This is a genomic window from Nocardia sp. NPDC004340 (genome assembly GCF_053602575.1).
In genome coordinates this window covers 57,672-514,279 of record NZ_JBSGDW010000004.1, presented here as the reverse complement: position 1 = coordinate 514,279, position 456,608 = coordinate 57,672, and the positions used below count along the sequence as shown (strand labels likewise).

The window sequence follows — 456,608 nt, the reverse complement described above, 5'->3', positions numbered from 1 at the left end:
CGTGGCGGTGGACCCGTCCACCCCAGAGCGGCCACGGTCGCTCATCGAGGCTGCGACCGCTCGGGGAGTCATCGATGTGCTGGTCAACAACGCAGGCGCTGTCACGCCCCGCCCGGACGGGTTCGCCAGCGTCACCGACGACGACTGGCTGGTGTCTCTGACGCTGAACCGCCGCAGTCACCGAGACCGGCCGCTTCACTACCCCGCAGGAGGTCGCTGACCTCGTCGCCTTCCTGGCCTCCCCACGGGCTGGGAACATCACTGGCGCCGACTTCGTGATCGACGGCGGCCTGATCAAAACGCTCTGACCGGATGGAGTTCACCGTGGCCCTCCCGGCCCGGGAGTGCCGTGCTCACCGATCGTCCGTGGCTGTCGAGCCGCATATCACCAATCGAGGAGGCAATCATGAGCTTGGACAACACCCCTCATTCCAGGACGCAGGGGCTCGACGAGTTGGTTCCGTCGCGCTACGCCCTGAAGATCGGCGATATCGACGTGCTTGTGATCAGCGACGGAGTGTTGCCGATCGCAGCAAAAACGATCGCCTACAACGCCGACTCGGCCGATCTGGCGGCTTGGCTGGACGGCATGTTCCTGCCGCCGGACGTGCTCGAGTGGCCACTGAACGTCGTCGTGGTGCGAAGCGGAGACCGGACCGTGCTCATCGACGCAGGTCTAGGCCTGGAGTTCCCAGACTTCCAGCAGGCCGGACGGTTGGCCACGCGACTCGAGGCCGCCGGGATCGACGCCGCATCCGTGACCGACGTGGTGCTCACCCACATGCACATGGACCACATCGGGGGGCTGCTCGGCAACGGGCTGGGGCACGCGCTACGTCCAGATCTGCGGGTCCACGTCGCAGCCGCCGAGGCCGAGTTCTGGGAGTCACCCGACTTCTCCCACACCTCCATGCCGGCAGGCGTACCGGACGCACTTCGTTCGGCTGCCACCCGGTTCCTGGAGGAGTACCGCGGCCGGCTGCGGCCGTTCGAGACGGAGCACGAGGTGGCGCCAGGGGTGATGGCTTCCCGCACGGGTGGGCACACCCCCGGGCACAGCGTGGTCCGCCTCGCGTCCGGTGGCGACCGGCTCACGTTCGCAGGCGACGCCGTGTTCCAGGTCGCGTTCGACCGCCCCGACTGGTTCAACGGATTCGAACACGATCCTGAGGAGGCTGCCCGCGTTCGCGTCAATCTGTTGCAGGAGCTGGCTTCGACCCGCGAAGCGCTGGTGGCCACACACCTGCCGTTCCCGTCCGTCTGCCACGTCGCGGTCTCCGGCAACGCCTTCCGTTGCGTGCCGGCAGTGTGGGACTACTGAATGCGCGGCCCCGCGCAGAACATCAGCCCCAGTTCCCGTGCGGATAGGACCACGGCGATATGCGTTCCCGGTCCAACCTTGGTTCGTCAAAGTGAGTGGCCTCGCCCTGATACCGCACCTTCAGGGGGCGGGAACCGTGCGTCGCACCGCGATCGATGAATCTGGAAGGAACAACGACGTTCCCTCCGCAGGCGCTGAATCGGACGTGGATTTAGCGTTGTGGCGGGGCGGCTCGAGGGGTGCCCACCCTCGGCCGCGCGGGCCTCACATCGATGGCGCCAGGATGCCGCTGGCCCCCTTCTGGCGGCTCACCAATCGCGTGTGGTCAGTGGCCGAGATGACGCCCAGCGGCGGGTTGGCCCGACGCAGGGCGCCCTTTGCGGGCTGGCGGTGTTCAGGCTGCCTGCGGTGCCATGAGGTGGACGCGGATGTGGGCGAGCAGTTCACCGGTTCTCAGCGGTTTTGGCAGGTAGTCACAGGCGCCGGCCGCATAGGCGTCACCAATCGCATCGGGATCGCTATCGAGGGAGACCGCGATGACCGGAATCAGCGAACGACGTCGCAGCAGTCGACACAAGTTCGCACCCGGCAAGTCCGGTAGGTCCAGGTCGAGTAGCACCAAGTCTGGATTCCATCGCAGCGCGAGGTCCAAAGCGCGCTGCGCGGTGTTGGCAGAAATCACTTCATGACCGGCGTTGGCCAGCACGAGTACCTCGATCTCTGCCATCGCCGGGTTGCTCTCGACGACAAGAACCTTAGCGGGCTGGATCGTGGCGATCGGGGGCGGCGTGGATTCTGTTGCAGAGTGCGCGAATTGGCTCATGATGGATCCTTCGTGGACGGGTCCCCCTGGCGGTCGAATCCGCACCATCGAGAAGCGGGATGGAAGCAGCTCCGTGTTTCGCAATATCGGCACTGCGATCGACGTGCTGTGACACTCTGACAATCCGCAATCTCTCAGCAATGCATTTCCGAACAGTTTCCACAGCGCTCACATGAGCAGATCTATTCCGTGGTATCCATCACCGGCGGTGCACTACGCCGCTGTGGGACATTCGGCACTGGTGCCACAGTCGCCGGGCACTAGCCGCGAACGACGCCGGTGGCCTGGATCCCTCGGCGGACGCATGCGCACTCGAATAGCGTTGTAGCCCAACAATTCTTGCGGACACGAAATCGCCGGTGAACGGCGCCGATCTCCGCAGGTGGTGGCATGGCGAGTTCGGGGTGATGCCTTGGTGGTTGGCCGTGATGGCCCCCATGACCTCGGCACCGGACCGCTCGCGATCGCCGAATGGACCTACAAGTCGCGCCTGCAAACCTGGCACGACGGCCAGGCCATCGCAGCCCTAGCCGACGGACACTGATCAACAATCAACCACACCGCCCTGTAGCGAACTCAGCGCGGAACCCGGTCCAGGGCACCGTTCTCCCCTCACCGTGGTGCATCCCGTAATGCCGAGTTGGGGGCATGAGATTGATCGCATGGTTGATGACGAGGTCCGGTGAGGGCGTCATGGATTTGTCACTCCTAATCCCGACATCATCCCTACGGCGGCGGGGAGGATGGGAAGCTGTGCCCGATATCGTCGCATCGACCGATGAGGTCAAACCTCCTGAGCGGGAGGACTATTGGCACCATGTGCTGGGTGACACCTTCGCGCCGGTGAACCTCGAAGACTGGGATCGCTCCCCAGACCCAGTGGCGCGGATGGCAGGAACGGTCCGCGGGCGATTGCTGTTTGCCGAACTGACCGCCAGCCCGCACATCCATCGGCGGACAACCCGCTGCATTCAGCAGTCGGACACGGCGTTCTTCCAGATCGCGGTCCTCACCGACGGAGCGGCATCGCTGGAGCAGGATGGGCGCGTCGCCGAGCTCGCGCCGGGCGATTTCGTCGTCTACGAGAACTCACGGCCGTTCACCTGGACGTTCACTCGCCCGTGGTCGGTGTCGGTGTTGTCCGTGCCATCGGAGGCGGTAGCGCTCAGCGATCGTGAGCGCCGCACCGTCAGCGGGCGCGTACTGTCGGGCCAACGCGGACTGTCCGGAGTGGTCGGCAGATTCGTGCTCGACCTCATCCGTCACGGTGAGGACGTGGCGGAGGCTCAGTCCGAGGAGATCCTGGCTCGCACCACCGATCTGGCGATATGCCTGCTCGCCGAACCCGACCAGGCACGGCATGCTGATGCCGTGCAGCGGAGTCTGCTGACACGCATCAAGGCCTACATCGAGGCGCACCTGTGTGATCCAGTGCTGACCCCAACTGAAATTGCTGCGGCGGTGAACATTTCGACTCGCTACCTACACAAGCTGTTCCAGGCGGAAAACGAATCGGTAGCGCTGTACATCCGCCGTCGCCGCTTGGCGCGGGTGCGTGAAGAACTGCTTGACCACCGGTTGACTCATCTGAGCATCGCAAAACTGGCACACCGCAGCGGATTCGGCGATATCAGCGGGTTCAACCGAGCCTTCCGCGCAACGTACGGAATCAACCCCGGCGAGATGCGGCGTAGCCAGCCCGAACCAGGCTCGCTACCGGCGCACCAACACCGTTGACGCGATAGTGATGCGCTGTCGTCCGTATCGAGTGCACGCTCGTCCACGTCAACACAGTCTGCGGTCACCGACGATGTGACCGGCAGTTCCGGGTGAGCGAATCCCGCCACCCTGCCAATGAGGGAGGTTGCCATGAGCAAACCGACAATCGTCCTGGTCCACGGCGGATTCGTCGACGGGGCCGGATGGCGCAACGTCTACGACGAACTCACTCGCGACGGCTTCGTGGTGCGCGTGGTCCAGAACGCGACCAAATCTCTCGCCGACGACGCCGCGGCCACCCGCCTCATCCTCGACGGCGTGGACGGCGACGCGGTCTTGGTCGGACATTCCTACGGCGGCGCGGTCATCACCGAGGCCGGCACCCACGACAAGGTCAGCGCGCTGGTCTATATCACCGCCTTCGCCCCCGACAAGGACGAATCGGTCAACAGCCTCATCGCCACCTTCCCGCAGGACGGTCCGCAGCCGCCGATCCTGCCGCCGGTCGAGGGCTACCTGTTCCTCGACCGTGCCAAGTTCCATGCTTCCTTCGCCGGCGACCTGCCCGACCAGGCCGCTGCGTTTCTGGCCGATTCCCAGGTCCCTTGGGGTGTGGAGGCGCTCGGCGGGGCCATCAATGAGGCCGCGTGGAGGTCCAAGCCCAGCTGGTACCTGCACGTCACCGAGGACAAGATGATCCCGCCTGCCGCACAGCTGTCCATGGCCGAACGTATCGGCGCCACCATTGCCGAAACCCCCGGCAGCCACGCCATCTACGTCTCCCGACCCGAGGTCGTCGCCAACCTCATCCGCACCACCGCTGACGCGGTCTAACCGCACACCGCACAGGTGGCCTGCCCGCCGACCACGCAGGCAGGCCACTCGTCGACTTCATGGGCAACCCATCAACTCGAGATGCCGGGAGCACAACGCACTACAGTGCCGCTGATGGCGCTGATCGAACTGACCGGCGTTGGGGCATCGGACGATCAACCGGCTGTGCCGATCCGAGGCCGACTGAACGTCTGCAACAACTGATGACTGTAGTGACATTGCGTCGAGGCGACAACGGCCGAGTGGCGTCGTCTTCGACAACGCCACCGGCTACGTTCATCGAGGTCTTCTCCTGACCTCCCGGGAACCCCGTACGCCGTTTCTTCGGTGAGATTTCTTAGGCTGCGGACGGGTTTTCGAGGACGATCGCGACTCCTTGACCGGAGCCGATGCATACTCCGATCGCGCCGTAGCGCGCATTGCGTTCCCTCAGTTCGGTGGCCAAGGTCAGGACGTAGCGGGCGCCGGTAGCGCCGAACGGATGACCGATTGCCACCGCGCCACCGTTCGGTGTCAGCTTCTCGTCGGGGATGACGAAACCGTCGAGCTGGTTGGGCAGTTCACGCAGCACGCCCAGGGCTTGGGCGCTGAATGCCTCATGCACTTCCCACACGTCGATCTGCTCGGGTGCGAGGCCCGCACGCTGGATCGCCAGAGGCAGAGCCCACGCCGGAGCCAACCCCATATAAAGCGGATCGATCCCATACACCGCGGACGACACCACCCGCGCCAGCGGTTCGACGCCGAGTTCGGCAGCTCGTTCACCCGAGGCCAGCACCAGTGCGCTCGCTCCGTCGGTCAGGGGAGTCGAGTTCCCCGCGGTCATCTGCGTCGTCCCCGGCTGCGGGGGCAGGGCCGCCAGCCTCTCGGCGGTGGTGTCGTCGCGGATAAACTCGTCGTGCTCGAACAGGCGGGCGGGAGTCTTCCTCGTCGCGCCGATCTCGACCGGCATAATCTCCTTGGCCAGCCGCCCGGAATCCCTGGCCGCCTTGGCATTTCGCTGCGTCCGCAGCGCGAACGCGTCGATCTCCTCTCGGGTCAACCCGTAGCGATCGGCGACATTCTGCGCTGTCTCGATCATCCCGATGTAAGCATTGCGCGCCAGCAGCGCCGGATTGGCGGGACCGCCCGCACCCGCCCACATGGTGTCGAGCAGGACAACCGGGCCACGGGGGCCGAACGGGCTGTCGCCCTTCATGAAGGCCCATCCCGACCGCGACATCGACTCAACGCCACAGGCGATCCCGACGCCCAGATCCCCCGCTCTGATCGCGTGCGCGACATTGACGGTTGCACTCAGGGACGACCCACAGAACCGGTTGATCGTCGCCCCGGCCACCGTGTCGGGGAATCCCGCCGCCAGCGCCGCCCACCGCGCGACATCACCCATACCTTCGTGGGCCGGATTGACGCAGCCCGCGACAATGTCCTCGATCTGATCGAGACCCACGCCGACGCGCTCGCACGCACCCTTCATCGTCATCCCCAGCAGGTCGTCGGCCCGAAGGTGCGACAGCGAACCCCCGTACCGAGCGAATGGGGTCCGAACACCACCGAGCACAAACGCTTCCGCCATCACGATCTCCTTCGACAGTGTTCTCAGGGTCTCAACGAGCGAGCCGTCGCCGACGCTTCCGATCTTGCCTCGATTCCGAGGAAATCCGCCACACCAGCGCCGACCGACGGCCCGAACTAGTAGACAGTGAGCTATCCGACCGCCCGATGCAGTGGATTCTCCCTGTTGGTTCCGACGACCCGTTTGCGTCGGAAGTAGTCGTTGATGATCACTCGATACAGGTCCGAATCGGAGCGTGCCCAGTTGCGCATCAGCTCGCAACCCAGGGCCAGCGAAGTGATCGGCTGGGCACCCGCCTGCACCATGCGAGTGATCGCCACGTCGTGCGTCACTGCCGACACGCCGCCGACAGCGTCGACGACGGGGTAGATCTCATAGCCTTCGCGCAGCATGTCGAGTGTCGGAAACGCAAGGCACACCTCGGTCCACAGTCCGGCCATGATGATCTTTCGCCGGCCGGTGGCCTCGACCGCCGCCCGGAAATCGGCGTCCTCCCAAGCGTTGACCCCAGTACGGTCGATCTCCGTGGTACCGGGGAGTTCGTCGAGTAGCGCGGGGTTGGTCGGCTCGTTGACGCCCATGTCCACCGCGACGGTCGTCACGACTGTCGGAATCGCGTAGGCGTGTGCGAGTTTGGCGAGGGTCACCGCACCCAGGTCGATCTCCTCGGCTGTGGCTGATCCGACCGTGGCGTACTGGCCGGGTTGGAAGTCGATGAGGACGATCGCGCAGTTCTGGGGTGTGAGCAGGTGATCTGCCCTCAGGTCGCGGACGGGCTCGGGGCGTGTTTTCGGCATGGGTCCTCGTCGATGATTCGGTAAGTCATTACCTGCCTCGGGATTCGAGGCGGAGTCGTTGCTCAGGAGCGAATGAATGCGAGCAGGTCGGCGTTGATCGTCGTGGCCTCGGTGGTCGGCATGCCATGCGGGAAACCCGGATAGGTTTTCAGCGTGCTGTTGGGCAACAGTTCGGCCGAGCGGACGCCGGTGTTCTCGATGGGGACCACCTGGTCGTCTTCCCCGTGCATGACGAGGGTGGGGATGGTGATCTTCGCAAGGTCATCGGTGAAGTCGGTCTGGGAGAAGGCGACTACGCCGTCGTAGTGCGCCTTGGCGCCGCCGGCCATGCCCTGCCGCCACCAGTTGGCGATCACACCTTCGGAGGGGTTCGCTCCGGGCCGGTTGTAGCCATAGAACGGTCCTTCGGCGAACGAGCGGAAGAAGTCGGACCGTCGGGTGGCGACCTGCTCCTGAATGCCGTCGAAGACCGACTTGTCGAGACCGCCCGGATTGTCCGCGGTCTGCACCATGATCGGCGGAACCGCGCTGATCAGAACGGCTTTGGCCGCCCGATCCTGTCCGTGCCGGGTGAGGTACCGCACGACCTCCCCGCCGCCGGTGGAATGACCGACATGAACCGCGTCGGACAAATCGAGATGGTTGACCACGGTGGCCAGGTCATCGGCGTAGTGGTCCATATCGTGTCCCTCGGAAACCTGAGCGGAACGGCCATGGCCACGCCGGTCATGAGCGACCACCCGGAAACCGTGGGACACAAAGAACATCAGCTGTGCGTCCCAGTCGTCCGAGGACAGGGGCCAGCCGTGACTGAAAACGATGGGCTGTCCGCTGCCCCAGTCCTTGTAATAGATGTCGACGCCGTCCGGCGTGGTGATGACAGGCATACGGGACTCCTCGTGATTGCGTGCTCAATGCAGCCCAAGGTCCTCGTTGAGACAACTGGAACTGGCTGGGCAACAACGCTTCGGAATGATCGGCGCGGATCAGTCTGCGTGATGCCGGAAGAGCCGCGCCCCGCTCAACGCGCCACGAATACCTCATTTTCGGCCATGGATTCGCCGGAATCAGGACACCACACGTTCCGGTTCAGCGGGTACCAGTGCGGGCACGGACCCAGTAGTACGGAACCGCTGCTGGTACTTGCGCGGTGAGACACCCAGCCGTGCAATGAAGGCCCGGCGCAGCGCCTCACTGTTGCCGTACCCGGCCGCGACGGCGGCCTCGGTCACCGAGTGTCCGGCGTGCAACAGGTCGCGTGCGGTGCAGAAGCGAACGAACCCAACGTATTCCGTGGGCGAGCGTTCCAACTCGATGCGGAACAGCCGCGTCAGGTGGCGGGGACTGACCTGTGCGTGCGCGGCCAAGGTCTGCACCGTGTGTGGATGTGCGGGATCTGCGCAGATCAGATCCACGACACGCCGGACCAGGGCACTGCGCGGCGCCGGTCCGTTCAGCGACGCCGAGAACTGTGACTGCCCGCCCGCCCGCTGCATGTAGACCACCAGGGACTGCGCTACCCGGCGCGCCACGTCGGGCCCGTGATCCTCCTCCACCAGCGCCAACGCCAAGTCGACGCCCGCCACTACTCCGGCTGAGCTGTACAAGTTTCCGTCGCGTACGAATATGGCGTCGGGCTGGACCGCGACCTCCGGGTACCGGCACGCGAGCTCCCGGGTGAACTTCCAATGCGTGGTCGCCCGGCGTCCGTTCAGCAGTCCGAGTTCGGCCACGACGAATGCGCCACTGCAGATCGAGGCGAACCGCCGGGTACGTGACGAGAGCGAACGGGCCGCCGCCAACACCTCGGCCGTGACGAACCGGCCGGGCGGCAATTCGCTGCCCGGGATCACCGGCGCCATGGAGGAGGCGGTCACCGAGCGACTCCGCTGCGTGGCCCCGGCGGCGGACCACGATGCGATTCCCGTACTCAGCGCCCACATCATCCGGGTCTCGCAAGGGCTGATCCAGCTCAGCCGTCTCCATTCCCCCATCGGCCGTCTGCACGAGATCGCCGAGGTCTCTGTGGCGACCTTGCCCATGACCTGGACCGGGCACGTCGACGCAGATCACTGCGTTCATCGACGACCGGCAGATTCCGCAGGCTGTACTCATCCCCGTTGAGGGTGCGTGGAAGGTCGTGGCCAACTTCTTCGGTGGCCTTGCGGCGGAACGCTTCACACTTGGGCCATGCCACCGTCGACGAACAACTCGACACCGGTGATGAAGCTCGACGCCTCGCTGGACAGGAACACCGCGGCCTTCCCGATCTCGCGGGGATCGGCGATGCGACCGGTCGGATTGCCTTCGCCCATCTGCCGCACAGCCTCGGCTACCTGGCCCGGTGTGCGCACCATTCCCAATGCGCCGCGCAGGGATTCGGTGTCGACGGCGCCCGGGCTGAGGACGTTCATTCGAATGCCCGAGCCCTTCACATCTTGAATCCAGGCTCGGACGAAGCAGCGGATCGCCGCCTTGGCCCCGCCGTACATGCTCATCCCGGTGGGCGGCTCGATGGAAGCGGTCGAGGCGATGACGACCACGGCCCCACCGTCGGGTAGCAACCGAAGTGCTGGTTGCACCGTGAACAACACGCCTTTGGCGTTGACGTCGAAGGTCCGATCGAACTGTTCCTCGGTGATCTCGCCGAGCACGGCGTGCGCGCCGATGCCGGCGTTCGCGACGACGATGTCGAGTCGCCCGTGTCGTGACTCGATCTCGCGGTATACGGCCTCCATATCAGCCGAACGCGTGACGTTGGCGACGATGCCGGTGCAGTCGCCGCCGATCCTTTTCACCGCGTCGTCGAGTGCCTGTTGTTCCAGGTCGGTAATGACCACCGTGGCACCTTCATCGATGAATTCCTGGGCTATGCCCAAGCCGACCCCGGAGGCGCCGCCGGTGATGACGGCGACTTTTCCATCGAGCGCAAGATTCATGGTGTTCTCCTCAGGTATCGGCACAGCGGGTTCACGAGGCGCGGGCCGGAAGGCGATCGAATGGGCGATACCATGAAGTGGAGGCGTCGCCACTTATGACTCTAAGTGGAGGCACCTCCACTTAGCAAGAGGTCGATCGAAGGAAGCCGTCCATGACCCGAGCCGAGGGCCGTCCACTCAGGGCTGATGCCCAGCGCAATCGCGACAAGATCCTCTCCGCAGCGGTACGAGTCTTCGCCGAGGATGGTCTCGACGCCCATCTCGAACGGATCGCGAAGGAGGCCGGGGTCGGTTCCGGGACGCTCTACCGGAACTTCCCGACCCGCGAGGTGCTGATCGAGGCCGCCTACCGCAACGAGCTGTCCAAACTGTGCGACGCAGCTCCGCAATTGCTCGCGTCGATGCCCCCGGAGCGGGCGCTGCGCGAGTGGATGGGCCGCTTCATCGATTACGCGACCGCCAAACTCGGCATGGCCGACGCCCTGCGCGCCCTGGTGGAATCCGGCGCCGATCCCTACGCCCGCAGCAAGGAGATGATGCTCGACGCACTGACCGCCCTGCTCGAGACCGCGGTACGGACGGGCGCCGTCCGGCCCGACATCAGCGCGCCCGACATGTTCGCCGCACTCACCGGAATCGCCCTGGCCTCCGGCAAGCCTGAGCAGCGCGAGCAGGCCGAACGGCTGCTGGATTTGACGCTGGATGGATTACGTCGTCCGCCACGCTGAACGGGTTTGGTCGTCTAGGCGGCCGAATGGCCTCGAATCGCCTGCGGTGCCGCGAGATGGACTCGGATGCGGTTGAGCAGTTCATCGCTTCGCAGCGGTTTGGGCAGATAGTCGCAGGCACCGGCCGCGTAGGCGTCACCGATGGCATCGGGATCGCCATCGAGGGAGGTCGCGATGATCGGAATCGGCGATCGCTTCCGCAGCTGCCGGCACAGGTACGCGGCCGGCCGGTCCGGCAGAGCCAGCTCGAGCAGTACCAAGTCCGGATTCCATCGCTGCGCGACGGTCATGGCGCGCTGTGCACTGCTGGCCGAAATCGCCTCATAGCCGGCGTTCGCCAGCACCAGTACCGCAATCTCCGCCATCGCCGGGTTGCTCTCGACGACAAGGACCTTGCTGGGCTGAACCGCAGTGATTGGCGGCGACGTGAATTCTGTTGCAGAATAGGGTAATTGACTCATGGTGGGTCCTACGCTGACGGGTCCCCGACCGTCGAATCCGCAGCGTCGTGGAGCTGAATGGAAATCGGCGCTCCACTGGAAATGGCAGCGTCGCGATCGACGTTCTTCGACGATATGTCAATCAGCAATCTCTCGGCAATGAATTTGTCGACAGTTTTCATGGCGTTCACATACCCGCGCTTCATGCGCTGACGGCCACTACCGGTGATACGCAGACCGTGGGCGCGAAATCATGTCGATCACGCAGCCGCCTCACATAAGGGCTTGCCATCGAATTGCTTTGCACACGTACGGCATAGGCGCTGCCGGATAGCGCCGATCGTGGCATACTGCCCCAATCGAATTCACGGCGGTTGACCGTGCGCGGGGGTGCGGGCGACCATGAACTATGGCAGCAAATGATGAGGATCAGCAGATCAAAGAACTCGTCGGGCGGCTTACCGACAAGTTTCCCGGAGTCGGCGCGGGGGTCGTCGCCGAGATCGTTGCCGACGTACATCGCGGTTTCGAGGGGCGGCCGGTGCGTGACTTCGTGCCGCTGCTCGTCGAGCGGATGGCGACACGGAAGCTGGACTCTGCGGCCCGCTGATCAGGGGCTCAGGTGAGTGAGGCGGATCCAGAGGAGGCGCAGGCGCGGGTGTTCCTCGCCGAGCTCGAACATCATATGGGCTCTCTGATGCGGCGGCGCGGCCAATGGCGCAGCGGAGAACCGAATCAAGCGATCGAGGCCGAACTCGAGCAGATTCGACGACAGATCCGCACCATCCACCGCTGGTTTCCACTCCTGAATCCGGTGCAGCCCAGCTGATTCGGTGCGCCCTTCGCGCCGCGGCCTATCGAAGACGTGGTCAGTGACGTCGTGGGCCAGGCAGGTGAGTAGTGCTCAGCAGGACTCACTGGGCTGCCCCGGCCGCGGGCTTGTTGAGGACGGTGCCTGCAACGACGATTGGCCGACAGTGGAAGAAGCTCAGAATTTCGCCGCCCAAGCTGTTCGTACTGGCTGAATTCGCCCATTGCCTCCAGCGCGGAGTCGGCGAGCGCGGCCGCCGTGGTTCACAGGCTCTCGACCGCGAGCCCGTCGGAGTTGAGTCGCCGGGCGGTATCTGGAAGGGCTAGTACTTCGGGCCATCATCGTGGAGCCCAATCGCGGCGGCGATGTCTGACGTTTGTTTCGGAGGTCTGAACAGTTGGCGAACCCCAGGTTGACAAACCATGGTTGAATGATTGCCCCTGGGTGACGCCCGCCGATGTGTGCACCCCCTGCCGATACGAGAACAATGTCCGAGGACCCCGAACTCGCCCAAGCGCGAAGCTTTCTTCGTGAGCTCACTCAGCACGCGCAATCGCTGGTCCGGCGCCGTGAATCTCTCCCGATCGGAGCTGGGACCGCACGGCACGACGATGAACTTGCCGCTGTTCGCCGTCAGATCGAACAGCTGCACCGGCGGTTTCCCGGCATGCAGGCCGTACCGGCGTCCCCGCGAGCGTGACGCCTTCTCGGGGATCCATGCGACCAGCTGTCGGCGCCGACCACCAAGCGCTCAACCTGGTCAGGGCTTAGCCCGGGCGCCGGGGAGGCTCGGGGTACCCGCCCGCGGCCGCTCTTGGACACGCTGATGATGAGCGAGCAGCCGTTGTCGCCGTGGGTGCCGCCGGATCCACTTCCCAACGGCATCATCTCCAATCGGCTTGATACCGAACATGATTGCCGAGAAGCAGCCCTGAACACAGCGCCAGATGCGAACGAAATCTGTCGGCTCCACCCCTGGGTGCGGCCGACGGCCCGTCATCGCTGACCGCGGAGTCAGACGGCTTCGGCTGCGTTGCAGATGATGGCAGTGACCACTTCGGGGCGGGAAACATAAATGGCATGGCTGCCTGGTGTTTCGGCCACCGTCGCGCCGATCCGTTCGGCCATGGACGCCTGTGCCGCGGGCGGGATCATCTTGTCCTCGGTGACGTGCAGGTACCAGCTGGGCTTGTTGCGCCAGACAGGTTCGGTCCTGAGGAATTCACCTGTCACGGGGCTCGTCGTGCCGATAGCCATCAGTTAACGGTACGGCGGCCTAATATGACATGCAATCACCCGTTGCGCTCTCGTCCCACCACAGCGAAAGCGAGGCACACGTGATGCAGATGCGAGCAGCCCGCATGTACGGATACCAGCAGCCGCTTCGGATCGAAGAAGTTCCGGTGCCCGAGCCCGGGCCGGGCGAAAGTCTTCTGAAGGTCGCAGCGGCCGGCATGTGCCGAAGCGACTACCCACTCCTCGACGGCTATTTCAAGGGCCCGTTCCTCGTGGAATTCCCCTACATCCCCGGCCACGAGATCACCTGCCGGGTAGCAGAACTGGGCAGCGCCGTACCGAAAACGGTGGGCTACAGCGAAGGCAACGAGCAGCTGTGCAGCGGCAACGGCCGATGGGTAGGCTTCGGCCCTCCAGGCGGCTTCGCCGTGTACACGGCCGTGGAATACCGCTATGCGATCCCGGCTTCATCGGACGTCGCGAAATGAGCACCGTCCGTTACTCGACCGCCGACGTCGATGGCTTCCGCATCTTCTACCGCGAGGCCGGCTCGTCCGGAAAGCCCAAGCTGCTTCTGCTGCACGGCTTTCCGACCTCCAGCCACATGTTCCGGGACCTGATTCCGCACCTCGCCGACGACTTCCACATCGTGGCACCCGACCTGCCCGGATTCGGTCGCTCCGACATGCCCGACCACGACCGGTTCAACTACACCTTCGACCACATCGCACAGGTCATCGACCGCTTCACCGAGATCGTCGGATTCGACCGCTACGCGATCTACGTCTTCGACTACGGCGCCCCCACCGGATTCCGGCTCGCCGTTGAACACCCCGAGCGAATCACCGCCATCGTGTCGCAGAACGGCAATGCCTACATCGAAGGCCTCAGCGACGGGTGGAACCCCATCCGGACGTACTGGGAATCCCCGACATCAGCGAACCGCGACGCGCTACGGACGCTCCTGACCCCAGAAACCACCCACTGGCAATACACCCACGGCGTCGCCGACGAATCCGCGGTCTCACCCGACGGCATTGCCCTCGACAATCACTACCTGGCTCGTGCAGGTGCGCATGAGGTCCAGTTGGATCTGTTCCTGGACTACCGCACCAACGTCGCCCGCTACCCGGAATTCCAGGAGTACTTCCGCCGCTACACTCCCCGGCTTCTCGCCGTGTGGGGCAGAAACGATCCCTTCTTCCTGCCAGCCGGCGCCGAGGCCTTCCAACGCGATATCCCCGACGCCCAGGTCCGCTTCTTCGACACCGGGCACTTCGCGCTCGAGACCCACGCCGGCGAGATCGCCGAAGCGATCAGGACGTTCGTCGCCGAATGACCGAACTGCGGGTCCTGGTAGTCCCGGCCATTCGATCGGCGGTGAATGGCCCTGCCCTCGAACACGTTCCGCTCGCCACCTGGGCGCCTGCAGACCCAGCGTTCCGATATCCTTCTCCGCGAATTCTCCGCGCCCCAGTGGATGCGTCCAAGCCTTCCACTCGCCTGTCAGCGGGTCAGGCTGCCTGGACTGTCCTCAGCTGGCGTTGGGCATCAGTGGTGGCAACGTTGCGATGGCAGACCGTAGCGAGGTGACGATCGGGTCATTGGCGATGAAGCTGGTTCTTCCTCGCTGGGGTCAGTTGGTTCCGGCTCCGCAGGCAGGGCGTTGGTAGGTGGGCTGAGTTGCTGATGCGGGCGGGGCCGCGCGGGCGGGGCCGGCGGGGCAGGAAAGTAGTCGGCCGGACTTGGTGGTGATGGCGGGGCGGCGTGGTGCTCAGCCCCGGTTGCCCATCCCCGGGCACCGCCAGACCGGGCTGCCCCGTCGAGAGCGCGGCGCGCGCCCAGGGAATCCACGCTCTCGCGGGTCTCCCACCTCGTTGACACGTACGTGTCAACGACTCACGGAAGGACTTCGGAGATCATGACTGACTCCGACACCATCACCGGACTACTCGTGACCGCATTGGAGAATGTGTGGGCGGTAATCCGATCCCGCCATCCTGATGTGCCCGAGGTTGTCCTGACCGTGGGAGCAGGTTCGACCGGCGGCAGCGACCTCACCCTTGGCGAGGAACTCGGGCTGGCGCTGGCCTATCACCCGCAACTCGGATGGTCGGTCACGACCGTGCCGGACTTGACCCAGCAGCAGTACAGCGAGGTGCTGGACGAACTAGCCTTCGCGCTCGTGGCCTACCGCCGGCGGGAACCGAATCGGCGCGGCGGCCGTACGTCTAGCAACAACGGCCTGTCCGCAGCGTGCACGTGTGGCCGCAAGATTCGGGTATCCCGAACGACTCTCGCTGCTGGACCGATCTACTGCGGTACCTGTGGGGGTGAGTTCGTGACTGAGGGCGAACCCGAGGGTCTGAACTCAGTTCAGATTGAGTTCACGGACCTCAGTTCACGTTGAGTTCAGGACAGCAGAAAGGCCCGGCGGAAACCGGGCCTGATCTGGTCAAACGTTGGTGCGCGATACTGGGATTGAACCAGTGACCTCTTCCGTGTCAGGGAAGCGCTCTCCCGCTGAGCTAATCGCGCGGGTCTTTATGCTCTTCAAAAAGAAGAGGCGGCGACGGGAATCGAACCCGTGTGCACGGCTTTGCAGGCCGTTGCCTCACCACTCGGCCACACCGCCAAGCAGGCCGTGTTGGCCCCTCGAGCGGATGACGGGATTCGAACCCGCGACCCTCACCTTGGCAAGGTGATGCGCTACCAGCTGCGCTACATCCGCATTTCGTCCCGGGCGCCTCTCGGCTGTCCCGCTGACGAGAGAGAACATTAGCCGACTATCTGCGCAGGTAACAAATCGCCTGGTAGATGGGGGTAAATATGAACTACAGGCATGTGGTTTCGCCGGTCGGCCCACGGACTCGGCGACCGGACGGACACGGATCGCCCATATCCCACCCCGTCTCGGCGACGCCCTCATGTCGCCCCGGCAACACCCCGGTGAAACCTCACCCGCCCCACCGCCCCCGATAACCTCAGTTTTACGCCGTTGTGCACGCGATTTGGTGTGACGGCAGCCGGGTGTGTAATCTTCATTCTCGTTCGAGCGGCACCGCAAACGCCGCTCCGAACAGTCGCCTCGGCGACAAGACCCCGGTTCTATAGCTCAGCGGGAGAGCACTCGCTTCACACGCGAGGGGTCGCTGGTTCGATCCCAGCTAGAACCACAACAAACGCAGGTCAGCGCCCTAAAAGGTGCTGGCCTGCTCTTTTTTGTGCCAGATATCAACCCTCGAAACGGGGTCCGTGCTGTCGTGGGTGACGACCTCGCGGCCGTCCTTGGTGATCGCGATATCCATCTCGAGGGTCGACACCCCGAGCTCGAGTGCCCGCGTGAACGCCGGGAGCGTGTTCTCGACCGTCAACCCGCGCCCGCCGCGATGGGCCTGCAGGTCGAAAGCAGCGGGTGGGTCCGCCGCGGCACCGCCGGGGAGGAACACCGTCCGTGGTGGCCAAGGTCAATTGGAGTAGAGGCCTACGCGCTCGCGCCCGCTGACCCGGACGTCAACGAGAACGATGACCTGGCCCCACCGACCGCCGAAGCGGGCGATAGCCGTGCACGCGGGTGGCACACGTCGGTAGGGTGACCGTTCCGCGTCCGTCCGGGATGTGCGGTTTACGGCGGCGGGGGAGTGTTGTGCACCGCGTGAAGTGAGTTCGATGTCAGAGTCTGTGCCGTTCGTCCGTACCGGGGATGCCGGGCCGGCCGATCCGGGCGGTACCCGGGTACCCATGTACACCCCGGAATTCGCCGCCGACCCGCATCGCGCGTATCGCGAGATGCGGGAGAAGTACGGGTCGCTGGTTCCGGTCGACCTCGCGCCGGGCGTATCGGCCACCCTGGTGGTCGGATATCGCACGGCGGTAAGAATTCTCAACGATCCCGAGCGATTTCCCGCCGATCCGCGGGTGTGGCAGGCCGGGGTGCCCTCCGACTGCCCGGTACTGCCCATGATGCAGTGGCGGCCGAGTTCCCTGCGCACCACCGGGATCGAACATATGCGGTACCGGCAGGCCAATGCCGCCGCCCTGGCCGGAGTCGACCGATACGGGCTGCAGAGCGTCGTCGAACAGGTCTCGGTCTCGCTGATCAATTCGTTCTGCGCCTCGGGTTCGGCGGATCTGGTGCGCGACTACGCTTTTCCGCTCGCCTTCCAAGTGCTCAACCACCTGCTCGGCTGTCCGGTCGACCTCGCCGGGCAGGCGGCGCAGGGCTTTCGCGCGATCTTCGAGGGCATCGGCGCCGAACAGGGCAACATGCTGTTGGCCGACGCCCTGCACCAGCTGACGTTGCGCAAACGAACCCATCCCGCCAACGACGTCACCACCCGCATGCTCCACCACTCCGCCGAACTGACCGATATCGAGATGGTGCACCAACTGGTCACCCTCTACGGCGCGGGCATCGAACCGCAACAGAATCTGATCGTCAACACCCTGCTCCTGCTCCTGGTGGACGACCGGTTCGCCGGCAGTGCCCTGGGCGGCAGCCTCTCCACCCGCGACGCCCTCGACGAAGTGCTCTTCGACGACCCGCCGATGGCGAACTTCTGCATCAGCTACCCGCCCCGCTCCGTCCTCATCGACGACTGCTGGCTGCCCGCCCACCAACCCGTCGTCATCAGCATGGCGGCCTGCAACACCGACCCCGAGATCCGCAGCGGCCAATCGACCGGCAACAGATCCCACCTGGCCTGGAGCATCGGCCCCCACGCCTGCCCTGCGAGCTCCCTCGCCTACCTGATCGCCCAGGAAGCCGTAGACCAACTCCTCGACGCCCTCCCCGAAATCCGCCTGGCCCTCCCCGCCCCCCAATTATCCTGGCGCCCAGGCCCATTTCACCGAGCCCTCGCCTCCCTCCCCGTCACCTTCACCCCCGCCCCACCCCTCCCCGAAACCTGACCACGCCCGGCCGCGTCGATTCGGCACAACGGGAGGGCGACACGCTTTCGACAGATGAATCCGTGGGTCAAGCCCTTGCTCGTGTGCTGAGTGTTCCGACCGGCTTGATCCGTAACTGCGGTCCGTGGGCCGTGGGATGGTTCGGGTTGATCATGGTTAGGACCACCGAGAAGAGCAGGCCACACCTCGAGGTGTGGCCTGCTCTTTTGTGTCCGGGGGCAGGATCGGCGCCAGGTACCGTTCGGCGGTGCTTGGTCGCGATGCTGGAACCACGGACAGCAGATGGCCCGGGAGCAAGCGGTGATCGCCATGGGCATGCTCGGCGACGAATCCGTCCCCGCTATCACGCCTCTGCCGCGGGAGCCGATCGCAGGAATGTGCGAACGCGCAGCCGCGGCGCTCGGCTCGATCGGCGGCGATTGCTTTGTTTGGATGTCCCGACTGGTCATCGCGACCAGTCGGTTGAATCCAGTCCATTGTTCGCCGAGGATGCTCGGTGAAATGTGTTCTGCGAGAGCGTGAGTCGCGGTATGTTTCGCCGGTTCGCCACGCGCTCGTATGGTTCGCTCCTACGATGAATCAGTGCCAGATGCGTTTCCTGGCACAGGTTTTCACCATTTTCATCATGTACGACATGAGTGGAATCGGGGTGTGTCGATAGTGACCGAACCTGTCCAGAACGTAACCAATGAAACCCTGGAAAGTATTGCGGCCAATGGCATGTGGGCCGATGGTCTGACCTTCACGCCGGAGGTGGTGCAGGTCGCGCGGGCGCTGCTGGCGGCGGTGCGCGGGGTCGCGCCGGCCGGGGTGCTGCCGCCGGAGTTGCAGGAGGTGGTGGATACCGTCCGGGGTGGCGCCGGGGTGGAGATCACGCAGATTCCCGGGGCCGACGGGGTGCTGTTGTCGGCGTTGACCGTGAAGCTGAACGGGGACGAGCCGCGTCCGGTGGTGGTGGTGCCGGCGGGGTGGAGTCCGCTGGGCTGGCTGCCGTTCGTGTGGACCTATCTGACATTGGCCGTGGCGGGTTATCACGTGCTGGCCTACACGCCGCGCGGTCTCGGCACGCCGGGTGAGGTCACCACGTCGCAGGGGTTCATCGACGTCGCCGGTGAGAAGGACCGGGCCGACGGCCACCGCGTGCTGGACTACGCGCGGGAACTGTTCGGGCCCGGTCCCGTCGGCATGCTCGGCGAGTCCTACGGTTCGGGGCTGAGCCAGTTGATCGCGGCCACCGACCCGGGGGAGCGGGTGTCGGCGGTCGTCGCACTGAGCACCTGGGGCAACCTGGCCACGTCGCTGTACGACAACGGAACCCGGCACCTGGCCGCGATGCAACTGCTGGTCGATTTCACCGGTGGCACACGCGAGGAGAAGTTCGACCCGGACACCCTCCGGATCCTCGACCTTTTCGAGCGGGGCGAGAACATGGACGAGGTCGTGGCCTGGGGGCTGGACCGCTCGCCGGAAACCTTCGTCGAGCTGACCAACTCTCGCGGCATCGCCACGTTCATGTCGAACACCTGGCACGAGACCCTCTTTCCGGTCAACGAAGTGCTCGACACGTTCAACCGGTTGACCGTGCCGAAGCGACTCAACGTGTGGATCGGCAATCACGGCGCACCCGAAGCCGCCGGACTGGTCGGAATCCCATTGGGATTCCCCTTCCCCGGCCTGCTCACGCCGATGCGAGAAGCGCGTGACTGGTTGGACATTCACCTGCGGGGCATCGACCGCGGCCCATCCGAACCGGTCAGCGATCAGATCATGTTCACCTACCGCACCCAGCCGATCGCCGGTGGCGCGCAACGGATCACCGAACCCGCGCCACGGGAAGCCAAGCTCGACTGGAGCGAGGTCAGCACCGAAACCGAACGCTGGTACCTCGGTAACGGCGGCGCGGACGGCACCCTCGTGCCGAAGCCGGAAACCGGGTGGACGCGCAGCTTCACCGTCGGCGACAAGGACTCCGCGGCCACCTCGGCCACCGCGGTCGCCGAGTTCCTGAAGACCGGGCAGCGGGAGTGCTACGGCAATCCGCAGCTCTATCAGGTCGGGGACTTCGAGCGGGACCGCCTGCTGATCTGGCAGTCCGAAGCGCTGACGGGTGGTCGCCGCGTGCGCGGCATCCCGGCCCTGCGCCTGTCGGTGGGCAGCACGGCCTCGGCGGCCACCCTGGTGGCCTACCTGTTCGATGTGGCCCCCGACGACACGGCCCGGATCATCACCCACGAGCCCTGCACGGTGCTCGAGCTGGGTCCGGGGGAGCAGCGCGTCGTCCGCTGGCGCCTGCAAGGCGCCTGCTACGACATCCCGGACGGGCACCGCCTCGCACTGGTCGTCAACGGCTACGACAAGCTCTACTCCTACAGCCCGCCCGGCACCACCACCATCACCTCACCTGAGTACTCCGAGTCCTACCTGGACCTCGAACTCGGCTGAGCAGTCCCGCCTCTCGCGCGTCCGGTGTGGATCGACGATCCTCGATCCACACCGGACACAGCTCTACTTCTTGCCGGATGCCGCGCCGGACCATCAGCCCGAGAATTAGAGCGCCTCCACCACGACGGGCGCGGTTGTGCGAGCAGAGCGTTCGGCGCGGCGCACCACGGCGACCGCCGTCACGACCGCGGCGACGCTGAACCCGGCCGCCACCAGCGACCCGCGCTGGAATCCCGCCGTCACTGCCGCGGCCGGGCCGGTCGACACGCTGTGGCCCACCGCGATCGCCACTGCCGCCACGATGGCGATACCGAGCGACCCGCCGATTTCGCGCGCCGTCTCCACCATGCCGCCCGCCAAACCGCTGACCTTCTCCGGGATTCCGATGAACGCGGCGACCTGGAGCGAGGTCTGGGACAGCCCGATGCCGATTCCGACGGCGACGAAGCCGGGGAACAGATCCGGCCAGTACGCGGCATGCGCAGGTATCCGGGCGAGCCACAGCAGCCCGGCCGCCGCGATCCCCTGCGCCAGCGCCAGCGACCATCCCGCACCGAGTCGAGTGAGCGCGACGGGTGCGATGCCCGCCGCGGCCACCACGGCGGTCACCGCGATCGCGAGATAGGCGAGCCCGGTGCGCAGGGCCGAGTATCCGAGCGCCTGCTGCATGAGCAGCGACGCCTGGAAGATGGTGGCGAAGAAGGCGGCGAACACCAGTGCCGCAACGAGATTCGCGGCATTCAAGGTCGGACGCCGGAACATCGACAGCGGCACCAGCGGCGACGCGGATCGAGATTCGATGGCGGCGAACGCGGCCAGCAGCGCGCACCCGGCGATCAGGAAGCCCAGCGTCGTGGCCGAGGTCCAGCCGTGATCCACGCTCTTGTTGATGGCGTACACGAACGCGGTGAGCCCGGCGGTCACCGTGACCGCCCCGGCGATGTCGAACGGTCCCCGGTGGATCTGCCGGTCGGCGGGAACATATCTCGGGATCAGCGCGACCATGCCGGCCACGATCGGAACATTGATGAAGAAGATCCACTGCCAGCCCGGCCCCGCGGTGAGCGCGCCGCTCAGCACCACCCCGACCGAGGCGGCACTGCCGCCGGCGGCGCCGAACACGCCGAGCGCCTTGTTTCGGGAGGCCCCTTCGGGGAAGGTCGCGACGACCACCGCCAGGGCGGCCGGAGCGGCGAGTGCCGCGCCCACGCCCTGTACCGCGCGTGAGGCGACCAGCGGGGCGAACGATCCGGACAGCCCGGCGGTGAGCGAGGCGCCCGCGAACAGTGCCAGACCCGTCTGCAGGATCCGGCGGCGGCCCAGCAGGTCACCGGCGCGACCGCCGAGCAGGAGCAGGCCGCCGAGCAGCAGCCCGTAGGTGATGACCACCCATTGCAGATCACCGGCGGCCAGGCCGAGATCGGATTGGATGGACGGCAGCGCGACATTCACGATCGCGATATCGAGGGTGACGATGAATTGGGCGCCGCACATCAATGCGAGGATCGCTCCCGGCTTCATGGTGGTAGGCGGCCGCATCGGTGGTGCGGATTGCCCTACTGGGGAATGTGTTTCGTTGACCATGCTCCTGACAACCGGCCGGGCGCCGGAAACTCGTCGCGGCAGTGCGCTCGGGCCGCGACGAGTTTCCGAGGCCGTGACGGTGGTGCACGGTATGTACTTCGAACAGGCATCGCCGTCCGGTGGCGGCATCGTGGTGCTGGCCGGCGAGCCCGATGCGGGCCGCACCGCCGCGTGGTGTGCCCGCGTCAGCGCCCTGCGCGCCGACGGGCACCGCGCGATTCTGTGTGATGTGCGCGCACTTTCGGGTTGCGCGTCGGCGGTGGTGCAGGCGCTGGCACGAATCGCCCTGACGACCAGGCGCTCCGGATGCCGGTGCGTGCTCGTGGGTGCGGATGATCGCCTGCTGATCCTGCTCGACCTGGCGGGACTGAGCGAGGTGTTCGACACCGCCGCGCCCGACTGCGGTGGGTGAACCATCAGTCCAGCTGGTGCGGTAGCCCGAAGGCCCCGAACAGTTCCGGTTGCAGGAAGGTGTGCAACCGCGCGATCTGACCGCCCGAGTATTCCAGCACCTGAATGGCGAAGGCGGTCATCCGCCCGTCGGTCTCCCGGTACAGTGCGGCGGCGGGACACCCGTTGGCCTGGATCGGAATCAATCGCTTGCGACGGCATCCGATATCGGATCCGATCAGCCAGCGGCGGAACGATTCCCGGCCGAACAGCCAGAACGCGACCGGCGGCATGTCGACGATCGCGTCGTCGCGCAGCAGCGACACGATACCGGCGATGTCGAATCGCTCGAAGGCGGCGACATAGCGTTCGAGTAGACCGGTGTCGATCGGATCGAGCGGCCGCGCGCCGCCGGCTCGCTGTGCCTGCGCCAGTGCCGCCCGGGCCCGGCGCAGCATGCTGTTGACGGCGTCGACGCTGAGATCCAGCAGTTCGGCCACCTCGGCGGCCCGCCAGCACAGTACGTCCCGCAGGATCAGGACGGCGCGCTGGCGCGGCAGCAGATACTGCAGGGCGGCGACGAAAGCGAGCCGGACCGACTCGTTCGACACGGCCTGCTCGGACGGATCGACGGTCGGGCTGCTCGGGAACGGCTGCACCCAGGTCGACTCCGGCAGCGGGGCGCCCAGCTCGCCGCGCGGGTCGGCCGCGGCGACCAGATCCATCGGCAGCGCCCGCCGCCGCCGGTCGGCGCTCGCGTCGATGCAGACGTTGGTGGCGATGCGGTAGGTCCACGGCCGCAGGCCCGCCGGATCGTTGAGCCGGGCCGCGGACCGCCACGCTCGCATCATCGTCTCCTGCACCGCGTCCTCGGCCTCCAGCACCGAGCCGAGCATGCGATAGCAGTAGGCGAGCAGGGCCGGTCGCAGCTCGGCCAGCGCATGCTCGACCGCGGGCGCGGCGAGGTCAGACGTCTGGTTCATGCGATTCTCCTCGCGGTCCGGGTGCCCGCGTCCTCGCACGGAACACCTTCGACTGATATGACCGCGCCGACCGCCGAAATTCGTCGCGGTTCCGAGAATGCATCTGTGAGGGCGGACGGACGCGTCGGACGGATTGCTCAGCGCCGCGGGCGTCGGCCTGCTCGACGCGGTCCTCGTTGTCGGCGAGGTTCCGCAGGCGTCGCATCTCCTGGACGCCGGGCCATTCTGCGCTGCCCGTGGTGACGAACATGGTGATGATCCGGTCCAGGAGACTCACAAGTCACCACCTGCGGCGAGCCGGTCGGATCGAATGGAAGCGTCGCGCGTCGGGACGACGTGACGGCAGGACGGTTCGAAGAGCGCATAGTCCAGCCTGTCGCCCTTAGAAATGTGGTCGTTTCACCCGTTGTCTCGACGACTACTGTTGCGGCTCTCTGGTTTTCGCAACGAAAGATGGATCTGTATGACGCACGTTCTGGTGAAATCGGCCGTGGCGGTGGGCTTCTCCGGTGGTCTCCTGCTCTCGGGGCCGGGAGCGGCTGCCGCGGACGTGCCGACCGGCGCGCCCATCGCCGACGCGGGATCGGCCACGCTCGCGCAGACCGGGTTCGGCACCGGCTCGGCGGGACTGGATCTGGCGACGGCGATGCTGCTCTGCAAGCTGACCGGTGGTGACTACCGGCTCTCGATCGGCATGTTGACCGGGCCCAGCGGCTGCCTCGGCGGGCTGCTCGGGATTCCGAAGCTCTAGCCGCGACCCGGCGTGGGATGCGCTCGGTTTCTCCCGGCGGTGCGGGTGACGCATACTGACGCCGTAGCGGTGAGGGCTAGTCAGGTGGAGTGTGGTGACTGAATCCGACGGGCGGGGCGGAAAGCTGGAGACGACAACGGTTTACAAGTCGTCGATACTGCGCACGCTGCTGCTGGCGGCGGGGGCGGGGTTCTTCGTCCTGGTGGGGTGCGTGCTCATGCTGACCACCGAGGCGAGTTCGATGGTGGTGGGCGCGATGGCGTTCGCCTTTTTCGGCTCCTGCTGGGTGCTGCTGGTGCTGCAATTGCCGCGGCGCAAGCCGGAGCTGGTCATCACCGATCGGGGCTTCACGCATCGCCGGCTGGGGTCGGTCGACTGGGCCGACGTCGACCGTGTGCAGGTGTCGAGCATCGGCGGGCAGCCGTTCGTCGATGTGGCGCTGCGGGATCCGGCGGCGTTCCTGGCTCGCTCCTCGCCGCTGATCCGCGTGCTCGGGCGGCTGAATCAGGGCCTCGGCTTCAGTCCGGCGGTGTTCTCCACGCAGACGATGCCGGCCTCACCGGACGAGGTCGTCGCGGCCATGCGCCATCACCGCGGGTAGGGATCCATATCGCGCAGCCGTTCCCGGTGCACGCGCTGCAGTTCGCCGACCCGGCCCAGGAATCCCGCGATCAGTTCGAGCTCGTCGAGGTCGTACCAGTTCAGCATCATCTTGAAGCTCTCCTCCGCGAGCGGGCGGATGAGCTCGCGCACGCGGCGCGCGGTCAGATCGGTGGCCACCACGATCACGCGGCGGCGATCGGTGGGGTGCAGTGAGCGCGTGACATAGCCCTGCTTCTCGAGCCGGTTGAGCAGGACGGTGGCGCCCGCGGCGGTCAGGCCGAGCCGTTCGGCAAGCATGCCCGGTGTCGTCGACCGTCCGCCGACGAGGACGATTTCCAGTGCGCGCCGGTCGGTCTCGTTCACCCCCAGCAGGCGGAGCAGTTCACGCGCCAGATCCTCGACCGTTCCGTGGTAGAGCTCCAGGGCTTTTCGGAGCTCCACTGCCATCCGAGCGGGTTCGGTGGACAATGCAGGGACCCCATCCGATGGGCGGAACCTGAACCGGGCTGGCGGAAACAGCCCGGTCCAGGCATTTTCACGAACTCAGCTGACGGTCGTGGTGGTCAGCGTGGGGGACGGGTTCGGGTAGCACGACGTCGCCACATTGCCGATGAACCCCACCTTGGTCGTCATGGTCATGCCCGGGTTGGCGAAACTGGTCCCCGCGTACTTGCTGGTGATCGGGGTGCCCGGGCTGCCGGCCGTGACATTGATGGTCACCGCCGGCGGGGTGAAGCTGGTGCCGCCCGCGATCGGACCCGGCACGGTCAGAACGACGTTCCCGCCCGAGGTGGACACGGTGCCGGCCACGGTGCCGCCGGAGGCGGTGGCCGAGACCAGCGTCGAGTTCGCCGGGGTCGGGAAGGTCATCTTCAGGTTGCTGATGTTCGTCACGGAGAAGCCCGAGGCCGAACTGGGGACCGTGGAGGAGCCCGGGGTGAGGGTGATGGCCACGGCCGATCCCGACGCCGCCGAGCCCGGCGCGGTGCCGGTGACCGTGGTGGTCATGCTCGAGGTCTGGCCGATGCCGAAGATCGTGCCCTGGCAACTCCAGTTCACGGTGACGGGCGCCGCATTCGCGGGCGCGGCCAAACAGAAAACAGTGGCCAGAGCCACCGGAGAAACAATACCGGCGCGAAGCAGTGTGGAGGCGGTCGTTCTCATAACTAACTCCCGAAATAGTGAAGCAACAGCGCGTTCCCGGTGGGGTGTGCCGCAACTTCAGGGGTTTGAAATGTAACCTGTTCGCATCATGCGGCGGCTGGTATTCGAAATAACGGTTTGGTATCGATGGCCGGTCAGGGGCCAGTTCTGGCAGATCGTTAACTGCAATTAGATATTTACGGTGGAAAGTTAATTTCATCAAGACTTCGACGCCATTCGATCGAACTCGGCGAGTATCCGGCAACAATCTTAATTGTCGGAAATAGGGGCGGTTTTCGTGGATCGGACCGGCATCGCGTAGCGTGATCGGCGAATAGGGGAGGACTGAATGGTCAACGCGTTGGGGCAGCAGCAGGCTGCCGTCGAGCCGATCGCACGCCGCCGCGGCCTGCTCCGGTGGGTGCTGCCGGTGCTCGGATGGCTGCTGCTCGCCGCGGGCGTGGCCGGAATCGGGCTGCACTACAACTCACGGGTATGGGAACCGGCCGTGCTGGCGGCATCGTTCGCGTCGTACCTGATGGTCTGCGCGCTGGTCGCGGTTCTGGTGCTCGGACTGGCCCGGCGGTGGGTGAGCGCCGCGGTGGCCGTCCTGGTCTCGGCCACGGCGCTGTGGTCACAGGCGCCGATGCTGTGGCCGGACGGGAGTGCCCCGCCCGGTACGGATCTGGTGATGATGCAGTCGAACCTGCTGTTCGGCCACGGCTCGGCCGCCGCGGTGGTGCGGGCGGTGCGCGAGCGCGAGGTCGAGGTACTGACCGTCGAAGAACTGACTCCGGAACTCCTGAGCAAGCTCGACGCCGCCGGACTGGCCGACCTGCTGCCGCACCGGTTCACCGCGCCCTCCTCCAGCGCTGGACAGGGCACCGGCATCTTCAGCCGCTATCCCTTGGAGGACGGCGTCAAGTTCGACGGCTTCTGGCTGAACAATCTGCGTGCCACCATGATTCACCCCGGCCGCGGCCCGGTGACGGTGTTCGCGCTGCACCCGATCCCGCCGACGTTGAACGCCGGGGTGTGGGCGCACGAACTCGGCCGCATCCGGGACATCCTCGACCAGACGACGGGCCAGGTCGTGGCCGGCGGCGACTTCAACTCCACCTACGACCACGCCGCCTACCGAAACCTGGTCAGCGGCCGCTACGCCGACTCCGCCGAACTCCTCGGCGTCGGCGCCCTCCCGACCTGGCCGACCGACCGCCGGTGGGGACCGGTGATCGGCATCGACCGCATCCTCATCGCGCAGGGACACGCGGTCGCCCTGTCCTCGTACACGATTCCGGACACCGATCATCGTGCGGTGATCGCGCGACTTCGCCTCTGACCCGAGCGGCCGGCGTTCGGCGGTTTCGCGGTCCGGGCGCAAATCCCCAGCGTAGAATCGCCTTTCGGGAGTGCCTCCGCCAATCCTGGGAGTCGCCATGACATTCCCGTCGGGGATCGCCGCCGTTCCGCATCGACTGCCATTGCTAGGCCATATGGTGACGTTGCTGCGCGACCCGCTCGGATTCCTGAGTTCGCTGCCCGCGCACGGGGATCTCGTGCGGATCGGCCTCGGCCCGGTCGACGCGGTGGCCGTCTGCGATCCGGGTCTGACCCAGGAGTTGTTGCGGCGGGACCGGGTCTTCGACAAGGGCGGGCCCCTGCTGGATCGGGTCCGTGAGGTCCTCGGCGACGGGTTGGTCACCTGCCCGTACGCCCTGCACCGCCGCCATCGGCGACTGGTGCAGCCCGCTTTCCATCCGAGCCGGACCGCCGAGTACGCGGCGGTGATGAGCCGGTGCATCGGAGAGATCGTCGAATCCTGGAACGACGGTCAGGAGCTCGACATGAAAGCCGAACTCCACGCGATGACCTCGGCGGTGACGGCGGCGACGCTGTTCACCCATTCGGCCCCGCAACCGGTCCTGCGGCAGATGCTGCGGGACGTCGACTACGTCGTGCGGATGCTGATGGCGCGCACGCTCTTACCGGCTCCGCTGCTCAAGGTGCCGACCCCGGGCAACCGGGCCTACGAACGTGCGATCACCGACCTGCGTGCGGCGCTGGCCGAGATCATCACCGCGCGTCGGCGGGCGGGGGCCGATCAGGGGGATCTGCTCTCGGCGTTGATCGCCGCACAGGACGAGGATGGGGGCGGGCTCAGCGACCTCGAGATCAGCGATCAGGTCATCACCTTCTTCGTGGCGGGCACCGAAACCACGGCGACCGCGCTCGCGTGGGCGCTGAGTCTGCTCGACGCGCATCCTGCTGTCGCGGAACAGCAACGGGCGGAAGTTGATTCGGTGCTGGCCGGACGGACCGCGAACTATGGCGACCTACCCCACCTGCCGGTGACCGGCCGGATCATCACCGAAACTCTGCGGTTGCGTCCGCCGGTCTGGTTCGTGACCCGCACGGTGGGGGAGGACACCGAACTCGGCGGCCACGCGCTGCCGGCGGGTACCACGGTGTTGTACAGCGCCTTCACCATTCAGCACCGGGCCGACCTGTACCCCGATCCCGAGCTGTTCGACCCGAATCGGTGGGCGACCGCCGGAAGATCCACGGCCCGTGGCGGTTTCCTGGCCTTCGCAGGCGGTGCGCGCAAGTGCATCGGTGAGGACTTCGCCATGACCGAGATGACGCTGGCGCTGGCGACCATGACCGCCCGCTGGCGATTGCATGCCCTGCCCGGGACCGATGCTCGACCGGCACTGTCAGCGACCTTGCAGCCCCGAGGGCTGCGGATGCGCGTCAACTCCGCGGTCTCGGCTACTCCTGAGCGCCGAATGGAAGCCGGGAATACCGACCGGACTTCATGATCCAGGCGATGTGCCCGCTGACCCACTCGCAGACGCCACGACTGAAGTCGGCGGCCGGAGTATCCGGGAATTGCGCGAATCCTTCCGACTCCGCCACCAGAGTCCGCATCCGGGAATCCCGGAGCTCCAGCACCAGTGCGCTCGCGGCGGCGATGTCGGGCGTGCCGTGCAAGGCCGCCGCGGTGATCCCGTTGATCGGAAACTCCTCGCCGGGACCGCTTTCCCGGGCATACGACAGCAGATCGTTGTCGAGGTCGGCGAGATCGGCGGCCGCCTTCACCAGCTCGGTCATCCGGTCGCCGCACATGACCTCCGCGGGGACCTCGCGGCCCAGACTGATGTCGGTCAGCATGAGGCACGCTACATTCGCTCCGCCCAGCCTGCGCAGGTGGACGTAGGAGTTCAGCGGCGGCAGGGATCCGGCCTGTCGCCGCCCCGCCTCCCAGAGTTTGGTGAGCAGGTACTTCTCGGTGTCGTCCGCCCAGCGGCGGCGCTGGACCGGGGAGCCCATTGCCGCGACCCGGCCGTTCAGGTCGCGCAGCGCTCGCGCGACCGGCAGCACGGGGTTGTCCGCCGGGGATTCCAGCACGTGGACGAGGTCGCCGATGATCGAACTGAATTCGACGGGGTCACTGCCGATTCGGTTCGCGTCGCAGTACAGATCGTCGAACGCGAACAGCCAGGTGATGAAGTCGGTCGCCAGCTGCGTGCCCTCGCGGGTTCCCCGGGGATAGGTGTAGGACCCCAGCGCGGCCGGTGCGCCCGAACGGAATTCGGCTCGCCGGTGCGGCGGCAGCACGTGGTGCGCGTCGAGCCAGGCCATGCTGTCGGCTTCGATCCGCGTCAGCATCGGATGCACCGAGCTCTCCAGTGGACACCACAATTCCCGATCGCCGACGGCTGTCATCGCGGACTCCCCACAGACTGGACGGGCAGTTCGAATGCCAGTCGCACTCATGATCCACGATCAGGGTTCCGTCGACAGGCGAAATGGCCGGTCCGCCAAGTGGACCGGCCATTCGCGTCACCGGGTCAGCGATGCTGGAGCTTGCGCTTCATCTCCTTGTCCAGGCCCTGTGCGTCCGACCGTGCCTGCTGGGCTTCCCGTTTGATGCCGGCGCCCAGGCGGTCCATGTCGCGCCGGGCGTCGTCGGCCATCTGGTCCATGTCGGATTCCATGCGCTGCGCCTGGCCCTTCATGCCCTTCTTGGCCTTGTCGGCGATCTGGCTGGGTTTTCGGCCGTGCTTGCTAGACATTCCAACCTCCGAATTGGTAGGTCTCGGGTCCGAACTGAAGGAAAAAGGGACGCGTCCGCGTCCGCCGAATCTCCGAGCGCTGTCGACCGGCGTTCACCAACCGGGCGGGAACGCCGACAGCCGGGATATCGCAGCAATTGTCGAGCAACAATTGCGCCTCGTAGAGCCTGCTCCTGCGGCTCGCCGCTGTCAATCACTTTCGCGAAATCGGTCTCTGAGCGCGGGGTCGTCGAAACGGCGCGCACCGATGCGGCCGCGTCGGTAGTGTTGATCTTCCGCATCCGGATGTGCGCTGTTCGGCGGCGGTGGAGTGTTGCGCACCGTGTGAAGTGGGTTCGATGTCAGAGCAAGTCGGTACGCGCGTACCGATGTACACCCCCGAGTTCGCCGCCGACCCGCATCGGGTCTATCGCGAGATGCGGGAGCAGTACGGGTCTTTGGTTCCGGTGGAGCTCGCGCCGGGGGTGCCGGCCACGCTGGTGGTCGGATATCGCACGGCGGTAAGGATTCTCAACGATCCCGAACGGTTCCCCGCCGATCCGCGGGCCTGGCAGGCGGGCGTGCCCGCGGACTGCCCGGTGCTGCCGATGATGCAGTGGCGGCCGAATGCGTTGCGCAACGCGGGATCCGAGCACGCGCGGTACCGGCAGGCCAATACCGCCGGGCTCGCCGGCATCGACCATTTCGGGTTGCAGGGCACCGTCGAGCGGGTCGCGGTGTCGCTGATCAACTCGTTCTGCGCGGCCGGATCGGCGGATCTGGTGCGCGACTACGCTTTTCCGCTGGCCTTCCAGGTGCTCAACACCCTGCTCGGATGCCCGGTCGAGATCGCGGCGCAGGCAGCAGAGGGGTTCCGCGCCATCTTCGAGGGCGTCGGCGCCGAACACGGCAACAAACTGCTCATCGACGCCCTGCTGCGGCTGACACACCACAAACGCGCCCACCCCGCCCAGGACGTCGCCACCCGCATTCTGCACCACCCCACCGGCCTCACCGACACCGAGATGGTGCACCAGCTGGCCACCCTCTACGGCGCGGGCATCGAGCCGCAACAGAACCTGATCGTCAACACCCTGGTCCTGCTGCTCCTCGACGACCGCTTCCGCGGCAGCGCCCTCGGCGGCAGCCTGTCCACCCGCGACGCCCTCGACGAAGTCCTCTTCAACGACCCGCCGATGGCCAACTTCTGCATCAGCTTCCCGCCCCAGCGGGTCCTCATCGACGACACCTGGCTCCCGCCGCACCAGCCGGTCGTCATCTCCATGGCCGCCTGCAACACCGACCCCACCATCCGCGGCGCCGGGTTCTCCGGCAACCGCTCCCACCTCGCATGGGGCGTCGGCCCCCACGCCTGCCCCGCCAGCTCCCTCGCCTACCTCATCGCCCAGGAAGCCGTCGACCAACTCCTCGACGCCCTCCCCGAACTCCACCTCGCCGTCCCCGCCCCCGAATTGTCCTGGCGCCCAGGCCCCTTCCACCGCGCCCTCCTCGCCCTCCCCGTCACCTTCACCCCCACCCCACCCCTCCCCGAACGCTGACCTCCCCGCCACCCGGGCGTCGATTTGGCAAACAGGCGGGGTAACGCGCTAGTGTTGTCTCACTCCGACACGGGAAACCCCGAGCTGGACAGCCGCTTCGGCGGCGAGACCCCGGTTCTATAGCTCAGCGGGAGAGCACTCGCTTCACACGCGAGGGGTCGCTGGTTCGATCCCAGCTAGAACCACCGAATGTCGAGCCCCGGATCACTGATCCGGGGCTCGATTTCTTTTGCGTCCCAGCGCCCGCACTGTTGTCCAGGCGTTCGGGCGTCAACCCATCAGCGCGTCCAGGTGTAGCCGATCGGTTGATGCGGGAGCCGCGGCCCGATTCGTAGCGTTGAACATGTGAACATCACCTCGCTGATCTCCCGCCGCACCGTCGTCGCCTCCGCCCTCGTGGCCGCCACGGTGGGTGTTCTCCCCGCCGCCGCCTTCGCCGCTCCCGAGGCCCCGGGCATCACCGCGGTCGCCCAGGACGAGGCCTCGCCGTCCGCCGTGCTGGCCTCCACCCCGTGGAAGACCACCGACGCCCTCGACCAGAACGGCAACCGCGTCCCGCTGGACAACCCGGCCGTCTCCAACTTCGTCGGCTGGGCCTACTTCAAGGCCGACGGCACGTTCACCATGTACAACCTGAACGACACCCCGAAGATGCACGGCGACTGGACCGTCGCCCCCGACGGCTCCTCCCGCTGGATCGCCGCCAAGAACGACGCCGGCGCCGTGCTCTTCACCCGCGTCGTCCCCATCATCCAGCTCGACAAGCACGCCTTCACCTACCGCGTCACCCCCAACGCCGCCGACCCGAGCGTCTACTACGACATCGTCCACACCCCCACCAACCACGCCGAGCCCGGCACCGACGACCGCGGCCCCGGCGCCAACGGCACCCAGGGCAACCAGGGCGAGGGCGGCTACCACCACAACAACGGCAACCAGCACTGATCTGCTGCCGCACACCACGAACCCGGTCCCTCCGACAGGAGGGGCCGGGTTCGTCGTCTGTCGGTGCGTTCAGGTTCGGCGGGCGCGCTTCGCGGGCGCGCTCCGCATCGCGCCGATGACGTGAGTGACCAGGCTGTCGACGAAGGCGGCGTCGGCTGGATGGCGGGTCAGTAGGTGGCGGAAGTGGATTGGGGCGATGAGTAGTTCGATGGCTTGGCGGGCGTCGGTGTCGGGTGGGAGTTCGCCGCGTTCCACTGCGCGTTCGACGATCTGTTGGTTTGCGCGATATCTGGTTTCCCAGAAGGTGTTTCGGGCCTCGGTGATTTCCTCGGAGTCGGTGACGTAGGCCAGGGCGCGGGCCAGGCTGTCGCCCAGGGGGGTTTCGAGGTAGCTGATGAGGGCGGTGGCGAAGGCGGTGAGGTCGCCGTGGGCGGTGCCGGTGTCGGGGAGGGGGAGCGTGCGTTCGCTGGCGGTGAGGAGGACGTCGAGGACGAGGTTCTCTCGGGTGCCCCAGCGGCGGTAGATGGAGCTGTCGCGGACTCCGGCGCGGCGGCTGATATCGGGGATGCCGACGTTCTCGACGCCCTGCTCGGTGACTGCCTCGAGAACGGCTCGGTGGACGGCCTCGGTGACCTTGGCTGCTCGGCCTCCGGGGCGGCGTTGCGGCGCGGCGTTCTCGGGTTCGGTCATAGGGATATTTAAAGCAGAGTCTCTTGCTTTTAGCCAGTAGCCGTGCCTACGCTCACAAAAGCAGAAAGTTCTGCGAATTGCTGGAGTGGAGGCACGCAATGACGTCGTTGCTAGAACTGGGGAAGCGGGTGATGGTCAGTGCTCGAGCGATCACCCACACCACCGAACGGGCAGCTCAGCGGGTGGGTGTGGCGCCAATTCTGCCTCGCCTGTTCGCCGACCGGTTCACCTTCCTGGGTGGGATCCCGGCGGAGGAGTTCCGCACCCAGCTGGCCGGATGCCGCTCCTTCGACGACGCCCGCTGGGCCGGATACTGGGAAGAAATCGCCGGCGTGCACTTGGCCCTGGCCGACGCGGCTCTCTTGCGGCTGGGTGGACCTCGGGCCGAGCAACTGGCCGATCCGAGTGCCACCGTCGACCTGCGCGAGCTCGGTGAACTGCTCGCGCCGGCGGTGACGATCCTCGCCGACCGGGGGACGGTCGCCGATCCCGCGGCGGTAGCGCGCTTCTGCGCCGAGCATCCCGAGGACGCCGACGCCGCGATCGCGCTGGGCGAGTTGATCACGGCGCTCGTGTACGAGTTCGTCGCCGCGTGGCCGGGGTGGACTCCGCGGCGGCTGCGCGCCTACGAGCGATCCCACCGGTTGTGCGAGGTCCTGGTTCTCGCCCTCGCGCCCGCGATGGGCGTGACCATCGAGGTGGTGCGCATCCCGGTCGGGGACGGCGAACAGGTGCGAGGTCTGCTGGTGCTTCCGGCCGGATCGGCGACTCCCGTCCCCGCGGCACTGGTCACCAATGGGCTCGAAGGCACGATCGCGGAACTGCTCATTCCGATGCTGTCACAGCGGGATTCGGGTATCGGACTGTTCGTGATGGAGATGCCCGGCACCTACTCCTACCGCCGACCGCTCTCGACCGCGTCCGAGCATGTGTACTCGAAGGTCATCGACTACCTGGCCGCCGAACCGCGGATCGACGCGGACCGGATCGGCATGGTGGGCTTCAGCTTCGGCGCGTACTGGTCGACGCGCATGGCCGCGGTCGACGACCGGATCGAGGTCGCGGTGTCCAACGGTCCGCTCACCCACCACAGCTTCGGCGGGCGCAACTCGATCGGCATGTCGGAGATCATGATCTCGACCCTGGCCTCCACCACCGGCGCCCGAAATCCGCTGGAACTGTCCGGAGAACTCGCGAAACTCTCACTCGCACAGCACTATCGAGACATCGCGATACCGATTCTCGTCATCAACGGCACCCACGACACCCTGGCCGCCACCCAGGACTCGATCGATATCGCGGCCCACGCGCCACACGGAATGCTGGCGCTGTACGCGGGAGACGATCACTGCGCCATGGGCCACGCCCCACTCTGGTCCGAGCTCACCACCCGGTTCCTCCGCGAGCACCTCCTGACCTCCAGCCCGACTGTCGAACCCGAAGCGAAGGCGACAAAACGATGACCCTCTCGACGACCCTGCCACGCATCCGGCGGATCCTCGATCGCGGCGCACACCGCATCGACACCCAGATCGACTCCGGCGACGGCTGGCACCGAATCGACGAATCCGGCAGCGGCAGCGCGGTTCCCGTGATCCCGTCCGTGTTCTCCACCGACTTCGAGATCGCGCGCTACGACGCCCTCGGCCTGGCCGACGGCGCCACGGTCCTCCCGGTGTGCCCGCCCTCGTTCCGCGACTTCATGCTCTTCGAGCAACACGCCGTGGACGCCGCCCGCGGCCTGACCAAGCGTTTCATGCCGTCCGGCTACCGGATCGCGAAGCTCTACGAGGCGGTCACTCGCCGCACCTTCCCGCCGTTCCGGCCCCACTCGCTGTGGTACTCCCAGCCGATCTACTACACGTCCAACGCCCTGACCATCGTCCCGTCCGGGGTTCCGGTCGCCGCGCCGCCGTACACCCGCGCACTGGATTTCGAGCTCGAACTCGGCGTCGTGCTGGGTGAACCACTGCGGGACGCCACCGTCGAGCAGGCCGCGGCCGCCATTGCCGCGGTCGTCGTGGTCAACGACTTCTCCGCCCGTGACGTGCAATTGCCGGAGATGCGTTCGGGTTTCGGGCCGCAGCGGTCCAAGCATTTCCTCACCTCGATGTCGGCGACCGCTGTCTCCGGACCCGCCGTCGCCGACCGGCTCGACCGTCTCACCGCTTCGGTCACCATCAACGGGAACACCGTGTCGCGCACCGGGACTCACGGCATGCGCTACTCGATGGCCGAGGCCGTCGCACACGTGTCGCGCGGCGAGCAGCTCTATCCGGGCGAACTCCTCTCCAGCGGCACCCTGCCCGGCGGCAGCGGCATGGAACTGGGCCGCTGGCTGGAACCCGGCGACGACCTGCGCCTGGAAATCGACGGCATCGGGGTCGTCGAACACCGCATCGAGAAGTAGGCGAGACGCCCATGCGGATCGATCAGGTTTCCGACTCCGTCTACGCGGTGGCCGGAACGAACGTCAACTGGGCGTTGATCAGTGATGGCTCCGGCGTCACGCTCATCGACGCCGGATACCCCTCCGACACCGACGACGTGCTCGCCTCGGTGACCCGGATCGGCCATCAGCTCACCGATATCGCCGCCGTCCTGATCACCCACGCGCACCTCGACCACATCGGCGCGATCCCCACACTGGTCGAACGAGTCGGCATGCCCGTCTACACCGGCCGCGAAGAGGTACGCCACGCCAAACGCGAGTATCTGCAACAGATCGGCGCGGCCGGGATGCTCCGCCAGCTCACCACCGGCCGCGGCCGCCGCTGGGTCGCCCACACCCTGCGAGCGATCAACGGGCACCTCGGCATGACGATCCCGACCGCCACCACCGCCGACGCCGAGACCCTGGCCGCCCTGCCCGGCGGCATCGTCGACGTGCCGACTCCGGGCCACACCAGCGGTCACACGAGCTATCTCCTTCCCTCCGAAGGAGTCCTGTTCTCCGGCGACGCCCTGGTGACCGGACATCCACTCCTCGCCGACACCGGGCCGCAGCTGCTGCCGTCGGTCTTCAACCATGACGAAGCCTGTGCCCGCGAGAGCGCTCGCCAACTCGCGGGCCGGTCCGCGGGCATTCTCGTCCCCGGCCACGGCGAGCCGATGGTGCTCGGAAAGGTGAACAAGTGAGCAAGGTATGGGCATCGGCGGCCGATCACCGACCTCGCTGTCATCGACATCCGTGACAGCACGTTGATCGTGCGGGAATTGGCACCGGGCGTCGGTGCGGGACAAGTGCAGTCCGCCACCGACGCCGACCTGACCTTCGAGCTCGAAACAGGCGTTCCCGCCTGATTCAGTTGGTCTTGCACAGCCATTCGGTGCCGTAGTGGGCGGCGTTGCCGCCGTCGAGGTGCACCCAGGTGCCGCGACCGTCGTCGCAAGGCTCGCCCTGGACGTGAGCCGGAGCCGGGGGCTGCGACGGCTTCACGCCCGCGCTGCCGGTGAAGAGGCCGTCGGGCAAGGGGATCGAGATTCCGGGAATCGGCTGCCAGGTGTCCGCGCTGGCGGTGGCGGTGGCGAAGAACGGGACGGTGACCGCGGCCCCCACTGTCAGTACTGCTGCGAAACGCTTCACTGGCGACCTCCTGGCCGATGGATCATCAACACTTGGACACCTGATCTATATGTAGCCGATCGATAACTATTACAGCCTTGTCGGGCTGTGAATCGCGAGGTGATCGGATCCATGTTCCGCGCAGGTGGTATCACGGGTGGTATCGTGACCGTATGGCCTGGACGATGCGTTTTCCCAGCGATGAAGAGGCCGCGCTGGAAGCGCAGGCCGAGGCCGAGGGGCGGTCGAAACACGAGATCACACGAGACGCTGTGCGGGAGTACCTGATGCGGCATCGGCAATGGGATGAACCATTGGTCGAGGATGAGGACACCTTCGATATGGGTGGTCCGATCGGTAAGGACGACATCCACGATGCGATGAACCGGCCCGCATGATCGTTGTCGCGGATACCTCGGGCCTGCTGGCGCTGTTCAATCGCACCGATCCGGAGCACTTCGCGGTGCGACGTGCGGCAGATGCCGCCAGTGCGCTGGTGGTGAGCCCCTTGGCATTGACCGAGGTTCATCATGTGGCGAGTGTTCGTGCCGGGCGTAAGGTCGCCGACGCCGTGCTGGGCAAACTGGCCGATCGAATCGCCGCGACCCGAGTCGTTCTCGGGGAAATCGGATCGGCACAGTTGCGTTCGGCCTTGGAAATCCGCTCCACGTACAGCGACCTCGATCTCGATATCGTCGATGCGACCTGCGTCGTGCTTGCCGACCATTTCGACACCGACCGCATCCTGACGTTGGACCGCAAGGACTTTCGTGTGCTCCGCCCCGTGGGTCGGTACCCGGCTTTCCGGATTCTGCCCGACGACATGTGAGCATGCACAGGCGCTCGGCGACTTCGTCGTCGATGCGCGCAAGGTGATCAGGTTTACAGGCCCGCGAGGCCCTTGCCGACGACGGTGGCGCCCATGATCAGGAGCACCACAGCCATGACCTGGGCGTTGTAGGTCTGTAGCCAGGATTTCGTTTGGTCGAGCAGGCCGCGCATGCGGTCACCGGCGATGGCGTAGGCCAGGACCGGGCCGAGGACCGTCGAGGCCGCCAGGATGGTGAAGGCGACGACGGTGATGGTGGATCCGCCGCCGCTGAGGCCGCCCGCGCCGATGGCCGCGCCGGCGGCCAGGCACAGCATGAGGTTCTTCGGGTTGACGGCGGCCAGGGCGGCGCCGAGACCCGCGGCCTTGACGGTGGTGAGGCCGTCGATGGCGCGCATCCACGCCGGTTGCTCGGTGTCGGTGCGGTGCTGCCATTGGCGGAGGGCGAGTATGAGCAGGACGGCGCCGAGGCCGATCTTGATCCAGGAGACGGTGGCGGAGGGCTGGCCGTGGTGGCGTCCGCCGAGCGCGTCCGCCAACAAAGAGGCCACGACGGTCACCGCGAGAATACCGGTGACCCAACCGGTTCCGAAACCGATGCTGGCTTTGCCCGCGTTCTTCGACAGCAGCATGAGGATGCCCGCGATGATCGGGATGGGGGAGATCGCGACGCCGACCGCCAGGGGCAGGAGTTCGCCGAGTACAGAGGTCATGGGGATCAGCTCGCCTTCCGGATCGACCGAAATTGCTGTCGCGTTGCTATGCCCTCTTCACGCTAAGTCGAGACGGCCGCAATATCGGACATTTCAGCCGTGCTCGGTCGCCTGCGAAACACTTCGGGCCGGGTCACCGTCGTGACCCGGCCCGAAGTGTGCTGCGGACAGCGGAGGACTAGCCCCGGCCGCAGATGCCGTTGAGCAGGACGCCCATGGAGCTGATCTGGGCGACGTCGCCGTTGGCGAGGGCGTTGGCGAAGTTGTCGATGGCGGTGCGCTCGTCGCCCGAGGCCTCGATGGCGCGCAGGCGGTCGGCGACCTCGCGACGCTGCTGGGGGCTCGGGCCCAGCGAGCCGTAGCTGTTGTAGATGTCGCCGGCGGTCTGGCAGGCGGGGGACAGCGCGCTGGCGGTGCCGGCGGGGAGGACGAGCATCGCGCCGATGGCGCTGGCGGCCAGGAGGGAAGCGGGCAGGATTTTGCGCATACGGTTACTCCTCGAAGCAAGGTTCGGTTTATCGGCTCCGAGTCTGCCTGATGGCCGGGCGAATACGATCATCCGCCGCCCGCCAGTCGGCGAGGTTGGCGGATTCTGGCCGTGGGGTCGGGTTCACCGGCGGCCCGCCGCATCCAGTTCGGCCGCTGTCAGGGGCGTGTCCGAGGTGCTGCGGTACTTCCGCAAGGTCGCCGGTTCGTCGAGAACGAGCCAGGTGACCGCGTCGCTGAGCCCGCCGCGCCGCGCCCACACGGTCACACCCACCGCCGGGGTGCGCGCGCCGGACGACACGCGGGCCCCGATCTTGTCGAGGGCGTGGCGGACCGCGGTCGATTCCAGCTCGGGCAGCCCGGCCAGGGCCACGAACCCGCCCGGCCGGGCACCCATCCGCAACAGCATGCGGGCGAGCCGGTTCGACCAGCGGTCGAGGTCCGCGGAAGTGAGCGAGACGCCGCCGACGGAGGCCACCACCCCGTTCGGGGGCGAGCGCCTCTCGGGCGGGTCGATGGTTGGGGTGGCGGCCGGGGTGCGCGGGGGCATCGTCGAACGCATCGGAAATCCTCTCGAGTCGTTGAATCCACCACTCGTACAGTTGATTTCATGCCGAATTGGCCGCCTACCGGTGCGACCCGCCGACCCACTCCACGCTAGGCAGGCCCGAACCGGGCGTAAACCCCGATCGGGCGACCCTATTCTGTGCCCGCACTCGCCGGTGTCGGTCCGGAGGGCAATACAAAACGGCAGGCACCCGGGTCGGGTGCCTGCCGTCGGTCGTCCGGCCTCAGGCCGCGGTCGGAACCTCCAGTCCGCGTCGCGTCCGGACCGGCCACCCCAGGTGATCGGCGTCGATCACGTACGGGTGGGTGTGGACGTAGAAGCCGTCGGCCCGCAGTTCCGCGTCGCCCAGCCGCTCCGGATCGATGCTGCCGACCGGGTGCAGGTGGGTGAGCACCTCCGGATCCTCGCGCGGCCACATCCGCGCCGCCACGGTGATGCCCGCCGTCGCCAGCACCGCCAGGGTCACCCAGGTGACGGTGAATCCCGCTGTGGTGGTGAGCCATCCGGTGACCGGGTAGGTCAGCAGCCACGCCAGGTGCGAGAGCGAGAACTGGGCCGCGAACAGCGCGGGACGATCCGACGCCTGCGAGGAACGGCGCAGCACTTGACCGGTGGGGGTCAGGATGGCCGCGGTGCCCGCGCCCACGGTGGCCCACACCGCCAGGGCGGCAACCCATCGCCAGTCACCCGCGTCGGCCGCCGACAGCGCGATAGCGGCGGCCAGGCCCGCGAGCAGGGTGACCGCGCCGGTCAGCATGACCGGGCGCGCGCCGATCCGATCCAGCACGCGGGGGAGCGACAGCGCCACCAGCATGGTGCCGAAACCATTGGCCGCCAACAGCATCGCCACGCCGGACTGGTTGCCGCCGAGGGTGTCGCGGACGTAGTTGACCGTATTGACCATGATCACCGAACCGGCCGCCGCGACCACCAGGTTCAGCCCGAGCAGTCCGCGCAGCCGCGGGGTGGCGACGAAGATCCGGACCCCGGCCGTGATCCGCTCCCGGAACGAATCACCGCCGGTGGCAGTCGAGTTCGGGATCCGGCTGGCCAGCACCAGGACCGCCGACACCGCGAAGCCGATCGCGGTGCCCACGAACAGCCAGTGGAAGCTCATGACGGTCAGCGCGGCCGCGGCGAGCATGGGGCTCAGCAGCGTCTCCATGGTGGCGGCCAGCTGCGCCGCCGACAGCGCGCGGGTGTACTCGCGCTCGTCGGGCAGGATGTCGGGGATGACCGCCTGATAGGTGGGTGTGTATGCGGCCGAGGCGGTTTGCAGGATCGCGATCAGCACGTAGATCTGCCAGATCTGATCGATGAACGGCAGCGCCAGCACGACGGCGGCGCGCACCAGGTGCAGCCCGGTCAGGAAACCACGGCGGGGCAGGCGATGCGCGTACGCGGCCACCACCGGTGCGACGGTCACGTACATCAGCATCTTGATGGTGAGCGCGGTCCCCAGCACCGCCGCGGCCGCGCCGCCCGCCAGATCGTAGGCCAGCAAACCCAGTGCGACGGTGGTCAATCCGGTGCCGAACAGACCCGAGACCTGCGCGGTGAACAGCCGCAGATAGTCCCGATTGCGGAAGAGGGAGATGAGCATGGGGGCGGATTGCATCGGAATTCTCCTCTTCGTGGTGTTCGACAGGAGGGACGTTAATACCCCCTGGGGGTATGTGCAACTCCGGTTCGTGTGATGCAGCCCACGGGCTTCGGGGCGGCTCCAGCCTGTTGACGAAATACCATAGGGGGGTATGGTAGCCATGAGAGAGCGGCCGGAACCGGCTGTCCCGAGCGAAGAGGAGCCCAAGTCATGAGCACCACCACCGTCACCGTCACCGGAATGACCTGCGGCTGCTGCGCGAACTCCGTGAGCAAGGAGGTCGGCAAGATCTCCGGCGTCACCGGCGTGGACGTGGATGTCGACAGCGGCCGCGTCGTCGTCGACAGCGACACCCCGATCGCGCCCGGCGCCCTCGCCACCGCGGTCGCCGACGCGGGCTACGCCCTCGCGGACTGATCCGGCATTCACCCCGAAACCGGCAGATACTCCTCGGTATCTGCCGGTTTCGCGTGTTGCCACGCCGACATTCGTCGATGGCGAGGGATTATCGCGAACTTATGGCAACCTATCCGGTGCTTCAGCGAAGGCTGGGATGCGGATCGAGGAGCGGTATATGGGGAAGATGGGTAGGCGGAAGCGGTCTCGGCTCATTACGCAGGGACTGATGACTTCCGGGAAGACGCGGCCGGAGGCCGCGCAGGTGAAGCGGGACGCGGCCGTCGCCGCCGAGCCGGTGGCCGTCGCGGAGCAGCCGGTCGTGGAGCAGGTTGCCGCGCCCGCGACCGCGGTTTCGGAATCCGCTGCCGGTCAGCCGGACATCAAGGCGCTGGCCGAGCGCGTCAAGGCGCGTCGCAAGGAGAACGGCTGGACGCAGGCCGATGTGGCGAAGAAGGGCGGCCCGTCGGCGGGTTCGATCAGCCAGATCGAGCGGTGCCTGATCGAGGAGCCCGCCGAGGATCTGCTGGCCAAGCTCGACACGGCCCTGGAATGGCCGTCGGGCACCGCGGACGGCATCGTGCGCGGACTGGTCGGCGCGGCGAGTTGATCGTGCCGGCCGCCCGGCCGAGGTGACGAGGCCCCGATCGGATCACCGATCGGGGCCTAGCCGTATTCGAAGCGATTGCGCGCCGGGTGATTACGTGTGCGCCGCGCCGTCGATGCGGATCTCGGTGCCGCTGATGAAGCGGCCGTCGTCGGAGACCAGCATGGCGATGACGCCGGCCACGTTCTCCGGACCTGCCAGCTCCTCCGGATTGTCCTGCGGCAGTACGGCGATCAGGCGGCCGAACAGCGACCAGTCGGAGTCCTGCGGCAGGTAGCCGGGGGTGGCGTCGGTGATGCCGGACTTGATGCCGCCCGGCGCCACGCTCACCGCGCGCAGACCCTGCTTGCCGTATTCCAGGGCCAGCACGTGGGTCAGCGTCTGGACGCCGCCCTTGCTCGCCGAGTACGCGGCCATGTACGGGTGCGCGAAGGTGGCCGAGGTGGAACTGAAGTTGACGACCGTGCTGCGCGGGTTCGCCAGCAGCGCGGGCAGGGCCTCCCGGGTCACCAGGAAGGTGCCGGTGAGGTTGACATTGATGATCTGGTTCCACAGGTCGAGGGACGTCTCGTGGGTGTGGGCCGCGCGCAGCATGCCCGCCGCGTTCACCAGCGCGTCCAGGCCGCCCAGCGCCTCGATGGCGGTGCGCACGCCGGCGATGACCTCGGCCTCCTGGCCGATGTTCATCTCGACCGTGGTGAGGCGGGAGTCGGTGCCGGCCTCGGCGGCCTGCTTGCGGGTCAGTTCCAGGCCCTCGACATTGACGTCGGCCCCGGCGACGACCGCGCCTTCGGACAGCAGGCGGAGGACGGTGGCCTGGCCGATGCCGGATCCGGCACCGGTAACCAGAATGCGGCGCTGCTCGAGACGGTTCATGGGTCACTTCCTGATCGGTTCAACCAGCTTCGTCGGTGAAGCTAGTTTCTGACACGATATGCCGAAAATGGCACGCAGCGCCAGGAAACGTTTTCGGTCTCGGTACAGTTCCCGGGTGAGCAGCGAGCGAAACCGTGCCGGGCGACCGGCCCTGAGCGAGACCCGCCGCGCGGCTACCCGCCGCGAAGTCGCGACGGTGGCGGCGCACCTGTTCATCGAAAACGGTTACGCCGCAACCACGGTCGAGGAGATCGCCGCGGCGGCCGGCATGGGCCTGCGCACCTTCTACCGCTATTTCGCGGGCAAGGAGGACGTTGTCGCGCCGCTGCTGGCCATCGGCACCCAGGCCTGGGCCGACGAACTGGCCGCGTGCCCGCCGGATCTGCCGCTGCGTGAGGCGCTGAGCCGGTCCTATCGGATCGCGACCCTGGGCACGCTGGCCGCGGAGGGCATCGTCGAGAACCGGCTGCGGCCGCTGGTGCGGGCCGCCACCCAGCTCCCGGCGCTGCGCGCGACCTGGCTGCGGGTGCAGTACGACTGCGAGACCCAGCTCATCCCGATCATCGCCGCCCGCACCGGCCGCGCCGCCGACGACCTCGATGTGGCGCTGGCCGCGGCTATGGCCAATACCGCGGTGCGGCTGGCCACCGAACTGTGGGCCGCGGGCGAGGAATCCGGTTCCGCCGCCGATGTTCTCGACACCTGCCTGGCCCGGCTGGCCACCGACAGCCTGCTGTAGCCGCCCGACCGGGCAGTGTGGCGTTCGATACCCCTGGGGGGTGGCCGTCCGTCGGCGACTACCATGGGTGACGTGGCTGATCAGCGCGTTGCGCCGGGAGCGACCGGATACGTCCGGCTGCTCGGTGTGCTGGCGCTGCTGCTCGGGATCGCGGCCATGCACGCCGGTATTTTCTCGGCGGGCCACGATATGCCCGCGGTCTCCGGGTCGAGTGTGGTGATGGCCGAATCGATGACGGCCTCGGGTCACACGCCCGGTCCCCAGGGCGATCATTCCGGCGGGCACACGAGCTCGCACGGCTGTGACTACCTGATCCTGTCCGGGCTGCTGCTCGGCATCGGCCTGGTTCTCCTGGGCTGGATCACCGACAGGTCCCGCGATATCCGTCCACCGGCGCTCGCGACGTGGCGGATTCACCGCGAACGTCCCCCGCCCTGGACCTCACTCTCCCTCTCCGAACTGTCGATTCTGCGGATCTGACAGGTCTTGCGCCGCACCCGGATCCGGGTCGCGGCCGACCTTCCGATCCCGGCCGACGCCCCCTGCGGGCGCGCCCAGAACCCGACAACTCAGGGAGAAATCATGTCCTCCAACCGTTCCCCGCTCGCGCGTCCGCTGACCCGGCGCGGGCTGTTCGCCGTCGGCGCCGGTACCGCGGCCGCCGTCACGCTGGCCGCCTGCTCGAAGAATCCGGCCCCGGCGCGTGGGCTCGTGACACCCGACTCCGAGGCCGTGCGCGCCGCCGAGGCCGCTCGCCGCGCGGCGGGCGCGGCCGTGCGCGAGGTGAGCCTGCATGCCGAACCGGCCGTGGTCGACCTGGGTGGCGTCCGGGTGCCCACCTGGGCCTTCGGCGGCCGGGTGCCCGGACCTGAGATCCGTGTCGCCAAGGGCGAAGTGGTGCGCGCCGACGTCACCAACGCGCTGCCCGCCCCGACCACCGTGCACTGGCACGGCATCGCCCTGCGCAATGACATGGACGGCGTCCCCGACGTCACGCAGCCGCCGATCGCGCCCGGCGGGACCTTCCGCTACGAGTTCACCGCGCCCGACCCCGGCACCTACTTCTTCCATCCGCACGTCGGCGTCCAGCTCGACCGCGGCCTGTACGCGCCGCTCATCGTGGAGGACCCGGCCGACGGCAAGGACTACGACGTGGAAGCCGTAGTGGTACTGGACGATTGGCTCGACGGCGTCGCCGGCCGCGACCCCGATCAGGAGTTGCGGCAGCTGCGGGACAAGGGCATGGCCGGGATGAACATGGGCGGGTCCGGCATGAACCACGGCGATATGACCATGGGCGGCGGCATGTCCATGTCCGCCGACCCCAACGCGCCGCTCGGCTCCGACGCCGGGGACGTCACCTACCCGTACTTCCTGATCAACGGCAAACTCGGCACCGACCCAACGGTATTCACCGCCCGGCCCGGTCAGCGCATGCGGCTGCGGATCATCAATGCCGCCGCCGACACCGCGTTCCGGGTCGCGCTGGGCGGGCATCAACTCCGCGTCACCCACACCGACGGATTCCCGGTGCGGCCCGTCACCACCGCGAGCCTGCTCATCGGCATGGGCGAGCGCTATGACGCCATCGTCGAACTGACCGACGGCGTCTTCCCGCTGGTCGCCGCCGCGGAGGGTAAGACCGGCCGCGCCTTCGCGCTGGTCCGCACCGGCGGCGGCACCCCGCCCCCGGCCGACGCGCAACCCGCCGAGCTCGCCGTCGCCCCGCTCACCGCGGACCGCCTGACCTCCGCCGAACCCGTTCGGCTCCAGCCGAAACAGCCCGACCAGACCCTCGATGTCACCCTCGGCTCGGACATGAAGAACTACGTCTGGACCATCAATGGCAAGGCCTACCCCGACCACGCCATGCTGAACGTCTCCCAGGGCCAGCGCATCCGCCTGCGCTTCCGCAACCAGTCGATGATGTTCCACCCCATGCACCTGCACGGCCATACCTACCAGGTCGTCAACCGCGACGGCACGGGCCCGCGCAAGGACACCTCCATCGTCACGCCCATGCAGACCGTGGAAGTCGACTTCGACGCCGACAACCCCGGCCAGTGGATGCTGCACTGCCACAACGCGTATCACGGCGAAGCGGGCATGATGGGCATCCTGTCCTACGTGCGCTGAGGATCGATGGCCGGCCGCCGGTCCACGACCAGGGACCGGCGGCCGCACCGCTCGACCTCCAGGTCGGCGAGACGCTTTTCGATTTATAGAGACAGCGTGTCTAGGGTCAATATTGACTGTTCAGGTGGGGGTCAGAACGTATAGTCGAGCTGTGCCGAAGCTGTGGAACGAGACGATCGAGGCGCATCGGGGTCAGGTGCGGGAGGCGATCCTGGACGCGGCGGGTGAGCTGGCCTCCGATCGTGGGCTGCGCGGGGTGACGATGTCGCAGATCGCGGAGCGGGCCGGGATCGGGCGGGCCACGCTGTACAAGTACTTCTCCGATGTCGAGGCCATCCTGCGGACCTGGCACGTGCGCCGGATCGACGGGCACCTGCGCGAACTCGCCGCGGTGCGCGACGGTGCGGGCATGCCGGGGGAGCGGCTGGCGGCGGTGCTCACCAGCTACGCGCACATCGCCCGGCAGAGCCGCGGCCACGACCGGGAATTGGTGACCTTCCTGCACCCCGACGAGCAGGTCGTCCACGCGCACAACCAGCTTCGCGAGTTGATCGGTCAATTGGTCGAGGAGGGAGTGCGTTCCGGCGACCTGCGCGACGACGTGCCCGCCGCCGAACTCGCCGCCTACAGCCTGCACGCCCTGGGCGCGGCCGCCGAGACGAGCGACGACGCGGGCATCGCCCGGCTGGTCGCGCTCACGATGGGCGCGCTGACGTCCCGCCCCTGACCGGGAACCGGGCGCGCCGGAGCCCGGAGTGGCAGGATCGATGCGGTGAACGAACCATTGCACCCCAACGACATTCGGATCTCCGATGTCGAGCGTCGCGCGGGTGAGGAACGGCTGCGCAAGGCCGTCGATGCCGGTCTGCTCGACCTCGGCGAGTACGACACCCGCGTGCAGGCGATCTGGCAGGCGCGCACCCGCGGCGAACTGGCCGTGGTGGAGGCGGATCTGCCGGAGCACAAGGAGCCCGGACCCTCGGGCGGGCGGATCGCCATGATGGTGCTGACCATCGTGTGGCTGTCGCTGAGCGGGCTGAGCCTGGTCGTGTGGCTGCTGCTCGGGGTCACCCTGGAGTGGCTCTACCCGTGGTGGGTGTGGGTGCTGGTGCCGCCGGGCGTGGTGCTGGGTACGTTGCGCGCGTTCGGAATCGGGCGCAAGTAGCGCGGCTCGGCCGGTGGCTACGGGGTCTCGGCGGGCGCGGCAGGATGTGCCTGGTTGGGTACCGCGCCCGCCGAGGGGAACTGCCGTGTGCAGCGTCCGGTCCCGTTGTGCGGGCGGGACCGCGGAGGCCGCCAAGGGCGAGCGGCCAACGTCGACAAGGCTAGGGCCGGGGTCGTCGCGTCCGGGGTGTGCCGCGGGGCCACGCCTCTGCGGATTTGGGCCACGCGAGGGAAACGCGTGGCGTATGGCGCGCGGGGCCCGGACGAGGGGCGCGCGGGCGACACGCCCGAGGCCGCGCGAAAGTAGCTGAAGAATTGCTCAATTGGGCCAGTCGCGGGGATCGGATGGGAGATCATCTGCGACATGCTCGACGACTCCTGGTGTGTCCGTTCGATACACAGCGCTGCCGTGCTGGTCGAGTTCGCCACTAGCCGCGCGATGACCAGAGCCGCCGTCCTGGCCGGGACGGGGCTCACCGAGGCAGATCTGGACGACCCGGACATCGAGATAGATATCGCCCAGGAGTTCCGGCTCATCGAGAATATCCTGGACGCCACCGGCGACGAGCCGGGTTTGGGCCTGCTGGCCGGGTTTTCGGTGCACTCGAGCATGCTCGGCAGCCTCGGCATCGCCATGAGCAGTTGCTCCACCGTCCGCGAGATGGCCGAGCTGTGGGCGCGGCACGCCGAATTGTCCTTCGCCTACTGCCGATTCGGCATCGCGGACGCGCAGGACCGGGTGCTGGTCACCCTCGACACCGAGCCGGTGCCGCCACGACTGCGCCGCTTCGCCATCGAACGCGACCTGGCGGCGCTGCGCATCATTCAGCGCGAGCTGCTGAACTGGGACATCCAGGTGCGCCGCCTGGAGCTGACCCTGCCCTACGCGCCGGTCTACGAGGCGGTCGGCATGCTGCTCGGGATCGGCGATATCGGCTACGGCCGGCCCGCCGACGTGCTGGTCCTCGACGCCGCCGACCTGCGACGCCCTATGCCGCAGGCGAATTCGATGCTGCGCCGCCAGCACGAGCAGCTGTGCGCCGAGATCCTGGAACGCCGCCGCGCCCGGGTCGGGCTGGCAGGCCAGGTGCGGGCTCTGCTCATGCGCCACGGCCGGGCCATCGACCAGGCCACCATCGCCGCCGATCTGCACATGAGCGTGCGCACCCTGCGCCGCCGCCTGGCCGACGAGGGCACCACCTTCCGGGAGCTGGCCTGCGAGACGACGGGCCTGCTCGCGGAGGAATTGCTGGCCACCGGATTCACCGTCGACACGGTGGCCACGCGCCTCGGCTACACCAGCGTGTCGGCGTTCGCGACGGCGTTCCGCGATTGGAAGGGGCAGACCCCCGGGCAGTTCGCGCGTTCGGAGCCCGCACCGCCGAACCGACGGCTGCGCCGCTAGCCGCGTGTAGCCGTGCAGAAGGCCACGAATCTGAATCAGGTTTCAACAGTGGTCCGATAACCGGTGTATGAACTGCACTTTCACCCCGCATGTGCGACAGATCACATGCGTGGTTCGATGCTGCCAGTATTGACCGGGATGGGCTTTTCGAGCATGGTGTCCGAAGAACTAAGCGCTTAGTAAGTTGCCTGCTCGCCGGACCGCACCGATCATCGGAGGACTTCCACATGACCAGATTCGAGGGCAAGACCGCCATCGTCACCGGCGCGAGCCGCGGGATCGGGCTCGGCATCGCGCAGCGCCTGGTGGACGAGGGCGCGCGGGTCGTCATCACCGCCCGCAAGCAGGAGGCCCTCGACGAGGCGGTGGCCGCGCTGGGCGGACCGGACAAGGCGCTGGCCGTGGCCGGTCGCGCCGACGATGTGGCCCATCAGGCCGAGACGGTGAAGCGGGCCGTCGACACCTTCGGCAGCGCCGACCTGCTGGTCAACAACACCGGCATCAACCCGGTCTACGGGACCATGATGCAGCTCGACCTCGAGGCCGCTCGCAAGATCGTCGAGGTCAACTGCCTGGCCGCGCTGTCGTGGGTGCAGCAGGCGTACGGCGCGTGGATGCGGGATCACGGCGGCGCGGTCGTGAACGTCTCCTCGGTGGCCGGGCTCAAGCCCGCGCCCGGGATCGGTTTCTACGGCGCGAGCAAGGCCATGCTGACCCACATCACCCAGGAACTCGCGGTCGAGCTCGGCCCGGACATCCGGGTGAACGCGGTCGCGCCGGCGGTGGTGAAGACCAAGTTCGCGTCCGCGCTCTACGAGGGCCGCGAGGAAGCCATCGCGGCCACCTACCCGCTCAAGCGCTTGGGCGTGCCCGAGGACATCGCCGGCGTGGTCGCGTTCCTGCTCTCGGCCGACTCCGCCTGGCTCACCGGACAATTGCTCGTCGTCGACGGCGGCATCACCCTCACCGGCGGCGTCTAGTGGCGGACATGCCGGCGTGGCGGGTCCACGAACTGGGTGAGCCCGCGACGGTCATGCGCCTGGACACGGTCACCCGTCCCGAGGCCGGGCCGGGGCAACTGGTCGTGCGGGTGCTCGGTGCGGCCGCGAACTTCCCTGATGTCCTCATGTGCCGCGGTCAGTACCAGGTGCGGCCGGAGTTGCCGTTCACGCCGGGCATCGAGCTGTGCGGTGAGGTGGTGGCCCTCGGCGAGGACGTGACCGGGTTCGCCGTCGGCGAGCGCGTGCTGGGTGGGACCGCCCTGCCGCACGGCGGGTTCGCCGAATACGCGGTGATGAACGCGAACCAGACCTTCTCCGCGCCACCGGATCTCGACGACGCCGAGGCGGCGGCCCTGTACATCGGATACCAGACCGGCTGGTTCGGCCTGCATCGGCGCGCCGCCCTGCGCCCGGGGGAGACCCTCCTCGTGCACGCCGCCGCGGGCGGTGTCGGCAGCGCCGCCATCCAGCTCGGCAAGGCCGCCGGCGCCCGGGTCATCGGCGTGGTCGGCGGTCCGGAGAAGGCGGAGTACGCCCGCGAGCTCGGCGCGGACATCGTGATCGACCGCAGGACACAGGATTTCGTCGAGATCGTGAAGGCCGCCACCGACAATCGCGGCGCGGACGTCGTCTACGACCCGGTCGGCGGCGACACCTACGCGCGGTCGACCAAGTGCGTCGCGTTCGAGGGCCGCATCCTGGTGGTCGGTTTCGCGGGCGGTGAGATCCAAAGCGCCGCCCTGAACCACGCGCTGGTGAAGAATTATTCGATCGTCGGACTGCACTGGGGTCTCTACAACACCCACGACCGCGCGGCGGTCGCCCACTGCCACCGGGAACTGACCCGGCTGGCCGCTGACGGCGCGATCCGGCCCCTGGTCAGCGAGCGACTGTCCCTGGCGGACCTCGCCGACGGCGTTCAGCGCCTGGCCGACGGCAAGACCGTCGGCCGCGTCGTCTACACCCCCTAGTCCCCTCGGGAGAACCCTATGAGCAACGAAACACAGCGGGTAGCGATCGTCACCGGGGCCGCGCGCGGCATCGGCGCGGGCGTGGCACGGCGGCTGGCGGCCGACGGGATGGCCGTCGCCGTGCTGGATCTCGACGAATCCGCCTGCAAGCCGGTGGCCGCCGAGATCGAGGCGGCCGGTGGCCGGGCCGTCGCCCTCGGCGCGGACGTGTCCGACGAGCAGTCGGTGACCGCCGCGGTGGAACGGGTGGCCGCCGAGCTCGGCGCGCCGACCGTGCTGATCAACAACGCGGGCATCATCCGCGACAACATGCTGTACAAGATGACCGTCGACGACTGGGACGCCGTCATGGGCGTGCATCTGCGCGGCGCGTTCCTGTGCACCAAGGCCGTGCAGAAGTACATGGTGGAGCAGAGCTTCGGCCGCATCGTGAACCTGTCGAGCACCTCGGCGCTGGGCAATCGCGGCCAGGCCAACTACTCCGCCGCCAAGGCCGGGATCCAGGGCTTCACCAAGACCCTCGCCTTCGAACTCGGCAAGTTCGGCGTCACCGCCAACGCGATCGCGCCCGGCTTCATCGAGACCGAGATGACCCACGCCACCGCCGAACGCCTCGGCATGTCCTTCGAGGACTTCCGCCAGGCCCTGATCGCGACCATCCCGGTGGCGCGGTCGGGCAAGCCGGAGGACATCGCGCACACCGTCTCGTTCCTGGTCAGCGAGGGCGCGGGCTTCGTGTCCGGCCAGGTCATCTACGTGGCCGGCGGGCCGAAGAACTAGCGGCGCAGCGCAATCGGAACGGAAGGAACGCGAGCGATGCAGGTATTCGAGGGTTTGCCCGAGCTGGAGAAGGCGGTCGGCACCCATCTGGGGTACAGCGACTGGCATACGGTGACTCAGCTTCAGATCGACATGTTCGCCGACGCCACCGGCGACCACCAGTGGATCCACGTCGACCCCGAGCGGGCCGCCGCGGGACCGTTCGGGGCGACCGTGGCGCACGGCTTCCTGACCCTGTCGCTGCTCCCGATGCTCGCTCACAGCGTCTACGTCGTGGAGGGGCTGTCGATGGGAATCAACTACGGGACCAACAAGGTTCGGTTCCCTGCCCCGGTGCCGGTGGGCTCCCGGGTCCGGGCCGGAGTGGAGCTGGTGTCGCTGACTCCGGCGAACGCGGGCGTGCAACTGGTCTCGCGGGTCACCGTGGAAATCGACGGCTCCGCCAAACCGGCCTGCGTCGCCGAGCACGTCGCCCTGCTGGTGCCGTGATGAGTGCGCCGAACAGCGCCCCGGCGGGCGGCGAGCTGCCCGGGCTGGACCTGACCCGGCTCGCCACGTGGCTGGAAGGCGCCCGGCCCGGCTTCGCGGCCGGGCCGCTGGCCGGACGGCTCATCTCCGGCGGCCGCTCCAACCTCACCTATGTGGTGGGAGACGGTGTCTCCGAATGGATCCTGCGCCGCCCGCCGCTGGGGCACGTGCTGGCCACCGCGCACGATATGGGCCGCGAGTTCCGGGTCATGAGCGCTCTGGCCGACACCGCCGTCCCGGTCCCGCGCGCCTACGTGCTGTGCACCGATCCCGATATCCTGGGCGCGCCGTTCTATCTCATGGAAAACGTTGCGGGCGTGCCCTATCGGGAGGCGGCCGAACTCGAGGCGCTCGGACCGGAGCGCACCCGTGTGATCTCCGAGGGCATGGTCGACGCGCTGGCCGCACTGCACAGCGTCGACCCGGAATCGGTGGGGCTCGGGGACTTCGGGAAGGCGAGCGGCTTCCTGACCCGGCAGGTGCACCGCTGGAAGAAGCAGCTCGACGCCTCCTACACCCGCGATCTGCCCACCGCCGAAGCGCTCTACGCGCTGCTCGCCGCGGAGCAGCCCGAGCAGTCGCCCGACGGCATCGTGCACGGCGACTACCGGCTCGACAATGTCCTCGTCGACGCCCAGGACCGGGTGGCCGCCGTCGTCGACTGGGAGATGGCCACCGTCGGCGACCCGCTCACCGACGTCGCCCTGCTGACGCTGTATCAGCGACTGGGCGATCTGGGTGTGCCCGGCGACATGTCCGGCGCCCCCGGCTATCTCACCGAGGCCGAGACCCTCGCCCGCTACGCCGAACACAGCGGCCGCGACCTCGCGAATTTCGGGTTCTACCAGGGACTGGCCGCCTTCAAACTGGCCGCCATCCTCGAAGGCATCCACTACCGCTACCTGCACGGCCAGACCGTGGGCGCCGGATTCGACACCATCGGCGACGCCGTCGAACCCCTGCTGCGAGCCGGGATCGACGCCGTCGCGGAGCGCGGCCGATGACCGGCACGGTCCGAGACGAACCCCGGCGCGCGGTGGAAGCCCGGCTCTGTACGTCGAGCGCGCCGAGGTAGACCGGATCGGTCTGGGCAGCGCAGGGCGTCACCGCGCGACGCTCGCCACCCGGATCGATCCGCCGATGGCGGGGCACGGAGCCGGGGACCGGGTACATCCGACTCCGGCCGCTCCGCCCGAAGCGGTGCCGTGACACCCGGTGTCACGGCACCGTTCTTCGTCTCCGCTCAGCTGTCAGGCCGAATCAGTGAATGGCGAAAGCTGTTGGTGCACAACCTGAATAGCGCGCCCCAGAACCATACTTGAATCCGGAATCAAGTTCGGATAGCGTACCTGGCGAGACAGTAACCACTGTGTGCGACCCACGATCAGGAGTTGTCGATGTTCGAGCTGTCGGAGCGGGCCCGCGGATACCGGGACGAGCTGCTCGCCTTCATGGACGAGCGCGTCTATCCGGCCGAAGCGGTGTACGAGGCGCAGATGGCGGAATCCGGGGATCCGCACTTCCATCCGCCGGTGCTCGAGGAGCTCAAGACCGAGGCCCGCAAGCGCGGCCTGTGGAACCTCTTCCACCCGCACCCGGAATGGGGCCCGGGCCTGACCAACCTGGAGTACGCGCACCTGGCCGAGATCATGGGCCGCAGTGTGGTTCTCGCGCCCGAGGCCACCAACTGCAACGCCCCCGACACCGGCAATATGGAGGTGCTGACCCTGTTCGGCACCCCCGAACACCAGGAACAGTGGCTGCGCCCGCTGCTCGACGGCGAGATCCGCTCGGCGTTCGCCATGACCGAACCCGCGGTCGCCAGCTCCGACGCCACCAATATCCAGCTGCGCATGGAACGCGACGGCGACGAGTACGTGCTCAACGGCCGCAAATGGTGGACCTCCAACGCCCTGCACAAGAACTGCAAGGTCATGATCGTGATGGGCAAGACCGATCCCGACGCCCCCACCCACCGTCAGCAGTCGATGATGGTCGTGCCCATGGACACCCCCGGCGTCACCGTGCTGCGCGGACTGCCGGTCTTCGGCTACCAGGACCGCGAGGGCCACGCCGAAGTGCTCTTCGAGAACGTGCGCGTCCCCGTCACCGCCCTGCTCGCCGGTGAGGGCGACGGGTTCATGATCAGCCAGGCCCGCCTGGGCCCCGGCCGCATCCACCACTGCATGCGCGCCGTCGGCATGGCCGAACGCGCCCTGGACCTGATGATCGACCGGGCGCAGTCGCGCGTCACCTTCGGCGAGCCGGTGGCCAACCGGGCCAATATCCAGGACTGGATCGCCGAGGCGCGCATCGAGATCAATATGGCCCGGCTGCTCACCCTGCAGGCCGCGTACCTGATGGACACCGTCGGCAACAAGGCCGCCCGCACCGAGATCGCCGCCATCAAGGTCGCGGCGCCGAACGTTGCGCTGAAGGTGATCGACCGCGCCATCCAGGTGCACGGCGGCGCCGGCGTCTCCGACGACTTCCCGCTCGCCAACATGTACGCCCACATGCGCACCCTGCGCCTGGCCGACGGACCCGACGAGGTGCACAAGCGTTCCATCGCCCAGTGGGAACTGCGCCGTCGCGACCCCGAGTGGGGAAAGCGCGCCCGCTAGCCGCGCGCCGGAAGTTCTCCGGTGGCTGCGAGACTGTACCGGTGACCGGATCAGAGGATCGCTCGCGCGCGGACGAGACGCGGGCACGGCTGCTGGACGCTGCGATCGTCGCCTTCGCCGAGCGCGGCTTCCACGGCTCCACCACCCGCGACATCACCTCGATCGCCGGATTGAGCACCGCGGCCATCTACGTGCACCACCGGTCCAAGGAGGAACTGCTCTACCAGGTTTCGCGCGCCGGGCACGAGAACACCCTGGCCCGGCTGCGCGACGCACTGTCCTCCTCCGACGACCCGGTCGAGCAATTGGTCGCGGTGATGCGCGATTTCGCCATCGACCACGCCCGCGGGCACACCGGCGCGCGGGTCGTGAACTACGAGCTCGCCGCCCTGAGCCCCGAGCATCAGCGGGAGATCAAGGACGTCCGCCGGGTCATCGACACCGAGATGCGGCAGCTCATCGAACGCGGCGTCGCGGCGGGCGTGTTCGACAACCCGAATCCGCGCATGGCCGCGGTGGCATTGCTGTCGCTGGGCATCGACCTGGCCCGCTGGTACCGCGACGACGGGCCGCTCTCGCCCGAGGAGATCGGCGACTACTACGTCGATCTCGCGCTGCGAATCGTCGGCGCGCGCCGCTAGCTCAGGACTGGGCCCGGCCCTGCTGCCACTCCGGCCACGGGATCGACCAGTCGCCGTTCTGCCAGATGTCGAGCGGTTCGCCGCCGGTATTGCGAACCTCCACCACATCGCCGGGGACGACGAAGTCGAAGAACCAGGTGGCGTCGGCGGGGGAGATGTTGAGGCAGCCGTGCGACACATTGGTATTGCCCTGCGCCCACATGCTCTGCGCCAGCTCGTGGACGTAGATGCCGTCGTGGCTGATCCGCACCGCGTGATGGATGGTGGTCCGGTAGCCGAGGCTGGTGTTGGTGGGCAGGCCGTAGGACGCCGAATCCATGATCACCGGGTCGGTGCGGTCCAGCACCGTGTAGGTGCCCGGCCGGGTCCAGAACGACAGCGTGCGCCCGCCGATCACCGCGCTGCCGCCCTTGCCCATCGACGTCGGCATGGAGCGCACCAGGTTTCCGTTGTCGAAGACGTCGATCATCTTGGTGTCGTCGTCGGCGATCGCCACGTGCGCCGCGCCGATGGTCACCGACACCCGCTGATCGCGTTGGCCGAACGCGCCGTCGCCGAGCGGGACGCCGAACAGGTCCGCCGTCACCGTGATCCGGGTGCCGGGTGCGTGATAGAGCTCGGGCCGCCAGTGCGCGTTGCGATCGTCGAGCCAGTACCAGGCCCCCGCGACGGCGGGCGCGGTCACGACTTTCAGCGCGGCTTCGGCGGCCACGCGGTCCACGGCCTCGGTGAAATGCGCGACGAGTACGAAACCGACGCCGTACGTGTCGTTTTCGGCGAGATCGACCTGATTCGCCGACTGCAGCGAGACGTCGACGATCCGATCGGGCCGGGGCGTCGTGTAATTCGCGGTCGCGGTGATGTCGCCGGACTCGCCCTTGGCCACGGCTTTCACCGTGTACGTGTGGCCGTAGCCGAGCGGTTCGGCGCTGACCCAGCTCCTGTGGTCGGCAGCGGGCGCGCCGGGCAGCGCGCGGCCGGTCTCGTCGAGCCATTCCACCGAGGTCAGGGTGCCGTCGGTGACGGTCACCGTGCCGGGCGCGCGGGCCGACACCGGCTGCGGCGCCGGCGCGGGCTCGAAATGGATCTTGGCGGGCGTGGGCGGCGCCGAATGGTCCCGGCCACAGCCCGCGAGTACCAACCCGCTCGCTCCGGCGAATCCGAGCAGTAATTGACGGCGTCGCACTGCCATCGCGTGCCTCCTTCACCCGGTGCCGATGATCATGATCAGTGGATCAGCATTCGTCGGCGCGACGCGGCAGCCACGCCGACTGGCGGTGTCTCCACCGATCCGTCGTCCAACCGACACCATTTCTCGACACGCCGCCGGGGACAGGGGGAGTCAGGCGCGCAGCGGGCCGATGGTGACCGCGCCGGGCTGGTCGAAGGTGACCGAGCCGAGCTTGCGCCAATCCCAGTACAGGCGCAGCGGGCGAGTGTTGTCGGGCGGGGTGACGATCAGTTCGTTGGCGATCCAGTCGGTCGCGCCGAACTTGTAGGTGAGCGTGGCCGTCGCCGACCGTCCCGGGGCGAGCTCGATGGGGTGGCCGGTCGCGCCGTTGCGCACCGCGTGCTGTCCGGGCCGGCCCCACACCGCCAGGTCCACGCCCGGGTAGCCCTGCGTGCGGCAGGTCTGCGCGGAGACATTGCGCAGCGTGATGTTCGCGGTGCGCAGGTTGGAGCCGAGCTGCTCGCCCGCGGTGACCGAGGCCTGGATCCGTGAGGTGGTGCACCACGGCGCGGTCGCGCCGGCGGCGCCGGTGAACGCGGCGGTCGAGCCCGCCAGCGCCGCGGCGGCGAGGGCGAGGGTCAGAATCCGGTATCGCATGATGTCGTCCCTTGATCGTTCGGTACCGGTGGTCGTTCGGTACGACCCGAGACTCGCCGCGCCCACCAACAACCGACCAATGGCCCACTAATGCCCGCGCGGAATACCGGCTCCCGCAGCCGGTTTCGTCGATCGCGCACAGGTTGCCGCTCACATCGCGGGCAGTGGATTCGGGCCTAGCAGGGCGTATCCACCCGGCAGATCGTTGCAGTAGGGGGCTGGACACAAAGTGAGTACCGCCTGGTCCGTGAATTTCCGCCGGTCACGGGCGCATTTTCTGTCCGAAACTGTAAATCCGCAGCTCTGCCCCTATTTCTGCCGGATTCCCCACTTGCCGACCGGGTAGCAGGCTGCTAGGAAGTAGCCACATGTTCAGGGTCCATCTATGGCGGATGGGCGAATTCCGGGGGCGGGATGATGACCGAGTCGACCATCGGCGGCGCAGGGCATGAGCATCGTGGCGGGGTCCACGACCCCGGCCCACCCGCGCCGCCGAATTTCGGCGGCACGCTGCGGCGACTGCGCGAGCGGCGGGGAATCTCGCGGGAACGGCTGGCCTTCGGGGCGGGGGTGAGCGCCAGCTACATCACCCGGATGGAACGCGGGGAACGCGGCCGCCCCACCGAACAGGTGCTCACCGCCATGGTCCGCTACCTGGACCAGGTCGCCCGCCTGACCATGGCCGAATACCGGCATCTGCACGACCTCGCGGCGCTCGGGCAGCACGCCCCGCCGCGCGACGAGTTGCCGCTGACCCCGGCCATGCTGGACATCCTCGACGTCCATCTGCCGCATCCCGCGGCCTATCTCGACCGTCGCCTGAATGTGCTGGCCGCCAACGCCGTCCATCTGCGCACGTTCCCCGGCCTCGGCGACGACGGCAATTTCCTGCACTGGATGCTCACCGACGATCTCGCGCGTCACGTCCTCGTCGACTGGAACGGCTCGCTGCGCCATGCCATCTCGACCCTGCGCGGGCTGCTGGCCATGGACGAGGGCGAGACCGAGGAGGACGCGCGGGTGCTGGCCGAACTCGGGCGCTTCGAGCCGTTCCGGCGGATCTGGACCGGCGATCATCGCATTCTCACCGGCGCGCCCACGGTCATGCGGCTGCGTGACTCGGTGACCGGGGTGCCGTATTCCCTGATGTGGCAGATCCTGCGGGATCAGTCGGCGACCATGAGCCCGGGGCAGCCGATCTTCGTGGTCGGACTGCCCACGGCGAGTCAGCCGCAAGACCGGGTGGTCGGTCCGTAGGATCGCCCGGGGAGGGGGCCTGGGAGGAGGCGGAACGCGGTGCCTGCCAACAGTCTCGACCGGTCGATCGTGGTGGGCGTCGATGCCTCCGAATCCGCACTGGACGCGGTGCGCTGGGCCGCGGTCGACGCCGCCCTGCGGGGCGCGCCGCTGCACCTGGTGTTCGCGGTGCCCCCGGTCGCCGACGCGCCCCTGGACGAGAGTCCCGTCCGGCTGCTGCACGACCGGCTGCGCGACACCGCCCAGGCGGCACTCGACAATGCCGCGGAGATCGCCCGGAAAGCGGTGGGAGACCGGCCGGTTCCCGATATCCGCACCTTCCTCGTCGACGAGCCCGCGGTGACCGTGCTCTCGGGGCTGGCCGAGACCGCCTACTTCGTGGTGGTCGGCGTGCGCGGCATGAGCGCCTACCACCGCAGCCTGCTCGGCTCGGTGAGCACCGGCGTGGCGCGGCACGCGCAGGGGCCGGTGGTGGTGGTTCCCGGTGGGACCGAGCCGATTTCGGACCGTCCGGTCGTCGTCGGGGTCGATGGGTCGGCGCACAGCGTCCGCGCGCTCGAGATCGCCTTCGACGAGGCCTCGCGGCGCGCTGTGCCGCTGCTGGCGATGCACGTGTGGGAAGAACTGTCCGGCGACACCCGCAGCCACGCCGACGCCGTGGAACTGCTGGCCGGCATGCTGGAGCGCGATGCCGCCGAATTCCCGGGCGTCGAGGTGAAAACCCTTGTCATGGAGGGGCATCCGGCTCGCATCCTGCTCGATGCCGCCGCGGGAGCGCAATTGCTGGTGGTCGGCAGTCACGGCACCCGCGGATATCCGGGGATGGCGCTCGGATCGACCGGTCACGCGTTGTTGCACGGCAGTGAATGCCCCATCGCGCTGGTCCGACTGCGCAATTGACCCGCTTCCCGGGTGATTTCGCCGCGACATCGCGGTACGGCCTACAAAACCGGTGCGGATGTAACCGTTTCGCCAGGAATCAGACACCCCAGCAATTTCTGGGTACATCCTGCTGAAGCCGGGCTCGCCCCGGAGGCAAGACAATTCAGAGAGTTACGACCATGCGTAGAGCAACGGCGCTCTTCGCCGCATTACTGTTGGCCATCCTTTTTTCCATCACACACCTGACGGCTCCGCGGGCCCATGCCGATGACTGCACCGGCGATTGGGCCATCGGCATCGGCGGACTGGGCGACAACACCTCGTCCATCTTCGCACCGTTCGTGAATCAACCGGTGGGTTACAACTCCGCCGACCCGATGTCGGGGTTGAACGAACTCAACCGGTTGTTCTGGCAGCATCGCAACGAATGTCCCGGCGACCACATCCGGTTGATCGGGCACAGCGAGGGCGCGGGTCTCGTCCACGCCTGGGTCACCGCACACCAGGACGTCGACAACGCCAATGCCATTCTGCTGTCGGATCCCAAGCGGGCTCCGGGTCCGGGCTGGGGCGGTTTGTCCTCCACGCCCGGCAGCGGCATCATCGGCTACCCGCTCGCGGGCGTCGACGACTGGTTCGGCGGCTTCCCGGTCCTGACGGTGTGCAACCACGACGACCAGATCTGCGACACCTCGGCCGGCTGGTGGGGCTACCTCTTCGGAGGCGCCCATGGTCGTTACGATTTCAATGTCTGGGACTACGGCGACTGGGATTCCGGCGTCTGGTACCGGTGACATCGGTCATCGAACGAATCCGAAGGGGATCAGTAGCCGAAAGGCTCTGGTCCCCTTTGGCTGAACCCGTGCCCCATCGAAGTGCACACGGCCGCACCGGAATAGGTGATCTGACAGGTCGCTCCGGCGAAGGAGACCGAGAATTGCGGATCGTGCCCGCTCACCTGCGCGATGGGCGCCAGCGCCGGATTACCGCCCGGCAGTGTGTGACTGCCGTTGGAGTTCCACTCCGGATGCGCCGGGGCCGCGGTCGAATCGATGACGATCGCGGGCACATTCGGCAGCGGCACCTGCGCGCCGAGGTAGAGCACATTCATCACGGCGGCCGGGACCATGAGGTCGCATCCCACCGCGCCGTCCGCGGCGATGGAACAGTTCCACCCGCCCAGGCTGAAATATTGAGCATCCCCGACCTGCACCGGGCCGCCCGCCGTGTCGGCGGCCGCACCCCCGGCTCCTGACAAACCGGCAACGATCCCGAGAATGCCCCCGCAAACCCATGCGACGGAAACCTTCACAGTTCTGGACACGCCATCTCCCTGATGCGCGAAGAAGAGTCAATGGGTCGAATCGACCATAGAGAAAACGTATCACTCCAGGCTGTGGGCCCGGAGTTCTGTCGAGGGGGCTAACCACAATTGCGCCCTGCTTTTCGCATCCGTGCGAACCGCGAAAGGCTCCGGGTAAGCCGAAAGTGGTACACGGCCGTGTGCCGTCGTCTGATTTCCGGGCCGCGCCCACCCGGCAATCTCGGAGAGGACAGGCGGCGCACCGGGCGTCGCTCTCCGAAGACGAGGTGAGCGGAATGATTCAGGCGCGCGGACTGGGCAAGCGCTACGGCGACGTGACGGCGGTGCACGAGCTGTCCTTCGACGTGCCGCCGGGCGTGGTGACCGGGTTCCTGGGCCCCAATGGCGCGGGCAAGTCCACCACCATGCGGCTCATGCTCGGGCTCGACCACGGCAGCGGGCGCACCCTGTTCGACGGGCAGACCTACGCCGAACTCGCCGATCCGCTGCGCTCGGTCGGCGTCATGCTCGACGCCCGCGCCGTGCACCCCAAGCGCACCGCCATCGCGCACCTGCAGATGATCGCCGACGGCGCGGGCATCGGGCGGGCCCGGGTCGAGGAGGTACTGGGCCAGGTCGGACTGTGCGATGTGGCCGGGAAGCGGGCCGGCGGTTTCAGCCTCGGCATGCGGCAGCGGCTCGGGCTCGCGGTCGCGCTGCTGGGCGATCCGGCGACCGTCATCCTCGACGAGCCTGCCAACGGCCTGGACCCCGAGGGCGTGCGCTGGCTGCGTGATCTGCTCAAAGGCCTGGCGCGCCAGGGCCGCACCGTATTCGTCTCCTCGCATCTGCTCAACGAGATGGCGCACCTGGCGGATTCGCTGGTGGTCATCGGCGGCGGTCGGCTGCTGGCCGCGGAGTCGGTGCGCGAGTTCATCGGCCGCAATTCCGCCTCCAGCGTCGTGGCCCGCACCGACCGGCCGCTCGAACTGGCGCACCTGCTGGGCCGCAACGGGTTCCGGGCGCGCGTCGAGGCCGACGGCGCGGTGCGGGTGGACGGCGACGACCGCCAGGCCATCGCGGCCGTCGCCATGCGGGCCGGACTGCTCGTCACCGAGCTGACCCAGGCCCGCAGCAGCCTCGAGGACGCCTACTTCCACGCCACCGCCGAGGCCGCCCAGTACCGCAGCCACGTCGCGGTCTGACCGCCCGCATCCTCCGAAGGGAATCACTCCGATGCTCAACGCCATTCGCTACGAAGTCACCCGGCTCGCGACGGTCCGCTCGACCTGGGTGCTGCTCGCCGCCGGACTCGCCCTGCAAGGGGTCATCGCCTACTTCTCCGCGATGCGCGAGTACGCCACCCCGAGCGAGCAGTTCACCGCCTCGACGTCGGGCCTGTCGCTGCTGCTGGGCGCGCTGTTCGCGACGGCGGTGGCCGTCAACGCCTTCGGCCACGAATACCGCTACGGCACCATCACCACCACCATGCTCACGTTGCGCCGCCCGGGCCGGGTGCTGGCCGCCAAGGCGGTGACCACCGGCGTGCTCACCGCGGTCTACGGCGTCGCGCTGATCGGCGTGACCGTGCTGATCCAGCTGACGACCTCGCGGCTGCCCGCCGAAACCGCCGACATCACACGGGCATTCGCCGCCGCGCCGGTGTACGTCACCCTGGCCGCGCTGGCCGGGATGGGCATCGCCGCCGTGACCCGCAACGCCACCCTCGCCATGGTCGCCGCCATCGGCATCCCGACCGTCGCCGAGACCGGCGCGGTGCTGGCGGGCGCCAGCCCGAAGCTGATGCCCTTCCTGGCCGCCGGACAGCTGGTGACGCCCGGCAACGGCAATCCGGTCCTGCTCGCGCTGCCGCTGACCGCGCTGGCCGCCGGTTTGCTGGCAGTCGGCGGCGCCCTGCTCGCGCGCCGTGACGTGTAGGGATCGCGTGCCGACTAGGGTTGCCGGAATGAGCACGACACGACGGATCGGCCTGCTGATCCTCGATGTCGTGCTCGCCGTCGCTTTCGGGGCGGTCGGCTTCTCGGAGGTCCACACCTCGTCCATCGGCCTGCTGCCCGCCGCCGCGGGACCGGCGGTGGCGATCGTGGCCGGCGTCGCTCTGCTGTTCCGGCGCTACGAGCCCTTGGCGGTGCTGGCGGTCACGCTGCTGGCCCACGTGCTGGCCGGGGCGCTCGCGCCCGCGCTGCTCGCCCTGTACACCGTCGCCCGCCGCTACGGCACGCGGCGGCCGACCGCGCTGGCGTCGGCGGCCGCGCTGATCGTGGCCGTGGTGCCGTGGGGCGCGGGATCGTCGTGGGGGCTGTTCCTCGCGCGCGGCGCGATCATCGCCATAACCATGACCGTCCCGCTGCTGTACGGGCTGTGGACCAACCAGCGCGCCGAAACCCTTGCGGCCCTGCGTGAACGCGCCGAGCAGGCCGAACGCGAACAGGGTCTGCGCGCCGCCGCGGCCGTGGAAGCCGAGCGGCTGCGCATCGCGGGCGAGCTGCACGACATTGTCGCGCACCGGATCTCGCAGATCACCGTGCTCGCGGGCGCGCTGGAGGTCTCCGCCGACGGCAAGCCCGCCGAGATCGCGGGCACCATCCGCGCCACCGGATCCCTCGCGCTCACCGAGATGCGGGAACTGCTCGGCGTCCTGCGCGCCCGTGACGGCGGGGAGGGCGCGCCGCTGCGACCCGCCCCCGACCTGTCCGCCATCGCCGAACTGATCGCGGAGGCGACGGAATCCGGGCAGCTGGTGGACCTGTCGACGCCGCCGGAGCTGCCGCCGGTGCCAGGGCCGGTGGGCCGGGCGGCCCATCGACTGGTGCGGGAGGCGCTGACCAATGCCGCCAAGCACGCGGCCGGGGCCGAGGTGCGGGTGGCGCTCACCGTGGACGGCGAACGCCTCGACGTGGACGTGCGCAACGGCCCCGGCGAGCGGACCGCGCTGGCCGCGGCGGGATCGGGCTTCGGGCTGCTCGGCATGCGGGAGCGGGTCGAACTCGCCGGGGGCACGGTGCATTCCGGGCCGTTGCCCTCGGGCGGCTATCGGGTGCACGCGAGCTTCCCGCTGGCGGTGGCGGAATGAGCGTTCGGGCGAACAACGTTGCGGTGCGGGAGGTTTCGTGATCCGGGTAGTGCTGCTCGACGACGAGGAGCTGGTGCGCTCCGGCATCTCCATGATCCTGGAGGCGGGCGGCGGGATCGAGGTGGTGGCGCAGGACGGGGACGGACGGTCCATCGTGGACCTGGTCACCAAACACCGGCCCGACGTCGTCGTCACCGACATCCGGATGCCGCACGTGGACGGGCTGGAGGTGACCCGCCGCGTGCGCGCCCTGCCCGCACCGCCCGCGGTCGTCGTGCTGACCACCTTCGGTCTCGACGAATACGTCTATGCCGCACTGGAATCCGGTGCGGCCGGATTCCTGCTCAAGGACACCCCGCCCCGGGAACTCGCCCGCGCGGTCGAGGTGGTCGCCGCCGGTGACGCCATCCTGGCCCCCTCCATCACCAAACGCATGCTCACCGCGTTCACCCAGGGGCCCGGCGCGCAGCAGCCCGACGCCCTGGCCCAGCTCGAGACGCTCACCGACCGGGAACGCGAGGTCGCGCAAGCCGTCGCCACCGGCGCGGGCAATGCCGAGATCGCCCGCACCCTCCACATGAGCGAGTCGACCGTGAAGGTGCACATCAGCCGGGTCATCGCCAAGCTCGGGCTCGAGAACCGCACGCAGATCGCGATTCTCGTGCTCCGCGCCGGATTGGCCTGAGTGCGCGCCGGTTCAGAGCCGGGTCACCGCCGCGAGCCAGGCCGCCACGGGGGTGGGGTCGGGCAGGATGTCGAGCGTGGCGGGCTCGAGCGAGTCCAGCCGCCAGCCGTCGGCGAAGGCGGACTCGATATCGCCGCGGTGCAGGCGAAGTGGTCCCCAGGTGCCGGGCTGGCGGTCGCTGAAACCGAGCAGGAAGTAGCGGCCGCCGGGACGCAGGATGGCGGCCAGGCCGGCTACCAGGGCGGTGCGGTCCGCGCCGTCGAAGAGGTGGAACAGGCCGCAGTCCAGGACCGTGTCGAAGGTTTCGCCGAGCGTCGGCAGTTCGAGGGCGCTGTGGCGGCGGAAGGTGGCCTTCAGGCCGCGGTCGGCGGCCTTGGCGCGGGCCATGTCCAACGCGTGGGCGGACTGGTCGATGCCGGTGGCGTCGAGGCCGTGACGCGCGGCGAGCAGGGCGTGTTCGCCGGTGCCGCACCCCAGGTCGAGCACCCGGCCGCGCAGTTCACCGGCGTCGGCGAGGTCCGCGAACGGGCGTTGCGGGCGGTCGATGTCCCAGGGCGGCTTGGTCGCGTAGAGGGTGTCGGCGGCGTCCGGGTCGTGGTACTCGGGGTGCGGATCGCGCGGGGGAGTTGTCACCGGAATCTCCTGCCGGGAGCGTGGTCGTGCGGGGACCCTTCGAATTTATCGAGACACCGTGTCTACGGTCAAGCTTCGTTGTCTCCGTGTGCCGGTCCGTCGACCTTACCGGGCGACCGGTTTCGGCGTTGACCCTGCGGACCCAGCGGGATTGCCGCACACTGGGCTCCTGGCAAACGCCGTGTGAGGGCGGCGTTTTCACTCGGGAGTGCCCATGACCGCAACCCAGTCTCGATCCGATGATGACGAACGGCGGCTCGCCGAACTCGGCTACAAACAGGAATTGGCCCGATCCTGGTCGGGATTCTCGAATTTCGCGATCAGCTTCACCATTGTCTCCATTCTCACCGGCGGCCTGGCCAGCTACGGAATCGGACTCGCCAACGGCGGGCCCATCACCATGGCGTGGGGCTGGCCGCTGGTCTCGGTGATGGTGCTGTTCGTGGGCCTGGCCATGGCCGAATTGGCCTCGGCCTACCCGACTTCCGGCGGCCTGTACTGGTGGGCGTCGGAACTGGGCGGGCCGGTGTGGGGCTGGTTCACCGGATGGTTCAACCTGATCGGGCAGATCGCGGTGACCGCCGCGATCGATTACGGCGCGGCTATTTTCACCACCGCCGTGCTCAATGTGATCGGCATCGACATCGGCACCGACCGCACCGCCATCTTCCTGGTGTTCTCCGGAATCCTGGTGCTGCACGCGGTGCTGAACGTGATCGGCCCGCACCTGTCGGCGGTCATCAACAATGTGTCGGCCTGGTGGCATGTGGGCGGTGTCGCCATGTTCGTGGTGGTGCTGGGATTCGGTGCGCAACACCATCAGAGCATCGGGTTCGTGTTCACCAAGACGGTCGACAACAGTGCCGTGGGCTTCGGCGGGGTGGCGTTCAGTTTCCTGCTCGGATTGCTGCACGCGCAGTACACGTTCACCGGATACGACGCCTCGGCGCACATGTCGGAGGAAACCCACGACGCGTCGCGGATGGCGGCCAAGGGGATCATCAACACCATCGTGGTGTCGGCGGTCGCGGGCTATCTGCTCATCATGGCGGTGACGTTCGCGATCCCGAATCTCGACGATGCCCTGGACCCGGCCAAGAACAGCGGATATCCGGTCATCTACATCCTGCAGAATTCCCTGAATTCGTTCTGGTCCGGGCTGCTGCTGATCATCGCGGCCATCGCCCAATTGTTCTGTGGCTACGCCTCGGTGACCGCTGCCTCGCGCATGCTGTTCGCCTTCGCCCGCGACGGCGCGGTGCCGGGATCCAAACTGTGGGCGACGCTGTCGTCGCGGCGGGTGCCGGTGAACGCGGTCGTCTTCGTGTCGGTGTTCGCGTTCATCCTGCTGATTCCGTCGATGCTGGTGCCCGCCGCCAACGCCCCGACCGCTTATGCCGCGGCGACTTCGGTGGCCACGATCGGGCTCTACATCGCCTACGGGATTCCGGTGCTGCTGCGGCTGTTGCGCGGGGATCGATTCCAGGCCGGGCCGTGGCAGCTCGGGCGCTGGTACCGGCCGGTCGGGATCATCGCCTTGATCTGGATCGTGCTGATCAGCGTGCTGTTCATCCTGCCGACCGACGACCACGGATATCCGTGGGTGGACGGATTCACCTGGAACTCGGTGAATTACGCGCCCATCACCCTGGTCGGGGTGGTCGGCGCGATCGCCGTCTGGTGGTTCGCCTCGGCCCGGCGCTGGTTCACCGGGCCCAAGCGGACCGTGGAGGAGCCGCCGGAGGCCGAGGAGGCCCCGGTCAGCGCCTGACTACAGCGGGGTGACGTACGCCCCGGAGATGCCGCCGTCGACCAGGAACTGCGAGGCGGTGATGAAGGAGGAATCGTCGCTGGCGAGGAAGGCCACGGCGGCGGCGATCTCCTCCGGCTCGGCGAACCGGCCCGTCGGAATGTGCACCAGCCGGCGCGCGGCCCGCTCCGGATCCTTGGCGAACAGCTCCTGCAGCAGGGGAGTGTTGACCGGTCCGGGGCACAGCGCGTTCACGCGAATCCCCTGGCGCGCGAACTGCACTCCCAGTTCGCGGCTCATGGCCAGCACGCCGCCCTTGGAGGCGGTGTAGGAGATCTGCGAGGTGGCCGCGCCCATCACCGCCACGAACGACGCGGTATTGATGACCGAGCCCTTACCGCGCTCGAGCATGTGCTCGATGGCGTACTTGCTGCACAGGTATACCGAGGTCAGATTGACCTCCTGCACGCGCCGCCAGGCGTCGATGCCGGTGGTGAGGATCGAATCGTCGTCCGGCGGTGAGATGCCCGCGTTGTTGAAGGCGATGTCGAGGCCGCCGTAGGTGTCCACGGCGGTCTGGAACATGGCCCGCACCTGGTCCTCGTCGGTGACGTCGACCTTCACGTAGAGCCCGCCGACCTCGGCCGCGGCGGCCTCGCCGGCGACCGGGTCGATATCGCCGACCACGACCTTGGCGCCCTCCTGGGCGAACCGGCGGACGGTGGCGAGTCCGATGCCGCTGCCGCCGCCGGTGACGACCGCGACCCGATCCTGTAAGCGCTGCAACGTATCTCCTTCGATTGATGGATGTCGGCGGTGCGGGTTATTCGGTGGCGAGGAAGACGTTCTTGGTCTCGGTGAAGGCCCTCGCCGCGTCGGGGCCCAGCTCGCGGCCCAGACCGGACTGCTTGAATCCGCCGAACGGCGTCCAATACCGCACGGAGGAATGGGAATTCACCGACAGGTTCCCCGCCTCGACGCCACGCGCCACGCGCAGGGCGCGGCCGACGTCGGAGGTCCAGATCGAGCCGGACAGACCGTACTCGGTGTCATTGGCGATGCGCAGGGCGTCGGCCTCGTCGTCGAACGGGAGCACCGCGACGACCGGTCCGAACACTTCCTCGGTGAGCACCCGGTCGGTGGGGGAGGTGGGCAGCACGACCGTTGGCGGGAACCAGAATCCGGGACCGTCGGGGCGGGCGCCGGTGAACGCCACCTTGGTCGACGGTTCCAGGAATCCGGCGACGCGATCGCGGTGGGCGGCGGAGATGAGCGGGCCCATCTCGGTGGACTCGTCACCCGGATCGCCGACCCGCACGCCCCGCACGGCCGGTTCGAGGAGTTCGAGGAAGCGGTCGAAGACGCTGCGCTGCACCAGGATCCGGGAGCGGGCGCAGCAGTCCTGCCCGGCATTGTCGAACACGCCGTAGGGCGCGGTGGCGGCGGCGCGCTCCAGGTCGGCGTCGGCGAACACGATATTGGCGCTCTTGCCGCCCAGTTCGAGGGTCACCCGCTTCACCTGGTCGGCGCAACCGGCCATGATCTGCTTGCCCACCTCGGTGGAGCCGGTGAACACCACCTTGCGCACGGCCGGATGCGTGACGAAACGCGCCCCGACCACCGAGCCGCGGCCCGGGATCACCTGGAAGACATGCTCGGGCAGGCCCGCTTCCAGGGCCAGCTCGCCGAGCCGGATCGCGGTGAGCGGGGTGAGCTCGGCGGGCTTGAGCACCACCGTGTTCCCGGCCGCGAGCGCCGGCCCGAAGCCCCACGCCGCGATCGGCATCGGGAAGTTCCAGGGCACGATGATGCCGACGACTCCGAGCGGTTCGCAGAAGGTGATGTTCACCCCGCCCGCGACCGGAATCTGATTGCCCATCAACCGTTCCGGCATGCCCGCGCTGTAGTGCAGCACATCGCGGACATTGCCGGCCTCCCAGCGGGCATTGCCGATGGTGTGGCCCGCATTGCTCACCTCGAGCCGGGCGAGCTGTTCGATCTCGGCGTCGACCGCCTCGGCGAAGCGGCGCAGTAGTCGCGCCCGATCGCCGGGGGAGACGGCCCGCCAGCCGGCCGACGCGCGGTGGGCGCGTTCGATGGCGGCGTCGGTGGCGGCCGCGTCGGCCGCCTCGATGGTGGCCACCACGGTCTCGGTGGCGGGGTTTACGACGTCGGTCGTGGTCACCGGTTGCGCTCCTTCGCGTACTGTGCGGCCTGATCGACGAGGGCCCGCATGAGGCGGGTCTCGGTCGCGTTCTCCTCCGGATGCCATTGCACGCCCAGCAGGAACGGTCCGTCGCGGGTCTCGGCCGCCTCGATGATGCCGTCCTGGGCGTGGGCGGCGACGGTGAGTTCGGGGGCGAGCGTGTCGATGGCCTGATGGTGGTGGCAGTGCGCCTTCAACTCCGGTCCGGTGATCTCCGCCAGCCGGGTGCCCGGCACGGTGGTGACGGTCGTGACCGTGAAGACGCCGGGCGTGCGGGAATGATCGGTGTGGCCGACCACATCCGGGACGTGCTGGTGCAGCGTGCCGCCCAGGGCGGCGTTCACGAGCTGGAGTCCGCGGCAGATCGCCAGGATCGGCAGACCGGCCTCCCGGGCCAGCTCGAACAGCCCGAATTCCGATTCGTCGCGGTCGAGCCGCGGTCGGCCCGTCTCGGGGTGGGGTGCCGCCCCGTAGCGGGCCGGGTCCAGGTCCGCGCCGCCGGTGAGGACCAGGCCGTCGAGGCGCTCGATCAGCTCGGGCCGCGCGGAGCCGGTGGGCGGCAACAGGACCGGAATCCCGCCCGCCCGCTCGGTCAGGTCCACGTAGGTGCGCGCCAGCACGGCGGCGTCCACGTCCCAGTGGCCGAAGCGGGTGCGTTCGGAGTAGGTGGGCAGGCCGATGATCGGCCGCCGTGCGGGGTCAGAGTCGTTCGAAGCCACGGATGCGCTCCCAGTCGGTCACCGCCGCATCGTAAGCGTCCAGCTCGACCTGTGCGGCATTGCGGTAATGCCGCACCACGTCCGTGCCGAACGCCTGCTGGGCGACCTTGCTCTCGCCGAACAGCTGCGCGGCCTCGCGCAGGGTCTTCGGTACCCGCGGGCGGTTGGAGCTGTAGGCGTTGCCGTGGAACTCCGGCTCCAGGGGGAGCTGCTGGTCGATACCGTGCAGGCCCGCGGCGATGACCGCCGCGACGGCCAGGTACGGGTTCACGTCGCCGCCGGGGATGCGGTTCTCCAAGCGCAGCGACGGGCCGTGTCCGACGGTGCGCAGGGCGCAGGTGCGATTGTCGCGGCCCCAGGCCAGCGCGGTCGGGGCGAAGCTACCGGCCTGGAAGCGCTTGTAGGAGTTGATGTTCGGGGCCAGGAAATAGGTGAGGTCCCGTAGGGAGTCCAGCTGTCCGGCGATGAAGTGCCGCATCAGCTTCGAGGGGCCGTCGCCGTCGGTGAACACCGGATCGCCGCCCGCATTGCGCAGGCTGATGTGAATGTGGCAGGAATTGCCTTCCCGCTCATTGTATTTCGCCATGAAGGTGATGCTGCGGCCGTCCTGCGCCGCGATCTCCTTCGCGCCGGTCTTGTAGATGCTGTGGTTGTCGCAGGTGACCAGCGCCTCGTCGTAGCGGAATGCGATCTCGTGCTGACCCGGGTTGCATTCGCCCTTGGCCGACTCGACATACATTCCCGCGCCGGACATTTCGGTGCGGATGCGGCGCAGCAAGGGTTCGATGCGGGCGGTGCCGAGCATCGAATAGTCGACGTTGTACTGGTTGGCCGGAGTCAGGTCCCGGTAGCCGCTACGGAACGCGGACTCGTAGGTGTCGTCGAAGACGAGGAACTCGAGTTCGGTGCCGACGTAGGCGTACAACCCGTGCTCGGCCAGGCGATCCAGCTGCGCGCGCAGCACCTGCCGGGGGGAGGCGGAGACCGGTTGTCCGTGGTCGCCGTGGGAGTCGACCTGCTCGACATCGCACAGCACCAGCGCGGTGCCGGGCAGCCAGGGCAGCAGCCGCAGGGTGCTCAGGTCCGGGCGCAGTACGAAGTCGCCGTAGCCGGTGTCCCAGGACGACATGTCGTACCCGTCGACGGTGGTCATCTCCACATCCACGGCGAGCAGATAGTCGCAGGCCTCGGTGGCGTGGTTCAGCACTTCCTCCACGAAATACCGTGCCGAGCAACGTTTTCCCTGCAACCTGCCCTGCATGTCGGTCATGGCGACCAGCACCGTGTCCACGGTGCCCGCCTCGACCCTGGCCACCAGGTCCGTCACGCTCAACATCCCGGCCCGCATCTTCGACCCCTCTCGACGCCAACGTGATCACGCTAGGCGAATGGGACCGCGCCTGCAGTCGATACACGCAGAGATCATCGGCGTGTCACAAAGCCGAGAAGACCGAGGGCGAGCGGGGCGCTCCGCCGGTAGCCCCGCGCGGGCGTCGGGACTACCGGGCAGGGCGTCACACCGGCTGCAGGGCCGGGGTCGGGCGGCGGTTGCGACGCCAGGCGTGAACGAGGAACGCGATCAGGCCGATCAGGGGGAGGGTGCTGATCGCCCAGCTGATTCCCAGTGGCGGGCCGGGCTGTTCGAGCACCTGGAGGTTGGCCAGGTCGCCTTCACCGCGGCCCTGGGGGCCGTCGATGACGAAATGGAACTTCCAGGTGCCCTCTTGGTCGAGGGAGCGGACATCCAGGCCCCACACGTCGCGTTTGCGCGGGTGCCGGGAAAGGGGTTCGGCGCGACGGACTTTGCCGTTCGGCTGGTATTCGGTGAGGGTGCCGGTCTTGTCGTCGACACCGCCGTCGGGGATGAAGGTGAAGTCCAGGGATTGCATGGCGCGCAGGGGCCATTCGCTGAAGCCGACGGTGATCGAATAGGGGCCGGCCTGCACGTGTTCGGTGTGCACGATGTTCACCGGTTGATACGCCGACGCCGTGCCCGCGGTGGCCGCGGTCAGTCCGATGATCGCGAAAAGCGTTGCGGCGAGGGTGACGAGGCGGTTGATCATGCGCTGACCTTCTCGGAGGGGGCGGCCAGACGCAGCATCTCGCCGAACGGGCGGCCCAGGTACCCGGCCAGCCCGCCGAGCGCGGCGGCCGCGATGGTGGTGGCCACGATGACCGCGGCCCGGGGGAGGTGGGCGTCGTAGATGATGATCTGCTGGACGGGGTTGAAGCCGCCGATGATCGCCCCGCCGATCGCGCCGGCGAGGACGGGCAGCAGGCGGGCCCGGGCGTCGGCGCGGCGCAGCAGCAGGTCGATCACGACGCCGACGACGATCAGGCAGAACGGGATGAGCGCCGGGGTCGCCGGAATGCCCCGAATGTGTTCGCGCATGGGCAATCCCACGAAATCGGCGTAGGTCCGGGCCGCCCACGGCGCGAACCACCAGAACACGCCCTGGGTCAGGGAGGCGAAGATCGCGGTGATGGTCGCGCCCCACCGTTCGAAGCCGGCGCCGACCACCATCAGCAGGATCACCATGAACGCGGTGACGGCCACGGTCCACCGCACCGACCCGGTGCTGAGCCGCTGCACCGCCAGCGCGGTGACAGTGCTCGACGTCGCCAGATGCGCCAGCGCGAACAGCGCGCCCACCCGGCCCCACCGGTGCGCCCGCGCCGCCGCGAACACGATCACCGTGCCGACCGAGATCACCGTGCTGGACAGGAACAACCCGATGTGCGGCGGCGAGTCGATGATGGCGTCGAACCCGTAGAGGCTGTGCCACCACAGATCCCACAGCCCGTACAGCAGGAACGAGGCCGCGCCGAGGGCGGCCACCATGTACCCGAGCGGCGCGGTGAACGTGCGGCCGAATACGCCGATACCGGGACCGCCCAGCTCGCCGTCCACCCGGCGGCCCGCGCGACCGGCGGCGGTGGTGATGAGAATGACTGTCAGACCGGTGAATCCGGCCACCGCCGCACTGGCGTAGATGAACAGGTGCGGCAGCGTGAAGAAGGTGTCGGGTCCGACATCGGTGTGCCACTGGATGTCCCAGGTGGACCCGACGGCGAAGGTCATACTGGCGGCGAACAGGATCGCCGCGGGTAGCCAGGGGCGGACGGTGATCGGTGCGGTCGCTTCGGCGGTGAGCCCGCGACCATTGGCGGTGAGGTCCATGTGCTGCTCCTGATCCTCTTTCCTTCGATTCAATTGGCTTGAACGGAGAAGACGGCGCTCCCGGAACCCGGTGCGCCGGAAAGCTTCACGGCGATCTCCCACTGCCCGGGCATCGGCAGCGTCACCGTCGCGCGGTAATGGCCCGGCGTCACCACCGTGGCGGCGCTCGGCGGGAGGGCATGCCCCATCTGCGGCATGGCGGGCTCCACCGACACCTTGTCCGGCGTCGCGGCCGTGCCCTGGGCGTCGGTGATCTCGAGATCGACGGTGTTGTCACCGGCGTGCGCGGACCCGCCGGACACCCGCAGCTCCACCTGATAGGGCCCGGCGGCGCTGCGGGACACCGAGGGCGCGGCATCGGCGGGCCACCACAGCCACGCCGCGACCGCCGCCAGGACGGCGACGACGGCCACGATCACTCCGGTGCGCTTGGTCATTGCGGAACCCCCGCTCGAACGTCGACGGTGGCCGGAACGGTCATCACCGAGTAGCCGCGCTCGGCCTGCGCCCACACCAGGTACCGGCCGGGCAGTGGAAAAGTGAAGGTGAACGCCACATTCGGGCCGAACGCGGCCACGGTCTCGTCGGGCGGTTGCGAGCCGACGGCGGGCAGCGGGGCCATGGCGTGCGCGTGCGCCCAGACGGGGACGGTGGCCGCGGCCGTTCCCGCGGGCACCCCCTCGGGCAGCGGGCCCACCGCGATGAGATGACCGACCATGCCCAGCCACGGCTGGAGATCGGCTGGACCGCCGAATGCGGCGGTGAGCGTGGTGGGTTCACCCGAGACCGCCTCGGTCGTGGTCAGTGTGGCCCCGCTCGGCGCGACGCCCCGGCCATCGGCCGGACCGGAGTCGCCCCGGCCGCTGATCCGCAGCGCCGAGCGCAGCAATTGCACGCCGCCACCGCGCCGCGCGATCTCGGCGGCCACCGCGTAATCCCCGGACTCCATGGACCCCAGACTGACCCGATACTCGCCGGGTGCGACCCGGATCGGATGCCGGTGCCACAGCCGACCCGAGGGCCCGACCACCATCAGATGCAGGAGCGCGTCATCGCTGACCAGCAGGTCGTCCACCGGCCGCCCCGTCGCCGAGTCGGTCAGCGACAGCGCGAGCTCGGCTGGTTTGCCCGTGTCGGCGGGCTGCGCGCGCACCGTCAGATTGGCCGGGGGCCGTGAGTAATTCGTGGTCAGCGGCAGCTCCCGCTCCGGATAGGGATTTCCGATATTGCCCGAGGTCGGATCGAGCAGACTGCCCGCGGGCCGCGGCTGCGGCGCGTGCGAGGACAACACCGCCCCGGTCGTGCCCACCGTCACCGCGGCGATCAGCGCACCCACCGGGATCAGGGTCGGCCACCCCCGCTTGGAGAGCAGTGCGGTGCCCAAGGCCACCAGCAGCAGTGCTCCGGCCGCGAAGAATCCCCCGTAGGCCGCTCGCTCCCAGGGCGTCACGACCCGCGCGGCGACGAGGAACGGAATCCGCGCGGTGCGTTCGCCATCGGAGACGGTCAACTCCCACGGTCCCGCGTGATCCACCCGCAGGGTCGCGGCGTAGATACCGGGCCGACCACCGAGCTCGACAGTCCCCGTGGACGTCTCGCCCCCGCGATCGACGGGCGTCGCGGTGAGCGCGAGCTTCCCCGGCGCTGTTCCCGCGTGCGTCACGACTTCGACTCGCAGGGGCCCGGCCTCGGCCCGCCGCACCACAACGGTCAGCTCGCGGGCCCCGAGCGATTGCGCCACGGTCAGATCGCCGCCGCTCACGGCCCCGTCGGCCCGGGCCTGCGGCGCGAACCAGGAACCCAGCAGGGACACGCAGAGCACACCGAATATCAGGCCCACCCCGCGCAGACGAACGTTCAACGGCGGCTGCACCGTTCCGAACCTACCGAAAACCGCCGCCCGGGAAATCCCACCCGCGGGGGATATCGCCTCAGGGCGGTATCGGGGTAAACGCGATCATCAGGGGTGGAAGGCCGCCTATGACAGGTGGTTTCGAAGCCAGCCGGGCCCGACCGTTGTCGCGCCGAGGGATTCGACCCGCGACCGCAGTCCGCGATCGGCCGTCACCACCGTGATCGAGGGCATGGGATCGGAGCCCCCGACCTCGGCGGCCACCACCTCGACGATCGTGTCGTCGCCGGACCCGCCGGCCAGCACCACGCGCAATCCCGCCGACCCGCTCTCACCGTCGGCGGCCTGCCCGTCATCGCCCCGGGCGGCGGCCTTGGCCGCGCCCTCCAGCACCACGATGATCCGCGTCGACCCGGGCAGTCGCGTCCGCAGCTCACCCAGCTCGCCGAGCAGCCGCCGCGCCGCCCCGGCCCGGTCGCGCCACCATCCGTCCGGCCGCGACCCGACCACATTGGCGGCGTCCACCACGATCACCTGCGAGGCTTCCTGCATCCGCCCAGTCTCCACCCGACCCGCCGCCGAACGGCGGATGGGCGGGCGCGTGCCGTCCTGTGCTGTCCGGCCCGCCCGTATTGATACGGTTGCTGCCTGGAGAATCATCCGCGAAACGACAGGCAGTGATCAGTTTTGGCGTCCGAATCGATGGCAGGCGAGAGTGCGTCGCGGCGGGCCGCGCCGCCCACCCGGCGTGGACAGCGGACCCGGGGTGCGCTGATCGCGGCCGCCCGGGAGGTGTTCGAGCGGGACGGCTACCTGGACGCCAAGATCGCCGACATCTCCAAGACGGCGGGTATGGCGGCCGGATCCTTCTACACCTACTTCGACAGCAAGGAAGAGATCTTCGCCGCGCTGGTCGAGCAGGTGTCGGAGGAGATGCTGCATCCGCACGTGCGAGAGCGCAGTGGGATCACCGATCCGCGCGCCCTGATCGAGGCGGCCAACCGCGATTACCTGTTGTCCTACAAGCGCAATGCCCGGCTCATGGCCCTGTTCGAACAGGTCGCCCAGATCGACGAGAACTTCCGGCGCATGCGGATGGAACGCGGGAAGGCGTTCGCGCAGCGCAATGCGCGCATGATTCGCGAACTACAGGAGTCCGGGCAGGCCAGCGCCGACCTGGATCCGATGATCACCGCGCACGCGCTGTCATCCATGGTGAGCCGGATGGCGTCGATGGTTTTCGTTCAGAAGCAACGGATTCCGTTCGAGAAGCTGGTCACCACCCTGACCCAGCTGTGGGTGAACGCGCTGCAACTGAAGACGGACTGACCGGTCAGCCCAGGCCACGCGCGAACTCGAGCAACGCGGCATTGACCTCCTCGGGCCGCTGCTGCTGAATCCAGTGGCCCGCGCCGTCGAGGATGATCGAGCCCCGCAGATCACCGAGCATGCCGGCCATCTTGTGCATCGGCGTGAAACGGATGACCGGATCGGTCGACCCGGCGATGAACAGTGACGGGCAGTCGATCTTCGCGCCGTCCAGGTGCGCGGTCAGCTCCCAGGTCAGATCGAGGGTGCGGTAGTAGTTGAGCCCGCCGGTGAACCCGGTGCGGGTGAAAGCGTCCACGTAGTAATCGAATTCGGGTTCGCTCAGCCACGGCGGCAGCGGCGGTTCCGGCTCGCTGGTGTCCAGGAACGTGCTCGCGGTGACGATGTCGTCACGCAACAGCGTGCGCCGCACGTCCGCCGCCAGCACCGCGTCGGCGACGCCGGGTTCCTGGAACCACACCATGTAGAAGTCCTCGCCCAGCCGTTTGCGCATGATCGGCAGCGGCGGCGCTGACGAGCGCGGGGTGGCGGGCACGCTCAACCCCGCCACCGCCCGCACCCGCTCCGGGAACTCGCGGGCCAGATGCCACACCACCGACGCGCCCCAGTCGTGGCCCACGAAGATCGCGTCCTCGAGCCCGTACGCGTCCAGCAGCCCGACCAGATCCCGGCACACCGTGAGCAGGTCGTAGGCCTCGATCTCGGCCGGTCGGGAACTGCCGCCGTAGCCGCGCATATCCGGTGTCAGCGTCCGGAAACCGGCCTCGGCCAGCGCGAACACCTGATGCCGCCACGAGAACCCGAGCTCCGGGAACCCGTGGCAGAAGATCACCGGCGCGCCCTCGCCGTGCTCGACCACCCGCAGTTCGATGCCATTGGTCGCGACCTGCCTGCTGCCCAGGCGATTCCACTCGTCCACCGGATGTGCTGTCCGCATCGGTTGTTCACCTCTCGAGGCCGGGACGGTTGACGCCGGGGGAGTCATGAACTTGAATCCGACGCAGGGTTCATATTTCCATGAGCCGGCGCGTTCGATCCAGCCTCCGCTGGCGCGGATCGGCGGCCGGAATCGGCTGGAGGGAGCATTCGTGCAGGTCGCGGGTAAGAACGCCATCGTCACCGGAGGTGGCGGCGGCATCGGTGGGGCGATCGCCGCCCGGTTGGTGCGCGCTGGGGCGCGGGTGGTGGTGGCGGATCTGAACGCAGACGCGGCCGCGGCCGTGGTCGCCGCGCTGGAACCGGAATTCCCGGGCGCGGCGGTGGCGGTCGGGGCCGATGTGGCCGACGCCGATCGCATCGCCGAGCTCATCGCCCGCTGCGAGACCGAATTCGGGCCGGTGGACCTGTATTTCGCCAATGCGGGCGTCATGGGCGGGGTCGGGCTCGGCGATGACAAGGACTGGGGTGTCACGCTCGACGTGAACCTCAACGCGCACATCCGTGCGGCGCGGCTGCTGGTGCCCGGCTGGGTCGAACGCGGCGAGGGATACTTCGTCAGCACCGCCTCGGCGGCGGGGCTGCTCACCCAGATCGGTTCGGCCGCATACTCGGTCACCAAGCACGCCGCCGTCGGATTCGCCGAATGGCTCTCGGTGACTTACGGCGACGCCGGGATCCGGGTCAGCTGCCTGTGCCCCATGGGCGTGGAGACCCCGCTGCTGCGCGCGGGCGAACACTCCGGCGACACCCTCGGCATGGCCGCCACCCGCGCGGTCACCTCGGCGGGCGCGGTCCTAACCCCCGACGAGGTCGGTGAACTGGTGCTGGCCGCCGTCGACGACGAACGCTTCCTGATCCTGCCGCACCCGGAAGTCCTCGACATGTACCGCCGCAAGGGCGCCGACTACGACCGCTGGCTGGCGGGCATGCGGCACTACCAGGCGCGACTGCTCGAGAGCGCGGGCGAGCAGTAGGGGTCTATTTCGCGTCCGCGTAGCACTCGACGATGGCGGTCGTGAACGGGAAGCGCACCGGGGTCGGCCCGAACGCGAGCTGACCGGCGGTGTCCGCGGCGGCGGCGATCGCCTCGGCGACGGTCGCGGCCTCCTCCTCGGGGCAGTGCACGATGACCTCGTCGTGCTGGAAGAACACGAGTTCCGCGCGTAGTCCGGCGGTGTGCAGGGCGTGGCGCAGGCCCGCGAGCACCAGGAGCGTCCAGTCGGCGGCACTGCCCTGGACGACGAAATTGCGGGTGAAGCGGCCTCGGGCGCGGGCGCGCGGGGTGCTGCCGAAACCCGGGGGACCGCCCGCTTCGTCGTCGGGTTGGTCGAAAGCGGTTGCAGGAGGACAGGTTCGGCCGAACCAGGTGCGGACCAGGCGGCCCTGTTCGCCGGCGGTGGCCGCGTCGTCGACGAAGGCGACCGCGGCCGGATAGCGTCGCCGCAGTTCGGCCATGTGGGTGAGCGCGTCGCCGGAGGTCTGGCCGTAGATCGCGCCCAGCATGGCGATCTTGGCCTGGGCGCGGTCACCGCCGAAGGCCCGGGCGGCCAGGTCGGCGTAGAGGTCCTCGCCGCGGCCCGCCACCTCCATCAGGCCGCGGTCGCGGGAGATGGCGGCCAGCACTCGGGGTTCCATCTGGTCGGCGTCGGCGACCACCAGCCGCCACCCGGGATCCGCGCGGATGGCGCGGCGCACGATCTTCGGAATCTGCAGCGCGCCACCACCATTGGTGGTCCAGCGGCCGGTCACCGTGCCGCCCGGCAGATACTCGGGGCGGAATCGGCCGTCGCGCACCCACTGGTCGATCCAGGACCAGCCGTGGGCGGTGTGGAGGCGGTAGAGCTTCTTGTACTCCAGCAGCGGTTCGACGGCCGGATGGTCGATGTCCTGGAGTTCCCATTTGCGGGTGGAGGACAACAGGATTCCCGCGCGGGCGAACGCGCGGATGATGTCCTGGGGGAGGTCGGGCCGGACCCGCGTCCCGGTCCTGAAGGCCCGCGACACCTCGTCGGCCAGCTCGGCCAGCCGTCGCGGCTCCGACCCGCTGGGCACGCGTTCGCCCAGCAGGGAATCGAGCAGCTCACGGTGGACATCGGCGCGCCACGGAATCCCGGCGCGCGACATCTCCGTGGCTACCAGCAGCCCCGCGGACTCGGCGGCGAGCAGCATGCGCATGCGGGCCGGGTACTCGGCCGCGGCGGTGCGCGCCACCTGTCCCGCGTACACCTCGAGTAGCGCGGTGAACTCGTCGGTCCCGGACGGCAGTGGCACCGGCCCGGATTCGAACAGGGTCGGTTCGGTGTCGGCGGCCCGGGCGGGCGCGTCCTGGGGAACCGGCAGGCCGTGCAGGCGCGCCCACGCGGCGGCCAGTGACCGGGCCTGCCCCGTCTGGCCCTGTTCGTGCCCGATCAGCAGCGCCTCGGCCGCTTCCACGTCGTAGCAGCGGTCCACCCGCACCCCGGCGTCGAGCAGCCGCTTGTAGATCGCCGTCGTCGACCGCCACACCCACCGCTCGACCTCCGGCCGCGCCCGCACCGCCTCCGCGAGCGAGGACTCCTCGACGACCGGGCTCGCCGGACGGCCGCGCTCGTCCAGCGGGCACACCCGTGCCCCGCCGTCACCCGTCTCCGCCACCGCCCACCGCATACCGGTGAGTCTGGCAGTGGGCACAGACAATTCCGTGACACCCGACCGTGGCCGGGTGTCCGCGGGTCGGACGTTCACTACCAGTACTGATGCTGGACGCCGTCGGTGTCGGTGAGGAAGACGACCGCGTCGGCGCCGTCGAGATCGGCGAGCGTGAGCGGGAAATGGCCGCGCACAATCGGTTCGGCGGACACGATCGCGGGGGACAGGGCGGCACCGAGCGCCTGCGCCGGGAACAGGGCGCGGCCGGGGGTCGCCTCGGCGAGCACACCCTGGAGAGTGTCCGGAACCGGATCAGGGGTCGCGTCGGTCGCGACGAACAGATAGCGCTCGGCGAGGGTGAAGGCGGCCAGCGCGCCCGCACTGCTCCATGCGGGCTGGTCCGGCACCCGGGGATGCAGGTGCGAATTGTGCGCGAAGACGAGGGTCGGGCCGCGCTGCTGCTCGCGCTCGACGATCGCGCGGATGTTGTCCGCCATCATCTCCGATCGCACGCTGGACAGGCTGCCGATGCGGTCAGGGCCGGAGCTGGCCATGGCGGCGTGGTAGCGCAGCAGCCCTACCGCTATCCGCGCCTGGGTGACGGCTTCGGCGTAACCGGTCGGATCGTTCGCGCGCAGCGAGGGTCCTGCGCGGTGCAGGGCATCGGCGAGGTCGTCGGCGATCAGGCGCAGCGCGCGGGCGCGGTCGGAGTCGCCGATCGAGGCCGACGGATCGAACATGGCCGCCTGGTTCGTCCACTCGGAGTCCGCGCCGAGCAGCCCGTCGAGCTCGGTGACCGATGCGGGCAGCAGAGCCTTCGGCAGCCGGCCGGCCAGCGCGCACAGGGCGGACCGGGGGCTCGGCGCGCCCGAATACTCCACCGGCGCATCGAATCCGTAGAAGCGCACCCGCTCCGAGGGCGCGCGGCCCGCGTTGTATTCGCGCAGCCACTCGACGAGTTCACGATTACCGGGAATCGATCCGAAGCCGTGGCTGAACCCCGCGGACAGCACGCTGTCGATCGCCGCTTCCGACCCATTGACGTAGTCGTCGACGATCCGCGCCGCGAGGAAATCGATCTCGAGCGCGATCGACCGGAACCCACGCTCGGCCAATTCACTCAGAATGTCGTTGCGCAGCAGCGGGAATGCCGCGATCCCGTGGGTCGGCTCGCCGAGCGCGAACACGACCGGGGGTGTGGTGCGGGTGGACAGCAGCTCGTCCAGGGCGAGGCCCAGGTTCACTCGGTCATCGACTCGGCGGCCGATCGCGCTCAGCGAGGTGGGGGTGGTTGCGGACATGGCACTCCTTCCAGAAGGACTGCCTTCGACAGTATCGTTGAAGGTTAGTGTGAAACTTGGGTGAGAAATACCCTGTTCATGGTGGTAAAACCCTCAAAGGAGGCGGCGGTGCGGCCGATCGATCTGGCCCGCGAGCACGGCCTGTCGGCGCAGGCGATCCGCAACTACGACGACGCGGGCATCCTCCCGCCCACCGAGCGCGCCGACAACGGCTACCGCCGCTACACCCCCGCGCACGCGCAAGCCCTGCGCGCCTTCCTCGCCTTGCGCGTCGGCCACGGCCACGAACGCGCCGCGGAGATCCTGCGCGCCTGCCATCGCGGCGACACCGAGGCCGCCTACCTGCTCATCGACGCCACACACACCGCGCTGCACACCGAACGCACCACCCATGCCGATGTCGTGACCGCACTCGACAGCCTCTCCGTCGCACCGCCCGCCCCGATTCCCGGCCGCCCCCTGACCGTCGGCGAACTCGCGCACCGCCTCGGCGTGCACGCCGCGACCCTGCGCACCTGGGAGACCGAGGGCATCCTGCGCCCCGACCGCGACCCTGCCACCGGCTACCGCCAGTATCGGCCCGACGCCGTGCGTGACGCGGAGATCGCCCGGCAGCTCCGCCGCGGCGGATACCCGCTGTCCCACGTCGCGCAATTCCTCGAATCCCTGCACGAGGCAGGCGGAACCGAGGCCTTGACCGCCTTCCTCACCGCCTGGCAGCAGCGCCTGACCGCCCGCGGCCGCGCGCTGCTGTCCGGCGCGGCCCAACTCGACGCCTATCTCCTTCTGCGCGAGCGGATGTGATCACGACTCTGTGCCGCGCACACCGGAACGGCCTAGCATCGTAGGGAGATCCCGGACCGATGGCCCGGGCGGCAGGAGGTGCGAGTCATGGCCGGCAAACCCGAGATTCGATTGATCGGCAACCTCTCCGCGCAGTCGTGGGTCCCGGTGGAGGCGTGCGCGCTACCCACCGTCGAACAGCCGCTGCGCGTCGCCGAATTCGACGCCCTGTTCCGCGACGCGGTACTCGGCTGGGACCGGATCTCGGCGACCCGGCTGCGGCTGGATCTCGACGGCAGCGCCGAGCCCCGGGCCCGCGAACTCGCCGCCCGCGAAACCAGCTGCTGCTCGTTCTTCACCTTCGAATTCGCTGCCGCGGGAACCGATCTGGTGCACATGCACATCGGCGTGCCACCCGAGCGGGCCGTCGTGCTCGACGGCCTGGCGGCCCGGGTGACCGCGGCCGGAACCGCCTGACCGCGCGTCACTCCCGCGAATCGGCTCCCGGATACGCGCGGGAGTCGGTCGTGTACTCCGGGTTGCCGTAGACCACGAGCTGCCTGCGCACTCTGCGGACCGTGTACGCGTCTGCCGCGCGGAGCAGGGTGGGGGACTGGCTCGCCACGGTCATGAGAATGAACCGCAAGATGATGAACGGCGCGGTCAGCCCAACCCGGATCGCGTCGGGGAGAGTCAGCGTCACGCTCATGGCGGCCGCGGCCTTGCGATTGCCGCCGCAGAAGCCGAGGAAGAACACCCGGCTCCAGCTCTTCTCGATCGCGTCGGCGACACGGTCGTAGCGCGAGCGGCCCGGGCGCAGGTACGCCGACATGGTGGAGCGGACCAGTGCGCCGCAGGTGGCGTCGTCGAAGTCGTCGCGCAGCACGGCGGCCCGGCCGTGGAAGACCTCGAGGATGCCCGTCGCGGTGGTGGGCAGCAATTCCTCCGGCAGGCCCAGCAGGAAGCAGCGGTAGCGGCTGAATTCGAGGATCGCGCGTTCGCGGGCGCTGAACTCGGTGCGGCCCCGGCGGATCGCCATGGTCGCCAGCAGATACATATTGATCAATCCGGCGGGCATCTGATCGACCTGCGGCAGCGGCACCCCGTACACATCGGCGTCCCACTGGTCCCCGCGGGCCAACGCGTTGTAGCGCACCATCGAGTGCATCAGGCGCACCATGGCCGCGGCCTCGAAACCCTCGCCGTGCCGTTCCAGCGCGCCCGGCAGTGTGGTCACCGCGAAGAACGACGCGGTCTCGTTGACCCGCCGCGCCGCCCGCCGCCCCGACAATGCCCCGGTCAATGTCATCGGCAGTGCCGCATAGGTATTGAGGAACGTCGCCAGGAACGCGCCCCGGATCAGCACCGGCGACAGGAACGCCGCGCCGACCCGCGAATGCCGCGCGCCCTCCTCGACCAGCTCCATGTCCAGCCAGGCGGGCGTCGCCTCCATGGCCGCCAGGAACGCCCGCAGCTCATCGGGCGCGCCGGGCACCGAGTCGACCCCCGCGCGGCACGCCTGCCGCAACATCCCGATCAAGCCCTTGACGCCGTACTCCGGGGCCAGCGCCGCGTACGGGTCGGCCACCACATCGCCGAGCATCGTTGCGGTGCGCATCAATTCGACGACCCGATCGTCGGCCAGCAGCGGCTCGCGCGGTGCGACCCAGCCGGGCAGCGACGACTTATCGGCAGGATCGACGGTGAAGCGGAAGGGGGACTCGTCGAAATCGATCGAGCCGTAGAGGTCGGGCTGCAGTGCGCGCTGACTGCGCACGCGCTCGGCGAGTTCGGGGTAGTGCGGCGACATCGGAGCACCTCAACTTTCAACCTGTTAGTTAGAGACTGACAGGTTGTAAGTTATGGTGTCAAGGATGACCACCGCACCCCCGACGCGGCGGCGGATGAGCGCAGAGAACCGCCGCGAGCAGATCCTCGACATCACCCATGAGATCGTCGGGGCGGAGGGCTTCGCCGCGGCCACCCCCAATCGGATCGCCGAGGCCGCCGGGGTCACCCGGCCCGTGCTGTATCAGCAATTCGGCGATATGGCAGGGCTTTTCGTCGCCCTCATCGACCGCGAGAGCGTCCGCGCGGCGACCCAGTTCGCCGAGGGGTTCGCCCAGGTCGACGAGACCGCCGACCCGGACCCGTTCGTGCGGGCCTTCGAGGGCGCGGTCCGGGCCATCGACGCGCATCCCGAGACCTGGCGGCTGTTCCTGTTCCCGCCCGCCGGCGCGCCGCCGGAACTGCACGAGCGCCAGGCCGTCTCGCAGGCGGCGGTCCGGGGATTCCTGGAACAGGAACTGCGGCAGGCGTTTCCGAAACTCCCCGATCCCGAATACACCGCGCGCATCCTGCACGCCTCCGGTCGCGAGCTGCTCCAGCTGCGGCTCACCGATCCCGAGCACGCCACCCTCGAACGGCTGGTAGCGCTGGTCCGGCACCTGCGCACCAATGTGCTTCCGGCCGATCGGGCCGCGGACTGACCGAATACGCTCGGATCCCGTGACCACATCGAAGATCGTTCTCGTCACCGGAGCCGGAGCCGGATTGGGGCGCGCCATGACCCACGCGCTGACCGCCGCCGGGCATCAGGTCGTCGCGGTGGGACGCACCCGTGCGACGCTCGACGAGACCGCCGCGGCCGCACCCGGCCCGGGCGGCGTGGACGTCGTCCCCGCCGATGTCACCGATCCCGCCGCCGTGGACGAGGTGTTCGCGCACCTCACGCGGCAGTGGGGGCGGCTGGACGTGCTGGTCAACAATGCCGGGATCTTCGGGCCCAGCAAGCCGATCGACGAACTGTCCGCGGGGGAGTGGCGGCAGGTCGTGGACATCAACCTCACCGGCGCGTTCCTGTGCGCGCAGGCCGCGTTCCGGCTCATGAAGACCCAGACACCACGCGGCGGGCGGATCATCAACAACGGATCCATCTCCGCCCACACCCCGCGCCCCAATACGGTGGCCTACGCCGCCAGCAAGCACGGCATCACCGGTCTCACCAAGGCGCTCAACCTGGAAGGCCGCGCCCACGACATCGCGGTCGGGCAGATCGACATCGGCAATGCCGCAACCGAACTCACCGCGGGCATCGCGGCGGGATCACTGCAGGCCGACGGCAGCATCCGCTCCGAACCGACCATCGACGCCGCCCACGTCGCCCGGGTCGTCGCCCAAACCGTCGACCTGCCCTTGGAAGTGAACATTCCGTTCGTGACCGTGATGGCGACCGGCATGCCCTACATCGGCCGGGGCTGAGCCGGCGGCCGTCAATCGATAGCGGCCAGCAGCTTCCACTGCTGTGCCGGGATGGTGAACGGCTCCGCCGGTAGCGCCTGCAGGCAGACGTGATCGGCGCCGGCCGCGATGTGGGCCGCAATCCGTTGCTGCACTTGGTCTTCCCCGATCGCGACCAACGCGTCGACGAGCCGGTCGCTGCCGGTGAGATCGGTGTCGGTGAAGCCGAGCCGCTGCCAGCTCGCGCGGTAACCAGGATTGGACAGGTAGGCGCCCACGTGTGCGTGAGCGCGGGTCCGGGCGTCCTCGTCGCCCGTCCCGACCACGACGGCCTGTTCGACTACCAGCGTCCGGTCCGGTCCGAGAACGGCGCGGGCATGAGCGGTGTGTTCGGGTGTCACGAGATAGGTGATGGCGCCATCGGCCCGGTCTCGAGCCAGCCGCAATGCGCTCGGACCGAGCGCCGCCAGCACTCGGGGCAACCGACCGGCGTCCGGCAAGCCGAGCTGGGCCCGCAGGGTGTCCGGTGTGTCGAGATCATCGAGGTAGTCGCGCAAAGCGGCGAGCGGTCTGCGGTATTCGAGTCCGAGAACTTCTTCGACGACCCGAGGATTGGATGTGCCGGCCCCGAACACGAACCGACCGGGGTAGGCATCCAGCACGGCTCGGGCAGAGGCGCGCATCCAGTGCGGATGGCGGCCGTATGTCACCGCGATCCCCGTGCCGACCGTCAGCCTGCTGGTGGCGGAGAGCAGGCCGGCGGCGGTGACGAACGGGTCGTGGGCGAGTCCCTCGCTGAGCCAGATCGCGCCCAGTCCCAGTTCCTCGAGCTCCGTTGCCAGCCCGGTCGTCACGGCCGGCGCTTGCAGATCGAGCCCGTTCACCCAGATGCCGGTGCGCGGCAAATTGGTCGGCAACATCATGTTCGACTCCCGTCCACTACAATTCGGAATGCCATTCCGAATATACGGAGTGGCATTCCGATTCGCTGAGGAGCCCCGTGGAACAAGCAGCATCACCGCCACCGGGCGGTGTCCGGGCCGATGCCCGCCGCAGCCGCGCCCGACTGCTCGAGGCCGCTCGCGAGATGTTCGCCGGCGAGGGCGTCGACGTGTCGTTCAATGAGATCGCCCGCCGCGCCGGGGTCGGCCCGGCCACCCTTTATCGGCATTTTCCGCGGCGCGAAGACCTCATCGCCGCCGTGGTCGGCACCAGCCTCGACGAGGTCACCGCACTCGCGAGCACCCTCGACGCCGAGCCCGACTCCGCGGCCGCTCTATCGCTGTGGGTTGCCGCGCTGGTGTCGCATATTCGCCGGGTGCGGGGGCTGTCCGAGGAGATCATGCGAGCCCTCGAGATTCCCGACAGTCCCTTGGCGCCGCACTGTGCCGCGGCGCTGGATGCGGCTGGGACCGTGTTGGCCCGAGCCCAACGGGCGGGGCGGGCGCACCCCGATGTCACCACCGACGACATCGTCAAGATCGCCACCGCGATTGCGTGGACCAGTGATCAGTCCGACGTCACCGCGGCTGCCTCCGACCGTCTCGTGGAGCTTGTGCTGCACGGCATCCTCGGCGCTGCCGAAACGCGAACCTCACACGCCTGATACCACATTCACCCGACTGGGTCATCGGCTCAGCGCGGTCACGTGGTCCATGTGGGAGTGCTTCTCCGGGTTGCGGACCGCGTACAACCCGGTGATGAGGCCGTCGTCGATGCGCAACGCCAGGACGGTGTCCACCTCACCGTCCCGTCGCATGACCAGCGCGGGATGGCCGTTGACCAAGGTGGTGTCGAACGACGCGGTGTCGCCGAATCGCTTCCAGCCGGTGGTGAGTACGCGAGCCACCTTGTCCGCGCCGACGATCGGGCGCGGCAGCGCGGACCGGAGGCCGCCGCCGTCGCCGAACGCGACCACGTCCGGTGCGAGCAGGTCCAGCAGCCCTTGCAGGTCACCGGTCTCGACCGCGCGGTGGAAAGCGTCGAGCACCTCGCGGGACTCGGCGGCGGACACCGGTCCGCGCGGGCGGCGGGACGCCACGTGCGCGCGGGCGCGGTGCGCGATCTGCCGGACCGCGGCCGCGGACTTGTCGACCGCCGCGGCGATCTCCTCGTACGGCAGGTCGAACACCTCGCGCAGCACGAACACCGCGCGCTCGGTCGGGGTGAGCGTCTCGAGTACCAGCAGCATGGCCATCGACACGCTTTCCGCCAGTTCGACATCCTCGGCCACATCGGGCGCGGTCAGCAGCGGCTCCGGCAGCCACTGCCCGACATAGGACTCCTTGCGCCGGCCCAGCGTCCGCAACCGTCCCAGCGCCTGCCGGGTGGTGATGCGCACCAGATACGCCCGCTGATCCCGCACCTCCTCGAGGTCGACGCCGATCCAGCGCAGCCACGTCTCCTGCAGCACGTCCTCGGCGTCGGCCGCCGACCCGAGCATCTCGTAGGCGACCGTGAACAGCAGATTCCGGTGCGCGACGAACGCGTCGGTGGCGGCGGTGGTACCGATCATGGCGGGGCTCCCGTCTTTCGTGTCACCCACTGGACACCGCGGCCGATCGAAATGTGACACCCCGCCTCAGAACACGAACCCGCGCAGCGCGAGAAACCGCATTCCGCCGACCGCCGCCATGACCACGAGCACGGCCGTCGCCTGGCTGAGCTCCCCGAGCCCGGGCGCCCAGAAATCGAGCCCCGCCAACGCCGCCGTACTGATCACCAGCCCGACCGCGGCCAGCCCGCCGCCCTCCCATTGTGCGCTGAACCACCCCACCCGCCCGGCCGCCCGGAACGTCAACCGCCGATGCAACTCGTTCGCGATCGCCGTACTCACCACCGACCCCGCGATATTCGCCACCAGCGCCCCACTCCCGTTCACCGCCATGAACATCAGCACATACGCGATATTGCTGACCCCGCCCACCACCGCGAACCGAATCAACTGCGCGACCATATGATCCCCACGCAGAAACCGGCCCACGGCGGCGAGCCCGCGCTCGAAGCCCAGATCGAGGGCCCCGAAATCCATCGGGTCCCGGTACATCGTCCGCAGTCCGGAATCGGCGATCACAGTGCTGTTCACGCCACTGACAATCCCCACCCCCGCTTACACGGAGCTGACACCGCCCTGACGCGTCGCTGTCACGATTCTCGGCACTCGAACAAACGTTCTACTCGAGGTATTGTCCCGGACCATGCCGGAACTCTCACGACGCGACTGGGCGACGATGAACCTCAAAGAGGTGCAGCGGCAGCTGCTGAAGGCGGCGTCGTTCGGGAAGGTGCTCTCGCCCGAGCAGTTGGAGAATGCGGCGGGCAAGATCGGGGAGGGCTTGCGGATCTTTCTGGACGAGACCGATGGGGGTGGTGCGGGGCGGCCGCCGTCGGATGCGGGACGGTGACCGCCCGAGCGGCTCAGTCGGGGAGGTCGGGGTCAGGGGCCGGGCGGGTGCCGCGCAGGAACGAGCATGCGAGGCAGACGAGTCCGAAGAAGAGGTAGCCGAGGGCGACCTTCGGGGCGGCGGCCCAGGCCACCTCGGTGGCGTGGATGAGGCCGACGAAGCTGAGCGCGGCGCCGACCGTGGCGGCGAGAGCGGCTGCGCGGAACCGTTTTTCGAGGATGAAGGTGACCATGGTGCCGAGTACCAGCCCGGCCAGCACCGCGCCCGCGCCCAGGGTCTTCAGTCCGTCGTAGACCACGCCGGCCTGGCCGAGCGCGCCCGCGCCGATCTTGTCGGCGGAGGTCCCGGCGGCGCTGAGCGCGTTGTCGATCTGGCCGACGCCCCATTCGGCCAGATTGGGCAGCAGCGCGGCCACCACCGCGACCGCGTGCAGGCGCGGGACGGCCTGGAAAGCCTGGGCGCCGATCAGCAGGCCGATGTAGAGCAGGATCGGGACGATCGCCGGAATGGGGAGCAGGGTGGCGAGTACGCCGAAAAGGCCCAGCAGGCACATCAATCCGATGATCGCTCCACTGGCGAGCGAGTAGCCGGTCCGTCCGCCCGCGTCCTTCCAGCCGGGGTGGCCGATGTAGACGGCGGGAGGGAAGGGTGAGCCGAAACCGGACCCGATGATCGCGCCGAACCCGTCGGCCAGCAGCACGCTGCGCAGGTTGTAGTTGTCGCCCGCGGCGGCGGCGCTCTCGACATTGCTCATGGCCTCGGTGAAGTTGTAGACGCCCAGCGGAATCGCGGTGGCCAGCAAGGGCGCCAGGTGTGCGAGCCCGTCGAAGAGCAGGTGCAGGCGCAGGTCCGGCAACCCGAGGGCGATATCGTGCGCGGCCCGGGAGACGTCGGGCACCGACATGTAGCCGCCGATCCACCCGATGGCGGTGCCCACCAGCAGTGCCACCAGGCCGACCGGAACATTGCCGGGCAGTCGCACATCGGTGAAGAAGCCGATGAGAATGATGGCCAGCACCGGCAATCCGATCCAGGCCGCTTCCCACATCTGCGCGGCGGGCCGCATGGCGATGAACGTGATCGAGATGCCCGCCAGCGTGCCGAGCATGGCCGCGCGCGGGGTGATCCGGCGAATGTACGGTCCGACGAACGCGCCGATCATGACGATCACGCCGATCATGAACGCCCACGCCAGACCCGCGGACCACGCTCGCATCGGGTCGTTGGTCTTCAGGTAGATGGGCAGCATCACCACGAACACCACGATGAACATGTGCGGGACGCTCGGGCCGTAGGGCAGCGCGGTGACCGTCGCGCGGCCCTCACGCCGCGCGAGCCGCCGCGCCAGCAGCATGTAGTACAGATTGCCCAGCACCAGCGCCACACCCAGCGCGGGCAGTACGGTGCCCAGCACGTCGGCGCTGGGGATCTTCACCACCGCGATCGACAGCGTGGTCAGGGTCAGGACATTGACGAGGATATTGAACGACAGGCCGAAGAAGGCATTGGTGTCGCCGCGGGTCCACCACGGCAGCGACAGCGGTGCGGCGCTGCCGGTTTCACCGGCGATCGGGGTTTCGACGGACATGGGCTTTCCTGTTCACTGGACCGGGCGGGGGGAGGCGGCGGAGGTGAGGGCGGCGCGGACCGCGGCCGAGTCGGCGACCCAGCCGAAGATGCCGCCCTGGGCGGCGATCATGGCCAGTCCGACGCGCTGGAACTCCGGGAAATACGAACCGACGCAGTCGGAGACGACCAGGCATTCGAATCCGCGGTCGTTGGCCTCGCGCACCGTGGTGTGCACGCAGACCTCGGTGGTGACCCCGGTGACCAGCAGCGAGCGGATTCCCCTGTCCGCCAGTACATCTGCCAGCCCGGTCGCGTAGAACGCGCCTTTGCCGGGCTTGTCGATCACCACCTCGCCGTCCACCGGCGCGAGCTCGTCGATGATGTCGTGCCCGTACTCGCCGCGGATCAGGATGCGTCCGAACCGGCCCGGGTCGCCGATGCGCTGGGCGGGATCCCCGCGCAGCAGTTTCGCGGGCGGGCAATCCGACAGGTCGGGCCGATGACCTTCGCGGGTGTGGATCACGGGAATCCCGGCCGCCCGTGCGGTGGCCAGCAGCCCGGCCAGCGGCTCGATGACCGTGCGCAGCAGGGCCACATCATTGCCCAGGCTCTCGCCGAAGCCGCCGGGGAGCAGGAAGTCGCGTTGCATGTCGATGACCAGCAGCGCCACCCGGTTCGGGTCGAAGGTGAAGTCGCCCGGTCGCGCCGGAACGCGGGAGAGTGTCGTCATCGCCGTTCCTTCTGTACGAGCCTGAGATCCGCGTGCGCCACGACCGGGCGCGGTTCGTCGAGCAGGCGGGCCGCCGCGGCGAGCACCACGTCGTCGGCCAGCGCCGGGCCGAACACCATCACCGACAGCGGGCGGCCGTCCGCGGCGAGGCCCATCGGCACCGAGATCGCGGTGAGGTCCAGCAGATTGCCGAAGTGGGTGTAGTGGCCCAGCACGGTGTTCGTGGCGATCGGATCCGCCAGCACCTGCGCGACGGTGAACGTGGTGCCGATGGTCGGCGTCACCACCACGTCGACGTCGTCCCAGACCCGAGCCACCGTGGCGCGCAGTTCTTGCAGGCGCTGCTGCGCCCGGAAGACGTCCACCGCGGTGAATCGGAAACCGCCGGTGAGGATTTCGCGGATCACCGGCAGGATCGAATCCGGTCGCTCGGCGAGGAAGTCCTCGAACTCCACCAGCCGCTCGGCCACCCACGGGCCCTGATAGAGCAGTTCTCCGGCGGCCAGGAACGGTTCCAGGGTGGTCGGCACGCAGTCGAAGCCGCGGCGTACCAGTCGATTCCGGGCGTCGAGGTGCGCGGTGCGGAACACTTCGTCCCCGAAGAACTCCAGCTCGCTGGGATCGGGCAGTCCGACCCGCAGCCGCCCGCCGCCGAAGCGCGGCCCGCGCGGCCGGCTCCACGGATCGCCTGGATCCACGCCCGCGATCACCTCGAAGACCCGATCGAGGTCCTCGACGGTGCCCGCCATCAGCGTCAGGCAGTCCAGCGATTTGCACGCCGGGACCAGGCCCCGCGCGCTGATCAGCCCCCGCGAGGGCTTCCAGCCCAGGATTCCGTTGAGCGCCGCGGGAACCCGCCCCGACCCGGCGGTGTCGGTGGCCACGCAGAACGGCACCTCACCGAGCGCCACCGCGCGGGCGGACCCGGAACTGGAACCACCGCATATCAATTCGCCGCCGAACACCGAGCGCGGGATCGGATACGGCGTGCGGGTGCCGTTGAGGCCGGTCGCGAACTGGTCGAGGTTCGTCTTGCCGACGAACAGCGCGCCCGCCTCCAGCAGGCGCTCGACCGCGGGCGCGGTCCGGGTGGCGGTATAGGCGTAGTCGGGGCAGGCCAGTGTGGTGGGCCGGCCCGCGACGTCGATGCTGTCCTTCACCCCGAACGGCACGCCGTACAGCGGTAGCGTGCGCGCGCCGGGCCGTCGCTCGATCTCGGCGGCCGCCGCCAGCAGCTGTTCGCGCGGGACCGGCGTGATCCAGGTGCCGTCGTCGCCGCGCGCCGCGATGGCGTCCGCGACCCGGGCGGCGGTGTGGGTCGGAGAGCCGCTGCCGCTTTCGTGCGAGGCCAGGATCTCCGCGATCGTGGGGCTCGGGTTCACCATTTGTCGATTGTCGACAGAAGGTGTGAAATCGGCGGTGTCGCAATGTATCCGCTGTGTTAGCGGATGTCCAGGTCCAGGTAGGCCCGCTCCCCGTGCCGCAACAGCGCCTCGCGCGCCGTCGTGGCGTCACCGGATTCCAGGGCTGCCAGCAGCTCCTCGTGCCGTCGAATACCGTTGTGGCGCTGGGTGAGCCGGGACTCGGCGCGCAGGTTGCGGGCCATGGGCAGCTGCAGCTTGACCAGGATCGGCTCGTAGGCCAGTTCCAGCTGCCGATTGCCGGACAGCGCCACGATGGCCGCGTGGAACCGGCGGTGGGCATTGTCGCGCTCGAACGCGTCCCCGGCGGCGTCCGCGACGCGCATCTCCTCGAGCGCCGCTCGGACCCGTCGCAGCGGGTCGCCCTCGGCGGCCAGCGGGAACGCGCTGTCGATGGCGTAGCGCTCGAGCACCCGCCGCAACTCGAACAGCTCCAGGATGTCGGTCCGAGACCACACCGCCACCCGGAATCCGCGCCGGGGCAGATGCTCGATCAGCCCTTCTTGCGCCAAGAGCCGCAAGGCTTCCCGCACCGGCGCACGGCTGGTGCCCAGTCGCGCGCACAGCGCTTCCTCGCCGATGCGGTCGCCGGGCTCGAACGCACCGCTGAGCACCTCCGCCCGCAGATGCCGCGTCGCCATTTCCACCAGGCTGGGTGGCAGCGCCGACCCGTTCATGCGCGACACCATGATTCGAGACTAACCGGACCGGTCGGGTCACACGGCGCAGGCCAGGGCGTCGGTGCCGGTGGAACGGACGAATTCGCGGTCGCCGTAACGGAGTTCGCCGGTGTTCCAGCCGCCGCCGAGGGCGGCGATGAAGTCGCGGATCAGGTCGGCGTCGGCGCGGTCGGCGACCAGGATCAGGGCGCCGGAGTCGGTGAAGGAACCGCCGCCGAGTCGGTCGCGCACGACGGGGTCCGCGGCCAGGGCCTCGGCGAAGCGGGTGCGGTCGATGCCGGTGACGGTCACCGTGAAGCCGTCGGCGCGGGTGTCCTCGCCGGGGAGGTATTCGAAGGTCAGGACCGCCTCCTGCCGGTAGCGCCCGCGCAGGTCGTCGGCGACCCAGCACAGGTTCTTGTAATCGGTGCAGGCGAGCCGGAATTGGCGGGATCGCTCGTAGGTGAGGCCCGTTCCGGCCGACCAGAACACGCCGTCGACCACGCGTGATTCGACCGGGAGCGCGAGTTCGGTGAGCGCGGTGAAGTTCTCGTCGAGGTTCAGCAGATCGAGGCGGTCGGTCAGGCGCGGGTCGGCCGGGTCGGTGATGGTGGCGGTGTTGGTGGTGGCGAACAGCTCGCCGGTGGGGCGCATGGGGTCGCCGGGGATGCACGATGCCGGTCCGTAGGCGTGCGCGGGTGCGGTGGTCGGGCCGACGGCCACGACCCCGGTGATGACGATTGCGGAGGCCAGAGCAGCGGAAACGCGGGCGGTGGTCATCTGCCCCAGTCTGCGCGCGCCCGGTCGCCGAGGGAGCCGGATCACACGAATCGACCTTGACTGAAAATTCAGTCAGAGATTAGAGTCGCTGGTGCCCGGCTCGGGCCGTTCCGTGTGTGGCGGCCGTTTGATCAGCGGGTTCAGTGGATTCAGCGCGCCGGAGAGGGAAACGCCGCGCCGGGCCTTCTTTCAAAGGAGACAGTGCAATGCAAGGACGACGCCGGTTCATGCGATCGGGGATCTTGACGATGGGCGGGCTGCTGCTCGCGGGCTGCGAAGGATCCATCTCGTCGTGGTTCAACGGCGAGCCCTCGACGTCCCACGACGGTCACTCCGGCGTGATGCCCGACGAGGGCGCGCCGCACAAGCGCACCTGGATGGCTTTCGGTGCGAGCGAGGCGATCTGGGGCCGGCAGCTGCTGCCGCAGGTGCGCGAGAACCTGGCCACCATCGCCTCCACCATCTCCCGCTTCGAGCCGGTGTCCATGCTGGTGCGCCAGGACGAACTGGATCTGGCCCGCCGGCTGATCGGCGGCGCGAACGTCGAACTGATCGTGGCCGACCTCGACGACCTCTGGATGCGTGACACCGGACCGGTGTTCGTGCACGGCAATCACGGCAAGTCCGGGGTCGACTTCAACTTCAACGGCTGGGGCGGCAAACAGCAGCACAAGCGCGACAGCAAGGTCGCCACCATCGTCGACGGCCGCGCCGGCGTGCAGACCACCCACACCGATCTGGTGCTCGAGGGCGGCGGCATCGAGGTGGACGGCGAGGGCACCGCGCTCATCACCGAATCCTGTGTGCTGAACAAGAATCGGAATCCCGGCTGGAAGAAGGCCGACGTGGAGGGCGAGCTCGACCATCTGCTGGGCATCAAGAAGGTGATCTGGCTGCCGGGTATCGCCGGGCAGGACATCACCGACGGCCACACCGATTTCTACGCCCGCTTCGCCCGCCCGGGCGTGGTGGTCGCGGCGCTGGACAATAACGAGGAGTCCTTCGACTACGACGTCACCCGCCTCCACCTCGAGATCCTGCACAACGCCACCGACGCGCAGGGGCGGCCGCTCGAGATCGAAACCCTGGAAGCGCCGTCCGATCTGCGCTATCGCGGCGCGGGCGACGACTTCGCCGCCGGCTACATCAACTTCTACGTCTGCAACGGCGGCGTCATCGCCCCCGAATTCGGTGACGCGGAAGCCGATTCGGCCGCCTACTCCACCCTGACCCGGCTGTTCCCGGATCGCCGGGTGGTGCAGATCAATATCGACGCCATCGCCGCGGGCGGCGGCGGCATCCACTGCACCACCCAGCAGGAACCCGTCGACTGACCCGCGGGCCCGGGTCCGCGCTAGACCTTCTTCACCACACTGGATTTCAGCTGCATGGCGCCGATGCCGTCGACCTTGCAGTCGATGTCGTGGTCGCCGACGCCCTGGACCAGGCGGATATTGCGGACCTTGGTGCCCGCCTTGATGCCGGTGGGGCTGCCCTTCACCTTGAGCGACTTGATCACGGTGACGGTGTCGCCGTCGGCGAGCACATTGCCGACCGCGTCCCGGATCACGCCGTCCTCGGCCGCCGCCTCGGTCCCGACGGTCCATTCGTGCGCGCACTCCGGGCAGGTGAGCAACCCGCCCACCTCGTAGGTGTATTCACTGGAACAGGCGGGACACGGCGGCAGCGAGTCGGACACGATCGGCTCCTCGGCGGATGGTAGGGACGGAAGTGGTCGGGGCTCAGGCGTGGACGCCGGTGAGGAAGTCGATGATGGCGCTGTTGACCGCCTCGGGCTGCTCGAGATACCCGTAGTGGCCGCACTTCTCGAGGTGCACGTACCGTGCGCCCGGAATCGCCTCGGCCACCTCGCGGGCGAACACCGGCGGCAGCATGCGGTCGTCGGCGAACCCGACGACCAGGCTGGGGACGGTGATGCGGGCGTAGTCGGCCAGGCGGTTGCCGGTCCGGTCCATGCGCATCTGCGCGAGCACGCCCGGCCCGGGCGCGACGCTCGCCGAGTATTCGAAGATGTCGAGCCACTGCTGCGCGGAGTCGTCGGCTTCGAGGGTGGCGGGGGAGAGGTTCAGCATCGCCTTGACCGCGGCCGCGTACTCCGGCGGCAGCTTCACGCCCTGCTGCTGCAATGCCTGCTCACCCTTGTTCAGGGTGCTGGCCAGGGGATGGGAGCGGCCGGTGGTTGCCAGCATGACGGCCTTGGTCACCAGATCCGGCCGGGCCAGCGCGAGTTCCTGGGTGACGCGCGCGCCCAGCGAGGTGCCGACCACGTGCGCGGGACCGCCGAGCAGTTCGATCAGCGCCGCGGTGTCGGCGACCAGGTCCTCGATCCGCATGCCGTGGGCGCTCTCCTCCGAGGGCGCGATGCCGCGATTGTCGAAAGTGGCGACCCGGAAACCCGCCTTCACCAGGGCCGGAACCTGGTAGGTCCGCCAGACCCGGCCCGGGCTGCCGGTGCCCATGACGAGGACGACCAGGGGTCCGTTGCCGGTGACGTCGTAGTTGAGGCGAATCCCATTGAGGGTGGCGATGGGCACGTTCGGTCTTCCTGTGGGCGGTCCGGGGAACGACCGAACCTAGCATGATTGTCCTGTTTGCTAAACTCTGCAATCACTGGGTCGGGCAGTGTATCCGGATGCCCATCCGCCCTCGGAAGGAGTGGCTCGCGACATGCCAGGACTGCAACGGCCGCTCTATCAAATGAAGGCGGATTTCTTCAAGACGCTCGGCCATCCCGTGCGGATCCGGGTCCTCGAATTGCTGAGCCAGCGCGAGTACGCGGTCTCGGAGATGCTCACCGAGATCGGCGTCGAGGCCGCGAATCTGTCGCAGCAGCTGTCGATTCTGCGTCGCGCCGGGCTGGTCTCGGCCCGCCGCGAAGGGCTCTCGGTCACCTACGAACTCACTTCGCCGCAGGTCGCGGAGCTGCTGGCGGTCGCACGGGCCATCCTCACCGGCGTGGTCACCGGCCAGGCGGAGGCGCTCGAACACTCCGCGTAGCCGCGGGGGGCCCACGGTTTTTCCGGGGGTCCGCCCACCAACTGATTGCATGTTTTCTAAAATGAAAACCTAGTTGTTTCGTGAAGAGAGGTTCGCCGTGCCCGAACGTCCTACCGCCACCGTCGCCTCCACCGCGGCCCCGACCGCGCACCCGGACATCGCGGCCTGGGTCGCCGAGGTCGCGGAGCTGACCGCGCCCGAGCGGATCGTCTACTGCGACGGGTCCCGCGACGAATGGGACCGGCTCACCGCTGACCTGGTGGCCAAGGGCACGTTCGTCCCGCTGCCCGCCAAGCCCAACTCCTTCTGGTGCGTCTCCGATCCCGACGATGTGGCGCGCGTGGAGGATCGGACCTTCATCTGCTCCGAGCGCGAGAGCGACGCCGGGCCCACCAACAACTGGGTGGATCCGATCGACATGCGGACCGTGCTCACCGAGCACTACCGCGGCGCGATGGCCGGCCGCACCCTGTACGTGATCGCCTTCTGCATGGGCCCGCTCGACGCCGGGGAACCGAAATACGGTGTGCAGATCACCGATTCGGAATACGTGGCGGTCTCGATGCAGATCATGACCCGCTCCGGCGCACAGGTCTGGGAGCAGCTCACCCCCGGCACCGAATTCGTGAAGTGCCTGCACTCGGTGGGCGCTCCGCTGTCGGAGGGCCAGGCCGACGTGCCGTGGCCGTGTGACAAGACCAAGTACATCGCGCACTTCCCCGAGACCCGCACCATCTGGAGCTACGGGTCCGGCTACGGCGGCAACGCGCTGCTGGGCAAGAAGTGCTTCGCGCTGCGCATCGCCTCGGTGATCGGCCGCGACGAGGGGTGGCTGGCCGAGCACATGCTCATCCTGAAACTGACCTCGCCGCAAGGGAAGACGCACTACATCGCCGCCGCGTTCCCGTCGTCGTGCGGCAAGACCAACCTGGCCATGCTCGAACCGACCCTGCCCGGCTGGAAGGCCGAGACCGTGGGCGACGACATCGCCTGGATGCGCTTCGGCGCCGACGGGCGCCTGTACGCGGTCAACCCGGAGGCCGGATTCTTCGGCGTCGCACCGGGAACCGGCGCCGAGACCAACCCCAATGCCATCGCCACCATCGAGGCGGGCAACTCCATCTTCACCAACACCGCCCGCACCGACCAGGGCGACGCCTGGTGGGAGGGCCTGACCGAACAGCCGCCGGCGCACCTGATCGACTGGCGCGGCAACGACTGGACCCCGGAATCGGGCACCCCGGCCGCGCACCCGAACTCGCGGTACTGCACCCCGATCGAGCAGTGCCCGTCGGTGGCCCCGGAATGGAACGACCCGCGCGGCGTGCCGATCTCGGCCATCTTCTTCGGCGGCCGCCGCGCCAGCACCATCCCGCTGGTCGCCGAGTCGTTCGACTGGGCGCACGGCGTGTTCACCGCCTCGGTGCTGTCCTCGGAGACCACCGCGGCCGCCGCCGGCGCGGTCGGCGTGGTGCGCCGCGACCCCATGGCCATGCTGCCGTTCCTGGGCTATCACGTGGGCGACTACTTCGCGCACTGGCTGGCCATGGGCGCGCGCGAGGGCGCGCAGCTGCCGAAGATCTTCCAGGTCAACTGGTTCCGGCGCAGCGCCGACGGCAAATTCCTCTGGCCCGGCTTCGGCGACAATGTGCGCGTGCTGAAGTGGGCGCTCGAACGCCTCGACGGCGCCGCCGACGCCGTGCGCACCCCCATCGGCTACGTGCCCACCGCCGACGCGCTCGACCTCGAGGGTCTGGGCGCGGGCTACCGCGGCCTGGCCGACGCGGCCCTGGCCGTGGACGTCGAGGAGTGGGTGCGCGAGCTGGAGTCCATTGACGAGTGGTACGCGAGCATCGGCGGCAACCGCCTGCCCGACGCCCTGCGCGCCGAACTGGCCGCGCTGAAAGTGCGTCTGGCCGAGGCCCTCTGACCGTGGCCCACCTGCTGCCGAACCGCGCGGACTGGCTGCCCGCCGTGCGCGCCCCGGGCGCGGACCTGCTGGCCGGGCTCGTCGTCGCGCTGGTCGCGCTGCCGCTCGCGCTGGGCTTCGGCATCAGCTCCGGGCTCGGCGCGGCCGCCGGATTGGCGACGGCGGTGGTGGCGGGCGCGCTCGCCGCGGTCTTCGGCGGCTCCCGGTTCCAGGTCACCGGGCCCACGGGCGCGATGACCGTGGTGCTGGTTCCGATCTTCCATCGGCACGGAGCGAGCGGGGTGCTGGCCGTGGGGCTGCTGGCCGGGCTCGTGCTGGTGGTGCTCGCGATCGCCGGGGTCGGGCGCGCCGTGCGCTACATGCCCGCCCCGGTGATCGAGGGATTCACCGCGGGGATCGCGGTGGTCATCGCGCTGCAGCAGTTCCCGAACGCGCTGGGGGTGGCGCACGCGGGGGGCGACAAGGTGTGGCAGTCGGCGTGGGATGCGGTGCGGCAGTTCGCCGCCGGTCCCGGCTGGGTGTCGCCGGCGATCGCGTTGGCGGTGGCGGCGGTCGTGCTGATCGGCGGCCGGTTCCTGCCACGACTGCCGTTCGCGCTGCTCGCCGTGGCGCTGGCGACCGTGGCGGCCAAGGTCTTTCACCTCGATCTGACGCTGATCGGGACCATCCCGTCCGGATTGCAGGCGCCCACACTGGATTTCGTGCATCTGGACCAGCTCGGCGGGCTGATCGCCCCGGCGCTGGCGGTGGCCGCGCTGGCGGCGCTGGAATCACTGTTGTCGGCGACCGCGGCCGACTCCATGGCCGTGGGCACCCGCCACGATCCCGACCGCGAACTGTTCGGGCAGGGCCTGGCCAATATCGCCGCGCCCCTGTTCGGCGGGGTGCCCGCTACCGGGGCCATCGCGCGCACCGCGGTGAACGTGCGCTCGGGCGCGCGGACCCGGCTGGCCGCGCTCACCCACGCGGTGGTGCTGGCGGGCATCGTCTTCCTCGCCACCGGGCTGGTCGCGTCGATTCCCTTGGCGGCCTTGGCCGGCGTGCTGCTGGCCACCACGGTGCGCATGGTCGAGACCGCTTCGCTGGCCGCCATCGCCCGCGCCTCCCGCGGCGACACGGCCATCATGGCGATCACCTTCGGGGTCACCGTCGCCCTGGACCTGGTCAGCGCGGTCGCGGTCGGGGTGGGCATCGCGGTGGTGCTGGCGTTGCGGTCGGTCGCCAAAGAGGCCCGGCTGCACCAGATTCCGCTCGACGACGCCGACCATCTGGCCGAGGAGCACGAGCTGCTGCACGACCACATCGTGGCCTACCGCCTCGACGGACCGCTGTTCTTCGCCGCCGCGCACCGCTTCCTGCTGGAACTGGCCGAGGTGTCGCAGGTGCGGGTGGTCATCCTGCGCATGTCGCACCTCACCGCGCTCGACACCACCGGCGCGCTCACCCTGCGTGACGCCGTCGGCAAGCTCGAGCATCGTGGCATCACCGTGCTCATGTCCGGCCTGCGCGCGGACCACCGGCGCACGCTCGCGGCCGTCGGCGCGCTGCCCGGCCCTGGCCACCTGTTCGACCAGACCCCCGATGCCATCGCGGTCGCCCGCGAACTCGTCTCCCGTCCCGCGGAAAGCAGTCACCGATGAGCCCGAACGACACCCCGAATCTCTGGCAGCGCCTGCGCTATATCGCGGGCGGCGCCCTGCCCGCGACGATGCACCCGTGGGTCATCGAGGATCTGACCGGGCCCGGCGCGGCCCGCCGCTACATGCTGCGCATCCTGATCCCGATCATTCCGCCGCTGTGCCTGTTCCTGCTGATTCCCGGGCCGTTGTGGATGGGGGCGTCGATGATGGCGCTGTTGTACCTGCCGCTCATCTACTTCACCGCGGCCCTGATGTACGTGTTCCGCCGGGCCCGCCTGGCCAAGCACGGCCTGGACCCGAATCTGGCCGATCAGCGCGAACGCGCCCGTGCCGCCGACGCCCGCGCGGCCTACGAGCGGGCGCACGGCCGCGGCTGAGGTCGCGCGGGGTCAGCGCAGGTAGCGCTGGATGAACTCGGCGAGGATCGCCGCGCCATTGCCCTTGATCTGATCCCAGGAGAACGGCAGCTGCTTGACCTCGGCGTAGGTGCGGGTGCCCGGGGCCACCGGGATGTCGGTGCGGGCGGGAATCATCTTGTGGGCCGCCGAGATCTGCTGGGCCTCGGGGGTGAACATGAAGTCCACCAGGGCCTTCGCGGCGGCGGGGTTCTTGGTGGTGTTCAGGATGAAGACCGGGCGCGGCGTCACGATGGTGCCCGAGGCGGGCGAGATGACCCGCAGTGGAACGCCTTTGGCGGCCGCGTCGTAGGCCGCGTAGTCCACGCCGCCGAGGATCACCGCGCAGCCGGTGCCCGTGCTGATCTCATCGAGGGCGGGACCGTTGCCGCCGCGCACCACCATGCCGTTGGCGAACAGCGCGTCGAAGACGGCCCAGGTGTCGTCCTTGCCCCACGCGCTGACCATGGCCGCCAGCAGGTCGCGGGCGGTGCCCGATTCGCGGGGGTCGGGCATGATCACCTTGCCGCGGAACTCCGGCGCGGCCAGGTCGGCCCAGTCATTGGGCAGGCGCGGGGACGCCTTGGTGTTGACCACCATGGTCAGCGCGGACCCGTCGCGGCCCAGGAAGCCGTGATTCTTGCCGATCCATCCGTCGTGCACGCGGTCCGCGCCGCGCGGGGTGTAGGGCAGGGTGCGGCCGTCGAGGTCGTATTGCGCGGCGGGCGTCCACGACGCCAGGTACACCACGTCGGCGGCCGGACTCGGGCCCTCCTTGTCGAGCTTGGCCGTGATCTTGCCGGTCTCGGCGCTGAACACGGTGACCTTGACCCCGGACGCCTTGGTGAAGGCGGCCACCAGCTCGTCGGTGAGGTCCTGCGGATTGGCCGAGTACAGGGTCAGCTCGCCGCGCAGCCCGGGTGGCGCGGTCCACGAACTGGTCGCCGCCGGGACCGTTCTCGGCTCCGGAGGCTTGCCGCAGGCGGCGGTGGACAGGGTCGCGAGGACGACGGCCGCGACGACGACGCGGCGGGGGAGCGACATTCCGCGGGACCCTTTCCGAAGGACCCCGACTCACTCCGGGTTCCACAGCAATCTCGCGCGCACAGTAGGCATCGCGGGCGAACCCGCAGGGTGTATCGGGTGAACAACCGGTGATATCCGATTCGCGCGAACACGTGAGCTGTGTCACAGTTTGGTAGCGGTTCGCATCAATCGTCGCAAACGCTTTTCGTTTCCTTTGCCTTGTCTTTACGCTTACCCGCGTTCTGCCAAGCGTCGTGGTTCTCCAGCCTCGCCCGCCGCTGCCTCTCGATGCCAGTACATGTTGACCGATGAACCGGGCGGCTCCGCCGTGCCGGCGAAGGAGAGATATGTCCACCGACACCGATCAGCCTCCACGGACGTCGCTTCCCGGCCCTCCGCGCCGGGACTCGTGGGCCACCCTGGTCCGCCACGACCTCCCGGCCTCGCTCGTCGTCTTCCTCGTCTCGCTACCGCTGTCGATCGGCATCGCGGTGGCCGCGGGCGCCCCCGTCGCCGCCGGACTCATCGCCGCGGTGGTGGGCGGGGTGGTCGCCGCGCTCTGCGGCGGCTCGGTGCTACAGGTCAGCGGGCCCACCGCCTCGCTGACCGTGGTGGTCGCCGAATCCATCAACCAGTTCGGCTGGGCCGCAACCTGTTTCATCACCATGCTGGCGGGCGGACTGCAGATCCTGTTCGGGCTCAGCCGGATCGCGCGCGGCGTGCTCGCCATCGCGCCGGTCGTGGTACACGCCATGCTCGCTGGGATCGGCATCGTCATCGCCCTGCAGCAGGTGCACGTATTGCTGGGCGGCGACACCCTGACCTCGTCCTGGGCCGCCATCGCCGGGCTGCCGCACCAGCTGGCCTCGGTGAAGGCCGGCGACCTGTGCATCGGGCTGGTGGTGATCGCCATCCTGGTCGGCTGGCGGCACGTGCCCGAACCCGTGCGCAAGGTGCCCGCACCGCTGGCCGCGGTCCTGGTCGCCACCGTGCTGGCCCGGCTGCTGGCGGTGCGCGTCGAGCACATCACCATCGACGGATCGCTGCTGGACGAACTGCGGCTGCCGCAGCTGCCGCACGGCAGCTGGGCCGCCATCGCGCTGATGGCGGTGACCATCGCGCTCATCGCCAGCGTGGAGACCCTACTATCGGCCGTCGCGGTCGACCGGATGCGTCAGAACGCCACTCGCCGAACCGATCTGGATCGCGAGCTGATCGGGCAGGGCGCGGCCAACGTGGTCTCCGGCCTGATCGGAGGCCTGCCCGTGGCCGCGGTCATCGTGCGCAGCATCACCAATGTCAAAGCGGGAGCGCGCACCCGGGCCTCGACCATGCTGCACGGGCTGTGGATCCTGCTGTTCTCGGTGGCGCTGGTCGGGGTGGCGCGCTCGATTCCCAAGGCGGCGCTGGCCGGACTGCTCATCGTGGTCGGCATCCAGCTGATCAAACTGGCCCACATCCGGCGGGCCCAGCGCACCGGCGACCTGGTGGTGTACGCGGCCACCGTGTTCGTGGTGGTGTTCTGGAATCTGTTGCTGGGCATGGTCGTTGGTCTCGCCCTGGCCTTCGCGCTGCTGCTGTGGCGGGTGGTGCGGGTGACGGTGACCGCCGAGGAGGTCGGGCTGGGCGGGACCGACGCCGTGCGCTGGCGGGTCACGGTGGACGGCAGCTTCACGTTCCTGGCCTTACCCGAGCTCACCAGTGAACTCGCCAAAGTGCCCCCGAACGCCGGCGTGGTGCTGGAGATGACGGTCGACTTCATGGACCACGCCGCCTACGACGCCTTACAGGAATGGGTGGACCAGCATCGCGCCGACGGCGGCACGGTCGAGTTCATCGAGGTCGGCGCGGTCCGCATGGCCGATGCCGCGGCCGGTCCGTCCGCGCGCGGGCATTCGCGGCACCTGCTCAACGAGGTGCTCGGGCCGTGGCGGCGCACCGCCACCGATGTGGACCCGATCGTCGCGGGTGTGGCGGCCTACCACCGCAGTCACGCACATGTCATGCGGCCACACCTGGGTGTGCTGCGCGACGGGCAGGAGCCGGACTCGCTTTTCGTCACGTGCGCCGACTCGCGCATCGTGCCGAACGTGATCACCAACAGCGGACCCGGGGATCTGTTCACGGTGCGCAACGTGGGCAATCTGATTCCGCGTGACGCCCAGGACTCGTCCATGGAGGCCGCGCTGATCTACGCCCTCGACAAGCTCGATGTGCGCTCGGTGGTGGTGTGCGGGCACTCCGGATGCGGCGCGATGGGCGCCCTGCACAGTGAACTGGTCACCGGGTCGCAGCTCGACGACTGGCTCGCGCACGCCCGGCCCAGCCTGGACCGGTTCCGGCTCGGGCACCCGGTCGGAACAGCCGCCGCCGCAGCCGGATTCGGTCCGGTCGACCAGCTCGGCATGGTGAACGTGGCGGTGCAGCTGGAGACGTTGTACGCGCATCCGGTGGTGCGGCGCGGGGTCGAGGAGCGCGGGGTGGTGCTGTCGGGGTTGTTCTTCGACATCGCCACGGCACGGGTGGTGGAGGTCACCGTCGACGGGATCGCGGAGATCGACGGCGTGGGGAGGGAGGCCCAGCCCGCGTGAGGTGCGTGTGATTTGCGGTGTTGGTGAGGGTTTTCGGGCAAAAGGGGCGTGAATCCGGCAGGATTCACCCCCTTGTTACGTTGGGCGGCAGTTTTTCTCAGACTTTGCTAAGACTTTACCTTTAGCCTGGCCTTTGCTCGTCCGGTGAGTGCGCGGCCAACGCCGTCCGCGGTCTTTATTCGATGCCCCTGTACATGCTCGCTGAGGAGCGATATGTCTCGCGACACCGATTCACCGCCAGGTAGATCCAATGGCAGGCTCGACAGCCTGCTGCGTCATGATCTGCCTGCATCCCTCGTAGTTTTTCTCGTCGCCTTGCCGTTGTCACTCGGCATCGCGGTCGCGTCCGGCGCGCCCATCGCGGCCGGACTCATCGCCGCCGTGGTCGGCGGTATCGTGGTCGGCCTGCTCGGTGGTTCCCCGCTGCAGGTCAGCGGCCCCGCGGCCGGTCTGACGGTCGTCGTCGCCGAAACCATCACCCAGTTCGGTTGGAAGACGGCGTGTTTCATTACCGTCCTGGCCGGTCTGCTCCAGATTCTGTTCGGGCTCAGCCGAATTGCCCGCGCCGCCCTGGCCATCGCACCCGTCGTGGTGCACGCCATGCTGGCCGGAATCGGCATCACCATCGCGCTGCAGCAGCTGCATGTGCTGCTCGGCGGCGCGTCCCATAGTTCTGCCTGGCAGAACGTGATTCAGCTCCCCGGCGAGCTGACCAACATCCACGGCGACGACTTCCTGGTCGGCGTGGTCGTGATGGCCATCATGTTCGGCTGGAAGTACGTGCCCGGCAAGGTGAAGGTGCTGCCCGGCCCGCTGGTCGCGGTCGTCGTCGGCACCGTGCTGTCGCTGGTGCTGCCCGGCTCCCCGGAGCGAATCGTGTTGAGCGGCTCGCTGTTCGACGCCATCGGCCTGCCCGGAATGCCGTCCGGCAACTGGGGCGCGGTCGTGCTCGCCGCCCTGACCATCGCTCTGATCGCCAGCGTGGAGAGCCTGCTGTCGGCGGTCGCGGTGGACAAGATGCACACCGGCCCGCGTACCAACTTCGACCGCGAACTGATCGGTCAGGGCGCGGCCAACATGATCTCCGGCACCCTGGGCGGCCTGCCCGTCACCGGCGTGATCGTGCGCAGTGCCACCAATGTGCAGGCTGGGGCCCGCTCCCGCGCCTCCGCCCTGATGCACGGCGTCTGGGTGCTGGTGTTCTCGGTCGCGCTGGTCGGACTGGTACAGCAGATTCCGAAGTCGGCGCTGGCCGGTCTGCTCATCGTGGTCGGCGTGCAGCTGGTGAAGCTGGCCCACATCAAGCTGGCCCGCCGCACCGGCGACCTGCTGGTGTACGTGGTGACCGTGCTCGGCGTGGTGTTCCTGAACCTGCTCGAGGGCGTCATCATCGGCCTGGTCCTGGCCTTCGGACTGCTGCTCTGGCGCGTCGTGCGCGTGTCGGTGACCGCGGGCGAGGTCGCCGGTACCGATCGCTGGCTGGTCAGCATCGACGGCACCTGCACCTTCCTGGCGCTGCCGAAACTGTCCGCGGAACTGGGCAAGGTCCCGACCGGTGCGGACGTGCTGGTCGAACTGAGCGTCGACTTCCTCGACCATGCCGCCTACGAGGCCATCCACGACTGGGCCAGCCAGCACGAGAACACCGGCGGCACAGTCGAATACGTGGAACTCGGCACCGCCCGCATGGCGCATGCATTGGAGGGTCCGCCGGTCCGCGGCCGCGCCCGCACCCTGCTCGACGACGTGCTGCGCCCCTGGCGCGAGGACGACGGCAACCCGATCACCCACGGCGTGGCCGCCTTCCACCGCCGCAACGCCCACGTGGTGCGCCCGCACCTCGACGAGCTACGCAACGTCCAGAACCCGCACTCGCTCTTCCTGACCTGCGCGGATTCGCGGATCGTGCCCAACGTGATCACCAATACCGGACCCGGTGATCTGTTCACGATCCGCAATGTCGGCAACTTCGTGGTCCCCGGCGGCCGCGACACCTCCATCGAGGCGGCGCTGTCGTTCGCCATCGAGGAACTACGCGTCGACAATGTCGTGGTCTGCGGCCACTCCGCCTGCGGGGCGATGAAAGCCCTGGTCGCGGGCGGACCCACCGGACCCGGCCTGGGCAACTGGCTGGTCCACGGCCGCGCCAGCCTGGACCGCTTCCACCCCGACGACCCGGTCGCCGCCGCGGCCGCCCGGGCCGGATACGGCGTGGACGATCAGCTCTCCATCGTCAATGTGGCGGTCCAGCTGGACACCCTGCGGGCCCACCCCGTGGTCCGGCGCGCCATGGCCGAACACGGCCTGCAGATCAAGGGCCTGTTCTTCGACATCGGCACCGCCCGGGTGCTCGAGGTGACCTCGGCGGGCATCCGCGAGATCGACGCCCCCGAGCTATCGGCCTTGGCGCACACCCACTGATCGACTCACACCGAGCGCGCGGGCGCGGGCTTCCCCAACCGGGGAATGCCCGCGCCCGCACCGTTTTCGGCGCGTCGGCCGCGTGCCCGCGGGCGCGCGCCGTACGCTGAGCGCGCCTCGCGGTGAACGCGAGTTGATCGGGTGCGCCGGAGGTCGCGGGGGAGCCGTCCACTTCGGCGCGGAAACGTGACATCGTGGGTAGTAATCACTGTGAACGGCCGGATCGGAGTCGAATGGAAATGGTTGCGCAGCCCCCCGTTTCACAGGCCCTCGTGCCGGGCACCGACCTGCTACGCCCGGAGTGGCTGGCCGAACGGATCGCCGACATGGGGATCTCGTGGGGGACTGCCGACTCGCGGGTCTCGGGGACCCTGTGGTGGTGCATGGCCGCCTCGTCCCTGGTGGACCCGATCGTCGCGGCGATCGCCAGCGAATCGCCCGCCTTCGACCCCGCGCTCGAGCGCATCGTCCTCGAGATCCGGCCGGACGGCGGCGTCGAGCGGGTGCTGGGCGAACCGCACGGCTACCGGATCGCCGCCCACCTGCTCGCCCTCGGCGCTGACGCGGTGCCCGCCCCGGACGCTGCCGCCGCCTCGCTCCCGGATCCGCTGACGCCCGCACCGACCGGTGTCACCGAGTCCGACGCCCCCGCCGCCAACCTCGAAGGCTGCGCCTCGGGACTCGAAAGCGGTTGCGCGACAGCATCTGTCGGTCACGCGCTGCGCCACACCCTGTCCCGGGTGATCCCCGTGGTCGCCGAGGTCTCCGGCGCGGGCGTGGCCGCCCTGTGGGCGATCGTGGCCGACGCCATCGGCAATCGCGCCCTCGACATCGGCGCCGAGGAAGCCGGTGCGCGGCTGGCCCGCGATGTGGCCGGACGCCTCCCGGTGCCCCGATTCCAGGACGTCGGCGGCCGCACCTTCGTGCGCCGCATTTCCTGCTGCCTGGTCTTCGAGGTCCCCGGCTGCACCATGTGCACCAGCTGCCCCAAGCGCCCCGCCGCCGAGCGTGAGGTCCTGCTCGCCGAGGTCGCCGCGCGCGGCTGACGGCGCGGGCGGGGCCGAACACCCTGGGGCGCAGGGGTGGTCCATCGGCGCGCGGGGACAACCGTGCCGATAGAGTGGTGGCCGCCGGGGCTCTGCCCTTCACGAGGGGGGTGCCCGGTCGTCATGTCCAACCTGTACGGCGGATGGATCGCCGCCGTGAAACGCCTAGGAGTGTCCAGCCGTGACCACCTCACCCCAGCAGACCCCAGTCGCCCGCGTCCGGGTCACGGCTGGGACTACCGCCGGGGCCGCGGTGCGTGAGGCGGACCTGCCGAGCAAGGGCGCGAACGCGGTGCTCGTGGTGCGCGACGCCGAGGGCGCGCTCAAGGACCTGACCTGGGTGCCCGAGCTGGACACCGAGGTGGAGGTCGTCACCGCCGATTCCCCCGACGGCCGCAATGTGATCCGGCACTCGGCCGCGCATGTGCTGGCCCAGGCCGTGCAGCAGGAGTTCCCCGAGGCCAAGCTGGGCATCGGCCCGTACATCAAGGACGGTTTCTACTACGACTTCCAGGTCGACCGTCCCTTCACCCCGGAGGATCTGGCCAAGCTGGAGTCCCGGATGAAGAAGATCATCAAAGGCGCGCAGCGGTTTTCGCGCCGGGTGGTCGAGATCGACGAGGCCCGGGTCGAACTGGCCAAGGAGCCGTTCAAGCTCGAGCTCATCTCCGACAAGTCGGGCATCGACGATCCGGAGGTCATGGAGGTCGGCGGCAAAGAGCTGACCATCTACGACAACCTGGACCCGCGCAGCGGCGAGAAGATCTGGGGCGATCTGTGCCGCGGCCCGCACCTGCCGACCACCAAGTACATTCCCGCGTTCAAGCTGACCCGCTCCTCGGCCGCCTACTGGCGCGGTGACCAGTCCCGTGAGGACCTGCAGCGCATCTACGGCACCGCCTGGGAGTCCACCGAGGCCCAGGACGAGCACCTGCGCCTGCTGGAAGAGGCCGAGAAGCGCGACCACCGCAAGCTCGGCCTGGAACTGGACCTGTTCTCCTTCCCCGACGAGCTGGGCTCGGGCCTGCCGGTGTTCCACCCCAAGGGCGGCATCATCCGCAAGGAGCTCGAGGACTACTCGCGCCGCCGCCACACCGCCGCCGGCTACGAGTTCGTCAACACCCCGCACATCACCAAGGGCCACCTCTTCGAGGTCTCGGGCCACCTGGACTGGTACCGCGACGGCATGTTCCCGGCCATGCACCTGGACGCCGAACTCAACGAGGACGGCACCGTCCGCAAGCCCGGCCAGGACTACTACGTCAAGCCGATGAACTGCCCGATGCACAACCTGATCTTCCGGTCGCGCGGGCGCTCCTACCGGGAACTGCCGCTGCGCATGTTCGAGTTCGGCTCGGTCTACCGCTACGAGAAGTCCGGCGTCGTGCACGGCCTGACCCGGGTGCGCGGCATGACGCAGGACGACGCGCACATCTACTGCACCAAGGAGCAGATGCACGCGGAGCTCACCTCCACACTGCAGTTCGTGCTCTCGCTGCTGCGCGACTACGGCCTCGACGACTTCTACCTGGAGCTCTCCACCAAGGACCCGAAGAAGTTCGTGGGCTCCGACGAGCTGTGGGAGGAGGCCACCGAGACCCTGCGCAAGGTGGCCACCGACTCCGGTCTGGAGCTGGTCCCGGATCCGGGCGGCGCCGCGTTCTACGGCCCGAAGATCTCCGTGCAGGCCAAGGACGCGCTGGGCCGCACCTGGCAGATGTCGACCATCCAGCTCGACTTCAACCTGCCCGAGCGCTTCGAGCTCGAGTACACCGGCTCCGACGGCGCCAAGCACCGCCCGGTCATGATCCACCGTGCGCTGTTCGGTTCCATCGAGCGCTTCTTCGGCGTGCTCACCGAGCACTACGCGGGCGCGTTCCCGGCGTGGCTGTCGCCGGTGCAGGTGGTCGGCATCCCGGTCGCCGAGGCGTTCGCCGAGCACCTGGACAAGGTGATCGAGCAGTTGCAGGACAACGGGATTCGCGCCGAGCTCGACCGCAGCGACGACCGCATGCAGAAGAAGATCTTCAACCAGACCGCGCAGAAGGTGCCGTTCATGCTGCTGGCCGGCGCGCGCGACGTGGAGGGTGACGCGGTCAGCTTCCGCTTCCGCGACGGCACCCAGGTCAACGGCGTGCCGGTGGCCGACGCGGTCGCCACCGTCGTGGACTGGGTGCAGCGGCGGGAGAACAGCTCGCCGACCGCGGAGGGCTTCGAGATCCGCAAGGCGGGTCGATGAGCGAAGCATTCGTGCCCGTGCCCGAGCAGATCGTGGACACCGGTGCGGGGGATCCGGATCGCCTGCAGCGGTTGTGGACCCCGTACCGGATGTCCTACATCACCGGTGAGGCCGAGGATCGCGACACCACGGCCGAGCCGAAGGCCGACGCGCCCAAGAAGACCGGGCACCCCTTCACCGACATCCCCGAGATGTCGGACGAGGACGGGCTGATCATCGCGCGCGGTGAATCGGTGTACGCGGTGCTGAACCTGTACCCGTACAACCCCGGCCACATGATGGTGGTGCCCTACCGTCGCGTCGCCAACCTGGAGGACCTGACCGCCGCGGAGAGCGCCGAGCTGATGGCGTTCACGCAGCAGGCGATCCGGGTGATGAAGCAGGTGTCGCGGCCCGAGGGCTTCAATGTCGGGCTGAATCTCGGTGGCGTTGCCGGGGGTTCACTCGCCGATCATCTGCATCAACATATCGTGCCGCGCTGGAGTGGGGACGCGAACTTCATTACCGTCGTCGGCGGAGTGAAGGTGATGCCGCAGCTGCTCCGGGAGACCCGGGCGCTGCTGGCACAGGCGTGGAAGGAAGCGGATTCGGCATGAGCGGGTCAGGCCCGGAGGCGGTAGCGCAGCGTGACCATGGAGGGCTCCCGCTCATGCCCGAAGGGCACCGCATGAGCGGGAGTGGCCGGGAGTTCGTAGCGTGCTGAGCTTCTTCGGTCGCGAGACGTTCGCCAAAGCGACCGCGCCCCTGGGCAAAGCGCTGGTGAGCACGGGGCTGACGCCCGACGCCATGACGCTCATCGGCACCACCGCCTCGATCGCCGCGGCGGTGACGCTGTTCCCGGCCGATCACCTGTTCTGGGGAACCATGGTGATCTGGCTGTTCGTCATGTTCGACATGCTGGACGGCGCCATGGCCCGCGCGCGCGGCGGCGGCACGAAATACGGTGCGGTGCTGGACGCCACGTGTGACCGCGTGGCCGATGGCGCCATCTTCGCGGCGCTGGCCTGGTGGGCGGTGTACACCGAGCACTCGAAGCACCTGTTCGTGGCGACGCTGGTGGTGCTGGTGACCTCGCAGGTCATCTCCTACGCCAAGGCGCGTGCGGAGGCCAGCGGGCTCTCGGCGGACGGCGGCCTGATCGAGCGGCCCGACCGGCTGGTCATCGTGCTGGTCGGCGCCGGACTCACCGGTATCGGCGGCTATTTCGGCATCGAATGGCTGTCGTACGCGGTGTATGTCGCCATGTACATCCTCGCCGTGCTCAGCATCATCACCGTCTTCCAGCGTGTGCTGGCGGTTCGCAATTCGCCCGGCGCCCGCGACATCATCGCCCCCGCGGCGCAGGCCCCGGAGGAACCGCAGCGGTGACAACCGATTTCACGTCCGCGATGACCGACAAGGCATACGCGGCCGGATGGCGACTGGTCCGCGCCCTGCCCGAGCGCGCCGCGCGCCGCCTGTTCGACCGGGGCGCGGACTTCGCCGCCCGCAAGGCGAACAAGGCCGCGCGCCGGGGCAATCCGAACCAGCTGCGCAAGAACCTGGCGCGGGTGCTCGGCGTCACGCCGGACCTGGTGCCGGACAGCCTGATCCGCGACAGCATGCGGTCCTATGCCCGCTACTGGCGTGAGGCGTTCCGGCTGCCGTCGATGGACCACACCGCGCTGGGCAAGTCGCTGCGCGTGGCGGGCATCGAGCACCTCGACGCCGCGCTGGCCCGCGGCAAGGGCGTGCTGCTGGTGCTGCCGCATTCGGGCAACTGGGATATGGCCGGGGTCTGGCTGGTCCAGAACTACGGCCAGTTCTCCACCGTCGCCGAACGTTTGAAGCCGGAGGCGCTGTTCGAGCGGTTCGTCGAATACCGGGAGAGCCTCGGCTTCGAGGTGTTCCCGCTGACCGGCGGTGAGCAACCGCCGTTCCCGCAGTTGGCGGATCGGTTGCGGGACAACAAGATCGTGTGCCTGATGGGCGAGCGCGACATCACCGGCAAGGGCGTGCCCGTCACGTTCTTCGGCGAGGACAGCTGGCTGCCGGCGGGCGCGGCCAAGCTCGCCCAGGACACCGGGGCGGCGCTGCTGCCCGTGCACTGCTGGTTCACCGTCGACGCCGACGGCCGCGAAGGCTGGGGCATGCGGGTGTTCGAGGCCCTGGATCTGGCGGGCGGCATGGCCCCCGCCACCCAGGCGCTGACCGACGTGTTCGCGGCCAATATCGCCGCCCATCCGGCCGACTGGCACATGTTGCAGCCGGTGTGGAAGAGTGATTTGTCGCAGGCCAGGCTGGATCGCATCGCGGCCGCGCAGCAGGCGCTGGGCTCTCGGGAGCAGCGGGCATTGGGCTCTGAGGAGCCGGGGACAGGGGCACTATGAAGATCGGCATGGTCTGCCCGTACTCGTTCGATGTTCCGGGCGGGGTGCAGTCGCATGTCGTGGAGCTGGCGCAGGTGCTCATCGAGCGCGGCCACAAGGTGAGCGTGCTCGCGCCCGCCGCCGACGACACGCCGCTGCCCGACTTCGTGGTCTCCGCCGGTAAAGCGGTCGCGATCCCCTACAACGGGTCGGTCGCGCGACTGTCCTTCGGGCCCACCGCCTACACCCGCATCCGGCGCTGGATCGCCGACAACGACTTCGACGTCCTGCACATCCACGAACCCAACGCGCCCAGCCTGTCCATGCTCGCGTTGAAGATCGCGGAGGGGCCGATCGTGGCCACCTTCCACACCTCGACCACGAAATCGCTGGTGCTGAGCACTTTCCAGGGCGTGCTGCGGCCGTACCACGAGAAGATCAGCGGCCGGATCGCGGTGAGCGAGCTGGCCCGGCGCTGGCAGGTGGAGGCGCTGGGCGGCGACGCGGTCGAGATCCCCAACGGGGTCGACGTGCCCGCGTTCGCGCACGCGCCGCTGCTCGACGGCTACCCGAAGCCAGGCAAGTCGGTGCTGTTCCTGGGCCGATTCGACGAACCGCGCAAGGGCATGGAGGTCCTGCTGGGCGCGCTGCCCGAACTGGTTCGGCAGCATCCCGGCGTGGAGATCCTGATCGTCGGGCGCGGTGACGAGGACCGGTTGCGCCGCGAGGCCGGGGAGAACGCGGGACACCTGCGGTTCCTGGGTCAGGTCACCGATGCCGAGAAGGCCTCGGCCATGCGCAGCGCCGACGTGTACGTCGCGCCCAACCTGGGTGGCGAGAGCTTCGGCATCGTGCTGGTGGAGGCCATGGCCGCCGGAACCGCCGTGGTGGCCAGTGACCTGGACGCCTTCCGCCGGGTGCTGCGCGACGGCACCGCGGGCATGCTGGTACCGGTCGGCGACTCCGCGCGGCTGTCGGCGGCGATCAGCGCCATGCTCACCGACGACGAGCGGCGCGAGGAGTACATCCGCACCGCCAATCAGGTTGTCGGCGAATACGATTGGCCGGTCGTGGCCGAGCAGATCCTGCGGGTGTACGAGACCGTCACCGTCGGCGACGTGCGCGTCAGGACCGCCGGATGATCACTTTCTCCGCGACGACCATTCTGGTTCTCGCGCTCATCGCGGCGGCCGTCATCGCCGCCGCGGTCTGGGCGTACACCACCGCCAACCGCCTCGACCGGCTGCACGTGCGCACCGACCAGGCCCGCCACGCGCTGGACGCGGCGCTGGCCCGGCGCGCGGTCGTCGCGCGGTCGGTGGCGACCACGCTCGCCGGTCTCTACGATCCGGCGCTGGTCGAGCAGGCGCGGCGGTTGACCGCGCTGGCCGACCGCGCCGAACGCTCCAATTGGCGCGACCGCGAGACCGTCGAGAACCAGCTCGCCGCCGCGCTGTCCGCGGTCGACATCGCGTTGCTGCCGCCGCAGCTGGTGGCCGAGCTCGCCGACGCCGAGGCACGGGTGCTCATCGCCCGCCGCTTCCACAACGACGCCGTCCGCGACACCCTCGCCCTGCGCACCCGGCGCCTGGTCCGGTGGCTGCACCTCGGCGGTACCGCGCCGCTGCCGGTGTACTTCGAGATCGCCGAACGGGTCACCGCGGCCGCCTCGACCGGCCTCGAGGTCGACACCGTCCGGACCTCGGCCCGCGTGGTGCTGATCGACGAGCAGGATCGGGTCCTGCTGTTGCAGGGCGTCGACCCGAAGGTCCCGGATGTGCCGTTCTGGTTCACCATCGGCGGCGGTGTCGATCCGGGGGAGACGCTGCGCGAGGCCGCGATCCGCGAACTCTACGAGGAGACCGGTCACGCCGCCGACTCGTCGGCGCTGCGCGGTCCGCTGTGGCGGCGCGTCGCGGTGTTCCCGTTCAACGGGGAGCTGATCCGCTCCGAGGAACTCTTCTTCGCCCTGCGTGCCAAGAGTTTCGACCCGGTCCCCACCAACCTGAACTTCGTCGAGCGCCGCTCCATCACCGGCAACAAGTGGTGCACCCCCACCGATATCGCCCACCTCGACCACTCGGGCGAAACGGTGTACCCGTACCACCTCGATCACCTGCTCGCCGAGGCGATCAGCGCCGCCGACTCCGACGCCGATCCCGAAGTCCGTTCCATCCGCTGACCCCGGGCGTGTCCGCTGGGTGGGACCGCGGGCGCGAACCCCGTCCGCCGGAGCCGATCCGCGGTTACGGTGGGCCGATCAATGGTGATCTGTGGCAAGGACTTACGGCATGAAGTTGATGTACGCGTTGTGGGGTGCGGATCTGGGGGAGCGGCTGCGGGGCGAGCAGCTGCGCAAGGAGCTGACCGGGCTGGGCGTCAGCGCCTTGCAGGTGAACGTCCGGGACGCCGACGTGGAGGCCGCCCAGGTGCGGCACACCACCTATGACGCGCCGATCGACGCCATCGTCAGCGTGTGGACCGAGGGTGACCACGAGGCCGTGACCGCCGCGCTGCGGGCGGTGGCCGACGACGTCAACGGGTGGGTCGTGCACGAGCGCCGACCGATCGAACCGCCCGAGGTCGCCGACGGCGAGCGCACCGACGCCCTGGCCAATATCGCCATCCTGCGCATCCCCGAGAACCTCACCCGCGAGGAGTGGCTGCACAACTGGCACGTCCTGCACACCCCGGTGGCCATCGAGACCCAGGACACCTTCGGCTACGTGCAGAACACCGTCGCCCAAGCCCTCACCGAGGGCAAGCAGGTCGACGCGCTCGTCGAGGAACTGTTCCCGATGGCCGCCATGACCAGCGCGCACGCCTTCTACGGCAGCGGCGGCGACGACGCCGAACTGCAGCGCCGGGTCACGGCCATGATGGAGAGCGTGGTCCGGTTCGGGGCGCACCTGAACCTGGATCTCGTCCCCACCAGCCGCTACTTCTATCAGCTGGGCTGAACGCTCACCGATCTCGAGCGCTCAGCCGAAGAACGAACTGCGCACCGGGCCCGGTGAATTCACCGGGGTCCGGGAGCCCAGCAGCCAGGTGTCCCGGGTCGCGGCGACGAAATCGGCCAGGACCTGGTCGGGGTCGGGCGGAGTACGGTCGTCGCCCGAGTCCGGGGTGCCGTCGGCCTTCACGATCTCGCGCGCGATCTCGGACTCCGGGCGGGCATCGGCGGGCACCGATTCCGGGCCATTGCCGCCCAGGCGGGTGTTCGGGGCCCACGGTTCCACCGCTGTCTGGCACAGCAGGCCGCTGATGTCGGCGGCCACCGCCGACGGCCGGACCCAGTAGGTGGCGTGCTCGAACAGGATCTGCCCGGACGCGCGGGTGGTGAGGGCGCGGCTCAGGTCGGGGTCCAGGTCGGCGAGGGAGTAGGCCACGACGAGCGTGTCCGTCCGATCCGGCGTGAACTCGACCACCGGCAGACCGAGCAGTTCCGCCGCGGCCAGGCCGATGATCCGGTCGGACCGGTCCGGCAGCAACGACACCGAGGACGGCGTGAGCCCGGCGGAGCGGAGGATCACAGCGAGCCGGTCGAGGGTGTGGCGGCACAGTTCGAGCCGGTCACCCAGGTACGCCCACCGGCCGGTCATCCCGGCGTCGAAGCCGTAGGGCGACAGGGTCGCCAGGTAGCCGCCGGTGAGCGTGTAATGCCAGCCGCGCAGGTCGGCGCCGTCCAATGAGCTGACCGGGGCGACCCGGTCGGCGTGGAGCAGCATCCGGTGCACCCGGTCGCGGGCGGGCAGCCAGTCCTCGTCCTCGGGTGCGGGCAGCCGCGCGAATTCGGTGCGGGCGCGGTCCAGATCGCCCGCCAGGATCGAGTCGTATGTCAGCAGGTACCGCTCGGGGTAGGGGCGCAGGATCGATTCGTGCGCGAGCAGCGCCTCGACCGCCTCGGCGTGGCGGTGCTCGTCCTCGAACGCGTAGACCAGTTCGGAGAGGGCCAGATTGGGTTTGGTGGTGCCGGCGCGCAGGGCCTCCCGCAAGGCCGGGATCGCCGCGAACGGCACGCCGTATTCGATGCACTCGTAGCCGAAGACGGTCCAGGCATCGGGGTTGTCCGGCGCTCCCGCGGCGTCCCGTGCCGCCTCCGCGAGCTTGTCGAGGTCGGCTCGGTCCGCCAATTCGGCTGTGATCGAGGCCATTTCATGGACCGGAAGGGTGTCGGCGATCATCCGCAGCGTGCGTGCCGCGCCGCTCACATCGTCCGCGGCGAGCAGCGCGCGGACCTCGTGCAATTCACTTGTCATCGTCCTCGATCCTGGCGGGCGGGACGTGTTCGGGCAAACGAGTATTTGCGGCGCGGTAGCCCTGGAATTGTGACGCCCGTCATTCCGGTGCAGGTAGGCAGTCCAGTCGTGTCGGACTGGCTATGAAGTGGCCTGAACCCGCAGCCTAGAATCGTGGTGTTCGATTCCGAGCCGGTGTTCGATTTCAAACGATCCGATTGGCCCACATGACCCAGGAGTTTGCCGTGACCTCGCCTGACACCACCCCCACGATCGGTACCGCCCGCGTCAAGCGCGGCATGGCCGAGATGCTGAAGGGCGGTGTGATCATGGATGTCGTCACGCCGGAGCAGGCCAAGATCGCCGAGGACGCCGGCGCGGTCGCCGTCATGGCGCTCGAGCGGGTCCCGGCCGACATCCGCGCTCAGGGTGGCGTGTCCCGCATGTCGGATCCGGACATGATCGACGGCATCATCAACGCCGTCTCCATCCCGGTGATGGCCAAGGCCCGGATCGGCCACTTCGTCGAGGCGCAGATCCTGCAGTCGCTCGGTGTCGACTACATCGACGAGTCCGAGGTGCTGACCCCCGCGGACTACGCCAACCACATCGACAAGTTCGCCTTCACCGTCCCGTTCGTGTGTGGCGCCACCAACCTGGGCGAGGCGCTGCGCCGCATCACCGAGGGCGCGGCCATGATCCGCTCCAAGGGCGAGGCCGGCACCGGCGACGTCTCCAACGCCACCACTCACATGCGCACCATCCGCGCCGAGATCCGCCGCCTGACCTCGCTGTCCAAGGACGAGCTGTACGTGGCCGCCAAGGAACTGCAGGCCCCCTACGAGCTGGTGTGCGAGGTCGCCGAGACCGGCAAGCTGCCCGTCGTGATGTTCACCGCCGGTGGCATCGCCACCCCCGCCGACGCCGCCATGATGATGCAGCTCGGCGCCGAGGGCGTCTTCGTCGGCTCCGGCATCTTCAAGTCCGGCAACCCGGCCGAGCGCGCTGCCGCCATCGTCAAGGCCACCACCTTCCACGACGACCCCGACGTCCTGGCCAAGGTCTCCCGCGGCCTGGGTGAGGCCATGGTCGGCATCAATGTCGAGGAGATCCCGCAGCCCCACCGCCTCGCCGAGCGCGGCTGGTGATCCTCGCCGAGCGCGGCCGGTAATCGACTCGGCCGCAGCCTGATTCACACCGCCGGGTGGTCCTCGTGACCACCCGGCGGTTTTTCATTGTGCGCGAGGGACTTTCGGCCCTATTGAGTTTGCGGGGTGGGTGCTAGCTGTCAAGGGCGGCAGACGTGGCGCGCGGGCGGGCGGGGAATCGCCCATACCGGTGGCTACCTGCGTGCATACCGTCCAGCAAACTGTGATCGCTTTTCGGGCAGTGGGGTTCGGCAAATTTACTACCTGGTGTTTCGTGGCTAGTGTTCGGCTGATTCACCGGTGAACAGTCAAATATCGTGTTTCTGGCAAGGAGCCCGCATGCTGGCGATCGACCATTTCACCTATGGCTGGTTGACACCCGTTCTGGCCTATGTCATGTCCGTCACCGGCTCGTTGCTGGCACTGCGGTGCATGGTGCGGGCGCGGAATCAGCAGGGGCACGGCGGGTGGATCGTCACCGGGGCGATCGCGCTCGGTGGGACCGGGATCTGGGTCATGCATTTCATCGCGATGCTCGGGTTCTCGGTGCAGGACAGCACTATTCGATACAACGTGCCGATCACACTGCTCAGTGCCGCCATCGCGATGGGGGTGGTGTGGCTGGGGCTGTACATCGTCGTGCATCAGCACGGGGAGGCGTTCGCGTTGATCACCGGCGGCACCATCACGGGGCTCGGGGTGGGGGCGATGCACTACTCGGGGATGTACGCGATGAAGACCGATGCGATGGTGGCATACGACCCGTGGGTGGTGTTGCTGTCCATCGTGATCGCGGTGGTCGCCTCTATCGCGGCGCTCTGGTTCACGCTGCACGTGAGCGGCATCGTCTCCACGGTCAGTGCCGCGCTCATCATGGGTGTCGCGGTGTGCGGCATGCACTACACGGGGATGTTCTCCATGCACGCGCACGTGGCGGCGCACATGCACGCGCCGTCGGGGGCACAGCCCGCGCAGCTGCTGACGCCGTTGATCATCGCGGTCAGCATGGCGACCATGATCCTGCTGTTCCAGGTCGGGATCACCGAGATCGACGAGCCGGACCTGAGCCGCATCCGCGGGCAGTACGCCAGCCGGTTCTGGCCCGCGCGCCGCGCCGGGAGCCCGCCCATGGCCGACGAGTACCCCACCGACACCTTCGACGCCCGGCATCGGCAGTGGTGAGACACACCGCGACGGTCGTGGCCCGACGGTCGAGATGTTGATCTCCTGAACGCCCGCAGCGCTCCGCACACCCCGGGGAAAGGACCGTCATGCCCGCCGCGATCCGCACGGTGACCATCGCCCGCCCGATCGACCAGGTCTTCGCGTTCTTCGCCGATGCCACCAACAGCGCGCGGTGGCGCGGTGGCGTCAAGGAGATCACCGCCGAAGGCGAGCCGGCCGTGGGCACCGTCTATCGCCAGACGATCTCCGGGCCGGTCGGGCGCGGTATCTCCGCCGATGTCGAGATCACCGAGTTCCTGCCGAACCGGACGGTGGTGCTGCACGGCATCGCCGGACCGCTGCGGCCCACTGTCACCTACACATTCGTGCCGGTCGGAGAGGCGGCCACCGAAGTGACGTTCTCACTGTCGGCGCAGTTGTCCGGTTGGAAGAAGCTGCTCATGAGCGGACCGGTCCAGAGGACGATGACCGCGGACGTCTCGGGCCTGGATCGCGCCAAGACGCTGCTCGAAACCGGGGCGGCGTAAGGCTCTGTCAGGCCCCGGCTCAACCGGCCTGGACGGCCGGGCGGTCCGGGTGGTCCCAGGCGACGAGGACGTCGGCTCGTTCGGGGTGCTCGCGCTGGAATTCCAGCAGCCCGTCCACGGTGAACCCCTGCTCCGGATCGGTCCGCCGCCGCAGCGCCCCCTCCGACATGCGCAGGGCGACAGTCAGATCGAAGTCCAGGCCCCGGCCCAGCAGCATGGGACCGGCGACGAACAGCACCGTCGAGTCGGCGGCGTCCCGAATCCGGGCGCGGGCCGACCGGTCGGTGCGCTCATTCCACAAGGCGGGCAGGTATCGCCCGCTGTCACGAAGCGATTTCACGACTTCGCGATTCACGGCGGCGTAGTCGAACCAGCCTGTTCGATAGGTGAATTCGCTGTCCCGGTCGTACTCCAGTCGCACCGACGCCGGTCGTACGAAATCGTGCAGCGAGATCACCTCGGCCGGCCGGCCCCGCGTCCGCAGCGCTTCGGCGACACCGGTCGCCACCGTCAGCGGCTCGGCGGCATCCGCACCGTCCACCGCCACGACCACATAGCCCGGCAGCGTTCCGGCCCGGTCGGCGATCAGCGCCAGCAGCGCATCAGGTGTGAGTGCGGTGAAATCGGGCACGCATCCATCTTGCTGGAGGCCGCGCGCCGTGCGGTGGCGGGGCCGTGGTCTCCGGGCAGCTGATCCTTCGCTATGCGCCGGTGATCTCTGCGACCACCTCGGTGTACCAGCCGAAGAGCCGGATCGGCGGTAGGGGAGCGGCGTCGAGTTCGCGCCAGCAGTCGGCGACGGCGGCACGGGCGCGCGCGCCGATCCAGTTCGGGGGCAGCAGTTCCGGGGGAAGCAGGGGGTCGGGGTCGACGGCGAGGTCGAATTCGACTGCCAGCGCGACCGCGAGGGTGAGTTGCTCGGTCGGTGTCGCGGTGCGCAGGGCGGTCAGCGTCTGTTCGGCGAAGGACAGGAGTCGTTCGTGCCCGGCGGCGATCCGGTCCAGCGGCCACAGCCGCGCCGCCAGCTCGGTGGCGTCGGTGATGCCGCCGAAGGACAGATCGGTGGTGGTGAGTGTGGTGAGCCGGTCGCCGATGCCGAGTGTGGTTGCGACCCGGGTGATTCGGTCCTCCCAGGGGTGGGGCGTGACATACAGCCCGCCCTGGATGGGTGCGCCGCCGTGGTACACGAGGGCCTCGCGGATGGCGTCGCGGGCCTGCCGGTCGGATTCGGGGACGGCGAAGGCGGCCAGGTGCCAGACGCCGTCCCAGCCGACCTGTCCGCGGTCCTGGGCGTAGGCGAAGCGCAGGAACTCCGAGCCGGGTTCGAGGGCGGCGCGGGTCTCGGCGGTGGCGTGCAGCGTGGCTTTGCGGCCGCGGCCCTCGTGGGTGAAGCGGCCCTCGGCGACCAGGCGTTTGATGCACAGCCGCACCTGCTGGTCGGTCATGCCGAGCACGGCCGCGACATCGTAGAGTTCGCCGGCGTCGATGGTGGCGTCCTCGCGGATCATGCTCTCCACGAGGGTGCGCGTCGGAATCTCCGTCGCCGGGATCGGGCCGTCCACTAGGCGCTCCTCGAGGTGGGTGTCGCGACCGGTTCGGATTCGACGAGCACCGGCGACCCGCCGCCGAACGCCCGGCCCAGGTCGGTGAAGAACCGGCGGGCGTCGATGACGGTTTCGGGTGGATGCACGCCCGCCCGCCGGGCGGTGCCGTCGATGACCTGGGACATGCCCAGCGCCAACGGGATCCCGGTCGCCTGTGCCATATCGCCGAACAGTTTATCGACGCCGCCCGCCCACCCCGGGGCCAGGTGCGCGAGGACCCGGTGTTCGCGTCCGGCGCGTTCCCCGGTGAGCGCGGCGAAGAAGGGCGGCAGGGTCCCCGGCCCTTTCGCCAGCAGCGCGGTCGGGGCCGAGCGGGTCAGCCGCCGCAGGGTGGGCCGGGCGAGCTCCCGCGCGGCACCCTCATTGGTGAGCAGGCCCGCGTCGAGGTCGCGGCGCAGCGTGTCGAGGTAGGCGAGGGTCCACGGTGTCACGACCATGAGATTGGCGGCGTCGCCGACCGGTTTCAGGCTGCGGTGCAAGGTGATCGGCTCGGGATGGCCCACGGTGTACGCGGTGCCGTGCCGCCCACCGGGCAGGGTGAGCTCGACCGGGCGCAGGGGCCGCTGCGCGAGCAACCGGCCCGCCGTCACGGCCGTGATGCTGCCGCTGGCCTGCTGCATCCAGTGCACGGCCGCCGCGGTCGGGTGGCCGTCGGCGAGCAGTCCGTCCTCGGGTCCCGAGTCCGGAACATCCACGGGCCAGGCGGTATACGCGTCGAACACGGTGTCCAGTTCGGCCGCCGCCAGCGCCGCGAGCAGATTGCTGATGCCCGGGCTGGCCCCCATCCCCACCACCGCGCACACTCCGGCCGCGCGGGCGTCCGGATCGAGGTCGAGCATGTCGACCGTCGGTTCCCAGTCGTCGCAGATATCGAGATAGTGAGTGCCGGTGTCGATCGCGGCCCGCAGGACGGCCGGACCGAAACGGTAATAGGGGCCCACGGTGTTCAACACCAGATCCGCCCGGGTGAGCGCCGCGCGCAAGGCGGGTTCGTCGGTGATGTCGAGAGCCAGCGCCGAGACAGGGACGGGCGCGTCCGCGAGCCGCCCGGCGGCACGGGCGGCGGCGTCACCGTCGCGATCGGCGATCACCAGCCGTTCCACGCCGAGCATCCGGGCGGCGGTCTCGACGGCGGCCGCGCCCATCGCGCCCGCCGCACCCAGGGCGAGGACCTTCATGGCGTACTCCTTGTTCGGAACTCGATGGTTCGGGGGATGGCCGGCGTACTGGCGCAGCGCGCGCGATCACCAATCAGCCGACCGACAACACCAGGGCGGCAATGCAACTGGCGGCGAGGAGGGCGCGCGACTTCCACGACATGAATCTATCGTATCAGAAACGTTCGTTGTTAATTCGATAGATTATTGCGGTTGTTAGCCTGAGCGGGACAAACGCGAAGGGACGGTTGCATGGCGACGATCGAAGAGGCGCTCGAAATCGAGCAACTCGAACGCGACATCTTCCGCGGCGCGTCCACCAAGACGCAGCTGCCTCGCACTTTCGGCGGGCAGGTGGCCGGACAGGCGCTGGTGGCGGCCGTGCGCACGGTGGATCCGCACTATCAGGTGCATTCGCTGCACGGGTACTTCCTGCGGCCCGGCAACCCGGAGCGGCCCACCGTCTACATGGTGGAACGCATCCGTGAAGGTCGCTCCTTCTCCACCCGCCGGGTGACCGGGGTGCAGAACGGCGAGGCCATCTTCACCATGTCGGCGTCGTTCCATGTGGGCGACGAGGGCCCGGAGCATCAGGACGAGATGCCGACCGTGCCGCCGCCGTGGGACCTGCCCGACGCCAAGGAGTCCATGAGCCCGGAACGGCTGTGGGCCATGCGCGAATGGGAGCACTGGGACATCCGCACCATCCCGCAGGACGAGGTGGACCGCCGCGGCGGCCTGGCCGCCCAGCAGCAGGTGTGGTTCCGCTACCGGCACGCGCTGCCCGACGACCCGCTGTTCCACGTGTGCACGCTCGCCTACATGAGCGATATGACCCTGCTCGGCTCCTCGAAGGTCATCCACCCCGACGAGCCCACCCAGAACGCCTCGCTCGACCACGCCATGTGGTTCCTGCGCCCGTTCCGCGCCGACGACTGGCTGCTCTACGACCAGCAGTCGCCCTCGGCGGGCGCCGGCCGGGCGCTGACCGGCGGCCGGATCTGGAACCAGGCCGGGGAACTGGTGGCGGTCGTCATGCAGGAGGGGCTGACCCGCACCCTGAAGGATCCGCAGGCGCAGTCGTACCCGCCCGGAACCGCCTGAGCGACAGACGAATCGAGCGCGCCGCCGGTGGAATCCGGCGGCGCGCTCGCTGTTTCGGGGTCAGGCGGTCTGCACCCGCAGGTGACACACCACGGTGTCGGTCATCGTGCGCAGCTCCCGTTCCAGTTCGTCGCTGCGATGGCTGGGCAGCACGTGATTCCACCCGGCGGGCGGCTCGACCTCCGCGATCACCACCACCTTGCGGCGTCCGGTGAAATGGTCGGCGACATAGCGCGCCACCGGGCCGCCGACGGTCGAGTCACCGTCCTCGAGCAGCACCAGGCGCACGTCCGGATGCCAGGACTCCCATTCCTTGGTGAAGACGGTGATGTTCTCGCCCGGCAGGCACACGTGCACCGCGGTCACGTCCCGGCCCAGCGACATCGCCGCCGAGAGCGCCTCACGGCTGAGCTCCGACACCTCCGACACCGGCACCACGATCGCGGTCTCGGTGGCCTTCGGCTCGGCGGGCACGCAGCCCGCGCCCCGGCAGCCGTCGATGCGGGTGTAGATGGTGCGAATCCGTTCCATGGCGACCACCAGCAGCGGCAGCACCACCACGATCAGCCACGCGCCCTCGGTGAATTTCATTGCGGTGGTGACGATCAGCGCCACGAAGGTGAGGATCGCGCCGAACCCGTTGAGCGCCGCCCGCCACCGCCAGCCCGCGGTGCGCCCGCCCAGCCAGTGCCGGACCATGCCGACCTGGGCGATGGTGAAGCCCACGAACACGCCGATCGCGAACAGCGGCACCAGGGCGTTCATATCGCCGCCGGACGCGGTCAGCAGCACCGCCGACGAGACGCCCAGCGCCAGGACGCCGAAGCGGTACACCTGCCGCTGCGAACGCACCGCGAACCGGTGCGGCAGGCAGTTGTCGTCGGCCAGGATCTTGGTCAGCGTGGGCAGGCCGCCGTAGGAGGTATTGGCCGCGAGGGCCAGCAGGACGACGGTCGCGAACTGGACGATGTAGTAGGCGACGCCGTGGCCGAGCGCGGCCTCGGTCAGCTGCGACAGCACCGTTTCGCCCTCGACCGGGTGAATGGCGAACTTCCCGATCAGCGTGGCCAGGCCGATAAGCATGATGCCGAGCAGCACGCCCAGCGCGACCTCGGCCCGCTGCGCCCGCTTGACCTTCGGCTCCGCGAAGCTGGGCACCGCGTTGGCGATCGCCTCGACACCGGTCAGCGCCGCGCACCCGCTGGAGAAGGCCTTGAGCAGCAATAGGATTCCGATGGTGCGCGCGTTCTCGGCGACGGCCGCCCCGGTGGTCACGGTCGCCGGTTCCGACCGCAGCAGCCCGGCGACGATGACGGTGAAGATGCCCAGCACGAACACGACGGTCGGGGCCATGAACGCGCGGGCGCTCTCGCGGATGCCGTACAGATTGAGCACGGTGATGGCGGCCAGCACGGCCAGGCAGATCCACACCGTGTAGGGGAACAGCTGTGGGAACGCGGAGGTCAGCGCCGCCACGCCCGCGGCGATGGAGACCGCGACATTGAGGACGTAGTCCACGATCAGTGACGCCGCGGCCACCAGACTGGTCCGCCGCCCGAGCCGCGCCTTGGCCACCGCGTACGCGCCGCCGCCGTTCGGGAAGGCCGCGATGACCTGCCGGTAGGACGCGATCAGTACGGCCAGCAGCACCACGATGGCCAGCGTCACCGGCAGCGTGAAGCCGAGTCCGGCCGCGCCCGCCGCGGCCAGCACCAGCACGATCGCCTCGGGTCCGTAGGCGACCGAGGCCATGGCGTCGAGCGACAGCCCGGCAAGTCCGGTGGCGACGGTCAGTCCGTGCCGGGTGCGCCCGGAACGCGGCGGCGGAGCGTCGACTCCGCCGCGCGGTCCGGGCGAGGTTTGCGGAAGCACATCAGTCACATCCGGGAGTGTTCACCCGAAAGCCCCAGCGGACACTCGTCCTAACGGAACCCTGACGCCCTGGGTGAGCAGGGCCACACGCCCCGGCAAACGTATGCTCGACGGCGTGAAACCGACGATTGGTGTGCTGGCCCTGCAGGGCGATGTGCGCGAACACCTGCACGCTCTCGAGGCCTGTGATGCGCGGGCGGTCCCGGTGCGCCGGGAATCCGAGCTCGCCGCCGTCGACGGACTGGTCATCCCCGGTGGCGAATCCACCACCATCAGCAAACTGCTGGAAGTCTTCGAGCTGCTGGAACCGCTGCGGCAGCGGCTGCGCGACGGCCTGCCCGCCTACGGGTCCTGCGCGGGCATGATCCTGCTGGCCTCGGAGGTGCTCGACACCCGTCCGGACATGCAGGCCCTGCACGGCATCGATATGACGGTGCGCCGCAATGCCTTCGGCCGTCAGGTCGACTCGTTCGAGACCGATCTGGACTTCGCGGGCCTCACCGACGGCCCGGTGCGGGCGGTGTTCATCCGCGCGCCGTGGGTGGAGCGGGCCGGTGACGGCGTCGAGGTGCTGGCGCGGGTGCCGTCGGGTCCGGCCGCGGGCCGGATCGTGGCGGTGCGGCAGGGCAATGTCATCGCCACGTCCTTCCATCCGGAGGTAACCGGCGATCTGCGGGTCCACAAGCTGTTCGTCGACACCGCGGTGCGTCCGCGCGCCGGGGTCTGACGTACGCTCGAATGTCGGAAACCATTCAGCACCCTGAAACGAGGAAGTAGGGAATGAGCGGCCACTCCAAATGGGCCACCACCAAGCACAAGAAGGCCGGGATCGACGCGAAGCGCGGCAAGCTCTTCGCCAAGTTGATCAAGAACATCGAGGTGGCGGCCCGCACCGGTGGTAGTGACCCGGACGGCAACCCGACGCTGTACGACGCCATCCAGAAGGCGAAGAAGTCGTCGGTGCCCAACGACAACATCGAGCGCGCGCGCAAGCGCGGCGGCGGTGAAGAGGCGGGCGGCGCGGACTGGCAGACCATCATGTACGAGGGCTACGGCCCCAGTGGTGTCGCTCTGCTGATCGAATGCCTCACCGACAACCGCAACCGCGCGGCCGGCGAGGTGCGTCTGGCCGTCACCCGCAACGGCGGCAATATGGCCGACGTCGGTTCGGTGTCGTACCTGTTCTCCCGCAAGGGCGTCGTGGTGCTGGACAAGGCCGGGCAGTCCGAGGACGACATCCTCGATGTGGTGCTCGACGCGGGCGCCGAGGAGATCAACGACCTGGGCGACGAGTTCGAGGTGATCTCCGAGCCGAGCGACATGATCGCGGTGCGCAGCGCGCTGCAGAAGGCCGGCATCGACTACACCTCCGCCGAGTCCGGCTTCCAGCCGTCGGTCACCGTCCCGGCGGACGTGGACCTGGCCCGCAAGGTGTTCAAGCTGGTCGACGCGCTCGAGGACAGCGACGATGTCCAGAACGTCTACACCAATGTCGACATCAGCGACGAGGTGCTGGCCGAGCTCGACGCCTGACGTCAGCTTTCACGACGCGGGCCGCTTCCCTTCCCGGGAGGCGGCCCGCGTCGCGTTTCCGGGGTGCGAGTGCTGGATCCGGCCCCCGACCGGCCGTGTCGATGGACAATGTCGCGGCGGGGGTCCGTTAGACTCTCGAACAGTTGTTCGTTCACGGTGAGAGGGGTTTCGGTGCGGGTGATGGGCGTCGACCCCGGGCTCACCCGGTGCGGTCTGTCCATGGTGGTCGGCACTCTCGGCCGGCAGGTGTCCATGCTCGAGGTCGGCGTGGTGCGCACCCCGCCGGAAATGGATCTGGCGCAACGGCTTCTGCAGGTCTCCGACGCCGCCGAGGCCTGGATGGACAATCACCGGCCCGAAGTCGTCGCCATCGAACGGGTCTTCTCCCAGAACAATGTCCGCACCGCCATGGCCACCGCGCAGGCGGGCGGCGTGATCGCCCTCGCGGCCGCGCGCCGCGGCATCCCGGTGCACTTCCACACCCCGTCGCAGGTGAAGGCGGCGGTCACCGGCAACGGTTCGGCGGACAAGGCGCAAGTGACCGCGATGGTGACCCGTATCCTCGGGCTGTCCGTCGCGCCGAAACCCGCCGACGCCGCCGACGCGCTCGCCCTGGCCATCTGTCATTGCTGGCGTGCGCCCATGCTGGACCGCATGGCCAAGGCGGAGGCGATGGCCGAGAAGCAGCGGCGGCTGTACGAGGAAAGGCTTGCCCAGCAACGCGGTAACGGCCGTGGTGCTGGTTCCCAGCGTGGTGAATCTCCGAATCGGAAGGCGGTAACGCGGTGATCGCGTCGGTACGCGGCGAGGTGCTCGAGATCGGGCTCGACCATGTGGTGATCGAGGCGGCGGGGGTCGGCTACCGGCTCAACGCCACCCCGGCGACGCTGGCCGGATTGACCCGCGGCGAGGATTCCCGCCTCTACACGACCATGATCGTGCGCGAGGACTCCATGACCCTGTTCGGCTTCGCCGACACCGAGGCGCGAGAGTTGTTCGGGCTGTTGCAGACCGTGTCCGGCGTCGGCCCGAAGCTGGCCATGGCGGTGCTCGCGGTGCTGGAGCCCGAGGCGCTGCGCAAGGCGCTCGCGGAATCGAACGTGACCGCGCTGACCCGGGTGCCCGGGGTCGGCAAGCGGGGCGCCGAGCGCATGGTGGTGGAGCTGCGCGACAAGGTGAATCTGGTTCCCGTGCAGTCCGGTCCGCCCGGATCGGGTCCCGCGCCCATGGTCACGCCGGTGCGCGAGCAGGTGGTGGACGCGCTCATCGGGCTCGGCTTCCCGGCCCGGCAGGCCGAGGGCGCGGTCGACGCGGTGCTCGCCGACGAGCCCGGCATCGGCACCTCCCAGGCGCTGCGCACGGCGCTGGGCCTGCTCGGCAAGAATCGATAACCGGTCATGGCAGAGGATTTCGACGACTTCGACGACGCGGACTTCGACGCGGACGAATCCAGCGTCACCGCGAGCTATCTGCAGTCCGACGGTGAGATCGAGGCCAGCCTGCGCCCGAAGTCGCTCGACGACTTCATCGGCCAGCCGCGGGTGCGCGAACAGCTGGCCCTGGTGCTGCGCGGCGCGAAACTGCGCGGCGGCACCCCCGACCACGTATTGCTGTCGGGCCCACCGGGTCTGGGCAAGACGAGTATGGCCATGATCATCGCCGGTGAACTCGGCACCGCCCTGCGCCTCACCTCCGGTCCCGCCCTGGAACGCGCCGGCGACCTGGCGGCCATGCTCAGCAACCTGGTCGAGGGCGACGTCCTGTTCATCGACGAGATCCACCGCATGGCCCGCCCCGCCGAGGAAATGCTGTACCTCGCGATGGAGGACTTCCGCGTCGACGTGGTGGTCGGCAAAGGCCCCGGCGCCACCTCGATTCCCCTCGACATCGCCCCGTTCACCCTGGTCGGCGCGACCACCCGCTCGGGCGCGCTGACCGGCCCGCTGCGCGACCGGTTCGGCTTCACCGGCCACATGGACTTCTACGAGCCGCTCGAACTGCAGCAGATCCTCGAGCGCTCGGCTCGAATCCTGGGCGTGCGCCTGGAATCCGACGCGGCCGCCGAGATCGCCGGACGTTCCCGCGGGACGCCGCGTATCGCCAACCGCCTGCTGCGCCGCGTCCGCGACTACGCGGAAGTCAAGGCCGACGGCCTGGTCACTCCCGAAATCGCCCATGCCGCACTGGCGGTGTACGACGTCGACTCCCTCGGCCTCGACCGCCTCGACCGCGCCGTCCTGAGCGCCCTCATCCGCAGCTTCAACGGCGGCCCGGTGGGCGTATCGACCCTGGCCGTCGCGGTCGGCGAGGAAGCGACGACGGTCGAGGAAGTCTGCGAACCCTTCCTGGTGCGAGCGGGTTTGGTGGCCCGCACACCCCGCGGTCGCATCGCCACCGCCGCGGCCTGGGAACACCTGGGCTTGGTCCCGCCTCCGGACCTGGTCTTCGGTTCCATCGAGGTGCGTCGGCACGAACCGCAGATGGACCTGTTCGAACCGTAGGGTGGTGCGGCACCGGCCGTCTCGGGGACGGCCGGTGCGCGTCGCGAGCCGTCAGTCCACGGTGAGGACCAATTTGCCGACGGTGTGGCCGGTTTCGCCCAGGGCGTGCGCCGCGGCGGCCTCGGCGAGGGGGAACACTCCCGCGAGGGTGGGCCGCAACGCACCGGTCTCGGCGAGCTCGCGCAGCGCGTCCATGCCCGTGTGATCGGCCTCGACGAGCATGACCGCGGCACGGACGCCGAGCTCCTCGGCCGCGGCCTTCACGTGGTCGGCGCCCAAGGCGCGCAGCGTGACCAGGAGGCCGCCGGGGCGCAGCGTCCGCAGTGAGCGCAGCGCGTGGTCGGCGTCGATGGGGTCGAGAACCATATCGATACCGCGCAGCGTCTCGGCGAAATCGGTGGTGCGGTAGTCGAGTACCTCGTCCGCGCCGATGCTCCGCAGGAAATCGTGGTTGGCGGCACTGGCAGTGCCGATCACGTACGCGCCGCGGGCCTTGGCGATCTGTACGGCGAAGTGGCCCACGCCCCCGGCGGCGGCGTGGATCAGGACCCGCTGCCCGGCCACGACGTTCGCGGTGTCGATCAGGGCTTGGTAGGCGGTCAGGGCGGCCAGCGGGATCGCGGCGGCCTCCGGGTGCCCCAGATTGGCGGGCTTGCGGGCGAAGGCGCGGGCCGGTGCGGTGACGAATTCGGCCGCGGCGCCGTGCCCGTGCGGGTACGGCAGCATGCCGAACACTTCGTCACCGGGCTCGAACAGGGTGACGCCGACGCCGGTGGCGACGACCTCGCCCGAGACGTCCCAGCCCAGCACGTACGGGGGTGCGGGCAGGAACAGGCCCGCGCGGGCGCGGTGCGCCCAGTCGGTCGGGTTCAACGCGGTGGCGCGAACCCGGACCAGCAGCTCGCTCGGACCGGGCTGCGGCACCGGCACTTTCACCTCGTGCAGGACCTCGGGACCGCCGAGCACGTCCTGTCCGATGGCCGTCATGGTGGTGGGGAGGGTGTAGCGCTTGTCGCTCATGCCCTCAGCATGCCGAAAGGAGCCGATCCAGGAAATGGCATGATCGCCATTATTCGATAGGATCGTGCCATGGAGTCGGAGGTTGATCGGCCGCATACCGTGGTGGTGCTGGCGCTCGACGGGGTGTATCCGTTCGAGCTCGGCATTCCGAACCGGGTGTTCGGGACCGCGGACGGGCGGTACCGGGTGATCACCTGCTCGCTCGACGGGCGACCGGTGCGCAGCAGCTCGGACTTCGATATCGCGGTCGCGCACGACGCGCGCGTGCTGGAAACCGCGGACACCGTGGTGATTCCGCCGTGCGACGTGACTCCGATCCTGGAACAGGGCCTGCCGCAGGCTGTTTCGGCGGCATTGGCCTCGATCCGTCCTGGTGCGCGAATCGTGTCCATCTGCACCGGCGCCGTCGTGCTCGCCGCGGCCGGACTGCTCGACGACCGGCCTGCCACCACCCACTGGAACCTCGCCGACCGCTTCCAGCGCGCCTTCCCCAGCATCCGCGTCGACCCCAATGTGCTCTACGTCGATGACGGCGACCTCCTGACCTCGGCCGGCGCGTCCGCCGGAGTCGACCTGTGCCTGCACCTGATTCGCGGCGACCACGGCAGCGAGGTCGCGAACGCCGTCGCGCGGCGCTGCGTCGTCCCGCCGTGGCGCGAGGGCGGCCAGGCGCAGTTCATCGAACAGCCGGTCCCGCCGCCGACGGCCGCGGGCACCGCCGAGGCCAGGCAATGGGCACTGGAGAACCTGCACCGACCACTGACCATGGCCGACCTGGCCGATCGCGCACGCATGAGCGGCCGCACGTTCGCGCGCCGTTTCCGCGACGAGGTCGGGATGAGTCCCGGCCGGTGGCTGATCCAGCAGCGCGTGTTCCGGGCGCGCGAACTACTCGAATCCACCGAGCTTTCCGTGGACCGCATCGCCGGTGAGGTCGGGTTCGCGACCGGCGCCTCGCTGCGGCAGCACCTGCACGAGGCGATCGGCGTCGCACCGCTGGCCTATCGCCGCACCTTCCGGAGCGAGGCGGTGCTCACCGGCGTGGGCGGCTGACCTCGCGAACCTCGCGCAGGTGCTGTTCCATCGCCGCCGCCGCGCCCGGTCCGTCGTGGGCCGCGACCGCGGCGTAGATGCGGTGATGGCCGTCTATGGACAGGGCGCGGGCGTGGCGGGTGCGGTGGGAGAGGGCGCGGGTGCGGCGGGTCCAGTCGGTGGTCATGGTGCACAGGGTCACCAGCAGGGGGTTCTGCGCGGCGCGGGCGAGGAGGGTGTGGAATTCGATGTCGAGGCGCAGGGATTCGGCAGGGGAGAGTGAGTCGCTGGAGCGGGCCAGGACGTCGTCGAGGGACAGCAGGTTGGATTCGACGGCGCGCAGGGCGGCCAGCTCGGCGATCCGCGGTTCCACCAGGTCGCGGAGTTCGGTGGCGTGGCCGAGCTCGATATCGAGGTCCGCGAGCCCGCCCGCGAGATCACCTGCCCGGCGCGGGTTCTCGGTGACGGTGCTGCCCCGGCCCTGACGGCGTTCGATGAGCTGCTTGGATTCCAGCTCGAACATGGCCTGCCGCAACGAGGATCGCGACACGCTCAACCCGGCCGCCAGCTCCCGTTCCGGCGGCAGCCGATCCCCGGCCCGCAGTTCCCCGCTGGTGATCAAACCCTCCAGGTGCGCCGCGACCTCCGCGCTGACGCTGCGTGCGCGCCGGCGGAGCGGCGGAATCGATGCCGTCACGCCCCGAGTCTAAATCCCTTCCCAGGCAGACCATTTCGGGTAGGTAAAACGGCAGTTACGTTAGGTTTCGTGGCCCCGCATCGCCGGTCGGGCCGACTTATGGTCGGCAGATCGGATGGTCCGACCAATTCTGGCCGGGTAGGGAAGGTAGGGCGCGTGACGTCGATTGTGCGGGGGTTCGTCCCGGCGTTTCCGGTACTGCAACCGGGGGAGGGGATCGAGGGCGCCGGGTATCTGCCGGTCGACCCGTCCGCGGTGCTGTGGGGGCGGCTGCCGCGAGTCGGTGACACACCTGTCGCGACCGTGGAGGCGGGCGGGACCATCGTGGTCGACACCGTGAGTCACGAAGGGATTCTGGAGGATCAGGGGTCCGACCCGCTGGCCTACTTCGGGCGGCACGGGGTCGAACGGGATCAAGTGCTCGCCGATGCGGTCGAGGTGGCCGGAACCCGGCGGCGGGACTCGTTGGCGGGGCCGCACATCGTCACCGGGCCGATCGCCGTCGCGGGCGCGAAACCGGGGGACCTGCTTGCCATCCGGATCGACGCGCTGGCCATGCGCGCGCCCTATGGCGTCGTATCCACTCGGCACGCACGCGGTGTGCTCGCGAACAAGCCCGGGTTCGACGGCGATTACGGGCAGTTCTGCGCGGTCGAAGAACGAGGCGGGGCCTGGTACGGGACGATGCCGCTGCATCCGGATCGGCCGGGGCGGGCCGGTTTTCCGCTGCACCCGTTCCTGGGCATCATCGGTGTCGCGACCGATACGGATACGCGGGTGTCCTCGGTGCCGCCGGGGGCGCACGGCGGCAATATCGATATCCGGCGGCTGACGGCGGGGGCGACATTGTTTCTGCCGGTACAGGTCGCGGAAGCGCTGTTCTATATCGGGGATCCGCACTTCGCCCAAGGGAACGGGGAAGTGGCGCTGACGGCGTTGGAAGCGCCGCTGCGAGCTACCTTGACGGTCGATGTGATTCCGGCGGCGCAGGTGACGGCCGGTTTGGGGCGGGGGATCGGACCGTTCGCCGCCTCGCATGGGCTGCTGATTCCGACCGGGTTGAGTGCGGATCTGAACGAGGCGCTCGAACTGTGTGTCCAGAACGCCATCGAACTGGTGGTGTCGCTGTTCGAGGCTGATCCCCAGCAGGCGTACCTGTATCTCAGTGCCGCAGCGGATTTCAACATTTCACAGGCCGTGGACCAGGTCCGGGGTGTGCACGGTGAGGTACGGGTCGCGGACTTCACCGGACATGCCGCGACCGAGTTGGCCAAGCGCGTACTGGCGAGGATGTGATGACGACGGCACACGAATTGCCCGAGGAGACGGCCGAGTTCGATCCGCGGGTGTGGCGTGAGCGGGGTGCGCCGCTGGTGGCCGCCACCGGTGATGGGGTGCTCAGTGGACACACCGTGGCGGTGAAGGATCTCTACGCTGTCGCCGGATATCCACTCGGTGGCGGGGTTCCGGAGTTCCTGGGAGTGCCCTCGGACACCCATGCGGCGGTCGTGGCTGCTCTGCTCGCGGCGGGTGCCGATATCACCGGGATCGCGCAGACCGATGAATTCGCCTACAGCATCACCGGTGGCAATGGGCGGTACGGGATGCCGATCAATCCGGCTGCTCCGCAGCGGATTCCGGGTGGATCGTCGAGTGGGTCCGCGGTGGCGGTCGCGCGCGGGGAGGTCACCATCGGGTTGGGGACCGATACGGCGGGATCGATTCGGGTGCCCGCGGCGTATCAGGGGCTGTGGGGGATGCGGACCTCTCGCGGGAGCATTTCCACGGCGGGACTGCTGCCGCTGGCGGAGTCCTTCGACAGCGTCGGCTGGATGACACGGGACTTGGACACGCTGCGATCGGTCGCGGACTGCCTACTTCGCGAGCAGAATTCGGGACCGTACGAGCTCATCGTCGATCCCGACCTGTGCGCTGTGGCCGATGACGAGGTCGCGGAAGCCTGTATGAAGGCGGCCAGGCAGCTCGGCGCGGTCGACCACCGCCTGAATGCCGACCTCGAATCGTGGTTCACGGCGTTCCGGACGGTGCAGGCGTTCGAAGCCTGGAGGAACCACGGCGCGTGGATCTCGGCGCATCCTGGCTCATTGGAATCGGAAGTGGCACATCGGTTTCGCATCGCTTCGATGGTTACCGCAGATGAGGCGTTCACCGCGCGCTCGGTACTTCGGGACGCTGCGGGCGTACTCGGAGACGCCTTGCGTGGGCGGTTTCTTGTATTGCCGACGGTGGCTACGCTTCCGCCGCTTCGGCTGGCATCCGCTGGGGCGTTGGAGTCGGGGCGGGCGCGGACGTTGCATTTGACGTGTTTGGCGTCGATCGTCGGCGGGCCTGCGGTCAGCTTTCCATCGGGGAGGATTCGAGGAATTCCGAGCAGTCTGTGTTTGGTTGGGGCGCCCGGGATGGATTCGAGTTTGGTTTCGACAGTGGGTGAAAAGGTAAGGGATGCGGGATAGTTCGGGTTCCCGGCATGATCGTGTTCCCCGGTTTTCGTCTTCGAGTCTTCAGGGTTTTGGCTCAGGCCCCACGAGCTCCCGCACCCGAGTAGTCCGGGCGGTCAGCCGCCCACCCTTGAACACATAGTTCCGATCAGGCCGATCGAGCAGAGCATCCGCAACGCGATACGTCGACAGAACAACGAGATCGGCCGCAGCCCCCACCCGCACGCCATACCGATCCGCGATCCCGATGGTTCGCGCGGCCTCGGTAGTGGCCATCCCCAGAATCCGATTCAAGTCCTCGGGCCCCGAGAGATGCCCGGTCTGAGCCAGGAACAGCCCGATATCGAGCATGTCCGCATTCCCGTACGGAGTGAAGGCGTTCCGAATGTTGTTGGACGAGTACGCGGTGGTCACCCCGGCCTCCCACAGCTCCCGAATCGGCGCGATCCCACGACGCACATTGGTGGCGTCCGATCGCCCACCCAGATGCATATCCGTCGCGGGCAGCGGCACCACCGAGATCCCGGCCGATGCCAGACGCTCGAGCGTCCGCGCACGATCCGATGGCGACCGACCGGCCAGGGACGTCATGTGCCCCAGCGTCACTCGACCGTGCCGGCTGGTGAGCTCGGTGACCGAGGCGATGTAGTCCGCCATGGCGTACCGCGGATCGGTGGCGTCGTCGGCGAAGTCGGCGTGAATGTCCAGGGGGACATCGAATTCGGCGGCCAGGTCGAAGATGAGGTCGATGTGGCGGCGGCAGTCTGCCACGGTGCGCTCGTTGTACGCGCAGCCGCCGAGGACGTCGGCGCCCGCGTGCAGGCTTTCGCGCAGCAGGTCGAGAGTGCCGGGGGATTGGAGGATGCCCTCCTGCGGGAAGGCGACGATCTGGAGGTCCAGGCGATCCCGGTACTCCTCGCGCAGGTCGAGCAGTGCGGTGACGCCGCGGAGGCCGACGATCGGGTCGACGTCGGGGTGGGCGCGAATGGCGGTGGTGCCGTTGGCGATGGCCATGTCGAGCACGCGGCGGGCGCGGTCGCGGACGGCGGCCACGGTGAAACCGCGTTTGAGCTCGGCGGTGACACTGATGGCTCCGGCCAGGGTGCCGTCGGGGTTGGACTTCTCGGCGTCCAGGAGCGCCTTGTCGAGGTGGACGTGGGATTCGACGAGGCCGGGGATGACTACGCGTCCGGCGCAGTCGATCTCCTCCGCGCCGTGCTCCGGCAGTCGAGGGCCGATCGCGACGATGGCGCCCTCGGAGATCGCGATGTCGACCAGGTCCGCGTCGTCGGCGATGCGGGCGGCCCGCAGCAACAGATCCACCTGGCGCGGAGTCGAATCCGTCATGGCTACCTCCCGGAGCGAAAGTGACTCCGTTTGTATACGAGAGCCGTGTTTCGTTCGGGGGCCGTATGTGCTTCCCCGGTGTTACGAAGCGCGCGGAGCCGAACCGGGCTGTGGCGCAGGGTCTTCGGTGCGCCGGCGGAACCGGTAGGCGGTGGCGGCGTGGGCGATGTGGGTGGTGACCACGGCGGCGGCGCGGTCGGGGTCGCCGGCTTCCAGGGCGGCGCAGATCTGTTCGTGCTCGTGCCAGGAGTCGGTGGCGCGGCGGGGGAGTTCGACCGAGTAGACCCAGGCGATCTTCCAGCTCAGCTGCATGATCAGCTGCGCGAGCAGGGTACTGCCCGACGCCTCCGCGAGGACCTCGTGGAAACGGCTGTTGAGGCGAGCGAGCTCGTCGAGGCGGCCCGCGCGCACGGCGTCCTGGCCGAGGGTCGTGAGCTCCTTCAGGCGGCCCAGCTGTTCGGGGGTGCGCCGGACGGCGGCGCGGGACGCGCACAGCGGCTCCAGGCGGGCCCGGATCTCCAGGAGGTCCGCGGCCTCGTCCTCGGTCAGTGCCGCCACGAAAACGCCCGCGTAGGGCCGTGACGAGGCGAAACCCTCGGCTTCCAGGGTGCGAAGCGCCTCCCGGACCGGCACCCGGGACACCCCGTAGCTCTCCGCGAGCGCGTCCTCGGTGAGGCGCTGGCCGGGGGCGTAAGCGCCGCGAATGATGTCGTCACGGATGGCGCGACACAGCTGTTGCGGTGTCATACGCCCGGCGGTGCTGGTCACGGCAGCCTCATCAGGGATTCGGTGGAACGGGGAGTTGCATACGATCCATCGTGGCCTCGGCCGACGGGATGTGGCAAATCTACTGTATCGGCCCGAAAGTCACTGGACGGCCGTCGTATTCACGGGTCCGACTGCGCCACAGTGGTTTCGGGTCGCCGTCCGGCGGTGGTTTGTATACGATGCGGCCATTCTGTTCGGAAGGAACTCATGGATCCCGCGCATCTCGTGCTCCTGTTCGCCGCCGGATTAGGGGCGGGCGTCTGCAATGCCATCGCCGGGGGCGGCAGTCTGCTGTCGTTCCCGGCGCTGCTGGCCACGGGGCTGCCGCCGGTCACGGCGACCGTCACCAACTCGGTGTCGGTCTGGCCCGGATACCTCGGCGGGGCCGCCGCGCTGCGCAAGCGGCTCGACGAACACCGCACCCTGGTCCCCGGGCTGGTGCTGACCGGCGTGGTGGGCGCCACCGGCGGGGTGATCGCGCTGCTGGCCGCGCCGCCCAAGGTGTTCGCGGCGCTGGTGCCCTATCTGATTCTCGCCGCCACCGCGCTGTTCGCGGCACAGCCGCTGGTGTCGCGCAAGCTGTCCGAGCGCGGCGGCGACTCCCGCCTGCGACTGTTCGCGGGCGTGTTCCTCGGCGCCGCCTACGGCGCGTACTTCAATGGGGGCATGGGGATCGTGCTGCTCACCGCGCTGGCGCTGGGGATCGACGCCTCGATCACCCGGCTCAACGGGTTGAAAAGTCTTCTCACGCTCACGGTGTCGAGTACCGCGGTGATCGCGGTCGCGCTGTTCGGGCCCGTCGAGTGGTGGGCGGTCGCGGTCCTCGCCCCGGCCTGCCTGCTCGGCGGCGTCCTCGGCGCCCGGGTGGCGGATCGGCTGCGGCCGGGCGCCTTCCGGGCGGTGGTCATCGTGTTCGGCGTCGGGGCGGGCGCGGCCATGCTGCTGTCCTGACCGCGTTTCCGTCCTGACTCCGCTGTTCTCCCTCTCCTACGACACAGGTGGTGCATCTCATGAACGATCTCCTGCTCCGCGGCGGCCGGCCCTGGACGCCCGGTGCGCCGGTCACGGTCGCCGACATCCTGATTCGCGACGGGCGGATCGCCGCGATCGGATCCGGGCTCACCGCCGACGGCGTCGAGTCCGTGGATCTCGCGGGGGCGCTGGTGCTCCCGGGACTGGTGGACTCGCACTGCCACCTCGACAAGACCATGTACGGCGGGCCGTGGGTGCCGAACACCGGTGGCGGCACGCTCGCCGGGCGGATCGCCAACGGCGAGGGCCGCCGCGACGAACTCGGGCTGCCGAGCGCCGACTACGCGTCGAACCTGCTGGGGGCCATGGTGTCCGCGGGGACCACCCACGTGCGCAGTCACATCGACATCGATCCCGAAGTCGGGTTGGGCGGCGTGGACGCGGTGCGGGCGGCCGTGGCCCGGCACGCGGATCGGGTGGACGTCCAGCTCGTGGCCTTCCCCCAGGGCGGTTTGCTGACCCGGCCGGGCACCGCCGAACTCCTCGAGGCCGCGCTGGCCGACGGGGTGGAGGTGGTCGGCGGGCTGGATCCCGCCGGGTACGACGGGAATCCGGTCGGGCAGCTGGATGTGCTGTTCGACCTCGCCGAGAAGTACGGGGCGGGCATCGACATCCACCTGCACGACCGCGGCGCCCTCGGCGCCTGGCAGTACGACCTGATCGTGGCGCGCACCAAGGCCACCGGTCTGGCGGGGCGGGTCACCATCAGTCACGCCTACGCGATGGGCGAGCTGGAGCCGAGCGAACAGCGCCGGATCGCGGAAAACCTCGCCGAGGCCGGGGTTTCGATGGTGACCTGCGCGGTCGGCAGCGCACCTGTGGTGCCGGTCCGGGTCATGCACGCCGCCGGGGCAGGGCTGGCCCTCGGCAATGACGGCATCCGGGACCTGTGGACCCCCTACGGCGACGGTGACATGCTGCGCCGGGTCATGCAGGTGGCGTTCCGGGATCGCCTGGTCTTCGACGCGGACATCGAACTGGCCCTGGCGGCGGGCACCTACGGGGGAGCGGCCCTGCTCGGGATCGAGGACTACGGGCTGCGCGAGGGCGCGACCGCCGACCTGTTCGCGGTGGACGCCGAAACACCCGCTGCCGCCGTGGTTTCCGTGCCGCCGCGATCGCTGGTGGTCAAGCGTGGCCGCGTGGTCGCGCGGGACGGCCGCCTGCTCGGCGACTGATCGTATACGAAACAAGGGTGTAATCGCCTGGACCGCATTCGGCAACGAGCCGCCGATAGAAATGTGGACATGCGCACCACCGCCTCCACCACCGTCAAAGGCCAAGGCCCGGACGGGAATACGGACGCCTCCGCGAGCGGGAATGCCACCGCCGCCGCCGGCACCGTATACACCGATCCGGCCTTGGCCTTTCATCATGTCGGCCTGACCTTCGAGAACGGCACCCACGCGCTCGACGGCATCGATATCGCCATCCGGCCCGGGGAATTCGTCTCCCTGGTCGGCCCCTCCGGCTGCGGCAAGTCCACCCTGCTGCGGCTCGCGGCCGGATTCGAGAAGCCCACCGCCGGAACCATTTCCGTCGCCGACGGCAAGCTCGGCTATGTCTTCCAAGAAGCGACCCTGCTGCCGTGGCGGTCGGTCCTGCGCAATGTCGAACTGCCCGCGGAACTCGCGGGCGTGGACAAGGCCACCCGGCGGGCCACGGCCCGGGAAGCCCTGGAACTGGTCGGGCTCTCGGGCTTCGAGAACCACAAGCCCGCGCAGCTGTCCGGCGGCATGCGCATGCGCACCTCGATCGCCCGCGCCCTGACCGGTGCTCCGGAACTGTTCCTGTTCGACGAACCGTTCGGCGCGCTCGACGAGATCACGCGGCAACGCCTCAACGAGGAAGTGAGCGGCCTGTACCGGCGCTCGGGCTTCACCGGGGTATTCGTCACCCACTCGGTCGCCGAAGCGGTGTTCATGTCCACCCGGGTCGTCGTGCTGACCGGTCGGCCCGGCCGGGTGGCGGCCGATATCGCGGTGCCCCTGGACTTTCCGCGCTCACCAGAACTGCGATACACGCCCGAGTTCGGGGCCATCGCGGCCGAGGTGTCCGCGGCGCTCCACGAGGCCGAACGAGGCACCGCCCAGCCGCTGGGGCGGGCCGCGTGACCGCCGCGGCCGCGGACAGCGGAATCGTCGTACCGGACGCCACCACCAGCGGCGAACCACGCACCCCGATGTGGCGGCAGCTCCTGCGGAAACCACGCTGGCCCTTCGCGATCGCGCCGATCCGGGTCATCGCACCCGTCGTCGTGTTCGTCCTGGTCATGTCCGCGTGGTCCATCGCCGGTCACTTCCTGATCGCCGAGGAATCCCGATTCCTGTTGCCGCCACCGGAAGCCGTGGTCTCCAAGGGACTCCTGGACACGGCTACCCGCACCGAGATCCTCACCGCGCTCGCAGCGACCGTGCAGATCGCGCTGGTCGGCCTCACCATCGCCATCGTGCTCGGCGTCGCCTTCGCGGTGATCATGAGCCAAGCCCGCTGGGCCGAATACTCCCTCTACCCGTACGCCGTGATCCTGCAGACCATTCCGGTGCTGGCCGTGGTGCCGCTGTTCGGATTCTGGTTCGGCTACGAGTTCGGCAGCCGGGTGATCGTCTGCGTCATGGTGTCGCTGTTCCCGGTCATCACCAATACGCTGTTCGGCCTGAAATCGGTGCAACCCTCCGAGCAGGACCTGTTCACGTTGCACGGCGCCAATCGCCGGCAGCGCCTGCTGAAACTCCAGCTCCCCGCCGCCCTCCCGGCCATGATCTCCGGCTTCAAGATCTCCGCGGGCATGGCGGTCATCGGCTCCATCGTCGCGGATTTCTTCTTCCGCCAGGGCAATCCGGGCATCGGTCGCATGATCGACGTCTACCGGCAGCGGCTGGCCACCGAGGAACTGCTCACCGCACTGCTGCTGTCCTCCCTCGTCGGGCTGATCCTGTTCTGGATCTTCGACTTCCTCGCCGGACGCGTCGACCGCGCGCACGGCAAACGTATCGACCCCTAGGAATGCTCGTGAAGAATCGTGTCCTCGCCGCTGCCGCCCTCACCGGCAGTGTCCTGCTCACCGCCGCCTGCGGTGGGGGAGCCACCACCCCCAAGCCCACCGGGCAGGGCGCGCTGGCCGGGGTCTGTCCGGCCACCGTGGTCATCCAGACGGACTGGTTCGCGACGCCCGAACGCGCCGCCGCCTACCAGTTGGTCGGCCCGAACGGCACCGTCGACGCCAAGAAGGGCGCCTACTCCGGCCCGCTCGGCGACACCGGCGTGAATGTCGAAGTGCGACTGGGCGGTCCGTTCCTGGGTGGGCAGCCGGTGCCCGCCCAGATGTACCAGGACACCTCCATCACCCTCGGCCTGGTCCCCACCGACGAGCAGGTCCGCGCCGCCGCCAAGTTCCCGCTCACCGGCGTCTTCGCCTCCCTGCAGAAGAACCCGCAGATCGTCATGTGGGATCCGGCCACCTACACGGTCAATTCGTGGAAGGACGTGCCCGGCACCAACGCCCCGATCCTGTACTCCGAGGGCAAGATCTACATGGACTACCTGATCGCCCACGGTGACGTGAAGAAGGAACAGGCCGACGCCTCCTACGACGGCACCCCCAGCCGCTTCGTCGCCGAACACGGCCGCGTCATGCAGCAGGGCTACGTCTCCAACGAGCCCTACCGCTGGGAACACGACGTCAAGGGCTGGCAGAAGGCCACCGGCCACCTCCTGGTCGCCGACGCCGGCTACGAGAGCTACCCCCACGCCTGGTCGGTCCGCAGCGGCGAACTCGACAATCTCCGCCCGTGCCTGCAGAAACTCGTACCGCTGCTGCAGCAGGCCGAGATCGACTACGTCACCGACCCCGAACCCACCAACCAGGCCCTGCTCCACATCGCCCAGACCATCCCCGACGGCCCGCCCATGTCCGCCGCGGGCAATACGGACTCGGTCAAGGTGCAGCTGAAGGAGAAGATCGTCGCCAACGGCCCCGGCAACACCCTCGGCAATTTCGACCTCGACCGTGTCACCCGGGCCATCGCCCAGGTCACCCCGCTGCTGAAGTCCCGGGGCCGCGAGGTCCCCGACGGCCTGACGGCGACCACCCTGGTCACCAATGAATTCATCGATCCCGCACGAGGACTCAAACAGCAGGGCTGAATTCGAGCCGGCCGCCTGCGGAGAGCGGTCAGGAAGCAGTCAGGAGTGTGTGCGGGGCTGGTGCGGCTCCGCACACACTCCTTCGAGCTGTCGGACCACCAGGTCCAGGAAGGCGTCGACCTCGTCGAGGTGATAGGCGGGATCGCCGATGGGCGCGAGGTGGAAGGTGATGGCCCGGACCTCGTCCGCGGTCAGGCCGTTGGGGCCGTGATGGGCGAGGGTGGCGGCCAGGCGGTCCAGGAACACCCCTACTTCCTCGGCTCGATAGCCGCGGAAACCGTAAGGGGGAGTGGAGAATTGGATCTGCAGGACGTCCTCGGGGGTGAGCTGGTCGTGGGTGCGGCTCACAGGCTGGTGGGTCCGGCCCAGGCGTAGGTACTCCAGTTCCATGCACAGCCGGTCGAGGAAATCGTCGACCTGTTCGATGTCGTAACCGGGTTGCCCGGGTGGGGGACCGTCGAATTCGACGAGCCGGATATCGGCGACGGTCAGATGGTCGTGGCCCGCCATGGTGTCGGCGATGCGCGCGCAGAAGGCGTCCACCTGGGCGGGGTGGTAGCCGTGCGGCCCGTGCGGTGCGGGGCCGAACCGGCGGCGGCGGACGTCCTCGGGGGTCACTCGGGCCATTGTGCCAAGAGCTTCGTGTCCGAATTACTTCCGCCCCTTGCGGATCCGGCCGCACCGGACATACGGGTCTGTTTGTACACGGTTTTCAGCGCCTGCCGGATCGCCGCCTCAGTGCTTGCGCACGCCGTCGATGAGCAGCGCTCGGATGGCGTGGCTGAGATCGTCCACCGCCCGCGGATCGGGGGTGCGGATGCCGTGCACGATGGCGGCCAGCAGCATGCCGGTGACCGCGCGCGCGGTGTTCACGGTGTCGAGATCCGCACGCAGATAACCGTGTTCGACCCCGTGCTCGAGGTATCCGGCGGTCAAGGCGTCGGCGGTGTCGAGCAGGCCGTAGAGCCGCTCGGTCAATTCGGAGTCGATGCCGGTGGCCTGGAACAGCAGTAGCTGCGCCACCCGCCGGTCCTCCAGGAAGATCCGGTTGAGCGCGTCGCCGATCCGGTCCACCTGCGCCCGGTACTCCTCGAGGCTGTCGGCCGCGTCGGGGGCGTTGTCGGTGCCCAGCGCTTCGATGATCCGCGCGGCCAGGTCGTCGATGACGTGGTCGATGATGTCGCGCTTGTTCTCGAAGTACCGGTAGAAGGTGCCGTGCCCGATGCCGAGCTCGGCGGCGATATCGGCGATGCCGGTGGCGTGGTAGCCCTTCTCGGCGAAACACGCGAACGCCGTGTCGATGATCTCCCGGCGGAGTTCGGCCTTGCGTCGTTCGATTCTCGAGGATGGCTTCGTCACCAGGCCGATGATACGGTGATCACAAACGGAATGAGATGTCATTCCGTGACAGATGAATCATTTTTCGTAGAACGCACAGCTCAGCGGGAGGTTCGGCGTGGCACCTCAGTACGACGCCATCGTGGTCGGGGCGGGTTTCGGCGGTATGGGTGCGGGGATCGAGCTGGATCGGCTCGGCCTGGGCAATTTCCTCATCCTCGAGCGCGAGGACGACCTCGGCGGCACCTGGCATGTCAATCACTATCCGGGCCTGGCGGTGGACATCGCCTCGGTCACCTACTCGTACTCCTTCGAACCCAACCCGAACTGGTCACGGCTGTTCGCACCGGGCTCGGAGCTCAAGAAGTACGCCGAACACGTCGCCGACAAGTACGACCTGCGCCGGCGCATGCGCTTCGGCGCCACCGTGGGCGGCGCCCGCTGGGACGCCGAGCATCAGCACTGGGTGGTGGCGGTCGAGAACGGTGAATCCCTCACCGCGCGTTACCTGATGGCCGCCACCGGCTTCCTGTCGCAGCCCTACACCCCGCCGTTCCCGGGCATCGACACGTTCGAGGGCAAGATCATCCACACCACCGCCTGGGAAGACGGCTTCGACCTCACCGGCACCAAGGCCGCCATCATCGGCACCGGCGCCACCGCCGTGCAGTTGATCCCCGAGGTCGCCAAGAAGGCGCGGGCGCTCACCGTCTTCCAGCGCACCCCGATCTGGGTGGTGCCCAAGGTCGACGCCCCCATCCCGCCGTCGGTGCAGAAGCTGTTCGCGCGCGTTCCGGCCACCCAGAAGGCCGCCCGCCTGATCAACACCTCCATGCTGGAGGCGCTCATGGTGGTCGGCGTACTGCACTTCAAGCAGGCCAAGCCGCTCAACAAGGCCGCCGGACTGCTCGCCAAGGCCCACCTGCGCACCCAGGTCCGCGACAAGCGGACCCGCGAGAAGCTCACGCCGGACTACGATTTCGGCTGCAAGCGGCCCACCTTCTCGAACCTGTACTTCAAGACCTTCAACGAGCCGCACGTGCGCCTGGAGACCAACTCCATCGAGCGCATCGAGCCCGACGGCATCGTCACCGCCGACGGCCACAAGACCGAGGTCGACACCCTCATCCTGGCCACCGGATTCAACCTGTGGGACGTCAACTTCCCGGCCATCGAGATCGTCGGCCGCGACGGGGTGAACCTCGGAAAGTTCTGGCGCGACAACCGTTTCCAGGCCTACGAGGGCATCACGGTGCCGAAGTTCCCCAACTTCGTCAGCCTCAACAGCCCATACTCCTACAGCGGCCTGTCGTACTTCACCACCATCGAGGCGCAGATGAAACACATGACGCGCCTGTTCGGGGAGATGTTCCGCCGCGGCGAGCAGGTCTTCGAGGTCACCGAGCGCGCCAACGCCGAATTCCTGGACCGCGTCACCGACAAGCTCGGCTCCTCGGTCTTCTACGGCGGCCAGTGCTCGACCGCGCGCAGCTACTACTTCAACCAGCACGGCGAGGCCGCCCTGCTGCGCCCGACAAGCACCCTGAACGCTCACCGCGAAGCGGCCGGCTTCCCCCTGGACGACTACAGCTACGGACAGCGGCCCGCCTGAGTGAGACTGCGCGGTCGGCACTGTCGGGGGCCGACCGCGTGGCCCGGGGAATCAGCCCTGGGCGAAAACGGGTGGACTCCGGGACAGGTCGGCGCGCGTTCTCTCAGGGATTACTGGCAGACTGTCGGGAAACAACCGTCTGACCACTGACCAGGAGCTGACTTCGACGATGGACCTTCTGCTGCCGCTGCTGCTGGTTGCCCTGCTCATCCCGATGTTCCTCGGCGTACGCCGCCAGAAGCGGGAGATGGCGAAGGTGACCGACATGCAGGACGCCCTGAAGGTCGGCGACCGGGTGGTCACCACGTCGGGTCTGTTCGGCACCGTGGTCGAACTCGATGACGCCACCGTCGATCTGGAGATCGCCGAAGATGTCGTCACCACCTGGCTGCGCAAGTCGGTGCTCGAGGTGCGCAACGACGAGGAGGCCGACGACACGGCCGCCGACGACGACACCGCCGCCACCCCCGCGGCCGACGGCACCACCGCCTCGGCCAACGGCGCCGCCGCGGCCGAGGACGCCACCGCCGAAGCCGCCGACGACACGCCGCGGCTGACCAAGGACTGAACACATCCGGCGCCATCGGCCGCTCCGGGCTGTACTCGACGTACACCGGCGGCCGGTGGCGCTGCGGTGTGTACCCGCTAGTTCCACCCTCGATCCCGCCTAGGAGATAAGTACTGTGCCACCTTCACAGGGAACGGCGCATCCATTGCGCCTGCTCGGCGTCTACGCCGCGCTGGTGGCTTTGATGTTCGGCCTGATCTTCTTCACCGGCGACAAAGTCCACACCCCGAAGCTCGGCATCGACCTGCAGGGCGGCACCCGGGTCACCCTGACGGCTCGCACCCCGGACGGCGGCAAGCCCAGCCAGGACAGCCTGAAGAAGGCCCAGGACATCATCGAGAAGCGCGTCAACGGACTCGGCGTCGCCGGCTCCGAGGTCGTCATCGAGGGTGACAACCTGGTGATCACGGTCCCCGGCGAGGACGGTGCGCAGGCGAAGTCGCTGGCCACCACCGCCAAGCTGTACGTGCGCCCGGTGCTCAATGTGACCGCGCCGCAGGTCGGCAAGCAGACTCAGCCGCAGCAGCCGCCCGCGGGCGCCCCGACCACCGCCCCGGCAGCGCCCAGCACCGTGACGCCCGAGACCACCTCGTCCGCGCCCACCACGTCGGCGGCGGCGACCACCGAGGCGACGGTCCCGCAGAACCGGGTGTTCCCGGCGCAGGCCCCGACCACCCCGTCGCCGACTCCGGCGCCGAGCCCGCAGCAGTCGCAGCAGGAGATCGCGGCCGCGAAGGCGTTGCGCCAGAGCACCGATCAGGCCGCGCAGCTGCAGGCCATGGCCACCATGGACTGCACCAAGCCGGATCCGCTGCAGGGCAACGACGATCCGAACCTGCCGCTGGTCGCGTGCAGCAGTGACGGCACCGAGGTCTACCTCCTCGACAAGTCCAAGCTGGACGGCCAGGAGATCAAGAACGCGACCGGACAGCTGGATTCGCGTCAGGGCCGCTGGGTCGTCGACGTCGAGTTCAAGTCGAGCGGTTCGGACGCCTGGGGCAAGCTGACCAACGAGTACCTGAACAAGCAGCTGGCCTTCGCGCTGGACACCAAGGTGGTCAGCGCGCCGCGAGTCGAGTCCGGCAACCAGTTCGGCGGCAGCACCCAGATCAGCGGCAACTTCACCGCCACCACCGCCAAGGAGCTGGCGAACTCCCTGAAGTACGGTTCGCTGCCGCTGTCGTTCACCACCTCCGAGGCCGAGACGGTCTCCGCGACGCTGGGCATGTCCTCGCTGCACGCGGGCCTGATCGCGGGCGCGATCGGCCTGGTGGCGGTGCTGCTGTACTGCCTGCTCTACTACCGCATGCTCGGCTTCCTGGCCGGTTTCTCGCTGCTCGCGGCGGGTGTCGCGGTGTACGCGCTGATCGTGTTGCTGGGCCGCTGGATCGGGTTCACCCTCGACCTGGCCGGTATCGCGGGTCTGATCATCGGTATCGGTATGACGGCCGACTCGTTCGTCGTGTTCTTCGAACGCATCAAGGACCAGATGCGCGAGGGCCGCAGCTTCCGCTCGGCGGTGCCGCGCGGTTGGCAGCGCGCCCAGCGCACCAACCTCTCGGGTAAGACGGTCTCGCTGATCGCCTCCGCGGTGCTGTACCTGCTGGCCGCGGGTCAGGTGAAGGGCTTCGCCTTCACCCTCGGTGTCACCACCGTCCTCGACGTCATCGTCCTGTACCTGGTGACCGCGCCGCTGATGATGCTGGTCTCGAGGTCGCCGTTCTGGGCGAAGCCGTCGGTGAACGGTCTGGGTGCAATTGCAGAGCTGGCACAGGAACGCAAGGCCACCGCCGGCGTTCTGGTGAAGGAGGCGTGATCATGGCCAAGTCCTCACCCATCGTGGTGGATTCCGACTCCGAGCTCGACTACGAGGCGACGCCCGCGGACAAGCGGCACAGCCTGTTCGAGCGGCTCTACACCGGCACCGGCGGTTTCGAGATCGTCGGCAAGCGCAAGGTGTACTACGGCATCGCCGCCGCGCTGATCGCGATCGCGATGGCCAGCATGGTGTTCAAGGGGTTCACCCTGGGCATCGACTTCGCCGGTGGTTCGCGCATCCAGCTGCCCGCCTCGGACAGCGTCACCACCTCCAAGGTGGAGGATGTCTACCGGTCCGCGCTCGGCCACGACCCGGTGACCGTGCAGAAGGTGGGCTCGGGCTCCTCGTCGACCATCCAGATCCGTTCGGATTCGCTGAACGCCGAGCAGGCCGACAAGCTGCAGAACGCGCTGTACGACTCGTTCCAGCCGAAGGACTCCAGCGGACAACCCAACCGCAACGCGATCAGCGTGGCCGAGATCAGTGAGACCTGGGGTGGCCAGGTCACCCACAAGGCCTTGCTCGCGCTGGTGGTGTTCGTCGGATTGACGATGCTCTATATCGCGATCCGCTTCGAACGAGACATGTCGTTCGCGGCCATCGCCTCGCTGTTGTTCAACCTCATCGTGACCGCGGGCATCTACTCGCTGGTCGGATTCGAGGTGACGCCCGCGGCGGTGATCGGTCTGCTCACGATTCTGGGCTACGTGCTCTACGACAACGTGGTCGTCTTCGACAAGGTCGAGGAGAACACCAGCGGTGTGCTGCACCTGACCAAGCACACGTACGCGGAGAAGGCGAACCTCGCCGCCAACCAGACCCTGATGCGATCGATCAACACCACCGTCATCGGCATCCTGCCGATCATCGGCATGCTGGTGATCGCGGTGTGGTTGCTGGGCGTCGGCACGCTCAAGGACCTGGCGCTGGTGCAGCTGGTCGGCATGATCGTCGGTGGTTACTCGTCGATCTTCTTCGCCGTCCCGATCCTGGTGTCGCTCAAGGAGACCTGGGGTCCGGTCGCAGCGCACACCAAGAAGGTGCTCAACCGCCGTGCGGGCGGCAGCCGCGCCCGCGTGGGCGTGGCGGCAGCCGAGCGGGCCGGCGTCGCCGGTCGCGGCTCGGACGCCAACGGCGCCGCGCGCGAGCACGGGCCGCGTAGCCAGGTCACCCGGGCGCCGCGTCCGGGCGCCCGGCCGAGTGGGAAACGACAGCAGCGACGGCACTAGGCGCACAGGGGGTTTCGCGGGTGAAGCAAGACCAGAAGATTGTGCGCCGGACCGCCGTCGACACGACTGTGCGCCGGACCGTCGTCGCGCTGATGGCGGGCACGCTCGCCGCCGGCGCGCTGGCGGGCTGCGCGGGTAAGAACCAGGTGCCCTCCATCGGGTACGGCGTGGACGCGGTCGTCGCCACCTACAACGGCGGCAGTGCGCTCGGCGCGAACAGCGGTGCGACCGCGGTGTTCTCGCGGGTGCTGACCGGGTTCTTCTACACCGGACCCGACGGGCAGCCGGTGGCCGACACCGACACCGGCACCGCCAAGGAGGTGCCGGGCGAGTCCCAGACCATCCAGTACCGGCTCAACCCGGAGGGCGTCTATTCCGACGGCATCCCCACCTCCTGCGACGACCTGGTGCTGACCTGGGCCGCGCGCAGCGGGCGGTTCACCAAGCCCGCTCCGGGCGGCCCGGTCCCGATGTTCGAGGCGGCGAGCACCGACGGCTACCGCGATATCGAACGCGTCGACTGCCAGCCCGGGTCCAAGGACGCCACCGTGCTGTTCCGCCCGGGCAAGCACTATTCGGCGTGGAAGACGCTGTTCAACGCCGCCGAGCTGATGCCCGCGCACGTGGTCGCCACCCAGGTGAAGATCCCGAACGTGGTGACCCCGGTGCAGACCGGCGACCAGCCCACCCTGGAGCGGGTCGCCGACTTCTGGAACAACGGCTGGAAGCTCACCCCCGGCAAGGTGGACGCCACGGTGCTGCCGTCGTCGGGCCCGTACCGGATCGACTCCTTCACCGACAAGGACGGCCTGGTCCTGGTGAAGAACGAGAAGTGGTGGGGCAACCAGCCCCGGACCGGACGCATCGTGGTCTGGGACCGGCACTCGGACCTGAAGTCCAAGGTGTCGGACAATTCGATCGGTGTGCTGGACGTGGGCGCGGGATCGCTGGGTGACGTGGGCCTGGGCAGCTTCCACAGCCAGAATCTGCCCGGTCGCGGCGTCGAGCAGCTGGTGCTCGCCACCGGTGGCGTGTTCGACCGTACGGACGCGCGGCGCGGCTTCGCCTCCTGCGTGCCGCGGCAGGCGCTGTTCGAGAAGTTCGGGCACCCGGACTACACCGTGAAGATCGGCCCGGGCGCCGGGCCGCTGAATTCGCGGACCGTGCAACAGGATTCGGTCTACTACCAGTCGATCTCGGGCGCGGGCGACAAGTACAAGGGCGACGGCACCGCCGCCCAGGCCGCCGCGTCCTCGAGCGTGGCGAACCAGACCGTGCGGATCGGCTACGTCAAGCCCGACGAGCGCCGCGCCGCCATGGTCGCCGCCATCGCCGACGCCTGCAAGGCCGCCGGGGTGAACGTGATCGACGCGGGCGCACCGGATTTCACCGCCGCGCAGCTCACCGAGGGCAAGGTCGACGCGATCCTGGGCGGCACCGCCGCCATGCCGGGCCCCTCCGGCACGCTCGCCGCGACCGACGCCATCGCCGCGCTACGCACCGGCGCGGGCCTGAATTTCGGGCGGTTCGGCAACGGCCGCTACGATGCCATCGCGGATCAGCTTGCGGCGGAGGACAACTCGACAGCCGTGCTGAATCTGCTCAATGAGCAGGAGAACCTGCTCTGGAGCGAGATGCCGTCGATTCCGCTGTTCGCCTCCCCCCGCACCATCGGGTTCGGCAACGGCATGGAGAACGGGATCGCCAGCGCCACGAAGGCGGGCGCGGGCTGGAATATGGATCGCTGGGTACTGAAACGGTAGTTGTGCCGGACCGGCGTGGTGAACGAGGAGTGGGTGTAGATGAGCAAGCACGAGATGCTGGATACGGCCGAACTGGTGGGGGAGCGGGCCGCCCGGGCCGAGGAAGCGGTGCGGCGGCTGACCCGCTGGCACGATGACTTCCCGACGCCGGGCGTGCGTTTCGCCGACCTGACCCCGGTGTTCGCCGATTCCGCGGGCTTCCGCGCCGTGCTCGACTGCTTCGCCTCCTGCGCCCCCGACGCCGACCTGGTCGCCGGTGTCGACGCGCGCGGCTTCCTACTGGGCGCGGGCGTTGCCGCCATCCTCGGCACCGGCGTGGTCGCGGTCCGCAAGGCGGGCAAGCTGCCGCCGCCGGTCATCTCCCGCGAGTACACCCTCGAATACGGTTCGGCCGCACTGGAGATCCCCGCCGACGGCATCGATCTGAAGGGCCGCAAGGTGCTGCTGCTCGACGATGTGCTCGCCACCGGCGGAACCCTCGCCGCGGCGGCCGAACTGTTCATCGCCGCCGGCGCCGAGGTGACCGCGGCGGCGGTGGTGCTCGAGCTCGGTTTCCTCAACGGCCGTGAGCGCCAGGGGGATTACCCGGTGACCTCCATCGTCAAGCTCTGACCTGCTCTCTCCGGTCGCGCATCATCGTCCGCTCGGTCAGCGGGCGATGATGCGAGCCACGAATCCGCTGACCACCAGCCAGAAGATGGCGGCCAGGCCGTAGTCCAGGATGATGTCGAAGTCGACGCTCCCGGTGTGGAACAGCCCCGGGAAGAACAAGGCGAGTGGTTCGGCGAGCCCCTTGATGAAGACGAAGAACTTGTTGGACTGGTCGGCATTGAGGACCAGCATCAGGATGTAGACGCCCTCGATGAGGGCGAACAACGCGCCGACGCCGCTGATGATGCGAGCGGCGTGGACTTCATTGCGGGCGACGTACGGCATACCCCAGGGATGCCCGCGGTATGCGGGTCGAAACAGACACGCAGGTTCTGTCAACAGAGACACGCACGCCAGGTGTGACAGTCGCGCAGGTCCGTGAAACCGCGTGTCCGCCATGGCATGATGTCCGAGTGATCAGCGCGGCGGCCGGGAGCTTTCGGGCGTGAGGCCCAAATACCTCGTGGGTGGGGCGATCTGCCTGATATTGGGGATGATGACGCTGCTGCTCGTCATCATCCTGCCCGCCAGTGAGACCAGTTGCGGCCCTGGATCGCCCGCCATCCCCGCGCTCACCTCCGCGCGCACCGAACCCAGCTGCCCGTCCACCGGTTCGCCGGTCGAGGCGGGGCTGCAGGAGGGCGCGCTGCGTGTCCTGCGCTGCACGGTGGCCCGCTTCGGGATGATGGATATGCGCGGCGTGGTCGACGACGACGCCACCCCGGACCTGAAGGCCGGGCGCGCCGTGGAATTCATCGTCGGCGGCGATTCCGGCAAGGGCGACGCCATCGTGTCGTTCCTCCAGGAGAACGCCGCCGCCTTCCACGTCGACTACCTGATCTGGAAGCAGCGCAGCTGGACTCCCGGCGCGGCCGCCGGCATCCAGTGGACTCCGCTGGGCGATCGCGGCGACGCGGCCCGCAACCGCCTGGACCGGGTACTGGTCACCGTCAAGGACGCGGCCCCCACCTCGACCGTGCTCGCCCCCGCCAACGCCTCCATGGCCGCCGCGCCCGGCCGGGTGAACGAGGCGGGCAGCCTCACCGGCGCGGGGCGCCACCAATATCCGCTCGCCGCAGGCACATTCACCATCTCCGACACCTTCGGGGCGCGCGGTGGCGCGCACCTGGGCGTGGACATGGCGGCCGCCGCGGGCACCCCCATCTACGCCGCGGCCGACGGTCTGGTGGTGGCCTCGGGCGCGGCCTCGGGCTTCGGCGACTGGGTGGTCATCGACTCCCTCGACGAGAGCGGCCGCCGCTACTCCACGGTGTACGGGCACATGTACGAGAACGGCATCTTCGTGCGCACCGGCGACATCGTGCAGATGGGCCGCCACATCGCCGACGTCGGCAGCAATGGCGAATCCTCGGGCCCGCACCTGCATTTCGAGCTGGTCCCCGGTGGGCGCATGACCGGCGGCCGCCAGGTCGACCCGATGCCGTGGCTGGCCGGCGGCAGCATCCCCGCGCCCTCGGGGCCGTACTGCGAGAACGGATTCGGCACCGCGGGCGGCAATCTCGCCTCCGGGAAGGTGCCCGCCGAACTCGAGATCTGGTACCGGCGCGCGGGTTCGCTGTGCCCGGAGATCGGCGCGTCGCTGCTGGCCGCGCAGGGGCAGGCCGAATCCGGGTTCCGTACCGACGCCGTCTCCCCGGACGGCGCGCAGGGCATCGCCCAGTTCATGCCCGGCACCGCCCGCGCCCTCGCCCCCGACGGACAGCCCTACGTCATCGACGCGGACGGCAAAGGCTATGCCAGCGTGCTGGACCCGGCCGACGCCATCATCGGGCAGGGGCGCTACATGTGCGCCATCGCCAAGACCATCGAGGGCTGGATGGCCGCCGGGAAGGTGTCCGGTGACCTGACCGCGCTCACCGTCGCCGCCTACAACGCCGGTGAGGGCGCGGTCCTGTCCTCGGGCGGCATGCCCAACCAGATCTCGCGGCACTACACCGAGACCCGGCCGTACGTGGCGCGCATCCTCGCCGCCGAACCCGGGTTCCGCAGCCTCGGCAGTGAGGGCCGGTTCCAGGCCGACCCGCACGCCGATCTCGGCCCGCAGATCGTGGCCGCCGGTGAGCAGTGGATCGGGACGCCGTACGTGTTCGGCGGCGGCGGCCCCGGCGGGCCCAGTGACGGCGGCTTCGACCAGGCCGGATTGACCGCGGCCGCGGTGTTCGCGGGCAGCGGCAGCACCATCACCCTGGCGCGGACCGCCGAACAGCAGTGGGAGCAGGGCGTCGAGGTGCCGTTGCTGTCGGCCAAGCCCGGCGACCTGGTGTTCGGGTCGTTCGGGCCGCGGGGACCCTCCGACGTCGGCATCTACACCGGTGGCGGCCGCATGCTGCACGCCGAAGCCGGCGGCAAGGTCGGCGAGGTGCCCCTCGCCAATGGCATGAAGGCGTGCCGCATCGCCGGCTGAACGGGGTTGGCCCGGGGTATCGGGACATGTAGTATCCCTATTCATGTTGATGGGTGAAGGCGTCGAATGGGGGCTGCACTGCTGTGTGGCCCTGGGCTGGCTCGACGACCACGCGCCGATCGCCACCGCCCGGCTCGCCGAGATCTTCGAACTCCCGCCGGAGTACCTGAAGAAGCGGCTCCAACCGCTCGTGCGGGAAGGGATCCTCGAGTCCACTCCCGGAGCGCGCGGGGGATACCGGCTGGCGCGGGCGCCCGAACGCATCACCCTGATGGACGTCGTCGCCGCCGTCGAAGGGCGTACGGCAGCCTTCCGATGCACCGAGATTCGCCGTCGTGGCGCGGGCGCCGCGCGGGGGAGCGAGGAATTCGCCAAACCGTGCGGCATCGCCGCGGCCATGGGGCGGGCGGAACTGGCCTGGCGGCGGGAGCTGACGGCGCAGACCGTGGCCGACGTGATGGCCGGGACGCCCGCCAATGCCTCGAAGTACACGCGCCGCTTCTACGAGAACGTGACCGGCTGACCGGTCGTTTCGCCCGCGAGAACCGACCCGGCCCACGCCGGGTTTTTTCGGAAGGAGATTCGGGATGATGAGTATCCCGGTTAAGGCTGGTTCGACCGCACCTGCGCCCGTCGCCGGTCGGAACGGGCTGCGGCGCACGGGGATTCTGGCGCTGGGCACGTTCGCCGTCGGCACCGACTCGTTCATTCTGGCCGGATTCCTGCCGGATGTGGCCGGGACGCTGGGGGTTTCGCTCGCGAGTGCGGGACTGGCGGTGACGGTCTTCGCCGCCACCTACGCGCTCGGATCGCCGGTGCTGGCGACGCTCACCGCGCGGCTGCCGCGCCGGACCCTGCTGGTGTCGGCGCTGCTGGTGCTCGCCCTGGCCAACCTCGGCTCGGCGCTGGCGCCGGCGTTCTGGATCCTGCTGGCCACCCGGATCGTGGCCGCGCTCGGGGCTGCCGCCTTCACCCCGAACGCGGCGGCGGTGGCCTCGGCGCTCGTTCCGCCGCGGGCCCGCGCGCGTGCGCTGGCCGTCGTGGTCGGCGGGCTGACCGTGGCGACCGCGCTCGGCGTGCCGCTCGGTGACCTGCTGGCCGAGCGGATGGGGTGGCGGTCGGCGTTGATCGGCGTCGGGGTCGTGTGCGCGGTCGCCGCGGCGGGAGTCGCGGCGTGGGTGCCCGCGCTGCCCGGAAATCCGGTGGTGCCGTTGGCGACTCGGCTGGCGGTGCTGCGCGATCGATCCGTGGCGGCCGTGCTGCCGCTCACCGTGCTCGGCATGGGCGCGGCCTACACCGTGTACGCGTACGCGGTTCCGGCCCTGGGGGCCTTGGGAATCGGGGCATCGGACACCGCGTGGGTGCTCGGCCTGTACGGGGTCGGAGCGATCGCGGGCAATCTGTCGTCGGGCTACGCCACCGATCGGTTCGGACCCGTCCCGGTGCTCACCTCCGGATATGCGCTGATGGCCGTCTCCCTCGGCGTCATGGCCGTGCTGGCATCGACCGGTGCCCGGCTTCCCGTGCTCGTCGGTGTGCTGGCGCTCGGCTGGGGCGCGGCGACCTGGTGTCAGACGCCCGCGCAACAGCACCGGCTCCTCGCCGCCGCGCCCGCGGAATCCGGGCTGGTGGTGGCCTTGAACGCCTCCTGCATCTACCTCGGCATCGGGGCGGGGAGCGTGCTGGGCGGGGTCACCCTGGGGCACGGCGTGACGGTCATGTTCGGCGTGGCCGCCGCGCTGGCGCTGGCGGCGCTCGGGTATCTGCGCGTCACGGCGCGTTGACGTGCGCTGAGACTCGGCTCACGAAATATGTTCTTGCCCCGGTCTGTTGATCTCCGTTACCGTAGTTCGGTTCTCATTCCCGTCTGATCGGAGACATGCCGTTGATCTTCTGAGGTGATCGCCGAGTGGCCCGCAATCGCGCGCCGCATTCGCTCACTCTCGGGAGACCCGTATGTCTATGCCTGTTATTTCTGTTTCCGATCTCACCTTCGCGTGGCCGGACGGCACCCCCGTGTTCGACGGACTCGACGCCCAGTTCGGACCGGGTCACGTCGGCCTGGTCGGCACCAACGGCGCGGGGAAATCGACCCTGTTCCGCCTGCTCACCGGGGAATTGCGCGCCCAGCGCGGCTCGGTGACCATGCCGGGGCGGTGCGGGTACCTGCGTCAGGATCTCGGACTCGCCGCAGGACAGCGGGTGGACGAGGTGCTCGAGCTGTCGGAGATCCGGAAGGCGTTGCACCGCATCGAATCCGGGACCGGCGACGACACCGACTTCGAGACCGTCGGCACGGCCTGGGACATCGAGGAACGAGCCGTCGCGTTGCTGGGTCGGCTCGGATTGCATTACGTCGCAGGTGATGTCGCGCACCTGGACCGCCGCCTGGACACCCTGTCCGGCGGGGAGACCGTGCTGCTCGGCCTGGTGGCCGAACTGCTGCGCGAACCCGATGTGCTGCTGCTGGACGAACCGACCAACAACCTCGACCGGGTGGCGCGCGAGCGGCTCTACGAGGTCGTCGGCCAGTTCCCCGGCACCGTGCTCACCGTCAGCCACGACCGCGAACTGCTGGACCGGGTCACCACCATCGCCGAACTACGGCACGGCGAGGTGCGGCTCTTCGGCGGCAACTTCACCGACTACCAACGGATCGTCGACGCCGAACAGGAAACCGCCCGCGCGGCCGTCCGGGAGGCGCGCAGCGATGTCCGCAAGCAGTCGCGCGAACTCGTCGAAGCCCGCATCAAACTCGACCGCCGCCAGCGGTACGGGCAGAAGATGTGGGACCAGAAACGTGAACCCAAGATCGTCATGGGCGAGCGCAAACGCCAGGCCCAGGTGGCGGCGGGCAAGCTGCGCAACAACCACATCGGCAAGGTCGAGGAGGCCAAGGATCATCTGACCGACATGCAGGACCGGCTGCGCGACGACCGCGAGATCCGCGTCGATCTGCCCGGCACCCGGCTCTACCCGGGCCAGGACGTCCTCGACCTGACCGAGGCGCGACTGGCGTGCGGACCCACCGTGACCCTGAAAATCACCGGGCCCGAACGCATCGCGCTCACCGGACGCAACGGCATCGGCAAAACCACGCTGCTGCACCGCATTCAGGAGGCGGGCCCGGCCGTGCCGTGGCGCATGCTGCCGCAACGCCTCGACGTCTTCGACGAATCGAAGACCGTGTTCGAGAACGTCGCGGCCACCGCGCCGCACGCCGCACCCGAGCGGATCCGCGCCCAGCTGGCCCGGTTCCTGTTCCGCGGCGCCGACGCCGACGTCGCGGCCGGGGCGCTCTCGGGCGGGGAGCGGCTGCGGGCGGCGCTGGCCATGCTGCTGCTGGCCGAACCGGCGCCGAAATTGCTGCTGCTCGACGAGCCGACCAACAACCTGGATCTGCCCAGCCTCGCCCATCTCACCGAGGCGCTGGCGAGCTTCCAGGGCGCGCTCGTGGTGGTCAGCCACGACCCGCGATTCCTGGCCGGCATCGGGGTGACACGACGGCTGGAACTGACCCGCGACGGGCTCGAGGCGAGTCCGAGCGAACAGTGAGCAGGACGGGTATCGTTCATCGCTCCGGAGCGGTTGGCACCGGCGGTGGACGCTGCCCCGGTCGTGATCCGATTCCAGGACTAAAGTGGATGATCTGGGTGGTTGAACGGTCCGATATGGTTTTCCTTTCGAGGCCGCGAGCGGAGGTGGCATGACACAGCATCTGGAGAAGGCGAACTCGGGGCAATCGCCCGAGGAAGGATCCGCCACCCCGGCGGCCAACGCACAGTCCGCGGCCGCCGCCCGCAACACCACCGCCGTCCCCACTTCCGCCTCCCGCCGCGTCCGCGCCCGCCTGGCCCGCCGGATGACCGGGCAGCGCGGCATCGCGGCGGTCAAGCCGGTACTGGAACCGCTCGCCAGCGTGCACCGCGAGCTGTACCCGAAGGCGAATCTGGCTCTGCTGCAACGGGCTTTCGACGTCGCCGACGAGAAGCACCAGCACCAGTTCCGGAAGTCCGGCGACCCGTACATCACCCATCCGCTCGCGGTCGCCAACATCCTGGCCGAGCTGGGCATGGACACCACCACCCTGGTGGCCGCCCTGCTGCACGACACCGTCGAGGACACCGGGTACTCGCTCGACGAGCTGACCGCCGAATTCGGCACCGAGGTCGCCCACCTGGTCGACGGCGTCACCAAGCTGGACAAGGTCAACCTGGGCGCCGCCGCCGAGGCCGAGACCATCCGCAAGATGATCATCGCCATGGCCCGCGACCCTCGCGTGCTGGTGATCAAGGTCGCCGACCGGCTGCACAACATGCGCACCATGCGCTTCCTGCCGCCGGAGAAGCAGGCCAAGAAGGCCCGCGAAACCCTCGAGGTGATCGCGCCGCTGGCCCACCGCCTCGGTATGGCCACGGTCAAGTGGGAGCTCGAGGACCTCGCGTTCGCGATACTGCACCCCAAGAAGTACGACGAGATCGTGCGCCTGGTCGCCGACCGCGCGCCTTCGCGTGACACCTACCTGGCCAAGGTGCGCGCCGAGATCGTCAACACGCTGGCCTCGAGCCGGATCACGGCCGTCGTCGAGGGCCGCCCCAAGCACTACTGGTCGATCTACCAGAAGATGATCGTCAAGGGGAAGGACTTCGACGACATCCACGACCTGGTCGGCATCCGCATCCTCTGCGACGAGGTGCGCGACTGCTACGCCGCGGTCGGCGTCGTGCACTCGCTGTGGCAGCCCATGGCCGGGCGGTTCAAGGACTACATCGCCCAGCCGCGCTACGGCGTCTACCAGTCGCTGCACACCACCGTGGTCGGCCCCGACGGCAAGCCGCTGGAAGTGCAGATCCGCACCCAGGACATGCACCGGACCGCCGAGTTCGGCATCGCCGCGCACTGGCGGTACAAGGAGACCAAGGGCAAGCACTCCAACGACTCCACCGAAGTCGACGACATGGCGTGGATGCGTCAGCTGCTCGACTGGCAGCGGGAGGCGGCCGACCCGGCCGAATTCCTGGAGTCGCTGCGCTTCGACCTGAAGTCGCCGGAGATCTTCGTGTTCACCCCCAAGGGCGACGTGATCACGCTGCCGCAGAAGTCGACCCCGGTCGACTTCGCCTACGCGGTGCACACCGAGGTCGGGCACCGCTGCATCGGCGCGCGCGTCAACGGCCGCCTGGTCGCGCTGGAACGGCAGCTGGAGAACGGTGAGGTCGTCGAGATCTTCACCTCCAAGGCCCAGAACGCCGGCCCCTCGCGGGACTGGTCGAACTTCGTGGTGTCCCCGCGCGCCAAGGCCAAGATCCGGCAGTGGTTCGCCAAGGAACGCCGCGAGGAGGCCCTCGAGGCGGGCAAGGACGCCATCAGCAAGGAGGTCCGTCGCTCGGGCCTGCCGCTGCAGCGTCTGATGAGCGTGGACGCCATGAGCGCCCTCGCCCACGAACTGCACTACACCGACATCTCCGCGCTGTACGCGGCCGTCGGCGAGAACCAGGTGTCCGCGCACCACGTGGTGCAGCGGCTCATGGCCCAGCTCGGCGGCGTCAGCGATGTCGAGAACGAACTGGCCGAGCGGTCCACGCCGTCCACGGTGCCCGCCCGCCAGCGCACGACCGGTGACGCGGGCGTGGAGATCCCGGGCGCGCCCGGCACCGTCTCCAAGCTGGCCAAGTGCTGCACCCCGGTGCCCGGCGACGAGATCATGGGCTTCGTGACCCGCGGCGGCGCGGTCAGCGTGCACCGCACCGACTGCACCAATGCCGACTCGCTGCGCGCGGAGCCCGAACGCATCATCGAGGTCAAGTGGGCGCCGTCGCCGTCGTCGGTCTTCCTGGTCGCCATCCAGATCGAGGCCCTCGACCGCACCCGCCTGCTCTCCGACGTCACCAAGGTGCTCGCCGACGAGAAGGTCAATATCCTCTCGGCCGCGGTCACCACCTCCGGTGACCGGGTCGCCATCTCCAAGTTCACCTTCGAGATGGGCGACCCGAAGCACCTCGGGCACCTGCTCAATGTGGTCCGCAATGTGGAAGGCGTCTACGACGTCTACCGCGTGACCTCCGCCGCCTGACGTCCCTCCACCCCGAAACGGGGTGGGGGAGCGGTCATTCGGCGCGCAGCAGCGGCTGGGTGGAGCACCGGAACGCGCCGCCGAACAGCCGCGACACCGAGAAGTCGATGTACTCGACGGTGATGCCGCGCTCCTTGAGCTGGGTGCCGACGCGGTCGAATTGCGGGTCGGTGATGTAGGTTTCGCTGTCGATGGGCAGGCCGTTGGTGGCCATGGCGGCCGCCTCGTCCTCGGTGACGTCGATGCGCTCCCAGTCGCGCAGCGCCGCGGGCAGTCCGTCGGGGAGTCGGTCGGGGCAGGCGATGAGCAGCCCCTCGCGGACCAGGCCCAGAGCGCAGTCCAGGTGCAGGACGTGCTCGGGCATGCGGACCGGGGTGACGGTGAAGCCCTGGGGGCGAAGGTATTTCGCGAGCCAGTGGTAGCCGAGGGCGTTGCTCGCCATCCCGGACAGGCCGACGAAGACCTGTTTGCCGAGGACCAGGACATCGCCGCCCTCGAGGAACGGACCGGGTCCCGGATGGCCGATGCCCGGCTGCGGCAGCGAGACGTAGTGCGCGGCGGCGGGCATCACGCGCGCCAGCAGCAGGTCGCGGCTGGGCAGCACCTCGCGGCGGCGGTGCGGGAACTGGAGTACGCCCTCGATCACGTTCTCGCCCACCGTGAACCACGGATCGCGGACGAAGAAGTTGGCGTAGCCCCCGGGTCCGGCGGCCGCCTTCTCGGCGGCGGTGAACAGGCGCGGGCGCAGCACCTCCACGCCGTGGCGTTCCAGGACGGCGGCGAGCTCGTCGCGTTCGGCCTCCCACGCGCGTTGTTTGTCGGGGTACACCTCGCCGAAGGTCTTGCCCCAGACCACGTCGAGGATGCCCACCGCGGCCGGTTCCACCGGCATCGCGTGGCCGAGTAGCTCGGTATTGTCCGGAGCGCGGAATTCGCTCTGGGAGACCACCACGGTCCGCAGGGGCGCGAACTCACTATCTACGCGAACATTCTCAGTTGCAGCAGACATAGGTGAACGATAGCGCCCCCGATCCGGACCGGCGCGTCCGCGAGTCGTGATTGCGGGCTGTTCGCTGAGCGCCGTACCGTCAAGGACATGGTGGAGTGGCGGGCGCTGGTGCGGTTCGCGGCGGTCTACGCCGCCACCGCGACGGCCGGGCTGGCGATCATGATGCCCGTCAGCTACGGCTGGTTCACCTCCGCACCCCAGAAGGTCGACCTCATGGTGCGCAGCGTGCCGCTGGCCATGGAGTCCGGCGCCATGGTCGCGGTGATCTGCGCGGCCGCGGTGGTGAGCATCGGCAGCAGCCGCGCGGCCTGGTACGCGGTCGCGGTCGCGCTGCTGGGCATCCTGGTCAATCACGTGGGCATGTCCGGGGTCGGCATGGATTCGCTGACCACCGTCAACTACGTCGACGCCCTGTGCGCCGGTGTCATCATCGGCTGCCTCGCGCCCGTGGTGTGGAGGCCGTCCCTGGCGGGCGGCGCGTATCTGTTCGGCTGCCTGAGCTCGGTGATCTTCGGGGATCTCGCCCAGCCGCCGGACGAGGACCGGTGGTCGAGCACCCTGGACCGCGTGTTCGGCGGCGCACCGCCGGTGTGGCTGATCCTGGTGGCGCTGGCGCTGGTGGCGGCAAACCTTCCGGCGCGCGGTCACGTCAGGCCGATGCCCGGTGAGGGACCGGACTTCTCGCTGGCCCCGATCCTGTCCGGAGCCGTCGCGGTGTTCACGCTGGCCCGGGCCTCGCGCTGGCTCGCCGAGAGCGGTGATCGGGTCGTGGTGGTCGTCGCGGGTGTCGCGCTGGTGATCGTCGGGGCGTTCGTGGCCGCGCTGATCCTGCCCGGCCGCGACGGGGTGCTGGTGCTGTTGCTGGTGGCCTTCTGCGCCGCGGCCTCGGCGGTGGTCACCGTGCCGCGTCCGGGCTGGGCGAATCTGCTGATCGACGTGGCGGTCGCGGCGGGACTGCTGGTGGCCTGGCTGCGGCCGCGCCCCTATGTCGCGATCGCGGCGTCGGCGGTGCTGGCGGCCGTGGCGGCGCTGCTCGCGCTGACCGGGGTCGCGAACGCGGCCTGGGCGGTGCTGGGTGTGGTGGCCGTCAGCCTGGTGGGCGGCGGCAATCTCGGGTCCGCGCTGCCGCGGCGCGCGACGAGCGCGGTGGTCGCGCTGTCGGTGCTGTTCGTCCCGTCGGCGGCGGTCGCGTTGCGCGGCAGGCCGTTCGGGCGGATCGGCTATTCGCCGCACTGGTATCGACTGCCGCAGGTACCGCACGAACCCGTGCCCGCCTACGCGGCGCTGGGGATCACCGCGGGCTGCGCCCTGGGGATCTACCTGCTGCGGCGCTGGCGGCCCGAGCAGTCGGCACCGGTCGGTCCGGTCGCCGTCGAGACGGGAGAAGTCCATGGCGACGCGTGACTCGGTGCCGACGAGCGATTCGGTTCCGACGAGCAGCACCGCGTCGATCGGCGGTGCGCTGCCGCTGGGTGGCGCGATCCCGACCGGCAAACGGGTGGCCCTCGCCCTGGGCAGCGGCGGGGCACGCGGATACGCGCACATCGGCGTCATCGCGGAGCTGCGGGAACGCGGCTACGAGATCACCGGGGTGGCGGGGTCGTCGATGGGCGCGCTGGTCGGCGGACTGTACGCGGCGGGCAAGCTCGACGAATTCACCTCCTGGGCAACGACTCTCGGCCAGTTCGAGGTGGCGCGCCTGCTGGATCCGGCGTTCAGTGAGCCCGGCGTGATCCGGGCGGGGAAGATCCTGGACCGGATCCGGGAGATGCTCGGCGAACTGTGTATCGAGCAGCTCCCGATTCCCTACATCGCGGTCGCCACCGACATCACGACCGGCCGCTCGACCTGGTTCCGCCACGGCGAACTCGACGCCGCCATCCGCGCCTCGATCGCCATCCCCGGCTTCATCACCCCGGTGCTGCGGGACGGCCACGTCCTCGTCGACGGGGGCGTCCTCGATCCGCTGCCGGTGGTCGCCACCATGGCGCTGGGGCAGGCGGATCTGCTCATCGGGGTCGACCTGTCCGGTCCGCCCGACCCCGCCTACGACCGGGCGCAACCGCGGACCAACTGGTTCACCCAGTGGTGGCGGGCCTCCGCGCAACGGCTCGGCCGCGCCCCGGAGGCTCCCGTCGAGGAGCAACCGCCCGCCCTGAGCAGTGTGCGCGCCACCGACGTCGCGCAGCGGGCCATCGACCTGATGCTGGCCTCCATCACCCGCCAGCATCTCGCCGCTCACCCGCCCGACCTGGTGATCTCGGTGCCGCAGAACATCTGCGGCACCATGGATTTCCATCGCGCCGCCCCGATCATCGAGCAGGGCCGGGCGCTGGCCGTCGCGGCCCTGGACGCGCTGGCCGACGCCGGCGCCGCCGCCCTGCCCGATTGAACGATTGCCCGGAGGTCACCGGTACGATCGGCGCGAACCGGACCGCCCGCCAGGGCGGATCCCCACCCGAGCGAAGGACTCCGTAGCAGCATGAAGTTCGAGAATGTCACCGTCACCAAGCGCGCCAACGTCTACTTCGATGGCAAGTGTGTGAGCCACAACATCGAGCTGGCCGACGGCACCAGCAAGTCGGTCGGTGTCATCCTCCCCGCCACCCTGACCTTCAACACGGGCGCGCCGGAGATCATGGAGCTGCTCGAGGGCCAGTGCAACGTCACCCTCGCCGGTGAGACCGAGGCCGTCGCCTACAAGGGCGGCGAGTCCTTCTCCGTCCCGGGCAACTCCAGCTTCGTCATCGAGGTCGTGGAGCCGGTCCACTACGTCTGCCACTTCGGCTGAGCGGAACTTCCCCGCGGCCCGGTCCCTCGAATGGGGCCGGGCCGCAGTCGTTTCCGCCGTCCGCGTGGTAGGCATGGGGGATGACGACGCTGGGAGTGGTGTTCCGTCCGCAGCAACCGCCGGAGCGGCTGCGGGAGGTGGTGCGGGCGGCCGACGCGTCGGGGCTCGAAGAACTGTGGCTGTGGGAGGACTGCTTCCTCGAGGGCGGGATCGCCACCGCCGCGGCCGCACTGGCCTGGAGCGAGCGGGTGCGGATCGGCGTCGGGGTGCTGCCGGTGCCGCTGCGCAATGTCGCGATCACCGCCATGGAGCTGGCCACGCTGGAACGGATGTTCCCCGGGCGTGGGATCTGGGGCGTGGGGCACGGGGTGCAGGACTGGATGGGGCAGGTGGGGGCGCGGGTCGCCTCGCCGATCACGCTGCTGCGCGAATACCTCGAGACACTGCGGGCCCTGCTGGACGGGCAGCGAATCTCGGTGCGGGGCAGGTATGTTCAGCTCGACGATGTCGCGTTGGACTGGCCACCGGCCGCCGCGCCGCCGATCCTGGCCGCCGCGACCGGGCCTCGCACCCTCGAACTGGTGGGTGCGGCGGCCGACGGGGTGATCCTCACCAGCTCCACGCCCGCCGCCGGCGTCCGCACGGCCGCCGAGATCGTGCGGGCCGCCCGGCCGGAATCCCTGGCGGCGCAACCGTATCCGATCGTCGTGTACCTGCTCGCCGCCACCGGGCCCGGAGCCGCCGACCGGGTGGCGGCCGAACTGCGGGCCGAGAACCGCGACACCATCCCCGGCATCGGGGTCACCGGGGACGCCCGGGCCATCGCCGACGCGGTGATCGCGTGGACCGAGGCCGGGGCCACCGGTGTCGTGCTGCAACCCACCGGCGACGAGCCCGACCCGGTCGGCTTCGTCCGCTTCGCCGCCGAGCAGGTCAGGCCGCTGGTGCCCTGAATCCGGCCGGACCGCACCGGATTCCGGGCACCGGTGGTCAGCGCAGGTCGCGGAAGAACTCGCGGATGTCGCCCACGAGGATCTCCGGTTCCTCCAGAGCCGCGAAGTGGCCGCCGCGGTCGACGTCGGTCCAGCGGGTGATGGTGTTCGACGGCTCGCAGTAGCGCCGGATGCAGACATCGTGGGCGAAGGCGATGACGGCGGTCGGGACACCGGAATTGGTTGCGGGAGCGCCCCATTCACCGGTCTGGGCGTAGCCCACGTAGGCCGCGGAGCCCGCGGTGCCGGTCAGCCAGTACAGCATCACATTGGTGAGCAGGCGATCCCGGTCGATGATCTTGTCGGGCACCACATTGCGGGGGTGCGTCCATTCGCGGAACTTGTCCATGATCCAGGCCAGCTGCCCGACCGGGGAATCCACCAGTCCGTAGGCCAGCGCCTGCGGGCGAGTCGACTGGATCGCGATGTAGCCGAACTCCTCGCGCATGAACGCCCCGATCCGGCGGACCCGGTCGCGTTCGAGTTCGGTGAGCTGGTCGAGATCCTCGGCGGCCGAGGCCGGGGGCAGGTTGGTGCCGCCGTTGACGTGCACGCCGATCACCTTGTCCGGGGCCGTGCGCGCCACCTCCGGGCTCACCGCGCCGCCGATGTCTCCGCCCTGCACGCCGTAGCGCTCGTACCCGAGCCGCTGCATGAGCTCGGCCCACAGCCGGCCGACCCGCGCCCGCGTCCATCCGGTGTCGGCGACCGGCCCGGAGAATCCGAACCCGGGCAGCGACGGAATGACCAGGTGGAACGCGTCGGCCGGGTCGCCGCCGTGCGCCGCCGGATCGGTGAGCGGCCCGATGACATCGAGGAATTCGACCACCGATCCGGGCCAGCCGTGGGTCAGCAGCAGCGGCACCGCGCCCGGTTCGGCCGAGCGGATGTGCAGGAAGTGCACCCGCTGCCCCTCGATCTCGGTGAGGAACTGCGGATACCGGTTGAGTTCGGCTTCGGCGGCGCGCCAGTCGTATCCGGTGCGCCAGTGCTCCACCAGTTCCCGCAGCCAGTGCACGGGCACGCCGGTGTCCCAGTCGTCGCCCGGCAGCGGGGCGGGCAGCTGGGCGGATTCGAGCCGCCGCCGCAGATCGTCGAGCTGAGTCTGGGGGATGTCGATGCGGAAGGGAGTGACCTGTTCGCTCATGAGAACTACGTTACGAGCCGGTTAGGACAGGTTCCGCCCTAGCTGTCGGGCAGAATCGAATTCATGTTGGAAACCTCGGCTCGACTGCTGCGACTGCTGTCGTTGTTGCAGACCCCGCGCGAGTGGAGCGGCGCGGATCTGGCCGCCCAGCTCGAGGTGGACGTGCGCACCGTGCGTCGCGATATCGAGAAGCTGCGCGCCCTGGGCTATCCCGTCGACGCCACGCCCGGTTCCGCCGGCTACCGCCTCGGCGCGGGCGCGAATGTGCCGCCGCTGCTGCTCGACGACGAGGAGGCCGTCGCGGTCGCCATGGGCCTGCGCACCGCCGCGGGCGGCACCATCGCGGGCATCGAGGAGAGCTCCCTGCGCGCGCTCGCCAAACTCGAACGGGTGCTCCCGTCGCGGCTGCGTCACCGCCTGACCGCCCTCCAGGACGCGACCGTCTCGGTCCCCTCCGGCGGCCCCCGCGTCGACCCCGACACCCTCACCACCATCGCCGCCGCCATCCGCGACCAGCACCGTCTGCGCTTCGACTACCGCACCCACGAGGGCACCGAAACCTCCTACCGCACAATCGAACCCCACCGCCTGGTCCACCACGGCCGCCGCTGGTATCTGACCGGCTGGGACGTCGACCGCGAGGACTGGCGCACCTATCGCGTCGACCGTCTCACCCCGCGTATCCCGACCGGCCCCCGGTTCACCCCGCGTGAGGCCCCCGACGCCGCCGACCAGGTGTCCCGGGGCGTCACGTCGGCCCCCTACCGCTACCGCGCCCGGATCACCCTGCTGACCTCCGCCGACCGGGCCGCCGATGTCATCTCTCCGACGGTCGGCGTCCTCGAAGCCGTGGACGCGAACACCTGCGTCCTGCACGCGGGCGCGAACTCACTGGACGCGATAGCCGTCTACGTCGCGGGCTTCGGCTTCGAATTCCGGGTCATCGAACCACCGGAACTGGTCGACCGCATGCGTGAATTGTCCACGCTCCTGAGCCGCGCGGCCGGGGACGGCTGAACGGATCCCGCGCTCTGGTCGTTTCAGCCCGCGAGAGCGGTGGTGGTCGCGGAACGGATTGCGGCGGTGACGGTTTCGGGCTGTTCCAGCATGATCAGGTGGCCGCAGTCGGGGACGGTGACGGCGTGGGCCGGACGCAGGGTTTCGTTGAGACGAGCGCCCGCGGCGGCGGAGAGGATCCGGTTCTTCGCTCCCCAGACGGTGGTGATGGGCGGGAAGGCGGGGGAGGGGTGGAAGGTGTCGAGGGTGGCCAGCGTGGGGAGGTCGCGCGCGATGGCGGCGGGTGGGTACAGGCGGCGAGGCTCGGACCAGCGGTGACGCAGAGCCGTGAACGACGGGGAGGTCATGGCCCGGCCGCGCGGGCCGAGCTGTTCACGGACCACGAGGTTGGCGGCGACGCCGGGCAGGCGGATGGCGCTCGCGACCGAGTCGAGGGGGATGCGGGACGCGGCGCGGGCGGTCCAGCCGGTCGGTGTCGGCCGCAGGGTGGCGGCCGTGAGCGGGCTGCACAGCACCAGGGCGCGCACGTTCTGCGGGTTGGCGCGGGTGTAGAGCAGCGACAGCGCACTGCCGAAACAGTTGCCGACCAGCGTCACATTGGTGAGGTCGTGGGCGCTGATGAACTCCGAGACCAGCCGCACATAGTTGGCGACGGTATAACCGCCGGTGGGGGAGTCGGAGTCGCCGTAGCCGAACAGGTCCAGCGCGTAGACGCTGTGCGTGGCGGCCAGGGCGCGGGTCTGGTTGGTCCAGATGTGGCGGTCGCCGCCGATATTGTGCAGGAACAGGATCGGATCGCCGGATCCGGCGTGGTCGTAGGCGACGGATACGCCGTGATAGTCGAATGCCGGCATCGGGCGCTCTCCTCATTGAGTGCGGTACTGCGCTGTATCCAGCCATGCTAGCCGGTACCGCGCGTAACACAAGGTTTCGCGGAGAGCGCCCGAACGCTGGTCAGCGGGTGGATCCGGCGATCACCCCCGTGCGGTGGATCCAGGATTTCAGTTCGGTCATGCCGGTGTCGCGGTCCATAACGGGCCGGTATCCGAAATCGCGGGCGGCGGCCGAGGTGTCGTAGGTGCCGGTGCGGGTGAGCACCGCCACCGAGTAGCGCGACAGCGGCGGGGTCCAGTGCTCGGCGAGATACGGGACCCGCCGGATGTTTTCGATCGCCGCGACCACCAGCGCCACCAGATGCGGGTCCAGCGCCCGGCCCGGCGGCGGATACCCGAGGTCGGCGGCGACCTCGGCGAGGAACCCCCACACCTCGGTGCGTTCGGCGTCGGCGATGAAATACGCTCTGCCGCCGACATTCTCGCTGGCCGCGGCCTTGACCATGGCGTCGACGATATTGTCCACGTGGCACAGCGAGGCGTGGACGCCGCGCCCGCCCGACAGATCCGGCAGGGTCCCCGCCGCCGCCCGTTCCAGGAGCCGCACGATCGGCCCGGACCGATCGCCCGCGCCCCAGATGGCGCGCGGCCGCAGCGCGCAGGTGGTGAAGCCGGGCGCATCGGCCGCCAGCACAAGGCGTTCGGCGGCGGCCTTGGTCTCGCAGTAGTGGTTCAGATAGCGCGACGGATACGGAACCGACTCGTCTATATCGATCTGGTCGCCGCCGTCACGATCCATCAGCGCGCTCGGACTCGACACGAACACGAACCGGCGGGCGCCACCGGCGGCGGCCGCGGCCAGCAAACGCGCGGTGGCCGTGGTGTTCTCGGCCCAGAAGCGGGCGCGGGTGCCGCGCTCGTCAACCCGGGCCGCACTGTGGAACACCGCGTCCACGCCCGCGACCGCCCGCTCCAGGGACGCCGGATCGCCGAGATCGCCGACCACCCGGTGAACGTGGTCCAGCACCGGGGTCAGGTCGCGCAGATCGCTGGTGGGCCGTACCAGAATCGACACCTCGTGCTCGCCGTCGCCGACCAGGCGGCGGGTCAGCGCGCCGCCGAGGAACCCCGAGGCCCCGGTCACCAAGACCTTCATGACGCCCCCTGCCCGAGCTGCTTGTCCGCCCACACCGTCAGCCGTTCGCGGCCGATCTTGGCGTTGTGGCGGATGTCCACCGGGAAGCGGGGATGGAACAGGAACTCCGTCACCGGCTTTGTGATCTCGAATTCGTCGCGCCGCCCGCGCAATTCGCGCTCGACGGTGTCGCGGTCGGCCCCGGGCTCGAGTTCGACGCACAGCACCGGCAGTTGCTCGCCGCGCGTGCCCACGCCGACCAGCGCGCTCCGGGCTACGCCCGTGACCGTGTTGAACACCTGCTCGACCTGGACGGTGAACATCGGCCCGTGCGCCGTCTCCAGCCGTTGACTCTTGCGGCCGCAGAACCGGATTCGTCCCGCGTCGTCGAGCCAGGCCAGATCGCCGGTGCGATGCCAGATCACCTCGTCGTCGGTGACCTTGCCGACCCGGTCCGCGGTCGGCGGCCAGAAGTAGCGCGTGCTGACATTCGGCCCGGACACCACCAATTCCCCGATCCCGAGCGGGCCCGCGAGGCCGCCCCGCCCCTCGACATCCGACCAGTCCGGCAGCGGATCATCGGTGATGGGGATGATGCGCGCTCGCACGTGCAGCGCGGGCGCGCCCACGCAGACGCCGTGCCCGGTGTGGGCCTGCGCCACGAGTTCGCCCAGCAGTTCCCGGGATTCGATGGTGGCCATGGGCAGCGCCTCGGTCGCGCCGTATCCCGAGTACACCTTGGCGTCGGTGGGCAGCACCTCGCGCAGTCCGGCGATGCAGCTGTCCGGCACCGGCGCGCCGCCGGAGTAGACGCTGCGGATGCTCGGCAGCGCGGCCCCGGTGCGGCGGATGTGGTCCAGCAGCGGGATCAGCACGGCGGGGGAGGCGAACATGGTCCGCACCCGGAACCGTTCGACCGCGTCCACGACATGCGCGGGATCGGTCGCCCCGACCTTGGACGGGATCAACGGCGGTAGCACGCACCGGGATCCGAGCAGCAGTTCCAGGATGCCCGCCACCGGTGCGGTGATCAGCGAGGTCTCCGGCGCGACGTGCTCGCGCGCGGCGTCCACCTGGTCGATCATGGCGGCGAGATTGCCGTGGGTGAGCACCACCGCCTTCGCGGGCCCGGTGCTGCCGGTGGTGTAGGCGATGAGCAGCGGCTCGTCATTCGGGGCGGGCTCGCGCTCGGGCAGGGCGGAAGCCGGTGTGCGGCCCCAGCTCTCGAGGGTGGGTCCCTGCCACCAGGAGCGGCCCACGGTGACCGCCACCCGCACCTTGCGGAAGTAGGCGCGGAACACGATGCGCAGCGCCTGCGCCTCGGTGACCCCGACGAACGCCTCGGCGTCGGCGGCGCGCAGGCAGCGCAGCATCTTGAACAAGCCCATGCCGGGGTCGATCACCACCGGCACCGCGCCGATCTTGAACAGTCCGTACAGCACCGCGTACAGCTCCGGCCCCGGCCGCACCAGCACGATGGTGCGCACGCCGCGGCCCACGCCGGCCGCGAGGAACCGCTCGGCAATGGTGTCCGACCACGCGTCGAGTTCGGCGTAGGTGAGTTGCCGGTAGTCGGGCAGGCCGGCCCGGGTGCGGCCCTCGGCGTGGATCACCGCCGCCCGGGAAGGATGCTCGGAAACGATATCGGTGAATCGATCCAGGGCGCGCCAATAAACAGTGGGCAAGGAATGCGACACACTTCCCCCAGGGAATTGTCGAGGAATGCGAGGAATATGTCGGTGAGGCTACACGGGGCTCTCCGCGGCCGCTAGCCGTGTCGATTCGAATTCGTTTGATATACAACGGATTTAGTGTGTCTCGCGGTACCGACACCGGTTACTCCGCACCCCCTATCCCACCCCTACGGGGAATCGAAATACTGTGTACAACAGGCTGATCCGTGATCATCGCCCCGTTCGAGTCCACCCCTCCGTGCGGTAGCTTTCCAGTCGGCATCGGGGCCTACGGAAATCCACCCGAGAGAGCAGGGGGCCACATGCGTACACGCTTCGAATCCATTGGCGCGTATACACCCAGCACCATCCGTTCCACCGAAGACGTCATCAATGCCCTATCGGTACCGCGGGCCTTGGATCTGGAACGAATTACCGGAATCAAGAATCGCCGCGTGCACAACAGCGACCCCGGCGATTACGAATCCTCATTCGTGCTCGCGCAGCGGGCCATCGAGGATTGCCTGGAACGCTCCGGCTACGCGGCCGAGGACCTGGACGTGATCATCTCGGTCTCGATCACCCGGTTCACCGCGCCCGGGCAGTACTGCTTCGCCCCGTCGTTCGCCGCCCAGCTGGGCGCCGCCATCGGGGCGGGCAGAGCGCTGCACTTCGACCTGTCCAACGCCTGCGCCGGGATGATCACCGGCGTGCTGGTGCTGGACCGCATGATCAAGGCCGGCGTGGTGCGCCGCGGCCTGGTGGTCAGCGGCGAGCAGATCACCCCCATCGCCGAGACCGCCACCCGTGAGATCTCCAAGCCCTACGACCCGCAGTTCGCGGCGCTCACCGTCGGCGACGCCGCGGTGGCGGTGGTGGTCGACGACCGCGGCGACGATGACGACGAGATCCACTACATCGAACTCATGACCACCTCGGCCGGTGCGGAACACTGCATCGGCATGCCGAGCGACAAGACCACCGGCATCGCCATGTACACCGACAACCGGGCACTGGCCAGCGAATCCCGATTCCTGCAGGGCATTTCCCGCATGGCCGACTTCCTGTTCGAGACCGGCCGCGCCTGGGAGAGCGAGAAATACGACTACTGGATCCACCACCAGTTCAGCGGCCCGGCCATCGAGTACATCAGCTCGCTCACCGAACGCCATTTCGACACCCCCATGCCGCAGGCGCTCAATATCTACGCCGAGTACGGCAATACCGCGTCCACCTCCCACTTCCTGGTGCTGCGCGAACACCTGGCGCAGGGGCGAATTCCGCGCGGCTCCAAGGTACTGCTGATCCCCGAGGCGTCCGGGGTGGTCTCCGGTCACCTCGCCGCGACGATCTCCCGGCTGGAGGCCTGAATCCATGAGTACCGCAATCGTTTCCGCGGCCGTGTGCACCGACGCCGACACCGGCAGCTATTTCGAACTCGCCGCCCGCGCGGGGCGGCAGGCGCTGGCCGCCGCCGAGATCTCCGCCGACCGGGTCGGCCTGGTGATCAATGCCGGGGTGTTCCGCGACAGTAATATCGCCGAACCCGCCGTCGCCGCACTGATCCAGAAGCGCCTCGAGGTCGGCCTGGAGTACGCGACCGGCCGCCTGCCCGCCTTCTCCTTCGATCTGCTCAACGGCGGCACCGGGGTGCTGCACGCCCTCATGACCGCGCACTGCTTCACCGGGCTGGGCGATGTCGAGTACGCGCTCATCGTGGCCGGGGACACCCACCCCACCACCGAGCGCGGCCGGGAGGACTTCCCGTACACGGCCAGCGGCGCCGCGATCCTGCTGCACTCCGCCGGTGAAGGGGGCGGTTTCGGCCGTCTCTACACGACAGGGAGCACCGGTCCGCTCACCCCGACCGCCTGGGCCGACCTCGAAGCCGCCGGAACCGCGGGCCGCGGTGCGCTGACCGTGCGCGCCGCCACCTCCGATCCGCTGGATCTCGCCGAAACCGTGCTGCGGGACTGCCTTTCCGGCGAGGGCCTCGAGCCCGGCGACTTCGCCACCGGCGCGGCGGTGCTGCTCGCCCCGGCCCCGGTCGCCGGATTCCGTGAGCGCGTGGCCTACCGGGTCGGGGTGCCGTCGGCGGCGGTGGCCGGAGTCGATCCCTTCGCGGGCGACCCGTATTCGGCGGGCCCGGTGCACGCGTATCTGAGCGCGGCCGGCCAGGGCATGCTCGACGAGGCCCGGTCCGTGGTCTTCCTGGGCGTGGACGGCGACGCGGCCGCGGCCCTGGTCTACCGTCCGCGAGTGCTCGCCCCCACCTCCTAGGGGAAAGTGAAATACACTGTTTGGCAGTAGATTTCGAAACCCGCTGTGCCCCGGCTGATCCTGGGCGTCCACACGCCCTCGCTGCAATGATGCCGCTCGCGCACACCGAAGCTCGCCGTGCCATGTCCGTCAGCCGGGCGCCCGCGATTCGGTGAAGGGACCTCAGATGGCACGGTCGGTCGGACGGGACCGAGGGGGATTACCGGTGGGGGCCGGTGTCGGGACACGGACGGCCGAGGCCGAACGGCTGCGGGTCGCGCGCGCGGCGGCGGTGCTGGGCGAGCGGGCCACGGTGGCCCGGCTCGCGGCGCTGACGGACCGCGCGCCGGGCGAGATCCGCGTGATCATCGCGGAACTCGCGCGCGCCGGGTTGCTCCTCGGCGACTGCCGCCCGCACCCGGACATGGCGGCGCTGGTGCTGCGCGAACTGCCCGTCGAGGAGTGCCGCGCGCTGCACGCGGCCGCCGCCGAACTGCTGTGCCGGGAGGGCCTGCCCGCGGTCACGGTGGCCGCGCACCTGGTCGAGGCGGGCGACGCCCGCGGATCGTGGGCGGCGCAGGTGCTCCTGGAGGTCGCCGACCGCGCCTTCGAGGCCGACGAACTCGACAGCGCCGGAACCTATCTGGAGCTCGCGTACCGGGCCAGCCGCCGCGCCGACGAACGGGCGGGCATCGCGACCCGGCTGGTCGCGGTGGAATGGCGGATCAACCCGTCGGGGCGCACCCGCAACTTCGGGCGGCTCAAGGCGGCCCTGCGCACCGGGCGGGTGCCGTGCCCGGAACTACCGATGACAGTGCTGCAGATGCTGTGGCACGGTCACATCCTGCACGCCGACCACGCTCTGCTTCGGCTGCGGCGCGAGGCGGACGCCGCGCTCGGTGATCGGCTCGACTTCCTGGGCGCGTGGCTGCGCTACACCCACCCGGTCCAGGCACAGCGGCACTCCTGGCTGCGCACTGTCCCGCGCGCCGCCGCGTCCGGCTCGCCCGCACGGCAGCGTGATTCGGCGCACCGGCAGGCCGCCGCCCTGCTCGACGGCCTGTGGAAACAGCGGCCGCCGGAGGAGACCGCCGCCGCGGCGCAGCGCGTGCTGGCCCAGCACCGCCTCGCGCTCGACACCGTCGAAGTGCTGGTGGCCGCCGTGGACTGCCTGCTGCATACCGATCGCCTCGACGCCGCCGACGCCTGGTGCGCGTCGCTGCTCGCGGAGGCGACCGCGCGGCGCGCCCCGACCTGGCAGGCGCTGTTCGCCACGGCCCGCGCGGAAACGCTGCTGCGCAAAGGCAATCCGGTCGAGGCCGCCGGGCACGCCACCGCCGCGCTGAACCTGCTGCCCGCCGAACAGCTCGGAGTGTGGCTGGGCCGGGCGGTCGCGGTGCTGGTGCGCGCCCTCACCGCGCAGGGCCGTCACGTCGAGGCCGCCGCCCAGCTGGAACGCCCGCTGCCGCTCGCGGTGTTCGAAACCCGTTTCGCGCTGGGCTATCTGCGCGCCCGCGGCGAGCACTGCCTCGCCATCGGGTTGCTCGACGAGGCCGAACGGCATTTCCGCCGCTGCGGCCGGCTCATGACCGAGTGGGGCCTGGACTTCGCGTGGCTCGCGCCGTGGCGCAACGACCTGGCCGCGGTCAGCCTGGCCGCGGGGGAGGCGCGGCAGGCCCGTGCCCTCGCCACCCGGCACCTGGACGCGATCGGCGGCGCCGAACGGCATCACAGCGGCGGGGTGTCGCTGCGACTGCTGGCCGCCACCGGCGACCCGCTGCGCCGGGTTACCCTGCTGCGGCGCGCGGCCGCCCTGGCCCGCTCCGGCGGCGACGAACTCGAATTGGCCACCGTGCTGGCCGATCTCGGGGCCGCCTACCGCGCGCTGGGGGAAGCCGATCGGGCGCGCCCGCCGTTGCGTGAGGCGGCCCGGCTCGCCGAAACCTCCGGCGCGGAACCGCTCCTGACCCGACTGCAGGTCGACTCCGGACCGGGATCGCGAGACACGCTGGGCGGCAGCGGCTTCGAAACACTGAGCCCGGCCGAGCGGCGCGTCGCCGAACTGGCCGCGAGCGGGAACCGCAATCGCGATATCGCCGAAACCCTCGACATCACCACCAGCACGGTCGAGCAGCACCTCACCCGGGTGTACCGCAAACTGTCCGTCGCCCGCCGCAGCGAACTGCGATTCGCCCTGGCAGCCCGGACCGCGACGAGCGGAAGGACCGCCACCGGCTGACCCGGATCAAGGTCGGGCATCGATTCGGGTGAACCCCCGCGGCCCCGCACGGGCACTCCTATCGTGAAGCCATCCGGAAGGGGTCGTCATGGCGGCAACGGACAAGATCCTCATCATCGGCGGACTGTTGACCCTCACCTACGGGACGCTCCTGGGATATCCCCTGGTCGCGCTGCGGCAGCGCGAGGGCAATCCACCGGCACCCCGCTATCTCGATGTCGCCCACGTCGGGGCCATTCTGCAGGGTGCGCTGGTGCTCGGCCTGGTCTGGGCGGCCCGGCTGTCGGATCTGCCCGACGGCTGGAACATCACGGCCGCTTCGCTGGTGGTGGCCTCGGGCGCGTTCATCGCCGCCAAGGACACCATCAACTGGCTGACCGGGGTCGAGGACGAATTCGCGGAGAAGGCCAAGACCATGCCACTCGGTCTGGCGGGCGCGCTGACCTTGACGGTCGGCCTGATCATCTTCATCGTGGGCGACCTGGTCGCGCTCTGAAGCGCGGTCAGTGCAGCGAATCGGCCTTGCTGATCCAGCCGACGATCGCGCGCGTCACGAACGGCGGGGACAATCGCTGCGCCAGACCGGTGAGTTTGGTCTGTAGTCCGACCAGTACGTGCGGGCCGCGCAGTGGTCCGCGGCCGGACGCGGTCCGCCACACCGCTTCCGCCACATCCTGCGGGGTCAACCGCACGCCGAGGGTGGTCGCGGATTTCGAGCCGCGGCTCACCTCGGTCATCATGTCGGTCGCCACGAACAGCGGCAGCAGATCGCTGACCGTGATCCCGTACTGCCGCCACTCCAGGTCGAGGGCCTCGGTGAGGCTGCGTACCGCGGCCTTGGTCGCGCCGTACACGGCCAGCCCGGGCTGGCCGTAGAGCGCCGACGCCGACGCCAGGTTGATCACCCGGCTGCCCGGCGTCCGGCGCAGATAGGCGAACGCGGCATGGCAACCGTTGAGGACGCCCTTCACATTGACGTCCACCACGCGGTGTTGACGCTCCACGTCGATCGCGCCGAACGCTCCCGACACCAGGATGCCCGCGTTGTTGACCAGCAGATCGAGACGACCGGTCGCCCCGGCGAATTCCTTCAGCGCCCGATCCCAGCCCGACGCGTCGGTGACGTCGAACGCGCCGGTGATCGTGTGCCCGCCGATCTCCGCGGCGGTGCGGGCCACCGCGTCGGCATCGATGTCATAGAGACCGACCGTCCAGCCCTCCCGCGCGAAGCGGGCGGCGATGGCGCGGCCGATTCCGGCGGCCGCGCCGGTGACCAGGACGGCGGGGCGGGAAGCGCTGTCGGGCTGGGACATCGGAGCCTCTCGGATCGCGGGATCGGGGCTGGCCGCCGGTGTTCGCGATCAGGCCGCGCTGCGGCCGAGGCGACCCGGATCGATCATCGCACGATGGAACTCGGCCGCGTCGCGGGCGGCATCACGGCCGTCGGCGAGCAGATCCGCGCCCAGGTGGATGAGGGTGTGCGGCGCGCTGGGCCGGATCTGCAGGCGCAGCGACACCCCGGCCGCCTCGGCCCGGCGCGCCACCGCGAGCGCGTCGGTCAGCAGCATCTCCCGGGACCCGACCTGCAGGAAGATCGGTGGCAGACCGGTGAAGTCGTGATTCACCACCGACCACGCCGGATCCAGCTCCCCGTCCACCGCGATACCGCGGCGCACCACCATGTCCGGCCCGAGCGCGGGCAGCACCGCGTCGTCACGGCTGTTCGGGTGCGCGAGACGGGCGGTGGAGTCGAAATCGGCCCACGGCGAGGTGACCGACAGCGCCACCGGCAACGGCAGCTCCCGCTCACGCAGCGTGAGCGCCAGCCGCAATGCCAGCCCGCCGCCCGCGGAATCGCCGGCCACGATGATCTTCTCCGGCGGGAAGCCCTCGTCGAGCAGGTGCCGGTACGCGGTGAGCGCGTCGGCGAGGCTCTCGTTGGGGTGCGCGTCGGGCAGCTGGCGGTAGTCCACGGTCAGCACCGGCAGCTCGCTCAGCGCGGCCAGGCGCGCGGTGTGGCGGCGGTAGCTGTGCAGGCCGCCCGCGATGAACGCGCCGCCGTGCAGGTAGAGGATGGCGGCGTCGCGGTCCACGCGTGGATCGGGAACCGGTGCGCTCCACAGCCATTCGGCCTCGAAGTGCTCGAAGCGCAGGGTCTCGCGACGGGTGCCGCGCGGGGTGCCCATGACCCGGGCGGGCTGCTCGGACAACCGGGTCACCCGGAAGATCAGGTTGGCCGGACGCGGTCCCAGGTCGGCGACCCAGGCCCCGGCGCGCAGGAACTGCTGCAGCGTGGTGCGCAGGACGGGGTGCACGAGCCGGGTCCCGATGCGGGCCGGGGGGATCGTCTCCACGATCACCGAGGACGCGGGGCTCACCGCGGATGCGGGATCCCCGCCCGCGGGCACGGGGTGTGAGGGCTGCGGCGTGGTCGCCACGGGCACTCCTGTCCGCGCCACGGCAGGAGGCGCTGAAGAGACAACGATGTCGGTTCGGCTGAAGGCCGTTGACCATCTTGACCGCTGAAACGCGGATTGTCATGTCCGAGAAGGAAATTCCCACGTAATCGGGGGTGCGTCCCCGGCGTGTGCGCCACTCCCGTTGACTTATGCAGGTAAATGCCTGCATAATTTGAGCCGTGCAACCCGAACCCGACATGGACACGGTTTTCAAGGCTCTGGCCGACGCCACTCGGCGGCAGCTGCTCGACCGGCTGCGTGAGCACAATGGTCAGACGCTGCGGGAACTGTGCGAACGGGTCGCGATGGCCCGGCAATCGGTGACCCAGCACCTCGACATTCTCGAGCGGGCGGGGCTGGTCACCGTGCTACGCCGTGGCCGCGAACGGGTGCACTACATCAATCCGACCCCGATTCACGACATCGAACAGCGCTGGATCTCCGTTTTCGACCGCCCCCGGCTGGATGTCCTGCGCGCCATCAAGAACCAGGCAGAGGAGTACGCGATGACCACCACCGTGCCGAACTACGTCTACGTCACCTATATCCGCGCCAGCGCCGAGCAGGTGTGGAAGGCCCTGACCGACGCCGATCTGACCGCCCAGTACTGGGGCCACGCCAATGTGTCGGACTGGCAGGAGGGTTCGCGCTGGGAGCACCGCCGCGTCGACGGCTCCGGCAAGCTCGACGTCGTCGGCACCGTGCTCGAGGCCGACCAGCCCACCCGCCTGGTCGTCACGTTCGAGGACTCACCGCAGGAGGAGCGCTCGCCGTCGGTGGTGACGTTCCTGATCGAGCCGCACCAGGATATCGTCCGGCTCACCGTCACCCACGAGAATCTGCCGAACGAGGAAATGCTACAAGGCATTTCGAGCGGCTGGCCCGCCGTGCTGGCCAACCTCAAGTCACTGCTGGAGACCGGTGCGGTGCTGCCGCAGGCCCCCTGGGAGATGGAACAGGCGGCACACGCCTGATCCATCCACCCGTTCCGCTGCTTAGCGCGGGGCCATGCGGATCGCGCCGTCGAGGCGGATGACCTCACCGTTGAGCATCGGGTTCTCCACGATGTGGCGGACCAGCGCGGCGTACTCGGCCGGGTCGCCCAGGCGCGAGGGGTGCGGCACCTGCGCGCCGAGCGCGTCGATGGCCTGCTGCGGCAGGGTCGCGAACAGCGGGGTGTGGAACAGACCCGGCGCGATGGTCATGACGCGGATCTTGTACGAGGCCAGGTCGCGGGCGACCGGCAGGGTCAGGCCGACGATGCCGCCCTTGGAGGCGGAGTAGGCGGCCTGGCCGATCTGGCCGTCGTACGCCGCGACCGAGGCGGTGTTGACGATGACGCCGCGCTCGCCGTCGGCCTCCTCGACCGCGGACATGCGCTCGGCGGCCAGGCGGATCACGTTGAACGTGCCGATCAGGTTAACGTTGATGATCTTGGAGAACGCCTCCAGCGGGAACGCGCCCTGCTTGCCGACCGTCTTGACGGCATTGCCGATTCCCGCGCAGTTCACCGCGATTCGCAGGGTGCCGAGTGCCTGAGCGGCATCCAGCGCGGCGCTCACGTCCGCCTCGCTGGTGACGTCGCCGGGGGAGAACACCGCGCGGTCACCGAGTTCTTCGGCGAAAGCCTTGCCGTCGGACGAGGGAAGGTCGAGGATAACGACCTTCGCGCCGGCCGAGTGCAGTTCCCGCACGGTGGCCATGCCCAGTCCCGACGCGCCGCCGGTCACAACCGCGACGATATCTGCTGTCTTCACAAATCCTCCAAAATTCTTGGTCTTGTTAATGTAGATTCCGCTCGGATCGCAGGGAAGACCGCCCCGTCGGCGTGGCGTTCACGAGACCGTACGAACCCTGCTACTCGCGCGCACGCGCGGATTGAACGGAGTGTCGTCCGGCGCGTCGAGTCGTTGGAATCCTGTTCATGCGAGAGAATTTCCGATCGGGACCGTTCGGACGCGGAGCCGGTGGCGACGTGGTTCCGGCGGACTCACCCGGTACCACCGATCACCGACGACAACACACCGTCAGCCACGACCGACCGCCGAGAGGGTCAGACGATGCCGAGCGACGTGCCCGCAGCGGGAATGTTGAAGTCGTACAAAAAACAATCGCGCTGGTACCCGTCCCTCGACCCGGCCACCCCCGAACCGCCCGGTCGCGATGCGGCCCCCGAGACGCCCGCCTTCGACGAGAGCGCCGGCCCGGCCCGCTACCCGCACTACATTCACGACACCGAGCCCGAGGTCGAACTGCCGCCGGTTCCCGAATCGGTGCTGCGGCACAATCGCTTCGACGGCACCTGGTCGGACTGGATGACCGAGACCGGCGAGACCGCCTCCTACACGCCGCCGCCGCGCTACCGCGGCAACACCGTGATCGAATTCCCCACGGACAGTGGTGAACCCGTCATCCCGGCCGTCGACACCACCGCGCAGTGGCGTGAGACCTTCGAGACCCCCGAACCCGCACTCGCCCAACGACTCCCGGATCGGCGGCTGCTCACGCTCGCCTTCCTGATCGTTGCCATTGTTTTGCTGGCCATCGTCGGCGCGGTTGCCCTGTATGTGCTGAATTCCCATGGCGGCGCAGCGCAATCCCTCGGCGAACCCGGCGCCGGAGCCGGTTCTCACCCGATCGCGGTCGCGGCGGCGTACAACGAGATGACGGCCCCCGCGATCATCGGCGACCATGGACCCACCGCGGGCGTTCCGGCCGGATAAGAAGAGAGCGGAGACAATGGATCAGGACTGGAGCCGCTGGCTCGACGAGGTGCCCGAAGTGGGCGAATCGTCGGGTCGTGCCGCGCGTTCCAAGACTCCGGTGGTGCGCTTGCGCAAGCGCCGTGGCGATTCCGGTGAGTCCGGACCCGCCCCGCGCCCGATTCTGGTGGTGGGAGGCTGCGGTGGTGCCGGGACGACGACCACCGTGCTCGGCATCGCGGGGGAGCTGGGCGCCGCCGGTGACCGAACCGTGGCCGTGGACGGCACTTTCGCGGGCAGCGATCTGGCGCTGCGAGGCGCTGACGAGCATTTGAGTCCGATCAGCCTGCAGGACTGGCTCTACGGCCGCGGCGACGACGAGCCCGCGCCGCTCAAGGAGTGCCTCTCGCGGGCGACATCCGGAATCGGGCTGCTGTGGCGCGATCCCGCGCCGCTGCGCCGCCGCGCCACCTACCTGACCGTGGCCCGCGCCCTGGGGGAGTCCGGGTACACCCCGGTTTACGACGGCGGCAATCCGATCGCCAGCCGGCACCTGCGTCCGCTGCTCGAGGACGCCGATATCGCACTGGTGCTGGCGATTCCGGCGCGCGTGGACGCCGCCAACCGGCTGCGCGTCACCCTGGAGTGGCTCGACGACCAGTTTGGCGGGCAGGGCGAGGGCCCCGGCGACGGAATTGTCGGCGACACCACGATCGTTGTCTCACATCAGTTGCCTGCCAGCGATTCTCGAATCGCTGAACATTTGCGCGAGCATCTGGACGGTTGGGTGAACGAGATCGTCGAGATACCCTATGACGCACACCTCGCGCGGGGGGAGCTGGTGCGGCACAGCGAGCTGGCCGCCGAGACACGCCGCGCGTATCGCCGCCTGCTTGCTGGAGTGGCATCATGACCGCAGCCATGAAGGAACGCCGATCCGCCGACCGGAACATCGATTCAGGGGCCGCTCTCGCGGCCGGTGTGGTGCCACCACCGGAAGCCCGCCGCGCACCCCTGTGGGACCGACCCGTACCCGGTGGCGGCCGGGCGCCACTGGTGTGGCTGCTCGGCGTGCACGGCGGCGCGGGCGCGACCACCCTCGCGCATGTGCTTGCGCCGGCGGCGGATTCGTACCGGCGCTGGCCCGGCGTCTTCGAACGGGAGTCCCCGTTCGTGGTGCTGGTGGCCCGCGAGACCATCGCCGGGCTCACCCGCGCCCACGACCTGCTGCGCCAGCATCACGCCGGACTGGCCGGTTCGTGTGAGGTGCTCGGGCTGATCACCGTGGCCGCGCGCCCGGGCCGGATGCCCGCCGAGATCCGCCGCTACCGCGACGTGGTCGGTTCGCTGGCCGGTCAGGTGTGGCAACTGCCCTGGCACGAGGAGTGGACGCTGGTCGAAGCCGACCAGTTGCCCGTCTGGTCGCCCGGCGACCCGCCGCCGGTGCAGCGCAAGCGCAAACCCGATCCGTTGGAAGAGGTTACGCAGGCTGTGCGGGATTTGGGCGCGGGCATCGTGGCCGCCGCCCAGGACGCGCTCGACTCCCCCCGCGACGTGTTCGCGGACCGGGGGGAGTGATCATGAACACCCTTGGATTGCATTGTGCTGGAAAGATTTCCGAAGTAGGCGCTGCCTCCGGTTGGACGGCGGGGCCGGTGATCGGCGAGATTGTTACTAGCAGTTCGCTTTTGGAGAAGGACAGACAATGAGCATGCTCCTCGCCGTACATGACGCGTACGGTCAGATCCTCGCCCAGGTCGGTAATCCGACCCCCGAGGCGCCGCCCGCGTCGGACAAGTTGCTGAAACTGGTTCGGTACTTCACCTGGTTCGTACTGTTGTCGGGAATCCTGGGCATCACCTACGCCGGTGGCCGGTTCGCCTGGGAGAAGTGGACGGGAGGCGGTTTGGAGTCCCCGAAGATGGTGGCCGGCGCGATGATCGGAGGCATCGTCGCGACCAGCGCGGGCACGATCATGAACGCAGTGATCACCTAATGCCCGCCGCGCTGGTGCCGCAGGCCCTGCACGCCGCGCTCTCCACCCGCGCGGACGCGGTGGCCGTTCTGGCCTACAAACAGATGCCGGCCGATGTGCTCCGGCCGATGATGCAGCTCATCGACTGGCTGCTGTGGTGCGTCCTGCTGTTCTGCCTGGCCTGGATGATCCTGGCGGCGGGCCGGCTGTGGTACGCGTTCCGCGGCGACCTGGCGGCCAACGAAGCGACGCACGGGGTGGTGATGAGCCTGCTGGGCGCGATCATGGCGACCTCGGCCAGCGGCATCGCGCTGGCCCTGCTGCCGACCTGAGGGGCCGGTCAGCTGAATTGACCACCCGCACACATGCTCTTGTAAACGACACCGTGGAGGCATTGCGATGAGCGAGAAGGAGTCGCCCGAGCGCGACGGCGTCTCGTTCGGCGTGATCGCCTCGGCCGCCCTGGTGGCGGTCATCCTGATCGCCGGCCTGGTGGTCTACTTCGGGCACGGTGACGCCAAGCCCAGCGCCAAACCCGACCCCGGCGCGACGCCGGCGACCTCGGACACCGGCGCCACCGGATTCGCCTCGCCCGAGGTGGATCTGTTCGGCCGCCGCATCGACATCCCCAACAACACGGCGGGCCAGCCCCTGCCGCAGGAACCCGGCAAGCAGCGCAAGGCCACCGACACCGACTGGCTGACCGCGGCGCCGCTGGGCATCACCGACCCGCACGGCTGGCAGCGGGTGTACGGGGCGTCGGTCCCCTTCTCCACGTCCGACGGCCCGGCGCGCCTGGAAAACGGCCTGGCCGTGGGGTATTCGCACACCCCGCAGGGCGCGGCCCTGGCGGCGGCGCAGATCACCTACCGGCTCAACGCCCGGCCCGCGGACCGGGAGCTGTACGTGCGGCAGGTACGCGTGCCCGCCGAACAGCTCACCGCCTACGACCAGGCGCTGGCCGATCAGCGGCTGCCGAAACAGCAGCCCGAGAAGGTGACCCGCTACCTGGTCGCCCCCGACGGCTTCCAGGTCGAGAACTATGCCGACGACATGGCCATCGTGCGGCTCGCCGCGCGCGGGCCCGTCGTCGACAGCCGGCAGTTGTGGGCGGCGGTGCGCCTGATCATGGTCTGGGACGCCGGCGACTGGCGGCTCAAACCCTCCACGTCGCGGACTTCGCAGACCGAGTACGTGGATTCGCTGGCGGGGTGGACCCGTTGGTGACGACAACAGCTCCCCAGGTGACAACAGAAGATATGGCATCGCGACCCATCGAGAGGTGGACCACATGCTGAGGCGGCTAGTCACGATTCTCGCGGTCGTATTCACCGTCATGATCGCGACCCCGACGGTGGCCTACGGCCAGACCTACGGTTTCGACCAGGCCTGCAACGAATTACACGACTCACTCGACGGACTGGGCGTGCCCGGCATCTCGCTCGGCGACGCGGCCTCGGCCGCGTGCAAGGCCGGCAATGTCGCCACCCACCCGAACGAGGTGGCCAACACCGTGCGCGACAAGGCGTGGGACTCCACCTTCGGCAAGGTCGTGGACTCGCTGATGAGTGGTCTCGGTGAGGCACTGATCCTGGCGCTCACGTTCTGGATGAAGATCCCGAACGAGAGAGTCAGTGACGCCGGAACACTTTTCACGAAGATCAACGACTACACCTATCAAGTCCAGATCCTGTTCCTGATGACCTCGGTGATACTCACCGGCCTGAAACTGGCGCGAGCCAGACGCGGGGCCGCGGTCGACCAGGCCACGGACTCGTTCTGGATGTTCGCCCGGGTGGTGTTCAGCTCCTGGATGCTGGGCGCGGTGATCGTGGCCGCCACCCAGGCCTCGGACAAGTTCTCCGAGTGGGTGATCAACGACTCCACCAACGGCAATGCCAAGAACATGGCCGAGCTGATGGTGAAAACCTCCAAGCTGCAGGCGTTCTCGCCGGGTCTGGTGCTGATCATCGCCATCGTCGGCCTGCTCGGGGCGCTCGCCCAGATCGTGCTGGCCATCGTGCGCCAGGGCATGCTGGTGGTCGCGGCGGGCGTGCTGCCGCTGGCCGCCGCGGGTTCGGGCACCGGCATCGGAATGTCGTCCTACAACAAGCTGATTCGCTGGATCATCGCGTTCATGCTGTACAAGCCGGTCGCCGCGATCGTCTACATGATCGCCTTCACCACCGCGGGCGTCACCGACGACCGCACCGGCACCGCGAACCTGCCCGACGCCGACGAGGCCCAGCGCATGCTGGTCGCCATCGTGCTGCTGGGCACCGTGGCGTTCGTGCTGCCCGCGCTCATGCGTCTGGCGACCGCGGGTGAGGTGGCCATCGTCGGTTCCGGCGGTTCGGGTCTGGCCGCGACCACCGGCACCCTGGTCGGTATCGCGGCGCTCGGCGCGGTCGGTTCGCGCGCGGTGGCCCCGCGCGGGGTCGCCGGTCCGGGCGCGGCCGGATATGTCGGCGGCGGCCGGGGCGGACGGCCCCGGCCCGGTCCCGGCGGCGGCCCGGGTGGCGGCGGCGCGCCGCGCCCGACTCCACCGCCGCGTCCCGCCGGTGGCGGCGCGGCCGCGAGTCCTGCGGCCCAAGGCGGCGGTGGCGCAGTACCGTCAGGCGCGTCCGCGGTGGCGAGCCGGGTCGCGCAGGCCCGGGCGGCGACCGCCTCGCTGGGCAAGGCCGAATCGACCGCGGGCGACGTCGCCGGTGACCGCTGGGCCAACCGCGCACCCGACCTCGGCAGGAGCACCATCCCGCGATGACGATGACCGACACCTACGAGCGGCGCTCGTACGGACTGTGGCAGAAGCCCCGCAGCGCCGGCCTTTTCGGCCTGCGCTGGGGCGAGACCGTGGTCGGATTCGCCGTCGTCATCACCGCGCTGCTGACGGCGCTGGTGGCCGGTCCGCAACCGGCCGCCGTGGTGGCGGGCATCGGCACGGTCGTGATGGTTCCACTGGTGTGGCGGACGGGGGGCCGCTCCGGCTACGAGAACGGATTGATGATGTTCCATTGGTTGCGCGGCCGGTCCAAGGGCGAGCACGTGTACCGGGGCGGGCGCTTCTCGCGGATCCCCGGCGGCGTCACCCGGCTGCCCGGGCTGATGGCCCCGTCGCGCCTGTACGAAGGCATCGACGCGGGCGGCTACAGCTTCGGCATGATCCACCTACCGCAGTTCGCCCAGTACACGGTCGTGCTGCGGGCCTGGCCGCAGGGCCACGAGGCCGTCGACCAGCCGGTCATCGACCGCTGGGTCGGCGCGTGGGGCACCTTCCTGGCCTCGCTGGGCCAGACCTCCGACATCGTGGCGGTGGTGCCGGTCATCGACACCGTGCCCGAGACCGGAAACCGTTTGCTCACCGAGGTTTCCGCCATCACCCGGCCCGAGGCGCCCGATCTGGCCCAGCAGGTCATGTACGAGCTGGCCACCGAACTGCCGCAGGAACGGGTGCAGCTGCTGCCGCGCGTGGCCATCACCTTCAAGGCGACCACCGCCGAGCGGCGCAAGAATCCGGCGGAGGAGGCGGTCGAGATCGGCCGCCGCCTGCCCGGCATCTGCGCGGCGCTGGCCGAGGCGGGCGTGCGCTGCCAGCCCATGGCCGCCGACGACATCATCTCCTTCATCCGCCGCAGCTACGACCCGGCCGCGCAGGCCGACCTCGAGGTGGCGGCGGGCGAACCCGGTGGGCACGGCCTGGATTGGGCCGACGCCGGACCGGTGTCGCACGAGGAGCGCTGGGACCACTTCATCCACGACGGCGGCCGCTCGGTCACCTGGGAGATGGACACCGCCCCCGAGGGCGCGGTCGACGAACGCGTGCTGCAGCGGCTGCTCGCACCGAATCCGGAGGTGCCGCGCAAGCGCATCACCATCGTCTACCGCCCGCACTCGGCCGGTGACGCCGCCCAGATCGTGGACGACGACTACAAGAACGCCCTCGTCGCACAGCAATCCGAGCGCGGCGTAGTGTCCGCGGCGGCCACCCTGCGTGTCGGCGCCACCCAGCAGGCCCGCGAGGAGCAGGCCCGCGGCCACGGCGTCACCCGCTTCGGCGCGCTGGTCACCATCACCGAACCGCTGCGCGGCGACCTGCCCCGCATCGAGTCGATCACCCGGGACCTGTCGACCCAGGCCCGCTTGAAGATCCGCCGCTGCTACCGCTATCAGGCCGCGGCCTTCGCGGCCTCCCTCGGCTGCGGGGTGATCCTCCCCGAACACGCCACCATCCCGAAAGCACTCGCGGGGTAACCCACCATGTCACGTGACCTCGACCCGCCCGTCCGCGAACGCGACGCCGCGCCACCCCCTGCGCGCCGCGGCTCGCGGCGGGAGCAGGCCCCCGTCGAACCCTATGACGACGCGGACCCCTACCCGCCCACCGGCTCCCGCGTCATGCGCGACGAGCATCGCCCCCGCCGCGGCACCCTCCCGGACCGCCGCATGCTCCGCCGCGACACCCCGATCGACTACTCGGCGGAGTTCGCGGACAACGCCGCGCAGTCCGGTGCCGACGGAGGCGAGGTGCGCCGCGCCGACAGCGGAGCCTGGGACAACGCGGCTCTCGGTGCGCGACAGGACGATCCGGTCCCGGTCGCGGAACTAGCCGCAGGCCAGGGACACGGGCAGCCGGAGTCGCACTCGACCAGCGGTCAGGCTGCGCTCGATCGTGCCGAATCGGTCATTCCCACACCCGGACTCGGCGATCGGGCCGGGGAACCGGGCCCATCGGCGGACCATGGCAGGTTCGAGCCGTCCGGAGTGCGCGTGGAAGCCGGTGGGCCGGACCCGGTGGAATCCCGGGCGGCCACGGCAACCCGTGGCACGCAGGAGGTTTCCGGGACGGTCGAACCGACCGGTCGCGACGACATCGTTGGGGAGCGGAGCGGTACGTCGCCGAAGCGGCGGCTTCCGGCCCTGCCCGCGCTCGAACCCGGTGCCGAGAACACCGATTCGAGCGCGGCCCTCGGTGACAGCCGTGCGTCCGAGCCGTCGGCAGGTGGCGCTGTGTCCCGTGGGCGGGAGCTCGCGGTGCGCGGTGCGACGGATCCGGGAGCAGCGGTGCGCGACGGCGCGGACTCCGGGGACGTGGCCGCGGAACGCGGGCGGGCGCGCGGGCCGGAACGGACCGAGGGGGATCGCATGGACCGCAAGCGGACTCGTGACGTGGAACCCGGTGGCGACACGGCGCGCCGCGCGGAGACCGGCGAGCGCTCACGCCGCGAACGCCCCGCTGACGACGATCCCCGCCGCACCCGGCGCGGCGTCGAGAGCGGCGACGGGCGTGACCGCCGGAGCACCGAGACCGACTCCGCGCGTGGACGGCGTGACGGCGAGGCCCACACCGGCCGTGAACGGCGCGGCCTGGACGGTGAACGCGGGCGTGAACGTCGGCGTACCGATGGAGATCCCGGACGTGATCGCCGTGGCGCAGACGGCCATCGCGGTGCTGACGGTGATCCAGGGCGTGACCGCCGCAGCGCGGACGGCCACCGAGGCACTGACGGCCACCGAGGCGCTGACGGTCACCGGCGCGGCGAGGGTGACCTCCCGCGGGAGCGACGCGGCACCGGCGAGCGAGACGCGCGGCGCGGTGACGGCGAGCGGGACGCGCGGCGCGGCAGCGGTTCCGAAGGACGCGGCCGAGCGACCGACCCGGATCGCGTGCATCTGGGTGGCCGCACCGGAACGCCCGGGCGGGCGCGATCGGCGCGGCCCGAGGGCGAGTCGGCGGAGCGGCCGGCGCGCACCCGGCCCACGCGTAATGGACGCCCTGAGCGGTCCACCGCGGAGGAGCGCGGGCGCGGCGGACTCCGGAAGGACAAGCGGGACAAGGACCTCGATCAGGCCGAGCGGGAGGCGGCGGCCAAGCGCGCCGCGGCGCGCAAGGCGGCGGCCAAGAAGAAGCAGTCCGGTCCGAAGCTGCTCGACGACGCCCAGCGGGCCAAGCTGGAGGTGACCGCGCGGGAGGGCAACGGGATCAAGGCGGCCTGGGCCACCTTCCGGTTGCACACCGACGACCTGCGGCGGCGCAACTTCGCGGCGCGGGCCGAGCGCATCGAGTACGGCAACTACGACGAATTCGACCGGACCACCGCACAACTCACCGACCGCGGCTATATCGGCGCCGGTGGCGGGCGGATGAACGTGGTCGGCCGTCCGGTCGAGTATCGCGCCACCACCGCGCAGGTCGCGGGCCTGTGGCCGTGGTCGGTCGGCGCGGGCGCGCCGCTCATCGGCACCCCGCTGGGTTCGCACCTGCATACCGGCGCGCCGGTCTGCTTCGACCCGATGAACTGGTTCATGCGCGGCAGCTTCATCACCGCGCCGAGCTTGTTCGTGCTGGGCCTCAACGGTTTCGGCAAGTCCTCGCTGGTGCGCCGGATCGTGCTGGGCGGTGTCGCGCAGGGCATCACGCCGCTGGTGCTGGCCGACGTCAAGCCCGACTACCGCAAACTGGTGGAGCTGGTCGGCGGCCAGGTCATCGACCTGGGCTACGGCCACGGCAAACTGAATCCGCTCGCCGCCGGTGTGCTGGGCTCGATCGTGCCGCTGCTGCACGAGTCCCCGGAACTGCAGACCCAGGTCATGCAGGAGATGCGGGCGCGCCAGGTCAGCCTGGTCGCCGGTCTGGTGGAGCTGGTGCGCGGTGAGCGGGTGCGCGACTTCGAGGAGACCCTGATCTCCACGAGCCTGCGCATCCTCTACCGCGAAGGCAGCGGCTTCACCCCGGAGAACCCGCCGATCATGGAGGACCTGCTCGACGTGGTGGTCGCCGGCGGCGACGAACTGCGCCTCGACGCGGGCGCCGACGACGAGGAGGAGTACGCCGAGGCCATCAAGGAGCTGCGCCGCTCGCTGCGGGCGCTGACCCAGGGCCCGTTCGGCGCGATCTTCAACGGCCGCACCACGACTCCCATCGACACCACCGCGACCGCGGTCTGCATCGACGTCTCCCACATCCCCACGGGCGACAAGAAACTGAAGGCCGCCGTCATGCTGGCCTGCTGGGCCGACGGTTTCGCGTCCGTGGAGGCGGCGCACGTGCTGGCCGACGCGGACCTGGGCCCACAGCGCTACTTCCAGGTCGTGATGGACGAGCTGTGGCAGGTGCTGGGCCTGGGCGACTTCATGGTCGACCGCGTCGACGAGCTCACCCGTCTGCAGCGCGGCATCGCCACCTCGCTGATCATGATCAGCCACACCATCAAGGACCTGCAGGCGCTGGGTTCCGAGGCCGCCATCGCCAAGGCGCTCGGCTTCCTGGAACGCGCGCGCGCCAAGATCTTCGGCGCGCTGCCGGCCGAGGAGATCGCACGTCTGGATTCCACCGTGCCCTTCACCTCCGCCGAGGAGGACATGGTGACCAGCTGGTCCGCGCCGCAGGCGCTCACCGGTGAGGCGCTCAAACCGGGCCAGCAGCGCCCGCCCGCGCCCGGCACCGGCAAGTTCCTGCTCAAGATCGGCGAGGACCGCCGCCCCGGCATCCCGTTCCACATGGAGTTCACCATCTCCGAGCGGGAGAGCGGAATCCACGACACCAACCAGCGTTTCAGCGAATTCACCGAGACCACCGCCACCCGCGGCGCGGGCACGGACTCCGGCTCGGACGAGGGGAGCGCCGCATGATGCCGCACCGGTCGTATCGAAGAGTGTCGCCGGAGGTCCGGCAGGCCGCGGTCGAACAGGTCATCGCGCTGACCGGCAAGCTGCGCTCGGAATCCGAGGCGTGCCGGGTGGTGGCCGAACAGATCGGCGTGCACACCAATTCGGTGCGCAACTGGGTGCGAGCGGCCGAGACCCCCGGCCTAGAGCGGATGGACGCGGTCGCCTTGCGTCGCAAGGTGGCGCTGCTGCAACAACAGCTGGCCGCGGCCGCGGAGATGAATCGCTCGCTGGTGGAAACCCTCCACGACGCCAAGCGCGGCACATGAGCCGCTGCCGCGACGAAGACCCGAACGGCCGCAACGGGGCTGGACACGCCGAGCACCGAAACCGGCTGGTATGGCGCGCGCGCCGCACCCGGAGACTAGCCTGGAAGGGTGGTCCGATTGGGGTGGTGATGCTGGTGGTGAGCGTCACGATGCTGGCCACCGCCTGTTCCGGCGGCGGCTCGAACGGCGGCGGCTCGAATCCGCCTGCCGGGCAAGCGCCCACGACCACCACCCGGTTGCTGGAGGTCGCGCCCGCGCCCGACCCCACCACCCCCGACGGGGTCGCGGTGGCGGCGCTACAGCAGATCTACACCTGGAACCCGGCCACCGAATCCGAGGGCGACGCGCTGCGCCGTGCCCGGAAATGGCTGGGCCCCACCCTGATCCGCACCCTGGACAGCCCGTCCACCGCCGTGGACACACCGCGTCCGACGCTGCGGTGGGCCGAATGGGCCAAGGAGAACGCGCACGTCGAGGCGTTCGCTTTCGCCTCCGGCGAGAAGGCGCCCGCGGGCGCCGACCCGAACCGGCAGCAGTACAAGATCGGTATCGAGCAGACGGTCGTCCACCCGGACGGCAGGCGGGAAAAGCTACCCCCGGCCACGGTCGTCGCCACCGTCGTGCGTGGCCCCGGCGGTAGCTGGCTGCTGGACGAATTCCGTTGAGCGGCAACGACTCACAGGTCATCCCAGGAGGATAGAGATGGCGAAGACACCGGTGCAGGACCCGGCCGATCCGGGTCCAGACCGCACCCTGCACCTCGTGTACGCGGGTTTCTATATCTTCGGAACCCTGTGGCTGGCAGTTCAACTGGGCAATCTGCTCAGCTCCCCGCGCCAGAACCTGCCGATCAATCCGATCGCTATCGTCGTCAACCTGATCAAGGGTCAGGTGCGCTGGCCCACGGCCGCCACCGTCATCGTGCTGCTGGTGGTCGCGGGGACGGCGGGCTGGGTGTACTACAAGCGCCACCGTGCCGAGGCCTCGAAGAAGGGCCGCCTGGCCATCGACGACAAGGCCGACCACATGGGGTCCGGCGGCGCGATCAAGGCGCTCACCCTGGCCGGCGTGCGGGAGAAGGCCGGGAAGATGGGCGTGCCACTGCACACCCACCTCACCGGCGACAAGGTCATCCCCGGTTCGCTCATGCGGCCGGGAGACGCGCTGGTGCCGGGCATTCCGATCGGCATGTCGGTCGCCGACGGCGAGATGATGTACGGCTCCTACGAGGACCTGCAGGTCGACATCTGGGGTCCGCGGCAGGGCAAGACCACCTCCCGGGTCATCCCGGCGGTGCTGGCCGCCATCGGCCCGGTGGTCGTCACCTCCAACAAGCGGGACGTCGTCGACGCCACCCGGGATGTGCGCGCGGGCAAGGGTTCTCCGATCTTCGTCTTCGATCCGCAAGGGGTGGCCCCGGATTCGCACGACTGGCAGGCCCAGCAGGAACCCCAGTGGTATTGGGATCCGCTGGCCTGGGTCGACGTGCATCGCCCCGGCGCCGAGGTGCGCGCGGTCAGCCTGGCCGGGCACTTCTCCGACGCCGAGGGCAGCCCCTCGGCGGGCGGTGGCGCGGACTCCTACTTCGATCCCGAAGCCGAGGACCTGCTCGCGGCGCTGTTCCTGGCCGCGGGCCTGGAGGGCAGCAATATCCTGCGCGCGTGGGAATGGGTGAACAACCCGCTCGACACCACGCCCGTGGAAATCCTGCGCCGCAGCGCCAAGCACTACATGGCCGAGGGTCTGGCCGGGCAGTACAACCTCGACGTGCGCACCCGCGACGGCATCTTCGGTGGCGCGAAGGCCATGATCCGCTGCCTGAAACTGCCGCACATCCAGCCGTGGATCATCCCCAACGGGGGCCGGGAACCGTTCGACGAGTTGGCCTTCCTGGAGGGCAACGGCACCCTGTACTGCTTGTCCCTGGAAGGCCGGGGCTCGGCCGCGCCGCTGGTGAGCGCGCTGACCGCGGCGGTCATCGAGGTCGCCACCCACAAGGCGTCCCGCTCTCCCGGCGGCCGCCTGCCGGTGCCGCTGCTGGCCGCGCTCGACGAGGCCGCGAACGTGGTGCGCTGGAAGGATCTGCCGAAGCAGTACAGCCACTTCGGATCTCGCGGCATCGTGGTGATGACGGTGCTGCAGTCCTGGGCCCAGGGTGCGCGCTGCTGGGGACCCGACGGTATGGAAGCGCTGTGGGGCGCGGCCAATATCAAGGTGATCGGCAGTGGCATCGACGACATGGCCTTCCTGCAACAGCGCTCGGAGGCCATCGGCGACTACGACTCGATCGCCCAGTCGGTGTCGGAATCCAAGGGCGGCAAGAGCTATTCGCGTTCGCTGAGCTCCTCGCGGACCTTCAACGCGCATGCCCTGGCCACCCTGCCGCGCGGGCGCGCCATCCTGTTCTCCTCCGGCACACCGGCGGTGCTGTTGCGCACCGTCCCGTGGTGGGAGGGCACCGACGCGGCCGCGGTGGAGCGTTCCATCGAGGCGCACGACCCGTCACCGACGAAGAAGACCACCATCGATGATCTGACCAGTCCCGCGCTGATCAAAGAGACAATCCCGGATGTCGCGGCTCCCAAGGAGGTCCGACCGCTGTGAGCGACGAGCAGCACCCCGAGAATTTCCCCTTCGACGACTCCCGTGGCCGTCGTCCCGACGAGCCGCAGCGCATGGTCTACCAGAGCGTGGTCGAGTTCGTCGAGAACTACCTGAGTTTGGTGTACCGCCGGCAGGTGACCGACATCAGCGACACCGTGTGGTGTCCGGAATGGTGGAAGCACGCCGAGGCGGTCGCGCGACTGGACGCCATGTGGCGGGCGTGGGAGCACTTCCGCCACGACGGCAAGACCGGACTGAGCGTGTGGTTCCTCGACCACGCCGACCCGCACATGGCGAAGCTGTTCGACCCCAAGGGCCCGTTCAAGTACTGCAGTGTGCGCAACGGGCACAAGGACATGCTGACGCCGCTGCCGCTGAAGTCGCCGCAGCAGGGTCTGTTCAGCAACCCCACCATGGGCGAGTTCCCGCTCTAGGCCCCGGAAACGAATCGTGGCGGATCGCAAGGCGATCCGCCACGGTACACATCACAACGGCCGAAACGACTGATACTCAGACTCGTTCGCGCGAGCGGGCGCGTTCGCGCTCCCGCTCGTGGGATTCCTGCTCGCGGACGCGACGCTGAGCCGCCTCCTGCTCGCGGATTCGCACGGCGTCCTGAGCGGATTGCGCCTGGCCGACTTCCATCAGCATGCGCACCGACTGCAGTTCCGGCGAGATGCCCATCCGCGAAAGATGCTGTGCCAGAGCGGTTCGCCGCTCCACCGAGTCGTACCGGGCGCCACCGCGACCGGCCTGCTGCGCGGCCATGCGGGAGGCCTCGGTCGCCGCCGAGAAGCGATCCTTCTCGAGGGACACGCCACCGCGTTCGAGTGTGGGGCGCTCCAGGATTCGCGAGAGTTCACGGTTACGCGGGTCGCGGGCCTTGGAATCGGCCGCCTCACGCAACCGGCGCTCGCGGCCTTCCTTCTGGCGGGCCTCGGTGACCCTCACACGCGCTTCCGCTTCCTTCTGGCCACGTTCCCGGGTGCGCAGCGCGACAAGTGTCGCGAGCTGCAACATTTGCCTCATCATCGCCGCCGTTTCGCGGCCGATGTCGTCGAGTTCCTCGGCCATTGCCTGCTCCCCGATGCTGCAGTTGGATCACTGTGGATGATGGTGCTTCGTCACGGACATCGCTATACGAACGGTGGTTGCGCATAGGTCGTCCCGCCTGCAAACGTGGACACCCGGAGAACATGGGGCGAAGCGGCGGCCCGAGTGGGGATTGCCCGGTGGGCTTTACTTCGCCTTGGTACTCCGTTCTACGAGATTACCAGCGAAAACTCCGATACCGCCGTACGCGCGCGTCGCGATCCAGCATATATCGCACAATTCCGGCAGGTGAGGGAAAACTCAGGATTTTCTTTGGTTAGGGAAGCCTTAGGCGAGAGGTTCAACGGGACCTTCCCGAGACTTTCGCCGGAAAAGCAACGGCCCCGGCGCGATTCGCGCCGGGGCCGAAATACCATGCTGGTCAGTTGATTTGGACCGACTGGATGTTCACGTCCATGGCCGGCTTGCCATCCTGACCGCCGCCCGCGACGCCGCCCTTGGCGATCTTGTCGAGGGTGGCCAGCCCGGCCTCGTCGACCGTGCCGAAGATGGTGTACTGCGGCGGCAGCTGGGAATCGCCGTAGACCAGGAAGAACTGGCTGCCATTGGTGCCCGGGCCGGCGTTGGCCATGGCCAGCACGCCGCGCTTGTACTCGACCGGGAACTGCGCGGCCTGATCGGTCGGCCCGTACTGGTCAGTCGGGTACTCGTTGTCGAATTCGTAACCGGGACCGCCCATTCCGGTGCCGGACGGGTCGCCGCACTGCAGCACCTGCAGACCCTTACCGGTGGTCATGCGGTGGCAGCTGGTCGCGTCGAAGTACTTCTGCTTGGCCAGCGACTCGAAACTGTTGACCGTGCAGGGGGATTCGCCCGGATTCAGGGTCATGGAGATGGGGCCCTGATTGGTGTCCATGGTGGCCGTCACCTGACCGGCGGTGGTGATGTTGGCCGTGCCCGGCGCGCTCACCGCCTTGTCGGCGGGCTTCTGCGACGGACGGTACTCACAGCTCACCGAGGCCGGCTTGGCCTTCGCGGCCGGCGGGGGAGCGGCGGTCAGCGAGGCGTCGGGCGTCTCGGACGCCTTCGCGCTCGTGCTGTTGTCATCGCCCTTGGTCAGGAAGTAGATGCCGACACCGGCCGCCACGGCGACCACGACGCCCAGCGCCGACGCCGCGATGGTGAGCTGCTTGCGCTTGCGCGCCCGCTGGGCCCGGTTCTCGAGTTGACGCTCCAGCTTCCGTTTCGCCGCAGCGCGTCGCTGTTCATTGCTCGGCACTAACTGTCCCTCCGTGAACGGTCGGTATCTGATGTCTGTACAGACTGGGGCCGTCAGCACAAACGAGCCCGTCAGCCCAGCGGCCGCGGCAGACATTACCTGCATTCGCTGAGAAAAACCTACATATGAGGGCCGGGCCGGTAACCGGTTGGACTTGTCGCGCGGCCGTGGTGGAAACTTGACAATCGTGACCAAGACCAGCAGCTTCAGTGCCCCGAGGGGGGTCCCCGACTATCTGCCCCCCACCTCCGCGGAGTTCGCCGCCGTCCGTGACGGACTGGTGGAGACCGCGCGACTGGCCGGATACGGGCATGTCGAGCTGCCGGTTTTCGAAGAGACCGCCCTGTTCGCGCGCGGTGTGGGGGAGTCGACCGACGTCGTCTCCAAGGAGATGTGGACCTTCGCCGACCGCAACGGCGAGAGCTTCACCCTGCGCCCCGAGGGCACCGCGGGCGTCATGCGCGCGGTCATCCAGCACGGCCTCGACCGCGGCCCGCTGCCGGTCAAGCTCTGCTACGCCGGACCCTTCTTCCGCTACGAGCGCCCGCAGAAGGGCCGCTACCGGCAGTTGCAGCAGGTCGGGGTGGAGGCCATCGGCATCGACGACCCGGCCCTGGACGCCGAGGTGATCGCCATCGCCGACGCCGGGTTCCGCAAGCTGGGCCTCGACGGCTTCCGGCTCGAGATCACCTCCCTCGGCGACGAGACCTGCCGCCCGCAGTACCGGGAACTGCTGCAGGAATTCCTCATGAAGCTCCCGCTCGACGAGGAGACCCGCCGCCGCGCGCTGATCAACCCGCTGCGCGTGCTCGACGACAAGCGTCCCGAGGTCAAGGAGATGACCGCGAACGCGCCGCTCATGATCGACCACCTGTCGGAGTCCGCCAAGACCCACTTCGAGCAGGTGCTCGGCCACCTCGACGCGCTCGGCGTGCCGTACGTGGTCAACCCGCGCATGGTGCGCGGGCTCGACTACTACACCAAGACCACCTTCGAATTCGTGCACGACGGACTCGGCGCGCAATCCGGCATCGGCGGTGGCGGCCGCTACGACGGGCTGATGGCCGAACTCGGAGGGCAGGCGCTGTCGGGCATCGGCTACGGCATCGGCGTCGACCGCACCGTGCTCGCGCTCGAGGCCGAGGGCAAGACCGCCGTCGACGGGCCGCGCGTGCAGGTCTTCGGCATCCCGCTCGGCGACGTCGCCAAGCAGCGCCTGGTGGTGCTGGCCGCCGACCTGCGCAAGGCCGGGATCCGCACCGACCTCGCCTACGGCGGGCGCGGCATGAAGGGCGCGATGAAGGCCGCCGACAAGTCCGGCGCCCGGCTCGCGCTGGTCCTGGGTGACCGCGAGGTCGCCGACGGCGAGATCGGGCTCAAGGACCTCGGCAGCGGCGAACAGCGGCAGATCCCGCTGGACGAGGCCGTCGCCCAGGTCACGGCCGCCCTTGCGGGCGAACAGGATTGATCGCGTAGGCAGGTCCCGGGGGCAGGAGTCGCCGGCCCCTGGGTACCCGCCGATCCGCCTGCCCGAACCCGCCCGGCTGCCCGGTCGGCGGTCCTGTGCGCCCGGCCGAACTCGACGCCCGGAAGCGGTATCGGTGCGTGAATCCGCCGCCGGGGGCCGCGACCGGTGCCGCGGGCTCGGACCGGATACCCGGGATGGCGCGGTCGGTTTGTTACGGCCTCGGGAACGCTCGGCCCAATTCGCGAGTGGGCGGGTGTCAATCGGGGTATTGGGTTAAGGCCTGCTGATATTCCGCACGGGGCGGTGCGTGCCGCCGGTACGCGCGACCCCTCGATACCTGGACGAATGCACTGCTGTGACTCATGAATCGACGCCGGGATCCGGCGAGGTCGGGCTCGACCTGATCGCCCCCGAACTGCTGGCCCCCGCGCTGCGCAAACTCACCCTCGCCGCGCTCGGCATCGGCATCGGGGTCGGCCTGCTGATGGCGCTGTTCGTGCACTGGCCGACCGCCCTCGCGGCGGGTCTGGTCCTGGGCGCACCGACCGCTCTGTACGCCATGGCCGTGCAACGCCGCCGGATCACCGTGTCCGGCAGCGTCATCCACGCCCGCACCTGGCGCGGCGAACGCCATCTGGACCTGGCCGCGGCCACCGCCGTGGAGATCGTGGTCCACCCCGGCAAGATCAGCCGCATCGTGCTGCGCGCCACCGCGGGACCCGACACCCAGGTCGTGCCGCTGGCCATCTACAGCGACTCCGGCAGCGGGCGCGAACTCCACATTCTGGGCCTGCGCAAACTCGCCGACGCGCTGGCCGGATGCCCGCTCGCCGCCGCCCTGGCCATCTCCGGGATGCTGGTCCAGCAACTGCGCGCCGAGGCCCGCGACGCCAATGCCGAGGAACGCCCGCTCTACCGTGCCGTCCGGTTGGTCCGCGCTCGCGACGAAGCCGGGTCGATCATCCTCGCCGACTCCGATATCGCCGATATCGCCCGCTGACGACGATCTGGCCGATGCCCGCCCTGACGTGCGGTTCGGGCACGGGGTCGGCCGGTGATGCCGTCTCACGGCCGGTGTTCCTTTGCTCACGGCCGTGCCTCGCGCACGGTGAGCGTCGATAGGGTCGAAGCAAGATCAGCCGCTATCGCGAGGAGATCGCCGTGAGCAACGTTGCGCCAGTGACCGTCACCGTGACCGGAGCCGCCGGGCAGATCGCCTACGGCATGCTCTTCCGCATCGCCTCCGGAGCCCTGCTCGGGGAGTCCACGCCGGTGCGCCTGCGGCTGCTCGAGATTCCCGCCGCCGTCGGGTCGCTCGAAGGCGTCGCGATGGAACTCGAGGACGGCGCGTTCCCGCTGCTGGCCGGAATCGATATCGCCGACGACCCGTGGCTCGGCTTCGAGGGCGCCAACATCGCCATTCTGGTGGGATCGCGGCCGCGCAGCGCGGGGATGGAACGCGCCGACCTGCTGGCCGCCAATGGCCCGATCTTCACCGATCAGGGCGCGGCCATCAATGCCAACGCCGCCGACGACGTCCGGGTGCTGGTGGTCGGCAACCCGGCCAACACCAACGCCTACATCGCCATGAACAACGCCCCCGACGTTCCCGCCGAGCGGTTCACCGCTCTCACCCGCCTCGACCACAATCGCGCGATCGCGCAGGTGGCCGAGAAGACCGGGGCCGCGGCCGCCGACATCGCGCGGATCACCGTGTGGGGCAACCACTCCGCGACCCAGTACCCCGATCTGGCGTACGCCACCGTCGGCGGTCGCGACGCGCTCGCCGTCATCGACGATCCCGCGTGGGTGACCGGCGATTTCGTGCCCACCGTCCAGCAGCGCGGCACCGCCATCATCGCCGCGCGCGGCGCGTCCTCGGCGGCGAGTGCGGCCAGCGCCGCCATCGACCACATCCACGACTGGGTGCTGGGCACCGCTCCCGGCGACTGGACCTCGATGGCGGTGCCCTCCGACGGCTCGTACGGCGTGCCCGAGGGGCTGATCAGCTCGTTCCCGGTGACCTGCGCCGACGGCGAGTACACCATCGTGCCGGATCTGGAGATCGGCGAATTCGCCCGCACCCGAATCGATCACAGCGTCGCCGAACTGGTCGGCGAACGCGACGCCGTGATCGACCTGGGCTTCGCGAAGAAGGCGTGATCAGCCGCCGCCGAGCGGGAGAGCTCAGCTCAGCTTGGCGATCACGTTGTCGCCGTACCACTTGATCTTGGTGATCTTCTCTTCCAGGGTCTCGGTGTCCTGCTCCTTGGCGTAGGAGTTGCGGAAGCCGACGATCAGGTCGGTGATGCCCTTCTCCTCGCAGCGCTTCACCCCGTCGGGGGTGTAGCCGTCGTAGGAGACCGCGTGGATCTCGAAGTCGCCCTTGTGGTCCCGCTCGGCGCGCAGCTCGTTGATCCGGGCCAGGTACTTGTCCAGCTCCTCGGCATTGCCGCCGGCGTGCATCCAGCCGTCGCACAGGCGGACCGCGCGGCGCAGCGCGGCGTCGCTGTGGCCGCCGAGCAGGATCGGCAGCGGCTCGGTGGGCGCGGGGGTGAGCTTGATCTTCGGGATGTCGTAGAACTCGCCGTGGTACTCGAAGTACTCACCGGTCGACAGACCGCGCACGATCTCGATGCACTCGTCGATGCGCTTGCCGCGCTTCTCGAACGGGACGCCCATGATCTGGAAGTCCTCCGGCCACGGGCTGATGCCCACGCCGAGCGCGAAGCGGTTGTTGCTCAGCCGGGCCAGCGAGCTGGCCTGCTTGGCGACCAGCACCGGCGGGCGGATCGGCAGCTTGAGCACGAACGGGGTCTGACGCAGCGTGGTGGTGGCCGCCGCGATGGCCGCCGACAGCACGAAGGTCTCGATGAACGGCTTCCCGTCGAGGAACTCGCGGTTGCCGTCCGCGGTGTAGGGATACTTCGAATCCGACTCGGCCGGGTAGGCGATGCTGTCGGCCACGGTGATGCTGTGGAACCCGGCGGCTTCGGCAGCCTGAGCGAGGGGGATGTAGTAATCCGGGTTGGTCATCGCCTCCGCGTAGGTGAAGCGCATCGATCGTCCTCTCGACAGTGAGCAAGTGCCAAAAAACTAGAACCGATTCTAGTTTTGCGACTGATGCTAGCGCCACCCTCGCCAAAAGGCATCAGTTCCGGGACGATCCCGACAGTCAACCCACCCGCCGGACGCCCCGCCGCCGTCGTCCCGCTAGCCGAGATGATCCGCGGCCGGGGCTTGCTGGATTGTTCTGCCTCTTGTTCTAATCGCCCCATGACCATCGCCATCACCGGCTCCGGTTCCGGCATCGGCGCGGCCACCGCCGCCGCCCTGCGTGCCGCCGGGCACGAGATCATCGGCATCGACCTGCGCAACGCGGACATCACCGTGGACCTCACCGACGCCGACGCCCGCGACGCCGCGGTCGAAGCGGTGCTCGAGCGCTCCGGCGGCAGCCTCGACGGCCTGATCCTCTGCGCCGGCGTCGGCCCCCAGGTGCCCGACCCCAACCTGGTGGTGGAGATCAACTACCGGGCCACCGTCGCCCTGCTCGACGCCCTGCTGCCCGCCCTCACCAAGGGCGAAAACCCTGCGGCCGTGGTGGTTTCGTCGGTCGCCTCCACCCACATCAAGTGGGAGGACAACCCGATCGCCACGGGCGCCGAGGCCGAGGCCTTCGCCCAGGCCGGGGACTACGCGGGCAGCTACGCCTACGCCGCCTCCAAGAACGCCGTCACCGTCGCCGTACGCGAGCGCGCCGTCGAGTGGGGCGCCGCCGGCGTCCGCCTCAACACCGTCGCCCCCGGCAGCGTCGACACCCCGCTGCTGCAGGCCGGGCTCGACGACCCGCGCTACGGCGACGCCATCCGCAACTTCGTCTCCCCGATCGGCCGCAACGGCCGCGCCGAGGAGATCGCCTCGCTCATCGTGTACCTCATGGGTCCGCAGGCCGGATTCATCCACGGTTCCCAGTTCGTCATCGACGGCGGAGTCGACGCGCAGGCGCGCCCGACCGCGGTGTAACCCACCGCGGCGTGCGCGAGCGCGCCCTGAAACGGTGGCCGAGCCCGCGGGGTGTACATCCGCTTTCGGTCTCCACCGATGCCGCGGTGGTCTGGGTACCCGTCCAGATCACCGCGGCATCACCCTTTTCCGGAGTGATCGGGTTGCCTCAGAGCTGATCAAGCTCGGGGGCGTCGGCCGGATCCCCGGCATCACCGATGACTCCCGGGGCGAAGGCGCCCAGATTGCCGGTGAGTTCGCATTCGGCCGCGGGACTTCGGTGCGGCTGCACCGTCCGGCCGTGCGGTACTTCGCCCGCACCGCCCTTGCCCGCACCCGCCGCGGCGGGGGAGCCCAGGAAGCCCGAACCGGCTGGTCCGCCCAGACCGGGGACGCCGGCCGATCCCGCGCCGAACGGATCGGCGGAATTGGTGATCGTGCCGCCCGGAATCGACGAACCCGGTCCGCCGGGAGCCGACAACAGGCCGCCGCTGAGGCCGCCGGGGCCACCACTTCCGAGACCTCCGCCCCCACCGCTGATACCGGCCGGGGAGGTGTCCGGTAGCCCGCCGGAGAGGTCCGATTCGGTCGGATCGCCGGGCGTGAAAGTCGCTGCCCGCACACCACTTTCGAGTAACTCGGTGGCCTGCTCCAGAATCGGCCCGCCCACATTCTGCGTCAGCGCCTGGGCGACCTCCGCCGGAGTCGGGCCGCCGCCCTGGCCGACCAGCTGCCCGATCAGTCCCTGTACCTGCGCGGTGTAGACCGACAGCTCACCGCGGGTGGTGTTCACGACCGTCACCGCCTCCCCGAGATGCCGGGTGGCCGAGGCGATCAGCGCCGTCTGGCCGAGCGGGGTCAGGATCAGCGGGGCCAGCGCGGTGGCCTCCGCGGCGAAGGCCTGTGCGATAGCGGTGAGCTGGATATTGCCGTGCCGCACCACGGCCGCGGCCTGATCGGTGATCGCCGACAGCTCGAAACCACGCCGGGCGGTCTCCTGCCCGTGATCCCGGGCCTGCCTGCCCGACTCCTGTGCGCTCTGGGAAGCCTCGCCCTGCCACAGGGATTCGACCGTCGTCAGCGCACCGCCGCCGATTTGCGCAGCGGACTCGATGACCTTGGACCCGGTGCTCAGCACCGTGGCCGGATTCAGCTGGCCCAGCACCCCGGTGCCGAACGCTTGCAGCAGTTGCAGAAACGGTGCGAACAGCGCGTCCAGTCCCGGAATCGCGGGTAGCGCCAAACCCTTCATCGGATCGCCGACCGGATCGGCGGGCAGCGACAGCACGCCCACCGCGAGCTCCGGAATCGGGCCGGGTGAGACGGCGTCCACGCGCTGTGCTTCCGTCATGCCGGGGTCCGGACCGGCCGGGACAGCTCCGATGACGCCGGAGTCGAGCGGCCTCATGCCTGGTCGCCGAGCTGCCCGGCGGCCGCGCCGAGCCCGCGCGCGAAGTCGGCGTCGGTCCCGGTGTAGGTGGCTGCCGAGCCGAAGGCCGCCCGGCCGAGCTCGGCGAAGCGGCCGGAGAGGGCGTTGATGTCGCGGTCGTGTAGGAGTTCGGCGACGGCGTAACTGGCCAGGAAATCCGCGCCGATGAGTCCGAAGGCCGGGGTCATGGCGGCGACGTGGGTGACGGTGTCCAGACCGCCCTCAGCGGCGATGTCGGCGGCGATGCCGTCCTGGGTGGCGGCGAGGGCGCGGACCGCACCCGTGTCGACCGAAAGATCGGCCATGTCAGGACCCCCCTAGCGTCGTGGACATGCGGGAGCCGAATATAACCCCTCGAGCGTCCAGCCCGGCGTGGCGTCCGCGGCCGCTCCGGCACGTCGTCGTCGCCGCTCCGGCGTGTCGGCCCTAGCCGCTCCGGTTCGGCGTCCGCGCGCGGCTGTGATCCCGTCCGCAAGCGGGCCGTAATGTGACCGTTCTTGCAAATTAGAACAAGTTCTATATTCTTCTGACCATGAAGGTCGCAGTCACCGGCGCTGCCGGGTTCCTTGGCACCAATTTGCTTCGCCTGCTTACTGATCGCGGTCACGAGGTCACCGCCATCGACCGGGTCGCCGGTGCCACCCAGCCCGGGGTGACCTGGGTGAACGGTGACGTGCTGGATCCGGTCTCGATGCGGTCCGCGCTCGACGGCGCCGAGGTGGTCTACCACCTGGTCGCGCTGATCACCCTGGCCCACAAGAACGATGTCGCCTGGCGGGTCAACACCGAGGGTGTGCGTGTCGTCGCCGAGGCCGCGCTCGAGGTCGGCGTGCGCCGCATGGTGCACACCAGCTCCATCCACGCGTTCAACCAGTACTCCTGCGGCGGCGTCATCAACGAGCGTTCGCCGCGGTCGATCGACCCGGATCTGCCGGTGTACGACCGGTCCAAGTGGCAGGGCGAGATCGAGCTGCGCTCGGTCATCGACAAGGGCCTGGACGCGGTCATCTGCAACCCGACCGGTGTGTACGGCCCGATCGACAACACCGCCTCGCGCATCAACACGACGCTGTGGGACGCCGCGCGCGGCCGCGTGCCGGTCATGATCAGCGGCGGCTTCGACCTGGTCGACGTGCGTGACGTCGCCACCGGCCTGGTCCTGGCCGGCGAGCGTGGCCGCACCGGCGAGAACTACCTGCTCGGCGGTCACTTCACCGACATGTTCCAGGCCACCCGCACCGCCGCCGAGGTCAACGGGAAGATGAAGCCCGCCTTCGCGATCCCGGCCAAGGTGATCAACGCCTGCATGCCGGTCATGGAGCCGGTGGCCAAGGCCTTCGGCAGCGACCGCATCTCCAAGGCGGCCATGGGCGCGCTGCTGGCCGCCCCGATCGTCGAGCACACCAAGGCCACCGAGGAACTCGGCTACCGTCCGCGGCCCGCCGAGCAGACCATCCGGGACCTGGTCGCCTTCTACAACGGGCAGCCGATCGAGGCCGACACGCAGAAGATTGCTTGACACTCGTTAGAACGCATGTTCGACTGGGGTGGTGCGTTGGCAAAGGCAAACCCTCGGCGCCGATGACGGCGCGCTCCCCGGCCTCGAACGTGCGGGTTTCGTACGCAGCGTACAGACACCCGAGTTCGAGGGCATCACGTTCCACGAGGTGCTCTGCAAGAGTGCGCTGAACCGGGTGCCCGACAGCGGCACCCTCCCGTTCAGCTGGACCATCAACCCCATGCGCGGGTGCTCGCACGCGTGCCGCTACTGCTTCGCCCGCGGCACGCACGAGTACCTGGACCTGGACGCGGGCGCCGACTTCGACTCCCAGATCGTGGTCAAGACCAATGTCGTCCCGATTCTGCGGCGCGAGCTGCACAAACGGTCCTGGCGGCGCGAGCAGGTCGCGCTGGGCACCAATACCGATCCGTATCAGCGCGCCGAGGGCCGCTACCGGCTGATGCCGGGCATCATCACCGCGCTCGCCGAATCCGGCACCGGTTTCTCCATCCTCACCAAGGGCACGCTGCTGCGGCGGGATCTGCCGCTGCTGGTCGAGGCCGCCGGTCAGGTGCCGGTGGACCTCGCGGTGTCCATCGCCATCCTGGACGAGGAACTGCATCGCGGGCTCGAGCCCGGCACGCCGTCGCCGCGGGCGCGGCTGGAACTGGTGCGTGCGCTCTCGGATGCCGGATTCGCCGTTAATGTCATGGTTGCTCCGGTCATTCCGTACCTCACCGACTCCCAGGCGCATCTGGACGCGCTCTTCGCCGCCATCGCCGAGGCCGGGGCCGCCCGCGTCACGGCGTTCCCCATGCATCTGCGCGGTTCCACCCGCGGCTGGTTCCTGGCCTGGCTGGCCGAGGCCCACCCGGCGCTGTTGCGCCGTTACCGGCAACTGTATGGTCGGGGAACTTCGGTGACACCGGAGTATTCTGCGTGGCTACGCGGCCGCATCGAGCCGCTGCTGGAGAAACACCGTTTGAACCGTGATCGACCGGCCGAGCCCGAGGTTCGCGCCGTCGAATCGCACACGCCCGACCCGCAGTTGGCGTTGTTCGCCTGACGGCGGTTCTTTGATCGAAACCATTGCGCTTCACGGGTGTGTCGCGAATATTGCGGAGTAGTTTGGCGTTGGTACCTCACATCTGACGAGGAAGTGATGCACGCGCATGGCTCAGGCAAAGGACACCGTGCAGCATGGCGACTCCGGGGCGTCCGGAAACGGTGACGGCCCAGGGAAATTGGCGGTGGAGAAACTGGAACGGGTCGTCATCCGCTTCGCGGGCGACTCCGGTGACGGCATGCAGCTCACCGGTGACCGTTTCACCCACGAGGCCGCCGCATTCGGCAATGATCTTGCCACCCAACCGAATTTCCCCGCCGAGATCCGCGCACCCCAGGGCACGCTGCCCGGTGTGTCGTCGTTTCAGATCCAGATCGCGGACTACGACATCCTGACCGCCGGTGACCAGCCCGATGTGCTGGTCGCGATGAATCCCGCTGCGCTGAAGGCGAATCTGGAGGATTTGGCGCGCGGGGCGACGGTGATCGTCAATACGGACGAATTCACCAAACGCGCACTGGCGAAGGTCGGGTACGCCGGGGATCCGCTCACCGATGACACCTTGACCGATTTCGTGGTGCACCGGGTGCCGATGACGTCCTTGACGCTCGGCGCAACCGAACCGACCGGTGTGGGTAAAAAGGATGGGCAGCGCGCGAAGAATATGTTCGCGCTCGGCTTGCTGTCCTGGATGTACGGGCGGCCCATCGGCGGCACCGAACAGTTCATGCGGGAGAAATTCGCCGCCACGCCCGATATCGCCGAAGCAAATATCCTCGCATTTCGGGCAGGGTGGAATTACGGCGAAACCACCGAGGCGTTCGCCACCACCTACGAGGTGGCCCCCGCGACGCTCCCGGCGGGCACCTACCGGCAGATCACCGGCAACAACGCGCTCGCCTACGGCATCGTCACCGCCGGGCAGCTGTCCGGGCTGCCGGTCTTCCTGGGCACCTACCCGATCACCCCGGCCTCGGACATCCTGCACGAACTGAGCAAGCACAAGAACTTCGGCGTCACCACCTTTCAGGCCGAGGACGAGATCGCCGGCATCGGCGCGGCCCTGGGGGCCTCACTGGGCGGGGCGCTCGGGGTGACCAGTACGTCCGGTCCCGGCCTGGCGCTCAAGAGCGAGACCATCGGCCTGGCCGTCATGACCGAACTGCCGCTGATGATCATCGACGTGCAGCGCGGCGGCCCGTCCACCGGTCTGCCCACCAAGACCGAACAGGCCGATCTGCTGCAGGCGCTCTACGGGCGCAATGGCGAATCCCCGGTGCCGGTGGTCGCGCCGCGCTCGCCCGCGGACTGCTTCGACGCCGCCGTGGAGGCCGCCCGCATCGCCCTCACCTATCGCACGCCGGTGCTGCTGCTGTCGGACGGTTCCATCGCCAATGGTTCCGAGCCGTGGGCGATTCCGCGGGTCGATCAGCTCGCCCCGATCGACCCGGCGTTCGAACCCGCGGGCGCGCAGGACGATCCGTTCCAGCCCTACGCGCGCGACCCGGAGACCCTGGCCCGGCCGCTGGCGGTGCCCGGCACCGCGGGCCGCGCGCACCGGATCGGCGGCCTCGAGAAGGCCGATGGGAGCGGCAATATCTCCTATGAACCGGCCAATCACGAACTCATGGTGCGATTGCGGCAGGCCAAGATCGACGGCATCGCCGTGCCCGAGCTGGCGGTGGACGATCCCGGCGGCCACGCCGAACTGCTGCTCATCGGGTGGGGCAGCTCCTACGGTCCGATCGGCGAGGCCTGCCGGCGGGCACGGCGGCGCGGGGTGCCGGTGGCGCAGGCGCACCTGCGGCATCTGAATCCGTTCCCGCCCAATCTCGGTGAGGTGCTGCGCCGCTACCGCACCGTGGTCTGCCCGGAGATGAACGGCGGCCAGCTGGCCATGCTGCTGCGTGCCCGCTACCTGGTCGACGTGCAGCCGTGGACCAAGGTGGCCGGCACCGCCTTCCAAGCACAGGAACTGGTCGGCGTCATCGACGCGGCCCTGGACGGCTCCATCGCGGAGATGGAGCAGGACAAGGCTTTCGCCGCACGGGCGCGCGCGACCTACCGCAATCCAGGGGGCAAGTGATGACCATTCTCGAAAACCCGCTCGTGGGCGCCGATCTGGGCCTGACCGGACTGTCCGGGGTGCCGCGGGCGGCGGGCCCGCAGAAGGCCAAGGACTACACCTCCGATCAGGAGGTGCGCTGGTGCCCGGGCTGCGGCGACTACGTCATCCTCGCCACCGTGCGCGGGTTCCTGGCCGAGCTGGGCCTCGAGCGCGAGAACCTCATGTTCGTCTCCGGCATCGGCTGCTCGAGCCGGTTCCCGTACTACCTGGAGGCGTACGGGATCCACTCCATCCACGGCCGCGCCCCGGCCATCGCCACGGGGATGGCGGTCACCCGGCCCGACCTGTCGGTCTGGGTGGTGACCGGCGATGGTGACGCGCTCTCCATCGGCGGCAACCATCTCATCCACGCCCTGCGCCGCAATGTGAACATGACGATCCTGTTGTTCAACAACCGGATCTACGGCCTCACCAAGGGCCAGTACTCGCCGACCTCGGAGACCGGCAAGGTCACCAAGTCCACCCCGATGGGCTCGATCGACCACCCGTTCAACACCCTCTCGGTGGCGCTGGGCGCGGAGGCCACCTTCGCGGCCCGGGCCCTGGACTCCGACCGGGCCGGGCTCACCGAGGTGCTGCGGGCCGCCGCCGAACACCGCGGCACCGCGTTCGTGGAGATCCTGCAGGACTGCCCGATCTTCAACGACGGCTCCTTCGACGCGCTGCGGCGCGAGAACGCCGAATCGCATCTGGTCCGGCTGCGGCACGGGCAGCCCATCCGCTTCGGCGCGGACAATGAATTCGCCGTGGTCCGTGACGGTTTCGGCCTGAAGGTGGCGCGTGCCGACGGCGTCGCCGACTCCGACATCGTGGTGCATGACGCCTACACCGACCAGCCCGAATACGCCTACGCCCTGTCGCGGCTGTCCGACCAGGACCTCACCCACGTGGTGACCGGCGTCTTCCGCAGCGTCACCCGCCCCACCTACGACGACGGCGTCCGCGCCCAGCTCGGCACCGCCGTCGAACGCAAACCGGTGAGCCCGAACTCCTTGCAGGAGTTGCTCACCGGCAACGAAACCTGGACGGTCGGTTGAGCTGTCAGGCCGGAGCGAAGGCGTTCAGCAGGCGCTGGAACAGATCGTCGAAGCGCTTGCGGGACGCCTTCTGCTCGTCGCTGAGGCCGTCGGTGATCTCGGGCGCGTACACGATCAGATGCAGATCCTGATCGCGGTGCTCGGGCATGTAGTCGATGATCGAGGTGCCCTTGTCGGTGGCGTCCGGGGTCCCCATATCGGCGGTGACCAGCGCTTTCATCTCGGTTGCCGCCGCGGTCAGGACATCGGCGGGCACCTTCCCGTTGACCGGCTGCGCGGTGGGATCGGACCGCTTCACCGCGTGCCCGTCCGCTTGCACCTCGAGGGAGGGCCGCAGATCGGTCCGGGTCTGCCAGCCCGCGGGCAGGGCGGTGAGCGTGAACAGTGCCGGGGGAGCGGCCGCCGCCGGTCGCACCCCCGCGAATCCGCCCGCGCCCGTGAGCAACACCGCACACGCCGCCGCGGTCAGCGCGGCCCGCCATCCGCGCCGCCGCACCGCGATTCCCGCCACGCCGGGTTGTCCCGCCACCCCTGCTGTTCCCATCGCATCCCTCCAAGTCCCTGGTGAGCGTGCGCCCGCCGCCCGCAGATTGTTGCCCCGCACCCATCCGGGCGCGCAGCGCCACGCCGACGCCGCACCGGAAGGAGACACGGCTCGCGGGATTCGCCCGAATTGGCCCGTGGCGAGGTACCCGGCGGTCGCGCCGGGTCGGTCCATCGAGTGGCCCACCGGCATCGAGCGTCCGGGGCGGGACATGGCGAGGGCCCCGTCCGATTCGGACGGGGCCCTCGGGTCGGGTCGGGATCAGCGCAGGGCGGGCGGGTTGCCGAGGTCCTGGGCGGAGTAGGTGTCGCAGGCCTTGACCTGGCCGGTCTTGTAGCCGGTCAGGAACCACTTCTGGCGTTCCACCGAGGAACCGTGGGTCCAGGCTTCGGGGTTGACGCGGCCGGTGGCGGCCTTCTGGATGCGGTCGTCGCCGACGGCGGAGGCGGCGGAGAGCGCGTCGCGAATGTCGTTGTCGGTCAGCGGCTTCAGGAAGGGCTGGCCGCCGCCGGGGGCGGGCAGCTTGTCGGCGTAGGCGGCCCAGACGCCGGCGTAGCAGTCGGCCTGCAGCTCGGTGCGGACCGCGCCGGAGGTCGGGCCCTTGGGGTCGCGCTGGGCCTTGTTGATGTCGCCGAGCTGGTTCTGGATGTGGTGGCCGAACTCGTGGGCGACCACGTACTCCTGGGCCAGGGGTCCGCCGCTGGAGCCGAAACGGTCGACCAGTTCCTGGAAGAAGCTGGTGTCGAAGTAGGCGGTCTTATCGGCGGGGCAGTAGAACGGGCCCACCGCCGAGGACGCGCGCCCGCAGGCGGTGTTCACCGCGCCGGAGAACAGCGTCACCTTCGGCGCCACGTATTTGCGGCCGGTCTGCTTGGGCAGCTCGGTGCCCCACACATTGTCCAGGCTCTGGACGGTGGCGATGACCCGGCAGTCCACGTACTTGTTGGCGTCCGCTCCGGTCTTGCAATGCTCGGGGGCGGTCGCGGTGCCGGACTTGGAGTTCGAATCCGCACCCGTGAATTGGCCCAGGATGCTGCCCGGATCGCCGCCGAGCAGCAGGGACGCGATCAGCGCGATGATGCCCAGCGCGCCACCACCGAGAGCCAAGCCGCCGCCCAGACCGGGTCCACCGCCGCCACTCACCCGGTTCGGGTCGATTTGCAGGCCCTCGTTGAAGGTCATGCGTATCACTCTGACACGGGCGAGCGGATATCGGTTTCCACTCGCTGCACGTGTCTCTCTACGATGGGTCTGCACCTGGTCACCCGCACCGGTGCTTCGAGTCCCGTCGAAAGGAATCCCGTGCTGCGCACCCACTTGGCTGGTTCGCTGCGAAGCGAGCACGCCGGTCAGACCGTCACCCTCACCGGCTGGGTGGCCCGGCGGCGAGACCACGGTGGCGTGATCTTCATCGATCTGCGTGATGCTTCGGGTGTGGCCCAGGCCGTCTTCCGTGAAGGCGAGCCCGCGGAGGCCGCCCACAAGCTGCGCAACGAGTTCGTCGTGAAGATCACCGGCGTGGTCGAGAACCGTCCCGAAGGCAGCGAGAACCCGAACCTGCCGACGGGCGCCATCGAGGTCAACGTGACCGCGCTCGAGGTGCTCAACGAGGCCGCGCCGCTGCCGTTCCAGCTCGACGACGAGCCGGGTGAGGAAGCCCGCCTCAAGTACCGCTACCTGGACCTGCGCCGCGAGGGCCCGGCGCACGCGATCCGCCTGCGCTCCAAGGTGAACACCGCCGCCCGCGAGGTGCTGGCCAAGCACGCCTTCATCGAGGTCGAGACCCCGACCATGACCCGCTCCACCCCGGAGGGCGCGCGCGACTTCCTGGTTCCGGCCCGCCTGGCGCCCGGCAAGTTCTACGCCCTGCCGCAGTCGCCGCAGCTGTTCAAGCAGCTGCTCATGGTCGGCGGCATCGAGCGCTACTTCCAGATCGCGCGCTGCTACCGCGACGAGGACTTCCGCGCCGACCGCCAGCCGGAGTTCACCCAGCTCGACATCGAGATGAGCTTCGTCGAGCAGGAGGACGTCATCCTGCTGGCCGAGGACATCCTCGCCGCGCTGTGGAAGCTGGTCGGCTACGACATCCCGACCCCGATCCCGCACATGACCTACGCCGAGGCCATGCGCCGCTACGGCTCGGACAAGCCCGACCTGCGCTTCGAGGTCGAGATCACCGAGATGATGGACTACTTCAAGGACACGTCCTTCCGCGTGTTCCAGGCTCCTTATGTCGGTGCGGTCGTCATGCCCGGTGGCGCCTCGCAGCCGCGTCGCCAGTTCGACGCCTGGCAGGAGTGGGCCAAGCAGCGCGGTGCCAAGGGCCTGGCCTACATCACCTTCAACGAGGACGGCACCCTCGGTGGCCCGGTCGCCAAGAACTTGACCGACGCCGAGCGTGAGGGCCTGGCCAAGCAGGTCGGCGCCGAGCCGGGCGACTGCGTCTTCTTCGCCGCCGGCGAGCAGAAGTCGAGCCGGGCGCTGCTGGGCGCGGCCCGCGGCGAGATCGCCCGCAAGTGCGGTCTCATCGACGAGAACGCCTGGGCCTTCGTCTGGATCGTGGACGCCCCGATGTTCGAGCCGACCGCCGACGCCACTGCGAGCGGCGATGTGGCCCTGGGCTATTCGGCCTGGACCGCCGTGCACCACGCCTTCACCTCGCCCAAGCCCGAGCACCTGAACACCTTCGACACCGATCCGGCGTCGGCGCTGGCGTACGCCTACGACATCGTCTGCAACGGCAACGAGATCGGCGGCGGCTCGATCCGTATCCACCGCCGCGACGTGCAGGAGCGGGTGTTCCAGGTGATGGGCATCGGCGAGGCCGAGGCGCAGGAGAAGTTCGGCTTCCTGCTCGACGCCTTCTCCTACGGCGCCCCGCCCATGGGCGGCATCGCCTTCGGCTGGGACCGCATCACCGCGCTGCTGGCCGGGGTGGACTCGATCCGCGAGGTCATCGCGTTCCCGAAGTCGGGCGGCGGCGTCGACCCGCTGACCGACGCGCCGACCCCGATCACGCCGCAGCAACGTCAGGAAGCGGGCCTCAACGCCAAGCTGGACGCGAACGGCAACCCGGTCAAGGACGAGGGCAAGTAGCCTCGACACCGATATACGACGACGCCGCGCTGCTCGGGCAGCGCGGCGTCGTCGCTTTTCGACTCGGTCGGGCGGCGGTCAGTACACGACCAGCCGCCCGGTGAGGGTCCGGTAGGCGTAGGTGGTGGCGATCGCGGTCACCGGCCCGGCGATCAGCAGGCCCAGCCCGCAGAACAGGGTGCCGACCACCGTCATCAGCAGCACCGCCAGCGCCAGCAGCGACACCTGCAGGGCGTTCGCGATCACCAGCCGCGCACTGGACTGGATCGCGGCGATCGGATTCTGGTCCTGATCGATCACGAAATGCAGCGCGAACATGCACAGCACCCCGACGATCACCGCCGGGAACAGGCACAGGATCGAGGCCAGGAAGCACGCCGCGAACACGATGAGGGCGGTGATGAGCACATTGCCGGCGTTCACGAATCCGAAGAAGGCCGGGAAATCGGGTGGGGTGCCGTCGGTCTCGTAGAGCGCGCCGCGGATCATGGCCGCCTGCAACAGCCACACCACCAGCGACGCCACCGCGAACAGCAGCACCACCGCCGACAGCGACTGGACGTCAATGATTCTCACCAGCAGGGTGACCAGCAGCCAGGAGATCAGGCCGATCAGCACCATGCCCACCCACGGAACGGCATTGAGCCGGAACCGATCCCACCCGTAGGTGAGGGCGCCGCCCACATCGAGGCGCTCGCGCGGCGGACCGTAGGACTGCTGCGGCACGGGCTCGGTGTCGGGGCCCGCGGCGGGCGGCGGTGTCGAGCCCGGCGGGAAGCCACCCGGGGGAGGCGGATTGCCCGGCGCCATCGCGCCCGGCGGCAACTGCTGCGGCGCGCCGTCGCCGACGCCGGGAGGCCCTTGGGGCGCGCCCGGCTGCGGGGTCAGGGCCGGCGGGGGCTCCACGGGCTCGCTGCCGTAGTGCGCCGCGCCCGGTCCGTCGAATTGCGGGTACCCGGCGAGGCCGGGCAGCTGGTGGCGGGCGGGCCCGGGGCCGGGGTCGGCGGCACCGGAAACCGGTGCGGGCTCGGGGTTTTGGTGATGTCCGGATTGCGGTGGGTACTGTTCGCCGCCCCGGGCGGCGGGACGGTCGCCGGAGGGGTCGTACGGTGCTGAGGGCGGCGTGCCAGTCATGGTCGCAAGCCTTTCACATTTCCCGGTTTACGGTGTGGCGCACAGCAGTTGATCCAAGAGACAACTAGACCCCGCTGGTTGTGTCAAGCAACCAGCGCCGCGTGGGCAAACCCTTCACAAAGACACGCCGTCCGACGCGCGAAAGGTTGTGCAACCGCTCGCTGAAAGTGACCTGGCGGGAGTACCTTGGGTTCCGATGACCGCACTATTGGCCGAACGCGCCGCCGAAGTCGTGTCCGCGGCACAACAGTTGCTCACAAAGCGAATGGGTGCTGCGGTAAAGCTGAGTGACCCCATGGAGCTCAGCGGCAGTGGTAGGACGACGGTCCTACGTGTCCGCGTTGCGGAGAACGCCTTCTCGCTCCCTCGCACACTCATTGTGAAGCAGGTAGCGGGTCCGGCGACGGAGCGACGTACCGGCGGCATGGCGCCGGGGGTCGCCAGCATCGATTCCGCATTCCTACGCGAAGCGGTCTCGTACCAATTCACCACCGCCCTCGGTCGCGACCATCGCCCAGGCGCCTACTTATTGGGCTACAGCCTGCCCGGCCGCCTGCTCATTCTCAGCGATCTCGGCGAGAACCTCTCGCTCACCGCGGTCCTGCAGTCCGGTGTCGAGCCCAACAAGCGCAACGCGCTCATGGCGTTCGCCCAGGCGCTGGGCCGCATGCACGCCGCGACCGTCGGCCGGGAAGCCGACTTCGTCGCCCTGCTCCGCCGCGTCGACGTGGTGCACCGGGTGGACGGCATCGCCCAGCAGGCCGAGTCCGCGGTCGCCGAGGTGCCGATCATGCTGCAGCGCGAACTCGGCATCGAGGTGCCCGGCGAGATCGCCGAACGCATCGTGCGCGGCAACCGCCTGTTCTCGGCCGGCCGCTACCGCGCCTTCAGCCCCTCGGACCTGTGCCCGGACAATGTCATTCTCAATGACGAGGGCGCCCGCTTCCTCGACTACGAGTGGGGCGGCTTCCGCGACGCCACCCTCGACATCGCCTACGCGCTGGTCTCGTTCCCGGGCTGCCTGTGCGATTTCGAGCTCTCCCGCGAACGCGCCCACCAGATGGTGGAGGCGTGGCGGTCGGAAGTGGTGGCGGTCTGGCCCGCGCTGGCCGACGACGCCGTGCTCGCCGAACGCATTCTCGAGGCCCGGCTCATCTGGGTGTGGCTGTCCACCTACTGGTTCCTGCCCGCCGACCACGCCCGCATCGCCGCCGCCCGCGAGCACGGCCTGTCGATTCCGCGGTCGGCCGCGCTGATCAACCGCTGGGCCGCCCTCGCAGAGGACGCCCGCTGCACCGGCGACGACACCCTCGGCGACTTCGCCGAGCACGTCTCGGCCACCCTCGAGGAGCGCTGGGAGGAGTAGCCCTCCTCCATCACCATCGATCGCTCGGGGTCGCCGTCAGCGAGGGTGTCGGAGCCGATCGGTAGGGTTCGGGGCGTGAGTGATGGGCTCTTCGACGCACCGGGCACGCAGGCCGTCGCCGACGACTTCGCGGCGAGCGCGGTGCGCTTACCCGCTGCCGACGATCGGTTCGCGCCGCTGGCCGTGCGCATGCGTCCGCGCACCCTCGACGAGGTGGTGGGCCAGCAGCATCTGCTCGGTCCCGGCTCGCCGCTGCGCCGGCTGATCGAGGGATCGGGTGCGGCGTCGGTGCTGCTGTACGGTCCGCCCGGAACCGGTAAGACCACCCTCGCCTCGCTGCTCTCGCAGGCCACCGGCCGCCGGTTCGAGGCGTTGTCGGCGTTGTCGGCGGGCGTGAAGGAAGTGCGCGCGGTCATCGATCTGGCGCGGCGGCGGCTCACCGTCGGCGAACAGACCGTGCTGTTCATCGACGAGGTGCACCGCTTCTCCAAGACCCAGCAGGACGCGTTGCTGGCGGCGGTGGAGAACCGGATCGTGCTGCTGGTCGCGGCGACCACCGAGAATCCGTCGTTCTCCGTGGTGTCGCCGCTGCTGTCGCGGTCGCTGGTGCTGCAACTGCAGTCGTTGACCGAGGCCGAGATCCGTCAGGTGCTGGCCCGCGCCATCGCCGATCCGCGCGGGCTGGCGGGGGAGTACACCGTCACCGACGAGGCCCTCGACCACATCGTGCGGATCGCGGGCGGCGACGCGCGGCGCTCGCTGACCGCACTGGAGGCCTCGGCCGAATCCTCCCTGGACGGCACTGTGGGCGTGGAACTGGTGGAGGCCAGCGTCGACAAGGCCGCGGTCCGCTACGACCGCTCCGGCGACCAGCACTACGACGTGATCAGCGCCTTCATCAAATCGCTGCGCGGTTCGGACGTGGACGCCGCGCTGCACTACCTGGCCCGCATGATCAGCGCCGGTGAGGATCCGCGATTCATCGCCCGCCGCTTGATGATCCAGGCCAGCGAGGAGGTCGGCATGGCCGACCCCACCGCGTTGCAGACCGCGGTCGCCGCCGCCCAGGTGGTCCAGCTGGTCGGTATGCCCGAGGCGCAATTGGCCTTGACCCAGGCCACGATTCACATCGCCACCGCCCCGAAATCGGGGTCGGTAGTCAAGGGCATCGGCGCGGCCATGGCCGACGTGCGCGCGGGCAAGGCGGGCGCGGTGCCCCCGCACCTGCGCGACGGTCACTATGCGGGCGCGGCCGCGCTCGGCAACGCCCAGGGGTACAAGTACCCGCACGATCACCCGGATGGTGTTCTCGGCCAGCAGTATCCGCCGGACGAACTGGTCGGCACCGACTACTACCACCCGACCGACCACGGCTACGAACGCGAAGTCGGCCCGCGCGTGACCAAACTCCGCCGCATCGTCCGGGGCAGATAGCGCCCCGGGCGAGTATGCGTCGCGCGCCGAATTGCAGTGGATGCCAAAAGCGGTCGTGCGACGCCTCCCGAATACGTCTGCGCCGCAGGTCAGTCCATGAGCGGGTCGCCTCAGTCCATGAGCAGATCGTGGTGGCGGGCGATCCGCTCGATCTCGGCGGGGCCGCCGCCCATGATGTCCCGCACGTACTCGGTGATCAGGTCGACGGGCCAGTTCCACCAGGCCGCCCGCAGCAGCATGGCCACCTCCGCGTCGCTGAAGCGCTGCTTCACCACCTGCGCCGGATTGCCGCCGACGATCGTGTACGGCGGCACGTCGGCGGTGACGACCGCGCCGGTGGCGATGATCGCGCCGTCGCCGATCCGGACGCCCGGCATGATCAGGCTGTTGTAGCCGAACCACACGTCGTTGCCGACCACGGTGTCGCCGCGGGACGGGATCGAGGTGATGATGTCCATGGTCTCCTCGGCCCAGGTGCCGCCGAAGATCGTGAACGGGAAGGTGGACACGCCCGCGGTGGGGTGGTTGGCCCCGGCCATGATGAACCGGGTGTTGCTCGCGATGGCGCAGTATTTGCCGATGATCAACTTCTCGGGCCCGAACGCGTACAGCACGTTGTCGGTCTCGAAGGCCGTCGCCGCTACCGGATCGTCGAAGTAGCTGTAGTCGCCGACCTCGATGTTCGGCGAGGTGACGTGCGGTTTCAAGAAGACGGTCCGGTGCGCGTGGGGGAGCGGGAAGCGCTGGGATGGGTCAGGGATCACAGTCACCCAGGCGATGGTAGCTATCGCCCGGTGGTGGGTGGAAACTCCCTGGACTCGGACCGGTAGGCTGGATACCTGTGCAGACCCACGAGATTCGACGGCGCTTCCTGGAGCATTTCGTAAAGGCCGGACACACCGAGGTACCGAGTGCCTCGCTGATCCTGGCCGACCCCAACCTGCTGTTCGTGAACGCGGGCATGGTCCAGTTCGTGCCGTACTTCCTCGGTCAGCAGACCCCGCCCTTCGACACCGCGACCAGCGTGCAGAAGTGCGTGCGCACCGGCGACATCGAGAACGTCGGCGTCACCACCCGCCACAACACCTTCTTCCAGATGGCGGGCAACTTCTCCTTCGGCGCCTACTTCAAGCGCGGCGCCATGGAACTGGCCTGGTCGCTGCTGACCGGCCCGGTCGAGGACGGCGGTTACGGTTTCGACCCCGAAAAGCTGTGGGTCACCGTCTATCTCGACGACGACGAGGCCGAGCAGATCTGGCGTGAGCTGGGCGTCCCGGACGAGCGCATCCAGCGCCGCGGCATGGCCGACAACTACTGGTCCATGGGCATCCCCGGCCCGTGCGGCCCGTGCTCGGAGATCTACTTCGACCGCGGCCCCGAGTACGGCGTCGAGGGCGGCCCCGAGGCCGACGAGGACCGCTACCTCGAGATCTGGAACCTCGTGTTCATGCAGAACGAGCGTGGCGAGGGTCGTGGCAAGGACGACTTCGAGATCCTGGGCCCGCTGCCCAAGAAGAACATCGACACCGGCATGGGCGTCGAGCGTGTCGCGTTCCTGCTGCAGGGCGTCGACAACGTCTACGAGACCGACCTGCTGCGTCCGATCATCGACAAGGCCGAGGAGCTGACCGGCCGCTCCTACGGTGTCGAGCACGCCGACGACGTCCGCTTCCGCGTCATCGCCGACCACGCCCGCACCGCCGCCATGCTGATCGGCGACGGTGTCAACCCCGGTAACGACGGCCGCGGCTACGTGCTGCGCCGCCTGCTGCGCCGCATCGTGCGCTCGGCCCGCCTGCTGGGCGCCGACAAGCCGGTGATGGGCGAGTTCATCAAGGTCGTCGCCGACCTCATGTCGCCGTCCTACCCGGAGCTGCTCACCGACTTCAAGCGCATCGAGAATGTCGCCGTCGGTGAGGAGGCCGCGTTCCTCAAGACCCTGAGCACCGGCACCAAGCTCTTCGACGAGACCGTCGACGAGGTGAAGTCGCACGGCAGCAAGAAGATCAGCGGCACCGACGCCTTCACCCTGCACGACACCTACGGCTTCCCGATCGACCTGACCCTGGAGATGGCCGCCGAGGCCGGCCTGCAGGTCGACGAGGAGGGCTTCCGCTCGCTCATGGCCGAGCAGCGCAAGCGGGCCAAGGAGGACGCGCTCTCGCGCAAGCACGCGCACGCCGACCTGACCGTCTACAAGGAGTTCGTGGACCGCGGCGCGACCGAGTTCACCGGCTTCGACGAGCTGGCCACCGAGGCCACCGTGCTCGCCCTGATCAAGGACGGCGTCCGGGTGCCGGTCGCCGAGGCCGGTCAGGACGTCGAGGTGATCCTGGACCGCAGCCCGCTCTACGCCGAGTCCGGCGGCCAGATCGCCGACCGCGGCTCGCTGAGCTCCTCGCACGGGCTCAAGGTGACCGTCAACGACGTGCAGAAGATCGCCAAGAAGGTGTGGGTGCACAAGTCCACCATCGAGGCCGGTCAGCTCACCGAGGGCGACACCGTGCTGGCGCAGGTCGACCCGACCTGGCGGCACGGCGCCACCCAGGGCCACTCCGGCACCCACATGGTGCACGCCGCGCTGCGACAGGTGCTGGGCCCCAACGCCGTTCAGGCCGGCTCGCTCAACAAGCCCGGCTACCTGCGCTTCGACTTCAACTGGCAGGGCGCGCTGACCGAGCAGCAGAAGGCCGACATCGAGGCGGTCTCCAACAGCGCGGTCGGCGACGACTTCCCGGTCAACACCTTCGTCACCGACCTGACCTCCGCCAAGAAGATGGGCGCCATGGCGCTGTTCGGCGAGAACTACGGCGACGAGGTGCGCGTGGTGGAGATCGGCGGACCGTTCTCCATGGAGCTGTGCGGTGGCACCCACGTGGCGCACTCCTCGCAGATCGGCCCGATCACCGTGCTCGGTGAGTCGTCGGTCGGTTCCGGTGTCCGCCGCGTCGAGGCCTTCGTCGGCCTGGACTCGTACAAGTACCTGGCCAAGGAGCGCGCGCTGCTGGCCGGTCTGGCCTCCTCGCTGAAGGTGCCCTCGGATGAGGTGCCCGGCCGCGTCGAGCAGCTGGTCGAGCGGCTCAAGGTCGCCGAGAAGGAGCTCGAGCGCACCAAGATGGCCGCGGTGCTGTCCAGTGCCGGCACCTTCGTGGAGCAGGCGCAGCGGGTCGGCAAGGTGCTGCTGGTCGCGGCCGCCGCCCCGGCCGGGGTGGGCGCGGGCGATCTGCGCACCCTGGTCCAGGACATCAAGGGCCGCTTCGGTTCCGAGCCCGCCATCGTGGTGCTGCTCGGCAATGCCGACGGCAAGGTGCCGTTCGTGGCCGCGGTCACCAAGGCCGCCCAGGATCTCGGCATCAAGGCCGGGGACCTGGTGTCCGCCTTCGGTCCCGCGATCTCGGGCCGTGGTGGCGGCAAGCCGGAGATGGCGCAGGGCGCCGGCTCCGATCCGTCGGGCATCGAGGCGGGTCTGGCCGCCCTGCGGTCGCGGGTCGCCGAGCTCGCCGGGTAGATGGACGACTCCGACACATCGCGGCCGGAGCCGGGGACAGCACGGCCGGAGCCGGCCACATCGCGGACTGATTCGGGAGATTCCTCCGGATTTGCCCGGACGCCCACCGAGGCGTCCGGGGTGTCCGCGGACGGGCGCGGCTTCGCGTCCGAACGGCCCAGCGTCGAGGCCGATCCGGGGCGTGGCCGCCGCATCGGCATCGATGTGGGTTCGGTCCGGATCGGTGTCGCCTCCAGCGATCCCGACGGTCTGCTCGCCACCCCGGTCGAAACCGTGCCGAAGACCAAGAAGGTCGCGCCCGGAACACTCGCGCCCGATCTGTCCAGAATTGCCGAGATTGTGCGGGAGTACGAGGCGGTCGAAGTGATCGTCGGCTTGCCGCGCACCTTACGCGGGGAGAGCGGCGCGTCGGCTAAGCTGGCGGCCACCTTCGCGGGACGTTTGCGGAACCTCATCGCACCCGTGCCGGTGCGACTTTCCGACGAACGGTTGACTACGGTGTCTGCTGCACGTGCGTTGCGAGACAGTGGAGTTCGCGCACGCGGGCAGCGGCAGGTCATCGATCAGGCCGCCGCCGTGTCGATCCTGCAAGGATGGTTGGACGAACGGAGTGCCCTATTGAAGCCGCGTGGTGAGGACGCATGACCGACCGCTGGACGCGGGCCGAGGAACGCTACCGGCAGAACGCCGAACGGCGTTATCGCCGCGACGATCTCGATTGGTCCGAGGCGGACGATTACGAGGACGACACCACCGTCATTCCGCGCTACGAGGACGAGCTCTACGAGGGTGAGCCCTATGCGGGCGAGGAGTTCGACGACAACCCCCCGCTCGACCCGGAACCCCCGCGCCGCAGCGCTCCCCCGCGCACCGAGCGCGGACGGGCCGACCGTGGCCGCCGCACCGAGCGGCCCGGCCGCGCGGGAGGGAAGGTGGGCGGTGGCCGGGGCCAGCGGCCCAAGCGTTCCCGGATGGCGTCGCGGAAAGCCGCCGAGCGCAAGCGCCGGCGTCGCAACCTGTTCGTCATCGCGGGCGTGTTCGCGATCCTGTTCGTCGGCGCGGTCGGCTTCGCGGGCTGGAAGTTCCTGGGCAAGCTGGGCGGTCCCGAGGACTTCTCCGGACCGCAGGGCCCGCTGGCGATCATCCAGATCAAGCCCGGCGACACCGCCACCCAGATCGCGGACACCATGGCCGACAAGGGCGTGGTGGCCAGCAGCGGCGCGTTCTACGAAGCGGCCGTGCGCAATACCAACATGAACTCCATCCAGCCCGGGTACTACGCCATCCCCAGCCACAGCAAGGGCGCCGAAGCGGTGACCGCGCTGTTCGGCAAGGACGCCCGGGTCGGCAATGTGGTCATCTCCGAGGGCCGCCAGCTGCACGACTCCAGCGACGTCAACACCGGCGCCCGCAAGGACGGCATCTACCGCAAGATCGCGGAGGCCAGCTGCGTCGGCGCCGGCAGCGCCGCCAAGTGCGTCACCTACGAGCAGCTCGACCAGGCCGGGTCCACGGGTGATCCCATGGCGCTGGGTGTTCCGACGTGGGCGCTGGAACGGGTCAAGACCGTGCCGGACCGCTCTCGTCAGCTCGAGGGCCTGATCGCCGGCGGCACCCTGGATTTCGATCCGACCGCGGGCCCGCAGGACATTCTCAAGCAACTGGTGACCGCGAGCGCGAGCAGTTACGAGGCGTCCGGGCTCATGCAGTCTGGCGCGGCCAACGGCCTGAGCGCCTACGACACGCTCATCGCGGCGTCGCTGGTGGAGCGTGAGGCGCTGCCGCAGGACATGTCGAAGGTGGCGCGGGTCATCGTGAACCGGCTCGCCGCGCAGCAGCCGCTGCAGTTCGACTCCACCGTCAACTACGCGCTCGACAAGACCGAGGTCGCCACCACCGACTCCGATCGCGCGCACAAGACCCCGTGGAACACCTACGCCATGCCCGGCTTGCCCGCGACGCCGATCTCGGCGCCGTCGCTGGGGGCCATGCGCGCCATGGAGAATCCCGCGCCCGGCCCGTGGCTGTACTTCGTCACCATCGACAAGCAGGGCACCACGTTGTTCACCGAGAACTACAACGAGCACCTGCGCAATATCGAAAAGGCCAGGCAGAGTGGAATTCTCGACAGTGGACGGTAAGCGCAGGGCCGCCGTGCTCGGCAGCCCGATCGCCCACTCCCGTTCGCCGCAGCTGCATCTGGCCGCCTACCGGGCGCTGGGCCTGGACTGGACCTACGAGCGCATCGAGTGCACCGGCGAGCAATTGCCCGGACTGGTCGACGGACTCGGCCCCGAATGGGTGGGTTTGTCGGTGACCATGCCCGGCAAGGTCGCCGCGCTCGCGTACGCCGACGAGCGCACCGAGCGCGCGGAACTGGTCGGATCGGCGAACACGCTGGTGCGCACCGACTCCGGCTGGCGCGCCGACTGCACCGACGTGGACGGCGTGCGCGGCGCGCTGGAAGGCGCGGGCGTGCAGGAGATCTCGCGTGCCCTGGTGCTCGGCGCGGGCGGCACCGCCCGGCCCGCGCTGCTGGCCCTGGCCGATCTGGGCGCGCACACGGTCTCCATCGTGGCCCGTGACCGCGGTCGCGCCGCCGAAACCCTGGAACTGGCGGAGCAATTGGGCATGTCGGCCGAGATCCTCGGCTTCGACCCCGAGGGCCTGTTGTTCGTCTGCTCCGACGTCGACGCCGTCGTGAGCACCGTGCCCGCGGAAGCGGCCGCGGCCGTGGCGGATTCGGTGGCCGCGGCGCCGGTGGTGCTCGACGCCATCTACAACCCGTGGCCCACCCCGCTCGCCGCCGCGGTGGAACGGGCGGGCCACACCGTGGTGAGCGGCCTCGAGATGCTGCTGAACCAGGCCTACGGCCAGGTCGAGCAGTTCACCGGGAAGCCCGCTCCGCGCGCGGAGATGGCGGCCGCGCTGCGGGAGTGATCGCGGTCGTCGGAGTGCCTCCGGATCGGGTCGGCGCGGATCGGACCATCGACTTCTGTTCATGGCGGCCCGGCGCTACGGCGCATGGGCGGTGGTGCGGACCTGCTCGGCCGGAGCGTGTCGGCCCCGGATGGGGCCTGACGCCCCGGTCGGCTAAGGTTCTGTAACAAGTTTCAGTTCATTTGGTTCGGCCGGGCGGCCGCGCAGGGTTAAGGTGATCACATGAATGCGTGGGTGTTGCGCGCCGTGGGCTTGGGGGCGCTGACCGTTGTGCTGGAGACGCTGCTCGGGGTGGGCATGCGGTACTGGCCGACCGCGGGTGTGTGGATGCGCATCCTGAGCCTGATCGTCCTGGTCGGCGCCGTCGTGATGTGGGGCCTGCTGGACGGCCGCTCCGACCGCCAGGCCAACCCGGATCCCGAGCACGGGACCGATCTGACCATGCGCTGGCTGAAGGCGGCGCTGGCCGCGGGTGTGGGCTCCCAGCTGGTGGCCTGGATCCTCGACTTCATCCCCGGCTTCGATCTCGGCGACCAGGGCCTGGTCTTCAATGTCACCTCGGCCGCCGCGTTCATCGTGCTGCTGATCTTCATCCCGGTCATGCTCGGCGTGGTGCTCGGCCGCTGGCTGGTCGGCCGCGAGGGCAAGAAGTCGGCCCCCGCCGCGCCGACCCAGGAGCCGGTCAGCGCCTGACGCTCCCGCTGAACTCGACCCCGCGCCACATTCCTTGTGGCGCGGGGTTTTTCGTTTGCGCGCCGCTTTCCGCAGCGTCCCGATTCCGCGGGGCCGACGAGTTGCCGGATCGGCGGTGACATCGTGGGGGCAGAATATGGCTATGGATACTGTCACCGCTCTTGATCTGCGGAGACTGTTGGCCGCAGACGACCCCGAAGCATGTCTGGTGCTGGCCGAAGGCCGCACGCAGGTAGCCACCGGCGCCGACGCGCCGGGCATGAGGCTGATCGACCGGTCCCAGGTGCTGGCTCGGCTGGGCTCGGATCCGCAGGAACTGGCGCTGGTCGAGTACGCGGCGCTGCTGGACTCCGAGATCCGGATGCAGGGCGGCTGACCCGCCCGGATACGACGAAGCCCGTCGCCGATTCCCGGCGACGGGCGTCGTCGTGACTACCGCCGTGTCCTACGAGCGGGCCGTGTCCTACAGCAGGATGGCCCCGCCGGTCGGGCCGTCCTCGCGGGCGATGGCCGAGTAGGCCGCGGCCAGCAGGCTCGGGTCCGGGCCCTCCAGGCGGCCCGGCTTGGCCAGGCCGTCGAGCACCACGAAACGCAGCACGCCCGAGCGGGTCTTCTTGTCGGTCTGCATGGCGTCCATCAGCTGCGACAGCGCGTCGGCGTCGTAGGTGGTCGGCAGGCCGATGCTCTCCAGGATCGTCTTGTGCCGGTCGGCGGTCTCGTCGTCGAGACGTCCGGCCAGACGGCCCAGCTCGGCGGCGAAGACCAGGCCGACCGAGACGGCCGCGCCGTGCCGCCACCGGTAGCGCTCGCGGCGCTCGATGGCGTGGCCCAGGGTATGGCCGTAGTTGAGGATCTCGCGCAGATCCGATTCCTTCAGGTCGGCGGCCACCACATTGGCCTTGACCTGGATGGCGCGGCGCACCAGCTCGGGCAGCACGTCGCCGGTCGGGTCCAGCGCGGCCTGCGGGTCGCGTTCGACCAGCTCGAGGATCACCGGGTCGGCGATGAAACCGGCCTTGATGATCTCGGCCATGCCCGCCACGATCTCGTTGCGCGGCACCGTCTCCAGGGTCGCCAGGTCCACCATGACCGCGGCGGGTTCGTGGAAGCACCCGACCAGGTTCTTGCCGGCCTCGGTGTTGATGCCGGTCTTGCCGCCGACCGCGGCGTCCACCATGGCCAGCAGCGTGGTCGGGACGTGCACGATGTCGACGCCGCGCATCCAGGTGGCGGCCACGAATCCGGCCAGGTCGGTGGCCGCGCCGCCGCCGAGGCTCACGATCAGGTCCTTGCGGGTCAGCCCGATCCGCCCGAGCACCTCCCAGCAGAACCCGGCGACCTGCAGATCCTTACCGGCCTCGGCGTCCGGGATCTCCACCCGGTGCGCGTCGATCCCCTTGTCCACCAGGGCCTTGCGCACCACCTCGGCGGTCTCGGCCAGCGGCGGCTGATAGAAGATCGCGACGGTCCGCACCGCGGACCGTCCGGTCACCTCGTCGACCAGATCCCCGAGCAGGCCCCGCCCGATGATCACCGGGTACGGGTCCGCGGTACGAACCTCGATGCGAGTCGGCTCGCTCATGCTTGCTGCTCCGATTCTGCTTGTGCGGATTGATCTGCGCTGTGCTCGGCGCGCGCCCGCGCGCGTGCCCGTCTGGCGCGGGCACGGCGGGACCGGCCGCTACCGGGCGCCGCCACGGTGCCCGAGGCCCGGTCCGAACCTGGTTGCGCGGCGGGAGTATCCGGGCGCGCGGCGGCCGCGGTGGTCTCCGCCGCCGATGCCGCCTGGGACGAACTCTGGCCACCGGCGGTGGGGTTCGAGGGCGCACCGGCCGCGCGCGCGGCGCGGCGGCGCCGTCCGCCGACCGGACGTTCCGAGGCGGCGGTGCCGGAGTCGGTGGCCGGTGCGGTCGTGGAAACCGTGGCGGGCCTACCGGATTCGGTGGCCCGGCCGCCCCGGCGGCGCGAACGGCGGTTGCGGCGACCGCGTTTCGTGGTCTCGGCTCCCTCGGCGCTGTCCTCGGACCGGCCGCCGGGACCGCGGCCATTGCGCTCGGGAGCACTGGAATCGGCCGTGGCGGTGGTCGTTTCGGTTCCGGTCGCGGTGTTCTCGCCGCGGCCCTTGCCGCCCCGGCGGCGTTTGCGGCGCGCGCGGGAGCGGGAGGACGCGGCCGACTCGGCGGGCGTGGTGTCGGTGGCCGGGTCCTCGGGGCGCTCGACCGGCTCGATACCGAGTTTGGCCAGGATCATGCGGACGACGCGGCCGGGGCTGCGGCCGTCGGTGCGGACCCGCACGGTCGCCACCTCGCGGTAGAGGGGGCGGCGGGTCTTCATCAGTTCGCGGTACTTCTTGGCCGGGTCGTCGCCGTTGAGCAGCGGGCGATTGGTGCTCGCGCCGGTCCGGCGCAGGCCCTCGCCGACACTGATCTCCAGGTAGATGACCGTGCGGTCGCGCAGCAGTTCGCGGGTCGCCGCCGAGAGCACCGAGCCGCCGCCCAGCGACACCACGCCGTGCCCGGCGAGGACGGCGTCGCGGACGACCTCTTCCTCGATGCGCCGGAACTCCGGCTCGCCGTCGGTCGCGAAGATCTCCGGAATCGTGCGCCCGGTGCGCTCCTCGATTCCGGCGTCGGTGTCGTACAGCTCCACGCCGAGCTCACGGGCCAGCTTGCGCCCGATGGTCGATTTGCCCGCGCCCGGCGGGCCGACCAAGACGACATTCGGTGCGGGCCGGTCGGTTTCGCCCGGCGCCGCACTGTCCTCGGTGGTCACTGCCCGGCGTTGCCCGGAATGTGCGGGCGGGCGTTGATCCGCTTCAGGTACGCGTGGATGTTGTCGATGGTCTCGGGCAGCGAGTCGCCGCCGAACTTCTCCAGCACCGCCTGCGCAACGACGAGCGCCACCATGGCCTCGGCGACCACACCGGCGGCCGGGACCGCGCACACGTCGGAGCGCTGGTGAATGGCCACCGCCTCCTCGCCGGAGGTCATGTCCACCGTCGACAGCGCGCGCGGCACCGTCGAGATCGGCTTCATGGCCGCGCGCACCCGCAGCGCCTCGCCATTGGTCATGCCGCCCTCGAGGCCGCCGGCCCGGTTGGTGGAGCGCAGCACGCCGTCGGGGCCCGGGCGCATCTCGTCGTGGGCCTGGCTGCCGCGGCGGCGGGCGGTCTCGAAACCGTCGCCGACCTCGACGCCCTTGATGGCCTGAATGCCCATGAGCGCGGCCGCGAGCCGCGAGTCCAGGCGCGCCTCACCGGAGGTGAACGAGCCCAGGCCGACCGGCAGGCCCTCGATGACGACCTCGACCACACCGCCCAGGGTGTCGCCGTCCTTCTTGGCCGCCTCGATCTCGGCGATCATGGCCGCCTCGGCGTCCTTGTCGAACGCGCGCACCGGCGACTCGTCGATGGCGTCCAGATCCGCGGCGGTCGGCACCACACCGGTGGTGTTGGCGGCCGCGCCGATCGACACCACGTGCGAGATGACCTCGACCCCGAGCGCCTGACGCAGGAAGTTCTTGGCGACCGTGCCCGCCGCGACACGGGCCGCGGTCTCCCGGGCGCTGGCGCGCTCCAGCACATTGCGAGCGTCGTCGAAGCCGTACTTGAGCATGCCCGAGTAGTCGGCGTGGCCGGGACGCGGACGGGTCAGCGGCGCATTGCGCGCCAGCTCGGCCAGCTCGGCCTGATCGACCGGGTCCGAGGACATGACCTGGGTCCACTTGGGCCACTCCGAGTTCGCCACCTCGATGGCGACCGGTCCGCCCATGGTGCGGCCGTGCCGCACGCCGCCGACCATGGTCACCACGTCGGCCTCGAACTTCATCCGCGCGCCACGCCCGTACCCGAGTCGACGCCGGGCCAGCTGCGCGCCGATCTCGGCGGAGGTCACCTCGACACCGGCCACCATCCCCTCGAGGATGGTGACGAGAGCAGGACCATGGGATTCTCCGGCAGTTATCCAGCGCAACACGAGTGACATCCTTTCATGAATACCGAGGTGCCCGGACACACGGCCCGCGCGAACCCGATGTCAGCGCCCGGCCAGCAACGCCACCACGCTCGCCGCACACATGGCGGGCCCGTGCGCGAGCGTCGCGACCTCGCCCGCCACGCCGCCACCTCGCCCGGCGGCCGCCGATGCCACTGTGCGCGGTGGTTCGCGCCACACACGGATCACCGCGCGATTCACCGGCCGCGCGCTGCCGCGCCCGCCCGGCGACCACGGTGGAGCCGGAACGAGCGGGATGCGGGTCCCGAGGGTGGGCGTCATGAGTGTTCCCGCCGCGGCGCAGGCCGTCAGCATCGGTGCGGTCAGCGCGGCCCACGACCAGGTCCAGGCTCCGCCCAGGGCGGTCGCCGCGCCCAGGCCCAGCGCGAGTTTCACGTCCCCCGCGCCGAGTGCGGGCGGGCAGCACAGGTGCACGACCAGGTAGGGGAGCGCGAGCATGAGCCCGCCCGCCACCGCCAATTCGGGTGTGCCCACGGCGAATCCGTAGCCGAGGATCACCACCGCCCCGGGCAGGGTGAGGGCGTCGGGCAGCCGGCGCTCCCGCGCATCGAAGGCGCTCAGGGCCGCGCACCACACCGTGAGCACCAGCATCGCCGTCCAATTCATGCTTCGAGGTTCTCGCGTCCGCGGCCCGCGTGGGCGGTGCCGTCGCGAAATGTGGACAACTGCTTCGGTTGTGAATACCGGGGTTTCCCTATCCACCCCATTCACGTGTTGCGGGCCCGTGTCGCGGCGTGTCGGCGGTAGCTTTGACGCATGTCTGCTGATCACGATCCGGCCCGGCGACCCGACTACGCGCTGCGCCGGGCCAGCCTGCGGAATCTGCTGGTGGAGAACCGTGTCGACGCGCTGCTGGTCACGGACCTGATCAATGTCCGGTACCTGACCGGTTTCACCGGGTCGAACGCCGCGCTGCTGGTCTACGCCTGGGATTCCAGCGAGGACCGCACCATCATCAGCACCGATGGCCGCTATCTCACCCAGGTCGGCGTGCAGGTGCCGGATCTGCGCGCCGAGATCAACCGGTCGTGCGCGCGCCGGGTGATGGAGATCGCGGGGGAGTGGCAGACCGGACGGGTCGGTTTCGAGAGCCACGTGGTCACCGTCGAACAGCATCGCGGCCTGGCCGCCCTGGGCACCGGCCTGGACCTGGTCCCGGTGTCGGGCCTGGTCGAGCAGCTGCGCATGGTCAAGGACGACTACGAGGTGGACTGCCTGCGCGCGGCCTGCGACGCCGCCGACGCGGCCCTGGCCGCCCTGCTCGAACGCGGTGGTCTGCGTCCGGGCCGCACCGAGCGGCAGGTGGCCCGCGACCTGGAATGGCTCATGTTCGAGCACGGCGCGGAGGCGGTGTCCTTCGAGACCATCGTGGCGGCGGGCGCGAATTCGGCTGTCCCGCATCACCGTCCGACCGAGGCTGTGCTGGCCACCGGCGATTTCGTGAAGCTCGACTTCGGGGCGGTGTCGCGCGGCTACCACTCCGACATGACCCGCACCTTCGTCCTGGGCGCACCGACGGATTGGCAGCGCGAGGTGTACGACCTGGTCAGCGCCGCGCAGAAGGCCGGCCGCGAGGCCCTGGCCCCGGGCGTCTCCACCCAAGCGGTCGACGCCGCGTCGCGTCGGGTGATCGAGTCGGCCGGTCACGGCGACCTGTTCGTGCACGGTCTCGGGCACGGCGTCGGCCTGCAGATTCACGAAGCGCCCGGAATCGCCAAAACCGGCACGGGTACACTGCTGGATGGCGTGGCGGTGACCGTCGAGCCAGGTGTGTACTTCCCCGGCCGCGGTGGCGTCCGGATCGAGGACACGCTCGTGGTTCGCCAGGGGGGCCCGGAGCTGCTCACCCGCACCAGCAAAGACCTGACCGTCGTCGACTGACGCGCGGTTGCAACGACTAGTAGGAGATCCGAGGACAGTGGCGGACACCAGCGACTTCAAGAACGGCCTCGTGCTGAAGATCGACAATCAGCTTTGGCAGATCGTCGAGTTCCAGCACGTGAAGCCGGGCAAGGGTCCCGCCTTCGTGCGCACCAAGCTGAAGAACGTCGTCGTGGGCAAGGTTGTCGACAAGACCTTCAATGCCGGCGTCAAGGTGGAGACCGCGACCGTCGACCGTCGCGACATGCAGTACCTCTACCACGACGGTGAGGACTACATCTTCATGGACGGTGAGACCTACGACCAGATCCACCTGAGCGAGCAGCTGCTGGGCCGCAACGCGGGCTTCCTGCTGGAGAACATGGCCGTCCAGATCGCCATGCACGAGGGTGAGGCGCTGTTCGTCGAGCTCCCCGTCGCCATCGACGTCATCGTCACCCACACCGAGCCGGGCCTGCAGGGCGACCGCTCCTCGGCCGGCACCAAGCCCGCCACCGTGGAGACCGGCGCCGAGGTGCAGGTGCCGCTGTTCATCAACCAGGGCGACAAGCTGCGCATCGACACCCGCGACGGCAGCTACATCAGCCGCGTCAACAACTGACGCGACGGATAATGTCTTCCGTGGCCGATCAATCGGACAAGAAGTCTTTCAAGAAGCTCGGCGCACGGCACAAGGCGCGTCGGCGTGCGGTGGATCTGCTGTTCGAGGCGGAAGCCCGCGACATCGACCCGGCCGACCTGCTCTCCGAGCGGGTCTCCCTGGCGGTGCGTGAGGAGTCCATCGCGCCGATCAACCCCTACACCCGGGTCCTGGTCGAAGGCGTCGCCGACGATCTGGACCGGGTGGACGGCACCATCGAGTCGTACTTGTCGCAGGACTGGACGCTACCGCGGCTGCCCGCCGTGGACCGCGCCATCCTGCGGGTGGCGGTGTGGGAGTTGTTCCACGCCAACGACGTTCCCCCGGTGGTGGCCGTGGACGAGGCGGTGGAGCTGGCCAAGGAGCTGTCCACCGACGATTCCCCGTCGTTCATCAATGGCGTGCTCGGCCAGGTGGTCCAGGTGGCTCCGCAGGTGCGGGCCGCCGCCGCGGCCACTCGCTCGACCGTCGCCGACGACGACAAGTAGTTCGAAGGAGAGGCGCAGGGTGCGCAAATATCTGGTCATGGCCATGCGCACCCCGCGCTTCGACGATTCCGTCGCCGTCCCGCACAAGGAATGGCTGGCGCAGGTCCGCGACCGCGGTCAGCTGGTCGAGACCGGCAAATTCACCGACGGCACCGGCGGCGCCTACGTCATCACCGCCGAGAACCTGACCGCCGCACAGGAATTGATCCACACCGACCCGATCCACACCACGGGCGCGTCGGAGCTCACCGTCTACGAGTGGGAAATCACCGGCTGAGTTCCGTGAGGCGGTGCGCGATGCCCGCCCGCCCCGTGATGCCCAGTTTGCGCAGAATCCGACCGAGATGGTCCTCGACGGTGCGCGGGCTCAGGTAGAGCTGCTCGGCGATCGCTTTATTGGTCAGCCCCCTGGCCGCCAGTTCGGCCACCTCGCGCTCGCGTTCGGTCAGTGCGTTCGGGCCGCTGACGCCGCGATGCCCCGCCAGCTTGCGTTGCGCGGCCGTAGCGGCGGTGAGCAACTCGTGCGCTCCGGCCGCCGTGAATTCCGCACGCGCGGCCGCGATTCGAGCGGTCGCCGTCGTGAAATCCCCACGCTGCCCCGCGATCTCGGCGGCCAACAGCATGGCTTGCGCGCGAAAGATCGGCATCCCCGCCTGGCCGTAATAGGTGATGGCGGCCTCGGCTGCCCGCCCGGCCTCGTCGAAATCGCCTCGTGCGCACAGATATCCGGCGCGCGCCCGAGCTGCCGCCGCCTGCTGCCCCGGAATTCCCAGCCGCTCGGCCGCCTCCTCCGCCCGTGCCACCAGCACCGACGCGGTCTCCAGATCGCGTTGCGCGACACAGCCCAGTGCGGCGACGGCGAATTCGGCGGCCTGCATCGGATGCGGACGCGACTCGGCTCGGGCCGCGGGCCGCGCGTGCGCTGGGATATCCGACGACGTGGACCCGGTCGCGGTTGCGCTGTCGGAACCGTTGGCGCCCGGCGGCATGGTTGCGGCCCTGGACCCGGCCGGGACCGGCGATTCAAACGTGGGCTCGAGCTTGGTAGCGGCCAAGGCGGGGTGGGGCGGCGTGGCGGGGGGTAGGCCTGCCGGGTTCGGTAGGCGGCCGGCGATTTCGGCGAGGGCGGCTTCGACGACGCCTCGCCACCAGTGCATGGCGGGGCGGGGGAGTGCGTCGAGGGTGCGCCACCAGCGGGCTACTTCCTCGGTGGGGGCGATGTCTTCCAGGACGCGGAGTTTGATCGCGCCCGCGAGGGGGGCGATGCCCGGATAGCCGTGGAGGCGGGCGGTTTCCAGGGCGTCCTCGGCGGCGGCGAGGGCGTCGTCGTAGCGGCCGAGTTTGCCGAGGGAGTAGGCGTGGACGGTGTGCAGTTCGGGGAGGACGAAGCTGTGGCCGCGGCGGCGGCTGACCCGGATGGCGCGTTCGATGTGAGCCAGGCCGGTGGCCTGGTCGTCGAGGAAGTACGCCATCCATCCCAGGGCGGCGACGGCGTGGACGCCGTCGAGCAGCTGGGTGTCGGTGAGGCCCGCGAACTCTCGCTCGGCGGCGCGGTATTCCGTGCGTGCGGTATCGATGTTCAGGTCGTTGAGCTGCTGCATGCTGCGCAGGGTGCGGGCGGCCGCCCCGATGGCGGGGTCCCGGACGGCCCCCGACTCGTACAGTGCCCGAATTCTGGCTCCGGCCTCGCGATCCCGATTGTCCTGTGATTCCAGAATGGCCAGTTCCAGCTGTACCGAACCGCTGTCGGCCGGTGCGAGGCCCTCGATCGCGCGGGTCAGCAGTTGCCGTGCGCTGTCGACCCGTCCGAGGATCCGCTCACATCGCGCGTACAGCAGCACCGCCTCCCCGCGTTCCGCCATCGCGGATGCCGCGGTCGCGGAGGTCGCATCTACCTGCGCGGAGCCGAGCGTGGGATCGCTCGCGTGCGGTGACGGATCCTGGTGTGGGAGAAGCGGTTCGAGGACATCGCGGGCACGGTCGGCGGCCCCGGAGAGCAGCAGCGCCCGGCCCAGCAGCAGCCGGGCCGGGTAGCCGGTTTCGGGATCCGGCGTGCGGTGCAGGGCGGTTTCGATCCAGCGCGCACTGGTGGCGGGCGCGGTGGTGAGGGCCTGCTCGGCCGCTTGGACCAGCTCGGCGGCGGCGAGCGGATCGCGGCCGCCGAAGGCGTGCTCGAGGTGGCGGGCACGGGCCAGGACGGGAGCGTCGACGCCGCGCAGGAATTCGGCGGCGCGACCGTGGGCGGCGGCCCGCCAGGCGGGGCCGGGCAGACGGTAGGCCGCGGTGCGGATGAGGGGATGACGGAAGTCGATGACGCCGCCGGTGAGGGTCAGCCAGCCGCGGCGGGCCAGGTCGTCGACGGTGGCGTCGAGTTCCGGGCGCGTGACTTCGGCGGTGGCGCAGAGCAATTCGGTGTCGGCGGTCGCGCCGCAGACGGCGACCGCCTGGGCGACCAGCCGCTCTCGGGGCGGCAGGTGCGCGAGTTCGGCGCGCAGCGTGCGGTCCAGCGCCGCGTGACCGTGCCCGGTCGGTGCGGGCCCCTCCGCGCGCAGCGTCTCGTCCAGTTCCGTGGGCGTGAGCTCGGCCAGCACCTGGAGGTACAGCGGATTGCCGTGTGCCGCTTCGACGAGCCGGGCCCGGCGCGCGGGCGGGATCTCCGGGAGCAGGGCGGTCGCCTCGTCCTCGGACAGCGGCGGCACGGTCAGGTGTGTCACGACGATTCGGGGCGCGCGCACCGCCGCGGCGAGTTCCGGCGGAAACTGGCCCGCGCGATAGGCGAGGATGACGCCCACCCGGTCGGGTAACTGCCGGATCAGACCCGCCAGCACCTCGAGGGACGCACGGTCAGCCCAGTGCACGTCATCGAGGATCAGCACCGTCGGCGTGCCCCCGAGCCGCACCCCCAGCCACCGAGCGGATTCCCGGTTGTCGAGCGCCGCGACAAGGGGATTCACTGGTCCGCCCTGCGCGCCGTCGCCGGTGATCGCATCCGCGTCGCTGGTGAGCTGCTCGCTGAGGGTGGCGAGCACGTGGCGCGGGGTGGATTGTTCGTATTCGGTGGCCGCGATGGCGATCGTGCGCAGTCCGGCGGCGCGGGCGCGGTCGGCGGATTCGGCCAGCAGCCGGGACTTTCCGATCCCCGCCGGCCCTTCGACCAGGAAGACGCGGCGGTCGCCGGAGGTGCGGTGTGCCGCGTCCAGCGTGCTGAGTTCCCGGACCCGGCCGACGAATGGCTCGATCGCGCACTCCTTTCCGAGCGAACGGCCCCGGCCGGAGCCTAACGTGCTGCCGGATCGGTACGGTTCCCGGGCTATCCCGTGGTTTCACGGATGCTCGCCGATCGCGCACCGGGTTGGGTAGTCGAGGTTCGAAGCGATCATGAGTGGGAGAGGTACGTGGATTCGGTGCGAGTGAGCTCGGAGAACAAGCGACAGTGGCGGCGGCTGCTCCCGGTCGTGCTGGTGGCTTCGGCGGTGGCGCTGGCGGGTTGCTCCGCGGTCCAGAAGGGCGCGGAGTCCATCAAGGACGCGGGCAAGTCCGATACCGGGCGTTCGAAGGTCGGCGATTGCATCAACGTTATCGAGGGGTCGATGATCAATTCCAAGACCGAGCCGGTGGACTGCGCCTCCCCGAAGGCGGTGTACAAGGTGGCCAAGCACTCCAGCGCCAAGGCCGAGTGCGCCGCCGACTACACCTCCTACGAGGAGACGCTCAACGGCGCCTCGATGGCCTACCTGTGCCTGGCGCCGAATTTCCAGACGGGCGCCTGCTATCACGAGAGCATGATGACCGGCTATCAGTACGCCGAATGCGGTTCGACCAACGCGAGTTTCCAGGTGCTGACCCGGATCGACGGCCAGGCGGACGAGAACCTGTGCGGCCCCGAAGCCGACAAGGTCATCACGCTGACCGAGCAGCCGACGACGTTCTGCCTGAAGGACCTCTGAGCTGCGCTCAGCCGGCGCGCAGGATGATCGTGCCCCGGGCGGCTCGATCCTCGAGCAGCCGGTGGGCGTGCGCGGCCTGGTCGAGCGGCAGCACCCGATCCACCAGCGGTGTCAGCGAACCCGTCGCCGCCCGCCGCAGCGCGGCTTCGCGGGTCGCCGCCACCCCGGCCAGCCAAGCCGGACCGGAGCAGCCGGTGAGCGTCAGGCCGCGCATGATCAGGTCCATCGCGCCGACCTGCGCGGGCGCTCCCGACAGGAACCCGTAGCTGAGCATCCGCCCGCGCAGCGGGGTCATGAGGTCCAGGATTTCGAGCGCGGATTCGCCGCCGACGGAGTCGAAGACCACGTCCAGCGTCGCGCCGCCGAGCAGGTCGGCCAGTTGCCGGGTCCACCCGGGGGTGTGGTGGTCGACGACGAGGTCGGCGCCGAATTCGCGTGCCCGCGCGGCCTTCTCGGGCCCGCCCGCGGTGGCGATGACGCGGGCCGCGCCGTACTCCTTGGCCAGCTGGGTGAGGTAGGCCCCGACGCCGGTCGCCGCCGCCTCGACGAGGATCGTCTCGGTGCCGGTGAGCCGCGCGGTCTCGAGCAGGGGGATGGCGACCGACCCGCTCATGGCGACGGCCGCCGCGGCGTCGGTGCTCAGTCCGTCCGGAATCGGGGTCGCGGCCTGGGCGGGGACGCAGACCTGTTCGGCGTAGGTGCCGAAACTATTGCTGCTCACCACCACTCGCCGCCCGACGAGCGAGGCGTCCACGCCCGCGCCGACTTCGGTGACGACGCCCGCGGCCTGGGTGCCGAACACGAGGGGGAACTGCACCGGCAGCGGAAACGCGCCGGACCGCAGCATGGTCTCGGGGAACAGTACGGGAATCGCCTCGGTCCGCAGCAGGATCTCCCCGGCCTGGGGGCGGGGTGCGGGAACCTCTCCGGCCACCAGGACGTCGGGCCCACCGGTGCCGGTCAATAGGATTGCTTGCATTGAGAACCTCATAAGTTGACTGACGGTCAAGATATGCCTGCGAAGATATTGACCGTCGGTCAAGTTGTCAATGGAAGTGGTGATATGAACCCGCCCAAGGAACGTGCCGACGCGGCCCGCAACCGCCAGGCAATCCTGGCGGCGGCCCGCACGCTGTTCGCCGAGGAAGGCGCGGAGGCGGCGACCATGGACCGCATCGCCGCCGCGGCGGGCGTGGCCAAGGGCACGCTGTTCCACCGGTTCGGCAATCGCGCGGGCCTGCTGTACGAGCTCGTCGCGGACGGGGCGATCGGCTTGATGGAGGCGGTGACCAGCGGTCCGCCGCCGCTCGGCCCAGGCGCGCCCGCGGGGGAGCGCCTGCTCGCCTACTTCGACGCCATGACCCGGCTGATCGCCGACGACCTCGAACTGAACGTCGCCTACCAGGCGCTCCCGCCGCACCCGCGCCGCGATGAATTCCACGCCTTCTGGGCGAACCACATCAGCACCCTGCTGCGCGAGATCCGCCCCGATCTCGACGCCGAGGTGGTCGGCGGTCTGTTGCTCGCGCCGCTCGGCGGCGAACTGGTGCCCTACCTGGTCCGTTCGGGCCAGCGGGACCGCTTGCTCGACGGTGTCCGGCAGCTGGTCCGATCGGTGATCGATCAGCCCGCGGCGTCGTAGCTTTCGCGGGCCGCGAGCACGTCCTCGATGTGGGTCTCGGCCCAGTCCTTGATGGCCCGCATGACCGGCAGCAAACTCTGCCCGAGTGCGGTGAGCCGATAGTCGACCCGCACCGGAACCGACGGCGTGACGGTGCGGGTCACCAGCCCGTCGCGTTCCATGCCGCGCAGGGTCTGGGTGAGCATCTTCTGGCTGACGCCGGCCACGATGCGATTGAGATCGCTGTAGCGGCGGGGACCGTCGGCGAGCGCGTTGAGCAGCAGGCTGACCCACTTGTCGCTGATCCGGTCGAGCAGGTGCCGGGTGGGGCATTCCTGGATGTAGGCGTCATAGTCGCGCCGGGCCTCGGTGCGCCGCTGGGCGGCGGTCTTGGTCGCCATGACTCTCCCTGACGTTCGGTACGCACTCCGAGGTGCGTACTTCCCGATGGAGAGTAACACTCCCTAGGTTCGGTGTCGGGGTGGGAAACCGTACAGCAGAGGAGTTTTCACATGCGCGCCGTCATCGTTCGATCGTTCGGAGGACCCGAGGTGCTGGAGGTGGCCGAGGTGGCGCTGCCCGCGCCCGGCCCCGGTCAGGTGCGGATCCGCGTCGCCGCGGCAGCCGTGCAGCCGGCCGACCTGCACACCCGCTCGGGCGGATTGGCCCAGGCGGGGCTGATGTTGCCGCGCGAGGTGATCGGCCTGGGCTGGGATGTCGCCGGGACCATCGACGACATCGGTTCCGGTGTCACGGAATTCGCGATCGGTGACACGGTGTTCGGCCTGTCCGATCGGCTCGATGTGGCCCTGGGCACGCACGCCGACCTGGTGGTCCTGGAGGCCGCCGCCGTCGCCCTCGCACCGCGCACGGTCTCGGCGATCGAGGCGGCGACCGTCCCGCTGAACGCCCTCACCGCCGCGCAATCCCTGGACCTGCTCGGCCTGCCGACCGGTGCGACGGTGCTGATCACCGGAGCGGCCGGTGCGGTGGGCGGCTACGCGGTGGAATTGGCCGTGGCCCAGGGGATCCGGGTGGTCGCGACCGCCGGTGCCGCCGATGAGGACGCGGTGCGCAAACTGGGCGCGGAGTTCTTCGTCCCGCGCGGCGAACGCCTCGGTGACGCGGTGCGCGCCCTGGTCCCCGGTGGCGTCGACGGCGCCCTCGACGCGGCGGTACTGGGCGTCGAAGTCCTCGACGCAGTCCGTTCGTCCGGCGCGTTCACGGCCTTGGTGGGCGGCGCCGAACCGGCGGCCCTGCGCGGAATCCGCGTGGCCAACACCTGGATTCGAGCCGACGGCCGCCGCCTGGCCGAGCTGGCCGCACTGGTCGACGCGGGCCGCCTGACCCCGCGAGTCGCCGAGACCTTCCCGCTCGACCGCGTCGCCGACGCCCACGACCTGCTGGCCGCGGGGCAACTGCGCGGCCGCCCGGTCCTGATCCCCTGACGCTCGCCGCGCCCACGGCGTTCAGGCGAAGGACCACACCGCGGCCGGGCGGCCGGTGGCTTTCACCCGGACGCGTTCGCCCGTGCGGGACAGCCCGGGCAGCGCGGCGAGGGTGCGGTTCAAGTTGCCCGGGTCGGGTTTGGCGCCGTGCAGGGCGGTGGTGAGGCCGACCGCGCGGGTGGCGGTGAACTGGTCGCCGGTGAGGGCGCGGGTGAATGTCAGGTCCTTCCACAGCATGTCGGCCAGCCGTTCCCTGGCGGCGGCGACGATCTGGTTGTGGTCGAACGCCAGCGGCGGGACCGCGTCGAAGGGCACCCAGGTCGCGGTGTCGGATTCGTGCGCGCCGACCACGGCCCACATGGCGATGGACAGGGTCGGTCCGCGCGGGTCGCGATTGGGTTCGTCGAAGGTGGCGACCTGTCCGACGGCGAGGATGGCGTCCTCGGGCACCCCGAGTTTGGTGTGCACCGCGCGGTGGGCGGCGTCGGCGAGGCGTTCGCCGAGGCCGAGCAGCACGCCCGGCAGCGCGAGTTCCCCGGCGAACGGTTCCCACCGCCGCGCGGCGATGCCGAGCGTGGCGGTGGGGTCGTCGGGCCCGTAGCGCAGGGCGATCACATCGATGGATACCGCGGATTGTTGCTCCACAAATGGACAATCATGCCTGAGCGGTGATCCGGACCGTGCGATCGGCTCGATCCGGGCCGTGGGCGGTGAGCACCACCGGCGCGCCGAGTTCGGCCTCCAGGTAGCCGGGGACGTCGCCGGGCAGGTCGGTCAAGGCCGGGGTAGCGGCGCTGAGCAGGTCGCTGAGCCCTTGCTGGTGGTCCAGGTCCTGCCAGACCCCGCAGTCGAGCCGGTCGACGCACCCGTCCGCGGTGAGATATCCGGTGGCGGTGCGGATGTCGCCGACCGCGTCGAGGTGGTTGACGGCCAGCCCGTCGATCCCGCCGCAGGCATCGATCGCGTAGCGCAGCAGCAGCGGGTCGAGGTGCCCGCGCCGGAACGCGCCCTGGTAGACGCCGGTTCCATTGTGCGGCTCGGGAATCGACAGCGCGGGGTCCTCGGTCGGGAAGGGCCCGGCCCCGTGCCGCGTCATGTAGGCCCGGGTCACGCCGAGCACGTAGCCCGGAGCCCCGATGCGCGCCAGCATGTCTCGCGCATTGCGGGGTTCCACGGTCGACCAGGTCGTGTACGGGTGGGTCCCGCGCCATTCGTCGAGCAGCACGCCCTGCGCGCCCTCGAACACCAGCCGCCCGCTGCGCGCGAACCCCGCGAGCTGCTCGCCGGGCAGGATGGCCACCACCTCGGCGAAAGCGGTGTACGCCGCGACCAGATCGTCGATCGGGTCGTAGCGGTGCCGTCCCCCGGCGAGCAGCGGCGCGTAGTGCTCCTCGAGTGCGATCAGCTTGCGCCGCAGCACATCCGGTCGCGCGCAGTCGGCGACCCGTGGCGCGTCGTGGTCGAGCGCGTAGCTCGCGGTCTCCCCGATGCCGATGCCGCACGAACCGTGCCGGGCGGTACCCCTCGTATCCTCCCGGCAGCGGTTGGCGGCCCCGTGGATGGGCGTGGTGAGCAGGGCGCGTTCGTCGACGTAGAGCAGGGACAGCGGATCGGCGACCCCCAGCGCGGCGAGTTCGCGGGCCTCGGCCGCCAGGGCCAGGGGTTCGACGAGCATGTGCCGCGACAGCAGGGTCGGCACCTCGGACAGGGTGCCGGACCCGAACTGCCGGAAGGTGTGGTGGCGGCCGTCGGCGACCACATTGTGGGCGGCCTGCGCCCCGCCGTTGAACCGCACCACCGCGGCCACGTCGAGCCCGGCCCGCGGTGAGCACAGCCAGTCGACGGTGGCCCCTTTCCCGGCGTCACCGAAGCCGAGGTCCACCACGATGAGGTGACGGTCGCCGAACATGAGCTGTCCCTTTCTCTTTCGTGGTCAGAGATCGACGTCGTCGGTCCCGGTGGTGGCGGGCAGCGCGCCCACACTGCGGCCCCGGCGGACCGCGCCCAGTGGCGCGAGCGCCTTGCCGACCGCGTCGGCCTCACTGGTCGACCCGATATCGCGCAGGTCGGCCAGCCCGGCCCCCAGATCGACGCGGTCCTCGCCGATCCCGATGGTCAGCGCGATGAGCTCGCACACCGCGGCCGGATCCTCGAGCCGCAGGAACCGCTCGCCCAGCAGCCCCTGCCAGTGCTCGGCGATCTCCGGATCCCGGTAGTAGCTGGACTGATTGGGCAGGATGTAGTGCACGTTCCACCGGTCGGCCAGCTCCCGGTAGACGGAGTCGACGGCGATGTCGCTGCGCACGTCGTCGCCGATGACGGCCTGGATGTGCCGCGCGGGCAGCCGCTTCTTGTTCAACTCGTCGCCGACGATGAACAGGTAGCCCTTGCGTCCGCGCTTCTCCCACGCGTCGGTGACGGTGTGGCGGGCGATGAAATACGCTGCCAGCTCGTAGCTTTCGGACTTCTGCCCGCCACCGCCGCCTTCGAGGAGGATAAGCCGCAGCTGTTCGTCCATGCGGTTGTCGGATTCGAACTGCCCGACCTGCAGCGGCACCCGGTCGCTGTCGGCGTCGCCGATGGCCCCGAACAGGATCTGCGGATCGTCAGCATAGCCCTTGCGCTGCAACAGCCCGTGCAGTTTGGCCAGCTTCTCCTGCATGACCCGCGGCACCCGGCCCATGGACCCGGTGACGTCGAACAGCACCGCGATGGGCAGCGAGTTCCCGTGGTCGTCGGAGTCGCGCGACTCCCGCATGCCCACGCCGAACGGATCCAGGGTGGGGTGCGCCTTCCACTGCTCCCACGGGGTGGACCGCATGTCGGCGGTGTAGCCGAAGTCGTCGAGTCCCTTGGCCGCGCGGAAGGTCCGCGCCGCGTCGTAGGCGCTGTCGTCCCAGCTTCCGTAACCCATTGCTATCACTTACCTTTCGTGAGCTCGAATGGCCGGAAGCGGCGCTTCCCGTAGAGCCGGTCGAGCAGATCGTCGAATTCGCCGAGCAGGTCCGCGGCGTCGGGCCGCAGTCCGGGATCGGCTTGCAGGCACCCGGTGGCGTAGGCGCGCATCGGGGCGGGTGCGCGGTCGCCGAGCATGGTGAGCATGAGGCGATGCGCGAGGTGGACGTCGGTGGCGGGGGAGACCGCGTCGCGGATCTCGGGCGGGTAGTCCAGCGACTTCAGCGTGGCCGTCGCGGGATTGCCCGGCCGGGTCGCGAATGACCAGCCCACCAGGACGATTCCGTGCAGTCGCGGATGCACCAGCACATTGGCGGGACTGATCGCGGTGTGCACCCAGCTCGCCAGCTGCGCCCCGGCGAGGCAGCGCAGCAGCCGCCGGTGCATCCACGCGTAGTCGCGCGGGTCGAGCCCGTCCGGATAGGCGGCGCGGACCTCCTCCATCGTCACGAACCCGTCGGTCAGGCCGGCCAGCACATTGACCGTGCGCTGCTCGCCGGTACCCGAGTCGAGATGGTCGACGGTGTCGACGAGTTCGGGGAAGTACGGTCGCAGCCACTCGTGCTCGGCGGCCACGGTCGCGATGTCGCGCAATGCGTTTCGCTCACCGGCCAGCAACCGGTTGGCGGCCGCGCGGCGCGGGATCTTCACCACCCGATCCGAGCCGGAGCGGTACACGTCGGCGATGGATCCGGCCGCGTGCAGCGCCCCGACGGGATGCCGCCCGCGCGCCCCGGTCACCTCGAAGGCCGCTTCGTCCAGGTCCAGCCACCGCTGGTACAGCTCCGAGAGCCGGGCGAAGGCGGCGCCCGCGGCCGCCGCGTCGACGGCCTCGACCCGGTCGGGGTGGACCAGTGCGGCCAGCCGGTGGTACCGGCGTCGTGCCGCTTGTCTGCTCGTGGAATCCGTTGCGGCGGAACCGAAGAGGTCTTCGGGCCGCCGCGCCGCCCGGATGGTCTCCGCGGTCTCTCGCGCTGTCGTCATTGTTTTAGGCTAGATGACTAAAACGAGGAAGGCCAGCGATTTCGCCAACTTTTTGTAGATTCGACAAAAACGCAGGTGGTCACCGGTTTGCTGTCTCGAAACTCGCGCTGCGGCAGGGGGACTCGGTCCGAGTCAGCGGAAAGTGGCCATGCGATTTGTTCACTTTCCCCACATCGGATGGCCGCAGAGCATTCGTCGTTCCGGCGCATGGCGGTTCTTAATATTGCGCGGCCCTGGCGGTGCTGCCGGGGCCCGCTCGAGTCCTTCAGGAGGATCTGTGTTCAGGAAGCGCATCGCTGCCGCCGTCATGTCGGCCGCCGCGTTCATCGGTATGGCGACGTCCGCCGTCGTCAATTCGTCGGAAGCCGCTGCGGCGGGCAGCGTTCCGGTCTTCGACCACATCGTGCTGGTGATGTTCGAGAACCATTCGTACTCGCAGATCAACGGCAGCTCCAGCGCGCCGTACTTCAACAGCCTGGCCGGGCAGGGCGCGAAGTTCACCCAGTCCTACGGCGTCACCCACCCGAGCGAGCCCAACTACCTCGCCATGTTCTCCGGCTCCACCCAGGGCGTCACCGACGACAGCTGCCCGCACACCTACAGCGGCAACAACATCGCCAACCAGCTGCTCACCGCCGGCAAGAGCTACAAGAGCTACTCCGAGGCCATGCCGTCGGACGGCTACACCGGTTGCTCGAGCGGCACCTACCGGCGCAAGCACAACGCGGTCCCGAACTTCAGCAACGTGCCGGCCAGTGCGAACACCCGGTTCAGCACCTTCCCGACCGACTTCTCCACCCTGCCGACGGTCTCCTACGTCGCGCCCGACATGTGCAACGACATGCACGACTGCTCGATCGGCACCGGTGACACCTGGCTGAAGAACAAGATGGACGCCTACGCGCAGTGGGCCAAGACCCACAACAGCCTGCTCATCGTCACCTTCGACGAGGACAACGGCGGTTCGTCCAACCACATCTTCACCACCTTCGTGGGCGCGCACACCCAGGTCGGCAGCTTCTCCAACCAGATCAACCACTACAACGTGCTCAGCACCATCGAGAGCGCCTACGGCCTGACCCACCTGAACCCCGCGGCGGAGATCACCAACGTGTGGAACTGACCGTTCACCGGGCAACCGGACCGATCGGCAGCTGACATGACCCCGCTCGCGGACCCGACGATGTGTCCCGAGCGGCTTCCCAGCGACCCCCTGAGGTAGTACACCCATGTACATGTCCACGATCGACCGCCCGCATTCCGGGGGCGACGACGCGACACCGTCGCGCCGCAAGGCGTTCTTCCTGTTGAGCGGCAATGTGTTCGCGCTCGGCGCCGTCAGCCTGGTCACCGACATCTCCTCGGAGATGATGACCGCCGTGCTGCCGGTGTACCTGGTCGTCGGACTGCATCTGAGCCCCGCCGCGTACGGCGTCGTCGACGGCACCTACACCGGCGCGACCGCCTTGCTGCGGCTGGTCGGCGGCTATGTCGCCGACCTCACCCGTCGCCGCAAGTTCATCGCGGGCCTGGGCTACGGCCTGTCGGCGGTCGCGAAACTCGGCATGCTGGCCGCGGGCAGCGCCGTCGGCGCGATCGGCGCGGTCATCGCCGTCGACCGCACCGGCAAGGGCCTGCGCACCGCACCCCGCGATGCCTTGATCACCCTGTCCACCCCGCCGCGGCTCTACGGTCGCGCGTTCGGCGTGCACCGGACGATGGACACCATCGGCGCGTTCGTCGGCCCCCTGGTCGCGATCGGCATCCTCGCCGCCACCGCGCAGGCCTACGACGCGGTCTTCGTGGCCAGCTTCTGCATCGCCGCGTTCGGCGTCCTGATCCTGGTGCTGTTCGTGCGCGACTACCGCGACGAGCAACCCGCCAAGGGTGCGGTGTCGCCGCGCGCGCTGGGCGGGCTGATCCGGCTCGCCCCGGTGCGTCGGCTGGTGGCCGCGGCCTGCCTGGCCGGACTGGTGACCATCGGCGACGGCTTCGTCTACCTGCTGCTGCAGCAGCGGGAACACCTGAGCGTCAGCTGGTTTCCGCTGCTGGCGGTCGGCACCAACCTGTCGTATCTGGTGCTGGCCACCCCGCTGGGCATGCTCGCCGACAGGATCGGCCGCCTGACCGTGGTGCTCGGCGGCTACACCGCGCTGGTGCTGGTGTACCTGCTGCTGTTCGGGCCGTTCGGCGGGACCGCGCTGCTGGTGGTGGTGCTCGCGCTCTACGGCCTGTTCTACGCCGCGACCGACGGCGTGCTGATGGCGCTGGCCGGTCCGGTACTGCCGAAAGCCTTGCGCACCACCGGGATCGCGCTGATCCAGACCGGGCAGGCGCTGTCGTACCTGGTGTCGTCGGTGCTGTTCGGGCTGGCCTGGAGCTGGTGGGGTCCGGAGAACGCGAGCCGGGTCGCCGCGGGTCTGGTGGCGGTGGCCGTGGTCGTGATCGCCGTGCTGCTGCGCGGTGTGCAGGCCGCCGGGACCGCCGAGGACGTCACCGAGACCGCGGAGGAGCACGCGTGAACCGCTTGGTGCTGGCCCTGCTCGGGGCGGTCGTCCTGGCCGCGGTCGCCGTCGGCTACGGCGTGGTCACCGGGACACGCGCGCAACCCGCCACCGCCTACGAGGCGCTGAACATCGCGCCCGGGCCCCGAATCTTGTTCCGCAGCACCGCAGCCGAGAGCAAGGGCCATGTGGCGATGGTGTCCGCCGCCGATCCGGGCGCGGCGCGCTCGGTGTCGAAACTCGAATGCCTGCGGGTGGCCGCGGCGGCCGGGACCGCCATCTGCCTGCGGCCCGACGGCCCGCTGGCCACCTTCCAGGCCGCCATCCTGGACGCGGATCTGACCGTGACGCGGGAGATCCCGCTGGTCGGCGTGCCCAATCGCACCCGGCTGTCGGGTGACGGCCGGATGGCGGCCTGGACGGTGTTCGTGGCGGGCGACTCCTACAACAACGGCCGCTTCTCCACCCGCGCCGGACTGGTCGACCTGACGACCGGCGACATGATCGATTCCCTGGAGTTCCTGTCGGTCGTGGTCGACGGCCGCCCCTACACCGCCGCCGATCTCAACTTCTGGGGCATCACCTTCGCCGCGGACGACAACACCTTCTACGCCACCATGTCCACCGACGGCCGGCGCTACCTCGTGCAGGGCGATATGGCGGCGAAGACCATCCGCACCATCGCGCAGAACGTGGAATGCCCGTCGCTGTCGGCGGACGGCAAGCGGATCGCGTTCAAGTCGGCGATCGACGGCGACCCCGCGAAGGGCTGGCGGCTCTCGGTGCTGGACCCGGCCTCGGGCGTGCGCACCCCGCTGGCCGAAACCCGCAGCGTGGACGACCAGGCGGCGTGGCTGGACCCGAACACCATCGGCTACGCGATCTCGCGCGGCGGCGACGACGCCGATATCTGGGCGGTCCCGGCCGACGGTTCGGGCAGTCCGCGGCTGCTCGTTCCGCACGCCGAATCCCCGGCGGCCCTGGGCTGAACGGGCGGCGGCCCCACGGGAACCGGTATCGACATATTCGGCCAATCCGGTCGTCAGAATGTCACTGGAGCTCTACCGGCGACCACCGGGGCCGCCGTTAGGGTGAGAGAAATTCTGTCGTCCACTCTCACCAAGGAGATCATGATGGTTGCCGCTGACCCGGCGACGGACGGCGCCGCGCGCCTGGACACCCTGATGGCGGGCGCGGCCACGGCGGCCCAGGCCTGGGATCTGTTCGACAGCCTGCCGCCGGTGGACGTGGACGAGGTCACCACCGGTCGCTGGCGCGGCGCGGAAGTGGGCACCGGCCACCCGTGGGACGGCATGCTGGTCGAAACAGGCTGGTACGGAAAGCAGTTCGACAGCGCCGACCGTGTCCAGCCGCTGCTGTTCCAGGCCCCCGACGGCGAGATCTTCCCGGTCGACCCGCGCCGGGTGCCGCTGTTCCTGGCGGGCAGGGTGCCGGTGACGGCCCTGTCCCCGGTACGCCGCTCCCTCGGCGTGCTGCGGCCGATGCTGCGGACGGCCGCCCCGAAGGCTCGACTGCGGAATCTCGAGTTCCGTGGAAAGTCCAGCGCCGCAATGATCTACGACCACCTGCCGATCATCGACATCTTCCGCCGCGTCGCCGCGGACACCCTGCTCGGTGTCATGGATATGCGCGGACTCGGCGAACCGTATTTCTTCGTCCTGTACCGCGACCGCTAGCCGCGGTGCGATGGCTGTGCCCGAGCCGGACTCGTCCTACCATCGACGGTGACGGCGTCTTCGGCTCGGGAGGTCCCGATGGAACGCACGACCTGTCTCATCGCCGGTGGGGGACCGGCGGGCATGTTCCTGGGGCTGATGCTGGCCCGGGCGGGCGTCGAGGTCACCGTGCTGGAGAAACACGGCGACTTCCTGCGCGATTTCCGCGGCGACACCGTGCACCCCACCACCCTGGACCTGATCGACGCCCTCGGCCTGCGTGAGGATTTCGCGAAACTGCCGCAGCGGCGGCTCACCTCGATCCAGACCCCGATCGGCGGGCGGATGGTGCCGCTGGGGCGCCTGGACCACATCCCGGGGCGGCACAAGTACATCGCCATGGTGCCGCAGTGGGATCTCCTCGACCTGCTCGCCCGCGTCGGCGACAACGAACCGACCTTCCGGTTGCGCATGCGGACCGAGGCCGTCGACCTGCTGCGCACCGGCGCAACGGTGACCGGCGTCCGCTACCGCACCGCGGACGGCACGACCGGCGAGATCCACGCCGACCTCACCGTGGCAGCCGACGGTCGCGGCTCGGTGCTGCGTGCGGCCGCCGGTCTGGGCGTGCGCCGGTGGGCGACGCCGTTCGACACCTGGTGGTTCCGGATCCCGCGCCACGACACCGATCCCGCCGGCCTGATCCCGGTGGTCAGCGCCGACCGGGTGGCCGTCCTGGTCGATCGTGGCGAGTACTGGCAGAGCGCGACCCTCATCGCGAAGGGCAGCGACGCGCAGGTGCGGGCCCGGGAACCGGTCCGCGAGATCATGCGCGGCCTGACCGAGGCGGTGCCGTGGCTGGCCGACCGCGCCGACGCCGTCCGCGACTGGGACCAGGTGAAACTCCTCGACGTCAAACTGGATCGGCTCGACCGCTGGTACACCGACGGCCTGCTCTGCCTCGGCGACGCCGCCCACGCCATGTCCCCGGTCGGCGGAGTCGGGATCAATCTCGCCGTCCAGGACGCGGTGGCCGCGGCCCGCATCCTCGCCCCGAAACTGCTGTCCCACAGCGTCACCACCGCCGACCTGGCCCGCGTGCAACGTCACCGCCTGCTACCCACCGCCGTCGTCCAGGGCATGCAGCGCCTGGCCCACGCCCGGGTCATCCGGCCCGCGGTCACGGGCCGTTTGAATATCGCGGACCTCCCGCGAACACCCTTGCCGCTGCGGATCTTCCGTCGCGTCCCGGTCCTGCGTAGCCTCCCGGTCTTCCTGGTGGCCCGCGGCGTCGTCCCCGAACCGGTCCCGGACTTCGCCCGCCGCGCGTGATCCGTCAGGCCGATACGGCCGTCTCCGCGACCGCCGACAGCCGGGCGAACTGATCCTCCGACAACGACACCGACCCCGCGGCCACATTCTCCTCGAGATGCGCGACCGAGGTGGTGCCCGGGATCGGCAACACCGTCGGGGAGCGGTGCAGCAGCCAGGCGATCGATACCTGCGCGGTCGTGGCCCCGACTTCGGCGGCGACCTCGGCGAGCACGCCGCCCGCCGCGGCCTGCGCGCCCCCGGCCACCGGGAAGAACGGAATGAACGCGATCCCGTGCGCCGCCGCGTAATCCACCACGTCTTCGTGGTGGCGCGCCCCGAGGTTGTAGAGGTTCTGCACGCTCGCGATCGGCGCGATGGACGCGGCCTCCCGCAGTTGGTGGACCGTGGCCTCGGACAGCCCGAGATGGCGCACCTTGCCCTCGTCGATCAGCTGCCGCAGCGCGCCGATCTGGTCGGCGAGCGGATAGTTCGGATCGATCCGATGCAGTTGCAGCAGGTCGATGCGATCGAGTTTCAGTCGCCGCAAACCCAATTCGGCCTGTTGCCGCAGATACGCCGGATGCCCCAGCGGCACCCACTCGGTCGGCGAGGGTCGCAGCACGCCGACCTTGGTCGCGACCACCACGTCGTCGCGGTACGGGTGCAGGGCCTCCGCGACCAGTTCCTCGTTCTCGCCCAGCGCGTACGAGTCGGCGGTATCGATCAGGTTCGCGCCCAGCTCCACCGCGCGCCGCAGTACTCGCACGGCCGCGGCCCGATCGGCGGGCGCGCGCCAGATGTGTCCCATGCCCGCCTCGAAGCCCGGTTCCGGTGCGGCCGCCAAACGCATGGTGCCGTACCCGATCCGGTTGACCGGAAGATCGCCGCCCAGTAGGAATTCCGCCATCGCCCTCGACTCCTCGTGTGCTGTTCCGTTGCGGAACCAGCAACCGGGGCCCGAGCGCGAGCATTCCCGGCGGCATTTCGCCGACGGCGAATGCGTGTTCGGCACCGGGGGAGTACGCCCGGCGTTCGGACCCCTCGTTACCGGACGCCGCGCGGTCGGAACTGAATACTGATCCGCGGCCCCACCGGCCGCTTGGTCTTGGGCACCGCGTGCTCCCATGTCCGCTGGCAGGATCCGCCCATCACGATGAGATCCCCGTGCCCGAGCGCGTACCGCACACTGGCCCCGCCGCCGCGCGGACGCAGCAGCAACGACCGCGCCGCACCCACCGACACGATCGCCACCATGGTGTCGTCGGTGGCCCCGCGCCCGATGGTGTCCCCGTGCCAGGCGACGCTGTCGTCCCCGTCGCGGTAGTAGCACAGGCCCGCCGTGGTGAACGGTTCGCCGAGTTCCCGGAAGTAGTACGCGCTCAGCGTGTTCCGCGCTTCGGTGAGGATGGGGTCGGGTAGTTCGCGCGCTTCGTCGTAGAACGACAGCAGTCGGGGCACGTCCACCATCCGGTCGTACATGGCCCGCCGATCCGCCCGCCACGGCACCCCGCTCACCAGCCGCTCGAACACCTCGTCCGCCCCGCTCAACCACCCCGGCAGCACATCCACCCACGCCCCGTCCCCGAGCTCGGTGCGCCGAACCCCCGTCAGCGCACCGAGCCCGACCTCCCCGAACCCGTCGAGGAGAGATCCCTGCCATGGCATCGACATGCGCACGAAGTTACCACAGTATCGAACAGGCGTTCGAGTGTCGCGGAACTTTGCGCGCCACGGCATCGATCAGGCGCGCACCTGATCGTGCTGCTCCACGAACCCGAGGAAGCGCGGGATCACCTGGTCCGGATTGGCCCAGAGGAGATCGTGGCCGATGCCCGGATAGGACTCGACCTCAACGGTCGGGATGTACTCGTGTGCCCGAGCGGTTCCATGCGCCGGGTCGCTGACGACGGTGTCGGCGCCGAAGAGAATCAGGCTCGGCGCGGTGATGGCGGTCAGTTGTTCGTCGGTGAACGGCCGGTCCCACGGCACCCCCGATCGGAACTTCAATATCGCCATGGCTACGGCCATTTCTCTGTCGTCGAGTTCGTATCCGGGCATCAGCCACTTGTTCAGCTTCCGCAGGCCTTCCGGGGTCTGGCGCAGGCCCGCCTTCAGGAATTTGAACAGCAGTCCCCAACTCGGCTTTGCGAAGGTTGCTCCGCTGGGCTCGAACATGGTGAGACTGGCGAGGCGATCGGAGTGGTAGACCGCGACCACGCCCGCGAGCCAAGCGCCGTAGGAATTTCCGGCGATATGCACGCGATCCTCACCGAGACCGTCGAGCACCGCGACCATCCAGTTCGCGATGTCCTCCGCGTCGCGCAGCGGCGCGGTCTGTTCGCATCGACCGGCCCAGCCGATGACGTCCGGCGTGTACACCACGTGGTCCCGTGACAGATCTTCGATGAACCGGTGCCACACCATGCCGTTGCCCCCGATGCCGGGCAGTAGTACGATCGGCGCTCCCTCGCCGCTGCCGGATCTGCGCACTCGTGTTGTGCCGAAAGGGGTTTCGACATCGATATCGGCCGCCGGGACCGCCCATCGCGCGGCCGCCTCGTCGTAGGCGTGCAGGAAGTCGCGCTTCGCCTGCGCGTTCTTGAATCGCCCGATCTTGGCCATGTGTGCCTCCCCGTTCATCATCGTTGATGATATGACCGTACCATAAAAATGGTATGGGCGTACCATCAAAACCTTCACCCCTCAGGACGTCACGAAAGAGCTGGTCAGATGCCGCGTTTGGTCGACCACGAGCAGCGGCGGCGGGAAATCACCTCCGCCGCAAGGACTGTCATCGCCACCGGTGGGCTGGATGGCGCCACCTTCCAGGCGGTGGCGGCCGAGGCCGGGATCTCGGTGCGCCTGATCCAGTACTACTTCGGCACCAAGCGGGACCTCATGCTCGCGACCCATACCGCGGTGGTGGAGGACTTCGGGGTGCGGTTCACCGCGCAATTCGTGGCGCTCGGGCCCGAGGCCGCGCCGCGCGAGATCATCCGGACCTTCGCGGTCGGACTCCTGCCGCTCGATGATCAGCGGCGGCAGGACAATCTGGTGTTCGCGGCCTTCCATGCGGCCAATCTGACCGGGAACACCGTCACCTCCGACGAGATGATGGGGGCGCCGCGCTATCTGGTCACCGTGATCACCGACCAGCTGCTGCGCGTTCGGGGGGCCGAATCCGATACGCACACGGCGGAATTGGACGCCGAGATCATCGTCGGCGGGGTCAGCAGCATCACCCAGTTCGTGCTGGCGGGTGGCGCTACCCGGGAGCGGGCGGTCGAACTGCTCGACCGCCTGCTCGACAGGATGCTGCCGTAAGGGCGGTCAGCCCTGCTGGTCGCCGATATGGGCGCGGACGAAATCGACCACGGCGTCGGTGAATTCGTCATTGGCGTCGCTGGCCGCGGTGTGGGCGGCGGTGCCGATCTCGATGTACTCGGCGTGCGGGGTCAGGGCGCGGAAGGCCGTGACGCCCTCCTCGCTGACCACGTCGGAGAGCGCGCCCCGCACCAGCAGGGTCGGGATGCTCAGCTGCTTCGCCGCGTTCTCGAGGGCCTCGGTGTGCACGTCGATCTCCTCGCCGCGTCCGTCGCGCGGGCCTCCCATCATGGCCGGATCCCAGTGCCAGTACCAGCGGCCGTCGGCACGCTTGCGCAGATTGCGTTGCAGCCCTTCGGGATTGCGGGGCCGGCGGCGGTGGGGGAGGTAGGCGGCGACGGCGTCGGCGGCCTCCTCCAGGCTGGCGAAGCCTTCGGGATTGCTGGAGAGGAAGTTGATGACGCGCTCGACGCCCTTGCGTTCGGGGCGGGGCACGACGTCGACGAGGACCAGGCCGGTGATGCGCGCGGCCTGGGGGTGGGTGGTGGCCATCAGGCCGGTGAGCCCGCCCATGGACGCGCCGACGATGAAGGCGGGCTTGCCCAGTTGTTCGAGCACCGCCATCAGATCCTCGACCATGGCCTCGCGGCGGTAGTTGCCGTCCGGATCCCAGTCGCTGTCGCCGTGCCCGCGCGCGTCGAGCAGCACCGCATGCATGCCCGCTTTGGCCAAGGCCAGTCCGGAGTCCTTCCAGGATCCGCGGGTCTGCCCGCCGCCGTGGAGAAATACCACCAGTGGGCCGTCCTGGGGTCCCCAGCTGTCTCCGGCGATGGTGATGCCGCCGTACCCGCGGAAGTTGACCCGGGCGGGTTCGGTGAATTCAGCGTCATTGCTCACTCCCCGAGCATCGCACACGTCGATATACGGTGTATGACAACCGGCCGGTAGCTAAGACGGGGGATCGGTGCGGCGGCGTGAACCCGGCCACACTGGCCGGACGACCGTATTGCTGCGGACTTGCCGGTGACCCCGGCGAACCCGGGTACCGGCAGGTCGCGGCCGGTGCGGCGGCGGTGCGCCGACCGCGGACGCGCGGGGGGTGCGCGGTCGGGGGCGCATTCGCGCGCTGGTAGGGTCACAGCCCGAAAGACATCCTTTAACGGACCGTCCCGTGAGGCGGGGAAGGAGGTCGGCATGGCTGTGCCCGAAGACCGGGCGGCCAAGTCGAGCGCTGCCGAGTTCTCGCAGCGGCACGACCCGGACCGGGTCGAGACCGGACGCGAGCTGCTCTCCGATTCCGACGTCGGCCGGACCATCGCCCGCATGGCGCACCAGATCATCGAGAAGACCGCTCTGGACTCCGGTGATCCGAAGGTTGCCCGCGTGGTGCTGATCGGAATCCCCACCCGCGGAACCACTCTGGCCCATCGCCTGGCCGGCCGGATTGAGGAATTCTCCGGCGTCCGCCCCGCGATCGGCTCCCTCGACATCACCCTCTACCGCGACGACCTGCGCTCCAAGCCGCACCGTCCGCTCGAGCGCACCTCCGTGCCCGAGGGCGGTATCGAGGACGCTCTCGTGGTGCTGGTCGACGACGTGCTGTTCTCCGGCCGCACCGTGCGCTCGGCCCTGGACGGCCTGCGCGACCTGGGCCGCCCCCGCGCGGTGCAGCTCGCCGTGCTCATCGACCGCGGCCACCGCGAACTTCCCATCCGCGCCGACTACGTCGGCAAGAACGTCCCGACCGCGCGCACCGAGGACATCTCGGTGCTGCTGCGCGAGCACGACGGCCGCGACGGCGTGTACCTGCGCCAGGAGGGTGACCCCCAGTGAAGCACCTGCTGTCGGTCACCGACCTGGACCGCGACGCCGCCAACGGCCTGCTCGACGAGGCCGAGCGCTTCGAACAGGCGCTGCTGGGCCGCGAGGTCAAGAAGCTGCCGACCCTGCGCGGCCGCACTGTCATGACCGTGTTCTTCGAGAACTCCACCCGCACCCGGGTCTCCTTCGAGGTTGCGGGCAAGTGGATGAGCGCCGACGTCATCAATGTCAGCGCGTCGAGTTCCTCGGTCTCCAAGGGTGAGTCGCTGCGCGACACCGCCCTGACGCTGCACGCCGCCGGCGCGGACGCCCTCATCGTGCGCCACCCCGCCTCGGGCGCGGCGCACCAGATCGCGCGCTGGTTCGCCGAGATGGACGAGGCCGCCAGCGGTTACGCCGGTCCCGGCCCCGCCATCATCAATGCCGGTGACGGCACCCACGAGCACCCCACCCAGGCGCTGCTGGACGCGCTGACCCTGCGTCAGCGCCTCGGCGACCTGGAGGGCAAGCGGATCGTGCTGGTCGGCGACATCCTGCACAGCCGGGTCGCCCGCTCGAACGCCTTCCTGCTCAGCACCCTGGGCGCGGAGGTCGTGCTGGTCTCGCCGCGCACCCTGCTGCCGATCGGCGTGGAGGCCTGGCCCGTGCGGGTCTCGGACTCCCTGGACGCCGAGCTGCCCGGCGCCGACGCGGTCATGATGCTGCGCGTGCAGGCCGAGCGCATGAACGGCGGCTTCTTCCCGTCGGCGCGCGAGTACTCGATCCGCTACGGCCTCAACGAGCGCCGCATGAAGATGCTCGACGACCACGCGGTGGTCCTGCACCCCGGCCCCATGCTGCGCGGCATGGAGATCGGCTTCTCCGTCGCCGATTCCCCGAAAGCGGCTGTGCTGCAACAGGTCAACAACGGAGTCCATATGCGCATGGCGGTGCTGTTCCGCCTGCTGGTCGGAACCGACGAGGTGGTCGCGTGATCGGGTCAGGCCTGGAGGCGGCAGCTTGCGTAACCACGGAAGGCCCCCGATCGCGCGGAGAGGAGACAGCATGAGCATCCTGATCCAGAACGTCCGTCTCTACGGTGAAGGCGACGCGGTCGACGTGCTGCTCGCCGACGGCGAGATCCGTGAGATCGGCGCGGGCCTGAGCGCCCCCGACGCCGAGGTCGTCGACGGCAAGGGCCAGTTCCTGCTGCCCGGCTTCATCGACCTGCACACCCACCTGCGCGAGCCGGGCCGCGAGGACACCGAGACCATCGAATCCGGTTCCGCCGCGGCCGCTCTGGGCGGCTACACCGCGGTGTTCGCCATGGCCAACACCAGCCCGGTCGCCGACACCTCGGTCATCACCGACCACGTGTGGAAGCGCGGCCAGGAGGTCGGCCTGGTCGACGTGCACCCGGTCGGCGCGGTCACCGTCGGACTCGAGGGCAAGCAGCTCGCCGAGATGGGCACCATGGCCGCCGGCGTCGGCGCGGTGCGCATGTTCTCCGACGACGGCCACTGCGTCTACGACCCGCTGATCATGCGCCGCGCCCTCGAATACGCGAACTCCCTGGGCGTGCTCATCGCCCAGCACGCGGAGGAGCCGCGCCTGACCAAGGGCGCCGTCGCCCACGAGGGCCCGACCGCCTCCCGTCTGGGCCTGGCCGGCTGGCCGCGCGCCGCCGAGGAGTCCATCGTGGCCCGCGACGCCCTGCTGGCCCGCGACGCCGGAGCCCGCGTGCACATCTGCCACGCCTCCACCGCCGGCACCGTCGAACTGCTGAAATGGGCCAAGTCCCAGGGCATTTCGATCACCGCCGAGGTGACCCCGCACCACCTGCTGCTCGACGACTCGCGGCTGGAGACCTACGACGCGGTGAACCGGGTGAACCCGCCGCTGCGCGAATCCTCCGACGTGGCCGCGCTGCGGCAGGCCCTCGCCGACGGCGTCATCGACTGTGTCGCCACCGACCACGCCCCGCACGCCGACCAGGACAAGTGCTGCGAGTTCGCGGCCGCGCGTCCCGGCATGCTGGGCCTGGAGACGGCGCTGTCGATCATCGTGGAGACCATGGTCAACCCCGGACTGCTCGACTGGCGCGGTGTCGCGCGGGTCATGAGCGAGAACCCGGCGCGGATCGTGGGCCTGGACGATCAGGGCCGGCCGCTCGCGGTCGGCGAACCCGCCAACCTGGTGCTGATCGACCCGGCCGCCGAATGGACGGTGGAGGCGAACGAACTCGCCTCGATCGCCCGCAACACGCCCTTCCAGGCGATGACCCTGCCCGCGAAGGTGACCGCCACCTTCCTGCGCGGCCGGCTCACCGCCCGGGACGGCAGGATCGTCGCCGGTTAACGGCGGGTGGGGAACCGAGGAGAACCGAAATGCGACTGCTGCAAGTGCTGATTCTGCTGGCCTTGTTCGTGCTGTGCCTGGGACTCATGTACTGGGCGTGGACGGGCCGGGCCAAGAAGCAGGCGGGCGCGATCGGCGACCTGCCCGCGGTGCCCGCCGACTGCGGCGCGCAGCTGTTGGAGCCCACCACGGGGCTCTACCTCGGCAGCACCCTCGCCCCCAGCTGGATTCAGCGAATCACGGTGGGCGACCTGGGTTTCCGCGCCACCGCGGAGCTGACCCGATTCGAACGCGGCATCCTGCTCGAGCGGGATGGCGCGGCGACGATCTGGATTCCGCAGGAATCCATCACCGCGGTGCGCGCCGAGCGCGGGCACGCGGGCAAAGTGATGACAGAAGACGGTGTGCTGGTGATTCGCTGGACATTGCCGACCGGGACCGAGGTGGATACCGGTTTCCGCGGTGACGACAAAGCGGTGTACCCGGCATGGACCGCAGCAGCTACGAAGACGGGAGACGAGGCATGAGCAGCGGAAATACCGCCGTGATGGTGCTCGAGGACGGCCGCGTGTTCCGCGGGACGACCTTCGGCGCCGTCGGGCAGACCCTGGGTGAGGCGGTGTTCTGTACCGCCATGACGGGGTACCAGGAGACCCTCACCGACCCCAGCTACGACCGCCAGATCGTGGTGGCCACCGCGCCGCAGATCGGCAACACCGGCTGGAACGACGAGGACGACGAGTCGTCGAAGATCTGGGTCGCCGGGTACGCCGTGCGCGACCCCGCGCGCCGCGCCTCCAACTGGCGCGCCAACCGCACCCTGCAGGCCGAGCTGGAGAACCAGAACGTGGTCGGCATCGCGGGCATCGACACCCGCGCGGTGGTGCGCCACCTGCGCACCCGCGGTTCGATGAAGGCGGGCATCTTCTCCGGCGACCAGCTCGCCGACTACGAGGAGCTCGTCGCGCGGGTCAACGGCCAGCAGTCCATGCTGGGCGCGGACCTGGCCGGTGAGGTCTCCACCGACGAGATGTACACCATCGACCCGATCGGCGAGCACCGCTTCACCGTGGTCGCGGTCGATCTCGGCATCAAGTCCAACACCCCGCGCATGTTCGCCCAGCGCGGCATGCGGGTGCACGTCGTCCCCTCCAACGTGACCCTGGACCAGATCAAGGAACTCAGCCCCAACGGCGTGTTCCTGTCCAACGGCCCTGGCGACCCGGCCACCGCCGACGCGCAGGTCGCGCTCACCCAGGGCGTCCTGGGCGAGGGCATCCCGCTGTTCGGCATCTGCTTCGGCAACCAGATCCTGGGCCGGGCGCTGGGCCGCAACACCTACAAGATGAAGTTCGGCCACCGCGGCATCAATGTGCCGGTCATCGAACATCATTCGGGCCGGATCTCGATCACCGCGCAGAACCACGGCTTCGCCCTCGAAGGCGAGCGCGGCGAGGTCTTCGACACCCCGTTCGGCAAGGCCGAGGTCAGCCACGTCTGCGCCAATGACGGTGTCGTCGAAGGCGTTCAGCTGGTGAACGGCAAGGCCTTCTCCGTGCAGTACCACCCCGAGGCCGCGGCCGGACCCCACGACGCCGCCTACCTGTTCGACCGTTTCGCCATGCTGATGGAAGGAGCCTGATGCCACGCCGCACCGACCTCAACCACATCCTGGTGATCGGCTCGGGCCCGATCGTCATCGGCCAGGCTTGTGAGTTCGACTATTCGGGAACCCAGGCGTGTCGCGTCCTGCGGTCCGAAGGCCTGCGCGTGTCGCTGGTCAACTCCAACCCGGCGACCATCATGACCGACCCGGAGTTCGCCGACTCGACCTATGTCGAGCCGATCACCTGGGAATTCGTCGAGAAGGTCATCGCCAAGGAGCGCCCCGACGCCATCCTCGCGACCCTCGGCGGCCAGACCGCGCTGAACTGCGCTGTCGCCCTGCACGAGAACGGCATCCTCGAGAAGTACAACGTCGAGCTGATCGGCGCCGACTTCGAGGCCATCCAGCGTGGCGAGGACCGCCAGAAGTTCAAGGACATCGTCGCCAAGGTCGGCGGCGAGTCCGCGCGCTCCAAGGTCTGCTACACCATGGACGAGGTCCGCGAGACGGTCGCCGAGCTCGGCTTCCCGGTCGTCGTGCGCCCCTCCTTCACCATGGGCGGCCTGGGCTCGGGCATGGCCTACAACCACGAGGACCTCGACCGCATCGCCGGCGGCGGCCTGGCCGCCTCGCCGACCGCGAACGTGCTCATCGAGGAATCCATCCTGGGCTGGAAGGAATTCGAGCTCGAGCTCATGCGCGACCGCAACGACAATGTGGTCATCGTCTGCTCGATCGAGAACGTGGACCCGATGGGCGTGCACACCGGTGACTCGGTCACCGTCGCCCCGGCCATGACCCTCACCGACCGCGAGTACCAGAAGATGCGCGATCTGGGCATCGCCATCCTGCGCGAGGTCGGCGTCGACACCGGCGGCTGCAACATCCAGTTCGCGGTGGACCCCAAGGACGGTCGTCTGATCGTCATCGAGATGAACCCGCGCGTGTCGCGCTCGTCGGCGCTGGCGTCCAAGGCCACCGGCTTCCCGATCGCCAAGATCGCCGCCAAGCTGGCCATCGGCTACACCCTCGACGAGATCGTCAACGACATCACCAAGGAGACCCCGGCCTGTTTCGAGCCCACGCTCGACTACGTGGTCGTGAAGGCTCCGCGCTTCGCCTTCGAGAAGTTCCCGGGTGCGGACACCACGCTGACCACGACCATGAAGTCGGTCGGCGAGGCGATGTCCATGGGCCGCAACTTCTCCGAGGCGCTGGGCAAGGTGCTGCGCTCGCTCGAGACCAAGGCCACCGGCTTCTGGACCCTGCCCGACGGTGAATGGACCGACGTGCAGGCCATTCTCGACGATCTGAAGGTCCCCACCGAGGGTCGCATCTACCAGGTGGAGCGCGCGCTGCGCCTGGGCGCGAGCATCGAGGACACAGCCGCCGCCTCCGGCATCGACCCCTGGTTCGTCGCCGAGGTCGCCGCCCTGGTGGAGCTGCGTCAGGAGATCATCGACGCCCCCGTGCTGGACGAGCCGCTGCTGCGGACCGCCAAGCACTACGGCCTGTCCGATCGCCAGATCGCCGCGCTGCGACCGGAACTCGCCGGTGAGGGCGGCGTGCGCGAGCTGCGCCACCGCCTGCAGATCCGCCCGGTGTTCAAGACCGTCGACACCTGCGCCGCCGAGTTCGAGGCCAAGACCCCGTACCACTACTCGGCCTACGAGCTCGATCCCGCCGCGGAGTCCGAGGTCGCACCGCAGCGTGAGCGCGAGAAGGTCATCATCCTGGGCTCGGGTCCGAACCGCATCGGCCAGGGCATCGAGTTCGACTACTCGTGTGTGCACGCCGCGCAGACGCTGTCGGCCGCGGGCTACGAGACCATCATGGTCAACTGCAACCCCGAGACCGTGTCGACCGACTACGACACCGCCGACCGCCTCTACTTCGAGCCGCTCACCTTCGAGGACGTGCTCGAGGTGTACCACGCCGAAACCGAGTCCGGCACCGTCGCGGGCGTCATCTGCCAGCTGGGCGGGCAGACCCCGCTGAGCCTGGCGCAGCGCCTCACCGACGCGGGCGTGCCCGTGGTCGGCACCTCGGCGGCGGCCATCGACCTGGCCGAGGACCGCGGCGAGTTCGGCGATGTGCTGGTCGCGGCCGGTCTTCCGGCCCCCAAGTACGGCACCGCCACCACCTTCCCGCAGGCCAAGAAGATCGCGGCCGAGATCGGCTACCCGGTGCTGGTGCGCCCGTCCTACGTGCTGGGCGGCCGCGGCATGGAGATCGTCTACGACGAGGCCACCCTCGCCGACTACATCTCCCGCGCCACCGAGATCACCCCGGACCACCCGGTGCTGGTCGACCGGTTCCTGGAGGACGCCATCGAGATCGACGTCGACGCCCTGTGCGACGGCGACGAGGTCTACCTGGGCGGCGTCATGGAGCACATCGAAGAGGCCGGCATCCACTCCGGTGACTCGGCGTGCGCCCTGCCTCCGATCACCCTGGGCCGCAGCGATATCGAGGCCGTGCGCCGCTCCACCGCCGCGCTCGCCAAGGGCATCGGCGTCAAGGGCCTGCTGAACGTGCAGTACGCGCTCAAGGACGACGTGCTCTACGTCCTCGAGGCCAACCCGCGCGCCAGCCGCACCGTGCCGTTCGTCTCCAAGGCCACCGCGGTGCCGCTGGCGAAGGCCGCGGCGCGGATCGCGCTGGGCGCCACCATCGCCGAGCTCCGCAAGGAGGGCCTGCTCCCGGCCGAGGGCGACGGCGGCACCGTGCCGATCGAGGCTCCGGTCGCGGTGAAGGAAGCGGTCCTGCCGTTCCACCGCTTCCGCCGCCCGGACGGTTCCGGCATCGACTCGCTGCTCTCGCCGGAGATGAAGTCCACCGGTGAGGTCATGGGCATCGACGCCGACTTCGGCACCGCCTTCGCCAAGTCGCAGTCCGCCGCCTACGGTTCGCTGCCGACCGAGGGCACCGCGTTCGTGTCCATCGCCAACCGCGACAAGCGCGCCATGGTGTTCCCGGTCAAGCGCCTGCACGACCTGGGCTTCCGCATCCTCGCCACCGAGGGCACCGCGGAGATGCTGCGCCGCAACGGCATTCCGTGCGATCGGGTGCGCAAGCAGTCCGACAACGCGCCCGACGAGGCCGGCATCGTGGACATGATCAAGGACGGCGACGTCGACATCGTGTTCAACACGCCCTACGGCAACAACGGCCCGCGCGTGGACGGCTACGAGATCCGCACCGCCGCGGTCGGCGCGAACATCCCGTGCATCACCACCGTGCAGGGCGCGGCCGCGGCCGTGCAGGGCATCGAGGCCACCATTCGCGGCGGCATCGGCGTGCGCTCCCTGCAGGAACTGCACGCGGTGCTGCGCGGATGAGCGCCTCCGGCGCTGCGCGGACGACCGGCTTCGGGCTACGGCTGCGGGAGGCGATGCGCGCGCACGGACCGTTGTGCGTGGGCATCGACCCGCATCCGCCGCTGCTGCGGGCCTGGGGCCTGAGCGAGGACGCCGCCGGGGTGGCCAAGTTCGCCGACGCCTGCGTGCGGGCGTTCGCGGGCCGGGTCGCCCTGGTCAAGCCGCAGGTGGCGTTCTTCGAAACCTACGGTTCGGCCGGAATGATGGTGCTGGAGGAGACCATCGCGGCGCTGCGGGCGGCCGGCACCCTGGTGCTGGCCGACGCCAAGCGCGGCGATATCGGCTCCACCATGGACGCCTACGCGCACGCCTGGCTCGGTGACGGGCCGCTGGGCAGCGACGCGGTCACCGTGTCGCCGTACCTCGGATTCGGTTCGCTCGCACCGGCTCTGGAGCTGGCCGCGGCCAACGGGCGCGGCGTGTTCGTGCTGGCCGCCACCTCCAATCCGGAAGGCGCGGAGCTGCAACGCATCACCGGCGCCGACGGCCGCACCATCGCCCAGCGCATGGTCGACGATGCCGCCGCGGCCAATGTCGGGGCCGAATTCGGTTCCGTCGGTGTGGTTGTCGGGGCGACCCTGACCGAGGCCCCGGACCTGAGCGCCCTCAACGGGCCCATCCTGATGCCGGGTGTGGGCGCGCAGGGCGGGGGAGCGGACTCCATTCGCGCCCTGGTGCCCGCGCGCGACCTGGGCGCGGTGCTGCCCAACGTCTCGCGTGAGGTGCTCGAGGCCGGTCCGTCGGTGGCCGCGCTGAAGGAGAAGGTCGCCGAGCTGTCGGAGGAATTCGCCTTCCTGCAGCGCTGATTCCGGAACAGAGTTACTCGCGGCACCGGTCCGATCCGGTGCCGCGAGTCTTTTCGGAGGGATATCCTCCGCTTCCTTGCCCGACGCGGATACAGTGGCCTCATGTCTGCCGCGATGCCGCCCAAGGGAATTCGCCGTGCGCTCGTCCTGGGCGGAGGTGGTGCGGTCGGCCTGAGCTGGATGGCGGGCGTCGTCATCGCCCTGCGTGAGGCCGGATTCGACCCGGCCGCGGCCGATCGGATCGTCGGTACCTCCGCCGGAGCGGTCGTCGGCGCGGCCCTGGCCGCGGACGTCGACCTGAACCTGCTGCTGCGGCGGCCCTCCACCGGGACCGCCGAACTCGAACCGATCAGGTTCGACCCGAACAGCTTCGGCGAGATCCTCGGCCTGCTCGGCACGCCCGGCCTGGACCCGGCCGAGGCGCGTCGTCGCGCGGGCGCCCGCGCCCTCGAGATGAATCTCGGCGATCCGGCCACCCACATCGCCCGCATCGGCGCGTTCGTCGGCCACAGCGACTGGCCGCAGCGCGATCTGCTGATCACCGCCATCAGCGTCGAGACCGGGGAACTGCGGGCCTGGACCCCCGGCGGCAAGGCCACCCTGCCCGAGGCCCTGGCCTCGAGCACCTCGGTTCCCGGCGTCTTCCCGCCGATTCCGATCGACGGCGCGCACTACTTCGACGGTGGCATGCGCTCGCCCATCAATGCCGATCTGGCGGCCGGAGCCGAGCGGATGCTGGTCATCGAGCCGCTGGCGCACCTGTTCCCGCACGCCCCGTCCGACCGCGACCTGGGCGGCGCGGCAACGATGTTCATCGCCCCCGACGCCGATGCCATCACCGCGTTCGGACGGGACCTGTTCAGCGCGGACGCGCTGGTGCCCGCCTACGAGGCCGGGGCGCGGCAGGGCGCGGCGGCGGCGCCCGGGGTGCGGGATTTCTGGCTAGCCTGAACCGGACCGCTCGGTAGAAAGGTGGGATTTCTCATGTCCGATGCCGCCCTCGGCCTGCTCTCGTACGCCCAAACCCGCATTCTGGTGGACGATTTCGCGTCCAGCTTCCGGTTCTATCGCGACGTGCTGGGACTGCGCCTGAAGGCCGAAGTCGAGGGCGACGTGCCCGAGACCGAGGACGGGCCCTACGCCTGCTTCGTCGTCGGCACGCAGGATCTCGCGCTGTTCACCCGCGCCTACATGGACGCGGCCATCGGCGCCGAGCACCGGCCGCGCGGCGAAATCGACACGGCCGTGGTGGTTTTGCGGGTCGCCGATGTCGACAAGGCGATCGCCGTGCTGCGCGAGCGCGGCGCGGTCGTCGTCGGCGAGCCCGCCGACCAGCCCGCGTGGGGCATGCGCGTGGGCCACGTGCGCGCTCCCGAGGGCACGCTCGTGGAGCTGTGCCAGTACGAGGATTGATCCGATCCTGTTCGCTCTCGGCGAACCATCCGGCGGCCCGATCGAACGCTTGTCCGGATTGACCCGCTCCCGCCCGTCCGGGCGGTGGGCGGGTCCTCGCATGTATCGGCCGGGTTTCGCGCCTCAGCGGCCGCGTGAGGGCCGGAAACGGGCCGTTCGGGCGTCGCCGCAGGTGGTCGCACCGGGTCCGACCTGCATCGGAAGGTGTCTGATTTGCGAGTTTTCAAGGTCTCGGAACGGGCCCCGGTGATGCGCGACACGCGCTACGGATTCGAACGACACGCCGAGAAATCCAAGAAAAATCCAGGTCGCGTGATTACAGCTCGGTCACGGTTTCATCCGGGGCCAGTCCGACCCCTCGAACGCGCGGTCGAGAAACCCAAAAAGCCCTGGCCGCAAGGCTATTCGCGACCCCGCGCGGCGGTGGGGCGCGCCCGGTGCGGCGGCGCCCGCGGCGATGTGCATCCGGCCCGGTCGCACGCCGAATCACGCGCTGACCTGGGGGGTGGGTTCGCAATCGGCAAGCGTCGTGGGTACGGTCGCTGAGACCACCGGGTTACCGGAGGTAGATCAAGCAATGAACGATGAGACGGAGGAACCGTGGCCCTTCCCCAGCTGACTGACGAGCAGCGCGCCGCTGCTTTGGAGAAGGCGGCTGCCGCTCGCCGCGCTCGGGCGGAGCTCAAGGAGCGCTTGAAGCGTGGTGGCACCGATCTGAAGACGGTCCTTGCGGACGCCGAGAAGGACGAAGTCCTCGGCAAGATGAAGGTTTCGGCCCTGCTCGAGGCCCTGCCGAAGGTTGGCAAGGTCAAGGCTGCCGAGATCATGAGCGAGCTCGAGATCGCTCCCACCCGCCGCCTGCGCGGACTGGGCGACCGGCAGCGTAAGGCGCTGCTGGCCCGGTTCGACTTCAGCGCCGAATAATCCGAGGGTGGTCGAACACACTCGGAAGGGTCGACTGGTAGTACTGGTCGGCCCCTCGGCCGTCGGCAAGTCCACCGTCGTGCGCTGCGTGCGCGAACGACTGCCCGAATTGGTATTCAGTGTGTCGGCCACCACCCGGGCTCCGCGGCCCGGGGAGGTCGACGGTCAGGACTACCACTTCGTCACCCGCGAGAAATTCGACGCCATGATCGACGGCGGCGAAATGCTCGAATGGGCCGATATCCATGGTGGACTGCAGCGGTCGGGCACCCCGGCCGCACCCGTGCGGGAAGCGCTCGCCTCCGGACACCACGTCCTGATCGAGGTCGACCTCGAGGGCGCGCGCTCGATCCGCGAATCCATGCCGGAGGGCCTGCTGGTCTTCCTCGCCCCGCCCAGCTGGGATGAGCTGGTGTCCCGCCTGACCTCGCGCGGGACCGAATCGCCCGAGGTCATCGAGCGTCGGCTCCAGACCGCGCGCACCGAATTGGCCGCGCGTGACGAGTTCGACATCGTGATCGTGAACGACCACGTCACCAGCGCCTGCGAGCAGTTGGTATCGTTGTTCGTTAGCACAAATTCGGGGTCCTAGCTCCCGAACGCCATCCTTCCGAACAACCCCGCAGGAGCCTTCCTAGTGAGTACGGACCTCAAGACCGTTCCCGCCTACGACACTCCGGTCGGCCTCACCAACCCGCCGATCGACGAACTGCTGGAGCGGACGTCGTCCAAGTACGCGCTGGTCATCTACGCGGCCAAGCGCGCGCGGCAGATCAACGATTACTACAACCAGCTCGGCGACGGCATTCTCGAATACGTCGGTCCGCTGGTCGAGCCGGGTCTGCAGGAGAAGCCGCTGTCGGTGGCCATGCGCGAGATCCACGCCGACCTGCTCGAGCACTCCGAAGGGGAGTAAAACCGCGGTGACCCGAGTCGTCGTCGGCGTCGGCGGCGGTATCGCCGCCTACAAGAGCTGCAACCTCGTGCGCCGGTTCACCGAAACCGGGCACGAGGTTCGTGTCATTCCCACCGAGTCGGCGTTGCAATTCGTCGGCAAGGCCACCTTCGAGGCGCTGTCCGGCCATACCGTGCACACCGGTGTCTTCTCCGACGTGCCCGAGGTGCCGCATGTGCGCCTCGGCCAAGAGGCCGATCTGGTCGTCATCGCCCCCGCCACCGCGGACCTCATGGCCCGCGCCGCGCAGGGCCGCGCCGACGACCTGCTCACCGCGACGCTGCTGACCGCGCGCTGTCCGATCCTGTTCGCCCCGGCCATGCACACCGAGATGTGGGAGCATCCGGCCACCCGGGCGAACGTGGCGACGCTGCGCGCGCACGGCGCGACCGTGATGGAACCCGCCTCGGGCCGCCTGACCGGCACCGATACCGGTCCGGGCCGGCTGCCCGAGCCGGAGGAGATCTTCGGTCTGGCCCGGCTGCTGCTCGAGCGCGCCGACGCGCTGCCGCGCGACCTGGAGGGCCGCCGCGTGGTGGTCTCCGCCGGTGGCACCCGTGAGGCGCTGGACCCGGTCCGCTTCCTGGGCAACCGGAGTTCGGGCAAGCAGGGCTACGCGATCGCCCGCCTGGCCGCCCAGCGTGGCGCGCAGGTGACGCTGATCGCGGGCAACACCATCGGCCTGGAGGCCCCGGCCGCCGTCGAGGTGGTGCACGTGACCTCCGCCGACCAGTTGAAGGTAGCCGTCGACAAGCACGCGCTCGGCGCGGACGCCGTCATCATGGCGGCCGCGGTCGCCGACTTCCGGCCGGTCAACGTCGCCGCGTCCAAAATCAAAAAGGGTGCGGGCGAACCGAATTCGATCGAGCTGGCCAAGACACCCGATATCCTTGCCGGGTTGGTACAGGCTCGTCGCGACGGGCACCTACCGGGCACCGCGATCGTCGGCTTCGCCGCCGAGACCGGGGACGAGCACGCCGACGTGCTCACCCACGCCCGGGCCAAACTGGCCCGCAAAGGCTGCGACCTGCTGGTCGTGAACGCCGTCGGGGAAGGGAAGGCCTTCGAGGTCGATACCAACGACGGCTGGTTGCTCGGCGCCGACGGCACCGAGATCGCCCTGGACCACGGGTCCAAGGCCCTATTGGCTAGCCGAGTGCTGGACGCACTCGGTCCCTTGCTCCGCTGAAGCCTCGGCACCGCAGGGTTCGGACGCTCGCCGCGCAGGTCGCGGCGGGTGTCCGAGTCGCAATGTGCTCGTCACGGTGGTGGTTCACCCCTGTGACGAACATATTGGAATAACCTGAGATAAAGGGTTGTGCGATGGCGCGGAGACGCTACTGTCGCCACCCGATACGAGAAACCCGTTGAGGGAGAGGGAACAACTGTGCGCACGTCTGGCAGCCGCCTATTCACCAGTGAGTCGGTGACCGAAGGTCATCCCGACAAGATCTGTGATGCCATCAGCGATTCCATCCTCGACGCGTTGCTCGCGGCCGATCCGCGCAGCCGGGTCGCGGTGGAGACCATGGTGACCACCGGTCAGGTGCACGTGGCCGGTGAGGTCACCACCTCGGCCTACGCCGATATCCCGACCATCGTCCGCGAGAAGGTCCTGGAGATCGGATACGACTCCTCCGCAAAGGGTTTCGACGGCGCGTCCTGTGGCGTGAACGTCGCGATCGGCGCGCAGTCGCCCGATATCGCCCAGGGCGTGGACACCTCGCACGAGGCCCGCGTGGGCGGCGAGGACGACGAGATCGCCCGTCAGGGCGCGGGTGACCAGGGCCTGATGTTCGGGTACGCCACCGTCGAGACCCCGGAGCTGATGCCGCTGCCGATCTCGCTGGCGCACAAGCTGTCCCGGCGTCTGACCGAGGTCCGCAAGACCGGCGTGCTGCCGTACCTGCGGCCCGACGGCAAGACCCAGGTCACCATCGAGTACGACGGCGCCATCCCGAAGCGCCTCGACACCGTGGTCATCTCGACCCAGCACGCGGCCGACATCGACCTGGACAACCTGCTGGCCCCCGACATCCGCGAGAAGGTCGTCGACGCGGTCCTGTCCGAGCTGCAGCTGCCCAACCCGCTCGACACCTCCGACGTGCGCCTGCTGGTCAACCCGACCGGCAAGTTCGTGCTCGGTGGCCCGATGGGTGACGCGGGCCTGACCGGCCGCAAGATCATCGTCGACACCTACGGCGGCATGGCCCGCCACGGTGGCGGCGCCTTCTCCGGCAAGGACCCGTCGAAGGTGGACCGCTCGGCCGCGTACGCCATGCGCTGGGTCGCCAAGAACGTCGTCGCCGCCGGCCTGGCCGAGCGGGTCGAGGTGCAGGTCGCCTACGCCATCGGCAAGGCGGCCCCGGTCGGCCTGTTCGTCGAGACCTTCGGCACCGAGCAGATCGACCCGATCAAGATCTCCGACGCCATCGGTGAGGTCTTCGACCTGCGTCCCGGCGCGATCATCCGCGACCTGGACCTGCTGCGCCCGATCTACGCGCCGACCGCCGCCTACGGCCACTTCGGCCGCACGGATGTCGATCTGCCGTGGGAGCGCACCGACCGCGCGGAGAAGCTGCGCGCGGCCGCCGGGCTGTAATTGACCGGCACCCAACAGTTCTCGACGGGAGCGTCGGGCACGGAGTCCCCCTCCGAGCCCGACGCTCCCGCCGTCGTTGGCGTGTCACGGCCCATCGCCCGGGTCCTGCCCCTGCTCGAACCCGCCCACCTGGACCGCGATTTCGACTACGTCGTCCCTCCTGAGCTGGATGAACTGGCGCAACCCGGCGTCCGGGTCCGAGTCCGCTTCTCCGGCCGCCTCATCGACGGCTACCTCCTCGAACGCCTCGAAAGATCCGCCCACACAGGCAAACTCGTCCGCCTGGAACGCGTGGTCTCCGGCGAGCAGGTCCTCACCCCGGAAATCCTGAAACTCGTCACCGCCGTAGCCGCCCGCTACGCCGGCACCCGCGCCGACGTCCTCCGCCTCGCCATCCCACCCCGCCACGCCAAGGTCGAAACCGAGGGCACCGAGAAGCCCGAAAAGCCCAAGCGCGCTTCGAAGAAGGCTGCCGCCGACCCGGCCACCGCCATCGACGACGTGGTCGACCTCGACGCAGTGCAACTCCCCGCCGAGCACGCCGACCCGCCGTCGATCGAGGCGACCGATCTCGAAGCTGCCCGGAACACCGCGGCGGTGGCCGGCGCGACCGGGGGCGAGTCGGCCGACGCCGGCATGGACGCCGTCGCGCAGTCGGGCGAACCCGGCGTCGACAGCGGTGGGACCGGCGTTGAATCGGCGGAATCGCTCGCCGCGCAGGGTGGTCCGGTCGCCGAGGTGCTCCCCGGCACTGTCGCCGCGACCGATGCGATCGCCGGAGCGGGTGTGATCGAGCCGGAGCAGGCCGGTGGTCCGCCCGCGTTGCCGACCGAGTTCCCCGGCTGGGGCCGCTACGTTCACGGCCACTCGTTCCTGGGCGCGCTGCTGGCGGGGCGGGGGCCGCGCGCGGGGTGGCAGGCGCTACCGGGGGAGGATTGGGCCAAGCGGCTGGCGGAGTTGGCGGCGGTGACCGTGCGGGGTGGGCGCGGTGCCGTGATCATGGTGCCGGATCAGCGGGATCTGGATCGGGTGCTGGCGGAATGTGTTGCGTTGGTGGGGGAGTCGGCGGTCGGGCTGGCGGCGGGGCTGGGGCCGTCGGCGCGGTATCGGCGGTGGTTGTCGGTGTTGCGGGGGCAGGCCAAGGTGGTGGTGGGGACGCGCAGTGCGGTGTTCTCGCCGGTGCGCGACCTCGGGTTGATCGCCATCTGGGACGACGGGGACGATACGTTCGCCGAGCCGCGGTCGCCGTATCCGCATGCGCGGGAAGTGGCGATGCTGCGGGCGCACGAGACCGGGGCGGCGTTCGTGGCGGCCGGGTTCGCGCGCACGGCCGAGGTGCAGGCGATCGTCGAATCCGGGTGGGCGCACGACCTGCTCGCGGATCGGGCCGTGGTGCGGCAGGCCATGCCGCGCATCACCGCGCCCGGCGACACCGACGCCGCGCTGGAACGGGATCCCATCGCGCAGGCGATCCGGATTCCGGCGGTGGCGTTCATGGAGGCGCGCAAGGCGCTCAAAGCCGGTGGGGCCGTGCTGGTTCAGGTGCCGAGGCGTGGCTACATCCCGGCTCTCTCGTGCGCGAAGTGCCGGACTCCCGCGCGCTGCCGCCACTGCAACGGGCCTCTCGCGCTGCCGGACAACGCGCCCGCGTCACGTGGCGCATTGCGCAGTGGGCGAGAAGGTGTCGCCGAGGCGCAGAGCCCGGCCTGCCGGTGGTGCGGAATCACCGAGGCCGCGTTCCGTTGCGGATCTTGTGGATCGCGTGCGCTGCGGGCGGTCGTCATCGGCGCGTCCCGCACCGCCGAGGAGCTGGGCCGTGCGTTTCCCGGTGTGCCCGTGCGCGGTTCGGGCGGCTCCTCGATCCTGAATTCGGTGCCGGAGGGAGCGCAGGTGGTGGTCTCCACCATCGGCGCGGAACCCCCGGTGCCCGGCGGCTACGCGGTCGCCATGCTCCTGGACGGCTGGGCCCTGCTCGGCCGCGCCGACCTGCGCGCCGCCGAGGACGCCCTGCGCCGCTGGATGTCGGCCGCCGCCCTGGTCCGCTCCGACGGCCGTGTCATCGTCATGGCCGATGCCGGTCTCCCCACCGTGCAGGCCCTGGTCCGCTGGGACCCGGTGTGGCACGCGGGTTTCGAACTCGACCAGCGCGTCGAGGTCCGCTTCCCGCCCGCGGTCCGCTTCGCCGCCATCGACGGCACCTCCGACTCCATCGCCGAATTGCTCGGCGAGGCAAAGCTTCCCGGCGACGTCGAAGTCCTGGGCCCGGTACCGCTGCCCCCCGGCGCCCGGAAGCCCTTCTCCTCCGGCGACTCTCCCGCCGAGGTCGAACGGATGATCCTGCGCGCCGACCGCTCCGGCGCGGCGGCCCTGTCCCGCGCCCTCACCGCCGCCCAGGCGATTCGCAGCACCCACCGCTCCGACGCCCCCCTGCGGGTCCAGATCGACCCGATCGACATCGGCTGACCGACAACGAGATCAGGCACCTCCCGGCACGGAATTCTGTCCCGATCGCTGCCCGGTGCGCTCATTGATCCTGGTCAGGAACCCGCGATTTCGTCGCGGGGGAGTGCGGCGAGCGCGGTGAGTGCGTTGAGGAAGCCGCGGCGGTCGGCGGCGGGCAGCTTGGCGAGCAGTCGATCCTCGTGCGCCTGGATCTCGGCCTGGGCGGCATCGCGTAGGTGGCGGCCCTCGGTGGTCAGCGCGAGCAGCCGGGCCCGGCGGTCGGCCGGATCGGGGCGACGTTCGATGAGCCCGCGTTCCTGCAGGTCGTCGAGTACCGCGATGATCCGCGTCTTGTCCGCCCCGATCTCCTGCGCCAGCACCCCTTGACCCCGTGCCGGACCTTCATCGAGATGCAGCAGTACGACATACGCCCACATGGTCAGCCCGTGCGCGGCCAGCACCGGTTGCTCGGCCGCCATGAGGGCGCGGCCCAGGGGGACGATCATCGCTGCGAGGTCCGGACGGTCTGTCATGCGGACCAGACTATGCGGCGAGCCGGTGCGGCCTGTCGATCGTGTCGCCCGCGCGGGTCAGGACGGCGTCGGCGTCGAAGGTGTCGGTCTGCCAGGAGTCGAGGCCGATCCCGACGCGGCCGCGCCAGGCGCGCACGATCTCGGTGTGGACGGGCCAGCGCACGAAGCGGCGCATATCCCGCTCGGACTCCCACACCGAGATCGATCCGCCCCGGAACTCCGCGGGCCGGCCCCACAGCCACAAACCCACCGCGCCCTGCATGACCGGCCACGTCCGGCCCAATTCCAGTCCCGCCGTATAGATGTCGCGCGCCTCGGCCTCGGAGTCCGCGAGGAAGTCGGTCACGCTGACGAATACCGGACCCGGACGCCGATCGTTCGGTCCGGGATTCCAGGGCATGAGCACGGTGCCTTCGGAGAATGATTTCGTATGCATACGTAGACGATAAGCGTATGCGTACGAAATATTCAATGGTCGAACTCAGTGGAAGGCCGGAGCGACGCGGGCCGCCCACTGTGCGTACCCCGTCGCGGGACGTCCGAGGACCCGCTCGACATCACCGCTGACCAGCTGCTCCTCGGGCGTCGGCTCGCCGAGAATGCTGAGGGTGTGGTCCGCGACGGATTCCGGCATGAACCGCAGCATGTTGACCCTGGCCTCCGCCCGGCTCAGCTCCACGAACCGCAGCGGCTCCCCGAGCGCCGCCGCCAGCGCCGCGGCCTGATCGCGTGGAGTGACGAGTTCCGGTCCGGTCACGGTGTAGCTCTGCCCGTGATGGCCGTCCCGCGTCAACGCCGCCGCGGCGACGGCCGCGATATCGCCCGGATCCACCTGCGGCAGACCGACATCCCCGAAGGGTGCGGGGATCATCCGCTCGGCGCGGACCGGTTCGATCCACGCGAACGTATTGGTGAAGAACCCACCCGGCCGCAGCACCGTCCACTCCAGCTCCGACGCGACCAGTGCCCGTTCGAAGGCCAGCGTCCGCGCGTAGCCGTCACTGCCCGGCCGGGTCACCGCGCCCTGCGAGGACAGGAACACCACGCGCCGGACACCCGCCGCCGCAACGGTTTCCAGCACCTCGGCGGGTGCGGGCCCCTCGACCAGCTGCGGTCCGGTGATGAGCAGGAACAAGCTGTCCGCACCTGTCACCGCCTCGGCCAGGCTATCCAGATCCCCGATGTCGGCGCGGCGGTGTTCGGCGCCGTGGGGCAGGTCGATCGGCTTCTCGCCGCGCGAGACGGCGACCACCTTCTCGCCGGCTTCCGCGAGTTCGCGCACGAGCGCGCTGCCGACGTTTCCGGTCGCTCCGGTTACCACGATCATCTGTCTCACTCCTGAGTTAGTTGGCTGACTAAATCGAACGATAGGCCACATGACCGGCCGTTGTCTATAGTTAGTCGTATGACTGACTCAGTGGTGCGGGCGGCGGGGAAGCGCGAGCGGCTCTCGGATGCCGCCGCCAAGGTCTTCCACGAGCAGGGCGTGGAGAAGACGACCATCGCCGATATCGCGCGCGCCGCCGACGTGCCGGTCGGCAATGTGTACTACTACTTCAAGACCAAGGATCAGCTGGTCCAGGCGGCGATCGGCGCGCACGCGCGCACGGCTCGGGAGATCATCACCGCTCTGGAGGAGATCGACGCCCCCGCGGCGCGTTTGAAGGCGCTGGTGCGCGGCTGGGTCGAGCAGCGGGACGTCGCCGCCCGGTTCGGTTGCCCCTCGGGCACTCTCGCCACCGAACTGGACAAGCGGGAGGACGGCCTCGACCGCGAGCTCGCCGATGTCATGGGCGGGCTGCTGGAATGGATCGACACGCAGTTCGCGGCGATGGGGCGCAATGACTCTCGTGAGCTCGCGGTCGCCCTGCTGGCCGCCTATCAGGGGATTTCCCTGCTCACGAACACTTTCCGCGACCCGGACATGATGACGGCCGAGGGTGCTCGCCTGGAACGCTGGATCGACTCGCTGGTCCCGGCGACCTGAGTCGACGACCGCGGATCAGTTCAGTTGCGGCTGAACGGGTCTGACACTCCAGCGGCCTTCGTCGCGCAGAATCCGCACCGGATGGTCGAAGCAGGTGCTGATGTGGGCGGTCGTGACCACCTCGTCGACCGCGCCGGCGGCGACGATGCGGCCATCGCGCAGCAACATGGCGTGGGTGGTGCCGGGCGGAAGTTCCTCCAGGTGATGAGTCACCAGCACCGACGCCAGCTCCGGGTGGGTGCGCTGCAGCAGGTCGACGCGCTCCAGAAGTTGTTCGCGCCCGGCCAGATCCAGCCCGGTGGCCGGTTCGTCGAGCAACAGTAGGCGCGGGCTCGGCATGAGCGCGCGGGCGATCAGGGCGCGGCCGCGCTGGCCCTGGGACAGGATCTGCCAATCCGCGTCGCGGCGGTGCGACAGGCCGAGTAGATCGACCAGGCGATCGGCCTCGGCCAGCTGTTCGGGGGAGGGCTGCCAGCGGGGGATCAGGGCCGCGGTATTGGTCGCACCGGTCAGCACGACCTCCCGCACGGTGAGTGCGCCGCTGGGCGCATGACGCGGATCGACGTGTCCGATGCCGGCGCGGAGCGCACGCATGTCGACGCGCCCCAATCGCTGCCCGAGCACCTCCACAGCGCCCTTGGTGGGATGTTCCAACGCGCCGAGCATGCGCAGTAGCGTGGTCTTGCCCGCGCCGTTGGGGCCCAGCAGCGCCCAGTGCTCACTGGCGCGCACGGTGAGTGAAACCCCTTGCAGGATAGGGTTTCCGCTCCGCACCACCGTCACGTCGTTCACGTTCAGCACCGGGTCCGTCATGTCCCGAGCCTAGCAAAGTCCTCAGACAAGTTGAGGAGTAGGGTGAGCTTGACGGTTAGCTCTATATTTGCTGTGTAGGGTGGCGGCATGGCGATCGACGCGGTGCTGTTCGACTTCTCCGGCACGCTCTTCCGATTCGACGACGCGGCGTTCCACGGCGCGCGCCTCACCGATGCCGGCGGCCGCCCGCTCGACAGTCATGAGATCGCCGAGATCATGCGCCGCATGACCGCCCCCGTCGGCCAATTCGTCGAGTTCGACGCCGAAGGCCAATACGCCGACGCCGAAGGCCAATACGCCTGGGAGAACCGGGATCTCGATCCCGCCCTGCACCGCCGCGCCTACCTCGAGGTGCTCGAGCAATCCGGCGTCCCCGCCGCGCAGGCGATCCGGCTCTACGAACTCATGCGCGACGCCGGGGAGTGGACGCCCTACCCGGACACCGGTGAAGTGCTGCGCGCACTCCACGAGCGCGGTCTGCGTGTGGGTGTGGTCAGCAATATCGCCTTCGACATCCGCCCGGCCTTCGCCGACCGCGGCTGGCTCCGATATATCGATGAATTCGCGTTGTCGTACGAAGTCGGCGCCATGAAGCCGGATGCCCGCATCTTCGAGGCTGCTCTGGACGGCCTCGGCGTCGCTCCCGGCCGGGCTCTCATGGTCGGCGACAGCCTCGAGGCCGACGGCGGCGCCAAGGCTCTGGGCTGCGCGTTCGCCCTGGTCGATCCGCTGCCGACGGACGATCGCGCGACCGGACTGTGGGATGCGGTCCGCGCGCACGACCTCCTGACCCCCTAACCTTCAAACCAGTCGGTTCGTGTTCCGGTTCACCCTTGCTGCGGATAGATTGTCGATATATCGTCGATAGCAGCAAATGCAACGACGAGCCTTGAAGGAGGCACGACCATGGAACACATGGACAACATCGAACGGGGCCGCGGCCCCTGGCGGCGCCGCGGCGACGAGCAGCAGGGCCCCGAACATCCGCGGATGCGTCGAGGTGGGCCCCGCGGCCCGCGCGGTGAATTCGGCCCGCACCGCCACGGCCACGGCCGTGGATTCGGCCCGGACTTCGGTCCCGGCTTCGGTCCCGGTCCGCACTTCGGTCGCGGTCGCGGCCGCGGCGGACGTGGCCGGCGCGGCGATGTCCGCGCCGCCATCCTGCTCCTGCTGCAGGAGCAGCCCATGCACGGTTACGAGCTGATCCAGCAGATTCGCGAACGCAGCGAGGATGTCTGGCGTCCCAGCCCCGGCTCCATCTACCCCGCGTTGGCTCAGCTCGAGGACGAGGGCCTGGTGCTCATCGAGAAGGTGGCGGGTCGCAAGACGGCCAAGCTCACCGCGGCCGGAGTCGAGTACGTCGAGGCCAATCGCACCGATCTGGGCGACCCCTGGCAGGACGTCAAGGACGGCGTCGGCGACCAGGCTCTCGACCTGCGCGGACTGGTCGGTCAGCTGATGGGCGCGGTGGCCCAGGTGGCCGCCGTCGGCACCAAGGATCAGGCGGCCAAGGCGGCCGAGGTGCTCACCGAAGCGCGCCGCTCGCTCTACCGGATCCTCGCCGAGGACGACACACCCGAAAAGTGACGGGTCCGAATCACCGGAAACCGCCGGGACTTTCGGCTCGAAACCGGTCAAGATCGTGACATGGGACAAAAGCGCCCCATGCGATCTTGTGACATGGGACAAAAGAGGAACCGGACGCGCGGATACTTGCGCCGCGTCGCGCCGGCGGGGGTAGTGGCGCTGGCGGCCGCCGTGATCGGTACGGCCGCCACCCCGACGGGGACCTACGCGCAGGCCGAACCGGCCGCCGCACCGGTCCTGCGGGTGCCTGCGCAGCAGGGGCCGCCGCAGACCGGGCATCTGGCGGCGGCCAAGTATCTGAAAGAGCATCCGGACGCTGCGCCCCAGGGCGCCAACGACTTCGGCTGCAAACCGACCGCCGAACACCCGCGGCCGGTGATCCTGGCCCATGGCACCGATTCCTCGGCCTACTCCGACTGGTCGGGCCTGAGCCCGCTGCTCGCCAAGGCCGGGATCTGCGTCTTCGCCCTGAACTACGGCGGCAAGCCCGGCAAGACCACCTTCGGCACCGAGGACGTGTGGGCCAGCTCCGCGCAGATCGGCGTCTTCGTCGACCAGGTGCTCGCCGCCACCGGGGCCACGCAGGTGGATCTGGTCGGTTTCTCCCAGGGCGCGAGCGTGACTCGCTACTGGATCAACAAACTCGGCGGCGCGCCCAAGGTCGGGCAGTGGATCGGCATGGCCTCGCCCAGTTACGGCGGGATCATGTACGGGCTGGTGCCGATCGCCGACGCGGTGCCGGGGATCTACAAACTCGTCGAGTTCGGCTCCTCGCTCGCCGCCGTCCAGCAGGCCGCGGGATCACCGTTCATCACCGACCTCAACGCGGGCGGCGACACGGTGCCGGGTGTGAAATACACGACCATCGGCAGCCGGGTGGATGAGATGATCCAGCCCAATACCAATATCGCCCTGCGCGGTCCGGGCGCGACCAATATCGTGCTGCAGGATCTGTGCGAGGCCGACCTGACCGGGCATTTCCACCTGGTCTACGACCCGTTCGCGCAACAGCTGGCGGTCAATCTGCTCGATCCCGGACACGCCGTGACACCGGTCTGCGTGCCGGTGCCGTTCGGCACCGGGATCAGCGATGTCGTGTTGGCGGCGCATTCCTGATCGGGGTGGTCACGGGCGTCCGTAAAATGAGACGACCGTATTCGTTCGCTATCGGGAGCTGCCCGTGACCATCCAGCCTGTCCGCCTGTTCGGCGATCCGATCCTGCGCGCCCGCGCGGCGGAGGTCGAGACGTTCGACCGGGAGGTGCGCCAGCTGGTCACCGACCTCATCGACACCATGTACGAGAGCGGCGGGGTCGGCATGGCCGCCCCGCAGATCGGGGTCGGACTGCGGGTCTTCGTCTACGACACCGGCGACGCCCAGGGGCATCTGATCAACCCCGTCTTCGAGGTCGAGGGCGAGGAGACCCAGACCGGGCCCGAGGGCTGCCTGTCGATCCCGGGCGTGCGTTTCGACGTGACCCGGCCGATGACCGTGCTGGCGCGCGGTGTCGACCTGGACGGCAAGCCCGTGGAGTTCCGGGCCGAGGGACTGCTGGCGCGCTGCGTGCAGCACGAGACCGACCACCTCGACGGCGTGCTGTTCCTGCAGCGGCTGGAGTCGGCCTTCCGCAAGGAGGCCATGCGCACGATTCGCGAATCGTCTTGGTTCACACAGGGAATCACAGTGCTGCCCGCGTCCGAGATCGGCGGCGGTCGCCGCGCCTCGGCCGGTAGCCGGGAACGGAGCCGCTGATATGCGTCTGGTCTTCGCGGGAACCCCCGAACCGGCGGTGCCGTCGCTGCGGCGACTCATCGAATCCGGGCGGCACGAAGTGGTCGGGGTGGTGACCCGGCCGGACGCGGTGGCCGGACGCGGCCGCAAGATCACCCGCTCGCCCATCGGGCAGCTGGCCGACGAACACGGGATTCCGGTGTTCACGCCACGCAAGCCGTCCGAGCCCGAATTCATCGCCCAGCTCACCGAACTCGCGCCGGACTGCTGTCCGGTCGTGGCCTACGGCGCGCTGCTGCCCGAAACGGTGCTCGCGATTCCGCGGTTCGGCTGGATCAACCTGCACTTCTCGCTGCTGCCCGCCTGGCGCGGCGCGGCGCCGGTGCAGTCGGCGCTGCTGGCCGGTGACGAGTACACCGGGGCGTCCACGTTCCTCATCGAGAAGGGTCTCGACACCGGGCCCGTCTTCGGCACCATGACCGAGAAGGTCGCGCCCGCCGATACCGCGGGCACCCTGTTGGAGCGTCTCGCCGACAGCGGCTCGGTGCTGCTGGAATCCACCCTGGACGCCGTGGAAGACGGTACCGTGCAAGCGGTTCCGCAGCCGCTGGACGGCATCTCCTACGCCCCCAAGGTGGAACCGGAAGCGGGCCGCATCCGCTGGGACCAGCCCGCCCTCGCCATCTCCCGGCGCATCCGCGCGGTCACCCCCGCGCCCGGCGCGTTCACCGAGATCGACGGCAAACGCCTCAAACTCGGCCCCGTCGAACTCGTGGAGGAAACGCTCCCGCCCCGCACCATCGACGTGCGCAAGTCGGGTGTCTTCATCGGCACCGCCACCACCGCGGTCCGCCTCACCCAGGTCCAGCCCCAGGGCAAGCGCATGATGCCCGCCCTGGACTGGGCCCGTGGCGCTCGCCTGGAGCCGGGCACGGTGACCGAATGACCAACCCCGACAACAACCCTCCCCGCCGTCCCTTCCGCCGCTCCTCGGCCGGGGCATCCGACGACTCGAACGCGACCCGCGGCTCCGGCACCGGCGACCGCCGCGCGGGCTACGGCCGTGGCGATCGCCCAGCCGGAGAGCGCGATTCGGGCTCGAACCGCTCCTCGGGCGGCCTGCGCGGCCGCGAAGGCTACGGCCGGCGCGAGGGCGGCGGCCGTGGCGACACCGGCGACCGCGGTCGCTCCGACGACCGCCGCGGCGGATATGGCGGCGGAGAACGCGATTCGGGTTCGAACCGGTCCTACGGCGGCGATCGCGGGCGCGACAGTTTCGGCGGACACCGTAGCGGTGGCGGCGAGCGGTCCGGTGACGGACGTCGCGATGATGATGATCGTCGTGGATTCGGTGGGGGAGACCGTGATTCGGGGTCGGATCGGTCGTCTCGCGGAGGCGACCAGCGCGGTGCCGGGCGGGAGCGAGTTTCCTCTTCCGGCGGGCGGTCATCCGGTGGCGGCCGTGGCGGCGACTCGTTCGGTGGCAAGCGTGGTGCGGGTAGCGGTGGTGGACGGGGTAAGTCCACGGACAGCTCGCGGAGTTCGCACGGCGACCGGAGTGGCAAGCGGGTAGACGCTGGTGCGCGGGGTGGCGAGCCCGGTGCCGCGGCGGCTCGGCGGGCGGAGAAGGCGGGGGCCGATCCGGTCCGGATCGTGGCGCGGGATGTGCTGCGGGCGGTGCGGGAGCGGGATGCCTACGCGAATCTGGTGCTGCCGGGGTTGTTGCGGGAGCGGAAGATCAGCGGGCGGGACGCGGCGCTGGCGACCGAGTTGACTTACGGGGCCTCGCGGTCGGTGGGGTTGCTGGACGCGGTGATCGCGGATTGCGCGGGGCGGGCGGTCGAGGAGATCGACGGGCCGCTGCTGGACGCGCTGCGGTTGGGGACATATCAGTTGTTGCGGACCCGGATCGGGGCGCACGCGGCCGTCGACACGTCGGTGGCGTTGGTGCGGGCCGAGTACGGGCAGGGGCGGGCCGGGTTCGTGAACGCCGTGCTGCGGCGGGTGGCCGAGCGCACTCCGGAGGAGTGGGTGGAGCGGCTCGCGCCGTCGGATCCGCTGGGGCACTTGGCGTTCGAGTTCGCGCATCCGGTGTGGATCGCGCAGGCGTTCGCGGACGCGCTCGGCGCGCGGGCGGGCGAGCTGCGCGACGTGCTCGAGGCGGACGACGCCCGGCCGCTGGTGCATCTGGTGGCGCGGCCCGGCGATATGACCGCCGAGGAGCTGGCGCTGATCACCGGCGGCGAGGAAGGCCGCTGGTCGCCGTACGCGGTGTACCTCGAGGGCGGTGACCCGGCGAAGCTGGAGCCGGTCCGCGAGGGCATGGCCGCGGTGCAGGACGAAGGCAGTCAGCTGGTGGCCCTGGCGGTCACCCGGGCGCCTCTCGAGGGTGAGGACGGCGGTCGCTGGCTGGACCTGTGCGCGGGTCCGGGCGGCAAGACCGCACTGCTGGCCTCGATCGCCGAGATCGACGGCTTCCGCGTCGATGCCGTCGAACCGGCCGAGCACCGTGCCGACCTGGTCCGCAAGGCCACTCGCGGCATGCCGGTCGACGTCCACGTCGCCGACGGCCGTGACTCGGGCCTGACCCCGGGCTTCGACCGCATCCTCGTGGACGCGCCCTGCACCGGTCTGGGCGCGCTGCGCCGCCGCCCGGAGGCTCGCTGGCGCCGCCAGCCCTCCGACGTCCGCGACCTGGTCACCCTGCAGCGTGAACTGCTCACCGCCGCGTGGGATCTCGTGCGCCCGGGCGGCGTGGTGGTCTACTCGACCTGTTCTCCGCACCTGCCGGAGACGGTCTCGGTGGTGTCCGACATGGTCCGCCGCACCGGCGCCGAACAGCTCGACACCCGAGAGCTGCTCCCCGGCGTCCCGGAACTCGGCGACGGCCCGGGCGCCCAGCTGTGGCCGCACCGCCACGGCACCGACGCCATGTTCCTCGCGGCCCTGCGCAAACCGCTGGACGCGTAGCACTCGAACACCGAAAGCCCCTGCAGCGTGAACTACTCACCGCCACAGGGGCTTTCGCGTGTTTCGTACGCAGGTTGTTCCGTCGAGGTCTGACGCCCCGGCCGGTGGGGTCACTCGCGGGCGGACTGCTCCCGCAGGCGGGCCAGGGTCTTGGACAGGATGCGGGAGACGTGCATCTGCGAGATGCCCATCTGCTGGGCGATCTGCGTCTGGGTCATGGATTCGAAGAATCGCATGGTCAGGATGCGGCGTTCGCGTTCCGGCAGACCGGCCAGCAGCGGGCGGATGGCGACGTACTCCTCGACGCGGTCGAATTGGGATTCTTCCTCGCCGAGGGTGTCGAGCAATGAGGCCTCGGTGTCGCGGCCCACGGAGACGGCGTCGATGCTGCTGGGCTGGTACGCGTTTCCGGCGATGACCGCCTGGGTGACCTCGTCGGCGTCGATGTCGAGCGCGGCGGCGATCTCCTTGGCGGTGGGGGAGCGCCCCAGCTGCTGGGAGAGCGCGTCGATGGCGGAGCCGATGCGCAGGTGGGTTTCCTTGACGCGCCGCGGCACCCGCATGGCCCAGGTGTTGTCGCGGAAGTAGCGCCGCACCTCGCCCATGATGGTGGGCACCGCGAAGGACAGGAAGTTGGAGCCGCGGGAGACGTCGAACCGGTCCACCGCGTGCACCAGCCCGACCCGCGCGACCTGGGTGAGGTCGTCGAAAGGCTCACCGCGGCCGCTGAATTTGCGGGCGATGTGGTCGGCCAGCGGAATGCACCGGTTGATCAGCTGTGAGCGCAGGGCGGCGCGCCCCGCGGATCCCGGTGCGGCGGCCGCGAGTTCCTCGAACAGCAGCGCGACGTCGTCGTAGCCGGAGACGCTGCGCGCGACCTCCTCCGCCTCCTCGGCGTCGACGGTCTCCTCGGCGGCGTCCTCGGCCGGTTCTTCGGGTTCGGGGTTCTCGGGGGCTTCGGTGTCGGCGGTCGGATCCTCGGGCCGGGCCGCGTCGTCAGGGGATGGGAACACGTCTTCTCCGGTCACTACGCCTTCCCCCGGACCCGCCGGAACTCCACTGCCGTCGGGTATCCGGAGATGGCCGGATCGAAGGGTTCCTGGGTGGCGGTGACCTCGTCGGAGAGGGTCCGCAGGACGTGCCAGCCGAAGCTGCGCTGGTCGGGTAGGCCTTCGGCGGCGGCGGTGCCGCGGACCCGCACGATCAGGTCGGACTCGCCGACGGTGAACAGACACTGCAGCGTGGAACCCGGGGCGGCGATGGCGATCAGGGTGGAGGCGGCCTCGTCGACGGCGAGTCGGATGTCGGCCACCTCGTCGAGGGTGAAATCGCTGAGCAGCACCAGGGTTTCGGCGAGTCCGCGCACGATGGGCAACTGGGATACGGAGGCGGCGACACCGATTTCGACCGGTGTGCCGCGCAACCCTTGTTCCGCCGAAATGTTGATCACCCTGTAGAGGCTACCCATTCCGGTGCGCGGCAATCAGCCATTCCCGTGACGCGGGACGCACTCGGTGGTGCCGATACACTGCCGCGTGTGTGCACTTCTTCCTCCCCGTTCCAGCGTCCGGCCCCGATGATCGCCCCGTCCATCCTGTCCGCCGATTTCGCGAACCTCGCGGCTGAGCTGCGGGCGATCGAGGGTGCGGACTGGGTGCACGTCGATGTGATGGACAACCACTTCGTGCCCAACCTGACGATGGGCCCGCCGATCGTCGAGAGCCTGCTGAAGGTCACCGACATCCCGATGGACTGCCATCTGATGATCGAGGACCCGGAGCGCTGGGCCCCGTGGTACGCGGAGGCGGGCGCCTACAACGTCACCTTCCACGCCGAGGCGACCGACAACCCGATCGCGGTTGCTCGTGACATTCGCGCGGCGGGCGCCAAGGCCGGGCTCTCGGTGAAGCCGAACACCCCGATCGAGCCCTACCTCGAGATCCTGCGTGATTTCGACACCCTGCTGGTGATGAGCGTCGAACCCGGTTTCGGCGGACAGTCTTTCATCCCGCACGTGCTGGACAAGGCGCGTCAGGTGCGTCGCCTGGTGGACGCCGGTGAGCTGCGCCTGGTGGTGGAGATCGACGGCGGCATCAATATGGACACCATCGAGCAGGCCGCCGAGGCCGGAATCGACTGCTTCGTGGCGGGTTCCGCGGTGTACGGCACCCCGGATCCGGCCGCGACGGTGGAAGCCTTGCGGCAGAGGGTGATCGCCGTCGAGGCGGCGTCGGCCCAGTAGCTCGCGGACGCCGCCGGGATCGGCGCTCAGTGTTCCAGTAGCGCTTCGATCACCGATTCCAGCGGCGGCACCATGTCGGTGGTCTCCGGCGACCGGATCCAGGTGCGGTAGCCGGTGCGCTCGTCCTCGGCGGAGGGGAGCACGACCTGAGCGCCCGGGCAGGCGATGGTGGCGTAGAGCCGGAACAGGGCCGCGGTCACCGCGGTGCTCAGTGACTCGGGTCGGGCGGGACCGGTGATGAAGGTCCAGCGCCGGGCCCGGGGGTGGTGCACCACCGGCCCGGCCAGTTCGGCCTGGGTGAGTCGCTGGCGGACACGTTCGCCGAGGTCGGCGGGCATGGTGACGGCCCCGTAACGACCGCCTATCTCCAGCAGGATGTGCCGTGATGTCGGATCGATCGATGCCGGCAGGTGAAATTCGCGCCGGTACTGCACGCAGCGAACTTCGAGTGTCGAATCGAGAAGCGTTGTCACGCCGCACCCCTGACTGTGCCGATTGTGTTGTGTGCCACCTGGATCCGACCCGCGCGGGGTCCAACCTTCCTTCGGTTCGTGTGCTGGCGTAGATCGTCACCCGGCCCGGCCGGCCGTGGACGCGTTGACCGTTCTGCTCTGAACTGCTCGGGGAGAGTTGAACTGTTGGAATCAGCTGCATAACAATCTTGCGACCATTTTCGTTGCCGCGCAAGATTCAGGTGTAAGCGAGTCGCGGATTGGGTACCTGCCAGCGTTGGGCCTGGTCAGGCCATGGATAAATCCACTCGATTCCGATCCTGTAATAGGTGATTCCGAGCAATTCGGGCAATTTACTGATCGCAAGTTGGCTTATGCCCGATTTCGTCCATCCACCGGTATCCAACGCTCCAGTGAACGAGGCCGCATGTCGCCTACGACTGCGCGTCGTTACGCTGAGGGGGACGGCCGTCCGTACGGGAATACCGCGTGCGGGGCGCGCTGTTGGCTCGAGCGAGTACGCAGTCGCGATCAGGGAGAGGTACGCATGTTCACAGGCATCGTCGAGGAACTGGGCGAGATCGTCGCCACCGAGCGGCTGGACGATTCGGCGCGGCTGACCATTCGCGGCCCCCTGGTGACCTCCGATGCGGGACACGGTGATTCGATCGCCGTCAACGGCGTCTGCCTCACCGTGGTGGACCGCGAGGTCGTCGGCGACACCTTCACCGTCGATGTGATGGCCGAGACCCTGGACCGTTCCAGCATCGGCGCCCTGGCCGCGGGTTCCCGCGTGAACCTGGAGCGCGCCGCGGCGGTGAACAGCCGGCTGGGCGGCCACATCGTGCAGGGTCATGTGGACGGCACCGGCACCATCGTCTCGCGCACCCCGCACGAGAACTGGGAGGTCGTGCGAATCTCGTTGCCCGACAGCATCGCCCGTTACGTCGTGGAGAAGGGCTCGATCACCGTCGACGGCATCTCGCTGACCGTCTCCGGCATCGGCCTCGCCGAGGACGCGTTCGCCGACGGCAGCAAGGACTGGTTCGAGGTCTCGCTCATCCCCACCACCCGCGAGCTCACCACCCTGGGCACCGCCCCCGTCGGCACCGTCGTGAATCTCGAAGTCGACATCATCGCCAAGTACGTCGAGCGGCTCGTACAGCGGGGCTGACCGGACCCGCGACGCCGGAGGCGGCGCAATTCGGGCACTGCCTTACTGTAATGAGGCACCTAATTCGAGATGGAGCACAACAGACGTGACCAGGTTCGACACCGTAGAGCGCGCAGTCGCCGACATCGCCGCCGGTAAGGCGGTTGTCGTCGTCGACGACGAGGGCCGGGAGAACGAGGGCGACCTCATCTTCGCGGCGGAGAAGGCGACACCCGAGCTGGTGGCCTTCATGATCCGCTACACCTCCGGTTACATCTGTGTGCCGCTCACCGGGGCGGACTGCGATCGCCTGGGCCTGCCGCCCATGTACGCGGTCAATCAGGACCGGCACGGCACCGCCTACACCGTCGCCGTCGATGCCCGGGAAGGCATCAGCACCGGGATCTCGGCAGCCGACCGCGCCACCACCATGCGCGTGCTGGCCGACCCCACCGCCAAATCCGATGATCTGACTCGTCCGGGGCATGTGGTTCCGTTGCGCGCCAAGGACGGTGGTGTGCTGCGCCGTCCCGGCCACACCGAGGCCGCCGTGGATCTGGCCCGGATGGCCGGACTCAGCCCCGCCGGAGTCATCTGCGAGATCGTGAGCCAGAAGAACGAAGGTGATATGGCGCGCACCGACGAGCTGCGCGTCTTCGCCGACGAACACGATCTGGCGCTCATCTCCATCGCCGACATGATCTCCTGGCGCCGCCGCAACGAGAAGCACGTCAAGCAGGTCGCGGAGGCCAAGCTGCCCACCGAGTTCGGCGACTTCCTGGCCATCGGCTACGAGAGCGAATACGACGACGCCGAGCATGTCGCCCTGGTGATGGGCGAGATCGGCGACGGCCGTGACGTGCTGGTGCGCGTGCACTCCGAATGCCTCACCGGCGACGCCTTCGGCTCGCTGCGCTGCGACTGCGGCCCGCAGCTCGACGCCGCCATGGAGCTGATCGCCGAGCAGGGCCGCGGCGTGCTGCTCTACATGCGCGGCCACGAGGGCCGCGGCATCGGCCTGCTGCACAAGCTGCAGGCCTACCAGCTGCAGGACAGCGGTGACGACACCGTCGACGCCAACCTCAACCTGGGCCTGCCGGCCGACGCCCGCGACTACGGCATCGGCGCGCAGATCCTGGTCGACCTGGGCATCAATTCGATGCGGCTGCTCACCAACAACCCGGACAAGCGCGCCGGGATCGAGGGCTACGGTCTGAGCATCAGTGAGCGCGTGGCCATGCCGGTGCGCGCCAACAAGCACAATCTGCGGTACCTGCGCACCAAGCGGGATCGGATGGGCCACGACCTGGTCGGCCTGGAAGACCTGGACCTGGGCGAGACCGCGAACTGACAACCGAGAGGGCGGAACAACGATGAGCGGTACCGGCGTACCGGCTTTCGAGCTCGCCGATGCCAAGGACCTCAAGCTGGGGATCGTGGCCTCGCGCTGGCACACCACCATCTGCGACGCGCTGGTCGCGAACGCGGAGAAGACCGCCCGCGACGCGGGCGTCGCCGACATCACCGTGGTCCGGGTCGCCGGCGCCATGGAGCTGCCCGTGGTGGCGCAGGCGCTGGCCCGCAGCCATGACGCGGTGGTCGCGCTCGGCGTCGTGATCCGCGGCGGCACACCGCATTTCGAGTACGTGTGCGATTCGGTGACCGCGGGCCTGACCCGGGTGTCGCTCGACGAGGGCACCCCGGTCGCCAATGGCGTGCTCACGGTGAACACCGAGGAGCAGGCGCTGGACCGTGCGGGCCTGCCGGGTTCGGCGGAGAACAAGGGCGAGCAGGCGGCCGCGGCCGCGCTGGACGCCGCGCTCACCCTGCGCGAACTCAGCGCCTAGTCATGCCCGTCGTCCGGATCTGGAAGCGCGGCGGCTCCGAGGAGGAACCGCCGCACGACCCCGCGACGACGGAAGGGCCTGCCGAGCACCCGACGCAGGCCGGTAGCGAGCAGCAGAAGCCGGAGTCCGAAGCACCCATGGCAGAGACGAAGCCCGACACCGCCGCGAACACCGACAGCGAGTGGGACCTCGAGGTCCGACCGCACCGCGCCATCATCACCGTGCGGATCGTGGCCGCGGTGCTGGCCGCCGTCTTCATCTTCGGCGGGATCGTGCTGCGCCAGGGCTCCACCGGTGTCAACTTCCGGGTCTCCGATCAGCTCGGCCTGGCGGCGTTCGGCCTGGTGCTGGCCGCGGGCGTGCTGACCCTGACCCGGCCCCGGGTGCGGGTCGGCAAGCGTGGGGTCATGGTGCGCAATATCGTCGGCGACAGCGAGTTCGGGTGGCAGGACATCCGGGGGATCTCCTTCCCGGACAAGAAGTCCTGGGCGCGCCTGGAACTGGTGCACGACGAGTACGTGCCCATGATGGCCATCCGCTCCAACGACAAGATGCGCGCGGCCGAGGCCATGGACCGGTTCCGCGAACTCGGCGCGAAGTACACCGGCGAGAACAAGTAAGCCATCCGTCGCCGCGCCTTCGTGGCCGCGGCGGACGGATGGCTGTGCCTCGTCCGATCCGGTTCGGAATCAGTTCTCCGCGAGGGCCTTCTCGGTCTCCGGCCGTTGCGCGGGGACGGACTGCACCGCGCGCCGCACCGGGATCAGCACCGCGATCAGCGCGGCGACCAGGCACACGACGCTGCCGATCAGGAACACCGTGCGGAAGCCGTGCTCGGTCGGGATGCTGTGGCTGCCCATCTGCACACTCATCTGCGCCAGCACCGCGCCGACCACCGCGGCCGAGACCGAGGTGCCGATCGAGCGCATCAGGGTGTTGAAGCTGTTGGCGGCCGCGGTCTCCGACTGCGGCACCGCGCCCATGATGAGCGCGGGCATCGCGCCGTAGGCGAAGGCGACACCGGTGCTGCAGATGATGTTGACGACCACCAGGCCCCCGATGGACCCCATCAGCGGCAGCGCCACACCGTAACCGGCGGCCATGATCAGCGTGCCGGTGACCAGCGTGGTCTTCGGGCCGCGCGCCGCGGACAGCTTCGCGCCGATCGGCGAGATGAGCATCATCATGATGCCGCCGGTGGCCATCCACACGCCCATCATGACCATCGACTGGCCCAGGCCGTAGCCGAGCGCCTCGGGCAGCTGCATGAGCTGCGGAAGGCTCAGCTGTAGCGCGTACAGGCCGACGCCGACCGCGATGCTGGCCAGGTTGGTGACCAGGACCTGCGGGCGAGCGGTGATCCGCAGATCGACCAGCGGTTCGGGGGAGCGCAGTTCCCACCAGCCCCACACCAGCAGCAGCACCAGCGCCGCGGCGAACAACCCGAGGGTCGAGCCGCTGGTCCAGCCCCAGGCCGCGCCCTTCGACACCGGCAGCAGCAGGCACACCAGGGCCGCGCCGAGCAGGAGCGCGCCGGGAACGTCGAAGCGGCCCGACGGTCCTTCGGAGGTGCCCTCGGGGACGACCAGGACGATGAGCGCGGTGGCGATCGCCACGAGAACCGCTGCGACCCAGAACATCACACGCCAGTTGCTGTACTCGGTGACCGCGGACGCGATCGGCAGGCCGAGCGCGCCGCCGATGCCCAGCGACGAGCTGATCAGCGCGATGGCCGAACCGAGGCGCTCGGGCGGCATCACGTCGCGCAACAGGGCGATGGCCAGCGGGATGGTGCCCACGCCCAGGCCCTGCAGCCCGCGTCCGATGATCATCGGGATCAGCGAGGTCGACACCGCGCACACGATCGAGCCCACCATGATCGGGATGGTCGAGGCGATGAGCATGCGGCGCTTGCCGTACATGTCGCCGAGCCGTCCCGCGACCGGTGTGGCCACGGCCGCCACCAGCAGGGTGATGGTGACGACCCACGACGCGTTCGACGCGGACGCGTGCAGGATTCGGGGCAGGTCGCCCAGGAGCGGGACCACCAGCGTCTGCATCAGTGAGGCGACGACACCGGTGTAGGCCAGCACCGCGAGGGTGCCGCCGGCGCGTGTGGGCTCCGGCGGGGCGCCGGCAGGCCGAGCAGCGGACTCGGGTCTGGTCATAGGGGTTCTCCTCATCATCGATCTATGTGCACTATACACATCACGTGCATGATGCATAATCGATGTCCGGCGCCCGTCACACGTAGGGTGTGGGGACCGCGGAAAGGATGGAATTGACCAAGCCCACCGAATTGCTCGAGTTCGAGACCATGCTGTTCGGCCGGTACAGCCTGATTCCGCGCAAAGGAGACAACGGCCTCGACCGCAGCGCCTATCTGCTGCTCAGTCTGCTGCGCGGGGAGGGGCCGATGTCGATCGGTCAGCTCAGTGACACGCTGGGGCTGGACGCGTCCACCCTCAATCGGCAGACCGCCGCGCTCCTGCGCGCGGCCTTGGCCGAACGCATCCCCGACCCCGACGGCGGCATCGCCCGCAAGTTCCGGGTCACCGCCGAAGGGGCCGCCCGGCTCGATGCCGAACGGGCGCAGAGCCTTCGGCATCTCGACGAGATCCTGGCAGGCTGGTCCGACGAGGACGTGTCAGCGCTCGCGTCGTTGCTGGCCCGATTCAACGCCGATATCGAGAGCTACCGCGGTAAGCACTGGCCCCGTTCGTGAGGCTCGACCCGTCCGGCTCGCGGTCGGGCACGCCTGAGGCGGCCTAGCGCGGGCCGCCGAGCACCGCGCCCTCGCGGCGGGGATCCGCGCCGCCGATCCAGCCGTCGCCGTCGCGCACCAGCGCCGAGAGTCCGCTCGATTGCGGCGCCACCGACACCTGATCGCCGGACGCGCGCAGCTTCTGGACCAGGACGTCGTGGTCGCCATTGTCGGTGGCGTTCACCGCCGGATGCTCGCCGCCCACGTTCGTGGTGGGCGTATTGGCCGCGCCGAAGTCGATCATCGACACCGCCTGCTGCGGATTCAGCCCCCAATCCAGCATGGCGACCAGGGTTTTCACCACGAACTGGATGATCACCGCCCCGCCCGGCGACCCGGTGACATGGCTGAGCGCGCCGCGGCTGCCGTCGGGATTGCGGTCGAACACCAGGGTCGGGGCCATGGAGCTGCGCGGCCGCTTGCCCGCGTCGATGCGGTTGGCGACCGGCGCGCCGTCCTTGTCCCGGGGTTCGGCGGAGAAGTCGGTGAGCTGGTTGTTGAGAATGAACCCGTCCACGAAATGGAAGGACCCGAAAGCGGATTCGACCGTGGTGGTCATGGAGGCCGCGTTGCCGTACCTGTCGACGATCGAGATGTGGCTGGTGCCGTGCTCGGGCTGCTGCGGACCGTTGCCGACCGGGACCGGCCCGAAGTCGCCCGGCTGGGCGGTGCCCAGGCTCTTGCTCGGGTTGATGAGCGCGGCCCGCTGCTTCAGATAGTTCGGGTCCAGCAGGGTCTGCGGTGAATTGCCCGGCAGCGGAACGAAATCCGAGTCGGCGATGTACTTGTCACGGTCGGCGTAGGCCAGTCGCTCGGCCTCGGCGATCAGGTGCACGGCCTCGGCGGTGGGCTTGCCGCCGTCGCGCGCGGCGGTGCTGTCACCGGACACGTCGGTCGGTTTCATCGCGGCCAGATCGAAATTCGACAGGATGCCCAGCGCCGCCTCGACGGTGATGCCGCCCGAGGAGGGATTCGGCATGCCGCAGATCTCGTGGGTGCGATAGGGCGAGCACACCGCGGTGCGCTTCTTGGCTTGGTACGACGACAGATCCGCGAGCGCCAGCTGTCCGGGGGTGCGGCCGCCGGAGGTGGTGGCGGTGGTGTCGACGATGTCGGCGGCGACGGCTCCGGTGTAGAAGGCGTTCGCGCCGTCGGCGGCGATGGCCGAGAGGGTCTTGGCGAAGGCCGGATTCACCAGCGTGGAGCCGGCCTGCTTCGGATTGCCGTCGGGGAGTAAAAAATACGCGCGGGCGGCGTCGTCGCGGGCCAGGTCCGCCGTGGACGCCGCGATCTGGGTGGCCATGCGCGGGGAGATCTTGAAGCCGTCGTCGGCGAGGTTCACCGCGGGGGTGAACAGGTCGCGCCAGGGTTGCTTGCCGTGCTCGGTGTGCGCGAGTTCCAGCATGCGCAGCACGCCCGGCACGCCGATCGAGCGTCCGCTGGCGCGCGCGTTGGGTTGCGGCACAGTGTGATCGGTGGGGCTGATGTAGCGCAGGTAGTCCTCGGTGGCGGCCTTGGGCGCGGTCTCGCGGCCGTCGTAGGCGTCGACACTCTTGGTCGCGGCGTCGTAGTACATGAGGAACGCCCCGCCGCCGATGCCGGTGGCCTGCGGCTCCACCAGGTTCAGCACGGTCTGCGCCACGATCAGCGCGTCCGCGGCGGTGCCGCCGTCGCGCAGCACCCGGCAGGCGGCCTCGGTGGCGACGGGATTGGCGGTGGAGACCGCGAATCCGCCGGTGCGCACCGGCGTCATGCCGGTGCGGTAGCCGGTGGCGACCTCCGGATGCAGCGCCAGATTCGTCGAGCTCGGCCCGGCCGGAACACCGGAGGTGACCGGAGTTCCGTTGGGGGACACCGTGCACGACGCACTCTCGTTCGTCGACGACGAACAGGCGGTGAGCATTCCGATCGACAGCAGCAGGGCGGCAGCGCCGCTCCCGGTTCGTCGCAAGCGCCTCATGACCGGACTCTAGCCCCGTGAGCGTGCGGGGGCGGCGGTTTGACCGGTCCGCTCACCTATGGATCATCAGCATTTCCAGGGCAATCGCCGATGAATCGGCTCGAATCGCTGCTAGAACAGCTGGAGGCGGCGGCGCTGACCCGGCCCGGAGCGCCGAAACAGCTCTCAGCAAACGACAGGGTACTCTCGGACGGCCTCGTTTCACGATAGCGGAGGGTTAACCCGGCGTATGACCGAGATCCGGACAACTGCCACCAGCCTCAATGCCGAGGACAGCGGCTACCACAAGGCCCTGAAACCCCGGCAATTGCAGATGATCGCCATCGGTGGCGCCATCGGCACCGGCCTGTTCCTGGGCGCCGGCGGTCGCCTCGCCAATGCCGGGCCGTCGCTGTTCCTGGTGTACCTGATCTGTGGCGCATTCGTCTTCTTCATCCTGCGCGCCCTGGGCGAACTGGTGCTGCACCGCCCGTCCTCGGGCTCGTTCGTCTCCTATGCGCGCGAATTCTTCGGTGAGAAGGCCGCATTCGTGGCCGGGTGGATGTACTTCCTGAACTGGTCCATGACCGGCATCGTCGATACCACCGCGGTCGCCACCTATCTGCACTACTGGGGTCCCTTCCAGCCGGTCGCGCAATGGCTGCTGGCGCTGGGCGCGCTCGTCATCGTGCTCGGCATCAATCTGGCGTCGGTGAAGTGGTTCGGCGAGATGGAATTCTGGGCCGCCATGATCAAGGTGCTCGCCCTGGTCACCTTCCTGGTGGTCGGCACCGTCTTCTTCGCGGGGCGGTTCGAGGTGGACGGCCAGGCCACCGGCTTCGGCATGATCTCCGCCGCGGGCGGCTGGTTCCCGACCGGCGTGCTGCCGCTGGTCACCGTCACCTCGGGCGTGGTGTTCGCCTATGCCGCCGTGGAAATGGTCGGCATCGCGGCGGGCGAGACCGAGAACCCGGCGAAGATCATGCCGCGCGCCATCAATTCGGTCATCCTGCGTATCGCGCTGTTCTATTGCGGCTCGGTGATTCTGCTGGCATTGCTGCTGCCCTACACCGCCTACAAGGCGGGGGAGAGTCCGTTCGTCACCTTCTTCGCCAAACTCGGTGTCGCGCACATGGGCTCGATCATGAATTTCGTGGTGCTCACCGCGGCCTTGTCGAGTTTGAACGCGGGCCTGTATTCGACCGGCCGAATTCTGCGTTCGATGGCGATGAACGGCAGCGCGCCGAAATTCACCGCGCGCATGTCGAGTGCGGGTGTGCCCTACGGCGGAATTCTGCTCACCAGCGCTATCGCATTGTTCGGTATCTGGCTGAATTACATTGTCCCGTCGCAGGCGTTCGAAATCGTGCTGAATGTTGCCTCGCTGGGCATTCTGGCGTCCTGGGCGACCATCGTGCTGTGCCAGTTGAAGCTGTTCTACCTGGCCAAGCAGGGCCTGGCCGAGCGGCCCGCGTTCCGGATGTTCGGCGCCCCCTACACCGGGATCGCGACGCTGGTGTTCCTGGGATTGGTGCTGATCCTGATGGCTTTCGACCGGCCGGTCGGTACGTGGACGGTGGCCAGCCTGGTGATCGTCGTGCCCGCGCTCGCCATCGGGTGGCGGATCGCCAGCCCGCGGGTGCTGGCCATCGCCAGGATGCGCGAGGGCTACACCGGGGAATTCCCGGTCATTCCACCGATCCCCATGGACGACAAGTAGTATCGGACCTGGTGTTATCGACGGCCGCACGCGAAATTGCGTGCGGCCGTTATGTGTTCGAGATCACTGTGTACATATGCCGGCTATCCGCTGTGGGCATGGTCATAACTTCGTCAACGAGATTGTCCGGACTCTGAACATTTGGTTAGCGTCAGGTTCGGCGGGTTCGCAGGGGGCGCGCCACCAGGGGTTACTCGACGAGGAGTGCTGTGAGTTCGTACTCGGCTGTTGCCGACGAGGTGGAAATGACACCGGTAGCCACGGAAAACGGCGTTCCAGCCACATTTTTCGAGCGGGTGATCGACGGCGTGCGGGGGCTGCGCCGCGAGAGCGCGGACGCCGAGGTGCCCGCCAAGGTTCGGGAGACCCAGGTCGCCGCGCTCGGCGCGACCGGTCTGGCCGTGCTGCACAGCCTGCTGTCCATCCCGGCCGGCTTCGACAGCGTGGCGGGCAGCATCGGCCACTTCTTCGCCGCCTGGGTCACCGGCGGTGTGGCCCTGTTGTTCGGTCTGCGGTCGCGCTGGATCTGGGTGACCGCGCTGGGCGTGTCCAGCCTGCAGGTCTTCCTGGGTGTGTTCACCCTGATGTCGGCCGAAATGCCCACGGGCGTCGGACCGTTCACCGTGCTCGGCGGCATCATGGTCTCGGGCATCGTGCTGGCGCTGCTGCTGCGCCGCGACTGCTACCGCTGGTTCGCCGTCGACTGACGACGGTCGCCGCCCACCGGAATCCGGTGGGCGGCAACCGAAGTCGTCACTTCGGGGTGCGGCCCAGGGCCCGTCCCGCGGCCCGGCCGGAGAAGATGCAGCCGCCCAGGAAGGTGCCTTCCAGCGCGTTGTAGCCGTGCACGCCGCCGCCGCCGAAACCGGCGACCTCGCCCGCGGCGTACAGCCCCGGGAACGGAGTGCCGTCGGGGCGGATGACCTGCGAGTCCAGATTGGTCTGCAAACCGCCCAGGGTCTTGCGGGTGAGGATATTGAGCCGCACGCCGATCAACGGCCCGTGCGCCGGATCGAGGATCTTGTGCGGCGTGGCCACCCGGCCGAGCTTGTCACCCAGGTAGCGTCGCGCGTTGTTGACGGCCATGAGCTGGGCGTCCTTGCTGAACTTGTGCTCGACGTCCCGGTCGCGCGCCACGATCTGACGTTCGATGTCGGCCGCGTCCAGCTGCGGGCCGCGCGAGATCTTGTTCATCCCCGCGATCAGTTCGGGCAGCGTGTCCGCGACCACGAAGTCCACGCCGTGCTGCTTGAACGCCTCCACCGGACCCGGCGCGCCCTTGGCCACCCGGCTCTTGAGCGTGAGCTTGAGGTCCTTGCCGGTGATATCGGGATTCTGCTCCGAGCCCGAGAGCGCGAACTCCTTCTCGATGATCGACTGGGTCAGGATGAACCACGAGTAGTCGTGGCCGGTGGCCAGGATCTGCTTCATGGTGGCATTGGTGTCGAAACCCGGGAAAGCCGGTGCGGTCATGCGCTTTCCATTGGCGTCGAACCACAGCGACGACGGCCCGGGGATGATGCGGATGGCGTGATCGGGCCACACCGGATCCCAGTTGTGGATGCCCTCGGTGTAGTGCCACATGCGATCCCGGTTCACGATCCGCCCGCCCGCGGCCTCGGTGATGCCGAGCATGCGGCCGTCGACGTACGCCGGGACGCCCGCGATCATGTGCTCCGGGCACGGCCCGAGCCGCTCGGTGGGCCAATTGCGCCGCACCAGTTCGTGATTGTGGCCGATGCCGCCGGAGGAGACGATCACCGCGGCCGCGCGCAGATCGAACTCGCCGGTCACGGTGCGTGAGGACGCGACGCCGCGCTCCTCGGTGGAGGCCTCCAGCACGCTGCCGCGCACGCCGGTGACGGTGTCGTCCTCCACGATCAGCTCGTCCACGCGATGCCGGAACGCGAATCCGACCTGCCCGCGCCGCTCGGCCTCGAGCACGGGTTCGAGGAATACCCGCACGACTTCGGGTCCGGTGCCCCAGGTGAGGTGGAAGCGCGGCACCGAATTGCCGTGCCCGTCGGCGGATTCGCCGCCGCGTTCGGCCCAGCCGACCAGCGGCGTCACCCGCAGTCCGAGATCGTGCAGGTACTGGCGCTTCTCGGTGGCCGCGAACTCCACGTAGGCGCGCGCCCACTGTCGCGCCCAGTGGTCCTCGTCCTCGCGGTCGAAGCCGGCCGAGCCGAGCCAGTCCTGCATGGCCAGCTCGAGGCTGTCCTTGACGCCGAGCCGCCGCTGTTCGGGGCTGTCCACGAAGAACAGTCCGCCCAGCGACCAGAACGCCTGCCCGCCCAGGTTGGCGCGGTTCTCCTGATCCAGAATCAGGACTCGCTTACCCGCCTTGACCAGCTCGTGCGTGGCGACGAGACCGGCCAGACCGGCCCCGACCACGATGACATCCGGGTTCTCGATCATGCCCATTTCCTTGGTGTCGAAGTTCGATACACGAATGTATCCAACGAGGTCGCTGCTGTACAGGGGCTCGATACAGTCGTGTATCGAGCCGGGTTGTCGGTGGGTCGTGGCATGGTTCGAGTGTGCCGACATCGCCGACCGGATCCCTGTCACTCGCGGCGGCGCGCCGCATCGCACTCGCGGCCCAGGGGTTCGGGTCCGCCCGGCCCAGCGCGCCGCCCACCCGGCGAACGGTCATGAAGGTCCTCGACAGCACCCGGCTGCTCCAGCTGGACTCGGTGTCGGCGGTGGTGCGGGCGCACTACGCGCCGGTGTTCAGCCGCATCGGGGCCTACGACCGAACCCTGCTCGACGATGCCGCGTGGGGGCACAGCACGCGCAAGCCGCGGCAGCTGATCGAGTACTGGGCGCACGAGGCGGCGCTGATCCCGGTGCGGGACTGGCCGCTGATGCGCTGGCGCATGGTGCAGTACCGGCACGGTCGCTGGAACGGGATGCGGCAAGTGCTGGAACGCAATCCGGGCCTGGCCGACGATGTGCTCGGCGTGGTCAAGGAGTACGGCCCCAGCACGGCCGGGGAGATCGAACGGCACCTGGAGCTGGATCGGCCACGGGCCAAGGACAATTGGGGCTGGAACTACAGCGACACCAAGGTGGTGTGCGAGGCGCTGTTCGCGGCCGGGGAGCTGACCGTGCCCCGCCGGGTCGGCTTCCAGCGGCACTACGACCTCGCGGCGAACGTCCTGCCCGCCGAGGTGGTTTCCCGCGAACCGGACGAGGCGGACGCGATCCGCGAACTGGTGCGCCGCGCCGCCCGGGCGCACGGCGTGGGCACCGAGACCGATCTGCGCGACTACTACCGGCTCACCCGCCGCCAGACCGAACCCGCCATCGCCGATCTGCTCGATGCCGGGGAATTGGAGCAGGTCACCGTGCAGGGCTGGGACAAGCCCGCCTACCTGCACACCGAGGCCCGTACGCCCCGCCGCGTCGCCGGCGCGGCCCTGCTGTGCCCCTTCGATCCGCTGATCTTCTTCCGCGATCGCACCGAGCGGCTGTTCGACTTCCACTACCGCATCGAGATCTACACGCCGGAACACAAACGGGTGCACGGCTATTACGTCTTCCCGTTCCTGCTCGACGGCGAACTCGTCGCGCGGGTCGACCTGCGCGCCGAGCGCGCGAGCGGGCGGCTGCTGGTGCCGGGCACGTTCGCCGAGCCGGGACGCGATCACGCCCGGATCGCGGGGGCGCTGGCTTCCGCGCTGCGGGAGATGGCGGACTGGCTGGAACTGGACACCGTGGAAGTGGGCGAAAAGGGCGATCTCGCACCGTGTTTGCGGCGCGAGATCGCGTAGCTCTCCGGGGACGCCCGGATCACCGATGGTTCAGAAGGGGCCGTCGGTCCAGGCGTTGAGCACGATGCCGTTCTTGCCCTCACCCCGGCATTCGATGGTCATGGGGATGAGCGGGCGCGGCGAGTCGCCCACGATGTAGGTGGGGGACTGGTAGCCGTTGCCGACCTGTCGGGCGCCCAGGCACTGCACCACCGCGGCGTACCAGGTGTCCGCGGGGCAGGTGAAGGTGGCGGTGTCGAGCGTCCGGTCGATACGGCAGGGCGAATCGGCGTGGGCGGCCGGAGCCGACACCGCGATCAGGCCCGCCGCGCCGATGCCGAGTGCGGAACCGATCGCGAGGGACCGGCGGCGCGGGTGGAGATGGTGATGGTTCGTCATCGAACAAACTCCCTCGTATGCGGACAGATCAAGCGAAACAGTTCATCCATACTGACTCGCGAGACCCACCGCACCGCCGAAACTCACGGAGATCGATGTTCCGGCGTGGCGCGCTCGGTCAGGCGGCCTGCATGCCGACCGGGGAGTTCAGCACCGCCCCACCGCAGAACAGGGAGGGTGACCGGTACCCGGCGAGCACCCCGGACACCACGATCGACGCGTCGCCGGACTCGGCCGTGGCGGGCACGGACACCGCCACCAGGGCGGCCGCGGCCAGGCAGACCGCGCCCACGATGGCGAGCGATCGGCGGCGAGTACGCAGACGGATCATGTGGGGTTCCCTCTCCTGATGAATGATCTTGTCCATACTTCGTCGCCGAGAGCGCCGCGGATGGGGTGTCGGAGGCACTGACTAACCTGGACTCGTGGCAGATCCCGCGACCTACCGGCCCGCCCCGGGCACCATCCCCGTCGAACCGGGCGTCTACAAGTTCCGGGACAAGTTCGGCCAGGTCATCTATGTCGGCAAGGCGAAAAGCCTGCGCCAGCGGCTGAACTCGTACTTCGCCGATGTGGCCGGGCTGCATCCGCGCACCCGCCAGATGGTGACCACCGCCGCCGGCGTCGAGTGGACCGTGGTGTCCACCGAGGTGGAAGCGCTGCAGCTGGAATACAACTGGATCAAGGAATTCGATCCGCGCTTCAATGTCCGCTACCGCGACGACAAGTCGTACCCGGTGCTGGCGGTCAGCCTGGACGAGGAATACCCGCGCGTCTTCGTCTACCGTGGCGCGCGCAAGAAGGGCGTTCGGTACTTCGGTCCGTACGCCCACGCCTGGGCCATCCGCGAGACCCTGGACCTGCTGCTGCGGGTGTTCCCGGTGCGCACCTGCTCGGCCGGAGTCTTCAAGCGGCACAGCCAGATCGGGCGGCCCTGCCTGCTGGGCTACATCGACAAGTGCTCCGCGCCGTGCATCGGCCGGGTGAGCGCGGCCGAGCACCGCGACATCGTGGACGACTTCTGCGACTTCCTCTCCGGCAAGACCGACCGCCTGGTCAAGCAGCTGGAACGCCGCATGCACGAGGCCGCCGACGAGCTCGACTTCGAGAACGCCGCCCGGCTGCGCGACGACGTGCAGGCGCTCAAGCGCGCGCTCGAGAAGCAGGCGGTGGTGCTGGGCACCGGCACCGACGCCGATGTCATCGACTTCGCCGTCGACGAGCTCGAGGCCGCGGTCCAGATCTTCCACGTCCGCGACGGCCGGGTGCGCGGCCAGCGCGGCTGGGTGGTCGACAAGTCCGGCGACGCCATCGACGCCGCGGCGGCCGGGGGCGAGCTGCCCGCGTTGGTCGAGCAGTTCCTGACCCAGTTCTACGGCGAGCAGACCGCGGTCGCCGCGCAGAGCGGTGACCAGCAACCGGGCGCGGTGGTTCCGCGGGAAGTACTGGTCCCGGCCCTGCCCAACGATCACGAACAGGTGCAGCAGTGGCTGTCGGGGCTGCGCGGGTCGGCGGTGCAGCTGCGGGTGCCTCAGCGCGGGGACAAGAAGGCCCTGGCCGAGACGGTGCAGCGCAATGCGCAGGAAGCCCTCGCCCAGCACAAGCTCAAACGCGCCGGTGACCTGACCGCGCGGTCGGCGGCGCTGCAGGAACTCCAGGACACCCTGGATCTGGACAGCGCGCCGCTGCGCATCGAGTGTGTGGACATCTCCCATGTGCAGGGCACCGACGTGGTGGCCTCGCTGGTGGTGTTCGAGGACGGGCTGGCCCGCAAGTCCGAGTACCGGCACTACACGATCAAGGAGGCCGCCGGGGAGGGCCGCTCCGACGACGTCGGCAGCATCGCCGAGGTGACCCGCCGCCGCTTCGGGAAGCTGCGCCGCGAACTCGACGCCGCCGAGGCCGCCGAGCTCGAATCCGATTCCGAGGCAACCGAACCCGGGCTGCCCGGCATCGACCCGAAGACCGGTAAGCCGCGCCGCTTTTCCTATCCGCCCAACCTGTACGTGGTGGACGGCGGTGCGCCGCAGGTGAACGCGGCCGCGGAGGTGCTCGACGAGCTGGGCATCACCGATGTCGCGGTGATCGGCCTGGCCAAGCGCCTGGAAGAGGTGTGGGTGCCCAACGAGCCGGACCCGGTGATCATGCCGCGCACCAGTGAGGCGCTGTATCTGCTGCAGCGGGTGCGCGACGAGGCGCACCGCTTCGCCATCACCTTCCACCGCTCCAAGCGGTCGCGGCGGATGACGGCGTCGGCGCTGGATTCGGTGCCGGGGCTGGGGTCGACTCGCAAGACCGCGCTGGTGACGCATTTCGGATCGGTCGCCAAGCTCAAGGAGGCTACGGTGGAGCAGATCACCGAGGTCCCGGGCATCGGCGTGGCGACGGCCAGGGCGGTCCTGGACGCGTTGCGTCAGCAGTAGAGCGTCGGCGTTTCGCGGCGCGCCGGGCGGGGACCCACCGGGTAGAGTGCGACACGCCGAACGGGAAATTTGCGACACGCCGTGTGTGCTGGTCGGGAGCGGAAATCACAGCTGTGTTGCGCTCCCGCCGCTCGCCTGCCGGGTTCGCGGGCGTCGGTGCAGGATGATCGAGGGAACTCCAGACACGAACCGGTAGGACATGACGCGCGTCGAAGACAGCACAGCTACTGCCGAGAACAACCCGGCAACCGAATCAGGCGAGTCCCAGCCGAATCCCCGCAAGGGGCGGCCCGGTTCCGAACCCGCTCCGGTCGAGGTGGTCATCGTGACCGGCCTGTCCGGCGCCGGCCGCGGCACCGCGGGCAAGGTGCTCGAGGACCTGGGGTACTACGTCGCCGACAATCTGCCACCCGAACTGATCGGCCGCATGGTCGATCTGGGCCGCGCCGCCGAACCGCCGATCCGCAAACTCGCGCTGGTCATGGACGTGCGCAACCGCTTCTTCACGGGGAATCTGTCCGCGGTGGTCGAACAGCTGCGGTCCGCGGGCGTGCGGACCCGCATCCTGTTCCTCGAGGCCTCCGACGACGTGCTGATCCGACGTTTCGGCTTCGCGCGCCGCCGCCATCCGCTCCAGAGCGAGAGCGCCGACGGCACCCTGACCGCCGGCATCGCCGCCGAACGCCGCCGCCTGGACCCGGTGAAGACCGCCGCGGACGTCGTCATCGACACCACCGCGCTGTCGATCCACCAGTTGCACCGCAAGCTCGAGGAGGTCTACGGCGGTGACGCCGCCAGCGTATTGCAGTTGACCGTGCAATCGTTCGGGTTCAAGTACGGAGTCCCGCTCGACGCCGACATGGTGTTCGATTTGCGTTTCCTGCCGAATCCACATTGGATTCCCGAACTCCGCGAAAAAACCGGGCAGGACGCCCCGGTCAGCGAGTATGTGTTGTCGCGCCCGGGCGCACAGGACTACCTGGGCACCGCGCACCATCTCGTCGACCTGACGACCGAGGGCTACCGCCAAGAGGGGAAGCGATACATGACCGTGGCAGTGGGCTGCACCGGCGGTAAACACCGCAGTGTGGCGATAGCGGAGGCGCTGGGTGACGCGTTGGCGGGCCATGCGGCGGACAGCGATTCGGGTGACGTCGTGCGCGTGGTCCACCGAGATCTGGGGCGGGAATGAGTGAGAGCACTTCCGGTCGCACCGCCAATCCCGCCTTCGTGGCGCTCGGCGGTGGGCACGGGCTGTATGCGACGCTGACCGCCGTGCGGCGGCTCACGCGCAAGATCACCGCGGTGGTCACCGTCGCCGACGACGGCGGCTCCTCGGGCCGCTTGCGCGCGGAGCTGGGCATGCTGCCGCCGGGCGATCTCCGAATGGCATTGGTGGCCTTGGCCGAAGAGGCCGACGGGCACTGGGCGCGAACTTTGCAACATCGCTTCGGCGGGACCGGCGCGCTGGCCGGGCACTCGGTCGGCAATCTGATTCTGGCGGGCCTGACCGAGGAGCTGGGCGACCCCGTCGCGGCCCTCGACGAGGCCGGAAAGATTCTGCGGGTCACCGGAAGAGTGCTACCCATGTCGCCGATCGCGCTGACTATCGAGGCGGATGTCTCTGGGCTGGAAGGCGATCCGCGGGTGAGTCGCTGCATCCGCGGTCAGGTGGCGGTGGCGACCACGCCGGGCAAGGTGCGCCGGGTGCGGCTGATCCCCTCGGATCCGCCCGCCTGCCCCGAGGCGACCTCGGCGATCGAGCACGCGGACGTGGTGGTGCTGGGCCCCGGGAGCTGGTTCACGAGCGTCATTCCGCACGTGCTGGTGCCGGATTTGCACGAAGCGCTGCTGCATACGCGGGCGCGGAAAGTGCTGGTGCTCAACCTCGCTGCCGAACCGGGCGAAACGGCCGGATTCTCCGCGGAACGGCACCTGCATGTATTGTCCCAGCACGCACCGGATTTCACAGTCGACCATGTTCTGGTGGACTCCGGTTCCGTACCCGAGGGTAGGGAACGCGAACATCTGGCAAGAGCTGCCGAACAGCTGCGTGCGCGAGTAACCTTCGCTGATGTCGCCGAGGCGGGGACGGACCGGCACCACCCCGGAAAGCTTGCCGCCGCACTGGATCAGGTGATCCGGCAACCTCGGCCGGAATCAGCAGGGCTTCGAGTCGAAGGACGGCATATGGGCCAACGTGTGCGGTCCGGGTTGGGTGGAAAGGAGCGCGTCTCGTGGCGATGACAGCGGAAGTGAAGGACGAGCTGAGCCGGCTCTCTGTATCACAGGTGAGCTCGCGCAAAGCGGAATTGTCCGCGCTACTGCGGTTCGCCGGTGGATTGCACATCGTCGGCGGTCGGGTGATCGTCGAAGCCGAAGTGGATATGGGTTCCATAGCGCGTCGGCTGCGTCGAGAGATCTTCGAGCTGTACGGATACGGCTCGGACGTGCATGTCCTCGGCGCCGGAGGGCTCCGGAAAACCTCCCGGTATGTAGTGCGAGTTTCCAAGGAAGGCGAGGCGCTGGCGCGCCAGACCGGTTTGCTCGACGTGCGCGGCCGGCCGGTCCGGGGCCTGCCCGCGCAGGTCGTGGGCGGCAGCATCGGCGACGCCGAAGCGGCTTGGCGCGGGGCGTTTCTCGCGCACGGCTCGCTCACCGAGCCGGGCCGGTCCTCGGCGCTCGAGGTGAGCTGCCCCGGGCCGGAGGCGGCGCTCGCGCTCGTCGGCGCGGCCCGGCGCATGGGCATCTCGGCCAAGGCGCGCGAGGTGCGCGGCACCGATCGCGTCGTGGTGCGCGACGGTGAGGCCATCGGCGCCCTGCTCACCCGCATGGGTGCGCAGGACACGCGGCTCACCTGGGAGGAGCGGCGCATGCGCCGCGAGGTCCGGGCGACCGCGAACCGGCTGGCCAATTTCGACGACGCGAACCTGCGTCGGTCGGCGCGCGCGGCCGTGGCCGCCGCGGCCCGGGTGGAGCGGGCGCTCGAAATACTGAGCGACGATGTTCCCGACCACCTGGCCGCCGCGGGCAAGCTGCGGGTGCTGCACCGGCAGGCCTCGCTCGAGGAGCTGGGCCAGCTGGCGGATCCGCCCATGACGAAAGACGCTGTCGCGGGCCGGATCCGGCGACTGCTGTCGATGGCGGACCGGCGCGCCAAGGAACTCGGCGTGCCCGACACCGAAAGTGCCGTCACCGCAGAGCTGCTCGAAGAGGCATGATTCCGCTGCGGTGCCGCCTAAACTGAGGCCAACCGCACGGTGATTCCGTCCGGAAGCGTCGCAACCCCAACGGTTGCGGCGCTTCCGGTCGTCTGTGACGTATGTGAACGTTTCGGTAGTTCACCGTGGCGGGGGTGTGTCCGTGATGTTTCCGTTACAAGGCTAGGGTTAGCCCTGCAACGGAAACGATCCGCAAAGCTGAGGAGCGAAACGTGACTGTCCGGGTAGGTATCAACGGCTTCGGCCGCATCGGGCGAAACTTCTTCCGAGCCGTCGAGGCGCAGAAGGCCCTCGGCACCACCGACATCGAGATCGTGGCGGTCAATGACCTGACCGACAACAAGTCGCTGGCGACGCTGCTGAAGTACGACTCGATCCTCGGTCGCCTGCCGCAGGACGTTTCCCTGGACGGCGACGAGACCATCGTCGTGGGCGACCAGCGCATCACCGCACTGGCCATCAAGGAGGGCCCCGCCGCCCTCCCGTGGGGCGACCTGGGTGTCGACGTGGTCGTCGAGTCCACCGGTATCTTCACCGACGCCACCAAGGCCAAGGGCCACCTGGCCGCCGGCGCCAAGAAGGTCATCATCTCCGCGCCCGCCAAGGGCGAGGACATCACCATCGTGATGGGCGTCAACGACGACAAGTACGACGGTTCGCAGAACATCATCTCGAACGCGTCCTGCACCACCAACTGCCTGGGCCCGATCGCCAAGGTGCTCAACGACTCCTTCGGCATCGAGCGTGGTCTGATGACCACCGTGCACGCCTACACCCAGGACCAGAACCTGCAGGACGGCCCGCACTCGGATCTGCGTCGCGCCCGCGCCGCCGCCCTGAACATCGTGCCCACCGGCACCGGCGCCGCGAAGGCCATCGGCCTGGTGCTGCCCGAGCTGCTCGGCAAGCTGAACGGTTACGCGCTGCGCGTGCCGGTTCCGACCGGTTCGCTCACCGACCTGACCGTCGACCTGGCGCGCGCCGCCTCGGTCGAGGAGATCAACGCCGCCATGAAGGCCGCCGCTGACGGCCCGATGAAGGGCATCCTGAAGTACAACGTCGACCCGATCGTCTCCTCCGACATCGTGACCGACCCGCACTCCTCCATCTACGACGCGCCGCTGACCCAGGTCATCGACAACCAGGTCAAGGTCGCCTCGTGGTACGACAACGAGTGGGGCTACTCCAACCGTCTCGCCGACCTCGTCGGCCTCGTCGGCAAGTCCCTCTAAGCGCCGATGACGATCAAGACTCTCCAGGATCTGCTGAACGAGGGCGTCGAGGGCCGGGGCGTGCTGGTGCGCTCGGACCTGAACGTGCCGCTCGACAACGGCGTCATCACCGACCCGGGCCGCATCATCGCGTCCGCGCCGACCATCAAGGCGCTGGCCGAGGCCGGCGCCAAGGTCGTGGTGACCGCGCATCTGGGCCGCCCCAAGGGCGAGCCGGACCCGAAGTTCTCCCTCGCCCCGGTCGCCGCGCGACTGGCCGAGGAGCTGGGCCGCAATGTCCAGCTGGCCGGTGACGTGGTGGGCCAGGACGCGCTCGCCCGTTCCGAGGGCCTCACCGACGGTGATGTCATGCTGCTCGAGAACATCCGTTTCGACGCGCGTGAGACCAGCAAGGACGAGGCCGAGCGCACCAAGCTCGCCAACGCCCTGGTCGAACTGGTCGGCGACGACGGCGCTTTCGTGTCCGACGGTTTCGGTGTGGTGCACCGCAAGCAGGCGTCGGTCTACGACGTGGCCAAGCTGCTCCCGCACTACGCGGGCACGCTGGTCGCGGCCGAGACCGAGGTGCTGAAGAAGCTCACCGAGGACCCGGCCCGCCCGTACGCGGTGGTGCTCGGCGGCTCCAAGGTCTCCGACAAGCTGGCGGTCATCGAGGCGCTCGCGCCGAAGGTCGACACGCTGGTCATCGGCGGCGGCATGTGCTTCACCTTCCTTGCCGCACAGGGCCTTTCGGTGGGCACCTCGCTGCTGCAGGAAGAGATGATCGACACCTGCAAGGACCTGCTCGACAAGTACGCCGACGTCATCCACCTGCCGGTGGACATCGTGGTGGCCGACAAGTTCGCCGCGGACGCGGAGTCGAAGACGGTGCCCGCCCACGAGATTCCGGACGGCTGGATGGGTCTGGACATCGGCCCCGACTCGGCCGCCCGCTTCGGCGCGCTGCTGACCGAGGCCAAGACGGTGTTCTGGAACGGCCCGATGGGCGTGTTCGAGTTCGAGAAGTTCGCGGCCGGTACCCGGGGTGTCGCCGAGGCGATCGCCACGGCCACCTCGAAGGGCGCGTTCACGGTCGTCGGCGGTGGCGACTCCGCCGCGGCGGTGCGCACCCTGGGTCTGCCCGACGACGGTTTCTCGCACATCTCCACCGGTGGCGGTGCGTCGCTGGAATACCTGGAGGGCAAGGAACTCCCCGGTCTCGCTGTGCTCGAAGAAACACAGTTGGAGGACTGAGCCATGGCACGTAAGCCTTTGATCGCCGGCAACTGGAAGATGAACCTCAACCACCTCGAGGCCATCGCTCTGGTGCAGAAGATCGCGTTCGCGTTGCCGGAGAAGTACTTCGACAAGGTCGACGTCACGGTGATCCCGCCGTTCGTGGACCTGCGCAGCGTGCAGACGCTGGTCGAGGGCGACCGTCTCCTGATCACCTACGGTGCCCAGGACGTGTCGACCCACGACGAGGGCGCCTACACCGGCGAGATCAGCGGTTCCATGCTCGCGAAGCTGGGCTGCACCTTCGTCGTGGTGGGTCACTCCGAGCGGCGTCAGTACCACACCGAGGACGACGCCACCGTGCTGGCCAAGGCCAAGCAGGCGCTGAAGTACGGCATCACGCCGATCGTCTGCATCGGTGAGGGCCTGGGCGTCCGCGAGTCCAAGACCCACGTGGAGTACAACCTCGAGCAGCTGCGCGGTTCGCTCAAGGGCCTGACGGCGGAGGAGATCTCCAAGGTCGTCATCGCCTACGAGCCGGTCTGGGCCATCGGCACCGGCAAGGTCGCCACCCCGGCCGACGCGCAGGAAGTCTGCGGCGCCATCCGCAAGGAGCTCGCCGAACTGGCGAATCCCGAAGTGGCCGCGGGCGTCCGCGTCCTCTACGGCGGCTCGGTCAACGCCAAGAACGTCGGCGAACTGATCGGCCAGGCCGACATCGACGGCGCTCTGGTGGGCGGCGCGTCGCTGAAGGGTGACGAGTTCGCCACCCTCTCGGCCATCGCCGCCGGCGGTCCGCTGCCGTAACGGTTTCCGTCGCACAGGGCCGGGCATCCCACGGATGCCCGGCCCTTGTCGGCAGAATGGCCGGTATGAGCGACTGGAATACGAACATCATCAACGAGTTCCGGGCCAATGAGGGCCGGGTGGGCGGTCCCTTCGAGGGCGCGCCGATGATCCTGATGCACCACCGCGGGCGCAAGAGCGGTCGTGAGCTGGTCACGCCGACCATGTACATGGCCGATGAGCAGGACCCCGCCGTGGTCTACGTGTTCGCCTCCAAGGCGGGCGCGCCGACGAATCCGGACTGGTACTACAACCTGGTCACCGCCGGGAAGGCCGTGGCCGAGATCGGCACCGAGACCTACCCGGTCGTCGTCACCGAGGTGACCGGCGCGGACCGTGACCGGATCTTCGCCGAGCAGGCCCGGCGGTATCCGGGATTCGCGGAGTACGCGGAGAAAACGGCTGGGATCCGGACTATTCCGGTGCTCGCGCTGCGTCGCGTCTGAGGTCGGCGGACCGGTGGGGCCCGGCCTCGGGTGAGGCCGGGGCCGGTCAGTGCTCGTCGTAGTGCCCCTCGTGCGGCGCGTGGCGGTGCCCGTCGTGGATGTAGTCGACGTGGTCGCCGTGGGGCACCGCGGCATGGCCGCAGCCCTCGCCGTGGACGTGTTCGTGATTGTCGTGCGCGGTGTGGCCGGACGGTTCGCACTCGTCGTAGTGGTCGCCGTGGGCTCGGTGCAGATGCCCGTCGTGCACGTAGTCGGTGTGGCCGTCGTGTGGAACGGCGACATGTCCGCAACCTTCGCCGTGGACGTGCTCGTGTCCGGCGTGCGGGGCGTGCGATTCGGTACTCATGGCGTGGATTCCTTCCTTGTGCAGGATGTTCCTCTCCGGGCATGCTTCATCCACTCATCATTATGTGCGCATCGGTCGTATTCATCGGGCTTGGGTGAAGACCTCAATGTGGAATCGGCAATGTCATGGCGAACTGTGTATTCGTCGTCGGCCGCGCTAGATGACTTCGACTCCACTCTTGACAGTAACTGTCATAGGGGGAGATCCTGTCGTCAGGCGAAGGAGGCATGGATGTCATTGCGGGAACGGCAGCGGCGGCAGATCCGCGGGGAGATTCAGCGGGCGGCGTACGAGTTGTTCGCGGCGACGGGGTTCGGGGAGGTGACGACCGAGCAGATCGCGGCCGCGGCGGGGGTTTCGGCGAGCACGTATTTCCGGCACGTGCGCAGCAAGGAGGACCTGCTGCTCGACCCCGTGCGTGAAGGTGGTGCCGGGATCGTGGCGCTGCTGGAGGAGCGGAACTCGGGGGAATCGGCGGATGTGGCGCTGGCGCAGGCGATTCTGACTCGGTCCACGACCCTCGCCGCGCAGGACCTGGAGCAGTGGCGGGCGGCGTTCCAGACCGCGCCGCATCTGCTGGAACGGGTCGCGCTCATCACTCCGGAACATCGGACTCGGTTGGTCGAGCTGGTCGCGGAGCGGATGGGGCGGGACGCGGGTCAGGACAGCACGCCGGGCCTGCTGGTGCATCTCATGCTGGCGGCGGCGGAGTTCGGATATCTGCAGTGGCTGCGGAATTCGGCGCATCCGGAGATGTCGCTGGCGGTGTGCGTCGAGGGCGCGCTCGACGCCGTGACGGGGGAGCGCTGGCGCGGCTGAAAAGCCTTGGCGTGTCGGTGAACAGCTTCGAACAGAACAATCAGGGTGAGGAACAATGCAGGACGACAAAGCGACCGGCCAGAACTTCGATGTGATCGTGGTGGGATCCGGTGCGGCGGGTATGGCGGCGGCGCTGACCGCCGCGAAGCACGGGCTGTCGACGGTGATCGTCGAGAAGGCGGCCCACTGGGGCGGATCGACGGCGAGATCCGGCGGCGGCGTGTGGATTCCGGGCAACACGGCACTGCGACGATCCGCTCCGGCCGATGATCTCGAGGCCGCGCGGGTCTATCTGAAGGACATCATCGGTCCGGGCGTGCCGCCCGAACGCATCGACACTTTCCTGGACCGCGGCGCGGAGGCGTTCGACTTCCTTGCCGCGCACTCGCCGCTGCGCATGCGGTGGGTGCCCGGCTACTCCGACTACTACCCGGAGGCCCCCGGCGGCCGCTCGCACGGCCGATCGGTCGAGCCCGCCCCGTACAACGCCACCGGGCTGGGTGCCGAATTGTCCACCCTGGAACCGGATTACGTGCGCGCCCCGAAGAACGTCGTGATCACCCAGGCCGAGTTCCGGCAGTTGCACCTGGGCCTGCGCAACCCGCGCAGCCCGCTGACCGGCGCTCGCGTCGCGGGTCGCTGGCTGGCGGCGACCGTGCTGCGCCGCCGGGTCCTCGCCCGCGGCCAGGCCCTCAGCGCCATGCTGCGCGCCGGTCTGCTGGCGGCGAACGTCCCGCTGTGGCTGGAGACGCCGCTGCTCGACCTGCGCACCGAGGACGGCCGGGTCACCGGCGTGGTGGTGCGCCGCGACGGCCACGAGCTGGTGCTCACCGCCCGCCGCGGCGTGATCATCGCGGCCGGCGGTTTCGAGCACAACGAGGCCATGCGCAAGCAGTACCAGCGCGAACCCATCGGCACCGACTGGACCGTCGGCGCGAAGGCCAATACCGGCGACGGGATCCGGGCGGGCGAGAATGCCGGTGGCGCCGTCGAATTCATGGCCGACGCCTGGTGGGGTCCGTCCATCCCGCTGCCCCGCCTGCCCTGGTTCTGCCTGGCCGAACGCAATCTGCCCGGCAGCATCGTGGTCAACGACCGCGGCGAGCGGTTCATGAACGAGTGCCTGCCCTACGTGGAGGCCACCCACGAGATGTACGGCGGCGAGTACGGCCAGGGCGCGGGCCCGGGTGAGAACCTGCCCGCCTGGCTGATCTTCGACCAGCGCTACCGCAACCGCTACCAGTTCGCGGGCGTCCCGCCCCGGCAGTCGCTGCCGGGCCGCTGGTTCAAGTCGGGCGCGCTGACCCGTGCCGACTCGCTCCCCGAACTCGCCGAGAAGATCGGCATCCCGGTCGAGAACCTCCGCGCCACGGTGACCCGATTCAACGAATTCGCCACCACCGGAACCGATCCCGACTTCGGTCGCGGCAACAGCGCCTACGACAACTACTACGGCGACCCGCGCAACCGCCCGAACCCGAACCTCGGCGCACTGGAGACCGGCCCGTACTACGCCGCCAAACTGGTCCCCGGCGACCTCGGCACCAAGGGCGGCCTGAGCGCCGACACCGACGGCCGGGTCCTGCGCGCGGACGGTTCGGTGATCGAGGGCCTGTACGCGGCGGGCAATGCCAGCGCCCCCGTCATGGGCCACACCTACGCCGGTCCCGGCGCGACCATCGGCCCCGCCATCGTCTACGGCTACCTCGCCGCCCTGCACGCCGCGGGCAAGTAGTCGCTCCGGTCTCAGGCCAGCACCGCGCCGCCGTCGAGCGTGAGCACGGCGGCGGTGGCGTGGGGCTGGCCGATCAGGAAGACGAAAGCCTGCGCGATGTCGTCGGTTTCGGCGATGCGCCGCAACGGTGTCGCCGAGGCACTGTCGGCATAGAACTGTTCGCGCAGGTCATCCGGGAAATTCCAGAGCGGGGAGCGGACCACCCCGGGCATGACCGCGTTCACCCGGATCGGGGCGAGCTCCACCGCGAGCGCGCGGGTCAGCGCCTCGATCGCACCGCACATACTCGACGGGACAGCGGAACCCGGCACCGGGGGTCGGCGGCACGGCCGGATTCCGTCCGGCCGCCCGGCGGATCGCCCAACGCTGGGCCCGTCAGGGTGAATCCACCGGCGCGGGAATGGGTTTCGACACCGGCGTCCTGGTGACCGCGGTGGACCGGCAGGCCCAGATCGAAGCCGCCGCCGTGGTCGGCACCCCATTGCTCACGGTCACCGAACCCACCGAGACCGCTACCGCGGCCGCCTTCGGCCACACCGCGATCCTGGCGGGCCGTCCCGGCAATGTGGCCGCCCTGACCGAGGCGGGCCGATTGTTCGGCCGCATAGCGCATCTCGTCGACTCGGTCGAGGATCTGCCCGATGACGTGGCACGCGGCAAATGGAATCCGCTGGTGGCCACGGGTTCCGATGTCGCCGAGGCGCACCGGCTGTGCGTTGTGGTGGGGCTGTTGCTGCTGTGAGGAGACCTGCTGCGATTGCTGAGGTCGACGCGGGTGCGGTGAGCCGCCCCCACCGGGTGGGCGGCTCACCTCTCGCGTATCAGTGCGACGAGCCCGAGGCGGAGCCGGTCGGGAGGAAGCCGCCGATGCTGCCGGTGCTGAAGTTCGAGGAGCCGGACACGGTGGTGGTGGTGTTCAGGGTCCAGGTGCCGCAGCCGCTGGTGAAGAAGCCGACGTCGGTGGACTTGATCTCGACCGTGGCGTTGCCGCCGACGGCGCCGCCCGCCTCGATGGTGCCGCCGGTGCCACCGGCGAGCGAGGACAGGCGCGCCCAGGCGCACAGCTGGGTCGCGGTCGTGGTCTTATAGATGCCGGGCTGAATGTCGATGCCGACCTTGAAGGTGGAGTCGGAGCCGATGACGGTGGCCAGCGACGCCTCCGCGGTGCCCGCGCCGGCGAGCAGGGCGGCGGCGGTGAGCGCCAGGCCGTTGGCCCAGAGTGCCTTGTTCATGGTGAAATCCTCAGTGTGTGAAACGAGAGCGTTTCGCAGGTTAATGGGTTTCCCATTCGCCGGGAGGGTTTTCCCTAACCTGGCGTAAACGGCCATCGGCGAGATCTGGACATCGGCTCCCGCATGCCGCGTGGGACACCGATAATGTGCTGTGTGGCAGGACAATTCGTTCCCATTCCCGATTGGTTCTCGCGTGACAATCAGGACTGCGGCATCGCCGTCGCCGACCTGAGCGGACAGGGCGCACTCGACATCGTGGTCCTCATGGTCGACGACCCGGCCGGCCAGAACAGCGGAAACTACCGCGTCGGCCACACCCTCGCCGCCGACGGCACGGTCGGGGAGTGGGGGCCCTGGCTGCCGGTGCCGGACTGGTGGGGGTGGGAGAACCAGGGCGCGGGCATCGCCGTCGGTGACCTCAACGGCAATGGCCGCCCCGACCTGGTGGTCTTCCTTGTCGACAATCCCGCCGGTCAGAACCAGGGCTACTACCGCATCGGCCGTGACCTCGCCCCCGACGGCGCTGTCACCGGCGGCTGGACCCCGTGGCAGCAGATCCCGGACTGGTACGGCTGGGAGAACCAGGGCGCCGACATCTGCCTGACCCGCATCGACGGCGAACCGGTCCTGGTGGTGCTGGCCGTCGACAATCCCGACGGCCAGAACAGCGGCCGATTCCGGCTGGCCAAGGGCCTGGCCGCGGACGGCTCGGTCGGGCAGTGGACGCCGTGGCTCGAGGTGCCCGACTGGTGGGGGTGGGAGAACCAGGGCGCGGGCCTCACCGTCGCCGACCTGGACGGCGACGGCCGCCCCGAGCTCATCGTCTTCACCGTCGACCACCCGCGCGACGGCAACGGCGGGCTGTACACCGTCGGCTGGGGCCTGGACGGGACCGGGCACTGCGTCGACGGCTGGAGCCGCTGGTCGCGTGTGCCCGACTGGGATTTCGCCGCCAATCAGGGCGCGGCCGTCGCGCTGCTGCCCGGCGCGGGCGGGCTCCCGAAACTGGTGGTGGGCGCCATCGATCACCCCGCGGGCGGCAACTCCGGCTACCTGCGCGTCCTGGACCTCGACACCGATCTGGCCACCGCGGCCACCCAAGGCGCCTGGCGCATACTGGATTTCGGGACCGAGGTGAATCCGGTGCACGCGGCGTTGCTGCACACCGGCGACATCCTGTTCTTCGCCGGATCCGGCAACGACCCGGATCGGCTCGATGCCCACGAGTTCCGCACCCGCGTCTGGCATTACCCGAATCCCGGCCTGGCCGCGCCCGCCACACCCATCGACCTGTTCTGTTCCGGGCAGGCGTACCTGCCGGACGGGCGGGTGCTGGCGGCGGGGGGAACCGGGCAGTACGACCCGTTCTTCGGCCTGCGCGACACCCTGATCTTCGATCCGGCGACGCTGGCGTGGACCGCGCAGCCCGATATGAATTACGGGCGTTGGTATCCCACCCTGACCGCGCTGAAAACCGGTGAGGTGGTGGCCGTTTCGGGACTCGGCGCGGACGGGTTCCTGTCGCAGACGCCGGAACTGTTCGATCCCGAGAAGCTCACCTGGTCGAAACTGCCGGTGCCCGGACCGATCCCGATGTACGCGCATCTGGTGTTGCTCGCGGACGGCCGCATCTTCTACACCGGCGGGCAATACGGCACCAACAACGGTATGCGGCCCTCGATCTGGGATCCCGTGCTCGGTTCGGTCACCGAGGTGCGCGGCCTCTACGATCCCGAATCCCGCAGCCAGTCCACCAGCGTGCTGCTGCCGCCCGCGCAGGCGCAGCGGGTCATGATCCTCGGCGGCGGCACCGTCGACGCGCACGGCCCCGGAATGGCATTGTCCGATACACGCATCGCGGATCTGAGCGCAGCCACGCCCGCCTACCAGGCGGGTCCGCCCATGACCTACGCCCGCATGCACGTCTGCGCGGTGGTGCTGCCGGACCGCACCGTGCTGGTCACGGGCGGTTCGGCGATGGAGGAGATGGCCGACGCCGTCCCGCCCAGCGGGGAGATCTACGACCCCGCCGCGGGAACCTGGACCCCGACCGCCCCGCAGCGGGTGGCGCGGCTGTACCACTCGGTGGCGCTGCTGACTCCCGACGGCAAAGTCGTGACGGCCGGATCGAATCCGCAGCGCAAGACCGAGGAACTGCGCATCGAAGTGTTCTGGCCGCCCTACCTGTTCCGAGGCGCTCGACCGGAGTTCGAGATGACCTCGGGCACAGTGGAATACGGCGTGACGCTGACGCTGACCACATCGGCCGACGTTCGCGAGGTGAGCCTCATGCATCCCACCTCGTGTACCCACTCCTGTGACAACAACCAGCGCCTGATCGATCTGCCGATCACCGCGACCGCGGCCGGCACGGTCTCGGTGGCCATGCCCTCGAATCCGGCGTTGGCTCCACCCGGCTGGTACCTCGTGGCGGTCGTGGACGCCGACGGGGTTCCCTCGGTCGGCCGATGGCTGCAACTGGGAGTGGCCGCGCCTTCGCCCGTGTGACCGCGAACGGCGGCCACCCGCACTACCGTGGAAGCATGACCGCGGAGTACGAGTACCTGCTCGTCAAAACCGATGGTGACACCATCACCATCACCATGAATCGGCCCGATCGGCGTAATGCGTTGTCCGCCGATCATCTGTCCGAACTGCTCGCGGCGTTCCGGGCAGCGGGGGAGACCGACGCGTCCGGCATCGTGCTGGCCGCGGCCGGGCCCGTATTCAGCGCGGGGCATGATTTCGCGGATGTCGCCGCGCGCGACCTGCTCGGTGTTCGCGACCTGCTCACCCTGTGCCAAGAGGTCATGACCACCCTCGAGGAGGTCCCGCAGGTGGTGATCGCGCGGGTACACGGCCTGGCCACCGCGGCCGGTTGTCAGCTCGTCGCCTCCTGCGACCTGGCCGTCGCCGCCGACTCCGCGGGCTTCGCGCTGCCCGGCGGCAAGGGCGGCTGGTTCTGTCATACCCCGGCTGTACCCGTCGCACGGTCGATCGGCCGAAAGCGCTTGATGGAGCTGGCCCTGACCGGCGATGTGATCGATGCTCGCACAGCCGTCGACTGGGGCTTGATCAATTACGCGGTCCCGGCCGCCGACCTGGACGCCGCGGTCGCCGACCTGCTCGGCCGGGCCACGCGGGGGAGTCGTGCCAGCAAGGCCCTGGGCAAGCGCACCCTCTACGCGCAGCTCGACCGCCCCGAAGCGGACGCGTATACGCTCGCGCGGGAAGTCATGGCCGCCGCCTCCCAATTGCCTGGCGCGAGTGAGGGAATGGCCGCTTTCCTGGAGAAGCGTTCGCCCGTCTGGCCGGATTGACGGGAGCAGGCCGACCACCGAGCCCGGTCGCGTCTCGACCGATCCGGGAGTGCAAGTATCCAAGTCTGTAGATATTGCAATCTGAGCATGGATTGCGTGGATGTCGCGGCTGCCGCGAGACCCGACGTGGGTTCCGCGGGCAACCGCGACTACGAGGATGCGGCCGAGCCGAATCGGGCTTCGAACGCGGCGCGGTTGGCCGAGACGGGGGAGCGGTCCCAGACCGCGAAGACGACCCGTTCGAAGGCGGCGCCGTGGACGCGCAGTGCGAGGTCGAAGGCTTCGGCGACTTCGTTCGGGTCATTGCGGAACACGCCGCAACCCCAGGCGCCGAGCACCAGTTCGCGCACTCCGTGGTGGGCCGCGACGGCGAGCACGCGGGTGGCGCGTTCGGTGAGGAGGCCGCGCACGTCGACCGAGTGGCCCGAACGGTCCGCTAGCGCACCGGCATTCGGGGCGGGCGAGGTCAGGAAGGACGTAGTGAACGGGTGCGGGTCGAGTTCGCCGCGGTCGTCCCGGATGACCGGTACCTCGGGGGAGTAGATGACCCGATGGCTGTAGCCGAGGTCGTCGGAGGCGCGGTGGGCCTCGTAGTAGCGGGGTGTCTCGAGCAGGCACCGGTAGAGCAGGGCGCTGCGGCAGAGATCCTCTTCCTGAGCGCGGGCGCCGCGAATGTAGCCGCCGCCGGGGTTGCGGGCGGACGCGAAGTTGAGCACCGCCAGCCGTTTTCCGCCTTCGGCGTGGATCCGGCGCGCGGCTGGGACGCTGCCTTCGCCGGTGACCTCGAGGCGTCCGGTGAACGGTCCGGTGACCGGCGTGTAGAGGTCTTCCTCGGGCTCGTGGCAGACGGTCCAGGCGCGGGCCTCGGTCAGCGGGGAGCTGATGTCGACGAGGGTGCCGTCGCTGGTGCGGTAGGTGCCGAGATCGGCGATCTGCTCGTTCTCGGTGGCGATTTGTCTTGGGCTGGTGGTCATTTCGCCGACTCTACGGGTCGGTCCAGGAACCGTCACCCGAATTTTAGTCGCTAACACCAATACCGGTCGGTGCGGTGGGCGAAACGGGATTGTCGGGCCCGCCGCCTACGATGTGGCCATGACCGGCTCCCAGCGTTTGCGGATCGTCCCGTCGCAGTTCGCGGTGGATCATCTGCCGAATTCGACGTTTCCGGAGGACGACGAGTGGATCGCGCTGGTGCGAGCGCCGGAGGGGCTTACTGTGATTCGGGAAGCGCCGGCGTGGGCCGAGGGGGAGACCTGGAAGGGCTTCTACGGTATCGACGCCGGGAGCCTGAACTCACCCGGCACGCTGGCCGCGCTGATCGGGCCGCTGGCCGATTCGTCGATCCCGGTGTTCGTGGCCTCGACCTTCCACGCCGATCTCATCCTGGTTCCGGCGCATCGGCTGGAGGAGGCGTCGGCGGCACTGCGGGACGCGGGACACCGCCTGGCGGAGTGAAACTGCTGCGGAACCGGCGTGGCGGACCCGGGCAACGCCATATGTTGTGAGGGCGGGCAGCCCATATTACTGTCTACGTACGTAGAACGTACGAATGGCGCGCCGAGGTGAGGAGACGTCGGACGTGAGTGCACGAGGCTTCGGGGATCTGGAAACCGTCATCATCGAACGGATCTGGGATCGCCCCGGGAAGACGACGGTTCGCGAGCTGTTCGACGAGCTGGCCGCCGAGCGCGACATCGCGTACACCACCGTCATGTCCACCATGGACAACCTGCACCGCAAGGGCTGGCTGGAGCGTGAGCGGGTCGGTAAGGCCTACCGCTACTGGGCCAGTCTCAGTCGCGAGGAGTACAGCGCCCGGCTCATGCGTGAGGCGCTGGGCAGCGGCGGCCGTTCGGAGTTGGTGCTCGCGCATTTCGTGGAGCAGATGAGCGCGGAGGAGTCCGAGGGGCTGCGCGCGGCGTTGCGGAAGTTCACGCGCGGCAAGCGCTGATCGTCGGGGGCCGGTGGCCCTCTCTCTGTCGTAGGCACGGCGCGAGTTCGGCGTGTCGGGTGTTCCAATGGCGCGAACCCCATGCGTGTCGTGGTCTTTTGCCCCGTGTTCGCCTCGCGCGGACGTGAACCCGGTCACCGGGTTACTACGGACTACGTACGTAGATAGTAGATTGTTTCGGGAGCGTGTCCATCGGATTCCGTCGCGATGACCTCGTACGGCGACCGTGACCGCTCGACCGGTGAAAGTGACGGCGGAACAGTCGAATTCGGGCAGGAGGTGGCGGCGTGGGCCGTGGCGGCGGTTCGGGCCGGTTCCTGTGGGGACTGCTGTTCGCCGTGCTGGTGCTGGTCGCCGCGATCACCGACTGTGCCGCCGGGGCGGGCGCTGACCATTCGCCCGGATTGAGCCATGCCCAGGCCGTCGGTGTCCCCGACGAGCCACTGGGCGGCGAATCCGCACACTGTGACCCGCATGTCGAACACGCCATCCGTTCGGCCTCACCCGGTGAGGAGCACGCTCCGGAGTTCACCACCGAGCGGATCGCGGTCGAGGTCGGTCTCGCGAATCAAAGCGTCGCCAACGCCGTCCACGGTGTGCGCGGACCGCCGGGAGGCGCGGTCGGCGGCCGAATACTGCTGACGCGCTTGTGTATCGCCCGACGCTGATCGGTCAGCGGCAGGCCGGGGCCCAGTGCCCGCGGCCGGAGTCCGTTGCCGTGCACGTCATTCCGCCGTATAGGGCGGTCCGATACCGAAAGCGACAGTCATGGACCGAGGTCTGCTCGACGAATTCGACATGCTCACCACCAGTTCCGGCTTGCCCGTCCTGGCCCGCGAACCGCGCGCCCTGGTGGGCAATACGCCGGTGCTGTGGGTGGGCGAGCCCTTCGCACCCGCCGGGCGCGGCTTCTGGGCCAAACTCGAAGGCCGCAATCCGGGCGGTATGAAGGACCGGCCGGCGTTGCACATGGTGCGCCGCGCCCGCGAGCGCGGCGATCTCGCACCGGGCGCGCGAATCATCGAATCTTCCAGCGGCACTCTGGGGCTGGGGTTGGCCCTGGCGGGGCTGGTGTACGGGCACCCGGTGACGGTGGTGACCGATCCCGGGCTGGAACCCATGGTCGCCCAGCTGCTCGCGGCCTACGGCGCGCGGGTGGACCTGGTGCGCGACCCGCATCCGGAGGGTGGCTGGCAGCAGGCGCGCCGCGATCGCGTGGCCGAACTGCTGGCGGCGGAGCCGGGTTCCTGGTGCCCCGACCAGTACAGCAATCCCGACAATGTGGACGCCTATGAGTCTCTGGCCCGGGAACTGATCGAGCAGCTGGGCGGTGTGGACGTGCTGGTGTGCGCTGTCGGCACCGGCGGGCACTCCGCCGGCATCGCCCGCGCCCTGCGCCGCACCAATCCAGCGTTGTCGCTGATCGGCGTGGACACGGTGGCCTCCACCATCTTCGGCCAGCAGGCTGGTCCCCGCCTCATGCGCGGGCTGGGTTCGAGCATCCATCCGCGCAATGTCGACTACGCCGCCTTCACCGAAATCCATTGGGTCGCACCGGCCGAATCGGTCTGGGCCTGCCGCACCCTGGCCTCGGGCTACCTGTCCAGTGGCGGCTGGAGCGTCGGCGCGGTGGCGCTGGTGGCCGGGTGGGCGGCCCGCACCCATCCCGAGGGCGCCCGCATCGCCGCCGTCTTCCCGGACGGTCCGCACCGCTACTTCGACACCGTCTACAACGACTCCTATTGCGCCGCACACGGTCTGCTGGACGCGGGCCAACCGGTGGGTCCCGATGTGATCGCCCATCCGCGGGAGCGGCAGGTCGAGCGCTGGACCCGCTGCACGACCGTCATCGACCCCCGCATACCCGACCACCCGCGTGACGCGACCCCGGGGCCGCAGTCGTGAGTGTCGTGGCGAAGTTCCGCGGGTTCGACCGGGCGGCCCAGCTGCTCATGGTCAACCAGTTCGGCATCAATCTCGGCTTCTACATGCTCATGCCCTATCTGGCCGGATACCTGTCCGGCCCCTTGGGTTTGGCGGCGTGGGCGGTCGGTTTGGTGCTGGGCGTGCGCAACTTCTCGCAGCAGGGCATGTTCCTGGTGGGCGGCACGCTGGCGGATCGGCTGGGGTACAAGCCGCTGATCGTGGCCGGATGTCTGTTGCGGACCGCGGGTTTCGCGCTGCTGGCGTTCGCCTCGGATCTGCCGAGCCTGATCATCGCCTCGGCGGCGACCGGTTTCGCGGGCGCGCTGTTCAATCCGGCGGTGCGCGCCTACCTCGCCGCCGAGGCGGGGGAGCGGCGGGTGGAGGCGTTCGCGGTGTTCAACGTCTTCTATCAGGCCGGGACCCTGGCGGGTCCGCTGGTCGGATTGGCGTTGCTGGCGTTGGATTTCCGGGTCACGGCGGCCGCGGCGGCGGTGGTGTTCGCGGCGCTCACCGTCGCGCAGTTGTTCGCGTTGCCCGCGCGCCGCGCGGCCGAGCCCGCCGTGCGGACCTCGGTGCTCGAGGATTGGCGCACGGTGGTGGCGAATCGCCGGTTCGTGGCGTTCGCGGTGGCCATGGTCGGCTCGTATGTGCTGTCGTTCCAGGTGTATCTGGCGCTGCCGTTGCAGGCGGAATTCCTGGCGGGGGACCGGGCGCAGACGGTCACCTCCGCGTTGTTCGTGATCTCCGGTGTCGTCGCGGTCGCGGGCCAGTTGCGCATCACGGACTGGTTCCGCGGCCGGTGGGGGACCGGGCGTGGTCTGGTGGTGGGGGTGGCGTTGCTGGCGGTGTCGTTCCTGCCGTTGGCGATCGTGCCGTCGGGCGGGATCTTCGGTGACGCGGTGGCGCTCGGCGCGCTGCTGCTGGCGGCGGCGGTGCTGGCGGTGGGGACGGCGGCGGTGTTCCCGTTCGAGATGGACACCGTGGTGTCGCTGTCGGGAAATCGGCTGGTGGCCACGCATTACGGCTTCTACAACACCGTGGTGGGCATCGGCATCCTGATCGGCAACCTGGCCACCGGCGCACTGCTGGGCGCGGCGCACGCCGCGGGCGCGGAGTGGGCGGTCTGGCTGGGACTGGTGGTGATCGGCGTGCTCGCGGCGGTTGCGCTGGCGGTGCTGGACCGTTCGAGTCGCGAGCCCCCGCCAGGCGGTCGGCATCGCAAACGGCCACCGCATCGGATGGCCCCGCCCGGCCGGGTGATCGACTACCCGACCCAGCCGCTGCCGGCGCGGCGCTGATAGCGCCCGCGGTCAGGTCAGGCAGACCTCGATGCCGGTGGCGGCCGCGATGAGCGCGGCCACCGGGATCAGCATGGCGGTCAGGGTCGCGGCCACGGCCGCGGTGCGCGAGTGGGAGCGGGGCGGTTCGGAGAGTCGTCGCACGCGTGCGCGCAGCACCGCGTGGGTGGTGTCGGACTGCTCGGGCAGCGCGGCCATGGTGAGCAGGGCTTGCAGGACCGTGTCGCGGCCGTGAATACGCGCGGCCGCGTCGTCGGCCAGCATTTCCAGCAGCCGCGCCACCTCCGCCGCGCCGATGGTGAACAGTTGGATCCGCGGCAGCACGGTGGCCAGGCCGCGGGTCAGGGTGAGCAGCAGGTGGTGGCGGCCGATCAGGTGGGCGCGCTCGTGCGACAGCACCGCTTCGAGGTGGTGGTCGTCCAGGGCGGTGAGCACGCCGCGGCTGACCACGATCGTATGGGGTTTGCCCGCAACGCAATACGCGGCGGGATGATCGACGTCGAGGATCACGGCGTCCAGTTCGGGGTGGTGGCGTCCGGCCAGGCGGGCCATGCGTGCGTGCTCGATGGTGCTGCGGCGTGATCGCCACAGTGTGGTGGCGAGCCGGAACGCCACCACCAGGCCCGCGAGCGCCGCGAAGAAGGACAGGACCAGCAGGCCCGTCTGGAGGTGCCGCCCGTAGTGGCCGACCGCCGCGTCGTGCAGGTGCAGCAGGCAGGTGTCGAGGAAGCGGGCCGGTAGCACCGAGATCTTATGGGTGCCGATGTCGACCACGATGATGGTCACCGTCACCGTCCAGGCCAGCAGGGTCGAGATCATCACCGCCACCCACGCCGCGACCGCGATGCGCGGTGCGGCCCCCGACGCGCTGATCCGCCGCAGCACCCGGGGCGCGAGCACCGCGACCGCGAACCCGTACAGCAAAAGACAGACAGCGACACTCATCGGCCCACCCGCGATCGCGCGGCCCGCATCCGATCTCCTCCCGTGGAATCCGCCCGAGTGTAGGGGGCAAAACTGAGGACAGCCTTACTGTCGCGCGCGAGTTTGCGAATCGTGTGCGGGTCGCCACGTGCCCCTTGCGTGCGACCCCGCGTCTACGATATTACGTATCTACGTAGTTGATACGTAGATGGTCTGGGTGTCGTCCTCCGACGGCACCGGGACGCCGACCGGAACCGGCGTCGACCACGGGCGGGGCCGGGCTTCCAAGCGAGCAGGCCCGGCGCCGTCCGTGGTCACCGGGGCGCGGCCAGCAGGCCCAGTGCGGCCGCCTCGATCGCGTCCTCGTCCAGGAGCACCGACGTTGCCGCCGGGCCCAGCGGCACGAAACTGTCGGCACTGGTGACCCGGGCCAGCTTGCCCTCGAATCCGGCGTCCAGCAGCGCCGCGCACACCGCCTCGGAAACGCCTCCGCTGCGGCGGGTTTCGTCGGCGATCAGCACGCGCCCGGTGGCGCTGGCGTTGTCGAGGAGGTCCTCCACCGGCAGCGGGGCCAGCCAGCGCAGGTCCAGCACCCGGGCGTGGATGTCGCGCTCGGCCAGTCGCCGGGCCACCCGCAGGCTCATCGGCACCCCGTTGCCGAAACTCACGATGGTCAGATGCGTGCCCGTGCCGTGCACCCGGGCGCGGCCGATCTCGGCATGGGGCGCACCGGAAATCGGCGCCAGCCAGCCGCCGTCGCCGTCGCTGTACAGGTCGCGGATGTGATAGAGCGCGATCGGCTCCACGAACACGCACACCCGGCCGTCCACCCGCGCCGCCGCCACACATGTGCGCAGCATGGCCGCGGCGTCGTCGGCGCGCGATGGCACCGCCAGCACCAGACCGGGGATATCCCGCAGTGCGGCAAGGGAATTGTCATTGTGGAAGTGGCCGCCGAAGCCCTTCTGATACGCCAGGCCCGCGATGCGCACCACCACCGGATTGCGATAGCGGCCACCGGAGAAGAACGACAGCGTCGCCGCCTCGCCGCGCAACTGGTCCTCGGCATTGTGGACGTAGGCCAGGTACTGGATCTCCGGGATCGGCACGAACCCGGCCAGGCCCGCGCCGAGCGCGGTGCCCAGCACGCTCTGTTCGTCGAGCAGAGTGTCGAAAACCCTTCGTACGCCGAAACGTTGCTGCAGGCCCTTGGTGACGCCGTACACCCCGCCCTTGCGGCCCACGTCCTCGCCGAACACCAGCACGTCCGGGTCGCGAGCCAGCAGGTGCGCCAGGGTCTTATTCACCGCCTGGGCCAGGGTGAGCGGGTCGCCGTTCTCGGGGCCTTCGGTGCTGCGCAGGGCGTCGATGCGGACCGTCGAGGGATGCGCGGGGGCCAAGGGGGTCAGGACCTCGGCGGCCGAGCCCAATTTCGGTTCGTGCCAGGCACTGTCGGCGGACTTGGCGACCTGTTCGGCGATCTCGTCGTAGCGGGCCAGGATCGCGTCCCGGGTCGCCACCCCGGTGGTGACCAGCAGCCGGGCGGTCGCGGCCACCGGGTCGCGGCGCAGATCGGCGGCCATATCGGCCGGACGCCGGTAGGCCGATTCGACATCGGAGCCCGCGTGGCCGAGCAGCCGCACCGTGCGCAGACGCAGGAAGGCCGGTTTGCGTTGGGCGCGAACATGATCGGCGGCCGCTGTCGCCGCCGCCAGCGCCGCGGGCAGGTCCGCGCCGTCGGCGTCGAAATACGCGAGTCCGGGGCGCGAGCCGTAGGCCTGCTCGATCCAGGTGCGCGGGGTGGGCACGCTGATGCCCAGGCCGTTGTCCTCGCACACGAACAGGATCGGCATGGGCACGCCCTGATGGGCGGTGTGGATCGCGGTATTGATCGCACCGGCGGCGGTCGAGTGATTGGCCGAGGCGTCGCCGAAACTGCACACCACCACCGCGTCCGTGGGCCATTCGGTGCGCAGTCCCAGCTGGGCGGCGCGCCCCAGCGCGAACGCCAGCCCGACCGCGCGCGGCAGATGCGAGGCGATGGTGGAGGTCTGCGGGATGATGTGGGCGGGCTTGCTGCCGAAAACCTTGTGCCGCCCACCGGAAATCGGGTCCGCGGCCGCCGCGGTCACGCCCAGCAGGACGTCGCGGATCGGGTCCAGGCCCGGCACCTGCCGGGTGCGGTACACGAAGAACGCGCCCGAGCGGTAGTGCAGCAGCGCCGGATCGGTGACCCGCAGCGCCGCCGCGACCGCGGCGTTGCCCTCGTGCCCGGCCGATCCGATGCTGTAGTAGCCGTGCCCGTCGCGGCCCAGCCGCCGCGCGGCCAGATCCAGGTGCCGGGAGGTGGCCTGGGCGTCGAACAGCGCCAGGGCGAGCTCACCGGTGAGCCCGGCGGCGCCGATCGATTCCCCGTGCGCGCGAGCCGGTCCCGGCGTCGCCGCGGCGACCTCCGCGCGAAACCACTGATTCAGATCCGCTTCGCGATCGTTGATGACGCCCTCCCATGTGGCCCATATGTCGCGTACGCCGGGAGATCAGGTTAGAGGTGGAACGGCGCTACCTGCGGCAACATCCGATCCCTCGGCCAGTCCGTTCCAGCCTGCCGCGAATCGGCGCGGGCGGGGACCATTTGTGGAGATGTCGCCGTGTGGAGATGTCGCCGTGTGGAGATGTCGCCGCGTGGAGATGTCGCCGGCCGGAAATGTCGCCGGGCGGCGGGGAGGGGACCGCCCGGCGACATCACCCCGCTACTTGCTCGAGCCGGTACCGCCGAGCAGGGAGCCGAGGCTGCCCGTCCCGCTGCCGGTATCGACCCCGCCCGCGGCGGCGGCCACCACGACCGAGGCCCGGTCCGAGGACGCGTTCACGGTGCCCTGACCGGAGTACTCGGCGGTCAGCGTGCGCTGGCCCGCGGTTGCCGGGGTCCACTGGATGGTGGCGGTGCCGTCACCGGAGACCTGCGCGGTGCCGACCACGGTGTTGCCGTCCTTGAAAGTGACCGTGCCCCCGGCGGTTCCGGGCTTCACCGTCGCGGTCACCGCCACCGCCTTACCGACCTGCGCGCCCGAGACCGGGGACAGGGTGGTGGTGGAGTTGGTGTTCTGGACCGGCGCGTCGGCCACGGTGACCTGGGTGGTCGTGGTGGAGCCGGTGACGCCGTCACGGCCGGAGAAGGTCGCGGTCAGGGTGTGCGCGCCCGCGGTGGCCGGGGTCCACTGGTAGGCGGCGGTGCCGTCGGAACCGACCGGGACCACCGCCAGGGAGGTGTCGCCGTCGCGGAGTTCGACGGTGCCGCCCGCCGCGGCCGGGTTCACGGTGGCCGTCAGCGTGGTCGCCTTGCCGACCTGCGCGCCCGAACCGGCGGCCAGGCTTACCGTCGAGGACGCGTTCTGCTCCGACACCTGCGCGGTGACCGGACCGGACTTCGAGCCGTTGGCGGCCGTGGTGCCCGCGTACTGCGCGGTCAGGGTGTGATCACCCTTCACCGTGGGGGTCCATTGGAAGGTCGCGGTCCCGGCCGCGTCCAGCGCGCCGGAGCCGATCTTCGTTGTGCCGTCGTAGAAGTCGACCGGGTCGCCCGCCGCGGCGCCGGTGACGGTCGCGGTCAGCGTGGTCGCGACACCGACACGCGCGTTCTGCACCGCGGCCAGGGTGGTGGTGCTCGCGTTCTTGCCGACCGTGATCGAGGGGCCCTTGGTGCCGTAGTTGCCCGAACCCAGCGACCCGCCGTAATCCATGCCGCTGGTCAGCGCGACACCGCGAGCGCAGTCGCGGCCGACCTTGTACTGCACGGTGAAGATGGGGGAGCGGTGGAATCCGGGGCGGTTCTGCACCGACCACTCGGTGACCCCGAACGACACCCGCACGTAGCCGCTGCCATTGCCCTCATCGGCCTTGACCTCGGGATTGGCGTACGGGTAGTCGCCGTCGTTGCCGGTCATCTTCGCCGAGCCGTCCACGTAGGTCAGGCACGTCGCGTGCCGGTCCTTGATGTTGTAGATGAACTCGTCGGTCCAGCTGGTGCGCTCGAACTTGGTGCTGACCGTGACGGTGTCGCCCTCGGCGGGGGTGGTGTTGCTGACGGTCCGGGTGAACTGCGAGGAGCCGTCGCTCCAGGTGATGGTTCCCGCATCCGCCTGTGCCACGCCGGCGCCGAACAGCGCCAGCGCGCCCGCCGCGGTGGTGGTTGCCGCGCAGGCGGCCACGCCGCGGGCGGTAACTCTGTGTGCCATGGATTTCCTAGTGTTCGATGGGTGAGTGAACATTAGGGTCGCCAGGGCACGGAGTTGAAACACTAAAAAATGGTTGTTTCACAACGTTCTGTTGTTGGTCGGACATGCATAGAAAACCCTGTTGCGCAGGGTTTTCCGACAATGGCACGAACCGTCAGTGCGGCCACAAATCCTTGCCCAGGAGGTCCGCGATCAAGGCAGCGATATTCCAGGCGTCGTCCCCGCCGCGATGATGCGTCCCCTCCAACGGCAGACCCGTCAGCCGCAGCGCACCGGCCATGCCGTAACGACGCTTGGTCTCGTGCGCCGCGGAGAACGCCAGCTTGGCATTGGTGTGCGCGCTGCCGAACGGATAGCGCACACCCGTGCCCTGGCATTGCGCGGTGAACTGTTTGCGGTCGTAATCGCCCCAACTGGCCCACGGCCGGGAATCGGCGTGGAATTCGGTGCGCAGCAGTTCGCACGCTTCGGCGAAAGTAATGCCCGTGCTCACCTGTTCGGGAGTGAGTGTGGTCAGGCTCGTGCAGAATTCACTCACCGTGGAATGCTCGGGCCGCACCAGAATGCTGTGCTTGCTCACCCGTTCCCCGGTCACGGTATCGAGCACGCACAGCCCGATTTCGATGATCTCGCTGGGTTGCCCCGGCGGATTGGGCCCCTCCCAGCAGGTGGCCTCCACATCCACCACATTCAGGAATCTCGTTGTCGTCATGGAATCGGACGCTAGCGCGCCGATACCGTCCGGCGACAATGATTTTCGCGCGGACCCGGTCCTTACTCGGCCCGCAACTCGATTCCGGTGTTGTTGCCCGCATTGCGCAAGGTCAGCACGTCGGAATCGATGGTGGCCTTGACCTTTCCGTCCAGCGCCTCCAGCACCTGCTTCTCCACCTCCATGACCTCGGGGGCGCACATCATGCGGGTGGTGGCGATGGCGAAGGTGACGTCCTCGCCGTCGATCGCGGCGGTGCCGGTCATCTGATTGCAGCCCGCGCTGCCGGAGACCTTGCCGTCGGGGGTGATCGTCAGGGTGGGGCGGACCTCGTCGAGGGTCGCCGAACGGATCTTGGCCTGTGTGCGCAGCAGGGTGGTCACGATCCATGTGGTGCCGACCAGCGGCTTGTCGGGGTGGGCGACCTTGCGGTCGAGCATGGTCACCGTCGAGCCGCTGCCCTTCAAGGTGAGCGTGTCGCCGGACAGGGTCCAGGTGGGCTGGGAACGCAACAGCGTGGTCTGCCATTCGTCCGCGCCGGCCAGATCGCCGGGGCATGCCATCAATGTCGACGCCAGGTCGCCGACCTGCAGCGTATTGCCCTGCAGGTCGACCGAACCATTGGCGGTATTGCAGCCCGAGGACGCCGATACCCGGCCCTCGGTGAAGGTCAGCGTCAACGGCCCGCCGCCCGGAATCGGGGTCCCCGACACCGCCGTCGACACGAACGTGCGGCCGCTCAGCGAAGCGGGCGCGGTGTCGTTTCCGCCGCCACCCGAGGAACATCCGGCGGCGGCCAGGGCGGTCAGTGCGAGCAGGATCGAAACCCGGGTTGCTGGCATGAGCCCGATCGTACGGCCGCTACACCGGCATCCCGAGCGCCGACGCGAGGGTCTGCCCGATCGTGTTCACGAACGCGGCGACCGCACCCGGGTCCAGAATGCCGGAATACACATCGCGGTTGTGGCAGCCCTGCGGCGCGGGAACGCCATTGAGGCGGTCATCGAGCCACAGCGCCGCGCTCGCGGTATTCGACACCGCCGCGATGCCGTGCTCGCTGAACAGATCACGCGTGTACTGGACGCGGGCGCTCGGGTCGTGGCAGTAAATGTGATACGTGCTGTCGACCGCGTTGAGCGGCATCACCTCGTCGAAAGTGCCCTCATAGATATAGAGCGGCGCGATCGGCGTCCCGCGATGGCCCAGACTCAGCTCGTCGAGCACCGGCTGCACCTCCGGCGCGAGCATCGGATCGCCGGGGTAGTCGAACAGGCCCTTGATGTTCACGAACGGGAACGCCGCGAATTGCAGCGCCACGCACTGGTTCTCGTGTACCAGCCGAGTGGCCTTGCCCAGCGGGTTCATGTGGTCGGTGATGAAGCGATCCACCTGTGGATACTCCCGCGCCACCCCGAACAGGCCGCCCAGTACCGCACCGCCGAAGCTCGAGGTGCCGTTGTTGTAGTCGATGGCCGCGCGGATATCGGCCATCAGACCGCCCGCCGCCGCCCCGGCCAGCGTGAGCTCGGGCGCGTAGGTGGGCTGCAACTCCGCGGCGTGCGCGGTCGGGATCGCGCCGCCCGAGTAGCCCCACAACGCGACTCGCGTGTCGGTGCCCGGCAGGCCGGCCGGATCGAAACGCTCCGCGGCGCGAATCCCGTCGAGGGTGATCCGCCCGCCCAGCGGACCCACCGCGTACGCGGCGTTCGGGCCCTCGTGATCGGGGATCAACACCGCGTGCCCGAGCTGCAACATGGCCTGCACCTCCACGAATTCGGCTTCCATCACCGGATTCAGCGGATTGGGCAGGGAACCCATGCGCAGCGTGTAGGAGGGTGCGCAGTTGACCGACAGGGAGTCCTCGGCCATCTGGAACGAGACCAGCCCGCGCTGCCCGCTCGGTGCGGGCCGATGCGGCACGACCACGGTCGCGACCGCCGCGATCGGTTCACCGCGGGTGTTGGTGCTGCGATACGACAGCTGCCAGGCATCGGCATTGAGCGGCAGCAGCCACACATTGGCGAGGGTGACCTGGCGCGCCGCCAGGATCTCCCCGGGCTGCGCGGCCGCCACCCGCGCCGGATCCGGTTGGTAGAAGCCCGGATCCAGATACGGCGGCGCGGGCGGGATCGGGAACGGCAGATTCGGCTGCACCGGCACCGGATCGGCGCCCGCCGTCACCGCCGGGCAGAACGCCACGGTCATCCCCGCCGCGATCGCCACACACGCCCACGCGATCGTCCTGGTCCCCGTCATATCGCACTCCTCCACGCCGCTGCGGCGGCCGCGTATCCACCCGCCCAAGAAAGAGAGTGGATATTTCCTAAGTTGCGCGGCGACCATATGCCGCCTGCGGCGAATGTGTCAACGGTCACCCCGGGCCGGATGTTTGCTGCCCGTGTTGTCGGGGCAGGATGGGGTGTCGTGAGCGAAGTTTCCCGCCCGCGGCGCACCCAGCAGGAGCGTCGGGCAGCCACCGTGGCCAAGCTGGTGGACGCCACCATCGCGGCCATCGGTGAGGTCGGCTACCAGCGCACCACCGTGCAGGAGATCTGCGGCCGCGCCGGACTATCGGCCGGGGCCATGTTCCGTCAGTTCGACACCCGCCTGGACCTGATCGTGCGCACCGCCGAGGAGATCTTCGCCCGCCAGCTCATCGGCTACCGCGTCACCATGGAACAGCTTGGCGCCCAGGACAATCCGCTCGACATCGCGCTGCGGTTCCTGCGCCAGGCCCAGCAGTCCAACCTCACCCACGCGCTGCGCGAGCTCTTCCTGGCCGCCCGCTCCGACACCGAACTGCGCGACCGTATGGCGCCCATCGCCGAGAACTACTACCGCGAGATCGTGGCAGCCCTCGAACACAGCGGTGTCCTCGCCGATTTCCCCGCCGACCTGCGCGAACCCATCTTCTTCATGATGCTGCACCTGTTCTCCGGCGAGGCCGTGGTGCGAGGGGTGTATCAGCGACCCGATCTCGATGTCACCGTGCTGCGTGTGGTCGAGGACATGCTGGCGGTCTACTCCCGGCACACCGCGCCGCCGAGTTGACCTTGCCGCTACGTCAACTCCTACCGTCGACCCCATGAGCGAACACCCCGCCATCGACCGCACCATCTACCCCATGCCCATGTTCGCGACCTTCCAGGTGCGCGACATCGCCGCCACGACGGCGTTCTACGAGGCCGCCGGATTCGTCGCGCTGGCAACCATTCCCGGTGACGACGGCCCGGTCGTGGTGCATCTGCGCCGCATGAAGTACCAGGACCTGCTGCTCGTCCCCGGCGACCCGGTCCCCGGCAGCACCACCGTCAGCTTCTCCGCCGGAGACGAGAACCTCGCGACCCTCGCCACCGCCCTGCGCGAGCGCGCCTTCCCCGGCGTGACGGTCACCGGCCCCACCGACACCGCGTGGTACACCAGCGATGTCACCATCACCGACCCCGACGGCAACCGCGTCATCCTCACCGCGCCCCGCCTGGCCGAACTCGACCACGCCAAGGAGTGGGCGGCCACCTTCGACGGCGACTGGGTCGGCAAACAGTAACGGGAGACCTTCATGGAGTGGACGATCCAGCAACTGGCCGACAGCGCCGGCATCACCAGCCGCGCCCTGCGGCACTACGACGAGATCGGCCTCCTCCCACCCGCCCGAGTCGGCCACAACGGCTACCGCTACTACGACACCGACTCGGTCGCCCGCCTCCAACGCATTCTCCTGCTCCGCGAACTCGGCTCGAGCCTCCCCACCATCGCCGAAATCCTCGACCGCCCCACCGGCGAGGGCGACCCCGCCGATTCCGAGAGTGTGGCGCTCGAGGCCCACCTCCGCTTCCTGGAAGCCGAACGGGCCCGGCTCGACGACCGGATCCGGGCTCTCCGACACACCCTCGACGCCCGCGCGGGTGCCGAAGGCTCCCTGCACATGATGCTCGAAGGCTTCAACGACCCCTACCGAGACGAAGTCGTCGCCCGCTGGGGCGAAGCCGCCTACGAAGCGGGCAACCAGTGGTGGCACGCCAAATCCCTACGACAACAACGCGAATGGAAACGCGACCTCGACGACATGATCGCCACCTGGATCACCACCTGGAAATCCGGCCACACGCCCTCTTCCGCCCCAGCCCAGTCCCAAGCCGCCCGCCACATAGCCTGGTTCCGGGCCATCCCCGGCACCCCCGTGGCCGACGGCGACCGAGACCGCTCCATCGCCATGGTCACCGCCATGGCCGACATGTACGCCGACGACCCGAACTACGCCGCCGCCTACGGCAACCCGAACTGTGCTGCGTTCGTGAGGGATTCGCTCAAGGAGTACGTTCGCAGCTCCTTGTGACCAAGTCGCCGGCGGCCGAGGCGACCGCCGGTTCCCCCGAAACCTATTTCTCGCAAGCGATCCCATCACCGTCACGATCGAGCGCGGAGCGATACCCGGGATCACCCCGTCGCAGCGGCGCAGCTCCGGCCCGCTTGGCCTCAGCGCAACTGCCGTAATACGCCGACGGAGCATTGGTCGTCTGAGGTGCCGGGGCTGCGGCAGGCGGCGGCGCCACAGTGGGTTGCGGCGCCGGGGCCACGAACGGAACAGGCGCGGGTGGCGCGGGTTCGGCTGCCGTGCTGAGCGACGGAACCTCCGCGGCGGTAGTCGGTGCCACCGTCGTTGTGCTACTGGGCGGCACCGCGGTCGTGCTCGCCTTCGAGGTGGTCACTGGCCAAGTGGTGGTACCGGCCGGAGACGATGACGCCGGCCCGCAGCCGGACATCAGCGCCGCCGCGAGCGTGGCAGCGGCGAGAGCGGTGAGGCTACGACGTAGCAATCGCAATGAATGGGCTTTCACGCCCACAGACCCTGCGCTGATTCCCTACGCCTGTACACCTTTCAGCAACACCTTGGCACGATGTGTCCCCACATCCCCGACCTTCCCGGCAAACCGGTCGTGCAGGGCGGCTGCCGATCACTCACGCTTTCTCGAGGCCATCGAACTCCGCGACATCAAGCCACGGCGAATCGGTGCGAATTTCGCGCCCTCAGCGTGCGCGGGAAATCAGTTGCAGCCATTCCACGCTCCTGCGAATGTGATTACACCGCAAGCTCAACCGAGCGGCGGCGGAAACGGAAGGTTCCGGCCTGTGGAGGCCAGCCGGTCTTGAAAACCGGAGGCGGGCATTGTGTCCCGGGGGTTCGACTCCTCAGCTTTCCGCGATGGAAGATAAACCGGTCAGGCCGGCCGGAACCCGTTGCTAGCGGTGTTGAGCCTCAGGGCTTGGGATTCGAGTTCTCTGTCTTCCACGAGGTCCGTCGAATGGCGGATCGTTGGAGCGGTGTGGCGCAGTTGGGAGCGCGGTGGGCTCATAATCCACAGGTCGTCGGTTCGAATCCGACCACCGCCACCAACCGGTTGAGCACATGGTGTGCACGGAGGCTGTAAACCTCCCGCCTTCGGGCACAGGTGGTTCGATTCCATCCGGCCGGACGCATGGCGTAGTTGCTCTGTCGGGATGGGCAGCCTGATTTTCACTCAGGAACCACGTCGGTTCGACTCCGACCTACGTCACTCGAGGCCGGGAGACCCTATTTCGTGCCGGCCGACTTGACCGTCACGGTGATCGGCTGCTTCTCGGCGACCAGCGCGCCAGGATCAGGCGACTGATCCTTCACGACCCACGCCGAGTTGTCCTGGCCGTCGAGAATGTTGCGCCCGTCGGGCGCGGTAGCCGAGGCGAACAGGAAACACACCCCATCACCCGCCCGCGCCGCATCGAGCCGCTGCCCCCGCAGATCCGGCATCGGCAACGGCCACGCCTTCGCATCACAGTGCACCGAATCCGCTGCGGCCGACGTCGACGACGCCGAACTCGACTTCGTCTCGCCCCCAGGGTTGCAAGCCGCCAGCAGCGGCACAGCAATGGACAGCACAACGACGGCGATCGCTCTCATGCTCACTCCTCATCCGACGTCGAGACCCTACCGCCACACCCGCTACCGCGCTCAGCTTCACGCCACACCGGCGACCTGTCGCGGGTCGGTGCTTCTTGTGTCTCTGCATGTTTCGCCGCATGAAGGGTGCTCCATACCTTCTGCGGCGGTGTGCACACTATCTCGCCGGTGACCTACGAAGTACTGTCGCGCTGGGGAATCGACGAAGATGCTGTGTTCGCGCTCGGCGAGCAGAACACGTCGACAGATGGACCGTTGAGAGTCGAACAAGCTGACTTCCCTGAGGGAACCGGGCCCTGGTTCCTACTCGCGGGCAACGACTACACGAGCGCGCATGCGCTTTGGCTCGACGAGTATCCGGCAGTCATCGGGCGCGTCGGCGCGCTTTTCACCGTCCCCGCCGAACTCAGTATCTACGCAGCCCCGATCGACGGCCTCGACATACTCGAGACAGCGCTGACTCTTGCCTCGGTAGCCGCGCATCGGTACAGGAATGATCCGTATCCGACCAGTCCCCATCTGTACCGATGGTGTGGCGGTCACATCGAGCTCGCTGTCTCCGTCCGGTCCGACGACAAGTCTCTGAGCCTTCTGCCCACGGACGAGTTCGTGACGCTACTCAACCAGCAGTGCCAACCAGGTCTTCTTCACTTGTGTACTCCCCAGATGTAGAACAGCCTTGTTCCCTTGGTCGATCAGAATGCGACCAGCCCGGGACGGTACCGATCCCGAAAAGTGAATTATGCATGCTTCACTTAAAGGTGGCCGGGGTCGCTCGGTGCCGCGGCCGACGCGGCGCCGCCGGAATTCCGCCGCTGGATCCGCTTCTCGCAGTATGTATTCGGTGATCACCGAGCTTTCGGACCCGGGCCTTCGTGGCATATCGGGCGTAGTGAGAGACAATCGATCATGCGCACTTCCACGGTCGTAGTGCTCGCAATCGCCGCCGCGGTGCTGGTCGCCACGGGCGCGTCCTCGCTGTATTGGGTGATCTGGGCCGCTCTGGTCGTGGTCGCGACCGCGCTGTGGATGGTCCGGCGATGATGACCATCGAGCGGTTCATCGACCGGCGACTCGAGCAGCAGCAGGAAGCCGCGGAGTTCGCGCTGCAACTGGAGCACGACTTCCGGGACTCCGGCCGCGAGATCGAATACCAGTGGGTTCGTCTCGTGCGACCCAAACACAGCCGCACCGCCCCGTCGGCGGTGTTCGTGCCGGGCGTGCTGACCCCGAAACAGACGCTGCGGCACGTGGCCGTGCTGCGGCTGATCTTCGGCGAGCACGCGCCGGATGAGCACCACCGGTGTTCGGTATGCCGTGACGACGACGCCTCCGGCGATGGCACGGCGGCCTGGCCGTGCCCGACCGTGCGCGAGATGGCGGCCCTCTGGTCCGACCACCGTGACTACCGCGCCGAGTGGGCGATCGATCGGCGTTGATCTTTCCCGTCTGCGCGACCAGGGCTGATTCGTTGATACTGGCGAGCACCGCATACACTCTCCGGTATGCGGATGTTCCTGGATATCCTCCTAGTTATCACCAGCGTGCTGCTGGTGCTGCTGGTGCTGTTGCACCGCGCCAAGGGCGGAGGTCTGTCCAGCCTCTTCGGTGGTGGAGTGCAGTCGAGCCTGTCGGGTTCCACTGTCGTCGAGAAGAACCTCGACCGGATCACCATCTTCCTCGGCGTGATCTGGCTGATCTCCATTCTGGGGATCGGCCTCGAAATCAAGTTCTCCTAAAGTCCACAGCTTCCGAAATCGCCCGGGCACCCGACGAAGGTGCCCGGGCGATTCGTCATGTCAGCTCCGATGCCCGTGGACCGGTGAGAGATTCGCCAGCGCGGCGGACAGCGCGCGACGGGCGTCGGCGCGGCTGATGGGGGTGTCGTCGTCGAGGGCGGCCAGCTCGATGGTGAGGAAGTCGCGGATCAGGTCGGACATGCTGACGCCGCGGTGGTCGGCCTCGGCGCGGATGCGTTGATCCATGGCGTAGGGGAGCCGGACCGTGCGCAGCACCGTGACGGGGGTGTCGGGGCCGGGGAGGTCGGGTTCGGGGGCGTCCTCGTCGAAGGTGAGGCTGTCGAGGAAATCGCGTGCCTCGGCCGCCGTGTTCGGGTACCCCTGGTCCGGATGGTCACTCATGGTCCGCCTCCCATTGTTCGAACTGGGCGAGAAGCCGTCCGGTCACCGGCCGGACGCCGATGACCTGCTGGTCCCACTGCGACAGCGGGCGAACCACCACCGCGAGCGGCAGCCCGGCGCCGGTGCGGCCGATGATCATGAGGGCGGGTAGTCCGCCCGTCCCGCGCACCGGTCGCGGCCAGCGCCGGCCGGGTCCGGTGAGGACCCGCAGGACCTCTTCCGGCGCGATACCGAGCCGGGCCGCAACGTCGAGGGCCCACTCGGGAATCTCATATCCCACGGCCGCATAATACGATCGTAAAACAGCTGGTCGCCACCTGTCGACCAGAGTTTCGAGAGAACCACGGGCGCGTCGGTCGCGGGCGTGTTGCCGGAGCGGCGTGATCGACACGCGGGCCGAGGCGCGCCGCACAAGGCATCATGAACCAATGGACCCGGTGAAAACGGTCGCGCCGAGCCTCGCGGGGGTGCTGGACCGCAATCTGTTCTGGATGGTGTGGAACACCGTGCTGGCCTGGATCCCGGTGGCGTTGGCGCTGCTGGTGTTTCGGCGCCCGCCCGAAGATGAACGACGACTACCGATTTCGCCGTTCTGGTGGGCCGGTGTCGTGCTGTTGCTGCTGTTCCTGCCGAACGCGCCGTACGTGGTGACCGATCTGGTGCATCTGCGCGACGACATCCGCGCCGCGGGCAACGGCCCTGTGGTGACGACGATTCTGCCGGTGTACGGCGTGTTCATCGTGTCCGGATTCGTCGCCTACTACCTGGTGCTGGCCGAGATGGGCCGCTTCCTGCAGGCGCGCGGACTGGCGGCGTGGCGGACACCGGTGACCCTCGCCGTCCATTTGCTGTGCGCGGTAGGCGTTTTCCTGGGCCGCTGGGTGCGGCTGAACTCGTGGGAGCCGGTGGTGCAGCCGCGCGGCACCTTCGACCGCATGATGCTGGCGTTGAGCTGGAACTGGGCCCCGGTGCTGATCGCCGCGGTGTTCGTGGCAACGGCGTTGGGCCACTTCGTGACCCGCGCCGTGGTGGAGGCGGGCGTGGACAGCGCCCGCCGGGGCGCCCGGCTGATCCGAACCCGCAGGTTCGCCTAGCCGGACGCCCACAGGGGATCAGGCGATGCCGAGTCGCTCGGCCGCCAGCACCCGGATCGCCTTCTTGTCCGGCTTGCCCAGACCGGTCAACGGCAGCCGCTCGATCACGATCACGTGCTTGGGCACCTGCACGGAACCCTTGCGCTGCTTGACCGCGGCCTGGATCTCGGCGGTGACCGTCTCGACCGCGGCGGGATCGGCGGCGGTGGCGGGATCGAGCACGAGCACCGCGGTCACCGCCTCGCCCCACTGCGGATCCGGCACGCCGACGACCGCGACCTCGTGCACCAGAGTGTGCTCGGAGACAACGTCTTCCACCTCGCGGGGGAACACGTTGAACCCGCCGGTGACGACCATGTCCTTGGAACGCCCGACGATGAACAGGAACCCGTCCTCGTCCTGACGCGCCAGGTCACCGGTGCGCAGCCAGCCGTTCTTGAAGGTGTCCGCGGTGACCTCGGGCAGGTTCAGGTACCCGCCCGCGAGCAGCGGTCCGGAGACGCAGATCTCGCCGACCTCGCCCTGCGGGACCTGCTTGTCCTCACCGTCGAGCAGCGCCACGCGCACCGCGGTGGAGGGCCGGCCGCACGAGGTGAGCCGCGCCTTGTCGTGCTCGTCCTTGCCCAGGTAGCTGATCGCCATCGGCGCCTCGGACTGCCCGAAGTACTGGGCGAAGATGGGCCCGAACCGGTCGATGGCCTCCTGCAACCGATTCGGGTCGATCGCGGACGCGCCGTAGTACACGGTCTCCAGCGAGGACAGGTCCCGCGTCTTGGAGTCCGGGTGGTCGAGCAGCGCGTACAGCATCGACGGCACCAGCATGGTCGCCGAGATCTTGTGCTCCTCGATCGCGCGCAGCACCTCGCCCGCGTCGAAACGCGGCAGCACCACGCACTGCCCGCCCAGCAGCACGACCGGCAGGAAGAACGCCGCGCCCGCGTGCGAGAGCGGGGTGCAGATCAGGAATTTCGGCCGGGTCGGCCATTCCCACTCCGAGAGCTGGATCTGCGTCATGGTGTTCATGGTCAGCGCCGTGCCGATGACACCCTTGGGCTTGCCGGTGGTGCCGCCGGTGTAGCTGATCGAGATGACGTCCGAGGGCAGCAGTTCGGTCGCCTCGACCGCCCGCGGCTCGTACTTGTCGGCAGCGGCCAGGATGTCGACGCCGACGTCGGCGAGCTGCTCGGGCACCGGGCCCAGCACCAGGATCTTGGTCAGCGTCGGGACCATGTCGACCAGTTCGCGGGCGCGCTGCACGAACGCCGGGACCGGGTCCAGGATCAGCGTCGAGATGCCCGCGTCGGCAAGCACATACGCGTGATCGTCCAGGCCGCCGATCGGGTGCAGCGCGGTGCGCCGCGAGCCCACGATCTGACCGGCGCCGATGGTGAACAGCACCTCGGGCCGGTTCAGGGCCAGCACGCCGACCGGGGTGCCGGTGGTGACGCCGTGTTCGGCGAAGGCGTCGATGTAGCGGCTCATGCCGTCGAGCACCTCACCGCCGGTGAGGATGTGGTCGCCGAGGGTGAGCACCGGACGGTTGCGATGCCGCTTCAGCCCGGCCACCAGGGCGTGACCGTTGTGCACGGGCAGCCGGAGCATGGTGTCGGGATCGATTGCACTCATGGGGTTCTCAATTCATCCGATGGTCACGCCGTGTGGGCCGCGTACAGGGTGACGACGACCGCGCCGCCCAGGCCCAGATTGTGCGCCAGTGCGGTGCGCGCGCCCGCCACCTGACGGTCGCCCGCGAGTCCGCGCAGCTGCCAGCTCAATTCGGTGCACTGCGCCAGGCCGGTCGCGCCGAGCGGGTGGCCCTTGGAGATCAGGCCGCCGGACGGGTTGACCACCCAGGTGCCACCGTAGGTCGTCGCGCCCGACTCGACCAGGGCTCCGGACTCGCCCTCGCCGCACATGCCCAGCGCCTCGTAGGTGATGAGCTCGTTGATGGAGAAGCAGTCGTGCAGCTCGATCACATCGACGTCGTTGACGGTGATCCCGGCGCGCGAGAACACCTTCGACGACGCGGCGCGGGTCATGGGCGCGCCGACCACGTCGATCATGGAGCCGGTGGAGAAGGAAGTGCCGTCGTCGGTGGCCAGCTCCTGGGCCAGGATCTCGATGGCCTGGTCCTCGAGGCCGTTGGCCTTCACGAACTCCTCGCTCACCACGACCGCGGCGGCCGCGCCGTCGGACATGGGCGAGCACTGCGAGCGGGTCAGCGGGCCGTGCACCGGCTTGTCGCCGAGGACCTGCTCGAGGGTGTACGCGTCCTGGAACTGGGCCAGCGGGTTGTTGGTCGAGTGCTGGTGGTTCTTCACCGCGACCGCGGCCAGCTGCTCGGGGGTGGTGCCGTAGCGCTTCATGTGCTCGATGGCGGCATTGCCGAAGAACTGGGTGGTGATCGGCGCGGCCGAGAACTCGAAGAGTTCCTTGTTCACCTTCAGGTGGTGGTCGACCGTGGTGACCTTCGGCTTGGTGGCCGGGCCCGCCATGGCCTCCTTGGTCATCTGCTCGAAGCCGACGGCCAGGGCGACATCGGTGATGCCGGCGGCGACCCACTCGCGGGCGAACATGAGCGCGGTGGAGCCGGTCGCGCAGTTGTTGTTCACGTTCACGACCGGGATGCCGGTGAGACCGATGTCGTAGAGCGCCCGCTGACCGGCGGCCGAGGGCTGGAAGACGTAGCCGACCGCGGCGCGCTGCACCTGGTCATAGGTGACGCCCGCGTCCTTCAGCGCGCCGTTCACGGCCTCGGCGACCATCTCCGGGTAGGTCCACTCGCGGGAACCGATCTTGACGAACGGCGTCATGTTCACGCCGACGACGAAAACGCGTCGCATTGGGTTGTCCACTCCTGTTCTTCGGGAACGTAATTCGTTGTGACTAGTCGGCGCGCGGGACGCGGCCGTCGATATCGGTGAAGCCGTACGCCTCGGCCAGGTCGGCGACCTTCCAGGCTTTCCCGGTGCGTGCCAGGCGATCCGGGTCCGCGGCCAGGGCGGTGACGGCGCGACCGGCGAAGTGCGGGGTCTCGGCCTGATCCAGGTCGAAGGTGCCCTCGCCGGGCAGGGTGACCAAGCGGCGGCCCTGGGCGTCGGCCGGAACCATCTGCAGCAGTTCGGTATTGACGATGCCCGGCCAGATGGACACCGCGGTGGTGCCGGTGCCCTCGAGGTCGTGGGCCATGTCGGCGGTGAGCCGGTCCACGGCGGTCTTGCCGACCCCGTAGACCGCGTTATGCATGTGGCGGACCGCGCCGGGGGAGGACACGCTCACGATCAGGCCCTGCGACTCGATGAGCAGGGGTGCGGCGAAAACGCTGGCCACGTAATGGGATCGGACGCCGATGTCGAAGCCCTCGTCCCAGGCCTTCGGCGGCACCTCCCAGAACTTGCGCCCGATCCAGCGCGCCGAGGCGGGGGAGTTGTAGACGTTGTTGACCAGTACGTCCAGCCGGCCCTGCTCGTCGCGGATCTGCGCGAAGAGTTTCTCCACCGCGGCATCGTCGCGGTGATCGCACACCACCGCGACCCCGTGCCCGCCGAGGGCGTCGATCTCGGCGGCAGTCGCGGAGACGGTGCCCGGCAGGTGCCCGGCCGTGACGGTGCGCCCGGTGACGTACACGGTCGCCCCGGCCGCGCCCAGCTCCAGGGCGATGCCCTTGCCGATGCCCCGGCTGGCCCCGGTCACCACCGCGACCTTTCCGGCGAGAATCTTGGGTATTTCGCTCACGACCTCTGGACATTACCTTGAAATAGGAACGTGTTCTAGAAATTGGAGGCGGAGTGGAACTGACGCATCGGACGATCGACACCGGGGAGGTCCGCCTGCACGTCGCGGATCAGGGCGAGGGCTTCCCGGTCGTCTTCTGTCACGGGTTCCCGCACACCTGGTACATGTGGCACCACCAGCTCGACGCGGTCGCCGCCGCGGGCTACCGTGCCCTGGCCCCCGACCTGCGCGGATACGGCCGCACCGAGGCCCCCGCGGACCCGGAGGCCTACACCAACGCCGCCGTCATCGGCGACCTCACGGCCCTGCTCGACGACATCGGCGCGGAAAAGGCCGTCTTCGTCGGCCTCGACTTCGGCGCGCAACTGGTGTGGGAACTGAGCCTGCGCGCCCCCGAACGGGTCGCCGGCGTCGTGGTCCTGAACAACCCGTTCGCCCCGCGGCCCCCGCGCCCGCCGTCGGCCTTCTGGACCAAAGCGGCCGAACGCCACTTCCTGCACCTGTCCTACTTCCAGACCCCCGGCGTCGCCGACGCCGAACTCGCCGCCGACCCGCGCGGCTTCCTGGCCCGGGTCTACTACTCGCTCTCCGGCGACTACCACTACCTCGACACCTGGAAGAACCCGCCCGGCCTCGGCTACCTCGACGTCCTCCCGCAGGCCCCCGCCCTGCCCTGGCCGTGGCTGTCCCAGGCCGAATTCGACACCCTCGTGGCCGATTTCGAGCGCACCGGCTTCACCGGCGGCCTCAACTGGTACCGCAACCTCGACCGCAACTGGGAACTCACCGAGGCCTACGCCGGCGCCAAGGTGGAAGTCCCCACCTACTTCCTCTACGGCGAGAACGACCCGGACATGGAAGGCTTCGCCGGCCGCGACCCGCTGGCCACGCTCCGGGCCAATGTCACCGACCTGCGTGAGGTCCGCGACGTGCCGGGCGCGGGCCACCTGGTCCAGCTCGAACGTCCCGACGCCGTCAACGGATTCCTGATCGAGGCGCTGAAGGGTCTCGACCTCGACCGGTAGCCGCGCGATGATCGACCGGCGCGGGCCGGTCGATCCCGCGTCGCCGGTGCCCGGCGGTCGTCGCGCGCGCTGATCAGGCGAGGCGAGCCCGGGCCTCGGTTAAGCTGTCCGCCTTCCTCGGTGAATCTCGATGGTGGCTTCGGCGCGCTCATCGGTCTGGACATGGTCGAGTTCGACCGTGACGGTGCGCGCAGCCTGTGTCGGCTCACGGTCGCGCCCCAACCTTCGCAGTCTTCCCGGCCAGAACCGACGCATAGCGGTCAGCGGGCACACTGCGGGCCCGTCGTCGAATTCAGTTGGTGGCCCGGCAGTTCTGGCCCCTCGTGACCGGAACCGCCGTGGTCGCCGGAACACCCAGTGTCGGCGCGGGAACGGTGGTCGTGGTCACGGGTAGCGGCCGGGCGCGTCGGTCTCGGCCGATTCGACGACGGCGTGGTCGCCGTCGATCTCGCGGACCTCGAACACCGACTGCCCACCAGCCCCCGAGAAGCTGGGGGCATGGCATCTGGGTCGTTCGCGTCTAACGTTTGTTGCGGCACAGCCACAATGAGGTGGTTCGGTGGTGTGCGCGGAACTGCGGATGGATCGGATGAGATGGTCGAGGCATTGGGTCGGAAGCGGTGGTTCGTGGTGGGCGCCGTTGTCGTGACGGGGTTCGTGGGCGGGTGTGCCACGGAATCCACGGGGCGGGTGGAGGATTCGGTGCCGACGGTGCGGGGTGCCGCCGGGGTGCCGGGGCCGCTGAAGATCGCGTTTGCGGATGGCTGGCAGTCAGTGTTCGTGATGAATCCGGACGGTAGTGGGGTCACTCGCATTGCCACGGGCTCGGACCCGAGTTTCGCACTGGATGGTTCGAGGATCGTCGTGGCCGGCGCCGGGATCTCCACGATGGATCCGGATGGCGGCAATATCACGAGAGTCGCGGACGGCGGATACGGCCCGACGTTCGCGCCCGACGGGCGCACCATCGCTTTCGCCCGCGGCGGCGCCATCTACCTGGTGGACAGTACCGGCGAAAATCTTCGGCGACTCACCGATATCCCGGACCCCGCGACGGTGGGCCCCGATCTGGTGTCGGCCAACTCCCCCTCGTTTGCGCGCGATGGTTCGGCGATCGTTTTCGTCAGGGCGGGGATCATTTGGCTCATGGCGGGCGACGGCACCGGCCAGCGGGAACTGCTGCGGGACCAGTTCTACAACTCCGGTCCGAAATTTACCGCCGACGGCGCTGACATCGTGTTCACCAGCAATCGAGGTGGCAGGGACCAGTCCGAGATTTACACGATGAAACGCGACGGCACCGATATCCGGGCCCTCACCACCGATGGGGTCGGCGGCCTGTCCCTCTCGCCGGATGGCAGGAGAATCCTCTACACGCGTATGAGCCGGACCCGGTCGAACGCCGAAGTCTGGGAGATGAATGTGGACGGCAGCAACCCGCACCGTCTCACCGATCCGAACCTAGTGGCGCAATCTCCCAGCATGGGAGGAACCGGTCCTTCGTGATCGCCGGGTCAGCTCAACGTTCGTCCGGATAGCCCCACTCCAGATCGATGTCCGCCGCGGGCGCGATCCTGCGGACGGCCGCGGTGAAATCTCGCTCGAAGACCGGCCGCCTCTCCCCGAATCCCCGGATGATGATCGGCCCATGCTCGCTGCACACCACAAGAGGTCTCCATGGTGCGGACGAGTCGTTGCCCGAGGCGGGTGCCTGGCGGGTACCGCGATGAGCATGCCGCCGCTGCCGAGCAGCGCCTCGATCGTGAATCCGGCGAAGACCGCCCCCGGCACCAGCACCATGCGCACAGTCCGGCCGCTTCCCGGGGCCACCGCAGGGTTTCCTGTCTCGGGTACGGCTGGCGCGGTCCAGGTGCGCGAGCATCAGCCCGAATGATGGTGACCGGTGGGTGGAGAACCGGACATTCTGGTAGAAAACCGGTCATGATTCGGCGTCCGACCGCGATCTTCTGTTCGTACGTCCAGTCCGGGGGTACGGTCGGGCTCAGTCGGGAAAGTCGATGAGGAGGCCCGGATCATGGCAGCGCGAGTTCATGCCTTCACCGATGACGCATTGGGTGAGCACGACGGCGTGGGGATCGCCGAGCTGATCCGGCGCGGCGAGCTCAGCGCCGCCGAGGTCGCCAAGGCGGCGCGGGAGCGGGCGGCTCGGGTGAATCCGGAGCTGAACGCGCTCGTGGTCGATCTGGATACGCCGCTGGTGTCTGGGGAGCGCGACGCACTGCTCTACGGCGTGCCCACCTACGTCAAGGACAACACCGACGTGTCCGGGCTGCCCACCCAGCACGGCAGCGCCGCGTGGCGAGCGCGGCCCGCGAAAGCGCACGGCCCCTTCACGAAACAGTTTCTCAGCACCGGGATGACCGTGCTCGGCAAGACCACGCTGCCGGAGTTCGGGCTCAACGCCACCACCGAATTCGCCGATGCCGCACCGACACACAACCCGTGGGCCACCGGATACTCCTCCGGAGCGTCCTCGGGTGGTGCGGCCGCCATGGTCGCCGCGGGCGTGGTGCCGATCGCGCACGGCAATGACGGCGGCGGCTCGATCCGCATCCCCGCCGCCTGCTGCGGGCTGGTCGGATTGAAGCCGACCCGGGGCCGCCACATCGACGGCCCGCAGGCTCGCTCCATGCCGATCAACCTCGTCTCCGAGGGTGTGCTCACCCGCACCGTCCGCGACACCGCCACGTATTTCGCTGCCGCCGAACGCTTCTGGCGCAATCCGGCGTTGCCGCCGGTCGGCCTGGTCGAAGGTCCCGCGCAACGGCGCCTGCGGATCGGCGTGCTCACCGAACCCATCACCGGCGCGGTCCTCGACCCGCAGGTTCGGGCCGTTCACGACGACACCGTCGCCCTGCTGGAAAGTCTGGGCCATGAGGTGCGCCCGCTCGCGTACCCGGTGGATCGCGGCTTCGCCGACGACTTCGCCACCTACTGGGCGATGCTGGCGTTCCTGTTGGGCCGCACCGGCAAACTCACCCTCGACCGCTCCTTCGACCCCGCCCGCCTGGACCCGTTCACCCGCGGGCTGGCCGCCCGGTTCGGCGGCTCCGCGCTGCGCTCGCCCGCGGTGCTCTACCGGCTCTCCCGCATCCGGCAGGCCTACGCCGCGTCGTTCCGTGACGTCGAACTCGTGGTGTCCCCGGTCCTGGCGAGCGTGACCCCGCACCTGGGGTACCTGAGCCCCGACCAGCCCTTCGACGAGGTCTTCGAGCGCCTGCTGAACTACGTCACCTACACCCCGCTGGCGAACGTGACCGGTGCGCCGGCCCTGTCGCTGCCCTTGGGCGCGTCCGCCGACGGCCTCCCCATCGGCATGATGTTCTCCGCCGCGCACGGCGACGAACGCACCCTGCTCGAACTCGCTTACACCCTGGAGGCGGAGCGGCCCTTCCGCCGCATCCAGGAGTGAGCGCGGCGGAAGATCACCATCTCCGAGCTCAGACCGTGACGGGCCGCAGGGCGTCCGGCGTCAGATCCTTCAGCGTCGGATACCCGTCCACCGCCATGATCAGATCCGCCTCGGCCAGCAACGTGCGCAGCACGTGCACGATGCCGTCCGCCCCGCCCAGCGCCAGCCCGTACGCGTAGGGCCGCCCGATGCCGACCGCCGACGCGCCCAGCGCGAGGGCCTTGATGATGTCCGCGCCCGACCGGACCCCGGAATCGAACAGGACGGGCAGCCCGTCCGCGGCTGACACCACGCCCGGCAGCATGTCCAGGGCCGGGAGCCCGCCATTGGCCTGGCGGCCACCGTGATTGGAGCAGTAGATGCCGTCCACGCCCAGATCCTTGGCGCGGCGCGCGTCATCGGGATGACCGATGCCCTTCACGATCAGCGGCAGCTTGGTCAGCGACCGCAGCCACGGCAGGTCGGCCCAGGTGAGCGGATTGCCGAAGACCTGGATCCAGCGCAGGATCGCCGTCTGCGGATCCTCCTCGGGCGACTTGGCCAGGCTCGCCCGGAACACCGGGTCGGTGAAGTAGTTGGCCAGGCAGTGTCCGCGCAGCTGCGGGAGGTTGCCGGTCGACAGGTCGCGCGGCCGCCACCCGGTCACCCAGGTGTCGAGGGTGACCACGATGGCCTTGAATCCGGCCTTTTCGGCGCGCTCGACGAGGCTCGCGGCCAGGTCCCGGTCGGTGGGGGTGTAGAGCTGGAAGAACCCGGGGGTGTCACCGAACTCGGCGGCGACGTCCTCCATCGGATCGACCGTCAGCGTGGACGCCACCATCGGCACGCCGGTGCGCGCCGCCGCCCGCGCGGTCGCCAGATCCCCGTGCCCGTCCTGCGCGCACAACCCGATCACCCCGACCGGCGCCATGAAAACCGGTGCGGCCCAGGTGCTCCCGAACAACTCGACGGACAGGTCGCGCTCTTTGGCCCCGACGAGCATGCGCGGCATCAGACCCCACCGATCGAACGCCGCCACATTGGCGTTCTGGGTCCGCTCGTCGCCCGCGCCGCCCGCCACATACGAGTACACCGACGGCGGCATCGCCGCCCGCGCCCGCTCGGCCAGATCCGTGTAGCTCACCGGCATCGCCGGCACCACCCCGCGCAACCCGTTGAAGTAGATCTCGTTCTGAAAATCACCGAATGCCACGCGCAACCTCCTTGTTCACGCACCCGCCGCCGGAGCGCCCCGTCATTCTGCCAGCAGACCCTACCGGTGGGTAAGAAGTTGCGACGGCGGGACCTGCCACACCCCGCGGGGTCTCTCGACCAGTGGCAGGTCCCGTCGGCGCTCGGCGCGGAAACCGGAGCTCAGCGCACCGGCAGGTTCCAGCGCGCGGCCGGGGCGAACACCCCGGCCGGGTCGTAGCGGCGGCGCGTGTCGACCAGGCGTTCGCGCTGCGGCTCGGTCCAGGCCGTCAGGGTGTCGGACGCCCCGCCGAGCGGGTTCAGGCCGAAGTTCGGCGTGGCGGCGTCCAGACTCCACCGGTCCAGTGCCGTCGCCACCCGATCGAGCGCGGCGGGGACCACATCGGCGATCGGCGGGGCCAGCACGCCGACCGCGAAGACCTGGAACGCCGCGTGACGGCCCGCGATCGTGTTGAGCGACTGCGGCTCCCGCGCGATCGCGCCGCCGAACACCCGGATCTCGGCCATATTGATCGGCGCCCCCACGACCGCCCCGAGCAGGGCGTCGAGGGCCGCGTCCGGCAGTTCCCGCAGCAAGGTCCCCCGATCCAGTGCGGGCATCGGATGGGTCGGGTCATTGTGGATGGAAGCCAAAGCCGTGTAAGGCATTTCGGCGACGGTGTCCATCAATGGTGCGGCGACCGGGCGCAGCGGGGCGAGCAGCGCGGCCCCCTCGGCGGCGTCACCGACATGGGCGTAGCGCAGGGTCAGCACCGTGGCTCCGCGCAGTGGCTCCGGAATCTCCGGCAGCGGCGGCAGATTCAGGATCGCGACCGAACTGGTGACCGTCTCCGGTGCGGCCGCCAGCCAGTTCCGCCAGGCTCGCAGCACGACCGCCGCGTCCTCGATGCGGTAGGTGAGGCTGCCGGCGTAGAGGGTGTGGATCGGGAAGAGCCGGAACGTCATCTGGGTGACGATGCCGAAGGCCGCGCCGCCGCCCAGCAGTGCCCGGAACAGTTCGGGTTCGGTGTCGGGGGTGACGCGGCGCAGGGTCGCGTCGGCGGTCACCACCTCCATGGCGGTGACATGGTCGGCGGCGAAACCGTAGGTGCGCGCGATCGGGCCCAGCCCGCCGCCGAGGGTGTACCCGACGACGCCGACGCTGGTCGAGGACCCGGCGAGCCCGGCCAGCCCGAACGGGGCGGCGGCATCGAGGACCTGCTGCCAGCGCACGCCCGCGCCTACGGTCGCGGTGCGCTGATCACGGTCGATCGAGATCGCCTGAAGCAGGGTGGTGTCGACGAGGATGCTGTCCGCGGGTGTCGGCAGCACCCCGTGACCGGTCGCCCGCACCGCGACGGTGTAGCCGGACTCGACGGCGACGCGCACGGTGGCCGCGACGTCGGCGGCGCTGCTGGCCACCACGACGGCCGCGGCCGCGTGCTCGATCGCGGCATTGAATCCGGCCGCCGAGCGCTGGTACCCGTCCTCACCGGGGGTGTGGACGGCGCCGGCGACGGCCGCGCGCAGGCGTTCGACGACGGTGGCGGCCGGAATCGGATGTCGGTCGAAACCGGCCGTCGCGGCCGGATCGAAGACGCTGGACATGAGGCTCCTGAAAGTCGATGGTGCTGATCGATATTCAGGAGACCGCACAACGCTTATCGCGAACTTAGCTGTCGCCCAGCATCACCGGCGGGCTCGGAGGAGAGGGCGCTGACCAGGGCGTTCACCTCGGCGCGAGTCAATGTCGCGCCGGCCGCCACGCGTTCCTCGAACTCGGCTTCCGACAGCGCCGACCGGACCTCGGCTGCCTCGCGGACCGCGTCGACCGGATCCATCACCTCCGGCAGGAACCCGATCCGCCCACCCAGAGCGCGCACCGCCCCGAGCATCCGCGCACCGTCCGCGGGACGGCCGCTGCGGGCCGCGAGCGCCGCGGCCAGCTGCACCATCACCAGCCACGACGTCACGTCCCCGTCCCGTTCCAGCGCGGTCTGCATGGTGCGCAACGCGGTCCGCGCGTCGGTGATGTCACCGGCGTCCAGTGCGCAGCGGGCCAGCGTCCACGACGCGGAAGCCCCCGACCAGCGGTGCCCGCAGCGTTCGGCGACCGCGACCGCCTCCCGCAGTGCTGCCCGTGCTTCCTCGGCCGAGGCGGACGCGATAGCGGCCCGATGCTCGGCGACATCCGCGCCGAGCGCGTCCATCAGCTCCGCCGAGCGCGCGTCCCGCAGATGGATCGCGGCGGCCTCGGCCCGGTCCAGCACGCAGCGGCGGTGCGCCGCGCGCACCCGGTTCAGCTCGTCGGCTTCGCAACGGGCGAGCGCGAATTCGCGGATGCTCTGCAACATCCGGTAGCGGCGCGGCGACGACGCGGGCTGCACCCGCAGCAGCGATCGGCGCACCAGACCGGTCAGCGGTTCCAGCACGGCCATCGAATTCGAGACGCCGTGCACGGCCGCGGCGGCGTCGATGTCGAAGCTTCCGGCGAAGACCGCGACATCGCGCAGCAGCCGGGCTTCGGCGCGGTCGAGCAGCCGGTAGCTCCAGTCGATGGTGTCCGCGAGGCGGCGCTGTCGCGCGGGCGCGGTGCGGGCGCCTCCGGAGAGCAGCGTGAACCGGTCGGCCAGGCCGTCGGCGATCTGCTGCTCGGACAGCACCCGCAGTTGGGCGGCGGCCAATTCCACCGCGAGGGGGATGCCGTCGAGTTCGGCGCAGATCCGCCGGACCGGTTCGCGCACCGACTCGTTCAAGGACCAGCCCGCCACCACGCCCGCGGCCCGCGCGGCGAACAGCTCGACGGCCTCGGACTCGTCCAGCGGCGGTACCTCGACGATCTGCTCGCCGTCGACCGCGAGCGGCTCGCGGCTGGTGGCCAGGACCCGGATGCCGGGGCATCGAATCAGCAGCGTATGCACCACGTGGGCGACCCCGTCGAGGACGTGCTCGCAATTGTCCAGCAGCAGTGTGCCTTCCCGGTTCGCGACGATATCGGCGAGGCGATCGGGGGTGCTCGCACCCAGGACCTGCAGCGACTCGGCGATGGTGGCGGCGACCAGGTCGTCGGATTCGACCGGGGCCAGATCGACCCACCACGGCCCGTCCCCGGAGCCCGCCACCCGGGGCAGCCTCCGGCAGGTCTCGACGGCCAGCCGGGTCTTGCCGACACCGCCCGTGCCGACCAGCGTGACCAGGCGGGCAGCGCGCACGGCACGGCCGATGTCATCGAGTTCGGCGGTGCGGCCGACCAATTGGGTCCGCGGCACCGGCAGGGGACAGGCCGGCGCGGTCTCGGGCACGGTGACGGCAACCCGGGCGGGGGCCTCCGATCCGCGCAGCAGCTCCTCGTCGTGGCGCAGGATGGCGGTCTCGAGCTCCCGCAGCCGGAGTCCGGGTTCGATGCCCAGCTCGATGTCGAGCCGATCGCGGATGTCCCGCAGTGCCGCCAGCGCGTCGGATTGGCGTCCGGCCCGGTAGCGGGCCAGCGCCGTCAACTCCCAGACGCGTTCGTCGAGCGGATGCGCCACCGCCAAGGCCTCCGCGTCGAGCAGCGCGGCTTCGGCGTGGCCGGTGTCGATCCGCAACTCCACCAGCGCTTTTCGCGCCCGGAGCTCGAGCGCGGTGAGCCGCGCGATCTCCGGCCGGACGAAATCGGCATCGGCGATATCGGCGTACGGCGCGCCACGCCACTCGTCGAGCGCAGCCTCGAAGGCCCGCAGCGCTGTCGCGGAATCGCCGGTGGCGCAGGCTGCTTCGGCCGTCGCGAGGTGCCCGGTGAAGCGATGCGCGTCGATCCGATCAGCGGCCCGATCCAACTGGTAGCTGGTGGCGGACCGGACGATCACGCCCGCCGCGCCGCGCCGCCGGTCGGGCTCGAGTCGATCGCGCAGCTTCGAGATCCCGAAATGCAGTGACCCCACCGACGGTTCCACGGCGTCGTGCCACACCTGCTCGAGCAGCCGATCCGCCGACACCTCCCGCGGGAATGCCGCGATCAATGCCGCCAGCAAACTCCGCTGCCGCAGCCCGCCCAGATCGACCGGCCGTCCCTCGACCGTGGCCGCCAGTCCGCCCAGGACGTGTAGACGCACCTGCGGCCGCGCACCGTTCTCCTCGCCGTCATCCGGAAGATCACCCACGAATCACCTCACTAGCTCTCACTCGGCAATCTATCGCTGTGAGAACCGCGAAGCGCATCACCGCCGCGTGACTAGTCGTCGGCCTCGGGCGCCGGGTAGCCGATCAGTCCGCGCGCATGGCCCAGCGCGTGGCGTCCGGCGATCATGCCGGGCGACAGCGACTGCCGGGCGATCGCCCCGCCCAGGGCCCGGATCTCCGCGAAATCGATCGGCTGCCCGGCCGCGGCCGCGAGGAAGGCATCGATGGCCGGGACTGGCATCGGATGCGCCGGGTCATGGTGGATGCACGTGGTGTCCAGCAATGGTGTGGCCACCTGTCGTAGCGGCGCGAGCAACTCGGCGCCCCGGGCTGGATCTCCCGAGTGGGCGTAGCGCAGGTGCAGGACCGTTGCCCCGTGCAGCGAGGCCGGGAGGACCGGGACGGCGGGCAGGTTCAGCACCGCGACGGAGCTGGTGACGCCCTGCGGCGCGGCCGCCAGCCAGCTCCGCCAGGTCCGCAGCACGATGCCCGAGTCCTCGACGCGATAGGTGAGACCGCCCGCGTAGAGGGCGCCGGATCCGGCCGAGACCCGGACGGCGGGAGCGGCATCCGCGGCCGGGTGCCGGTAGGCGTCGGCTCCCGGCGTCGGCACAGCGCCCGCGACCGCCGCCCGCACTCGCTCGGCGACCCGATAGGCCGGAAGCGGACGCGCACCGATGGGCGCGGGCGGATCGCAGACGCTGGACATGAAGCTCCTGTCACTCGACGGGGTCGTTGACGTCCAGCAGAATGCCTGCCGCTTAGCGCGAACTTAGCGCCCTGCCCGGCAGTCTCGCGGGCTCGCCGAGAATGGAGCCGACCAGCACATTCACCTCGTCGCGGGACATGGTCGCGCCCGCCGCCAGGCTCGCCTCGAATTCCGCCGGGGGCAGCGCGTTCTCGACGGCGGCGGCCTCGCGGGCGGCGTCGATCGGGTCCATCACCTCGGGCTGGAATCCGATCCGGATGCCCAGGGCGCGGACCGCGCCGAGCAGGCGGGCCCCGTCGGCGGGGCGGTCGGCGCGGGTCGCCAGGGCCGCCGCGAGATGCGCCATCACCAGCCACGAGGTGACATCACCGTCGAGCTCGACCGCGGTGTGCATGGTGCGCAAGGCGCTTCGCGCTTCGGCGTGGTCGTCGGCCTCGAGGGCACAGCGGGTCAGGGTCCAGGAGGCCGAGGCGACGGTGAGGCGGTGGCCGCAGCGTTCGGCGACCGCGATCGCCTCGGTCAGGGCGGCGCGCGCCGCGACGGGACGATCGGCGTAGCGCAGGATTCGGCCCTCCACCATGAGCGCGTCGGCCAGCTGCCAGGGGCGGCCGTCGCGGCGGGCGACGGCCACGGCCATGGCGGCATCCGCGGCCGTGTCGCGCGTGGGGTCGGCCACCGCGCGCAGATAGGTGGTCCAGGTGCGCATCCAGGTGGCCGTGTCGCGATCGCCTTCCGTGTTCGCGATGGCGGCCGCGCGCTCCGCCATCGCCACGCCGCGCACCGGATCGCCGGAAAGATAGTGCAGCCCACCCAGTCCGCCCAGGGCGAGGGACAGGGTCGCGGCGTCCACGCCGTGGTCGGGCGGTTCGCTCGAGGCGAGCGCCGTCGTGATGGCCGGAATGCCCTCCTCGATGAATCCGCGCCGATACCAGAACCAGTACAGCGCCGCCGCCAGCCGCAGCACGTACGCGGGGTCGCCGGCGGCGAAGGCGGACGCGATGGCGGCGCGGTGTTCGGCGACATCCCGGTTGAGAGTGTCCATCGACTGCGCCGAGCGTGCGTCGCGGAGATGCGCGGCCGCGGCCTGCGCCCGCTCCAGCACGCACTGCCGGTGCGCGGCCCGGGCGCGCTCGAGCTCCCCGGCTTCGCAACGGGTGAGCGCGAATTCGCGAATCGTCTGCAACAGCCGGTACCGGCGCGGCGACGAGGCGGGCTGCACCCGCAACAGTGACCGCCGCACCAGACCGGTGAGCGGGGCCAGGACGGCCATCGACGAGGTAGCCCCGTGGACGGCGGCCGCCGCGTCGATGTCGAAACTCCCGGCGAAGACCGAGACATCGCGCAGCAGCTGCGCTTCGGCGGGATCGAGTAGCCGATAACTCCAGTCGATGGTGTCGGCCAGGCGGCGCTGCCGCACAGGCGCGGTGCGCGAACCTCCCTCGAGCAGCGTGAACCGGTCGGCCAGGCCGTCGGCGATCTGCTGCTCGGACAGCACCCGCAGCTGGGCCGCGGCCAACTCCACGGCGAGCGGGATGCCGTCCAGGTCGGCACAGATGCGCCGAACCGGTTCGCGCACACGGTCTTCGAGACTCCAGCCCTCGACCATGCCCGCGGCCCGCGCGGCGAACAACAGGACGGCCTCGGACTCGTCCAGCGGCGGAACGTCGATGACGCGCTCCCCGTCGAGGGCGAGCGGTTCACGGCTGGTGGCGATGATCCGGACCCGGGGGCAGCGGGTCAGCAGGACGTTCACCACCTCGGCGACCCCGTCGAGGACGTGTTCGCAATTGTCCAGCAGCACCGTGCATTCCCACGTCGCGACGATGTCGGCGAGCCGTTCGGGCGTACTCGCGCCGCACACCTGCATGGCCGCGGCCACGGTGGCGGCGACCAGGTCGTCGGATTCGACGGGGGCCAGATCGACCCACCACGACTGATCCTCGGCCGCCGGTGTTCGAAGCAGGCGACGGCAGGTCTCCACCGCCAGCCGGGTCTTGCCGACCCCGCCGGTGCCGACCAGGGTCACCAGCCGGCTCTCACGCACCGCGCGATAGATCTCGTCGAGTTCGTCGGCGCGCCCGATCAATTGGGTACGCGGCGCCGGCATCGGGCAGGTCGCCGCGATCAACGGGGTGACGGCCTGGACCGCGCCCGCCGACGCGGGCAGCAGCTCCTCGTCGTGGCGCAGGATCGCGGTTTCCAGTTCGCGCAACCCGACGCCCGGCTCGATGCCGAGTTCGGTGTCGAGCAGCCGCCGTACATCCCGCAATGCCGCCAGCGCCTCGGACTGCCGCCCGGCGCGGTAGCGGGCCAGCGCCGCGAGCTCCCACACCCGCTCGTCGAGCGGATGCGCGGCCACCAGCGCCTCGGCGTCGGCGAGCGCCGCTTCGATCCGGCCGGTGTCGAGTCGCAACTCCACCAAGGCTTTCCGGGCCCGCAGTTCCAGTCCGGTCAGCCGCGCGATCTCCGGCCGCACGAAATCGGCGTCGGCGATATCGGCGTAGGGCGCGCCCTTCCATTCGCTCAACGCGGTTTCGTAGGCGCGCAGCCCGGCCGCGGAATCCCCTGCCGCGCACGCTGATTCGGCGTCGGCGAGCTGCCCGGCGAAGCGGTGCGCGTCGATCCGATCCGCGTCCAGGGCCAGCTGGTACCGCGTGCCGGACCGCACGATCACCCCTTCGGCGCCGCGCCGCCGCTCGGGTTCGAGCCGGTCGCGCAGCTTCGAGATCCCGAAATGCAGTGAGCTGACCGAGGGTTCGGCCGCATCGTGCCACACCTGTTCGAGTAGCCGGTCCGCGGACACCTCCCGCGGATAGGCCGCGATCAGGGCCGCGAGCAGACTCCGCTGCCGCAACCCGCCCAGGTCGACCGGCCGCCCCGACACCGTCGCGGCCAGTCCACCCAGCACATTCACCAACACTTCCGGCCGAACGCCGACCCCCTCGGCGTCACTCGGCGGACCACCCACGAATCACCTCGCTACTACTCTCTCGCAATCTATCCCGCCGCCCGCGCGGCGTCGTGGATGGGCGTTCAGTAGTGGGCGTTGAGGTACTCCGCCGCGTGGGTCGTCCACAGCACGTTCGTGCCGGGCATGTTGTGGCCGGAATACCGGACGTGCTCGCCGTCGGGCCAGGGCGTCAGGTACCCGAGCAGGCCGCGCATCGCGGCGGTGTAGCGGTCCAGGTTGGCGACCGGGTTCTGGAGCAGGAAGTTCAGCAGTTCGTGGAACAGCATCGGGGTGAGGTTGCCGATCCGCGCGCCCTCGACGAGGGAGAACGGCGAGATGGCGGTGTCGATGGCGCGCAGCGGGGAGTCGCCGGGGGAGGAGGTGATGATGTCGTTGGGGTTGGCGTACTCGCGCACGTCCAAGCCCGCCGGCCAGGCGCCGCGCTGACCGTGCAGGCCGTAGGTCTGCGGCGGGCACAGGTCGCCCACGGACTGGCCCTTGCGGCGCATGGGGTTGGCGATGTTCACCGTGAACGCGATCTCGAGCGGCGACCCGTCGACATTGGTGTAGACGCCCGCGCGCACACCCTGCAGGATCGTGCTGGCCACGATCCCGCCCAGCGAATAGCTCAGCAGGCCGCACACATTCGGCGAATCCTGGATGGCCTTGACCCCGGCCGCGACCCCGAGCCGCACCGAGGTGTCCAGCGAGGAGCCCCAGGTGCTGGGCACCGGGCCGATCTCGGCGGGCCAGTCCGGTTCGAACGCGCTGAACTTGCTCGTGTCCAGCAGCTTGGTGACATCGTGCAGCATGCCCGCCGGTGTTCCGTCGGAATTGCGCTGCTCCCCGGTGCCGCGCAGGGTGATGATGTCGATCATGGCGTTCCCCTCCATGCGCCGAACCTTTCGGCGCGGATTCGACGCTAGAAGCGTCCTACCAGCTAATCGCGAGTAGTCGGCTACCCGTTTACAACGGTTCGGGTGATCAGGGCATGCGGGGACGCCGTGCGTCGCACGGGGCCGGGATTTCGGCGGAGACGACGAACGGCGGGCCCGGATCGATCGATCCGGGCCCGCCGTTCGATGGAACTAGTGCGGCAGGTCCACCGCGGCGGTCTCGTCCAGCAGCCAGGTGGTGGACTCGGTGCCGATCGCACCCGCCGCCGGGATGTCGAGCGGCGACGCCCCGTTGAGGGCGGCGGCCACCGCGGCCGCCTTGGCCTCACCGGACACGATCAGCATGACGTGGCGCGACTTGCGGATCGCGGGCAGCGTCAGCGTGATGCGCACGGCCGGCGGCTTGGGCGAATGGGTCTCCGCGACGACCAGCTCGTGCTCTTCGCGGGTGGCGTCGGTGTGCGGGAACAGCGAGTTGATGTGCCCTTCCCCGCCCATCCCGAGCAGGTGCAGGTCGAACGCGCCGTGCTCGGCCAGGTGCGCGTGCACGGTGGCCGAGTACTCGCCCGCGGCCTCGAGCGGGTCCGGGTAGTCGCCGCTCGAGGTCTCGGTCGGATGCACCCGGGCCGGGTCGACCGGGACGTGGTCGAGCAGCGCGTGGCGGGCCTGGAGTTCGTTGCGCTCCGGGTCGCCGGTGGGCACGAAACGCTCGTCGCCCCAGAAGATGTCGACCTTGCCCCAGTCGATGTCGCCGGGGGCCTTGCGCACCAGTTCCAGCAGCGCGATGCCGGTGCCGCCGCCGGTCAGGACCACCGAGGCGGAGCCGCGCAGACGCTGCGCCTCCACCACCTGCGCGACGAAGCGGGCGGCCGCGGCCATCACCAGATCGTCGACGGTGGTGAAGGTTTCGACGGCGGGCTTACTCATAGGTCACCCTTTCGATTCCGGTGAGGGCCTCGGCGTAGATGTCGTCGGCGTCGAGGTGACGCAGTTCCTCGGCCAGGCAGTCCTTGGTCTCGCGGCGCGCCAGCGCGAAACGCTGGTCGGGCTCGCCGGTGCGGGACAAGGTCGCGGTGCGGCCGTGCTGCGGGCGGGAAATGGCGATCGACACCGAGGGCCGACGCATCTCCACCTTCAGCTCGCCGGTACGGCGCACCACCGGGCAGTCCAGCCGCGCGGCCAGCCAGCCCGCCAGCATGTCCAGCGCCGGCTCTTCCTTCAGACCCGAGATCGTCACCGACTCAACGGTTTCGAACGGGGCCTCGTCGAGCGCCGCCGCCAGCAGCGCCCGCCAGTAGGTGACCCGGCTCCACGCCAGATCGGTGTCGCCGGTCGCGTAGGAGTGCCGGCGACCCTTGATGGTGGCCTGCGGATCGGCCGCGAAGGTGGCGTCGGTGATGCGGCGGGTCGCCAGGCGGCCCACCGAATCCTTGGACGGGAACTCCGGCGCGCCCCGCGGCCACCACGCCACCACGGGGGTGTCGGGCAGCAGGAACGGGATCACCACGCTGGCCTCGTGCGGCACCAGATCGCCCTGCAGCCGCAGCACGATCACCTCGGCCGCGCCCGCGTCGCCGCCCACGCGGATCTGCGCGTCCAGCCGCGTCTGGGCCATGCGGTCGCCGCGGGCCAGCACGATCACCCGGCAGGGGTGTTCGCGGCTGGCGTCGTTGGCGGCGTCGATGGCGTCCTCGGCCTCGGAGCTGTCGAGGGTGCACACCACCAGGGTGAGCACCCGGCCCATGGTGACCACGCCATTGGATTCCCGCAGTTGCACAAGGCGTTTCGACACCTCGCGGGTGTCGGTGTCGGGCATGTCGATGATCATCGGGCGGGCTCCTGGGTGGGTGTGGTCACGGCCGCCGCCATTCCCGCCCGCTGCGCGCGAGCATCTCGTCGGCGGATTCCGGACCCCAGCCGCCCGCCTCGTACGGGTCGGGTTTGCCGGTCGCGGCCCAGTGTTCGAGCGCGGGATCGAGGATGCGCCAGGACAATTCGACCTCCTCGTTGACCGGGAACAGCGACGGCACCCCGAGCAGCACGTCCAGGATGAGCCGCTCGTAGGCCTCGGGGGAGTCCTCGGTGAACGCCTCGCCGTAGCTGAAGTCCATGTTCACGTCGCGCACCTCCATGGACGATCCGGGCACCTTGGACCCGAATCGCATGGTGATGCCCTCGTCCGGCTGCACCCGGATGACCAGCGCGTTCTGCCCGAGTTCCTCGGTCATGGTCTGGTCGAAGGGCAGGTGCGGGGCGCGTTTGAACACCACCGCGATCTCGGTGACGCGCCGCCCCAGGCGTTTGCCGGTGCGCAGGTAGAACGGCACGCCCGCCCAGCGGCGGGTCGCCACGGACAGGGTGATGGCGGCGTAGGTCTCGGTGCGGGAGTTGGGGTCGAAGCCCTCCTCCTGCAACAGGCCCACCACCGGCTCGCTGCCCTGCCAGCCCGCCGTGTACTGGCCGCGTGCGGTCGTCTCGTCCAGTGGCGCAACGAGTTTCGTCGCCGAGAGCACCTTGATCTTCTCGATCTGCAACTGCTTGGGCTGGAAGCTCACGGGCTCTTCCATGGCCGTCAGCGCCAGCAGCTGCAGCAGGTGGTTCTGGATGACGTCGCGGGCAGCGCCGATTCCGTCGTAGTACCCCGCGCGACCACCCAGGCCGATGTCCTCGGCCATGGTGATCTGCACGTGGTCCACATAGTTGGCGTTCCAGATCGGATCCCACAGCTGGTTGGCGAAGCGCAGCGCCAGAATGTTCTGGACGGTCTCCTTGCCCAGGTAGTGGTCGATGCGGAACACCGACCGCTCCGGGAACACCGTGTTGACCAGCTCGTTGAGTTCCTGCGCGCTGTTCAGGTCGTGCCCGAACGGCTTCTCGATCACCACTCGCCGCCACGGTTCCGGTTGCCCCGCAGGGGAATCGGTCGGTTTGGCCAGCCCGTTCTTGGACAGCTGTTCCAGCACGATGGGGAAGTCGCTGGGCGGGATCGACAGGTAGAAGGCGGTATTGCCGCCCGTCCCGCGATCCCGGTCCAGATCCTTGAGGGTGGTGGCCAGCTTGTGGAAGGCCGCGTCGTCCTCGAACGTGCCGCGGACGAAACGCAGACCCTCCTTGAGCTGCTGCCACACCTCCTCGCGGAAGGGGGTGCGCGCCGAGGACGACACGGACTCGTGAACCAGGTTCGCGAAGTCCTCGTCGGTCCAGTCCCGGCGCGCGAAGCCGATCAGCGAGAAGCCCGGGGGCAGCAGCCCCCGGTTCGCCAGATCGTAGATGGCCGGCAGCACTTTGCGCCGCGACAGGTCACCGGTAACGCCGAATATCACCACGTTGCACGGTCCGGCGATGCGGGGCACCCGGCTGTCGCGATCATCGCGCAGCGGGTTGGGCATCGCGACCGTCGTCGCCGCGCGAGCCACGGTCAGTTGCCTCCCGCGACCTGCAGCTTTTCGGTGGTGGCGACGAGCAGTTCCTGCCAGGAGGCGACGAACTTGTCGACGCCCTCGGTCTCGAGCACACCGAACACGTCGTCCAGGTCGATGCCCACCGCGACCAGCTGGTCGAAGACCGCCTGTGCCTGCTCCGCCTTGCCGACAGCCGCGTTCGGCACGATCACGCCGTGGTCGGCGACGGCCTCGAGGGTCTTCTCCGGCAGCGTGTTCACGGTGTCGGGGGCGACCAGCTCGGTCACGTACATGGTGTCGGAGTACTCGGGGTTCTTCACACCGGTCGAGGCCCACAGCGCGCGCTGCTTGTTGGCGCCCTGCGACGACAGCTTGTTGAACACGTCGGTGTGCTTGCCGCCGTCGAAGATGTCCTGGTAGGCGGCATAGGCCAAGTGCGCGTTGGCGATTCCGGCCTTGCCGCGCAGCGCCAGCGCCTCCGGGGTGCCGATGGCCTCGAGCCGCTTGTCGATCTCGGTGTCCACGCGGGAGACGAAGAACGAGGCGACGGACTGGACCTTGGCGATGTCGTGCCCGGCGGTGGTGGCGTTGCGCAGACCGTCGAGGTAGGCGCCCATCACCGCGATGTAGCGCTGCACCGAGAAGATCAGCGTCACGTTCACGCTGATGCCCTCGGAGATGACCCGGGTGATGGCCGGGAGGCCGGCCTCGGTCGCCGGGATCTTGATGAACAGGTTGGGCCGGTCCACGATCTTCCACAGCTCGATGGCCTGGGCCACCGTGCCGTCGGTGTCGAAGGCCAGGCGCGGGTCGACCTCGATGGAGACGCGGCCGTCGACGCCCTTGGACGCGGCGAAGACGTCGGCGAACACGTCGCATGCCGCGCGCACGTCATCGGTGGTGATGGTGCGGATGGCCGAGTCGACGTCCGCGCCGCGGGCGGCGAGCTCGGTGACCTGCTCGTCGTAGGCGTGGCCCTTCGACAGCGCGCCCTGGAAGATGGTCGGGTTGGTGGTGACGCCGACGACATTGCGAGAGTCGATCAGTCCCTGGAGATTTCCGGACTTGATGCGATCGCGCGACAGGTCGTCCAGCCACACCGAAACCCCGGCGGCCGACAGGGCCGCGGTGTTCGAGTTCTGGGTCATGACAACTATCCCTTCACCTTGGCGAGCGAGCGGGTGGCAGCGGCGACCACGGCATCAGCGGTGATGCCGAACTCGCGGAACAGCGTCTTGAAGTCGGCCGAGGCACCGAAGTGCTCGATGGAGACGTTCTCACCGGCGTCGCCGGTGAAACGGTGCCACGGCATCGCGATGCCGGCCTCCACCGAGACGCGGGCCCGCACCGACGGCGGCAGCACCTCGTCGCGGTAGGACTGCTCCTGCGCGTCGAACCACTCCACACACGGCATGGACACCACGCGGGTGCCGATGCCCTGTGCCTCGAGCGTAGCGCGCGCGTCGACCGCGAGCTGCAGTTCCGAACCGGTGGCGATCAGGATTACCTGCGGTGTGCCGGTGGAGGATTCGGCCAGGATGTAGCCGCCCTTGCGGACGCCCTCGTAGCTGGTGCCCTCCTGGATCGGCAGGTCCTGGCGGGTCAGCGCCAGTGCGGACGGGCCGTCCTGGTGCGGCGGCTCGGAGACCAGGAAGTGCGAATGCCGTTCGGCGCTATCGCGTTCCAGGATGGTGCGCCAGGCGTAGGTGGTCTCGTTGGCGTCACCCGGGCGGACCACGTTCAGGCCGGGGATGGCGCGCAGCGCGGCCAGGTGCTCGATCGGCTGGTGGGTGGGGCCGTCCTCGCCCAGGCCGATGGAGTCGTGGGTCCACACGTAGGTGACCGGGGTGCGCATGAGCGCGCCCAGGCGCACCGCGGGACGCATGTAGTCGGAGAACACCAGGAAGGTGCCGCCGTACGGACGGGTCGGTCCGTGCAGGGCGATGCCGTTCAGGATCGAGCCCATGGCGTGCTCACGCACACCGAAGTGCAGGGTCCGGCCGTACGGGTTGGCCTTCCACGCGCCGGTGGAGATGGACTCCGGGCCGAAGGACGCCGCACCCGGCATGGTGGTGTTGTTGGACTCGGCGAGGTCGGCCGAACCGCCCCACAGCTCCGGCAGCACCGGGGCCAGCGCCGCGAGCACCGCGCCGGACGCCTTACGGGTCGCCATGGCCTTGCCCGGCTCGTGCTCTGGCAGGGTCTCGGTCCAGCCTTCGGGCAGGCGACGCTCCTGCAGGCGGTCGAACAGCGCCTTGTTGTCGGGGTTCGCGGCGGCCCACGCCTCGTACTGCTCCTGCCAGGCCGCGCGGGCGGCCTTGCCGCGGTCGGCGACATTGCCGCGCGAGTGCGCGATCACGGCGGCGTCCACGTCGAAGCTCTTCTCCGGGTCGAAGCCCAGGATCTTCTTGGTGGCCGCGACCTCGTCGGCGCCCAGCGCGGCGCCGTGCGAGGAACCGGTGTTCATCTTGTTCGGGGCCGGGAAGCCGATGATGGTGCGCAGCAGGATGATCGACGGCTTGTCGGTCACGGCCTGCGCGGCGGCGATGGCTTCCTCGATGGCGGTGACGTTCTCGCCGCCCTCGACGGTCTGCACGTGCCAGCCGTAGGCCTCGTAGCGCGCGGCCACGTCCTCGGTGAACGCGATGCGGGTGTCGTCCTCGATGGAGATCCTGTTGTCGTCGTAGAAGACGACCAGGTTGCCCAGCTGCTGGGTGCCCGCCAGCGAGGACGCCTCGGAGGTGACGCCCTCCTCCATGTCACCGTCGGAGGCGACGACATAGATGAAGTGATCGAACGCACTCTCGCCCTGCGCGGCTTCGGGATCGAACAGGCCGCGTTCACGCCGCGACGCCATCGCCATGCCGACCGCCGACGCCAGACCCTGGCCCAGCGGGCCGGTGGTGATCTCGACGTGGTCGGTGTGGCGGTACTCCGGGTGGCCCGGGGTCAGCGAACCCCACTTGCGCAGGTGCTCGAGGTCGGTCAGCTCGAGGCCCATGCCGGCCAGGTACAGCTGGATGTAGAGGGTGAGGCTGGAGTGGCCGCACGACAGGACGAAACGGTCACGACCCACCCATGCCGGATCGGCCGGATCCAGGCGCATCACGCGCTGGAACAGGGTGTAGGCCAGCGGGGCGAGGCTCATGGCGGTGCCCGGGTGGCCGTTGCCGGCGTTCTGGACCGCATCGGCGGCGAGGACCCGGGCCGTGTCGACGGCTCTGGTATCCAGATCGGTCCAGTCGGTGGGGTGGTTCGGCTGAGTGAGCGCGCGGATGTCGTCTGTGACTGACACGACCGAGGTTCTCCTGACCTTCTCGTCAAACGATGCGGTTGTGGGCGGCGGGGGATTCGCTGCGTTCGATCCGGGTGCGACGCGGCCGCACCGATCTACAACCACCCTAAAGGGCGGCGTTTCGTGCTCGAACGGGAACCCGCAATCCCCGTCGGCCGTGTCGTTGGTTCGTGGCGTTTCGCGGACCTGTTCGTGACTACCCGGTGTACGCGTCGCGAACCGGTCTCGGTGCGCGTCGAGGTGGACCTGGTCGGGAGCATGGTCGGCGTGGGTCTACCATGCTCTGTAGTAGTCACGGCGTGCGAGGAGAAACAGTGGGGATTGGGCAACAGCCGGGTGGCGCTCACGGCTCCTCCGGGGCGGTGCTCGCCGACCGTGTCACGGGCAGCGGCCCGATTTCGGCGGCGACCAGGCGAGTCCTGGCCTACATCGCGCTCACCAAGCCCCGGGTCATCGAATTGCTGCTCGTCGCAACGATTCCCACCATGCTGCTGGCGGACCGCGGCGATGTCGACATCCGCCTGATCCTGGTCACCCTGTTCGGCGGCTGGATGGGCGCGGCCAGCGCCAACACCCTCAACTGTGTCGCCGACGCCGACATCGACAAGGTGATGAAGCGGACCTCCAAGCGTCCGCTGGCCCGCGAGGCCGTCCCCACCCGCAACGCGTTCGTGTTCGGCGTCACCCTCGGCCTGGCGTCGTTCGCCTGGCTGTGGTGGCAGGCCAACCTGCTCTCCGGCGCGCTGGTCGTGGCGACCATCCTGTTCTACGTCTTCGTCTACACCCTCGGCCTCAAGCGCCGCACCTCGCAGAACGTGGTGTGGGGCGGCGCGGCGGGCTGCATGCCCGCCCTGGTCGGCTGGTCCGCGGTCACCGGCACTATCGGCTGGCCCGCCATCGTGCTGTTCCTGGTCATCTTCTTCTGGACGCCGCCGCACACCTGGGCGCTGGCCATGCGGTACAAGGAGGACTACAAGGCCGCGGGCGTCCCGATGCTCCCGGTCGTGGCCACCGAGCAGACCGTCACCCGGCAGATCGTCCTCTACACCTGGGCGACCGTGCTGGCCACCTTCGCCCTGGTCCCCGCGGCGGGTGTGATCTACGCCGCGACCGCGCTGGTCGCGGGCGCGTGGTTCCTGCTGATGGCGCACCAGCTGTACTCCGGTGTCCGCAAGGGCGAATCGGTCAAGCCGCTGCGACTGTTCCTGCAGTCCAACAACTATCTGGCCGTCGTGTTCTGCGGTCTGGCGGTGGACTCGGTGCTCGGCTGGAACACCGTCGGCCACACCCTCTTCGGCTGGTCCTGATCGTTTCCGGCCCGATCCGGGCACGCGTGTCGATTCAGGCTGTCGTCGTTCGATGAGAAGGTAGGGCGGACCCGCCGCCCTCGCCCGAGAGGAACGACCGCCTGATGACCGAACACGTTCTGGCCCTGCCCGACGCCGACCTCGCCTACGATCTGCTGGGCCCCGCCCCGGCCGAGAGCACGCGCCGGCCGCTGCTGATGATCGGCCAGCCCATGACCGCGGAGGGTTTCGCAGCGCTGGCAGCGTATTTCCCGGATCGCACCGTGATCACCTACGACCCGCGCGGGCTCGGCCGCAGCGTCCGCACGGACGGGCGCTCCGACAACTCGCCGACCGTCCAGGCCGAGGACCTCCACGCCCTGCTCACCGCCCTGCAGGTGGGCCCGGTGGATCTGTTCGCCAGCAGCGGCGGCGCGGTCACCGCCCTGGCCCTGGTCACCGCCCATCCCGGCGAGGTGACCACGCTCGTCGCGCACGAGCCCCCGATCATCACCGTGCTGCCCGACGCCGAGGCCGCCGCCCGCGCCCAGGCCCAGGTCCGCGACGCCTACCAGGCGAAGGGCTCGTTCGCGGGCATGGCCGCGTTCATCGCCCTGACCTCCTGGCAGGGCGAATTCACCGACGCCTACTTCGCCCAGCCCCCGGCGGATCCGGCGATGTTCGGCATGCCCACCGAGGACGACGGCACCCGCGACGACCCGCTGCTGTCCGACGCGTCCTGGGCGATCACGGGCTACGTCCCCGACGTCGCCGCGCTGCGGGCCGCGCCCACCCGCGTCGTCATCGCGGTCGGCGAGGAATCCGCGGGCACGTTCACCGCCCGCACCGCCGAGGCCACCGCGGCCCTGCTCGGTTCGGCCCCGGCCGTCTTCCCCAGCCACCACGGTGGTTTCACCAGCGCCGACTCCGGCTACCCCGGACAACCCGAGCGTTTCGCCCACCGCTTGCGCGAACTGCTCGACGAGAACCAGGGATAGCGATCCACCGCGTGTCGATCCGGCCGTCCGCCGATCGATGAGAAGGTGAGGGCGGAACACGCCGCCCTCACACTCTCGAGAGGCTCGCGCCATGCCGAAACTTCGCGTCCACAATTTCGCGGTCTCCCTCGACGGCTACGCCGCCGGCTGCGACCAGAGCGCCGATGCCCCGCTGGGCATCGGCGGTGAACGCCTCCACGACTGGGTCTTCCGCACTCGCTACGGCCGCGACATGATGGGTGAACCCGGCGGCGATCCGGGCCCCGACAACGACATCCTCGCCGCCGGTGACCACAATATCGGCGCCACCATCATGGGCCGCAACATGTTCGGCCCCGTCCGCGGCGAATGGCCCGATCACTCCTGGACCGGCTGGTGGGGCGACACCCCGCCCTACCGCCACGACACCTTCGTCATGACCCACCACCCCCGCCCCGCCCTCCCGATGAAGGGCGGCACCACTTTCCACTTCGTCGCCGACACCCCCGAAGCCGTCCTGAAGCAAGCCTTCGAGTCCGCCGCCGGCCGAGACGTCCGCCTCGGCGGCGGCGTCAGCACGGTCCGCCGCTTCCTCGCCGCGGGTCTGATCGACGACCTGCACTTGGCGATAGTCCCGGTCCTCCTCGGCTCCGGCGAGCGCCTCTACGACGACCTCGGCACCCTCCCCGGCTACCGCCTCGCCGACATGCTCAGCACCGGAGCCGTCACCCACCTGTGGTTCACCCGAGCGGAAGCGTCCTGAGGGCGGGCGGTTTGCTGGAACCCCTTCCCGTATAGGCGTTCTCGGACCACCGGGTCACGTCGTGCGGGTGGTCAGGGCACGGGTTGGCCGTCGGGTGCGATCAGGTGCCAGGCGCCCATCAGGCCCTGACCGCGGGTGTCGCCGGGGGCGGAGTCGGCGGCGAAATAGTAGAGGGGCTTGCCCGCGTAGGCGGCCTGGGTGGTCCCGTCCGGGCGGGTGAGGGTGGTGATCAGGCCCGCGGTGACACCCGGGCCGGCGATGACCGGTCCCGGTAGTGCGGGCCATTTGGTGAGGCACTCGCCGACGCACGCCGAGGTGCCGGGGGTGTCCTTCGCGAAGACGTAGAGGGACTTACCCGCCTTGTCTGTCAACATATCTCGACCCGCCGACGACGTCACGCCGATCGAGGCCGGCGCGGCGGGCGTCGGGGGGACGGATGCGGGCGGGGTCGGGGTGTCGCCGGACGAGCAGGCGGTGGCCGTGGCGAGACAGGCGAGGACGAGGGTGAACGTCGCATACCGGATTGTCATCGGGGAGCTCCTGAGTTGTGGCGCGGACTAGTTGGCCGGCGGCGCGGGCTGAGCGGGGTCCTTGCAGTAGGGCAGTTCGGGCGGACACGGAGCGAGGATGGTCGAGAAGTACTGGATGGCGGAGAACAGGGTGATGGGGCCGCCCGCCACCACGACGCCGCCCATCGAGCCGACGGCGCCGAGGGTGGCCATGCCGAGTACGCACCCGGCGATGGTCGCGCCGACGAACGGCACCAGCAATGCGATCACGGGGCTGCTCAGGACGGCTCCGGCGGCCGCGCCGACCAGGCAGCCCACGCCCGCGCCGAGGACGGCGCCGAGCACGGCACTGACCGCCGCGCCGATGGCGGCGCGCTGAGCGAACGCGCCCAGTGCTTGCGCGTCACGGGGAGTGAAGGATTCGGCGATCTGTGCCGCCGCCCGATCGGCGGTCACGACGTCGGCGGCGGCCACCGGCGTGACGTGCTGGGGGTTGTCCTTCGACGGGGTCAGCGTCGCGGTGGTGCCGTCGATGCGGGCGGTGATCGGGTAGGCGGTGTCATCGACCCGGTAGGTCAAGGGGATGGCGGCGATCAACCGATTGTCGCGGTCGAGGACGGCGAGCTGCTGGTCGAGCTGCCGTACGGTGCCGCCGGCGACGGTCAGGACGGCGGAGTCTCCGGCCCGGGTCACCTCGTAATGCACTGCGGTGGAGGGAGTCTCGTCCATCGGTGCCGCGTGGGCGGTGACGGCGGTGGCGACCAGCGTCGAGGCCGCGAGCGCCGCTGTCACGGCAGTGTTCCTCATCTTCATTCCTGTTTCCTCATCATCGGTACGGGATTTCCGGTCTCACCGAGAGACGGTGATCCGGTTGTGGGCTCGGGCGAGTTCGCGTTTGAGGATCTTGCCGCTGGCGGTCATCGGCAGCGTGGCGGTGAATTCGACGACGCGCGGATACTTGTAGGCGGCCAGCTGTTCCCGGCACCAGTCGATCAGCTCGTCCGCGGTGACCGCGGCCCCGGGTTCGGGGATGACGCAGGCCTTGATCTCCTCGCCGTAATGCTCGTCGGGGATGCCGATGACGGCGGCCGCGCACCGCGATCTCGCCGATCTCACCGGCGTCGGCGACGGTGTTCCATTCCGGGTCGATGAGCCGGACTTCGATGCCCCACACGGGAATTCCGATCGATCCGGGCCGGGAATCGCGCTCCGGATCGGCGAACAACGCCAACGGTGAGGTCTCGGACAGCCCGTACCCCTCGAGGATGGGCACGCCGAATCGCTGCGCGAAGCGCGTCGTGGTCTCGACCGGCAGCGCCGCGCCGCCGGAGACGGCCTTGCGCAGGGTGGCGGCGATACGGCCGACGTCGACGGTGTCGTCCAGCGCCCGCAGCAGCCCCCAGTACATCGTCGGCACACCGGCGAAGAAGGTGACGCGTTCGTCGGCCAGTACCCGTAGTGCCGCGGCCGCGTCGAATCGCGGCATGAGTACCAGCGTGGACCCGACCGACAGCCCGGCGTTCATATGGATGGTCTGGCCGAAGGAATGGAACAGCGGCAGGGTGACCAGATGGCTGTCGCGCCGGTCGGGCCGATTGTCGAAGAGCCGGTTCGCGGTCAGGGCGTTCATCACCATATTGGCGTGGGTGAGCTCTGCGCCCTTGGGTCGGCCGGTGGTTCCGCTGGTGTAGAGGATGACCGCGGTGTCCTCGGGGCGGCGGGCGACGGTACCGAACCTCCCCGGTAGTTCCGCGACGGCCCGCGCGAAGATGTCGACACCCGGGTACGGCGATCGGGCCCGCGGATCAGCCGTGATCAGGACCATGTGCCGGCAGTCCGGCGCCTGCTGGAATCCCGCCCAGCCGTATTCGCCCATCGGCAGTTCGGCCGTGCCTTCGAAGCAGAGATACAGCGCCGCTTCGGAATCGTCGAGGTGGTAGGCGATTTCGCGGGGACGCAGCAGGATATTGAGCGGCACCACCACCGCGCCCGCTTTGACGATCCCGTAATAGCAGATCACGAACTCCGGCAGATTCGGGCACGAGAGCGCGACCTTGTCGCCCGGCTGGATTCCGCGGGCGGTCAGCAGGTGGGCGACCTGGTTGGCGCGTGCGTCGAGTTCGGCATAGGTCAGCCGCTCGAGGTCACCCACGACGGCATCGACGCCGGGATACCGGCGTGCCGAATCCTCCAGGAGTACAGCGAGATTGAGCACAGGAACCTCTCGGAGCGGTCAGGCCGCAGTGGTCAGCGGGGCGGCCGTGGCCGCGCGGACATCGGATTCGGTCACGCCGGGTGCGCATTCGCGCAGGACCAGCCCGGTGGCGGTGACGTCGATGACGGCCAGATCGGTGATGATGCGGTGCACGACCGCCGCACCGGTGAGCGGAAGAGTGCAGCGGGGCACGATCTTCGATGCGCCGGTCTTGTCGGTGTGCTCCATGAGCACGATGACCCGGCGGGCGCCGTGGACGAGGTCCATCGCGCCGCCCATGCCTTTCACCAGGTGGCCGGGCACCATCCAGTTCGCCAGATCGCCGGTGGCCGAGACCTGCATGCCACCCAGCACGGCGGTGTCGATGTGGCCGCCGCGGATCATGCCGAAGCTGGTCGCCGAATCGAAGAAGGACGCCCCCGCGACGACGGTCACGGTCTCCTTCCCGGCATTGATCAGGTCGGCGTCGATCGCTGTCTCGTGCGGGTAGGGGCCGGTGCCGAGGATGCCGTTCTCCGAGTGCAGGGTGACGTGCACCCCGTCGGGCATGTGGTTGGGGATCAGGGTCGGCAGTCCGATGCCGAGGTTGACGTATTCGCCGGGTCGCAGTTCCCGCGCGGCGCGGGCGGCCATGGCGGTGCGGGACCAGCCGAGAACCGTGGTGGCAGTACTCATGTCAATGCTCCTGGGCGACGGTGCGCTTCTCGATGCGCTTGGTTTGCGGTCCGGTGTGCACGATGCGGTCGACGAAGATCCCGGGCAGGTGAATCCGGTCCGGGTCGAGTTCGCCGGCGGGAACGAGATTTTCGACCTGGGCGATGCAGACGCGACCGGCCGCGGCCGCCAGTGGATTGAAGTTGCGGGCGGCCTTGTCGAACACCAGATTGCCGTCGGTATCGCCGATGAGCGCGTGGATCAGCGCGTAGTCGGCGGTGAGGGCTTCCTCGAGCACGTAGCGCCGCTGATCCCGGTGCCCGCCGAAGGCCCTGACCTCCTTGGGCGGCGAGGCCACGGCCACCGATCCGTCGACGGCGTACCGCCACGGCAGACCGCCTTCGGAGATCGGGGTGCCGACCCCGGCCGGGGTGAAGAACGCCGGGATTCCGGCGCCGCCGGCCCGCAATTTCTCGGCCAGCGTGCCCTGCGGCGTCAGCTCGACCTTGAGCTCGCCGGCCAGATATTGGCGGGCGAACTCGCCGTTCTCGCCCACATAGGAGGCGGTGATACGGCGGATCTTCCTGTCGGCCAGCAGAATTCCCAGCCCGTACCGGTCCGTGCCACAGTTGTTGGAGATGATCTCCAGGTCGGTGACCGCGGTCGCGGCCAGCGCCTCGATCAGCACGTCAGGAATCCCGCACAGCCCGAACCCGCCGACCGCCAGACACGATCCGGACGCGATGTCGGCGACCGCCGCGGCCGCGGAGGCGACGATCTTGCTCACCGCGCGACCCCCGCACCCGGCGTCGAGACCGCGGTGGCGTCGATCAGTTCCCGCAGGAGTTCTTCCGCGCGTGGCCAATAGCCGTAGCCGGAGGCGGGGTTGAGGTGACCCACGTCCCCGAGATCCACCAGGCGGCTGCCCCACGCTTCGGCCATTCCCGCCACCCGCCGGAAGGACGCGAGCGGGTCGGTGGTGGAGGCGGCCACGGTGCTGGGGAATGGCAGCCGTCGCCACGGAATCGGATTCCATCCGGCGGCGTCGAGTTCGCCCGTGTCCGGATATCCCGGTGGCAGTGGTGTTTCGAAATCGGGGGGTGCGGCCAGCAGCGCGCCGCGCACGGGTCGGGTGGCTTGTTGCGTCCAGTGTACGGCGATCATCACGCCGGCACTGTGGGCGACCAGCACCACCGGGCCGTCGATCTCGGCGATCACGGCGTCGAGTGCGGCGACCCGGGCTGCGCGCGAGAGGGTGTCGTGCTCGAGCGGCGGGACCGTGCGCACCCGCGTCAGGCGTTCGGCGAGGCGCGTCTGCCAGTGGTCGGGCACATGGTCGCGCAGGCCGGGCACGATCACGATGGTGGGTTCGTTGGCGTCATTCATGGTGGGTGGCAGTTCCTTTCGAGATCAGACCGAGCGCGCGGGCTCGAGGACGGCCAGTCGGCGCAGCCCCGCCGGATAGGCGCGTTTGCCCAGCATCAGAGCGGCGAGGGCGGCCAGGTAGGCGAGCGGGGCCAGCCGCAATGCGACCGTCAGTCCCAGGTGATCGGCCAGGACGCCGACGACGAAGGGGCCCAGCGCCAGCCCGAGCAAGCTGTTGGCGAGGGTGAGGGTGCCCAGCGCCGAGGCCCGCACCGAAGGATGGGTGAGGTTGGCGACCATGGCCGCGGTGGGACCGGAGGAGCCGCCGGAGAAGAAGGCGCCGATCCCGACCAGCGCCAATTGCACCGGCCCGGTGCCGATCCCGAAACCGACGCCCAGGCACAGCAGCGAGATGGCGCAGAACACCATGGCGGCGCTCCACTTCCGCGTCAGGTCGCGGCGGCCGACACGGTCGGTGATCACGCCGCAGACGATCATGCCGGTGCCGATGAGCAGCGAGAACACCGCGGCGACCGCGCCCGCCCGGTCCGGGGCCAGACCGTAGGAGCGGTTGATGAAACTCGGCATCCACGCCAGCAGGACCGCCGCGGTGAAGATCTGCAGCGCGCTGCCCACGTAGGCGCACAGCACCGCCGGATTGGTGAACAGCGTCGATACCGGCGCCCGGTAGCCGTGCCCGGGCTGCCCGGGCCGGTGATCCTGGTCAGCTGCGTGCTGGGCCAGCTTCGCCTCGGTGACCAGGGCGCGGAACGCCACCGCCAGGATGAGGCCCGCGATGGCCATGGCGGCGAAGGACCACCGCCAGCCCAGGTGCACGGCGATGACGCCGCCCAGCCCGACGCCGAGCACCGATCCGAACGAACCGCCGGCCATGAACGCGCCGCTGAGGGCGGCGTGCACTCGCGGGGTGAACACGCTGAGCACCACGGCGATGCCGACGCTGCCGTAGGCGGCCTCGCCGACACCGACCAGGAAGCGAGCTCCGAGCATCTGCCCGTACCCGGTGGCGAGCGCGCACAGCAGGGTCGCCGCGCTCCACAGCACGGCCATCAGGACCAGGCTGCGCACGCGTCCCCAGCGATCGGCCAGGATCGACAGTGGCAGGGTGAGGATCCCGACCATCAGGGCCACGACGCTGGTCAGTGATGCCAGCCGGGAATCCGATAGCGCCCATTCGGTTTTCAGGAACGGAAAGACCGCGCTGAGGACCTGCCGGGACATGTAGTCGGCCAGCAGCAGCCCGAAGGCCAGCGCGAACACCAGCCATGGATAGCGGCTGCGGGCAGCGGGCGCGGGGGTGTGAGCCGGGACCGGGGCGTCGGCGAGGCCGGGCGCCGGGTCCGCGGTGGGGTGCAACTCCATTGATGCTCCTACGAATCCGGCGCGCCGAGACGGGGTGCGGCGGGCCGGAGAGCTGACGGACGTACGAGGGCGGCGCGCACGGCGGAGTGCGGCCCGCCTCGGGCGGGCGGGGCGCGGTGCCCGCCCGAGGCCGGGAAGGTCAGGCGTGCTGGGTGAATCCGACCTGGCCGGGCTTGCGGTTGGGGGCGTACCCGAGCTTGGCGAGGGTCTCCTCGGCGCTGCCGTAGCGCTCGTCGAGCTTGTAGATCTGGCGGGCTTCCTTGCCGGTGGCGACCTCGCGGCCCAGTTCCCCGGCGATACGGACCAGCTGTTGCACCTGCTGCACCGAGGTCATCTTCTCGCCCTTGCGGCCCCACAGGGTGTCCTCGTTGCCGCAGCGGGCGTGCAGGCCCATGGCGATGGCCATGGTGTTGACCGGCAGGCAGCTGCGCATCAGTGTCTCGAGGGTCAGCACGGCGCCGTCGGGGACGCGGCGGACGAACTCCATCATGTTGTAGGGGTTGGGTCCGTCGAAGCCGCCGCCGATGGCGACCCAGGTCAGCATGAGCGGGCCGGTGTAGACGCCGCGGCGGATCAACCGTTCCACCGTCTCCAGCTGCGGAATGCTGGAAAGCTGGAAATGCGGCTGAATACCCTTGGCCTGCAACCGCTTCAGATGCTCCTCGACCCATGCGGGACCGGCCGGGACCACCATTTCCCGGTAGGCGTCGTACACCTCGGGGCGGGTGAAGGAGGTGCCGGCGATGTCGTCGTCGGTCATCAGCTCGACGATGTTCATCTGGCTGGTGTTGATGGCGATGGTCACCTGGTCCGGCGCCGGATCCAGTTCGGCGAGCAGGTGCCGGGCGTCGTCGGACAGCCATTTCGCGTCCGCGCCTTCACCTTCCGGCGCGAACGAGATGGAGCCGCCGACCTGCAGGATCATCTCCGGTACCGCCTCGCGCAGCCGGCCCAGCAGTTCGTTGAACTTCGAGAGCCGCTTGGAGCCCTTGCCGTCGAGTTCGCGCACGTGAATGTGCAGCACGGTGGCCCCGGCCTCGTAACAGTCCACCGCGGCCTGCACATGCTCGTCCATGGTCAGCGGCAGGTCCTCGCGGAAGTCGTCGAGTTCCCATTCGGGACCGTAGGGGGCCACGGTGATGACCAGTTTCTCCTGGTTCTCCGGGAACAGCGAATCATCGTGGAAATGCATGGAAATACTCCGATCGGGAATCGAATAATGTGGGGAGTGAAGAGATTTCAGAAGGTTGCGTCGCCGATGATCCCGGCGCGCTCCATCTTGCGGACCGCGGGCCAGTAGTCCTGGACGGCGTAGTGCTGCGTGGAGCGGTTGTCCCAGATGGCGAAGCTGTTCTTCGTCCACCGCCACCGCACCTGGTATTCGGGGATGGTGGCCTGCCGCATCAGGTAGTGCAGCAGCTCGGCGGCGCCGGGCGCGTAGTCCGCGCCGAACCGCACGTGCTCGGAGGTGTGGTAGTTCACCAGGTGGGTGGTGAAGGAGTTGACGAACAGGATCTGCTCACCGGTCTCGGGATGGGTGCGCACCACGGGGTGTTCGGCGTCGGGGAAGCGTTGCGCCAGTTCGTGGCGTTGATCCATCGGCATCCGCGCGCCGAAGCTGGCCTCGATGCTGTGGCGCGCGCGCAGCCCTCGAATGCGGTCACGCACGTCCTCGGGCAGTCGCCGATAGGCCTCGACCATGTTCACCCAGATGGTGTCGCCGCCCACCGGCGGCGTTTCCACGCAGCGCAGGATCGCGCCCATGGGCGGGTTCACCCGCCAGGTGGCGTCGCAGTGGTAGGCGTTCTCGTAGTGCTCGGGCGGGCTGTCGAGGTCCTTGTAGATGCGGACCAGTCCCGGATGGTCGGGATCGCTGCCCGCCACGGGATGGTCCTCGAGCGGCCCGAAACGCTGAGCGAGAGCGACATGATCGGCGCGGCTGATGTCCTGATCACGAACGAACAGCACCTTGTATTCCAGCAGCAGGGCGCGCAGCTCGGCGAACAGCGCGTCGTCGTGCGCCGCCCGCGCGAGGTCGACGCCGAACAGTTCGGCGCCGATCGAACAGGCCAGCGGCTGCACGCCGATCGCGCCGCGCATTGTCGAATTCGGGAGTGGGGCAATGGTTGTCATGAGTTCCTCCAAACGATGAGCCCTGAGGGCCGGGTGATCAGAGCGTGAAGACCGAGGAGCCGATGCTGCGTCCGGACTCCAGGTCGCGGTGCGCGCGCACCGCGTCGGGCAGCTCGTAGCGCTGATTGATCTCGATGCGGATGCGTCCGGCCGCGACGTGGGAGAACAGCTCCCCGGCCAGTTCGGCGCGCTCGGCGGGATCGGCGATGTAGTCGGCCAGGGCCGGACGGGTCACGAACAGCGAGCCCTTGACCGCCAAACGCATGGCCTCGATCGGCGGCGTCGGGCCCGAGGCGGTGCCGAAGCACACCAGCAGCCCGCGCCGCGCCAGCGAATCCAGTGACGCGTCGAAGGTGGTCTTGCCGATGCTGTCGTACACCACGGGCACGCCCGCTCCGCCGGTGATCTCCCGGACCCGGGCGGCGACGTCCTCGCGGGTGTAGAGCACCACGTGATCGCAGCCGTGTGCTCGGGCGATCTCGGCCTTCTCCTCGCTCGACACGGTCCCGATCACCGTGAGCCCCAACAGCTTCGCCCACTGCGTGAAGATCAATCCGACGCCGCCCGCGGCGGCGTGCAACAGCACCGTGTCCCCGGCGTTCAACGGGTGGATGCGCCGCAGCAGGTAGGCCGTGGTCAGCCCGCGCATGGTCATCGCCGCTGCCACATCGCAGCCGATCTCGTCCGGGATCGCGATCAGATGCTCGGCGGACATCACCCGCTCGGTGCTGTAGGCGCCCAGCGGGCTGCCGGTATAGGTGACCCGATCGCCGGGCCGGAATCCGTCGACCCCGGGGCCGACGGCCTCGATCACACCGGCCGCCTCGACACCCATGCCCGCCGGCAAGGCGGCCGGGTACAGGCCGCTGCGGAAATAGGTGTCCGCGAAGTTCAGTCCGACCGCCTCGTGGCGGATGCGCACCTCGCCGGGGCCGGGTGCGCCCACCGCGACCTCTTCCCAGCGCAGGACCTCCGGGCCACCGGTCTCGTAGAAGCGAACAGCCTGTGCCACAACAAATCTCCTCTTCGACGTGGCTGCACCCCGGCTGGGCGCGGCCGTGCTCGGATCCGGTGAACGGATATCGATCCGATGTCGCCGTGCCTCGGTGGGCGGGCGAGCTGGGATCTGGCTATCGAGTGCGAGGTGTCAGCGGGAGGCCGTGTCGGGTACGCTCGCCGATCACGTTGTGCCTCCTGTCCGCTGGTCACCGTCGCTGTGATGGAACCCACACTAAGCTGGATGATGACCGGATGCTTATCCTGTCGGGACAGAATTTTGTTCATATTGGGACATTTTCGGGAGGATGCCTTGAGGCCACTGGCCCGCTACGCCGCGCTGCACAGGTATGTCGAGCTCGGTCAATCGCTGGGACTCGACCCGGTCGCACTGATCCGCGCGGGTGGTCTGGATCCGGCCAGCTTGAGCCTGCAGGACCGCTGGGTCCCCGCGGCCGCCATCGCCGACCTGCTCGAACGCTCCACGATCGCCAGCGGGAACGAGGATTTCGGACTGCTGCTGGCCGAGCGCCGCCGGTTCGCCAATCTCGGCCCGCTGAGCCTGGTGATCCGCGACGAGCCCGATGTTCGTGGCGCACTGCGGGTCCTGTCGCGCCACGAGAACATGTACAACGAGGCCTTGCGCACCCGGCTCACGGAGGACAACGGCATCGCCACCATCCGCCTGGCCCTCGACCTGGGTGGTCCCGGCAGCACCCGCCAAGCCATCGAGCTGGCGGTCGGCGTGCTGCACGGTCTGCTACGCGGATTCCTCGGAAGTGAATGGCAGCCACTGGAAGTGCGGTTCAGCCATCCCGCGCCCCGTGATCGCCGCACACATCACCGCGTGCTCGGCCCGCACCTCGTCTTCGACGCCGACTTCAACGGGATCCTCACCTACGCCGCCGATCTCGACGCGCCGAACGTGATGTCCGACCCGCAGCTGCGGGCCTACGCCCAGCAGTTGCTCGACTCGACCCCCGACGCCCGCACCACGACCACCCTCGACCGGGTCCGCGAACTCATCGAACTGCTGCTGCCCACCGGCCGCTGTTCGGCCGACCAGGTCGCGCGCAGCCTCGGCGTGGACCGCCGCACCATCCACCGCCACCTCGCCGCCGAGGGCGAGACCTTCACCACCCTGGTCGATTCCACCCGCGCCGAACTGGCCCAGCACCTGGTCGCCAACCGTCGCCACACCCTCACCGAGATCGCCGAACTCCTCGCCTTCTCCGCCCCGGCGAACTTCACCCGCTGGTTCCGGCAACGCCACGGTTGCACGCCCAGCCAGTGGCGTGCCGCGGCGGGCACTCGCACCGAGTGATTCCGGGCGCTGGTCCAGTCGAATCGAAGACGGGCGCGTCAGGGGTGATGCGTCACGCCGGCTAACGGCTCGCTGGTCGTCGGCACGGTGTCCGGTCTCGAGTTCTCTCGTCTGCCGTAGTGCCGCACAACGACATCCGGGCTCAGCGGCAAGGCTGCAATGGGAAGCAGGCCGGAGGAACGGTCGTATGCGGCAGCGTGGGATCGACCGAGCGCCCTGAGGGGGGCGTGTCGACGACGGACGAATGCGTCGGCTGCGGCTGTTTGTCCGGCGACTTCGTCGGAGTGCTCCCGCCGCCCACGCAGGCGATGGCGATCAAGAGAATGACCAGAGCCAGCAGCAGCCCGCCGAGGATCGGCAGGTCGCGGCGGCGTTTGCGGCCGTCCCCGCTCGGGGGCGGCTCGTTCCAGACGGGGAACCGGTCGCGTTCCTGCTGAGCGGTCGGCACCGACCATTGCGGGGGAGCGGACCGGGCGGGGTCGGGCCGGGTTTGGGGGTCCGGGCCGATGCCCGGCCGGGGCTGCGGCGCCGGCGGCTGGGCCTGCGGTGGTCCCGGCGGTCGTCCGGCCTGGGCCGCGCCCGGAACGGGCGTCGGGGGCGGCGGGGTGCGGCCGGGTCCCGGCTGGGGTTCCGAGGTGCCCGCGAGTGCACGGTAGGCCCGCTCGGCGGCGGTGGCGGAGGTCGCGCCCGCAATGGCGGCGCCGACGCCGGGACCGTGCCCGGCGGCCGGTTCCTGCTGCGCCACAGGACGATCGCCGGACCGGGGCGCGCCGCTGCGGGATTCGGCACTGCCGTGCCCGGTCGCGCCCGGCTCTCGCCTGGACAGCGGGGGTCTGCTGTCCTCGGGGATGGACGTTGCCGGCGGCACGGAGGGAACCATCACCTCGGTGGGCCGGTTGGCGAACGGCAGCGGTGCGTCGCGAGCGGAGTCCGGTACCGGGAAGCCTTCCGCCACCAGATCGGAATAGGTTGCGGCGGCGGCGAACCCGAGCGCGCCGAGCGCCTGCCCGACCTGCGCGGCGTGCCAGGACGCGGGCGCGCCCTCGGCGAGGGTGGTGAAGTAGGCGCGCAGCGAGGACGGTCCGTCGCCGATGAGCACGTCGATGCCGGTGGGCAGGTCACCCTTCTCCAGCTTGACCCGGCTGCCCAGTTGCGGCACCAGCAGCACCAGTCCGCTGACCGGCACCGCCTCACGGCCGGGGGCCGAACGCAATTGCCCGGCCAGGTCCATGGTCTGGCGGTGCACCCGGTCGAGCGGATCGTCGTCGCCGTCGATGGGCGCGGGTTCCCCGTCCACGGTCCACGGCTGGTCCTGCGCGCACGACAGCGTCCCGCTGACTCGCTCGGTGAACCCGTGCACGCCGACCACCACACAGGTCTGCGGCGTCCACACCACCACATCGGCGTCCTGGCACTGCACCACGGCGATTCCGGGCACGGCGTGCGGCCCGCTCCAGGATTTGAGCCAGTTCACCACGGTGCGCTCGGTGCTCGACAGCCGCGACGGGTCGTCGTTACGGACCTTCACCAACATCCCAGACCACCTCTGACCGATGCGCCTCTACCTGCCGGCCGCCCGAACCCTCGCCGCGACCACCTTACGGGGTCGCGACTCCCTCGCGTGGCCGAAAATGTTCGGTCCGGGCGAATCGTCTTGCGCGGCAGCATGATCATTCTGCACGGTTCACGCGGCTCCCGGGTTCCCAGGGGTGCACAGCTCGGAGCCGGGAACCCGGGACGCGTGCGCTACCGCGCGGTAGCGGTGCCGGCAGCGCCGAGATGTCCGTCGGGGCGGACGATCACCCAGGTGCCGTCGGCGGCGTCGTAAGCGCGGCGCGCATGCCCCTCGACATCGCTGAATTCGCCTTCGACCAGCGCGGTTTCGGTTCCGACCAGGCGTACGGTCCGCAGGTCGGTCGCGAGGGAGCGGTCCGGATCGCCGGTCGTGTCCCGCCCGAACGCGAGCAGGGTGGCGTGCGGACCACGGAACAGGTCGAACAATCGGACGGTCTTGCCGTTCGCGTCGGTCAGCGGTGCGTCCGGTGCGCGGTCCCCGGACCGCACTCCGGGCGAATTGTCCTGAGCGTCCCGATAACTGATGTCGAGCTGATGGGTGCCCTCCCGATCCATGGCGTCCGGATCGCCCTTCACCGTCTTGTCGAGCAGCTCCGCACTCAGGCCCAGCACCCGCGCGGCCACCGCCCGCCGCTCGGTCTCGTAGCTGTCGAGCAGGGCCTCGGTCGCGGCCCCCGGATCACGCAGCGCGGCCGCGAGTTTCCAGCCGAGGTTGTAGGCGTCCTGAACGCCGGTATTGAGTCCCTGCCCGCCGGTCGGCGGATGCACGTGCGCCGCGTCCCCGGCCAGGAACACCCGCCCGGACCGATACCGCTGCGCCAGGCGGACATTCGGCCGCCACACCGTCGACCAGCTCAGGTCGCTGAGCACGATGTCGTCGCGGCGGGATCGGCGCGTCACGTGCTCCTGCAATACCTCCAGACCGGTCCCGGAGTCGGCGTCGAGTCCGGTCGCGAACTGGAACTTCCGTCCGCCGGGCAAGGGCATCAAGGCGATTCCGTCCATGGGGGAGTCGGAATCGGCGAACCAGTAGCCCACCGAATGATCGAGGGTGTCCGCGCGCACATCCCCGAGCAACAGGCGAATCGATTCGTCGGTGACGCCCTCGAACGCGATCCCCAGCGCCTTGCGCACGGTGCTGCGACCGCCGTCCGCCCCCACCAGGTACCCGGCCCGCACCTGCTCGGTCACGCCGTCGTGCTCCAGTGTCACCGTCACCGTCACCGCGTCCGCGTCGGCGCTGAAATCGACCAGCGCCGTGCCGGATTCGACCCGTACCCCGAACTCCGCCAGCCGGTCGCGCAGCACCCGTTCGGTGTCGGCCTGGGCGAGCACCCACGGATTCGGGTGCGGCACATCGGCGCTGGGCTCGCGCCAGGCGCTCATCCGCCGCTCCATCACGAACTCCCCGTCCAGGTGGACCAGCAGCGGGGCCTGCGGCGCGCCCTGGGCGAGCACCGCGTCGAGCACGCCGAGATCGTCGAAAACCTCGAGGGTGCGCGGCTGCAACCCGTCCCCGCGCGATCCGGCGAAGAACTCCGCGGCGCGGTCCACGATGCGCACCGCCACCCCGCGACGCGCCAGATCGATGGCGAGGGTGAGTCCGGTCGGCCCGGCTCCGGCAATGATGACCTGCGGATTCATGACAACTCCAATGCTGAATATGAATTCACTGAACGTGAATTCAGTATTCTGGGTGGTACCTTCCGCTGTCAAGGAGGTGGATCGTGGCAGCACGCCGCAGTGAGAGGTCGGCCGAGACCGAGCAGGCGCTCAAAGCCGCCGCCCGGCGGCTGTTCGCCGAACGTGGCTACCTGAACACGAAGATCACCGACATCACCGCCGCGGCCGATCGCGCGGCGGGCTCGTTCTACAACCACTTCGCGAGCAAGGAAGAACTGCTCCAGGCGCTGTTGAAGGACCTGGCCGACGAGAGCGACATCTCCGCCGCCGATCCCGCGCACATCGCCGACTTCACCGATCCGGCCGCGGTGCGCTACCACATCGCGAGCTACTGGGCCTTTGCCCGCAAGAACTGGCCGGTGCTGCGCGCCGTCCAGCAGGCCGCCCTGGTCAACGACGACTTCGCCCGCATCGCAACGCGTTTCGCGACCGAGCAGCGTGACGAGGTGGCCGACCATCTCGACGGATTCGGCCCGGCGGGCCCGCGCCTACCCGGCTCCGCCGACGCGAGCCTGTCCATGATGTTCGCCTCGGCGACGGGCCTGCTGCAGGCGGTGGAGGAGGGCGGCCTGGCGCTCACCGACGAGCAGGCCGTGGACGCCCTCACCCGATTCGTCTACCGCGGCCTCACCGGCCGCGATCCCGACTGACGAAAACCTCAGGGCACCAGCACGATCGAGCCCGTGGTCCGGCGACCCTCCAGGTCCCGATGCGCCTGCTCGGCGTCGGCGAGCGCATAGCTGCCGCCCACCCGCACCCGCAGCGTCCCCGCGGCGATGGCGTCCATGATATCGCCTGCCCGCCAGAGCAATTCGGCCCGATCGCGGGTGTAGTGCACCAGCGTCGGCCGGGTCACGAACAGGGAGCCCAGCGGGTTGAGCCGCTGCAGATCGAACGGCGGAACCGGCCCGCTGGCCCCGCCGAACAACGCCACCATGCCCCGGATCCGGGTCGCGGCCAAACTGGATTCGAAGGTGGACGCGCCGACCCCGTCATAAGCCGCGGCCACGCCCTCCCCACCGGTGAGTTCGCGGGCGCGCGCGGCGATGTCCTCGTCGTAGCGCAGCACCTCGGCGGCACCGGCCTCGCGCGACAGCTTCTCCTTGTCGTCGGTCGACACCGTCGTGATCACCCGCACCCCGCGCGCGCTCAGCAGCTGGGTCAGGATCAGTCCGACCCCGCCCGCGCCCGCGTGCACCAGGACCGTCTCGCCCGGCTCGGGCTGGTAGATCGACTCGATCAGGTAGTGCGCGGTCATGCCCTGCAACAGCGCCGACGCGGCCACCGGCGCGTCCACCCCGTCGGGCACCGGAATCGCCACGGCCGCAGGCACGGCCACCAGTTCGGAGTAACTGCCCGGCGCGGCCGCCCACGCCACCCGGTCCCCGACCCGGAAGTCGGTGACGCCGTCCCCGATCGCCTCCACCACGCCGCTGCCCTCGGCGCCCGGGATGTAGGGCACCGGCTGCGGGTAGCGCCCGGTCCGAATGTAGGTGTCGATGAAGTTGATTCCGATGGCCTGCGTCCGCACCAGCAGCTGCCCCGGACCCGCCTGCGGGTCGGGCACCTCCACCAGCCGCAGGACCTCGGGACCGCCGTGCTCGGAAACCTGGATGGCGCGCATGCCGACCAGTCTGACACCGGCCCGGAATCGGCGTGCGCGGCGGCACGCCGAGTGTGAGATGCACGGCGGTCCATGGACGCTGATTTACCGGTGGGTAAACTGCGACACATGAGCGCTACCGCCGCCCCGGCACCCGAGAAGCTGTCGCCGTCCGTCGTGGATTCCGTCAAGGGATTCGTCGCCGAGCACGGCGGCTCCGCGACCGCGGTGCTGCAGCCCATCGGCCGCATCGGCGTCCGGGTCACCCTCGTCGGCGCCGACGGCGTGCTGGGCGACCGGGTCGTCGGCTCGCTGGAGGCCGCCAAGGCCCTCGTCGAGACCGTCGACGGCCTGACCGAGGCCGACGAATGGGACCGCGAGCTGATCTCCAAGGTGACCCCCGCGAAGGGGCACTGGGCCAAGATGGCGGGCTGGGTCGCGCGTCAGAAGCGATTCCCCAAGGCGCGCAACGAGAAATGACCGCGCCCGCAGCAGGCGGGGGCGGAAAGGACCGCAACGACGTGCCGGGTCGGGTGACCAAACAGGCACAGTTGCGGTCGGCCCTCACCACCCTGTGCGCCACCCTGCGTCCCGGTGAGATGCTGCCCAGCGAACGCCAGCTCTGCGACGACTACCGCGTCAGCCGCATGACCGTGCGCGAGGTGCTGGGCCAGCTCGAATCCGAGGGCGTCATCACCCGCGTCCCCGGCAAGGGCACCTTCGTGGCCGAACGGGTGGCCCGATCGCGGCTGCACATGGCGTCGTTCACCGACGACATGCGCCGCCTGGGCCGCACCCCCGGCACCGTGGTGCTGCACACCGATTACGCGGTGCCGCCCGCCGCCTCGGCGAGCGCGCTGGGGCTGGCGGTGAACACCAAGGCCTATCACCTGGTCCGGCTGCGGCTGGCCGACGGCCTGCCGATGTCGATCGACGACGGCTGGTACCGCGTCGATCTGCTGCCGGACCTGCTGGATCACGAACTGACGCAGTCGCTGTACGCGTTGTTCTCGCGGGAGTACGACTGCCCGATCGACCGGGCCGAGCAGAGCGTGCGCGCGGTGGCCGCCGACGAACGGCACGCGGGCTGGCTGGGAACCGAAACCGGTTCCCCGCTCCTGGCTTTCGACCGGATCTCGTACTCGCGTGATCGGGCCGTCGAACACGCGCAGTCCTGGTACCGGGCCGACCGCTACCAGGTGTACATGACCGTCTCGGCCGAGGACGTCTAGCCGCCCGGCGCCCGGAAACGACTGAGCCGCTGCCCCATCGGGGACAGCGGCTCGTGTCGTTACAGGGTCAGATGGTGAAAAGGACCGCGCCCGTGGCGATCTCACCGGCGACGACCCCGTGGGCCGAACCGGGGGTGCTGTCCATGACCACCACCGGAACCGCGGCGCTCAGGCCCAGGCGGCGAACCGCGTTGGGGGAGAAGGTGATCAGCGGATCGCCGACGTCGACCCGATCGCCCTCGGCGGCCTTGACCTCGAACAGATCCGGCTTGCCGACGGTGTCGATGCCGACGTGCAGCAGCACGCCGGTGCCGTCGGCGGTCACGATGACCGCCGCGTGCGGGTGCAGTTTCACGATCGACCCGGCGACCGGGGCGACCACGGTGGTGGCGGCATCGGTGTCGGGGGGTTCGATGGCCGCGCCCGCGCCCACCATCTCCGCGGAGAAGACCGGATCGGGAACCTCGGACAGGGGCATGGAGCGGCCGGCGAGCGGCGCGAGAATCTCGGTGCTCATGGCCGTCAGATCATGTCGTTGATGTCTTCGGCGAGCGCGTCGGCGGTGGGTCCGACGACGACCTGCACCGCGTCGCCCATCTTCACGACGCCGTGCGCGCCGGCGGCCTTGAGCGCCTTGTCGTCGACCTTGCCCGCGTCCTTGACCTCCACGCGCAAACGGGTGATGCAGCCTTCCACCTCGACGATATTGTCCGCGCCACCCAGGCCCGCGATGATCTGATTCGCTTTCGACATATTTCCTCCGTGCGTGTCGAGTAGACAAAGCTGGTTATAACCAGTATATGTCTGGTTATAACCAGTGACGCTAACTGATCTGAGGACCCGCCATGGCCGATTCCGCCGCCGAGAGCTCTCGTAAGAAGCTCGATCTATCCGGACTGCAGAAGCTCGGCCGCAGCTTGATGCTGCCGATTGCCACGCTACCTGCCGCGGGCCTGTTGTTGAGGCTGGGACAGGACGACATGCTCGGCCGATTCTCGCCCCTGCACTCGGTCGCCGCGGTGCTCGCGGGCGCGGGCGGGACCCTGATCGACAACCTTCCACTGCTGTTCGCGGTGGGTATCGCCATCGGCTGGGCGAAGAAGTCCGACGGGTCCACGGCACTGGCCGCGGTGGTCGGATACCTCGCCTTTACCGGTGTCCTCAAGGCCATGTCGCCGGTGGTGCTGGATGGTAGCTGTGGTCCGGTGCTGGGCTGGTTGTTCCGTGCGGCGCACTGGGATTGCCCCGTCGTGGCCGACATGGCCACCGCCAAGGCCTCACAACTGGTGAACTTCGGTGTCCTCGGCGGCATCGTGATGGGTCTGACCGCGGCCTCGCTGTGGACCCGCTTCCACCGTACCCAGCTGCCCGACTACCTCGGCTTCTTCTCCGGCCGCCGCCTGGTGCCCATCCTCACCGCGTGCGCCGCGGTCGTCATCGGCGTGCTCATGTCGTTCATCTACCCGGCCTTCAATGCCGCGCTCACCTGGCTGGGCACCACCGTCGCCGACAACTCGGTCGCCGGTGGCGGCGTGTTCGGCTTCGCCAACCGCATGCTGCTGCCGCTGGGCCTGCACCACATCATCAACTCCGTGGTGTGGTTCGTGATCGGCGACTACCACGGCGCCCACGGCGACATCCCGCGCTTCCTGGCCGGCGACCCGTCCGCGGGCACCTTCATGACCGGCTTCTTCCCGATCATGATGTTCGGCCTGCCCGCCGCGGCCATCGCCATCTGGCGGCACGCGCGCCCGGAGAACCGCAAGATGATCGGCGGCATCATGCTGTCCACCGGTCTGACCGCGTTCCTCACCGGAATCACCGAGCCGCTGGAGTTCTCGTTCATCTTCGTGGCGTGGCCGCTGCTGCTGCTCCACGCCCTCTTCACCGGATCCGCGCTGGCGCTGACCAACGCGCTGGGCATCCACGACGGCTTCACCTTCTCGGCCGGCGCCATCGACTACCTGCTGAACTTCGGCAAGGCCACCCATCCGCTGCTGCTGATCCCGATCGGACTCGGGTACGCGGCGCTGTACTACGTCACCTTCAGCTTCATCATCAAGCGCTGGAACCTGCCGACACCCGGCCGGGAACCGGACGAGTCCGAAATCGAGAAGGAGAACATCGCAGCATGATCACCCGAACCGCCGTCATCGCCTCGAAGACCGGACTGCACGCTCGGCCCGCTGCCCTGTTCGCCAAGGCCGCCGGGGAGGCCGGTGTGCCCGTGAAGATCTCGAAGCAGGGCAAGGATCCCGTCGCCGCCAACTCGCTGCTGCAGATCATGACCCTCGGCGCGGAACAGGGCGACACCGTCACCCTGCACGCCGAGGAGGGCTCCGAGGCGGCCCTCGATAAACTGGTCTCGATGCTGGAGACAGATCTTGACGCGTGAGATGCGCGGCGTCGCCGCCGCCCCCGGGATCGCGATCGGATCGGTGAAGTGGCTGGCCGCCGCGCCCGTCACCAGCCCGGACGACGCACCCGGGAGCGACGTCGAGGCCGAGATCACGCGCGCGGAAACCGCTTTCGAGATCGTCGCGGGACGGTACTCCGCGCAGGCGCTCGAGGCCGCCGGGCCCGCGGCCGACATCCTGTTCATGACCTCCGCGCTGGCCGCCGACCCGGCCCTGCTGGACCAGGTGCGCGCCGAGATCCGGGGCGGGACGCCGACCGCGCACTCCGTCACCAAGGCGGTCGCCCACTTCGGGGAACAGCTCACCGCGCTCGGCGGGATGATGGCCGAACGGGCCTCGGACCTGCGCGACGTGGGGCAGCGGGTGGTCGCGGAACTGCTGGGTGTGGGTCCGCCCGGAATTCCGGACAGCGCAACGCCTTTCATTCTCGCCGCCCAGGATCTCGCGCCCGCGGACACCGCGACGCTGGATCCGGAGCGGGTGATCGGACTGCTCACCGTGGCGGGCGGGCCCACCTCGCACACCGCGATTCTGGCCAAGGCCCTGGGTATTCCGGCCGTGGTCGCCGCGCCGGAGGCGGTCGGGATCGCCGAAGGCGCCGAGATCGTGCTGGACGGGACCGGCGGTGTGGTGGAGCTTGAGCCGAGCGCGGCCCGTCGCCAGGAAGTCGCGGCTTTTCGGGCGCGTCAGGCGGACGCGCCGACCGGTCCGGGGCGCACGTCCGACGGGTACGCGGTGCCGCTGCTCGCCAATGTCGGCTCCGCCGCCGATGCGCGGCTCGCCGTCGAACTCGGCGCCGAGGGCGTCGGCCTGTTCCGGACCGAATTCCTGTTCCTGGACCGGAAATCCGCGCCCACCGTGGCCGAGCAGACCGAGCGATACGCGGAGATCTTCCGCGTCATGGGCGACCGCCCGGTGATCGTCCGCACCCTCGACGCGGGCTCGGACAAGCCGCTGCCGTACCTCGACCTGCCGGACGAGGAGAACCCGGCGCTGGGTGTGCGCGGACTGCGGTTGAGCAGCGTCGATGAGGGGACGCTGCTCGGCCAGCTGGCCGCGATCGAGGCCGCGGTCGAGCAGACCGGGACCCCGGTCAAGGTCATGGCGCCCATGGTCGCCACCGTGGAGGAGGCGGCCTACTTCGCCGCCCGCGCCCGCGAGGCCGGGCTCGAGACACCCGGCATCATGATCGAGATTCCCGCCGCCGCACTGCGTTCCGAGCAGCTCGGGGCGGAGGTGGAGTTCTTCTCCATCGGGACCAACGACCTGTCGCAATACCTGTTCGGCGCGGACCGGATGTCCGCGGCGGTGGCGGCACTGCACGATCCGTGGCAGCCCGCGCTGGCCGCGACCATCGCCCAGGCGGTGGCCGGGGCCGCGAAGCGGGGCGTGAAGGTCGGGGTCTGCGGGGAATCCGCGTCCAATCCCGACTTCGCCTGTGTGCTGGTGGGTCTCGGGGTCGAGACGCTGTCCATGGCGCCGCGCTCCCTCGCCGGGGTGCGCGCCCGGCTCGCGTCGGTGACCCGGGCCCACTGTGCAGCCGCCGCGGCGGCGGTGCTGTCGGCACGGACCGCCGCGGACGCCTTATCGGCCGCGCGAGCCGCCCTGGGGGCGGATACGTGAGGACCACCCTGCGCGGCCGGGTCGTCACACTCACCGAGGTGGGCGAGCTCGCCGACGGGGTGGTGTCGTTCGACGGTCCTTTTCTCGACTACGTCGGTCCGGCAGCGGAATTCGACGGTGAGCTGCCGGAGGCCGATGACCGGTCGCCGATCATCCTGCCGGGGTTGATCGACGTGCACTGCCACGGCGGCGGCGGATTCGGCTTCCCGGAAACCGATGCCGCGGGCGTGGCCGCCGCTGCCCGCTACCACCGCGGGCGCGGCACCACCACCCTGGTCGCCTCGCTGGTATCGGCCACCGAAGCCGAACTGCGCGACCGCATCGACGTGCTCGGCACCGCCGTGGACGCGGGACTGCTCGCCGGAATCCACCTGGAGGGCCCGTTCATCAGCGAGCACCGGCGCGGGGCCCACGACCCGGACCGCATCGTGCCCGGTGATCCGGCATTGCTGGAGCGGCTGCTGGACTACGCGGGCGGGCGCATCCTGTCGGTGACCGTAGCCCCGGAAACCGCCAATTTCGACAAGGTCGCCAGCGTACTCGCCGACGCGAATGTGATTCTCTCCCTGGGACACACCGTCGCCGACTACGCGCGGTCGGTGCACGCGCTGCGGCGCGGGCGGCGGGTGTCGATCACCCACCTGTTCAATGCCATGCCCGAGCTGGCGCACCGCGACGCCAACTTCCTCACCGCCGCCATGGCCGCCGCCGGACGCGGGGACGTGGTGGCCGAGGTGATCGGTGACGGCGTGCATCTGGCCGACGGGGTCGTGCGCATGGTGTTCGACACCATCGGCCCCGACAACCTGGTCCTCATCACCGATGCGATGGCCGCCGCGGGGCAGCCCGACGGCCGCTACCAGCTGGGCAGTCTGGACGTCGTCGTGAAGGACGGCGTCTCGCGCATCTACGACCCGCACGGTGAGGGCCCGATCGCCGGAGGCACCGCCACCGCGTCGGATGTGCTGCGCCGCACAGTCTTCCAGGCCGGTGTCGACCTGACCGCGGCCGTGACCGCCGCCTGCGCCACCCCCGCCCGGCTGCTCGGCCTGGCCGGTGACCTCGGCGCGCTGTCGGCGGGGATGCGCGCCGACCTGCTGGTCACGGACCACTTCCTGGACCCCGTGAGCGTGTACAAGAACGGAGCGATATGGAACTCGTGATCACCGACAACGCCGCCGAGGCGGGTGTCCTGGCCGGCCGCATCATGGCCGACCACGTCCGCCGCGGAGCCCGCGCCATCGGTCTGGCCACGGGGTCCTCGCCGCTGGGCGCGTATCGGGAGCTGATCCGGCAGCACCGGGAGGAGGGGCTGAGTTTCGCCGGGGTGCAGGCGTTCCTGCTCGACGAGTACATCGGCCTGCCGCCCGGACACCCGCAGTCCTACCGCCGGTTCATCCGCGACGAGTTCACCGCCCACGTCGACTTCGCCGACGCCGATGTGCACAGCCCCGACGGCAATGCCGCCGATATCCCGGCCGCCGCAGCCGATTACGAGCGGGCCATCGCCGCGAACGGCCCGATCTCGGTCCAGATCCTGGGCATCGGGGCGAATGGCCACCTCGGCTTCAACGAGCCAGGCTCCTCACTGCGCTCGCGTACCCGCGTGAAGACCCTGACCCCGAAGACCCGTGAGGACAATGCCCGCTTCTTCGACGACGACCTCGCACAGGTGCCCACCCACGTGCTCACCCAGGGCCTCGGAACCATCAGCGACGCGGGCCATCTGCTGATGATCGCCACCGGCGATGGTAAGGCCGAGGCGGTCGCCGCCGCCGTGGAGGGCCCGGTCTCGGCGTTCTGCCCGGCCTCGATCCTGCAGATGCACCCGCACGTCACCGTCATCGTCGACCCGGCCGCCGCGGCGAACCTGAAGGCCGTCGACTACTACCGTTTCGCGGTCGCGAACAAGCCCTCCTGGCAGAGCTTCTGACCGCTACGCGCCCGCCTGCATGGCCGCGAACGGGGCCATGTCGAAGTAGTCCCGCCACGCCGCGATCTTCCCGTCGCGCACCTCGAACACGCCGGTGACCGGCAGCTCGACCTTGTTCTCGCCCAGGCTGAATCGATCCGTGCGCTCGTTGAGCACGATGTTCCCGGTGACCGCCTGATGGTGGATCGAGAACTCGATCCCGCCGAACGCGCCGATGAACCCGCGCAGGAACTCCAGGATCGCGGCCTTGCCGACGAACGGATCCATCGGAATGTTGTGGTACACCGCGTCCTCGGTGAAGAACTCCGCTATGGATTCCGGTGTGCCGGTGAGCCATTCGGCGCACAACGCGTTGACGACCTCGGCGGGGGACTGGCTGGCGTGTTCGATGCTCACTGCTCCGGGAGACCTTTCCTACGACGGACCTGACCTACAGCAGCCAAACTCCCGCCCCACCCGGGCACTGTCAACCCTCTTCTCGCCGTGAGACTCCACCCCGCCCCCGTCTCACTGACCCGCTCTCGGCCTGCCGCTCCGCGAAATCCCTCCCCACCGCCAATAATGATCTCGTGACCGAGCGCGCAGCGAGCCGCACCGCCATCCTGGTCTGCCAGGGCCGGGCCGTCGCCGACGGCCGACTGGGTATCGGCCGATTCTCCGACCCGATCGCCACCGAACTCCTGACCGACGACGAACGCGGCCTCGTCACGCTCGTCCGATCCCGCGCCGTCCCCGCCGCCTTCGGCCCCCGCATGGAATACGAACTCCTCTCCGCCACAGCCGAAGTCATGGCCGTCCGCACCATCGCCATCGACGCCGCCGTACTGGACGCCGCCAACCCCCAACTCGTCATCCTCGGCGCAGGACTGGACGCCCGCGCCTGGCGCATGCCCGACCTGCGCGGCACCCCCGTCTTCGAAGTCGACCATCCGGCTTCCCAGGCCGAGAAGCGTGCCCGCCTCGGCGACCGCGAATCCATTGCCGACATCCGCTTCGTCGCGGTCGACTTCGCCAAGGACTCCCTCCCCGCCGCCCTGGCCACCGCCGGCCACGACGACTCCGTCCCCACCACCTGGATCTGGGAAGGCGTCGTCCCCTACCTGACCCCGGCCCAGGTCACCGCGACGATAGGCGCGATCGCGCAGCGCAGCGCCCCCGCCAGCCGCCTGATCATCACCTACCCCACCCCCAACCGCGCCTACAAATACGGCCGCAAGGCCATGCAACTCCTCCTCACCCTCACCGGCCGCCCCAACCCCATGGCCCACGAACCCCAACGCTCCACCTGGACCCCCGCAGCCCTGGCAACCCTCCTCGCGACCCACGGCTTCACCGTCACCACCGACCGCGACCTCGAATCCCTGGCCGTGGAAGCAAATGTCGAAGGCAAACACCGCTCCCTCCGAGCCGACGGCCACATCCTCACCGCCGACCGCACCTGACGGGCGAGTGCCTACCCGGCCTTCCCGGCGACGCTGTACGCGGATTGGATGAAGGGGAGGACGATTTCGAGGAAGTCGGACGGGGCCGAGGAGAAGGGGAGGTGGCCGGTGGGGAGCACGCGGAGCTCGGAGCCGGGGATTCGGTGGTGGGCTTGTTTGCCGTAGCGGAGGCGGGCTATGGGGTCGAGGGCGCCCCAGACGATGAGGGTGGGGGCTTTGATTCCGGAGGCTCGAGGGGTGAGGTCGTAGGCCGGGGAGGCGAAGCTGCGCCAGAGGGAGGAGTAGGTGGCTCGGCCTACTTCGGTGCGGGCGGTTCGGGTGACTCGGTCGATGACCGCCTCGTCGTCAGGGGTCAGAGGCTGCATGTAGTTGCGGATGCTGCGGGGGAGTAGGCGGCGGGCGAAGAGGGTGGAGCCGTAGACACGGTAGAAGGCTCGGGTCAGGAGGGATCGGGGGATGAGGCCGCCGCCGTTGACGAGGATGAGGCCGGCTACGCGGTCGGGGTGGTCGATGGCGAGGCGGGCGGCGGCGAAGGCGCCGACCGAGTTGCCCAGGTAGACGGCCTGTTTCAGGTCGAGGGTGGTGGTGAGTTCGGCCAGGGCGTCGGCCAGATCTGCGGCGGTGACCGTGGCGTTCGGGGCGGCTGCGCCGTGGCCGGGCCAGTCGACGGCGATCACGCGGTAGGACGCTTCGAGGGTGGGGATGATCGGGTCGAAGTCGTGGTGGTCGTGCAGGTTCGCGTGGAGGAGTACTACCGCCGGGCCTGATCCGGTGTCGGTGTAGGCGAGTTCCCCGGCTGTGGTTCGCAGTGTGTGCATGTGGACCCCCTCATGCGATTGTGTTGACCGATCGGTCATTCACTGACCAGTCGGTCGGTGAGATATGCTGACCATACAATCGGTCCGAAACACACGCAAGGGATGTCGTGCCGAATCGCCTGCCGCGCAAGGCGGCACGATCGCGCGCGGTCCCGGTGAGGGTTGAACCATATGAATTTGCGGGAGGATTCCGCCGCGCGCACTCGCGCCGCCCTGGTCGACAGCGGTTTGCGGCTGGCCGAGAGTCTGGGTTTGGCGGGGGTCAGCGTCAACGTCCTGGTCGCGGAATTGGGCGTCTCGAAGGGCACGTTCTTCCACCACTTCGGCTCCCGCGCCAACTACCTCCTCGCCCTGCACCGCGAATTCCACGAGCGCCTGCAAGCCGATATCGACGCCGCGATCGCCCCGCACCCGCCCGGCCGCACCCGCCTGATGGCGGGCTCCACCGCCTACCTCGACGCCTGCCTCCGCGACCGCGGCGTGAAAGCCCTCCTCCTCGAGGTCCGCGCCGACCCCCTCATCTCCGACGAGGTCACCGCCCGCAACACCCTCACCGCCACCATCGCCGAACCCGACTTCGAAGCCCTCTCCTGGCCCCACCCCGCCCAGGCCGCCCGCCTCTGGATCGGCATGGTGGCCGAAGCCGCCCTCCTCGAACTCCACGCCGACCGCCGCCAACCCGCCGTCCGAGCCGCCCTCACCCACTTTCTGCGCTGAGGGATCAGCGATCGACGGCCGGTACCGGCCCGGGCGCGTAATGGGAGGTCACCGCCTCCTGGCCCGTGTAGTTCGGCCCGGCGGACGGGTCCGCGCCCAGGTAGTGGAAGTCCCACCGGGGCGCGCCGTGGCCGGTCCGGGTCAGACGCCGGGTTCGGGCGGAGTAGCTGAAACCGTTGTGGCGCAGGTCTGTCGAGAGCCGACGGCCCAACGGGGACCCGGTGGCGTCGCGAATCGCGGTGGCGTCGAAATTGATCGCGAGGTGGCCGTCGGGTGCGAGCCAGGACGACATGCGGCTCAGCGCATCGAGTTTGTCGCCGACGTAGTGGATGGCGTGGACGCTGGTGATCAGGTCGATCGGGGCGTCGGGCTCCCAGGACAGGACCGACCCGGTGACGAGATCGACGCCGGGGCGAGGTGTTCCGCCGAAGTAGCCGACCAGGTCCAATCCGGTGACCCGCGCATGGCCCGAGAGCGACTCGGCGGCCTCGAAAAGCGCCAGGGCGCTACCGCATCCGACATCGAGCCACCGCTGCGGCCCGGGCCGGGCGCTGAGCCAGGCCACAGGGTCGAAGCCGAGTTCACGGCGGTAGGCGGGTAGTCGACGGTCACGGTTCATGGCGGAGTTCGCCACTACCGCAGTCTGTTCCAATCGAGCGTCATCGAGCAGGTCGGGCACACACCCCATCCTGCCGTGCGTAGATGAACTACGCGGCGGCCTGACCCATCGCTGCGGGAGTGGTCGCCGGAAGCGGTGTGCGGGTGCGCATGGCGGCCCACAGGGCGGCGGTGGCGGCGACGCATGCGGCCGCCCCGCCCACGTGGAAGGCGACCAGTACGGCGGGAACGTCGGTGAAATACTGGATGATGCCGACCAGCGCCTGCGCGCACACCAGCGCGATCACCAGGATCATCCGGTTGCGGAGGGTCTTGTTCATCCCGATCGCGGCGAGGCCGCAGGCCAGACCGACCAGCAGGGCGAGGTAGGCCACGAGTAGTTCGGCGTGCAGGTGCACGAGGGTCACGATCTCGACCTGAAGGCGCTCGACCGGCTTCTCGACGCTCTTGTCACCGGCGTGCGGGCCGGCGCCGGTCACCAGGGTGCCCGCGATCAGGGTGGCGGTCAGCGCGACACCGCTCAGTGCGGTGAGCAGCCGCAGCGGCCGCGGCACCCGCACGGTCTCGATGCCGTCGTCGGGTTCGCCGACCTTGGCCCACAGCAGCGTCGCCAGCCACACCATCAGCATGGACGCCAGCAGGTGCACCGCGACGGTCCACCACAGCAGTCCGGTGCGCACGGTGATGCCGCCGATCACGGCCTGCAGCACGGTCCCACCGGGCATCAGCCACGCGTACACCAGCACCTCGCGCCGCCGCCGCGCCCGGGTGACCGCGAGCACGATCGCCGCCGCGGCCAGTGTCACCACGAAAGTCAGCATGCGATTGCTGAATTCGACGACCTGATGCACCACCGGCACCTCGGCCACCGCGGTCGGCACGAAGCTGCCGGGGAAGCATTGCGGCCAGGTGGGGCAGCCAAGGCCAGACGCGGTGACGCGGACGACCGCGCCGGTCACCGAGATTCCGGCCTGGGACAGGATGACCAGGAACGCGATGAGCCGCTGCACCCGCAGGGAGGGCATCGGGAACAGGTCGGCAAGTCGCTGGAAGGCGCGAGACAGCACGCACCGATCGTAGCGGGGGCCTATAGCGGCCCGTCACCCGCCCTACTACAGCGTGTCGTTAAACACGCTCGGACTCAATCGAACTTGAAGAATCGGGTGGCCAGCCACCCCGCGAGACCACCCCAGCCGGCGAGCACCGCCAGCCCGTACCAGTCGACGCCGGTGCGCATCGCCCGATCCAGGCACTCCGACAACGCACCGGAGGGAATGATCCGCGCGATCACGCTGACCGCGCGCGGCAGATCGTCGGACATGAATACCAGGCTCGCGGTCCCGAGCATCACGAACCACAGGATGTTGGCCAGCGCCAGCACCACCTCGGCCTTGAGCGTCCCGCCCAGCAGCAGCCCCAGCGCCGCGAAGGTCGCGGTCCCGAGCCCGATCACCACCGCGCCCAGCAGCAGCCCGCCCAGCGACGGCCGCCAGCCCAGCGCGGCCCCGATGCCGCCCAGCAGGATCGACTGCAACACCACCACGATCAGCACCGCCGAGCACTTGCCCGCGACGATGCCCCACCGCGGCAGCGGAGTCGCCCCGAGCCGCTTCAATGCCCCGTATCGCCGATCGAAGCCGACGGCGATGGCCTGCCCGGTGAAGGCGGTCGACATGATCGCCACCATCATCACCGCGGGCACGACCCGATCCACCCGATGCTCGCCCAGCCCGCTGACCGGCAGCAGCGTCAACCCGATCAGGAGCGTGATCGGAATGAACATGGTGAGCAGCAGCTGTTCCCCGTTGCGCAGCAACAGGATCAGTTCCATGCGCGTCTGTGCCGCCAGCATCTTCGCGCGCGTGGTCGGCTGCGGCGCGGGGGAGAAGGTGCCCGCCGCGAATCGGTTCTCGGTCTCGGTCACCCGCGCAGCTCCCGCCCGGTCAGTTCGAGGAACACGTCTTCCAGCCGGCGCTGGTCGATGCGAATGTCGGTGGGCAGCACGTCGATTCGCGCGCACCACGCGGTCATGGTGGCCAGCACCTGCGGGGTGATGTCGCCCTGCAGCAGGTAGGAGCCGGGCGCGGTCTCGCGCGGGGTGAAGCCTTCCGGCAGCGCGGCTTCCAGCAGCGACAGATCGAGTTTCGGGGGCGCGGTGAACGCGAGCCGACCTTCGGCGCCGTGCGAGGTGACTTCGGCGGGCGTGCCCTGGGCGACGACCCGCCCGTGGTCGATGATGACCAGCTGGTCGGCGAGCTGTTCGGCCTCGTCCATCATGTGCGTGGTGAGCAGCACGCTGACTCCGTCGCGGCGCAGCGCGTCGATGAGCTCCCACACCAGATGCCGCGCCTGCGCGTCCAATCCGGCGGTCGGCTCGTCGAGGAACACGATCTCGGGCCGCCCGACCAGCGCGCACGCCAGCGCGAGCCGCTGCTGCTGCCCGCCCGACAGTCGCCGATACGGTGTCCGCCGCGCGTCCTTGAGCCCGAGCGTGTCCAGCAGCCAGGCCGGGTCGAGCGGATTCGCGGAGTAGGACGCGACGAGATCGAGCATCTCCCCGGCCTTGGACCCCGGATACGCGCCGCCGCCCTGCAGCATCACCCCGATGCGCGGTCGCAGCTGATCGGAATCGGCGATCGGGTCGAGCCCCAGCACCCGCACGCTCCCGGCGTCGGGGGACACGAACCCCTCGCACATCTCGGTGGTGGTCGTCTTGCCCGCCCCGTTGGGTCCGAGCAGGGCCAGCACCTGCGCGCGTTCGATGTCGAAGCTGATGCCGTCGACCGCGGTGGTCTCGCCGTAGCGTTTCACCACGCCGTCGACGCGTACGGCGGGTCCGGAAGCTGCGGTCACGAAGAGACACCGTAAGGCGTGGGCTGCTGTGACCGAGCCGACACCCCCGGCTGATTGCGCCACGGCAGCACATTTCGGGTGAGGAAGATCAGGGAGCCGCCGACGATCAGGGTGGCGATGGCCGATTCGACTATCTGGAAGACGTAGAAGTCGGCGCCGCGCGGCATCACCATCACGGAGACGATCACCGACAGGACGACCGCGGGGACCCGGAAGGCGGGCCGGTTGGCCCAGGCCGCGAGTGGCACGATCGCCCACAGCAGATACCAGGGCTGCACGACTGGGAACAGCAGCACGATCGCGCCGAGCGAAACCCCCAGTGCGCCGATCGCGTTCAAGCGCCCGGTCCACGTGGCGACGAGCATGCGCACGATGAAAAAGCCCGTTATGAGCGAGGCGATGGGCCGGGTGATGTCGAGCAGGGCGGTGGTGTGATCGCCCAGCCCGAGCAGTACACCGCCGAATCCGGTGATGATTCCGATGGCCGTCGGTAGCGACAGATAGCTGCGCACGGTGGTGGCGGTGCCGACGGTATTGACCCAGCCGAAGCCGAGCCCGCTGGCGTAGCTCACGGAAAGCGTGGTGACCACGGCTACGACGCCGAGTATCCCGCCGACAATGAGCACCGGTTTGAGTCCGCCGCCCCACCGTCGTGCCAGGGCCATGCCGACGAATCCCAGGCTCACCAGCGAGATGATCTTCACAGACGACGACAGCGTGATCAGTACGGCTCCGAAAATCAGCAGCGCCCAAGCCCTTTGATCGAAATCGGGACAATCGTCGATGGCCCGCAAGCAGAACTCCAGCCCCGCCAGCATCAGTCCGAGCATCAGCGCGTCATTGTGCACCCCGCCGACCAGGTGGAACAGCACCAGCGGGTTCGCCGCGCCCAGCCACAGCGCGCTCACCGGCGCGACCCCGCAGCGGCGCGAGAGTCGCGGCAGCGCCCACACGATCAAGGCGACGCCCGCCAGCGCGAGCGCCCGGTGCAGCCACACGCCGAGCACGATGTTGTCGCCGGTGATCTGCGCGATCCCGCGACCCATCCAGAGGAACAGCGGCCCGTAGGGCGCGGCGGTCGAGCGCCAGATATTGGGCACGTTGTTGGTCAGCACATTGTCGAGCCCGAGCCCGTCGACCGGCCCGACCGAATAGGGGTCCAGGCCGCGGTTCGCGATCTCGCTCTGCGCCAGATACGAATACACGTCATTGCTGAACATGGGCGGCGCGACGCTGAGCGGAATGATCCACAGCAGCAGCGTCCGATCCATCTGCGACCGGCTGAGCCGGTGCCGGGGATCCCCGCCCCACCCGCCGACCGCGAAGCGGCCCAGCAGCAGCCACGCCATGATCACCAGGACGGTGCCGATCATGCACATGGCCAGCGTGGACGTGCCCGCGCGGGCGAAGAAGCCGAGCACCCGCAGCCCGGAGGTCGGGTTCTGGTGCACCGGCTGCGCGCCGACACCGAGTGCAGAAATCGCCATGATGACCGCGCCGGTCGCCCCGAGCAGCCGGATACGCATCAGCTGCAGGGTTTCTCGCCGGTCCAGGCCGGGCACGTCGTGGTCGACGCTGTGCAGCACGGCGACGGTGTGATCGGCGGCAGGGACGTCCAGGCCCAGGGCCCGGCGTCCGATATCGATGACTCTGCGCCCCGCGCCTTCCGCTACCGCCACAGGACCGAAGCCTAGTCCGGAGCCGCGGGTCGGACGCCGATCGCATGGCCGTAGCGGGGGTTCGACGGTGTGCCCGATGGTTGCCATCGGTCACACCCGCTTGCGTCAGATACCCCTGGGGGTATAGTTCCTGGCATACCCCAGGGGGTATGGAAGGAAGTCTCAGATGCGAAGTACGACAGTCGGCGTCGCCGACGCTTCTCCGAGCACGGCCGCCCCCGGCGGTCTCCTGGGCCGCCTCGGCGCGGTCATGGCCGACCGCGCCCGCTGGGTTTTCGGTTTCTGGCTGCTCCTGTCGGTGGCCCTCGGCGCGGCCGCTCCCTCGGTGTTCGACTCCCTCGCGGGCGCGGGCTGGCAGGCCGACGGCTCCGAATCCGTGCAGGTCCGCGACCTCGCGCAGGAACACTTCGGTGGCAACTCGGCCGCCGCCGTGCAGGTCGTGGTCCACTCCGACACCGCGACGATGGACAGCCGCGAGGCACAGCGCCTGGTCGCCGACCTCACCGCGGTCCTCCAGGCGGACAGCCGCTTCGGCGCGATCGTCCCGCCCACGCCCGGTCAATCGGTGAGCCGTGACGGTCACACCGGCATCCTGCTGGCGGGCGCGAACGCGAGCACCGACGACATGGTCACCGCGGTCACCGACCTCGGCCCGAAACTGAAGGACGTCGCCGCCGACGGCTTCGACATCTACCCGACCGGCGCCTCGGCGCTGTGGAGCGACTTCAACAAGGCCAACCACGACGCCATGATGAAGGCCGAGATGTTCTCCTGGCCGGTCACTCTGGCGATCATGGTGCTGGCCTTCGGCTCCCTGGTGGCAGCCGGTCTGCCCCTGCTGCTGACCCTCACCGGCCTGGTCGCCTCCGCGGGCGGCCTGGTGCTGCTCAACCAGATCACGCCGATCTCGGTGTGGGCCATGAACTTCGCCATGATGTTCGCACTCGCCCTGGGTATCGACTACGCGTTGTTCCTGGTCTCGCGCTTCCGCGACGCCATCCGCGGCGATACTCCACCCCGCACCGCGGTCGCGGTCACCATGGCCACCGCGGGCAAGGCGGTCCTGCTCTCCGGCCTGACCGTGCTGGTCAGCCTGTCGGCGGTGCTGGTGGTGCCCGCGCCGGCCGTGCGCACCATGGCGGTCGGCATCATGTTCGCGGTCTCGTTCGTCCTGCTGGCGACGCTGACCCTGCTGCCCGCCGTGCTCGGAGCGCTGGGTAAGCGCGTCAACGCGGGCTCTCTGCCGTATGTCGCGCGCCAGCAGCATCGTTCGCCCCTCTTCGCCAAGTGGGGGGAGCTATTGCACCGCCGCCCGTGGCCGTTCGCCATCGGTTCGCTGCTGGTGCTGATCGCGCTCGCGATTCCGGTGACGAGCCTGAAGGTGGCCATGCCTTCGATTCAGGTGGTGCCCGAGGATTCGTCCGTGCGCCAGGGTTACGAACTGGTGCAGCGCGAATTCGGGCTGGGCGCGCCGGGCATGCTGCAGATCGTGGCCCCGGCCTCCGACGCCGCCGATGTCGCGCGAATCGCGGCCTCGGACAGCCGGATCGGCATGGTCTCGCCGCCGCAGCCCGCGGGCGACGGCAGCGGACTGGTCATGATCCAGGCGACGCCGACCGTCGATCCGTCGGATCCGGCCATGGGTGACATCGTCGACTCCCTGCGCACGGCCCTCCCGGCCGGCGCGCTGGTGGGCGGTGCGGTCGCCGAGAACCTGGACCTGCAACAGGCCCTCAACGACTACCTGCCCCTGGTCGTCGGCATCATCCTGGTGCTGGGCTTCCTGCTCCTGCTGGTCGCCCTGCGCGCCCCGCTCATCGCGCTGCTCGGCGCGGGCGTCAGCCTGCTGTCCACCGCGGCCGCGTTCGGCGTGGCCAAGCTGGTGTTCCAGGACGGGCACGGCGCGAGCCTGCTCGGCTTCACCCCGCAGGGTTTCCTGGACGGCTGGGGTCCGGTGTTCTTCTTCGCCATGATCTTCGCCATCGCGATGGACTACACGGTCTTCCTGCTGGCCACGGCGAAGGAGCATTACGAGCGCTCGGGTGATCCCGCGGTGGCCCATATCGACGGCATCGCGCATTCGGGCCGGGTGATCGCGGCCGCGGCGGCGGTCATGGTGGCGGTGTTCTTCACCTTCGCGCTGGCCGATCCGCTGCCGCCGAAGGAGATGGGCATCATCCTCGGCGTGGCTGTGCTGCTGGACGCCGTGCTGATCCGCCTGATCCTGCTACCGGTGCTGTTGCGCCTGACCGGGCATGCCGCCTGGTGGTCGCCACGCTGGTTGCGCAAGGTGCTGCCGGACATCAGCTTCGCGCACTGAACGGTGGGGGCCGTGGGAAACGGTGAGCCCGCTCTCACGGCCCTCGCATACCCCCAGGGGTATGATGGAGTCATCGAACTCAGGGAAGGAACCCTCATGATCGGCGACGAAGACAGCATCGCACTGGTCCTCAACCGCCTGCGCCGCGCCCACGGCCAGCTCGCGGGCGTGATCTCCATGATCGAGCAGGGCCGCGACTGCAAGGACGTGGTCACCCAGCTCGCCGCGGTCTCGCGGGCGCTGGACCGCGCGGGCTTCAAGATCGTCGCCACCGGTCTGCGCGACTGCCTGACCGGCGAACAGGCCGAGGGTTCGGAGCCGATGACGGTCGAGGAACTGGAGAAACTCTTCCTGGCGCTCGCCTGACGCCGGGATCGAAAGGAAGTCATATGACCGCGACCCGCCGCTGGACCATCGACCGCATCGTGCCGGTCCTGGCCGGAACCATGGTGCTGATCAGCATCGCGCTGGTGCTCGCGTTCTCGCCCTGGTGGCTGCTGCTGACCACGTTCGTGGCGGCCAACCTGCTGCTCTACGGGTTCGCCGGCTGGTGTCCGGTGACCCTGCTCCTGCGCCGTCTGGGTGTGCCCCGGACGGGCAGCCCCACGACGGAAAGGACCGCGTGATGACCCTCGCCCTGTCGACCACCCTCTACACCGATTTCGCCACCGCGGTGGAGCGCACCCGGAAGGCCCTGTCCGAGCAGGGTTTCGGCATCCTCACCGAGATCGACGTCACCGCCACCATGAAGCAGAAGCTCGACGCCGACCTGGAGAACTACCTCATCCTCGGCGCCTGCAACCCGCCCCTGGCCCACGCCGCCCTCGAGGTCGACCGCCAGATCGGGCTGCTGCTGCCGTGCAATGTGATTGTGCGCGAGGACCGTTCACGCGACGGCGCGGTGCTCGTCGAAGCCATGGATCCGCAGCTGCTGGTGCAGGTCGCGGGCGATCCCGGGCTGAAGGAGGTGGCCGACACCGCCGCCGCCAAGCTCGGTGCGGCCATCGCCGCCCTGGGCTGATCCGGCCCGGATCCGGGCCGCGCACGCCCGGTTGATCCACTGCCCGAACACGATTCGCCCTGCCGGTGTCGGACCCCGCTCATACTCTGGATGAATGGTGTCCGATTCGAAACGGCGAATCGAGGCGGCCGCGGCCGGGTTGCTAGCCCGGCACGGCTACCACGGATTCGGGCTGAAGAAGTTGAGTGAGGCGGCGGGGCTGCCGTATGGGTCGATCTACCACCACTTTCCCGGCGGTAAGGAGGAGATCGCGGTCGCGGCCATCACCGGCACGGGGGTGCTGTTCGGCCGCATGATCCGGCAGGCCCCCGGCGATGTGTTCGGCACCGCGGCAACGCTGTTCGATTTCATGGCCGGGAAGCTGGACGAGACCGACTGGACCACCGGCTGTCCGGTCGGAACTCCCGCCCTGGACGGCGGCAGCGATGTCGAATCGGTGCGCACGGCGTGCGTTTCGGCATTCGATGCCATGGCGCGCGGTTTCGCCGAACTGCTGATCGAGCTGGGTCTGGAGCCGGGGGAGGCGCGGGGGCTGGCCACCACGGTGGTTGCGGCCTACGAGGGCGCGACCATCCTGGCCCGGGTGCGCCGCACCGACGAGCCGCTGCACACGGTGTCGGAGTCCATGGCCCGGCTGCTGCGCCTGAGTCTCGCCGAAGCCGTTGCCGTCGAGGCGCATTCACCCTGAGGGCGATCCCCGATCATGCGGTGAAATCGGGCACCGTGAGCCGCAGGCGGGCCAGCACCTCCGGCTCGGCGATCACCTCGATGGCGGTGATCCGCCCGGCGGAGATGGTGAAGACCATGACCTCCGGCGATTCGCCGTGCGACACCACCAGCGCGCCCGGCCGCCCGTCGATCAGAATGACCGCCGAGAACTCCTCGCGCCGTGCGAATCCGGCCGCCAGCCGGGCCACCACACGCGTGCCCTGCGCGGTGACCGGCGCCGATCCGGGCGCGGCCACCCGATCGGCGGACACCATGATCTCCGGATCCAGCACGGTCAGCGCGGCCTCGATGTCCCCGGCCCGGACCGCGGCCAGGAAGGCCCGCACGATCCGGTGCTCCCGCAGCGCCTCGGGCCGCAGCCCGTCGCCGTCGTCGAGCACCCGGTGCCGGGCCCGGCTCGCCAGCAGTCGCGCCGCGTTCGGCGTCCGGTCCAGGATCTCGCCGATCTCGTAGAACGGCACCGCGAACATGTCGTGCAGGACGAACGCGACCCGTTCGGCGGGCGGCAGTCGCCGCAGCAGGACCAGCACCGCCCGTTCCAGCTCGTCGGTGAGAATCGCCCGGTCCTCCGGGGTTTCCAGGATCGCGGCCTCGGGAAACGGCTCCGGCGCGCCGGGCCCGAGCGGGAACCGGTCGTCGACCCGGCGGCCGCGCAGCACGTCCAGGCAGATCCGGGCGAGCGCGGTGGTGAGCCAGCCGTCGAGATTGCGGATGGTGTCGATATCGGTGCGGCTCAATCGCATCCACGTGTCCTGCACCGCGTCCTCGGCCTCAGCGGAGGCGCCGAGCATCCGGAAGGCCTGGGCGATCAGCCGGGTGCGCCGCCGCTCGAATCGGGCTGCGGGGGATCCGGAGTCGCTGACCGACATATTTCGTGCTCGCCGAACGTCGCGGTGACATGACTACACACACCATCGTCACACGAATCGTTCCCGACCGCGCCCTCCTCTACTGGACCTCGACCGTGCTGGTTGTCGCAGAACTGCTGGTGGGCGGCTGGTGGGATATCGCTCGGACCGCGAATGTTCGCCAGGTCGTGACGGCTCTGGGCTACCCGACCTATTTCCTGGTCATTCTGGGTGTCTGGAAGCTGCTCGGCGCGGTGGCGCTGCTGGCCCCGCGGCTGCCGCTGGTGAAGGAGTGGGCTTATGCCGGGACCTTCTTCGTCTATTCGGGAGCCATCGCCTCGCACCTGACCACCGGGGAGAAGCTCATCGAGGTGCCGATCCTGCTCGTCATGGCCTCACTGACGGCGGTCTCCTGGGCGACCCGTCCCGCCGATCGCCGGTTCGTGTCCGGCAAGCCCGCGAAAACGGACGCATCAGCAACTATCTAGCTACCAAACCCCTTGCTTCGGCTACAGTGACCTTCGATCATGCTCGGTCCCGGCACGGCGAACGGAGCGATGATGGGCCGGAACTCGGTTGCCAGTCAATTGGTGGACGCCCTCGTCGCCGCCGGAGTCCAACGGGTGTACGGCCTGGTCGGCGACAGTCTGAATCCCTTCGTCGACGCGCTGCGCCGCACCGAGGGTATCGACTGGGTGCACTGCCACAACGAGGAGAGCGCCGCCTTCGCCGCGGGCGCGGAATCGGTCCTCACCGGCCGCCTCGCCGTCTGCGCGGCCAGCTGCGGACCCGGCAACACCCACCTCATCCAGGGCCTCTACGACGCGCACCGCAATGGCGCGTCGGTGCTGGCAATCGCCTCGCACATCCCGAGCCGCGAGATCGGCACCGGCTTCTTCCAGGAGACCCACCCCGAACGACTCTTCGTGGAATGCAGCCACTTCTGCGAAATGGTGAGCACCCCCGCCCAGATGCCGCGCCTGGCCACCATCGCCATGCAGACCGCCCTCGGCCGCCACGGCGTCTCGGTCCTGGTCGTCCCCGGTGACGTGCTCAGCGCCGACGCCGAGAACCGCGGCCGCCCCTCGGATCTGGTGAGGTCCGCTGCCACCGTCGTCCCGCCCGCCGACCAGGTCGACCGTCTCGCCGAGGCCATCAACGACGCCGACACCGTCGCGCTGTTCGCGGGCGCGGGTGTGCGCGGCGCGCACGCGCAGGTCATGGCCCTGGCCGAGCGCCTGCACGCCCCGATCGGCCACGCCCTCGGCGGCAAGGAGTGGATCCAGTTCGACAACCCCTACGACGTCGGCATGAGCGGCCTGCTCGGCTACGGCGCGGCCTACGAGGCCACCCACGAAGCGGATCTGCTGATCCTGCTCGGCACCGACTTCCCCTACGACACCTTCCTGCCGCAGGACGGCCGCGTCGCCCAGATCGACCGCGACCCCGCCCACATCGGCCGCCGCGTGATCGTCGACGTCGCCGTGCACGGTGACGTGGCCGCGACCATCGACGCGGTACTGCCACTGCTGCACCAGAAACCGAGCCGCGCCTTCCTCGACGACATGCTGCGCCGCCACGTCTCCTCCCTCGAGAACGTGGTCGACGCCTACACCCACGACATCGACCACCACACCCCCATCCACCCCGAGTATGTCGCGTCGCTGATCGACGAAATCGCCGACAGTGACGCGGTTTTCACCGTCGACACCGGCATGTGCAATGTGTGGGCCGCCCGCTATCTGACTCCCAACGGCCGCCGCCGGATCATCGGCTCCTGGCGGCACGGCACCATGGCCAACGCGTTGCCGCACGCGATCGGCGCGCAGTCGGCTTTCCCTGGGCGGCAGGTGATCTCGCTGTCCGGCGACGGCGGCCTGGCCATGCTGATGGGGGAGTTGCTGACGGTGTGGCGGCACCGGCTGCCGGTGAAGATCGTGGTCTTCGACAACTCCACCCTCGGCATGGTGAAGCTCGAGATGCTCGTCGACGGCCTGCCCGACTACGGCACCGATCAGGAGCCGGCGAACTACGCCGAGATCGCCGCGGCCGTGGGCATGCCGGCGATCCGGGTCACCGATCCCGCCCAGGTGCGCGGCGCGCTGACCAAGGCGTTCGCCGAACCCGGGCCGATGCTGGTCGACGTCGTCACCGACCCGAACGCGCTGTCGCTGCCGCCCAAGATCGATGCCGCGCAGGTGAAGGGCTTCGCCCTGGCCGCCGGGAAGATCGTGCTGGCGGGCGGCGTCGGGCGCATGGTCGACATGGCCCGATCCAACCTCCGCAATATCCCGCGCCCCTGACGCGGCGCCCCGATCAGCTTCGGGGCGTGACGGATTCGCGCGCGGCGACGGCCGCCCCGGTGAGCTCCACCGACCGCACGCGATCCTCGATGCCCTGCGCGTGGTGGGCGAGGATCAGCTCGTCGGCGTCGATCCCGGCCGCGAAATCCTCGAGGTAGTCGACGACGTCATCGGGCGTGCCCACCGCGGTGTAGGTGGTCATCGCCGCCAGGTGACGGCCATTGGGCGAGGCCAGGAACGCGTCGATCTCCTCGTCGGAGAAGTCCATCCCCGCCGCGCCGCGCTTGATGAAGGCCCGCGTGCGCGCCCGATAGGAGATCGTCTTCTGCTCCTCGGCAGCCTCCCGGTCCTCGGCGGCGAACACGTTCACGCCCGCCATCACATACGGCTCGGCCAACTGCTCTGACGGACGGAACCGCTCGCGATACTCGGTGACCGCCTGGTGCAGCGCGTCCGGCGCGAAATGCGAGGCGAACGCGTACGGCAGCCCCAGATGCGCGGCCAGCTGCGCCCCGAACAGCGACGACCCCAGAATGTAGAGCGGCACAACACCTTCCGCGCGCGGCACCGCCTGCACCCCCGGGATCCGGCTGTTGCCGGTGAGGAACCCCTGCAATTCGAGCACGTCCTGTGGGAAGGTGTCCGCCGAGGCCGGATTGCGCCGCAGCGCCCGCATGGTCTCCTGATCACTGCCCGGCGCCCGCCCCAGCCCCAGGTCGATCCGCCCCGGATATAGCGATTCGAGCGTCCCGAACTGCTCGGCGATCACCAGCGGCGAGTGATTGGGCAGCATGACCCCGCCCGCCCCGAGCCGGATGCTCTCGGTGTGCGCGGCCACGTACCCAATGAGCACGCTGGTCGCGCTCGATGCGATCGACTTCATATTGTGGTGCTCCGCGTACCAGACCCGCCGATACCCACTGCGTTCCGCCGCCCGCGCCAGCGCCACGCTGTGCTGGAAGCTGTCGCGCGCGGTCTGCCCGGGCGCGACCGTCGCCAGGTCGAGGATGGATACGGCGAAGGGCATGCTGGCACCGGCTTTCGTGGATCGGCTGTTCGGCGGAGAGCGGGCAGGGTGCGCCCACCTCTCAGTACTAATTCGATCAGCGTCGAACTTATGCCCGCCCGCCGAATTTCTCCTGCCCGCGTCCCCGGCCCGCGCCGGCAAGCGACCGGTCGGCTACCGGAATTCCGCCGCGCGTTCCCCGGCCCAGTCCCGGACATCGCGCGCCGGCCGCCCGGTGAGGTCGGCGACCACGCTGGTGACCAGGTCCGAGGGCGGCCGGAACTCGGCCATCGACAACAGCACCTCGATCAGGTGCGCGGGCAGTCCGGCCGCGGTCATCGACTCCCGCGCGACGTCCAGCGGCTGCGCCTCGAATCGCAGCTCACGCCCCAGCGCCGCCCCGATGGCCTCCACCTGCTCGGCCCGTCCGACCACTCGCGGCCCGGTCACGAGGTATTTCCGCCCGGCATGCCCGGATCCGGTGAGCAGCCGCGCCGCCACCGCGGCGACATCCCCTTCGTGCACGACCGCACTCGGCGCGACCGCGAACCCGCGCACCACCGCACCCGCGCGAATCTGCCCCGCCCAGCTCAGCGCATTGGAGGCGAGGGTGTCGGCGCGCAGCACCGTCCACTCCGATGCGTGCGCCTCGACCGCCGCCTCCATCTCCGCGTGCACCAGCGGAATCTGATCCGATTGCGGCCCTTGGTCGTTCACGGTGGTCGACGACAGGTACACCAGCCGCCGATCCGGTCCGCTCAACGCCCGCACCACGCGTTCGGCGTTCTCGGTGTCGTGGAACGGCCAGATGAGTAATACGGAATCGACCCCGTCCGCGGCCGTCGCCAGCGAGTCCGGCTCGGACAGATCGCCGCGCACCACCTCCACCTCCGGGGGAAGCCCGGCGGCTGCCGGATCCCGGACCAAGGCCCGAGTCCGCACCCCCACCGCCGCCAGATCCGCGACGACTTTTCGGCCGACATTTCCCGTCCCACCCACTATGAGCACACTGTTCACACCGTCCAGAACCCCTCATGACCGGCCCTGATTTCCGAATTGCCGGGATGTATGGGGTGTGCCAGCTCACATGTGATGCCATATTCCCAGGTCGCGCATTTTCGGTCAGGGGACCCTTACTGGATCGAGGAATGGAATTCCGTCACACTTGTGTTGTGAAAACCGTGGGTTTGCGGAACGCGGAACAGGCCGGGCACCAGAACGACGGTGCCCGGTCCGTTGTCGTGCCCGGACCGGCGGGTGAGGGACACACGCGCGAAGCTGTCGTCAAGCTGCTGTTGGAGGAGGGCCCGATCACCGCGACCGCCATCGGCGAGCGGCTGGGTCTGAGTCCGGCGGGGGTGCGGCGGCATCTGGACGCGCTCATCGAGTCCGGTGAGGCGCAGGCGACCAGGTCGGCGCCGTGGCAGCAGAAGGGCCGCGGCCGTCCCGCCAAGCAGTACCAGCTGACGGCCACCGGCCGGGGCCGCCTCGCGCACGCCTACGATGACCTCGCCGGAGCGGCCATGCGGCAGCTGCGGGAGATCGGCGGCGATCAGGCCATCGCCGATTTCGCGCGCAAGCGGGTGGCGTCCATCGTGGCCGGGGTCGGCGATCTCGCCGTCCACGCCCCGGCCGAGACCGAGGCCAAGGCGGAGGAGATCGCGGAAGCGTTCACCGATGCCGGGTTCGCGGCCTCGACCCGGAAGGTCGGCGCCGGCGTGCAGATCTGCCAGCACCACTGCCCGGTCTCGCACGTCGCCGAGGAATTCCCGGAGCTGTGCGCGGCCGAGCTGGAGGCTTTCCGCGCGATTCTCGGCACGCATGTGCAGCGCCTGGCGACCATCGCCAACGGTGACTGCGCCTGCACCACGCACGTTCCCCTCATTGCTTCGCCCGCTATGCCCGATACCGCCCCCGAAAGTTCCGCCCAGACCCCCGTTGCGCAGCCCGCAACGACTTCTACACATGACTCCGGAAGGAGTGCCGAATGACGACGACCACCGACCAGGTGCAGCCGCTGTCCCAGGAAGAGACCATCGCGTCCCTGGGTACCTACGAGTACGGCTGGGCCGACAAGGATGTCGCCGGTGCCGCTGCCAAGCGCGGACTGTCCGAGGAGGTCGTGCGCGACATCTCGGCCAAGAAGAGCGAGCCCGAATGGATGCTCGACTTCCGCCTCAAGGCCCTGCGCATCTTCGACAAGAAGCCCATGCCGGGCTGGGGCTCGAAGCTCGACGGCATCGACTTCGACAACATCAAGTACTTCGTGCGCTCGAGCGAGAAGCAGGCCGCTTCCTGGGAAGAGCTGCCCGAGGACATCAAGAACACCTACGACAAGCTGGGCATCCCGGAGGCCGAGAAGCAGCGTCTCGTCGCCGGTGTCGCCGCCCAGTACGAGTCCGAGGTCGTCTACCACTCCATCCGTGAGGACCTGGAGAAGCAGGGCGTCATCTTCCTCGACACCGACACCGGTCTCAAGGAGCACCCCGAGCTGTTCCAGAAGTACTTCGGCTCGGTCATCCCCTCGGGTGACAACAAGTTCTCCGCGCTGAACTCCGCGGTGTGGTCGGGTGGCTCGTTCATCTACGTGCCGCCGGGCGTGCACGTGGACATCCCGCTGCAGGCGTACTTCCGCATCAACACCGAGAACATGGGTCAGTTCGAGCGGACGCTGATCATCGTCGACGAGGACGCCTACGTCCACTACGTCGAGGGTTGCACCGCGCCCATCTACTCCTCGGACTCGCTGCACTCGGCGGTCGTGGAGATCATCGTGAAGAAGGGCGGCCGTTGCCGCTACACCACGATCCAGAACTGGTCGAACAACGTCTACAACCTGGTGACCAAGCGTGCCAAGGCGGAGGCGGGCGCGACCATGGAGTGGGTCGACGGCAATATCGGCTCCAAGGTCACCATGAAGTACCCGGCCGTGTGGATGACCGGCGAGTACGCCAAGGGTGAGGTGCTCTCCATCGCGTTCGCCGGTGAGGGCCAGCACCAGGACACCGGTGCCAAGATGCTGCACCTGGCGCCGCACACCTCCTCGAACATCATCTCCAAGTCGGTGGCGCGCGGCGGTGGCCGTGCCTCGTACCGCGGCCTGGTGCAGGTGAACAAGGGCGCGTACGGCTCGAAGTCGACCGTGAAGTGCGATGCGCTGCTGGTGGACAACATCTCCCGCTCCGACACCTACCCCTACGTCGACATCCGCGAGGACGACGTGACCATGGGCCACGAGGCGACCGTCTCGAAGGTGTCCGAGGACCAGCTGTTCTACCTGATGTCCCGCGGTCTGACCGAGGACGAGGCGATGGCCATGGTGGTGCGCGGCTTCGTGGAGCCCATCGCCAAGGAGCTCCCGATGGAGTACGCCCTGGAACTGAACCGCCTGATCGAACTGCAGATGGAAGGAGCCGTCGGCTGATGGCCGTGGAGAACGTTGCCGAGGCCGCTGAGGCTCGTACCCCTGCCCTGAACAAGGGTGAGGTGTTCGCGTCGTTCGACGTGAACGCCTTCGAAATCCCCTCGGGCCGTGACGAGGCGTGGCGCTTCACCCCGATGCGCCGCCTCAACGGCCTGCACGACGGCACCGCCGTCAAGGACGGTCAGCCGACCGTCGAGGTGACCGCACCCGCGGGTGTCACGGCCGAGACCGTGGACCGCACCGACGCCCGCCTGGGCCAGGGCGGCACCCCCACCGATCGCGTTGCGGCGCAGGCGTACTCGGGCTTCGATGCCGCCACCGTCGTCACCGTCGGTGCGGAAACCGAAGTGGCCGAGCCGGTCATCGTGGCCATCACCGGTCCGGGCGCGGGCAAGGTCGCCTACGGGCACCTGCAGGTCCGGCTCGGCAATTTCGCGCGCGCCACAGTGGTGGTCGACCAGCGCGGCAGCGGAACCTACGCCGAGAACGTCGAATTCATCCTCGGGGACAGCGCGGCGCTGAACGTCATCGTGGTCCAGGACTGGGCCGACGACGCCGTGCACGTCACCGCGCACCACGCCATGCTCGGCCGCGACGCCGTGCTGCGCCACACCAATGTCACCCTCGGTGGCGATCTGGTGCGGCTCACCGGCAATGTCCGTTACGCGGGTCCCGGCGGTGACGCCGAACTGCTGGGTGTCTACTTCGCCGATGACGGCCAGTTCTTCGAGCAGCGTCTGCTGGTCGATCACTCGCAGCCCAACTGCAAGTCCAACGTGCAGTACAAGGGTGCGCTGCAGGGTGATCCGACCTCGGACAAGCCGGACGCGCACACCGTGTGGGTCGGCGACGTGCTGATCCGGGCGGCCGCCGAGGGCACCGACACCTACGAGCTGAACCGCAACCTGGTGCTCACCGATGGTGCGCGTGCCGACTCGGTGCCGAACCTGGAGATCGAGACCGGCGAGATCATCGGGGCCGGACACGCCTCGGCCACCGGCCGTTTCGATGACGAGCAGCTGTTCTACCTGCGTTCGCGCGGTATCCCGGAGGAGGTCGCCCGCCGTCTGGTGGTGCGCGGCTTCTTCTTCGAGGTGCTGCAGAAGATCTCCGTCCCCGAGGTCCGGGAGCGGCTCGAGGCGGCCATCGAGGCCGAACTCGCCGCCGTCGGCGCCTGACACTCAAACTTCCCATCCCGCAAAGGAATCCGATTCGATGACCACCCTGGAAATCAAGGACCTGCACGTCGAGGTCGCCAGCCCGGACGAGAACGCCGAGCCCATCAAGATCCTCAAGGGCGTGAACCTGACCATCAAGTCGGGCGAGACCCACGCCATCATGGGCCCCAACGGCTCCGGCAAGTCGACCCTGTCCTACGCCATCGCCGGCCACCCCAAGTACACCGTCACCCAGGGCACCATCACCCTCGACGGTGAGAACGTGCTGGAGATGTCGGTCGACGAGCGTGCCCGCGCGGGCCTGTTCCTGGCCATGCAGTACCCGGTCGAGGTGCCCGGCGTCTCGGTCTCGAACTTCCTGCGCACCGCCGCCACCGCGATCCGCGGCGAGGCCCCCAAGCTGCGCACCTGGGTCAAGGAAGTCAAGGAGGGCATGGCCGAGCTGGAGATCGATCCGGCCTTCGGCGAGCGCTCGGTCAACGAGGGCTTCTCCGGTGGTGAGAAGAAGCGCCAGGAGATCCTGCAGCTGAGCCTGCTCAAGCCGAAGATCGCCGTGCTCGACGAGACCGACTCGGGCCTCGACGTCGACGCGCTGCGGATTGTTTCCGAGGGCGTGAACCGTTACAAGGAGCGGGAGACCGGCGGCATCCTGCTGATCACCCACTACACCCGCATCCTGCGCTACATCAAGCCCGACTTCGTGCACGTGTTCGTGGGCGGCAAGATCGTCGCCGAGGGCGGCGCCGAGCTGGCCGAGGAACTCGACGCGAACGGCTACGTGCGCTTTACTTCAGCTGCTGTAGGAGCCTGAATATGACCAGCACCGTGGGGACTCTCGACATCGCCAGGATCCGGGCCGACTTCCCGATCCTGAGCCGGACCGTGCGCGACGGGAAACCGCTGGCGTACTTGGATTCCGGTGCGACGTCGCAACGTCCGCTGCAGGTGCTCGACGCCGAGCGGGAATTCCTGCTCGAGCACAACGCGGCCGTGCATCGCAGCGCGCATCAGCTCGCCGAGGAGGCCAACGAGGCCTACGAGGCGGCGCGCGCGGCGATCGCGGCGTTCGTCGGCGCCGGCGCGGACGAGATCGTGTACACCAAGAACGCGACCGAGTCGCTGAACGTGGTGGCCTACGCCTTCTCCGACGACCGCTTCCCGTACCATGTGGGTCCCGGTGACGAGATCGTCATCACCGAGCTCGAGCATCACGCGAATCTCGTTCCGTGGCAGGAGCTCGCGCGCCGCACGGGTGCGACGCTGAAGTGGTACGGCATCACCGACGACGGCCGCATCGACCTGGATTCGCTCGAATTGTCGCCCGCCACCAAGGTGGTCGCGTTCACGCACCAGTCGAATGTGACCGGCGCGGTCGCCGATGTCGCCGAATTGGTGCGCCGGGCCAAGGAAGTCGGCGCGATCGTCGTGCTGGACGCCTGCCAGTCGGTGCCGCACATGGGCGTGGACTTCAAGGAGCTGGGCGTCGACTTCGCCGCCTTCTCCGGCCACAAGATGCTGGGCCCCTCGGGTGTCGGCATCCTGTACGGGCGGCGTGAGCTGCTCGAGGACACCCCGCCGTTCATCACCGGCGGCTCCATGATCGAGACCGTGTTCATGGATCACTCGACCTTCGCCCCGCCGCCGCAGCGGTTCGAGGCGGGCTCGCAGATGATCTCGCAGGTCGTCGGATTGGGCGCCGCGGTCAAGTATCTCGGCGAGGTCGGCATGGATGCCGTTGCGGCGCATGAGCACACGCTCGTCGGCGCGGCGCTGGAAGGTCTGGGCGCGATCGACGGCGTCCGGATCATCGGCCCGACCGAGAACGTGAATCGTGGCGGGGCGGTGTCGTTCCTGGTGGAGGGCATTCACGCCCACGATGTCGGCCAGATCCTCGACGACCAGGGTGTCGCCATCCGTGTCGGTCACCACTGCGCGTGGCCGCTGCACCGCCGATTCGGCGTCGCCGCCACCGCCCGTGCCTCTTTCGCGTTGTACAACACCGTGGACGAGGTCGATCAGCTGGTGGCCGCGGTGCGGAAGGCCCAGAGCTTCTTCGGAGTTGCATAGACCATGCGCATGGAGCAGATGTACCAGGAAGTGATCCTGGACCACTACAAGCACCCGCACCACCGGGGGCTACGTGAGCCCTTCGGCGCCGAAGTGCATCACGTCAACCCGACCTGTGGTGACGAGGTGACGCTGCGCGTGCACATCGACGACGCGGGTGACGTCAAGGACGTGTCCTACGACGGCCAGGGCTGCTCGATCAGCCAGGCCTCGACCTCGGTGCTCACCGATCAGGTCATCGGCCTGCCGGTGCAGCAGGCGCTGAAGGTGGTCGAGGAGTTCGACGCCATGATCACCGGCCGCGGCACCGTCGAGGGTGACGAGGACGTGATCGGCGACGGTGTCGCGTTCGTCGGCGTCGCGAAGTACCCCGCCCGCGTGAAGTGCGCGCTGCTGGGCTGGATGGCGTTCAAGGACGCCGTGGTGCGGATCGCCTCGGCAGAGGAAGCCAAGAAGACGATGGGCAACGGGGAGTAAGAGATGAGCGAAACCGAGCAGCAGACCAAGGAACTCACTCCCGAGGAGCTCCAGCACCTCGACGACATGGAGGAGGCGATGCGTGACGTCGTCGACCCCGAGCTCGGCATCAATGTCGTCGATCTGGGCCTCGTCTACGGCATGGCCTTCGAGGACGGCATCGCCAAACTCGACATGACCCTGACCTCCCCGGCCTGCCCCCTCACCGACGTGATCGAGGACCAGTCCCGCAACGCGCTGGTCCGCTCCGGCCTCGCCGAGGACCTGCAGATCAACTGGGTCTGGATGCCCCCGTGGGGCCCCGACAAGATCACCGACGACGGCCGCGAACAGCTGCGCGCCCTCGGCTTCACGGTGTAGACCGAACACACTCCGACGATGCGGACCGATCCCTGGTGGATCGGTCCGCATCGTCGTTTCAGCGGCCCAGCGCCTCGTTCAGGAGGGCTCTGGCTGTGGCGCAGAGGATTTCGGCGGCCTCCGGGCGGGGGAGGGCGGCGATGTCGACGAGCCAGATGAAGGACTCGATGCCGGTGGCGGACCGGATGGCGATGGCCAGGCGGTGGATGTCGATGTCCGGGTGCGTGATTCGCAGCGGTTCCAGCGCGTGTTCGAGCCAGCCGATCACCCGGCCGCGGCGTAGCGGCGAGGGGTTTCCCGCGGCGGGGTCCAGGGACAGGCGCAGCGAGGTGCGTAGTTCGGGTTCCCACTCCATGTTGATGCGGACGCATTCGCGCATGACGAGGTCGAGGCGGTCGCGGGGGTCGGTGGAGGCGGGGTCGGGGAGCAGGGTTTCGCGGTCGATCTCGGGGCGTACGGCCGCCAGGAGCGCGCGCTGATTGGGGAAGTAGCGGTACGCGGTGGTGCGGGAGATGGCGGCGGCCTGGGCGGCGTCCTCGACCGTCGGTATCACGCCCTGCGCCAACAGCTTCCGGGTCGCGGTGACCAGGGCCGTACGGGTGCGGGACTTCTGGTTGGTGCGCCCGGTGTTCTCATATGGTACGGCCATGCCCATGATGGTACTCTGATCCCATATCGAGTCCCGGAGGGCTGCTATGAGCACCGATCCCGCTGTGGTGAATCCAGACCTGTACCGGGTCATCTTCGAGAACGAGCGCGTGCGGGTGCTGGAGTACCGCGACAAGCCCGGTGACCGCACCTCGCCCCACAGTCATCCCGACAGCGTCCTGTACCCCTTGAACTCCTTCCGGCGTCGGATCACGGCCAACGGGGAACAGGTGGAGGTGGAGCTCACCGCGGGGCAGGTGCGCTGGCTCGGGGCGCAGGAGCATTCGGGCGAGAACATCGGCGAGGGCGAGACCCACGCGCTGTTCATCGAACTCAAGGAGCCCGCGCCCGCGGCCGGGGACACGGTGCTGGGTCCTTCCGGGATGTAGCGCGCTGGCGTGTTACGGCCGGTCGTGCCAGGGTTCGGGCGGTGGCGCCCCGTACGATTCTTCGGTGACCTATGACGACTTCGACGGATTCGAGCATCTCGACACCTCCACGTTGCCCGAACGCCAGCAACGCATTCTGTGCAGCATTCGGGATTGGGTGCAGCGGCACGGGTATTCGCCGAGCACTCGGGAGATCGGGGACTCGGTCGGCCTGAAGTCGGCCTCATCGGTTTCGCGGCATCTACGCGAGCTGGAGGAGCGCGGGTTCCTCAAGCGCAGTGAGTCGGTGACGCGTCCCATGGACGTGCGGCTGTTCCTGCGGGCGTCCGCGCCGGCGCGGCAGCAGGACGAGAACTCGGTACCGGTGCCGGTCGTCGGCGATATCGCGGCCGGTGCCCCGATCCTGGCGGAGGAGCACACCGACGATGTGCTCTCGCTGCCGCGGGAGCTGGTGGGCCGCGGCACCGTGTTCGGTCTGCGGGTGCGCGGCGACTCCATGGTCGACGCCGCCATCTGCGACGGAGACATCGTCGTGGTGCGCAAACAGCACGAGGCGCACACCGGCGAGATCGTGGCCGCCATGATCGACGGTGAGGCAACGGTCAAGGTCTACAAGCGCGCCAACGGGCATGTCTACCTGGAGCCGCGCAATCCCGCGTACCCGGTGATCGATGGTGACAATGCCCAGGTACTCGGTAAGGTCGTCTCGGTCATGCGCCGGGTCTGAGCGTCTGGCATGATGACCGCCGTTATCACCATCCATCCCCGGGGAGTATCGAATGTCGTTGCTGCGCAAGGCCGGTGTCGGCCTCGCCGTTACGTCGATGGCCGCGATGGGCACCGTGGCCGCCGGATCCGCCTCCGCGGCGGAGAACGGCGAGCCGGTCTTCATCGCGACCTCCGGTGACCTGTACGGCGCGTTGGCGCTGTCCAAGAGCACCGGGAACGTCGCGTATGCCGTGAACTACGGCAGCTGGGACGCCGCGGACTCCTCCGCGGTCAGCCAGTGTGGCGGCGGCGACTGTGCCGTCGTCGTGCACTTCGCCAATGCCTGTGGCGCGGTCGCCCAGGGCGCCGACACCCGCTTCGGCTGGGCGTGGGCGCCGTCCAAGGTGGAGGCCGAGTCGGCCGCCATCAATGTGCTCGGCAAGAGTGCGCCGGGTTTCCCGGACACGGGTTCGTCCTCGCCGCGTCAGGCCAAGATCATTCTCTCGGCCTGCACCGACAACGCGAGCTGACGTTCCGCGAAACACGCATGCGCCACACCGGATTCGTCCGGTGTGGCGCTGTTTTGTTTGCGGGAGTCCATTTTCCAGCAACACGCCGGGCTCGGCGGCGATGATTTCCCCGTGGACGACATCACCTACGAGGACACCCGGTTCGCGTTGCACGCGGCGGCCGAACTGCTGATCGCCGGTCCGCAGTATCGCCGGTTCGGCAGCATCCGCATGCGCATCGTGCTGGGCGGATTCGCCGGCATGAAGTGGCCGGTGTCGGTGACGGGCACCGATCTGGTGTGGCCGCAGGGCCGGACCCGCCTGCACGGCACCTACAGTGACCTCGCCTCGAGCGCCGGATTCGAGGCCGACGGCCCGCCCGACGGCCTGTATTCCGATGGCACCCGGATGGATCCGGATGAGCCGTTCAGGGTCGACTCCGAGGCCGCCACCGCCGTGCACGACTGGTTCGCGGTGGGGGACACCGCATTACGCCGCTTCGCCGCCGAACAGCAGCCGGTGTTGTGGCCCGAGCACTTCGACCTGTCGGTGGCGGTCGACGAGGTGAATTACGGTGTCTCCCCGGGCGACTGGGACAACCCGACGCCGTACGCCTACGTCGGCCCGTGGACCCGCCGCCGCGGCGAGTTCTGGAACGCGCCCTTCGGAGCCGTGCGACCCCGCACCGAAGTGGCGACGGTGCAGAGCCTCATGGAGTTCTTCCACGAGGGCAGAGCCCATGCGGCCCAGGACAACTGACGTCAGCGGTAGTGGGCCTTCAGGACGTCCCCGCCCTCGGTGCCGAGCACCAGCGTGCGCGCCGGGGCCGGGGCGACGGCCACGGAGGTGAGCGGCTGGCCCGACAGCACCGTGCAACTGGTGTGCGCGACCGGATCCGCGAGCACCAATTGCCCGCTGCCGGTGGCGATGTAGAGCAGCCCGTCGACGATCGCGAGGTCGTCGGGCAGCAGGGGGCCGGACAGGGGAGCGGGGGCCAGATCCACGGCCACCGTCGCCCGTGCGGGATCGTCGATCGGCAGGGCGACGACCCGCGCGGTCGGGCTCTCCAGCAGCGTCACGTAGAGGACGCCGTCGGCGGCGACGATGCCGTCGGCGCCGAGGCCGAGGGCCGCCAGCGCGGTGCGGCTGCGGGCGGTCCAGTCGGCGTCGATGCTGCCGTCCGGCCGGATCCGTACCACGGAGTTCGCGGAGGTGTCGGCCACGTACAGGGTGCCGTCGGCGTCGAAGGCCGCGCCATTGGCCTGACCGAGCCCGGACACGAACACCTCGGGGGTCGGGTCGGCGGCGGCCGGATCGAACCGCACCACCCCGCTGTCGCCCGAGAGGCCGGAGAGCGGTGAATTGCCGAAGGTCGCGTACATCAGCCCGTCCGGGCCGCGTCGGACCGCGCCCGGACCTCGCACCGGCACGCTGGTGACCAGGTGGGCGTCCCCGTCGTACTTCTCCACCACATTGCGCTGCGCGCGGGCGACCCAGATGCTCCCGGTCGCCTCGTCGAAGGTCAGGTTCTCCGACCAGTCGAGCAGCGGAGCCCGGGTGGGCATCGCCACGCGCGCCTCGATGGGCGCGCAGGACAGCGAGCCTGCGACGGGTGATGCGGGTGCCTCGGCCGCAGCCGGACCGACCGGCCCGCTCGCCACGGCCGTCATCGCCAGCAGTGCGGCGGCGCCCGCGACCAGGCGGCGTCCCCGGGCATCGAATTGCGGCGCAACGGCATTCGGTAGCGGATCCGGCATCGACGCGTTCCCTTCGCTGGCTGATGATCGCGGCCAGCGTATATCGGCCATTGCGGTCCAGCAATGCGGCTCGGCGGCGGGTGACCGGGCGGTTTACGCGCCCGGGTGCGTGGGTAGCGCCTCGGTGGACCGGTCGGCCAGCGCCGCTTCGACATTGGCGAGGCCCGCGCGCACGCCCAGCCCGTAGCCGTCCTCGTCCAGGGCGTCCAGGCGGTCGTGGGCGGCGGTCAGATGCTGTCGAGCGGTGTCGAAAGCGCCGAGGCGGCGGTAGTTGTCGGCCAGATTGAGGTGGAGCGAGGGGTAGAAGCCGCGCACGCTCAGGCCCGCGTGGTGGGCCTGAGCGCGTTCGTCGGTGAGCGAGTCGGCGGCGTCGAGGGCGCGGATGTCCCAGGTGAGGGCGTCGGCCGCGTGGTCCTGGAGGTCGGCGAGGAAGTGCGCCAGGGAGACCCGGTGCAAGGGGTCGCCGCCCGCCCCGATCTCATCCCACAACGAGGTCAGCTGTTCGCGAGCCGTCGCCGGATCGCCTTGGCGTCCAAGGATTACGGCGTCGTTGATGGCGGTCATGGTCGGATCGGGGGCGGTCATGCCGCGACCGTACCGGGAGGGTCCGACAATCAGCGGGCGAGCCGCCCGTGGCGTCCGTCGCCGGTGATGCGGCCGCGCCGGATGAGGTCGCGTTTGGTGCCGGGGCCGAGGGTGACCTGTTCGTCCTCGCCGGCGGCGCGGTCGTCGGGGTTGGGGCGCACGAACAGCGTCACGGTGGTGCCTTCGGTGAATCCGTTGCGGCGCATCATGGCCGCGGAGGCGGTGTTGTGGATCTCGACGTCGGTGACGATGCGGGCCGCGCCGTGCCGGAACAGCAGGTCGCAGCAGGCGGTCATGAGTTTGCTGGCGACGCCGCGCCCCTCCACCTCCGGGGAGACGGCGATCCACTCCAGGTACGCCCAGTCCTCGCGGAGCTCGAATTCCATGGAGGCCAGCACGAATCCGACCACCTGATCCGAATCCACCGCCACCCAGCAGGATTTGCCGGGGCTGTCGAGGTGCTCGGCGACCGAGGTCAGCGACCACGACGTGTAGGGCTTGGCCTGGGTGTCGAACACCTGGTAGCCGAGGTCGATGACCTGCCGCAGGTGTCCGAGCCCCATGGGCACGATGGCGATGTCCGGGTGGATGGATATATCGGGATCCATGCCGACAGTTTGCCAGGTGGCTGCTGAAGGGTCAGGCACCCTTGCGGGTCTGCTTGGCCGGAGCCTTCTTCGCGGCCTTCTTGGCGGGCTTCTTCTCGGCGGCGGCCTTGGCGGGCGCGGCCTTGGCGGCCGGAGCCGATCCGGTCTTGCGCCCGGATGCCTCGAGGCTGCGCTGCAGGGCCGCGACCAGGTCGACGACCTCGGCGTCCATCTCCGGGGCGGCCACTTCCGGCGCCCGGGTGACCTTGCTGGAGCCGCTGGCGATGGCCTCGTCGAGCAGCTTCTTCAGCTCGATTTGGTATTCGTCCACGTAGAGGCTGGGATCGAAGTCGTCGGACAGCGTGTCGACGAGGGTCTCGGCCATCTTCAGTTCCTGCGCCTTGGGCTCGGCGACGCCCTCGAGCTTGTCGAAGGCCACCGACCGCACCTCGTCGGGCCACAGCAGGGTCTGCAACACCATCACCCCGTCGCGCACCCGCAGCGCGGCCAGCCGGGTCTTCTGCCGGAGGGTGAAATGCACCAGCGCCACCCGGTCCACCCGTTCGAGGGTCTTGGCCAGCAGCACATACGCTTTGGGCGTGGTGGAATCGGGTTCCAGATAGTAGCTCTTGTCGAAGAGAATCGGATCGATCTGTTCCGAGGGCACGAATTGCAGGACCGGAATTTCGTGCTTCTCCGCGGCGGGCAGTTTCGCGAAGTCCTCATCGGTGAGAATCACCCGATCACCGTCGGGCGATTCGTAGGCCCGATCGATATCGGAATACTGCACCGGCTGCCCGTCCACGGTGCACAGCCGCTCGTATCGAATACGTCCGCCGTCGGCGGCGTGGACCTGGTGGAACTTGATGTCGTGGTCCTCCGTGGCGGTGTACACCTTCACGGGGACATTGACCAATCCGAACGCGATGGAGCCCTTCCAAATGGACCGCATTTCCCGATGGTACTGCCGAAGGCGTGTCGTGGTCGGTAACACGCCGCCGACCTGCGGGTTTCGGGTGGCTGCTGGTTGTTGCGGGTTGTTGGTAGCGGTCGTCTGACGGCCCCCGGACGGCGACGGCCCCAGCACGGCCCAGAGAATGGGTTGGACCCGCGTCGGCTACCGAGGCTCGCATCTGTATGTGCATCGGCGCGACAACGCCAACGGCGCGTGGGTGAAGTCGCGACGGTCGCGCCCGGTCCCAGTGACGATCTCGTGGTACTGGCCTACGACACCTACGTCCATGAACGTGGTCAGTGCCGATCCGCGCGCGACTGCGACTTCGTGCTGGTCAACCTCTTCCACCCGCCGTCGGGCTCTCCGATGCGCCCAGGTGCGATCAACGAGCTACTGGTTGGCCACGTTCGCCTCGGAGAGCATCCCGTTGACCGAACCGGAGCCGCCCAGCACCTTGCCGCGGGTCATGGGGATGCGTCGGTTGTTGGCGTGGTGTTCCTCAGAGACAATCTCCGGCAGGCGCCTTGTCGGCAACTGCGACGATATAGTCCAGCCAAGGGGCCCAGAAATCGGCGCCTTTTTGGCCGAAGAAGCCCCGAAGCAACGGATTGATTCTCCGCATTTGCGGATGATCGCGCTTACGGCTGACATATTCGGCATATTGCGGGTAGACGTGATCGCGGATGGAATAGACTCGGACATCCTTGAAGCCGGCTGCCAGGAGCGCCTGGCGGTATTCCTCCGCATCGGTATTATTCTTGCGGCCGGTCGTGAATGCGCCGTGCACCACGAGTCGCTTGAGACGCGAGCGCCTGACCTCGCTCGAAACATACTTGTTTGCGAGCGGCACAACGTCGGCAGTCACCAATCGGCCGCCGGGTGCCAGGACTCGGAATGCTTCCTCGAAAAATCGTGGACGCGACGGAAAGTGAAGCGCTGACTCGAGTGCGGTCACCTTTGTCGCGGACGCATCCGACTGAGGTAGGTCGTTTGCGGACCCGTGCACATACTCGACGACGTCGCTGAGCCCCAGTGCGGCGGCCCGTGCGGTCGAGACCTCGATCTGTTTCGCGGATATATTCACACCTGTAATTCGTTTCGGGCCAAATTCTTTCGCCCAGAGAAAGTCTTGGTCGCCCATTCCGCAGCCGACGTCCACCACTACGTCGTCGGACCCGAGGCGCGCTTCGGTCGCTACCAGCCGGGCCAGCGCCGCGCCCGCTTCATCCAAAGTTTGAGGACTGTCCTTCCAGTAGCCCAGGTTGATGAATAGCGACTCCTCACCCAGCGAGTTGTGTCCGGTGATCACTTTGTCGTACACCAGACTGAATCGGTTGGGAATTTTCTGCACAAAAAGCAAGGATGCAATCCACCCCCATTCGCGAACCCACCGCACGGTACGTCGGGCCGAACTCTCGGAATCACGAAATTCCAGGACAGTCATCTTTCCCCTTCAAGCCTGTGTATATTATTTGACTGTTTCACTCGCGGGCGTGTTCTCGAAGCGGTAGTCACTCAGCGCGAATCGGGCGCTGCGCCAAGCCGTTTCGAGGCTGAGCGTTGGTCGCAGCGGTACGTCGCCGTTCACGTCGACGTAGTAGGCGTTGGCGAGGCCGCAGGTGTCCTGCCAGAACACCTGCCGCCACCGGCGGCGCAGCATTTCCTCGAAGTACTTCGTGTTGGCCTGCTTCGTGACCTCCACCCGCGTCGCTCCGGTCCGTCGGGCATGGCCGAGGCAGCGGGCGATGTGCTTGGCGCTGGCTTCGATCAGGTTGAAGTAGGACGAACCGTTGTAGGAGTACGGGCCGGACACCGAGAAATAGTTGGGGAAACCGGGCACGCTCACCCCCTGATACGCCTGCGTTCGTTCCCGAGACCAATATTCGTGCAGATCGATCCCGTCGGATCCGACGCATTGGAAGGGCACGCCGGATGTGAATGGCATTTTGAACCCTGTCGCGAGAATCAACACGTCCAGCTCATGCTCGACGCCTTCAGCCGTGCGGACGCCGTCCGTGGTCACCTTGTCGATGGGATCGGTTTCCAGGTACACGTTTTCGCGGTTGAACGTGGACAGGTACGCGTTGGAATAGGCCGGCGGTTTGCAGCCGAGCGCATAACGCGGCGTGAGCTTGTCCCGGACTGCTGGATCGTGCACCTGCGCGGCCAACTCACGCCGCAGGGCGACTGCGGCGAGCTTGGTCAACGGGAACAGCTTGTGATATTGGGCGGGCAACAGGACGACCGTCTCGATATAGGCCTGGCTCAACGCCCGGATCGCGGGCTTCAGCAACGGAACATGCTCGAGCACCCAGTGCAGCCGCGCGGACAGCGGCGCGTCGTACTTCGGCACGACCCATACCGGAGTCCGCTGGAACACGGTCAGCTGCGCCACCTCGGCCGCGACGGCAGAGGCGAGCTGTACGCCGGACGCTCCGGTGCCGACGATCCCGACCCGCTTGCCGGTCAGGTCCACCGCAGGGTCCCAGCGCGCGGTGTGCAGGACCCGTCCCGCGAAGTTCTCGATCCCGTTGAACTTCGGGATGTTCGGTTCGGGAAAGCTGCCAGTCGCGTTGACGACGAACCTGGCGGTCATCGTGTCGCCTGCGGCTGTCGTCACCCGCCATCGATTCGTGTGGCCCTCGAAGTCGATTCTGTCGATCTTGGTATCGAACCGCATCCGTGAACGAAGGCCGTACTTGTCGGCGCAATGCTCCGCGTACTCCTGTACCTCCGAGCCGGGGGCGTAGACGCGGGACCAGTCCGATCGCTGCTCGAATGAGAACTGATAGCTGAAGACCGGGAAGTCGACCGCGACACCGGGGTAAGTGTTGCACCGCCAAGTTCCGCCGAGACCGTCGCCTGCGTCGAGGATCTGGTAGTCGCGCACACCGGCCCGATCCAGTTCGATCGCCGTGCCCATCCCCGAAAAACCCGCGCCGACAATGAGAATCTCGTGATCGACGGCAGTATCCGTCGACGTGCTCATGGTTGCTCCGTTCCAGATTCAGAATCAGTGCGAGGACACGCCGGACCGGATTTCCGGTGGGGTCCAAGTCGTCGCCGCCCGCCGTCCCGTGCGCGCGGCCCACCGCAAAAACCGGTTCGGCATCAATCCCGCCATCGGGGCGGTGATCACGGCGGCTCTGTTTGTCGCGGGTGTGGGCATGCCATACCGCGCCAGCAGACTCATGTACTGCGCGCGAGGACGCCGCGACGCGGTGTAGGCCGCCAGGTCCGGAGCACATGCGGCGAGGGCGACGGCATCTTCCAAGGCTACGGAGGTGCCCTGGCCGTTGTAGGGCACCAGCGCGTGCGCCGCGTCGCCGACCAGCGCTACCCGGCCACGAACCAGCGAACGAGGAACCGGCACGTAAGCCACATCGTTGCGCACTATCCGATCGGCGGAGGCGATCAATTTCGGCACCGGGTCGATCCAGTCGGCAAAGTAGTCCAGGTCGTCGATGCCCGGTCGACCCGCGGCCCACACCATGGTGCGACCACGAGGCATGGGATAGATCCCCATGTCACCGCCCGGACCCCACACCATTCCGGCGTACTCCGTCGACAGACCATCGACGATCCAACGCCAGGCGGTGACTCCGGTATGCCGCAGCGAGAGATCGGGCCACAACTGCTGTCGGGCTACACTATTGGCCCCGTCGGCCGCGACCACCAGATCGAACTCCGCCGTGCTGGAATCAGTTTCCACAACACCGCTTTCGCGCACTGCCCGCACCGCTACGCCCGTGTGAATGCACTCGCTGGGCAGGGCATCCACCAGGAGAGCGATGAGATCTGATCGCGCGAGCAGAACCATTCCCGGGTAGCCCATCGCGTCACTCAACCGAAAGCTCATCAGCGTGCGACCAGCCGCAGTCTGTATTTGCGCGGTCCGATCAGGTACCTGATGCTCACGGATCCGCTCCCCGAGTCCGAGGGCGTCGAGGGCAGCGATGCCGTTGACGGGCAACACGATCCCGGCCCCCGCCCGGCCGAATTCCGGCGCCTGCTCGAACACCGTGACGTGCCACCCGGCCTGCCGCAACGCGATGGCAGTCGCCAACCCGCCGACCCCGCCCCCGACGATTCCTGCGCGCCTCGTAGGTCCGTTCATCATCCCTCCCAATCCAGATCATCGTGCGGTGAATGCGTAGCCCATCGACGGGAGTGCCTGGCTGGCCACCAAGCCTCTGATTCAGTCGACGGCCGAAGTGGCGGAGTGTTTGCCGAGCTGGTCCAAGTAGGGCTGCTCGCCGTTGCACAGTTGGTGATCGCCGCCGGAAACCAGTCAACCAACGACGAGCACGTCCGAATCCCCGCCCCGACAACCCCTTTGATCCCCGTCCCGATACTTAACGCCGAACTGTATCGATAACAAGTTCCACTGTCTAGCGTTTCGTCGCTTCCGAAAGTTGTGTACAGCTGGAAGATTCGCGACAGTAGCTGCTTGCGCGATTGTGGAACGCGTTCTATCTTGAGGAAGCTGTTCGGGTGGGTTCAGGTGGTCCGGCCGGGTGTCGCAACAAGACTTCGGGGGATTGGCCGTCGCCCGGCGAGGACACCCGCGCTGACTTTCGGGTTGTGCTCGCCGATTCGGCCGGAGCTTCGGGGGTGGGAAATCAGGTATGAGAGTCGTCTGCTGACCGTGCGGCAGCAAATTTTGGGTTAACAAGCAAGGTGCCGGATCGTAGCGGCGACCGACGCCGTCATGACCGTTTGTGGGTTATCGCAGCCCAGCTTCGCTCGACTTGGATAGGGGACACATTTATGCACCAGCCGATCGCGATCGTGGGTCTTTCCTGCCGGTTCCCCGGTGCTGCTGACCCCCGTAGCTTTTGGCAGGTGCTGCGGGACGGAGTGGATGCGACCTCCGAGGTGCCCGCCGGGCGGTGGCGCCTCGACGAGATTCCCGAGGCGGCTGTGCTGCGCCGCGGAGGCTTCCTTCCCGACGTGGACCGTTTCGACGCTGAGTTCTTCGCGATGTCGCGTCCGGAGGCCGCAGCGGCTGATCCCCGTCAGCGTCTGGCCCTCGAATTGAGTTGGGAGGCAATTGAAGACGCCGGCATAGTCGAGGACCGACTGAGTGCTGAAGGGGTCGCCGTCTACATCGGCGCTGCCGGCGATGACTATGCGGCACTTGTGCACGACGGCGGTCCCGAGGCGGTTTCCGAGCACACGCTGGCCGGTTTGAGCCGCAGCTTGATCGCCAATCGGGTGTCACATGCGTTGGGTCTACGCGGTCCCAGTGTCACGGTGGATACAGCACAATCGTCGTCGCTGGTCGCGGTGCGGTCGGCTGTCGAGAGCTTGTGCTCTGGTCGGTCCGATCTGGCGCTGGCGGGCGGTGTGCACCTGAATCTCGCGGTCGACGGTGGCCTTGCGCTGGCTCGTGCCGGGGTGCTTTCGCCGGATGGCCGGTGCCATGTCTTCGACTCGCGCGCCAATGGTTTCGTCCGAGGCGAGGGCGGTGCCATGGTCGTGCTCAAGCGGCTCGCCGACGCCATTGCCGACGGCGACCCCGTCTACTGCGTGATTCTCGGTGGGGCCGTGAATCACGAGGGCGGCGGCGACAGCCTGACCACACCGACTATCGAGGCGCAGACGGAATTGCTCCGTCGTGCGTACGCCGACGCTGGTGTCGATCCGGCGGACGTGCACTATGTCGAATTGCACGGGACCGGGACGGTTGTGGGGGATCCGATCGAGGCGGGGGCACTGGCTTCGGTGTTCGCGCCCGGTCGTGACGACGCGAACCCGCTGATGGTCGGATCCGTCAAGACGAATATCGGTCATCTCGAAAGCGCGGCCGGTATCGCCGGGCTGGTCAAGGCCGCGCTCGCGATCCGGCACGGATCGCTTCCGCCGAGCCTGCACTACCGCGAGCCCAACCCGAACATTCCCTTTGCGGCCGGGCGGCTGCGCCTCAACGACAATCTGCGGGCGTGGCCTGCTGCGGGCCGGGCGCTGGCGGGTGTCTCGTCCTTCGGCATCGGCGGCACGAACTGTCACCTCGTGCTGGGCGCTCCGCCCGATCCGGGCCGCTCCGCCGAAAGAGAAGAACCTACTACCGCGGTGGCGGTGCCGGTGTCGGGGCGAACTGCCGAGGCATTGCGTGCGCAGGCCGCACGACTGCTGGACTTCGTCACCGCCGAGCCCGCTGCTGCGCCGGTGGACATCGGCGCTTCGACCGCCCTGCGGCGCACGCACTTCGCGCACCGTGCGGTGGTGGTGGCGTCGGATCGTGGTGAGTTGCGTGCCGGTCTGCGTGCGTTGGCTGCCGGCGGTGGCGCGGCCAATGTGGTCGAGGGCGAGCTTGTTTCCGGTTCTGGTGTGGTGTGGGTGTTCCCTGGGCAGGGTTCGCAATGGGTGGGGATGGCTCGGGGGTTGTGGGAGTCGTCGCCCGTTTTCGGGGCGCGGATGGACGAGTGTGCGCGTCTGCTGGGGGGTTTGGTCGATTGGTCGTTGCGTGAGGTGCTCGGCGATGAGCAGGCATTGCAGCGTGTGGATGTCCTGCAGCCGGCGTTGTGCGCGGTGATGGTGTCGTTGGCGCAGTTGTGGCGCTCGGTGGGTGTGGTTCCGGCTGCGGTGGTTGGTCATTCGCAAGGTGAGATCGCGGCGGCATGCGCAGCGGGCCTGCTGGAGCTTCCGGATGCGTTGCGGCTGAGCGTATTTCGCAGTCGCGCGATTGCCGATCGACTGTCGGGTCATGGCGCGATGGCATCGATCGCCGTGGCCGCCGGTGAGGTCGGCTATGCGGGTGTCACCGTCGCGGCACTCAACGGTCCCGACAGTGTCGTGGTGTCGGGTGCGGTTGCCGATGTGCACGGCTATGTCGCAGAGTGTGCGGCCCGCGGGATTCGCGCGCGGGTGATCCCGGTCGACTACGCATCTCATTCGCCTCAGGTGGAGATGATTCGAGAGGCTGTGCTGGCGGCGGGGCGCGAGGTCGTGACGCATCCGAGTGACATCGCCTTCTACTCTGCGGTGACCGGCGGTCGGCTGGACCCGTCTTCGATGGATGCCGAGTATTGGTATCGGAATCTGCGGGAGCCGGTCCGTCTCGAGGATGCGGTCCGGGAATTGGCTGCTGCAGGCCATCGGGTTTTCGTGGAGGTCAGTCCGCATCCGGTATTGACGATGCCGGTGCAGGAGACGGTGCCCGAGGCGGTCGTACAGGGGACGTTGCGTCGGGAGGAGGACGAGTTCCGGCGGTTCCTGCTGGCGCTGGGCGAGCTCTTCGCCCACGGGGTAACCGTGGACTGGCGGGCTGTCTTCGATGGTGCCGGCGCCCGTGTGCTCGACTTGCCTACCTACCCGTTCCAACGACAGCGGTACTGGTTCGATGAGGACCAGGTTGACCAAAACTTTGATGCGCCAGTCGATCTGCTCGAGCTGGGCGACGTGCAGCGCGGGGATGCGGGCAGTGCGCTGCTGGAGTTGGTGCGCGCACAGGCGGCGGTCGTGCTCGGGCACGGCGATGCCACACTGGTGGATCCCGACCGGACCTTCCGCGACCTCGGATTCGACTCGGCACGTGCTGTCGAATTGGTGAGACGGCTCAAACGCTCGACCGGCCTGCCCTTGCCGACAAGTCTGCCGTTCAGCTATCCCACCATCACCGCTGTGGCGCAGCACTTGCGCGATGGGTCCGTCGGAGGCCGGCGCACCGCCGTACGGGTCTCCGATTCCGATCCCATCGTCATCGTGGGCATGGCGTGCCGACTACCGGGCGGAGTGTCCGAACCGGATGAGCTGTGGCGGTTGGTGGTCGACGGTACCGATGCGATCACCGGGTTTCCGGAGGATCGGGGCTGGGAGGTAGCCGACTCGGTACCACAGTTCGGCGGCTTCCTCACCGGCCAAGGCGATTTCGACGCCGAGTTCTTCGGCATGAGCGCTCGAGAAGCGCTGGCCACGGATCCCCAGCAGCGACTGGTGCTGGAAACAGCGTGGGAGGCAGTGGAACGGGCAGGCATCGATCCGGTTGCACTGCGTGGAACTCGCACCGCGGTGTTCGTCGGCGCGATGGCACAGGACTATCTCCCGCGCCTTGCGGACGTGCCGGAAAGCCTTGGGGGACACGCGCTTACCGGGAGCGCGTCCAGCGTCATATCCGGACGCCTGGCCTACGCGCTCGGCCTCGAAGGCCCTGCGGTAACCGTGGATACCGCATGCTCGTCGTCGTTGGTCGCACTGCATCTCGCCGTGCAGGCCCTGCGATCGGGGGAGTCTTCGCTGGCCCTGGCCGGCGGAGTTTCCCTCATGGCCACGCCGGGCATGTTCGTCGAGTTCGCCAGGGCGGGCGGGCTTTCGGCCGACGGCAGGTGCAAAGCATTCTCCGCCGCGGCGGACGGCACCGGATGGGCCGAGGGCGTCGGCGTCCTGGTGCTGGAGCGGTTGTCCGCGGCACGACAACACGGCCACCCGGTGCTGGCGGTAGTGCGGGGTACCGCAACAAACCAGGACGGGGCAAGCAACGGCCTGACTGCACCGAACGGATTGTCCCAGCAGCGAGTAATTCGTGATGCCTTGGCGAATGCCGACCTGACGGCCGGCGATGTGGATGTGGTGGAGGCACACGGCACCGGCACCCGGCTCGGTGACCCGATCGAGGCCGATGCCGTCCTCGCGACATACGGCCAGGACCGTCACGCGACGAACCCACTGTGGCTGGGTTCGCTGAAGTCCAATATCGGACACACGCAGGCGGCCGCGGGCGTCGCCGGTGTCATCAAGATGGTGATGGCACTGAGGCACGGCATCCTGCCCCGGACCCTGCATGCGAACGCGCCCTCACCACACGTGGATTGGTCTTCCGGCGGCGTAAGACTTCTCGCCACAGCACAGGAGTGGCCGTCGAATGACGTGCCGCGTCGCGCGGGCATCTCCGCATTCGGCATCAGCGGTACCAACGCACACGTCATCGTGGAAGAAGCACCCGCCCTCGACGAGCGCGATACCGCGGAGGCATTGCCCGTCGTCCCTGTCGCGATCTCCGGCCGAACCCCGCAGGCCCTGCGTGATCAGGCTTCCCGACTCCGGAAACACCTGGAGTCTCATCCCGAACTGCGACCGGCCGACGTGTCCTATACCTCGCTCACCGGGCGCTCGGTGTTCCAGCACGGGGCACTGGTGACAGTGTCGAATCGCGAAGGCCTGCTGCACAGCCTGGACGCGGTGGCAGGCGACACGTGGGCGCGCGATGTGGTCCGCGGGCAGCGGTCCAAGGGCCGGACGGCGTTCGTGTTCACCGGACAGGGTGGCCAGCGCCCCGGCATGGGACGGGAATTGTGCGAACGGTTTTCGGTGTTCGGCACGGCCTTGAACGAGGTATGCGACGAACTTCGGCACCACCTGGGTCGTCCGCTGCGCGAGATCATGTTCGCCGCGCCAGGGTCGCCCGAGGCCGAGCTGCTCGACGACACCCAGTGGACCCAACCTGCGGTGTTCGCCCTCCAAGTCGCCCTGTTTCGGCTCGTGGAGTCGTGGGGATTGCGACCGGATTTCGTGGTAGGCCATTCGAGCGGTGAAATCGCCGCCGCCCACGTGGCCGATGTACTGTCCCTGCCCGATGCGTGCGCACTGGTCGCGGCTCGCGGCCGAGTGATGCAGGGGCTGCCCCCGGGCGGACGGATGGCGGCCGTAGCGGCCGCCGAGCACGAGGTGCTGCCGCTGCTGACCGCCGGAGCTTCGCTCGCGGCAGTCAATGGTCCACGCTCCGTGGTGATTTCGGGATCCGAGCCCGCGGTGGCCCAGATCGTCGATCACTTCGCTGCGCAAGGTCGCAACACGGCGTGGTTGCGCGTGAACTATGCCTCGCATTCCACGTTGATGGAGCCGATCGCCCACGAGCTGGCTACCGCGCTGCACGGCCTTCGGTCGAGCGCGGGGCGAATCCCGGTCATCTCCACCCTCACCGGCCGTGCTCTCGATGATGATCGGCTCGGCACGCCGGAATACTGGGTTCGGAACGCTTGCGAGTCGGTGCGGTTCCACGACGCGATTCGGACCCTGGCCGAGCGCGGCGTCACCGGCTTCGTGGAGCTGGGACCGGATGCGACGCTCACCAAAATGATCGAGAGCAGCCGGTTGCCGGACGAAGAATGGCTCGTCACGGCGACAATGCGGCAGGACCGCCCCGAGGACGCTGCCCTGCTCACCGCCATGGGCCGCCTCCACCTGACCGGTAGCGGTCCGGACTGGGGAAAAGTCTTCGCAGGCACCGACGCCGGCCCCATCGAGCTGCCGACGTATCCGTTCCAGCACCGCCGCCACTGGCTGGTCGCCTCCGGCCGTACGGGCTCGGACCGGCTCGAGCACCCGTTCCTCGAAGACGTCATCGCGGTAGCTGACAGTGGGGGCGTCCTTTTCCGCGGGAGACTGTCGGCGCGGCGCGATTCCTGGATGCTCGACCACCGGGTGTGGGACCGGCCGGTGCTGCCCGGCACGGCACTGGCAGAGATGGCCGCGTGGGTCGCCGATCGCGTCGGCTGTCCGGTGGTGGCCGAGCTGACGCTGCGGCAACCGCTGGCAGTTCCCGAAACGACCGTGGTGGAACTGCAGGCGTTGGTGGGTGCCCCCACCGAGGTGGGAGAACGATCATTCGCCCTGCACGCGCGGGTAGCGGATGAACCGTGGCAACTGCATGTCACCGGTCTGCTCGGCTCGGCCACCGAGGAGGTCACCCACCCGGCGGTGCTGCCGTCCGTCGACGCCGTGCCGGTGGATCTCACCCATCGGTATGACGAACTCGCGCAGGTCGGCCTGGAGTACGGGCCGACCTTCCAAGGGCTGCGTGCGGCGTGGCAGCACGGTGCGGAAGTTGTTGCCGCGGTAGCGCTGCCGGAGGGCTTATCCACTCGGTCCGGTTTCCTGGTACATCCCGCGATTCTTGATGCCGTGCTCCATGCAGTGGGACCGGAGGCGTTGGGGGACGGTCAGGGACAGCCGAAAATCCCGTTTGCCTGGACGCAGGTGCAGATCTATCCGACGACGAGTAGGCACCTGCAAGCGCGCATCGTCGCGATCGCCCCGGACCGCTTCGCGGTGACGGTCAGCGAAGCCGAGGGTGGCCGACGGGTGTTCTCGGCCCATGTCACCTTGCGAGCGCAGCCTGCCTCAGGACTCGCTGGGGACTCGCTGTTCGTCCTCGACCGGGTGCAGTTGCCCGCCGTCCGATCGATGGACAGTGCCGGAAACGCGGTGGTACTCAACGCCTTCGGCGGTACTGCGGGTGACGCCCCCGCGACGGTTCGACGACTCGTCCGCTCGGTGCTGGACACGGTGCAATCCCATCTGGCCGCACCGGGGGACGCACCGATCGTGGTGGTCACCAACCAGGCCCTCGACGGCCATGACCTGGCAGGCGCGGCGGTATTAGGAATGCTGCGCTCCGCCCAGACCGAGAATCCGGGCCGGATCGTCCTCGTGGACACCGATGATCCGGACGGGGTCGAAGACCTGCTGTCCACTGTGCTTGCCACCGGTGAGTCCGAGGTCGTGATCCGGGCGAGCCGCATATCCGCGCTGCGACTCGCCCCCGCCCCGGAATCGCATTCGGATGCCGAGGTGTTCGGTCCGGAAGGGACGGTACTGATCACCGGAGGCACCGGTGCGCTGGGCGCAGTGCTCGCCCGGCATCTGGTGACCGTGCACGGTGTACGCAGTGTGTTGCTGGTGAGCCGACGTGGTGGTCATGCCCCCGGTACGAGCGAACTGGTCACGGAGCTTCGCGGCTCGGGCGCATCGGTCAGCGTGTTGGCAGCGGACCTGGCCGACCGAGATGCGGTGGCGTCGGTACTGGCAGAAGTCCCGCCGCAGGCACCGTTGCGGGCTGTCGTGCATGCCGCGGGTGTGCTCGACGACGCCGTGTTCACCGCGCTGACCATGGACTCCGCGGAGCCGGTACTGGCAGCGAAGGTGGATTCCGCCTGGCACCTCCATGAACTGACCAAAGACCTGGACCTGTCAGCCTTCGTGCTGTTCTCCTCGGTGGCGGCCAGCTTGGGTACCGCCGGTCAGGCCGGTTATGCCGCCGCGAACGCGGTACTCGACGGGCTTGCTCGGCATCGGCGCGGGCAGGGGCTGGCGGCGGTCTCGCTGGGGTGGGGTCCGTGGGAGGACGTCGCGGGCATGACGGCCGCGCTGACGGAGACCGACCACCGCAGGCTGGCGGCGCGCGGTCTGCGGCCGATCTCGGCGGAAGCAGGCGTGCGACTGTTCGACATGGCCTTGGGGCTCGGGCGCGCACACGTTCTGCCGGCACGTATCTCGGCCGCGCGACTCAATTATTCCGTGCGCCAACGTCATTCGTCCGCACCGACTCCGGCGACGGGCACGGTTCGAGATCGGTGGCACGGTGTGGCCGAACGGGACCGGACCGCTGAGATGCGGCGTCTCGTTCAGGCCCAAGTCGCCACGGTGCTGGGTTATGACGACGAGATCGGGATCGATCCGGATCGCGCGTTCCGCGACCTGGGATTCGACTCGTTGACAGCAGTGGAACTCCGCAATGCGTTCGCCGTGGCCACCGGGCTGCGGCTGCCGCCCACCCTCGTGTTCGACCATCCGACACCCGAGGAACTCGCCACCTTCCTGACCGGCCAACTATTCGGTGCCGCACCGGCTCCGACGGCGGACGCGACAGTGACCCGCCACGACGAAGATCCGATTGTGATTGTCGGCATGAGCTGCCGTTATCCGGGAGGCGTCGCGTCGCCGGAGGATTTGTGGCGGCTCGTCGCCGAGGGTGTCGACGCGGTGACGGAATTCCCCCGTGACCGTGGCTGGGATGTCGATGGTCTGTACGACCCCGATCCCGACGCGTCGGAGCGCAGCTCCACGCGATCTGGAGGATTCCTCGACAACGCCGCGGACTTCGACGCCGACTTCTTCGGGATGTCGCCGAGGGAAGCCCTGGCGACCGACCCCCAGCAGCGCCTGCTACTCGAAGTGGCCTGGGAGGCACTGGAATACGCGGGAATTCCGCCGACCTCGATACGCGGTAGCGACACCGGTGTGTTCACCGGCGTCATGTACAGCGATTACGCGACGCGAGCGCTCGAGCATCCTGGTGCCCTGGAGGGATACCTGTTCATCGGCAGCGCTCCGAGCGTCGCGTCCGGACGGGTGGCCTATTGCCTGGGTCTGAAAGGGCCGGCCGTATCGGTGGACACCGCGTGCTCGTCGTCGCTGGTGGCACTGCATTTGGCCGCACAGGCGCTGCGGGCCGGTGAATGCACCCTCGCCCTGGCGGGTGGGGCGACCGTGATGGCCGCGCCCACCACCTTCGTGGAGTTCTCCCGGCAGCGGGCGCTTTCCGTTGATGGGCGGTGCAAGGCGTTCTCGGCGGCTGCCGACGGTACCGGCTGGGCGGAGGGCGTGGGTCTGCTTGTGTTGGAGCGGATGTCCGATGCGCGACGCAACGGTCACCGCGTACTCGCGGTCCTGCGTGGAAGCGCGGTCAATCAAGACGGATCCAGCAACGGACTCACCGCACCACACGGCCCCTCCCAGGAACAGGTGATCCGGCAGGCCCTCAACAGTGCGGGACTGTCCCCCTCCGATGTCGACGCTGTCGAAGCCCACGGGACCGGGACGCCGTTGGGCGATCCCGTTGAAGCGCAGGCGATTTTGGCGACCTACGGACAGGATCGCCCGGCCGGCGAACCGCTGTGGCTGGGCTCGCTCAAATCCAACATCGGGCACGCCCAGGCCGCTGCGGGTGTCGGTGGCGTGATCAAAATGATCATGGCGATGTCGCACGGTCGGCTACCGAAGACATTGCACGTGACCGAGCCGTCACCCCACGTGGATTGGTCCTCCGGTGCGGTCCGGCTGCTCACCGCGGAACGCGACTGGCCTTTCGCCGACCGGCCCCGGCGGGCGGGAGTTTCGTCATTCGGTATCAGCGGCACCAATGCGCACGTGATCCTCGAAGAACCAACCACTGCCCCGCAGCCGGAAGAGGCGCCACGAGAATCGATCCCGGTTCCCCTGCTGCTCTCCGGCCGGACTCCGAAGGCATTGCGCAGGCAGGCGGAGCGGATACTGTCGACTCTCGACGACCGGTCGGCGCTGGTGAATGTCGCGTTCTCCGCTGCGACCACCCGGTCACATCTCGAGCATCGTGCGGCCGTCATCGCGGCGAATACCGACGAACTACGTCAAGGACTGATTTCGGTCGTCGCGGGCGCGGCCACGACGACTGTCGTGCAAGGTGTGCGGGATCGGGGTAAGACTGCGTTCGTCTTCACCGGTCAGGGCTCGCAGCGGGTGGGCATGGGCGAGGACCTGGCGGCACGGTTCCCGGTGTTCGACAGCGTGCTGAATCAGGTGTGCGCGGAGTTCGATCAGCATCTCGACCGGTCGCTTCGCGAGGTCATGGCCACGGAGGCCGGCCTGCTCGATGAGACCGAGTGGACGCAACCGGCCCTGTTCGCGTTCGAGGTGGCCATGTTCCGGCTGCTCGAGTCCATGGGTGTGCGGCCGGACTTCGTGGCCGGACACTCGATCGGTGAGATTGCCGCGGCCCACGTGGCAGGTGTGCTGTCGCTGCCGGACGCCTGCACTCTGGTGGCAGCGCGCGGTCGGCTGATGCAGGCGTTGCCTGCCGGTGGTGCCATGGTTGCCATCCATGGCACGGAAGAAGAGGTAGTGCCGCTCCTGGCCGGATATCAGGACCTGATATCGCTCGCTGCCGTCAACAGCCCATCATCGGTGGTCGTCGCGGGCGCCGCGGAGCATGTGCATGCGGTGGCCGCCCAAGTCGCGGCTCGGGGAAACCGAACTCGGCAGCTACGCGTCTCGCATGCTTTTCACTCTCCGTTGATAGAGCCGATGCTGCCGCAGTTCCGTTCGATCGTGGCGAACCTCGAGTTCGCTGAGCCCGTGATCGCGCTGGTGGCCGCAGCGCCGCAGCAGCCCGAGTACTGGGTGCGCCATGTGCGTGACACCGTGCGCTGGGCCGACACAGCCGCCTCTCTGGCCGGTGCGGGCGTCACGCGGTTCGTCGAGGTCGGTCCCGATTCGGTGCTCACTCCGATGATCGAGGAATGTCTCGCTGAATCCGCCGATGCTCTGCTCGTACCGACCATGCGGCGCGGGCAGTCTGAGATCGAAGCGCTGGTTTCCGCGTTGGGTCGAATGCACGTCAGCGGTGTGGAGGTGGATTGGTCCACGGTATTCGCCGGCACCGGTGCTCGCCGAGTGGACCTGCCGACCTATCCGTTCGAGCGTGAGCGGTACTGGCTCGATGCCAGTGCCGAGCACCCACTGTTGACCACTGTGGTGGAACCGGCCGAGGGGCTGGGTGTCATTCTCACGGGGCGATTGTCGATACGGACACATCCGTGGCTGTCCGACCATCGAGTGCAGCACCGGGTGATCGTGCCCGGAACCGCGTTGCTGGAGATGGCGCTCCAGGCGGGCGTTGCGGTCGGAGCCGAGGTCGTGGATGAGCTGACCGTGCTGAGCCCCGTCGTCGTACCGAACGGCCACGAAACCGAAATCCAGGTTGCGGTAGGAGATCCCGACGAGTTCGGGCGGCGCCCGCTGCGGCTGCATGCCCGCACCGACGGCGAGTGGCAATTGCATGCCACCGGGCTCTTGACCGCAGCGCAGCCGCAGGTCGCCGTCACCGATCTCGCGCAGTGGCCGCCGGCCGAGGCCGAAACCCTTGATGTCGCAACGTGGTACGACGAACTTGCCGCGGTCGGATTGGAGTACGGGCCCGGATTCCGCAATGTGCGTGCCGCTTGGCGTCGCGGAGCAGAGCTGTTCGTTGAGGTAGAGCTGCGCGAATGGACCGGCAGCTCGGGAGCACGCTCGGCCTTGGTGGATGCGGCACTTCACGCGTTGGCCGTAGCGAGAGGTCCCGTCCTGCCGTTCTCCTTCAGCGGCGTGCACGCTGCGACTACGACCGTCCGTCGATTGCGAGTCCGAATCACCGCCCTCGGCGATGACACCGTGGCATTGAATCTTGCCGATGACCACGGCGTTGAGTGGATGTCCGTCGATTCGTTGACTCTTCGACCGCTGGCGGCGGCCCCGCTCGAATCGATGATGTTTCATGTCGACTGGTCGGAGATAGACCCGGCGATACCAGCCGAAGCGAGTCCTGCGGTGCTCGTTTCCGTGGCGGAGTCGGCTCGTCCGGCAGGCGTCGAGGTGGTGCACGAGGTAGCCGAGTCCGTGCTGGGACAGGTCCAGGAGTTGCTGGCGACAGCAGGCGACGACCGCGTGGTTGTGCTTACCCGGCACGCGGTCGCGGTAGCGCAGGATCACGACATAGACCTCGCGGGTGCGACGGTCTGGGGGCTGGTTCGCTCGGCGCAGACCGAGAATCCCGGACGAATCATGTTGGTGGACATAGACGAAACGGCGGACACGAACGCACTCCTGGCTGCCGTGCTCGCGACCGGCCGAGACCAGATCGCAGTTCGTGATGGGAAGCTGTTCACTCCTGGTCTGTCCCGAACACCTGCTGTCGCACCCGAGGCGGACGTGTTCGATCGCGACGGCACCGTGATGATCACCGGGGGAACCGGCGGCCTCGGTGCCGAAATCGCCCGGCACCTGGTGAACCGCCACCGGGCACGCCATCTCCTGCTGCTCAGCAGGCGAGGCCCGGACGCTGCCGGTGTGGCTGCCCTGACCGCGGAACTCACCGCAGCCGGTGCCACCGTCGATGTCGTCGCCTGCGACGTCACCGACCGCTCCGCACTGGAAAAGGTGGTGTCGAACCTTCCGGCCGACCACCCGCTGGGTGCGGTGATCCATGCTGCCGGCGTGGTCGACGACATGGTGTTCTCTGCACTGACACCGGCACGATTGCGGGCAGTGCTGGCTACCAAGATGGCCGCCGCGTGGACCCTGCACGAGCTGACCCGTGACGCGAATCTTTCGGCATTCGTGCTGTTTTCGTCGGTTGCGGCAACGATGGGCACTGCCGGACAGGCCGCATACGCCGCGGCGAACGCCTTCTTGGATGCGTTGGCTCACCACCGCCGATACCTCGGCCTGCCCGCGGTCTCACTGGGTTGGGGTCTGTGGGAGCAGCAGAGTGGAATAACCGGGCGGCTGGGCGACACCGAGCTGCGACGGATTTCCCGGTGGGGACTGCGAGCACTGCGGACCGAGGACGGTTTGGCCCTGTTCGACGCCGGAATCGTCGCCGAATCGCCCCACGTGCTGCCGATGCGTCTCGACCCGGCCGGCCTGGGAACCGGAGAAGCGCCAGCCCTGCTGCACAGCCTGCTTCCCAGACGAGTTCGCCGCCCGGAGCACCTTTCCATCGACAGTTCACAGACGTTCCGGGAGCGCCTGGGCGCGCTCCCGGCGTACGAACGCGAGACGGCCGTCCGGCAACTGGTGCGCACCGAGATCGCGGAGGTGCTCGGACATCGAGAGCCCGACGCCGTCCCCGAGGACCGAGGCTTCCTGGAGTTGGGCCTGGACTCGCTCACCGCGCTCGAGCTGCGCAACCGCATCAACGCGGCGACTGGTCTCGCGCTGACCGTCACCGTGATCTTCGACTTCCCGACGCTGTCCGCCCTGGTCGCGCATCTTCTGGAACGGATCGCGGACCGCGAAACACCCAGCCCGCCACCGATTGTCACGCAGCTGGACCGCCTGGAGACCGCACTGCGATCGGTCGACGACGATCAGGTGCGCACTGCGATCGCCGTCAGGCTGCGCGGAATGCTGGCCGACTTGTCCATGTCCGATCCGCTGGGTTCGGACGTCGACCGAGAACTTGCCGACGCCACGGCAGAAGACCTCTTTGCCCTGATCGACGAAGAGCTGGAGAAGCCCTGACATGAGTGACGAACAGCTCCTCGACTACCTCAAGCGCGCCACCTCCGAGCTGCGCCGCGCGCGGCGACGGATAGACGAACTGGAATCCGTGGCCGCCGAGCCCATCGCCATCATCGGAATGGGCTGCCGCTATCCGGGCGGAGTGTCCACGCCGGAAGAGCTGTGGCAGCTGGTGGCCGACCGAGCAGATGCGGTGGGGCACTTTCCCCTCGACCGTGGCTGGGATCCCGAAGCGCTGCTGCGCAGTACCACTGCTAGCGGCGGTTTCCTCCACGATGCGGCGGAATTCGATGCCGGCCTTTTCGGCATGTCGCCGCGGGAGGCGTTGGCGACGGATCCGCAGCAGCGATTGCTGCTCGAGGTGTCCTGGGAGGCGCTGGAGCGTGCGGGTGTCGATCCGCTGTCGCTCGCGGGCAGCCCCACGGGTGTCTATCTCGGCGTCATGCACAACGATTACGGTTCACGACTGCTCGACGACTCCGGCGACTTCGAAGGGCAACTCCTCACCGGCAGCCTGCCCAGCGTGGCATCCGGGCGAGTCTCCTATTGCCTGGGACTGAAAGGACCCGCGGTCACGGTCGATACCGCCTGCTCGTCCTCGCTGGTCGGCCTGCACCTGGCCGCGCAAGCGCTGCGGTCGGGGGAGTGCGGCATGGCGCTGGCCGGTGGGGTCACCGTGATGTCGACACCCAATGTGTTCCTGGAGTTCTCGCGCCAGGGCGGGCTGTCACCCGACGGCCGATGCAAGGCGTTCTCCACCGAGGCGGATGGCACCGGTTGGGCCGAAGGCGTCGGTGTGCTTGTCCTGGAACGGCTTTCGGACGCACAGCGGCTCGGACACCCGGTCCTCGCGGTGGTGCGAGGATCGGCGATCAATCAGGATGGCGCGAGCAGCGGCCTCACCGCGCCGAATGGGCCGTCCCAGGTGCAGGTCATCCGTGCGGCGCTTGCCGCCGCGGGCCTGCGACCCACCGATATCGACCTGGTCGAAGCGCACGGGACGGGCACTCCGCTGGGTGATCCGATCGAATTGCATGCCCTCGACGAGGCCTATGGTGCGGGTCGCGCTGCCGATCAGCCGCTGTGGCTGGGATCGGTGAAGTCCAATATCGGCCATACTCAGGCGGCCTCCGGTGTCGCGGGCGTGATCAAGATGGTCATGGCGATGCGGAATCGCACGATCCCGCCCACCCTGCACATCGACCGGCCGACAGCGCATCTCGATTGGTCTGCGAGTCCCCTGCGGTTGGCCACCGAGATGATCGCCTGGCCGGAGCAGGGCCGGCTTCGCCGTGCCGGGATCTCCTCGTTCGGCATCAGCGGAACCAATGCACATGTCGTTCTGGAAGAGGCCCCCGTAGCAGTGGAGGCCGGTGCGGACGGTCGTGCCCGCACGCCCGTGCCAATCGTGGTGTCCGGTCGGTCGGCTGCTGCTGTGCGCGCGCAGGCCGTGCGACTGCTCGATCGGATCGAGCGGGATTCAACCGTTTCAACCCTCGACATCGCCTACTCGTGCGCGCTTCGATCGGCACTGGAATATCGTGCGGTAGTACAAGGTTCGGGCCGTGCCGAGATCATTGCCGGGCTGCGCGCACTTGCCGACGGATTCATTCCGGTATCGACCACTGCCACAACGGATTCGGTTGTCTGGGTCTTCCCTGGGCAAGGCTCACAATGGGTGGGCATGGCGCTCGGCCTGTGGAAGTCCATGCCGGTGTTCGGCTCTCGAATGGCCGAGTGCGAGCAAGTATTCGCCGGGCTGGTGGATTGGTCTCTCGAGGAGGCCTTGGCGGACGAACAGCTGCTGGCGCGTGTCGACGTCGTACAGCCGGTGCTGTGCGCGGTGATGGTGTCATTGGCGGCACTCTGGCGGTCGATGGGTGTCACACCGTCCGCCGTTGTCGGACACTCCCAAGGGGAGATTGCCGCCGCATGTGTGGCGGGGCTGTTGTCGCTCGAAGACTCGCTCCGTCTGATTGTGTTGCGTAGCAAGGCTATTGCCGATGGCCTGTCCGGCCGCGGTGCCATGGCTTCGATCGGACTGGCTGCCGCGGATATCGCCTGGGATCGGGTCGGCGTGGCGGCGATCAACGGTCCTACTTCGGTCGTGGTCTCGGGCGATGTGGATGCCGTGCAGTCCTACGTGGCCGAGTGCGAACGGCTGGGCGTACGGGCTCGAATCATCCCCGTGGACTATGCCTCTCATTCCGCCCATGTCGAGGCGATCCGTGCGCAGGTGCTCGCGGCCGGTCGCGACATCACGCCGGGTACCGGCGACATCGACTTCTTCTCCACGGTCACCGGCGGTCGTCTCGACGGGTCCGCATTGGATGCCGAGTACTGGTATCGAAACCTTCGGCAGCCGGTCCGGCTGGCCGAGACGATCCGCACGCTGGCCGACGGCGGTCGGCGAACTTTTCTCGAGGTGAGCCCGCATCCGGTGCTCATCCCCGCGATTCAAGAAACCGTGAACGATGCTGTCGCACAAGGGACCCTGCGGCGCGACGAGAACGACTTCGAACAATTCCTGCAAGCCATGGCGGCGCTGTACACCGGGGGTGTCACCCTCGACTGGCGGCCGCTCTTCGAGGACACCGGCGCACACCTCGTCGATCTGCCCACATATCCCTTCCAGCGCCGACGGTACTGGCTGGATGTCCCGCGGCCGCTTTTGAGCGCTCCCGTCGCGCTCGCGTCGAGCGACGACAGCATCCAGCGCGGACGACTGTCGGTACGAACGCATGGCTGGCTGGGTGATCACCGGGTTCGGGGTGAGCATGTAGTCCCTGGAACGGCCTTGCTCGACATGGTCTGCGGCGAGGAGTGCCTGCTCGAGGAACTCACCCTGCACATTCCGTTGACGCTGCCCGCCGATGGCGCTGTCGAGGTGCAGGTTCATCGGGGGCAGCCGGACGAGAACGGGCGTCAGTCGCTACAGCTGTACTCCCAGGACGCAGATTCCGGTTGGCTCTTGCATGCCAGCGGGACACTCGTCCCGGCCGCGGGCGGCGGCGTGGTTGCCGACCTGACCGAGTGGCCGCCGCAAGGATCGCAGGAACTCGACCTATCGCACTGGTACGACGATCTCGCCACCCACGGTATGGAGTACGGCCCCGCCTTCCGCGGTCTGCGGGCGGTATGGCAGCGCGGTGCGGAACTGTTCGCGGAAGTCGTCCTACCCGGGCCATTGGTGGATCAAGCCCGATGGTTCGGGCTGCATCCTGTCTTGCTCGACGCGGCTCTGCATGCGCTGGGACAGCGCAACGGCGGGATGGTGCCGTTCTCGTGGAGCGACGTGCGGTCAACTGCCGCATCTCCCACCGCTATCCGGGTGCGGATCACTCCGCTGGGGACCGAGTCGGTGGCACTCGAGGTCGCCGACGAAACCGGTCGAGGCGTGATGTCGGTCGGTTCCCTCACGCTGCGGCCCCTCGGCGTTCAGCGTCCCGATGCCCTGTTCGAGCTCTGCTGGGAACAGGTGCAGGCCGCCGGGACGGCGCAGCCCTCGGACAGTGTGACGGTCGTGCACTGCCCGGTGGGCGAGGGCGGCATGCCGGAGCGTGTCCAGGATGTCGTGTCGGGCGTGCTGCGTGATCTGCAGCATTGGCTGGCCAACGAGCAAGGGAACGAATCACGCCTCGTCGTCGTGACGCGCGGTGCGGTAACCCTGGATTCGGAGGCAACGGGAGACCTTGCGGCAGCGGCGGTTTGGGGCCTGGTCCGCTCCGCGCAAACCGAGCACCCGGACCGGATCGTCCTGGTCGACAGTGACAGCTCCGATGAACCGGGGACCGTGACCGACCTCGTACCCGCGATCCTCGCCACCGGTGAGCCGCTCGTGGCCGTACGCGATGGTGCTTTGCATGCGCTCCGCCTGACCCGCACGGTCGGCAGCGAGACCGCGCCGTTCCCGGCCGACGGCACCGTACTGATCACCGGCGCTACCGGAACCTTGGGCCGCGCGGTCGCGCGGCACCTGGCCGATGCGCACGGTGTGCGAAACCTGTTGTTGGTGAGTCGCCGGGGAATGGCCGCCGACGGTGCCGCGGAGTTCGTGGCGGGGCTGTCCGCGCACGGTGTCGCGGTGACGGTGGCGGCCTGCGACATCGCCGACCGGCAGGCATTGAGTGATCTGCTGGCTGCGGTTCCGCGGGACAAGCCACTGTCGGCGGTCGTTCACGCCGCCGGAGTGTTGGACGACGGAGTGATCGAATCCCTCACTCCGGAGCGGCTCCGCACCGTACTGGCCGCCAAGGTGGACGCGGCATGGAACCTGCACGAGTTGACCATGGACCGCGGTCTGTCGGCTTTCGTGCTGTTCTCCTCCGTCTCCGCGGTCCTCGGTGGAGCCGGTCAGGGCAACTATGCGGCGGCGAATGCCTTCCTCGATGGGCTCGCGCACCACCGTCGAGCGCAAGGGCTGCCCGCGACCTCCCTGGGATGGGGATTCTGGGCGGAGCGCAGCGGTCTGACCGGTGCGCTCGACGACACGGATGTCGCTCGCATGGCGGACAGCGGTGTGTCGCCGCTCGACACCGGTGAGGGATTGGCGCTGTTCGACCTGGCGCTCGGCGTGGATCGGGCCCATGTCCTTCCGGTGCGCTGGCACCTGCCATCGCTCCGGGACAAAGCCCGCGCGGGGACGCTGGCACCGCTGTTCCGGCGCTTGGTGGCGATGCCGGGCCGGGCGGCGGGCACCGCTACCGAAGGTCAGCACGGACTGGCCGACAGCCTCCGCGCGGCGTCGGCGGTCGAGCGGAGCCGGGTCCTCGACGACCTGGTTCGACGCGACATCATGGCGGTCCTGAAGCACGATTCGATCGCCGCCATCGAGGTGGACACGGCCTTCCGAAACCTGGGATTCGATTCCCTCACAGCACTCGAGCTGCGCAACAAACTGTCGGCTCGGACCGGGCTGCGACTGCCCGCCACCCTGGTGTTCGACTATCCGACGCCGAAGCTCCTCATCCAGTTTCTCGATGAGGAGTTGTCGGGCCCGGCAACCGATGCGCCGATCTCGGAATCGGTGTCGCCGGTGTCGCCGTCGGAGCCGGTGGCCATCGTGGGGATGGGTTGCCGGTTCCCCGGCGGGGTGTCCTCTCCGGAGGAGTTGTGGCGGTTGGTGGCCGACGGTCGTGACGTGATCTCGCCGTTCCCGACCGACCGTGGATGGGGCGAGATCTTCGATCCCGTACCCGGTGCGGCGGGTAAGTCGTACGCGAACAAGGGCGGATTCCTTTACGACGCAGCCGAGTTCGACGCGGAATTCTTCGGGATCAGCCCGCGGGAGGCGATCACGATGGATCCGCAGCAGCGGATCCTGCTCGAAACCGTCTGGGAGGCACTCGAACACGCCGGGATTCGGCCCGCGACGCTGCGAGGCAGCGACACCGGCGTGTACGTCGGCGCGATGTACCACGACTACCCGCAGAGCGAAAACGCCGGCGCGATCGTGTCGGGCCGGGTGTCGTATGTGCTGGGGTTGGAAGGGCCTGCGGTATCGGTGGATACGGCGTGTTCGTCGGGTCTGGTGGCGTTGCATCAGGCGGTGGCGGCATTGCGTTCGGGGGAGTGTTCGCTCGCTTTGGCCGGTGGTGTCACGGTGATGGCGAACCCGGGAACGTTTGTGGAGTTTTCCCGGCAGCGGGGGCTGGCGCCGGATGGCCGGTGCAAGCCGTTCGCCGAAGCAGCCGACGGGACGGGTTTCGGTGAGGGATCGGGTGTCCTTGTGCTGGAACGGTTGTCCGAGGCGCGCCGCAATGGGCATGCGGTGTTGGCGGTGGTGCGTGGTTCGGCGGTGAATCAGGATGGTGCGTCGAATGGGTTGACTGCTCCGAATGGTCCGTCGCAGCAGCGGGTGATCCGGCGGGCGTTGGCCAATGCCGGGTTGTCGGCGGCTGAAGTTGATGTGGTCGAGGCGCATGGCACCGGTACCACGTTGGGTGATCCGATCGAGGCGCAGGCATTGTTGGCCATCTATGGGCAGGATCGGCCTGTGGATCGGCCGGCGTGGTTGGGTTCGATCAAATCCAATATCGGGCACACGCAGGCGGCCGCGGGCGTGGCCGGTGTGATCAAGATGGTGCAGGCGCTGCGGCACGGAATCTTGCCCGAGACGCTGCATGTGGATACGCCGTCCACCCATGTGGATTGGAACACCGGGCGGGTGGAACTACTTACCGCGCAACGTGATTGGCCGGTGGTCGATCGGCCGCGTCGTGCCGCGGTGTCGGCGTTCGGTATCAGCGGCACCAATGCGCACGTGATTCTCGAGCAGGCACCGGAATCGGTGACCGATCCCGTCTCCGAGGCCGGTGACGGCGCGGATGGCCCAGTGGTGTGGGTGGTTTCGGGTCGGACGCCGGAGGCGTTGGCGGGGCAGGCGGGCCGGTTGTCGCACTATCTGTGCGAGCGCCCGGACGTGGATCCGGTGGATGTAGCGGTGACCTTGGCGGGTCGGTCGCGGTTCGATCAGCGCGCGGTGGTCGTGGGCGGAGACCGGGCGGCGTTGCTGGGGGGCTTGGACGCGGTGGCCCAGGGGCTACCCGCCGAGCGCGTGGTGTCGGGGACAGCCCGTGGACCCGGCAAGACGGTGTTGGTGTTTCCAGGCCAGGGTGCGCAGTGGCTGGGGATGGGTCGCGGACTGTCGGCCCGGTTCCCCGTGTTCGCGCAGAAGATGGCCGAGTGTGATCGGGCGTTCGCGCCGTTGGTGGATTGGTCGCTGCTCGATGTGCTCGCTACCGATGACGCGGGGTGGCTCGAGCAGGTCGAGATCGTGCAGCCGGTGTTGTTCGCGGTCATGGTGTCGCTGGCCGAGTTGTGGCGTTCGGTCGGCCTCGTACCCGATGCGGTGGTGGGTCATTCGCAAGGCGAGATCGCCGCAGCCCATGTCGCGGGCGGTTTGTCGCTCGAGGATGCCGCCCGGATCGTGATCGGCCGGTCATCGGCGTTGACGGCGTTGGCAGGCCGGGGCGCGATGGTGTCGGTGTTCGCGGCCCCGGACCGGGTGCAGGAGCTGATCGAAGGGTTCGACGGGCTCGCGGTGGCCGCGGTCAACGGCCCGGGATCGACGGTGGTGTCCGGTGCGCTCGAGCAGGTGGATTCTTTACTGAGCGAATGTGAGCGCCGTGATATTCGTGCCCGGCGGGTGGCAGTGGATTACGCCTCGCACTCACCCCAGGTCGACCAGTTGCGTGCTCACCTGATGCAGGTGCTCGAAACCGGCTCACCTACCCGGACCGGATCATCGCTCGAACCGGCCTCGTCGCGGGCGGCGTTCTACTCGACCGTCACCGGCACGGTCCTGGATCCAACCGGATTGGATGCGGACTACTGGTACCGGAATCTGCGGGAACCCGTGCGTTTCGAGCAGGCGGTGCAGGCATTGCGCCGTGACGGCTACCGCACGTTCGTCGAGGCGAGCTCACATCCGCTGCTGGGCGTCGACCTCGAACAGATCTGTGCCGCTTCGGCATTCGACAATGGTAATGACCCGGTGATCGTCGGTTCGTTGCAGCGCGACCAGGACAGTGTTCTCGCGTTCACGCGCTCGATGGCCCGCTTAGCGGTGGCGGGTGCGGATGCGGTGTGGGATGCGGTGGCGCCACGTCGTGGCAGGCGGGTGGAGTTGCCGAGTTATGCGTTCACGCGCCGCCGGTACTGGTCGACCCCGTCGGGGGTCACCGATGCTGCGTCGTTGGGCCTGTCGGGGGCAGGACATCCGTTGCTGGGGGCGATGCTGGCGTCGGCCGATTCGGGCGGGGTGGTGTTGACCGGGCAGTTGTCGTCGGCAATGCAACCGTGGCTGGCCGATCACGCGGTCGGCGGCACGGTGTTGTTCCCCGGCACCGGGTTTGTGGAGTTGGCGATGCGGGCGGGTGCCGAGGTCGGGTGTCCGGTGCTGCGGGAGTTGACCGTGACGACTCCGCTGGTGTTGACCGCCGCGACCCCGGTGCAATTGCAGGTCGTGGTCGATGGACCCGACGGGCAGGGACAAGGTGCGCGCAGAGTGATGGTGTATTCCCGTGCTGCGCAGGACCCGGAGGCGGGGTGGGTCACTCATGCCGAGGCGGTACTCGATCGGCGAGGCGAATTCTCCTCGAACTCGGTGATTGCCGGTCCGGTGCCGGAGATGCCCGCGGTGTGGCCGCCGCGCGGTGTCGTGCCGGTGCCGGTGGACGGTACGTATTCGGTGCTGGCCGATCTGGGATACGACTACGGTCCGACTTTCCAGGGGTTGCGCTCGCTGTGGCGTGATGGTCAGGAGTTGTTCGTCGAGGCCTCGTTGCCGGATTCGGTGAGTGACGCGTCGGAGTTCGGGTTGCATCCGGCCCTGTTGGATGCGGTGTTGCATGCCGCGGTACTGGCCGCGATGGACACCGATTCCGGTGCCGATACCGGGGTGATGTTGCCGTTCGCGTGGTCGGAGGTGACCTTGCACGCGGTCGGCGCATCCACGGTGCGGGCCCGGATCTCACCGACCGGTACGGGGGCGGTCGCGATACAGATCAATGACAGCGCCGGACACCCCGTACTGACGGTCGGATCATTGACGTCACGGCCGCTGTCCACCGGACAGTTGGGCACCGCGACCGCACGCGACCGGCTGTGCGCAGTGCAATGGACCCCGACCCGGACCACTACCCCGACCTCGGTGCCGGTGTCGCGGGTGTTCACCGGTGTCGCGGACTTCCGGTCCTGGACCAGGGACGAAACCGCATCGGTACCACCGGTTGTCGTGTTCGACCTGCGCGACCGCACCGCGGACGATCTCGACGTGCCGGGGCGAGTGCGGCGGGCGGTCGCCGACACGCTGGTCGTGGTACAGGGCTGGCTGAGCGAATCACGGTTCGCCACAAGCACATTGGTGGTGCTGACCGGCGGGGCCATCGCGACGGACGGTACGCAGGTCGAGGATTTGGCCGGTGCGGCGCTGTGGGGGTTGGTGCGTTCGGCGCAATCGGAAGATCCGGGCAGGATCGTGCTCGTCGACACCGACCTTCCCGCGGGCCGCCCCTTCGACGATCTTGCCGGCGTGCTGGCGTGTGGTGAACCCCAGGTCATGATCCGATCCGGGGTGTTGCACACCGCTCGACTGGTCCGGCTCCCGTTGGGGGAGGCCGGGATGGATTCGGGTGTGGTGCAGGCGGTGTCGGCGGGCACGGTGTTGATCACCGGTGGGACCGGCGGGTTGGGGTCGATGCTGGCGCGGCATCTGGTGACCGCGTACGGGGTGCGGTCGTTGGTGCTGGCCAGCCGTCGTGGCCCGGCGACGCCGGGGGCGGCGGAGTTGGTCGCGGAGTTGACCGGGTTGGGCGCGCGGGTGCGGGTCGCGGCGTGTGATGTATCGGATCGGGGGGCCGTGGCGGAGTTGCTGGCCGCGGTTCCCGAGGACGCGCCGCTGACCGGTGTGGTGCAGACCGCGGGTGTGCTCGACGACGGTCTGACGGTGTCGTTGACCCCGGATCGGGTGGATGCGGTGCTGGCGGCCAAGGCCGACGCGGCTTGGCATCTGCACGAGTTGACCCGCGAGCTGGATCCGGCGTTGTTCGTGTTGTTCTCCTCGGTCGCAGGCGTGTTGGGCACCGCCGGGCAGGGCAACTATGCGGCGGCGAACGCGTTCCTGGACGGGCTTGCCGAACACCGCCGCCTCGGTGGACAGGCCGCGGTGTCGATCGCTTGGGGATTGTGGGCGACCGGCACCGGAATGACCGGACATCTCGGCGATGCCGACAACGCGCGGATGAATCGTGTTGGGGTGCTGGCGATGTCGGACGAGCAGGGATTGGCGATGTTCGACGCCGCGCTGGCCCAACACCGTGCGGGTGTGGTCGCCGCCAGGGTGGACACGGCTGCGCTGGCCGCCGGTGCTCGCGCGGGCACGCTGCCTCCGTTGCTGGAGGGGTTGCTCGCCACCGTCCGCAGCAGCACGCCGGGCGCGGCGGGTTTGCGGCAGCGGCTGGAGGGGCTGGCACCGGCCGAACAACAAGCGGTGGTCCTGGACGCGGTTCGTGGTCAGATCGCGGCCGTGCTGGGACACGACAGTGGTGCGGCCATCGATGCGGACCGCAACTTCCGGGACCTGGGATTCGACTCGTTGACCGCGGTCGAGACTCGCAACCGGTTGAATGCCGTGACCGGGTTGCGGTTGCCCGCAACCCTGATCTTCGACTATCCGACACCGGACGCGGTGACCGCGCACATCCTTGCCCAGCTCACCGACACCGGTATTTCCGACGTTTTGGCGCGTCTGGAAAAAGAGGTCATGGAGATGGTCGACAGCAAGACGCTCAGCGATGAATTCTATTCGAAATTATTGAACGTGACCCGAATCGCCGCTCGGGCGAATGGAGATCGGGGCCGATCGGAGGACATTATGGCCATGAGTGACGAATCGTTGTTGGACATGCTCGCGGGTGAATTTGGTATCTCATGACAACATCGCTGATTCGGCAGGGCATCCCGCACGTGCCCGGCCGTGTGCCCCTTTTGGGTGATATTCGAAAAATCGACCGCCGTCGCCCGTTGCACAACGAGATGGCATTGGCCGAATCGCTCGGTCCTATTTACGAACGCAAGGTCGTCGGGTTGCATTTTATCTATGTTGCAGGCGGTCGGCTCGCCGCGCAATGTTCGGACGAGCAGCACTGGGAACGGGAATTGTACGGTCCCGTGACCGAACTTCGGCGATTCATGCCGCGTAGTCTGTTCACGGCAGATTCCAGTGATCCGTTATGGGGACAAGCGCACCGCATCTTCACTCCGGCATTCACGCAAACGGCGATGCGCCGCTATCACCAGGCGATGCAATGGATAGCGGATGATCTCGTGGCGGAATGGTCGGGCAGCGGTGGTGTCGTCGACGCGCATTCGGCCATGACACGCGCTGCGGGAGAAGCTATCGGCCGTGCCGGATTCGGTCGGAATCTGGGGCTTTTCGGTGATACGACCGGCGGCGCCGCCTCTCGTGCGTTTTTCGATTCCATGGCGGCCATGCTGCGAATGACGGCGGACGTCAGCAGTCAGTTGCCCGGGATCGGCGTCCTCCGCAGGTGGCAACGTGAGCCCAGTGCGCGCCGCCATATCACAACGCTGAACGGATTTGCGGACGATATCATCGCCGATCGGCTTCATCATCCGACGGACGATGAAGACCTGCTCAACCTGATGCTCACAGCGAGCGACCCCGAGACCGGTCAACGGTTGCCTCCGGAAAATTTGCGCGCGCAACTCTTGAACTTCCTGGTCGCCGGGTCCGAGACCACGGCGGCATTGCTGGAGGTGGTATTGCACTGTATCGCCGCCGACCGGCAGCTGCAGGAGGAGCTGCGCGCCGAGATTACTGCGCGAGGGGGGTTCGATTACCAGGCGGTGACCGGGATGCGGCTGGTTCGGCATGTCCTCAACGAGTGCCTGAGATTGTGGCCACCGGTGCCCGGCTACCTCCGGAAAGCTCGCAGCGACCAGAATCTCGGTGGTTACCTGATTCCTGCCGGACAAAGGGTTTTCGTCCTGGCTTTGGCCGCGCAGCGTGACAGGGACGTATGGGGTCCGGACGCCGACACCTTCGATCCGTATCGCTTCGAAGCCGACCGTCTCCGGGCCAATCCTGAGCGATTCTTCCAGCCCTGGGGCGTCGGGCCGCGCAGCTGCATCGGTCGTCAGTTCGCGCTCCAGCAAGCCACATTGCTGATCGCTCGAATCCTGTCGGATTTCGAATTGGCCACTGACGGTGAACCTTTGGTGATCAACGAACACGGAACTTTTCGGCCCGCGCCCTATCGGTTGAAGATTACGGCGACTACACGGAAGCGTTGAGCAATGACAGAAATTATGAATCAGCAGCATCGGGTCGAGTGGTCCATGATTCCCACTCCCACATCGTTGCCCGAGGTGGCGCCCTGCGATTGGGAAGAAGCACTGAACGGGCCCGACAGTGACACCGCCCAGGTCATGGTCCTGGACTGCCGTAGAGACGAATCCGGTTCGCTGCCAACGGATGCGCAGGCCATGACACAGAAAGTGTCGGCAGCTCTGCAGTCCTGGTCCGGACAACGACGCTTCGATTCCAGCCCGTTCCTGGTACTCACGCGCGGCGCGACGGCGGTATCGGCCGACGAGGTCGTGCACCCGGTGCAATCGGCGATATGGGAGCTGGTGGTGTCGGCGCAATCCGAGCATCCGGGGCGGATCGTGCTCGTCGACACCGACTCCGCCGATAAAGGTCTCGGAGATCTACTCGGACTCATGGCAATACGGAACATGACCGTCACCGCGATCGCCAGCGCCGAACCTCAACTCGCCATGCGCGGACACGCCATGCTCGTACCTCGACACGACGGGGCCGCCTACACCCCTCCCGCGGTGACCGCTCGAGCCGCCGAGCCGACTCTTGTACGCATGTTCAGGCAAGCGATCGCGGACGACAGGTTCAGCGACGGCATGGAGATGCTTCTCGCGGCTGCGCAACTTCGTCCGGCGTTCGACTACCACGCGGACACGGCGGGAATACCGAAGTGCATCGGACTCACCGGCGGCACGCCCGGCAACAGTGGCGGAGATGTGTTGCCGCACATTGTCATGATCTGCACCCCGGCGTTTCTCGGCGGATACATTCAGTACATTCTTCTCGCCGCCCACCTGGGCGCTCATCGCCGTTTCTCGGTGATCCCACTGTCGGGATACGAGCCGGGTGAGCCTTTGCCCGCGTCGCTCGACGCCGCCATCGACAGTATCGCCAAGACCGTCCTCGACACCGTGGGCGACGACGAATTCGTCGTGGGTGGCATGTCGGGGGGCGGGAACCTCGCCCACGCCACCGCGGCTCGCCTGCTGGCACAAGGCAATACGCGGCTCCAGGGGTTGATCATCTTCGATTCCTTTATCGCTCCCGAGGCAAATGACCGCCAAATGGACACCGCGCGAGACGCCGTGGTCGATACCGACGCGTCGATCCCCGATCTCGCCGGCTTCACCAGCGATCGTTTGACTGCTCTCGCGTGCTGGATCGACCTGCTGCGGCAAGTGGAGTGCCCGCCGGTCGAATGTAAGGCGCTCGTCATCAAGTGCACGAAACCGTCACCGGCGCACAACCTCCACGAGTGGCCAGTAGAAACCTGGTCGACAACACAGACCGTCCGGACCGTGGACGCGCAACATGTCGAACTGTGCAGCACCGAGGCGCATACGACCGCGCAGCTGGTCGACCAATGGTTGAGCCAGGAATAGGGGTTCGAGAATGGTCGATCAGCAAAAGCTGCAACATCTCCTACGACGGGTCACAGCCGAGCTGCAGGAAAGCAGGGCCAAGCTGCGGGAGCTGACGCAGGCGGGCTCGGAGCCGGTGGCGATTGTGGGTATGGGGTGTCGTTTTCCGGGAGGTGTGGGGTCGCCGGACGATTTGTGGCGTCTGGTGGTCGAGGGTCGGGATGCGATCTCGGAGTGGCCGTCCGATCGTGGGTGGGATCGGTTGGCGGACAGGTCGTATGTGCGGGAGGGCGGGTTCGTCCACGACGCCGGAGATTTCGATCCGGAATTCTTCGGGATCAGTCCGCGCGAGGCGCTGGCTATGGATCCGCAGCAGCGATTGCTGTTGGAGACGGTGTGGGAGGCGTTGGAGCAGGCGGGCATCAAGCCGGATTCGCTGCGTGGCAGTGACACCGGCGTGTTCGCCGGTGTCATGGGGCAGACCTATGGCGGGATATCCGGTGTCGAGGCCGAGCACGGACCGGAGGGGTATCGAATGACCGGCTCCGCACCGAGCGTGGTGTCGGGTCGGGTGTCGTATGTGTTGGGGTTGGAGGGGCCTGCGGTATCGGTGGATACGGCGTGCTCGTCGAGCTTGGTGGCGCTACATCAGGCGGCGGCGGCATTGCGGTCCGGAGAATGTTCGCTGGCCTTGGCCGGTGGTGTCACGGTGATGGCGACCGCGGAAACGTTCGTGGAGTTTTCCCGGCAGCGGGGGCTGGCACCGGATGGCCGGTGCAAGCCGTTCGCCGAAGCAGCCGACGGGACCGCGTTCGGTGAAGGCTCGGGTGTGCTTGTGCTGGAACGGTTGTCGGATGCCCGACGCAATGGGCATCGGGTGTTGGCGGTGGTGCGTGGTTCGGCGGTGAATCAGGATGGTGCGTCAAATGGGTTGACTGCTCCGAATGGTCCGTCGCAGCAGCGGGTGATTCGGCGGGCATTGGCCAATGCCGGATTGGCCCCGACCGGGGTCGATGTGGTGGAGGCGCACGGCACCGGCACCACGTTGGGTGATCCGATCGAGGCGCAGGCATTGCTGGCGACCTATGGTCAGCGTGATCGTGATCTGGAACCGGTGTGGCTGGGTTCGGTCAAATCCAACATCACGCACACGCAAGCGGCGGCTGGTGTGGCCGGTGTGATCAAGATGGTGCAGGCATTGCGGCACGGGGTGCTGCCCAAGACGTTGTACGCGGATCAGCCATCCACGCATATCGATTGGACTGCCGGGCGGGTGGAACTGCTGACCGCGCAACGTGATTGGCCGGTGGTCGATCGGCCGCGTCGTGCCGCGGTGTCGGCGTTCGGTATCAGCGGCACCAATGCGCACGTGATTCTCGAGCAGGCACCGGAATCGGTGACCGACCCCGTCGCTGAGGCCGGTGACGGCGTGGATGGCCCAGTGGTGTGGGTGGTTTCGGGTCGGACACCGGCGGCGTTGACGGGGCAGGCGCGGCGGCTGCGGGATTTCGTGGCCGGTGACCCGCTGCTGGACATGCGGGATGTGGCGCGCGCGTTGGCGTGTCAGCGATCGCGGTTCGATCACCGTGCCGCGGTGGTGGGCGCGGATCGCCACCAACTGCTCGAGGGACTGACCGCGCTGCTGGCGCAGGCTCCGAGTCCCGCCGTGGCTACCGGCGTGGCTGGAATGCCCCGCAAAACCGTATGGGTGTTCCCTGGCCAGGGCGCTCAATGGCTGGGCATGGGCAGACAACTGCTGGACTGTTCGCCGGTGTTCGCCCGGAAGATGGCCGAGTGCGATGCGGTGTTCTCGCCGCTCGTGGATTGGTCGTTGTTCGCCGTGCTCGAGGGTGCGGACGGTGCGCCGCCGCTGGAGCGCGTCGACGTGGTCCAACCGGTGCTCTTCGCGGTGATGGTGTCCTTGGCCGAACTGTGGCGCTCGGTCGGTGTTGTTCCGGACGCCGTTGTGGGCCATTCTCAGGGCGAGATTGCCGCGGCGTGCGTGGCCGGGGCCTTGTCCCTCGAGGATGCCGCTCGGGTGGTGGTGCTGCGGTCGGCCGCTTTGATCGCTGTGACCGGCCGGGGCGGGATGGTCACGGTGTCCTTGCCTGTCGATCGGGTCACCTCGCTGCTGGCCGGATACGACGAATTGTCAGTGGCCGCGATCAACGGGCCGCAGGCGACGGTGGTATCCGGTGCGGCAGGGCAGCTCGAGTCCTTCCTGGAAGCCTGTGCCCGTGACAACGTGCACGCCCGCCGGATCCCGGTGGACTACGGCTCGCATTCGCCGCAGGTCGATGGGCTCCGCGAACCGCTGCGCAAGGTGCTCGCCAAACTTCGGCCCGGATCGTCGCACGTGGCGTTCTGGTCGAGCGTGACCGGTGGCGTACTGGACGGCACCGAGTTGGACGCGGACTACTGGTTCCGGAACCTGCGCGAACCGGTGCGTTTCCAACACGCGGCTCAGGGCCTATTGGTGGACGGGTACAACACCTTCCTCGAGGTCAGTCCGCATCCGCTGCTCACCGTCGGCATCGAGCAACTCTGCGACCTTCGGGCGGGTGCCGATCCCGTGACCGTCGTGGGTTCGCTGCGACGTGACGACGGGGGCATGGAAGGTTTCCTTCGGTCGGCGGCGCAGCTGGAGGTGTCGGGTGTGGGGGTGGATTGGGCAGCGCTGCTGGGACCTGCTCCTGCGCGAGGGATAGCTTTGCCGACGTATGCGTTTGCGCGGCGCAGGTATTGGTTGGATGGCGACTCGAATAGTGGGGACGCGTCGTCGCTGGGGCTATCGGCGGCTGATCATCCGTTTCTGGGCGCAGTGGTGGTGTCCCCGGACGGGGACCGTGTGGTACTGACCGGCCGAGTCGGCCTGGCGACCCATCCGTGGCTGGCTGATCGCGCTGTCGGCGGGTTTGTGCTGTTCCCAGGGACCGCTTTCGTGGAGTTGGCGTTGCATGCGGCAGCGGAAGTGGGTTGCGCACTGCTGCGGGAGTTCACGGTGCTGACGCCGCTGGTGCTGCCCGACGAGGTCGGGATGCAGTTGCAGGTAGTGCTGGACGATGCCGACGAGCTCGGCTGCCGGACGGTCTCGGTGTATTCCCGTGCGGAGGCCGCAGACGGCAGGTGGGTGCTGCACGCACAGGGTGTGCTGGGCAACGAGGGCGTGCCGGAACTGGACGCGGGTCTGGTGGTGTGGCCGCCCGCTGGTGCGGTCGCCGTGCCTGTGGATGGTCTATATGACCGGTTGGCTGTTGCCGGTGACGAGTATGGATCGGCGTTCCAGGGATTGCGATCGGTATGGCGTTGTGGTGCCGAACTGTTCGTGGAGGTCGAGCTGTCCGAGACGATGACCGATGTGTCGCGGTTCGGGCTGCATCCGGCCTTGCTGGAGTCGGTGCTGCACGGACAGCTCGTCGATGTCGATCCCAATCCGGGGCGGGTGAGGTTGCCATTCTGCTGGCAGGGGGTGGCTTTGCACGCGACCGGAGCGTCGCTGGTGCGGGCGCGTATCACTCCGGTGCCTGGCGATATCGGTGCAATATCGATCCAGGTCGCCGATGCGGTCGGCCGGATGGTGTTCACGACGCGGTCCTTGACCGTGCAGGAGGTATCTTCCGCAGAGCTGGACGCCTTCTCGGTGCAGGACGGGTTGTATGGAGTGCAGTGGACGCCATTAGCGGCGCAGATTATCTCGCCTGCCGATGCCGAAACCTTCGCCAATGGTGAGGATTTCGGTAGCTGGGTGCGGAACCGGGAAGTGACCGTACCCGCGGTCGTCGTATTCGATCGCGGCGTGGTCGGTGCCGGTGCCGGTGCCGACGAGGATGTGCCGAGTCGTGTCCGCGATGCAACGCATGAGATGTTGCGGGTGTTGCAGGCCTGGATTGATGAGTTGCGTTACACGGCAAGCACGTTGGTTATCGTCACTCGTGGTGCGGTCGGCCGGGCTGGGCAAGATGTCACTGATTTGGCAGGATCTGCGGTCTGGGGTCTGGTGCGTTCGGCGCAGTCGGAGGCTCCGGGTCGTATCGTGCTGGTCGACACAGACACTGACGAGCTGACCGCCGAAGGGCTTGCGGCGGTGATCGTTTCGGGCGAGCCCCAGATCATGATCCGTGCCGGTGTCGTACATGCGGCCCGATTGATCCGGCTACCTGTTCAGGCCAGAGATACCGGGAAGATCGTCCGCACGGCGCCGATCGACTTGTCAAGGCCGGGCGCGACTGGCGTGGTGTCGGCTGGGACGGTGCTGATTACTGGCGGCACGAGTGGTTTGGGTGCGGTTTTGGCGCGGCATTTGGTGACAAACCATGGGGTGCGGTCGCTGGTGTTGGCGAGTCGTCGTGGTGCGGCTGCGCCGGGAGCGTCGCTGTTGGTGACGGAGTTGGGCGAGCTGGGTGCTCAGGTGCGGATTGTGGCTTGTGATGTCGCGAACCGCGATGAGGTGGCCGAGCTGTTGTCGGCGGTGCCCGAGCAGTTCCCTTTGACGGGTGTGGTGCATGCGGCCGCTGTGCTCGATGACGGCGTGATCGCGTCACTGACACCGGACCGGATGGACGCGGTGTTGGCGGCCAAGGCTGATGCGGCATGGCATCTGCATGAGTTGACCCATGAGTTGGATCTGGGGTTGTTCGTGTTGTATTCCTCGGTTGCGGGTGTGTTGGGCAATGCGGGGCAGGGCAACTACGCGGCGGCGAATGTGTTCCTGGACGGGTTGGCCGAGCATCGGCGTGCGAGTGGGCTGGCCGCGACTTCGATCGCGTGGGGGTGGTGGGCTTCCGATACCGGGATGACCGGGCATCTCGCTGATACCGACACCGCTCGGTTGGGTCGTGTTGGGCTCTCACCCATCTCGACTGAGCAAGGTCTGGCAATGTTCGACGCTGCGATCATTCAGGACCGTGCCGGCGTGGTCGCGGCACCGCTGAACCGTGTGGTGCTGGATGCGCAGGTCAGGGCTGGGACATCGATCCCGCTGCTGCGGGGATTGGTTTCGAGTGCGCGACGTCGTTCGGTGCCGGAGCTGTCGCGGGAGCAGGGGGCGGGTGTGCGAGAGCGGGTTTCAGCGCTGGCGGAAGCCGAGCGACTGCCGATGCTGCTGGGCGTGGTGCGAGAACAGATGGCGATTGTGCTCGGCCATGATGGTCCCGACGCGATCGATCCAGCCGGCAACTTCCGGGAGTTGGGTTTCGATTCGCTGGCCGCGGTCGAGGCCCGCAACCGACTCAATACGCTCACCGGACTACGACTGCCCGCGACCCTGATCTTCGACCATCCCACACCGACCACCCTCGCCCGATACATTCTGCAAGAACTGCTCGAAGCCCAGGGGAAGATGGCGGCAGCGCCGACGCGGTTGCCGGACGCTACCCGCGCGGCCACCGACCTTCCGGCGGCAGCACCCGTGGCTCCCGACGAGACTTTGGTCGGTGTCATCCGGCAAGCGATCGAAAACAATAGGCTCAGAAACGGTTTGGCGTTCTTGCGAGCGGCAGCGAAGCTCCGTCCGGTGTTCGACCAATTCGCCGGGGGAATGTCGACTGGCATCGGAATCAGTGGCGGTTCGCCCGGCAACAATGTCGGGGATGTCCTGCCGCACTTGGTATTCATTAATTCCCCGGAATTCCTCGGCGAATCCATTCAGTACACGCAGCTTGCCGCCGATTTGGGCGGTCACCGCCGTGTTTCGGCTATCCCGCTGTTGGGATACGCTCCGGATGAGCCGCTCCCTGCCTCGCTTGATGCCGCTATCGACAGCATTGTCGAGACGGTCCTCGATACGGTGGGCCAGGACGAATTCGTCCTGGGCGGTTACTCGGTAGGCGGAAATATCGCCCACGCGGCGGCGGCTCGGTTACTGGAACAAGGAAATAGCCAGCTGCAAGGCCTGGTCATCCTTGACGGCTTTATCGCCCGCGAGGCGAATGAATACCAACTGAACGGCCGCGGGAACCACCTGCTCGAGATAGACGCGACGCTCCCTGACCTCGCCACCACACGGTTGACCGCATTCGGCTGGTGGTTCGACCTAGCGATGCAGATCGAGCACAAGCCTCTTGAATGCACGACGCTCTTCGTTAGGTTCACGCGATCGGCGCATTTGCGGCAGAGCATCGTTGACTGGCCGATAGAAGCGTGGTCAACCGCGCAGACGGTCCAGACCGTGGATGCGGAGCACGTTGCGCTGTGCGGTGCCGCGGTCCAAGTAACGGCACAGTTGATAGGTCAATGGCTCACGCAGCTGAGCGCTGGCATCCAACCTATTCAGTGAGAAAGTAAAAATGAGCACAATGACAACAGAACCTGATCATGAGATCGTGGTGATCGGGGCGGGTCCCGGCGGTATCGCGGCGGGTGTACTGCTCAAACGCGCGGGGATCGAAGAGTTCACTATTCTGGAACGCGCGGGCGAGGTCGGCGGCAGTTGGCGCGACAATTCCTACCCGGGGATCAGCGTGGATGTACCCGCGCTCATTTACCAGTACTCGTTCGCTCGCAAGGCCGATTGGCCAACGGCGTTCCCGACAGGTGCTGAGGTTCAGGCGTATCACCAGGATGTGGCCCGCCGCTTCGGTCTCTATCGGCATCTGCGGTTCCACACCGAGATCGTCCGCGAAGTATGGGACGAGAAACACCATCGATGGGCGTTGCACACCGCTGGTAACGAGATCATCACGGCCAGGTTCGTGATCAGCGCGGTCGGTGCCTTTCTGCGCCCCAAAGCCGATGGCATAAACGGCCTCGATGATTTTACCGGCATAGTGCAACGCCCGGCCACCTGGGACCATGCTCTCGACCTGGCGGGTAAGCGCGTGGCAGTGGTCGGTACCGGCGCGAGTTCGGTGCAACTCACGCCCGCGATCGCGCCTGACGTAGCTCACCTCGATGTCTACCAGCGGACGCCGGTGTGGTGCATACCCAAACCCAACTTGCCGGTCCCGCGCTGGTTCCAAGCCGCCCTGCGGGTGCCAGGCGTGGCGGCGGCCCTGCGCGGGATGATGTTGCTGGGGTTGGAACCCATTGCCAGACTGGTCACGATCATGCCCTTGGCTGTGGCGAAACCGATGATGGCCGCATTCGATTCCTTGGCCAAGCGGGCTTACCGAAGGTATCTCCGACGGATCATCGACGACCCCGAAACGGCCGCCGCGCTGACACCCGACTATGGACCCATGGCGAAGCGCGTCACCCTGTCGGCCGGATATCCGGCGGTGTTCAATCGCGACAACGTCGGCCTGGTCGCCGACGACATCGAGCGGTTCACCGAGCAGGGCATCCTGGCCGGCGATGGCACCGAGCGCAAATATGACGTCATCGTGCTGGCTACCGGCTACGAGATGTACACCGATCCGGAAAGCTACGTCGAAGGCGCCGTGGTCGGGCGGGACGGATTCGATCTCGGTCAGTTCTTCGGAGCCCATGGAGTACAGACCTATGAGGGTGTGGCCGTAGCCGGTCTGCCGAACCGCTGGATGCTGGTCGGACCGTACACGATGGCCGATATCGGATGGCACGGGATGGTGGAAACGACTGCCTCACATGCTATTCGAGCGATAGTGGAGGCGCGCCGCCGCCATGCGTCGACCGTCGAGGTGAGCGGACAGGCGCACGCCGCGCACCATGCCGAGATCCGCAGGCGTGGTCGGGTCCTTCGGTACTACGTCGAGACGCAAAACAAGGGTACTCGAACCTACTACCGCAACTCGCACGGTGACGTGGCGTATTTCCGGCCTGCCGGTGCTCTCGAAGCACGGTGGCGTGGCAGGCATTTCCCGTTCACCGACTACCACTTCGACGCGAACAACGGCAACCCTTGCCCGCAAAAATAGCGGGCGCCGGCCATCGATTTCGAGCAATACGGGGGCAACGGCCGAGCAGGCACCGATCACCTTGGCCACGCCACTGCGGCTACCGCGCGGCGCGGTCGGAGTCACGGCGTGCCTGCGGACGGTCGACAGGGCGGATCCGGCGGGATCGGGATGTGGTGGGAATTCGAGTGCCATTCTGCGTGCCATTTTGCGGCCGAAACGGTGGGAATCCGTAGGTTTCGGCCGGAACGGGTGGGATGCGTTGGGATAGCGGAATGTCAGGTCAGGATAGGTAGAACCCCCAAGATCGCCAGGTCAGCGCATGATCTTGGGGGTTCTACGAGATGATGGGCAAGGACTGGCCGTTCTGCTGGGCAGCAATGTGAACTGCTGACTGGGCAGTCCTTGACGTAATTCTGCACTGTCGGTGCTGCACTTCGAGGTGCAGTTCGTCGTTCGATTGGCTCTGCTGGTGGATCTTGGCGGGGTTTCGGAGCGAATTCCACCGGGGTCCGGGGCTGTGTGTGCGGCCGGGGCGCCATCCTTGAATCCGAACAGGAAGTAGTCGGGCCGAAGTCGGGTGTAAGGCCGAACCTTCACATCAATTCCGCGCAGGGCCCAGCCTGCTTCCAACGCGACGCCGGCGTCGACGATATCGAATCCGTAGTCGGGGTGGCGGCGCTGCGCGATCCGCAATGCCGCGGCTAACGCGAACGCGATTCCGATTTGCGGCTGACCCTGCCGACTAGGTAGTCGCTGGCCTGTATGGCGACGTCTGCGTGCTGGAACAGCTTATCGATTGCTTCATTGACGTCCATTCTGCCCCCTCGAAGTCGATCTTGCTCTTCCGTCTCGGAAAGCCCGAGGAAGTGTGCCCTCGGGAACGGAAGCGCGAGCAACTGGTCACCGACCGCAGTAGTTAGGTCTATCCCAACCATAAACTGCCAGAGTCGTTTTCGGCGGTCTTGGCACGGCAGGTCAGTACTCGAGGAGGTGGTTGGCCCCAACGGGCCGCTTCAAGTGAGTCGTGAGGCGCTGCTCGACCTGGAGGTGATCGACAATGCTTCTGGTCCGATAACTCGCGTCCCAAACACGTCATTCGGGCCCCTGTCGGGGGAATTGCGTGCCGCATCGAGGTTGGCGAGCACGCTTGGGTGACCGAGGGGCAGTTCGGCACGTTGGTTGCCAGTCCCTTGATGCGCATTCATCCCGCGAGATCGTCGGAAGGCTCATGGGGGTGGGGTGCCGGGCGGGTAAGGCGATTGACGCGCTCTGCTGCCGGGGCGATTCGGCGCGATAATGAGTCGATGGCTCATCGACTCGCCGATTCGAGCACCCGCGCCCGGCTGGCCGCCCCCGACGAGGGGATCGGCATGGACGAGCTCGCGCTGGCGGCGCGCAATCACGGGCTGCCGCTCGAGGCGCTGCGCTATGACGTCACGCCGCCGGGTCTGCATTATGTGCTGACGCATTTCGACATTCCCTTCGTCCCGCCGAACGAGCCCTGGCAGCTGAAGATCGCGGGTCGGGTACGGCGTCGACTGCGGCTGGATGTGGCCGCTCTGAAGGCGTTTCCACAGGTCACCACGAGGGTGACGCTCGAATGCGCGGGCAATGGCCGGGTCATGCTGACTCCGCGTCCGGTGAGTCAGCCCTGGCTGCTCGGGGCGGTCGGCACCGCCGAGTGGACGGGCGTCCCGCTGGGGCTGTTGCTGAGGGAGGCCGGTGTGGAGGCCGACGCGGTCGAGGTGGTCTTCACCGGCGCGGATCACGGGGTGGAGTACGGGGTCGAACAGGATTATCAGCGGGCGCTGCCGGTCGAGGTGGCCATGGGTGCCGAGTCGGGGGTGCTGGTCGCCTATGAGATGAACGGGGCGCCGCTGCCGCCGCAGCACGGCTATCCGGTCCGGCTGATCGTGCCCGGCTGGTATGGCATGGCGCATGTGAAGTGGCTGCGGGAGATCACGGTGACCGATGCTCCGTTCACCGGGTACCAGCAGGCGGTGGCGTATCGGCTCCGGCAGGACGCCGGTGAGGTGGGCGAGCCGGTAACCCGGATCGCGCCGCGTGCGCTGCTGGTTCCGCCCGGCTTCCCGGATTACATGTCGCGATCGCGGGTGGTGCGACCGGGCCCGGTGCCGCTCGAAGGGCGAGCCTGGTCGGGCCGGGCGCCGGTCACGCTCGTCGAGGCGAGTACCGATGGCGGGCGGAGTTGGCAGGGGGCGCGGCTGGATCCGGACCAGGGCCGCCGATGGGCTTGGCGGCGCTGGCATTTCGATTGGATCGCGACCCCGGGCGACTATGTCCTCAGCGCCCGGGCGACCGATGCCGATGGCAACACCCAGCCGCTCGAGCCGCCCTGGAATCACGGCGGATTCGTCGTGAATCCGGTCCAGCGGGTCCCGGTGCTGTGCCTGGAGGCCGACGAGTGACCGGAACCCGTCGGATCAGGCGACCCGGCGGTCGGGTTCGCTGCGATACCGGGAGTGGTCGCCGTCGATGCCGAGGGTCTTCCAGAGTCGCTTGGTGACCGGGTTCATCAGGCCCAGTTCGTCTGCGAGGGAACGCATGTCGCCGAAGTAGCCGGACAGGATCTTCGACGCGGTCGGCGACTGCCAGAACGCTTCCTTGATGACCTCGCGCGGAATGTCGAAGGTGCGCGCGAATTCCGGCGGCGGGGCCATGATCTCCCCGGCGAGCCAGCGCATGGCGAGCGGGAAGGCGATGCCGCAGAAATTCTGATACATCGGGCTGCGCCGCGGGATGTGCCTTTTCAGGAACTCGTTGGCGAAGGAGATGTGCCGGGCTTCCTCGGCGATATGGATCTCCATACAGCGCACCACCGCGGGCGGCAGATTCGCGCCGTTGCGGATGACGGCCTTCTGATAGTGGTCGATCGGTTCCTCGCCGCCGAGAATGCCGATGAACAGAATCGGCCAGGCGTATCCGCCGGCAACGCCGATGAGCGGTGAGATCTTCCGGAAGAAGGGCCGCATGCCCGGAACGTCGACGCCGATCCGGTTGACCAGCTCCTGGAACATCTGGATGTGGTTGCACTCCTCGGTCATTTCGTGGAGGCAGTAGCGAAACTCCGGCGACCCGTTGGGCAGCTTCATGATGTACTGCATCATTCCGCGGATCAGAATGCTCTCGAAGGCCGCGCCGACCTTGATGGCATTGGTGATCCGCCACTTGCCGATCTCGATCTGCCGCTCCAGCGGCTGGTCCTGGTACCACTGCGTCGCGCCCAGCGGATCGATATCGGGTTGCAGCACCCAGCGCGGATCGTGCGGGTCGATCGCGAATTCGGGGGAGTCCCAGGGGATATCGAGATACGGATCGAACCGGCGGTACACCGATCCCTCCGACAGGGTGTGCAGCACGTCCGCGTATTCGTGTGCCTCGGTTCCGGTGCCCGACCTCGTCGTCAGAGCCATCATTGCCTCCTCGTCTGTGTACCGCGCCGCCCGGGGCGGGGGCCGTTCCTGTGCGGCGCGACACACTCCACGGTAAGTGCTAACCACGGTTACATACAACCCTGAATGTATGCGTGTCCCCGTGACGGCCGATCTTGTGCTGGTCGGACCTACCGCCCGGACGCAAGCGATTTGCCACGATGTGGGAAATTTGGCCGCCAAAGGATCGCCCTGATCGCAACTCTTCGGCGAGCCCGACCGGCCGCCTTACCGTTCCGGCACCAACTCTCCCGGGGGGACTGTGCCGATGAGCGAACCATGGCAGCTCAGCACCGACGTGCTGGTGATCGGCGGCGGACCCGCCGCGTGCTGGGCGGCGGTACACGCCCGGGAAGCTGGTGCGGAGGTAGTGCTGGTCGACAAGGGCTACTGCGGAACCAGCGGCGCCACAGCGCCTTCGGGCACCGGCGTCTGGTACGTGGCACCGGAGGCGACCGCCCGCGCCCAGGCCAAGGCCAGTCGTGAGGCGCTGGGCGGGCATCTGGCCGACCACTATTGGATGGACCGGGTCCTCGATCAGACCTACGTGAACATGAACCGGCTCGCCGTCGAGGGCCGCTACCCGTTCCCGGCCGATCCCGATACCGGGGAGCCCTTGCTCACCGGCGTCCAGGGCCCGGAGTACATGCGGCGCATGCGCGCCTGGGTGAAACGGCTCGGCGTGCGCATCCTGGATCACGCCCCGGCGCTGGAGCTGCTGGCCGATGCCGACGGCGTGGTACGCGGGGCCGCCGGATATCAGCGGCACGCCGACCGTGACTATCGCGTGGTGGCGGGCGCGGTGGTGCTGGCCACCGGCGGCTGTGCCTTCCTGTCCCGTGCCCTGGGCACCAATGTGGACACCGGCGACGGCGCGCTGATGGCGGCCGAGGCCGGGGCGCGGTTCTCGGGCATGGAGTTCTCCAACGCCTACGGGATCGTGCCCAAGGGCTCGACCATCACCAAGACCGCCTATTACGGCTTCGCGACGTTCTTCCACGCCGACGGCCGCGTCCTGGAAGGCGCGGGTTCCGCGCGGGGACGGTCGGTGATCGCCAGGACCCTGTTGTCGGAGCCCGTCTTCGCGCAACTGGACCGGGCCGACGCCGATGTGCAGGCCCGGATGCGGCTGGGTCAGCCAAACTTCTTCCTCCAGTTCGACCGCCGCGGGATCGACCCGTTCACCGATCGCTTCGAAGTGGACCTGCTCGCCGAGGGTACGGTACGCGGCACCGGCGGAATCGATGTCGTCGACGATGACTGCGCGACAACGGTTCCCGGCCTGTACGCCGCGGGCGATGCCGCGACGCGGGAGCGGATCTGCGGTGGATTCACCGGCGGCGGTAGTCACAATTCGGCCTGGGCCATGTCGTCGGGCAGCTGGGCGGGCCGGGGTGCGGCGCGGTTCGCCCTGAGCGTAGGCGGCCTCGATTCGGGTGCAGTGTATGGCCTCGGACGGGTCGGATTACGTCCGGAGGCAACGGAATCGGTGTCCGCAGACGAGGTTGTGGCGGACGCACAGCGGGAGCTGATCCCGTTCGAGAAGAACTACCTGCGCCACGGCGATCGCCTGCGCCCCGCCCTGGCCGAACTCGATGCCCTCTGGGAGCGGGCCACGCATGGCCTCGGCGGCGAAACCGGTGCGGACCGGGTCCGCGCCCGGCAGGCAGCCGCCATCACCGCGGTCGGTCGTCTGATGTACCGATCCACGTTGGCGCGCACGGAGACTCGCGGCATGAGCAAACGCTCGGATCACCCGGAGTTGGATCCGGGCCAGCACCACCACATCTTGTCCGGTGGTCTCGGCGAGGTGTGGACCGCGACGTCGGCGACCACACCGGCGGCGGTGGCATCGTGATCGAGCTGGTGCGCGCCGAGGACTGCATCGCCTGTGACAAGTGCGTCGACGTCTGCCCGACCGACGTCTTCGACCGCACCGAGAGCGGAATCCCGCTCATCGCACGGCAATCCGACTGCCAGACCTGCTTCATGTGCGAGGCGTACTGCCCGGCCGACGCCCTCTACGTCTCGCCCGAGGCCGCACCGCTCGGGGACCGCGACGCGAACCCCGAAGCCCACATCGGGCGTTATCGCGAGCAGATCGGCTGGGGAAAGGGCCGGACACCGGGCAGTCTCGTCGCGGTCGGTCCCGCCCTGCCGCACGGCGCGCTGCCGCCCCGGCTGATCGAGCCCGGGCGATTGGTCCCATGACCCGGCGCGGGTTCAGCGCAGGGCCAGGGCCAGAAAGAAGTCGACGCGGTCCTCGAGGCGGGACAGGTCGCGGTTGGTGAGTTCCTCGATGCGCTGGATGCGGTAGCGCAACGTGTTCACGTGGACGTGCAGTAGATCCGCGCACTTGGTCCAGGAACCGGAGACCTCGAGGAACGTCTCGAGGGTGTGGACCAGGTCGGCGCGGTTGTCCTGGTCGTAGACGCGCAGCGGGTCGAGCAGGCGCACCCGGAACATGCGCCGCACCTCGTCGGGGACGCTCGCCAGCAGCAGCATGTGGGTGGCGAGCTCGTCGTGGCGGACGACGCTGGTGGGTTGCTGGCGTTCGGCGGCCATGCGGCGGGCGTACCGCGCCTCCTCGACCGCGCCGCGCAGCCCCTCGCCGTCGACCGCGCCGCTGATGCCCACGGACAGGCGGCTCAGTTGCAGCCCGGGTTCGAGGGCTTCGATGGCGCGGTGGATGTGGTCGTCGAGGGCCTGTTCGTCGCCGAGCGCGACCAGCAGGATGACCTCGCCGTCCACGACGCCGATGGCAGGGCTTCTGCCGTACAGGATTTCGCGCAGCACCGCGCGCAGTTCACCGGGCCGCACCGCGCCGGAGTCGGCGGTCGCGGCGACGGCCAGGTAGCGGTCGGACAGTCCCAGCCCGGTCAGTTCCAGCCGCGAGATGATGTCGGCGGGTTTGGCCTCGGACATGATCAGTTCGATCAGTTCCTGCGCGAGGCGGCCCTCGGCGCTGTGCCGGTCGTCGTGGCGGGCGCGTTCGAGCGACACCACCGCCGCGAGTTCGCCGATGAGCGCGCGGCGTTCCTCGGGCCAGTCCTTGAAGTCGCTCTCGAAGACCAGGAACCAGTCCGCGATCCGCGAGGTGGCGTCGGCGTCGACGGCGAACAGCGTGTACCGGATCTGGTTGCAGGACAGCACATGTGGCAGCCGCCGCGCGCTCAGGAACGCCGACCGCACCTGCTCGGGCAGGTCGCGGGTGGGCCCGGCGACCACGCGGCCGATGGACGACACCACCCAGCACCGGGTGCCGAGCGTGCGATGGACCAGGTCGAGGACCGAGTCCAGTCCGCCGCCGGACACCAGCTGCCGATGCCGGTCCAGGATGGCGCTCAGGTCCGCGGCCCGTCCCGAGGACAGTTTCCGGTTGATGGTCTCGGTGACGGTCGCGAACGCGATCTGCTCCTCGACCCGGAACAGCGGGATTCGGTGTTTCTTACAAGCCGCGACCAGATCCTCGGGTGCTTCGCCGTAGAGCGCGTCACCGGCGGCGAGCGCGGCGACCCGGGCGCGGGCGAGCGCGCCGACGAAGGTGTCGCTGTCCTCGGGGCTGTGCCGCCATTGCAGCCCGGTGAGCACGAACTCTCCGCCGGAGAGGTACCGGCCCGGGTCGAGCATGTCGGTGGTTACGACCCAGCGTACGAAGCGGTCCAGCTCGTCCTCTCCGGAGACGAGCCGCAGGCCCAGATCGTGCATGGTCAGCAGGGAACGTAACCGCATGATTCTCGAGGCTAACAGTGAGTGACGCGACGGTTACCGAACTTGGATGTAACTACGAACGCGCCCCTGTGAAGCAGGCCACAGGTTCGGAGGTCTCGTCCTATCGGGCATGACCACCCCCCGGGTTTAGTGGTTGACACACGCAGAACACGGATGGAGGTCGGATGTCGAGTCGCCTGGAATGGCTCGGTTCGCTGCCCCTGGAAGAAGCCGAGACGCACCTGCTGACCTGCAACGCGTCCCGGACCTGGGCTCGCAAGATGGTGGCGAACCGGCCGTACGCGGACGAGTCGAGTCTGATCGCCGCGGCCGTGGCCGGGGTCACCGAACTGAGTTGGGCCGATGTCCAGGAGGCGCTCGACGCGCACCCCCGCATCGGTGAGCGCGAGGCGGCCCGGCACCAGTCCGAGCGTGAGGCGCGGTGGTCGGCCGACGAGCAGTCCGGAGCGTCGGAGGCCGACGCCCGGGTGCTGGCCGAGCTGGCCGCCGGGAACCTCGCCTACGAGGAGCACTTCGGCCATGTCTTCCTGATCCGGGCCGCCGGCCGCAGCGCCGCGGAGATGCTCGCGGAGCTGCGGCACCGTCTGGGCAACCCCGCGGCCGAGGAACACCGCGTGGTGCGCCACGAGCTGGCCGACATCACCGGCCGCCGGGTGCGCAAGCTCCTGGAGGAGCGATGAACGACCCCCGTAACTGAGTCCCCACTCCTTCTCTACGTACCGGGGCAGCCGAGGCTGTCGTACCTGCGCAGAACCGATATCTAGAGGAACGCAATGGATTTCCTACAACCGGGCAGCTGGGCCGAGGCGCTCCAGCTGAAAGCGGAACGCCCCGAGGCGGTTCCGATCCAGGGTGGCACCGATGTGATGGTCGAGATGAACTTCGACGTGCACCGTCCGGACGCCCTGCTGGATCTGAACCCGTGCCGGGAGCTGTTCCAGGTGGACGATCACGCCGACGGCCGCATCCGCCTCGGCTCCGGTGTCCCGTTCGTGAAGATCATCAACCGGTACCAGGATCGCCTGCCCGGTCTGGCGCAGGCCTCGCGCACCGTGGGTTCCCCGCAGATCCG

422 protein-coding genes, 7 tRNA genes and 4 pseudogenes (2 of these 433 cut by a window edge) are annotated in these 456,608 nt (G+C 68.9%); 260 read left to right on the top strand and 173 right to left on the bottom strand.

The annotated features are described in order from the left end of the window. The 3 genes from ACWEOI_RS19050 to ACWEOI_RS19040 form a co-directional block, all read left to right on the top strand. A protein-coding gene (locus ACWEOI_RS19050) for an SDR family NAD(P)-dependent oxidoreductase (protein WP_452360416.1) crosses the window boundary here: on the top strand, window positions 1-220 show its 3' portion. The gene continues 167 nt to the left of window position 1, outside the view; 220 of the gene's 387 nt are visible here — the last part of the coding sequence; the start codon falls outside the window, past its left edge; its stop codon occupies window positions 218-220. A gap of 13 nt (window positions 221-233) precedes the next feature. Next, window positions 234-308, top strand: coding sequence for a hypothetical protein (locus ACWEOI_RS19045; protein WP_452360657.1), 75 nt, complete (start codon window positions 234-236; stop codon window positions 306-308). 98 nt (window positions 309-406) lie between these two features. Then, window positions 407-1,321 carry an MBL fold metallo-hydrolase gene (locus tag ACWEOI_RS19040; RefSeq protein ID WP_452360656.1) on the top strand — a complete coding sequence of 305 codons (915 nt, stop codon included), beginning with the start codon at window positions 407-409 and terminating at the stop codon, window positions 1,319-1,321. A 394-nt stretch (window positions 1,322-1,715) separates the two neighbouring features. On the opposite strand, the gene ACWEOI_RS19035 is transcribed toward ACWEOI_RS19040, so the two are convergent. After that, entirely contained in the window at window positions 1,716-2,144 is a 429-nt protein-coding gene (locus tag ACWEOI_RS19035; protein ID WP_452360415.1) for a response regulator, read from the bottom strand. Window positions 2,145-2,897: 753 nt separating this feature from the next. On the opposite strand from ACWEOI_RS19035, the gene ACWEOI_RS19030 reads away from it, so the two are divergent. Together ACWEOI_RS19030 and ACWEOI_RS19025 are read left to right on the top strand one after the other, a co-directional pair. After that, window positions 2,898-3,881, top strand: coding sequence for a helix-turn-helix domain-containing protein (locus ACWEOI_RS19030; RefSeq protein ID WP_452360414.1), 984 nt, complete (start codon window positions 2,898-2,900; stop codon window positions 3,879-3,881). A gap of 132 nt (window positions 3,882-4,013) precedes the next feature. Beyond that, the gene (locus tag ACWEOI_RS19025) at window positions 4,014-4,697 is read left to right on the top strand and encodes an alpha/beta fold hydrolase (protein WP_452360413.1); all 684 of its coding nucleotides are present in this window, start codon (window positions 4,014-4,016) and stop codon (window positions 4,695-4,697) included. A gap of 337 nt (window positions 4,698-5,034) precedes the next feature. On the opposite strand, the gene ACWEOI_RS19020 is transcribed toward ACWEOI_RS19025, so the two are convergent. From ACWEOI_RS19020 to ACWEOI_RS19000, 5 genes are all read right to left on the bottom strand, one after another. After that, the gene (locus tag ACWEOI_RS19020; protein WP_452360412.1) at window positions 5,035-6,273 is read right to left on the bottom strand and encodes a thiolase family protein; all 1,239 of its coding nucleotides are present in this window, start codon (window positions 6,271-6,273) and stop codon (window positions 5,035-5,037) included. A gap of 131 nt (window positions 6,274-6,404) precedes the next feature. Next, window positions 6,405-7,070 carry an isochorismatase family protein gene (locus tag ACWEOI_RS19015; protein WP_452360411.1) on the bottom strand — a complete coding sequence of 222 codons (666 nt, stop codon included), beginning with the start codon at window positions 7,068-7,070 and terminating at the stop codon, window positions 6,405-6,407. Between the two features lie 62 nt (window positions 7,071-7,132). Next, entirely contained in the window at window positions 7,133-7,957 is an 825-nt protein-coding gene (locus ACWEOI_RS19010; protein WP_452360410.1) for an alpha/beta fold hydrolase, read from the bottom strand. Between the two features lie 180 nt (window positions 7,958-8,137). After that, a complete protein-coding gene (locus ACWEOI_RS19005; protein WP_452360409.1) occupies window positions 8,138-8,947 on the bottom strand; it encodes a GlxA family transcriptional regulator in 810 nt (269 codons plus the stop codon). Between the two features lie 300 nt (window positions 8,948-9,247). Then, a complete protein-coding gene (locus tag ACWEOI_RS19000; RefSeq protein WP_452360408.1) occupies window positions 9,248-10,009 on the bottom strand; it encodes an SDR family NAD(P)-dependent oxidoreductase in 762 nt (253 codons plus the stop codon). 152 nt (window positions 10,010-10,161) lie between these two features. On the opposite strand from ACWEOI_RS19000, the gene ACWEOI_RS18995 reads away from it, so the two are divergent. After that, the gene (locus ACWEOI_RS18995; RefSeq protein WP_452360407.1) at window positions 10,162-10,737 is read left to right on the top strand and encodes a TetR/AcrR family transcriptional regulator; all 576 of its coding nucleotides are present in this window, start codon (window positions 10,162-10,164) and stop codon (window positions 10,735-10,737) included. 14 nt (window positions 10,738-10,751) lie between these two features. Here ACWEOI_RS18995 and ACWEOI_RS18990 read toward each other — a convergent pair whose 3' ends face one another. Beyond that, window positions 10,752-11,198, bottom strand: coding sequence for a response regulator transcription factor (locus ACWEOI_RS18990; RefSeq protein WP_452360406.1), 447 nt, complete (start codon window positions 11,196-11,198; stop codon window positions 10,752-10,754). Between the two features lie 388 nt (window positions 11,199-11,586). Here ACWEOI_RS18990 and ACWEOI_RS18985 point away from each other — a divergent pair, with 388 nt between their 5' ends. After that, the gene (locus ACWEOI_RS18985) at window positions 11,587-11,787 is read left to right on the top strand and encodes a three-helix bundle dimerization domain-containing protein (protein ID WP_452360405.1); all 201 of its coding nucleotides are present in this window, start codon (window positions 11,587-11,589) and stop codon (window positions 11,785-11,787) included. A gap of 12 nt (window positions 11,788-11,799) precedes the next feature. Next, window positions 11,800-12,006 (top strand): hypothetical protein, encoded by a 207-nt coding sequence (locus tag ACWEOI_RS18980; protein ID WP_452360404.1) that lies wholly within the window; start codon window positions 11,800-11,802, stop codon window positions 12,004-12,006. Window positions 12,007-13,002: 996 nt separating this feature from the next. Here ACWEOI_RS18980 and ACWEOI_RS18975 read toward each other — a convergent pair. Beyond that, window positions 13,003-13,245, bottom strand: coding sequence for an alpha/beta fold hydrolase (locus ACWEOI_RS18975; RefSeq protein ID WP_452360403.1), 243 nt, complete (start codon window positions 13,243-13,245; stop codon window positions 13,003-13,005). Between the two features lie 104 nt (window positions 13,246-13,349). On the opposite strand from ACWEOI_RS18975, the gene ACWEOI_RS18970 reads away from it, so the two are divergent. The 3 genes from ACWEOI_RS18970 to ACWEOI_RS18960 all read left to right on the top strand — a co-directional run bounded on the left by ACWEOI_RS18970 (window position 13,350) and on the right by ACWEOI_RS18960 (window position 15,634). Further along, window positions 13,350-13,712 (top strand): alcohol dehydrogenase catalytic domain-containing protein, encoded by a 363-nt coding sequence (locus tag ACWEOI_RS18970; protein WP_452360402.1) that lies wholly within the window; start codon window positions 13,350-13,352, stop codon window positions 13,710-13,712. Beyond that, complete coding sequence (locus ACWEOI_RS18965; protein WP_452360401.1) at window positions 13,709-14,563, top strand: alpha/beta fold hydrolase; 855 nt, start codon at window positions 13,709-13,711, stop codon at window positions 14,561-14,563. Before ACWEOI_RS18970 ends, ACWEOI_RS18965 begins: the two co-directional genes overlap by 4 nt. 582 nt (window positions 14,564-15,145) lie before the next feature. Beyond that, window positions 15,146-15,634, top strand: coding sequence for a hypothetical protein (locus ACWEOI_RS18960; RefSeq protein ID WP_452360400.1), 489 nt, complete (start codon window positions 15,146-15,148; stop codon window positions 15,632-15,634). 53 nt (window positions 15,635-15,687) lie between these two features. Here ACWEOI_RS18960 and ACWEOI_RS18955 read toward each other — a convergent pair. From ACWEOI_RS18955 to ACWEOI_RS18945, 3 genes are all read right to left on the bottom strand, one after another. Then, a tRNA-Val gene (locus ACWEOI_RS18955) sits at window positions 15,688-15,762 on the bottom strand. Between the two features lie 26 nt (window positions 15,763-15,788). Further along, window positions 15,789-15,859 (bottom strand) — tRNA-Cys (locus tag ACWEOI_RS18950). A 23-nt stretch (window positions 15,860-15,882) separates the two neighbouring features. Then, window positions 15,883-15,955 (bottom strand) — tRNA-Gly (locus ACWEOI_RS18945). A gap of 373 nt (window positions 15,956-16,328) precedes the next feature. Between ACWEOI_RS18945 and ACWEOI_RS18940 the strand changes: the two genes are divergently transcribed. Beyond that, window positions 16,329-16,400, top strand: a tRNA-Val gene (locus ACWEOI_RS18940). A 21-nt stretch (window positions 16,401-16,421) separates the two neighbouring features. Here the strand turns inward: ACWEOI_RS18940 and ACWEOI_RS18935 are convergent. Next, the gene (locus tag ACWEOI_RS18935; RefSeq protein WP_452360399.1) at window positions 16,422-16,673 is read right to left on the bottom strand and encodes a glycerophosphodiester phosphodiesterase family protein; all 252 of its coding nucleotides are present in this window, start codon (window positions 16,671-16,673) and stop codon (window positions 16,422-16,424) included. Window positions 16,674-16,893: 220 nt separating this feature from the next. Here ACWEOI_RS18935 and ACWEOI_RS18930 point away from each other — a divergent pair, with 220 nt between their 5' ends. After that, window positions 16,894-18,135, top strand: coding sequence for a cytochrome P450 (locus tag ACWEOI_RS18930; RefSeq protein WP_433672584.1), 1,242 nt, complete (start codon window positions 16,894-16,896; stop codon window positions 18,133-18,135). 660 nt (window positions 18,136-18,795) lie between these two features. Then, window positions 18,796-20,577 carry an alpha/beta fold hydrolase gene (locus ACWEOI_RS18925; protein WP_379097247.1) on the top strand — a complete coding sequence of 594 codons (1,782 nt, stop codon included), beginning with the start codon at window positions 18,796-18,798 and terminating at the stop codon, window positions 20,575-20,577. Between the two features lie 105 nt (window positions 20,578-20,682). Here ACWEOI_RS18925 and ACWEOI_RS18920 read toward each other — a convergent pair whose 3' ends face one another. After that, window positions 20,683-22,098, bottom strand: coding sequence for an MFS transporter (locus ACWEOI_RS18920; protein WP_452360398.1), 1,416 nt, complete (start codon window positions 22,096-22,098; stop codon window positions 20,683-20,685). Window positions 22,099-22,159: 61 nt separating this feature from the next. Between ACWEOI_RS18920 and ACWEOI_RS18915 the strand changes: the two genes are divergently transcribed. Next, entirely contained in the window at window positions 22,160-22,573 is a 414-nt protein-coding gene (locus ACWEOI_RS18915) for an STAS domain-containing protein (protein WP_452360397.1), read from the top strand. A 4-nt stretch (window positions 22,574-22,577) separates the two neighbouring features. On the opposite strand, the gene ACWEOI_RS18910 is transcribed toward ACWEOI_RS18915, so the two are convergent. Further along, window positions 22,578-23,534 carry an RNA polymerase subunit sigma-70 gene (locus tag ACWEOI_RS18910; protein ID WP_452360396.1) on the bottom strand — a complete coding sequence of 319 codons (957 nt, stop codon included), beginning with the start codon at window positions 23,532-23,534 and terminating at the stop codon, window positions 22,578-22,580. A gap of 463 nt (window positions 23,535-23,997) precedes the next feature. Between ACWEOI_RS18910 and ACWEOI_RS18905 the strand changes: the two genes are divergently transcribed. Continuing rightward, complete coding sequence (locus ACWEOI_RS18905) at window positions 23,998-24,285, top strand: hypothetical protein (protein ID WP_379097259.1); 288 nt, start codon at window positions 23,998-24,000, stop codon at window positions 24,283-24,285. Between the two features lie 94 nt (window positions 24,286-24,379). Further along, a complete protein-coding gene (locus tag ACWEOI_RS18900; RefSeq protein ID WP_452360395.1) occupies window positions 24,380-24,886 on the top strand; it encodes an STM3941 family protein in 507 nt (168 codons plus the stop codon). Here the strand turns inward: ACWEOI_RS18900 and ACWEOI_RS18895 are convergent. Together ACWEOI_RS18895 and ACWEOI_RS18890 are read right to left on the bottom strand one after the other, a co-directional pair. Further along, complete coding sequence (locus ACWEOI_RS18895) at window positions 24,874-25,335, bottom strand: MarR family winged helix-turn-helix transcriptional regulator (protein WP_357094050.1); 462 nt, start codon at window positions 25,333-25,335, stop codon at window positions 24,874-24,876. The two genes, ACWEOI_RS18900 and ACWEOI_RS18895, sit on opposite strands and share 13 nt — an antisense overlap. Before the next feature lie 96 nt (window positions 25,336-25,431). Beyond that, the gene (locus ACWEOI_RS18890) at window positions 25,432-26,004 is read right to left on the bottom strand and encodes a hypothetical protein (RefSeq protein WP_433672590.1); all 573 of its coding nucleotides are present in this window, start codon (window positions 26,002-26,004) and stop codon (window positions 25,432-25,434) included. Between the two features lie 376 nt (window positions 26,005-26,380). Here ACWEOI_RS18890 and ACWEOI_RS18885 point away from each other — a divergent pair, with 376 nt between their 5' ends. Then, the gene (locus ACWEOI_RS18885; RefSeq protein WP_452360394.1) at window positions 26,381-27,373 is read left to right on the top strand and encodes an endonuclease/exonuclease/phosphatase family protein; all 993 of its coding nucleotides are present in this window, start codon (window positions 26,381-26,383) and stop codon (window positions 27,371-27,373) included. A 97-nt stretch (window positions 27,374-27,470) separates the two neighbouring features. Continuing rightward, on the top strand, window positions 27,471-28,853 hold the full coding sequence (locus ACWEOI_RS18880) for a cytochrome P450 (protein ID WP_452360393.1): 1,383 nt from the start codon (window positions 27,471-27,473) through the stop codon (window positions 28,851-28,853). Here ACWEOI_RS18880 and ACWEOI_RS18875 read toward each other — a convergent pair. Beyond that, window positions 28,804-29,760, bottom strand: a complete 957-nt coding sequence (locus tag ACWEOI_RS18875; RefSeq protein ID WP_452360392.1) for a terpene synthase family protein — start codon at window positions 29,758-29,760, stop codon at window positions 28,804-28,806. The genes ACWEOI_RS18880 and ACWEOI_RS18875 overlap by 50 nt on opposite strands. A gap of 125 nt (window positions 29,761-29,885) precedes the next feature. Then, entirely contained in the window at window positions 29,886-30,110 is a 225-nt protein-coding gene (locus tag ACWEOI_RS18870) for a hypothetical protein (protein ID WP_357094063.1), read from the bottom strand. A 368-nt stretch (window positions 30,111-30,478) separates the two neighbouring features. On the opposite strand from ACWEOI_RS18870, the gene ACWEOI_RS18865 reads away from it, so the two are divergent. The 3 genes from ACWEOI_RS18865 (at window position 30,479) to ACWEOI_RS18855 (ending at window position 32,593) form a co-directional block, all read left to right on the top strand. Then, a complete protein-coding gene (locus tag ACWEOI_RS18865) occupies window positions 30,479-31,648 on the top strand; it encodes a cytochrome P450 (protein WP_452360391.1) in 1,170 nt (389 codons plus the stop codon). Window positions 31,649-31,761: 113 nt separating this feature from the next. After that, window positions 31,762-31,833 (top strand) — tRNA-Val (locus ACWEOI_RS18860). Between the two features lie 160 nt (window positions 31,834-31,993). Next, the gene (locus tag ACWEOI_RS18855) at window positions 31,994-32,593 is read left to right on the top strand and encodes a DUF4822 domain-containing protein (protein ID WP_452360390.1); all 600 of its coding nucleotides are present in this window, start codon (window positions 31,994-31,996) and stop codon (window positions 32,591-32,593) included. A gap of 69 nt (window positions 32,594-32,662) precedes the next feature. On the opposite strand, the gene ACWEOI_RS18850 is transcribed toward ACWEOI_RS18855, so the two are convergent. After that, entirely contained in the window at window positions 32,663-33,283 is a 621-nt protein-coding gene (locus ACWEOI_RS18850; RefSeq protein WP_452360389.1) for a TetR/AcrR family transcriptional regulator, read from the bottom strand. Between the two features lie 98 nt (window positions 33,284-33,381). Between ACWEOI_RS18850 and ACWEOI_RS18845 the strand changes: the two genes are divergently transcribed. Genes ACWEOI_RS18845 through ACWEOI_RS18835 form a run of 3 tightly spaced genes read left to right on the top strand, consistent with a single transcriptional unit; the run spans window position 33,382 to window position 36,421 of the window. After that, a complete protein-coding gene (locus tag ACWEOI_RS18845) occupies window positions 33,382-34,746 on the top strand; it encodes an alpha/beta hydrolase family protein (RefSeq protein ID WP_452360388.1) in 1,365 nt (454 codons plus the stop codon). Continuing rightward, window positions 34,743-35,693, top strand: a complete 951-nt coding sequence (locus tag ACWEOI_RS18840; protein ID WP_452360387.1) for a fumarylacetoacetate hydrolase family protein — start codon at window positions 34,743-34,745, stop codon at window positions 35,691-35,693. Before ACWEOI_RS18845 ends, ACWEOI_RS18840 begins: the two co-directional genes overlap by 4 nt. 11 nt (window positions 35,694-35,704) lie before the next feature. After that, window positions 35,705-36,421 carry an MBL fold metallo-hydrolase gene (locus ACWEOI_RS18835; RefSeq protein ID WP_452360386.1) on the top strand — a complete coding sequence of 239 codons (717 nt, stop codon included), beginning with the start codon at window positions 35,705-35,707 and terminating at the stop codon, window positions 36,419-36,421. Window positions 36,422-36,587: 166 nt separating this feature from the next. Here the strand turns inward: ACWEOI_RS18835 and ACWEOI_RS18830 are convergent, their stop codons facing one another. After that, window positions 36,588-36,869, bottom strand: coding sequence for a hypothetical protein (locus ACWEOI_RS18830; RefSeq protein ID WP_452360385.1), 282 nt, complete (start codon window positions 36,867-36,869; stop codon window positions 36,588-36,590). A gap of 152 nt (window positions 36,870-37,021) precedes the next feature. Here ACWEOI_RS18830 and ACWEOI_RS18825 point away from each other — a divergent pair, with 152 nt between their 5' ends. Then, window positions 37,022-37,246, top strand: coding sequence for a ribbon-helix-helix protein, CopG family (locus ACWEOI_RS18825; protein WP_357285488.1), 225 nt, complete (start codon window positions 37,022-37,024; stop codon window positions 37,244-37,246). After that, window positions 37,243-37,677 carry a type II toxin-antitoxin system VapC family toxin gene (locus ACWEOI_RS18820; RefSeq protein ID WP_452360384.1) on the top strand — a complete coding sequence of 145 codons (435 nt, stop codon included), beginning with the start codon at window positions 37,243-37,245 and terminating at the stop codon, window positions 37,675-37,677. Before ACWEOI_RS18825 ends, ACWEOI_RS18820 begins: the two co-directional genes overlap by 4 nt. Window positions 37,678-37,730: 53 nt before the next feature. Here ACWEOI_RS18820 and ACWEOI_RS18815 read toward each other — a convergent pair whose 3' ends face one another. The 4 genes from ACWEOI_RS18815 to ACWEOI_RS18800 all read right to left on the bottom strand — a co-directional run bounded on the left by ACWEOI_RS18815 (window position 37,731) and on the right by ACWEOI_RS18800 (window position 41,062). Beyond that, the gene (locus tag ACWEOI_RS18815; RefSeq protein ID WP_452360383.1) at window positions 37,731-38,390 is read right to left on the bottom strand and encodes a GAP family protein; all 660 of its coding nucleotides are present in this window, start codon (window positions 38,388-38,390) and stop codon (window positions 37,731-37,733) included. Between the two features lie 178 nt (window positions 38,391-38,568). Beyond that, on the bottom strand, window positions 38,569-38,877 hold the full coding sequence (locus tag ACWEOI_RS18810; RefSeq protein ID WP_357083903.1) for a hypothetical protein: 309 nt from the start codon (window positions 38,875-38,877) through the stop codon (window positions 38,569-38,571). A 123-nt stretch (window positions 38,878-39,000) separates the two neighbouring features. Further along, window positions 39,001-39,438, bottom strand: coding sequence for an AMP-binding protein (locus ACWEOI_RS18805; protein ID WP_452360382.1), 438 nt, complete (start codon window positions 39,436-39,438; stop codon window positions 39,001-39,003). Window positions 39,439-39,667: 229 nt separating this feature from the next. After that, a complete protein-coding gene (locus tag ACWEOI_RS18800) occupies window positions 39,668-41,062 on the bottom strand; it encodes an MFS transporter (protein ID WP_452360381.1) in 1,395 nt (464 codons plus the stop codon). Window positions 41,063-41,257: 195 nt separating this feature from the next. Here ACWEOI_RS18800 and ACWEOI_RS18795 point away from each other — a divergent pair, with 195 nt between their 5' ends. After that, a complete protein-coding gene (locus tag ACWEOI_RS18795) occupies window positions 41,258-41,464 on the top strand; it encodes a heavy-metal-associated domain-containing protein (protein WP_452360380.1) in 207 nt (68 codons plus the stop codon). 208 nt (window positions 41,465-41,672) lie between these two features. Next, a complete protein-coding gene (locus ACWEOI_RS18790) occupies window positions 41,673-42,053 on the top strand; it encodes a helix-turn-helix domain-containing protein (RefSeq protein WP_452360379.1) in 381 nt (126 codons plus the stop codon). A 90-nt stretch (window positions 42,054-42,143) separates the two neighbouring features. Here the strand turns inward: ACWEOI_RS18790 and ACWEOI_RS18785 are convergent, their stop codons facing one another. Then, window positions 42,144-42,926, bottom strand: a complete 783-nt coding sequence (locus ACWEOI_RS18785; RefSeq protein ID WP_433672615.1) for an SDR family NAD(P)-dependent oxidoreductase — start codon at window positions 42,924-42,926, stop codon at window positions 42,144-42,146. A gap of 115 nt (window positions 42,927-43,041) precedes the next feature. On the opposite strand from ACWEOI_RS18785, the gene ACWEOI_RS18780 reads away from it, so the two are divergent. From ACWEOI_RS18780 to ACWEOI_RS18720, 13 genes are all read left to right on the top strand, one after another. Next, window positions 43,042-43,665 (top strand): TetR family transcriptional regulator, encoded by a 624-nt coding sequence (locus ACWEOI_RS18780; RefSeq protein ID WP_452360378.1) that lies wholly within the window; start codon window positions 43,042-43,044, stop codon window positions 43,663-43,665. A gap of 72 nt (window positions 43,666-43,737) precedes the next feature. After that, complete coding sequence (locus ACWEOI_RS18775; RefSeq protein ID WP_452360377.1) at window positions 43,738-44,145, top strand: DUF6153 family protein; 408 nt, start codon at window positions 43,738-43,740, stop codon at window positions 44,143-44,145. A 102-nt stretch (window positions 44,146-44,247) separates the two neighbouring features. Next, window positions 44,248-45,801: a multicopper oxidase family protein gene (locus tag ACWEOI_RS18770; RefSeq protein WP_452360376.1), complete on the top strand. Its 1,554-nt coding sequence runs from the start codon at window positions 44,248-44,250 to the stop codon at window positions 45,799-45,801. Between the two features lie 151 nt (window positions 45,802-45,952). Beyond that, complete coding sequence (locus tag ACWEOI_RS18765; protein ID WP_452360375.1) at window positions 45,953-46,528, top strand: TetR/AcrR family transcriptional regulator; 576 nt, start codon at window positions 45,953-45,955, stop codon at window positions 46,526-46,528. 45 nt (window positions 46,529-46,573) lie between these two features. Then, window positions 46,574-46,966: a DUF1707 SHOCT-like domain-containing protein gene (locus ACWEOI_RS18760; protein ID WP_433672619.1), complete on the top strand. Its 393-nt coding sequence runs from the start codon at window positions 46,574-46,576 to the stop codon at window positions 46,964-46,966. A 438-nt stretch (window positions 46,967-47,404) separates the two neighbouring features. Next, on the top strand, window positions 47,405-48,370 hold the full coding sequence (locus tag ACWEOI_RS18755; protein ID WP_452360374.1) for an AraC family transcriptional regulator: 966 nt from the start codon (window positions 47,405-47,407) through the stop codon (window positions 48,368-48,370). 227 nt (window positions 48,371-48,597) lie between these two features. After that, entirely contained in the window at window positions 48,598-49,350 is a 753-nt protein-coding gene (locus ACWEOI_RS18750) for an SDR family oxidoreductase (RefSeq protein WP_452360373.1), read from the top strand. An 8-nt stretch (window positions 49,351-49,358) separates the two neighbouring features. Then, window positions 49,359-50,342 carry an NADPH:quinone oxidoreductase family protein gene (locus ACWEOI_RS18745; RefSeq protein WP_452360372.1) on the top strand — a complete coding sequence of 328 codons (984 nt, stop codon included), beginning with the start codon at window positions 49,359-49,361 and terminating at the stop codon, window positions 50,340-50,342. 18 nt (window positions 50,343-50,360) lie between these two features. Beyond that, on the top strand, window positions 50,361-51,122 hold the full coding sequence (gene fabG / locus ACWEOI_RS18740; RefSeq protein ID WP_452360371.1) for a 3-oxoacyl-ACP reductase FabG: 762 nt from the start codon (window positions 50,361-50,363) through the stop codon (window positions 51,120-51,122). A 36-nt stretch (window positions 51,123-51,158) separates the two neighbouring features. Beyond that, complete coding sequence (locus tag ACWEOI_RS18735; protein ID WP_433672623.1) at window positions 51,159-51,611, top strand: MaoC family dehydratase; 453 nt, start codon at window positions 51,159-51,161, stop codon at window positions 51,609-51,611. Beyond that, on the top strand, window positions 51,611-52,654 hold the full coding sequence (locus tag ACWEOI_RS18730; RefSeq protein ID WP_452360370.1) for a phosphotransferase family protein: 1,044 nt from the start codon (window positions 51,611-51,613) through the stop codon (window positions 52,652-52,654). Before ACWEOI_RS18735 ends, ACWEOI_RS18730 begins: the two co-directional genes overlap by 1 nt. A 387-nt stretch (window positions 52,655-53,041) precedes the next feature. Then, the gene (locus ACWEOI_RS18725) at window positions 53,042-54,274 is read left to right on the top strand and encodes an acyl-CoA dehydrogenase family protein (protein ID WP_452360369.1); all 1,233 of its coding nucleotides are present in this window, start codon (window positions 53,042-53,044) and stop codon (window positions 54,272-54,274) included. Window positions 54,275-54,315: 41 nt separating this feature from the next. Then, a complete protein-coding gene (locus ACWEOI_RS18720; protein WP_433672626.1) occupies window positions 54,316-54,915 on the top strand; it encodes a TetR family transcriptional regulator in 600 nt (199 codons plus the stop codon). 1 nt (window position 54,916) lies between these two features. Here the strand turns inward: ACWEOI_RS18720 and ACWEOI_RS18715 are convergent, their stop codons facing one another. Beyond that, window positions 54,917-56,107 (bottom strand): Ig-like domain-containing protein, encoded by a 1,191-nt coding sequence (locus ACWEOI_RS18715; protein WP_452360368.1) that lies wholly within the window; start codon window positions 56,105-56,107, stop codon window positions 54,917-54,919. Between the two features lie 150 nt (window positions 56,108-56,257). Next, window positions 56,258-56,743 (bottom strand): DUF4232 domain-containing protein, encoded by a 486-nt coding sequence (locus ACWEOI_RS18710; protein ID WP_433672628.1) that lies wholly within the window; start codon window positions 56,741-56,743, stop codon window positions 56,258-56,260. A gap of 417 nt (window positions 56,744-57,160) precedes the next feature. On the opposite strand from ACWEOI_RS18710, the gene ACWEOI_RS18705 reads away from it, so the two are divergent. The 3 genes from ACWEOI_RS18705 to ACWEOI_RS18695 all read left to right on the top strand — a co-directional run bounded on the left by ACWEOI_RS18705 (window position 57,161) and on the right by ACWEOI_RS18695 (window position 59,676). Beyond that, window positions 57,161-58,000 carry an MmyB family transcriptional regulator gene (locus ACWEOI_RS18705; RefSeq protein WP_433672629.1) on the top strand — a complete coding sequence of 280 codons (840 nt, stop codon included), beginning with the start codon at window positions 57,161-57,163 and terminating at the stop codon, window positions 57,998-58,000. 39 nt (window positions 58,001-58,039) lie between these two features. Next, complete coding sequence (locus tag ACWEOI_RS18700) at window positions 58,040-58,900, top strand: universal stress protein (protein WP_452360367.1); 861 nt, start codon at window positions 58,040-58,042, stop codon at window positions 58,898-58,900. A gap of 161 nt (window positions 58,901-59,061) precedes the next feature. Continuing rightward, on the top strand, window positions 59,062-59,676 hold the full coding sequence (locus tag ACWEOI_RS18695) for an alpha/beta hydrolase family protein (RefSeq protein WP_357083833.1): 615 nt from the start codon (window positions 59,062-59,064) through the stop codon (window positions 59,674-59,676). Between the two features lie 29 nt (window positions 59,677-59,705). Here the strand turns inward: ACWEOI_RS18695 and ACWEOI_RS18690 are convergent, their stop codons facing one another. Beyond that, window positions 59,706-60,140, bottom strand: coding sequence for a hypothetical protein (locus ACWEOI_RS18690; RefSeq protein ID WP_433672631.1), 435 nt, complete (start codon window positions 60,138-60,140; stop codon window positions 59,706-59,708). A gap of 341 nt (window positions 60,141-60,481) precedes the next feature. On the opposite strand from ACWEOI_RS18690, the gene ACWEOI_RS18685 reads away from it, so the two are divergent. Genes ACWEOI_RS18685 through ACWEOI_RS18670 form a run of 4 tightly spaced genes read left to right on the top strand, consistent with a single transcriptional unit; the run spans window position 60,482 to window position 63,964 of the window. Continuing rightward, window positions 60,482-61,390 carry an ATP-binding cassette domain-containing protein gene (locus ACWEOI_RS18685; protein ID WP_452360366.1) on the top strand — a complete coding sequence of 303 codons (909 nt, stop codon included), beginning with the start codon at window positions 60,482-60,484 and terminating at the stop codon, window positions 61,388-61,390. A gap of 31 nt (window positions 61,391-61,421) precedes the next feature. Beyond that, window positions 61,422-62,123 (top strand): ABC transporter permease, encoded by a 702-nt coding sequence (locus tag ACWEOI_RS18680; protein ID WP_452360365.1) that lies wholly within the window; start codon window positions 61,422-61,424, stop codon window positions 62,121-62,123. Window positions 62,124-62,151: 28 nt separating this feature from the next. After that, window positions 62,152-63,279 carry a histidine kinase gene (locus tag ACWEOI_RS18675; RefSeq protein ID WP_433672634.1) on the top strand — a complete coding sequence of 376 codons (1,128 nt, stop codon included), beginning with the start codon at window positions 62,152-62,154 and terminating at the stop codon, window positions 63,277-63,279. 37 nt (window positions 63,280-63,316) lie between these two features. Beyond that, complete coding sequence (locus ACWEOI_RS18670) at window positions 63,317-63,964, top strand: response regulator (RefSeq protein ID WP_433672635.1); 648 nt, start codon at window positions 63,317-63,319, stop codon at window positions 63,962-63,964. A 12-nt stretch (window positions 63,965-63,976) separates the two neighbouring features. Here ACWEOI_RS18670 and ACWEOI_RS18665 read toward each other — a convergent pair whose 3' ends face one another. Next, the gene (locus tag ACWEOI_RS18665) at window positions 63,977-64,597 is read right to left on the bottom strand and encodes a methyltransferase domain-containing protein (RefSeq protein ID WP_433672636.1); all 621 of its coding nucleotides are present in this window, start codon (window positions 64,595-64,597) and stop codon (window positions 63,977-63,979) included. 214 nt (window positions 64,598-64,811) lie between these two features. Here ACWEOI_RS18665 and ACWEOI_RS18660 point away from each other — a divergent pair, with 214 nt between their 5' ends. After that, on the top strand, window positions 64,812-66,368 hold the full coding sequence (locus ACWEOI_RS18660; protein WP_433672637.1) for an amino acid permease: 1,557 nt from the start codon (window positions 64,812-64,814) through the stop codon (window positions 66,366-66,368). On the opposite strand, the gene ACWEOI_RS18655 is transcribed toward ACWEOI_RS18660, so the two are convergent. From ACWEOI_RS18655 to ACWEOI_RS18615, 9 genes are all read right to left on the bottom strand, one after another. Next, window positions 66,369-67,148 (bottom strand): 3-oxoacyl-ACP reductase, encoded by a 780-nt coding sequence (locus ACWEOI_RS18655; protein WP_452360655.1) that lies wholly within the window; start codon window positions 67,146-67,148, stop codon window positions 66,369-66,371. A gap of 22 nt (window positions 67,149-67,170) precedes the next feature. After that, window positions 67,171-68,532 (bottom strand): aldehyde dehydrogenase family protein, encoded by a 1,362-nt coding sequence (locus ACWEOI_RS18650; protein ID WP_433672638.1) that lies wholly within the window; start codon window positions 68,530-68,532, stop codon window positions 67,171-67,173. Next, a complete protein-coding gene (locus tag ACWEOI_RS18645; protein ID WP_452360364.1) occupies window positions 68,529-69,272 on the bottom strand; it encodes a gamma-glutamyl-gamma-aminobutyrate hydrolase family protein in 744 nt (247 codons plus the stop codon). The genes ACWEOI_RS18650 and ACWEOI_RS18645 overlap by 4 nt, the downstream gene beginning before the upstream one ends. Then, window positions 69,253-70,608 carry a glutamine synthetase family protein gene (locus ACWEOI_RS18640; protein WP_452360363.1) on the bottom strand — a complete coding sequence of 452 codons (1,356 nt, stop codon included), beginning with the start codon at window positions 70,606-70,608 and terminating at the stop codon, window positions 69,253-69,255. The genes ACWEOI_RS18645 and ACWEOI_RS18640 overlap by 20 nt, the downstream gene beginning before the upstream one ends. 178 nt (window positions 70,609-70,786) lie before the next feature. After that, on the bottom strand, window positions 70,787-71,335 hold the full coding sequence (locus tag ACWEOI_RS18635) for a hypothetical protein (protein WP_433672641.1): 549 nt from the start codon (window positions 71,333-71,335) through the stop codon (window positions 70,787-70,789). Further along, window positions 71,332-72,453 (bottom strand): hypothetical protein, encoded by a 1,122-nt coding sequence (locus ACWEOI_RS18630; RefSeq protein ID WP_433672642.1) that lies wholly within the window; start codon window positions 72,451-72,453, stop codon window positions 71,332-71,334. Before ACWEOI_RS18630 ends, ACWEOI_RS18635 begins: the two co-directional genes overlap by 4 nt. 29 nt (window positions 72,454-72,482) lie before the next feature. Continuing rightward, complete coding sequence (locus ACWEOI_RS18625) at window positions 72,483-72,890, bottom strand: FixH family protein (protein WP_433672643.1); 408 nt, start codon at window positions 72,888-72,890, stop codon at window positions 72,483-72,485. Beyond that, window positions 72,887-74,326 carry a hypothetical protein gene (locus tag ACWEOI_RS18620; RefSeq protein ID WP_452360362.1) on the bottom strand — a complete coding sequence of 480 codons (1,440 nt, stop codon included), beginning with the start codon at window positions 74,324-74,326 and terminating at the stop codon, window positions 72,887-72,889. Before ACWEOI_RS18620 ends, ACWEOI_RS18625 begins: the two co-directional genes overlap by 4 nt. A 105-nt stretch (window positions 74,327-74,431) precedes the next feature. Next, entirely contained in the window at window positions 74,432-74,857 is a 426-nt protein-coding gene (locus ACWEOI_RS18615; protein WP_433672645.1) for a hypothetical protein, read from the bottom strand. Between the two features lie 150 nt (window positions 74,858-75,007). Here ACWEOI_RS18615 and ACWEOI_RS18610 point away from each other — a divergent pair, with 150 nt between their 5' ends. Beyond that, a complete protein-coding gene (locus ACWEOI_RS18610) occupies window positions 75,008-75,634 on the top strand; it encodes a TetR family transcriptional regulator (protein WP_433672646.1) in 627 nt (208 codons plus the stop codon). A gap of 4 nt (window positions 75,635-75,638) precedes the next feature. Here ACWEOI_RS18610 and ACWEOI_RS18605 read toward each other — a convergent pair whose 3' ends face one another. Next, window positions 75,639-76,571, bottom strand: a complete 933-nt coding sequence (locus ACWEOI_RS18605) for an alpha/beta fold hydrolase (protein WP_433672647.1) — start codon at window positions 76,569-76,571, stop codon at window positions 75,639-75,641. 151 nt (window positions 76,572-76,722) lie between these two features. On the opposite strand from ACWEOI_RS18605, the gene ACWEOI_RS18600 reads away from it, so the two are divergent. Continuing rightward, window positions 76,723-77,547 (top strand): SDR family oxidoreductase, encoded by an 825-nt coding sequence (locus ACWEOI_RS18600; protein WP_379274361.1) that lies wholly within the window; start codon window positions 76,723-76,725, stop codon window positions 77,545-77,547. A gap of 4 nt (window positions 77,548-77,551) precedes the next feature. Here ACWEOI_RS18600 and ACWEOI_RS18595 read toward each other — a convergent pair whose 3' ends face one another. Next, window positions 77,552-79,243, bottom strand: coding sequence for a bifunctional 3'-5' exonuclease/DNA polymerase (locus ACWEOI_RS18595; RefSeq protein WP_452360361.1), 1,692 nt, complete (start codon window positions 79,241-79,243; stop codon window positions 77,552-77,554). 53 nt (window positions 79,244-79,296) lie between these two features. Continuing rightward, window positions 79,297-80,502, bottom strand: a complete 1,206-nt coding sequence (locus ACWEOI_RS18590) for an erythromycin esterase family protein (protein WP_452360360.1) — start codon at window positions 80,500-80,502, stop codon at window positions 79,297-79,299. A gap of 108 nt (window positions 80,503-80,610) precedes the next feature. On the opposite strand from ACWEOI_RS18590, the gene ACWEOI_RS18585 reads away from it, so the two are divergent. Then, on the top strand, window positions 80,611-81,306 hold the full coding sequence (locus ACWEOI_RS18585) for a TioE family transcriptional regulator (RefSeq protein ID WP_452360359.1): 696 nt from the start codon (window positions 80,611-80,613) through the stop codon (window positions 81,304-81,306). Between the two features lie 87 nt (window positions 81,307-81,393). After that, complete coding sequence (locus ACWEOI_RS18580; RefSeq protein ID WP_433672652.1) at window positions 81,394-81,762, top strand: hypothetical protein; 369 nt, start codon at window positions 81,394-81,396, stop codon at window positions 81,760-81,762. Between the two features lie 7 nt (window positions 81,763-81,769). Here the strand turns inward: ACWEOI_RS18580 and ACWEOI_RS18575 are convergent, their stop codons facing one another. After that, window positions 81,770-83,095 (bottom strand): oxygenase MpaB family protein, encoded by a 1,326-nt coding sequence (locus ACWEOI_RS18575; protein ID WP_452360358.1) that lies wholly within the window; start codon window positions 83,093-83,095, stop codon window positions 81,770-81,772. Between the two features lie 94 nt (window positions 83,096-83,189). Between ACWEOI_RS18575 and ACWEOI_RS18570 the strand changes: the two genes are divergently transcribed. Further along, window positions 83,190-83,774, top strand: a complete 585-nt coding sequence (locus tag ACWEOI_RS18570; RefSeq protein WP_452360654.1) for a TetR/AcrR family transcriptional regulator — start codon at window positions 83,190-83,192, stop codon at window positions 83,772-83,774. A 19-nt stretch (window positions 83,775-83,793) separates the two neighbouring features. After that, window positions 83,794-84,546, top strand: a complete 753-nt coding sequence (locus ACWEOI_RS18565; protein ID WP_452360357.1) for an SDR family oxidoreductase — start codon at window positions 83,794-83,796, stop codon at window positions 84,544-84,546. Window positions 84,547-84,557: 11 nt separating this feature from the next. Here ACWEOI_RS18565 and ACWEOI_RS18560 read toward each other — a convergent pair whose 3' ends face one another. Continuing rightward, on the bottom strand, window positions 84,558-85,541 hold the full coding sequence (locus tag ACWEOI_RS18560; RefSeq protein ID WP_433673319.1) for a TIGR03620 family F420-dependent LLM class oxidoreductase: 984 nt from the start codon (window positions 85,539-85,541) through the stop codon (window positions 84,558-84,560). Between ACWEOI_RS18560 and ACWEOI_RS18555 the strand changes: the two genes are divergently transcribed. Then, the gene (locus ACWEOI_RS18555) at window positions 85,526-86,131 is read left to right on the top strand and encodes an SbtR family transcriptional regulator (protein ID WP_433672655.1); all 606 of its coding nucleotides are present in this window, start codon (window positions 85,526-85,528) and stop codon (window positions 86,129-86,131) included. The genes ACWEOI_RS18560 and ACWEOI_RS18555 overlap by 16 nt on opposite strands. A 21-nt stretch (window positions 86,132-86,152) precedes the next feature. Here the strand turns inward: ACWEOI_RS18555 and ACWEOI_RS18550 are convergent, their stop codons facing one another. Together ACWEOI_RS18550 and ACWEOI_RS18545 are read right to left on the bottom strand one after the other, a co-directional pair. Further along, window positions 86,153-87,040: an RNA polymerase sigma-70 factor gene (locus ACWEOI_RS18550; protein ID WP_452360356.1), complete on the bottom strand. Its 888-nt coding sequence runs from the start codon at window positions 87,038-87,040 to the stop codon at window positions 86,153-86,155. A 66-nt stretch (window positions 87,041-87,106) separates the two neighbouring features. After that, complete coding sequence (locus ACWEOI_RS18545) at window positions 87,107-87,556, bottom strand: GtrA family protein (RefSeq protein ID WP_452360653.1); 450 nt, start codon at window positions 87,554-87,556, stop codon at window positions 87,107-87,109. Window positions 87,557-87,722: 166 nt separating this feature from the next. Here ACWEOI_RS18545 and ACWEOI_RS18540 point away from each other — a divergent pair, with 166 nt between their 5' ends. Beyond that, window positions 87,723-87,929, top strand: a complete 207-nt coding sequence (locus ACWEOI_RS18540; RefSeq protein WP_379097472.1) for a DUF6374 family protein — start codon at window positions 87,723-87,725, stop codon at window positions 87,927-87,929. A 13-nt stretch (window positions 87,930-87,942) separates the two neighbouring features. On the opposite strand, the gene ACWEOI_RS18535 is transcribed toward ACWEOI_RS18540, so the two are convergent. Genes ACWEOI_RS18535 through ACWEOI_RS18515 form a run of 5 tightly spaced genes read right to left on the bottom strand, consistent with a single transcriptional unit; the run spans window position 87,943 to window position 93,088 of the window. Beyond that, entirely contained in the window at window positions 87,943-89,517 is a 1,575-nt protein-coding gene (locus ACWEOI_RS18535; protein ID WP_452360355.1) for a regulator, read from the bottom strand. A 12-nt stretch (window positions 89,518-89,529) separates the two neighbouring features. Then, the gene (locus ACWEOI_RS18530; protein WP_452360354.1) at window positions 89,530-90,228 is read right to left on the bottom strand and encodes a cysteine hydrolase family protein; all 699 of its coding nucleotides are present in this window, start codon (window positions 90,226-90,228) and stop codon (window positions 89,530-89,532) included. Further along, window positions 90,225-91,613, bottom strand: a complete 1,389-nt coding sequence (locus tag ACWEOI_RS18525; RefSeq protein ID WP_433672660.1) for an allophanate hydrolase — start codon at window positions 91,611-91,613, stop codon at window positions 90,225-90,227. The genes ACWEOI_RS18530 and ACWEOI_RS18525 overlap by 4 nt, the downstream gene beginning before the upstream one ends. 56 nt (window positions 91,614-91,669) lie before the next feature. Further along, the gene (locus ACWEOI_RS18520; protein ID WP_452360353.1) at window positions 91,670-92,338 is read right to left on the bottom strand and encodes a GntR family transcriptional regulator; all 669 of its coding nucleotides are present in this window, start codon (window positions 92,336-92,338) and stop codon (window positions 91,670-91,672) included. Between the two features lie 27 nt (window positions 92,339-92,365). Beyond that, on the bottom strand, window positions 92,366-93,088 hold the full coding sequence (locus tag ACWEOI_RS18515; RefSeq protein WP_452360352.1) for a hypothetical protein: 723 nt from the start codon (window positions 93,086-93,088) through the stop codon (window positions 92,366-92,368). A gap of 206 nt (window positions 93,089-93,294) precedes the next feature. Here ACWEOI_RS18515 and ACWEOI_RS18510 point away from each other — a divergent pair, with 206 nt between their 5' ends. Next, window positions 93,295-94,422: an agmatine deiminase family protein gene (locus ACWEOI_RS18510; protein ID WP_452360351.1), complete on the top strand. Its 1,128-nt coding sequence runs from the start codon at window positions 93,295-93,297 to the stop codon at window positions 94,420-94,422. A 20-nt stretch (window positions 94,423-94,442) separates the two neighbouring features. Here the strand turns inward: ACWEOI_RS18510 and ACWEOI_RS18505 are convergent, their stop codons facing one another. Beyond that, the gene (locus ACWEOI_RS18505; protein ID WP_433672664.1) at window positions 94,443-94,787 is read right to left on the bottom strand and encodes a zinc ribbon domain-containing protein YjdM; all 345 of its coding nucleotides are present in this window, start codon (window positions 94,785-94,787) and stop codon (window positions 94,443-94,445) included. 43 nt (window positions 94,788-94,830) lie between these two features. After that, complete coding sequence (locus tag ACWEOI_RS18500) at window positions 94,831-95,643, bottom strand: alpha/beta fold hydrolase (RefSeq protein ID WP_433672665.1); 813 nt, start codon at window positions 95,641-95,643, stop codon at window positions 94,831-94,833. A gap of 133 nt (window positions 95,644-95,776) precedes the next feature. Here ACWEOI_RS18500 and ACWEOI_RS18495 point away from each other — a divergent pair, with 133 nt between their 5' ends. The 4 genes from ACWEOI_RS18495 (at window position 95,777) to ACWEOI_RS18480 (ending at window position 100,053) form a co-directional block, all read left to right on the top strand. After that, entirely contained in the window at window positions 95,777-96,106 is a 330-nt protein-coding gene (locus ACWEOI_RS18495; RefSeq protein WP_357285311.1) for an ArsR/SmtB family transcription factor, read from the top strand. 157 nt (window positions 96,107-96,263) lie between these two features. Then, window positions 96,264-98,036, top strand: coding sequence for a phosphoenolpyruvate carboxykinase (GTP) (locus tag ACWEOI_RS18490; protein ID WP_452360652.1), 1,773 nt, complete (start codon window positions 96,264-96,266; stop codon window positions 98,034-98,036). After that, a complete protein-coding gene (locus ACWEOI_RS18485; RefSeq protein WP_452360651.1) occupies window positions 98,033-99,676 on the top strand; it encodes a SulP family inorganic anion transporter in 1,644 nt (547 codons plus the stop codon). The genes ACWEOI_RS18490 and ACWEOI_RS18485 overlap by 4 nt, the downstream gene beginning before the upstream one ends. After that, the gene (locus ACWEOI_RS18480; protein WP_433672666.1) at window positions 99,673-100,053 is read left to right on the top strand and encodes a DUF5313 family protein; all 381 of its coding nucleotides are present in this window, start codon (window positions 99,673-99,675) and stop codon (window positions 100,051-100,053) included. Before ACWEOI_RS18485 ends, ACWEOI_RS18480 begins: the two co-directional genes overlap by 4 nt. Before the next feature lie 12 nt (window positions 100,054-100,065). On the opposite strand, the gene ACWEOI_RS18475 is transcribed toward ACWEOI_RS18480, so the two are convergent. Further along, window positions 100,066-101,115, bottom strand: a complete 1,050-nt coding sequence (locus ACWEOI_RS18475) for an extracellular solute-binding protein (protein WP_433672667.1) — start codon at window positions 101,113-101,115, stop codon at window positions 100,066-100,068. Window positions 101,116-101,444: 329 nt separating this feature from the next. On the opposite strand from ACWEOI_RS18475, the gene ACWEOI_RS18470 reads away from it, so the two are divergent. The 10 genes from ACWEOI_RS18470 to ACWEOI_RS18425 all read left to right on the top strand — a co-directional run bounded on the left by ACWEOI_RS18470 (window position 101,445) and on the right by ACWEOI_RS18425 (window position 114,702). Next, window positions 101,445-103,688: a SulP family inorganic anion transporter gene (locus tag ACWEOI_RS18470; RefSeq protein ID WP_452360350.1), complete on the top strand. Its 2,244-nt coding sequence runs from the start codon at window positions 101,445-101,447 to the stop codon at window positions 103,686-103,688. Window positions 103,689-103,901: 213 nt separating this feature from the next. Next, entirely contained in the window at window positions 103,902-106,109 is a 2,208-nt protein-coding gene (locus tag ACWEOI_RS18465; RefSeq protein WP_452360349.1) for a SulP family inorganic anion transporter, read from the top strand. 239 nt (window positions 106,110-106,348) lie between these two features. Next, complete coding sequence (locus tag ACWEOI_RS18460) at window positions 106,349-107,155, top strand: (2Fe-2S)-binding protein (protein ID WP_452360348.1); 807 nt, start codon at window positions 106,349-106,351, stop codon at window positions 107,153-107,155. A 181-nt stretch (window positions 107,156-107,336) separates the two neighbouring features. Then, entirely contained in the window at window positions 107,337-109,394 is a 2,058-nt protein-coding gene (gene thrS, locus ACWEOI_RS18455; RefSeq protein ID WP_433672671.1) for a threonine--tRNA ligase, read from the top strand. Next, on the top strand, window positions 109,391-109,990 hold the full coding sequence (locus tag ACWEOI_RS18450) for an HIT family protein (protein ID WP_379277921.1): 600 nt from the start codon (window positions 109,391-109,393) through the stop codon (window positions 109,988-109,990). The genes thrS and ACWEOI_RS18450 overlap by 4 nt, the downstream gene beginning before the upstream one ends. 100 nt (window positions 109,991-110,090) lie before the next feature. Then, window positions 110,091-110,762, top strand: a complete 672-nt coding sequence (pgsA, locus tag ACWEOI_RS18445) for a phosphatidylinositol phosphate synthase (protein WP_357285293.1) — start codon at window positions 110,091-110,093, stop codon at window positions 110,760-110,762. Window positions 110,763-110,782: 20 nt separating this feature from the next. After that, window positions 110,783-111,763, top strand: coding sequence for a phosphatidylinositol mannoside acyltransferase (locus ACWEOI_RS18440; protein ID WP_452360650.1), 981 nt, complete (start codon window positions 110,783-110,785; stop codon window positions 111,761-111,763). Next, window positions 111,760-112,884 (top strand): glycosyltransferase, encoded by a 1,125-nt coding sequence (locus ACWEOI_RS18435; RefSeq protein WP_433672673.1) that lies wholly within the window; start codon window positions 111,760-111,762, stop codon window positions 112,882-112,884. The genes ACWEOI_RS18440 and ACWEOI_RS18435 overlap by 4 nt, the downstream gene beginning before the upstream one ends. Continuing rightward, entirely contained in the window at window positions 112,884-113,924 is a 1,041-nt protein-coding gene (locus ACWEOI_RS18430; RefSeq protein ID WP_452360649.1) for an NUDIX hydrolase, read from the top strand. The genes ACWEOI_RS18435 and ACWEOI_RS18430 overlap by 1 nt, the downstream gene beginning before the upstream one ends. A 109-nt stretch (window positions 113,925-114,033) precedes the next feature. Beyond that, window positions 114,034-114,702 (top strand): hypothetical protein, encoded by a 669-nt coding sequence (locus ACWEOI_RS18425; RefSeq protein ID WP_433672674.1) that lies wholly within the window; start codon window positions 114,034-114,036, stop codon window positions 114,700-114,702. A gap of 21 nt (window positions 114,703-114,723) precedes the next feature. Here ACWEOI_RS18425 and ACWEOI_RS18420 read toward each other — a convergent pair whose 3' ends face one another. Next, entirely contained in the window at window positions 114,724-116,001 is a 1,278-nt protein-coding gene (locus ACWEOI_RS18420) for a hypothetical protein (RefSeq protein ID WP_452360347.1), read from the bottom strand. Between the two features lie 224 nt (window positions 116,002-116,225). Here ACWEOI_RS18420 and pdxS point away from each other — a divergent pair, with 224 nt between their 5' ends. From pdxS to ACWEOI_RS18405, 3 genes are all read left to right on the top strand, one after another. Beyond that, complete coding sequence (gene pdxS / locus ACWEOI_RS18415; RefSeq protein WP_357083676.1) at window positions 116,226-117,128, top strand: pyridoxal 5'-phosphate synthase lyase subunit PdxS; 903 nt, start codon at window positions 116,226-116,228, stop codon at window positions 117,126-117,128. A 339-nt stretch (window positions 117,129-117,467) separates the two neighbouring features. Then, window positions 117,468-118,310 carry an MHYT domain-containing protein gene (locus ACWEOI_RS18410; protein ID WP_433672676.1) on the top strand — a complete coding sequence of 281 codons (843 nt, stop codon included), beginning with the start codon at window positions 117,468-117,470 and terminating at the stop codon, window positions 118,308-118,310. An 89-nt stretch (window positions 118,311-118,399) separates the two neighbouring features. After that, complete coding sequence (locus tag ACWEOI_RS18405) at window positions 118,400-118,840, top strand: SRPBCC family protein (protein WP_404204632.1); 441 nt, start codon at window positions 118,400-118,402, stop codon at window positions 118,838-118,840. A 19-nt stretch (window positions 118,841-118,859) separates the two neighbouring features. On the opposite strand, the gene ACWEOI_RS18400 is transcribed toward ACWEOI_RS18405, so the two are convergent. From ACWEOI_RS18400 to ACWEOI_RS18390, 3 genes are all read right to left on the bottom strand, one after another. Next, window positions 118,860-119,471 (bottom strand): hypothetical protein, encoded by a 612-nt coding sequence (locus tag ACWEOI_RS18400; RefSeq protein WP_452360346.1) that lies wholly within the window; start codon window positions 119,469-119,471, stop codon window positions 118,860-118,862. A 70-nt stretch (window positions 119,472-119,541) separates the two neighbouring features. Then, entirely contained in the window at window positions 119,542-120,348 is an 807-nt protein-coding gene (locus tag ACWEOI_RS18395) for a PaaX family transcriptional regulator C-terminal domain-containing protein (protein ID WP_433673325.1), read from the bottom strand. Window positions 120,349-120,401: 53 nt separating this feature from the next. After that, window positions 120,402-121,622, bottom strand: coding sequence for a saccharopine dehydrogenase family protein (locus tag ACWEOI_RS18390; RefSeq protein WP_452360345.1), 1,221 nt, complete (start codon window positions 121,620-121,622; stop codon window positions 120,402-120,404). A 231-nt stretch (window positions 121,623-121,853) separates the two neighbouring features. Here ACWEOI_RS18390 and ACWEOI_RS18385 point away from each other — a divergent pair, with 231 nt between their 5' ends. Beyond that, on the top strand, window positions 121,854-122,705 hold the full coding sequence (locus tag ACWEOI_RS18385; protein ID WP_433672679.1) for an acyl-CoA thioesterase domain-containing protein: 852 nt from the start codon (window positions 121,854-121,856) through the stop codon (window positions 122,703-122,705). Window positions 122,706-122,765: 60 nt separating this feature from the next. Here the strand turns inward: ACWEOI_RS18385 and ACWEOI_RS18380 are convergent, their stop codons facing one another. Then, complete coding sequence (locus ACWEOI_RS18380; RefSeq protein WP_433673326.1) at window positions 122,766-124,457, bottom strand: amino acid permease; 1,692 nt, start codon at window positions 124,455-124,457, stop codon at window positions 122,766-122,768. Between the two features lie 223 nt (window positions 124,458-124,680). Here ACWEOI_RS18380 and pdxT point away from each other — a divergent pair, with 223 nt between their 5' ends. The 5 genes from pdxT (at window position 124,681) to ruvB (ending at window position 128,611) form a co-directional block, all read left to right on the top strand. Beyond that, window positions 124,681-125,304: a pyridoxal 5'-phosphate synthase glutaminase subunit PdxT gene (pdxT, locus tag ACWEOI_RS18375; RefSeq protein WP_357084054.1), complete on the top strand. Its 624-nt coding sequence runs from the start codon at window positions 124,681-124,683 to the stop codon at window positions 125,302-125,304. Between the two features lie 53 nt (window positions 125,305-125,357). Continuing rightward, window positions 125,358-126,110 (top strand): YebC/PmpR family DNA-binding transcriptional regulator, encoded by a 753-nt coding sequence (locus tag ACWEOI_RS18370; RefSeq protein WP_357083651.1) that lies wholly within the window; start codon window positions 125,358-125,360, stop codon window positions 126,108-126,110. Between the two features lie 171 nt (window positions 126,111-126,281). Next, window positions 126,282-126,899, top strand: coding sequence for a crossover junction endodeoxyribonuclease RuvC (gene ruvC / locus ACWEOI_RS18365; RefSeq protein WP_452360344.1), 618 nt, complete (start codon window positions 126,282-126,284; stop codon window positions 126,897-126,899). Beyond that, the gene (ruvA, locus tag ACWEOI_RS18360; protein WP_357083645.1) at window positions 126,896-127,501 is read left to right on the top strand and encodes a Holliday junction branch migration protein RuvA; all 606 of its coding nucleotides are present in this window, start codon (window positions 126,896-126,898) and stop codon (window positions 127,499-127,501) included. Before ruvC ends, ruvA begins: the two co-directional genes overlap by 4 nt. Window positions 127,502-127,507: 6 nt before the next feature. Then, on the top strand, window positions 127,508-128,611 hold the full coding sequence (gene ruvB / locus ACWEOI_RS18355) for a Holliday junction branch migration DNA helicase RuvB (protein WP_452360343.1): 1,104 nt from the start codon (window positions 127,508-127,510) through the stop codon (window positions 128,609-128,611). 51 nt (window positions 128,612-128,662) lie between these two features. Here the strand turns inward: ruvB and ACWEOI_RS18350 are convergent, their stop codons facing one another. Continuing rightward, a complete protein-coding gene (locus ACWEOI_RS18350) occupies window positions 128,663-129,631 on the bottom strand; it encodes an NADP-dependent oxidoreductase (RefSeq protein ID WP_452360342.1) in 969 nt (322 codons plus the stop codon). Between the two features lie 69 nt (window positions 129,632-129,700). On the opposite strand from ACWEOI_RS18350, the gene ACWEOI_RS18345 reads away from it, so the two are divergent. Continuing rightward, the gene (locus ACWEOI_RS18345; RefSeq protein WP_452360341.1) at window positions 129,701-130,684 is read left to right on the top strand and encodes a GlxA family transcriptional regulator; all 984 of its coding nucleotides are present in this window, start codon (window positions 129,701-129,703) and stop codon (window positions 130,682-130,684) included. Here ACWEOI_RS18345 and ACWEOI_RS18340 read toward each other — a convergent pair. Then, window positions 130,665-131,360 (bottom strand): FCD domain-containing protein, encoded by a 696-nt coding sequence (locus tag ACWEOI_RS18340; RefSeq protein WP_433672684.1) that lies wholly within the window; start codon window positions 131,358-131,360, stop codon window positions 130,665-130,667. The two genes, ACWEOI_RS18345 and ACWEOI_RS18340, sit on opposite strands and share 20 nt — an antisense overlap. Before the next feature lie 156 nt (window positions 131,361-131,516). Between ACWEOI_RS18340 and ACWEOI_RS18335 the strand changes: the two genes are divergently transcribed. Both ACWEOI_RS18335 and ACWEOI_RS18330 read left to right on the top strand, forming a co-directional pair. Then, window positions 131,517-132,656 carry an acetamidase/formamidase family protein gene (locus tag ACWEOI_RS18335; protein ID WP_452360340.1) on the top strand — a complete coding sequence of 380 codons (1,140 nt, stop codon included), beginning with the start codon at window positions 131,517-131,519 and terminating at the stop codon, window positions 132,654-132,656. Further along, window positions 132,656-133,834: an amidase family protein gene (locus tag ACWEOI_RS18330; RefSeq protein WP_452360339.1), complete on the top strand. Its 1,179-nt coding sequence runs from the start codon at window positions 132,656-132,658 to the stop codon at window positions 133,832-133,834. Before ACWEOI_RS18335 ends, ACWEOI_RS18330 begins: the two co-directional genes overlap by 1 nt. A 48-nt stretch (window positions 133,835-133,882) precedes the next feature. Here ACWEOI_RS18330 and ACWEOI_RS18325 read toward each other — a convergent pair whose 3' ends face one another. Together ACWEOI_RS18325 and ACWEOI_RS18320 are read right to left on the bottom strand one after the other, a co-directional pair. Further along, window positions 133,883-135,166: an amidohydrolase family protein gene (locus ACWEOI_RS18325; RefSeq protein ID WP_452360338.1), complete on the bottom strand. Its 1,284-nt coding sequence runs from the start codon at window positions 135,164-135,166 to the stop codon at window positions 133,883-133,885. A gap of 81 nt (window positions 135,167-135,247) precedes the next feature. After that, entirely contained in the window at window positions 135,248-135,934 is a 687-nt protein-coding gene (locus tag ACWEOI_RS18320) for a GntR family transcriptional regulator (protein ID WP_452360337.1), read from the bottom strand. Window positions 135,935-136,141: 207 nt separating this feature from the next. Between ACWEOI_RS18320 and ACWEOI_RS18315 the strand changes: the two genes are divergently transcribed. The 5 genes from ACWEOI_RS18315 (at window position 136,142) to ACWEOI_RS18295 (ending at window position 141,112) form a co-directional block, all read left to right on the top strand. Continuing rightward, window positions 136,142-136,885 carry a sulfite exporter TauE/SafE family protein gene (locus ACWEOI_RS18315; protein ID WP_452360336.1) on the top strand — a complete coding sequence of 248 codons (744 nt, stop codon included), beginning with the start codon at window positions 136,142-136,144 and terminating at the stop codon, window positions 136,883-136,885. 59 nt (window positions 136,886-136,944) lie between these two features. Continuing rightward, a complete protein-coding gene (locus ACWEOI_RS18310) occupies window positions 136,945-138,144 on the top strand; it encodes an amidohydrolase (RefSeq protein ID WP_452360335.1) in 1,200 nt (399 codons plus the stop codon). Between the two features lie 69 nt (window positions 138,145-138,213). Next, the gene (locus ACWEOI_RS18305) at window positions 138,214-139,080 is read left to right on the top strand and encodes an ABC transporter ATP-binding protein (protein ID WP_452360334.1); all 867 of its coding nucleotides are present in this window, start codon (window positions 138,214-138,216) and stop codon (window positions 139,078-139,080) included. Beyond that, window positions 139,077-139,970, top strand: a complete 894-nt coding sequence (locus tag ACWEOI_RS18300) for an ABC transporter permease (RefSeq protein WP_452360333.1) — start codon at window positions 139,077-139,079, stop codon at window positions 139,968-139,970. The genes ACWEOI_RS18305 and ACWEOI_RS18300 overlap by 4 nt, the downstream gene beginning before the upstream one ends. Before the next feature lie 8 nt (window positions 139,971-139,978). Then, complete coding sequence (locus tag ACWEOI_RS18295; RefSeq protein ID WP_452360332.1) at window positions 139,979-141,112, top strand: ABC transporter substrate-binding protein; 1,134 nt, start codon at window positions 139,979-139,981, stop codon at window positions 141,110-141,112. Between the two features lie 39 nt (window positions 141,113-141,151). On the opposite strand, the gene ACWEOI_RS18290 is transcribed toward ACWEOI_RS18295, so the two are convergent. Together ACWEOI_RS18290 and ACWEOI_RS18285 are read right to left on the bottom strand one after the other, a co-directional pair. Next, on the bottom strand, window positions 141,152-141,730 hold the full coding sequence (locus tag ACWEOI_RS18290) for a DivIVA domain-containing protein (RefSeq protein ID WP_452360331.1): 579 nt from the start codon (window positions 141,728-141,730) through the stop codon (window positions 141,152-141,154). A gap of 117 nt (window positions 141,731-141,847) precedes the next feature. Then, window positions 141,848-142,513 carry a TetR/AcrR family transcriptional regulator gene (locus ACWEOI_RS18285; protein ID WP_379274750.1) on the bottom strand — a complete coding sequence of 222 codons (666 nt, stop codon included), beginning with the start codon at window positions 142,511-142,513 and terminating at the stop codon, window positions 141,848-141,850. 55 nt (window positions 142,514-142,568) lie between these two features. Here ACWEOI_RS18285 and ACWEOI_RS18280 point away from each other — a divergent pair, with 55 nt between their 5' ends. From ACWEOI_RS18280 to ACWEOI_RS18255, 6 genes are all read left to right on the top strand, one after another. Further along, window positions 142,569-144,062 carry a flavin-containing monooxygenase gene (locus ACWEOI_RS18280; protein ID WP_452360330.1) on the top strand — a complete coding sequence of 498 codons (1,494 nt, stop codon included), beginning with the start codon at window positions 142,569-142,571 and terminating at the stop codon, window positions 144,060-144,062. Between the two features lie 169 nt (window positions 144,063-144,231). After that, complete coding sequence (gene yajC, locus ACWEOI_RS18275) at window positions 144,232-144,630, top strand: preprotein translocase subunit YajC (RefSeq protein ID WP_452360329.1); 399 nt, start codon at window positions 144,232-144,234, stop codon at window positions 144,628-144,630. 115 nt (window positions 144,631-144,745) lie between these two features. Further along, window positions 144,746-146,446, top strand: a complete 1,701-nt coding sequence (gene secD, locus ACWEOI_RS18270; protein WP_433672700.1) for a protein translocase subunit SecD — start codon at window positions 144,746-144,748, stop codon at window positions 146,444-146,446. 2 nt (window positions 146,447-146,448) lie between these two features. Beyond that, window positions 146,449-147,678 (top strand): protein translocase subunit SecF, encoded by a 1,230-nt coding sequence (gene secF, locus ACWEOI_RS18265; RefSeq protein WP_433672701.1) that lies wholly within the window; start codon window positions 146,449-146,451, stop codon window positions 147,676-147,678. A gap of 92 nt (window positions 147,679-147,770) precedes the next feature. Next, a complete protein-coding gene (locus tag ACWEOI_RS18260) occupies window positions 147,771-149,441 on the top strand; it encodes an ABC transporter substrate-binding protein (protein ID WP_452360648.1) in 1,671 nt (556 codons plus the stop codon). A 39-nt stretch (window positions 149,442-149,480) separates the two neighbouring features. Beyond that, complete coding sequence (locus tag ACWEOI_RS18255) at window positions 149,481-150,053, top strand: adenine phosphoribosyltransferase (RefSeq protein ID WP_433672702.1); 573 nt, start codon at window positions 149,481-149,483, stop codon at window positions 150,051-150,053. A gap of 36 nt (window positions 150,054-150,089) precedes the next feature. Here the strand turns inward: ACWEOI_RS18255 and ACWEOI_RS18250 are convergent, their stop codons facing one another. Then, window positions 150,090-150,377: a hypothetical protein gene (locus ACWEOI_RS18250; protein ID WP_379274760.1), complete on the bottom strand. Its 288-nt coding sequence runs from the start codon at window positions 150,375-150,377 to the stop codon at window positions 150,090-150,092. Between the two features lie 211 nt (window positions 150,378-150,588). Here ACWEOI_RS18250 and ACWEOI_RS18245 point away from each other — a divergent pair, with 211 nt between their 5' ends. The 5 genes from ACWEOI_RS18245 to ACWEOI_RS18225 all read left to right on the top strand — a co-directional run bounded on the left by ACWEOI_RS18245 (window position 150,589) and on the right by ACWEOI_RS18225 (window position 158,590). Next, window positions 150,589-152,517, top strand: a complete 1,929-nt coding sequence (locus ACWEOI_RS18245) for a peptidoglycan DD-metalloendopeptidase family protein (protein WP_452360328.1) — start codon at window positions 150,589-150,591, stop codon at window positions 152,515-152,517. A gap of 43 nt (window positions 152,518-152,560) precedes the next feature. Then, window positions 152,561-153,040, top strand: coding sequence for an Rrf2 family transcriptional regulator (locus ACWEOI_RS18240; protein ID WP_433672704.1), 480 nt, complete (start codon window positions 152,561-152,563; stop codon window positions 153,038-153,040). 67 nt (window positions 153,041-153,107) lie between these two features. After that, window positions 153,108-154,301 (top strand): MFS transporter, encoded by a 1,194-nt coding sequence (locus ACWEOI_RS18235; RefSeq protein WP_452360327.1) that lies wholly within the window; start codon window positions 153,108-153,110, stop codon window positions 154,299-154,301. A gap of 172 nt (window positions 154,302-154,473) precedes the next feature. Continuing rightward, the gene (locus ACWEOI_RS18230; protein ID WP_452360326.1) at window positions 154,474-156,072 is read left to right on the top strand and encodes an ABC-F family ATP-binding cassette domain-containing protein; all 1,599 of its coding nucleotides are present in this window, start codon (window positions 154,474-154,476) and stop codon (window positions 156,070-156,072) included. A gap of 151 nt (window positions 156,073-156,223) precedes the next feature. Next, window positions 156,224-158,590, top strand: a complete 2,367-nt coding sequence (locus tag ACWEOI_RS18225) for a RelA/SpoT family protein (protein ID WP_357083575.1) — start codon at window positions 156,224-156,226, stop codon at window positions 158,588-158,590. Window positions 158,591-158,624: 34 nt separating this feature from the next. Here ACWEOI_RS18225 and ACWEOI_RS18220 read toward each other — a convergent pair whose 3' ends face one another. Next, window positions 158,625-159,599, bottom strand: a complete 975-nt coding sequence (locus ACWEOI_RS18220; protein ID WP_452360325.1) for a dimethylarginine dimethylaminohydrolase family protein — start codon at window positions 159,597-159,599, stop codon at window positions 158,625-158,627. Between the two features lie 87 nt (window positions 159,600-159,686). On the opposite strand from ACWEOI_RS18220, the gene ACWEOI_RS18215 reads away from it, so the two are divergent. From ACWEOI_RS18215 to ACWEOI_RS18200, 4 genes are all read left to right on the top strand, one after another. Next, window positions 159,687-161,003, top strand: a complete 1,317-nt coding sequence (locus tag ACWEOI_RS18215; protein WP_452360324.1) for a hypothetical protein — start codon at window positions 159,687-159,689, stop codon at window positions 161,001-161,003. Next, a complete protein-coding gene (locus tag ACWEOI_RS18210; protein WP_452360323.1) occupies window positions 160,990-161,991 on the top strand; it encodes a patatin-like phospholipase family protein in 1,002 nt (333 codons plus the stop codon). The genes ACWEOI_RS18215 and ACWEOI_RS18210 overlap by 14 nt, the downstream gene beginning before the upstream one ends. A 90-nt stretch (window positions 161,992-162,081) precedes the next feature. Next, the gene (gene ppnP, locus ACWEOI_RS18205) at window positions 162,082-162,390 is read left to right on the top strand and encodes a pyrimidine/purine nucleoside phosphorylase (RefSeq protein WP_357288183.1); all 309 of its coding nucleotides are present in this window, start codon (window positions 162,082-162,084) and stop codon (window positions 162,388-162,390) included. Between the two features lie 80 nt (window positions 162,391-162,470). Next, window positions 162,471-163,343 carry an LLM class flavin-dependent oxidoreductase gene (locus ACWEOI_RS18200; protein ID WP_452360322.1) on the top strand — a complete coding sequence of 291 codons (873 nt, stop codon included), beginning with the start codon at window positions 162,471-162,473 and terminating at the stop codon, window positions 163,341-163,343. A 37-nt stretch (window positions 163,344-163,380) separates the two neighbouring features. Here the strand turns inward: ACWEOI_RS18200 and ACWEOI_RS18195 are convergent, their stop codons facing one another. After that, window positions 163,381-164,529, bottom strand: coding sequence for an alpha/beta fold hydrolase (locus ACWEOI_RS18195; protein WP_433672711.1), 1,149 nt, complete (start codon window positions 164,527-164,529; stop codon window positions 163,381-163,383). Window positions 164,530-164,592: 63 nt separating this feature from the next. On the opposite strand from ACWEOI_RS18195, the gene ACWEOI_RS18190 reads away from it, so the two are divergent. Further along, on the top strand, window positions 164,593-165,546 hold the full coding sequence (locus ACWEOI_RS18190; RefSeq protein WP_433672712.1) for a WYL domain-containing protein: 954 nt from the start codon (window positions 164,593-164,595) through the stop codon (window positions 165,544-165,546). Window positions 165,547-165,569: 23 nt separating this feature from the next. Here ACWEOI_RS18190 and ACWEOI_RS18185 read toward each other — a convergent pair whose 3' ends face one another. The 3 genes from ACWEOI_RS18185 to ACWEOI_RS18175 all read right to left on the bottom strand — a co-directional run bounded on the left by ACWEOI_RS18185 (window position 165,570) and on the right by ACWEOI_RS18175 (window position 169,199). Next, window positions 165,570-166,400, bottom strand: coding sequence for an alpha/beta fold hydrolase (locus ACWEOI_RS18185; RefSeq protein WP_452360321.1), 831 nt, complete (start codon window positions 166,398-166,400; stop codon window positions 165,570-165,572). Window positions 166,401-166,500: 100 nt separating this feature from the next. Beyond that, window positions 166,501-167,535: an NAD-dependent epimerase/dehydratase family protein gene (locus tag ACWEOI_RS18180; RefSeq protein ID WP_433672714.1), complete on the bottom strand. Its 1,035-nt coding sequence runs from the start codon at window positions 167,533-167,535 to the stop codon at window positions 166,501-166,503. Then, window positions 167,532-169,199 (bottom strand): fatty acid CoA ligase family protein, encoded by a 1,668-nt coding sequence (locus ACWEOI_RS18175; protein WP_452360320.1) that lies wholly within the window; start codon window positions 169,197-169,199, stop codon window positions 167,532-167,534. The genes ACWEOI_RS18180 and ACWEOI_RS18175 overlap by 4 nt, the downstream gene beginning before the upstream one ends. Window positions 169,200-169,642: 443 nt before the next feature. Between ACWEOI_RS18175 and ACWEOI_RS18170 the strand changes: the two genes are divergently transcribed. The 4 genes from ACWEOI_RS18170 (at window position 169,643) to ACWEOI_RS18155 (ending at window position 174,181) form a co-directional block, all read left to right on the top strand. Next, on the top strand, window positions 169,643-170,557 hold the full coding sequence (locus ACWEOI_RS18170; RefSeq protein WP_452360319.1) for a 3-oxoacyl-ACP synthase III family protein: 915 nt from the start codon (window positions 169,643-169,645) through the stop codon (window positions 170,555-170,557). A gap of 4 nt (window positions 170,558-170,561) precedes the next feature. Continuing rightward, the gene (locus ACWEOI_RS18165) at window positions 170,562-171,467 is read left to right on the top strand and encodes a hypothetical protein (protein ID WP_452360318.1); all 906 of its coding nucleotides are present in this window, start codon (window positions 170,562-170,564) and stop codon (window positions 171,465-171,467) included. 205 nt (window positions 171,468-171,672) lie between these two features. Then, complete coding sequence (locus tag ACWEOI_RS18160; RefSeq protein ID WP_452360317.1) at window positions 171,673-173,685, top strand: LuxR C-terminal-related transcriptional regulator; 2,013 nt, start codon at window positions 171,673-171,675, stop codon at window positions 173,683-173,685. An 88-nt stretch (window positions 173,686-173,773) separates the two neighbouring features. Then, window positions 173,774-174,181, top strand: a complete 408-nt coding sequence (locus ACWEOI_RS18155; protein WP_433672719.1) for a hypothetical protein — start codon at window positions 173,774-173,776, stop codon at window positions 174,179-174,181. 7 nt (window positions 174,182-174,188) lie between these two features. On the opposite strand, the gene ACWEOI_RS18150 is transcribed toward ACWEOI_RS18155, so the two are convergent. Beyond that, window positions 174,189-174,998, bottom strand: coding sequence for an SDR family oxidoreductase (locus ACWEOI_RS18150; RefSeq protein WP_452360316.1), 810 nt, complete (start codon window positions 174,996-174,998; stop codon window positions 174,189-174,191). Between the two features lie 48 nt (window positions 174,999-175,046). Continuing rightward, window positions 175,047-176,123 (bottom strand): alpha/beta hydrolase, encoded by a 1,077-nt coding sequence (locus tag ACWEOI_RS18145; protein ID WP_452360315.1) that lies wholly within the window; start codon window positions 176,121-176,123, stop codon window positions 175,047-175,049. A gap of 218 nt (window positions 176,124-176,341) precedes the next feature. On the opposite strand from ACWEOI_RS18145, the gene ACWEOI_RS18140 reads away from it, so the two are divergent. After that, the gene (locus ACWEOI_RS18140) at window positions 176,342-177,118 is read left to right on the top strand and encodes an ArsR/SmtB family transcription factor (RefSeq protein ID WP_452360647.1); all 777 of its coding nucleotides are present in this window, start codon (window positions 176,342-176,344) and stop codon (window positions 177,116-177,118) included. A gap of 21 nt (window positions 177,119-177,139) precedes the next feature. Here ACWEOI_RS18140 and ACWEOI_RS18135 read toward each other — a convergent pair whose 3' ends face one another. Continuing rightward, window positions 177,140-177,901 carry a 3-hydroxyacyl-CoA dehydrogenase gene (locus tag ACWEOI_RS18135; protein ID WP_433672722.1) on the bottom strand — a complete coding sequence of 254 codons (762 nt, stop codon included), beginning with the start codon at window positions 177,899-177,901 and terminating at the stop codon, window positions 177,140-177,142. A 303-nt stretch (window positions 177,902-178,204) separates the two neighbouring features. Between ACWEOI_RS18135 and ACWEOI_RS18130 the strand changes: the two genes are divergently transcribed. From ACWEOI_RS18130 to ACWEOI_RS18095, 8 genes are all read left to right on the top strand, one after another. Beyond that, window positions 178,205-178,867: a hypothetical protein gene (locus ACWEOI_RS18130; RefSeq protein ID WP_433672723.1), complete on the top strand. Its 663-nt coding sequence runs from the start codon at window positions 178,205-178,207 to the stop codon at window positions 178,865-178,867. Window positions 178,868-178,883: 16 nt separating this feature from the next. Continuing rightward, the gene (locus tag ACWEOI_RS18125) at window positions 178,884-179,759 is read left to right on the top strand and encodes a MinD/ParA family ATP-binding protein (RefSeq protein ID WP_433672724.1); all 876 of its coding nucleotides are present in this window, start codon (window positions 178,884-178,886) and stop codon (window positions 179,757-179,759) included. Continuing rightward, a complete protein-coding gene (locus ACWEOI_RS18120; protein ID WP_433672725.1) occupies window positions 179,756-180,424 on the top strand; it encodes a hypothetical protein in 669 nt (222 codons plus the stop codon). The genes ACWEOI_RS18125 and ACWEOI_RS18120 overlap by 4 nt, the downstream gene beginning before the upstream one ends. Window positions 180,425-180,551: 127 nt before the next feature. Then, the gene (locus tag ACWEOI_RS18115; protein WP_213556317.1) at window positions 180,552-180,842 is read left to right on the top strand and encodes a hypothetical protein; all 291 of its coding nucleotides are present in this window, start codon (window positions 180,552-180,554) and stop codon (window positions 180,840-180,842) included. After that, window positions 180,842-181,153, top strand: coding sequence for a hypothetical protein (locus ACWEOI_RS18110; protein ID WP_357083512.1), 312 nt, complete (start codon window positions 180,842-180,844; stop codon window positions 181,151-181,153). Before ACWEOI_RS18115 ends, ACWEOI_RS18110 begins: the two co-directional genes overlap by 1 nt. A gap of 67 nt (window positions 181,154-181,220) precedes the next feature. Continuing rightward, window positions 181,221-182,048 carry a hypothetical protein gene (locus ACWEOI_RS18105; RefSeq protein ID WP_379278698.1) on the top strand — a complete coding sequence of 276 codons (828 nt, stop codon included), beginning with the start codon at window positions 181,221-181,223 and terminating at the stop codon, window positions 182,046-182,048. A 64-nt stretch (window positions 182,049-182,112) separates the two neighbouring features. Beyond that, a complete protein-coding gene (locus ACWEOI_RS18100; protein ID WP_433672726.1) occupies window positions 182,113-183,585 on the top strand; it encodes a hypothetical protein in 1,473 nt (490 codons plus the stop codon). After that, complete coding sequence (locus ACWEOI_RS18095) at window positions 183,582-185,072, top strand: SCO6880 family protein (RefSeq protein ID WP_357083503.1); 1,491 nt, start codon at window positions 183,582-183,584, stop codon at window positions 185,070-185,072. The genes ACWEOI_RS18100 and ACWEOI_RS18095 overlap by 4 nt, the downstream gene beginning before the upstream one ends. A 963-nt stretch (window positions 185,073-186,035) precedes the next feature. On the opposite strand, the gene ACWEOI_RS18090 is transcribed toward ACWEOI_RS18095, so the two are convergent. Continuing rightward, window positions 186,036-186,491, bottom strand: coding sequence for a hypothetical protein (locus ACWEOI_RS18090; protein ID WP_452360314.1), 456 nt, complete (start codon window positions 186,489-186,491; stop codon window positions 186,036-186,038). Here ACWEOI_RS18090 and ACWEOI_RS18085 point away from each other — a divergent pair. From ACWEOI_RS18085 to ACWEOI_RS18065, 5 genes are all read left to right on the top strand, one after another. Beyond that, window positions 186,486-188,450, top strand: a complete 1,965-nt coding sequence (locus tag ACWEOI_RS18085) for a hypothetical protein (protein ID WP_452360313.1) — start codon at window positions 186,486-186,488, stop codon at window positions 188,448-188,450. The two genes, ACWEOI_RS18090 and ACWEOI_RS18085, sit on opposite strands and share 6 nt — an antisense overlap. Beyond that, entirely contained in the window at window positions 188,447-188,755 is a 309-nt protein-coding gene (locus ACWEOI_RS18080) for a transposase (protein WP_357100470.1), read from the top strand. The genes ACWEOI_RS18085 and ACWEOI_RS18080 overlap by 4 nt, the downstream gene beginning before the upstream one ends. Before the next feature lie 128 nt (window positions 188,756-188,883). Next, window positions 188,884-189,420: a hypothetical protein gene (locus ACWEOI_RS18075; RefSeq protein WP_379278708.1), complete on the top strand. Its 537-nt coding sequence runs from the start codon at window positions 188,884-188,886 to the stop codon at window positions 189,418-189,420. Window positions 189,421-189,457: 37 nt separating this feature from the next. Further along, window positions 189,458-191,359 (top strand): type IV secretory system conjugative DNA transfer family protein, encoded by a 1,902-nt coding sequence (locus ACWEOI_RS18070; protein ID WP_357083492.1) that lies wholly within the window; start codon window positions 189,458-189,460, stop codon window positions 191,357-191,359. Then, window positions 191,356-191,793: a DUF4913 domain-containing protein gene (locus tag ACWEOI_RS18065; RefSeq protein ID WP_357083489.1), complete on the top strand. Its 438-nt coding sequence runs from the start codon at window positions 191,356-191,358 to the stop codon at window positions 191,791-191,793. Before ACWEOI_RS18070 ends, ACWEOI_RS18065 begins: the two co-directional genes overlap by 4 nt. 76 nt (window positions 191,794-191,869) lie before the next feature. On the opposite strand, the gene ACWEOI_RS18060 is transcribed toward ACWEOI_RS18065, so the two are convergent. Further along, on the bottom strand, window positions 191,870-192,433 hold the full coding sequence (locus tag ACWEOI_RS18060; protein WP_433672728.1) for a hypothetical protein: 564 nt from the start codon (window positions 192,431-192,433) through the stop codon (window positions 191,870-191,872). A gap of 400 nt (window positions 192,434-192,833) precedes the next feature. After that, window positions 192,834-193,691: a peptidylprolyl isomerase gene (locus ACWEOI_RS18055; RefSeq protein WP_452360312.1), complete on the bottom strand. Its 858-nt coding sequence runs from the start codon at window positions 193,689-193,691 to the stop codon at window positions 192,834-192,836. A gap of 187 nt (window positions 193,692-193,878) precedes the next feature. Here ACWEOI_RS18055 and hisS point away from each other — a divergent pair, with 187 nt between their 5' ends. The 3 genes from hisS (at window position 193,879) to ACWEOI_RS18040 (ending at window position 197,322) form a co-directional block, all read left to right on the top strand. Further along, the gene (gene hisS / locus ACWEOI_RS18050; RefSeq protein ID WP_452360311.1) at window positions 193,879-195,159 is read left to right on the top strand and encodes a histidine--tRNA ligase; all 1,281 of its coding nucleotides are present in this window, start codon (window positions 193,879-193,881) and stop codon (window positions 195,157-195,159) included. Between the two features lie 355 nt (window positions 195,160-195,514). Then, window positions 195,515-196,159: a hypothetical protein gene (locus ACWEOI_RS18045; RefSeq protein WP_433672731.1), complete on the top strand. Its 645-nt coding sequence runs from the start codon at window positions 195,515-195,517 to the stop codon at window positions 196,157-196,159. Window positions 196,160-196,320: 161 nt separating this feature from the next. After that, window positions 196,321-197,322, top strand: a complete 1,002-nt coding sequence (locus tag ACWEOI_RS18040; RefSeq protein ID WP_433672732.1) for a malate dehydrogenase — start codon at window positions 196,321-196,323, stop codon at window positions 197,320-197,322. Between the two features lie 24 nt (window positions 197,323-197,346). Here ACWEOI_RS18040 and ACWEOI_RS18035 read toward each other — a convergent pair. After that, a pseudogene (locus ACWEOI_RS18035) lies at window positions 197,347-198,240 on the bottom strand (TIGR03619 family F420-dependent LLM class oxidoreductase); the annotation flags it as partial. 195 nt (window positions 198,241-198,435) lie between these two features. On the opposite strand from ACWEOI_RS18035, the gene ACWEOI_RS18030 reads away from it, so the two are divergent. Then, entirely contained in the window at window positions 198,436-199,185 is a 750-nt protein-coding gene (locus tag ACWEOI_RS18030) for an SDR family oxidoreductase (protein WP_433672734.1), read from the top strand. A 148-nt stretch (window positions 199,186-199,333) separates the two neighbouring features. On the opposite strand, the gene ACWEOI_RS18025 is transcribed toward ACWEOI_RS18030, so the two are convergent. Both ACWEOI_RS18025 and ACWEOI_RS18020 read right to left on the bottom strand, forming a co-directional pair. After that, on the bottom strand, window positions 199,334-200,515 hold the full coding sequence (locus tag ACWEOI_RS18025) for a hypothetical protein (RefSeq protein WP_452360310.1): 1,182 nt from the start codon (window positions 200,513-200,515) through the stop codon (window positions 199,334-199,336). A gap of 53 nt (window positions 200,516-200,568) precedes the next feature. Continuing rightward, window positions 200,569-200,898 (bottom strand): type VII secretion target, encoded by a 330-nt coding sequence (locus ACWEOI_RS18020; RefSeq protein WP_452360309.1) that lies wholly within the window; start codon window positions 200,896-200,898, stop codon window positions 200,569-200,571. 227 nt (window positions 200,899-201,125) lie between these two features. On the opposite strand from ACWEOI_RS18020, the gene ACWEOI_RS18015 reads away from it, so the two are divergent. From ACWEOI_RS18015 to ACWEOI_RS18000, 4 genes are all read left to right on the top strand, one after another. Beyond that, a complete protein-coding gene (locus tag ACWEOI_RS18015; protein WP_452360308.1) occupies window positions 201,126-202,112 on the top strand; it encodes an NAD-dependent epimerase/dehydratase family protein in 987 nt (328 codons plus the stop codon). Window positions 202,113-202,143: 31 nt separating this feature from the next. Continuing rightward, window positions 202,144-203,160, top strand: coding sequence for an Rv2578c family radical SAM protein (locus ACWEOI_RS18010; RefSeq protein ID WP_433672738.1), 1,017 nt, complete (start codon window positions 202,144-202,146; stop codon window positions 203,158-203,160). Window positions 203,161-203,266: 106 nt separating this feature from the next. Continuing rightward, complete coding sequence (locus ACWEOI_RS18005; protein ID WP_452360307.1) at window positions 203,267-205,246, top strand: 2-oxoacid:acceptor oxidoreductase subunit alpha; 1,980 nt, start codon at window positions 203,267-203,269, stop codon at window positions 205,244-205,246. Further along, the gene (locus ACWEOI_RS18000) at window positions 205,246-206,325 is read left to right on the top strand and encodes a 2-oxoacid:ferredoxin oxidoreductase subunit beta (RefSeq protein WP_452360306.1); all 1,080 of its coding nucleotides are present in this window, start codon (window positions 205,246-205,248) and stop codon (window positions 206,323-206,325) included. The genes ACWEOI_RS18005 and ACWEOI_RS18000 overlap by 1 nt, the downstream gene beginning before the upstream one ends. Window positions 206,326-206,329: 4 nt before the next feature. Here ACWEOI_RS18000 and ACWEOI_RS17995 read toward each other — a convergent pair whose 3' ends face one another. Together ACWEOI_RS17995 and ypfJ are read right to left on the bottom strand one after the other, a co-directional pair. Beyond that, a complete protein-coding gene (locus ACWEOI_RS17995) occupies window positions 206,330-206,869 on the bottom strand; it encodes a hypothetical protein (protein WP_452360305.1) in 540 nt (179 codons plus the stop codon). Between the two features lie 261 nt (window positions 206,870-207,130). Next, window positions 207,131-208,051, bottom strand: coding sequence for a KPN_02809 family neutral zinc metallopeptidase (gene ypfJ / locus ACWEOI_RS17990; RefSeq protein ID WP_433672742.1), 921 nt, complete (start codon window positions 208,049-208,051; stop codon window positions 207,131-207,133). A 120-nt stretch (window positions 208,052-208,171) separates the two neighbouring features. Between ypfJ and aspS the strand changes: the two genes are divergently transcribed. Next, entirely contained in the window at window positions 208,172-209,965 is a 1,794-nt protein-coding gene (gene aspS, locus ACWEOI_RS17985) for an aspartate--tRNA ligase (RefSeq protein WP_452360304.1), read from the top strand. A 78-nt stretch (window positions 209,966-210,043) separates the two neighbouring features. On the opposite strand, the gene ACWEOI_RS17980 is transcribed toward aspS, so the two are convergent. Continuing rightward, window positions 210,044-211,099 (bottom strand): hypothetical protein, encoded by a 1,056-nt coding sequence (locus ACWEOI_RS17980; RefSeq protein WP_452360303.1) that lies wholly within the window; start codon window positions 211,097-211,099, stop codon window positions 210,044-210,046. A 196-nt stretch (window positions 211,100-211,295) separates the two neighbouring features. On the opposite strand from ACWEOI_RS17980, the gene ACWEOI_RS17975 reads away from it, so the two are divergent. Both ACWEOI_RS17975 and ACWEOI_RS17970 read left to right on the top strand, forming a co-directional pair. Then, a complete protein-coding gene (locus ACWEOI_RS17975) occupies window positions 211,296-212,465 on the top strand; it encodes a phosphotransferase family protein (RefSeq protein ID WP_433672744.1) in 1,170 nt (389 codons plus the stop codon). A gap of 75 nt (window positions 212,466-212,540) precedes the next feature. Continuing rightward, the gene (locus tag ACWEOI_RS17970; protein WP_452360302.1) at window positions 212,541-213,899 is read left to right on the top strand and encodes a replication-associated recombination protein A; all 1,359 of its coding nucleotides are present in this window, start codon (window positions 212,541-212,543) and stop codon (window positions 213,897-213,899) included. Window positions 213,900-214,009: 110 nt separating this feature from the next. On the opposite strand, the gene ACWEOI_RS17965 is transcribed toward ACWEOI_RS17970, so the two are convergent. Continuing rightward, complete coding sequence (locus ACWEOI_RS17965; RefSeq protein ID WP_433672745.1) at window positions 214,010-214,669, bottom strand: DapH/DapD/GlmU-related protein; 660 nt, start codon at window positions 214,667-214,669, stop codon at window positions 214,010-214,012. A 71-nt stretch (window positions 214,670-214,740) separates the two neighbouring features. On the opposite strand from ACWEOI_RS17965, the gene alaS reads away from it, so the two are divergent. The 6 genes from alaS (at window position 214,741) to ACWEOI_RS17935 (ending at window position 221,416) form a co-directional block, all read left to right on the top strand. Then, window positions 214,741-217,407 carry an alanine--tRNA ligase gene (alaS, locus tag ACWEOI_RS17960; protein ID WP_433672746.1) on the top strand — a complete coding sequence of 889 codons (2,667 nt, stop codon included), beginning with the start codon at window positions 214,741-214,743 and terminating at the stop codon, window positions 217,405-217,407. Between the two features lie 120 nt (window positions 217,408-217,527). After that, window positions 217,528-218,052: a Holliday junction resolvase RuvX gene (gene ruvX, locus ACWEOI_RS17955; RefSeq protein ID WP_433672747.1), complete on the top strand. Its 525-nt coding sequence runs from the start codon at window positions 217,528-217,530 to the stop codon at window positions 218,050-218,052. Continuing rightward, window positions 218,049-219,548 carry an endolytic transglycosylase MltG gene (locus ACWEOI_RS17950; protein WP_452360301.1) on the top strand — a complete coding sequence of 500 codons (1,500 nt, stop codon included), beginning with the start codon at window positions 218,049-218,051 and terminating at the stop codon, window positions 219,546-219,548. Before ruvX ends, ACWEOI_RS17950 begins: the two co-directional genes overlap by 4 nt. Next, window positions 219,523-220,347: a shikimate dehydrogenase gene (locus ACWEOI_RS17945; RefSeq protein WP_452360300.1), complete on the top strand. Its 825-nt coding sequence runs from the start codon at window positions 219,523-219,525 to the stop codon at window positions 220,345-220,347. The genes ACWEOI_RS17950 and ACWEOI_RS17945 overlap by 26 nt, the downstream gene beginning before the upstream one ends. Window positions 220,348-220,569: 222 nt before the next feature. Then, window positions 220,570-221,040: a B-4DMT family transporter gene (locus ACWEOI_RS17940; protein ID WP_433672750.1), complete on the top strand. Its 471-nt coding sequence runs from the start codon at window positions 220,570-220,572 to the stop codon at window positions 221,038-221,040. Between the two features lie 142 nt (window positions 221,041-221,182). After that, window positions 221,183-221,416, top strand: coding sequence for a hypothetical protein (locus ACWEOI_RS17935; protein WP_433672751.1), 234 nt, complete (start codon window positions 221,183-221,185; stop codon window positions 221,414-221,416). Window positions 221,417-221,503: 87 nt separating this feature from the next. Here the strand turns inward: ACWEOI_RS17935 and aroB are convergent, their stop codons facing one another. The 4 genes and pseudogenes from aroB to ACWEOI_RS17915 all read right to left on the bottom strand — a co-directional run bounded on the left by aroB (window position 221,504) and on the right by ACWEOI_RS17915 (window position 225,659). Then, window positions 221,504-222,622 carry a 3-dehydroquinate synthase gene (gene aroB / locus ACWEOI_RS17930; RefSeq protein ID WP_452360299.1) on the bottom strand — a complete coding sequence of 373 codons (1,119 nt, stop codon included), beginning with the start codon at window positions 222,620-222,622 and terminating at the stop codon, window positions 221,504-221,506. Between the two features lie 650 nt (window positions 222,623-223,272). Continuing rightward, window positions 223,273-223,812: pseudogene (locus tag ACWEOI_RS17925) on the bottom strand (shikimate kinase); the annotation flags it as partial. Continuing rightward, entirely contained in the window at window positions 223,809-225,023 is a 1,215-nt protein-coding gene (aroC, locus tag ACWEOI_RS17920; protein WP_433672752.1) for a chorismate synthase, read from the bottom strand. The gene aroC and the pseudogene ACWEOI_RS17925, both read right to left, overlap by 4 nt. Before the next feature lie 51 nt (window positions 225,024-225,074). Next, window positions 225,075-225,659 carry a prepilin peptidase gene (locus tag ACWEOI_RS17915; protein ID WP_452360298.1) on the bottom strand — a complete coding sequence of 195 codons (585 nt, stop codon included), beginning with the start codon at window positions 225,657-225,659 and terminating at the stop codon, window positions 225,075-225,077. Window positions 225,660-225,809: 150 nt separating this feature from the next. On the opposite strand from ACWEOI_RS17915, the gene ACWEOI_RS17910 reads away from it, so the two are divergent. From ACWEOI_RS17910 to ACWEOI_RS17895, 4 genes are read left to right on the top strand one after another with little or no spacing between them, the layout of a single operon-like run. After that, the gene (locus tag ACWEOI_RS17910) at window positions 225,810-226,934 is read left to right on the top strand and encodes a M24 family metallopeptidase (protein ID WP_433672754.1); all 1,125 of its coding nucleotides are present in this window, start codon (window positions 225,810-225,812) and stop codon (window positions 226,932-226,934) included. A 37-nt stretch (window positions 226,935-226,971) separates the two neighbouring features. Next, the gene (gene efp, locus ACWEOI_RS17905) at window positions 226,972-227,535 is read left to right on the top strand and encodes an elongation factor P (protein ID WP_357083405.1); all 564 of its coding nucleotides are present in this window, start codon (window positions 226,972-226,974) and stop codon (window positions 227,533-227,535) included. 20 nt (window positions 227,536-227,555) lie between these two features. Then, complete coding sequence (nusB, locus tag ACWEOI_RS17900) at window positions 227,556-228,062, top strand: transcription antitermination factor NusB (protein WP_357083402.1); 507 nt, start codon at window positions 227,556-227,558, stop codon at window positions 228,060-228,062. A 19-nt stretch (window positions 228,063-228,081) separates the two neighbouring features. Beyond that, window positions 228,082-228,339, top strand: a complete 258-nt coding sequence (locus tag ACWEOI_RS17895) for a YciI family protein (protein WP_433672755.1) — start codon at window positions 228,082-228,084, stop codon at window positions 228,337-228,339. Here ACWEOI_RS17895 and ACWEOI_RS17890 read toward each other — a convergent pair. Next, window positions 228,329-231,262 (bottom strand): LuxR C-terminal-related transcriptional regulator, encoded by a 2,934-nt coding sequence (locus ACWEOI_RS17890; RefSeq protein ID WP_452360646.1) that lies wholly within the window; start codon window positions 231,260-231,262, stop codon window positions 228,329-228,331. The two genes, ACWEOI_RS17895 and ACWEOI_RS17890, sit on opposite strands and share 11 nt — an antisense overlap. A gap of 195 nt (window positions 231,263-231,457) precedes the next feature. Between ACWEOI_RS17890 and ACWEOI_RS17885 the strand changes: the two genes are divergently transcribed. Beyond that, window positions 231,458-232,009 carry an LppU/SCO3897 family protein gene (locus tag ACWEOI_RS17885; protein WP_452360297.1) on the top strand — a complete coding sequence of 184 codons (552 nt, stop codon included), beginning with the start codon at window positions 231,458-231,460 and terminating at the stop codon, window positions 232,007-232,009. Between the two features lie 7 nt (window positions 232,010-232,016). Here ACWEOI_RS17885 and ACWEOI_RS17880 read toward each other — a convergent pair whose 3' ends face one another. Further along, entirely contained in the window at window positions 232,017-232,988 is a 972-nt protein-coding gene (locus tag ACWEOI_RS17880; RefSeq protein ID WP_452360296.1) for a quinone oxidoreductase family protein, read from the bottom strand. Window positions 232,989-233,072: 84 nt separating this feature from the next. Here ACWEOI_RS17880 and ACWEOI_RS17875 point away from each other — a divergent pair, with 84 nt between their 5' ends. Then, a complete protein-coding gene (locus ACWEOI_RS17875) occupies window positions 233,073-233,651 on the top strand; it encodes a TetR family transcriptional regulator (protein ID WP_433672758.1) in 579 nt (192 codons plus the stop codon). Here ACWEOI_RS17875 and ACWEOI_RS17870 read toward each other — a convergent pair. Continuing rightward, complete coding sequence (locus ACWEOI_RS17870; protein WP_379273523.1) at window positions 233,633-234,031, bottom strand: winged helix-turn-helix transcriptional regulator; 399 nt, start codon at window positions 234,029-234,031, stop codon at window positions 233,633-233,635. The genes ACWEOI_RS17875 and ACWEOI_RS17870 overlap by 19 nt on opposite strands. Before the next feature lie 111 nt (window positions 234,032-234,142). On the opposite strand from ACWEOI_RS17870, the gene ACWEOI_RS17865 reads away from it, so the two are divergent. Further along, window positions 234,143-235,078, top strand: coding sequence for an NADP-dependent oxidoreductase (locus ACWEOI_RS17865; protein WP_452360295.1), 936 nt, complete (start codon window positions 234,143-234,145; stop codon window positions 235,076-235,078). Window positions 235,079-235,099: 21 nt separating this feature from the next. Here the strand turns inward: ACWEOI_RS17865 and ACWEOI_RS17860 are convergent, their stop codons facing one another. From ACWEOI_RS17860 to ACWEOI_RS17845, 4 genes are read right to left on the bottom strand one after another with little or no spacing between them, the layout of a single operon-like run. After that, on the bottom strand, window positions 235,100-235,723 hold the full coding sequence (locus ACWEOI_RS17860) for an NUDIX hydrolase (RefSeq protein ID WP_433672760.1): 624 nt from the start codon (window positions 235,721-235,723) through the stop codon (window positions 235,100-235,102). 10 nt (window positions 235,724-235,733) lie between these two features. After that, entirely contained in the window at window positions 235,734-236,987 is a 1,254-nt protein-coding gene (locus tag ACWEOI_RS17855; RefSeq protein ID WP_452360294.1) for an adenylosuccinate synthetase, read from the bottom strand. Between the two features lie 24 nt (window positions 236,988-237,011). Further along, window positions 237,012-237,992 carry a hypothetical protein gene (locus ACWEOI_RS17850; protein ID WP_452360293.1) on the bottom strand — a complete coding sequence of 327 codons (981 nt, stop codon included), beginning with the start codon at window positions 237,990-237,992 and terminating at the stop codon, window positions 237,012-237,014. Between the two features lie 5 nt (window positions 237,993-237,997). Further along, on the bottom strand, window positions 237,998-239,017 hold the full coding sequence (locus tag ACWEOI_RS17845; protein ID WP_452360292.1) for a hypothetical protein: 1,020 nt from the start codon (window positions 239,015-239,017) through the stop codon (window positions 237,998-238,000). Between the two features lie 277 nt (window positions 239,018-239,294). Here ACWEOI_RS17845 and ACWEOI_RS17840 point away from each other — a divergent pair, with 277 nt between their 5' ends. The 5 genes from ACWEOI_RS17840 to ACWEOI_RS17820 all read left to right on the top strand — a co-directional run bounded on the left by ACWEOI_RS17840 (window position 239,295) and on the right by ACWEOI_RS17820 (window position 244,529). After that, a complete protein-coding gene (locus tag ACWEOI_RS17840) occupies window positions 239,295-240,140 on the top strand; it encodes an alkaline phosphatase family protein (RefSeq protein WP_379273533.1) in 846 nt (281 codons plus the stop codon). Window positions 240,141-240,252: 112 nt separating this feature from the next. Further along, complete coding sequence (locus ACWEOI_RS17835; RefSeq protein WP_433672764.1) at window positions 240,253-241,539, top strand: MFS transporter; 1,287 nt, start codon at window positions 240,253-240,255, stop codon at window positions 241,537-241,539. Continuing rightward, window positions 241,536-242,510 carry a TolB family protein gene (locus tag ACWEOI_RS17830; RefSeq protein ID WP_452360291.1) on the top strand — a complete coding sequence of 325 codons (975 nt, stop codon included), beginning with the start codon at window positions 241,536-241,538 and terminating at the stop codon, window positions 242,508-242,510. The genes ACWEOI_RS17835 and ACWEOI_RS17830 overlap by 4 nt, the downstream gene beginning before the upstream one ends. 195 nt (window positions 242,511-242,705) lie before the next feature. Continuing rightward, window positions 242,706-243,218, top strand: coding sequence for a DUF4334 domain-containing protein (locus ACWEOI_RS17825; RefSeq protein WP_452360645.1), 513 nt, complete (start codon window positions 242,706-242,708; stop codon window positions 243,216-243,218). A gap of 78 nt (window positions 243,219-243,296) precedes the next feature. Continuing rightward, window positions 243,297-244,529 (top strand): FAD-dependent oxidoreductase, encoded by a 1,233-nt coding sequence (locus ACWEOI_RS17820; RefSeq protein ID WP_452360290.1) that lies wholly within the window; start codon window positions 243,297-243,299, stop codon window positions 244,527-244,529. Between the two features lie 4 nt (window positions 244,530-244,533). Here the strand turns inward: ACWEOI_RS17820 and ACWEOI_RS17815 are convergent, their stop codons facing one another. From ACWEOI_RS17815 to ACWEOI_RS17805, 3 genes are all read right to left on the bottom strand, one after another. Further along, window positions 244,534-245,418 carry an aldo/keto reductase gene (locus ACWEOI_RS17815; RefSeq protein ID WP_452360289.1) on the bottom strand — a complete coding sequence of 295 codons (885 nt, stop codon included), beginning with the start codon at window positions 245,416-245,418 and terminating at the stop codon, window positions 244,534-244,536. Between the two features lie 137 nt (window positions 245,419-245,555). After that, window positions 245,556-246,182, bottom strand: a complete 627-nt coding sequence (locus ACWEOI_RS17810) for an alpha-ketoglutarate-dependent dioxygenase AlkB (RefSeq protein ID WP_452360288.1) — start codon at window positions 246,180-246,182, stop codon at window positions 245,556-245,558. 69 nt (window positions 246,183-246,251) lie between these two features. Beyond that, window positions 246,252-247,211 carry an alpha/beta fold hydrolase gene (locus tag ACWEOI_RS17805; RefSeq protein WP_452360287.1) on the bottom strand — a complete coding sequence of 320 codons (960 nt, stop codon included), beginning with the start codon at window positions 247,209-247,211 and terminating at the stop codon, window positions 246,252-246,254. Window positions 247,212-247,241: 30 nt separating this feature from the next. Here ACWEOI_RS17805 and ACWEOI_RS17800 point away from each other — a divergent pair, with 30 nt between their 5' ends. After that, window positions 247,242-247,835 carry a TetR/AcrR family transcriptional regulator gene (locus tag ACWEOI_RS17800; protein WP_452360286.1) on the top strand — a complete coding sequence of 198 codons (594 nt, stop codon included), beginning with the start codon at window positions 247,242-247,244 and terminating at the stop codon, window positions 247,833-247,835. A 6-nt stretch (window positions 247,836-247,841) separates the two neighbouring features. Here the strand turns inward: ACWEOI_RS17800 and ACWEOI_RS17795 are convergent, their stop codons facing one another. Continuing rightward, window positions 247,842-248,732, bottom strand: a complete 891-nt coding sequence (locus ACWEOI_RS17795) for an alpha/beta fold hydrolase (protein WP_452360285.1) — start codon at window positions 248,730-248,732, stop codon at window positions 247,842-247,844. 297 nt (window positions 248,733-249,029) lie between these two features. On the opposite strand from ACWEOI_RS17795, the gene pyrR reads away from it, so the two are divergent. The 15 genes from pyrR to ACWEOI_RS17720 all read left to right on the top strand — a co-directional run bounded on the left by pyrR (window position 249,030) and on the right by ACWEOI_RS17720 (window position 266,142). Continuing rightward, the gene (pyrR, locus tag ACWEOI_RS17790) at window positions 249,030-249,668 is read left to right on the top strand and encodes a bifunctional pyr operon transcriptional regulator/uracil phosphoribosyltransferase PyrR (RefSeq protein WP_452360284.1); all 639 of its coding nucleotides are present in this window, start codon (window positions 249,030-249,032) and stop codon (window positions 249,666-249,668) included. After that, a complete protein-coding gene (locus tag ACWEOI_RS17785) occupies window positions 249,665-250,630 on the top strand; it encodes an aspartate carbamoyltransferase catalytic subunit (RefSeq protein ID WP_452360283.1) in 966 nt (321 codons plus the stop codon). The genes pyrR and ACWEOI_RS17785 overlap by 4 nt, the downstream gene beginning before the upstream one ends. A 70-nt stretch (window positions 250,631-250,700) precedes the next feature. Further along, a complete protein-coding gene (locus ACWEOI_RS17780) occupies window positions 250,701-251,993 on the top strand; it encodes a dihydroorotase (RefSeq protein ID WP_452360282.1) in 1,293 nt (430 codons plus the stop codon). Window positions 251,994-252,022: 29 nt separating this feature from the next. Continuing rightward, window positions 252,023-252,520 (top strand): PH-like domain-containing protein, encoded by a 498-nt coding sequence (locus tag ACWEOI_RS17775; protein ID WP_357286134.1) that lies wholly within the window; start codon window positions 252,023-252,025, stop codon window positions 252,518-252,520. After that, complete coding sequence (carA, locus tag ACWEOI_RS17770; protein ID WP_433672773.1) at window positions 252,517-253,635, top strand: glutamine-hydrolyzing carbamoyl-phosphate synthase small subunit; 1,119 nt, start codon at window positions 252,517-252,519, stop codon at window positions 253,633-253,635. The genes ACWEOI_RS17775 and carA overlap by 4 nt, the downstream gene beginning before the upstream one ends. Further along, window positions 253,635-256,940, top strand: coding sequence for a carbamoyl-phosphate synthase large subunit (gene carB / locus ACWEOI_RS17765; protein ID WP_452360281.1), 3,306 nt, complete (start codon window positions 253,635-253,637; stop codon window positions 256,938-256,940). Before carA ends, carB begins: the two co-directional genes overlap by 1 nt. Beyond that, the gene (pyrF, locus tag ACWEOI_RS17760; protein WP_452360280.1) at window positions 256,937-257,785 is read left to right on the top strand and encodes an orotidine-5'-phosphate decarboxylase; all 849 of its coding nucleotides are present in this window, start codon (window positions 256,937-256,939) and stop codon (window positions 257,783-257,785) included. Before carB ends, pyrF begins: the two co-directional genes overlap by 4 nt. A 102-nt stretch (window positions 257,786-257,887) precedes the next feature. After that, a complete protein-coding gene (locus ACWEOI_RS17755; protein WP_452360279.1) occupies window positions 257,888-258,736 on the top strand; it encodes a patatin-like phospholipase family protein in 849 nt (282 codons plus the stop codon). A 33-nt stretch (window positions 258,737-258,769) separates the two neighbouring features. After that, a complete protein-coding gene (locus ACWEOI_RS17750; protein ID WP_433672777.1) occupies window positions 258,770-259,198 on the top strand; it encodes a VOC family protein in 429 nt (142 codons plus the stop codon). Window positions 259,199-259,798: 600 nt separating this feature from the next. Then, entirely contained in the window at window positions 259,799-260,122 is a 324-nt protein-coding gene (gene mihF, locus ACWEOI_RS17745) for an integration host factor, actinobacterial type (protein WP_033086940.1), read from the top strand. A 7-nt stretch (window positions 260,123-260,129) separates the two neighbouring features. After that, the gene (gmk, locus tag ACWEOI_RS17740) at window positions 260,130-260,714 is read left to right on the top strand and encodes a guanylate kinase (RefSeq protein WP_357083302.1); all 585 of its coding nucleotides are present in this window, start codon (window positions 260,130-260,132) and stop codon (window positions 260,712-260,714) included. Between the two features lie 45 nt (window positions 260,715-260,759). After that, window positions 260,760-261,038, top strand: a complete 279-nt coding sequence (rpoZ, locus tag ACWEOI_RS17735) for a DNA-directed RNA polymerase subunit omega (protein ID WP_213556271.1) — start codon at window positions 260,760-260,762, stop codon at window positions 261,036-261,038. Window positions 261,039-261,045: 7 nt separating this feature from the next. Beyond that, a complete protein-coding gene (gene coaBC, locus ACWEOI_RS17730; RefSeq protein ID WP_452360278.1) occupies window positions 261,046-262,266 on the top strand; it encodes a bifunctional phosphopantothenoylcysteine decarboxylase/phosphopantothenate--cysteine ligase CoaBC in 1,221 nt (406 codons plus the stop codon). A 198-nt stretch (window positions 262,267-262,464) separates the two neighbouring features. Beyond that, window positions 262,465-263,679 (top strand): methionine adenosyltransferase, encoded by a 1,215-nt coding sequence (metK, locus tag ACWEOI_RS17725; protein ID WP_433672779.1) that lies wholly within the window; start codon window positions 262,465-262,467, stop codon window positions 263,677-263,679. An 81-nt stretch (window positions 263,680-263,760) separates the two neighbouring features. Further along, window positions 263,761-266,142 (top strand): primosomal protein N', encoded by a 2,382-nt coding sequence (locus ACWEOI_RS17720; protein ID WP_452360277.1) that lies wholly within the window; start codon window positions 263,761-263,763, stop codon window positions 266,140-266,142. 74 nt (window positions 266,143-266,216) lie between these two features. Here the strand turns inward: ACWEOI_RS17720 and ACWEOI_RS17715 are convergent, their stop codons facing one another. The 3 genes from ACWEOI_RS17715 to ACWEOI_RS17705 are packed head-to-tail and all read right to left on the bottom strand — an operon-like array spanning window position 266,217 to window position 267,981. Then, a complete protein-coding gene (locus tag ACWEOI_RS17715) occupies window positions 266,217-266,654 on the bottom strand; it encodes a MarR family winged helix-turn-helix transcriptional regulator (RefSeq protein ID WP_452360276.1) in 438 nt (145 codons plus the stop codon). A gap of 10 nt (window positions 266,655-266,664) precedes the next feature. After that, window positions 266,665-267,090, bottom strand: a complete 426-nt coding sequence (locus ACWEOI_RS17710; RefSeq protein ID WP_433672782.1) for a hypothetical protein — start codon at window positions 267,088-267,090, stop codon at window positions 266,665-266,667. A gap of 45 nt (window positions 267,091-267,135) precedes the next feature. Continuing rightward, window positions 267,136-267,981, bottom strand: a complete 846-nt coding sequence (locus ACWEOI_RS17705) for an SDR family oxidoreductase (protein WP_452360275.1) — start codon at window positions 267,979-267,981, stop codon at window positions 267,136-267,138. Window positions 267,982-268,059: 78 nt separating this feature from the next. Here ACWEOI_RS17705 and ACWEOI_RS17700 point away from each other — a divergent pair, with 78 nt between their 5' ends. Next, a complete protein-coding gene (locus ACWEOI_RS17700; RefSeq protein ID WP_433672784.1) occupies window positions 268,060-268,641 on the top strand; it encodes a TetR family transcriptional regulator in 582 nt (193 codons plus the stop codon). 15 nt (window positions 268,642-268,656) lie between these two features. On the opposite strand, the gene ACWEOI_RS17695 is transcribed toward ACWEOI_RS17700, so the two are convergent. Next, window positions 268,657-269,454: an ABC transporter ATP-binding protein gene (locus ACWEOI_RS17695; RefSeq protein WP_452360274.1), complete on the bottom strand. Its 798-nt coding sequence runs from the start codon at window positions 269,452-269,454 to the stop codon at window positions 268,657-268,659. Between the two features lie 87 nt (window positions 269,455-269,541). Here ACWEOI_RS17695 and ACWEOI_RS17690 point away from each other — a divergent pair, with 87 nt between their 5' ends. The 6 genes from ACWEOI_RS17690 (at window position 269,542) to ACWEOI_RS17665 (ending at window position 275,743) form a co-directional block, all read left to right on the top strand. Then, a complete protein-coding gene (locus ACWEOI_RS17690) occupies window positions 269,542-270,252 on the top strand; it encodes an HAD-IA family hydrolase (RefSeq protein ID WP_433672786.1) in 711 nt (236 codons plus the stop codon). Between the two features lie 192 nt (window positions 270,253-270,444). Then, the gene (locus ACWEOI_RS17685) at window positions 270,445-271,041 is read left to right on the top strand and encodes a helix-turn-helix transcriptional regulator (RefSeq protein WP_433673334.1); all 597 of its coding nucleotides are present in this window, start codon (window positions 270,445-270,447) and stop codon (window positions 271,039-271,041) included. 93 nt (window positions 271,042-271,134) lie between these two features. Further along, window positions 271,135-272,157: an esterase/lipase family protein gene (locus ACWEOI_RS17680; RefSeq protein WP_452360273.1), complete on the top strand. Its 1,023-nt coding sequence runs from the start codon at window positions 271,135-271,137 to the stop codon at window positions 272,155-272,157. A gap of 64 nt (window positions 272,158-272,221) precedes the next feature. Next, window positions 272,222-272,794 (top strand): peptide deformylase, encoded by a 573-nt coding sequence (gene def, locus ACWEOI_RS17675; protein ID WP_379279740.1) that lies wholly within the window; start codon window positions 272,222-272,224, stop codon window positions 272,792-272,794. Window position 272,795: 1 nt separating this feature from the next. Beyond that, window positions 272,796-273,719 (top strand): methionyl-tRNA formyltransferase, encoded by a 924-nt coding sequence (gene fmt, locus ACWEOI_RS17670; protein WP_452360272.1) that lies wholly within the window; start codon window positions 272,796-272,798, stop codon window positions 273,717-273,719. Between the two features lie 707 nt (window positions 273,720-274,426). Next, on the top strand, window positions 274,427-275,743 hold the full coding sequence (locus ACWEOI_RS17665) for an RsmB/NOP family class I SAM-dependent RNA methyltransferase (protein ID WP_452360271.1): 1,317 nt from the start codon (window positions 274,427-274,429) through the stop codon (window positions 275,741-275,743). Window positions 275,744-275,853: 110 nt separating this feature from the next. On the opposite strand, the gene ACWEOI_RS17660 is transcribed toward ACWEOI_RS17665, so the two are convergent. Both ACWEOI_RS17660 and ACWEOI_RS17655 read right to left on the bottom strand, forming a co-directional pair. Next, window positions 275,854-276,771 carry an RNA polymerase sigma factor SigF gene (locus ACWEOI_RS17660; protein WP_452360270.1) on the bottom strand — a complete coding sequence of 306 codons (918 nt, stop codon included), beginning with the start codon at window positions 276,769-276,771 and terminating at the stop codon, window positions 275,854-275,856. Beyond that, window positions 276,771-277,193 (bottom strand): anti-sigma factor, encoded by a 423-nt coding sequence (locus tag ACWEOI_RS17655; RefSeq protein ID WP_379279317.1) that lies wholly within the window; start codon window positions 277,191-277,193, stop codon window positions 276,771-276,773. The genes ACWEOI_RS17660 and ACWEOI_RS17655 overlap by 1 nt, the downstream gene beginning before the upstream one ends. A gap of 126 nt (window positions 277,194-277,319) precedes the next feature. Between ACWEOI_RS17655 and rpe the strand changes: the two genes are divergently transcribed. Continuing rightward, window positions 277,320-277,985, top strand: coding sequence for a ribulose-phosphate 3-epimerase (rpe, locus tag ACWEOI_RS17650; protein ID WP_433673335.1), 666 nt, complete (start codon window positions 277,320-277,322; stop codon window positions 277,983-277,985). 26 nt (window positions 277,986-278,011) lie between these two features. On the opposite strand, the gene ACWEOI_RS17645 is transcribed toward rpe, so the two are convergent. Then, entirely contained in the window at window positions 278,012-278,458 is a 447-nt protein-coding gene (locus tag ACWEOI_RS17645; RefSeq protein ID WP_452360269.1) for a hypothetical protein, read from the bottom strand. Window positions 278,459-278,984: 526 nt separating this feature from the next. Here ACWEOI_RS17645 and ACWEOI_RS17640 point away from each other — a divergent pair. From ACWEOI_RS17640 to ACWEOI_RS17625, 4 genes are all read left to right on the top strand, one after another. After that, window positions 278,985-279,611, top strand: coding sequence for a riboflavin synthase (locus tag ACWEOI_RS17640; RefSeq protein WP_357083253.1), 627 nt, complete (start codon window positions 278,985-278,987; stop codon window positions 279,609-279,611). A gap of 85 nt (window positions 279,612-279,696) precedes the next feature. Then, window positions 279,697-280,941: a bifunctional 3,4-dihydroxy-2-butanone-4-phosphate synthase/GTP cyclohydrolase II gene (locus tag ACWEOI_RS17635; protein WP_433672793.1), complete on the top strand. Its 1,245-nt coding sequence runs from the start codon at window positions 279,697-279,699 to the stop codon at window positions 280,939-280,941. 22 nt (window positions 280,942-280,963) lie between these two features. Then, window positions 280,964-281,437 carry a 6,7-dimethyl-8-ribityllumazine synthase gene (gene ribH, locus ACWEOI_RS17630; protein WP_379460179.1) on the top strand — a complete coding sequence of 158 codons (474 nt, stop codon included), beginning with the start codon at window positions 280,964-280,966 and terminating at the stop codon, window positions 281,435-281,437. A gap of 2 nt (window positions 281,438-281,439) precedes the next feature. Next, entirely contained in the window at window positions 281,440-282,057 is a 618-nt protein-coding gene (locus ACWEOI_RS17625) for a PH domain-containing protein (RefSeq protein WP_452360268.1), read from the top strand. A gap of 69 nt (window positions 282,058-282,126) precedes the next feature. Here ACWEOI_RS17625 and ACWEOI_RS17620 read toward each other — a convergent pair whose 3' ends face one another. After that, a complete protein-coding gene (locus ACWEOI_RS17620) occupies window positions 282,127-283,605 on the bottom strand; it encodes an MFS transporter (RefSeq protein ID WP_452360267.1) in 1,479 nt (492 codons plus the stop codon). Between the two features lie 107 nt (window positions 283,606-283,712). On the opposite strand from ACWEOI_RS17620, the gene ACWEOI_RS17615 reads away from it, so the two are divergent. Continuing rightward, window positions 283,713-284,162, top strand: a complete 450-nt coding sequence (locus ACWEOI_RS17615) for a MarR family winged helix-turn-helix transcriptional regulator (protein ID WP_452360266.1) — start codon at window positions 283,713-283,715, stop codon at window positions 284,160-284,162. Window positions 284,163-284,205: 43 nt separating this feature from the next. Here ACWEOI_RS17615 and ACWEOI_RS17610 read toward each other — a convergent pair whose 3' ends face one another. Continuing rightward, a complete protein-coding gene (locus tag ACWEOI_RS17610) occupies window positions 284,206-286,161 on the bottom strand; it encodes a gamma-glutamyltransferase family protein (RefSeq protein WP_452360265.1) in 1,956 nt (651 codons plus the stop codon). A 229-nt stretch (window positions 286,162-286,390) separates the two neighbouring features. On the opposite strand from ACWEOI_RS17610, the gene ACWEOI_RS17605 reads away from it, so the two are divergent. Further along, on the top strand, window positions 286,391-287,860 hold the full coding sequence (locus ACWEOI_RS17605) for an amino acid permease (protein WP_452360264.1): 1,470 nt from the start codon (window positions 286,391-286,393) through the stop codon (window positions 287,858-287,860). A gap of 296 nt (window positions 287,861-288,156) precedes the next feature. Beyond that, window positions 288,157-288,567 (top strand): hypothetical protein, encoded by a 411-nt coding sequence (locus ACWEOI_RS17600; RefSeq protein WP_433672798.1) that lies wholly within the window; start codon window positions 288,157-288,159, stop codon window positions 288,565-288,567. A gap of 46 nt (window positions 288,568-288,613) precedes the next feature. On the opposite strand, the gene ACWEOI_RS17595 is transcribed toward ACWEOI_RS17600, so the two are convergent. Beyond that, window positions 288,614-290,278: an FAD-binding dehydrogenase gene (locus ACWEOI_RS17595; RefSeq protein ID WP_452360263.1), complete on the bottom strand. Its 1,665-nt coding sequence runs from the start codon at window positions 290,276-290,278 to the stop codon at window positions 288,614-288,616. A 122-nt stretch (window positions 290,279-290,400) separates the two neighbouring features. Here ACWEOI_RS17595 and ACWEOI_RS17590 point away from each other — a divergent pair, with 122 nt between their 5' ends. Continuing rightward, window positions 290,401-291,636 (top strand): winged helix-turn-helix domain-containing protein, encoded by a 1,236-nt coding sequence (locus tag ACWEOI_RS17590; protein ID WP_452360262.1) that lies wholly within the window; start codon window positions 290,401-290,403, stop codon window positions 291,634-291,636. A gap of 30 nt (window positions 291,637-291,666) precedes the next feature. On the opposite strand, the gene ACWEOI_RS17585 is transcribed toward ACWEOI_RS17590, so the two are convergent. Beyond that, window positions 291,667-292,014 (bottom strand): hypothetical protein, encoded by a 348-nt coding sequence (locus ACWEOI_RS17585; RefSeq protein WP_433672801.1) that lies wholly within the window; start codon window positions 292,012-292,014, stop codon window positions 291,667-291,669. Between the two features lie 118 nt (window positions 292,015-292,132). Next, complete coding sequence (locus ACWEOI_RS17580) at window positions 292,133-292,345, bottom strand: hypothetical protein (protein ID WP_452360261.1); 213 nt, start codon at window positions 292,343-292,345, stop codon at window positions 292,133-292,135. Between the two features lie 94 nt (window positions 292,346-292,439). Here ACWEOI_RS17580 and uvrC point away from each other — a divergent pair, with 94 nt between their 5' ends. The 8 genes from uvrC (at window position 292,440) to ACWEOI_RS17540 (ending at window position 301,397) form a co-directional block, all read left to right on the top strand. Then, window positions 292,440-294,437: an excinuclease ABC subunit UvrC gene (uvrC, locus tag ACWEOI_RS17575; protein WP_433672803.1), complete on the top strand. Its 1,998-nt coding sequence runs from the start codon at window positions 292,440-292,442 to the stop codon at window positions 294,435-294,437. A 199-nt stretch (window positions 294,438-294,636) separates the two neighbouring features. Further along, on the top strand, window positions 294,637-295,629 hold the full coding sequence (gene rapZ, locus ACWEOI_RS17570) for an RNase adapter RapZ (RefSeq protein ID WP_433672804.1): 993 nt from the start codon (window positions 294,637-294,639) through the stop codon (window positions 295,627-295,629). Beyond that, complete coding sequence (locus tag ACWEOI_RS17565; RefSeq protein ID WP_357286234.1) at window positions 295,626-296,684, top strand: gluconeogenesis factor YvcK family protein; 1,059 nt, start codon at window positions 295,626-295,628, stop codon at window positions 296,682-296,684. The genes rapZ and ACWEOI_RS17565 overlap by 4 nt, the downstream gene beginning before the upstream one ends. Then, window positions 296,675-297,658, top strand: coding sequence for a DNA-binding protein WhiA (gene whiA, locus ACWEOI_RS17560; RefSeq protein WP_120736392.1), 984 nt, complete (start codon window positions 296,675-296,677; stop codon window positions 297,656-297,658). The genes ACWEOI_RS17565 and whiA overlap by 10 nt, the downstream gene beginning before the upstream one ends. Window positions 297,659-297,870: 212 nt before the next feature. Then, on the top strand, window positions 297,871-298,890 hold the full coding sequence (gene gap, locus ACWEOI_RS17555) for a type I glyceraldehyde-3-phosphate dehydrogenase (protein WP_357083207.1): 1,020 nt from the start codon (window positions 297,871-297,873) through the stop codon (window positions 298,888-298,890). A gap of 6 nt (window positions 298,891-298,896) precedes the next feature. Further along, window positions 298,897-300,123: a phosphoglycerate kinase gene (locus ACWEOI_RS17550; protein ID WP_433672805.1), complete on the top strand. Its 1,227-nt coding sequence runs from the start codon at window positions 298,897-298,899 to the stop codon at window positions 300,121-300,123. 3 nt (window positions 300,124-300,126) lie between these two features. Next, on the top strand, window positions 300,127-300,912 hold the full coding sequence (tpiA, locus tag ACWEOI_RS17545) for a triose-phosphate isomerase (RefSeq protein WP_452360260.1): 786 nt from the start codon (window positions 300,127-300,129) through the stop codon (window positions 300,910-300,912). 56 nt (window positions 300,913-300,968) lie between these two features. After that, window positions 300,969-301,397, top strand: coding sequence for a nitroreductase/quinone reductase family protein (locus ACWEOI_RS17540; RefSeq protein ID WP_433672807.1), 429 nt, complete (start codon window positions 300,969-300,971; stop codon window positions 301,395-301,397). Between the two features lie 46 nt (window positions 301,398-301,443). On the opposite strand, the gene ACWEOI_RS17535 is transcribed toward ACWEOI_RS17540, so the two are convergent. Further along, window positions 301,444-301,743 carry a hypothetical protein gene (locus tag ACWEOI_RS17535; protein ID WP_433672808.1) on the bottom strand — a complete coding sequence of 100 codons (300 nt, stop codon included), beginning with the start codon at window positions 301,741-301,743 and terminating at the stop codon, window positions 301,444-301,446. A 231-nt stretch (window positions 301,744-301,974) separates the two neighbouring features. Here ACWEOI_RS17535 and ACWEOI_RS17530 point away from each other — a divergent pair, with 231 nt between their 5' ends. Together ACWEOI_RS17530 and kstD are read left to right on the top strand one after the other, a co-directional pair. Then, on the top strand, window positions 301,975-302,562 hold the full coding sequence (locus tag ACWEOI_RS17530; RefSeq protein WP_452360259.1) for a TetR/AcrR family transcriptional regulator: 588 nt from the start codon (window positions 301,975-301,977) through the stop codon (window positions 302,560-302,562). 55 nt (window positions 302,563-302,617) lie between these two features. Next, the gene (kstD, locus tag ACWEOI_RS17525) at window positions 302,618-304,297 is read left to right on the top strand and encodes a 3-oxosteroid 1-dehydrogenase (RefSeq protein WP_452360258.1); all 1,680 of its coding nucleotides are present in this window, start codon (window positions 302,618-302,620) and stop codon (window positions 304,295-304,297) included. An 11-nt stretch (window positions 304,298-304,308) separates the two neighbouring features. Here kstD and ACWEOI_RS17520 read toward each other — a convergent pair whose 3' ends face one another. Beyond that, entirely contained in the window at window positions 304,309-304,779 is a 471-nt protein-coding gene (locus ACWEOI_RS17520) for an SDR family oxidoreductase (RefSeq protein ID WP_452360257.1), read from the bottom strand. On the opposite strand from ACWEOI_RS17520, the gene ACWEOI_RS17515 reads away from it, so the two are divergent. Then, window positions 304,698-305,039: a hypothetical protein gene (locus tag ACWEOI_RS17515; RefSeq protein WP_452360671.1), complete on the top strand. Its 342-nt coding sequence runs from the start codon at window positions 304,698-304,700 to the stop codon at window positions 305,037-305,039. The genes ACWEOI_RS17520 and ACWEOI_RS17515 overlap by 82 nt on opposite strands. A 79-nt stretch (window positions 305,040-305,118) precedes the next feature. Here ACWEOI_RS17515 and ACWEOI_RS17510 read toward each other — a convergent pair whose 3' ends face one another. Next, window positions 305,119-305,529: a hypothetical protein gene (locus ACWEOI_RS17510; RefSeq protein ID WP_433672812.1), complete on the bottom strand. Its 411-nt coding sequence runs from the start codon at window positions 305,527-305,529 to the stop codon at window positions 305,119-305,121. Between the two features lie 153 nt (window positions 305,530-305,682). Here ACWEOI_RS17510 and ACWEOI_RS17505 point away from each other — a divergent pair, with 153 nt between their 5' ends. Together ACWEOI_RS17505 and ACWEOI_RS17500 are read left to right on the top strand one after the other, a co-directional pair. Beyond that, the gene (locus tag ACWEOI_RS17505; RefSeq protein WP_452360256.1) at window positions 305,683-308,037 is read left to right on the top strand and encodes a galactose oxidase-like domain-containing protein; all 2,355 of its coding nucleotides are present in this window, start codon (window positions 305,683-305,685) and stop codon (window positions 308,035-308,037) included. A gap of 35 nt (window positions 308,038-308,072) precedes the next feature. Next, window positions 308,073-308,849 carry an enoyl-CoA hydratase-related protein gene (locus ACWEOI_RS17500; RefSeq protein WP_433672814.1) on the top strand — a complete coding sequence of 259 codons (777 nt, stop codon included), beginning with the start codon at window positions 308,073-308,075 and terminating at the stop codon, window positions 308,847-308,849. 149 nt (window positions 308,850-308,998) lie between these two features. On the opposite strand, the gene ACWEOI_RS17495 is transcribed toward ACWEOI_RS17500, so the two are convergent. Then, window positions 308,999-309,823 carry a TIGR02452 family protein gene (locus ACWEOI_RS17495; protein ID WP_452360255.1) on the bottom strand — a complete coding sequence of 275 codons (825 nt, stop codon included), beginning with the start codon at window positions 309,821-309,823 and terminating at the stop codon, window positions 308,999-309,001. Window positions 309,824-309,941: 118 nt separating this feature from the next. On the opposite strand from ACWEOI_RS17495, the gene ACWEOI_RS17490 reads away from it, so the two are divergent. The 5 genes from ACWEOI_RS17490 (at window position 309,942) to ACWEOI_RS17470 (ending at window position 314,024) form a co-directional block, all read left to right on the top strand. Continuing rightward, on the top strand, window positions 309,942-310,304 hold the full coding sequence (locus ACWEOI_RS17490; protein WP_357083168.1) for an ACT domain-containing protein: 363 nt from the start codon (window positions 309,942-309,944) through the stop codon (window positions 310,302-310,304). Window positions 310,305-310,428: 124 nt separating this feature from the next. After that, on the top strand, window positions 310,429-310,800 hold the full coding sequence (locus ACWEOI_RS17485) for a BlaI/MecI/CopY family transcriptional regulator (RefSeq protein WP_357083165.1): 372 nt from the start codon (window positions 310,429-310,431) through the stop codon (window positions 310,798-310,800). 287 nt (window positions 310,801-311,087) lie between these two features. Further along, window positions 311,088-311,468 carry a putative copper homeostasis (lipo)protein LpqS gene (gene lpqS, locus ACWEOI_RS17480; protein ID WP_452360254.1) on the top strand — a complete coding sequence of 127 codons (381 nt, stop codon included), beginning with the start codon at window positions 311,088-311,090 and terminating at the stop codon, window positions 311,466-311,468. A gap of 100 nt (window positions 311,469-311,568) precedes the next feature. Continuing rightward, window positions 311,569-312,705, top strand: a complete 1,137-nt coding sequence (locus tag ACWEOI_RS17475; RefSeq protein ID WP_452360253.1) for a PLP-dependent cysteine synthase family protein — start codon at window positions 311,569-311,571, stop codon at window positions 312,703-312,705. Window positions 312,706-312,752: 47 nt separating this feature from the next. Beyond that, window positions 312,753-314,024 carry an MFS transporter gene (locus tag ACWEOI_RS17470; RefSeq protein ID WP_452360644.1) on the top strand — a complete coding sequence of 424 codons (1,272 nt, stop codon included), beginning with the start codon at window positions 312,753-312,755 and terminating at the stop codon, window positions 314,022-314,024. Window positions 314,025-314,036: 12 nt separating this feature from the next. Here ACWEOI_RS17470 and ACWEOI_RS17465 read toward each other — a convergent pair whose 3' ends face one another. From ACWEOI_RS17465 to ACWEOI_RS17440, 6 genes are all read right to left on the bottom strand, one after another. After that, window positions 314,037-314,969: a M56 family metallopeptidase gene (locus ACWEOI_RS17465; RefSeq protein WP_452360252.1), complete on the bottom strand. Its 933-nt coding sequence runs from the start codon at window positions 314,967-314,969 to the stop codon at window positions 314,037-314,039. Between the two features lie 293 nt (window positions 314,970-315,262). Further along, window positions 315,263-317,353: a thiamine pyrophosphate-dependent enzyme gene (locus ACWEOI_RS17460; RefSeq protein ID WP_452360643.1), complete on the bottom strand. Its 2,091-nt coding sequence runs from the start codon at window positions 317,351-317,353 to the stop codon at window positions 315,263-315,265. A 345-nt stretch (window positions 317,354-317,698) separates the two neighbouring features. Next, the gene (locus ACWEOI_RS17455) at window positions 317,699-319,183 is read right to left on the bottom strand and encodes an Ig-like domain-containing protein (protein ID WP_433672819.1); all 1,485 of its coding nucleotides are present in this window, start codon (window positions 319,181-319,183) and stop codon (window positions 317,699-317,701) included. A 154-nt stretch (window positions 319,184-319,337) separates the two neighbouring features. Then, window positions 319,338-319,895, bottom strand: coding sequence for an exonuclease domain-containing protein (locus ACWEOI_RS17450; RefSeq protein ID WP_433672820.1), 558 nt, complete (start codon window positions 319,893-319,895; stop codon window positions 319,338-319,340). A 62-nt stretch (window positions 319,896-319,957) separates the two neighbouring features. Further along, complete coding sequence (locus tag ACWEOI_RS17445; protein WP_433672821.1) at window positions 319,958-320,737, bottom strand: META domain-containing protein; 780 nt, start codon at window positions 320,735-320,737, stop codon at window positions 319,958-319,960. A 19-nt stretch (window positions 320,738-320,756) separates the two neighbouring features. Then, window positions 320,757-322,151 (bottom strand): lipase family protein, encoded by a 1,395-nt coding sequence (locus tag ACWEOI_RS17440; RefSeq protein ID WP_452360251.1) that lies wholly within the window; start codon window positions 322,149-322,151, stop codon window positions 320,757-320,759. A gap of 168 nt (window positions 322,152-322,319) precedes the next feature. Here ACWEOI_RS17440 and ACWEOI_RS17435 point away from each other — a divergent pair, with 168 nt between their 5' ends. The 3 genes from ACWEOI_RS17435 to ACWEOI_RS17425 are packed head-to-tail and all read left to right on the top strand — an operon-like array spanning window position 322,320 to window position 324,231. Then, window positions 322,320-322,946 (top strand): TetR/AcrR family transcriptional regulator, encoded by a 627-nt coding sequence (locus tag ACWEOI_RS17435; RefSeq protein WP_452360250.1) that lies wholly within the window; start codon window positions 322,320-322,322, stop codon window positions 322,944-322,946. A 34-nt stretch (window positions 322,947-322,980) separates the two neighbouring features. Next, window positions 322,981-323,442, top strand: a complete 462-nt coding sequence (locus tag ACWEOI_RS17430; RefSeq protein ID WP_452360249.1) for a VOC family protein — start codon at window positions 322,981-322,983, stop codon at window positions 323,440-323,442. A 12-nt stretch (window positions 323,443-323,454) separates the two neighbouring features. Further along, complete coding sequence (locus ACWEOI_RS17425) at window positions 323,455-324,231, top strand: MerR family transcriptional regulator (RefSeq protein WP_452360248.1); 777 nt, start codon at window positions 323,455-323,457, stop codon at window positions 324,229-324,231. A 43-nt stretch (window positions 324,232-324,274) separates the two neighbouring features. Here the strand turns inward: ACWEOI_RS17425 and ACWEOI_RS17420 are convergent, their stop codons facing one another. Beyond that, window positions 324,275-324,658, bottom strand: a complete 384-nt coding sequence (locus ACWEOI_RS17420) for an excalibur calcium-binding domain-containing protein (RefSeq protein WP_452360642.1) — start codon at window positions 324,656-324,658, stop codon at window positions 324,275-324,277. Window positions 324,659-325,213: 555 nt separating this feature from the next. Here ACWEOI_RS17420 and ACWEOI_RS17415 point away from each other — a divergent pair. Beyond that, window positions 325,214-325,289 (top strand) — tRNA-Met (locus tag ACWEOI_RS17415). A gap of 85 nt (window positions 325,290-325,374) precedes the next feature. Further along, a tRNA-Glu gene (locus ACWEOI_RS17410) sits at window positions 325,375-325,450 on the top strand. 17 nt (window positions 325,451-325,467) lie between these two features. Here ACWEOI_RS17410 and ACWEOI_RS17405 read toward each other — a convergent pair. After that, entirely contained in the window at window positions 325,468-325,833 is a 366-nt protein-coding gene (locus ACWEOI_RS17405) for a PASTA domain-containing protein (RefSeq protein ID WP_452360247.1), read from the bottom strand. A gap of 168 nt (window positions 325,834-326,001) precedes the next feature. Here ACWEOI_RS17405 and ACWEOI_RS17400 point away from each other — a divergent pair, with 168 nt between their 5' ends. The 4 genes from ACWEOI_RS17400 (at window position 326,002) to secG (ending at window position 327,572) form a co-directional block, all read left to right on the top strand. Further along, on the top strand, window positions 326,002-326,505 hold the full coding sequence (locus ACWEOI_RS17400) for a hypothetical protein (RefSeq protein WP_452360246.1): 504 nt from the start codon (window positions 326,002-326,004) through the stop codon (window positions 326,503-326,505). A gap of 237 nt (window positions 326,506-326,742) precedes the next feature. Then, on the top strand, window positions 326,743-326,877 hold the full coding sequence (locus ACWEOI_RS17395; RefSeq protein WP_433672828.1) for an LPXTG cell wall anchor domain-containing protein: 135 nt from the start codon (window positions 326,743-326,745) through the stop codon (window positions 326,875-326,877). After that, the gene (locus tag ACWEOI_RS17390) at window positions 326,874-327,272 is read left to right on the top strand and encodes a DUF6221 family protein (protein WP_433672829.1); all 399 of its coding nucleotides are present in this window, start codon (window positions 326,874-326,876) and stop codon (window positions 327,270-327,272) included. Before ACWEOI_RS17395 ends, ACWEOI_RS17390 begins: the two co-directional genes overlap by 4 nt. Before the next feature lie 66 nt (window positions 327,273-327,338). After that, the gene (gene secG / locus ACWEOI_RS17385) at window positions 327,339-327,572 is read left to right on the top strand and encodes a preprotein translocase subunit SecG (RefSeq protein ID WP_154789531.1); all 234 of its coding nucleotides are present in this window, start codon (window positions 327,339-327,341) and stop codon (window positions 327,570-327,572) included. A 60-nt stretch (window positions 327,573-327,632) separates the two neighbouring features. Here secG and ACWEOI_RS17380 read toward each other — a convergent pair whose 3' ends face one another. Further along, window positions 327,633-327,974 carry a hypothetical protein gene (locus tag ACWEOI_RS17380; protein WP_357083123.1) on the bottom strand — a complete coding sequence of 114 codons (342 nt, stop codon included), beginning with the start codon at window positions 327,972-327,974 and terminating at the stop codon, window positions 327,633-327,635. Beyond that, window positions 327,967-328,254 (bottom strand): hypothetical protein, encoded by a 288-nt coding sequence (locus ACWEOI_RS17375; protein WP_379280221.1) that lies wholly within the window; start codon window positions 328,252-328,254, stop codon window positions 327,967-327,969. The genes ACWEOI_RS17380 and ACWEOI_RS17375 overlap by 8 nt, the downstream gene beginning before the upstream one ends. A 148-nt stretch (window positions 328,255-328,402) precedes the next feature. Here ACWEOI_RS17375 and ACWEOI_RS17370 point away from each other — a divergent pair, with 148 nt between their 5' ends. Continuing rightward, the gene (locus ACWEOI_RS17370) at window positions 328,403-329,068 is read left to right on the top strand and encodes a DUF1361 domain-containing protein (protein ID WP_433672830.1); all 666 of its coding nucleotides are present in this window, start codon (window positions 328,403-328,405) and stop codon (window positions 329,066-329,068) included. A gap of 18 nt (window positions 329,069-329,086) precedes the next feature. On the opposite strand, the gene fadD8 is transcribed toward ACWEOI_RS17370, so the two are convergent. From fadD8 to ACWEOI_RS17355, 3 genes are read right to left on the bottom strand one after another with little or no spacing between them, the layout of a single operon-like run. Next, complete coding sequence (fadD8, locus tag ACWEOI_RS17365) at window positions 329,087-330,694, bottom strand: fatty-acid--CoA ligase FadD8 (protein WP_433672831.1); 1,608 nt, start codon at window positions 330,692-330,694, stop codon at window positions 329,087-329,089. Window positions 330,695-330,717: 23 nt separating this feature from the next. Next, window positions 330,718-331,911 carry a thiolase C-terminal domain-containing protein gene (locus ACWEOI_RS17360; protein ID WP_452360245.1) on the bottom strand — a complete coding sequence of 398 codons (1,194 nt, stop codon included), beginning with the start codon at window positions 331,909-331,911 and terminating at the stop codon, window positions 330,718-330,720. Window positions 331,912-331,954: 43 nt separating this feature from the next. Then, entirely contained in the window at window positions 331,955-332,803 is an 849-nt protein-coding gene (locus ACWEOI_RS17355) for an SDR family NAD(P)-dependent oxidoreductase (protein ID WP_452360244.1), read from the bottom strand. Between the two features lie 53 nt (window positions 332,804-332,856). Between ACWEOI_RS17355 and ACWEOI_RS17350 the strand changes: the two genes are divergently transcribed. The 4 genes from ACWEOI_RS17350 (at window position 332,857) to ACWEOI_RS17335 (ending at window position 337,261) form a co-directional block, all read left to right on the top strand. Continuing rightward, entirely contained in the window at window positions 332,857-333,828 is a 972-nt protein-coding gene (locus ACWEOI_RS17350) for an alpha/beta fold hydrolase (protein WP_433672834.1), read from the top strand. A 594-nt stretch (window positions 333,829-334,422) separates the two neighbouring features. Continuing rightward, complete coding sequence (locus tag ACWEOI_RS17345; RefSeq protein ID WP_452360243.1) at window positions 334,423-335,334, top strand: TolB family protein; 912 nt, start codon at window positions 334,423-334,425, stop codon at window positions 335,332-335,334. 220 nt (window positions 335,335-335,554) lie between these two features. Continuing rightward, window positions 335,555-335,722 (top strand): hypothetical protein, encoded by a 168-nt coding sequence (locus tag ACWEOI_RS17340; RefSeq protein WP_452360242.1) that lies wholly within the window; start codon window positions 335,555-335,557, stop codon window positions 335,720-335,722. A gap of 141 nt (window positions 335,723-335,863) precedes the next feature. Beyond that, the gene (locus tag ACWEOI_RS17335) at window positions 335,864-337,261 is read left to right on the top strand and encodes an amidase (RefSeq protein WP_433672837.1); all 1,398 of its coding nucleotides are present in this window, start codon (window positions 335,864-335,866) and stop codon (window positions 337,259-337,261) included. Window positions 337,262-337,289: 28 nt separating this feature from the next. On the opposite strand, the gene ACWEOI_RS17330 is transcribed toward ACWEOI_RS17335, so the two are convergent. The 11 genes from ACWEOI_RS17330 to tkt form a co-directional block, all read right to left on the bottom strand. Further along, entirely contained in the window at window positions 337,290-338,453 is a 1,164-nt protein-coding gene (locus tag ACWEOI_RS17330; protein ID WP_452360241.1) for a lactate 2-monooxygenase, read from the bottom strand. Window positions 338,454-338,614: 161 nt separating this feature from the next. Continuing rightward, entirely contained in the window at window positions 338,615-340,039 is a 1,425-nt protein-coding gene (locus ACWEOI_RS17325; RefSeq protein WP_452360240.1) for an FAD-binding oxidoreductase, read from the bottom strand. Window positions 340,040-340,092: 53 nt separating this feature from the next. Beyond that, on the bottom strand, window positions 340,093-342,573 hold the full coding sequence (locus ACWEOI_RS17320; protein ID WP_452360239.1) for a BTAD domain-containing putative transcriptional regulator: 2,481 nt from the start codon (window positions 342,571-342,573) through the stop codon (window positions 340,093-340,095). A gap of 71 nt (window positions 342,574-342,644) precedes the next feature. Beyond that, complete coding sequence (locus ACWEOI_RS17315; RefSeq protein WP_452360238.1) at window positions 342,645-343,301, bottom strand: hypothetical protein; 657 nt, start codon at window positions 343,299-343,301, stop codon at window positions 342,645-342,647. Window positions 343,302-343,353: 52 nt separating this feature from the next. Then, complete coding sequence (locus ACWEOI_RS17310) at window positions 343,354-346,269, bottom strand: BTAD domain-containing putative transcriptional regulator (protein ID WP_452360237.1); 2,916 nt, start codon at window positions 346,267-346,269, stop codon at window positions 343,354-343,356. Window positions 346,270-346,334: 65 nt separating this feature from the next. Continuing rightward, window positions 346,335-347,144, bottom strand: a complete 810-nt coding sequence (locus ACWEOI_RS17305) for a hypothetical protein (protein ID WP_433672843.1) — start codon at window positions 347,142-347,144, stop codon at window positions 346,335-346,337. A gap of 195 nt (window positions 347,145-347,339) precedes the next feature. Beyond that, window positions 347,340-348,074, bottom strand: a complete 735-nt coding sequence (gene pgl / locus ACWEOI_RS17300) for a 6-phosphogluconolactonase (RefSeq protein WP_433672844.1) — start codon at window positions 348,072-348,074, stop codon at window positions 347,340-347,342. Then, window positions 348,067-348,975, bottom strand: a complete 909-nt coding sequence (gene opcA, locus ACWEOI_RS17295) for a glucose-6-phosphate dehydrogenase assembly protein OpcA (RefSeq protein ID WP_452360236.1) — start codon at window positions 348,973-348,975, stop codon at window positions 348,067-348,069. Before opcA ends, pgl begins: the two co-directional genes overlap by 8 nt. 25 nt (window positions 348,976-349,000) lie before the next feature. Then, window positions 349,001-350,536 (bottom strand): glucose-6-phosphate dehydrogenase, encoded by a 1,536-nt coding sequence (zwf, locus tag ACWEOI_RS17290; RefSeq protein ID WP_433673339.1) that lies wholly within the window; start codon window positions 350,534-350,536, stop codon window positions 349,001-349,003. Between the two features lie 29 nt (window positions 350,537-350,565). Beyond that, window positions 350,566-351,696 carry a transaldolase gene (gene tal, locus ACWEOI_RS17285; protein WP_433672846.1) on the bottom strand — a complete coding sequence of 377 codons (1,131 nt, stop codon included), beginning with the start codon at window positions 351,694-351,696 and terminating at the stop codon, window positions 350,566-350,568. 5 nt (window positions 351,697-351,701) lie between these two features. Beyond that, on the bottom strand, window positions 351,702-353,843 hold the full coding sequence (tkt, locus tag ACWEOI_RS17280) for a transketolase (RefSeq protein WP_433672847.1): 2,142 nt from the start codon (window positions 353,841-353,843) through the stop codon (window positions 351,702-351,704). A gap of 278 nt (window positions 353,844-354,121) precedes the next feature. Here tkt and ACWEOI_RS17275 point away from each other — a divergent pair, with 278 nt between their 5' ends. The 3 genes from ACWEOI_RS17275 (at window position 354,122) to ACWEOI_RS17265 (ending at window position 356,869) form a co-directional block, all read left to right on the top strand. After that, complete coding sequence (locus tag ACWEOI_RS17275) at window positions 354,122-355,150, top strand: heme o synthase (protein WP_433672848.1); 1,029 nt, start codon at window positions 354,122-354,124, stop codon at window positions 355,148-355,150. Between the two features lie 104 nt (window positions 355,151-355,254). Beyond that, on the top strand, window positions 355,255-356,127 hold the full coding sequence (locus tag ACWEOI_RS17270) for an alpha/beta fold hydrolase (RefSeq protein WP_452360235.1): 873 nt from the start codon (window positions 355,255-355,257) through the stop codon (window positions 356,125-356,127). A 91-nt stretch (window positions 356,128-356,218) separates the two neighbouring features. Continuing rightward, entirely contained in the window at window positions 356,219-356,869 is a 651-nt protein-coding gene (locus ACWEOI_RS17265) for a dihydrofolate reductase family protein (protein ID WP_452360234.1), read from the top strand. A 71-nt stretch (window positions 356,870-356,940) separates the two neighbouring features. Here ACWEOI_RS17265 and ACWEOI_RS17260 read toward each other — a convergent pair whose 3' ends face one another. From ACWEOI_RS17260 to ACWEOI_RS17215, 10 genes and pseudogenes are all read right to left on the bottom strand, one after another. After that, the gene (locus ACWEOI_RS17260; RefSeq protein ID WP_452360233.1) at window positions 356,941-357,399 is read right to left on the bottom strand and encodes a COG4315 family predicted lipoprotein; all 459 of its coding nucleotides are present in this window, start codon (window positions 357,397-357,399) and stop codon (window positions 356,941-356,943) included. A 27-nt stretch (window positions 357,400-357,426) separates the two neighbouring features. Next, window positions 357,427-358,185 (bottom strand): hypothetical protein, encoded by a 759-nt coding sequence (locus ACWEOI_RS17255; protein ID WP_452360232.1) that lies wholly within the window; start codon window positions 358,183-358,185, stop codon window positions 357,427-357,429. Window positions 358,186-358,227: 42 nt separating this feature from the next. Continuing rightward, window positions 358,228-359,593 (bottom strand): annotated as a pseudogene (locus ACWEOI_RS17250) (AMP-binding protein). Window positions 359,594-359,611: 18 nt separating this feature from the next. Further along, window positions 359,612-360,268: a 3-oxoacid CoA-transferase subunit B gene (locus ACWEOI_RS17245; RefSeq protein WP_379098111.1), complete on the bottom strand. Its 657-nt coding sequence runs from the start codon at window positions 360,266-360,268 to the stop codon at window positions 359,612-359,614. A gap of 1 nt (window position 360,269) precedes the next feature. Then, window positions 360,270-361,034: a CoA transferase subunit A gene (locus ACWEOI_RS17240; RefSeq protein ID WP_452360231.1), complete on the bottom strand. Its 765-nt coding sequence runs from the start codon at window positions 361,032-361,034 to the stop codon at window positions 360,270-360,272. Then, on the bottom strand, window positions 361,031-361,633 hold the full coding sequence (locus tag ACWEOI_RS17235; RefSeq protein ID WP_452360230.1) for an RBBP9/YdeN family alpha/beta hydrolase: 603 nt from the start codon (window positions 361,631-361,633) through the stop codon (window positions 361,031-361,033). The genes ACWEOI_RS17240 and ACWEOI_RS17235 overlap by 4 nt, the downstream gene beginning before the upstream one ends. A 24-nt stretch (window positions 361,634-361,657) precedes the next feature. Then, window positions 361,658-362,995 (bottom strand): MFS transporter, encoded by a 1,338-nt coding sequence (locus ACWEOI_RS17230; protein WP_452360229.1) that lies wholly within the window; start codon window positions 362,993-362,995, stop codon window positions 361,658-361,660. Window positions 362,996-363,134: 139 nt separating this feature from the next. Further along, entirely contained in the window at window positions 363,135-364,187 is a 1,053-nt protein-coding gene (locus ACWEOI_RS17225; RefSeq protein ID WP_379098123.1) for a BKACE family enzyme, read from the bottom strand. 47 nt (window positions 364,188-364,234) lie between these two features. Next, window positions 364,235-365,128 (bottom strand): TauD/TfdA dioxygenase family protein, encoded by an 894-nt coding sequence (locus ACWEOI_RS17220; protein WP_379098126.1) that lies wholly within the window; start codon window positions 365,126-365,128, stop codon window positions 364,235-364,237. A gap of 37 nt (window positions 365,129-365,165) precedes the next feature. Next, window positions 365,166-366,140: a quinone oxidoreductase family protein gene (locus tag ACWEOI_RS17215; protein ID WP_379098129.1), complete on the bottom strand. Its 975-nt coding sequence runs from the start codon at window positions 366,138-366,140 to the stop codon at window positions 365,166-365,168. Window positions 366,141-366,437: 297 nt separating this feature from the next. Here ACWEOI_RS17215 and ACWEOI_RS17210 point away from each other — a divergent pair, with 297 nt between their 5' ends. Continuing rightward, window positions 366,438-367,448: an AraC family transcriptional regulator gene (locus tag ACWEOI_RS17210; RefSeq protein WP_379098132.1), complete on the top strand. Its 1,011-nt coding sequence runs from the start codon at window positions 366,438-366,440 to the stop codon at window positions 367,446-367,448. Window positions 367,449-367,590: 142 nt separating this feature from the next. On the opposite strand, the gene ACWEOI_RS17205 is transcribed toward ACWEOI_RS17210, so the two are convergent. After that, on the bottom strand, window positions 367,591-368,982 hold the full coding sequence (locus ACWEOI_RS17205; RefSeq protein WP_452360228.1) for a hypothetical protein: 1,392 nt from the start codon (window positions 368,980-368,982) through the stop codon (window positions 367,591-367,593). Between the two features lie 212 nt (window positions 368,983-369,194). Continuing rightward, window positions 369,195-370,667 carry an FAD-dependent monooxygenase gene (locus ACWEOI_RS17200; RefSeq protein WP_452360227.1) on the bottom strand — a complete coding sequence of 491 codons (1,473 nt, stop codon included), beginning with the start codon at window positions 370,665-370,667 and terminating at the stop codon, window positions 369,195-369,197. An 83-nt stretch (window positions 370,668-370,750) separates the two neighbouring features. Here ACWEOI_RS17200 and ACWEOI_RS17195 point away from each other — a divergent pair, with 83 nt between their 5' ends. Further along, the gene (locus ACWEOI_RS17195; RefSeq protein ID WP_452360226.1) at window positions 370,751-371,356 is read left to right on the top strand and encodes a TetR/AcrR family transcriptional regulator; all 606 of its coding nucleotides are present in this window, start codon (window positions 370,751-370,753) and stop codon (window positions 371,354-371,356) included. An 8-nt stretch (window positions 371,357-371,364) separates the two neighbouring features. Here ACWEOI_RS17195 and ACWEOI_RS17190 read toward each other — a convergent pair whose 3' ends face one another. Beyond that, a complete protein-coding gene (locus tag ACWEOI_RS17190; RefSeq protein ID WP_452360225.1) occupies window positions 371,365-372,330 on the bottom strand; it encodes a quinone oxidoreductase family protein in 966 nt (321 codons plus the stop codon). A 108-nt stretch (window positions 372,331-372,438) separates the two neighbouring features. Here ACWEOI_RS17190 and ACWEOI_RS17185 point away from each other — a divergent pair, with 108 nt between their 5' ends. Together ACWEOI_RS17185 and ACWEOI_RS17180 are read left to right on the top strand one after the other, a co-directional pair. Continuing rightward, on the top strand, window positions 372,439-372,789 hold the full coding sequence (locus tag ACWEOI_RS17185) for a hypothetical protein (RefSeq protein ID WP_433672862.1): 351 nt from the start codon (window positions 372,439-372,441) through the stop codon (window positions 372,787-372,789). After that, the gene (locus ACWEOI_RS17180) at window positions 372,786-373,541 is read left to right on the top strand and encodes a UTRA domain-containing protein (protein ID WP_433672863.1); all 756 of its coding nucleotides are present in this window, start codon (window positions 372,786-372,788) and stop codon (window positions 373,539-373,541) included. The genes ACWEOI_RS17185 and ACWEOI_RS17180 overlap by 4 nt, the downstream gene beginning before the upstream one ends. Before the next feature lie 67 nt (window positions 373,542-373,608). On the opposite strand, the gene ACWEOI_RS17175 is transcribed toward ACWEOI_RS17180, so the two are convergent. Together ACWEOI_RS17175 and ACWEOI_RS17170 are read right to left on the bottom strand one after the other, a co-directional pair. Continuing rightward, window positions 373,609-374,058 carry a PTS glucose transporter subunit IIA gene (locus ACWEOI_RS17175; RefSeq protein ID WP_433672864.1) on the bottom strand — a complete coding sequence of 150 codons (450 nt, stop codon included), beginning with the start codon at window positions 374,056-374,058 and terminating at the stop codon, window positions 373,609-373,611. A gap of 5 nt (window positions 374,059-374,063) precedes the next feature. Further along, window positions 374,064-374,294, bottom strand: coding sequence for a PTS glucose/sucrose transporter subunit IIB (locus tag ACWEOI_RS17170; RefSeq protein ID WP_357083032.1), 231 nt, complete (start codon window positions 374,292-374,294; stop codon window positions 374,064-374,066). A gap of 92 nt (window positions 374,295-374,386) precedes the next feature. Here ACWEOI_RS17170 and ACWEOI_RS17165 point away from each other — a divergent pair, with 92 nt between their 5' ends. The 5 genes from ACWEOI_RS17165 to nagB are packed head-to-tail and all read left to right on the top strand — an operon-like array spanning window position 374,387 to window position 379,514. Next, on the top strand, window positions 374,387-375,676 hold the full coding sequence (locus tag ACWEOI_RS17165; RefSeq protein WP_433672865.1) for a PTS transporter subunit EIIC: 1,290 nt from the start codon (window positions 374,387-374,389) through the stop codon (window positions 375,674-375,676). Beyond that, on the top strand, window positions 375,673-375,936 hold the full coding sequence (locus tag ACWEOI_RS17160) for an HPr family phosphocarrier protein (RefSeq protein ID WP_452360224.1): 264 nt from the start codon (window positions 375,673-375,675) through the stop codon (window positions 375,934-375,936). Before ACWEOI_RS17165 ends, ACWEOI_RS17160 begins: the two co-directional genes overlap by 4 nt. Continuing rightward, window positions 375,926-377,581 (top strand): phosphoenolpyruvate--protein phosphotransferase, encoded by a 1,656-nt coding sequence (gene ptsP / locus ACWEOI_RS17155; RefSeq protein ID WP_452360223.1) that lies wholly within the window; start codon window positions 375,926-375,928, stop codon window positions 377,579-377,581. The genes ACWEOI_RS17160 and ptsP overlap by 11 nt, the downstream gene beginning before the upstream one ends. Further along, window positions 377,578-378,744, top strand: a complete 1,167-nt coding sequence (locus ACWEOI_RS17150) for an N-acetylglucosamine-6-phosphate deacetylase (protein WP_452360222.1) — start codon at window positions 377,578-377,580, stop codon at window positions 378,742-378,744. The genes ptsP and ACWEOI_RS17150 overlap by 4 nt, the downstream gene beginning before the upstream one ends. Further along, window positions 378,732-379,514 carry a glucosamine-6-phosphate deaminase gene (gene nagB / locus ACWEOI_RS17145; protein ID WP_433672868.1) on the top strand — a complete coding sequence of 261 codons (783 nt, stop codon included), beginning with the start codon at window positions 378,732-378,734 and terminating at the stop codon, window positions 379,512-379,514. The genes ACWEOI_RS17150 and nagB overlap by 13 nt, the downstream gene beginning before the upstream one ends. A gap of 3 nt (window positions 379,515-379,517) precedes the next feature. Here nagB and ACWEOI_RS17140 read toward each other — a convergent pair whose 3' ends face one another. Next, window positions 379,518-379,910, bottom strand: coding sequence for a limonene-1,2-epoxide hydrolase family protein (locus ACWEOI_RS17140; RefSeq protein ID WP_433672869.1), 393 nt, complete (start codon window positions 379,908-379,910; stop codon window positions 379,518-379,520). A 173-nt stretch (window positions 379,911-380,083) separates the two neighbouring features. Between ACWEOI_RS17140 and ACWEOI_RS17135 the strand changes: the two genes are divergently transcribed. Continuing rightward, on the top strand, window positions 380,084-380,956 hold the full coding sequence (locus ACWEOI_RS17135; RefSeq protein ID WP_433672870.1) for an SAM-dependent methyltransferase: 873 nt from the start codon (window positions 380,084-380,086) through the stop codon (window positions 380,954-380,956). Window positions 380,957-380,967: 11 nt separating this feature from the next. Here the strand turns inward: ACWEOI_RS17135 and ACWEOI_RS17130 are convergent, their stop codons facing one another. Further along, window positions 380,968-381,774 carry an alpha/beta fold hydrolase gene (locus ACWEOI_RS17130; protein WP_452360221.1) on the bottom strand — a complete coding sequence of 269 codons (807 nt, stop codon included), beginning with the start codon at window positions 381,772-381,774 and terminating at the stop codon, window positions 380,968-380,970. Between the two features lie 171 nt (window positions 381,775-381,945). Here ACWEOI_RS17130 and ACWEOI_RS17125 point away from each other — a divergent pair, with 171 nt between their 5' ends. Continuing rightward, the gene (locus ACWEOI_RS17125) at window positions 381,946-382,491 is read left to right on the top strand and encodes a TetR/AcrR family transcriptional regulator (RefSeq protein ID WP_452360220.1); all 546 of its coding nucleotides are present in this window, start codon (window positions 381,946-381,948) and stop codon (window positions 382,489-382,491) included. A gap of 4 nt (window positions 382,492-382,495) precedes the next feature. Here ACWEOI_RS17125 and ACWEOI_RS17120 read toward each other — a convergent pair whose 3' ends face one another. From ACWEOI_RS17120 to mptB, 5 genes are all read right to left on the bottom strand, one after another. Further along, window positions 382,496-383,125, bottom strand: a complete 630-nt coding sequence (locus ACWEOI_RS17120; protein WP_452360219.1) for a class I SAM-dependent methyltransferase — start codon at window positions 383,123-383,125, stop codon at window positions 382,496-382,498. Window positions 383,126-383,198: 73 nt separating this feature from the next. Then, entirely contained in the window at window positions 383,199-384,176 is a 978-nt protein-coding gene (locus ACWEOI_RS17115; protein WP_452360218.1) for a COX15/CtaA family protein, read from the bottom strand. A gap of 74 nt (window positions 384,177-384,250) precedes the next feature. Then, the gene (locus ACWEOI_RS17110) at window positions 384,251-385,033 is read right to left on the bottom strand and encodes an ABC transporter permease (RefSeq protein ID WP_433672875.1); all 783 of its coding nucleotides are present in this window, start codon (window positions 385,031-385,033) and stop codon (window positions 384,251-384,253) included. Then, a complete protein-coding gene (locus ACWEOI_RS17105; protein ID WP_357287611.1) occupies window positions 385,030-385,962 on the bottom strand; it encodes an ABC transporter ATP-binding protein in 933 nt (310 codons plus the stop codon). Before ACWEOI_RS17105 ends, ACWEOI_RS17110 begins: the two co-directional genes overlap by 4 nt. Then, window positions 385,959-387,641, bottom strand: coding sequence for a polyprenol phosphomannose-dependent alpha 1,6 mannosyltransferase MptB (gene mptB, locus ACWEOI_RS17100; protein WP_433672877.1), 1,683 nt, complete (start codon window positions 387,639-387,641; stop codon window positions 385,959-385,961). Before mptB ends, ACWEOI_RS17105 begins: the two co-directional genes overlap by 4 nt. 166 nt (window positions 387,642-387,807) lie before the next feature. Between mptB and ACWEOI_RS17095 the strand changes: the two genes are divergently transcribed. The 5 genes from ACWEOI_RS17095 to ACWEOI_RS17075 all read left to right on the top strand — a co-directional run bounded on the left by ACWEOI_RS17095 (window position 387,808) and on the right by ACWEOI_RS17075 (window position 391,670). Continuing rightward, a complete protein-coding gene (locus ACWEOI_RS17095; RefSeq protein ID WP_452360217.1) occupies window positions 387,808-389,961 on the top strand; it encodes an MMPL family transporter in 2,154 nt (717 codons plus the stop codon). A 96-nt stretch (window positions 389,962-390,057) separates the two neighbouring features. Continuing rightward, window positions 390,058-390,327 (top strand): metal-sensitive transcriptional regulator, encoded by a 270-nt coding sequence (locus tag ACWEOI_RS17090; protein ID WP_213556139.1) that lies wholly within the window; start codon window positions 390,058-390,060, stop codon window positions 390,325-390,327. 23 nt (window positions 390,328-390,350) lie between these two features. Continuing rightward, window positions 390,351-390,587, top strand: a complete 237-nt coding sequence (locus ACWEOI_RS17085) for a YgaP family membrane protein (protein ID WP_452360216.1) — start codon at window positions 390,351-390,353, stop codon at window positions 390,585-390,587. Further along, window positions 390,587-390,982, top strand: a complete 396-nt coding sequence (locus ACWEOI_RS17080) for a DUF302 domain-containing protein (RefSeq protein WP_433672880.1) — start codon at window positions 390,587-390,589, stop codon at window positions 390,980-390,982. Before ACWEOI_RS17085 ends, ACWEOI_RS17080 begins: the two co-directional genes overlap by 1 nt. A 94-nt stretch (window positions 390,983-391,076) precedes the next feature. Further along, on the top strand, window positions 391,077-391,670 hold the full coding sequence (locus ACWEOI_RS17075) for a TetR/AcrR family transcriptional regulator (RefSeq protein WP_379277389.1): 594 nt from the start codon (window positions 391,077-391,079) through the stop codon (window positions 391,668-391,670). Window positions 391,671-391,683: 13 nt separating this feature from the next. Here the strand turns inward: ACWEOI_RS17075 and ACWEOI_RS17070 are convergent, their stop codons facing one another. Continuing rightward, window positions 391,684-392,580, bottom strand: a complete 897-nt coding sequence (locus ACWEOI_RS17070) for a sigma-70 family RNA polymerase sigma factor (RefSeq protein ID WP_452360215.1) — start codon at window positions 392,578-392,580, stop codon at window positions 391,684-391,686. A gap of 29 nt (window positions 392,581-392,609) precedes the next feature. Between ACWEOI_RS17070 and ACWEOI_RS17065 the strand changes: the two genes are divergently transcribed. Beyond that, window positions 392,610-393,047 carry a DoxX family protein gene (locus ACWEOI_RS17065; protein ID WP_452360214.1) on the top strand — a complete coding sequence of 146 codons (438 nt, stop codon included), beginning with the start codon at window positions 392,610-392,612 and terminating at the stop codon, window positions 393,045-393,047. Between the two features lie 72 nt (window positions 393,048-393,119). Beyond that, on the top strand, window positions 393,120-394,862 hold the full coding sequence (locus ACWEOI_RS17060; protein WP_433672883.1) for a pyruvate dehydrogenase: 1,743 nt from the start codon (window positions 393,120-393,122) through the stop codon (window positions 394,860-394,862). 13 nt (window positions 394,863-394,875) lie between these two features. Here ACWEOI_RS17060 and ACWEOI_RS17055 read toward each other — a convergent pair whose 3' ends face one another. Next, on the bottom strand, window positions 394,876-395,889 hold the full coding sequence (locus ACWEOI_RS17055; protein WP_452360213.1) for an LLM class flavin-dependent oxidoreductase: 1,014 nt from the start codon (window positions 395,887-395,889) through the stop codon (window positions 394,876-394,878). A gap of 153 nt (window positions 395,890-396,042) precedes the next feature. Further along, a complete protein-coding gene (locus ACWEOI_RS17050) occupies window positions 396,043-396,867 on the bottom strand; it encodes an NAD(P)H-binding protein (RefSeq protein WP_452360212.1) in 825 nt (274 codons plus the stop codon). Between the two features lie 149 nt (window positions 396,868-397,016). Here ACWEOI_RS17050 and ACWEOI_RS17045 point away from each other — a divergent pair, with 149 nt between their 5' ends. The 7 genes from ACWEOI_RS17045 to ACWEOI_RS17015 are packed head-to-tail and all read left to right on the top strand — an operon-like array spanning window position 397,017 to window position 403,374. Next, the gene (locus tag ACWEOI_RS17045; protein WP_357082968.1) at window positions 397,017-397,859 is read left to right on the top strand and encodes a helix-turn-helix transcriptional regulator; all 843 of its coding nucleotides are present in this window, start codon (window positions 397,017-397,019) and stop codon (window positions 397,857-397,859) included. After that, window positions 397,856-399,292, top strand: a complete 1,437-nt coding sequence (gene sufB, locus ACWEOI_RS17040) for a Fe-S cluster assembly protein SufB (RefSeq protein ID WP_433672887.1) — start codon at window positions 397,856-397,858, stop codon at window positions 399,290-399,292. Before ACWEOI_RS17045 ends, sufB begins: the two co-directional genes overlap by 4 nt. Then, window positions 399,292-400,470: a Fe-S cluster assembly protein SufD gene (gene sufD, locus ACWEOI_RS17035; protein WP_433672888.1), complete on the top strand. Its 1,179-nt coding sequence runs from the start codon at window positions 399,292-399,294 to the stop codon at window positions 400,468-400,470. The genes sufB and sufD overlap by 1 nt, the downstream gene beginning before the upstream one ends. Window positions 400,471-400,507: 37 nt before the next feature. Continuing rightward, window positions 400,508-401,281 (top strand): Fe-S cluster assembly ATPase SufC, encoded by a 774-nt coding sequence (sufC, locus tag ACWEOI_RS17030; protein WP_357082959.1) that lies wholly within the window; start codon window positions 400,508-400,510, stop codon window positions 401,279-401,281. 2 nt (window positions 401,282-401,283) lie between these two features. Further along, window positions 401,284-402,537, top strand: coding sequence for a SufS family cysteine desulfurase (locus ACWEOI_RS17025; protein ID WP_433672889.1), 1,254 nt, complete (start codon window positions 401,284-401,286; stop codon window positions 402,535-402,537). Window positions 402,538-402,540: 3 nt separating this feature from the next. Then, window positions 402,541-403,014, top strand: coding sequence for a Fe-S cluster assembly sulfur transfer protein SufU (gene sufU / locus ACWEOI_RS17020; RefSeq protein ID WP_433672890.1), 474 nt, complete (start codon window positions 402,541-402,543; stop codon window positions 403,012-403,014). A 3-nt stretch (window positions 403,015-403,017) separates the two neighbouring features. Beyond that, window positions 403,018-403,374 carry a metal-sulfur cluster assembly factor gene (locus tag ACWEOI_RS17015; RefSeq protein WP_357082950.1) on the top strand — a complete coding sequence of 119 codons (357 nt, stop codon included), beginning with the start codon at window positions 403,018-403,020 and terminating at the stop codon, window positions 403,372-403,374. 58 nt (window positions 403,375-403,432) lie between these two features. Here the strand turns inward: ACWEOI_RS17015 and ACWEOI_RS17010 are convergent, their stop codons facing one another. Beyond that, complete coding sequence (locus tag ACWEOI_RS17010; protein WP_452360211.1) at window positions 403,433-404,023, bottom strand: TetR/AcrR family transcriptional regulator; 591 nt, start codon at window positions 404,021-404,023, stop codon at window positions 403,433-403,435. Between the two features lie 46 nt (window positions 404,024-404,069). On the opposite strand from ACWEOI_RS17010, the gene ACWEOI_RS17005 reads away from it, so the two are divergent. From ACWEOI_RS17005 to ACWEOI_RS16990, 4 genes are all read left to right on the top strand, one after another. After that, window positions 404,070-404,411, top strand: coding sequence for a cytoplasmic protein (locus tag ACWEOI_RS17005; RefSeq protein WP_452360210.1), 342 nt, complete (start codon window positions 404,070-404,072; stop codon window positions 404,409-404,411). Between the two features lie 64 nt (window positions 404,412-404,475). Continuing rightward, a complete protein-coding gene (gene lexA / locus ACWEOI_RS17000; RefSeq protein WP_433672896.1) occupies window positions 404,476-405,138 on the top strand; it encodes a transcriptional repressor LexA in 663 nt (220 codons plus the stop codon). A gap of 52 nt (window positions 405,139-405,190) precedes the next feature. Continuing rightward, the gene (locus ACWEOI_RS16995) at window positions 405,191-405,649 is read left to right on the top strand and encodes a DUF4189 domain-containing protein (protein WP_379272081.1); all 459 of its coding nucleotides are present in this window, start codon (window positions 405,191-405,193) and stop codon (window positions 405,647-405,649) included. 111 nt (window positions 405,650-405,760) lie between these two features. Next, a complete protein-coding gene (locus tag ACWEOI_RS16990; RefSeq protein ID WP_433672897.1) occupies window positions 405,761-406,387 on the top strand; it encodes a hypothetical protein in 627 nt (208 codons plus the stop codon). 2 nt (window positions 406,388-406,389) lie between these two features. On the opposite strand, the gene ACWEOI_RS16985 is transcribed toward ACWEOI_RS16990, so the two are convergent. The 7 genes from ACWEOI_RS16985 to ACWEOI_RS16955 all read right to left on the bottom strand — a co-directional run bounded on the left by ACWEOI_RS16985 (window position 406,390) and on the right by ACWEOI_RS16955 (window position 413,629). Next, window positions 406,390-407,385: an SMP-30/gluconolactonase/LRE family protein gene (locus ACWEOI_RS16985; RefSeq protein WP_452360209.1), complete on the bottom strand. Its 996-nt coding sequence runs from the start codon at window positions 407,383-407,385 to the stop codon at window positions 406,390-406,392. 93 nt (window positions 407,386-407,478) lie between these two features. Then, window positions 407,479-407,970, bottom strand: coding sequence for a hypothetical protein (locus ACWEOI_RS16980; protein WP_433672899.1), 492 nt, complete (start codon window positions 407,968-407,970; stop codon window positions 407,479-407,481). Between the two features lie 29 nt (window positions 407,971-407,999). Continuing rightward, window positions 408,000-408,578, bottom strand: coding sequence for a GNAT family N-acetyltransferase (locus ACWEOI_RS16975; protein WP_452360208.1), 579 nt, complete (start codon window positions 408,576-408,578; stop codon window positions 408,000-408,002). 31 nt (window positions 408,579-408,609) lie between these two features. Beyond that, the gene (ku, locus tag ACWEOI_RS16970) at window positions 408,610-409,509 is read right to left on the bottom strand and encodes a non-homologous end joining protein Ku (protein WP_452360207.1); all 900 of its coding nucleotides are present in this window, start codon (window positions 409,507-409,509) and stop codon (window positions 408,610-408,612) included. Between the two features lie 502 nt (window positions 409,510-410,011). After that, the gene (locus ACWEOI_RS16965; protein WP_452360206.1) at window positions 410,012-410,956 is read right to left on the bottom strand and encodes an SAM-dependent methyltransferase; all 945 of its coding nucleotides are present in this window, start codon (window positions 410,954-410,956) and stop codon (window positions 410,012-410,014) included. A 24-nt stretch (window positions 410,957-410,980) separates the two neighbouring features. Further along, window positions 410,981-412,501, bottom strand: coding sequence for a flavin-containing monooxygenase (locus tag ACWEOI_RS16960; RefSeq protein ID WP_452360205.1), 1,521 nt, complete (start codon window positions 412,499-412,501; stop codon window positions 410,981-410,983). Window positions 412,502-412,525: 24 nt separating this feature from the next. Continuing rightward, entirely contained in the window at window positions 412,526-413,629 is a 1,104-nt protein-coding gene (locus ACWEOI_RS16955; RefSeq protein ID WP_452360204.1) for an FAD-dependent monooxygenase, read from the bottom strand. A 653-nt stretch (window positions 413,630-414,282) separates the two neighbouring features. Between ACWEOI_RS16955 and ACWEOI_RS16950 the strand changes: the two genes are divergently transcribed. The 7 genes and pseudogenes from ACWEOI_RS16950 to ACWEOI_RS16920 all read left to right on the top strand — a co-directional run bounded on the left by ACWEOI_RS16950 (window position 414,283) and on the right by ACWEOI_RS16920 (window position 450,781). Beyond that, complete coding sequence (locus ACWEOI_RS16950) at window positions 414,283-427,332, top strand: SDR family NAD(P)-dependent oxidoreductase (RefSeq protein WP_452360203.1); 13,050 nt, start codon at window positions 414,283-414,285, stop codon at window positions 427,330-427,332. Between the two features lie 4 nt (window positions 427,333-427,336). After that, window positions 427,337-437,767, top strand: a pseudogene (locus tag ACWEOI_RS16945) (SDR family NAD(P)-dependent oxidoreductase); the annotation flags it as partial. Next, window positions 437,764-439,149 (top strand): cytochrome P450, encoded by a 1,386-nt coding sequence (locus ACWEOI_RS16940; protein ID WP_433672906.1) that lies wholly within the window; start codon window positions 437,764-437,766, stop codon window positions 439,147-439,149. The pseudogene ACWEOI_RS16945 and the gene ACWEOI_RS16940, both read left to right, overlap by 4 nt. Before the next feature lie 3 nt (window positions 439,150-439,152). Then, entirely contained in the window at window positions 439,153-440,559 is a 1,407-nt protein-coding gene (locus ACWEOI_RS16935; protein ID WP_452360202.1) for a thioesterase domain-containing protein, read from the top strand. Between the two features lie 10 nt (window positions 440,560-440,569). Next, window positions 440,570-446,812 (top strand): SDR family NAD(P)-dependent oxidoreductase, encoded by a 6,243-nt coding sequence (locus tag ACWEOI_RS16930; RefSeq protein WP_452360201.1) that lies wholly within the window; start codon window positions 440,570-440,572, stop codon window positions 446,810-446,812. A 19-nt stretch (window positions 446,813-446,831) separates the two neighbouring features. Beyond that, window positions 446,832-448,370, top strand: a complete 1,539-nt coding sequence (locus ACWEOI_RS16925) for a flavin-containing monooxygenase (RefSeq protein ID WP_452360200.1) — start codon at window positions 446,832-446,834, stop codon at window positions 448,368-448,370. Between the two features lie 1,286 nt (window positions 448,371-449,656). Then, the gene (locus ACWEOI_RS16920; RefSeq protein WP_452360199.1) at window positions 449,657-450,781 is read left to right on the top strand and encodes a sulfite oxidase; all 1,125 of its coding nucleotides are present in this window, start codon (window positions 449,657-449,659) and stop codon (window positions 450,779-450,781) included. 15 nt (window positions 450,782-450,796) lie between these two features. Here the strand turns inward: ACWEOI_RS16920 and ACWEOI_RS16915 are convergent, their stop codons facing one another. Further along, entirely contained in the window at window positions 450,797-451,786 is a 990-nt protein-coding gene (locus ACWEOI_RS16915; RefSeq protein WP_452360198.1) for an AurF N-oxygenase family protein, read from the bottom strand. A gap of 286 nt (window positions 451,787-452,072) precedes the next feature. On the opposite strand from ACWEOI_RS16915, the gene ACWEOI_RS16910 reads away from it, so the two are divergent. Both ACWEOI_RS16910 and ACWEOI_RS16905 read left to right on the top strand, forming a co-directional pair. Next, complete coding sequence (locus ACWEOI_RS16910; protein ID WP_433672911.1) at window positions 452,073-453,662, top strand: FAD-dependent oxidoreductase; 1,590 nt, start codon at window positions 452,073-452,075, stop codon at window positions 453,660-453,662. Continuing rightward, complete coding sequence (locus ACWEOI_RS16905) at window positions 453,659-454,015, top strand: 4Fe-4S dicluster domain-containing protein (protein ID WP_452360641.1); 357 nt, start codon at window positions 453,659-453,661, stop codon at window positions 454,013-454,015. The genes ACWEOI_RS16910 and ACWEOI_RS16905 overlap by 4 nt, the downstream gene beginning before the upstream one ends. Window positions 454,016-454,027: 12 nt before the next feature. On the opposite strand, the gene ACWEOI_RS16900 is transcribed toward ACWEOI_RS16905, so the two are convergent. Then, on the bottom strand, window positions 454,028-455,536 hold the full coding sequence (locus tag ACWEOI_RS16900; protein WP_433672912.1) for a PucR family transcriptional regulator ligand-binding domain-containing protein: 1,509 nt from the start codon (window positions 455,534-455,536) through the stop codon (window positions 454,028-454,030). Between the two features lie 164 nt (window positions 455,537-455,700). Between ACWEOI_RS16900 and uraD the strand changes: the two genes are divergently transcribed. Beyond that, window positions 455,701-456,216 (top strand): 2-oxo-4-hydroxy-4-carboxy-5-ureidoimidazoline decarboxylase, encoded by a 516-nt coding sequence (uraD, locus tag ACWEOI_RS16895; RefSeq protein WP_452360197.1) that lies wholly within the window; start codon window positions 455,701-455,703, stop codon window positions 456,214-456,216. 93 nt (window positions 456,217-456,309) lie between these two features. Beyond that, window positions 456,310-456,608, top strand: the beginning of a protein-coding gene (locus tag ACWEOI_RS16890; RefSeq protein ID WP_452360196.1) for an FAD binding domain-containing protein. 574 nt of this gene lie beyond the right edge of the window; 299 of the gene's 873 nt are visible here — the first part of the coding sequence; the start codon lies at window positions 456,310-456,312; the stop codon falls past the right edge of the window.

Coding starts and splice junctions, on each gene's coding strand:
- ACWEOI_RS19040 (WP_452360656.1), top strand. CDS start 407: ATGAGCTTGGACAACACCCCTCATTCCAGGACGCAGGGGCTCGACGAG.
- ACWEOI_RS19035 (WP_452360415.1), bottom strand. CDS start 2,144: ATGAGCCAATTCGCGCACTCTGCAACAGAATCCACGCCGCCCCCGATC.
- ACWEOI_RS19025 (WP_452360413.1), top strand. CDS start 4,014: ATGAGCAAACCGACAATCGTCCTGGTCCACGGCGGATTCGTCGACGGG.
- ACWEOI_RS19020 (WP_452360412.1), bottom strand. CDS start 6,273: ATGGCGGAAGCGTTTGTGCTCGGTGGTGTTCGGACCCCATTCGCTCGG.
- ACWEOI_RS19015 (WP_452360411.1), bottom strand. CDS start 7,070: ATGCCGAAAACACGCCCCGAGCCCGTCCGCGACCTGAGGGCAGATCAC.
- ACWEOI_RS19010 (WP_452360410.1), bottom strand. CDS start 7,957: ATGCCTGTCATCACCACGCCGGACGGCGTCGACATCTATTACAAGGAC.
- ACWEOI_RS19000 (WP_452360408.1), bottom strand. CDS start 10,009: ATGAATCTTGCGCTCGATGGAAAAGTCGCCGTCATCACCGGCGGCGCC.
- ACWEOI_RS18995 (WP_452360407.1), top strand. CDS start 10,162: ATGACCCGAGCCGAGGGCCGTCCACTCAGGGCTGATGCCCAGCGCAAT.
- ACWEOI_RS18990 (WP_452360406.1), bottom strand. CDS start 11,198: ATGAGTCAATTACCCTATTCTGCAACAGAATTCACGTCGCCGCCAATC.
- ACWEOI_RS18985 (WP_452360405.1), top strand. CDS start 11,587: ATGGCAGCAAATGATGAGGATCAGCAGATCAAAGAACTCGTCGGGCGG.
- ACWEOI_RS18975 (WP_452360403.1), bottom strand. CDS start 13,245: ATGGCTATCGGCACGACGAGCCCCGTGACAGGTGAATTCCTCAGGACC.
- ACWEOI_RS18970 (WP_452360402.1), top strand. CDS start 13,350: ATGTACGGATACCAGCAGCCGCTTCGGATCGAAGAAGTTCCGGTGCCC.
- ACWEOI_RS18965 (WP_452360401.1), top strand. CDS start 13,709: ATGAGCACCGTCCGTTACTCGACCGCCGACGTCGATGGCTTCCGCATC.
- ACWEOI_RS18960 (WP_452360400.1), top strand. CDS start 15,146: ATGACTGACTCCGACACCATCACCGGACTACTCGTGACCGCATTGGAG.
- ACWEOI_RS18930 (WP_433672584.1), top strand. CDS start 16,894: ATGTCAGAGTCTGTGCCGTTCGTCCGTACCGGGGATGCCGGGCCGGCC.
- ACWEOI_RS18920 (WP_452360398.1), bottom strand. CDS start 22,098: ATGAAGCCGGGAGCGATCCTCGCATTGATGTGCGGCGCCCAATTCATC.
- ACWEOI_RS18915 (WP_452360397.1), top strand. CDS start 22,160: ATGCTCCTGACAACCGGCCGGGCGCCGGAAACTCGTCGCGGCAGTGCG.
- ACWEOI_RS18910 (WP_452360396.1), bottom strand. CDS start 23,534: ATGAACCAGACGTCTGACCTCGCCGCGCCCGCGGTCGAGCATGCGCTG.
- ACWEOI_RS18905 (WP_379097259.1), top strand. CDS start 23,998: ATGACGCACGTTCTGGTGAAATCGGCCGTGGCGGTGGGCTTCTCCGGT.
- ACWEOI_RS18895 (WP_357094050.1), bottom strand. CDS start 25,335: ATGGCAGTGGAGCTCCGAAAAGCCCTGGAGCTCTACCACGGAACGGTC.
- ACWEOI_RS18885 (WP_452360394.1), top strand. CDS start 26,381: ATGGTCAACGCGTTGGGGCAGCAGCAGGCTGCCGTCGAGCCGATCGCA.
- ACWEOI_RS18880 (WP_452360393.1), top strand. CDS start 27,471: ATGACATTCCCGTCGGGGATCGCCGCCGTTCCGCATCGACTGCCATTG.
- ACWEOI_RS18875 (WP_452360392.1), bottom strand. CDS start 29,760: ATGACAGCCGTCGGCGATCGGGAATTGTGGTGTCCACTGGAGAGCTCG.
- ACWEOI_RS18870 (WP_357094063.1), bottom strand. CDS start 30,110: ATGTCTAGCAAGCACGGCCGAAAACCCAGCCAGATCGCCGACAAGGCC.
- ACWEOI_RS18865 (WP_452360391.1), top strand. CDS start 30,479: ATGTACACCCCCGAGTTCGCCGCCGACCCGCATCGGGTCTATCGCGAG.
- ACWEOI_RS18850 (WP_452360389.1), bottom strand. CDS start 33,283: ATGACCGAACCCGAGAACGCCGCGCCGCAACGCCGCCCCGGAGGCCGA.
- ACWEOI_RS18845 (WP_452360388.1), top strand. CDS start 33,382: ATGACGTCGTTGCTAGAACTGGGGAAGCGGGTGATGGTCAGTGCTCGA.
- ACWEOI_RS18840 (WP_452360387.1), top strand. CDS start 34,743: ATGACCCTCTCGACGACCCTGCCACGCATCCGGCGGATCCTCGATCGC.
- ACWEOI_RS18835 (WP_452360386.1), top strand. CDS start 35,705: ATGCGGATCGATCAGGTTTCCGACTCCGTCTACGCGGTGGCCGGAACG.
- ACWEOI_RS18825 (WP_357285488.1), top strand. CDS start 37,022: ATGGCCTGGACGATGCGTTTTCCCAGCGATGAAGAGGCCGCGCTGGAA.
- ACWEOI_RS18820 (WP_452360384.1), top strand. CDS start 37,243: ATGATCGTTGTCGCGGATACCTCGGGCCTGCTGGCGCTGTTCAATCGC.
- ACWEOI_RS18815 (WP_452360383.1), bottom strand. CDS start 38,390: ATGACCTCTGTACTCGGCGAACTCCTGCCCCTGGCGGTCGGCGTCGCG.
- ACWEOI_RS18810 (WP_357083903.1), bottom strand. CDS start 38,877: ATGCGCAAAATCCTGCCCGCTTCCCTCCTGGCCGCCAGCGCCATCGGC.
- ACWEOI_RS18805 (WP_452360382.1), bottom strand. CDS start 39,438: ATGCGTTCGACGATGCCCCCGCGCACCCCGGCCGCCACCCCAACCATC.
- ACWEOI_RS18800 (WP_452360381.1), bottom strand. CDS start 41,062: ATGCAATCCGCCCCCATGCTCATCTCCCTCTTCCGCAATCGGGACTAT.
- ACWEOI_RS18795 (WP_452360380.1), top strand. CDS start 41,258: ATGAGCACCACCACCGTCACCGTCACCGGAATGACCTGCGGCTGCTGC.
- ACWEOI_RS18790 (WP_452360379.1), top strand. CDS start 41,673: ATGACTTCCGGGAAGACGCGGCCGGAGGCCGCGCAGGTGAAGCGGGAC.
- ACWEOI_RS18785 (WP_433672615.1), bottom strand. CDS start 42,926: ATGAACCGTCTCGAGCAGCGCCGCATTCTGGTTACCGGTGCCGGATCC.
- ACWEOI_RS18770 (WP_452360376.1), top strand. CDS start 44,248: ATGTCCTCCAACCGTTCCCCGCTCGCGCGTCCGCTGACCCGGCGCGGG.
- ACWEOI_RS18755 (WP_452360374.1), top strand. CDS start 47,405: ATGACCAGAGCCGCCGTCCTGGCCGGGACGGGGCTCACCGAGGCAGAT.
- ACWEOI_RS18750 (WP_452360373.1), top strand. CDS start 48,598: ATGACCAGATTCGAGGGCAAGACCGCCATCGTCACCGGCGCGAGCCGC.
- ACWEOI_RS18745 (WP_452360372.1), top strand. CDS start 49,359: ATGCCGGCGTGGCGGGTCCACGAACTGGGTGAGCCCGCGACGGTCATG.
- fabG (WP_452360371.1), top strand. CDS start 50,361: ATGAGCAACGAAACACAGCGGGTAGCGATCGTCACCGGGGCCGCGCGC.
- ACWEOI_RS18735 (WP_433672623.1), top strand. CDS start 51,159: ATGCAGGTATTCGAGGGTTTGCCCGAGCTGGAGAAGGCGGTCGGCACC.
- ACWEOI_RS18730 (WP_452360370.1), top strand. CDS start 51,611: ATGAGTGCGCCGAACAGCGCCCCGGCGGGCGGCGAGCTGCCCGGGCTG.
- ACWEOI_RS18715 (WP_452360368.1), bottom strand. CDS start 56,107: ATGGCAGTGCGACGCCGTCAATTACTGCTCGGATTCGCCGGAGCGAGC.
- ACWEOI_RS18710 (WP_433672628.1), bottom strand. CDS start 56,743: ATGCGATACCGGATTCTGACCCTCGCCCTCGCCGCCGCGGCGCTGGCG.
- ACWEOI_RS18705 (WP_433672629.1), top strand. CDS start 57,161: ATGACCGAGTCGACCATCGGCGGCGCAGGGCATGAGCATCGTGGCGGG.
- ACWEOI_RS18695 (WP_357083833.1), top strand. CDS start 59,062: ATGCGTAGAGCAACGGCGCTCTTCGCCGCATTACTGTTGGCCATCCTT.
- ACWEOI_RS18685 (WP_452360366.1), top strand. CDS start 60,482: ATGATTCAGGCGCGCGGACTGGGCAAGCGCTACGGCGACGTGACGGCG.
- ACWEOI_RS18680 (WP_452360365.1), top strand. CDS start 61,422: ATGCTCAACGCCATTCGCTACGAAGTCACCCGGCTCGCGACGGTCCGC.
- ACWEOI_RS18675 (WP_433672634.1), top strand. CDS start 62,152: ATGAGCACGACACGACGGATCGGCCTGCTGATCCTCGATGTCGTGCTC.
- ACWEOI_RS18660 (WP_433672637.1), top strand. CDS start 64,812: ATGACCGCAACCCAGTCTCGATCCGATGATGACGAACGGCGGCTCGCC.
- ACWEOI_RS18640 (WP_452360363.1), bottom strand. CDS start 70,608: ATGTTGAGCGTGACGGACCTGGTGGCCAGGGTCGAGGCGGGCACCGTG.
- ACWEOI_RS18635 (WP_433672641.1), bottom strand. CDS start 71,335: ATGATCAACCGCCTCGTCACCCTCGCCGCAACGCTTTTCGCGATCATC.
- ACWEOI_RS18630 (WP_433672642.1), bottom strand. CDS start 72,453: ATGGACCTCACCGCCAATGGTCGCGGGCTCACCGCCGAAGCGACCGCA.
- ACWEOI_RS18625 (WP_433672643.1), bottom strand. CDS start 72,890: ATGACCAAGCGCACCGGAGTGATCGTGGCCGTCGTCGCCGTCCTGGCG.
- ACWEOI_RS18615 (WP_433672645.1), bottom strand. CDS start 74,857: ATGCAGGAAGCCTCGCAGGTGATCGTGGTGGACGCCGCCAATGTGGTC.
- ACWEOI_RS18610 (WP_433672646.1), top strand. CDS start 75,008: ATGGCAGGCGAGAGTGCGTCGCGGCGGGCCGCGCCGCCCACCCGGCGT.
- ACWEOI_RS18605 (WP_433672647.1), bottom strand. CDS start 76,571: ATGCGGACAGCACATCCGGTGGACGAGTGGAATCGCCTGGGCAGCAGG.
- ACWEOI_RS18590 (WP_452360360.1), bottom strand. CDS start 80,502: ATGTCCGCAACCACCCCCACCTCGCTGAGCGCGATCGGCCGCCGAGTC.
- ACWEOI_RS18580 (WP_433672652.1), top strand. CDS start 81,394: ATGGCCGGCAAACCCGAGATTCGATTGATCGGCAACCTCTCCGCGCAG.
- ACWEOI_RS18575 (WP_452360358.1), bottom strand. CDS start 83,095: ATGTCGCCGCACTACCCCGAACTCGCCGAGCGCGTGCGCAGTCAGCGC.
- ACWEOI_RS18570 (WP_452360654.1), top strand. CDS start 83,190: ATGAGCGCAGAGAACCGCCGCGAGCAGATCCTCGACATCACCCATGAG.
- ACWEOI_RS18560 (WP_433673319.1), bottom strand. CDS start 85,541: ATGCTGCTTGTTCCACGGGGCTCCTCAGCGAATCGGAATGCCACTCCG.
- ACWEOI_RS18550 (WP_452360356.1), bottom strand. CDS start 87,040: ATGATCGGTACCACCGCCGCCACCGACGCGTTCGTCGCGCACCGGAAT.
- ACWEOI_RS18545 (WP_452360653.1), bottom strand. CDS start 87,556: ATGGATTTCGGGGCCCTCGATCTGGGCTTCGAGCGCGGGCTCGCCGCC.
- ACWEOI_RS18540 (WP_379097472.1), top strand. CDS start 87,723: ATGCCGGAACTCTCACGACGCGACTGGGCGACGATGAACCTCAAAGAG.
- ACWEOI_RS18535 (WP_452360355.1), bottom strand. CDS start 89,517: ATGTCCGTCGAAACCCCGATCGCCGGTGAAACCGGCAGCGCCGCACCG.
- ACWEOI_RS18530 (WP_452360354.1), bottom strand. CDS start 90,228: ATGACGACACTCTCCCGCGTTCCGGCGCGACCGGGCGACTTCACCTTC.
- ACWEOI_RS18525 (WP_433672660.1), bottom strand. CDS start 91,613: ATGGTGAACCCGAGCCCCACGATCGCGGAGATCCTGGCCTCGCACGAA.
- ACWEOI_RS18520 (WP_452360353.1), bottom strand. CDS start 92,338: ATGGTGTCGCGCATGAACGGGTCGGCGCTGCCACCCAGCCTGGTGGAA.
- ACWEOI_RS18515 (WP_452360352.1), bottom strand. CDS start 93,088: ATGACCACCGCCCGCGTTTCCGCTGCTCTGGCCTCCGCAATCGTCATC.
- ACWEOI_RS18510 (WP_452360351.1), top strand. CDS start 93,295: ATGCAAGGACGACGCCGGTTCATGCGATCGGGGATCTTGACGATGGGC.
- ACWEOI_RS18495 (WP_357285311.1), top strand. CDS start 95,777: ATGCCAGGACTGCAACGGCCGCTCTATCAAATGAAGGCGGATTTCTTC.
- ACWEOI_RS18480 (WP_433672666.1), top strand. CDS start 99,673: ATGAGCCCGAACGACACCCCGAATCTCTGGCAGCGCCTGCGCTATATC.
- ACWEOI_RS18475 (WP_433672667.1), bottom strand. CDS start 101,115: ATGTCGCTCCCCCGCCGCGTCGTCGTCGCGGCCGTCGTCCTCGCGACC.
- ACWEOI_RS18470 (WP_452360350.1), top strand. CDS start 101,445: ATGTCCACCGACACCGATCAGCCTCCACGGACGTCGCTTCCCGGCCCT.
- ACWEOI_RS18465 (WP_452360349.1), top strand. CDS start 103,902: ATGTCTCGCGACACCGATTCACCGCCAGGTAGATCCAATGGCAGGCTC.
- ACWEOI_RS18460 (WP_452360348.1), top strand. CDS start 106,349: ATGGTTGCGCAGCCCCCCGTTTCACAGGCCCTCGTGCCGGGCACCGAC.
- ACWEOI_RS18450 (WP_379277921.1), top strand. CDS start 109,391: ATGAGCGAAGCATTCGTGCCCGTGCCCGAGCAGATCGTGGACACCGGT.
- ACWEOI_RS18440 (WP_452360650.1), top strand. CDS start 110,783: ATGACCGACAAGGCATACGCGGCCGGATGGCGACTGGTCCGCGCCCTG.
- ACWEOI_RS18435 (WP_433672673.1), top strand. CDS start 111,760: ATGAAGATCGGCATGGTCTGCCCGTACTCGTTCGATGTTCCGGGCGGG.
- ACWEOI_RS18425 (WP_433672674.1), top strand. CDS start 114,034: ATGAAGTTGATGTACGCGTTGTGGGGTGCGGATCTGGGGGAGCGGCTG.
- ACWEOI_RS18420 (WP_452360347.1), bottom strand. CDS start 116,001: ATGACAAGTGAATTGCACGAGGTCCGCGCGCTGCTCGCCGCGGACGAT.
- ACWEOI_RS18410 (WP_433672676.1), top strand. CDS start 117,468: ATGCTGGCGATCGACCATTTCACCTATGGCTGGTTGACACCCGTTCTG.
- ACWEOI_RS18405 (WP_404204632.1), top strand. CDS start 118,400: ATGCCCGCCGCGATCCGCACGGTGACCATCGCCCGCCCGATCGACCAG.
- ACWEOI_RS18395 (WP_433673325.1), bottom strand. CDS start 120,348: ATGATCCGCGAGGACGCCACCATCGACGCCGGCGAACTCTACGATGTC.
- ACWEOI_RS18390 (WP_452360345.1), bottom strand. CDS start 121,622: ATGAAGGTCCTCGCCCTGGGTGCGGCGGGCGCGATGGGCGCGGCCGCC.
- ACWEOI_RS18385 (WP_433672679.1), top strand. CDS start 121,854: ATGGCGACGATCGAAGAGGCGCTCGAAATCGAGCAACTCGAACGCGAC.
- ACWEOI_RS18380 (WP_433673326.1), bottom strand. CDS start 124,457: ATGGCCTCGGTCGCCTACGGACCCGAGGCGATCGTGCTGGTGCTGGCC.
- pdxT (WP_357084054.1), top strand. CDS start 124,681: ATGCTCGACGGCGTGAAACCGACGATTGGTGTGCTGGCCCTGCAGGGC.
- ACWEOI_RS18370 (WP_357083651.1), top strand. CDS start 125,358: ATGAGCGGCCACTCCAAATGGGCCACCACCAAGCACAAGAAGGCCGGG.
- ruvB (WP_452360343.1), top strand. CDS start 127,508: ATGGCAGAGGATTTCGACGACTTCGACGACGCGGACTTCGACGCGGAC.
- ACWEOI_RS18350 (WP_452360342.1), bottom strand. CDS start 129,631: ATGAGCGACAAGCGCTACACCCTCCCCACCACCATGACGGCCATCGGA.
- ACWEOI_RS18345 (WP_452360341.1), top strand. CDS start 129,701: ATGGAGTCGGAGGTTGATCGGCCGCATACCGTGGTGGTGCTGGCGCTC.
- ACWEOI_RS18330 (WP_452360339.1), top strand. CDS start 132,656: ATGACGACGGCACACGAATTGCCCGAGGAGACGGCCGAGTTCGATCCG.
- ACWEOI_RS18325 (WP_452360338.1), bottom strand. CDS start 135,166: ATGACGGATTCGACTCCGCGCCAGGTGGATCTGTTGCTGCGGGCCGCC.
- ACWEOI_RS18315 (WP_452360336.1), top strand. CDS start 136,142: ATGGATCCCGCGCATCTCGTGCTCCTGTTCGCCGCCGGATTAGGGGCG.
- ACWEOI_RS18310 (WP_452360335.1), top strand. CDS start 136,945: ATGAACGATCTCCTGCTCCGCGGCGGCCGGCCCTGGACGCCCGGTGCG.
- ACWEOI_RS18305 (WP_452360334.1), top strand. CDS start 138,214: ATGCGCACCACCGCCTCCACCACCGTCAAAGGCCAAGGCCCGGACGGG.
- ACWEOI_RS18285 (WP_379274750.1), bottom strand. CDS start 142,513: ATGACATCTCATTCCGTTTGTGATCACCGTATCATCGGCCTGGTGACG.
- yajC (WP_452360329.1), top strand. CDS start 144,232: ATGGACCTTCTGCTGCCGCTGCTGCTGGTTGCCCTGCTCATCCCGATG.
- secF (WP_433672701.1), top strand. CDS start 146,449: ATGGCCAAGTCCTCACCCATCGTGGTGGATTCCGACTCCGAGCTCGAC.
- ACWEOI_RS18260 (WP_452360648.1), top strand. CDS start 147,771: ATGGCGGGCACGCTCGCCGCCGGCGCGCTGGCGGGCTGCGCGGGTAAG.
- ACWEOI_RS18255 (WP_433672702.1), top strand. CDS start 149,481: ATGAGCAAGCACGAGATGCTGGATACGGCCGAACTGGTGGGGGAGCGG.
- ACWEOI_RS18250 (WP_379274760.1), bottom strand. CDS start 150,377: ATGCCGTACGTCGCCCGCAATGAAGTCCACGCCGCTCGCATCATCAGC.
- ACWEOI_RS18245 (WP_452360328.1), top strand. CDS start 150,589: ATGACGCTGCTGCTCGTCATCATCCTGCCCGCCAGTGAGACCAGTTGC.
- ACWEOI_RS18240 (WP_433672704.1), top strand. CDS start 152,561: ATGTTGATGGGTGAAGGCGTCGAATGGGGGCTGCACTGCTGTGTGGCC.
- ACWEOI_RS18235 (WP_452360327.1), top strand. CDS start 153,108: ATGAGTATCCCGGTTAAGGCTGGTTCGACCGCACCTGCGCCCGTCGCC.
- ACWEOI_RS18230 (WP_452360326.1), top strand. CDS start 154,474: ATGTCTATGCCTGTTATTTCTGTTTCCGATCTCACCTTCGCGTGGCCG.
- ACWEOI_RS18225 (WP_357083575.1), top strand. CDS start 156,224: ATGACACAGCATCTGGAGAAGGCGAACTCGGGGCAATCGCCCGAGGAA.
- ACWEOI_RS18220 (WP_452360325.1), bottom strand. CDS start 159,599: ATGTCTGCTGCAACTGAGAATGTTCGCGTAGATAGTGAGTTCGCGCCC.
- ACWEOI_RS18215 (WP_452360324.1), top strand. CDS start 159,687: ATGGTGGAGTGGCGGGCGCTGGTGCGGTTCGCGGCGGTCTACGCCGCC.
- ACWEOI_RS18210 (WP_452360323.1), top strand. CDS start 160,990: ATGGCGACGCGTGACTCGGTGCCGACGAGCGATTCGGTTCCGACGAGC.
- ppnP (WP_357288183.1), top strand. CDS start 162,082: ATGAAGTTCGAGAATGTCACCGTCACCAAGCGCGCCAACGTCTACTTC.
- ACWEOI_RS18200 (WP_452360322.1), top strand. CDS start 162,471: ATGACGACGCTGGGAGTGGTGTTCCGTCCGCAGCAACCGCCGGAGCGG.
- ACWEOI_RS18195 (WP_433672711.1), bottom strand. CDS start 164,529: ATGAGCGAACAGGTCACTCCCTTCCGCATCGACATCCCCCAGACTCAG.
- ACWEOI_RS18190 (WP_433672712.1), top strand. CDS start 164,593: ATGTTGGAAACCTCGGCTCGACTGCTGCGACTGCTGTCGTTGTTGCAG.
- ACWEOI_RS18185 (WP_452360321.1), bottom strand. CDS start 166,400: ATGCCGGCATTCGACTATCACGGCGTATCCGTCGCCTACGACCACGCC.
- ACWEOI_RS18180 (WP_433672714.1), bottom strand. CDS start 167,535: ATGAAGGTCTTGGTGACCGGGGCCTCGGGGTTCCTCGGCGGCGCGCTG.
- ACWEOI_RS18165 (WP_452360318.1), top strand. CDS start 170,562: ATGAGTACCGCAATCGTTTCCGCGGCCGTGTGCACCGACGCCGACACC.
- ACWEOI_RS18155 (WP_433672719.1), top strand. CDS start 173,774: ATGGCGGCAACGGACAAGATCCTCATCATCGGCGGACTGTTGACCCTC.
- ACWEOI_RS18150 (WP_452360316.1), bottom strand. CDS start 174,998: ATGTCCCAGCCCGACAGCGCTTCCCGCCCCGCCGTCCTGGTCACCGGC.
- ACWEOI_RS18140 (WP_452360647.1), top strand. CDS start 176,342: ATGGACACGGTTTTCAAGGCTCTGGCCGACGCCACTCGGCGGCAGCTG.
- ACWEOI_RS18130 (WP_433672723.1), top strand. CDS start 178,205: ATGCCGAGCGACGTGCCCGCAGCGGGAATGTTGAAGTCGTACAAAAAA.
- ACWEOI_RS18125 (WP_433672724.1), top strand. CDS start 178,884: ATGGATCAGGACTGGAGCCGCTGGCTCGACGAGGTGCCCGAAGTGGGC.
- ACWEOI_RS18120 (WP_433672725.1), top strand. CDS start 179,756: ATGACCGCAGCCATGAAGGAACGCCGATCCGCCGACCGGAACATCGAT.
- ACWEOI_RS18115 (WP_213556317.1), top strand. CDS start 180,552: ATGAGCATGCTCCTCGCCGTACATGACGCGTACGGTCAGATCCTCGCC.
- ACWEOI_RS18110 (WP_357083512.1), top strand. CDS start 180,842: ATGCCCGCCGCGCTGGTGCCGCAGGCCCTGCACGCCGCGCTCTCCACC.
- ACWEOI_RS18105 (WP_379278698.1), top strand. CDS start 181,221: ATGAGCGAGAAGGAGTCGCCCGAGCGCGACGGCGTCTCGTTCGGCGTG.
- ACWEOI_RS18100 (WP_433672726.1), top strand. CDS start 182,113: ATGCTGAGGCGGCTAGTCACGATTCTCGCGGTCGTATTCACCGTCATG.
- ACWEOI_RS18095 (WP_357083503.1), top strand. CDS start 183,582: ATGACGATGACCGACACCTACGAGCGGCGCTCGTACGGACTGTGGCAG.
- ACWEOI_RS18090 (WP_452360314.1), bottom strand. CDS start 186,491: ATGCACGCGATCCGGGTCGGTCGCTCGGCCGCGTCCTTCGGAACCGCT.
- ACWEOI_RS18080 (WP_357100470.1), top strand. CDS start 188,447: ATGATGCCGCACCGGTCGTATCGAAGAGTGTCGCCGGAGGTCCGGCAG.
- ACWEOI_RS18075 (WP_379278708.1), top strand. CDS start 188,884: ATGCTGGTGGTGAGCGTCACGATGCTGGCCACCGCCTGTTCCGGCGGC.
- ACWEOI_RS18070 (WP_357083492.1), top strand. CDS start 189,458: ATGGCGAAGACACCGGTGCAGGACCCGGCCGATCCGGGTCCAGACCGC.
- ACWEOI_RS18060 (WP_433672728.1), bottom strand. CDS start 192,433: ATGGCCGAGGAACTCGACGACATCGGCCGCGAAACGGCGGCGATGATG.
- ACWEOI_RS18030 (WP_433672734.1), top strand. CDS start 198,436: ATGACCATCGCCATCACCGGCTCCGGTTCCGGCATCGGCGCGGCCACC.
- ACWEOI_RS18025 (WP_452360310.1), bottom strand. CDS start 200,515: ATGACGGAAGCACAGCGCGTGGACGCCGTCTCACCCGGCCCGATTCCG.
- ACWEOI_RS18020 (WP_452360309.1), bottom strand. CDS start 200,898: ATGGCCGATCTTTCGGTCGACACGGGTGCGGTCCGCGCCCTCGCCGCC.
- ACWEOI_RS18015 (WP_452360308.1), top strand. CDS start 201,126: ATGAAGGTCGCAGTCACCGGCGCTGCCGGGTTCCTTGGCACCAATTTG.
- ACWEOI_RS18005 (WP_452360307.1), top strand. CDS start 203,267: ATGGCTCAGGCAAAGGACACCGTGCAGCATGGCGACTCCGGGGCGTCC.
- ACWEOI_RS18000 (WP_452360306.1), top strand. CDS start 205,246: ATGACCATTCTCGAAAACCCGCTCGTGGGCGCCGATCTGGGCCTGACC.
- ACWEOI_RS17995 (WP_452360305.1), bottom strand. CDS start 206,869: ATGGGAACAGCAGGGGTGGCGGGACAACCCGGCGTGGCGGGAATCGCG.
- ypfJ (WP_433672742.1), bottom strand. CDS start 208,051: ATGACCTTCAACGAGGGCCTGCAAATCGACCCGAACCGGGTGAGTGGC.
- ACWEOI_RS17980 (WP_452360303.1), bottom strand. CDS start 211,099: ATGACTGGCACGCCGCCCTCAGCACCGTACGACCCCTCCGGCGACCGT.
- ACWEOI_RS17975 (WP_433672744.1), top strand. CDS start 211,296: ATGACCGCACTATTGGCCGAACGCGCCGCCGAAGTCGTGTCCGCGGCA.
- ACWEOI_RS17950 (WP_452360301.1), top strand. CDS start 218,049: ATGACCGACCGCTGGACGCGGGCCGAGGAACGCTACCGGCAGAACGCC.
- ACWEOI_RS17940 (WP_433672750.1), top strand. CDS start 220,570: ATGAATGCGTGGGTGTTGCGCGCCGTGGGCTTGGGGGCGCTGACCGTT.
- ACWEOI_RS17935 (WP_433672751.1), top strand. CDS start 221,183: ATGGATACTGTCACCGCTCTTGATCTGCGGAGACTGTTGGCCGCAGAC.
- aroB (WP_452360299.1), bottom strand. CDS start 222,622: ATGAGCGAGCCGACTCGCATCGAGGTTCGTACCGCGGACCCGTACCCG.
- aroC (WP_433672752.1), bottom strand. CDS start 225,023: ATGTCACTCGTGTTGCGCTGGATAACTGCCGGAGAATCCCATGGTCCT.
- ACWEOI_RS17915 (WP_452360298.1), bottom strand. CDS start 225,659: ATGAATTGGACGGCGATGCTGGTGCTCACGGTGTGGTGCGCGGCCCTG.
- ACWEOI_RS17910 (WP_433672754.1), top strand. CDS start 225,810: ATGTCTGCTGATCACGATCCGGCCCGGCGACCCGACTACGCGCTGCGC.
- ACWEOI_RS17880 (WP_452360296.1), bottom strand. CDS start 232,988: ATGCAAGCAATCCTATTGACCGGCACCGGTGGGCCCGACGTCCTGGTG.
- ACWEOI_RS17875 (WP_433672758.1), top strand. CDS start 233,073: ATGAACCCGCCCAAGGAACGTGCCGACGCGGCCCGCAACCGCCAGGCA.
- ACWEOI_RS17870 (WP_379273523.1), bottom strand. CDS start 234,031: ATGGCGACCAAGACCGCCGCCCAGCGGCGCACCGAGGCCCGGCGCGAC.
- ACWEOI_RS17865 (WP_452360295.1), top strand. CDS start 234,143: ATGCGCGCCGTCATCGTTCGATCGTTCGGAGGACCCGAGGTGCTGGAG.
- ACWEOI_RS17855 (WP_452360294.1), bottom strand. CDS start 236,987: ATGTTCGGCGACCGTCACCTCATCGTGGTGGACCTCGGCTTCGGTGAC.
- ACWEOI_RS17850 (WP_452360293.1), bottom strand. CDS start 237,992: ATGGGTTACGGAAGCTGGGACGACAGCGCCTACGACGCGGCGCGGACC.
- ACWEOI_RS17845 (WP_452360292.1), bottom strand. CDS start 239,017: ATGACGACAGCGCGAGAGACCGCGGAGACCATCCGGGCGGCGCGGCGG.
- ACWEOI_RS17835 (WP_433672764.1), top strand. CDS start 240,253: ATGTCCACGATCGACCGCCCGCATTCCGGGGGCGACGACGCGACACCG.
- ACWEOI_RS17825 (WP_452360645.1), top strand. CDS start 242,706: ATGGCGGGCGCGGCCACGGCGGCCCAGGCCTGGGATCTGTTCGACAGC.
- ACWEOI_RS17820 (WP_452360290.1), top strand. CDS start 243,297: ATGGAACGCACGACCTGTCTCATCGCCGGTGGGGGACCGGCGGGCATG.
- ACWEOI_RS17815 (WP_452360289.1), bottom strand. CDS start 245,418: ATGGCGGAATTCCTACTGGGCGGCGATCTTCCGGTCAACCGGATCGGG.
- ACWEOI_RS17810 (WP_452360288.1), bottom strand. CDS start 246,182: ATGTCGATGCCATGGCAGGGATCTCTCCTCGACGGGTTCGGGGAGGTC.
- ACWEOI_RS17800 (WP_452360286.1), top strand. CDS start 247,242: ATGCCGCGTTTGGTCGACCACGAGCAGCGGCGGCGGGAAATCACCTCC.
- pyrR (WP_452360284.1), top strand. CDS start 249,030: ATGGCTGTGCCCGAAGACCGGGCGGCCAAGTCGAGCGCTGCCGAGTTC.
- ACWEOI_RS17780 (WP_452360282.1), top strand. CDS start 250,701: ATGAGCATCCTGATCCAGAACGTCCGTCTCTACGGTGAAGGCGACGCG.
- ACWEOI_RS17775 (WP_357286134.1), top strand. CDS start 252,023: ATGCGACTGCTGCAAGTGCTGATTCTGCTGGCCTTGTTCGTGCTGTGC.
- carA (WP_433672773.1), top strand. CDS start 252,517: ATGAGCAGCGGAAATACCGCCGTGATGGTGCTCGAGGACGGCCGCGTG.
- carB (WP_452360281.1), top strand. CDS start 253,635: ATGCCACGCCGCACCGACCTCAACCACATCCTGGTGATCGGCTCGGGC.
- pyrF (WP_452360280.1), top strand. CDS start 256,937: ATGAGCGCCTCCGGCGCTGCGCGGACGACCGGCTTCGGGCTACGGCTG.
- ACWEOI_RS17755 (WP_452360279.1), top strand. CDS start 257,888: ATGTCTGCCGCGATGCCGCCCAAGGGAATTCGCCGTGCGCTCGTCCTG.
- ACWEOI_RS17750 (WP_433672777.1), top strand. CDS start 258,770: ATGTCCGATGCCGCCCTCGGCCTGCTCTCGTACGCCCAAACCCGCATT.
- ACWEOI_RS17715 (WP_452360276.1), bottom strand. CDS start 266,654: ATGACAGACCGTCCGGACCTCGCAGCGATGATCGTCCCCCTGGGCCGC.
- ACWEOI_RS17710 (WP_433672782.1), bottom strand. CDS start 267,090: ATGCATACGAAATCATTCTCCGAAGGCACCGTGCTCATGCCCTGGAAT.
- ACWEOI_RS17705 (WP_452360275.1), bottom strand. CDS start 267,981: ATGATCGTGGTAACCGGAGCGACCGGAAACGTCGGCAGCGCGCTCGTG.
- ACWEOI_RS17700 (WP_433672784.1), top strand. CDS start 268,060: ATGACTGACTCAGTGGTGCGGGCGGCGGGGAAGCGCGAGCGGCTCTCG.
- ACWEOI_RS17695 (WP_452360274.1), bottom strand. CDS start 269,454: ATGACGGACCCGGTGCTGAACGTGAACGACGTGACGGTGGTGCGGAGC.
- ACWEOI_RS17690 (WP_433672786.1), top strand. CDS start 269,542: ATGGCGATCGACGCGGTGCTGTTCGACTTCTCCGGCACGCTCTTCCGA.
- ACWEOI_RS17685 (WP_433673334.1), top strand. CDS start 270,445: ATGCGTCGAGGTGGGCCCCGCGGCCCGCGCGGTGAATTCGGCCCGCAC.
- ACWEOI_RS17680 (WP_452360273.1), top strand. CDS start 271,135: ATGGGACAAAAGAGGAACCGGACGCGCGGATACTTGCGCCGCGTCGCG.
- fmt (WP_452360272.1), top strand. CDS start 272,796: ATGCGTCTGGTCTTCGCGGGAACCCCCGAACCGGCGGTGCCGTCGCTG.
- rpe (WP_433673335.1), top strand. CDS start 277,320: ATGATCGCCCCGTCCATCCTGTCCGCCGATTTCGCGAACCTCGCGGCT.
- ACWEOI_RS17640 (WP_357083253.1), top strand. CDS start 278,985: ATGTTCACAGGCATCGTCGAGGAACTGGGCGAGATCGTCGCCACCGAG.
- ribH (WP_379460179.1), top strand. CDS start 280,964: ATGAGCGGTACCGGCGTACCGGCTTTCGAGCTCGCCGATGCCAAGGAC.
- ACWEOI_RS17625 (WP_452360268.1), top strand. CDS start 281,440: ATGCCCGTCGTCCGGATCTGGAAGCGCGGCGGCTCCGAGGAGGAACCG.
- ACWEOI_RS17620 (WP_452360267.1), bottom strand. CDS start 283,605: ATGACCAGACCCGAGTCCGCTGCTCGGCCTGCCGGCGCCCCGCCGGAG.
- ACWEOI_RS17615 (WP_452360266.1), top strand. CDS start 283,713: ATGGAATTGACCAAGCCCACCGAATTGCTCGAGTTCGAGACCATGCTG.
- ACWEOI_RS17610 (WP_452360265.1), bottom strand. CDS start 286,161: ATGAGGCGCTTGCGACGAACCGGGAGCGGCGCTGCCGCCCTGCTGCTG.
- ACWEOI_RS17605 (WP_452360264.1), top strand. CDS start 286,391: ATGACCGAGATCCGGACAACTGCCACCAGCCTCAATGCCGAGGACAGC.
- ACWEOI_RS17595 (WP_452360263.1), bottom strand. CDS start 290,278: ATGATCGAGAACCCGGATGTCATCGTGGTCGGGGCCGGTCTGGCCGGT.
- ACWEOI_RS17585 (WP_433672801.1), bottom strand. CDS start 292,014: ATGACGAACCATCACCATCTCCACCCGCGCCGCCGGTCCCTCGCGATC.
- ACWEOI_RS17580 (WP_452360261.1), bottom strand. CDS start 292,345: ATGATCCGTCTGCGTACTCGCCGCCGATCGCTCGCCATCGTGGGCGCG.
- rapZ (WP_433672804.1), top strand. CDS start 294,637: ATGACGCGCGTCGAAGACAGCACAGCTACTGCCGAGAACAACCCGGCA.
- ACWEOI_RS17565 (WP_357286234.1), top strand. CDS start 295,626: ATGAGTGAGAGCACTTCCGGTCGCACCGCCAATCCCGCCTTCGTGGCG.
- ACWEOI_RS17550 (WP_433672805.1), top strand. CDS start 298,897: ATGACGATCAAGACTCTCCAGGATCTGCTGAACGAGGGCGTCGAGGGC.
- tpiA (WP_452360260.1), top strand. CDS start 300,127: ATGGCACGTAAGCCTTTGATCGCCGGCAACTGGAAGATGAACCTCAAC.
- ACWEOI_RS17540 (WP_433672807.1), top strand. CDS start 300,969: ATGGCCGGTATGAGCGACTGGAATACGAACATCATCAACGAGTTCCGG.
- ACWEOI_RS17535 (WP_433672808.1), bottom strand. CDS start 301,743: ATGAGTACCGAATCGCACGCCCCGCACGCCGGACACGAGCACGTCCAC.
- ACWEOI_RS17530 (WP_452360259.1), top strand. CDS start 301,975: ATGTCATTGCGGGAACGGCAGCGGCGGCAGATCCGCGGGGAGATTCAG.
- kstD (WP_452360258.1), top strand. CDS start 302,618: ATGCAGGACGACAAAGCGACCGGCCAGAACTTCGATGTGATCGTGGTG.
- ACWEOI_RS17515 (WP_452360671.1), top strand. CDS start 304,698: ATGGGTTTCGACACCGGCGTCCTGGTGACCGCGGTGGACCGGCAGGCC.
- ACWEOI_RS17520 (WP_452360257.1), bottom strand. CDS start 304,779: ATGGGGTGCCGACCACGGCGGCGGCTTCGATCTGGGCCTGCCGGTCCA.
- ACWEOI_RS17510 (WP_433672812.1), bottom strand. CDS start 305,529: ATGAACAAGGCACTCTGGGCCAACGGCCTGGCGCTCACCGCCGCCGCC.
- ACWEOI_RS17500 (WP_433672814.1), top strand. CDS start 308,073: ATGACCGCGGAGTACGAGTACCTGCTCGTCAAAACCGATGGTGACACC.
- ACWEOI_RS17495 (WP_452360255.1), bottom strand. CDS start 309,823: ATGACCACCAGCCCAAGACAAATCGCCACCGAGAACGAGCAGATCGCC.
- ACWEOI_RS17490 (WP_357083168.1), top strand. CDS start 309,942: ATGACCGGCTCCCAGCGTTTGCGGATCGTCCCGTCGCAGTTCGCGGTG.
- ACWEOI_RS17475 (WP_452360253.1), top strand. CDS start 311,569: ATGGACCGAGGTCTGCTCGACGAATTCGACATGCTCACCACCAGTTCC.
- ACWEOI_RS17470 (WP_452360644.1), top strand. CDS start 312,753: ATGGTCAACCAGTTCGGCATCAATCTCGGCTTCTACATGCTCATGCCC.
- ACWEOI_RS17465 (WP_452360252.1), bottom strand. CDS start 314,969: ATGAGTGTCGCTGTCTGTCTTTTGCTGTACGGGTTCGCGGTCGCGGTG.
- ACWEOI_RS17455 (WP_433672819.1), bottom strand. CDS start 319,183: ATGGCACACAGAGTTACCGCCCGCGGCGTGGCCGCCTGCGCGGCAACC.
- ACWEOI_RS17450 (WP_433672820.1), bottom strand. CDS start 319,895: ATGACGACAACGAGATTCCTGAATGTGGTGGATGTGGAGGCCACCTGC.
- ACWEOI_RS17445 (WP_433672821.1), bottom strand. CDS start 320,737: ATGCCAGCAACCCGGGTTTCGATCCTGCTCGCACTGACCGCCCTGGCC.
- ACWEOI_RS17440 (WP_452360251.1), bottom strand. CDS start 322,151: ATGACGGGGACCAGGACGATCGCGTGGGCGTGTGTGGCGATCGCGGCG.
- ACWEOI_RS17430 (WP_452360249.1), top strand. CDS start 322,981: ATGAGCGAACACCCCGCCATCGACCGCACCATCTACCCCATGCCCATG.
- ACWEOI_RS17425 (WP_452360248.1), top strand. CDS start 323,455: ATGGAGTGGACGATCCAGCAACTGGCCGACAGCGCCGGCATCACCAGC.
- ACWEOI_RS17420 (WP_452360642.1), bottom strand. CDS start 324,658: ATGTCCGGCTGCGGGCCGGCGTCATCGTCTCCGGCCGGTACCACCACT.
- ACWEOI_RS17405 (WP_452360247.1), bottom strand. CDS start 325,833: ATGAGAGCGATCGCCGTCGTTGTGCTGTCCATTGCTGTGCCGCTGCTG.
- ACWEOI_RS17395 (WP_433672828.1), top strand. CDS start 326,743: ATGCGCACTTCCACGGTCGTAGTGCTCGCAATCGCCGCCGCGGTGCTG.
- ACWEOI_RS17390 (WP_433672829.1), top strand. CDS start 326,874: ATGATGACCATCGAGCGGTTCATCGACCGGCGACTCGAGCAGCAGCAG.
- secG (WP_154789531.1), top strand. CDS start 327,339: ATGCGGATGTTCCTGGATATCCTCCTAGTTATCACCAGCGTGCTGCTG.
- ACWEOI_RS17380 (WP_357083123.1), bottom strand. CDS start 327,974: ATGAGTGACCATCCGGACCAGGGGTACCCGAACACGGCGGCCGAGGCA.
- ACWEOI_RS17370 (WP_433672830.1), top strand. CDS start 328,403: ATGGACCCGGTGAAAACGGTCGCGCCGAGCCTCGCGGGGGTGCTGGAC.
- fadD8 (WP_433672831.1), bottom strand. CDS start 330,694: ATGAGTGCAATCGATCCCGACACCATGCTCCGGCTGCCCGTGCACAAC.
- ACWEOI_RS17360 (WP_452360245.1), bottom strand. CDS start 331,911: ATGCGACGCGTTTTCGTCGTCGGCGTGAACATGACGCCGTTCGTCAAG.
- ACWEOI_RS17345 (WP_452360243.1), top strand. CDS start 334,423: ATGGTCGAGGCATTGGGTCGGAAGCGGTGGTTCGTGGTGGGCGCCGTT.
- ACWEOI_RS17340 (WP_452360242.1), top strand. CDS start 335,555: ATGAGCATGCCGCCGCTGCCGAGCAGCGCCTCGATCGTGAATCCGGCG.
- ACWEOI_RS17335 (WP_433672837.1), top strand. CDS start 335,864: ATGGCAGCGCGAGTTCATGCCTTCACCGATGACGCATTGGGTGAGCAC.
- ACWEOI_RS17325 (WP_452360240.1), bottom strand. CDS start 340,039: ATGTCCAGCGTCTTCGATCCGGCCGCGACGGCCGGTTTCGACCGACAT.
- ACWEOI_RS17315 (WP_452360238.1), bottom strand. CDS start 343,301: ATGTCCAGCGTCTGCGATCCGCCCGCGCCCATCGGTGCGCGTCCGCTT.
- ACWEOI_RS17305 (WP_433672843.1), bottom strand. CDS start 347,144: ATGGAGGGGAACGCCATGATCGACATCATCACCCTGCGCGGCACCGGG.
- pgl (WP_433672844.1), bottom strand. CDS start 348,074: ATGAGTAAGCCCGCCGTCGAAACCTTCACCACCGTCGACGATCTGGTG.
- opcA (WP_452360236.1), bottom strand. CDS start 348,975: ATGATCATCGACATGCCCGACACCGACACCCGCGAGGTGTCGAAACGC.
- zwf (WP_433673339.1), bottom strand. CDS start 350,536: ATGCCCAACCCGCTGCGCGATGATCGCGACAGCCGGGTGCCCCGCATC.
- tal (WP_433672846.1), bottom strand. CDS start 351,696: ATGACCCAGAACTCGAACACCGCGGCCCTGTCGGCCGCCGGGGTTTCG.
- ACWEOI_RS17275 (WP_433672848.1), top strand. CDS start 354,122: ATGCTCTGTAGTAGTCACGGCGTGCGAGGAGAAACAGTGGGGATTGGG.
- ACWEOI_RS17270 (WP_452360235.1), top strand. CDS start 355,255: ATGACCGAACACGTTCTGGCCCTGCCCGACGCCGACCTCGCCTACGAT.
- ACWEOI_RS17265 (WP_452360234.1), top strand. CDS start 356,219: ATGCCGAAACTTCGCGTCCACAATTTCGCGGTCTCCCTCGACGGCTAC.
- ACWEOI_RS17260 (WP_452360233.1), bottom strand. CDS start 357,399: ATGACAATCCGGTATGCGACGTTCACCCTCGTCCTCGCCTGTCTCGCC.
- ACWEOI_RS17255 (WP_452360232.1), bottom strand. CDS start 358,185: ATGAGGAACACTGCCGTGACAGCGGCGCTCGCGGCCTCGACGCTGGTC.
- ACWEOI_RS17245 (WP_379098111.1), bottom strand. CDS start 360,268: ATGAGTACTGCCACCACGGTTCTCGGCTGGTCCCGCACCGCCATGGCC.
- ACWEOI_RS17235 (WP_452360230.1), bottom strand. CDS start 361,633: ATGAATGACGCCAACGAACCCACCATCGTGATCGTGCCCGGCCTGCGC.
- ACWEOI_RS17230 (WP_452360229.1), bottom strand. CDS start 362,995: ATGGAGTTGCACCCCACCGCGGACCCGGCGCCCGGCCTCGCCGACGCC.
- ACWEOI_RS17225 (WP_379098123.1), bottom strand. CDS start 364,187: ATGCATTTCCACGATGATTCGCTGTTCCCGGAGAACCAGGAGAAACTG.
- ACWEOI_RS17220 (WP_379098126.1), bottom strand. CDS start 365,128: ATGACAACCATTGCCCCACTCCCGAATTCGACAATGCGCGGCGCGATC.
- ACWEOI_RS17205 (WP_452360228.1), bottom strand. CDS start 368,982: ATGTTGGTGAAGGTCCGTAACGACGACCCGTCGCGGCTGTCGAGCACC.
- ACWEOI_RS17200 (WP_452360227.1), bottom strand. CDS start 370,667: ATGAATCCGCAGGTCATCATTGCCGGAGCCGGGCCGACCGGACTCACC.
- ACWEOI_RS17190 (WP_452360225.1), bottom strand. CDS start 372,330: ATGCGCGCCATCCAGGTTTCCGAGCACGGCGGTCCCGAGGTCCTGCGG.
- ACWEOI_RS17185 (WP_433672862.1), top strand. CDS start 372,439: ATGAGCGCTACCGCCGCCCCGGCACCCGAGAAGCTGTCGCCGTCCGTC.
- ACWEOI_RS17180 (WP_433672863.1), top strand. CDS start 372,786: ATGACCGCGCCCGCAGCAGGCGGGGGCGGAAAGGACCGCAACGACGTG.
- ACWEOI_RS17175 (WP_433672864.1), bottom strand. CDS start 374,058: ATGAGCACCGAGATTCTCGCGCCGCTCGCCGGCCGCTCCATGCCCCTG.
- ACWEOI_RS17170 (WP_357083032.1), bottom strand. CDS start 374,294: ATGTCGAAAGCGAATCAGATCATCGCGGGCCTGGGTGGCGCGGACAAT.
- ACWEOI_RS17165 (WP_433672865.1), top strand. CDS start 374,387: ATGGCCGATTCCGCCGCCGAGAGCTCTCGTAAGAAGCTCGATCTATCC.
- ACWEOI_RS17160 (WP_452360224.1), top strand. CDS start 375,673: ATGATCACCCGAACCGCCGTCATCGCCTCGAAGACCGGACTGCACGCT.
- nagB (WP_433672868.1), top strand. CDS start 378,732: ATGGAACTCGTGATCACCGACAACGCCGCCGAGGCGGGTGTCCTGGCC.
- ACWEOI_RS17130 (WP_452360221.1), bottom strand. CDS start 381,774: ATGCACACACTGCGAACCACAGCCGGGGAACTCGCCTACACCGACACC.
- ACWEOI_RS17125 (WP_452360220.1), top strand. CDS start 381,946: ATGAATTTGCGGGAGGATTCCGCCGCGCGCACTCGCGCCGCCCTGGTC.
- ACWEOI_RS17095 (WP_452360217.1), top strand. CDS start 387,808: ATGCGAAGTACGACAGTCGGCGTCGCCGACGCTTCTCCGAGCACGGCC.
- ACWEOI_RS17090 (WP_213556139.1), top strand. CDS start 390,058: ATGATCGGCGACGAAGACAGCATCGCACTGGTCCTCAACCGCCTGCGC.
- ACWEOI_RS17085 (WP_452360216.1), top strand. CDS start 390,351: ATGACCGCGACCCGCCGCTGGACCATCGACCGCATCGTGCCGGTCCTG.
- ACWEOI_RS17080 (WP_433672880.1), top strand. CDS start 390,587: ATGACCCTCGCCCTGTCGACCACCCTCTACACCGATTTCGCCACCGCG.
- ACWEOI_RS17075 (WP_379277389.1), top strand. CDS start 391,077: ATGGTGTCCGATTCGAAACGGCGAATCGAGGCGGCCGCGGCCGGGTTG.
- ACWEOI_RS17070 (WP_452360215.1), bottom strand. CDS start 392,580: ATGTCGGTCAGCGACTCCGGATCCCCCGCAGCCCGATTCGAGCGGCGG.
- ACWEOI_RS17065 (WP_452360214.1), top strand. CDS start 392,610: ATGACTACACACACCATCGTCACACGAATCGTTCCCGACCGCGCCCTC.
- ACWEOI_RS17060 (WP_433672883.1), top strand. CDS start 393,120: ATGGGCCGGAACTCGGTTGCCAGTCAATTGGTGGACGCCCTCGTCGCC.
- ACWEOI_RS17055 (WP_452360213.1), bottom strand. CDS start 395,889: ATGCCCTTCGCCGTATCCATCCTCGACCTGGCGACGGTCGCGCCCGGG.
- ACWEOI_RS17045 (WP_357082968.1), top strand. CDS start 397,017: ATGGAATTCCGTCACACTTGTGTTGTGAAAACCGTGGGTTTGCGGAAC.
- sufB (WP_433672887.1), top strand. CDS start 397,856: ATGACGACGACCACCGACCAGGTGCAGCCGCTGTCCCAGGAAGAGACC.
- sufD (WP_433672888.1), top strand. CDS start 399,292: ATGGCCGTGGAGAACGTTGCCGAGGCCGCTGAGGCTCGTACCCCTGCC.
- sufC (WP_357082959.1), top strand. CDS start 400,508: ATGACCACCCTGGAAATCAAGGACCTGCACGTCGAGGTCGCCAGCCCG.
- ACWEOI_RS17025 (WP_433672889.1), top strand. CDS start 401,284: ATGACCAGCACCGTGGGGACTCTCGACATCGCCAGGATCCGGGCCGAC.
- sufU (WP_433672890.1), top strand. CDS start 402,541: ATGCGCATGGAGCAGATGTACCAGGAAGTGATCCTGGACCACTACAAG.
- ACWEOI_RS17015 (WP_357082950.1), top strand. CDS start 403,018: ATGAGCGAAACCGAGCAGCAGACCAAGGAACTCACTCCCGAGGAGCTC.
- ACWEOI_RS17010 (WP_452360211.1), bottom strand. CDS start 404,023: ATGGCCGTACCATATGAGAACACCGGGCGCACCAACCAGAAGTCCCGC.
- ACWEOI_RS17005 (WP_452360210.1), top strand. CDS start 404,070: ATGAGCACCGATCCCGCTGTGGTGAATCCAGACCTGTACCGGGTCATC.
- ACWEOI_RS16995 (WP_379272081.1), top strand. CDS start 405,191: ATGTCGTTGCTGCGCAAGGCCGGTGTCGGCCTCGCCGTTACGTCGATG.
- ACWEOI_RS16985 (WP_452360209.1), bottom strand. CDS start 407,385: ATGCCGGATCCGCTACCGAATGCCGTTGCGCCGCAATTCGATGCCCGG.
- ACWEOI_RS16980 (WP_433672899.1), bottom strand. CDS start 407,970: ATGACCGCCCCCGATCCGACCATGACCGCCATCAACGACGCCGTAATC.
- ACWEOI_RS16975 (WP_452360208.1), bottom strand. CDS start 408,578: ATGGATCCCGATATATCCATCCACCCGGACATCGCCATCGTGCCCATG.
- ku (WP_452360207.1), bottom strand. CDS start 409,509: ATGCGGTCCATTTGGAAGGGCTCCATCGCGTTCGGATTGGTCAATGTC.
- ACWEOI_RS16965 (WP_452360206.1), bottom strand. CDS start 410,956: ATGACTGTCCTGGAATTTCGTGATTCCGAGAGTTCGGCCCGACGTACC.
- ACWEOI_RS16960 (WP_452360205.1), bottom strand. CDS start 412,501: ATGAGCACGTCGACGGATACTGCCGTCGATCACGAGATTCTCATTGTC.
- ACWEOI_RS16955 (WP_452360204.1), bottom strand. CDS start 413,629: ATGAACGGACCTACGAGGCGCGCAGGAATCGTCGGGGGCGGGGTCGGC.
- ACWEOI_RS16950 (WP_452360203.1), top strand. CDS start 414,283: ATGCACCAGCCGATCGCGATCGTGGGTCTTTCCTGCCGGTTCCCCGGT.
- ACWEOI_RS16940 (WP_433672906.1), top strand. CDS start 437,764: ATGACAACATCGCTGATTCGGCAGGGCATCCCGCACGTGCCCGGCCGT.
- ACWEOI_RS16935 (WP_452360202.1), top strand. CDS start 439,153: ATGACAGAAATTATGAATCAGCAGCATCGGGTCGAGTGGTCCATGATT.
- ACWEOI_RS16930 (WP_452360201.1), top strand. CDS start 440,570: ATGGTCGATCAGCAAAAGCTGCAACATCTCCTACGACGGGTCACAGCC.
- ACWEOI_RS16925 (WP_452360200.1), top strand. CDS start 446,832: ATGACAACAGAACCTGATCATGAGATCGTGGTGATCGGGGCGGGTCCC.
- ACWEOI_RS16920 (WP_452360199.1), top strand. CDS start 449,657: ATGGCTCATCGACTCGCCGATTCGAGCACCCGCGCCCGGCTGGCCGCC.
- ACWEOI_RS16915 (WP_452360198.1), bottom strand. CDS start 451,786: ATGGCTCTGACGACGAGGTCGGGCACCGGAACCGAGGCACACGAATAC.
- ACWEOI_RS16910 (WP_433672911.1), top strand. CDS start 452,073: ATGAGCGAACCATGGCAGCTCAGCACCGACGTGCTGGTGATCGGCGGC.
- ACWEOI_RS16900 (WP_433672912.1), bottom strand. CDS start 455,536: ATGCGGTTACGTTCCCTGCTGACCATGCACGATCTGGGCCTGCGGCTC.
- uraD (WP_452360197.1), top strand. CDS start 455,701: ATGTCGAGTCGCCTGGAATGGCTCGGTTCGCTGCCCCTGGAAGAAGCC.